Consider the following 461373-nt stretch of genomic DNA (forward strand, 5'->3'; position numbering starts at 1 on the left):
CCAGTTAAATTTTAAGTTGAGGTCGTGGCATGGCAAGGATTGGATCTGCTGTAGGTATTGGCCAAAAAAATAATTATGCGGATGTTATAACTATTCAAACATTGCTTAATAAAAATAAAAAAATAACCACGCCGTTGAATAAATTGAGCGTAGATGGATTGGTGGGTCCGGGAACCATTGATAGAATTAAACGCTTCCAACAGGAGGTTGTTAATCTAAAAAATCCTGATGGCATTATTTCTCCAACTGGCAAAACAATGCGTAATCTTGTTGTGCACTCATCATTTCACACGACGACTAATCACACGACTCGGGCAATTTTATTTAGTCAGGATCAGTTGGTGGAAGCTGCAAAAGGACTGGGATGTGAAGTCGCGGCTATTAAGGCCGTGGTGTTAACAGAGACTCCACGTGGTGCTTTCGATGATCAGGGAAGGCCAAGTATCCTGTATGAGCGCCACTACTTCCATAGATTAACAAAAGGGAAGTATGATAGTGACCCAGTACTTTCAAACAAGGATTCTGGTGGTTATGGAAAATACAGTGCTCAGTATGGTAAGTTGAACAAAGCTATCGCGCTTGATAAAAGTGCAGCCTTACAATCTGCATCGTGGGGAGCATTCCAGATTATGGGAGAAAATTACAAAGCTGCCGGGTTTGCGAGTGTTGATGACTTTGTTCAAGGGATGGGGACTGTGCAGGGGCAACTGAATGCATTTGTTACATTCATAAAGAACACTCCCCCTCTTCAAACTGCGTTGCAAAACAAGCATTGGGCGACTTTTGCCAGAACCTACAATGGACCAAAATATAAAAAGAACGACTATGATACTAAGCTTGCCAATAATTATCAGGTCGCTCTAAAAAGCTCATGAGAGGAAATATGCGTTTAGTTATGATGTTTATGGGGTTACTCCTACCTACTGCTGTGTTGGCGCAGACATCGTTACATGCTGTAAGTGATACCGCATTTCAAAAAGATTTATATCTAAAATCATCTGAAAAATCGATTGAAGGGGGCGCACCAGTTGATGGGCAAAGCTTTACTTTGAAAGATAATGGCAAAACCCTGGGAACGTTCATCGCAGGTAGTGGTTTTAATGCGCAGGATGAAAATGTTTGTTTTGTCGGTTGGTCCAAGAAATCACCGGTGATTCATACATTAATCCCCACCATCGGATATGATGACTGGGAAGCTGAGAAATGTAATAAGACAAAATCCGTGGGGGTTATTTCAGACAATAACAATCCCGCTACGAAAATTGCAGTTATTTATGAGGCTTCGTCTCCCAATGCAATCGCTGATGAGTCAGTTATATTTTCAGTAGTTAGCTCGACTGGTGATCTTGAGTTAGATAGTGAATTGACCAAGAAGATAGGTTCTTCAGGAGCTAGAACGATTAAAGAATTAAAAGCAAAATATCTCGATAAGTAATTATTTTAGAGTTTTTAGAAGGATTATTGCTAACTTATCATGATGGAATTGAGCGTATCCCTGGAAGGGGATATGCATTTTACGTTTATAAACTCTTTCAAAGATATTCTTTGTTGGCCTTGTAACGGATTGTGAACTGGTATGATGGATCCATCCTCACTCTGTCACCTGTAAGTAATGGAGCTACTCCAGAGCCTTCTTTCAGTTGTTCAAAAGCACAAAGTTCATCAGAGAAAGCAATCTGTTCTGATTATGAACTATCGTCTTATGATAAAAGTGTAAATAACTCATGGAAATCAGCAAAAGAGGGAGCTGTTTCCGTTGGTAATAATCAACAGCTGAAAGAAATTATAAACTCTCAAAAAGAATGGTTAAAAAAACGAAATGCTTGTGGTAGTGATAAGGAGTGTCTAAAAAATGTCATGGTCAATAGATTGAATGTGTTGTCTTCGATAACTGATGGTCAATAATTAATTAATGTCAATTTTTATTTTTGTTAGGTGACTGTATTTACTACAATTAATATCTCACCTAACCTAAATTATACATATGATTAAAATATGAAGATATATACTGCATTAATATGTATGGTTGTTTCTTTACTTGGATGGTCAAATCTCTCTCATGCTGATTCAACAGTCGTTTTTACTGGAAGTAAATACACTGCAAAGATAACTGAGCATTGTTCTGAAGGAAATGTCTCATGTGAGGATGTGACTGCATACTCGAAGAGTAATAAAACAGGTGAGGGTATTCACCTTAAAGGGGAAACCGTCAATGTAAATTGTCCAGAGTCGTGTAATTTTCGAGGGTATAGCTTTAAAAACGGTGCCTATACGTATTCATTCACGACTAATGACTTTGAAAAATGGAACTTAAATATTTTTAAAAATGATAAGGCAATTGCAGGAGATGTTGGGACTTTGCAGTAGGTTTATTTATTGTTCCATAGATAGGTTTCTATAAATATCAAAGACCATAGCGATAATAACTTCACTAGTAAATTTATTTTATTCTCAGCAATTGCCGAGCAGTACCCTCCTGTTTTCAGATGAAAAAATTCGTTGACCTCCGCCTACTCCCCAATTTCCAGTAAGGAATTAAATGAAAAAGTTCGCTTTGTTTTTAATTTCAGTAACAGCTCTCACCGTTTCTCAATTCGCCCGAGCAGAAGAAAATTGCAGCAGTAAAACCATCAGTTGGGAAGTGGATAATTGTAGCGTGAGAAATAAAGATGCCACCGAGGCGATTTTAAACAAAGAGTACTCTGCTGCAAAGAAACGTATCGAAGAAGAATACAAGAGTGATAGCAGCATCGTAAAATTTCAATTAAAAACCCTGCTGGAAACTCAGCGCAACTGGTTAAAGTATCGTGAAGGGCAGTGCAAAATGGAAGCCAGCCTTGCTGACGAAGATAGCAGTGCGCATCTTGGCATGGTCAGTATTTGCATAAATAAATTAGACAAACAGCGTATCGCACAGTTTAAAGAAATGCCCTATGGCTGATTCCCCGCATTTATGCAGTCAGTTATGAATGGTAAGTCCTGGATTAACCCTTAATGAATTCACATGGCGGATGGCGATAACGGAGCAATATGAATACGGTGGCTAATTCAAAAATGAAAGGATATTTGGCGGCGTCTTTGCTGCTGGTGACTGGCTGTGCAAGTGCAACAACTTCACCGACTGTAAATTCAGTGATAAAGCAGGTTAAAAGTACTGTCGAGAAGGAGAAACTGGTCAGCGATCCCGCCTGTACAGATTATTTGTTCACCAAAGATGCAGAAAAAGGAATGGATCTGGTTGATGTCATGGAAAAACAGGGGGGGACTTGCCCTGGCGATCCTCAGGTTCAGCATCGCTTGTTTAGCGTCTATGTTGATAAAAAAACACATCAGATGGTTAGTGATAAGGACGATCCTAAAAACGGTAATCTGTCATTATTACAACCCGCAGAATAATCAGGAGGCGCTTTACAGACTCGCTCATTCACTCATTATAGTTTTGGGAATAAATGGCGTCATGGATAGCGCTGGGAACGAAGTGAATGAGTAAATTACAATTATCTATTCTCACAGTAGTTGTGCTGGCACTGTGTAATATCGCCCGAGCAGAAGAAAATTGCAGCAGTAAAACCATCAGCTGGGAAGTGGATAATTGTAGCGTAAGAAATAAAGATGCCACCGAGGCGGTTTTAAATAAAGAGTACTCTGCTGCAAAGAAACGTATCGAAGAAGAATACAAGAGTGATAGCAGCATCGTAAAATTTCAACGCCATCGCCATCGCCATCTCCCTCTAATTCAGCCTGCAAACTTCGCCGCTTTTATTTAAAGAGCCGCGAGGCTTGAATGCCGACTAAATCCAACGCAGGAAACCGTTATGCGATTTACGATAATAGCGACCAAATCGGGTCAGCAACCGCCACAGGGTAGCTGCGACTTTATGCCGCCGGGCGGTACCATTGGCCGGGGAACTGAAAATAATCTGGTGCTGCCGGATGAGAACCGCTCCATCTCCCGCCTGCAGGCGATTGTGCATGTCAGCGCAAATGGCGAATGCCAAATTACCAACCGCGGCACCGTCACTCTGGTACACCTGAATGATATTCCTCTGCAACGCGGCCGCCAGGTGGAACTGCAGGATGGCGATATCATCCGTATTGATGATTACGCACTGCAGGTGAGCGAGCTGGGTGCGGGCGCGCAACCCATAGTTAGCGCGCCGATTGCCCGCGCCGTGGTAAGCGATGCGCCAGCGTCAGCGCAGGCCTCGCCACAGCACGTATCATCACCATCGGCGGCTCCCAATGCCGCTTCGCAACCTGTACCGCCGAACACTGCACCGCAGGCAGCGGCTGCACCGTCTGCAACTGCACATGCCGCGCAGCCGCCGGTGTCCACGCAGGCCGCCTCAGCGAATACGGTAATTCCACAGCCGCAGCCTTCAGCACCGCAGCCTGCTGCAAAAGAGAACTCGCCCGCAGCCATCCCCAGCGAAATCTGGGACAGCCTGGCGCAGGAGTTTTCCATCTCCGACAGCCTGTCTAATCGCAGCAAGCCACAGCCGGCCAACCTGAATCCGTTTGCCGAGGCACCGGCACCGGATCGCAATCCGGTGGATCCGCTGGCGCAGTTTGCCAGCAAGCCGGACAGCCTGAACTTCGATCGCCGCGATCAAACGCCGGATTCCCTGTTTACCGATGACGATGGCCTCTTTAAGCAGGACAGCATCTTCAATGACAGCACGCCAAGCACCCTGATGCAGCAGCCTGCGGCTCAGCCTCAGCAGCCGGGGAAAGGGAAAGATGAGCTGGATCCGCTGGCCCTGTTCGGTGGCAGCGGCGGTGGTGCACCGGCTCAGGCCAACAGCGACGATCCGCTGGGCCTGATGATGGGCAATGCCGTACCGCTAACGCCGATGGATGCGTCAGGCAGCCAGCCGCGTCCGGCGACGCAGCAGCCTCCGCAGCACACCATCGTGCCGCCAGCGCCGCACGCGCTGGATAGCGACTTCGATCTGTTTGCCGGTGACAAATCCAATACGCAGCACGCTTCGCCGCTGTTTGATGATGCGCCACAGCATGGCGACGAAACGCCGTCACGGTCAGCTGACTCCCCGGCGGACCTTGCTGACTCGCCGTTGTTTGATCAGCCGCCGACGGCCGCTCAACCGGATTACGGCGGCATCACGCTGCCCACGCCGCAGGCGGTGGCCCGTAATACCACGCCGCCGCCAAAAGGCCGTCTGCGCATCGATCCTGTTTCCAATACGGCTTCACAGCAGTCGTCGTCATCGGCCTCCAGTGGCCAGGTGCTGGACGGTGAACTGCTGGACGCATTAATCGGCGGCATGGGGCTCAACGATCTGCAACCGACGCCGCGCATCGATCGCGATTCCATGCAGGAACTTGGGCAGATGCTCAGCATGTTCTCGCAGGGGACCGTGGCGCTGCTCTCTTCCCGTTCGATCCTCAAGCGCGGCGTGAAGGCAGAAATGACGGTGATCCTCGACGAGGCGAACAACCCGTTCAAACTATTGCCGTCAGGTAAATCGGTGCTGATGCAGATGTTCGGCAGCCGCATGCCGGGCTTTATGCCGCCGAAACAGTCGGTGCGCGATGCGCTGGTCGATCTGCAGGCGCACCAGTTGGGGATGATCGCCGGGATCCGCGCGATCATCGCTTCGATGTTGCAATCCTTTAATCCTCAGCAGCTGGAAGAGGAAGCGAAGCAGGAAGGGATCACCTCGCGCATCTCCTTGCCGAGCAGCCGCAAAGCCGCGCTGTGGGAACACTTCACCAAACGCTATGGCGAAACCGCCGGTGAAATCGAAGACGACTTCCATACCCTGTTTGGCGAGGCGTTTCTGCATGCCTATGACATGGAAGTGAACCAGTACAAAGACTCTCAAATCAGATCGGAAGAATGATGAATATCACCATTGCCTCTATGTCGAATCAGGGCGCCCGCGAAAGCAATCAGGACCAGACAGGTGAGATCATCGGTGAGCGGTCGGCCTGCTTTGTGGTCTGCGATGGTGTCGCGGGATTGCCAGGCGGTGATGTCGCTGCTGAGCTGGCGCGCAACACCATCCTTGAGCGCTTCAACGGCGATCGGCATCTGGATGCGCAGAGCATCCGCCGCTACGTCAACGAAGCCAATGGCGCTATCCGCCAGCAGCAGAAAGCCATGACCGACTACAAACGCATGGGCACCACCATGGTCAGCCTGTTTATCGATCGGGATTTCGAGCTGGCTTACTGGGCGCACGCCGGTGACAGCCGCCTGTATCTGTTTCGCCGTGGCTATCTCTATCACGTCACCACCGACCACAGCCTGGTGCAGCAGATGAAAGATGCCGGACACCAGACCGAAGGGATCAACAGCAATCTGCTCTATTTTGCGCTGGGCATGGGCGATGAAGAGCGGGATGCCAGCTACAGCGATGTGGTGCCGATTGAAGATGGCGATGCGTTTTTACTCTGCACGGACGGCTTCTGGCACGCCCTCTCGCCAGACCATATGCAGCAGTCGTTGCATATGGTGAACACCCCGGACGAGTGGCTGACGCTGATGCAGGAAGTGATCCGCAAGAACGACCAGCAATCCGAGGCCAGCCAGGACAACTACAGCGCCGTGGCGGTCTGGGTTGGCGATCCACAAGACACCACGCTGCTGCACTCCTTGTCGCAGGCAGCCCAGTTTTTCCCTCTTCGTGATTAACGGCCTTAAAGGACTTATATGAAATATTGGCTATCAGGCGCGCTCTCCCTGTTTATCGCGTCCAGCGCCTGGGCGCAGGATTATCTCGTGGTCTCTTCGCCTTCGCAGAAACTGGATATCTGGATCGATAACGTTAAAAGCAAAAATGCGGCCGACTGGTGTACGCGTGAGCTTCCGCTGCGCATCGTGGCAAAAGGCAAAAAGGATCCGGACGTGCTGAACGATTTCCTGCCGCGCGTCGGCAAGGTATTGCAGCATCAGTGCGGCAAGATGGAATCCATTCACTGGCAGATGACCGACAGCAACGGCAGTGCGCTGGCAAAAGGCACCGCCGCCAAAGCCCAGTCCTGGGCGGTGAAGGTGGAACCTGACGCCCTGGTGACGCCTCCAGCGGCACCGCCGGCAGCCGAAACCGCACCGGCAGCCACGCCAGCGGCGGTCGATCTTTCCCCGCCGGCCGATACCACGCCGTGGGTGCAGTTCAGCCTGCTCGACGGTTGCCACTTCCGCACCTATTTCCGCAGCGGCAACCAGACCAGCGCCCTGTTTGTGCCTGCCAAAGGCGGCGTCAGCTGTGGCAGCGATGGCTGGCTGAGCGGCGAAAGCCAGATTGCGCAGCTGGGCAAAGGGGCCAGTAAAAATGTGCGCATGACCTTCCTGCAAGGTTTCCCGGTGGCCGGACTGACCAGCAAAGCGCTCAGCCAGGATCTGCAAATCACCACCGTGAATAATCAGCGGATGGTGCTGAGCGATGAGAAGTCGCCGCAGAGCTGGATGGTGGTGCCGTTCGACCCGGCGGTTAACGGCTGGAAAACGGATGGCACGGTGGTGGTGGAAATTACCGCCGCACAGGCCAGCGACGAAAGCGATGTGAAGGCGCGCCTCGCTGAGGTACGTAAAGTCTGGTCGCCTTACCTGGCGGATAAAAGCACGCTGACCATCAAGCTGGTGCAGGCGCTCCATCCGCAGCTGAAAGACCCGGCAGCCGGTTCATTCCGCACCCTCAACTAGTTCACTGCACGTCAAAGGAAAGCTTATGTACTCCCTCAGCACCCTGATGTCCGGCGCCTCGCTTGCGGAAACGCTGGCGCGCGTCGAAGGCAAAATTAAAGCCAACCCGGCGGATGCCGATTTGCGCGCGGCCTTCGTGCAACTGCTGTGCCTGGCTGGAAACTGGACGCGCGCCACCACCCAGATGAAATCCTGGGCGGCGTTGAAGCCACAGGCCAAACCGACGGTGACGTTGCTGGAGCAAGCGGTGGCGGGAGAAGTGCAGCGCGCGGCGGTGTTTGCCGGCGAGGCCTCGCCGATGATGCCTGGCGACGCCTTTAACTGGGCCGAAGGGTTGTTAAGCGCGCTGCGGGCCGATGCGGCGGGCAAAAACCTGTTGGCTGACGAGCTGCGTGCGGCGGCGTTCGAGGCGGCTGAAATCAATCCCGGCAGCCTGAAGCAGTTGAAGGATGAGTCAGCGCAGGCGGTCGATTGGTTGATTGATGGCGATGGCCGCCTTGGCCCAATCTGCGAGCTGATCGTCAACGGGCGCTACACCTGGCTGCCGTTCAGCGCCATCAGCGAACTGCGTTTTCAGGCACCGGCCAGCGTGACCGATCTGGTCTGGCGTCATACCTCGGTCAGGCTGACCGACGGCAGCGAGCAGGTGTGTCAGATCCCGGTGCGCTATCCGTTTGGCGCTGAAGCCGCTGATAATCTGCTGCTGGCCAGCGTCACCGAATGGCAGCCGCTGGATGGTGCCGGTCTGCACTTTAGCGGACTGGGGCAGAAAACCTGGCTGAGCGGCGAAGCGGACTATCCGTTGCTGAGCCTGGACGTGCTGACCTTCGACGAGGCGCTATGAGCAATGACTTCGACCTGAATCAACCGCAGCAGGGCAGCGATCTGCTACGCGGTGGCTACCGTCACCGCAACAAGCAGGAAGCGTTAAACGCCCGCGACAAAATGCAGCCTTCACTGCTGGATCGGCTGACCGATAACGCACCGGACAAGCTGAAAGAGTCCGCCAGCAACACGGTGATTTCCCACACCACGCTGCGGCGGCATGTGCTGCGGGATTTGCAGTGGCTGTTTAACAGCATCAATAACGAAGGGCAGCAGGACCTGGAGCCCTTCGCCGAGGTGAAGCGCTCGGTGCTGAACTATGGCGTGGCGCCACTTTCCGGGCAGCGCATGTCCGACATCGAGTGGCAGGACGTGCAGCGCAAGCTCACCAACTCGATCCTGGATTTTGAGCCGCGCATTTTGCCGGTGGGTTTACAGGTGCGCTGCATTTCAGACACCACCTCGCTGGACCTGCACAACGTGTTGTCGATTGAAATCAAGGGGCGGCTGTGGTGCGTACCCTATCCGCTGGAATTCCTGTTCCGCACCGATGTCGACCTGGAAAACGGCCATTTTGAGTTTAAAGACGTAGGGTAATCATGGACAGTAAACTGCTCGATTATTACAACCGTGAACTGGCGTACCTGCGCGAAATGGGGGCGGAGTTTGCCGAACGCTACCCAAAAGTCGCCGGACGGCTGGGGATGCGCGGGATTGACGTCGCCGATCCGTATGTCGAGCGGCTGATGGAAGGCTTTGCCTTTCTGACCTCCCGCGTGCAGTTAAAAATGGATGCCGAGTTCCCGCGTTTCTCCCAGCGGATGCTGGAGATGATTGCGCCAAACTACCTGGCCCCTACGCCGTCGATGGCGATTGCGGAGCTGCATCCGGACAGCCAGAAAGGCGACATCAGCGGCGGCTTTCGCGTCCCGCGCGGCACGATGATGGACAGCCAGACGCTGAAGAAAAGCGGCGTCACCTGCAGCTACAGCACCGCCCACGATGTGATGCTACAACCGCTGACCATCACCAGCGTCGAGCTGGGCGGCGTGCCGGCGGATATCCCGCTGGGGCCGATGGGCCTCAGCCAGCGCGGAGCCGCCAGCGCGCTACGCATCCGCCTGACCTGTTTCAACGACGTAACCCTGAACACCCTGACCTTTGACGATCTGATGTTCTTCCTCAGCGGCCCGGATATTCAGGCGCAAAAGCTGCTTGAGCTGATTATGCAACACACGGTGGGCAGCTTCTGTCAGACGGTGGAAGCGCAGCCGCAGCGGGTGGTGATGAACGATGAGGCGCTGACCCAGGAAGGATTTTCGCCTGACCAGGCCTTGCTGCCGGACGATCTGCGCAACTTCGACGGCTACCGGCTGTTGCAGGAGTACTTTGCTTTTCCGGCCCGTTTCCAGTTCATCAACATCAGCCAGCTGCGCGGCATTCTCGGCAAGTGCGGCCCGGATGTTAAAGCGTTTGAGATCGTGCTGCTGCTGGATAAAGCCGACGCGGCGCTGGAAAGGGTGATCGATAAAAGCCATCTGTCGCTGCACTGCACGCCGGTGATCAACCTGTTCCCGAAGACGGCCGAGCGGCAAAAAATCAGCGACAGCGTGCATGAATATCATCTGGTGGTCGACAATATTCGCCCGCTGGATTACGAGATTTACTCGGTTCAAAAGCTGTATGCCACCGGCGATAAGCGCCGTGACGAACAGGTTTTCCGCCCGTTCTGGAGCACCTTCAGCCAGGACCACGGGGATTACGGTGCCTATTTCTCGCTTCGCCGCGAACAGCGCACGCTGTCTGAGCGCGCGCAGCGTTACGGCACGCGGACCGGCTATGTCGGCTCGGAAGTTTTCCTGTCGCTGGTGGATGAACGTCATTCCCCGTGGAGCGATGATCTGCGCCATCTGACCGCCGACGTGCTGTGCACCAGCCGCGATCTGCCGCTGATGCTGCTGCAACAGGATCAGGGCAACTTCCTGATGCCGGACTCGATTCCGGTCGGTCAGTTAACGCTGAAGAAAGGGCCAACGCCACCGCGTCCGGCGCTGGCCGAAGGGCTGACGACCTGGCGCTTGATCAGCCATCTGCAAATGAACTACCTCAGCCTGATGGACAGTGATGAGGGACAGGGCGCTGCCGCGCTGCGTCAGCTGCTGGGGCTGTATGCCAATCTGGCGGAAGCGCCGGTGGCGAGGCAGATCGAAGGCATCCGCCACTGTCAGTTAAAGCCGGTGTATCGCCGGGTGCCGGAACCTGGTCCGATCGTCTTCGCGCGGGGCGTGGGCATCGAACTGAGCGTGGATGAACAGGCGTTCTCCGGTTCAAGCCCGTGGTTACTGGGCAGCGTGCTGGAGCGGGTCTTTTCGCGGCTGGTGGCGATGAACAGCTTTACCGAAGTGACGCTGATCAGTCAGCAGCGCGGTGAAGTGGGTTACTGGTCGCCAAGGATGGGCAAAAGGGCGCTGATATGAGTGATGCGACGGTACCATCGACGTTACGATTCCGCAAAATCCAGCGGCTGCCGGAACATTTCTGGCAAGGCGTGACGCTGGCACCCTGGCGCTACGATCTGTTCCAACTGCTGCGGCGGCTGGATGCGCAGGGCGGAGAACGCTATCCGCTGGGACGGGCGCCGCTGCCTCGCCACGAGCCGCTGCGTATTGGTCAGACGCCTTCGCTGGCCTTCGCACCCTCGACGCTCGCCAGCGCCAGCGCGCGTGAGAACAGCCCGCTGCACGATGTCTCGATCCTCAGCTTCGGCCTGTTCGGCCCCAACGGCCCGCTGCCGGTTCACCTGACCGAATATGCGCGCGAGCGCATTTATCATCACCAGGATCACAGCCTGAGCGCCTTTGCGGATCTGTTCCATCATCGCCTGACGCTGCTGTTTTATCGTGCCTGGGCCGATGCGCAGCCGACGGTGTCGCTGGACCGCGAGGACGCCCATCACTTTGAACGCTATCTGGCCAGCCTGATTGGCATGGGCCAGCCCGGCCAGCTGGAAAAAGGCAGCCTCAGCGAACACGCGCGCTATACGGTGGCCGGGCACTTAACCCGCAACGGGCGCGATGCCGAAGGATTGCAAAAAATCCTCAGCCACTATTTCAAGGTGCCGGTCACGCTGGTGGAAAACGTGCCGCACTGGCAGCCGATCGATCGCCGCGAGCGCGCGCAGCTGGGTGCCGGACGGCGGATGCCGACACTGGGGCAGTCCGCCTTTCTCGGCGTCGCAGTGCGCGATGTGCAGCATAAATTTCGCATCGAACTGGGGCCGCTGAGCCTGGCAAATTACAACCGGTTTTTGCCCGGCACACCCTGGGCACAGCAGCTGCGCGACTGGGTTCGGCAGTATCTGGGCATCGAATACGTCTGGGACCTGCGGCTGATCCTGGCGGCGGAAGACGTGCAGGGCGTCAGCCTCGGTGGCCCGGCTCAGCTGGGCTACAACGGCTGGCTGGGTTGCCCTGAAAATCCGCAGCCGCGTAACGATCTGACCTTCAGCCCTGAACCGACTGAAACCCCTGGGATTTAAGGACGTCATTCTGTCGTCATCCCGCTTATCACCGCCTTCAACTACTGAGAAAAACTATGTCAGAAATCAGCCGCGCCGTACTGTTCGGCAAACTGGACAAGCTGTTATTCACCTCTCTGGAAAGTGCGACCGCGTTCTGCAAACTGCGCGGCAATCCCTATGTTGAACTGGTGCACTGGCTTCATCAGCTGATGCAGCATCAGGAGGGCGATCTGCAACAGGCGATCCGCCATTTCTCGCTGGATGAAGAGGCGCTGACGCGGGATATCGTGGCGGCGTTGGATCGCCTGCCGCGCGGGGCCAGCGCCGTCGCCGATCTGTCGGAACATATCGACAGCGCCGTCGAGCGCGCCTGGGTTTACGGTTCCCTGAAATTCGGCGTGCAGAAAATTCGTGGCGGCCATCTGCTGATCGGCATGCTGAAAACCTTCAACCTTGCCAATTTGCTGAAGGGCATCTCGCCGCAGTTTGGTCGCATCAGCGTGGACGCGCTGCTGGAACAGTTCGACACCGTTTTTGCCAACAGCAAAGAGGAACAGCAGGTGAGCGTCGCGCCGGTTGATGCCGGTGCGGTTCCTCAGCAGCAGGGCACGCTGGCGCAATATGCCCAGGACCTGACCGCACGGGCGCGCGAAGGCAAGATTGACCCGGTGGCCGGGCGTGATGAAGAGATCCGCCAGATGGTCGACATCCTGATGCGTCGTCGCCAGAACAACCCGCTACTGACCGGGGAAGCCGGGGTCGGTAAAACCGCGGTGGTGGAAGGGCTGGCGCTGCGCATTGCCGCAGGCGACGTGCCGCAACCGTTGCAGGACGTGCAGCTGTGGCTGCTGGATATCGGCATGTTGCAAGCCGGTGCCGGCATGAAGGGCGAGTTTGAAGCGCGTCTGCAGGCCTTGATCAACGAGGTGCAGTCGAGCCCAACGCCGATCGTGCTGTTTATCGACGAGATCCACACGCTGGTCGGCGCGGGCGGACAGCAGGGAACCGGTGATGCCGCTAACCTGCTGAAACCGGCGCTGGCACGCGGTCAGCTTCGCACCATTGGTGCCACCACCTGGGCCGAATACAAAAAATACATCGAGAAAGATCCGGCGCTGACCCGCCGTTTCCAGACCGTGCAGGTGCAGGAGCCGGATGAAGAGAAGGCGCTGCTGATGTTGCGCAGCACCGTCAGCCCGCTGGAAAAGCATCACCGCGTCCTGCTGCTGGACGAAGCGGTTGCCGCGGCGGTGAAACTGTCGCACCGCTATATTCCTGCGCGTCAGTTGCCGGATAAAGCCGTGGCGCTGCTGGATACCGCCTGCGCCCGCGTCGCCGTCAGCCAGAGCGCTCAGCCGCCGCAGCTGGAAGACTGCCTGCACCGCATCCACGCGCTGGAAATCGAAAAAGAGATTGCCGGACGCGAGCTGAAAGTCGGCATTGGCGACAGCGCGCGCGTTGATGCGCTAAGCGAACAGCTGGCCGAACTCGCCACGCAGGCTGAAGCACTAACCGCCCGCTGGCAGGCCGAGCGCGAGCTGGTCGATGGCATCATCGCCCTGCGTGCTCAGCTGCATCAGGACAATGCCGAAGATGTGGCTGAACTGCATGCCACGCTGAAAGACCGTCAGCAGCAGTTAAAGGATCTGCAGGGCGAATCGCCGCTGCTGTTTGCCGCCGTGGATGCCAACGTGGTTGCGGCAGTGGTTTCCGACTGGACCGGCATCCCGCTAGGCCGCATGGTAAAAAACGAGATTGATGCGGTGCTGAAGCTGGCGGATACGCTGAACGAGCGGGTGATTGGTCAGCGTCACGGGCTGGATCTGATTGCTAAGCGGGTGCGGACGTCGCGCGCCAGACTCGACGATCCCAACAAGCCGGTCGGCGTGTTTATGCTCTGCGGCCCGTCGGGCGTCGGTAAAACCGAAACCGCACTGGCCCTGGCCGAGACGCTGTACGGCGGCGAGCAGAACATTATCACCATCAATATGAGTGAATTCCAGGAAGCGCATACCGTCTCGACCCTGAAAGGGGCACCGCCGGGCTATGTCGGCTATGGCGAAGGCGGCGTGTTAACCGAAGCCGTCCGCCGTCGGCCTTACAGCGTGGTGCTGCTCGACGAGATCGAAAAAGCGCACCCGGACGTGCATGAAATCTTCTTCCAGGTGTTCGACAAAGGCTGGATGGAAGACGGTGAAGGACGTCATATCGACTTCCGCAACACCATTATCATTTTGACCTCCAACGTCGGCACCCAGCTGATTAGCGCGATGTGCGCCGATCCTGAATTGATGCCGGATCCCGATGCACTGGCCGCTGCGCTACGTCCTCCGCTGCTGGAGGTCTTCCCGCCCGCGCTGTTGGGCCGTCTGCTGGTGGTGCCGTATTACCCGCTCAGCGACGAAATGCTGGCCAGCATTGTTCGCCTGCAGCTGAAGCGCATCCAGCGTCGCCTGGAGCAGAACCACGGCATTGTTTCCGAGGTGGACGACAGCGTGATTGCCCAGATTGTGCAGCGCTGCACCGAGGTGGAATCCGGTGGTCGCATGGTTGACGCCATCCTAACCAATACCCTGTTGCCGCAGATGAGCCAGATGTTGCTCACCGCCAGCGCACGGGATGAACAGTATCGCCGCCTGCGTGTGACCTTACAGCAGGGCGAATTCCAGTGTCAGTTTGAGGCTTAAGGCCTGTCACTATCAGAGAGTTGTCCAATATGTCAGAACACGATAATCCGCGCGCAGTCCCGAATGCCTTACCGGTGGGCTACCGCTTTAACGAGTTTGAAATCAAGGAAGTGATTGGCGGTGGCGGCTTTGGCATTGTCTACCGCGCCTGGGACCATCAGCTGGAGCGGACGATTGCCATCAAGGAGTTTATGCCGGCCTCGCTGGCCGTGCGTAATGATGACCTGACGCTGGTGCTGCGTAGCGAACGCTTCAGCAAAACCTTCCACGCCGGGCTGAACAGCTTTATTCAGGAGGCGCGCCTGCTGGCCCGCTTCAATCACCCGAACCTGCTGCACGTGCTGCGTTTCTGGGTACAGAACGATACCGCCTATATGGGCACCGCGTTCTATACCGGCACCACGCTTTCTCAGCTGCATCAGCAACGTCCGGAGATGATTAGCGAAGCCTGGATCCGCACCGCGCTGCCGCCTCTGTTTGGCGCGATCAACACCATCCATCACGAAGGGTATCTGCACCGCGATATCTCGCTGGATAATATCCAGATCCAGGAGAACGGCGTGCCGGTGCTGCTGGACTTTGGCTCGGCGCGAAAGGCCATCGGCAACCTGTCCGATGAGACCGAAACCATGCTCAAGCCGGGCTTCGCCCCTATCGAGCAATACAGCGACGATAACGAGAGCGAGCAGGGCACATGGACCGATATCTATGCGTTGGGCGCGGTGCTGCACACGCTGATTGTGGGATCGCCGCCGCCGGTCAGCGTGGTGCGCAGCATTGAAGATAACTACCAGCCGCTGATGCAGCGTCAGCCGTTTGGCTACTCGCTGGCGCTGCTTAATGCCATCGATCGGGCGCTGGCCTTGCAGCCAGAAGATCGCCCACAAACCGTCGATGAGTTTGCCGCGCTGATGGAGTTCACCCCGACCGACATCAACGAGATCCACGAAGTGAAAGTCAGCGGGCCGGGCACCATGCTGGTGGCGGTGGAGCCAGAAGAAGAGGTGGCGGCGACGCCCGTTTCTCAACTGAAACGCTTTATGGTTCCGGGATTGATTGCCGCGGGCGTGCTGGTGGGCATCGGCGTGGGGGCATTGATTGCCGGAGGCGGCAGCAACAGCCAGCCAGAAAGCGCGGCAACTGCGCCAGCATCGACAACCGCACCAGCATCGGCATCGCAGCCAACGGAAACCGCCCGCGCAAATCCGTCGGCGACTCCGGCCGCTTCGGAAACCCAGACCGGTGCCGAACAGTCGACCCCAGCCGTTGCGCCGCCACCGCCAGCCCCGGTTGCGCAGGTCTATATCAAGTTGCTGCCGGGTGACCAGGTCGCCATGAACGGCAATCCGCAGGCGTTAGTCCCATCGCCAAACGGCTTTGCCATGCTGCAACTGCCGCCGGGCGACTACCGCTTCAGCATCAGTAATAACGGCCAGACCCGCGACCAGAGCATCACCGTCGATCGTGAAGGCGTGTGGCTGCTGAATCCGCAAAGTTAATCACCTCTCTTCAGCCCGGCGCAACTGCCGGCCGGGCGCAGTTTTTCAGGGAAATCATCATGCTTGATCGCATTACAGTTCAACTGCCGATGGACGGCCTGCTGTTCTGGAAACTGAACGGCACGGAGGCGCTTTCCAGCGCGTTTGAAATCACCGTCCAGCTCCTGAGCACCGACGCCCGCATTGAGCGTAAGGCCCTGCTGGGGCAGCCCATCACTGTGTCCATCCCCACCCAGAACCTGATGGCAACCCGTTACCTGAACGGGAAAATCACTAAAGTGTCGGTCAGCAGCACCGAGTTGAGCGGCACGCGCTATGCGGTTTACAGCCTGGTGATGGAGCCGGACCTGTGGCCCCTGAAGCGCGACAGAAACCTGCGCATCTTCCAGAGCCAGACGGTAACGCAAATCATCAAAACGCTGCTTTCCGAATACAACGTGACGGTAGAAGACAAGCTCACCGGCAACTACCGCGTGTGGGAATACTGCGTGCAGTATCAGGAAAGCAGCTTTAACTTCATCAGCCGCCTGATGGAGCTGGAAGGAATTTACTACTACTTCCGCCATGAGGCGGATAAACACACCATGGTGCTGATGGACAGCGCGCAGCAGCATCAGCCGTTCAGCGGCTACGAAACCATTCCGTACCACGTCACCCCGTCCGGCGGCTCGACCAGCGAAGAGGGCATCAGCCTGTGGAGCCTGGAAGACCAGGTGACGCCGGGGCTTTACAGCATCGATGACTACGACTTCCGCAAGCCCAACGCGTGGATGTTCCAGGCACGGCAGAATCCGGCCTCACCGTCGCCGGGTCAAATCGACGTCTACGACTGGCCGGGGCATTTTATCGACCACGACCACGGCGAGTTTTACGCCAGAATCCGCCAGGAAGTGTGGCAGGCCCAGCACCAGCAGGTCACCGCCTCCGGCACCGCGCTGGGGCTGGCGCCGGGAAACACCTTCACCCTGCTGAACGCGCCGTTCTTCAGCGATAACGGCGAATACCTGACGATTAAGGCCGTTTACGATTTCGAAGAGAACAGCTACGCCAGCAGCAACAGCGGCAGCACCATCCACAAGGTGGATATCGTGGTGATCCCGTCCGACGTCACCTTCCGGCCGCAGCCGACGGCAGAATGGCCGCGCACCCACGGCCCGCAGACGGCGAAGGTGGTGGGGCCGAAAGGCGAATCGATCTGGACCGACAAATACGGCCGCATCAAGGTGAAGTTTCACTGGGACCGGCTGGCAAAAGGCGACGACACCAGCTCCTGCTGGGTGCGCGTCTCCAGCGCCTGGGCGGGTCAGGGCTTCGGTGGCGTGCAGATCCCGCGCGTCAACGACGAGGTGGTGATCGACTTTATCAACGGCGACCCGGACCGGCCGATCGTCACCGGCCGGGTCTACAACGAAGCGAGCATGCCGCCGTGGGCACTGCCGGCAGCGGCCACCCAGATGGGCTTCCTCAGCCGCTCGAAGGACGGTTCGCCGGACAACGCCAACGCCCTGCGCTTTGAAGATAAGGCCGGGGAAGAGCAGGTGTGGATCCAGGCGCAGAAGAACATGGATACCCATGTGAAGGCGGATGAAACGCAAACCGTCGGTGGCAATCAGACCATCAGCGTGGAAAAAGCCCTCAGCAGCACCGTGTCCGGGACTTACGATCAGAAAACACAGTGGACGCGCAGTGAGCTGGTCGGCAGTGATTACGTGCTGAAGGTGCAGGGAGGAATGGTGCTGGCCTCCGGGGAAGGTATCAGTCTGGTATCGGGCGACAGCATGCTCACGCTTATGCCGAACGGCACCATATCCTTGCAGTGCAAACAGTTCCAAATCAATGCCAGCGGGCAGGCTGAAATCAATACCGGCGGGACGCTCGACCTCAATATTAATGTGCCGGGCACGGCGGCTCAGCCCTCGCCAACTCCGGATGAAATCAAAAATGACGTTATGGAAGCATTTCAGAATAAAGGGAGCAGCAAATGAGTCAGCCAGTCAGTTATCACCTCACCGAAGGAACGCTTCCGCTTCCGGAAGCCGTGCAGGAACAAAGCATCACCTTGCTAAAACTGCCAAAAATCGGGGCTTCGCTGGTGGTCACCCGGGCCTGGGAAGTGAAGGCGGGTGAGGAAGAAGCCTATCTGCAGCAGCAGTTAGCGAAAGTTAAACGCGACATGAAAAAGTTTGCCGCAGACGCCGTGGAGGACACGGCGTTTGGCGGCATCCCTGCACGTGAAGTGAGTATGCATTTTGAAAATCATGGCGTGGTGGTGATGCAAAAGCTGCTGGTGGTGATGTTGGAAACCCACCTGATGGCGGTCACCTTCAGCCGTGCAGCCAGTTTCGATGAGGCCTCTCTGGCGGTCTGGCAAAACATCAAGCTGGGCTTTGTTCCTGCCACGGGCAAGGAGGCCTGATCGATGTCTGACGAACTGATTGCTGCCCGGCTGGGCGATCCGCTGGTTCACAGCTCTGTCATTGCCGATTTTGTCAGTGGCGTGGTTGAAGGGGCGATTTACGGCGGAATTCTGTTTGGTGCCGCGCTGATCTCCAGCACCGGCGTGGGGCTCGCCGTCGGGGTGGGCTTAACCGTGGCCGCCATGGCGTCCGGTTATCCGGAAAAGCTGGGGAATAAGGCCGGAGAGGCGGTTGATGGCCTGTTGGATATGCTGGGGATGCGCGGCCCACCGGATGCGTTCATCACCAGTGGTTCAGACAATGTCAGAATAATGGGTAAACCCGCCGCGCGCGCCGCCGGGACGGTTAATCATGAATGGCTTAATTCGCCCCAGGCGGGCAGTGAAGAACAGCCCGGCGCACTGGATATCGCTATGGCCGTGGCGGCCGGTATCGCCTCTGCGGTCAGCCATCCTGGCGCAACCGCCAGTGCCTTGTGGGATAAAGTCAGCAGCACCAGCGGGGATTCGGTAAAACACTGGTTTGGCAGCCTGTGGGATGACCTGGTGCAACCGACGGTCGCCAGTGCCAGCCCATATGCCACGCCAGCCAGCAAAGATACGGTGGCCTGCACCAAAGGACATCTCGCCGAAAGCGTGAATTTTATCGCCGAAGGGTCGAAAAAAGTGCTGATTAACGGGCACCCGGCTGCACGTAATGGCGACCGCAGTACCTGTGAAGCCAAAATTCAGGTCAGTGAAAATCCCCGGGTGCGTATTGGTGGCGACAGTGTTGTGGTCCGCGATATTCGCAGTGGGAAAAACTTTCTCGCGTATTTCCTTGGCGGAATCGTGGGCGGCGGCATCGGTAAAGAAGGAGCCCAGTTGCTGAAGCAACTCTTTACCCGCATTGCCGCCCGACGTGCATTGCGCCAGATCACCTGCATTATCGCCTCTCAGGCCGGTGGACAGGTGGCGGGCGCGGTTGCCATCGCCGCAGTACAGGGTTCGCATCCGGTAAATTACGCCACGGGTGCGAAGATCCTTGCTGGCGAAGAAGACCTGGATTTTGTGCTTGAAGATCGCCTTCCGCTTTACTGGCAACGTATCTATAACAGCCGAAATCTCAGCCGTGGAATGCTGGGGACCGGCTGGATGCTGCCGTTCGAAACCCGTCTGATTCGTTTCCGTCATGAGGATGGTTCGTACCCGTTTATGTGGCGGGATATCTCCGGACAGGAGCTGGGATTAGGCGAAATCAGCCCTGGCGATGTGATTCATTTTGATGAAGAGGGCTTCACGCTCTATTGCACCCTTCAGGGGGTGATCATTATGCAAACCGCACAGGGAGAGTTTCACCTCTATGAGCCCGATCCCACCCGCGAAGGCGAATGGCGCATTGGGCGCATTTACGATCGTCATGAAAACTGTCAGCACTTCCAGTGGAATGACGCGGGGCAGCTGGTGGCCATTGCCGGAGATAATCTGGCCCTTGAAGTCCGGCTGAGTTATGAGCCGGTGCAGGGGCGGTTGATTGCGCTGCATCAGGTGGTGGGGGAAGAGCATCGACCGCTGGTGCGCTACAGCTACAATCCTGAAGGACAGCTGACGACGGTGCAGGATGCTGATGGCGTGGTTACCCGACGCTTCAGCTGGGATCGTGCCAGCGATCTGATGGCATCGCACAGTTATGCCACCGGACTGACGGTGGAATATCAGTGGAAGCCGTCGATCGATCCGCGTTACTGGCGGGTTTATGAGTATCAGGTGCTGGATGAAAACAGGGCCACACTCGAACACTGGGTGATCGATGCGGATGAGCAGGATCGCAGCGCGTCAGTGACCTGTTTTTCCGGCGGAACTACCCTGCATCGCTGGGATGAACTTTGCCGTATTACGGAATACACCGATAGCTACGGGGCGCACTGGCGCTGGCGCTGGGCAGGCGAATTGCTGATGGCAACCGAGGCGCCGGGTGGAAGGGTATGGGAGTACGGCTATGACGAGCGTGCCAACCTGACGATGGTGCGCGATCCGGCGGATCGAACCACCATCACCACCTGGCATCCTTCTTACGCTTTCCCACTGAAAGAAGTCCTGCCTGACGGTGCGGTCTGGGAATACCAGTACAACGTTGCCGGCGATGTGGTGGCGGTAATCGATCCGCTGGGCGGGATAACCCGCTTCACGTGGAATGCGCAGGGTGACCTGGTCACCCGCACCGATGCGCTGGAGAATACGCATCGCTTCTGGTGGAATGATCGCGGTCAGATCCAACGTGATGAGGACTGTTCCGGCCATCAAAGCCATAACCAGTATGATGGGGCGGGCAGGCTGATTGCCAGTTGCGATGCCGAAGGAAATACCACCTGCTATCAGTGGAGCAACGCCGGGCGACTGCAATGTCTGACCCGTCCGGATGGTCGCGATACCGAGTATAAATATGATGCCGCCGGGATGCTCACCGGTGAAAATATTGACGGCTTTTCTGAACGTCGGGTTAAGCGCAATGTTCGTGGGCAGATCGTCACGGAAATCAATCAGGCCGGGCATCAGACCCGCTATCAGTACAATCGTTTTGGCCACCTGACCGCACTGATCAACCCCAACAACGATCGCTGGCAGTTTGAATATGATAACGGCCAACGTCTGCTTGCGCAGATCGACTATGCCGGCAGACGTAAAAGCTATCGCTATGACGAGCTGGGGCAGGTTACCGAGGTCACCCAGTCACCGCTGAATGCGGCAGATGAACAGCTTTCACCGCACTCGACCTGGTTTGAATACGATGTGGTGAACCGTCTGACGGCTAAGCTCACCCGGCAGAACCGTACCGAATATCACTACGGCCCCGATCGGGTGGATATCAAAAAGATGTCCCTCGAAAGCTGGCAGCGCGCCCGGACAGGCGGCTTTGAGGTCACTGACGCTGAGGTAATTACGCTGACCAGCGATGCGGTCGGCAACCTCACCCGCGAGGAAAGCAGCGCTGGGGCGATCGCCCATCAGTACGATGTGCTGGGTAATCTTATCGGCAGCACGCTGCCGGACGGCCGCGAACTAAACTGCTTGCGCTACGGGACCGGGCATCTGCTGCAGATGAACCTGAAACTGGGCGGTAAACAGGTTGAGATTGCCGGCTATCAGCGTGATAAGTTGCATCGGGAAGTGGGACGGACTCAGGGGCCGCTGAATCAGCAAACCCGTTACGATCCGGTGGGCCGTATTGTGATGCGGCGCAGTGGCTTTGAAGATCGTTCGGGCGCTGTTTTTGAGCGTCGTTATAACTGGGATCGTCTGGATCAAGTCTTGCAGCAACGGGTTCTGGACAGCGCCACGGGTCAGAACGAGTGGGCACAGTATCAGCAACGTTTTGGCTACGATGCGACGGGGCAGATTACCGGCGCCGTTCAGCCCCATAACACAGAACATTTCAGTTGGGACGCAGCTGGCAACCAAACGGATAAACCGGGTCAGGTGGTCTGGCACAATCTGTTGCAGAGGCTGAAAGGCGCGCGCTGGGCATACGATGGTTTTGGGCGGATGACCTGGCGAAAAACCGGGCCAGATGCCGTAGAGCAACATTACCGCTATGACGATGAGCAGCGGATAGCGGAAGTCCGCTTCACCGGGCATAAAGAGTTCAGCCGCGCAGAATACCGCTACGACGCGCTGGGCCGCCGCACGCATAAAATCCTGCATCGCCACCACAAACCGGAAGAGACGATTTCCTTCCTGTGGAGCGGCCTGCGGATGGTGGGCGAGAGCAGCAGCTTAACGCCGGATCGCAACACGCAGTATCTGTACAGCGAAGGAAGCTGGGAGCCGCTGGCACGGGTCGACAGCATTGGCGAACAGGCGGATATTTTCTGGTACCACACCGAACTGAATGGTCTGCCAGAGCGGATGACCAATGAAGAGGGTGACGTGGTATGGCGCGGCCGGTTCTCCACCTGGGGAATGACCGGACAGGAAAGCAGCAGCGGCTTCCAGTCAGTGCCGCAAAATCTGCGCTTCCAGGGGCAGTACCTGGACAGGGAAACCGGGCTGCATTACAATTTATTCCGCTATTATGACCCAGTGGGCGGTAGGTTTACCCAGCCTGACCCGATAGGGTTGATGGGTGGGTTGAATACTTATGCCTATGTCGGGGACCCGCTTACGTGGGTTGATCCGCTGGGGCTCACGGGGTGCTCCACCAGGCTTGGTAGGAATATGATGGCTTCGATGGGTTTAAAACGCTCAACGAAATGGAGTGGATATCAAGCACATCATGTAATTCCTAAAGAGTTTTCTGATCATATAGTATTGAAGAAAATTGGTTATGATATTGACGATGCGACGAACGGAATATTTCTTAGACAAGTTGATGACGGTGTAAGTCCTATGGCACGACATCAAGGTAATCACCATGGTTATTCTAGTGCCATTGAAAATGCATTAAATAATTTAGATCCAAATCAGTCAGTTGATGTTCTTAAAAAACAAGTCTCAGCATTGCAAAATGTTGCAAAGCGAGGAATGATGGATGGCATGCCAATTAGAGCATCTGAGCTGGCGCGGGATGATAGTGTTCTAGGAAATCAGCGGGCGTTAGATATGTGGAACAAAATACTTAATTAAGAGGTTTCTATGGTTTCTAAGGAAGATGGGTTTATTATTGAGCCGATGTTGTTTTTGCAATCAGATCGGATTTTTTTAGATAGTGGTACTTTTGAAATAAAATTTTCTTTTGAGGTAATTAATGATCTTGAGTTGGCAGAAAAGTTGTCAATTGATCAAGTGCTACCTAAAGGGTATTTGGTTTGGCAAGATGCTATTGATAATTCGATCTCAAAATTTAGGTTAAGTGAAAAATATTCTGATGCGGAAAACTTTATCGCTGAAAGTGAAGAAAGCTTCTCAATTTATCAGAAACAGAAATCTTTAGAGTATAGAAAATCTAAAATTAAAAAGAATAATACCAGATATGATGATTTTTTCATGTCAGTAATTGGTGAGTCTTATTACCACATGAGAATGCTTTCAATAAGAAGATTTATAATAGGTTATGATGAAAGCGATTTGTTAGAAAAAATGTATGTTATTTATACATGCGGGCTATATCCTTGTGGGTTAAAAAAAGATGGTGCAATTATAGCTTTTAATCCAGAGTCATTAAAAGTGTAAATGGGGGTTCGAAAAATATCTTAAGTCAGATTTTGACGCAGAATTATATTTTCTTGATTATAAGGGCGGAGATAATTAAGGATTTTCCTTAAAGATAAATGCTTTTATATATTCCGAAATGTAGCCTATGACTATTTTACATTTGAAAAAAATTTTAGTTCCACCCTTTCAATCTGAGCCATAAATGCCAGCGCCTGATGCAGTCTTTGCTCAATCCCATGCTTCTGTTATTCAAGCCGTGCCTGCTCCCACTTCAGCAACGTCACCAGGACGGATAAACCGGGTCACATAGTCTGGCACAATATGTTACAGAGGCTGAAAGGCGCACGGTGGGCATACGATGGTTTTGGGCGGATGACCTGGCGGAAAACCGGGCCAGATGCCGTAGAGCAGCATTACCGTTATGACGATGAGAGCGGATAGCGGAAGTCAGCTTTAGCGGGCATAAAGAGTTCAGCCGCGCAGAATACCGCTACGATGCTTTAGGTCGCCGCACGCATAAAATCCTGCAACGCCACCTCAAGCCGGAGGAGACGATTTCCTTCCTGTGGAGCGGCCTGCGGATGGTGGGCGAAAGCAGCAGCTTAACGCCGGAGCCCATTCTTCCGGCTTTATTTTTCTCCGCTAATCTTAGCCAAATGCACCAGCGTCTGACGTTTTCTCTACGGGGGCTTCGGGGATCATAACAGTGCATCTGCCTGCTATGCCTTCACCGAAGTCCATCCAAAAAAAAAGGCACCCCGCAGGATGCCCTTAGTCTTATTAAGCGGCGTTATTTCGCCAGCTTATCCTCGGTGCGCAGATCGAAATCCGATGCATCGTGGCGTTCATGCAACTGCTCAGAAGGCTCACCGAAGGTACGGTTGACGATGCGGCCGCGCTGCACTGCCGGGCGCTGTGCGATTTCATCTGCCCAACGCACCAGGTTTTTGTAGGATTTGGCGTCGAGGAACTCCGCTGCGTTATAGACGGTTCCTCTAACCAGCGCGCCATACCACGGCCAGATAGCGATATCGGCGATGGTGTAGTCTTCACCGGCAATATAGCGATGGTTTGCCAGCTGACGATCTAACACGTCGAGCTGACGCTTGGCTTCCATGGTGAAGCGATCGATCGCGTATTCGATTTTGACTGGCGCGTAGTTATAGAAGTGACCGAAACCGCCGCCGAGGTAAGGTGCAGAACCCTGTAACCAGAACAGCCAGTTCAGCGTTTCGGTGCGGGCGGCCGGATCTTTCGGCAGGAAGTGACCAAACTTCTCGGCCAGATACAGCAAGATCGCGCCGGACTCAAACACGCGGGTGGCTGGCTTGGTGGAGCAGTCCAGCAACGCAGGAATTTTTGAGTTAGGGTTTACGTCGACAAAGCCTGACGAGAATTGATCGCTTTCGCCAATGCGGATCAGGTGGGCATCGTATTCCGCATCGTTAACGTTCAGCGCCAGCAGCTCTTCCAGCATGATGGTCACTTTCTGGCCATTCGGCGTACCCATTGAGTACAGCTGCAGTGGGTGCTTGCCTACCGGCAGTTCGGCTTCGTGACGTGCGCCAGCGGTCGGGCGGTTGATGCTGCCCCAGGTGCCGCCGGCTTCTTTGTTTTCTGACCAGACTTTGGCTGGCTGATAATCCTTGGTGCTCATGTCCGAAAATCCCCTTTCTGATAAAAAATGGCGCATCCTGGAGCAAAGCCCACAGACGTCTCGCCGATGATGGTCTAAAAATAGCTGCTGTCTGCACAAAAAACCAAACGCGGTTGTTACATCGGATGTCAGGTATAGCATCAGGATCTGGCCGGCGTTTATCTTTACGCAGCACTCTTCACACTCTTCAACGGGAATACAGAATGGATGAGCATTATCTGGCAGATCTGAAAGAAGCCGGACTGACACTGACCGAAGATGGACGCGTGTGCTGCTACTGGCAGCCTTCAATGCCTGACTATCACGATAACGAGTGGGGCAGACCGGTGGTGGATGACCGCCGCCTGTTTGAAAAAGTCTGTCTCGAAGGTTTTCACTCGGGCATGTCGTGGCAGCTGATTTACAACAAGCGGGAAAACTTCCGTCGCGCCTTTAAGGATTTTGATTTTCACGCCGTGGCGCAGTTCAACGACGAGGACGTTGCCCGTTTGCTGGAAGATAAAAGCATTGTCCGCAATCGAGCCAAAATTCTTTCCACCATCAACAATGCGCAGCGGGCCATCGAACTGATCGAAGAAGCCGGATCGCTGGCGGCGTGGTTCTGGCAGTTTGAGCCGCAGCCGGGCGAACGGCCTCATACCGTCGATCTGGAATACTGGCAGAATGCCAAAACTTCACCCGAATCGGTGCGCATGTCCAAAGCGTTGAAAAAACGGGGCTGGACGTGGGTGGGTCCGGTGACCACCTATTCGCTGATGCAGGCGTTAGGGCTGATTAACGATCATCTGGCGGGCTGCCAGTGCAGGGACAAATTCGAGCAGCAGCGTGAAGCACTCAACCGCCCGCTGTAATCAGGTCAGCAAAAAGATTATCAAGAGGTCAGGCCAGTGTAGAACTCGGAACCCCGCCGCAAAATGGCTGAAAAAAACAGCAGCTGAAGCCATCTGGTTTCGCTGCGCTACGCATTTATGGGGATAACGCGGCGTTCTGCATTGTTTATAACCGCCGGATCGGCGAAAATGCCGGCCATTGATGATTAATCGCCTGTGAAATTGCCCCCGCGCCGTCTGCGCAGCGGCAGCACAGCACCAAACAGAGTTTTTTCATGTCTAATGCACCCTTTATGCAAGAGGTGGCTCGTCGCCGCACTTTTGCCATCATTTCTCACCCGGATGCCGGTAAAACCACCATCACTGAAAAAGTGTTGCTGTTCGGACAGGCTATTCAGACCGCCGGTACGGTAAAAGGCCGTGGCTCTAACCAGCACGCCAAATCGGACTGGATGGAGATGGAAAAGCAGCGTGGTATCTCGATCACCACCTCCGTGATGCAGTTCCCGTACCGCGAATGCCTGATTAACCTGCTGGATACGCCGGGACACGAAGACTTCTCCGAAGATACTTACCGTACGCTGACGGCGGTCGACTGCTGTCTGATGGTGATCGATGCCGCAAAAGGCGTTGAGGATCGTACCCGCAAGCTGATGGAAGTGACCCGTCTGCGCGACACGCCGATCCTGACCTTTATGAACAAACTGGACCGCGATATCCGCGATCCAATGGAAGTGCTGGATGAAGTGGAAAGCGAGCTGAAAATTGCCTGCGCGCCGATCACCTGGCCAATCGGTTGTGGCAAGTTGTTTAAGGGTGTGTACCACCTTTATAAAGACGAAACCTACCTCTACCAGAGCGGTAAAGGGCGCACCATTCAGGACGTGCGCATCGTCAAAGGGCTTAATAACCCGGATCTGGATGCCGCCATCGGTGAAGAGCTGGCCGTTCAGCTGCGTGAAGAGTTGGAGCTGGTACAGGGCGCTTCCCACGAGTTTGATAAAGAACAGTTCCTCGCCGGCAAGCTAAGCCCGGTATTCTTTGGTACTGCACTGGGTAACTTTGGTGTGGACCATATGCTGGATGGCCTGTGCGACTGGGCACCGTCGCCAATGCCGCGTCAGACCACGCTGCGCACCGTGACCGCGGCCGACGAAAAGTTCACCGGCTTCATCTTTAAGATCCAGGCGAATATGGATCCAAAACACCGTGACCGCGTGGCCTTTATGCGCGTGGTGTCCGGCAAATATGAAAAAGGCATGAAGCTGCGTCAGGTCCGTCTGGGCAAAGACGTGGTGATTGCCGATGCGCTGACCTTTATGGCCGGTGACCGTTCGCACGTTGAGGAAGCCTATCCGGGCGATATCATCGGGCTGCACAACCACGGCACCATCCAGATCGGCGATACCTTCACTCAGGGTGAAAACATGAAGTTCACCGGGATTCCGAACTTCGCCCCTGAGCTGTTCCGTCGTATTCGTCTGCGCGATCCGCTGAAGCAGAAGCAGTTGCTGAAAGGCCTGGTTCAGCTGTCGGAAGAGGGTGCCGTGCAGGTGTTCCGTCCGGTACACAATAACGATCTGATTGTTGGCGCCGTCGGTGTACTGCAGTTTGAAGTGGTTGTGGCGCGTCTGAAGAGCGAATACAACGTGGAAGCCATCTACGAAGCGATCAACGTTTCAACCGCGCGTTGGGTTGAATGCAGCGATGCCAAGAAGTTTGATGAGTTCCAGCGTAAAAACGAAGTGAACCTGGCGCTGGATGGCGGGGATAACCTGACCTACATCGCGCCGACCATGGTAAACCTGAACATTACTCAGGAACGTTATCCTGAAGTGGTGTTCCGCAAAACGCGCGAACACTAACAGATAATCAGGTCTGGTCTATACTGGAAAAAGCGATGCAATATGCATCGTTTTTTTTTCGCCTTCCTCTCCACACCGCTTTCCGCCCCCCGTTTTTTACAGACTGCTCTTAAAAAACCTGCTTTTTGTGCATTTATCCATCATATCAACCACAAGCGGCGGTGAAATCCTGACGAGCGTCTATATTTAATCTCAACGGACGCAAAATATGCGGCGGTAAGCTGCAACGTCTCTCCTACTGCAGTCACGCCGTTTGTGACTGAAACCTCACAGTTGTGAGTGCAAAACACATGAAGAAGGAATAATCGATGAACACGACTAAGATTACTAAAACTCTGATGGCTGTACTGGTAGGTTCTGCGCTGGTAAGTGGTTCTGCAATGGCAGAAGACACCATGATGAACAAAACGCAGAATGCTGCTGACAACGCGGGTTCCAAAATCGATAGTTCAATGAAATCAGTCGGTGGGTACATGGATGACAGCGGCGTGACTGCCAAGGTGAAAGCCGCTCTGGTAGACAACGACGCAATCAAAAGCACAGACATCTCTGTTAAGACCCATTCAGGCGTCGTGACGCTGAGTGGTTTTGTACCGTCGCAGGATCAGGCCGAACTGGCTGTTGCGGCGGCCAAAAAAGTCGAAGGCGTTAAATCTGTTAGCGACAAACTACACGTAAAAGACAGCACTAAAGCCAGCGTCAGCGGTTATGCCGGTGATACGGCAACGACCAGCGAAATTAAAGCTAAACTGTTAGCTGACGACATCGTGCCATCACGTAACGTGAAAGTTGAAACCACCAACGGTGTTGTCCAGCTTTCCGGTACGGTGAAAAGCCAGGCGCAGTCTGAACGTGCCGAAAGCATCGCTAAAGCGATTGATGGTGTGAAAAGCGTTAAAAACGATCTGACTGTGAAGTCATAAAGCAGTCGCGGACCGGCTGATAACAGGACGGTCCGCAACTGAAATGTTTGAAGAAAATAATCCACTTTCGCCGGTTTCGGCAGAGTAAATAAATCAGGCAGTTTGATTTTCTACATATAGGGTAAGGAGAGGCTTATGTTTCGTTGGGGCATTATTTTTCTGATTATTGCGCTTATCGCAGCAGCGTTAGGTTTTGGTGGTCTGGCTGGTACAGCCGCTTGGGCAGCTAAAATCGTCTTCGTTGTCGGTATCATTATCTTCCTGATCAGCCTGTTCACCGGCCGCAAGAAGTTATAGATCCAATAACAGATGTTTCAATGAAGGCCAGTCACTGACTGGCCTTTAGCATTTCTGGCTTTACACATTCTGCCGCAAAAAACGGCAAACAGTTACCGTCCATCCAGGGTATCCTCCGGTCTTCAACTCCCTCAGAGGATCTCACCATTGGGCAAGCGCATCCCTATAACCCTCGGCAATATTGAGCCGCTGGCGTTAACCCCTTTTCGTCCGGGCAAACTGGCCCTGGTCTGCGAAGGCGGCGGGCAGCGCGGGATCTTTACTGCCGGCGTGCTGGATGAATTCCAGCGGGCAAAATTCAACCCCTTTGATTTGATGCTGGGCACCTCTGCCGGGGCGCAGAATCTCTCTGCCTATGTCTGCGGCCAGCCGGGCTATGCCCGCAGAGTGATCACCCGTTACACCACCAGTAAACTGTTTTTCGATCCGTTGCGCTTTGTGCGCGGCGGGCACCTGATCGATCTCGACTGGCTGGTGGATGTCACCTCTCAGGAATTCCCGCTGGCGATAGAAGCCGGTGAGAAGATGTTCTCCGCAGGCCGCGAATTCTATATGTGCGCCTGCCGCAGCGACGATTATTCGCCGGGCTATTTTGCCCCGACCGCCGCCAACTGGATGAACATCATTAAGGCTTCCAGCGCCATTCCGGGTCTGTATCGTCCCGGCGTGGATATGGACGGCATCAGCTATCTCGATGGTGGGATCAGCGATGCCATTCCGGTGCGTGAAGCGGCGCGTCGCGGGGCCGATACCATCGTGGTGATCCGCACCGTTCCTTCGCAGATGACCTATACGCCACAGTGGCTGAAGCGCATTGAGCGCTGGCTGAGCGACAGTGCGCTGCAGCCGTTGGTCAATATCATGCATCTGCATGAAGACAGCTACCGCGAGACGCAGGACTTTATTGACAATCCGCCGGGTAATCTGCGGATTATTGAGATCTTCCCGCCGCATGCGCTCGCCAGCATGGCGCTGGGCAGTCGCGTGGCCTCGCTGAATCAGGATTATCATCTGGGACGCCGTTGCGGCCGCTATTTCCTCGCCACCGTGGGGCAATGGTTGCAGGAGAATGAGACGCTGCTGAGTACCAAACCGGTGGTGCCACCTGCGCCGGTGGCCAACGAACCGGTGCGGGATGGCGTGATTCTCGATCCGCTGGCGGGCAACGATGCCGATTACGATAAGGGCTCGCTGGCATGACACCCACGTTTATCGATACCCATTGTCACTTCGATTTTGCGCCGTTTTCTGGCAACGAAGAAGAGAGCCTGCGTCTGGCGGCAGCGGCAGGGGTGGAGAAAATCATTGTGGTCGGCGTGTCGGCTGACCGCTTCGCAGGCGTAATGGCGCTGGCAGAGCAATGGCCACCGCTATATGCCGCGTTGGGCACCCATCCGATGGCTATCGCGCAGCATGATGATTCACATCTGGACCAGCTGGAAGCGGTGCTGAAACAGCTGCCGAAAAAGCTGGTGGCGATCGGCGAGATCGGCCTCGATCTGTTTATCGACAATCCCCAGTTTGATAAGCAGGAGCGGGTGCTGGATGCGCAAATCCGGCTGGCAAAGCAGTACGATCTGCCGGTGATCCTGCACTCCCGCCGCACCCACGATAAGTTAGCCCTGCATCTGCGACGCCTCGATCTTCCTCGCCGTGGCGTGGTGCACGGCTTCGCCGGCAGCGAACAGCAGGCGCTGGCCTTTATCCGCGCCGGCTATGCCATCGGTGTGGGCGGCACCATTACCTATGAACGCGCCAGCAAAACCCGCAATACCATCGCACGGCTGCCGCTGACCTCGCTGCTGCTGGAAACCGACGCGCCGGATATGCCGCTGCAGGGCTTTCAGGGTCAGGCCAATCGCCCCGAGCGGGTAAAGAACGTCTGGCAAAGCCTGTGCGAACTGCGGGAAGAATCCCCGCAGGAAATAGCCGAAACCCTTCTTGAGAACACCCGCACTCTTTTTCAGCTCTGACTGGCTAAACTCTTAAAGTCCCCTGCGAGACGGTGCGCCTTTGGCCTGCCGGGTCTACTGTCATCTGCATCTGCTACACTGAACGATGAATGTTATAATTATAACATTTTCTGATGATGTCAGCTAAAATCAGGCTCTGTTGCGCAACAATGGCCGTATCGGGCAGGTTAACAGGCTATTTATGTGATATTAATCACATTGCATGTACAATGCTTGCAACAGTAATTCCCTGTTCGTGAATTTCATCACGGAAGTGGCTCAGCCTTTTCCGTTATTATTTTAACATCACAGCCCTTCGCGGGCTCAGGCGGAAGGAATTCTTGCCCGGCATCCGGGAAGCCGCCTTAAACCTTGTCTGGAGAACAGAATGACTGACGTAACCGCAGCGGCCGTACGTGCCCTGAAACTGATGGATCTGACCACGCTGAATGATGACGACACCGATGCGAAAGTGATCGCGCTGTGCCATCAGGCAAAATCCCCGGCGGGCAATACCGCGGCGATCTGCATCTATCCGCGCTTTATCCCGATTGCCCGTAAAACGCTGCGCGAGCAGGGCACGCCGGATATCCGCATTGCCACCGTCACCAACTTCCCGCACGGCAACGACGACAAAGAAATTGCCCTGGCAGAAACCCACGCGGCGATCGCCTACGGGGCTGACGAAGTCGACGTGGTGTTCCCTTACCGCGCGCTGATGGCCGGTAACGAAGAGATTGGCTACGAGATCGTGAGCGCCTGTAAAGAAGCCTGCGCCGAAGCCGACGTGCTGCTGAAGGTGATTATCGAAACCGGCGAGCTGAAGGATGCGGCACTGATCCGTAAAGCCTCTGAAATTGCCATCGAGGCGGGCGCTGACTTTATCAAAACCTCCACCGGTAAAGTGCCGGTCAATGCCACCCCGGAAGTGGCAAAAATCATGCTGCAAGTGATTGCTGACAAAGGCGTTAAGCACCAGGTGGGCTTCAAGCCGGCTGGCGGCGTGCGTACCGCGGACGATGCGGCAATTTACCTGAAGCTGGCCGATGACATTCTCGGCAGCGACTGGGCCGATGCCCGTCACTTCCGTTTTGGCGCGTCCAGCCTGTTAGCCAGCCTGCTGGAAACGGCGGGTCATGCTGGAGCCAAGAGCGACTCCGCTTACTAGTCTGACTGGCGACCCCGCCAACCTCAGCCGCAAGGGCGAAAATCATTTCGCCCTCACTACCGCAACCACCAGGGGGCAACGTGTTCCTGCCACAAGAAATTATCCGTAAAAAAAGAGATGGCCAGCCGCTGACGGAAGAAGAGATCCGCTTCTTTATTAATGGCGTGCGTGATAACACCGTGTCTGAAGGGCAAATCGCCGCGCTGGCGATGACCATTTATTTCCACGATATGACGCTGCAGGAGCGGGTCGCGCTGACCATGGCGATGCGCGACTCCGGCTCGGTACTCAACTGGAAGGCGCTGAATCTTAACGGCCCGATCGTGGACAAGCACTCAACCGGCGGCGTGGGCGATGTAACCTCGCTGATGCTCGGTCCGATGGTGGCGGCATGCGGTGGCTATGTGCCGATGATTTCTGGCCGTGGCCTCGGCCACACGGGCGGGACGCTGGACAAGCTGGAAGCCATTCCGGGCTTTGATATCTTCCCTGATGACGAGACGTTCCGTCGCATCATCAAAGACGTCGGCGTGGCGATTATCGGCCAGACCAACTCGCTGGCGCCTGCGGATAAGCGTTTCTACGCCACCCGCGACATCACCGCGACCGTCGATTCGATTCCGCTGATCACTGCCTCGATCCTCGCCAAAAAACTGGCGGAAGGTCTGGATGCGCTGGTGATGGACGTTAAAGTCGGCTCCGGGGCCTTTATGCCGACCTTCGAACAGTCCGAGCTGCTGGCCCAGTCGATTGTTGGCGTGGCGAACGGCGCGGGCTGTAAAACCACCGCGCTGTTAACCGATATGAATCAGGTGCTGGCGTCAAGTGCCGGTAATGCGCTGGAAGTGCGTGAAGCCGTGCGCTTCCTGACCGGCGAATACCGCAATCCACGCCTGCTGGAAGTGACGCTGGCTTTGAGTGCGGAAATGCTGGTGTCCGGTGGGCTTGCGGCCAATACCGACGAAGCCACCGGCAAACTGCAGGCGGTGCTGGATAACGGCAAGGCAGCAGAAATCTTTGCGCGCATGGTCGCGGCGCAAAAAGGCCCGACAGACTTTATCGAGCAGATGGATAAATATTTACCGGCGCCGATGCTCAGCAAGGCGGTGTATGCCGACAAGCCGGGCATCGTCAGCGCAATGGATACTCGTGCGCTCGGCATGGCGGTGGTGTCGATGGGCGGCGGTCGTCGTCAGGCCAGCGATCCGCTCGATTACAGCGTCGGATTCAGTGAGATGGCGCAACTGGGTGACCGTGCAGACAACCAGCGTCCGCTGGCGGTGATCCACGCCGCTACGGAAACCGCCTGGCAGGAAGCCGCTGAGGCGATGAAGCGCGCGGTGACCTTAAGCGAAAATGCGCCGGCCCAGACCCCAGTTATCTATCGCAGAATTAGCGGATAAGCGTCATACTGTTCGGATCGATAAAATTTACGCTCAGCGCGTCACAGACGCAGGAGATCAGGATGAAACGTGTATTTATCATGGTGCTCGACTCCTTCGGGATCGGCTCCAGCAAAGATGCCCATAAATTTGGTGATGAAGGCTCTGATACCCTCGGGCACATTGCCGAGGCGTGCTTCAAGGGCGAAGCGGACATTGGACGTAAAGGCCCGCTGCACCTGCCAAATCTCACGGCCTTAGGCCTGGGCAAAGCAGCGGAAGAGTCGACCGGAAAATTCCCGCTGGGGCTGGATAAAGACGCCGAAATTACCGGCGCTTATGCCTATGCCAGTGAACTCTCTTCCGGCAAAGACACGCCGTCAGGCCACTGGGAAATCGCCGGTGTGCCGGTGCTGTTCGACTGGGGATATTTCAGCGACAAAGAGAACAGCTTCCCGCAGGAATTGCTGGATCTGCTGGTTGAGAAGGCCGACCTGCCAGGCTACCTCGGCAACTGCCACTCGTCAGGTACGGTGATCCTCGATCAGCTTGGCGAAGAGCATATGAAAACCGGCAAGCCGATTTTCTACACTTCCGCTGACTCGGTGTTCCAGATTGCCTGCCACGAAGAGACCTTCGGGCTGGAACGTCTGTATGCGCTGTGTGAAATCGCCCGTGAGGCCTTAACCGAAGGCGGCTACAACATTGGCCGGGTGATCGCCCGTCCGTTTGTTGGCGATAAGCCAGGCAACTTCGAGCGCACCGGCAATCGTCATGACCTGGCGGTAGAACCCCCTGCGCCAACCATCCTGAAAAAACTGGTGGATGAGCAGAATGGCCAGGTGATTTCGGTCGGTAAAATTGCCGATATCTACGCCCACGTTGGCATCACCAAAAAAGTGAAGGCCACCGGGCTGGATGCGCTGTTTGACGCCACCGTTGCCGAGATGAAAATCGCGCCGGACAACAGCATCGTCTTCACCAACTTTGTCGACTTTGACTCCACCTGGGGACATCGTCGCGATATCCCGGGTTATGCCGGTGGCCTTGAGCTGTTCGACCGCCGTCTGCCGGAGTTGATGGCGCAGGTGAAAGAGGGCGATATTCTGATCCTCACCGCCGACCACGGCTGTGACCCAAGCTGGGAAGGCACCGAGCATACCCGCGAGCACATCCCGGTGCTGATTTACGGCCCAGGCGTGAAGCCGGGATCGTTAGGCTATCGCGAGACCTTCGCCGACATCGGCCAGACCGTCGCGAACTATTTTGGCCTTTCCGATATGGAATACGGCAAATCCATGCTGTAATCTGCGCAACCTAAACGACCAGCGCTAAGGCGCTGGCCAGACTGAAAAAAGGATGAAAAATGGCTACCCCTCATATTAATGCAGAAATGGGTGATTTCGCTGACGTGGTGCTGATGCCGGGCGATCCGCTGCGCGCAAAACATATCGCAGAAACCTTCCTGCAGGACGCGGTAGAAGTGAATAACGTGCGTGGCATGCTGGGCTACACCGGCACCTATAAAGGCCGTAAAATTTCGGTGATGGGCCACGGCATGGGCATTCCTTCCTGCTCAATCTATGCGAAAGAGCTGATCACCGATTTCGGCGTGAAGAAGATCATTCGTGTGGGTTCATGCGGCGCGGTGCGTTCAGACGTGAAGCTGCGTGACGTGGTGATCGGCATGGGTGCATCTACCGATTCCAAAGTGAACCGCATGCGTTTCAAAGATCACGATTTCGCCGCGATTGCCGATTTCGAGATGGTGCGTAACGCCGTCGATGCGGCCAAAGCGCTGGGCGTGTCTGCCCGCGTTGGCAACATCTTCTCTGCTGACCTGTTCTATACGCCAGATCCGCAGATGTTCGACGTGATGGAGAAGTACGGCATCCTGGGCGTGGAAATGGAAGCCGCCGGTATTTACGGCGTGGCTGCAGAGTTCGGTGCGAAAGCGCTGGCCATCTGTACCGTTTCCGACCACATCCGCAGCGGTGAGCAAACCACGGCGGCTGAGCGCCAGACCACGTTCAGCGAGATGATTGAAATCGCGCTGGAATCTGTGCTGCTGGGCGATAAAGAAGCGTAATCTAACGCCTTCTGCTGGCCGGGCAATCCGGCCAGCAGTGATATTAATGAACGTCCCCTCCGTAAAGTCTTCAGTAGAAATCACTAAAGTATCTATTCATCTTTCCCCACCATTTTTTATCATTTTTATGTCTTTTCAGCCGATTAAGTGCTAATGATCTATTCAAGTATCTATTCACGAATCTATTCACCATGTCTGATTTAACCACGCTTCTTTTGCAAGGGCCGCTGGATGCGACAACATTGACTGCCCGTCTGGCAATTAGCCAGGCCACGCTCTCGCGTCTGATTGCTGCCCATCCGCAGGTGATGAAATATGGTCGCGCACGCGCGACCCGCTATGCATTGCTGCGCCCCTTGCGTGAGGAGAGTCACTTCCCGCTCTGGCAGATTGATGAACAGGGGCATTCTCATCATGCCGGGCAGCTGTTCAGTGTCTGGCCGGCCGGCAGTTGCGTGGTGGAAGATGCACAGGGCAACTGGCAGCATTTTGCGGGATTGCCCTGGTATCTCAGTGATATGCGCCCGCAGGGTTTTCTCGGCAGGGCATGGGGGCGCGAGTGCGCGCGGCAGCTGGGGTTGCCGGAAGATATCCGCCAGTGGAATGACGATCACAGCCTGCTGGCATTGACTGCCAGAGGCAGCGATATCTCGGGTAGCTGGCTGATTGGCCGTGAAAGTTACCATCAGTGGCTTCAGCAACCCGCGCCAACGCCGGTGACGTCGGCTCTGTATCCTGAGCTGGCGCAGAGAGTGCTGGCGGGAGAAGAAGTCGGTTCTTCGGCGGGCGGCGAACAGCCAAAATTTGCCTGTTACACCCAGCTGGCGGATGGCGAGAATGCGCATGTGCTGGTGAAGTTCACGCCCGCACGGCGAAACGAAAACAGCCAGCGTTGGTGTGATTTACTGCGGGCCGAGGCGTTGGCCTTGCAGGTTCTGAGGGAAGAGGGCGTGTCGGCGGCCGAGGCCACCATCCTCTCAGGCGCGGAAGAGCAGCTGTTTCTTGAAGTGGTCAGGTTCGATCGGTTGGGCGAAAGAGGCCGACGCAGCATGGTGTCGCTGGAGTCTGTGCAGGCCGAATTTACTGGCCAACAGTCCCGCTGGCCGCAGGCACTCAGCGCGCTGGTCAGCCAAAAAATGATTGTGACGCCGGATGCCGAACGCGGCACCCTGCAATGGGCATTTGGCAAGCTGATCGCGAATGGCGATATGCATGCTGGCAACCTGGCCTTTTTCCTCACCTCGCCGACGCTGACGCTAACGCCGGCCTACGACATGTTGCCGATGAGCTTCGCCCCCAACAGCGCGGGCTATATGCGTTCAGACGCGCCGGTGATTGAACTGGATAGCAGCGTGGGGCGAACGGTCTGGCAAAAAGCACTGGCCATGGCCGATCGTTACTGGCTACAGATGAGTAGTGATGATGCCTGGAGTGAGGATTTTCGGCGCATTGCGCAGGAGATGCAAAAAGGGCTCAAATCGCTTGAGCCCCACATCGCCCGCATGGCCTGATTACGGTTTATCAGCCTGGGCCGGCGCGTCGCGGGTCTCGTCGTCGTCTTCCTTCACCGGGTTATTGGCGGTCAGCAGGAAAGGCGATTGTTGCCAGCGGGTGCGGCGGTCGCGCAGCAGGGTCCGGCTGAGGATAATCCCGATAGCCAGTGCCAGCAGCATCATCAGGCGCAGAATATTGGTGGTGTTATCCACCTGCTTGGATTCCGTCACCAGCACGTGCGTATCCAGGGTGACGCGCAGGAAGCCGCGCGGGCCTTCAGCGCTGTCCAGCGACTGCACCAGCTGATGGTTGAAGTAGCTCCCGGCTCGCTGCCCGTCCAGCGCCAGACGGTCGCGCACGTTAATGGTTTCGCCGCTGTGGGCCAGTAAGGTGCCGTCGTCGTCGTAGACAGAGGCATCAAGGATGCGGCTCTCTTTGGTGAGCTGGGCGAGGATATCGACGATCTGCTGGTGGTTATCGTCGCTGTTTTCCATCAGCGGCGTCAGGCTGAACGCCACCTGGCGCGTCAGCGTGCGGGCCAGTTCATCCACCTGCTCGGAACGTGCCATCTGGTGGCTCAGACTGAACCACGACGCACCCTGCATCAGCACCACCAGTAAGGTCAGGCAGATCAGCACGATTGCCGTGCGATGCAGACGAAATTTAAGTTTGGCCTTTGCCATCTGTACCCTTCACACTTTATGCACGAACCAGCGTTCGTCTCGAGCTTTATGTTGCCAGAAGCGGGGCTGACAGGGTAGCCTCTTGCGTGGTTAAAATGTCCTTTCAGGAGCTGTAATGCCAAATAGTCTGACCTGGTGCGACCTGCCATCTGATGTCTCTCTCTGGCCGGGTTTACCTCTTTCTCTAAGTGGCGATGAAGTGATGCCGCTGGACTACCGCGCTGGCCGTACCGGCTGGCTTCTGTATGGTCGCGATCTGAATAAAGACAGCCTGACGCATCTTCAGCATCAGCTGGGTGCGGCGATGGTGATTGTCAGTGCCTGGCGCGTGGCGGATTACCACGTTGTCCGTCTGGCCGGTTCGCTGACCGCGCGCGCCACGCAGCTGGCCCACGATGCCGGTCTGGACGTTGCGCCGCTGGGGAAAATCCCGCATCTGAAAACCCCAGGCCTGCTGGTGATGGACATGGACTCGACGGCCATCGAAGTCGAGTGCATTGATGAGATCGCCAAACTGGCGGGCTGCGGTGAAATGGTGGCAGAAGTGACTGAACGCGCGATGCGTGGCGAGCTGGATTTTGCCGCCAGCCTGCGTCAGCGCGTGGCGACCCTGAAAGATGCCGATGCCAATATCTTAAAAAAAGTGCGTGACGAACTGCCGCTGATGCCGGGCCTGACTGAGCTGGTGCAGCAATTGCAGGCGCTGGGCTGGCATGTGGCGATTGCCTCCGGCGGCTTCACCTACTTTGCCGAGTACCTGCGCGATAAGCTGCGTCTGTCTGCGATTGCCGCCAATGTGCTGGAAATTCGCGACGGCAAGCTGACTGGCGAAGTGCTGGGCGATATCGTTGATGCCCAATACAAAGCCGATACGCTGTTAAAGCTGGCCGGGCGTTTTGAAATCGCGCCTGAGCAGACCGTGGCCATCGGTGATGGCGCTAACGACTTGCTGATGATTAAGGCGTCCGCGTTGGGCATTGCCTATCACGCCAAGCCGAAAGTGAACGAGCAGACAGAAGTGATCATCCGCCATGCGGATTTAATGGGCGTGCTGTGTATTCTCAGCGGCAGCCTGATCCATGAAGAGCGTTAAGGGGTAGATTTGGCCAAAGCGGTAAAGCGCGCCTTTGTTTGTAATGAATGCGGCGCCGATTATCCTCGCTGGCAGGGGCAATGCAGCGCCTGTCAGGCCTGGAACACCATCACCGAAGTGCGCCTCGCAGCGTCGCCGACCGTGGCGCGCAACGAGCGCCTCACCGGTTATGCCGGCAGCGCGGGGCCAAGCCGCGTGCAGAAGCTGTCGGAAATCAGCCTTGAGGCATTGCCGCGCTTCTCAACCGGCTTTAAAGAGTTTGACCGGGTGCTGGGTGGCGGCGTGGTGCCAGGCAGTGCCATTCTGATTGGCGGCAGTCCCGGTGCCGGGAAAAGTACGCTGCTGCTGCAAACCCTGTGCAAGCTGGCCGAGGGGATGAAAACCCTGTACGTCACCGGCGAAGAGTCTCTTCAGCAGGTGGCGATGCGCGCGCACCGGCTGGGTCTGCCGACCGAAAACCTCAACATGCTGTCGGAAACCAGCATCGAGCAGATCTGCCTGATTGCCGAGCAGGAACAACCCCGGCTGATGGTGATCGACTCGATTCAGGTGATGCATATGGCGGATATTCAGTCTTCGCCAGGCAGCGTGGCTCAGGTGCGTGAAACCGCCGCCTATCTGACCCGCTTCGCCAAAACCCGTGGCGTGGCGATCATCATGGTCGGCCACGTCACCAAAGATGGTTCGCTGGCCGGGCCGAAAGTCCTTGAGCACTGCATCGACTGTTCGGTGCTGTTGGATGGCGATGCGGACTCCCGTTTCCGCACGCTGCGCAGCCACAAGAACCGCTTTGGTGCGGTGAACGAACTGGGCGTGTTCGCCATGACCGAACAGGGCCTGCGCGAAGTCAGCAACCCGTCCGCCATCTTCCTTAGCCGGGGTGAAGAAGTCACTTCCGGCAGCTCGGTGATGGTGCTGTGGGAAGGCACGCGTCCGCTGCTGGTAGAGATTCAGGCGCTGGTGGACCATTCAATGATGGGCAACCCACGGCGTGTTGCCGTCGGGCTGGAGCAGAACCGTCTGGCGATCCTGCTGGCGGTGCTGCACCGTCATGGTGGCCTGCAGATGGCCGATCAGGATGTGTTCGTGAACGTGGTCGGCGGCGTTAAAGTCACCGAAACCAGTGCCGATCTGGCGCTGATGCTGTCGATGGTGTCCAGCCTGCGCGATCGTCCACTGCCACAGGATTTGGTGGTATTTGGCGAGGTGGGGCTGGCGGGTGAAATCCGTCCGGTGCCAAGCGGGCAGGAACGCATTTCCGAAGCGGCCAAGCACGGCTTCCGTCGGGCTATCGTGCCGGCGGCTAACGTGCCGAAGAAACCCCCGGAAAATATGAAAGTGTATGGCGTGAAGAAGCTGGCCGATGCGCTGGCGATCCTTGAGGACTTATAACGCAGGAGGCATTGATGTCACCATTTGATTATTTGAAAACCGCCATTCGCCAGCAGGGCTGTACGCTGCAACAGGTGGCGGATGCGAGTGGCATGACCAAGGGCTATCTGAGCCAGCTGCTGAACGCCAAAATCAAAAGCCCCAGCGCGCAGAAGCTGGAAGCGCTGCACCGTTTTCTCGGGCTGGAGTTTCCGCGCCGGGAAAAAACCATCGGCGTGGTGTTCGGCAAATTCTATCCGCTGCATACCGGCCATATCTACCTGATCCAGCGCGCCTGTAGTCAGGTCGATGAGCTGCATATCATTATGGGTTACGACGAGCCGCGTGACCGTCAGCTGTTTGAAGCCAGCGCCATGTCGCAGCAGCCGACGGTGAGCGATCGCCTGCGCTGGCTGCTGCAAACCTTCAAATACCAGAAAAACATCCGTATCCACTCGTTCAACGAGGAAGGAATGGAGCCCTATCCGCACGGCTGGGATGTCTGGAGCCGCGGCATTAACGACTTTATGGAAAACCACGGCATTGTGCCCAACCGGGTTTACACCAGCGAAGAGTTCGATGCCCCGCAGTATCAGCAGCATCTGGGTATTGAAGCGGTGGTGGTCGATGCTAAGCGCTCGTTTATGAGCATCAGCGGCGCGCAAATTCGTCACGATCCGTTCCGCTACTGGGAATATATTCCGACCGAAGTGAAGCCGTTCTTTGTGCGTACGGTGGCGATTCTGGGCGGCGAATCCAGCGGTAAATCCACGCTGGTCAACAAGCTGGCCAACATCTTTAATACCACCAGTGCCTGGGAATTTGGCCGCGACTACGTCTTCTCCCATCTCGGCGGCGATGAGATGGCGTTGCAGTATTCCGACTACGACAAAATCGCCCTGGGTCAGGCGCAGTACATCGACTTTGCGGTGAAGTACGCCAATAAAGTGGCCTTTATCGACACCGATTTCGTCACCACCCAGGCCTTCTGCAAAAAATACGAAGGCCGCGAGCACCCGTTTGTGCAGGCGTTGATTGATGAATATCGTTTTGACCTGGTGATCCTGGTCGAGAATAACGTGCCCTGGGTGGCCGACGGATTACGCAGCCTGGGCAGTTCGGTGGATCGCAAAGAGTTCCAGACGCTGCTGGTCTCAATGCTGGAAGAGAACAACATCAGCTACGTGCACGTTGAGCAGGATAGCTACGATGAGCGCTTCCTGCGCTGCGTGGAGCTGGTGAAGGAAATGCTGGGGGCGTAAGCCTGAGGACGGCCGACAGCCGTGAAAAACTGAACGGCTGTCGGTAGTGCATTAAAAAAGGAGCCGGCCCACTGTTCAGCAGGCCGGGATTGGCATCAGTAAACCATCACCACTTTGCCGCGCATATGGCCTTCCAGCACCAGCCGGTGCGCTTCTGACAGCGTTTCAACGCTCAGGCCGTGCAGCGTCTTGCTAAGCGAGCTGCTGACCTTTCCGGCATCCAGCAGTTTCGCCGTGGCGTCCAGGATTTCACCCTGACGGGCAATATCCGGCGTGGTGTACATGCTGCGGGTGTACATAAACTCAAAGTGCAGCGCCGCGCTTTTCAGCTTCAGCTCGTTCATCTCTAACGGCTTTTCATTCTCGACGATGGTGCAGATATGCCCCTGCGGCGCAATCAGCTTAGCCATCGCATCCCAGTGGCCGTCGGTGTCATTCAGGCAGAAGATATAATCCACCTGCTTCAGGCCCTGCTTCTCCAGCTCGCCGGGCATGTCGTGGTAGTTGATCACCAGATCGGCACCGCGATCCTTGCACCATTGCACCGAATCCGGACGCGACGCGGTAGCAATCACTTTTACCTTGCTGTGCAGCTTGGCAAAGGGGATCGCCAGCGAGCCGACGCCGCCTGCACCGCCAACAATCAGCAGCGTTTTACCTTCTTCGGCCTTATCCAGCTGCAGACGGTCGAACAGACCTTCCCACGCGGTTAGCGCGGTAAGCGGAATTGCCGCCGATTCTGCCCAGTCTAACGACGTCGGCTTGTGGCCGGTGATGCGTGCGTCGATCAGCTGCTGGGTGGTGTTGCTGCCTGGACGGGTGATGTCGCCGGCGTAATACACTTCGTCACCGGGCTTAAATCCGCTGACCTTGCTGCCCACTTCCACCACCACGCCGCTGGCATCCCAACCGAGGATGCGCGGGTGCTGGAGTCCGTTTTTCTGTGCGCCTTTATGCACTTTGGTATCCACGGGATTTACCGAAGCGGCTTTAACGTCGACCAGCAGGTCGTATTCGCCTGGCGTCGGTTTCTCGACCTGGATCTCAATAAACTGCTGCGGTTTTTCTGGATTGATAGCAATCGCTTTGATTGTCATAGCGCATCTCCTTTAAGGTGTGTTATTCAGTGTAGAACCTAAGCAGGCTAATGATAAGCCGCACAATAACTAACGAAGTGTTCGTTTCAGGTAAACAATCATGTTTAAACAGCTGCAAGATATGGCCCTGTTTGCCCTGGTGGCCGAATGCGGCAGTTTCACCGGGGCGGCCAAAAAGGCAGGATTGCCGAAATCAAGCGTCAGTCAGCGCATCAGTCAGCTTGAGCAGGCACTGGGGCTGCGGCTGATTAACCGCACCACCCGCCAGCTGAACCTGACCTTTGCCGGCGAGCGCTACCTGGTGCATTGCCAGGAGATGATGCAGGCCAGCGAGCGCGCCAATGTGGCGATTGAACGTCTGCGGGATAACCCCAGTGGACGGCTGCGCATCACCTCACCGGCGGGAATTGGCGCCACGCTGCTGGCGCGTTTAAACGCCGCGTTTCAGCAGGAATACCCGGACGTCACGCTGGAAGTCTCAGTGTCCGATGAAGTCCGGGATATCGTGCTGGAGGGCTACGACGTGGCGCTGCGCACCGGACAGCCGCAGGACTCTTCGCTGATTGGGCGGCGAATTGGTTATTGCGAGCGGCTGCTGGTGGCTTCTAAGGGCTACCTTGAACAATATGAGGCGATCACGCATCCGCAGCAGCTGGCTGAACACCGCTGCATTGCGCACCGGGCGTGGAGCGAATGGCTGCTGAACCGTGGGGAAGAGTATTACCGCTGGCTGCTGCCGCCAACGCATATGACCGATAACCTGGTGTATGCGCGGGAGTGCGCGCTGGGCGATGCCGGGATCACGCTGCTGCCGCGATTTCTGACCCAGGAGATCCTGCCGGGAGGTGGTCTGGTGCAGGTGTTGCCGGACTGGCAGGTGGAAGGCAATGAGCTGTGGCTGGTCTATCCAAGCCGTAAGCTGAATTCGCCTGCGGTGGCGCGCTTTATTGATTACGCCTTGCAGTCGCCGGTGTTTCGGGAGTTTTATCAGTAACGTTGGGAAGCAGGGGACAACGCGAGTGCGTCCCGCAGAAGAAAAGCAGAGGGCGAATCGCTTCGCCCTCTGAGTGTTACTTGGTCATACGCTTGTACTTGATGCGTTTTGGCTCCAGCGCTTCTGCGCCCAGCGTCCGCTTCTTGTACTCTTCGTATTCGGTAAAGTTACCTTCGAAGAACTCGATCTTGCCTTCATCCTGATAATCGAGGATGTGGGTGGCAATACGGTCGAGGAACCAACGGTCATGCGAGATCACCATCGCACAGCCAGGGAACTCCAGCAGGGCGTTTTCCAGCGCGCGCAGGGTTTCAATGTCCAGGTCGTTGGTCGGTTCATCGAGCAGCAGCATGTTGCCGCCCACCTGCAGCAGCTTCGCCAGATGCAGACGGCCACGCTCACCACCGGACAGCTCGCCAACGCGTTTGCCCTGATCAACCCCTTTGAAGTTGAAGCGGCCCACGTAAGCACGGCTTGGCATCTCGGTGTTACCGACACGCATAATATCCTGCCCGCCGGACACTTCTTCCCACACGGTTTTGCTGTTATCCATGCTGTCGCGGAACTGATCGACCGAGGCCAGCTTCACGGTATCACCCAGCACGATGCTGCCTGAATCCGCTTCTTCCTGACCGGACATCATGCGGAACAGGGTCGATTTACCGGCACCGTTCGGCCCGATAATGCCGACGATAGCGCCTTTCGGCACCGAGAACGACAGGTCATCAATCAGCAGGCGATCGCCGTAAGACTTCCGCAGATTGGCCACTTCCACCACTTTATCGCCCAGGCGCGCGCCCGGTGGGATAAACAGTTCGTTGGTTTCGTTACGCTTCTGGTAATCGGTATTGTTCAGCTCTTCAAAGCGGGCCAGACGGGCCTTGCCTTTAGACTGACGGCCTTTAGCGCCCTGACGAACCCATTCCAGCTCTTTCTCAATGGATTTGCGACGGGCCGCTTCGCTTGACGCTTCCTGCGCCAGACGGGCATCTTTCTGCTCCAGCCAGGAAGAGTAGTTACCTTCCCATGGAATACCTTCGCCACGGTCCAGCTCCAGGATCCAGCCGGCCACGTTGTCGAGGAAGTAACGGTCGTGGGTAATTGCCACAACGGTGCCTTCGAAGTCATGCAGGAAGCGTTCCAGCCAGGCCACGGATTCTGCATCCAGGTGGTTGGTCGGTTCGTCCAGCAGCAGCATGTCCGGTTTTTCCAGCAGCAGGCGGCACAGCGCCACGCGGCGGCGTTCACCACCGGACAGGGTGGCGACTTTCGCATCCCACTCTGGCAGGCGCAGCGCGTCGGCAGCACGCTCGAGCTGGGTATTCAGGTTATGACCGTCGTGGGCCTGGATGATCTCTTCCAGCTTGCCCTGTTCGGCGGCCAGCTTGTCGAAGTCCGCGTCTTCTTCCGCATACAGCGCGTAGACTTCGTCCAGACGCTTCAGCGCGCCAACCACTTCCGCCAGCGCTTCCTCAACGGATTCGCGCACGGTGTGTTCCATATTCAGCTGCGGTTCCTGCGGCAGGTAACCGATTTTCAGGCCGGGCTGTGGACGCGCTTCCCCTTCGATATCCTTGTCGATACCGGCCATGATGCGCAGCAGGGTGGATTTACCGGAGCCATTCAGACCCAGCACGCCGATTTTGGCGCCAGGGAAGAAGCTAAGGGAGATATTTTTCAGAATGTGACGCTTCGGCGGAACCACTTTGCCGACGCGATGCATGCTATAGACGAATTGAGCCACGTAGGATGAGCCTCTTGGTGTCTGTGTGTTAATTGGGGCAGCAGATGCCCACTCAGATGACGAAGTTTAGCTGGTTTTGCTTGCTAATCACAGCCGCCACCCGAGGAATATCCTTCCTGCTTCAGGTTATCGGTGCGTTGGCTGCCCCATTCGCTGACCCGCGTCAGCGCCAGGGGATGCGCTCGCGTGCCGGATTATTGATTGATTTTTGAGCCGATGGCTTTATGCTGTTTTTTTGCCTTACAAAGCAGGGAGATAACGATGAGAGTTCTAATCGCGGCGGAAGAGAACGCCTGGGGCGGCATGATCCAACAGTTTCGTCACACCTTGCCTGACGTCGAGTTCACGGCTTCTGCGGGCCACGCCGCCGAAAGCCTGGCCGGATACGATGCCTTAATCCCCGGTATGGCAAAAGTCACGCCTGATCTGCTCAAAACCGCTGACCGGCTGAAGCTGATTCAGCAGGCCGGTGCCGGGCTGGAAGGGGTGGATCTGGCCAGCGCCAAAGCGCTTGGCATTCAGGTGGCTAACGTGCCGTCGGACCGATCCGGCAATGCCGATTCGGTCGCCGAACTGGGGATCTGGATGATGATTGGCCTGGCGCGCAAAGCCCGCGAGATCCCTGAGATGATCGCCACGCGTCAGCTTGGCCTGCCGGTGGGCATGGGGCTGATGGGGAAAACCGTCGGGCTGGTGGGGCTGGGCGGCATCGGTAAAGCGCTGGCGAAACGACTGGCACCCTTTGGCGTGCGGCTGATTGGCGTGAAACGCACCGCCGATCAGGCCTTCGCTAAAGCGCATCAGCTGGACTGGCTGGGCAATATGGCCCATCTGCCGGCGCTGCTGAATGACGCCGACTTTGTGATCCTCAGCCTGCCGGACAATGCCGACACCCGCCATATCATTGATGAAACCGCGCTGGCGCAGATGAAGCCGGGCAGTTACCTGATCAACCTGGGGCGTGGCGGACTGATTGAAAAGCAGGCGTTGCTGGCGGCGCTGGAAGTGAATCACCTGGCAGGCGCCGGGCTGGATGTGTTCTGGCAGGAGCCGCCCGAGCCGGATGACGCGCTGTTTCAGTACAACGTCATCGCCACGCCGCATATCGGCGGCGTCACTGATAATTCGCTGAACGGCAACGTGGCGGGGGTATGTGAAAACCTGCGCCGCTTACGCGATGGCGAAGAGATCCTGAATCGCTGGGCGTAAGAGGCTGACCTAACGCGCTTTCTGCCCGACCATCACGTCAATGCCCAGCTGTTTCAGCTTCTGCGCCAGCTCTTTCGGCGGGGCATCGTCGCTGACCAGCGTCTCGAAGGCGCTGAGTTCGCCGATGCGGGCGGGCAACACTTTGCCAAACTTGCTGCTGTCAGCCACCAGAATCTTGTGGCTGGCACGCTGCATCGCCTGATGCTTCATCGGCAATTCGTTGAGGTTGTAGCAGGTCGCACCCTGACCGGCATCAATGCCTGCCGCAGAGATAAAGGCTTTGCCGGGACACAGGCTGTCCATTACCGAGCCGTGACCCAGCGGAGTGAAGATGGCGTTGTCGGCATGAAACTCACCGCCGTTGAGGATCACCTGACAGGCCGGTTTCTCTTTCAGCGCCAGGAAGGTGTTCATCGCGCAGCAGATGGCGGTAAACGCCAGCTCATTATCGATGGCATCGACAATCCACGGCATGGTGGTGCCGCAGTCAAAGAACACCGTATCACCCGGCTCAATCAGTGACGCCGCCAGCTGGCCCAGACGCCGCTTTTTCTCGACGTTATGCGCCTGCTGATCGGAGACAAAGTAGTGACCCTGATTGCTTTTCGGATCGCTGACAATGTAGCCCCCCAATAACACCACCACCGACGGCTGTTCGTTGAGATCGCGACGGATGGTCATCTCGGACACACCCAGCAGCCGCGCCGCCTCTCGCAGGTGGATTTTATCGGTTCGCTTAAGCGCAGATGCCAGCTTGTTTACGCGCTCGTCGCGGCGGGTTTCCATGGTCAGTCACTCCTGATAATACGGTTAATAACCCTCGCCGGCAGCGCTGCCGTTAACGATGGCGACGCCGGAGCTGGTGCCGATACGGCTGGCGCCCGCCTGGATCATGATGTCTGCCGTCTGTCGGTCGCGCACCGCGCCGGATGCTTTGACCGCCACCTCAGGGCCAACGGTATCATGCATCAGACGGACGTGCTCTTCGCGCGCGCCGCCGGTACTGAAACCGGTGGACGTTTTCACAAACGCGACCTTCAGTTCACGACAAATTTCACAGATTTGAATGATTTGCGCATCGCTAAGCAGGCAGGTCTCTAATATTACCTTCAATGGGATCGGGCCGCAAACCTCGCGCACCGCCTGAATATCGGCGCTGACGGCCTTCACCTCACCGCTTTGCAGCCAGCCAACGTTAATCACCATATCAATCTCCTGCGCACCGGCCGCAATGGCGGCTTTCGCTTCGAAGGCTTTGGCGCTGGTCAGGCCGGCACCCAGCGGAAAACCGATGACGGAACAGACCTTTACCTCACTTCCCGCCAGCTTCTCCGCCACTAACGGCACATAACCCGAATTGACGCACACCGCGTAAAAGTGGTGGGCGATGGCTTCGTCACACAGGGTGGCGATCTGTTGCACGGTGGCATTCGCCGCCAGCAGGGTGTGGTCGATGTAGCGGGCATAGTCCAGGTTTTGCACGGGAAGCTCCTCAGCAGATTAGGGGGTTTTGTTAAAATAATAACATTTTCATTCTGGCGTCAATCGCCAATTAACATCTCGCGGGCGGGATTTTCAGGCTGAGACGGGTGTCACAAAAATAACATGAGATGATTGTTATTGTTATTTCTACAACATTTAATGATGAAAATTTACACGGGGAAAACGTCATGGACATTGCCGTCATCGGCTCCAATATGGTCGATCTGATCACCTACACCAACAGCATGCCGAAAGCCGGTGAAACCTTAGAAGCGCCAGACTTCGCACTGGGCTGCGGCGGCAAAGGGGCCAACCAGGCCGTTGCGGCGGCGAAGCTGGGTGCCAGCGTGATGATGGTCAGCAAAGTGGGCGAAGACCTGTTTGCGGACAACACGGTGAAAAACTTGCAGCGGTTCGGCGTCGACGCGCAGCACGTCACCGTCGCGGCGGGCACCTCCAGCGGCGTGGCACCGATTTTTGTCGATGACCAGTCGCAAAACCGCATCCTGATTATCAAAGGGGCCAACGCGCACCTGTCTCCGGCGGATATTGATGCCGCGGCGGAGGATCTTAAGCGCTGCCGTCTGATGGTGTTGCAGCTGGAGATCCCGCTGCCGACGGTCTATTACGCCATCGACTTTGCGCGGCAGAACGGCATTCAGGTGATCCTCAATCCCGCGCCGGCGGTGGCCGGTTTGGACATCGATTACGCCTGCCAGTGCGACTTCTTTATGCCGAACGAAACCGAACTGGAGATCCTGACGGGCCTGCCGGTCAGCACCGAAGACGAAGTGCTGCGCGCCGGGCAGATGCTGCTGGGACGCGGCCTGAAAAACCTGATTATCACTCTCGGCAGCCGCGGATCGGTGTGGATGCAGGGAGATGCCGTCCACCGCATTAAGCCCACGCCGGTGAAGGCGATTGATACCAGTGGCGCAGGGGATGCCTTTATCGGCTGCTTTGCCCACTTTCTGATCCAGCATGGCGATATCGCGAAGGCAATGCAGTCTGCCTCCGACTATGCCGCCTGTAGCGTCACCGGACGGGGAACCCAGCTTTCGTACCCTGATGCCGATACCTTCCACCGTTTTCTCAACGATTAACTGAGGATTCGCTATGCAACCGACCATCGTCCAGCAGCCTGATGGCTATTTAAATAAGACGCCACTGTTTCAGTTTATTTTGCTCTCGTGCCTGTTCCCGTTATGGGGCTGCGCCGCCAGCCTGAATGATATTTTGATCACCCAGTTCAAAAGCGTTTTCGCCCTCAGCGATTTCGCCAGCGCGCTGGTGCAGAGCGCCTTTTACGGCGGCTATTTTTTAATTGCCATTCCGGCCTCGCTGGTGATCCGCAGCAGTAGCTACAAGATTGCGATCCTGCTGGGGCTGGCGCTGTATATCGCCGGTTGCGTGATGTTCTATCCGGCTTCGCATATGGCGACCTACACCATGTTCCTGGCGGCGATCTTCGCGATTGCTATCGGGTTGAGCTTCCTGGAAACGGCGGCGAATACCTACAGCTCGATGATCGGTCACCGCGATCACGCCACGTTGCGGCTGAACGTCAGCCAGACGTTCTACCCGATTGGCGCGCTGATGGGCATCGTGTTGGGCAAATACCTGGTGTTCCAGGATGGCGACAGCCTGCACAGCCAGATGGCCGGCATGAACCCGGAACAGCTGCACCAGTTCCGTCTGACCATGCTGGAGCACACGCTGGAACCTTACAAATACCTGGTGATGGTCCTGGTGGTGGTGATGGTGTTGTTCCTGTTGACCCGTTATCCGCACTGCAAACCGCAGAGCAATGAGAAAAAGCTGCCGAGCCTTGGCGAAACCTTCAGCTATCTGGCCAAAAACCGTCACTTCAAGCGCGGCATCATTGCGCAGTTCCTTTACGTGGGGATGCAGGTGGCGGTCTGGTCGTTCACCATTCGTCTGGCGCTGAACCTCGGTGCGGCCAACGAGCGTCATGCCTCTAACTTTATGATTTACAGCTTTATCTGCTTCTTTCTCGGCAAGTTTGTCGCCAACTTCCTGATGACGCGCTTCCGCGCCGAGAAGGTGCTGATTGCTTATTCCATCGTCGGTGTGGCCACGCTGGCCTACGTGATGCTGGTGCCAAACTTCACCGCCGTCTATGCCGCCGTGTTCGTCAGCGTGTTGTTTGGGCCATGCTGGGCGACGATTTATGCCGGCACCCTGTCTACCGTCGAGAGCAAATACACCGAAGTGGCCGGCGCGTTTATCGTGATGGCGATTGTCGGTGCCGCCTTTATCCCGGCCTTGCAGGGTCTGGTGTCTGACCGTCTCGGCTCGATGCAGATGGCGTTTGGCGTCTCACTTTTGTGCTTCGCCTGGGTGGGCTTCTACTTCTGGGGCGAACTGCGCCATAAAAAACAGCCGGCAGTCAGCGGTCGTCTGGCTGAGGAGGCACGATGAGAACCACGTTGCCACTGCATCCCTCGCTGTTCGGTGAAACGCCGCGTACGCTGCTGGATAACGCCGACGTCAAAGTAGAGCTGTTCCGTTACCCCTCAGGGATTGAGGCGGTGCGGATGGAGAACCGCCGTGGCTTTGTAATCGTGCTGCCGTATTACGGGCAGATGGTGTGGGATGCGGCTTTCGACGGTCAGCGGATGACCATGGGCAACGGCTTTAAGCAACCGTTGCCGGGCAAGGACATTATTGACACCTACGGCTGCTTCGCCTTCCACTCCGGCCTGCTGGCCAACGGTTGCCCTGGCGAGGGCGATGTCCATGCGTTGCACGGCGAGATGGCCTGCGCCCGCATGGACAGCGCCTGGATCGTGCTGGAAGAAGAGGGCGTGTCGGTGCGCGGCGAGGTGGAGTACATCAAAGGTTTCGGCCATCACTATCGCGCATTGCCAGGCGTGACGTTGTTGGCGGATCGGCCACGCTTGCGCATTGAGATGGCGGTCACCAATCTGTCCGGCACGGCGATGCCGTTGCAGTATATGTGCCATATGAACAGCGCCTATGTCGACAATGGCACTTTTAGCCAAAGTATCCCGGACAGTGCCTTTAAGCTGCGGACCTCGATTCCTGGCCACGTACATCCAACGCCGGTGTGGCTGGACTATACCCGTCAGCTTGCGGCGGAACCGCAGGCCTTTGGCGGGCTGACGCGCCCGGAGATGTACGATCCCGAGATTGTGTTTTTTGCTGATAATCTGGCGCAGTACGGCGAGACGGTGACCTTTAATCTGCACTCGCCGGACGGCCACGGTTTCAGCACCACCTTCCAGACCGCGCAGTTCAACTATGCCACGCGCTGGATCCTGCACAACAGCGATCAGCAGGTCGCCGCCTATGTGTTACCGGCCACCTGCCGCCCGGAAGGCTTCAACGCGGCTAAGCAGGCCGGCACGTTGATCATGTTGGAACCGCGAGAGCAGCGGCATTTCAGCGTGGAAACCGGGCTAATCGAAAACCCATAAGGCCTCTTTGATTTTGACCCGTGTGTTAGGGAAGTCGTCTGGATGTTTCGGTGCTTTGCTCAGGGAGAGAGGGGGGAACACAAAGACGCCGTAAACCCATCCCTGGGGGCTCAGCGGCGACATCCCTGTCGCCGATGCTTTGCTTTTCCCCCCTCTCTCCCTTCCCCTCAAGCTTCAATGTAGAATGGTCGATTGTGGACGCACAGGTCAAAACCCCGCTGAGTTCACCCTATGTATCCACCAAACCCCATTTGATTTTGACCCGTGCGTCCCCGGCCCCCATTTGATTTTGACCCGTGTGTCCACCGGCCCCACCCACAACGTCACTGCTTGTGGGTGGCGGCATAGAGCGCGTTAGCCGGGTGTCTGCGGCAGGGATGCCGCAGCCAAGCCTCCATGGATGGATTTACGGCGCCCCGGATAACGCGCTCTATGTTGACGCCGAACCACTGAAGCTGCTTTTGACCTGTGTGTTAGGGAAGTCGTCTGGATGTTTCGGTGTTTTGCTCAGGGAGAGAGGGGGGAACACAAAGACGCCGTAGACCCATCCCTGGGGGCTCAGCGGCGACATCCCTGTCGCCGATGCTTTGCTTTTCCCCCCTCTCTCCCTTCCCCTCAAGCTTCAGTGTTGAATGGTCGATTGTGGACACACAGGTCAAAACCCCGCTGAGTTCATCCCATGCGTTTACCAAACTTCATTTGATTTTGACCCGTGCGTCCACTGGCCCCATCCACAACGTCAATGCTTGTGGGTGGCGGCATAGAGCGCATTAGCCGGGTGTCTGCGGCAGGGATGCCGCAGCCAAGCCTCCAGGGATGGATTTACGGCGTCCCGGATAACGCGCTCTATGCTGACGCCTTATCGCCGGAGCGGGTTTTGACCTTTGCATCCGCCCTTTAGGTTTTGACCTTAAGGCCCACAACCCCACCCGTGATGCACGTTTCGTCACGCTATCCTTTCCCGGATGGAATCATTACCGCCGTGATTCCATGACATACTCTGCTGATTAATTCCTCGCCAATGACGCTGAATTTTCCCTTTCACCGTGATTATATTTTGGACGCAGATATGTCGAATAAAACGCTGTATGAAAAGTTAATTGATACGCACGTGGTGCGTGAACTGGATAACGACGGCCACGTTTTACTCTATATCGACCGCTCAATTCTCAATGAATATACCAGCCCGCAAGCCTTCAGCGGCCTGCGCGAAAGCGGCCGTGGGGTGCGCCATCCTGAGAATATTTTGCTCAACGTCGATCATGTGAACCCCACCCGACCGACGCGCGATGCGGAAATGACCGATGCCGGCGGCCAGCTGCAGGTCGATTATTTTCGCCAAAACGCCGCGGATTTCGGCATCGAACTGTTTGATGTGATGGACCCACGACAGGGCATTGAACATGTGGTGGCCCATGAACAGGGCATGGTGATGCCGGGCATGGTTATTGCCGCCGGCGACAGCCACACCACAACCTATGGCGCGTTTGGCGCGCTGGGGTTTGGCATCGGCACCTCAGAAATTGAACACCTGCTGGCCACGCAAACCTTGGTCTATCGCAGACTGAAAACCATGCGGGTGACGGTCACCGGCCTGCTGCCCTATGCCTGTACCGCCAAAGACATCATCCTCGACCTGCTGGGGAAAATCAGCGCCTCAGGGGCGACCGGCTACGCGATTGAATTTGACGGCGACGCGATCGACGACCTGAGCATGGAAGGGCGGATGACGCTGTGCAATATGGCGGTGGAAGCCGGCGCGCGCGGGGCGATTATCGCGCCGGACCAAAAAGTCTTCGACTATATTACGGGCAAACCGCAGATGCCGACCGGCGCGCTATGGCAACAGGCGCTGGCCGAATGGTCACAACTGCGCAGCGATCCGCTGGCGGTATTCGATAAAACCGTGCAGATCGACTGCAGCGAACTGGATCCGAAAGTGACCTGGGGCATCAGCCCGGATCAAACCAGCCCGATCGGTGGCGCGGTGCCGGATCCGGAACAGGAGACCGACCTGATTAAGCAACAGGCGATCCGCAAAGCGCTGCAGTATATGGGACTGATGGCCGGCACGCCGCTGCGGGAAATCCCCATTACCCATGCCTTTATTGGCTCCTGTACTAACGGCCGTATTGAGGATCTTCGCTCGGCGGCAGCGGTGCTTCAGGGCCGCAAAATCGCCAGCCACGTGCGCGGAATTATCGTTCCGGGATCGAGCCAGGTGCGCCGACAGGCGGAAGCGGAAGGGCTGGCGCAGCAGTTTCTCGATGCCGGATTTGAATGGCGGCAGTCGGGCTGTTCAATGTGCCTGGCGATGAATGAGGATGTGCTGGCACCCGGCGATCGTTGCGCCTCCGGCACCAACCGCAATTTTCCTGGCCGCCAGGGCGTCGGGGCCAGAACACATCTGATGAGCCCGGCGATGGTGGCGGCAGCGGCAATCAGCGGCCACCTTGAAGATGTGCGCACAATGCTTAACGCAGGGGGAAATAATGGAAGCATTTGATCGGGTCAGCGGCATCCTCGCGCCGTTACTGGAAGCGAACATCGATACCGATGTCATTATGCCGAAACAGTTTCTGAAAGGGATCGATCGTCAGGGACTGGATAAAGGGGTGTTTTTCGATCGGCGCTTTACCGTCGATGGCGAACTGAATCCGGACTTTATTCTCAATCAGCCGGGCTGGCAGGGCGCGTCCTTTCTGCTGGTCGGGCCGAATTTCGGCTGCGGATCCAGCCGTGAACATGCGGTGTGGGGATTACGCCAGCTGGGGATCCGCGCGCTGATCGGCACCAGCTTTGCCGGGATCTTCAACGATAACTGCCAGAACAATGGTGTGCTGACCGTGTCGCTGGACGACAGCAGCTTCGGACGCCTGAGCCAGCTGGCGGTTAACCCGGACAGTAACCGCATCACCGTCTCGCTGGAAACCTGCGAAATCACCGCCGGTACAGAAACCCTGCCGTTTTCGGTCAGCGCCCTGAAGCGGGAAATGCTCGCCGGTGGCGAAGATGCGATTGGCTGGACGCTGCAATACCTCTCCGCCATTGAGCAGTTTGAAGCGCAGCATTATGGCCAGAAACCCTGGCTGAAGCGTCCGGCCGCCAGCCAGAGCGCCGGGAGGAATGGATGATTGCCCGTGCCGAACGCGGCGATTCGCCGTTTGTGCCGGGCTTCAGGCTGCACGATGTCACCCTTGAGAGTGGCATCACGCTCAGAGTGGCAATTGGCGGCGACGGCCCGCCGCTGTTGATGCTGCACGGCCATCCGCAGAATCATATCAGCTGGCGCAAAGTGGCCCCGACGCTGGCGAAAACCCACACGGTGATCCTGCCGGATCTGCGCGGTTACGGCGACAGCGACAAGCCCGCCAGCGATCAACAGCATCGTCCCTATTCGAAACGGGTGATGGCGCAGGATCTGGTGCAGCTGATGGCGGGGCTGGGCCACCCGACCTTTGCCTTTGTCGGCCACGATCGCGGCGCGCGGGTGGGACATCGGCTGGCGCTGGATCATCCGCAACGCGTCACCTGCTGTACCTTTGTTGATATCGCGCCGACCGCCACCATGTACGCCCTGACCAATCAGGCCTTTGCCACCCGCTATTTCTGGTGGTTTTTGCTGATCCAGCCGACGCCGGTGCCGGAAACGCTGATCCTGCACGATCCTGAATTTTTCCTGCGCAAACATATCGACGGACATCTCAAAACTCCGGGAGCGATGTCGGAAGCGGTGTTCCAGGACTACCTGCGCTGTTATCAGCATCCGCAGATGGTTCATGCGGTGTGCGAAGACTATCGCGCGGCGGCGACCCTTGATTTGGAGGATGACGCGGCCGACAGCGAGAACCGCATCCGCTGCCCGTTGCAGCTGTTGTGGGGTGAAAAGGGCACCGTCGGCCAGCTGTTCGACGTGCTGGCGACCTGGCGCGAGAAGGCGCTCAACGTGCAGGGCGAAGCGTTGCCCTGTGGCCATTCGCCGCAGGAAGAGATCGCGGATCTCTTTTTGCAGAAACTTCAGCCCTTCCTGAAAACAGTGCTATAAAACCCTATTATTCCTTCTGTTTTTGGTGACGATGAAAACCCCTTCCGCCGGAAAAAATCTCCGCCAGCCTGTTGAGGGCTGGCCTTCCATTGACGATCTGTCGGTGTTTGTCACCGTGGCGCGCAACGGCGGTTTCGCCCGCGCGGCACAGGAGCTGGGGCTGTCGCCGTCCACCATCAGCAAGCGGATTGCCATGCTGGAAAAGCAGCTGGATATCCGGCTGTTCTTCCGCAATAACCGCAGCATGCGCTTGACCGCCGAAGGGGAAATTGCGCTGGAAGGAGCGATGCAAATTGTCAGCGGCGTCGGCGATTTTGTCAGCGACCTTAACGGGCTGCGCGGCGCGGTGACCGGCAATATCACCCTCAGCTGCTCGTTTGGTTTTGGTCACGAATATATGGCGGATGCCCTGTCCGACCTGATGAACCTGCATAACGGGCTGAACGTGAAGCTGATGCTCAGTGACAGGGAAGTGAATCTGGTGGACGAAGGGATCGACATCGAGATCCACGTCGGCGATGAAATCAACGATCTCTATATCGCCCGGCAGCTGGCGGCTAACCGCCGGATCCTGTGCGCCTCACCGGACTATCTGCGTCAGGCTGGCGTACCGACATCGCTGGATGATTTGCGACAGCATGACTGCCTGATTATTCAGGAAAGAAGCGCGGCATTCGGCAACTGGGCGCTGACCAACGGCGAGGACAGTATTGTCTGCCGGGTCAACAGTCAGCATTCGTCCAACAGCGGCAGCGTGGTGCTGGCCTGGGCGCTGCGCGGACAAGGGATTGTGCTGCGATCGGCGTGGGACGTGGCGAAGCATCTGGCCAGCGGCGAGCTGGTGCAGATCCTGCCAGCGTGGTATCAGCAGGCGAATATCTGGGCGGTCTATACCCAACGTTCCTCCCACTCACTGCGGATTAAAACCTGTATCGATTTTCTCAGCGACTACTTTGCTCAACGGTTGCCCGCGCCGCGATAAACGACGGTGGAAGAACAGGGGAGCCAGGCTCCCCTATCGGTTACTTGCTGTTTTTGGTCATAAATTCGGTGTAGTTCTCAGGGGTAATGGTCTGGTACGGGATCCAGATGGTGCTTTCAACTTTCTCACCGGCGAGCATTTTCTTCGCCGTCTGCACCGCGCCCATGCCCTGACCGGCCGCGTCCTGGAAGATGGTCAGCGACAGCTTGCCGGATTTCACAAAGCGCAGCGCATCGGGCGTGCCGTCGATGCCAGCGACCAGCACATCTTTTTTGCCCGCCTGTTGCAGCGCCATGATCGCGCCAATCGCCATTTCGTCATTGTTGGCGGCAATCGCATCAATCTTGTCGCCGTTCAGCAACCAGCCGGAGGTGACATCCACCGCCTCGTTACGCATCCACTGCGCGGACTGCTTCTCAACCACCTTCATATCCTTATATTTGGCGATCACCTCTTCGGTGGCCTTGGTACGCTGACGGGCTTCTTCCGCCGACAGCGCGCCCATCAAAATCGCCACGTTGCCTTTGTAGTTCATCTTTTTCGCCAGCGCTTCCATCTCCATTTTGCCGCCGAGTTCCGAGTCTGAACCGACATAGGCCATATTGGCGCTCAGCGGAATTTCCGGCTTACGGTTGACGAAAATCAACGGGATTTTGGCGCGGCTGGCGGCTTCCATCATCGGCTTCACCGCCTGGGTATCCACCGGATTGAGGATAATGGCGTCGACGCCCTGGTTAATAAAGTTCTCCACCTGCTGCACCTGCACGGCAACGTCGCCTTTGGCATCCTCGAACTGGCCATTGATCTTCTCTTTCGCCAGCTCTTTCACCATCTGGGTACGCAGGATCGACACGAAGTTAAGGTCGAAGTTGGCCAGCGCCACGCCAACGGTTTGCTCTTTTGCCTGGCTTAACGGGCTGAGGGCCAGCGTACAGACCAACAGTAACGATTGAGATAATTTCATAGCGATTCTTCCTGTAGGGTTTTTCCCCTTGTTGGGGATATTTTGTTATGGGTTACAACATAAACTGCTCTTTGAAACGCATCAGGGCGGTCTCGCTGTCGCCTGATGCCCAGCCTTCCATCGCCACCACGCCCTGGTAGTTCATCGCCCGCAGGGCATTGGCAATGGCGCGGTAGTTGATCTCTCCGGTGCCCGGTTCCTGACGACCGGGAACGTCGGCGACCTGAATTTCGCCAATCGCGCTGCCGGCTCTTTTCACCAGCTCAATCAGGTTTCCTTCGCCGATCTGCGCGTGATACAGGTCGAGGTTGATGCGCAGATGCGGGCTGTTGACCGCCTCGACCAGTGCCAGCACCTCACTGGCTTTGGCGAACGGCGTGCCGGGATGATCGACGGCGGTATTCAGGTTTTCCAGGGTGAACACCTTGCCTGCGCGTTCCGCCATCGCCGCCAGTTTTTCCAGCGTGCTGGCGGCCTTCAGCCACATCGCGCCGGTCACCACCTCCACCGGCTTCACCGGCAGGCCTTTGTCATCCAGCCCGGTGCCGTGCAGGTTGAGCGACGGACAGCCGAGCTGCTCAGCCACGCCCAGCGACACTTCCGCGCTGGCCAGCAGGCTGGCAATCTCACGGTCATCGGTGAAATTGCCGGACAGGTAGCCGGTCATCGAGGTAAAGCGCGCGCCGGTGGCCGCCAGCGCCGGAATATCTTTGTTCTGCCAGTTCCAGAGTTCCACGCCAAAGCCCAACTGGTGGATCCGTTTCACGCGCTCGATAAACGGCAATTCCAGGAAAACCATTTCAGCGCACACTGAAAGAGTGAAAAGGGTCATGTCCTTCCTCCGAAGTCATTTGTTCAATTGGCCAGCCGCAGGGATGCAGGCTAATCACTAATAAGCAAATGTTATGCCAGTGGCAAAACCCGCAGATTAGCGGCCTGTCAGTCGGCGTTCGATCACAAAGTGAACACAAAATCGACATGTAAACTCAACATGTCGATAAAATGGACATTCCAGAAAGGGGGAGAACAAAATGCATATACCTGTTTTGGCGGGCGCGATAGTGGAAGAGTGCGAAGGTAAACTCAGTCTGCCGCAAGGGGCAGAAGCCAGCCGCTGGGATGCCCAGTTTGAGCTGGCCTGGCGGGCGTTTGTAGCCGGGCAGGAGCCCTCTTTTCTGCGTCCGCAGATCCGCGCATCCTGGCAGGCCAGCCGCGACGCCGGTATCGATCCCGGTGCCATCAACTACGTTTTCCCTGCCGAGGCGGAACTGAAGGCGATTCTGGAAAACCATGCGGAGCTGATCGAAGTGGCGGACAGCATTATGCAAAGCCTGCTGGCCTATAACCCGGACGGGCACATCAATCTGACCGATGCCAACGGCGTGACCTTATGTTACTGCGGGCTGGATTTAACGCCGGTCGGCAGCATTCTGCGCGAGTCGGTGATGGGCACCAACTGCACCGGACGCTGCCTTAACGAACAGCGGCTGGTCTACGTGCTGAATGGCGAGAACTGGAAACAGGCGCTGCGTCAGCGGCACCGGCAGTGTGCCGCCGCGCCGGTGCGCAATGCGGAAGGGCGGATGATTGGCGTGCTGACCCTGACCGCCAGCCAGGACAATTTCCACTATCACACCCTCGGCACGGTGCAGGCCGCGGCCGAAGCCATTGGCCGCCAGCTGGTACTGCGCAGCCTGCTGGCCGAACAGCGCTCCATTCTGGAAACGCTGAACGAAGGGGTGATCGTCACCGACGCGCGCGGCATCATCAAAACCATTAACCGCTACGCCCGGCAAATTTTCCACGGCATGATGCTGACCGGAAAATCGGTCGACAGCGCGTTAAACCCGGAGGGCGTGACGCTCACCGGCATCACCTTCTGCAACGACCGCGAAGTGGTGTTTCAGCCGCAGGATCGGCCGCGCGTCTCCTGCCTGGTGTCGGTGATGCCGGCGCCGGACGGTGGGCGGATCGTCTCGCTGCGCGATAATCAGCGCATCCGGGCGATCACCCGCCAGGTGATGGGCATCGGTGCCAGCTACACCTTTGAGATGATCTGCGGACGTTCCACCGCGCTATCGGAAGTGCTCGATAAAGCGCGCACCAGCAGCCGCAGCGACAGTACGGTACTGCTGACCGGCGAGAGCGGCACCGGCAAGGAGCTGTTCGCGCAGGCAATCCACAACGGCAGCGCGCGCCACGGCGGGCCGTTTATTGCGGTCAACTGTGGCGCCTTACCGCGCGATCTGGTGCAAAGCGAACTGTTTGGCTACGTCGACGGCGCGTTTACCGGCTCGCGACGCGGCGGGGCGGCAGGCAAGTTTGAGCTGGCCGACGGCGGTACGCTGTTCCTCGATGAAATCGGCGATATGCCGCTGGAAGCGCAAACCAGCCTGCTGCGCGTGTTGCAGGAGGCGGAAGTGATGCGCATCGGCGCGCAGCGTCCGGTGAAGGTCAACGTCAGGATTATTGCCGCCACCAACTGCGATCTGCAACGGGCGATCGAAACGGGCGCCTTCAGGCGCGATCTGTTTTACCGTCTGAACGTGATCTCTCTGCGCATCCCGGCGCTGCGCGAGCGGACCGGCGACGTGCCGCAGCTGGTGGAGTGGTTTAGCGAGAAAATGTGTACCCGACTGAAGAAAGCCAGCATGCAGTTTACCCCGGCGGCGATGGCCGCGCTGGAGCAGTATCCGTGGCCGGGTAACGTGCGGGAACTGGAGAATATTGTCGAGCGGGCGATTAACCTCAGCGACAAGCTGCTGATTGATGCCGGGGATCTGCCGGAAGAGATCGCCACCGAAGAGCGGCCGAAATCCGGCGACTCGCAGCGGCTGGACAGCCACGAGCGGGCGCATATCGTCACCATGTTGGCGTCGCTCAACGGCAATCTGCGTAAAACGGCGCAGAAGATGGGGGTCTCCCGCGCCGGGTTATACAACAAGCTGAAGAAGCACGGTATCAGTGTGGATGAGTTTCGCGGCTGACGCCGACAGCGGATAACGCGGCGGCAATCTCCTGATGACAAAGGATAATCGAATGGTGATTGGCCGCCAGCGGCACGATTCTCAGCGAGGAACAAAGCGCGCCGACGCCGTTATCCTTAATTGCCAGCAGCTCATTGCCTTCCGCGGTGCCGCTGTCGCTTAAATCGAAAAACTGCATCGCTTTCAGCAAGGTCACCTGGGTGTGACGCAATGGCGAACTGACCGCCTGATTATTGATGCTCAACTCGGTCTCTTCCGCCTGAATCGCGCGTTTTGCCGCATCGCCTTCCAGCCCAATCGCCTTCAGCAGCGACGCCAACATGCCGGGCGCGACCCGTTGTTGCACCTCGGTTTGATACAGCGAGTCCAGCAGGCAAACCTGCAGCTGGGTATAGCCCCGCTGTTCAAGCTGTGCGGCGATTTCCAGTGCGATCACCCCGCCGAGCGACCAGCCCAGCAGCCGCACCGGCCGGTCGGTCGGCAGGCCCCATTGCAGCATATGCTGCAGATAGTAGCTGGCTAACGCCGCCAGCGTCGGAATGTGCGGACGGTTGTGCAGGTTGTAGTTGTTGATCCCCAGCACGTTGAATTTTCCGCTCAGGCTGTCCGCCAGATCCTGATAGATCTCGCAGCCGACCACCGCCGGATGGATCATCCACAGATCGTCACCTTGCGTGGCGGCATTTAACGGCTGGATCAGATCAAAGGTTTGCTGCGGGCGATTCAGCTGCTTAAGCAGATTGGCCAGCGGTGCAGGCGTGTCGACCCACTGCGGGCTCTGTGCCGTCGCAGGCTGGCTGAGGGCTTCAGCCTGCTGACGCAGTTTGGGATGGGCAAACAGCGTCTTCATTTCCACCTCAATCCCCCGCTTTCTCAGCCGCATCATCAGCTGAATCGCATGCAGCGAGTGGCCGCCGAGGGCAAAAAAGTCGTCATCGCGACCGACAGGCGAGACGCCCAGCAGATCGCTCCAGCAGGCCGCTAACAGCCGTTCCTGCGCGGTGGCCGGCGGCGTAAAGGCAGGCAGCGCGTCGGCGGCAGGCATCGGCAGCGCTTTTCGGTCCAGCTTACCGTTCGGCGACAGCGGCAGGGCATCCACCCTGACGAAGCTGGCCGGGATCATAAACTCCTGCAGCGATTGCCCGATCTGCTGGCGCAGGCTGTCCGCCAGCTGCGGATCGGGCCGCGCGACCACCCAGGCAATCAGCCTTTTATCGCCGTCGTCATCCTCGCAGGCCAGCACCACGCAATCCTCCACCTGCGGGCAGGCGACAATCTGCTGCTCGATTTCGCCCAGCTCGATGCGCAGGCCGTGGATTTTGACCTGGAAGTCATTGCGGCCCAGATACTCAATGTTGCCATCCTCCCGCCAGCGCGCCAGATCGCCGGTTTTATACAGCCGCGCATCCGGCTGAGCGCTCAGCGGATCGGCGATAAAGCGCTGCTGGCTCAGTTCTTCGCGGTTCAGGTAGCCGCGCGCCACCTGCACGCCGCCAATGTGCAGCTCGCCGCTGATGCCCGGCGGCAGAAGCTGCAGGTTGGCATCGAGGATATACAGCTGGGTATTCGCTACCGGTCGGCCAATCGGCACGCTGCTGCCGATTTCGCCCGGTTTGCAGTGCCAGTACGAGACGTCGACCGCCGCTTCGGTCGGGCCATACAGATTGTGCAGCTCCACGGCGGGCAGCTGCTGATGGCAGCGCTCGACGGCGGTCAGCGGCAGGGCTTCACCGCTACAGAACAGCCGACGCAGGCTGCGACAGTGCGCCATCTCGCCGTGGCGCAAAAACAGTTGCAGCATCGACGGGACAAAATGCAGCGTGGTGATCTGCTGCTGCTGAATAAAGTCGCTCAGGTAGCCGGGATCCTGATGGCCGCCCGGTTTGGCCATCGCCAGCCGTGCGCCGACCATCAGCGGCCAGAAGAACTCCCAGACCGAGACGTCAAAACTGAACGGCGTTTTTTGCAGCACGCGATCCTGCGCGGTCAGCGGGTAGGCGTCCTGCATCCACTGCAGCCGGTTCATTACCGCCAGATGCTCGTTCATCACCCCTTTGGGTTTGCCGGTCGAGCCGGAGGTGTAGATCACATAGGCCAGCGATCGTTGCGGATCGTCGGCCAGCGCCGGCAGATTGCCGGTCGATCCCGCCTGCCAGCGCGGTCGGTCATTCCGCAGATGCACCAGCGGCAGGCTGGCGATCGGTTGCAGCGCCCGGGCGCCGACATCATCCACCAGCACCTGCTTCGCGCCGCAGTCGCTCAGCATATGTTGCAGGCGATCCTGCGGGTAATCCGGATCTAACGGCACATAGGCGGCACCGGCCTTGAGGATCGCCAGCAGGGCGATCACCATGTCGGCGCTGCGGCTGACGCACAGCGCAATGCGATCGTCCGGTTGGATCCCGCCCGAGCGCAGCCAGTGCGCCAGCCGGTTCGCCTCGGCATTCAGCGTGGCGTAAGTCATCTCCGCCACGCCACTCAGCGCCACCGCGTCTGGGGTTTTGCTGACCTGCTGCTCAAACCAGCGGTGGATCCCTTCCGGCAGTGGCCAGTCGGCGGCGGTGTCGTTCCACAGGTTGAGGATCACGTGCTGTTCGTCGGGCAGCAGCAGCGGCAGTAACGCCATCGGCTGTTCGGGCGGCGCGTCGAGGATCGCATTCAGCAGGTGCAGCAGGCGATCGGCAATCTTGCCGGCTTCCTGCTCGCTGAACCAGGCCTGATTGACGTTGCATTCCAGCACCGGATCGTCGCCAGGATGATAATGGCGCAGGTACACCGCCACCGGCATCTGCTCAAAGCCGTGATGCAGGGCTTCCACTTTTAGCGGCGTGCCGTTCAGCTCAATATCGGTCGGGAAGGTTTCCAGCGAGAAGCTCATATCGTACAGCTGGCGGCGTCCCTGCTGGCTGAGGCGCAGATGGCGGTTCAGCTCGGCCACCGGGAAACGCTGGTGGCGATAGCTGCGGCGCAGCTCGGCGGAGACCTGCCGGATCAGCGAAGAAAACGGCTGGGCGGTGTCAATCTGCAGGCGGACGGGCAGCATCGCCGAGAACATCCCCAGCGTCTGCTTATGCCGCGCCCCGCTGCGATTGTGCACCGGCACGCCGAGGGTAAAGTCTTCCGTTTGCCACTGCCGGGCAAACCAGCACGCCATCAGCGCGCTAAAGAAATGCATCGGCGACGCGCCATAGCGTCCGGCAAACGCCGTCAGCTGCTGATAGCGCGCCTGCGGCAGCGTGCGCAGGATTTGCGTGCTCGGCCAGGCTTCGCTGGCGGCAAATCCATTGCGCCTTTCCAGCAGCGACGCCGGGGCATCGGCAAAGCGCGAAAGCCAGTACGCGCGATCCCGTGGGTAACGGCTGGAGGCGAGATAGTCGCGGTCCTGGCCAATAAAATCGGTATATCCCGCGCAGGCGTCCGTCACGGCGAGTGCCTGTCCCAGCAACAGCGATTTATAACGATCGATAATCATCCGGCCTAATAACGACACCGAGGTGCCGTCGGCAATAATATGGTGAGCATTAACTAACCATAAAGAGGTGGTGGCATTCACTTTCACTAAAGACGATCGCCAGAGTAATTCACCGTACAATTTGAAAGGCTGAATAAGACGGGCGTTTAATAATTCCCGTGCGGTGTGTACCGGCTGTAATTCCCTGCTGACATCGTGGCATTCGAGAATGAATTCTCTTTTATGGACGGTCGTCTGATTAATTCCCTCTTCACCTTCCGTCAATTTTATTTTTAACGCGTCATGCTGCTGTAATACCAGATTAATTGCCCGGTGCAGCAGGGAGGTGTCCAGCGGACTGTCGATGCGCCACAGCCCGCCCACGTTGTAGCAGGGCGTATCGGGCGTCAGTGCCTGGTCCAGCCAGACGGCTTGCTGTGAGGACGTTAACGGATAAATAGACAAGCGCATACCTCCGGTTAAGGAAAGTCAAAATAGGGAAAGCATTCTCAGCAAGGATTGTATAGGAAGATTTCAAAAATATGATACGGAATTATATTTATTTTGTTATGAGAATAATTCACACCCTTTGCAGAATGGAATTATTTATTGAGAGATGGTCGTCTGAATAATGACTTAAGTGAAATAACTATTAACGGAGATAAACATCTTATTTCGAGATGGTGGTTTATAATCAGCTTTAATTAAGTCGGGTAAATAAGCGCGAATATAAATAAAAGACGGGGATAATGCCGACCCTTATCCCCGTTTACCGGCACTTCTTTTGCTGCGTTAAATTGCCACCAGACTGCGGACGCCATCGGTTTCCATACTGTCGCCCCGGCCGCGCTGGACGATCTCGCCGCGCGACATCACCAGATAGCTGTCCGCCAGCTCGGCGGCAAAGTCATAAAACTGCTCCACCAGCAGGATCGCCATATCCCCGCGTTGCGCCAGCTGGCGGATCACCGCGCCAATTTCTTTGATCACCGAGGGCTGAATGCCTTCGGTTGGCTCATCGAGGATCAGCAGTTGCGGCCGGCAGGCCAGCGCCCGGCCAATCGCCAGCTGCTGTTGCTGGCCGCCGGAGAGATCGCCGCCGCGCCGCTGCTTCATCTCTTTCAGCACCGGGAACAGCCGGTAGATCTCCTCCGGCACCTGTTTGGCTTCCGCGCCCGAAAAACGCGCCAGCCCCATCAGCAGGTTCTCTTCCACCGTCAGCCGGGGAAAGATCTCTCTGCCCTGCGGCACGTAGGCAATGCCGGCCTGCACGCGCTGATGCGGCTTGCGGCCGTTAAGGATTTTATCCTGCCAGCTGATGGTGCCGGATTTGGCCGGGATGATGCCCATCAGGCATTTCAGCAGCGTGGTTTTACCGACGCCGTTACGCCCCAGCAGGCAGGTGATTTCCCCGGTTTTTACCTCAAAAGAGAGGCCGCGCAGGATATGGCTGCCACCGTAATATTGATTCAGTTCAGACACTTTTAGCATGTCAGCGCCCCAGATAGACTTCGATAACCTGCTCGTTGGCCTGCACATCGCGCAGCGAGCCCTCGGCCAGAACCTGGCCCTGATGCAGTACCGTTACATGGTCGGCGATGGTTTCGACAAAGCCCATATCGTGCTCCACCACCATCAGCGAATGCTGTCCCGCCAGGCTGCGAAACAGCTCGGCGGTGTACTCGGTTTCCGCATCGGTCATGCCCGCTGCCGGTTCATCCAGCAGCAGCAGATGCGGGTCCTGCACCAGCAGCATGCCGATTTCCAGAAACTGCTTCTGACCGTGCGAGAGTAAACCGGCCAGCCGGTAGCGTTCGGCACCCAGCCGCAGCAGCTTCAGCACTTCATCAATGCGATCCTGCTGCTCGCCACTCAGGCGGCTGCGCAGGCAGGCCCACACCGATTTGTCGGTTTTCAGCGCGATTTCCAGATTTTCAAACACCGTCAGCGCTTCAAATACCGTCGGTTTCTGGAACTTGCGGCCAATGCCGATACGGGCAATGTCCACCGGTGACAGGGTGGTGAGATCGGTGCTCTGGTCATACATTACCCGGCCATTGTCCGGCCGGGTTTTGCCGGTGATCACATCCATCAGCGTGGTTTTGCCGGCGCCATTCGGCCCGATAATACAGCGCAACTCGCCGACGCCAATCTGCAACGAAAGGTTGGTCAGCGCCTTAAAGCCGTCAAACGAGACGTTAATATTTTCCAGCAGCAGCACCGGATCGGTCTGGTCGCGGTGGCGGTCGGCCGGATGGGGTTGGGTAAAAAGTTGATCAGTCATGCTTCCTCCGGCGGATCAGCCCGATGACGCCACGCGGCAGGAACAGGGTGACCAGGATAAACATCAGGCCAAGGAAAAACAGCCAGTATTCCGGGAAGGCCACGGTAAACCAGCTCTTCGCGCCGTTGACGATCCCGGCACCCAGCAGCGGGCCAATCAGCGTGCCACGGCCGCCGAGCGCGACCCAGATCGCCGCCTCAATCGAGTTGGTGGGCGACATTTCGCTGGGGTTGATAATGCCGACCTGCGGCACATACAGCGCCCCGGCCAGCCCGCACAACACCGCAGAGAGCGTCCAGACAAACAGCTTGAAGCCTTTCGGATCGTAGCCGCAGAACATCAGGCGGTTTTCCGCATCGCGTACCGCGGTCAGCACCCGGCCAAACTTGCTGCGCGCGAGGGCGAAACCGATGCCGAGGCTGGCCACCAGCAGCAGCACGGTGGCAACAAACAGCCCGATGCGGGTGCTGGTGGCGGTCACCTGGAAGCCGAGCAGGGTGGTGAAGCCGGTAAAGCCGTTGTTGCCGCCAAAGCCGGTTTCATTTCGGAAGAACAGCAGCATGCCGGCATAGGTCAGCGCCTGGGTCATGATCGAGAAGTAGACGCCTTTAATCTTCGAGCGAAAGGCGAAGAAGCCGAAGATCAGCGCGAGGATGCCGGGTACCAGCACGATCAGGCACAGCGTCCAGGCAAAGTGCTGGGTGCCGGTCCAGAACCACGGCAGCTCGTTCCAGGAAAGGAACGACATAAAGGCCGGCAGCCCGTCGCCGGAGGCCTGGCGCATCAGGTACATGCCCATCGCATAACCGCCGAGGGCAAAGAACAGCCCGTGGCCCAGCGACAGCAGCCCGGCGTAGCCCCAGACCAGGTCCAGCGCCACGGCGACGATGGCGTAGCAGAGGATCTTGCCAATCAGCGTCAGGGTATAGGTGGAAAGGGCCAGCGGATTATCCGCCGGCAGCAGCGCGAGGAAAGGCAGCACCAGCAGCACCAGTAAGGCCAGCAGGCCAATACCGATTGTCAGGCGCGGCGCTTTCTGCGTCAGGGTCAGCGTCATCGGTTGCGTCATCAGTCAATCACCCTTCCTTTAAAGGCAAACAGCCCCTGCGGTCGTTTCTGAATAAACAGCACGATCAGCACCAGGATCAGAATTTTGCCGAGCACCGCGCCAATCTGCGGCTCCAGCACCTTGTTGAGGATCCCCAGCCCAAAGGCGGCGACCACCGTGCCGGCCAACTGGCCCACGCCGCCGGTGACCACTACCAGGAACGAGTCAATGATGTAGCCCTGGCCCAGTTCCGGGCCGACGTTGCCGAGCTGCGACAGCGCCACGCCGCCCAAACCGGCAATGCCGGAACCGAGGCCGAACGCCAGCATATCCACGCGACCGGTGGGCACGCCGCAGCAGTCCGCCATCGCCCGGTTTTGCGTCACCGCACGCACGTTCATCCCCAGACGGGTTTTGTTCAGCAGCAGCCAGGTGAGGAACAGCACGGCAAAGACAAAGACAATTACCGCCATGCGGTTATACGGCAGCACCAGGTTCGGCAGCACCTGCAATCCACCGGACAGCCACGGCGGGTTCGCCACTTCCAGGTTTTGCGCACCAAACAGCATGCGCACCAGCTGGATCAGCATCAGGCTGATGCCCCAGGTGGCCAGCAGGGTTTCCAGCGGACGCCCGTACAGATGGCGAATAATGGTGCGTTCCAGCGCCATGCCAATCGCGGCGGTGACAAAGAAGGCCACCGGCAGCGCCAGCAGCGGATAGAACGCCAGCCACTCCGGCGCAAAGCGCTGGAACAGCGTCTGCACCATCCAGGTGGCGTAGGCGCCAAGCATCAGCATCTCGCCGTGGGCCATATTGATCACCCCCAGCAGGCCGTAGGTGATCGCCAGCCCCAGCGCGGCCAGCAGCAGCACCGAGCCCAGTGACAAACCGGTAAATGCCTGGCCCAGCAGATCGCCGAGCACCAGCCGGTGTTTAATCTGCTTCAGGCCATCAGCGGCGGCGGCGCGCACCGTGGCGTCCGGCTCGTTCTGCGGCTGCGACAGGCGTTCAAGCACCGCCTGGGTTTGCGGATCGCTGGTTTCGCCTAACAGCTTCACCGCCTGCAGACGCACCTGCGGGTTGCTGTCGCCAATCTGCAAACCGGCCACCGCCTGCGCCAGTACCGCATGGACGCCGTCGTCTTTTTCCGCCGCCAGACGTTGGGTCAGCAGCGGCAGCTGATCGGCCTGCGCGTCGTTTTGCAGCGCGCGCGCCGCGCTCAGGCGCGTTGCCACGCTGTCGCTGACCAGCTGATGCGCCGCCAGCGTGGTGGCAATCATTACCCGCAGGCGGTTGTTCATAAACAGCTTTTTGGTACTGCCCGTCGGTTGCGCCACGCTGTCCAGCGCGCTCAGTTTGCCGTCAACCTCGCTGAACGGCTGTTTGTGCTCATCCAGCACCACGTTTTCGTTACGCAGGGCCTGAAGAAAGGGCAGACGGGACGGATCGGGTGTCGCCGCCCACCTCTGTAAAAGTGTGATTTGGTCGCTGCGGCTGGCGGCCGCAAAATCCGCCGCCGGACCGGCAAAGGCCGACAGCGGGGCCAGCAGGCACAGGGCCAGTAAAAATGTGCGTAAAGGGCGAATCGTCATCGCAATGCCCGTCCATGTCAGGGTTGCAGAAAACAGGCCGACGCATCGGCCCTTTCGGGAAAAATCATACTGGCGAACTGGCGTCCGCCCGTGGGTGTTATTTGGTGGTTTTCACCGGATAGTCAGGCTTTTTATCGTTACCGGCGATATACGGGCTCCATGGCTGAGCACGTACCGGCTTATCGGTCTGCCAGACCACGTTGAACTGACCGTTATCTTCGATTTCACCAATCATCACCGGCTTGTGCAGGTGGTGGTTGGTCTGGTCCATGGTCAGCGTAAAGCCGTCCGGTGCTTTAAAGGTCTGTCCGGCCATTGCCGCACGCACTTTATCCACATCGGTGGTGCCGGCTTTCTCAACCGCCTGCGCCCACATATGGATGCCGACATAGGTCGCTTCCATCGGGTCGTTGGTCACTGCGGTGGCGGCGTTCGGCAGGTTGTGCGCTTTGGCGTAAGCACGGTAATCGGCCACAAACTGCTTGTTCACCGGATTATCAATCGATTCGAAGTAGTTCCACGCCGCCAGGTTACCGACCAGAGGTTTGGTATCAATGCCGCGCAACTCTTCTTCACCGACGGAGAAGGCCACCACCGGGACGTCAGTGGCTTTGATGCCCTGATTCGCCAGCTCTTTGTAGAACGGCACGTTGGAGTCACCGTTGATGGTGGAGATCACTGCGGTTTTACCGCCCGCCGAGAATTTCTTGATGTTCGACACGATGGTCTGGTAATCGCTGTAACCAAACGGCGTGTACACCTCTTCGATATCGCTGTCCTTCACCCCTTTTGAATGCAGGAAGGCGCGCAGGATTTTGTTGGTGGTGCGCGGATAGACGTAGTCCGTGCCCAACAGGAAGAAGCGTTTGGCGCTGCCGCCATCTTCGCTCATCAGGTATTCCACCGCCGGGATCGCCTGCTGGTTAGGCGCTGCGCCGGTGTAGAACACGTTTGGCGACATCTCTTCGCCTTCATACTGCACCGGATAGAACAGCAGGCCGTTCAGCTCTTCAAACACCGGCAATACCGATTTACGCGATACCGATGTCCAGCAGCCAAACACCACCGCCGCTTTATCCTGCGTCAGCAACTGACGGGCTTTCTCGGCAAACAGCGGCCAGTTCGAGGCCGGGTCAACCACCACCGGTTCGAGCTTTTTGCCCAGAACGCCGCCTTTGGCGTTAATCTCGTCGATGGTCATCAGCGCCACATCTTTCAGCGGCGTCTCGGAGATCGCCATGGTGCCGGAGAGCGACGAGAGGATCCCGACCTTAATGGTGTCCGCAGCCTGCGCACCCCATGACAAGCCCATACTGACAACCGTGGCGGATAGCGCAAAAGCCTTGAGCAGTGAACGTCTTTTCATCTGGCGAACCCTCAAAAGTATTGTTGTTTATGGTGGTGAATCCGGTTGTAGCCTTGCCTGTTGCAGCATATGCAGCGTGATCTTTCTGACCTCTGCCTTACTGACAGCGATATGGTCGGTCAGAATGCGTTGGGCCTCCTCAGCGTGTTGATGTAAAACCGCCTGCAAAATCCGGGCGTGCTCGTGATAGGTCGCCTCAATGCGGTCTTCCCGGGTAAAGTCGAGACGACGAATGATGCGAATTTTTTCGGTCAGTTCAGCGTGGATGCGCGCCATTTCGCTGTTGCCGGCGGCGGCCACCATCGCCATATGAAACGCTTCGTCATGCAGGGAAACCGCCTTGCCGTCTTCCAGCCGTGGCGCCTCCACCCAGAACAGGCTTAACGCGCTCAGCAGTTCGCTGGCGCGCGCAGGCGGCATGCTGCACAGGCGGCGCACCGCCTCGCACTCCAGCACAATCCTCAGGTCGTAAAGCTCTTCGAAGTATTCGAAGTCGAACTGGCGAACCTGCCAGCCACTGCGGAAATAGACTTCGACATAGCCTTCACGCTCCAGCCAGAACAGCGCCTGCCGCACCGGCGTGCGGCTGACCTCCATCCGTTCTGCCATTTCGCTTTCGCTGAAGCGGTCACCCGGCATCAGGCGGAAATCGAAAATGTCGTTCTTGATGGTCTGGTAGACCTTTTCCGCCAGCGCTTCCGGTCGGGCCTTACCGCGTTTGGACTGAAGTTCCTGCATCCTGACTCCTTATTCCAGCCACAGCAGGGCATCACCAGGGCTGACGGCACGGCCTGGCTGACAGGCAATGCGTTTAACAATGCCAGCCTGCGGCGCATGAATGGCCAGCTCCATCTTCATTGCTTCAACGATGATCACCGGCTGACCGGCAACCACTTCATCGCCCGGTTTCACCAGCACTTTCCAGATATTGCCGTTCAGATCGGCGCTGACCTGCACGCCGCCGTCTTCAACTTCCTCTGGCAGCAGATTTTCATCGCTGGTCAGCGGCGCGCCTTCCTCTTCCTGTGCCCACAGCGCCACTTCGGCGTCGAAGGAGCTGGCCTGTTTGCTGCGGAATTCGGCGATAGACGCGGCATTGTCCTGCAGGAACTGCTGATGGTCGGCGAAATCAAATACCGTTTCTTCGATGGTCACGGTGGCGCGGCCTTCGCGGAAATCTTCCCGCAGCACATCCAGTTCCGCTTCGGTCACCGGGTAGAAACGCACCTGGTCGAAGAAGTGCAGCAGCCACGGCTCGTTGGCGGCAAACTGTTCGTTTTTCAGGAATTTGTTCCAGATGGGCAGCGTGCGCCCCACCAGCTGATAGCCGCCTGGCGAGTCCATGCCGTAGATGCACATATACATGCCGCCAATGCCCACCGTGCCTTCGGCGGTGTGGGTACGCGCCGGGTTATATTTGGAGCTCAGCAGGCGGTGACGCGGATCGATCGGCACGGCGCACGGCGCACCGAGATAGACATCGCCCAGCCCGAGGATCAGGTAACTGGCATCAAAAATGGTGTCGCGGACCTGTTCGCGGCTGCGCAAACCGTTGATGCGCTGAATAAAGTCGACGTTGTTCGGTAACCATGGCGCGGTGGATCGCACCGTTTCCTGGTAACGCTCAACGGCACCCAGCGTGGCGCTGTCCTCAAAGGCCATCGGCAGATGCACAATGCGCGAAGGCACTTTCATCTTGCTGACGTCGCCGAGGTTTTTCTCCAGCGTCAGCAGCAAGGTCAGCAGCTGTTTCTGGCTGAGGATGCGGCTGTCATAGCGGATTTGCAGCGAAAGCACGCCTGGCGACAGCTCTTCAATGCCCGGCTGGCCGGTCTCGCGCAGGGCGGTCATCAACAGGTGCACGCGCAGGCGCAATGCCAGATCCAGCACGTTGTCGCCGTACTCCATCAGGATGTAGTTGTCGCCCGCCTGACGATAAACGGCGGTTGGGGTAAAGGCGGTGGCCTTGATGGCGGCCAGCACCGTTGCCGAGCCGTGTTCGGTTTCAGCCAGTGATGGCACCGGGTAGGCAGGCTGCGTGGTGGCGTGCAGTTTATCGACGCTTTTCGCCTGCGCCTGCTCCAGCGCATGGGCCTCTTCAAAGCTGATGGGATGGAAGCGGATGCGGTCGCCAGGCTTAACCTGACCGACTTTCCACAGCTCGGCTTTGGCGATGGTTACCGGGCAGACGAAGCCGCCCAGGCTCGGTCCGTCGCGGGTGAGGATCACCGGGAAGTCGCCGGTAAAGTTCACTGCGCCGATGGCATATTCGCAGTCGTGAACGTTGGACGGATGAAGACCGGCTTCACCGCCGTTGGCGCGGGTCCAGCTCGGTTTCGGTCCGACCAGACGCACGCCCAGACGGTTGGAGTTGTAGTGCACCTGCCACTCACTGGCAAAGAATTCGTCGATCGATTCCTGGGTGAAGAAGTCCGGCGCGCCGTGCGGGCCGTACAGCACGCCGATGCGCCATTCGTCGCCGTACACCGGCACCAGCGAGGCGTCTAACGCCTGCGGTTCGCTGACCGGGGCCGGCGTGGTGCAGGCGGCCAGTTCAGGCTGCGAAATCGCCAGCATATCGGCAACGCGCAGGGTGCGGCCGGCGTGGCCACCAAACTGGCCCAGGGCGAAGGTGGAGCGGCTGCCTAGGTATTCCGGCACGTCAAAGCCATTACGCACCGCCAGATAGGTGCGGCAACCCATCTGCGCACGGCCGAGGGTCAGCGTCTGACCGGCTTTGACGGACACCGGCTGCCAGTAGGCCACCGCGTCGCCATCCAGCGTGGCCGGGCATTCGGCACCGGTGAGGGCAATCAGGGTATCGCTGTGGAAGCGCAGGGTTGGGCCCTGTAGCGTGAACTCCAGGCCCGCCGCTTCTTCGGCGTTGCCGACAATGCGGTTGGCCAGGCGGAAGGCAAAATCATCCATCGGGCCGGACGGCGGCACGCCAATGTCCCAGTAACCCAGGCGGCCGGGGTAGTCCTGAATGCTGCTCCAGGTGCCGGGTTGGATCACTTCAATCACCGGCGAGGCCGGTACAAAGCTGTCGAGCATCCGCGTCCACACCTTACCGCTGCGGAAGGCCTCGGTGGCGACGATCTGCCGCAGGTAATCCAGGTTGGTGGCAATGCCGTGCAGGCGGGTTTCGCTCAGCGCCTGCTGCATTTTGGCTAACGCCGCCTCGCGGTTCTCCGCATGGACGATCAGTTTGGCAATCATCGGGTCGTAAAACGCGGATACTTCGGTGCCGGTGTTGATCCAGCCGTCGACGCGCACGTCGTCCGGGAAGCAGACTTCGGTCAGCACGCCAGGGCTTGGCTGGAAGTTTTTCAGCGGATCTTCGGCGTAAATACGCACTTCGATCGACGCACCCTGCGGTGCCAGCGTCAGGCGCGGCCAGTCAATTTCCTCTTCGGCGGCGACGCGCAGCATGCATTCAACCAGGTCCAGCCCGGTGACGCTTTCAGTCACCGGATGCTCCACCTGCAGGCGGGTATTGACCTCGAGGAAGAAGAAATCATCCTGTTCAGCATCGTAGATATATTCCACGGTGCCGGCGCTGCGGTAGTTAACCAGTTCGCCCAGTTTGACCGCCGATTCCAGCAGCGCGGCGCGGGTGGCTTCCGGCAGCTGCGGTGCCGGGGTTTCTTCCACCACCTTCTGATTACGGCGTTGCAGCGAGCAGTCGCGTTCACCGAGGGCGATCACCTTGCCTTTGCCATCGCCAAAAATCTGCACTTCCACATGACGGGCGCGGTCGATGCAGCGTTCGAGGAACACGCCTGCATCGCTGAAGAACTGTTCGCCCAGGCGACGGACGCTTTCCCAGGCGTTGCTCAGCGCCTCCGCATCCGCACAGCGGGTCAGGCCGATGCCGCCACCGCCTGCGGTGCTTTTTAACATCACCGGATAGCCCACGCGTTCTGCGGCGCTCAGCGCCTCGTCCAGCGAGGCCAGCAGCGGCGTGCCCGGCGTCATCGGCACGCCCGCCGCCGCAGCCAGTTCACGGGCACGGTGCTTGAGGCCGAACTCGCCAATCTGCTGGGCCGTCGGGCCGACAAAGGCGATGCCGGCCTCTTCACAGGCGGCGGCAAACGGCAGGCTTTCTGACAGGAAGCCATAACCGGGCCAGATCGCCTGCGCACCGGTCTCTTTGGCGGCGGAGAGAATTTTATCGATGCGTAAATAGCTGTCGCTGGCCTTTTCCCCGCCGAGGGCGATGGCGATGTCAGCATCCTTCACGTGCTGCGCATTTTTATCGGCGTCCGAAAACACCGCCACGCTGGTGATGCCGAGGCGTTTCAGGGTGCGGATGGCGCGGCAGGCAATTTCGCCACGGTTAGCGATCAGGACAGTATTAAACATGGGTGGTCTCCTTGCGGGTCAGCCAGTTGCGCCAGCCGCCAAATTCAGTAATGTCCGTCGCCTCTGGCAGCACGGCGGGTTCACAGATAAAGCCCTTCACCAGGCGGCCATCCGCCAGCTCCAGCGTGCCAATCCCCAGCGGAGAGGGGATTTCAGCGACAAATTCACCGAAGCGCGCCAGCGGGATATCCCAGAGTTCCACCACGATCGACGCGCCGTCGCTGCCTTTGGCGAGGCCCGGTTTTGGCGGTGTGGTGTTGGCCAGCGCATACAGGCGATAGCAGGCGGCGGTGAGGGTCTCTTCCACCAGTACCGCATCGCGGCGGGTGAGCTGGTGGTTAAGCGGCATGCCGGTCAGGTGGGCACCGACCACCGCCACGCGCACATGCAGCGGCGAGGCCGGCAGCGCGGAGTAGGTGGCCGGCTGGGATTTGCCGGTGGCGCCGAGGCTCAATGCCTGGCTGGCCTGCCAGCGCTGGCCGAAGGTCACCAGCGCGCGGTCATACCAGGCCGGGGCAATCAGGGTGATGCCCGCCGGTAAACCGTCTTCGCGGAACGGGCCGGGCAGCGCCAGCGCCGAGAGATCGGCGAGGTTGGTAAAGTTGGTGTAGGTGCCGAACTGCGAGTTAAAGCGCACCGGCTCCTGCTTCATCTCTTCCAGCGTGTGGATGGTGGGCGAGGTCGGCACCACCAGCGCATCGAACTGGCTGAGGGTTTGCTGGATTTGACGGGTCAGTTCCGCGCGCAGGTATTCGGCCTTAAAGGCATCGGTGGCGCTGTAGTTATTGCCGCTGGCGACGATGCCGTACACCACCGGATCCATCTCTTCCTTGCGTGCCAGCATCTCGCCGACGGCGACGGTGCGTTCAGCCACCCACGGGCCGTAATAGAGCTGTTCCGCCAGCTGGTGGAAGGCCGAGAAGTCGATGGGATGCAGCGTTGCGCCGGTGGCTTTGAGCGCCTCGACGGATTTCTCCCACGCCGCTTCGGCCTGGGCATCGGCAAAGAATTCCAGCGTGGCGGGGATTGCCAGGCGCGGCGCGGCAGGCAGTGAGGCGGGCGCCAGACCCGGATTGCGGCGCGAGTAAGCATCGCTGGCGTCATAACCGCCGGCACAGCTGGCGGCGAGGAACGCATCTTCCACCGTCAGCGCGAAGATCGAAATGGTGTCGTTCAGGCGACAGGCGGGCACCACGCCGGTCGCGGATAACCAGCCTTTGGTCGGCTTGAGGCCAACGATATTATTAAAGCCCGCCGGTACGCGGCCGGAGCCGGCGGTATCGGTGCCCAGCGCAAAGCCCACCAGACCGCGCGCGGTGACCGACGCCGAACCGGAACTTGAGCCGCCGCTGACATACGCCGGGTTGAAGGTATTGCAGACCGCACCAAACGGCGAGCGGGTGCCGACCAGGCCGGTGGCATACTGATCGAGGTTGGTTTTGCCAATCACCACCGCACCGGCGGCTTTCAGATTGGCCACGGCGGTGGCATCCGCCGCCGCGTTATAAGCAAATGCCGGGCAGGCGGCGGTGGTGGGCCAGCCTGCCACGTCGATATTGTCCTTCACCGCGAACGGCACCCCAAACAGCGGCAGCGACGTCGGGTCCTGCTGCCAGGCGGTCAGCAGCGGTTCAACCTGTGCGCGGATCTGCGCCGGCGTCGCCAGATACAGCCACGCGTTATCCCCGGTGGATAATTCGTTCAACAGGCCGGTCAGCGTGTCGAGAACGGCGTCAGGATGCTGCTGCTGATAGTGATGCTGCCAGTCGCTAAGGGTGAATCCGGTGGTCAGGGCCATAAGTTGAATTCCATCTGGTATACAAGATTGAATTCAATTGAGCAAAACGCGTGCCAATCAGTAACAGATTGAATTTGATGGTTTTTTAAAACCCGCCCCGTCAACGGTGCACGCTGGACGAGCAGGGAGTGAGCAAAAACAGGGCAGGGAGTACGCGGGGATCAGGGGTTTGGCTGACTCAGCCTGTCCTGCAGGAAGGCGAGGAACTGGCGGTTAATTTCGCTTCGCTGGCGATGCTGGGGGAAGACCGCATTCAGGCTCAGCGGTGAGGGGATATACTCATCCAGCACCCGGACCAGCTCGCCACGCGCCAGCGCACCGCCGACGATAAATTCCGGCAGCAGCACCAGCCCCAGCCCGGCCACGGCGGCATCCAGCAACACCTCACCGTTATTGCTCTGCACCGGACCGCTGACCGCCATGATCTTGCGCTTCCCGTCCACCTTCAGCTCCCAGCCCGTTTGCCCTTCGCGGCCATAGCGCAGGCAGGCATGTTGCAGCAAATCGTCCGGCTTTTCCGGTTGTGGCAGTCGCTGCAGGTAGGCAGGGCTGGCACAGATCACCCGTGGCAACTCGCCAAGCTTGCGGGCCACCAGCGTGGAATCCGCCAGCGTGCCGATGCGGATCGCCATGTCGAACCCTTCGCCAATCACATCGACATAGCGATCGGCCAGTTCGATCTGGAAATTAACCGCCGGATGGCGCGACAGAAATTCGGCAATCAGCGGAGAAAGGTGACTCATGCCGTAGGACATCGGCATGCTGATGCGAAAGGCACCGTGCAGCGCCTGATGGCGCTCGGACACCGCCTGCTGGGCTTCCTCGATATCTTCCAGGATGCGCTGCGCGTGTTGAGCAAAGGTGTGGCCGGTATCGGTGACCGACAGCTTACGGGTGTTGCGGATCAACAGCCTGGCACCCAGCGAGTCCTCCAGCGCTGCCATCCGGCGGCTGACGTACTGCTTGGAGAGCATCAGCTGCTCGGCGGCGGCGGTAAAACTGCCGGAGGCGATCACCACCAGATAAATCCTCAGATCGTCAATCTGCATATTGTCCACTCATTTGTGACAGTGATTGCCTTTACAGGCCATTGTTGAGCAAATGAGTTTACTTGTAATCTGGGTTCATCGGAAGGGCAACCGCTCTCCAGAAACCTACACTGAGATTACCGGAGCAGATCATGATCGAACAAAGACTGTCAGAACAACGCGGAGTGGGCGACCACGGTTGGTTGAACTCGCATCATACTTTTTCGTTTGCTAACTACTGGGATCCAAAACAGGTTGGCTTCTCGGATCTGCTGGTGATCAATGACGACCGGGTGGCCAAAGCCCGCGGATTTGGTGCCCATCCGCACAGCAATATGGAGATTATTTCCTATGTGCTGGAAGGCTCGCTGGAGCATAAAGATTCAATGGGTACCGGCTCGGTGATTGTCCCTGGCGATGTGCAGTTGATGAGTGCCGGTAGCGGCGTCACGCACAGCGAGTTTAACCACTCGGCCACTGAAGGCGTGCATTTCCTGCAGATCTGGATTGTGCCGGCAGAGAAAAATACCCCGCCGGGCTACCAGCAGGTGTCGGTCAGTGACGCTGAGAAACGCGGCAATTTGCGGCTGATTGTCTCCCCGGATGGCGAAGATAACGCGCTGACCGTGCGCCAGGACATGAGGATTTACGCCGGTCTGTTTAACGGTGACGAGCAGCAAACCTTCACCCTGAATGCCGATCGCTATGCCTATATTCAGCTGGCACGCGGCAGCCTGACGGTAAACGGCATTCGCTTTAAAGCCGGTGATGGTGCCCGGGTGCGTAATGAAACCACGCTGACCTTCAGTGACGGTGATGACGCAGAAGTGTTGTTATTCGACCTGCGGCCGGTGGAAGTGAATCACCAGACGCGTTAATTCGAGGTGAAAAAACAACGGCCACCCGCAAGGTGGCCGTTTTTCGTGCTGGCGCGCAAAATTAATGGCTTTGCAGGAAGGCCAGCAAATCTTCGTTAAGCCGATCCTGATGGGTGACGGCAAAACCGTGCGGCGCATTGTCATACACTTTCAGCTCGGCACCGGGGATCATTGCCGCAGCGACTTTGCCGGTGGTCTCGAACGGCACCACCTGATCGTTACTGCCGTGGATCACCAGCGTTGGCACGGTAATTTTCTGCACATCGCCGCGGAAATCCGTTTCTGAGAAGGCAGTAACGCAGTCGATGGTGCCTTTCAGCGACGCCAGCAGTGCAATGTTCAGGGTCTGCGTCAGTGCGCCCGCGGAGACGGTCTGCCCGGCGTTGGTGCCGTAGAAAGGCACGGCAAAATCACTGATAAACTGCGCGCGATCCTGACGCAGTCCCGCTTTGATGCCGCTGAATACCGACAGATCCACCCCTTCAGGATAGTCATCGGCCTTGCCAAAGATCGGCGTCACCGCGCCCAGCAGCACCAGCCCGGCAATGCGATCGCTGCCGTAAGTGCCGAGATAACGCGCCACGTCGCCGCCGCCCATCGAGAAGCCCACCAGCGTCACGTCGCTCAGATCAAGCTGCACGATCAGTTCGTTGATATCAGAGGCAAAGGTATCGTAATCGTAGCCGGTCCACGGCTGATCGGAGCGGCCAAAGCCACGGCGATCGAAGGCAATGCCACGGTAGCCTCGTTCCGCCAGGAAGTTCATCTGGCTGTCCCACATATCCGCATCCAACGGCCAGCCATGACTGAACAGCACCGGTTTGCCGGTGCCCCAGTCTTTGTAATAGATCGCTGTGCCATCGGAGGTTTTAATCGTGCTCATGGTGTTTATCCTGTCGTTGAGTGAAACGGTGATAACGGGCCCCGGTCAGACCGGAGCGACCAGATAGCGAACTTCAGGCTGGCTGTCTCCCTGATGGAAGGCCAGCACCCGGTTTTGAATTTTGCTGTCGTTAATGGTGTAACGTTCCTTTTGCCGCAGGTGCTCCATCCAGGAGCCGACGACAAAGGTTTCGACAAAAATACCGGGCCGCAAAATGTCTTCGTACAGACACCAGTTGATCGCACCGCCGCGCCGTCGTACCCGGCGCATCTCCTGAATACAGACCGTGAAGCTGTGGGCCTGGTCGCTGGCGATCAGGTATTCATAGCTGACCATCACCGGCCCGCGATCGTGACGGACATCGGGCAGGGTGCCGTTTTCATCGCGGGCGATGCTGTCGAGATTCAGATCGGGATCCTGATCCAGCCGCCAGCGCAACACGGTGGCGCTGGCGAGGATCATCCCGGCGGTGGCAATACACAGCGAGGCCGGAATGCCATAGTGGGACGCCAGCTGCCCCCAGATGGCGCTGCCGGCGGTCATTGATCCAAAGAACACCGTCAGGTACACCGCCAGCGCGCGGGCTTTTACCCATCTGGCGGCGCTGCGCTGCGCGCCAAGATTGAGGGTAGACAGCACCGCAATCCAGGCAAAACCGGTGAAGAATTCAAAGGCGTTCAGCAGCCAGAAATGACGTACCCAGGCCAGCGCCAGCATAGTGAGGGCAAACATCAGGCTGGCCAGCACCATCAACCGGTCGGCACTGAAACGTTTGCGCATCCACGGCAGGAACAGCGCGCCGCAAATCGCCCCGACGCCAATAAATGCCAGCATGATGCCGTAACCGCCAGGCCCCAGCCCCAGTTCACGGCGGGCGACCAGCGGCAGCAATGCCCAGCCCGCGCTGCCGAAAACAAAGAAGGCGACGGTGCGCACCAGCACATTTCGCAACACCGGCGCGGCATGGACGTAACGCAGACCGGCGCGGACCGCAGAGAAAAAATGCTCCGGCGGCAGGCGCTGCACGGTTGGTTCGGCTTTCCAGCGATACAGCACCAGCGCGACCCCCAGCACCGACAGCGCATTGAGCATAAACACCATCCACGGGCCCACGAAGGAGAGGATCAACCCGCCCAGCGCCGGACCAATGGCGCGACTGATATTGATGCCGAGGGAGTTAAGGGCAATGGCGGGACCCAGCGACGGCTTGTCGACCAGATCCGGCACGATGGCCTGAAACGGCGGCGAGCTCATTGCCGCACCGGCGCTGAGGAAGAACGCCGCCACCAGCAGCACCAGCGGCGTGACGTGGCCGGTAAACGACAGCACCGTCAGGATCGCCGCGGCAATAAAGACCCACAGTTGCGAAAACAGCAGGTATTTGCGCCGGTCGACGATATCGGCCAGCACCCCCGACGGCAGCGCAAACAGGAACATTGGCAGGCTGCTGGCCGCCTGCACCATTGCCACCGACAGTGGATCGGCACTCAGGGTCAGCATCGTCCAGTTCACCCCCACATCGTTCATCCATGAACCGATGTTGGAAACGACGGTGGCCAGCCACAGCATACGGAACACCGGCAGCCGCAAAGGCTGCCAGGGCGAAACGCTCACCGCCGGCAGGTCTTCAGGCAGCGGCGTGCTGGCACTGTGAATATCATTTACCTGCGCCATGCGGGTACCTCAGACGGTGGAGTCGTGGCGTTATTCATCGGCTCAGAACGCAAAGCAGCTGCAACCCAGCGCGCCCCAGAAAGCGGTATCTTCGGACACCGGCACGTTAGCGCCGCGCGCCGCATCGTGCTGATGGCTGTGAACGCCGCACGGGCCGCTGCAATGGTGCACCGACGGCATCATTCCCACCCGGGAGGCGGCCTGCGGTGGTGCGCTGCGATAATGGCCCGGCACCTTCACCACCGGCGACCAGTCGGGCAGCACCGGAATCGACGGCGGTGCCTCGGCACCAAAGGTCCCGGCGGCGTAGACCACGTTGCCATCGACCACGGTTAACACCGATTCAATCCCTTTGATCTCCTCTTCCGGCACGCTGAAGAAGTCTTTGCTCAGCACCGCCATATCGGCCAGCTGTCCGACCTTGATCTGGCCTTTTTTCCCCTGCTCGCTGGAGAACCAGGCACTGCCCTGGGTCCACAGCATCAACGCGGTTTCGCGATCCAGACGTGCGCTGGCCTCATACATTTGCATTCCGCCGACGGTGCGCCCGGAGACCAGCCAGTACAGCGCGGTCCACGGGTTGTAGCTGGCGACGCGGGTGGCGTCGGTGCCGAGACCCACCGGCACCTCAGTGTCGAGCATGCGCGCCACGGGCGGCGTGTGGCGGGTGGCTTCAATGCCGTAGCGCTCGGCAAAGTATTCCCCCTGGAACGCCATGCGGTGCTGCACCGCGATCCCACCGCCCAATTCCTTGATGCGGTCGATATTCTTCTGGGTGACGGTTTCTGCATGGTCGAAGAACCAGTGCAGGCCGTTAAACGGAATGTCGCGGTTCACTTTCTCAAACACGTCCAGCATGCGGCTGATGGATTCGTCATAGGTGGCATGCAGGCGGAACGGCCAGCGATGCTCGACCAGATGGCGCACCACGCGTTCCAGCTCGTCTTCCATGCCGGGCGCTAAATCCGGTCGCGGTTCGAGAAAATCTTCAAAGTCTGCCGCCGAGAACACCAGCATTTCGCCGGCGCCGTTATGGCGGAAGTAGTCGCTGCCCTGGCCGGGTGACAGCATGTCGGTCCACTTTTCAAAGTCCTCGAGTTCATGGCCCGGTCGCTGGGTAAACAGGTTGTAGGCGATGCGCAGCGTCATCTGCTTTTTCTCGTGCAGCTCGGCGATCACCTGGTAGTCTTCGGGGTAATTCTGGAAGCCGCCGCCGGCGTCGATGGCGCTGGTCAGGCCAAGACGGTTAAGTTCGCGCATAAACTGACGCGTCGAGTTGACCTGCTGTTCCAGCGGCAGCGTCGGCCCTTTTGCCAGCGTGGCATAGAGGATCATCGCATTTGGCCGGGCAATCAGCATGCCGGTCGGGTTGCCGTTGCCGTCACGCTGGATTTCGCCGCCCGGTGGATTCGGCGTGTCTTTGGTGTAGCCGACCACCTTTAGCGCAGCGCGGTTGAGCAGGGCGCGATCGTAAAGGTGCAGGACAAACACCGGCGTGTCGGGCGCGGCTTCATTGATTTCTTCCAGTGTCGGCATCCGGCGCTCGGCAAACTGGAATTCGGTCCAGCCACCCACCACCCGCACCCACTGTGGAGACGGGGTGCGCAGCGCCTGCTCCTTCAGCATCCGCAGCGCATCGGCTAATGAAGGCACCCCTTCCCAGCGTAACTCCAGGTTGTAATTCAGGCCGCCCCGGATCAAATGCAGGTGGGAGTCATTCAGGCCGGGCACCGCCGTGTGGCCTTTAAGGTCGATCACTTTGGTGGCGTCATCGTGGTACTGCATGACCTCGGCTACCGTGCCCACCTGCAGAAATTTACCCTGTGAAATCGCGACGGCTTCCGCGAAGGGCTGTTGACGATCAACGGTGTGGAACTTGCCGTTGGTGAAAATAAGATCGGCTTTAGCGGGCGTGACCATGGATCCTCCTGACGTGAGATGTCCGCACCGCCCGGCGCAGGCGGCAGTACGGAAAAGGGGAGCTGGGTGCCGGACAGCAGGGCACCAACGTTGAAGAAGTATGGTGAGGAGTTTGGCCGATCGTCTAGTTATACGAAGGGATAACTATACGTCCGTATAGTTATACGCAGAGATAATAGTGACGGTGAATTAATCGCCTTAGACTGCGGGCTGACAGTGATTTTTCGGTAGCTTAATTCGCTTTTCAACCTCAATGGGTGACCACAATGACTAACGCTAAACTTGAAGTTTTGACGCCTCATAACAGCCAGATGATTTTCATCGACCAGCAGCCGCAGATGGCCTTTGGCGTCCAGTCAATTGACCGTCAGGTGCTGAAAAACAATACCGTGGCGCTGGCGAAAGCGGCAAAAGTCTTCAATATTCCTACCATTATCACCACGGTAGAAACCGAGAGCTTCTCCGGCCATACCTATCCCGAACTGCTGGACGTGTTCCCAGGGCTGGATATCCTCGAACGCACCTCAATGAACTCCTGGGATGACCAGAAAGTGCGTGATGCGCTGGCCGCCAACGGTAAAAAGAAGGTGGTGGTTTCCGGCCTGTGGACCGAAGTGTGCAACAACAGTTTTGCCCTCTGCGCGATGCTGGAAGGGGACTATGAGATTTATATGGTGGCCGATGCGTCCGGTGGCACCACCAAAGAAGCGCATGACTTTGCCATGCAGCGCATGATCCAGGCGGGCGTGGTGCCGGTCACCTGGCAGCAGGTGATGCTGGAGTGGCAGCGTGACTGGGCGCATCGCGATACCTATGACGCGGTGATGAACATTGCTAAAGAGCATTCGGGTGCTTACGGCATCGGCGTGGATTACGCCTATACCATGGTGCACAAAGCCCCTTCCCGTCAGAAGAGTGAGCACCGCACGCTGGCACCGGTGCCTGCGCGCTGATCCGGGTCGACGCTCCCGGACCGGGATAAAACGCCCTGAGCCGCTTTCCCTGACTCGCCCGCGCCATGTAAAAGGATATCCGGATGCGTTCACGGCCCATTGTTATTGTGGATGACGAACCCTCGGTCCGCAGTGGGCTGAGTAACTTATTGCAATCAGAAGGTTACTGCACGCTGGCCTTTGAGTCGGCAGAGGCTCTGCTGGCGGATCGCATCGCGCTGCGCGAGGCGGCGCTGTTTATCATTGATGTGCGGCTTCAGGGGATGAGTGGCGTTGAGCTGTTCAGCGAGCTGAGCCATCGGCTGAAGGCACCGCCTGCCATTCTTATCTCGGGCGACGGGGACGAGAACATGCTGTGGGTGGCGATTGAGTTGGGCGCGCTTGCTTTTTTGCCCAAACCCATCGAGATTGATACGTTGTTCACTCACATCCGCCAGCTGTTATCGCCAGGAGAAGCGCCGTCATGAGCCTGTCACCCGCCGCACTGCAGTTGGTCGGCGAAGAGGGATTTTCGCTGCCGGAAGATCTGACCCTCAGTCCGCTGGCACAGGAAAGTCAGCGGGCCTGGTATCTCTGCCGCAGTACGGCCGACAGCTTTATTATTGCCACCGCCGCCAGCGAAGACGCCACCTTTCAGGTGACGCCACTGCTGAAAAATGAGTACGCGCTGCGTGAGCAACTTAGCGAACGCTGGGCGATCCGGCCGCTGGCACAAAGCCATTTCCATGGCCGTTACGCGCTGATTTATGAACTCTTTTCCCATCGCACGCTGGCAGACTTTCTTAGCCTGACGCCGCAAACGCTGGCCGACTTCCTCACCAGCGCCATCCGGCTTTGTGCGCCGTTAAGCCAGATGCATCAGCAGGGGCTGGTTCACGGCGACATCAAGCCCGCCAACTTCTTTCTCACCGAAGACGGCGCGTTTCGGTTAGGCGGATTCGGACTGGCCTCGCTGACGTCAACGGCGCCGTTACCGCCGGGATTACCCGCATCCGGCGGCACGCTGGCGTATATGTCGCCAGAGCATACCCGCCGCACCGCGCAGCAGGTGACGCCGTTAAGCGATCTCTACAGCTTCGGCATGGTGCTGTACGCGCTGCTGACCGGGAAGCTGCCTTTCGGCAACGCCGACGGCGGCCATGCCGAATGGGTTCATCATCATGTCGCCTCCGAGCCGCATCCGCCGCACCTGATGCGCAGCGATGTCCCGCCGGTGCTGTCTGCCATCCTCTTGAAGCTGCTGGAAAAATCCCCGCAGCAGCGTTATCAGACGGTGGAGGGGCTGCAGGCCGATCTGCAGCGCTGCCTGGCGACTCTGACGCCCGACGGCCAGATTGCGCCTTTTATCCCAGGCTTGCAGGATACCCAGCGCAACGGGTTTGCCTGCGAAACCCTGAATACCGAACACCCTCAGGCTGCCCAGCTGCTGGCGCAGTTCGATGAAGTGATGCACAGCGGCCGATCCGCGCTGACGGCGATCGTGGGAGCCGCGGGCAGCGGAAAGTCCGCGCTGCTGGCCTCGGGCGTGAAAAAATTACAGCAAAAGTCGCTGCTGTTAACGGTGGTGACAGCCGATCGCTACGCGCCGCGGCGGCCTTATGGCGTCTTTACCGCTGCGTTTCGGATGGTGGTGCTGAATCTGCTGGGACTGTCGGCGGAAGAGGTCGCCCGCTGGCGATCGCACCTGGTCCGGCTGCTGGGCGATTATGTCGGGCTGGCGATCGATTTTGTGCCTGAGCTGGGGGTGTTGTTGCAGCAGAAGGCGCAAGCACCTGACGAAGTCGAGTCGCCCGATGCCCGACACCGTTTTACCCATATGGTCTGTCGCCTGGTCAACGCCTTCGCCCGGCCGGGCAGGCCGCTGGTGATGCTGATCGACGACATTCACTGGGTCGATCGGGCCAGCCTGCTGCTGCTGCAAAACCTGCTGGAAATGAGTGAAGATGCGCCGTTGATGCTGGTGATCGCCCATCACGATCTGGCTTCGCTACCCGGTGCGCAGATCGGCCAGCAGCTAACGGCGCTTCAGCGTTCGGCGGGCCGCTCGGTGGAGATCAGCCCTCAGCCCCTGTCGGTAAACGCGGTCGCGCTGTGGCTGGCGGACATCTTCCATGACCGTGCGGCGGCGACAGAGGAACTGGCGCAGCTGATCCACGAGAAAACCGCCGGTAATCCGCTCGCGACCCAGGCGTTTTTCCGTCAGGCGGTGCAGGATGGCCTCATCCACCACGGCCGCACGCCGCAGAAATGGGGTTACGATCGACAAGGCCTGCGCGCCTGCCGGTACAGGGAACATGCCGCCCCTGTGTTAGCGCCGCTGGAATCGGTGTCGGTTACCCGCCGGACGCTGCTGGAAGAGACCGAGTGGGCGTTTCTACAGGGCAATCTTGCCGTGGTGCGCGCGCATTGCGAGCAGTTGCTGGCAGCGCCGGGCAACATCACCGATAAAGCGATCGCCGCCTGTTGGCTGGCGGAAATACATATGCGCCAGTCTGACAACAGCCTGGCGCTGGAAACCGCCATTGGCTGGCTGGCGGTATTTGGCATCCAGCTGAACCGCCATCCCGACAAGGCCGAATGTGATGCCGCGAGGATTTTGCTGAAGGCGGATGTCGGCATCAATCCTTACACCCGCTTCCGCTCGCTGCCGCTGATGGCCAGCCGTGAGAGTCAGGCGATCATCAACCTGATGGCCAGCGCCAGCATGTTTGCGGCGTTTTGCAATCCACGACTGCACTTTATGATCGTCTGCAAAATGCTGCACCTGACCCTGGAGCAGGGGATCAGCGGGGCCTCGACCTTTGCGCTGTCCTGGTATGGCGTGCTGTGCGGCAGCCATTACGACGAGTACAGCCGCGGCTATGCCAGTGCGCTGCTGGCGCGGGAGCTGGTTTATCACCACGATTTTACCCGCTATAAGGCCCGCACCCTGATGCCGCTGGATCAGGTCAGCGTCTGGACCATGCCATTGGCCTATGCCATCGAGCGCGCAAAGGAAACCTTCAACGTGGCGGTGGCCAATGGCGATCGCACCTCTGCCTGTCTGGCGTTACGCCATCAAACCATGAACTACCTGGCGCGAGGCGATCACCTGGAAGGCGTGCTGACCACCATTGAACGCGGCCTGGCCTATGTGCGCAAGGCGCAGTATCAGGATGTGGAATGCGTGCTGCAGATGCAGCGCGACTTTGTGTTGTTCCTGCGTGATGGCTCGCGAAGCGAGATGTCAGGCGAGCATTTTGTCGCGGACGGACTGCGACTGGCCGGCAGCGGTATCGCTACGCAGCCGTTGTTTTTGATGCAGTTCTGGCACTGGCTTTACCGCGGTATGGCGCATTTTTTCTCGGGCGAATACCGTCATGCGGAACGTTGCCTGGCACAGGCGGCGCGCTTTACCGATTCAATCCCCGGGCACATTCATATGCTCGACTTTCATCTTTACAGCGCGCTGTCGCTGACCCTGCAGCTGGAACCGGCGACCTTCACTGCCGATAAGCAGCAACAGGTGGCGGCGCATTTTGAAAAAATCGCTACCTGGGCCACCGAAAATGCCAAAACGTTTGCCGATAAACAGGCATTGCTGCGGGCCGAAATCCTGCGGCTGGAAGGCCATAACAGTGCCGCCGCTGAGCATTATGAACAGGCCATCGCCTTATCCCGCAGCGGCCAGTTTGAGCACATAAACGGCGTGGCGCATGAGCTGGCCGCCCGCTTTGCCAGCGCGCGCGGATTATCGGTGGCGGCAGAGGCTTACCTGAAGGGCGCGATCAAGGCCTGGCAACGCTGGGGAGCCGACGCCAAAGTCCGGCAGCTGGGATCCCGCCATGCTTATCTGGCACCGGCCGCCCAGCATTCGCCTTTCAATACCGTCAGCTTCGATCAGAATGAAGCGGTCAGCGATCTGCAAAGTGTGATCGCCGCGATGCGCGCGCTGACCGAAGAGATCAACCTGGATCGCCTGATCAATACCCTGATGATGATGTTACTGGAGCGGGCCGGTGCGCAGCGGTGTCTGCTGATCCGCTTACTGGAAGGGCAGGTTCCCGAAATCGAAGCGATGGCCAACGCCACGGCCGATGGCACCCGGGTGAAAATTGTGCAGGTCACCCCAACCTCAACGGATTTGCCGCTGGCGGTTTTATCGGCGGTGATCCGCACCGGCCAGGAGATCCGCACCGGCAAACCGGAGGTGTTCAGCCCGTTCAGCCAGGATCCCTATCTGGTGGCGTCTGGCGCGGCGGTGATGTGCGTACCGATGTTTAAGCAGGCGCGGATGGTCGGCGTGCTGTACCTGGAAAACAGGCTGATGCCGGAGGTGTTTACCGCGGAACACTCCAGAATCGTGGCGATTTTGGGCGCGCAGGCGGCGATTTCACTGGAAACCACCCGCCTCTACAGTGAGCTGCTGGAAGAGAACATTCAGCGACGCCGCGTCGAGAAACAGCTGCGATCCAGCCAGACCTCGCTGATGCTCGGGGAGAAGATCAGCCATACCGGCACCTGGCACTGGTATCTGGAGCAGGACATGATGGAGATTTCGGATGAATACCGGCTGATCCTCGGGCTGCCTGAACAGCAAAAGAGCCTGTCGATGGCCAACTTTTTAACCCGCGTCCATCCTGACGATCGCCAGTGTATCAGCGAGCTGGTGAGCGACAGTGTGGGTAACGGCATCATCATGCAGGCGGAGTTTCGCGTGCTCAGGCCGAATGGCGAGTGTCGCTATATCAAAGGGATCGGCGAGCCGGTCGACAGCGGCGCGGAGGTGAAAGAGTATTTCGGCACCATCAGCGATATCACCGCGCAGCGGCTGTCGGAAGATGCTGCGCGCATGGCGCAGGCCGATCTCGCCAGAGTTTCCCGCGCCACCACCGTCGGGCAGCTGACCTCCTCCATCGCTCATGAAATCAACCAGCCGCTGATGTCGATTGTGGCAAATGCGGGTGCCAGCCTGCGCTGGCTTAAACGTGACCCCATCCACCTCGAAAATGCCTGTTCCAGCCTGCAGGAGATCATCAACGAAGGGAAACGGGCGGGCGATATTATCCGTGGCCTGCAATCGCTGACCCGCAATCATGCCGCTGAATTTGGCCGGGCGAATCTGCACCTGATTGCCCGCGATATCCTGTCGCTGTCCCGCATGGAGCTGGAAAGGCGCTGGATTGGCCTTGAGCTTAAGCTGCGCGCCAGCAATGACGCGGTGTACTGCGACCGCGTGCAGATCCAGCAGCTGTTGTTAAATCTGGTGCTGAATGCCATCGAAGCGATGGATGAAACCCAGCAGCGGGCACATCTGCTGACGCTGTCGTCGTCCAATCCAACGCCTGCGCTGATCCGCTTTGAGGTGTCCGATACCGGCACCGGCCTGCCTGAACCGGTGATCAAACGCATCTTTGACTCGTTCTACACCACCAAGAAAGAGGGCATGGGCATGGGACTGACCATCAGTGATGAGATCATTAAAAAGCATCGGGGCGAGTTGCGGGCTGAAAATCGGGAAGGCGGCGGCAGTATTTTCTGGTTTACGCTGCCGACCGAACCGCCAGCATAGGGGATAAGCCGGGGCTGCTAGCGGCCCCGGGTTTTTTCGATATTGAGCCGTTCGGCCGCCCGCACCAAATCGGAAAGGGAACGCACCTGCATTTTCTCCATCACCCGGCGTTTGTGCACCTTCGCGGTGATTTCGCTGATCCCCATTTCGGCGGCGATTTGCTTATTCTGTAAGCCGCCAATAGCCAGCAACATCACTTCGCCTTCACGCGGCGTCAGCGAATGATGCCGCGCGGTCAGCTCCAGCTTTTGCTGCGAGGAAGCCATACCGTCTTCGGAAATCCTCAGCGCTTCTTCCACCGCCTGCAACAGTCGCTCGGGATCGACCGGCTTGGTCAGGAACTCGAAGGCGCCGGCTTTCATTGCCCGGACGGTCACCGGAATGGTGCCAAAACTGGTCAGAAAGATGGTGGGGATGGAATAGCCTCGTTCCATCAGCGCGCTGGCCACGCCGAATCCGTCGGTGCCCGGCATATTAATATCGACAATCAGGCAGCAGGGCGATGGGTAAAAGGGATGCGCCAGAAAGGCGTCCGGAGACGAAAAGGCCGCCACGTCATAATTTTGTGAGCTGAGTAGGTTGGTCAGCGCGGTGGTCACAGACTCATCATCATCAACAACATAAACTATGTGGTTCATAACGTTTCTCTTCTTAAGGGAACCCTCACTGACCCCTGACCCCTGACCACGGACATAAGCCTGCGATCAACGGAAGTATAGAATCAGTTAAGAAATCGTCAGGGCTTGGGCAGGAGCAAGGCTGGATAATAGCATAATAATTATTATTATCATCGTTTTAGCCCGCTAATAAGAATAACGCCACAAGCCGATGATTAGCCTCGCAATGCCGTCGGCAAGCTGCCCACATTTTCCCGCTATTCCGCGCCGTTTAACCCCTGCAAAGGCCGGCGAAATTTGACTCGCCTCACAGTTCGCTACTGAAACCCATTAAAAATCTTGCCTGTTCGCCGCTGAAATGACATTGATAGCGGCCACAGGATTGTTACTGTTTACAGGCAAAACCTCAGGCACGGCGTCTTCCCCAAGACGCCGTGCCTGAGGTTTTTTTTTGCTCATTTTTCACAGGCGCGTTCAGGAGACAGGGTATGCAATACCAGCAGCTGGCAGATGAAATCATCGACGGTGTCGGTGGCAAGAACAATATTCACAGCGTGATGCATTGTGCGACCCGTCTGCGTTTCAAGCTGAAAGACAGCCGCAAGGCCAATACGGCGGCCCTGAAGCAGAACCCTGGGGTGATCATGGTGGTCGAGAGCGGCGGCCAGTATCAGGTGGTGATTGGCAATAATGTCGGCGAGGTCTATCGCCTGTTAGGTACCGAGAACGGGCCGACAGACGGTGAGAACGCCAGTAAAGAGAACCTGTTCGCCCGCTTTATCGACCTGGTGTCCGGCATTTTTACCCCGTTTATCGGCGTGATGATCGCCACGGGGATCATCAAGGGCCTGCTGGCGTTGATGCTGGTGTTGGGCGTGATGCATCAGGAGAGCGGCAGTTACAAAGTGCTGTTTGTTGCCAGCGATGGCCTGTTCTTCTTCCTGCCGATCCTGCTGGGCTTTAGCGCCGGGAAAAAATTTGGCGGCAATCCGTTTATCAGCATGGCCATCGCCGCCGCGCTGGTGCATCCGCAAATCATGGCGGTGGTGGAAAGCCAGAAGCTGGGGCAGTCGCTTAACTTCTTCGGCATCCCGCTTGAGATCCTCAATTACAGCTACTCGGTGATCCCGATTATCTTTGCCGCCTGGGTGGCCAGCCTGATTGAGCGGGTGGTGCATCCACGATCGCCGTCTGCGGTGCGCAACTTTACCACCCCGCTGATTTGCCTGTTGTTGGCGGTGCCGCTGACCTTTCTGATCATTGGCCCCGCCGCCACCTGGCTGAGCCGCTGGCTGGCGGAAGGCTATGTCTGGATTTACAGCCTCAGCCCAACGGTGGCTGGCGCGTTTATGGGGGCTATCTGGCAAATCTGCGTGATTTTCGGCCTGCACTGGGGATTGGTGCCGGTGATGCTGAACAATCTTGCCACCTTCGGCCAGGACACGCTGGTGCCACTGCTGCTGCCTGCGGTGATGGGGCAGGCGGGCGCCACGCTTGGCGTGATGCTGAAAACGCGCGATATCAAGCTGAAAGCGATTGCCGGATCTGCCTTCACCGCCAGCATTTTCGGTATCACCGAACCGGCGGTGTATGGCGTGACCTTACCGCATCGCCGTCCGTTTATCTTTGGCTGCATCGGCGGGGCACTGGGCGCCGCCATCCTCGGCTATTTCCATACCACCATCTACTCCTTCGGCTTTGCCAGCATCTTCACCTTCCTGCAAATCGTGCCGCCAACCGGCATCGATGCCAGCGTGTGGGCCGCCTTTGTCGGCTCTGCGGTGGCGCTGATTTTTGCCGCCGTAACCACCTACGGTTTCGGCTTATCTGCCGTACCGGTTGAGGTGCCCGTTGAACCGCCGGTTGAGAAAGCCTCCTCGCGCAGGCAAGCGGTAGTCAGCCCGATCAGCGGTGAAACGCTGCCGCTGGAGCAGGTTCAGGACGCCACCTTTGCCAGCGGGCTGTTGGGCAAAGGGGTAGCGATTGTTCCACAACAGGGGCGCGTGCTGTCGCCGGTCAACGGCATCGTGTCATCAATGTTCCGCACCGGCCACGCGGTTGGGCTGACCTCCGACGACGGGGCCGAAGTGCTGATCCACGTGGGACTGGATACCGTCAAACTCGACGGACAGTTTTTCTTCCCGCGCGTCAGCAACGACCAGCCGGTCAGGGTCGGCGATCTGCTGCTGGAATTTGATTTAGAAGCGATAAAAGCGGCGGGTTACGACCTGACCACGCCGGTGCTGGTCAGCAACAGCGATGACTACATCGACGTACTTATCCTCAGCGACGGCGCGGTATCTGCAGGTGCGCCGTTACTGACCATATTGAACTAACAGGAGATTCACCATGAACACACGTTTTCCGGATAATTTCTTATGGGGCGGCGCGGTCGCGGCCAATCAGGTTGAAGGGGCGCATCAGCAGGGCGGCAAAGGGCTGTCGACCTCGGATCTGCAACCCAACGGCATTTTTGGCGGGCGAGTGGAACGCGTGCCGGGGGATGCTGGCATCAAGGACGTGGCGATCGACTTCTACCACCGTTTCCCGGAGGACATCAAGCTGTTCGCCGAGATGGGCTTCACCGTGCTGCGCACCTCGATTGCCTGGACGCGCATCTTCCCGCAGGGCGATGAACAGTCGCCGAATGAAGAAGGGCTGGCGTTTTACGATCGCCTGTTCGATGAGATGGCCAAATACCAGATTACGCCGCTGGTGACCCTGTCTCATTACGAAATGCCGGTGGGATTGGTCGAGCAATACGGTGGCTGGGGAAGCCGGACCACCATCGATTGTTTCGAGCGTTATGCCCGGGCGGTGTTCAGCCGTTATCAGCACAAGGTGAAGCACTGGCTGACCTTCAATGAAATCAATATGTCGCTTCACGCGCCCTACACCGGCGTGGGTCTGGCTGAAGAGAGCAGCGAGGCGGAAATTTATCAGGCCATTCATCATCAGCTGGTGGCCAGCGCCCGCGCGGTGAAGGCCTGCCATCAGATCGTCAAGGACGGGCAGATCGGCAATATGCTGCTGGGCGGGTTACTCTACCCGTTGAGCTGCCGTCCGGCGGACGTGATGGAAACCCTGCAACAGAACCGCGAATGGCTGTTCTTCGGCGATGTGCAGGTGCGCGGCTACTATCCGGCCTATATGCGGCGATTCTTTGCCGACCGCAATATCACGCTGGAGGTGAGCGAGCAGGATAAGCAGGACCTGCAACACACCATCGATTACATCTCCTTCAGCTACTATATGACCGGCTGCGTCACCACCAATGAAGAAGAGAACCAGAAGGCGCGCGGCAATATTCTCTCAATGGTGCCGAACCCGCATCTGGCCAGTTCCGACTGGGGCTGGCAGATCGATCCGGAAGGCCTGCGCATTCTGATGAATATGCTGTACGACCGTTACCAGAAGCCGCTGTTTATTGTTGAAAATGGCCTGGGCGCGAAAGATAAGGTCGAAGCCGACGGCAGCATTCAGGATGATTACCGCATTCAGTATCTGAACGATCATTTAGTGCAGGTGCGCGAAGCGATTGAAGATGGCGTGGAAGTGATGGGCTATACCTGCTGGGGGCCGATTGACCTGGTCAGCGCCTCGAAAGCGGAATTCTCCAAACGCTATGGCTTTATCTACGTTGACCGTGATGACCAGGGGAACGGAACGCTGGCGCGGTCCCGTAAGCAGAGCTTCTACTGGTATCAGCAGGTGATCCGCAGCCACGGTGAGTCACTGAAATAACCGCTCGCCGGGCGGTTTCCGCCCGGCGTTACGCCTCGTCTGCGTCCTCCGCTAACGCCAGCGTTTCCTTACGCACCCGCTCGATATGAATGGTCAGGAACATGCGTTCTTCACAGGAGAGCGTGTAGTGATGTTTTTGCTGAATATGCTGGTCAATTTTTTGCGCGCACTGGTAGGAGAGCGGATATTTATCGCGCACCACATCATGCAACGACTCATCGTCACTCCACACGCCGCGTTTGCCGAGCATGCGCTGGGCGAAGAACTTCAGATGGTTAACAAAGCGGTTATAGCTCAGGCTGTCGATGCGGTAATCCAGCTGGAGCCGGTACTTCACGATATGCAGGATCTCCTGCATAAACTGGGTGATATGCGACACATCGGACATATCGCTGCCCAGCTGGGCGTTGACCAGATGCAGGGCAATAAACCCGGCTTCATCCTCCGGTAGCGTTACGCCCAGCCGTTTTTCAATCAGCTCAAGGGCGTTCAGGCCCAGCGCGAACTCTTTAGGGTACAGCGTTTTGATTTCCCACTTCAGCACATTGCGGATTGGCAGGTTTTGCCGGTGCCGCTCCAGCGCAAAGTGGCAGTGATCGCTGAGGGCAATCGACAGGCTCTCATGTAAGGGCGTGCCCAGCTCGCGGCGGGCTTCGGCGATAATCAGCTCGGTGGTGGTGATCACCTCCAGCGGGATTTCCGACAGCAGTTCGCTCAGACGGGCGGTGAGCGCATCGCTTTGCAGCGCGAACACTTTTTCAATCAGGCCGGCATCCAGCTCATCGCCGACGCGTTTTTGAAAGGCTAAACCGCGTCCCATCACCACCTGTTCGTGGCCGTTGTCCGCCAGGATAATCGCCACATTATTATTAAGGATTTTTGCGATCTTCATTTATCCGCCCTGAAAATAAAAAAACCTGGCCCACCGGGAGAACGGTGTGCCAGGTTTTGCCTGTGCTATGCACAGTAACAATCATGCGCCATGATTAACGGCGGGTGCGGATACCGCAATCACTTGATCCGTGAAATGTGATGCATATCCGCTAAAAAACTGACCAAAGTTTAGTAAATATTTGTGCATATCAGTGCAGTAGTGCGTAAGCCTGGTTAGCATGAAGGAAGTTGTAACGTGAGTTCAGGATAAAGAGAGGCGTTAACGTGGGGAAAGTCATGGCGGACAAGTGGCAGTTGTGGATAGCAGGCGCCTGTTTAACGGTAGTTACAGGAATGGCACACGCCGATTCGCTGGATGCGCAGCGCGGTCGTTATTTGCAGATTAAGCAGGCGTGGGACAGCAATCAAATGGATACGGTGGCGCAGCTGATGCCCACGTTACGTGACTATCCTCTTTATCCTTATCTTGAATACCGTGAGCTGGCTCAGCACCTGGATCAGGAAACCGGGCTGGCAGTGAATGCCTTTATTAAGCAGTATCCGACCTTACCGCCGGTACGCTCCTTACCTTCCCGCTTTGTTAATGAACTGGCCCGTCGTGAAGACTGGCGCGGTTTGCTGGTGTTCAGCCCGGAAGAGCCGAAGCCGGTGTCCGCGCGCTGTAACTGGTATTACGCCAAATGGGCGACCGGGCAGCAGCAGGTCGCCTGGGATGGCGCGAAAGCCATCTGGCTGCGCGGCACGTCTCTGCCAGCAACCTGCGATAAGCTGTTCAGCGTCTGGCAGGCTGCAGGTCAGCAAACGCCCATCACCACCCTTGAGCGCATGCGTCTGGCGATGAAGGAAGGCAATACCAGCCTGGTCAATTTCCTCGCGAAACAGCTGCCGGAAGATTATCAGACCATGGCCAACGCGGTAATGGATCTGCAGAACAACCCTCAAACGGTGGTGACCTTTGCCCGCGCCGTGGGCCCAACCGATTTCACCCGTCAGGCGACCTCGCTGGCGTTTGCGCGCGTGGCGCGTGAAGACGCGGAAAATGCCCGGGCGATGATCCCGTCGTTGGTGACCGCGCAGAAGATGAGCGATCGGGAAGCGCAGGATCTGAAAGAGGCGGTCGCCTGGCGGTTGATGGGCAACGATATCACCTCTGAACAGGCACGCTGGCGTGATGATGTGGTGATGCGCAGCGACTCCACGGCGTTGATTGAGCGCCGGGTCAGGATGTCGCTTGGCAATAACGATCGTCGCGGTCTGAATACCTGGATAGCCCGCCTGCCGGTTGAAGCCAAACAGAAAGATGAGTGGCAATACTGGCAGGCCGACCTGCTGTTAGAGCAGGGCCGGAAAGAGGAAGCCGAGAAAATCCTGCATGGACTGATGCAGGAACGCGGTTTCTATCCGATGGTGGCTGCGCAGAAGCTCGGCGAAGAGTACAAAATGCAAATCGACAAGGCGCCGCCTCAGGACAGCAGCCTGACCCAGGGCGCCGAGATTGCCCGCGTGCGTGAGCTGATGTACTGGGGAATGGATAATCTTGCCCGCACCGAATGGAGCTACCTGGTTTCCAGTAAAAACAGCGGGCAGCAGCAGCAGCTGGCCCAGTATGCCTACCAGCAAAACTGGTGGGTGCTGAGCGTGCAGGCAACCATTACCGGCAAATTGTGGAACAGTCTGCAGGAACGCTTCCCGCTGGCCTATCAGGATCAGTTCCAGCGCTACGCCAACGGCAAGGCGATTCCGATTAGCTATGCGATGGCCATCGCCCGTCAGGAGAGCGCCTGGAACCCGAAAGCGCGCTCGCCGGTGGGGGCATCGGGTCTGATGCAGGTGATGCCGGCTACCGCGCAGCATACGGTGAAGGTCTACAGCCTGCCGGGCTACAGCAACAGCAGCCAGTTGCTGGATCCGGAAACCAATATTCAGATCGGCACGCAGTATCTGGAATCGGTCTATCAGCAGTTTGGTCAGAACCGCATCTTCTCGTCTGCTGCCTACAACGCCGGCCCATCACGGGTGAAAACCTGGCTGGGTAACAGCGCAGGCAAGCTGGATCCGGTGGCCTTTATCGAAACCATCCCGTTCTCGGAAACGCGCGGCTATGTGAAAAACGTGCTGGCGTACGATGCTTATTATCGCCATTTCATGGATAAGTCAGACAAAATTCTGGCGGATAACGAGTGGCAACGGCGCTACTGATCGCGCCAGGCCTGTGCTATGCTTCTGTACTAGTTTAATAGTATGGGCCACACATGAGCGAATCTTCCGTTCCCGTTACCATGGAACCGCATAACGAAGAGTGGCAGCGTTTTGTGACGCTGCTGCAACGTGCCTTTGGCAATGGATTACATCTGCCGCTGCTGCAACTGATGATGACGCCCGATGAGCGCGAAGCATTGGGAACGCGACTGCGGATTATTGAAGAATTGATGCGGGGCGAATTGAGCCAGCGTGAATTGAAAAACGATTTAGGGGTGGGGATTGCGACCATAACCCGTGGGTCGAACAGCCTGAAAAGTGCGCCGCCAGCGCTGAAAGCCTGGCTGGAGGCGCAACTGCTGACCGGCTCAGATAAGATCTGATCCGTCGGATTCGCCCGGCTTCATCTGATAGATATCATTATGGAACGGGCAGAGCGCCAGAATCAGCGCCTGATGGTACACGCTGGTGCGTGACAGCAGGCCGGCGGTAAAGGCGCCGATGGCACCGCCTTTTTGCTTGATGTTATCAATGCCGGTGAGGCGGGACATCTCTTCACCCAGTTCACGGCCTTCGTGGATCCCTTTCATCACGATGGCCGGCAGCGTAAAGCTGGCCGAGCGCGATTCGCCGCGCAGTTTGTGGTTTTCCACCACCATCCAGGCGAAGGCACTCTCTTCTTCGATCCCGGCTTCAATCGCCACCCAGAAATCTGCTTCCGGACGAACCTGGCGGGCATTCATCACCCGTTGGCGTGCGCCAGTTCTCGTTTCGTGATTTGTTATTGGCTGTGCGGCCACGCCGCTGTCGACCTCGACACCCTCAATATGGCAGGATCCTTCACCGAACACATCGCTGAATGCCTGAGAAATTGCCTTAATTTTGGCTGGATTGATGGTGGCAGCGACAACATGGTACATAATTGTTTGAACCCTTTAGGCAAATTTGTCGCAGTATAACGGAAAATCGCATGTTACAGGTCTATCTTGTTCGCCACGGAGAAACGCTTTGGAATGCCGCCCGACGCATTCAGGGACAGTCAGACAGCGCGCTGACGGAGAAAGGAGAGCAGCAGGCTCATCAGGTTGGGGAGCGCGTGAAACATCTTGGCATCACCCATGTGATCTCCAGCGATTTGGGGCGAACCAAACGCACGGCGGAGATCATTGCGGATGCCTGTGGCTGCAACGTCACCCTCGACCCACGCTTGCGTGAGCTGAACATGGGTGTGCTGGAAGAGCAGCCGCTGGATGAACTGACCGCCGAGCAGGAGAGCTGGCGGAAAACGCTGGTCGACGGCACTGAAAACGGCCGCATTCCTGGCGGAGAGTCGATGACGGAGATGGCAGAGCGGATGCATAACGCGCTGAACGCCTGTCTGGATCTGCCTGCAGGAAGCCGTCCGCTGATCGTCAGCCACGGTATGGCGCTGGGTGTGTTGGTCAGTACCTTATTGGGCCTGCCGGCGCATGCCGAACGTCGCCTGCGCTTACGCAACTGCTCGATTTCACGCGTCGATCATCAGCAAAGTGCCTGGCTGGCAGCGGGTTGGGTCGTGGAAACGGCCGGGGATGTTGCCCATCTCGATCAGCCTGCGCTGGATGAGCTGCAGCGCTAATCATCGGAAGATGAAGCAGGGGCGATGTGTTTCGCCCCTTCACGCTAAAAGCCGGGGAATACCGTGCTCAATTACCCTGTGGTTACGCGGTTGCTGAGTCTGCCGGTGCACGGATGGGGATCAGATATTCACAACGGATCTCCGTCGGCGGCTCGGCGCGTTTCTTGCCACCGTGGGTGTAGAAGCGCTCGATATCCTGGCCATGGCGGCGGGTCAGCTTCAGCATCGGCATACAGGTGCCGTACACCAGCAGGATAAAGTCCTGGAACTCGCTGTGCGGGCCTTCATACGTAAACTGCACGTATTCCCCCCCTTCTAACATCACGGTCTGCGTGGACTGCAACGGCTGCGACAGCTTGTCCGACGGCACGGCGGTGGTGTACAGGATCTCCTGCTCATCATCCTTTTCCATGCTTGGACGCGACTGATGCAGGCCATACAGCACCGGCGGCACCATATCCGTTTCGGCCAGGAACTGACGCCAGAAGTGCAACCGCATCTCACTCCGCGCACTGGAGATCTGCTCCAGCGTACAGGTGTAACTTTGCGTTTGCCCAACCAACACCGTTTCCGGCAGAGTGATCCAGGCAGGCTCGGGAACGTGGAAATCACCCAGGCGGATCGGCGGACGTAAGCCAAACGAGTTCCAGTCAGACGAGCGGCGATAGTACGCAGGCGTCTGGTTGAACTGCTTTTTAAATGCCCGGGTAAACGTCTGTTGCGAATCAAAACGATACTGCAGGGCAATGTCCAGAATCGGACGGCTGGTCAGGCGAAGCGCTACTGCGGCCTTAGACAGACGGCGTGCGCGGATGTATGCGCCAATCGCGTGTCCGGTGACTTCCTTAAACATTCTTTGCAAGTGCCATTTTGAATAACCGGCCTTGGTCGCCACGTTGTCCAAAGACAGCGGCTGATCAAGGTGGCTTTCAAGCCAGACAAGCAAATCGCGAATGATACCGGCTTGATCCATAAATCATCCTTACCTGGTTAAAATTAGTGCAGGGAAAAGTTCCACTACTGGCTTCTGTTACGCATTCAGTCTGCAAGAAGACAAATACCCTGTGCTGATGCGCCTCAAACAACGGGGAGGTGTTACCATGCGGCAAGTGCCTGAAGAAGTTTACCTTACAATGTCATCTATTTTCTAAGCAATGGTAACGTTATGACAATGAGAAAATTGTTAATAGTCACGTCGGTAATTTTTGCATCGGTAACCGCTCATGCTGAGCAGGTTGGATCAGTGGACACGGTGTTTAAGGTGTTTGGCCCAGACCATAAGATAGTGGTTGAAGCCTTCGACGATCCGGATGTAAAAAATGTAACTTGTTATATCAGTCGCGCCAAAACCGGCGGCATCAAGGGTGGACTTGGGCTGGCTGAGGATACCTCAGACGCGGCCATCTCCTGTCAGCAGGTTGGTCCGGTTGAACTTAGCGATAAAATTGCCAAGGGCAAAGCGGAAGGCGAGGTCGTGTTCCAAAAGCGGACTTCACTGGTGTTTAAAAAGCTTCAGGTGGTACGGTTTTACGATCAGAAGCGTAATGCGCTGATCTATCTGAGCTATTCCGATAAAGTTGTGGATGGTTCGCCTAAAAACGCCCTGAGCGCAGTGCCTATTATGCCGTGGAAATAGTCTGCTGCATAGAAAAGGGCCGGATTACCGGCCCTTAATTTTTTGCACCCGCAGGAATTAGTCCTGCAGATCGCCACAGAAACGGTAACCTTCACCGTGGATGGTCGCGATGATTTCTGGGGTATCCGGCGTGGATTCGAAGTGTTTACGAATACGGCGGATGGTCACATCAACGGTACGATCGTGTGGCTTCAGCTCACGGCCGGTCATCTTTTTCAGCAGATCGGCACGGGTCTGGATTTTGCCTGGGTTCTCGCAGAAATGCAGCATGGCGCGGAACTCACTGCGCGGCAGCTTGTACTGCTCGCCCTGTGGGCTGATCAGGGAACGGCTGTTGATGTCCAGCTCCCAACCGTTAAACTTGTAGCTCTCAACCAGCTTGCGCTCTTCACTGTGCGGCGCCAGATTCATGGTGCGGGAAAGCAGGTTGCGTGCGCGGATGGTCAGCTCACGCGGGTTAAACGGTTTAGTGATGTAATCATCTGCGCCAATTTCCAGGCCGAGAATTTTGTCGACTTCGTTGTCGCGACCGGTCAGGAACATCAGGGCTACGTTAGCCTGTTCGCGAAGTTCGCGGGCCAACAGCAGACCGTTTTTCCCTGGCAGGTTAATATCCATGATCACCAGGTTGATGTCGTTCTCGGTCAATATATGGTGCATTTCAGCACCATCCGTAGCTTCATAAACCATGTAGCCTTCGGCCTCAAAAATACTTTTGAGAGTATTACGAGTCACTAATTCGTCTTCAACGATAAGTATGTGCGGGGTCTGCATGTGTTCGCTACCTAAAATTGCCAACAAAGTTAAAACAGGGCATACAGTTAACAGGACCAGACAAAGCAGATGAGTCATCCGGCGCAAAACGTCAACTGTACAGAATATGTTCTTGAGCCATTAAAGACCAGGCCGTGCTTCCCGGGAAGACAAGGTGCATCCTGTCCTGGTACGCTTAAAAATGGGTGTACATCTTATCCGCATTAACAGCAATATAACAGTACAAGACCTGACCGAAATGTAATAAACAACGCTAAGTTGACTTATATCAAACCAATTGTAGCACGTTAACAAGTTTGTGAAAAACTCTTCCAAGAATGCCAGCTTAGCTCACATTTATGTGCTTTTCGCCGACAAGTTAGCGCCCGGCGGCAAAAGGAGTTTGGATCGGATTTAACATTTGGTAATTGATTGAACCCTATGGTTTTATGTGCTGATAATTGTTTTTATTAGGGTATTTAGCCTGAACTCGTCATATAATTTGTTTATGACTGAATAGAGTATGCACCGGTAATGTTGTTTATTTGTTACTGGTGAGCGAATTTTTTTACAAGCTGGCTGTAATTTGTTTACCGCCCGGCCAACCATTATTAAGGCAGTTATGCGTTTTCCCCTGATCCTTGTCTCACCACGCAGACCAGAAAATGTCGGCGCCGCCGCCCGCGCCATGAAAACCATGGGATTTGATGAGCTGCGGATCGTCAACAGTCAGGCGCACCTTGAACCGGCCGCCCGCTGGGTTGCGCATGGTGCCGGGGAAATCCTCGACAACGCCACCCACTGGGATTCGCTGGACGCGGCACTGGCGGACATCGACTTCAGCATCGCCACCACCGCGCGCAGTCGGGCAAAATTCCGCTATTACGCCACGCCTCAGCAGGTGCAGAGCCTGTTAGAAGAGAAGCAGCAGTGGGTGCAAAGTGCCGCGCTGGTGTTTGGCCGAGAAGATACCGGGCTGACCAATGAGGAGCTGGCGTTGGTGGATGTGCTGACCGGGATCCCGATGGCTGCCGACTATCCTTCCCTGAATCTGGGGCAGGCAGTCATGGTCTATTGCTACCAGCTTTCCGCGCTACGGCAGGTGAGTGCCATAAAAGAAGCGCCCGCGGATGCCCAGCAGCTGGATGCATTGCGGCAGCGTCTCGATCGGCTGTTGGTGAGCCTGGAAGTCAGCGAGGACAGCAAACTGGTGGACTGGCTGGCCCAGCGACTTGGCCTGTTGGAACAGCGCGACAACGCCATGCTGCATCGTCTGCTGCATGATGTAGAAAAAAAACTTATAGATAAAAAAACTGGCGAATAAAGCAATGGCAGTGGGTATTACTGGCATTGTTTCGACAGCTAACAGAATGGATCTGTTTTTTCGGGGAATGCCCCAAGGCTTCTCCGCTGCGCCGTCGGCCAGACGGTGATAAAAAAATTGACTTGGCCAGGGGATTGCTTTACTTCTGGAGGCCGACAGAATTTATAAACAGACAGACGATAAATCTAAAATGCGCAATTTCAGCCTGATGACAACAATCATTATTACCACCACCATTACCACAGGTAACGGTGCGGGCTGACGCATACAGGAATCATCAAAAATAAGCCCGCACCTAAACAGTGCGGGCTTTTTTTTCGGCAAAAATTCAGGAGATTTTGATATGCGAGTGCTGAAATTCGGTGGAACCTCAGTAGCCAACGCGGAACGCTTCTTACGCGTGGCAGACATTCTGGAAAGTAATGCGAAGCAGGGACAGGTTGCTACCGTATTGTCCGCGCCAGCTAAGATCACTAATCACCTGGTGGCGATGATTGAAAAAACCATCAGCGGCCAGGATGCCTTGCCGAACATCAGCGATGCGGAAAGCATTTTTGCTTCCCTTCTGCAGGGCCTGGCGGAAGTGCAGCCGGGTTTCCAGTACGACAAGTTGAAAACCGTTGTCGACCAGGAATTTGCGCAGCTTAAGCAGATCCTGCACGGCATTGGCCTGCTGGGACAGTGCCCGGACAGCGTCAACGCGGCGATTATCTGCCGTGGCGAAAAGCTGTCGATCGCCATTATGGAAGCGCTGCTGCTGGCGCGCGGACATGGCGTCAGCGTCATCGACCCGGTTGAGAAGCTGCTGGCCGTTGGGCATTACCTCGAATCCACCGTTGATATCCCTGAGTCCACTCGCCGTATTGCCGCCAGCCAAATCCCGCGAGAAAACATGATCCTGATGGCCGGCTTCACCGCCGGTAATGATAAAGGTGAACTGGTGGTACTGGGCCGCAATGGCTCCGATTATTCGGCTGCGGTGCTGGCCGCCTGTTTACGCGCTGATTGTTGTGAAATCTGGACCGATGTGGACGGGGTTTACACCTGCGATCCTCGCCAGGTGCCGGATGCGCGCCTGCTGAAATCGATGTCCTACCAGGAAGCGATGGAGCTTTCCTATTTTGGCGCGAAAGTGCTGCACCCGCGCACCATTACCCCTATCGCACAGTTCCAGATCCCGTGCCTGATCAAGAATACCGCCAATCCTCAGGCGCCCGGCACGCTGATTGGTGGCGACAGCTCGGATGATGATAATCCGGTTAAGGGCATCACCAATCTGAATAACATGGCGATGTTTAACGTCTCCGGCCCGGGCATGAAAGGGATGGTCGGCATGGCGGCGCGAGTCTTTGCCGCCATGTCCCGCAGCGGGATCTCGGTGGTGTTGATCACCCAGTCCTCGTCTGAATACAGCATCAGTTTCTGCGTGCCGCAGAGCGATCAGGCGCGTGCCCGCCGCGTATTAGAAGAAGAGTTCTATCTTGAGCTGAAAGATGGCCTGCTAGAGCCACTGGACGTGATGGAACATCTGGCGGTGATTTCAGTGGTCGGCGACGGTATGCGCACGCTGCGCGGCATCTCTGCCAAATTCTTCTCGGCGCTGGCGCGGGCCAATATCAATATCGTGGCCATCGCCCAGGGCTCTTCCGAGCGTTCTATCTCGGTGGTGGTGGATAACGATCAGGCGACAACCGGCGTGCGCGTGGTGCATCAGATGCTGTTCGCCACTGACCAGGTGATTGAAGTGTTTGTGATCGGCGTCGGCGGCGTTGGCGCGGCACTGATCGATCAGCTGCATCGCCAGCAGGCGTGGCTGAAAAATAAACATATCGATTTACGGGTGTGCGGCATCGCCAATTCCAAAGCGCTGCTGACCAACGTGCACGGCATTCCGCTGGAGAACTGGAAAGCATCGCTGGCTGACGCCAAAGAGCCGTTTAATCTTGGTCGCCTGATGCGTCTGGTAAAAGAGTATCACCTGCTGAATCCGGTGATTGTGGACTGTACCTCAAGCCAGGCGGTTGCCGATCAGTATGCCGACTTCCTCGGTGAAGGCTTCCACGTAGTGACGCCGAATAAAAAGGCCAACACCTCCTCTTACAATTACTACCTGCAGATGCGTGCGGCGGCGGCGAAATCTCGCCGTAAATTCCTTTACGATACCAATGTTGGTGCGGGCCTGCCGGTGATCGAGAACCTGCAAAACCTGCTGAATGCCGGTGATGAGCTGCTGCGTTTCTCCGGCATCCTTTCTGGCTCTTTATCGTTCATCTTCGGTAAACTGGATGAAGGCGTGTCGCTGTCGGAAGCCACCAAAACCGCACGTGAAATGGGCTTCACCGAGCCAGACCCGCGTGACGATCTCTCCGGGATGGACGTGGCGCGTAAGCTATTGATCCTTGCCCGTGAAGCCGGCTACCAGCTGGAGCTCAGCGACATCGAGATTGAAGCAGTGCTGCCGGAAGAATTCACGGCGATTGCCGACGTGGAAACCTTTATGGCGCGTCTGCCAGAGCTGGATGATGCCTTTGCTTCCCGCGTGGCGCGGGCCAGTGCAGAGGGCAAAGTGCTGCGATTTGTCGGTGCCATTGAAGAAGGTGGCCGTTGTCAGGTAAAAATTGATGCCGTGGACGGTAACGATCCGCTGTATAAAGTGAAAAACGGCGAGAATGCCCTGGCCTTCTACAGCCGCTACTATCAGCCCATTCCGCTGGTTCTGCGCGGCTACGGTGCCGGTAATGATGTGACCGCAGCAGGCGTGTTCGCCGACCTGTTACGCACCTTGTCATGGAAGTTGGGAGTTTAAGAATGGTTAAGATTTATGCCCCTGCCTCAATCGGCAACGTCAGCGTGGGCTTTGATGTACTGGGTGCGGCGGTGTCTCCGATTGACGGCGCCTTGCTGGGCGACTGCGTGACCGTGGAAGCGGCCAGCGAATTCAGCCTGCGTAATGAAGGGCGTTTCGTCAGCAAGCTCCCCACCAATCCGCAGGAAAACATCGTCTGGCAGTGTTGGGATCGTTTCTGCGAAGCGATTGGCAAACGCGTGCCGGTGGCGATGACGCTTGAAAAAAACATGCCAATCGGTTCCGGCCTGGGTTCCAGCGCCTGTTCGGTGGTGGCTGGCCTGATGGCGATGAACGAGCACTGTGGTAAGCCGCTGAGCGATAACGAATTACTGGCGCTGATGGGCGAACTGGAAGGGCGTATTTCCGGTAGCGTGCATTATGATAACGTGGCGCCATGCTTCCTCGGCGGCATTCAGCTGATGCTCGAGGAAAATGGGATTATCAGCCAGCAGGTGCCAGGCTTTGATGACTGGCTGTGGGTAATGGCCTATCCGGGGATCAAAGTTTCCACTGCGGAAGCCCGCGCGATCCTGCCGGCACAGTACCGTAAAGAAGACATTATTAAGCACGGTCGCTACCTGGGTGGGTTTATTCATGCCTGCCACACGCAGCAACCGGCGCTGGCGGCAAAGCTGATGCGCGATGTGATCGCCGAGCCTTACCGCACCAAGCTGTTACCGGGATTTGCTGAAGCCCGTCAGGCCGCGCAGGATATTGGCGCGCTGGCCTGTGGGATCTCAGGATCCGGCCCAACGCTGTTCGCCGTCTGTAACCAACCGGATACGGCGCAGCGCATGGCAGACTGGCTCAGCCAGCACTATCTGCAAAATGATGAAGGCTTCGTTCATATCTGCCGCATAGACACGGCAGGCGCACGTAAACTGGGATAACGCATGAAACTGTATAATCTTAAGGATCACAACGAGCAGGTAAGCTTCTCGCAGGCCGTTAAGCAAGGCCTCGGCAAACAGCAGGGCCTGTTCTTTCCGCTTGAGCTGCCTGAGTTTGAACTGACCGACATCGACGAGATGTTGGAAATGGATTTCGTTACCCGCAGTAGCAAAATCCTCTCTGCCTTTATTGGCGATGAGATCGAACCTCATCAGCTGCATCAGCGCCTGAAAACCGCCTTCAGCTTCCCGGCACCGGTACAAAAGGTGACGGATGATATCGCTGCGCTGGAGCTGTTCCATGGTCCAACGCTGGCGTTTAAAGACTTTGGCGGCCGTTTTATGGCGCAAATGCTCTCCTACGTTAGCGGCGCCGATGAGAAAATCACCATTCTGACCGCCACTTCCGGCGATACCGGTGCGGCAGTTGCTCATGCTTTCTTCGGCATGGAAAACGTTCGCGTGGTGATCCTCTATCCGAAAGGTAAAATCAGTCCGCTGCAGGAAAAACTGTTCTGTACGCTGGGTGGCAATATCCAGACCATCGCCATTGAAGGCGATTTCGATGCCTGTCAGTCACTGGTGAAGCAGGCCTTTGATGATGAGCTGCTGAAGAAAGCCATTGGCCTGAACTCGGCAAACTCAATCAACATCAGCCGCCTGCTGGCGCAGATTTGTTACTACTTCGAAGCGGTGGCACAACTGCCTCAGGAGAAGCGTAACCAGCTGGTGATCTCCGTACCGAGTGGTAACTTCGGCGACCTGACCGCGGGCCTGCTGGCGAAATCCCTTGGCCTGCCGGTTAAGCGCTTTATTGCCGCTACCAACGCCAATGACACCGTTCCGCGCTTCCTTGAGAAGGGCGAATGGCAGCCTAATGCCACGGTTTCCACCTTGTCTAACGCGATGGATGTCAGCCAGCCGAACAACTGGCCGCGCGTGGAAGAGATCTTCCGCCGCAAAACCTGGCGCCTGACCGATCTGGGCTTTGGTGCGGTTGATGATCAGACCACCAAAGACACCATGCGTGAGCTGGCGGACCTGGGTTACATCTCTGAGCCCCACGCGGCGATTGCTTACCGTATGCTGCGCGATCAGTTGCAGGAAGGGGAATTTGGTTTGTTCCTCGGCACCGCGCACCCGGCCAAGTTTATCGAAAGCGTGGAAGCGATCCTCGACCGCAAGCTGCCGGTGCCAGAAGAGCTGGCACAGCGTGCCAACCTGCCGCTGCTCTCCCATGAGATGAAAGCGGACTTCGCCGAACTGCGCGAGTTCCTGTTGCACAAATAAGGTCTCCGGCCCCGTTGCGGGGCGTATCCACCCATGCAAACGGCCCTGAAAAGGGCCGTTTTTTTATGCTGCCGGTGTGCTGTCAGACCGCTTCGCGGCGCTTAAACATCAGTTCGCTGTCGCTACTCTCTTCGGGGACAAAGGCGTAGCCGTCCACATCAAACTTCTTCAGCTGTGCCGGTTTGGTCAGGCGATTCTCAATGACATAACGGCTCATCAGGCCACGCGCCTTTTTGGCATAGAAGCTGATCACTTTGAACTTGCCGTTTTTCTCGTCGAGGAACACCGGCTTGATGATGCGGCCATTGAGCTTTTTCGGCTTCACCGCTTTGAAATACTCATCGGACGCCAGGTTCAGCAACACATCATCGCCTTGTTCGGCCAGCGCGGCATTCAGCGCTTCGGTCAGCTTATCGCCCCAGAAGGTGTAGAGATCTTTGCCGGCCGGGTTTTCCAGCCTGATGCCCATTTCCAGACGATAGGGCTGCATCAAATCCAGCGGGCGCAGCAGACCGTAAAGGCCGGACAGCATGCGCAGGTGCTGCTGAGCAAAATCGAAATCCTTCTCTTTAAAGGTTTCCGCCTGCAGGCCGGTATAGACATCACCTTTAAAGGCAAGGATTGCCTGACGGGCATTTTCCGGGGTGAACGGCGGGTGCCAGTGATGGAAACGATCGGCGTTCAGTCCAGCCAGCTTATCGCTGATATGCATCAGTGAACCGATCTGCGCTGGCGTCAGCTTTCGGGCAACCTCAATCAGTTTTTGGGAATCATCCAGCAACGCAGGTTGGGTGAAACGTTTGGTCGCCAGCGGGCTTTCAAAATCCAGCGTTTTGGCTGGGGAGATAACCATCAACATGCCTGAGTCCTTGTATGAATATGCCGCGAGGGGCAAAAGTTTAGCCGTTACTTTAGCAAAAAAGTGACATGAAAGGAGTAATCGCTGCCATTGCCTTTACTGATCCCCGGCGCGTTAAAGGGGGTATTCTTCATCAATTTAGCACTGCGTGGCCTGCGGGCAACCTTACCTTGCATGGCAAGCTTCGCGTGATATTATCCGTGTCAGACATTTTCTAGAACCCGATAACTCTACTCTGATGAGAATGACAACCATGACGGATAAACTGACTTCCCTGCGTCAACTGACTACCGTTGTTGCCGATACCGGTGACATTGCAGCGATGAAGCTGTACAAGCCGCAAGATGCTACCACCAACCCTTCCCTGATCCTGAGCGCCGCGCAGATCCCTGAATACCGCAAGCTGATTGATGAAGCGGTTACCTGGGCTCGCGATCAGAGCAGCAAAAAAGAAGAGCAGGTGAACTACGCTGCGGACAAGCTGGCCGTCAATATCGGTCTGGAAATCCTGAAGCTGGTCCCTGGCCGTATCTCTACCGAAGTCGATGCCCGTCTGTCTTACGACACCGAAGGCAGCATCAATAAAGCCCGTTCCCTGATCAAACTGTATAACGATGCTGGCATCAGCAACGACCGCATCCTGATCAAACTGGCGTCCACCTGGCAGGGCATCCGTGCTGCTGAGCAGCTGGAAAAAGAAGGCATCAACTGTAACCTGACGCTGCTGTTCTCCTTCGCCCAGGCGCGTGCCTGTGCTGAAGCGGGCGTGTTCCTGATTTCTCCGTTCGTCGGCCGTATTCTCGACTGGTACAAAGCCAACACTGACAAGAAAGAGTACGCTGCCCATGAAGATCCAGGCGTGGTTTCCGTGTCTGAAATCTACGAATACTACAAGCAGCATGGCTACGAAACCGTTGTGATGGGCGCAAGCTTCCGTAACGTTGGCGAAATCATCGAACTGGCTGGCTGCGACCGTCTGACCATCTCACCGAACCTGCTGAAAGAGCTGGCAGAAACCGAAGGGACGCTGGAGCGTAAACTGTCTTACACCGGCGAAGTGAAAGCGCGTCCGGCGAAAATGACTGAATCTGAGTTCCTGTGGCAGCACAACCAGGATCCGATGGCCGTCGATAAACTGGCTCAGGGAATCCGTAACTTTGCGCTCGACCAGGGCAAACTCGACAAAATGATTGCCGACCTGCTGTAAGTCTCCGACCGTGGCCGGTTATCCGGCCACCGTTTTCCCCCGCTGTACATCCCGCTTTGTAATGGTTTATCCTGCTTTTATCCTCCTCCACGCCCGCGCTTTTACCGTGGCCGTAAACACAGTGACCACACGATGAATACACTACGTATAGGCTTAATTTCGGTTTCCGATCGTGCCGCCAACGGCATCTATCAGGATCAGGGGCTGCCTGCACTTGAGGCCTGGTTAACCCAGGCGCTGGCGACGCCGTTTGAGATTGAAAAACGGCTGGTGCCGGATGAACAGCCGATGATTGAACAGGCGATTTGCGAGCTGGTGGATGAAATGTTCTGCCATCTGGTCCTGACCACGGGCGGCACGGGGCCGGCGCGTCGTGACGTCACCCCGGATGCCACGCTGGCGATTGCCGATCGCGAGATGCCCGGTTTCGGCGAGCAAATGCGCCAGATCAGCCTCAACTTTGTGCCGACGGCGATCCTCTCCCGTCAGGTCGGCGTGATCCGTAAGCAATCGCTGATTATTAATCTGCCGGGCCAGCCAAAGTCGATTCAAGAGACGCTGGAAGGGCTGAAGGATGCCGAGGGTAAGGCGCGCGTGCACGGAATTTTTGCCAGCGTGCCGTATTGTATTCAGCTGCTGGAAGGCCCGTATGTAGAGACGCATGACGCGGTGGTAGCAGCATTTCGTCCTAAAAGTGCGCGTCGCGAAACAAACGGCTAAAAATGGCGTAATTCAGGCATAAGATCGAGCTGGCGTAGCGGGAATTGAACGGTATAGTAAGGATAGCTTTACAACTTCTTACTCACCTTTTTTCTTCACCTTCTGGATGTGCCTGAATAATTATGCTGCACGATAACGATCGCCGCCTGAACCGGCAGGATTACAAGACCCTTTCTCTGGCGGCGCTCGGTGGCGCGCTGGAATTCTACGACTTCATCATCTTCGTGTTCTTCGCGGCGGTGATTGGCGAGCTGTTCTTCCCGGCGGATATTCCTGACTGGCTGCGCCAGGTCCAGACCTTTGCCATTTTCGCTGCCGGCTATCTTGCCCGTCCGTTAGGCGGCCTGATCATGGCGCATTTCGGTGACAGCCAGGGGCGCAAAAAGATGTTCAGTCTGAGCATTCTGCTGATGGCGCTGCCCACGCTGGCGATGGGGCTGTTGCCGACCTATGCCACGCTGGGCATTGCCGCACCGATCCTGCTGTTACTGCTGCGCGTGCTGCAAGGCGCGGCGATCGGTGGCGAAGTGCCGGGTGCCTGGGTGTTTGTCGCTGAACATGTTCCCGAAAAACGCATCGGCTTTGCCTGTGGCACCCTGACCGCCGGGCTCACCGCGGGCATCCTGCTGGGATCGGTGGTGGCAACGCTGGTCAACAGCGCCTTTGGTCCGCAGGGCATCCTGTCCGGCGCCTGGCGTATCCCGTTCCTGCTGGGCGGCGTGTTTGGCTTTATCGCGCTGTATCTGCGCCGCTGGTTGCAGGAAACCCCGATCTTTGTCGAGATGAAAGCGCGGAAAGCGCTGGCCGCGGAACTGCCGTTGAAAGCGGTGGTGGTGAAACATAAACGTGAAATCGCCATCAGCATGTTGCTGACCTGGCTGCTCTCGGCGGGAATTGTGGTGGTGATCCTGATGACGCCGACCTTGCTGCAAAAGCAGTATGGCATTCCGACGGCGCAAGCACTGCAGGCCAACAGCCTGGCGACGGTGATGCTGCTGGTGGGCTGCATCTGCGCGGGCTTTGCAGCCGATCGCTTTGGCGCCAGCAAAACCTTTATCGTGGGCAGCCTGTTGCTGGCGGTGTGCAGCTGGATATTTTACCGCACGGTTGGCGCGCATCCCGAGCTGCTATTCCCTTGCTATGCGCTGGTGGGCTTAAGCGTGGGCGTGGTCGGCGCGGTGCCTTATGTGATGGTGCGGGCCTTCCCGGCGGAAGTGCGTTTCACCGGTATTGCCTTCTCGTATAACGTCGCTTACGCCATTTTTGGCGGCTTAACGCCAATTTTTGTCACCCTGATTATGGCGGTGACGCCGCTGGCCCCGGCTTATTATGTGCTGGCGCTGTCAGCAATTGGTCTGCTGGTCGGCATCTGGTTAAAGCGCGATGGCAAGCGTGATGCACTGGTCGGTCGTACCTTCAGCTAATAAAAAGCCCGGTCGTTTTTCAACGGCCGGGCGGGTCACTTTCTTCCGCAAATTACGCCTTATTCATCTCGCCAACGGGTAGCGCTTTGCGCCCCAACTGCGCATTAATCACTTCGGCCATGGCCAGATAAATCGCGCCGGCACCACAAAGAATGCCTTCATAGCCTGCCAGCGTTATCACGGCATGATTGCCGGCAATATGGCCGATGGCGAGAAGGGCGAAGAGCAGCGTCAGGCTGGCGAAGACAAACTGTAAGGCCCGGTTGGCGCGCAGGGTGCCAAAGAACATAAACAGCGTGAACACGCCCCATAATGCCAGCCAGATACCGAGCGCGGTGTCATCAGCGGGCTCTGCTAGTCCGATGCGGGGTAACAGTAAAATGCCCACCAGGCTCAGCCAGAAGCAGCCATAGGCGGTGAAGGCTGTCAGGCCGAAGGTGTTGCCTTTTTTATACTCCATCAGGCCGGCGAGGATCTGCGCCAGACCGCCAAAAAATATCCCCATGCTGAAAATGGCGGCGTTAAGCGGAAAGAAACCGGCGTTGTGCAGATTAAGGTAAACGGTGGTCATGCCAAAGCCCATCAGGCCGAGCGGTCCGGGGTTCGCTAATTTGCTGCTGTCCATAAGTCCTCTGATATCCATGATCAAGAAGTAGAAAAAAAAGTGAAGTAACTGACTGAAAGGGGCTGTTTTTGCGGATTAATGACCCCATTTTTTCAACTCGCGCGGCATCATAATGATCCGCCGTCCGGCAAACCTTGATCTGAAGAGTGGAAAAAACGAAATTTTTTTCACCTTGCCCCTTGATGCCGCTCTGGATGGCCCCATCTTATTTGGCATCCAAGGTTATGGACCTGGAAAAAAAGCGCGGCGCCAGCAGTTGAAACGGCAAAAAAAGCCCGCATTAAGTGTTCATAAACTGATTTGACATAAATTTAAGTGGGAGATGTATAGATGGGTAAAATTATTGGTATTGACCTGGGTACGACTAACTCTTGTGTCGCGATTATGGATGGCGGCAAAGCGCGTGTACTGGAGAATGCGGAAGGCGATCGCACCACCCCTTCCATCATCGCGTACACCCAGGACGGCGAGATTCTGGTCGGTTCACCGGCTAAGCGTCAGGCTGTGACCAACCCACAGAATACCCTGTTTGCGATTAAGCGCCTGATTGGCCGTCGCTTCCAGGACGAAGAAGTGCAGCGTGATATCAAAATCATGCCATACAAAATCGCCGGTTCTGACAACGGTGACGCCTGGATCGACGTGAAAGGCCAGAAAATGGCACCGCCGCAGATCTCTGCTGAAGTGCTGAAGAAAATGAAGAAAACGGCTGAAGATTACCTGGGCGAACCGGTAACTGAAGCGGTTATCACTGTTCCAGCGTACTTTAACGATGCGCAGCGTCAGGCAACGAAAGATGCCGGCCGTATCGCAGGTCTGGACGTAAAACGTATCATCAACGAACCAACCGCAGCGGCACTGGCTTACGGTATGGACAAAGGCCAGGGCAACCGCACTATCGCGGTTTATGACCTGGGCGGCGGTACCTTCGATATCTCCATCATCGAAATCGATGAAGTTGATGGCGAAAAAACCTTTGAAGTGCTGGCAACCAACGGTGATACCCACCTGGGTGGTGAAGACTTCGATAGCCGCATGATCAACTATCTGGTGGCAGAATTTAAGAAAGATTCTGGCATCGATCTGCACAACGATCCGCTGGCAATGCAGCGTCTGAAAGAAGCGGCAGAGAAAGCGAAAATCGAACTGTCTTCTGCACAGCAGACCGACGTGAACCTGCCGTACATCACGGCTGATGCGACTGGTCCTAAGCACCTGAACATCAAAGTGACCCGTGCGAAGCTGGAATCACTGGTTGAAGATCTGGTGGCTCGCTCTATCGACCCACTGAAAGTGGCGCTGCAGGATGCCGGTCTGTCTGTTTCAGACATCAACGACGTTATCCTTGTTGGTGGCCAGACGCGTATGCCAATGGTGCAGTCGAAAGTGGCTGAGTTCTTCGGTAAAGAACCACGTAAAGACGTAAACCCGGATGAAGCGGTTGCCGTCGGTGCTGCGGTTCAGGGTGGCGTGTTAGCGGGTGAAGTGAAAGACGTTCTGTTACTGGACGTTACCCCTCTGTCTCTGGGTATCGAAACCATGGGTGGCGTGATGACCTCACTGATCACCAAGAACACCACTATCCCGACCAAACACAGCCAGGTGTTCTCTACTGCTGAAGACAACCAGTCTGCTGTAACCATTCACGTGGTTCAGGGTGAGCGTAAGCGTGCTGCGGATAACAAATCGCTGGGCCAGTTCAACCTGGACGGGATTCAGGGCGCACCGCGCGGCATGCCGCAGATCGAAGTCACCTTTGATATCGATGCCGATGGTATCCTGCACGTGTCTGCTAAAGACAAAAACAGCGGTAAAGAGCAGAAGATCACCATCAAGGCATCTTCTGGTCTGAACGACGAAGAGATCGAAAAAATGGTTCGTGACGCTGAAGCTAACGCTGAGTCCGACCGTAAGTTCGAAGAGCTGGTTCAGGTTCGTAACACAGCCGATCACTTGTCGCACAGCACCCGTAAGCAGCTGGACGAAGCCGGCGATAAACTGCCAGCAGACGACAAGGCGCCGATTGAGGCAGCCCTGGCCGAGCTGAACGAAGCGCTGAAAGGCGAAGATAAAGACGCTATCGAAGCGAAAATGCAGGCGCTGACTGAAGTTTCCAGCAAACTGATGGAGTTCGCACAGCAGCAGCAGGCCGCTGGCGGCGCAGCGGATGCCGGTGACGCTTCTGCGAAGAAAGATGACGACGTTGTTGACGCTGAATTTGAAGAAGTGAAAGACAACAAAAAATAATCGCCCTGAGCGGGCACGGTGGCCTGTAACAGGCCACTGATGATAACCGGCACGGGCGTGGGAATTTCTCCACGCCCGTGCACGCATGTTAAGGGCAGGAACACCAGTATGGCGAAGCAAGACTATTACGAGATTTTAGGCGTTTCCAAATCAGCGGATGAGCGTGAAATCAAAAAGGCCTACAAACGCCTGGCGATGAAACTCCACCCTGACCGTAATCCCGGTGATAAAGAATCTGAAGCCAAATTTAAAGAAGTGAAGGAAGCGTACGAAATTCTGACCGATGGCCAGAAACGTGCAGCTTACGATCAGTACGGTCATGCAGCCTTTGAACAGGGCGGTATGGGCGGCGGTGGCGGCGGCTTTGGTGGCGGCGGTGCCGATTTCAGCGATATCTTTGGCGACGTGTTCGGCGATATCTTTGGCGGAGGACGTCGTCAGCAACGTGCTGCGCGTGGTGCCGATTTACGCTACAACATGGAGCTGACGCTTGAAGAAGCTGTCCGCGGCGTGTCCAAAGAGATCCGCATTCCAACGTTGGAAGAGTGTGAGGTGTGTGACGGTAGCGGCGCGAAAGCGGGCACCAAACCACAGACCTGTGGCACCTGTCATGGACAGGGCCAGGTTCAGATGCGTCAGGGCTTCTTTACCGTGCAGCAGGCGTGTCCTACCTGTCACGGTCGCGGCTCGGTGATCAAAGATCCGTGTAATGCCTGTCACGGTCACGGCCGCGTCGAGAAGTCCAAGACCCTGTCGGTGAAAATCCCGGCTGGCGTCGATACCGGCGACCGTATCCGTCTAACTGGCGAAGGCGAAGCGGGCGAGCATGGCGCACCGGCAGGCGATCTCTACGTTCAGGTGCAGGTGCGCAAGCACCCAATCTTCGAGCGTGAAGAGAACAACCTGTATTGCGAAGTGCCGATCAACTTTGCCATGGCAGCACTGGGCGGCGAGATTGAAGTGCCGACGCTGGATGGCCGTGTGAAGTTGAAAGTCCCGGCGGAAACCCAGACCGGCAAGCTGTTCCGTATGCGCAGCAAGGGTGTTAAATCCGTGCGCGGCGGTGCTCAGGGCGACCTGCTGTGCCGCGTGGTGGTGGAAACCCCGGTCAGCCTGAACGAGAAGCAGAAGGCGTTGCTGCAGGAGCTGGAAGAGAGCTTCGGTGGCCCAAGCGGCGAGAAGAACAGCCCGCGCTCGAAAAGCTTCTTCGACGGCGTGAAGAAATTCTTCGATGACCTGACTCGTTAATTTCTGCGGAAGTCAGACTAACGGACGGCTCAGGCTGTCCGTTTTTTTTTGCGCATTTTCCCGAACGGCTTCACAACTCGGAAATACCTACCTTATAACCGGGTATAAACTGTTTTTTACGAGCAGTTAAAACGCGTATGCTTGCGGTACTTTTCTTCATCACTTTGTTAAGGGAATGCCAAGATGAATGCAGCGCTCAAACGACTCCTGAAAAATGAAGCCACCGGTGGCGTGGTACTCATTATCGCTGCGGCGATAGCGATGATCCTCGCGAACACGGCCGGCACCCAGCAGGCTTACCAATCTATCCTGAATATGCCGGTCGAATTCCGCTTCGGTAGCCTGGATATCAGCAAAAACCTGCTGTTGTGGATCAATGATGCGCTGATGGCGGTGTTCTTCCTGATGATCGGTCTGGAAGTGAAGCACGAGCTGGTTTCCGGCTCGCTGGCAACGCGTGAGCGTGCGATGTTCCCATTGATTGCCGCGCTGGGCGGTATGCTGGCACCCGCGCTGATCTATGCGGCGATGAACCATAACGATCCGCTGGCCATTCACGGCTGGGCTATCCCGACCGCGACGGACATCGCGTTTGCGCTGGGTATCCTTGCGCTGCTCGGCAGCCGCGTGCCGCCTGCGCTGAAGATGTTCCTGATGGCGCTGGCCGTCATTGATGACCTTGGGGCGATCCTGATCATTGCCTTCTTCTATACCCAGGACCTGTCCGTGACGTCACTGGCCGTTGCCGGCGGCGCGATTGTGGTGCTGGCGCTGCTGAATAAATTGGGCGTGCGCAGTATCTCGCTTTATATGCTGGTTGGCATGGTGCTGTGGGTGGCGGTGCTGAAGTCTGGCATCCACGCCACGGTGGCGGGTGTGCTGGTTGGATTCTTTGTGCCGCTGAAAAAAGAGAACGGTCATTCCCCGGCGATGCACCTGGCGCATGGCCTGGCGCCATGGGTGAGCTGGGTGATCCTGCCGCTGTTTGCCTTTGCCAATGCCGGCGTCTCGTTAACCGGCGTGTCTGCTGATGGCCTGCTGTCGGCGGTGCCAATCGGCATTATTCTCGGGCTGTTTATCGGTAAACCGCTGGGGATCACCCTGATCTGCTGGCTGGCGGTAAAACTGAAGATTGCGGCCTTGCCGGAAGGCACCCGCATGCAGGACATCGCGTCGGTCGGGCTGCTGTGCGGGATCGGCTTTACCATGTCGATCTTTATCGCCTCGCTGGCCTTTGATGCAGCCCACGAAGAGATGGTGACGCTGGCGAAACTGGGTATCCTGGTCGGTTCGGCTATTTCTGCGGTGATGGGGTACACGCTGCTGCGTCTTAAACTGCGATAACGCGTTTCCGGCCAGCCCCGGCTGGCCGGTTCCGAACACGCCATCAGGGAGGCGCGCATGTCACACATTAACTTCAACCATCTTTATTACTTCTGGCAGGTGTGCAAAGCCGGTTCGGTGGTGGGCGCGGCAGATGCCCTTAATCTGACGCCGCAGACCATCACCGGGCAGATCAAAGCGCTGGAGGACCGCCTGCAGGGCAAACTGTTTAAACGCCAGGGAAGAGGGCTGGTGCCGTCTGAGCTTGGACAGCTGGTGTTCCGCTATGCCGACAAAATGTTTCAGCTCAGCCAGGAGATGCTGGATATCGTTAACTATCGCAAGGAAGCCAGTCTGCTGTTCGACGTTGGCGTGGCGGATGTGCTGTCGAAACGGTTGGTCAGCCAGGTGCTGCAAACCGCGGTGGTCGACGAAGATAAAATTCATCTGCGCTGTTATGAATCGACCCACGAAATGCTGCTGGAGCAGCTGAGTCAGCACAAGCTGGATATGATCCTCTCCGACTGCCCAATCGACTCCACCCAGCAGGAAGGACTGTTCTCCGTCAAGCTGGGCGAATCCTGCATCAGCTTCTGGTGTCAGGCACCGCAACCTGATTTACCTTTCCCGGCCTGCCTTGAACAGCGAAAGCTGCTGATCCCCGGCCGTCGTTCGATGCTGGGACGAAAGCTGCTGAACTGGTTTCAGACTCAGGGACTGGAAGTGGATATTCTGGGCGAGTTTGACGATGCCGCACTGATGAAGGCGTTCGGTGCCAGCCACAATGCGATATTTGTCGCGCCATCCAGCTATGCCAATGATGTATTTTTTGAGAAAGGAATTTTAGAACTGGGCAGGATAGACAGCGTGGTGGAAGAGTATCACGTGATATTTGCCGAGCGGATGATCCAGCATCCGGCGGTACAGCGTATCTGCAACAAGGACTTTACGGGGCTGTTTTCCTGAATTGCAGACACAAAAAAACCGGCAGAGCCGGTTTTTTCATCAAAGCCGATTAGCGGGCTGGAGATTAATCCAGTTTGCTGATCTGTGCAGCCAGATTTGCTTTATGGCGTGCAGCTTTGTTTTTGTGGATCAGGCCTTTAGCTGCCTGACGGTCCACAATTGGTTGCATTTCATTAAATGCATTCTGCGCAGCCGCTTTATCGCCAAGAGCGACAGCCGCGTAGACTTTCTTGATAAAAGTACGCAACATTGAACGACGGCTAGCGTTGTGCTTACGACGCTTCTCAGACGTTACTGCGCGTTTCTTAGCTGATTTGATATTAGCCAAGGTCCAACTCCCAAATAGTTCTATGAGGACAATTCAAAGGCCGAGGAATATGCCTCTTTCGCCCATGGTTGTCAATGGATTTGTGCAAATAAGCGCCGCCAAACACGCGACACTCTATTACGTTTCGATGGCGCAAGATTCTACCAGCTTCATCTCACCGAATACAGCTTAATCACAAGATAAATGCTATTGCCGCCTGAAGGAGCAGTTTACCGCAGAAAATGCCGCGATAAACAGAGTAAAGCCGCATTCGCGGGTTAACCTTCAGAGCTGTACAAGGTATAATCCGCCGATTTCCACAAATTTGAGCCAGCCATGAAGTTTATCCGCGGCATACATAACCTTAGGGAGCAGCATCGCGGCTGCGTACTGACCATCGGTAACTTCGATGGCGTGCATCGCGGCCATCAGGCGCTGCTGGCCCGACTGTGTGAAGAAGGACGCCAACGCAATTTGCCGGTGGTGGTGATGATCTTTGAACCGCAACCGCTTGAGCTGTTTGCGGCTGATAAAGCGCCTGCCAGGCTGACACGCCTGCGGGATAAAGTTCGCTACCTGAGCGAAGCGGGTGTGGATGCGGTGCTGTGCGTGCGTTTCGACCGCCGCTTTGCCGCGCTGACCGCGGAAAGTTTTGTCACCGACTTACTGGTGGACAAGCTGGATGTGAAGTTCCTGGCCGTAGGCGATGACTTCCGCTTTGGCGCTGGTCGCCAGGGGGATTTCCTGTTATTACAGCATGCGGGCATCGAACATGGCTTTGATGTCATCAGTACCCAGACCTTCTGTGATGATGGCAAGCGCATCAGCAGCACGGCAGTCCGTCAGGCGTTGGCCGAAGATAATCTGCCGCTGGCGGCTGCACTTCTTGGACATCCCTTCAGCATTTCAGGCCGGGTTGTGCACGGTGATGCACTGGGCCGGACGTTAGGCTTCCCTACCGCTAATCTGCCGTTGCGACGCTACGTTTCGCCGGTGAAAGGGGTGTATGCCGTGGAAGTGCTGGGTCTGGGCGATAAACCGTTGCCTGGCGTTGCCAACATTGGCACCCGCCCAACGGTTGCCGGCATGCGTCAGCAGTTAGAAGTTCACCTGCTGGACGTTGCAATGCACCTGTATGGACGCCATATAGACGTGGTGCTCTGTCAAAAAATACGAAATGAGCAGCGTTTTGCTTCACTTGACGAGCTCAAAGAGCAAATTGCTAAAGATGTGGTGAGCGCCCGGACATTTTTCGGGCTGAAAACACCGGTTTAAACAGAACCGAAATACGGAATCGAGAATCTGATGAGTGACTATAAATCTACCCTGAATTTGCCGGAAACGGGGTTCCCGATGCGTGGCGATCTGGCCAAGCGTGAACCGGGAATGCTGCAGCGTTGGTATGATGACAATCTCTACGGCATCATCCGCGAAGCCAAAAAAGGGAAAAAAACCTTTATCCTGCATGATGGCCCTCCGTACGCGAACGGCAGCATTCATATTGGTCACTCAGTTAACAAGATTCTGAAAGACATTATCGTTAAGTCCAAAGGTCTGTCGGGCTTCGACTCGCCGTATGTGCCGGGTTGGGACTGCCACGGTCTGCCGATTGAGCACAAAGTTGAGCAGATGATCGGTAAGCCAGGTGAGAAAGTCACCGCGGCAGAATTCCGTGCTGCCTGCCGTGAATACGCGGCCGAGCAGGTTGAAGGCCAGAAAAAGGACTTCATCCGTCTGGGCGTGCTGGGCGACTGGGATCGTCCTTACCTGACCATGAACTTCAAAACTGAAGCGAACATCATCCGTGCGCTCAGCAAAATCATCGGCAACGGCCATATGCATAAAGGCGCCAAGCCGGTGCACTGGTGCATGGACTGCCGCTCTGCGCTGGCAGAAGCCGAAGTCGAGTACTACGACAAAACCTCGCCCTCTATCGACGTGATGTTTAATGCCGTTGATAAAGAGGCGGTACAGGCCAAGTTTGGCGCCGCGCACGTTGACGGCCCGATCTCGCTGGTGATCTGGACCACCACGCCGTGGACCATGCCGGCTAACCGCGCCATCTCTCTGCATCCGGAGTTCGAATACGAACTGCTGCAGATCGAAGGTCGCGCGCTGATCCTGGCAAAAGAGATGGTCGAGAGCGTGATGAAGCGCGTCGGCGTGAGCGAGTGGAAAGTGCTGGGCGAGGTGAAAGGGGCTTCTCTTGAGCTGCAGGCCTTCCAGCATCCGTTCCTCGATCACACTTCACCGGTTGTCCTCGGCGAGCACGTAACGCTGGAAGCGGGTACCGGTGCCGTTCACACCGCGCCGGGCCACGGTCCTGATGACTATGTTATCGGCCAGAAATACGGTATCGAAACCGCCAACCCGGTTGGGCCAGACGGCAGCTTCCTGCCAGGCACCTATCCCTCGCTGGATGGCGTAAACGTCTTTAAAGCCAACGACATGATCGTTGAGATCCTGCGTGAAAAAGGCGCGCTGCTGCATGTGGAAAAACTGCTGCACAGCTACCCACACTGCTGGCGCCACAAAACCCCAATCATCTTCCGTGCCACGCCGCAGTGGTTTATCAGCATGGATCAGAAAGGTCTGCGTGCGCAGTCACTGAAAGAGATCAAAGGCGTGCAGTGGATCCCCGACTGGGGCCAGGCGCGTATCGAATCGATGGTTGCCAACCGTCCAGACTGGTGTATTTCCCGCCAGCGTACCTGGGGCGTGCCAATGTCATTGTTCGTGCATAAAGATACCGAGCAGCTGCACCCGGATACCCTTGAGCTGATGGAGAAAGTCGCTCAGCGCGTTGAGCAAGACGGTATTCAGGCCTGGTGGGATTTGGACGCCAGCGAGCTGATGGGCGCAGACGCAGAAAACTACGTCAAAGTGCCTGACACGCTGGACGTGTGGTTTGACTCCGGCTCAACCAGCTTCTCGGTGGTGGATGCCCGTCCTGAATTCGACGGTCACTCGCCGGACATGTATCTGGAAGGATCGGATCAGCACCGTGGCTGGTTTATGTCTTCCCTGATGATCTCGACGGCGATGAAAGGCAAAGCACCTTACCGTCAGGTACTGACCCACGGTTTCACCGTTGATGGTCAGGGCCGTAAGATGTCGAAATCCATCGGCAACACCGTTTCACCCCAAGATGTGATGAACAAGCTGGGTGGCGACATCCTGCGTCTGTGGGTGGCGTCTACCGATTACTCCGGCGAAATGGCGGTATCGGACGAGATCCTGAAACGCTCGGCTGACTCCTATCGCCGTATCCGTAACACCGCGCGCTTCCTGCTGGCTAACCTGAACGGCTTCAACCCAGAAACCGACAGCGTGAAGCCGGAAGAGATGGTGGTGCTGGATCGCTGGGCAGTGGGTCGTGCCAAAGCGGCGCAGGACGATATCCTCGCTTCGTATGAGAACTATGACTTCCATGAAGTCGTCCAGCGTTTGATGCAGTTCTGCTCGGTTGAGATGGGCTCCTTCTACCTGGATATCATCAAAGACCGTCAGTACACCGCGAAAGCCGATGGCCTGGCGCGTCGTAGCTGCCAGACGGCGCTGTATTACATCGCGGAAGCACTGGTCCGCTGGATGGCGCCGATCATGTCCTTCACCGCAGATGAAATCTGGGGCGAACTGCCAGGCAAGCGCGAGAAGTATGTCTTCACCGGTGAGTGGTTCGACGGCCTGTTTGGTCTGGCGGATAACGAATCGATGAACGACAGCTACTGGGCTGAGCTGCTGAAAGTGCGCGGCGAAGTGAACAAAGTGATCGAGCAGGCGCGTGCTGATAAGCGCGTTGGCGGATCGCTGGAAGCGACGGTAACGCTGTACGCCGATGCCGACCTGGCCAAGAAGCTGGTTAGCCTGGGTGACGAGCTGCGCTTTGTGCTGCTGACCTCGGGTGCCCAGGTGGCTGACTATGCGCTGGCAACCGAAGAAGCGCAGCAGAGCGAGCTGGTGAAAGGTCTGAAAATTGCCCTGCATAAAGCAGAAGGCGAGAAATGCCCACGCTGCTGGCATTACACTACTGACATTGGTCAGAGTGCTGAGCATCCGGACGTGTGCGGACGCTGTGCCACCAACATTGCGGGCGCTGGCGAACAGCGTAAGTTTGCCTGATGAGTAAACCTATCTTCTCGACCGGTTTACGCTGGGTCTGGCTGGTTCTGGTGGTGATTGCCATCGACTTCGCCAGCAAGCAGTGGATTATGAACACGCTGATGTTGCATGAGTCGATGTCAGTGATGCCATTTTTCAACTTCTTCTATGCGCATAACTACGGGGCGGCGTTCAGCTTCCTCGCCGATAAGGGCGGCTGGCAGCGCTGGTTCTTTGCCGGCATCGCGGTGGCGATTGTGGTGGCATTGCTGGTGATGATGTACCGCACTGCCGCCAGCAATAAGCTCAACAATATTGCTTACGCGCTGATTATTGGCGGCGCGTTAGGTAACCTGTTTGACCGCGCGTATCATGGTTTTGTCGTCGACTTTATCGACTTCTACGTCGGCGACTGGCACTTTGCCACGTTCAATATCGCCGACTGTGCCATCTGTATTGGTGCCGCACTGATCGTGCTGGAGGGCTTTCTCAGCCCGTCCGGCAAACCGGCAAAAAATTAAGGGCAGGGCATGACTGATTCTGTACAGCGCGAGAGCGCAGTGCTGGTGCATTTCACCTTGAAGCTGGAAGACGGCTCCACGGCGGAATCCACGCGCAATAACGGCAAACCCGCGCTGTTCAGCCTGGGCGACGGCAGCCTGTCAGAAGGGTTGGAGTCGCATTTGCTGGGTCTAACCGTGGGCGAGAAGAAATCCTTCTCGCTGACGGCGGATGATGCTTTTGGCCAGAGCAGCCCGGATTTGATTCAGTATTTCTCCCGCCGGGATTTTACCCAGGCAGGCGAGCCTGAAATCGGCGCCATCATGCTGTTCAGCGGCATGGATGGCAACGAAATGCCCGGCGTGATCCGCGAGATTTCCGGTGATTCGATCACCGTTGATTTCAACCATCCGCTGGCCGGGCAGACTATCCACTTTGAGGTTGAAGTGCTGGAGATCGATCCGGTACTGGAGGCGACAAATGCAAATCCTGTTGGCTAATCCCCGCGGCTTTTGTGCCGGCGTCGATCGCGCCATCAGCATTGTGGAGCGCGCGCTGGAAATGTACGGCGCGCCAATCTACGTGCGTCATGAAGTGGTGCATAACCGCTATGTCGTCAACAGCCTGCGCGAGCGCGGTGCGATCTTTATTGAAGATATCGGGGAAGTGCCGGACGGTTCAATCCTGATCTTCTCGGCGCACGGTGTTTCTCAGGCGGTCAGGGCGGAAGCTAAAGCACGCGATCTGACCATGCTGTTTGATGCCACCTGTCCGCTGGTGACCAAAGTGCATATGGAAGTGGCGCGAGCCAGCCGCAGAGGCACTGAAGCGATCCTGATTGGTCACGCCGGCCACCCGGAAGTGGAAGGGACGATGGGTCAGTACAGCAGCCCGAAAGGCGGCATGTATCTGGTTGAAGCGCCCGAGGATGTCTATAAGTTGCAGGTTAAGGATGAAAACAACCTGTGCTTTATGACCCAGACCACGCTGTCGGTGGATGATACCTACGAAGTGATTGATGCGCTGCGTGCCCGTTTTCCGAAGATTGTCGGCCCGCGCAAAGATGACATCTGCTATGCCACTACCAACCGTCAGGAAGCCGTGCGCACGCTGGCAAAAGACGCCGACGTGGTGCTGGTGGTGGGTTCACGCAACTCCTCCAACTCCAACCGTCTGGCCGAGCTGGCGCAGCGTGCAGGGAAACTTGCGCGACTGATCGACTCCGCCGATGACATCCAGGAAGAGTGGATCAAAGGCGTGAGCTGCGTTGGCGTCACTGCCGGTGCCTCCGCACCAGACATTCTGGTGCAGGAAGTGATCCAGCGTCTGCGCGAGTTCGGTGGCGAAACCGCTATCGAGCTGATCGGCCGTGAAGAGAACATTGTTTTCGAAGTGCCGAAAGAACTCCGCGTCGACGTCCGCGAGGTCGACTAAACGCCTTCCGCAGCGCCCTGCTGCGGAAGTTTTTACTTCGCTGAACCGCCTGCTATACCCGCCGATCAAAGCCAGACAAAATTTGTTTTACTGATAATCCGTCGCGTCTGGCATAAAATTCTAATCATGGTGTTTTTATTGTGGCGCAGAGGTTACCGCATGGTTAACCTGTCAACGCTTTGCATGCACAGACTTTATACAGGGATTCATTATGAACAATGCACAAATCCGCCTTGCCATTGTTGGCGCCGCAGGACGCATGGGGCGTCAGTTAATTCAGGCAGCACAGGAGGCGGACGGCGTGTGCTTAGGCGCAGCTTTGGTGCGGGAAGGCTCTTCACTGGTCGGCGTTGATGCCGGCGAGCTGGCCGGAACCGGCACGACGGGCGTCAGGATTAGCGACAACCTGGACGCCGTGGTGAACGACTTCGACGTGCTGATAGACTTTACCCGTCCTGAAGGCACGCTGGCGTATCTGGATTTTTGCCGTCAGCACCAGAAAGCGATGGTGATCGGTACCACCGGGCTGGATGATTCGGCCAAAGCGGCGATCAAACAAGCGTCACATGAGATTGCTATTGTGTTCGCAGCGAACTTTAGCGTGGGTGTGAACCTGGTGCTGAAACTGCTGGAAAAAGCCGCCAAAGTGATGGGCGACTATGCCGATATCGAAATCGTTGAGGCTCACCACCGTCATAAAGTGGATGCGCCATCCGGGACCGCGCTGGCGATGGGCGAAGCGATTGCTGATGCAATGGACTGGGATTTAAATGAGCACGCCGTGTATGCCCGCGAAGGCCATACCGGTGAACGTAAGGCGCAAACTATCGGTTTTGCCACCGTTCGTGCCGGCGATATCGTTGGCGAACACACCGCGATGTTTGCAGATATCGGTGAGCGCGTAGAGATTACCCACAAGGCTTCAAGCCGCATGACCTTCGCGAAAGGCGCAGTTCGTGCAGCAGACTGGTTAAGCACGCGTAAAGCAGGTCTTTATGATATGCGAAGCGTGTTGAATTTAGATGATTTATAAGTGTTGTGCACCATCGTGATGTGGTTATTTCAATCATAAGGTTCTGATTGGACAGGGCAATAATTTTATTGCCCTTTTTATTTTTTAATAATCCTGTCTTGAGTTAATTTTAAAGCCATAATGGCTATTATGTGTTTTTATCCTCAATTTATTCCGCAAAAATTGTTAATTTTGACCATTTGGTCCACTTTTTAACGCCGTTTTCCCTTTTCCTATGCACATCCCGTCAGGCAACCGGTTTTATGGACTGGATATCTGTCCTTTTCAGGGTAAATCCTCCGATTTCCTCTCCAGTTGAGTAAAAGACTAAGAAAAAGTGAGCTGCGGGGTAGACAACAGAGTGAGCGATCATTAGAATGCGCGCAATTTGCCAAAAATCGAGAATTCAGGCGGTTTTTGCATTGATTTATGGCTCTGTTATGAATTAATATGCAAATAATGTGACTGTTTATTCTCAGGAGGATGTTTTGATTAAGTCAGCGCTATTGGTTCTCGAAGACGGAACCCAATTCCACGGTCGGGCCATCGGGGCAACAGGATCGGCAGTGGGGGAAGTTGTTTTCAACACTTCAATGACCGGTTATCAAGAAATCCTCACTGATCCTTCCTATTCCCGCCAGATCGTTACTCTTACTTATCCCCATATCGGCAATGTCGGCACCAATTCCGCTGACGAAGAATCCTCTCAGGTACATGCTCAGGGCCTCGTCATTCGTGACCTGCCGCTGATTGCCAGCAACTTCCGTAATGAAGAAGGGCTGTCTGAGTATCTGACGCGTCACAACATTGTCGCTATTGCCGATATCGATACGCGTAAGCTGACCCGTCTGCTGCGCGAAAAAGGGGCGCAGAACGGCTGCATCATCGCCAGCGACGCACCTGATGCGCAGCTGGCTCTGCAGCAGGCGAAAGCCTTCCCGGGCCTGAAAGGAATGGATCTGGCGAAAGAAGTGACCACCAGTGAGAGCTACAGCTGGCTGCAAGGCAGCTGGACGCTGGACGGATTGCCGGACGCGAAGCAAGAGGCCGACCTGCCTTTCCATGTCGTGGCCTATGACTACGGCGTGAAGCGCAACATCCTGCGCATGCTGGTTGACCGTGGCTGTCGCCTGACGATTGTGCCGGCGCAAACGCCAGCAGAAGAGGTGCTGAAGATGAACCCGGATGGCATCTTCCTTTCTAACGGACCTGGGGACCCGGAACCGTGTGATTACGCGATTGCGGCAATCAAAGCCTTCCTGGAAACTGACGTGCCGGTCTTCGGCATCTGTCTTGGCCACCAGTTACTGGCGCTGGCCAGCGGGGCAAAAACCGTCAAGATGAAGCTGGGCCACCACGGCGGCAACCATCCGGTGAAAGACCTGGATAACAACACCGTGATGATCACCGCACAGAACCACGGCTTCGCCGTAGACGAAACCAACTTACCGGCAAACCTGCGAGTGACGCACACCTCGCTATTTGACCAGACGGTACAGGGCATTCACCGCACTGATAAAGCAGCGTTCAGCTTCCAGGGTCACCCGGAAGCCAGCCCGGGCCCGCACGATGCCGCGCCGCTGTTCGATCACTTTATCGAACTGATCGAAGCCTACCGTTCAACCGCTAAATAATCAGGAGCGAGAAAATGCCAAAACGTACCGACATAAAAAGTATCCTGATCCTTGGCGCTGGCCCGATCGTAATCGGCCAGGCCTGCGAATTTGACTACTCTGGTGCACAGGCCTGTAAAGCCCTGCGCGAAGAGGGTTACCGCGTGATTCTGGTTAACTCCAACCCGGCAACCATCATGACTGACCCGGAAATGGCCGATGCGACCTATATCGAGCCGATCCACTGGGAAGTTGTGCGCAAGATTATCGAAAAAGAGCGTCCGGATGCGGTTCTGCCAACCATGGGCGGCCAGACCGCACTGAACTGTGCGCTGGAACTGGAACGCCAGGGCGTGCTGGAAGAGTTCGGCGTGGCGATGATTGGTGCTACCGCCGATGCCATCGACAAGGCAGAAGACCGTCAGCGCTTTGATAAAGCGATGAAGAGCATCGGTCTGGATACCGCGCGTTCAGGCTTCGCACACAACATGGAAGAAGCCTATGCGGTTGCCGCAGACGTTGGCTTCCCGTGCATCATCCGTCCTTCCTTTACCATGGGCGGCTCAGGTGGCGGTATTGCCTATAACCGTGAAGAGTTTGAAGAGATTTGCGAACGCGGTCTGGATCTTTCCCCCACCAACGAGCTGCTGATTGATGAGTCGCTGATTGGCTGGAAAGAGTACGAGATGGAAGTGGTGCGTGATAAAAACGACAACTGCATCATCGTCTGCTCGATTGAAAACTTCGATGCAATGGGCATCCACACCGGTGACTCCATCACCGTGGCGCCAGCCCAGACCCTGACCGACAAAGAATATCAAATCATGCGTAACGCCTCGATGGCGGTACTGCGTGAAATCGGCGTGGAAACCGGTGGCTCTAACGTGCAGTTCTCCGTTAACCCGGCGAATGGCCGTCTGATCATCATCGAAATGAACCCACGCGTGTCGCGCTCTTCTGCGCTGGCGTCGAAAGCCACCGGTTTCCCGATTGCTAAAATCGCGGCCAAACTGGCGGTAGGTTACACGCTTGATGAGCTGATGAACGACATCACCGGTGGCCTGACCCCGGCATCGTTCGAACCGTCTATCGACTACGTAGTGACCAAAATCCCTCGCTTCAACTTCGAGAAATTTGCCGGCGCGAATGACCGCCTGACCACGCAGATGAAGTCGGTGGGTGAAGTGATGGCGATTGGCCGCACCCTGCAGGAATCCATGCAGAAAGCGCTGCGCGGCCTCGAAGTTGGCGCACATGGCTTTGACCCGAAAGTTGACCTGAACGATGCGGAAGCAATGACGGTTATCCGTCACGAGCTGAAAGACGCCGGTTCTGACCGTATCTGGTACATCGCGGATGCGTTCCGTGCGGGCATGAACGTGGAAGAGATCTTCAGCCTGACCAACGTTGACCGCTGGTTCCTGGTTCAGATTGAAGAGCTGGTTCAGCTGGAAGGCCAGGTTGCCCGCGAAGGCGTTAATGGCCTGACGGCGGACTTCCTGCGTACCCTGAAGCGTAAAGGCTTTGCCGATGCGCGTCTGTCTGCGCTGGCGGGTGTGTCTGAAGCTGAAGTGCGTAAGCTGCGTGAGCAGTACAATCTGCACCCGGTATATAAGCGTGTCGATACCTGTGCGGCGGAATTCTCTACCGATACCGCTTACATGTACTCCACCTATGAAGAAGAGTGCGAATCCAACCCTAACAGCGACCGTGAGAAAATCATGGTGCTGGGCGGCGGTCCAAACCGTATCGGCCAGGGCATTGAGTTCGACTACTGCTGCGTCCATGCATCACTGGCGCTGCGTGAAGACGGTTACGAGACCATTATGGTCAACTGTAACCCTGAAACCGTCTCCACCGACTACGACACCTCCGACCGTCTGTACTTCGAGCCGGTAACGCTGGAAGACGTGCTGGAAATCGTGCGTATCGAGAAGCCGAAAGGCGTGATCGTGCAGTACGGTGGCCAGACGCCACTGAAACTGGCGCGTGAGCTGGAAGCCGCTGGCGTGCCGATTATCGGTACCAGCCCGGATGCTATCGACCGTGCAGAAGACCGCGAGCGTTTCCAGCAGGCGGTTGAACGCCTGGGCCTGAAGCAGCCGGCAAACTCCACCGTGACTGCGATTGAGCAGGCGGTAGAGAAAGCGGCGGTGATTGGCTATCCGCTGGTTGTGCGTCCTTCTTACGTGCTGGGCGGTCGTGCGATGGAAATCGTGTATGACGACATCGACCTGAAGCGCTACTTCCAGAATGCGGTTGCCGTCTCTAACGATGCGCCGGTGCTGCTGGACCGCTTCCTTGACGACGCGGTAGAAGTGGATGTGGATGCGATTTGCGACGGTGAGCGCGTGCTGATTGGCGGCATCATGGAGCATATCGAGCAGGCGGGCGTGCATTCCGGTGACTCCGCGTGTTCTCTGCCAGCCTACACGCTGAGCAAAGAGATCCAGGACGTGATGCGTCAGCAGGTTGAGAAGCTGGCCTTCGAACTCTGCGTACGTGGCCTGATGAACGTGCAGTTTGCGGTGAAAGACAACGAAGTTTACCTGATTGAGGTGAACCCACGTGCTGCCCGTACCGTACCGTTTGTTTCCAAGGCAACCGGTGTGCCGCTGGCGAAAGTGGCGGCACGCGTAATGGCAGGCAAAACGCTGGCAGAGCAGGGCATTACGGAAGAAGTCATTCCGCCTTACTACTCGGTGAAAGAAGTGGTGCTGCCGTTTAACAAGTTCCAGGGCGTTGACCCCATCCTCGGCCCTGAAATGCGTTCCACCGGTGAAGTCATGGGTGTTGGCAAAACCTTCGCAGAAGCGTTCTCGAAAGCGATGCTGGGCGCGGCGAGCAATATGAAGAAAACCGGTCGTGCCTTATTGTCCGTGCGTGATGGCGACAAGAAGCGCATCGTTGCGCTGGCTGCCAAGCTGCAGTCACTGGGCTTCGAACTGGACGCAACTCACGGTACCGCAGTGGTGCTGGGTGAAGCAGGGATCAACATCCGTCTGGTCAACAAGGTGCATGAAGGCCGTCCTCATATCCAGGATCGTCTGAAAAACGGTGAGTACGCTTACATCGTAAACACCACGGCAGGACGCCAGGCGATTGAGGATTCCAAACTGATCCGCCGCAGCGCGCTGCAGTACAAGGTGCACTACGACACCACGCTGAACGGTGCGTTTGCTACGGCAAACTCACTGAGCGCAGATCCCACCGCGCAGGTTATCTCGGTGCAGGAAATGCACGCGCAGATCCAGGGCTAAGTCTCTGTCAGCGAATACCCATCCCCGCTTCGGCGGGGATTTTTTTTGCCTGAAATTCCCCCGATCCAAACCCGCCTGGCTGGCCGATTGTTGTGCAACCGGTTAACCACTTGCACCTTTTTTAATCAGAGCTTTTTATTATCTTCAGGCGATTATCCCAGCAAATCAGTAGCTTGATTTATTGGCACCCAATTTGCTTTAAGTAAAAAAGGTAGAGTTGTTGGACCAATTATTCAGGGGAAGCCATGTCAGCATCGATCGGTAATCTCGGCCCGATTGCGGTGCAGCACAGTGATGTGCTGGTACTGGACGCGTTGACCCGTTACGTCGCCCAAAGCGGCACCCAAATCGGCGAGCGTTTACCGCCGGAACGCGTGCTTGCAGAAAAGCTCGGCGTCAGCCGTAACACCGTGCGTGAAGCCCTTAAACGGTGGGAAGCGCTGGGCATCATCGTTCGCCGTAAAGGCAGTGGCACCTTTCTCCATGCTGAAGTCACCAGTGATGACAGTTTCCTGTCGCTGCGTTTCAAAAACGACTCCAGCAACATGCTCCATGCGCTGGAAGTGCGCCGGATTATTGAGAGCGAATCCTGCGCGCTGGCGGCGGTCCGTGCTTCCGATGACGATCTTCGTGACATTGAGATCCGGCTGGAAGAGATGGAAAGAGTCCATCTGGCAGTCGGTTCTGCTGGGGCAGAAGACTGGGCATTTCACGCCAGCATTTACCACGCGGCACACAATCCGCTGTTACTGCGGATGGTGGTGGGTCTTTACGACACGCTGCATGCCTTTTTTGAATCACCACCTGAACAGGCCCTGTTTAGCGATTCGTTTTCCCTGCATCGCACCTTGTATGAAGCCATTGCCGACCGTAATGCGGAAGAAGCACGCCGCATCAGCCATTTAATTCTCGATATAACCGAGCGTGATATGAAGGAAGTGATTAATGCAGCCTGAAAAGCCCTTTAGTGAACAAACCCGACTGACCCACGATCAACGTCATGACAAAGGCGCGGTTTCCCCACCCGTCTATCAATCCTCTTTGTTCAGCTTCAGTGATTACGACAGCATGATTGCCCGCTTTCGTGGCGACAGCGATCAGCCGTTGTATTCACGGGTCGATAACCCGACGGTCAAAGTTCTGCAGGACAAAATGGCCGAACTGGAGGGTGGGGAAGCCTGCCTGGCTTTTGGCAGCGGGATGGCGGCGATCAGCAATGCCATTCTGAGCGTGGTCCAGCCCGGCGATAAGGTGGTTTGCATCAATCACGTCTATCCGGATACCTACCGTTTCCTGAAAGGGTTCTGCACCCGCTTTAACATCAGCAGTGAGTTTGTCGATGGCGACTCGCTTGAGGCGATTGCCGCCGCGCTGCCGGGTGCGAAGTTGCTGTATCTCGAAAGCCCAAGCAGTTGGGTGATGAGCGAACAGGATCTGCAGAAGATTGCCGCGCTGGCGAAAGAGCACAAGGTGATCACCCTGATTGATAACAGCTGGGCCTCGCCGCTGTTCCAGAAGCCGCTGGCGCTGGGCATCGATATGGTGGTGCATTCCGCCTCGAAATACATTGGTGGCCACAGCGATGTGGTGGCTGGACTGGTTATCGCCAATGCCGAACGCATCAGCGCCATCTCGCGTTATATCAGCCCGTTCCTTGGCGGCAAGCTGTCGGCTAATGAAGCCTGGCTGCTGATCCGTGGCCTGCGGACCTTGCCGTTACGCATGCGGCAGCACCATGAAAGTGCGCTGCAGCTGGCTTCTCAACTTCAGGACCATCCGCAGATCCTCGCGGTAAACCATCCGGGCCTGCACAAAGCCGCCTTTTCCACCCTCAGCGGCTACAGCGGGCTGTTCTCTTTTGAGCTGGATCAGTCGGTCGATATTCCGACCTTCTGTAATGCGTTGCAGCTGTTCCATATGGGCGTGAGCTGGGGAGGATTTGAAAGTCTGGTGATGCCCGCCATTTCGGTGCTGAATCAGGCCGGTGAATTTAACTCCGCCGTGGATTTTGGCGTCTCACCACGCGTAATCCGCGTCTCCATCGGTCTGGAAGACACCGCAGATTTGTGGAACGACCTGCAGCAGGCGATTGCCGCCGCACGCCAGTAACCTGATTGCCCGCACTCCATTAACAAGAGGTCATGAAAATGCGACAGCCTTTACGCTCTTTGTTACTTAACAGCGTCCTGATTACCCTGGGAATGTGCAGTGCCTACAGCACAGTGGCCGCCACCAAACTGACGCTGGTGGAAGTGATCACCAGCCCGGCCCGCACGGCGATGCTGCAGAAAATGCTGAGCGAATATAAAACCCAGCACCCGGAGACGGAAATCGAAGTGATCTCCCTTCCCTGGGGGCAGGCATTTGAAAAACTGGGCACCATGATGCAAAGCGGGCAGGTGCCGGATGTGGTTGAAATGCCGGACACCTGGCAAGGGCTGTATGCCAGCAACAATATGCTGGTGGATCTGGAACCTAAGCTGAAGGCGTGGCCAAACACTGCCAACCTGACCGACAAAACGCTGGATATGGCGCGGGCGTCGGACGGCAAAGCCAATATGGTTCCCTACGGTTTCTATCTGCGCGCCATGTTCTGGAATAAGAAACTTTTCCAGCAGGCAGGCCTGAGTGGCCCACCAAAAACCATGGATGAGTTTGTGGCGGATGCCAAAAAGATCAGCGCGCTGGGCAATGGCATCAGCGGGTACTGCATGCGCGGCGGCGTAGGTGGCACCAATGCCTGGATGATGTTTATGACCACCATGAACGGCTCACCGGCTTTCTTTGATAAAGACGGGAACAGCACGCTGACTCAGCCAGGGGCGATCAAAGGCGCGCAGCTGCTGGTCGATATGTACAAGCAGGGTGGTGCACCGAAGGACAGCGTCAACTGGGGCTTCAATGAAATTGTCTCCGGCTTCTACTCCGGAAAATGCGCAATGCTGGACCAGGATCCCGATGCCCTGATCGCCATCAAAAACAGCATGAATCCGGATGACTTTGGCGTGGCGCCAATGCCGGTTGGGCCATCAGGCAAAGCCTATCCGACGATTGGCTACACCGGCTGGTCGATCTTCAAGCAGGCCAAACACCCGGATGACGCCTGGCAGCTGATCCAGTTCCTTAGCAGTGAAGCCAATAACCTCACCTGGTCGAAGTTTGTCGGCACCTTGCCAATCTACAAAGGGGCCGAGAACGATCCGTTCTACCATTCACCCCAGTTTGCGGGCTGGTTCACCGAGCTTAACGACCCGAAATACGTTCCCCTGACCATGCCTACCCATCTGAAAGGCTGGGGCTATTTCAACTCGGTCACGGTGAAAGAGAGTACCCAGGAAACGTTGTTAGGGGAAAACGACACGACCTCGATGGTGGAGGATTGGGCCAAATACCTGACCAAAGAGCAAAAAGCCTGGATGGCTACCCAGTAACCCACGCGCCCCCGTCGTGACGGGGGCGGCAATGGAGACGGAATTATGATGCTGGACGTCAGAATGGTTGAAACTGCCAGACCGCCGCGCTTCCACCGGCTGCGGATGCTGGCAGAGCCCTGGCTGTATATGAGCCCAACGCTGATCCTGATTGGCCTGTTTATCTTCGTGCCGATGATGATCGGCATCTCGTACGCCTTCCAGAATATCCAGCTACTTAATCCGCTGGACAGCGGCTGGGTGGGACTGGATAACTTCCGCGAAATGTTTGATGACCGCCGTTTCTTTAAGGCGCTCGGGCACACCGCAAACTGGACGCTGACGTCATTGGGACTGCAGTTTTTCCTCGGGCTCGGGCTGGCGTTGTTGCTTAACCGGGAGTTTCCGCTGCGGCGCTGGGTGCAGGCGCTGGTGTTTCTCCCCTGGGCAGTTCCGGCGTTTCTGTCCGGATTAACCTGGTCATGGTTGCTGAACCCGGTGATCGGCATTTTGCCGCACTGGATGACGGCCCTGCATTTGATCAGCGAACCGTACAACATTCTCTCCGATCCGCAACTGGCGCTGTATGGGCCGGTGATCGCCAACGTCTGGTTTGGCATTCCCTTTTTCGCCATCACCCTGTTAGCGGCATTGCAGTCGATCCCGAAAGATCTGTATGAAGCGGCCTCAATGGATGGTGCCAGCAGCTGGCAGCAGTTCAGGCGGGTGACGCTGCCTTTTCTGGCGCCAATGATCGCCATTACCGTGATGCTCCGGACCATCTGGATTGCTAACTTTGCTGACCTGATCGTGGTGATGACCGATGGCGGGCCTGCCGGATCGACCTCGATTCTGTCGAGCTATATCTTCACCACGGCCTATCGCAAGCTGGACTTTGGCTATGCCTCCGCGATGGCGGTATTCCTGCTGATCCTGATGACCTGCTATGCCCTGGTGCTGCTGCGGATCCGTCATCAGATGCTGAAATAAGGAGAGCATAATGCGCCAGCTATTACGTCTGATGGGTCACCGGGTGGGCATTCTGGCTTACCTGCTGTTTGCCTTGTTTCCGCTGTACTGGGTGATCAAAATTTCGGTGACGCCTGACAAGCTGCTCTACAGCGAAGGGGTGAAAATGTGGCCGAGCGCCTTCACCTTCGAGCATTTCAGACGGGTATTTGTTGAGAGCGACTTTCCAACCTTCTTCAGCAATAGCCTGATCGTCTCGTTTTCCACCGCGGCACTGGCGACGGTGATTTCCGCGCTGGCAGGCTATGCCTTTTCCCGCTTCTCCTTCAAAGGAAAAACGGTGATTGCTGCCCTGTTGCTGTTCACCCAGATGTTCCCGCTGGTGATGATCCTCGCCCCGATTTACAAGGTGATGGCGCCGTTAGGATTGACCAATAATCTGCTGGGGCTGATCCTGATTTACACCGCGTTTAACGTCCCTTTTGCCACCTTCCTGATGCAGTCCTTTTTCGACGCCATTCCCAAAGACCTGGAAGAATCGGCGATGCTGGAAGGCTGTACGCGTTTTCAGGCGTTAGTCAAAGTGCTGGCACCGCTGACCTTACCGGGTATGGCGGCCACGTTAGGGTTCGTCTTTACCGCCGCATGGAGCGAGCTGCTGTTCTCGCTGATGCTGATCAATAAAAACTCGGTGATGACCTTTCCGGTCGGACTACTGAGTTTTGTCTCGAAATTCGCCGTTTCATGGGGAGATATGATGGCAGCCGCAGTGCTGGCGCTGATCCCTGCCTGTCTGTTTTTCGCGTTCATTCAGCGTTACCTCATTCAGGGGCTGACGGCGGGTGCGGTAAAAGGATAATCATCATGGCTCAAATCTCTCTTTCGCAAATTGAAAAGCGCTACGGCAACGTCGAAGTGCTGCGTGACATCAATCTGACCATTGCTGACGGCGAATTCGTGGTGCTGGTGGGTCCGTCAGGCTGCGGCAAATCGACGTTGTTAAGGACCATCGCCGGGCTCGAACTGGCCAGCAGCGGAGATATTCGCATTGGCAACCGGTTGATGAATCAGGTTGCGCCGAAAGATCGTGATATCTCGATGGTGTTCCAGAGTTACGCGCTCTATCCGCATCTAACGGTCGCGCGCAATATGGGGTTCAGCCTGGAGGTGCAGAAACGGCCCAAAGCCGAAATTGAGGCGGCGGTAAAACGGGCGGCCGAGATTTTAAGCCTGACCGCCTTGTTGGATCGTCGCCCGAAAGAACTTTCCGGCGGCCAGCGCCAGCGTGTGGCGATGGGAAGGGCGATTGTCCGCCAGCCCAAAGTGTTTCTGTTTGATGAACCCTTATCTAACCTCGACGCACAGCTGCGTGGGCAGATGCGCGTGGAGATTAAAAAACTCCATCAGCAGATGAATAACACTATCGTCTACGTGACCCATGATCAGGTGGAAGCGATGACGCTGGCCGACCGCATCGTGGTGCTTAACCACGGGGTTATTCAGCAGGTGGGTACGCCGTTAGAGCTGTACGACACGCCCGCCAATAAGTTCGTCGCCAGCTTTATCGGTTCGCCGCCAATGAACTTTATCAGCGGCAACATCCAACGGCATGATCTTGGCCTCAGCCTGCAGGTCAGCGCCGAACTTTCCCTGCCGTTACTGGAGCGGGCCACGCCGCTCAGCCATGGCAAATCGGTGATTTATGGTATCCGCCCGGAAAATATCCTGCTGTGCGATCTGGCGGATCAAGGAGCGATGCCGTTGACCGTGTCGTTGATTGAGCCTACCGGCTTATCTGAGTTAATTCATGGCACGCTGGCCGGAGAACCGATGATGATTTACTGCACCCAGCGGTCGGGCTGTGCGGCGGGGGATGTCAGAGGGGTGAAGTTTGATCTGGAACGGATACAGCTGTTCGATGCCGACAGCCAGCAGCGGTTGCCGTAGCCGGTCAGTTTGACCGGCCTGCCGCCGGCGTTAAGCGCGGCAGGCCGGTTCGCGCGATCAGGAGAGCGCGACCTTGATGCCCAGCGCGATCAGCACGCCGCCCAGCAGTTTATCCACCAGCTTTTGCGCCTTCGCCAGGCCACGACGGACCGGGGCGCTCTGGATGATCACCACCAGCAGCGGCCACCAAATCGAGGAGAGCATCAGGATGATCGCCGCGTACCAAATCTTCTCGCCGAAACCGGTATGCACGTTAAGCACCTGGGTAAACATCGACAGGAAAAACAGCGTGGCTTTCGGGTTCAGCAGGTTACACAGGTAGCCCTGCAGGAACGCCTTCTTCAGTGAGGTGGTTTCCGGCTCGATATTGCTGAGATCCATTTTGCTGTTGCCACGCGACATCAGGGCCTGCACCCCGATGTAGATCAGATAGGCCGCGCCGACATACTTCAGCATCATAAACAGCCACGGCGTGGTGGTAATCACCACCGCCAGACCTGCCACGCAATAAGCCATATGCGTCGCGACGGCACAGTTGACCCCCAGCGCGGTAAACATTGCGGCTGAGCGGGGATAACGGGCGGCATTCTTGATAATCAGGAAGAAATCGGGGCCGGGAGAGAGCATTCCCAGAGCCGCGATCGTGGCGATAATCAAGCTGGTCTCTAACATGGTGGCATCCTGTAGCAAATGAGGGGCGGATTCTAGCACGTTCGCAGGGTTTTTTAGCTATCAGCCAGAGCAAATACAACGCAAACGTTACCTTGAAGAACCTTTACGCAAATCCCCCGCCAGGGGTATCGACGAAAGTTTCACCTTTACGTATGATGGCGCCAATTTTACCCCCTTTACTGAGTTTCTATGATGATAAGCCTGATTGCGGCCATGGCGGCCGACCGCGTTATTGGAATGGATAATGCCATGCCGTGGCACCTGCCAGCCGATTTGGCCTGGTTTAAACGCCAGACCCTGGATAAGCCGGTGATCATGGGCCGCCGCACCTGGGAGTCCATCGGACGCCCGCTGCCAGGCAGACTGAACATTGTGATCAGCAGCCAGCCGGGCGATGCGGAAGGCGTCAGCTGGGTGACCTCTATCGACGAGGCGCTGCAGGCAGCCGGAGAAGTGGACGAAGTGATGGTCATCGGTGGCGGTCGCATCTATGAACAGCTGTTGCCGCGTGCCGATCGTCTGTATCTGACGCACATTGATGCGGAAGTGGTGGGCGACACCACTTTCCCGGATTTCGAACCGGAAGAGTGGCAGTCGACCTTCAGTGAATTCCACGATGCGGATGAGAAGAACAGCCACAGTTTCTGCTTCGAAATTCTGCAACGTCGTTAATCACTACCCGCCAGATGTGACAATGCCAGACCGGAGTCTGGCATTGGCTAAGCCGCTTTATCGCGTCAGTCTTCCAGCGCACGTTCGCGGTTGGAAGGCTGAACAAACCACGCTTTATCTTCCCAGCGCAGCATCGTCAGCACGCCACCCCAGCAACAGCCGGTATCCAGCCCAATAATCCCGTCAGGTGTGCCTTTGCCTTCCAGCGAGGCCCAGTGACCAAACACAATGGTGTACTCGCTGGCGACCGGGCCAGGAATATCAAACCAGGGTTTCAGCGGCGGTGGGGCGGTGTCGGGCGTATCCTTGCAGATCATATCCAGCTGCCCGTTCGGGAAGCAGAAGCGCATCCGCGTCAAGGCGTTGGTGCTGAAACGCAGACGCGCCAGCCCGCTGAGTTCCGGCGTCCAGTTATTCGGCATATCACCGTACATGGCGTCGATAAACAGTGGGTAGGTGTCGCTGGAGAGGACCGCTTCAACTTCGCGGGCGCAGGTTTTCGCCGTTTCAATATCCCACTGCGGGGTGATCCCGGCGTGCGCCATCACCAGCTTTTTCTCTTCATCCACCTGCAGCAGCGGCTGGCGACGCAGCCAGTTGATCAGCTCGTCGGCGTCGTCCGCTTCCAGCAATGGCGTCAGCCGATCCTTGGGCTTATTGCGGCTGATACCGGCATAGACCGCCAGCAAATGCAGATCGTGATTGCCCAACACCAGGCGCACACAGTCACCGAGCGAACGCACGTAGCGCAGCACGTCCAGCGATCCCGGACCGCGGGCCACCAGATCGCCGGTCAGCCACAGCGTATCCTGCTGATGATCGAAAGCAACCTGCTCCAGCAGGGAATGAAGTTCGTCATAGCAACCGTGGACGTCACCGATCAGATATGTGCTCATTGGACCTTTCCAGGCAGACGTGTTCCTGAGCCGTTAAGCCCGATCGCCGTCTGTGCAATCAGATGAATTAATGGAGTTGGCTGGGAACGGCCATGCGGAACACCGGGATCTCAACCTGGAAGCTTGCGCCCTGATGGTCGATCATCACGTAATGTCCCTGCATGGTGCCCATCGGCGTTTCCAGCACGGCGCCGCTGGTGTACTGAAATTCACTGCCGGGCTGGATGTGCGGCTGCTCGCCAATCACGCCTTCACCCTGAACTTCGGTTTCACGGCCATTACCATTGGTAATCAGCCAGTAGCGGCCCAGCAGCTGAACGGCGTTACGCCCCAGATTGCGTATTGTGACGGTATAAGCAAAAACATAACGTTCTTCTTCAGGCACAGATTGCGAAGGAATATAGGCACTCTGAACATGGACACATACACGAGGCGTATCGATCATTCTGCTACTTCTCCGGCGTCTGGGTCTGAGGCTGGGTCTGCGGATGCGCAATCAGCCAGTTAGCTAACTGGCAATACTGCGCCACAGTGATGTTTTCAGCCCGTAAGGTCGGGTCGATGTTCATCTCCTGCAAGACTTCCAGCGAGAACAGATGCCCCAGGCTATTGCGCAGCGTTTTACGACGCTTACCAAAGGCTTCTGTGGTGATTCGGGTCAGCACGCGCATGTCGGTGACCGGATGTTCAATTTTCGCGTGCGGCATTAAACGCACCACCGCTGAATCAACTTTAGGCGCGGGCGTAAAGGATTCGGGTGGTACTTCCAGTACCGGGATCACCTGGCAATAATATTGCGCCATCACGGTGAGGCGGCCATAGGCTTTGCTGCCCGGGCCCGCGACCAACCGGTTAACCACTTCTTTTTGCAGCATAAAATGCATATCACGGATTGCCGTGGCATAGCTGAAAAGATGGAACATCAGTGGCGTGGAGATGTTGTAAGGCAGGTTACCAAAGACGCGCAGCGACTGGCCTTTTTCGCGAGCATACTCAGCGAAGTCAAAGGCCATGGCATCCTGCTGGAAGATCGTCAGCTTCGGTCCCAAAAACGGATGGGTTTGCAGACGAGCCGCCAAATCACGGTCGATTTCAATGACGGTCATGGCGTCCAGACGCTCGCCAACCGGTTCGGTTAACGCACCCAGACCGGGACCGATCTCGACGATGGCCTCGCCTTTCTGCGGGTGAATGGCGGAGACGATGCTGTCGATAATGTACTGATCGTTCAGGAAGTTCTGTCCGAAACGTTTGCGGGCGAAGTGGCCCTGGTGGACGCGATTATTCATTACTGCTCTTGATCATGGTGATGGCGAGGTTAAGCGCCGTAATAAAGCTGCCCGCATCAGCATTGCCCAGGCCAGCCAGTTCTAAGGCGGTGCCATGGTCAACGGAGGTACGGATAAAGGGCAGGCCGAGGGTGATATTCACCGCGCGCCCGAATCCCTGATATTTTAGCACCGGAAGCCCCTGGTCGTGATACATCGCCAGGACGGCATCGGCATGTTGCAAATATTTTGGCTGGAAAAGCGTATCGGCCGGTAACGGCCCGGTCAGCAGCATTCCCTGCTGACGAAGCTCGTCCAGGGCAGGGATGATAACATCGATCTCTTCCCGACCCATATGTCCGCCTTCACCGGCGTGCGGATTTAAGCCACAAACGAAGATGTGCGGAGAGGCTAAGCCAAATTTGCGCTGCAGGTCAGCATGTAAAATGCCGATAACTTCATACAGGCTGTCGCGGGTTATCGCCGCGGAGACGTCTTTAAGCGGCAGATGGGTCGTCGCCAGCGCCACCCGCAACTCTTCCGTCGCCAGCATCATCACCACACGTTCGCACTGCGCACGTTCGGCAAAGAATTCGGTATGGCCGCTAAACGGAATACCGGCGTCATTAATCACACCCTTATGAACCGGGCCGGTGATTAACGCGGCGAATTCGCCGTTAAGGCAGCCGTCACAGGCGCGCGCCAGCGTTTCCAGCACGTAATGGCTGTTGGCGACGCACAGCTCGCCAGCGATAACCGGCTGCGGCAAAACGACGGGAAGGACGGTCAGCGTGCCGGCTTGCTGCGGCTGCGCCGCCGTACCGGGCTGATAGTCTCTCAGGGTGAGGGGTAAACCCAGCTTTGCTGCACGGTCGAGCAGCAAAGCTGGATCGGCACACACAACCAGTTCAACTGGCCAGTCGCGCTGGGCCAGTTGAAGGGTAACATCAGGACCAATCCCGGCGGGTTCGCCGGGAGTGATCACCACACGTTGATTACTGTGCATTCGCATCCAGGATTTTCACGTAGGCGGCAGCACGCTGCTCCTGCATCCAGGTCTGCGCTTCTTCAGCAAACTTGCGGTTGAACAGCAGACGATAAGCACGCTCTTTCTGTGCCGCGTCGGTTTTGTCCACCTGACGGGTGTCGAGCAGCTGAATCAGATGCCAGCCGAAGGACGAGTGAACCGGTGCGCTCAACTGGCCTTTTTTCAGCTTCATCAGCGCATCGCGGAACGCCGGGTCATACATCTCCGGGGAGCTCCAGCCTAAATCGCCGCCCTGATTGGCTGAACCTGGATCCTGAGAAAGCTGTTTAGCTTCTTCAGCGAAGGTGGTTTTGCCGCTGTTAATATCCGCCACCACCTGCTCCAGCTTCTGACGCGCCTGCTCATCGGTCATTACCGGAGACGGCTTCAGCAGAATGTGGCGGGCATGCACTTCGGTCACGGAAACGTTCTGGCTCTCGCCACGCACATCGTTAACTTTCAGGATGTGGAAGCCAACTCCCGAACGGATTGGACCGATGATGTCGCCTTTCTTCGCCGTGACCAGCGCCTGAGCAAACAGAGATGGCAGCTCCTGAATCTTGCCCCAGCCCATGTTGCCGCCTTTCAGCGCCTGGGGATCGGCAGAGTAGGTGATCGCCAGTTTGCCGAAGTCAGCGCCGCTTTTGCTCTGGCTGACCAGCTGTTTCGCCAGCGTTTCCTGATCGTCAACCTGTTGCTGAGTCGGGTTTTCCGGCAGTGGCAGCAGGATGTGGCTGAGGTTTAACTCGGTGCTGGCATTGTTTTGAGACGCAACCTGCTTGGAGAGAGAATCCACTTCCTGAGGCAGGATGGTGACGCGACGACGCACTTCGTTGTTACGCACTTCCGAAATGGTCATCTCGCGACGGATCTGCTCACGGTAGGTGCCGTAGTTCATCCCATCATACGCCAGGCGGCTGCGCAGCTGGTCTGGCGTCATTTTGTTCTGTGCGGCGATGTTCTGGATAGCCCCATCAAGCTGAGCATCCGTCACCTGAATCCCGGACTGTTTTGCCATCTGCAGCAAAATATTGTCCATGACCAGACGTTCAACGATCTGATGACGCAAGGTTTTGTCATCAGGCAATTGCTGACCAGCCTGCTGAGCCTGGCTTTTAACCGACTGCATCATGCCGTCGACATCACTTTCAAGTACTACGCCGTTGTTTACTACAGCGGCAACTTTATCAACAACTTGCGGGGCTGCAAACGCGGTGCTGGCTGTCAGCGCTGCACCAAGGATCAGCATTCTCCAGTTCTTCATACTTTTTCCATTCTTCTATCCGCACTGCGGGTTTGCATTGTATTAATCACAACATCAGAAAGAGCGCTGATAAGGCAAGATGCCCTCACGCAGCATTTGACCGGTGCCGAGGCTATAAGAAGGACTCAGGCCACGTAGCTCAATGTTGAACGAGATTTTATTGTCGTAATTACTGGTACTATTATCGCTATTCCAGCTGGTGATTTTACGTTCGTAACCCAGACGAATTGCATAGCAGCAGGAACTGTACTGCACGCCAAGCAACTGATCGGCCGGCTGTTTGGCTTTGGTATCGTAATACCAGGCGCCTACCACCGACCAGGCATCAGCAATCGGCCAGCTTGCCGTTGCGCCAACCTGAGAAATGCCATCCTGATAGCCTGGGTTGGTCACCGTGGATAACGTTTGGGCAATATATTCCGGGCTGGTGTAACGGTAGTTCAACTGCACCATACGGTCAGCGTCGCGGCGGTATTCCAGTACGGCATTGCCTTGCGAAACGTTATCAAGACGGGTGTCGTACTGCAGGCCACCACGGGTGCTCCAACGGTCGCTGATACGGTAGTAGGTGTCACCTGCCCACACCAGACTGCCACGATCGTCGCTGTCCGCGTTCTCCAGACCGGTACGGGATGGAGTAAACGAGTAGATTTGACCTACGGAAGCGTTAAAACGTTCAACCAGATCGTTATCAAAAATTCGCGTGGTCACACCGCTGGTCACCTGGTTGGCTGACGCGATGCGATCCAGACCACTGTAGGTGCGGTCGCGGAACAGGCCGGTGTAGTCACTTTGCAGCAGCGTGGAGTCATAGGCGCGGATATCGCTCTGGTCGCGATAAGGCAGATAAAGGTACTGCATACGCGGTTCCAGCGTCTGCGTGTAGCCTTCTGACCAGTCCATATCCCGGTCAAACACCATCTTGCCGTCAACTTTAAACTGCGGCATCACGCGGTTAACGCTGCTTTTCAGCTGGTTAACTTTGTTGGTATCAACGGTATTGTTGTAATACTCAATGTCGTCCTGCTGATAGTGGGTCGCCAGCAGTTTCGCTTCGGTATTCAGACTTCCCCAGCCGTTAGACAGCGGCAGGTTGATGGTCGGCTCGAGATGCAAACGGGTTGCATCCGGCAACTCTTCGTTGACGTTGGTGAATTTCACCGCCTGAGCATACAGGTGGGTGTCGAACGGCCCGACGTTGTTCTGGTAATAGTTGTAGTCAAACTGCGGTTCTGCACGGTAAACGTCATTGCTGGCGTTAGTGGAGAAGATCTGGAACTGTTTGGTCGACAGCGTGGCGTCCCAGTTTTTCTCGGCATAACCGATACTGAATTTCTGCGTGACGTAGCCGTCCGTCGAGTTGGCATACGGCGAGTCGAGGTCAGTGAAGTAATAGGTGTCACTGACTTTGGTGTAGTCGACGTTGAAGCGCCAGTTCTTATCGTAAACACCGGCGTGCTTCCAGTAGAACATCCAGCGTTTGGAATCGTCATCGCTGATGTTGCGTGAAGGCGCATCTTTTTCGAACTGATTGTCCGAATTCAGATAATCGAACTCCATCAGACCGGCACCCGCCAGGGTCAGATAACGGAATTCGTTCTGTAATTGTAGCCCACGGTTGCTCATATAGTGCGGCGTAATGGTGGCATCGGCCTGCGGCGCAATGTTCCAGTAATACGGCAGAATGAACTCAAAACCGTTGGAGCTGCCGTATTTGGCATTCGGGATCAGGAAACCTGAGCGGCGGCGGTCGCCAAGCGGCAACTGCAAATAAGGGCTGTACAGCACCGGTACCGAGCCGATCCTGAAGCGGGCATTCCAGATTTCAGCAACCTGCTCTTCGCGGTCCTGAATAATCTCGGTGCCGGCCACGCTCCAGCTGTTATCGCCAGGCAGACAGGAGGTAAAGGTGCCGTTTTCCATAATGGTGTAACGGTTCTGGCCACGCAGTTTCATCTGATCGCCAGTACCACGGCCCTGACGGCCCACCATCTGGTAGTCGCCGTTCCAGACGTTGGTGTCTTTGGTGTTCAGGTTTGACCAGGCTTTCGGACCTTTCAGGATGACCTGATTGTCGTCGTAGTGCACATTACCTAAGGCATCCACGGTGCGCACAGGCGTCGGCTGACCCGGCTGCTGCTTTTGATGCAGCTGAACCTCGTCAGACAGCAGACGGCTGTTACCCTGCTGGATATCCACGTTGCCGGTGAAGACCGCGTTATCGGGATAATTGCCTTTGGCATTGTCGGCGTTAATCGTTACCGGTAGGTCATTATTCGTTTTTCCCTGGACCAGAGGACGGTTATAACTTGGTACACCCAGCATACATTGTGATGCCAGGTCGTCGGCCAGGCCTTGCTGGCTGTAAATCGCTGTGCCGATAAGCGTGGCCAGCAAAGTAGGTAATCTTTTTTTCATACGCGGTATCGAGAATTCCGTGATAGCTGGCATCATGCCGACAAACGGTCAGAGACTATCGCACTCAACTGCGTTGCGCTAGTGTTAATCCTGGTCGTCTGGCCGCGTTGCCGTTAGGCTCTGAGTTAAATGACAGGTATGATAATGCAATTTTTAGCCTTCAGCATGGCGAATTGAGGAGTATATGCGCTATTGGGGAAAAGTAATTGGCCTTGTGCTCGGTTTGTTGAGCGGCACCGGCTTCTGGGGTTTAGCATTTGGCCTGCTGATTGGCCACCTGATCGACAAAGCGCGGGCAGTAAAAGGACAGGGCTATTTTGCTAACCAGCAAACCAGACAGTCGCTGTTTTTCCGCACCACCTTTCAGGTTATGGGCCATCTGACCAAATCCAAAGGACGCGTGACGGATGCGGATATTCAGATGGCTTCACTGCTGATGGACCGTATGCAGCTGCACGGCGACGCCCGAACGTCGGCGCAGCGTGCGTTCCGTGAAGGGAAAGAGGGCGACTACCCGTTGCGCAGTAAATTGCGTGAACTGCGTAGCGCCTGCTTTGGCCGCTTTGACCTGATTCGGATGTTTCTGGAAATTCAGATTCAGGCGGCGTTTGCCGATGGCTCTCTTCATCCTAACGAACGCCAGGTCCTGTTTGTGATCGCCGAAGAGCTGGGTATTTCCAAAGCGCAGTTCGATCAGTTCCTGCGGATGATGGAAAGCGGTCAGCAGTTTGGCGGCGGTGGCGGCAATTATCACAGCGGTGCGGGTTCGCAGGGCGGCGGCTTTGGTCAGGCGCGACGCGGACCCACGCTGGAAGATGCCTGCAGCGTGCTGGGCGTGAAAAGCAGCGATGATGGCACCACCATCAAACGTGCCTATCGCAAGCTGATGAGCGAGCATCACCCGGACAAGCTGGTTGCTAAGGGCTTACCGCCGCAAATGATGGAAATGGCCAAGCAGAAAGCGCAGGAAATTCAGGCGGCTTACGATCTGATCAAACGCGAGAAAGGGTTTAAGTAGCGGATTTGCCAGATGGCGATGACCTGACGGTGATAATAAGGGCGGAAGAGATTCCGCCCTTATTCGTTAGAAATCCGCCGGCTGACGGAAGGTCATTGGCGTGTGGTACTGCGGATGGGTAATGGTCAGCATCTCGGCATGCAGCTGCAGTCGCGGTGCCATGGCTTTAGCCTCATCGTGGGCGTAAAAATTATCACCCAGAATCGGATGGCCAAGCGCCAGCATATGCACCCTTAACTGATGAGAACGTCCGGTAATCGGCTTCAGCTGAATACGGGCACTGTTGTCATCGGCATAATCCAGCACTTCATACTCGGTCTGTGCTGACTTCCCCGTTTCAAAACACACCTTCTGCTTTGGCCGGTTTGGCCAGTCGCAAATCAGCGGCAGATCGACCAACCCTTTAGCTTTCTCCGGATGCCCCCAGATGCGGGCAACGTACTGCTTTTGCGGTTCACGCTCGCGAAACTGACGCTTCAGCTCGCGTTCAGCCGCTTTGGTTAACGCCACAACGATCACGCCGCTGGTGGCCATATCCAACCGGTGCACCGATTCCGCCGCAGGAAAATCACGCTGGACGCGGGTCATCACGCTGTCTTTATGATCTTCCAGACGTCCGGGGACCGACAGCAATCCGCTCGGTTTGTTGATCACCATGATGTGCTCATCCTGATAAAGGATGTGCAGCCAGGGTTCTTGCGGTGGGTTATAGGGTTCCATCTTGTTGCCTGTCAGGGGCGGCGTGAACCGCCCCATGTTGAGTTACTGGTGCGTTACGACAATCAGACGCAGCGCATCGAGACGCCAGCCTGCCTCGTTCAGCGCGGACAGAACCTGCTCACGGTTGCTTTCCAGTGCGTCAATCTCATCCTGACGGATGTTCGGATTCACGGCACTCAGGGCATCCAGGCGCGACAGTTCGGCGCTGAGCTTTTCATCGGCTTCGCGGCGGGCGACATCAATCACCTCACGGGCCATGGTCGCGGCTTCGTCTTCGGCCAGCTTCAGGATCTCATGGACATCCTGCTGTACGGCGTTGACCAGCTTGCTACCGGTATGGCGATTCACCGCGTTCAGCTGACGGTTGAAGCTTTCAAACTCGACTTTACCGGCCAGGTTAGTGCCTTTGCGGTCAACCAGCATGCGCACCGGCGTCGGTGGCAGGAAGCGGGTCAGCTGCAGATGTTTCGGCGCCTGCGCTTCTACCACGTAGATCAGCTCTACCAGCAGGGTGCCAACCGGTAAAGCCTTGTTCTTCAGCAGGGACAGCGCGCAGCTGCCGGTATCGCCGGAGAGGATCAGATCCAGACCGTTGCGGATAATCGGGTGTTCCCAGGTGACATACTGCGCGTCTTCACGGGAAAGTGCCTGGCCGCGATCGAAGGTGATGGTACAACCGTCTTCCGGTAGACCCGGGAAGTCTGGCACCAGCATATGATCGCCCGGCGTCAGTACGATCAGGTTATCGCTGCGATCTTCCTGATTGATGCCGACGATATCAAACAGGTTAAGCGCAAAGTTAACCAGTTCGGTATCGTTATCCTGCTCGCCAATCTTCTCTGCCAACGCCTGCGCTTTCTCACCGCCGTTAGAGTTCAGCTCCAGCAGGCGATCGCGTCCCTGTTCCAGCTGCATTTTCAGCGCACTGTGCTGCTTACGGCAGTCGGCGATAAATTCTTCCAGGCCTTCGGTCTGTTCCGGCGAGGCGAGGAAGGCAACCAGCTGGGCGTAGGCCTTATCATATATAGCGCGGCCGGTCGGGCAGGTATGCTCAAATGCTTCCAGACCTTCGTGATACCACTGAACCAGCACCGACTGGGCGGTTTTTTCCAGGTAAGGCACGTGGATCTGAATGTCATGCGTCTGACCGATACGGTCAAGACGGCCGATACGCTGCTCTAACAGGTCCGGGTTAAACGGCAGATCGAACATCACCATCTGATGGGCGAACTGGAAGTTACGGCCTTCGGAACCAATTTCAGAACACAGCAGCACCTGAGCGCCATCTTCTTCAGAGGCAAACCAGGCGGCCGCACGGTCACGTTCAATAATCGACAGGCCTTCGTGGAACACCGCCGCGCGGATACCTTCCCGCTCGCGCAGAACCTGCTCCAGCTGCAGCGCCGTGGCCGCTTTGGCACAGATCACCAGCACCTTCTTATCGCGCTGGCTGGTCAGGAAGCCCATCAGCCACTCAACGCGCGGATCGAAGTTCCACCAGGTGCCGCTGTCGCCTTCAAATTCCTGATAAATCTGCTCGGGATACAGCATGTCGCGGGCGCGCTCATCGACAGATTTACGCGCGCTCATGATGCCGGAAACCTTGATCGCGGTTTGATACTGCGTTGGCAGCGGCAAACGGATCTGGTGCAGTTCACGTTTCGGGAAGCCTTTCACCCCATTACGGGTGTTACGGAACAGCACGCGGCTGGTGCCGTGGCGGTCCATCAGCATGCTGATCAGTTCCTGACGCGCTTCCAGTTTTCCTTCACGGTCGCTGTTGGCGGTTTGCAGCAGCGGCTCGATATCCTGCTCGCCGACCAGATCGTTAAGCATATTCATCTCTTCCGCGCTGAGCGACTTATCGGCCAGCAGGCCGGTTACCGCATCGGCAATCGGACGGAAGTGCTGCTGCTCTTCAACGAAGGCAGCAAAATCATGGAAGCGGTTAGGATCGAGCAGGCGCAGACGGGCAAAGTGGCTTTCCAGTCCCAGCTGCTCTGGCGTCGCGGTCAGCAACAGCACGCCAGGGATCTGTTCGGCCAGTTGCTCAATCACCTGATATTCGCGGCTTGGCTGGCCTTCTTCCCACGCCAGGTGGTGGGCTTCATCGACAATCAGCAGGTCCCAGGAGGCATCCGCCATCATTTCGAGGCGCGTTTTGTTGCGGCGCACGAAGTCGAGTGAGCAGATCACCAGCTGTTCGGTTTCGAAGGCGTTATCGCTGTCCAGTTGCGCCTGCGCATAGCGCTCATCGTCGAACAGGGCGAAACGCAGGTTGAAGCGGCGCAGCATCTCAACCAGCCACTGATGTTGCAGGGTTTCAGGCACCACGATCAGCACGCGTTCTGCGCGGCCGGCCAGCAGTTGCTGGTGGATGATCATCCCGGCTTCGATGGTTTTACCGAGGCCGACTTCATCTGCGAGCAGGACGCGCGGCGCATGGCGGCGGCCAACATCATGGGCAATGTGCAGCTGGTGCGGGATCAGGCTGGTGCGCATGCCACGCAGGCCACTGACCGCAAGGTGATACTGCTCGCTCTGGTATTTACGGGCGCGGAAGCGCAGGGCAAAGCGATCCATACGATCCAGCTGGCCAGCAAACAGGCGATCCTGAGGCTTGCTGAAGACCAGCTTGCTGTCGAGCATCACTTCACGCATCACCACGCCGGTCTCTTCAGTATCCAGACGCGTGCCGATGTAGGTCATCAGACCGTTTTCAGTGGTGACTTCTGCCACTTCCAGCTGCCAGCCTTCATGGCTGGTAATGGTGTCGCCCGGATTGAACATCACACGGGTGATTGGAGAATCATTTCTGGCATAAAGACGGTTTTCGCCGGTGGCGGGGAACAGCACAGTCACCATGCGCGTGTCGATCGCGACAATAGTGCCCAATCCCAATTCGCTTTCCGTATCGCTGATCCAGCGTTGACCAAGTGTAAAAGGCATAGATATTCGGCTCGATTCTCTTAGAGGTTATGGCAGGCAATAGCATGACCGCCCGGCACTCGGTGCCCGGCAGAAAATTCAAATTATCTGGAAGGGCGCTATGGTACTGGAAGGTAGCGCGTTCGTCACCTGTCAAAAAAGACCTAACTGGCCTGTCACCAGTGTAGCAAAGTCATCCTGAAGGAAAGGTAAAATGCCCTCAGCCACCGGCTGGAGCTGCTTTGTCAGATAATGATCGTAGTCGAGAGGCGTGATGCGCGCTTCTAAAGGCTCGGGCCCGGAGGTGGCCATCACGTAACGAATCTTTCCGCCCTTCTGGTAAAGCAGCGGACGGCCTTGCTTCTCGTTGAATTCGTCGGCGATGCGGGCGGCGCGGACATGCGGCGGCACATTGCGCTGATAGTCGTCCAGCGGGCGACGCAGCCTTTTACCGTACACCAGCTGATCGTCCAGCTCGCCATCCAGCAACTGGCGCACCGTCTCCAGGATATAATCGCGATAGGGCAGTTTTTTAAAGATGCGTCGATAGAGCTCCTGCTGGAAATTTTTGGCCAGCGGCGTCCAGTCGGTGCGCACGGTTTCCAGCCCTTTGAACACCATGCGTTCGCTGTCGCCTTCGCAAATCAGCCCGGCATAACGCTTCTTGCTGCCCTGTTCGGCACCGCGAATGGTGGGCATCAGAAAACGGCTGAAATGGGTTTCAAACTCCAGTTCCAGTGCGCTTTCCAGCCCAAACGCCTGCTGCAAATGCTGTTTCCACCAGGCATTAACCTTTTCCACCAGTTGCTGGCCAATGGCATTGGCCGACTGCTGGTCATGGGGCTTTTTCAGCCAGACAAAGGTCGAGTCGGTATCACCATAAATCACGTCATAACCTTCGGCTTCGACCAGCTCTTTGGTCTGCCGCATGATCTCATGACCGCGCAGGGTAATTGACGACGCCAGACGCGGATCAAAAAAGCGACAGGCGCTGGTGCCCAGCACGCCATAAAAGGCATTCATAATGATTTTCAGCGCCTGCGACAGCGGCTTATTGCCCTCTTTTTTGGCGGCTTCACGCCCTTGCCAGATTTGGTTGACGATTTCAGGCAGGCAATGGGTGGTGCGGGAGAAGCGCGCGCCCTTAAAACCGCTGACGGAATCGGTGTCATCAGGATGCGCCAGGCCTTCGACCAGCCCAACCGGATCGATCAGGAAGGTGCGGATAATGGCCGGATACAGGCTTTTATAGTCCAGCACCAGCACCGAATCATACAGGCCCGGCGTCGAGTCCATCACATAACCGCCCGGGCTGGCCTCAGGAGCCACTTCGCCCAGGCCCGGCGCGACAAAGCCTGCACGGTGCATGCGCGGTAAATAGAGGTGGCCGAACGCCGCCACAGAACCGCCGTGGCGATCGACCGCCAGGCCATTTACCGTCGACCGCTCCAGCAGAAACGGCATCAGCTGGGTGTGATGGAAAATTCGGGTGACTAACTCGCAGTCCTTCAGGTTGTAATGGGCGAGGGCGGGTTTGTCTTCCGCAAAGCGCTGATCGATTTCCTGCATTCTGTCCCAGGGATTGTTAATCGCTTTGCCTTCTCCTAACAGTTCCCGGGAGACGGCTTCCAGACTGAAAGAGGCGAAGTTCCAGAACGCCGATTTCAACGCATCAATCCCATCGACGATCAGCCGGCCGGTGGCCTGAGCAAAGAACACGCCGGGCTTGAAGCCGTGCTCACGCCACTCCAGCGCCTCGTTATTGCGTCCGAGTTTTAACGGAATACCATAACGGTCGGCGTGTTTTTGCAGCACGCGCAGGTCAAACTGCACCACGTTCCAGCCAATCAACACGTCCGGGTCGTGCTGCACAAACCAGGCGTTCAGTTTTTCCAGCAGCTGTGGCCGGCTGGAGACGTATTCCAGATTGAAGTCCAGTTTGCTGGCATCGCCGTTCTCCGGGCCCAACATATAGACATCGCGTTGTCCGCAGCCTTCAAGCCCGATGCAGTAGAGTTCGCCGTGGCGGGTGGTTTCGATATCCAGCGAGACCCACTTCAGCGGCGGCCGGTAGTCGGGATTGGGTTTCAGGCGGGTGTTGATCAGGCTGTTTCCCGCCTGCTGGCCGCTAAACCAGACGGGCGAGGTGATAAAGCGCTCCATCAGGTAGCGCTCGGGCGGCCGCACATCCGCTTCATACACCATCACGCCATTCTCACGCAGCAGCTTCTCCAGCTTTTGCAGTTGGCGGTACTGATGGCAATAGAGGCCGAACACCGGCCGATGGCGGAAATCTTTTAACCCGAGGGGAACGATACGGAAATGGCGTTCCTGCTTAAGTAACGCCTCAGCCTGCGCCTGATACTCTTGCGGAATAAAGGCAACGGATTCCTGTGGCGGCAGCACCACTCTCTGCGGGCCACTGTCGGTGGCCAGCCACAGCACCACTTCCGTGCCTGAAGGCGTATCCCGCCAGTGGCGGGTGAGCAGAAAGCCTGCGCGTGCATCGTTCACCGGAAATCCTTAATGTTGCTTCTTTGCACAATAATAGCATGTTTATTTATACAGTATAGCGCGATGCCGGGGGAATCTCGCCCGGTCGGGTCAGTGCGGACGCCGTCCGGCCCGTGCTGGAGGTTATCTTAATCTGACCGCGATCAATGAGTTCATACAAAACAGACCTTGACGCAGTACGGGTGTCTCAGGACAATCCGACCTCAATCAAAACAGAATGTGGAAAGTATGGAAGCCTGGCTGCAACATCTTATTACGCAATCACTGGCCTGGTCTTTGCTGGCGGTGGGGCTGATCACTTTTTTTGAATCCCTGGCGCTGGTCGGGCTGCTGTTGCCTGGCACTGTTTTAATGGCTTCCTTCGGCGCGCTGATCGGCAGCGGGCAAATTGGCCTGTATCCCGCCTGGCTGGCGGGGACCATTGGCTGTCTGGTCGGCGACTGGATTTCCTATCTGATTGGCTGGCAATTCAAAGGGCCGCTGCACCGATGGTCATTTATTAAAAAGCATCAGGGGTTGATGGATAAAACCGAACATGCGCTGCATCAGCACAGCATGTTTACCATCATTGTTGGGCGTTTTGTCGGGCCGACCCGTCCGCTGATCCCGCTGGTGGCGGGAATGCTGGAACTGCCGGTGAAGAAGTTTATCCCGCCGAATATCATTGGCTGCGTGCTCTGGCCACCGCTGTATCTGTTGCCGGGCATTCTGGCGGGTGTGGCGATTGATGTGCCGAAAGGGGCGAGCAGCAGCATGTTTAAATGGCTGTTGCTGGCGGTGGCATTGCTGGTCTGGCTGGGATGCTGGTTGGGATGGCGCTGGTTACGTTCGAAAAAGCAGGCCGACTGGGCCAGCGCGTATCTGCCGCCGAGCCGTCTGCGCTGGCTGGCGCCGCTGGTGATTGTTATTGCCGTGGCCAGCTTTGTCGCCCTGCAATTCCATCCGATGATGCCGATATTCCGCCATCTGTTGTCAGAAGTCTTTATCGGACATTAATGCCCAGCACGGCGGCTTCAGCCACGTCACCATTGAGCAGCACGTCGGTGCTGCCGTCCCAGTAAACCCGTCCGTCGACAATCAGTATGCTGCGTGGCGCTATCCGCGCGGCATCCTCAATACTGTGCGACACCATCAGTAGCGTGATCTTCCTCTCCTGACAGACCTCATTGACCAGCTGCAGCATCTCTTTGCGCAGGGCCGGATCCAAGGCAGAGAACGGCTCATCCAGCAGCAGCAACGGTTGCTGACGCACCAGACATCGCGCCAGCGCCGCCCGCTGCCGTTGCCCACCGGAAAGTTGCGAAGGCAAACGGTCCAGCAAGGTGTCCAGACCGACTCTTCGCGCGATGTCCTGCAACGCCTGCTTCTGCTGAGGATCCAGCTTCAGCCCGGGATGCAGGCCAAGGCCGATGTTCTGAGCTACCGTCAGATGCGGGAACAGGTTATTCTCCTGGAACAGCATGGAAACCGGTCGCTTCGCCGGTGGCGTGTGGCTGTGATCTTCGCCATTCAGCAGCAAGCTGCCGCTATTTACCGCAAGAAACCCCGCGACCAGGCTCAGCAGGGTGCTTTTCCCCGCGCCGCTCGGGCCGAGGATCGCCAGCCTTTCTCCCGCCTGCATGCTCAGTGAAAAGCGCATCGGCAGATGGTTATAGAGGTAGGTCAGATTAGTTAACGTCAGCATGGCGTCCCGGCAGTTTTTCAATCAGGGTGAACAGAAGGAAGCAGAGCAGTAAAAGCAGCAGCGCAGTGACCGCGCCATCTTCGCTACGGTAGGAGCCAATCTGTTGATAAAGATAAAACGGCAGCGTGCGGAAATTTTCATTACCAAACAGCGCCACCACGCCAAAATCGCCAATCGACAGCACGCAGGCAAACGCCAGCGCCTGCGCAAGAGGGCGCTTTAACGCGCGCAGTTCGATCAGTTTGACGCGATTCCAGCCGTGAATATCCAGCGACAAACAGAGCCGGTTATAGCGTTCGGCAATGTCTCGCAGAGGGTTTTCCAGCACCTTCATGGCGTAAGGAATGGCCATCAGCGCATTGGTGAAAATTACGATGCCGTCGGCAGCGTCCGGCAGGCCCACGGTGGCATTCAGCAGCAGAAAGAAGCCGGTCGCCAGCACGATGCCGGGCATGGCCAGAATCAACATGCCGCTCAGTTCCAGCGACTGGCCGAGCCAGACGCGCTGACGCAGGCGCAATTCCCGGCTGCTCCACAGCAGCATCACCGTCAGGATCACACACAGCACCCCCGCGCCAAGCGCGATACGTATTGAGGTGAAGGTGGCCTGCCACAGCGCCGGTTGGCGTAATACTGCGGGCAGCCCCTGATTCAGGCCATCCACGATCACCGCCAGCAGCGGCGGCAGTAATAAAAGCAGCGCGGCGAAGATTAACAGCGCATCCCACACTTTGGCGCGCCCGCTGTCTTCAGGATTTCGCCAGCCGTTGATGCTTGCCGTGCCCGACGGAATCGCTTTGCTGAGCCACTGACTTAACATCACCAATCCCAGACAGCAGACCATCTGAATCATCGCCAGCAGGGCGGCACGGCCCGGATCGTAATCAAAGTTCAGCGCCTGAAATATCGCCAGCTCGATGGTGGTGGCTTTTGGTCCGCCGCCGAACGACAGGACGGTTGCGAAGCTGGCAAAACAGAGCATAAAAATCAGCGCGCCGGCAGGCAGAATTTGCCGCCGCAACCAGGGCCATTCGACCACCACGAAATGGTTCCAGCCGCGTAATCCCAGCTGAGCGGCCAGCTGGCGCTGCTCACCGGGGATCTGTTCCAGCGCCTGCAGCAGCAGACGCGCGGCTAACGGCAAATTAAAGAACACATGCGCCAGCAAAATGCCCTGCAAGCCATAGGGCGTGAAGGTATAGGGAATGCCCAGCAACGTGCAGAGATCGGCCAGCCAGCCCGTACGGCCATAGACGCTGAGGATGCCAAACACCGCCACTAACACCGGCAATACCAGCGTCATCGCGCAGAGTCTTAACAGCGTGTCCCGGCCGGGGAAGCGGCGTCGGTAAAGTGCGCGGGCCAGCGGGATCGCCGGCCCAACCGCCAGTACCGCGGAAAGAAAGGCCTGCCAGAAGGAGAAGCGCAGGACGTGCCAGAGATAGTCATCCTGCCAGAGATCCCGCCAGTGGATCGCCGGCGCACTCAGCCATAGCGCGCTGAATGCGGTCAGGGCCACGGCGACCAGCAGCGTCGCCGCCAGCGCACCGGGCACTAACGGGCCAGCACTCAGCGGCTGACGGCGCGTTGCCATGCACTGATCCATTGGCTACGTTGGCTGGCGACTTCCTGTGACGTGTATTGCAGCGAGTTGGACGGAACGGTCAGGGTATCGAAACCGGCAGGCAGGGTGCTTTTCACCACCGGATACATCCAGTTGCCGGTTGGGATACTGTCCTGGAACGGTTTATCCAGCATAAATTTCATGAATTTCTGCGCCAGCTCCGGCTGTTTGCTGCTTTTCAGCTGGCCGGCCACTTCTACCTGCAGGTAGTGACCTTCGCTGAAATTGGCGGCGGCATACTGCGATTTCTTCTCTTCAATCAGGTGGTAAGCCGGAGATGTGGTGTAGCTCAGCACCATATCGCCTTCACCCTTGAGGAACAGCCCGTAAGCTTCGCTCCAGCCTTTGGTAACGGTGACGGTTTTCTTCGCCAGCTTCTGCCAGGCTTCCGGTGCCTTATCGCCGAACACTTTCTGCATCCACAACAGCAGGCCGAGGCCCGGGGTGCTGGTGCGGGGATCTTCATAAATAATCTTCAACGGTTTGTCGCTGTTGACCAACTCTTTCAGGCTGGTGGGCGGATTTTGCAGCTTGGTTTTATCGTACACAAAGGCGAACCAGCCGTAGTCATACGGCACAAAGGTCTTATCGTTCCAGCCACCCGGAACGGTGACCTTGCTGGTATCCACCTGGCCTGGTGCGAACAGGCCGGTTTTCTCCGCCGCATCCAGCAGATTGTTATCGAGGCCCAGCACCACATCGGCCTTGCTGTTTTTACCTTCCATCCGCAGACGGTTAAGCAGCGAGACGCCGTCTTCCAGCGCCACGTATTTCAGCTCGCAGCCGCAGTCCGCTTCAAACGCCTTTTTGATGGCAGGACCCGGTCCCCAGTCAGCGGAAAAAGAGTCGTAGGTATAAACAGTCAGGACGGGTTTAGCCGCGAAGGCCGGGAAGGTGCCGAGGATCAGTAAAGGCAGAACTTTTTTTAACACTTTGCGTTCCTTGAAAGTTAGGGGTCGCAAAGGATCTGAGCAATCTGGAGAGTCTCAAATCCCTACGCCGGCATTATCCGGATCAGGTTCGACGGGTTTGTCTCAGCGCTGGCAGTGAAACACCGCGAACGCACCCCGTTGAGAACGGCCTATTCTAGTGATTTCCGCTGGGTAACGAAAGCATCATGCGTCGTCAGGGGCGAACCAGGCGGATTTAAAATCAAACCAGCCCAGCATATTCATTCTGACCCCGCGCATGCTGCGTTGACCTTCCAGCAGCAGCCAGTGATGGAACAGCGGATGCAGCGTCCAGGTGTTGATCAACTGCTTGCCCCAGTCGGCCAGCGGCAGCTTCTGTTCGCGCCAGCGTTGCGCATCCTTTTCCCAGTCCAGCGTGACGCAATGATGCACCAGCGGGATTTCGTACAGCAGCGCAAACACCGAAAATTCCAGCGGCAGGGTGAAGTTGGCGCTGCCGAGCCAGATATCGCTCTCGGCTTCGCCGCGGTGCCAGATGTCATAATCGACCTGTTGGGTGATCAACTCCACGCCCTGTTCGGCGAGGATCGGCCGTAACGCATTGGCGATGCCCTGATGCTCGACGTGATCGTTATACCAGGTCAGCGTCAGGGTGGTCAGCCCGTCGGGCTTCTGGCTGGCAGCCATATCGCGGCGATGATGCCAGCGCGGCAGCAGGCCATAAGCCGGAAACCAGTAGCGTTGATAGCCAATACCGGCATGATTCAGCAGGGCGATCGGGTTGAACAGCGTGCTGACCCAGCGACGGATGTGTTCATCGCGACCCTGTTCGGATCGCTGATCAAACAGCAGGAAGTAGCAGCCTTCTTCCAGACGGCTCTCTTCAGACTTTTCTTCCAGCCCTTTGCCTTCCAGCTTAACCCCGGCATAAACCAGCTCATCACTGATTTCCGGCAACACCCAGATATTCACTTCATCAATCAGCGCGCGGTAACCAAAATAGTCATCAAACGCCTGGATCCTCAGTTGGGTGGTCTGATTGCGCACCACCGCATAAGGGCCAGTGCCTATCGGCTGACGGGCGAAGTCCGTGAGGAAGGGCCACTCTTTCGGCAGGATCATGGTGCTGACGCTGCCCAGCAGCCAGGGCAGCCAGTTGTCGGGCTGATGCAGATGAATATCCAGCGTCCAGGGCGCCGAGGACTCGATGCGATCGAAATGGGCATAAAGGCGTTGGGGCTTCAGTCGCTCAAGGGTGCTGATAATGTCGGCCATCTCCAGCTCACGGCCATGATGAAAGTGGATCGCCGGGCGCAGATAAAACCGCCAGTGCAGCGGAGAAAGCTGCTGCCAGTGGTGGGCAATATCGGCTTCGATTTCCCCATTTTCCTCATTTATCCGCGTCAGGCTGCTAAAAATCTGACGGGCAAGGTGGGTTTCAGAACGACGCAGCGGCGTACCGGGTAACAGATTCAGTAACGAGCGATAGTACATCACCCGCAGGATATGTTTCCCCTGGCGGAAACTGCGGCCAAGATGAGAGATCAGCATCTGTCTGACCGTGTTTTTATCGCCCACCAGCTGCACCAGCTGGTCGATGCGATCGTTCTCCAGCAACTCTTCCGCCCGCTGCTGTTGCAATGCCAGTCCGGTGTAATGGAAGCTGAGCTTCGAACGTTTTCCGCGCCCGGCTTCAGCCTGCCAGTTCAGCCAGCCCTGTTCCTGCATCGCGTTCAGCAGATTGCGCATATGCCGGCGGGAGCAGCTCAGTTGTACCGCCAGATCGTTGAGCGTGGTCTCCTGCGGCTGGCCTTCGCAGCACTGCCACAGGCGGATAAACTGTTGTTGTAAGCGGGCAGAAGACATAAAAGAGGAACCCTTATCAGAAAGCAGTCTGTTTTTTCTTCCTTATATTAGGACGATAATGCCCGCAGATGAAAGAGCGGGAGACATTCTTCGAATGCGCTCTGACATTGATGATTCTGAGTATGGTGCCTTTCACCAGCCAGCCGGGTTAATACCTTGCTGGCTTTTTTCGCTGCTCCATGTTTTCTTCTATGCTTGCTGTTTGTCGACTCACCTCTGTGGCGACTTTTTTTGAAGGATCAGCTATGAAATCGCTCCTCACGCGCCGTCGCCGTATCAATCCTGTTTACGTCGCCTTTATGGCCGTGTCGTTTATGGTGGGCGTGGCGGGTGCGCTTCAGGCTCCGACGCTTAGCCTGTTTTTGACCCGTGAAGTGGCCGTTCGTCCGTTCTGGGTCGGGCTGTTTTACACCATCAATGCGATAGCCGGCATTGCGGTGAGCATTTTGCTGGCAAAGCGCTCGGACAACCGGGGCGATCGCCGCATGCTGATCCTGTTTTGCTGCGTGATGGCGATTGGCAACGCGCTGATCTTTGCCTTCAACCGTGACTATCTGACGCTGATTACCTTTGGCGTGCTGCTCTCCGCTCTGGCCAGCGTGTCGATGCCGCAAATCTTTGCCCTTGCCCGCGAATATGCTGATAGCTCCGCCCGAGAGGTGGTGATGTTCAGCTCGGTGATGCGTGCCCAACTGTCACTGGCCTGGGTAGTCGGGCCGCCGTTGTCCTTTGCGCTGGCGCTGAATTACGGCTTCACCACCATGTTTTTGATTGCCGCCGGACTGTTTGTGGTCTGTGTGGCGCTGATCTGGTTTGCGCTGCCGTCGGTGCCGCGCGTGGAACAACCGCCTGAAGTGGTGATCACCCAAATCAGCGCGTGGAAGAATAAAGATGTGCGGCTGCTGTTTATGGCTTCATTGCTGATGTGGACCTGCAACACCATGTATATCATCGATATGCCGCTGTATATCAGCAGCGTGTTGGGGTTGCCGGATAAGCTGGCTGGATTGCTGATGGGCGTGGCGGCCGGGCTGGAAATCCCGGCGATGCTGCTGGCGGGCCATTATGTGAAGCGCTTCGGCAAACGCAAAATGATGCTGTTTGCGGTGGCGTCCGGGGCGATATTCTATCTGGGGCTGGTGGTGTTCCACGACAAAGCGGCGTTGATGGCGTTGCAGATCTTTAATGCCATCTTTATCGGTATTGTCGCCGGGATCGGCATGCTCTATTTCCAGGATCTGATGCCGGGAAGGCCCGGTGCGGCGACCACATTATTTACCAACAGTATTTCGACGGGGGTGATTCTGGCGGGCGTGATTCAGGGCGCGCTGGCGGAAACCTTTGGCCATTATTCGGTTTACTGGGCGGCGTTGGTACTGTCGATTGGGGCGCTGGTGATGTCGGCCAAAGTGAAGGATGTCTGAGGGACGTTCGGGCGGAAGTGCTTCCGCCCGTGAGGGTCACTAACGCAGAAAGGCCGGCTGGGTTTTCTCATACGCCGTAATATCGGCGTCATGTTGTAGCGTCAGGCCAATGTTATCCAGCCCGTTGATCAGGCAGTGTCGGCGGAAGCTGTCGATGCTGAACGCGTAGTGCTTACCATCGGCGATGACCTCCTGCTTTTCCAGATCGACGGTGATTTCCACGCCCGGCTGTGCGGCAACCAGCTGGAACAGCGTGTCTACCTCTTCCTCGCTCAACGACACCAGCAGCAGCTGATTGTTAAACGAATTATTGGCAAAGATATCGGCAAAATCGCTGCCGACAATCGCCTGAATACCGTAGTCAGTCAGTGCCCAGGGCGCATGCTCACGGGAGGAGCCGCAGCCAAAGTTTTCCCGCGTCAGCATAATGCTGGCACCACGAAACGCGGGCTTGTTCAACACGAAATCCGGGTTGGGGATCTGGCCTTCGGCATCGCTGTAACGCCAGTCGTAAAACAGGTTGCGGCCAAAACCGGTGCGCGTCACCATCTGCAGAAATTGCTTCGGGATAATCGCATCGGTATCGACGTTTGCCGCATCCATCGGCACCACGATGCCGGTATGTTGGGTAAATTTCTTCGCCATACAGCCTCTTTAAATCAGTTCGCGGATATCAGCAAAATGGCCTGCTACCGCCGCAGCCGCAGCCATCGCCGGGCTCAGCAGGTGCGTGCGGCCACCGCGGCCCTGACGACCTTCGAAGTTACGGTTGCTGGTGGAGGCGCAACGCTCACCGGGATTCAGACGGTCGTTATTCATTGCCAGACACATTGAGCAGCCTGGTAAGCGCCATTCAAAACCGGCATCAAGGAAGATTTTGTCCAGACCTTCCTCTTCCGCCTGCGCTTTGACCGGACCGGATCCCGGCACAACATAGGCCTGAACGCCTGGCGCAATCTTGTGGCCTTTCACCACCGATGCCGCCGCCCGCAAATCCTCAATACGTGAGTTGGTGCAGGAGCCGATAAAGACTTTGTCGATCTTCACCTCGGTCAGCCGGATGCCAGGCTGCAAATCCATATAGGCCAGCGCCTTCTCGGCTGAGGCACGCTCAACCGGATCGCTGAATGAGGCCGGATCGGGGATCCGCTCGTTAACGGCGATCACCTGGCCGGGATTGGTGCCCCAGGTAACCTGTGGCGCGATGTCCGCCGCATTTAAGGTCACCACTTTGTCGAAGTGCGCACCGCTGTCGGATTTCAGCGTCCGCCACCAGGCGACCGCTTCATCCCATTCCGCCCCTTTCGGCGCAAACTGGCGGCCACGGGCGTAATCAAAGGTGGTGTCATCCGGCGCAACCAGGCCCGCTTTCGCGCCAAGTTCAATCGCCATATTGCACAGCGTCATGCGGCCTTCCATGCTCAGGGCTTCAACCGCCGGACCACAGAATTCAACCACATGGCCATTGCCGCCGCCGCTGCCGGTTTTGCCAATGATCGCCAGCGCAATGTCCTTGGCGGTGATGCCCGGTGCGGTGTGCCCCACCACTTCAATCTTCATGGTTTTGGCGCGGGACTGCTTCAGCGTCTGGGTGGCCAGCACATGCTCAACTTCTGAGGTGCCGATACCAAACGCCAGCGCGCCAAAGGCACCGTGAGTAGAAGTATGCGAGTCGCCACAGACGATGGTCATACCCGGCAGGGACAGGCCCTGCTCAGGACCGATCACATGCACGATGCCCTGGAACGGGTGCTTGAGGTCATACAAACGCACGCCAAAGGCTTCACAGTTTTTGATCAGCATCGACATCTGGATCCGCGCCATCTCACCGCTCGCATTGATATCACGCGTCTGGGTAGAGACGTTGTGATCCATGGTGGCGAAGGTCTTTGACGGCTGGCGCACCGGGCGGTTGTGTGCCCGCAGACCATCAAAGGCCTGCGCGGAGGTCACTTCATGCACCAGATGACGGTCGATATACAGCAGTGGCGTCTCGCCTGGCGCTTCGTGCACCAGATGCGCATCAAACAGCTTCTCGTATAATGTTTTCATAATCAGGCTTCGCGAATGTAACGGGCGATAATCGACCCCATTTCCTCGGTGCCGACGGACTGGCCGCCACCGGCTAAATCGCCAGTACGGTGACCTTCAGCCAACGCGCGGCTGATGGCCTGGTCAATCGCATCGGCGGCGTCTGCGGCATTCAGGCTAAAGCGCAGCAGCAGCGACAGTGACAGGATCTGGGCAATTGGGTTGGCGATGTTCTTGCCTGCGATATCCGGGGCCGATCCACCTGCCGGTTCAAACAGGCCAAAACCCTGCTCGTTCAGGCTGGCGGAAGGCAACATGCCCATCGAGCCGGTGATCATCGCACACTCATCGGACAGGATATCGCCGAACAGGTTGGAGCAAAGCATCACGTCGAATTGCGACGGCTCTTTGATCAGCTGCATGGTGGCGTTATCGATATACATATGGCTCAGTTCAACGTCCGGATAATCCTTCGCCACTTCATTCACAATCTGGCGCCACAGGATCGATGACTGCAAGACGTTCGCTTTGTCGATTGAGGTCACTTTATTGCGACGTTTGCGCGCTGACTCGAAGGCGATGCGGGCAATGCGCTCAATCTCAAAACGGTGATAGACCTCGGTATCGAACGCGCGCTCGTGCTGGCCGCTGCCTTCGCGGCCTTTTGGCTGACCAAAATAGATGCCGCCGGTCAGTTCACGCACCACCAAAATATCAAAGCCTTTCGCGGCGATATCACTGCGCAGTGGGCAGAAGGCTTCCAGCTCTTTATGCAGGCTGGCCGGGCGCAGGTTGCTGAACAGTTTAAAGTGCTTACGCAGGGGAAGCAGCGCCCCGCGCTCTGGCTGTTCGGCCGGTGGAAGGTGTTCCCATTTTGGACCACCAACAGAACCAAACAGGATCGCATCAGCCTGTTCACAACCGGCTACCGTCGCCGCCGGCAGAGGCTCGCCGTGGCGATCGATGGCGATGCCGCCAACGTCATATTCGCTGGTGGTGATGCGCAGGTTGAAGTGCTCACGAACGGCAGTCAGCACTTTACTGGCCTGAGCCATCACTTCCGGGCCGATGCCATCACCGGGCAATACTGCAATATGGTAAGAGCCTGACATGATTACACCACTTCCTTATGATCGGTTGTTTGAGATTTGCGCTGCAACTCTTGCTCAACCTGACGCGAGCGCCAGATGTTGTTCAGGGCATTGATCATCGCTTTCGCCGAAGACTCGACGATATCCGTTGCCAGACCGACGCCGTGGAATTTGCGATCGTTGTACTTCACCACGATATCCACCTGGCCCAGCGCATCTTTGCCATGGCCTTTTGCCGTGAGCTGATAGGAAACCAGCTCGGCATCGAAATCGGTAATGCGATTAACCGCCTGATAAACCGCGTCGACAGGACCGTTACCGGTTGCTGCTTCGGACTTCACGTCTTCACCGCAGGCCAGTTTGACCGACGCGGTCGCCATCACGCTGGAGCCTGACTGCACGCTGAAGTAATCCAGACGGAAATGTTCCGGCTCTTCGTTCTGCTTATTAATGAAGGCCAACGCTTCCAAATCGTAGTCGAAGACCTGGCCTTTCTTGTCAGCCAGCTTCAGGAACGCGTCGTACAGGTTATCCAGGTTGTAGTCGTTTTCTTTATAGCCCATCTCATCCATGCGGTGCTTCACGGCGGCACGGCCAGAACGGGAGGTCAGATTCAGCTGGATTTTATTCAGGCCGATAGATTCCGGGGTCATGATTTCGTAGTTTTCGCGGTTCTTCAGCACGCCATCCTGGTGGATACCGGAAGAGTGAGCGAAGGCACCGGTGCCGACGACCGCTTTGTTTGCCGGGATCGGCATATTACAAATCTGGCTGACCAGCTGGCTGGTACGGTAGATCTCATGGTGATGGATGTTGGTATTCACATTCATCAACTGGCTGCGGGTTTTGATCGCCATGATCACTTCTTCCAGCGCACAGTTACCGGCACGTTCGCCCAGACCGTTGATGGTGCCTTCAACCTGACGCGCACCGGCCTGAATGGCGGCAATGGCGTTGCCGGTGGCCATGCCCAAATCGTCATGGGTATGCACGGACAGAATGGCTTTATCAATGTTCGGCACGCGATTACGCAGCTGCGCGAAGATGTTGCTGTACTCTTCCGGCAGCGTGTAGCCCACGGTGTCCGGGATGTTGATGGTGGTGGCACCGGCGTTGATCGCCGCTTCCACGACGCGGCACAGATCGTCAATCGGCGTACGTCCGCCATCTTCACAGGAGAATTCCACGTCGTTGGTGTAGTTACGGGCGCGTTTCACCATGGTTACCGCACGCTCAATCACTTCGGGCAGCGTGCTGCGCAGCTTGGTGGCGATATGCATTGGCGAGGTGGCCAGGAAGGTATGGATGCGGTAAGCCTCGGCCACGCGCAGGGCTTCATAAGCGGCATCGATATCTTTTTCTACGCAGCGGGCGAGGGCGCAAACACGACTGTTTTTGATCTGACGCGCAATGGTCTGGACGGATTCAAAATCACCGGGGGAAGAAATTGGGAAACCCACTTCCATCACGTCCACACCCATGCGCTCCAGCGCCAGGGCGATCTGCAGCTTTTCTTTCACACTCAGGCTGGCCTGTAAGGCCTGTTCGCCATCACGCAGAGTGGTATCGAAAATAATAACTTGTTGGCTCATCGGGATATTCCTTGTCGTGTTTGCTTTACCAGTGCTACGAGCATAAAAAAACCCGCGCATCGGCGCGGGTTCTTTAGGTTTGTAAGCCTGAATCACTGATTCATTTCTTCGCCCACAAGTCTACCGCGCAATTGGGATGCGTTTAGTAGTAGACCGAGTAGGCGAGCGGTACGAATCATGTCTTCAGACCTCATAAATTTGCTGTTCCCTTATTGATACTTGATTTGCGGGGGCGATGTCAACCTTAGCCGTAAGGTTATAACGGCGGCAGCCAACGCGGCTCAGGAAAGATATTCTGAGGGGAAGCCCGTGAGCAGAACAAAAAGGAAGGCGGGCAAACAGGGATATTTTTCAACGGGAACTGCGGCTGGATTATTCGCGCCAAACTGGCCTTTAAAAAAGCGGTTAATCAATGGCTTGCATAGGAAAATCTTATGACTTACCCGGAGACTTATGCCGCTTCTCTTCAGCGAAATATGTTTGATAATTAAATGCTGGCAGCAGATAAAACTAAATTAGGCGCGATGTTTGAACAGGTGAGCTTGAATTAAGGCTGTGAACGTTTTGATAACAAAACGATCGCACTGCAAAAGAATTGCTCACCAGAACAAACCGCTTTTCTTTCAGCCTTTGGTCAGTGTATTTGTCGACAAGTCCCCATTAGCGGTAGTGCCTTGCGGACCTGGTATTCGTTAAAAGCCGTGCTTGCAGGTTTGCCTGCCAACTTTTCTACGGTTATGGTACGTCCATCAACGCATAAAAATAGCCAGGGATTCACCCTGTACCTGGATTCTGGAAATGATTTCCAGCGTCTTTGCATAAACACAGGTTTTGACCTTATCTGCCTATACGATAATTCAGCACCTTAAGAGCCTGGAGGCAAAAATGGAGATGTTGTCAGGAGCCGAGATGGTCGTCCGATCGTTGATCGATCAGGGCGTTAAACATGTATTCGGCTACCCCGGCGGGGCAGTACTTGATATCTATGATGCGCTACAAACCGTCGGCGGCATCGATCATATACTGGTTCGTCACGAGCAGGGCGCGGTGCACATGGCGGACGGCTACGCCCGTTCCACCGGTGAAGTGGGCGTGGTGCTGGTCACCTCCGGCCCAGGCGCGACCAATGCCATCACCGGCATCGCCACTGCTTATATGGATTCAATCCCATTAGTCGTGCTCTCCGGCCAGGTGCCTTCCTCACTGATTGGTTACGATGCTTTCCAGGAGTGCGACATGGTCGGGATTTCCCGCCCGGTGGTGAAGCACAGCTTTATGGTCAAGTCGGCTGAAGATATTCCGACCATCATGAAAAAGGCATTCTGGCTGGCTGCCAGCGGACGTCCTGGTCCGGTGGTGATCGATCTGCCGAAAGACATGATGAACCCGGCGAACAAATTACCGTATGTCTGGCCAGATGAAGTCAGCATGCGCTCATACAACCCGACCACTCAGGGACACAAAGGCCAGATTAAGCGCGCCTTGCAGACCCTGCTGGCGGCGAAACAGCCTGTGATCTATGCCGGCGGCGGCGTAATCAATTCCGCGTGTGATGATGAGCTTCGTCAGATCGCCGAAAAACTTAACCTGCCGGTCACCTGTTCGCTGATGGGCCTGGGCGCCTTCCCCGGCACCCATCGCCAGAGCGTCGGCATGTTGGGTATGCACGGTACTTATGAAGCCAATATGACCATGCATAACGCTGACGTAATCTTCGCCGTCGGCGTGCGCTTTGATGACCGCACCACCAACAATCTGGCGAAATACTGCCCGAATGCTACCGTGCTGCATATCGACATCGATCCGACGTCAATTTCCAAGACTGTGCCGGCAGATGTGCCGATCGTCGGCGATGCTAAGCAGGTGCTGACGCAGATGCTTGAGCTGCTGGAACAGGGTGACAAGCAGCAGGATTTCGACAGTCTTCGCGACTGGTGGCAGAGCATCGATCAGTGGCGTTCCCGTCAGTGTCTGGAGTTCGATCGTAAGAGTGAGCAGATTAAACCTCAGGCGGTTATCGAAACCATCTGCCGTCTGACCCATGGTGAAGCCTATGTCACCTCCGACGTGGGTCAGCACCAGATGTTTGCCGCGCTCTATTATCAATTCGACAAACCGCGTCGTTGGATCAACTCCGGTGGCCTCGGCACGATGGGCTTCGGCCTGCCCGCTGCGCTGGGCGTCAAGCTGGCGGTACCGGAAGCCACGGTGGTGTGCGTCACCGGCGACGGCAGTATCCAGATGAACATTCAGGAACTGTCCACCGCGCTGCAGTACGATCTGCCGGTGCTGGTGCTGAGCCTCAACAACCGCGTGCTGGGTATGGTGAAACAGTGGCAGGACATGATCTACTCTGGCCGTCACTCACAGTCTTATATGGAATCTTTGCCTGACTTTGTGAAACTGGCAGAAGCTTATGGCCACGTCGGCATCAATATCAGCCGTCCGGAGGATCTGGAAGCCAAGCTGACTCAGGCACTGGAAGAGTTAGGTAAAGGGCGTCTGGTGTTTGTCGATGTTAACGTCGATGGCACTGAGCACGTCTACCCGATGCATATCCGCGGCGGGGGAATGGACGAAATGTGGCTTAGCAAAACGGAGAGGACTTAATTATGCGTCGTGTTTTATCAGTACTGCTGGAAAACGAATCCGGCGCATTGTCCCGCGTGGTTGGCCTGTTCTCCCAGCGTGGCTACAACATTGAAAGCCTGACCGTGGCACCGACCGATGACCCAACGCTTTCGCGCATGACCATTCAGACCGTGGGTGATGCCAAGGTGTTGGAACAGATCGAAAAGCAGCTGCACAAGCTGGTGGACGTGCTGCGCGTGACGGAATTAGGTCAGGGCGCTTACGTCGAACGTGAAGTGATGTTGGTGAAAGTTCAGGCTACCGGTTACGGCCGCGAAGAAGTGAAACGCAGCGCTGAGATCTTCCGTGGCCAGATTGTGGATGTGACGCCTTCGCTTTATACGGTTCAGCTTACCGGCACCAGCGATAAGCTGGATGCGTTCCTCAACACCGTGCGCGAAGTGGCGGAAATTGTTGAAGTCGCCCGCTCCGGTATCGTCGGCGTTTCTCGTGGTGACCGCATTATGCGTTAATCACGCCCGGTGATTATCGCTCTTTTCTGCTAACCCAGCGTAATGCTGGGTTTTTTATTTTTTGTCTGAAAGCTAACGCACAGAAGTAAAAGCGGTTGCTCGCTAAACTGTTCTGCTGTTAGATGTAACAAATCTCTTATCCATAGCCGGGACGTGGCTATTTTCTGCGCCGTCACGGTGCTAGCGTGGGGTTATTGTGAAACTGGATGAAATTGCGCGCCTGGCCGGTGTTTCGCGCACGACTGCCAGCTATGTTATTAACGGCAAAGCTAAGCAGTATCGTGTCAGCGACAAAACCGTCGAAAAGGTCATGGCAGTCGTGCGCGAGCATAATTACCATCCCAACGCGGTGGCTGCCGGGCTCCGTGCGGGGCGTACGCGGTCGATAGGGCTGGTTATTCCTGATTTGGAGAATACCAGCTACACGCGTATTGCGAATTACCTTGAACGACAGGCGCGTCAGCGCGGCTACCAACTGCTGATTGCCTGTTCTGAAGATCAGCCCGATAACGAAATGCGCTGCGTGGAGCATCTGTTGCAGCGTCAGGTTGATGCGATCATCGTCTCAACGTCGTTACCACCGGAACATCCTTTCTATCAGCGCTGGATCAACGATCCCTTACCGATCATCGCCCTTGACCGTGCGCTGGATCGCGAGCACTTCACCAGCGTGGTCGGTGCCGATCAGGACGACGCCGAAATGCTGGCGGCGGAATTGCGCAAGCAACCGGTCGAATCGATTCTGTTTATGGGGGCCTTACCTGAGTTATCCGTCAGCTTCCTGCGCGAGATGGGTTTCCGGGATGCCTGGAAAGGGGACGAACGCACCATCGACTTTATCTACGCCAACAGCTTTGAACGGACCGCGGCAGCCGCGCTGTTCGAGAAGTGGCTGGAGACGCACGATATGCCCGATGCGCTGTTTACCACTTCCTTCGGCCTGTTGCAGGGCGTGATGGACGTGACGCTGAAACGTGAGGGACGTCTGCCAAGCAATCTGGCGATTGCCACCTTCGGCGATCATGAGCTGCTGGATTTCCTCGATTGTCCGGTGCTGGCGGTCGGCCAGCGTCACCGGGATGTGGCCGAACGGGTGCTTGAGCTGGTGCTGGCGAGTCTGGATGAACCGCGAAAACCGAAGCCAGGATTAACGCGAATCCGGCGTAATCTTTATCGGCGGGGCAGGTTAAGCCGTAAAGCGAGTTAACATTTCCACATAAAAAGGCAGCCTGACTGCCTTTTTTCTTTTTGATTGCCTGGCAAAAATCAGCCTGCGTTAACAACTGCTAAATTGTCGTGAGTTTTCTGTGACCAGGATTCACGTAAATAAAAGTAAAGGCGAATCAGTCCGCCGCTTATCATTTATCTAAATCTTCCTGATTATTAAAAATTTAGGACAAACCAGTCGACAGAAGCTCAGGCGCAGCGCGACTGAGGTAGGAATCTCTTAGGATATACCCTAAAATGCCGTCCATGTCGCAAAGTTGAGGGTGAGGAATTTACGGCGTAGAACTGGCATATTTTTGAACAATCTAATTTTACCGCAGAATTTCCTGCCACTATTCATTAGTTTATTTTTAAATTCCTGACCAGACCGCGTTCTTTTTAACTCCCTCCAGTTTTAACTGGCTCAGAAATAATTCTCTCCAACCTCTGCTGCGCCTTGACAATGTTTTCCTTCGCTCCGTAAACTCCTTTGGTGGGAAATTGTGGTGTAAAGTGGTGAACAGGGGTAACTGGAGGGTGAGGCTGGCATGTTCCGTGGGGCAACGTTAGTCAATCTCGACAGCAAGGGACGGCTCGCCGTACCCACGCGCTATCGCGAAACGCTGATCGGGGAATCACAAGGGCAAATGGTTTGTACCATTGACCTTCACCAGGCATGCCTGCTGCTTTATACCCTGCCCGAATGGGAAATTATTGAACGTAAACTGGCCCGCTTATCGAGCATGAACCCGGCCGAACGCCGCGTACAGCGCCTGTTACTGGGACATGCCAGCGAGTGTCAGATGGATAATGCAGGTCGTTTGCTGGTAGCCACAACGCTACGTCAGCATGCGAATTTGACCAAAGAAGTGATGCTGGTTGGACAGTTCAACAAGTTTGAGCTGTGGGATGAACAGACCTGGTATCAACAAGTCAGGGAGGATATTGACGCAGAGCAGTCGACTCAGGAACCGTTATCTGAGCGTTTGCAGGATTTGTCACTATAGCTATGCAGGATAATTTCAAACATACCACGGTGCTGTTAGATGAGGCGGTAAATGGCCTCAACATTAAATCTGACGGCATTTATCTCGATGGCACCTTTGGACGAGGTGGACATTCGCGCCTGATCCTCTCTCAACTGGGAGAGCACGGTCGTCTCTATGCCATAGACCGCGATCCGCAGGCGATTGCCGCCGCCGCAGAGATCACTGACCCACGTTTCCAGATCATCCATGGCCCTTTTTCCGCGCTGGCAGACTATGCCGACGAACTCGGCCTGACCGGCAAGATCGACGGCATTCTGCTGGATCTTGGCGTGTCATCGCCGCAGCTGGATGATGCCGAACGCGGGTTCTCCTTTATGCGTGATGGACCGCTGGATATGCGCATGGATCCCACCAAAGGACAGTCGGCTTCGCAGTGGTTACTGCAGGCTGAAGAGAGCGATATTGCTTTTGTGCTGAAGACCTTTGGCGAAGAACGTTTTGCCAAGCGTATTGCCCGCGCCATCGTTGAACGCAACCGCGAACAGCCGATGACGCGCACCAAAGAGCTGGCGGATGTGATCTACGCCGCCACGCCAGTGAAAGACAAGTTTAAGCACCCGGCGACCCGCAGCTTCCAGGCGATCCGCATTTGGGTCAACAGCGAGCTGGAAGAGATTGAGCAGGCCTTGAAAGGCGCGCTGACGGCTCTGGCACCGGAAGGTCGTTTATCGGTGATCAGCTTCCATTCACTGGAAGACCGTATCGTTAAACGCTTTATGCGCGAGCAGAGTCGCGGACCTCAGGTCCCCGCCGGGATCCCGATGACCGAAGCGCAGCTGGCTAAGCTGGGTGGGCGCCACCTCAAAGCCTTCGGCAAAATGATGCCGGGTGACGAGGAAGTGAAAGAGAATCCACGCGCCCGCAGTTCTGTCTTACGCGTCGCAGAGAGGACGGCGTCATGATTGGCAACGAGCGACACAGCTTACCGGGCGTGATCGGCGGCGATATCCTTCGCCACGGTAAAATCCCGGTGATCCTCGCTGTCGCTGTGTTGATCTCAGCGGTGTTAGTGGTGACCACGGCGCATAAAACGCGCCTGCTCACCGCACAGCGCGAACAGTTAGTGCTGGAGCGGGACGCGCTGGATATCGAATGGCGCAACCTGATCCTGGAAGAGAATGCCCTCGGTGATCACAGCCGGGTTGAGAGGACGGCAACGGAAAAACTGCAAATGCAGCATGTCGATCCATCGCAGGAAAACATCGTGGTACAACCTTAAGGGACTGAATGAAAGCCGCAAGCAACAAGAAGGTTAAACGCAGCGAGAATCCGGCCAGCTTTGTAAGCTGGCGTTTTGCGTTGTTGTGCGGCTGCATTTTCCTTGGTTTGGTCTTCCTGCTCTCCCGTGTGGCTTATCTGCAGGTGATCAACCCGGACAAACTGGTGCGCGAAGGCGATATGCGTTCGCTTCGCGTGCAGGCGGTGCCAACGTCTCGCGGCATGATTACCGACCGCGCCGGACGCCCTCTGGCGGTCAGCGTGCCGGTCAATGCTATCTGGGCTGACCCGAAAGAACTTCACGATAAGGGCGGTATTACTCTTGATAGCCGCTGGAAAGCGCTGTCGGATGCCCTGTCCATTCCGCTGGACCAGCTTGCCGCCCGAGTCAACGCCAATCCGAAAGGCCGCTTCGTCTATCTGGCGCGCCAGGTCAATCCTGCCATTGGCGATTACATCAAAAAACTGAAGCTGCCCGGCATCTTCCTGCGCGAAGAGTCACGCCGTTACTATCCGGCAGGCCAGGTCACCTCGCACCTGATCGGTTTTACCAATATTGATGGCCAGGGGATTGAGGGCGTTGAGAAAAGCTTCGATAAATGGCTGACCGGCCAACCGGGTGAGCGAACGGTGCGTAAAGACCGTCACGGCCGCGTGATTGAAGACATCTCCTCGGTCGACAGTCGTGCTGCGCATAATCTCGCGCTGAGCATCGACGAACGTTTACAGGCGCTGGTCTATCGCGAACTCAACAACGCGGTGGCCTTCAATAAAGCCGAGTCCGGCACCGCAGTGCTGGTTGATGTCAACACCGGCGAAGTGCTGGCAATGGCGAACAGCCCGGCTTACAACCCCAATAATCTCACTGGCACCACCAAAGACGTGATGCGTAACCGCGCCATCACCGACATCTTTGAACCGGGTTCTACCGTGAAACCGATGGTGGTGATGACCGCGCTGCAACGTGGCGTGGTGAAAGAAAACAGCGTGCTGAATACCGTTCCGTATCGCGTCAATGGCCATGAAATCAAAGACGTGGCGCGCTACAACGAACTGACCCTGACCGGGGTTCTGCAGAAATCGAGTAACGTCGGTGTTTCAAAGCTGGCGTTAGCGATGCCATCCTCAGCGTTAGTAGATACTTACGCACGCTTTGGATTGGGTAAGGCGACCAATTTGGGGTTGGTCGGAGAAAGCAGTGGCTTATATCCTCAAAAACAACGGTGGTCTGACATAGAGAGGGCCACCTTCTCTTTCGGCTACGGGCTAATGGTAACGCCGTTACAGTTAGCGCGAGTCTACTCAACGATTGGCAGTTATGGCGTTCTGCGCCCGCTGTCTATTACCAAAGTTGATCCGCCGGTGGCGGGTGAACGCGTCTTCCCTGAAGAGCTGGTCCGCACCGTCATGCATATGATGGAGAGCGTTGCTCTGCCGGGCGGCGGCGGCGTGAAGGCCGCCATCAAGGGCTATCGTATCGCCATTAAAACGGGTACCGCGAAGAAAGTCGGGCCGGATGGCGGATACGTTAACAAGTACATCGCTTATACCGCAGGTGTTGCACCTGCAAGCCGTCCTCGTTTTGCGCTGGTTGTGGTGATTAACGATCCACAGGGTGGCAAATATTACGGTGGTGCAGTTTCTGCACCGGTGTTTGGCGCGATCATGGGCGGCGTACTGCGCACCATGAATATTGAACCGGATGCGCTGCCACCGACACCGACGGAAAAAACCGAGATGGTAGAGAACAGAAGAGAGGGATCCAGTGACCGATCGTAGTTTGCGCGACTTACTGGCCCCGTGGGTGCCTGGAGCACCTGAGCGGGCGCTGCATGAAATGATCCTGGACAGCCGCGAGGCTGCGTCCGGCGATCTGTTCGTCGCGATTAAAGGTCATGCGGCCGATGGTCGCCGCTTTATTCCACAAGCTATCGCCCAGGGCGTTGCCGCAGTGATAGCCGATGCAGAGGGTGAAGCTGAAGATGGCGACATCACCGAAATGCACGGCGTGCCGGTGATTTATCTCGCACAGCTTTCGCAGCGTTTATCGGCGCTGGCCGGACGCTTCTACCAGCAGCCGGGCGATAAGCTCCGTCTGATTGGTGTGACCGGCACCAACGGTAAGACCACGACGACGCAACTGCTGGCGCAATGGGGCCAGTTACTGGGTGAAACCGGGGCGGTGATGGGTACCGTGGGCAATGGCCTGTACGGCCATCTTGTTCCGGCAGAAAACACCACCGGTTCTGCGGTTGAGGTTCAGCAAACGTTGCACTCACTGGTTGAGCAGGGCGCGACGCTGGCGGCGATGGAGATCTCTTCGCACGGTCTGGTACAGCATCGCGTTGCGGCACTGCCTTTCGCCGCGGCCGCTTTCACCAATCTGAGCCGTGACCACCTTGATTATCATGGTGATATGGCGCGCTACGAAGCCGCGAAATGGCTGCTGTTCTCTGAACATCAGGTCGGCCAGATCATCGTCAATGCCGATGATGAAGTCGGTCGCCGCTGGTTGCAGAAGCTGCCGGATGCGGTCGCGGTCACCATGGAAGACAACATTGATCCCGGCTGCCATGGCCGCTGGCTGCAGGCGACAGAAGTCGATTACCACGACAACGGCGCTAAAATCCGCTTCGATTCCAGCTGGGGCGAAGGGGAAATTGAGAGCCGCCTGATGGGCGCGTTCAACGTCAGTAACCTGCTGGTGGCGTTAGGCACGCTGCTGGCGCTGGGTTATCCGCTGGATTCGCTGATTGCCACCGGCAATCAACTGCAGCCGGTGACGGGCCGTATGGAAGTGTTTAGTGCACCAGGCAAGCCGACGGTGGTGGTGGATTATGCCCACACGCCGGATGCATTGGAAAAGGCGCTGGAAGCTGCGCGTTTGCACTGTACAGGCAAACTGTGGTGCGTCTTTGGCTGCGGCGGCGATCGTGACAAAGGTAAGCGCCCACTTATGGGTGCTATCGCCGAGCAATTCTCTGACGTGGTGGTGATCACCGATGACAATCCGCGCAGCGAAGATCCGGCAGCAATCGTCGCCGATATTCTGAGCGGGCTGCTGGATGCCGGTCGCGCCCGCGTTATGCCAGGGCGTGCGCAAGCGGTCACTAACACGGTGATGCAGGCGCAGGAAGGCGATATCGTGCTGGTGGCCGGTAAAGGCCACGAAGATTATCAGATAGTTGGCAACCGCCGACTGGACTACTCAGACCGCATTACGGTCGCCCGTCTGCTGGGAGTGATCGCATGATTACACTGACTCTGCAAAAGCTGGCCGACTTAACTGGCGGCAAACTGTTCGGTGGTGACCTGTCCGTCGATCAAGTCACCACTGATACTCGCAAAGTCAGCGCGGGTTGCCTGTTCATCGCCCTACAGGGTGAACGTTTTGATGCCCATGACTTTGTGGGTGAGGCGATGGCAGCCGGTGCATCCGCACTTCTGGTTAGTAAGCACGTAACTGTGGCTGTGCCTCAGGTCGTGGTGGCTGATACCCGCATCGCGCTGGGTCAGCTGGCCGGCTGGGTGCGTCAGCAATCCACCGCGCGCGTGGTAGCTCTGACCGGATCCTCAGGTAAAACCTCGGTGAAAGAGATGACGGCCGCCATTCTTCGTGAATGTGGCGAGACGCTCTATACCGCAGGAAACCTGAATAATGATATTGGGGTGCCCCTGACCCTGTTGCGCCTGAATGCCTCGCATCAATATGCAGTCGTCGAGCTGGGTGCCAATCACCAGGGCGAAATTGCCTACACCACAGAAATTACCCGTCCAGAAACGGCGTTGGTGAATAACCTGGCGGCCGCGCATCTGGAAGGATTTGGATCGCTGGCGGGTGTGGCTAAAGCCAAAGGCGAAATTTTCCAGGGATTGCCAATCAACGGCACGGCGATCCTCAATGCAGACAGCAATGACTGGCCGCACTGGCAGCATTCCCTGCACAGCAAAACGGTCTGGCGTTTTTCCTCCGCGCCGCAAGCTGACAGCGACTTCTCCGCGACCGACGTTAAGGTCACCAGCAGCGGTACGCACTTCGTGATGATCACGCCTGCTGGCAGCATCGCCATTCAGCTCCCGCTGCCGGGACGCCACAATATTGCCAATGCGCTGGCCGCTGCGGCACTGGCATTGTCGGTCGATGCCCCATTAAGCGCTATCCAGAAGGGATTAAGCCATCTTCAGGCCGTACCGGGACGTTTATATCCGGTAGCGCTGGCTGAGAACAAACTGCTGCTGGATGACAGTTACAACGCCAACGTCGGTTCAATGACGGCTGCCGCACAGGTGCTGTCCGAGATGCCGGGTTACCGCGTGATGGTGGTAGGCGATATGGGCGAGCTGGGCGATGAGGCAGAAGAGTGCCACCGCGAAGTGGGCGAAGCCGCACGGCTGGCAGGAATCGATAAAGTTCTGAGCGTTGGCAAGATGAGTCACCTTATCAGTGAAGCCAGCGGCGCAGGAGAGCATTTACAAGACAAGGCGGCCGTTACGGCACGTCTGCAGACGCTGCTCGCTGAGCATGACGTCATCACTATTTTAGTCAAAGGTTCGCGTAGTGCCGCCATGGAGCAGGTAGTACAGAGCTTACAGGAGAAAGGAACATGCTAGTCTGGCTGGCCGAACATTTGGTCACTTTTTATTCTGGCTTCAACGTCTTTTCCTATCTGACGTTTCGCGCCATTGTCAGCCTGCTGACCGCCCTGTTTATCTCTTTGTGGATGGGGCCGAAAATGATCGCCCGTCTGCAGGAAATGTCCTTTGGCCAGGTCGTCCGTAACGACGGTCCGGAATCACACTTCAGCAAACGCGGCACGCCGACGATGGGCGGGGTGATGATCCTGTTTTCCATCACCGTATCCGTGCTGATGTGGGCTTATCCTTCTAATCCGTACGTTTGGTGCGTGCTGGTGGTATTAGTCGGCTTCGGCATCATCGGATTTGTCGACGACTACCGCAAAGTGGTGCGTAAAGACACCAAAGGGCTGATCGCCCGCTGGAAATACTTCTGGATGTCGGTGATCTCGCTGGGTGTCGCCTTCGGGTTGTACATCGCCGGTAAAGGGACGCCAGCCACTGAGTTAGTGGTGCCGTTCTTCAAAGACATCATGCCGCAGCTGGGCCTGTTCTATGTGGTGCTGGCGTACTTCGTGATTGTCGGCACCGGCAACGCCGTTAACCTGACCGATGGCCTCGATGGCCTGGCCATTATGCCGACCGTGTTTGTCGCCGCCGGTTTTGCGCTGGTCGCCTGGGCAACGGGTAACGTCAAGTTTGCTGAATACCTGCACATTCCCTATCTGCGCCATGCCGGCGAGCTGGTGATCGTTTGTACGGCGATCGTCGGAGCCGGTCTGGGTTTCCTGTGGTTCAACACCTATCCGGCGCAGGTCTTTATGGGCGATGTCGGCTCTCTGGCGTTGGGCGGCGCGCTGGGCACCATTGCCGTGCTGCTGCGTCAGGAATTCCTGCTGGTGATCATGGGCGGCGTGTTCGTGGTTGAAACCCTGTCGGTGATCCTGCAGGTGGGTTCCTTCAAATTACGCGGTCAGCGCATTTTCCGTATGGCGCCGATCCACCACCATTACGAACTTAAAGGCTGGCCGGAACCGCGCGTGATTGTGCGCTTTTGGATTATTTCTCTGATGCTGGTGCTGATTGGCCTGGCAACACTGAAGGTGCGGTAACAATGGCTGACTATCAGGGTAAAAAAGTGGTCATTATCGGGTTGGGCCTGACCGGGCTCTCCTGTGTTGATTTCTTTTTAGCGCGCGGCGTGACGCCACGCGTGATGGATACCCGTGTCGCCCCGCCGGGCCTCGATAAACTGCCCGCCAGCGTTGAGCGCTGGTTGGGTTCGCTGAATGACAGCTGGTTGCAGGCCGCTGATTTGATCGTTGCCAGCCCGGGTATGGCGTTGGCGCATCCGTCGTTAATGGATGCCGCGCAAGCGGGTGTGGAAATCGTCGGGGATATCGAGCTGTTCTGCCGTGAAGCCCAGGCGCCGATCGTGGCGATCACCGGCTCCAATGGCAAAAGCACCGTGACCACCTTAGTGGGCGATATGGCGAAGGCGGCCGGGTGGCAGGTTGGCGTGGGAGGCAATATTGGTTTGCCTGCGCTGATGCTGCTGGAGCAACCGGCTCAACTGTATGTGCTGGAGCTGTCGAGCTTCCAGCTGGAAACAACCGCCAGCCTGAAGGCCGCCGCGGCAACGATCCTCAATGTTACTGAAGATCATATGGATCGCTATCCGTTAGGCATGCAGCAGTACCGTGCCGCCAAACTGCGCGTCTATGAAAACGCTGCCGTCTGCGTGGTCAACGCCGATGATGCGATGACCTTCCCGGTCCGTGGACTGGATGCGCGCTGCGTCAGCTTTGGCATCAACGCCGGCGATTATCACCTCGCAACGGAATCTGGCGAGAGCTGGCTGAACGTGAAGGGTGACAACCTGATGAAAACCAGCGACATGACGCTGGTTGGACAGCATAACCAGACCAATGCGCTGGCTGCGCTGGCACTGGCTGAGGCCGTTGGTCTGCCGCTGGCATCCAGCCTGAAAGCCTTAACCACCTTTAGCGGGCTGGCGCACCGCTTCCAGATTGCGTTGGATCGTAACGGCGTGCGCTGGATTAACGACTCTAAAGCCACCAACGTCGGCAGTACCGAAGCGGCGTTGAACGGACTGCAGGTGCAGGGCACCTTGTGGCTGCTGCTGGGTGGCGATGGCAAGTCGGCTGATTTCAGCCCGCTGACCCGCTACCTGCAGGGCGATAACGTCCGCACTTACTGCTTTGGTCGTGATGCGCAAGCGCTGGCTGAACTGCGTCCTGAAATCGCCGTACGCACAGAAACGCTGGCAGACGCGATGAAGCAGATCGCCACGCAGGTCAAGCCGGGCGATATGGTGCTGCTTTCCCCAGCCTGCGCCAGCCTGGACCAGTTTAAAAACTTCGAGCGGCGCGGCGACGCGTTCACTCAACTGGCAAAGGAGCTTGGCTGATGCGTTTACCAGGATTAAGCCTTGCCGGTGGCGTCACGAATCGTCTGAAAGATTGGGTGATGGGCCCACGCGAGAGCGACGCCAGCTCGATGGTTCTTTATGATCGCACGCTGCTGTGGCTGACCATCGGTCTGGCGATCATTGGGTTTGTGATGGTGACCTCGGCATCAATGCCGGTCGGTCAGCGTTTGTCTGACGATCCGTTCTACTTTGCCAAGCGTGATGCGTTCTATATTGCGCTGGCGGTCGGCATGGCGCTGGTAACGCTGCGCGTGCCGATGGATTTCTGGCAGCGTTACAGCAACATCATGCTGCTGGTGACGGTGGTGATGCTGTTAGTGGTGCTGGTGGTGGGCAGCTCGGTCAACGGCGCCTCACGCTGGATTGCATTGGGTCCGCTGCGTATTCAGCCCGCAGAGCTCTCCAAGCTGTCGTTATTCTGCTACCTGGCAAGCTATCTGGTGCGCAAGGTGGAAGAGGTGCGTAACAACTTCTGGGGCTTCTGTAAGCCGATGGGCGTGATGGTGGTGCTGGCGGTGTTACTGCTGGCTCAGCCTGACCTGGGTACGGTGGTGGTGCTCTTCGTCACCACGCTGGCGATGCTGTTCCTCGCCGGAGCCAAACTCTGGCAGTTCCTGGCGATCATCGGCTCCGGTATTTTCGCGGTTTGCCTGCTGATTGTGGCCGAACCGTACCGTATGCGCCGCGTCACGTCCTTCTGGAATCCCTGGGAAGATCCGTTCGGCAGTGGCTACCAGCTGACCCAGTCTCTGATGGCTTTTGGTCGTGGGGAATTCTGGGGCCAGGGGCTGGGAAATTCAGTGCAGAAACTGGAATATCTGCCGGAGGCACATACCGATTTTATCTTCTCCATAATCGGTGAGGAACTGGGTTATATCGGTGTGGTTTTAGCCCTGTTAATGGTATTCTTCGTCGCTTTTCGCGCGATGTCCATTGGTCGTCGTGCGCTTGAGCTTGACCAGCGTTTTTCCGGCTTCCTTGGGTGCTCGATTGGCGTGTGGTTCAGCTTCCAGGCGCTGGTTAACGTTGGCGCTGCAGCGGGCATGTTACCGACCAAAGGTCTGACGTTGCCGCTGATCAGTTACGGTGGTTCGAGTCTGATCATCATGTCGACTGCCATCGTGTTTTTGTTACGTATTGATTATGAAACGCGTCTGGCAAAAGCGCAGGCGTTTACGCGGGGTAGTCGATGAAAGGGAAGCGACTGATGGTCATGGCTGGCGGAACCGGTGGGCACGTTTTCCCCGGGCTGGCGGTTGCGCATCATCTGATGGATCAGGGCTGGCAGGTTCGCTGGTTGGGCACGGCGGATCGTATGGAAGCCGATTTGGTTCCTAAGCACGGCATCGACATCGATTTTATCCGGATCTCCGGCCTGCGCGGTAAAGGCCTGAAGGCGCAGCTCACCGCGCCACTGCGTATTTTCAACGCGGTGCGTCAGGCCAGAGCCATCATGAAGGCCTACAAGCCGGATGTGGTACTGGGGATGGGCGGCTACGTTTCCGGTCCGGGTGGCTTAGCGGCCTGGAGCTGCGGCATCCCGGTGGTGCTGCATGAGCAGAACGGTATTGCCGGCCTGACCAACAAATGGCTGGCGAAAATTGCCAAAAAGGTGATGCAGGCATTCCCCGGCGCATTCCCCAATGCGGACGTTGTTGGCAACCCGGTGCGGACCGATGTGCTGGCGCTGCCGTTACCGGCTGAACGTCTGGCCAACCGCAGCGGCCCGATCCGCGTGCTGATCATCGGCGGAAGCCAGGGCGCGCGGGTGCTGAACCAGACCATGCCTCAGGTTGCGGCGCTGTTGGGTGACTCAGTTACCCTCTGGCACCAGGTAGGGAAGGGCGCTTTGGAAGGCGTGAATCAGGTTTATGAGCAGTTGAACCTGACGCAGCATAAAGTCACCGAATTTATCGACGATATGGCTGCGGCCTACGCCTGGGCAGACGTCGTCGTTTGCCGTTCAGGTGCGCTGACGGTCAGTGAAGTCGCCGCCGCAGGCTTACCGGCGATTTTTGTACCGTTTCAGCATAAAGACCGCCAGCAGTACTGGAATGCGATACCGCTGGAGCAGGCGGGCGCCGCCAAAATTTATGAACAGCCGCAGTTTACTGCGGAGGGTGTGGCAGACACGCTGGCCCGTTGGGATCGACCGACTTTACTGCAAATGGCAGAAAAAGCGCGTGCCGTAGCGATCCCCGATGCGACCGACCGGGTTGCAGCGGAAGTCAGTAAAGCTGCGCTTTAACAGAATTTCAGGCCCGGAGCATTCCGGTCCGCAACACGATACTGAAAGGTAGCGACAGGCAGAAGAGATGAATACACAACAACTGGCAAAACTGCGTTCCATAGTGCCCGAGATGCGTCGCGTCCGGCACATTCACTTTGTTGGCATCGGTGGTGCTGGCATGGGCGGTATTGCCGAAGTGTTGGCCAATGAAGGGTATGAAATCAGTGGTTCCGACCTGGCGCCGAATGCGGTGACTCAGCATCTGAGCAACCTGGGTGCGACCATTTATTTCAACCATCGCCCTGAGAACGTCAGTGACGCCAGCGTGGTGGTGGTGTCTACCGCGGTGTCTCAGGATAACCCTGAAGTCGTTGCCGCGCGTGAAGCGCGTATCCCGGTGATCCGCCGCGCAGAAATGCTGGCTGAACTGATGCGTTACCGCCACGGCATCGCCGTTGCCGGCACGCACGGTAAAACCACCACCACCGCGATGGTTTCAAGCATTTATGCGGAAGGCGGACTGGATCCGACTTTCGTCAACGGTGGCCTGGTCAAAGCCGCCGGCACACACGCCCGTCTGGGAAGCAGCCGTTATCTGATTGCTGAAGCCGACGAGAGCGATGCCTCCTTCCTGCATTTGCAGCCGATGGTGGCGATTGTGACCAATATCGAAGCCGACCATATGGATACTTACCATGGCGACTTTGAGAACCTGAAACAGACGTTCGTGAACTTCCTGCACAATCTGCCGTTTTATGGCCGTGCGGTGTTGTGCATTGACGATGCGGTGATCCGCGAGTTGATCCCGCGTATCAGCCGCCATATCACCACCTACGGCTTCAGCGAGGATGCTGACGTCCGGGTAGAAAATTACCAGCAGAATGGCGCTCAGGGACATTTCACCCTGGTCCGTCATGACAAGCCGTTGATGCACGTGACCCTGAATGCGCCGGGCCGTCATAACGCGCTGAATGCGGCGGCAGCGGTTGCGGTTGCAACTGAAGAAGGCATCGAAGATGCAGAGATCCTCAGTGCGCTGGAGAGCTTCCAGGGCACGGGACGCCGCTTTGACTTCCTGGGTGAATACCCGGTGCAGGCGGCCAACGGCACTGCCGGTACGGCGATGCTGGTTGATGATTACGGCCACCATCCGACCGAAGTGGATGTCACCATTAAAGCCGCCCGTGCGGGCTGGCCGGACAAGCAGCTGGTGATGGTGTTCCAGCCGCACCGCTATTCACGTACGCGTGATTTGTATGACGATTTCGCTAACGTGCTGTCTCAGGTCGATGTGTTGCTGATGCTCGATGTCTATCCGGCCGGTGAAGCACCGATCCCCGGCGCGGACAGCCGTTCACTCTGTCGCACCATTCGTGGCCGTGGCAAAGTGGATCCAATCCTGGTCTCTGACCACGATGCGGTGCTCGATATGCTGGCACCAAAACTGTCCGGCAACGATTTAATCCTGATTCAGGGTGCAGGCAACGTCGGCCGTATTGCCCGCACGCTGTCAGAGCAAAAGTTACAATTGCAGAATAAAGAAGGGGAACATCATGGCTGAGAAAGTAGCGGTATTGCTGGGTGGCACCTCTGCGGAGCGAGAAGTCTCGCTGATGTCAGGTAATGCAGTGCTGGCCGGGCTGATTGAAGCCGGTGTTGATGCACATGCGGTAGATATCCGTGATTTCCCGGTGATGCGCCTGAAAGAAGAGGGCTTTGATAAAGCCTTTATCGCGCTGCACGGTCGCGGTGGCGAAGACGGCACGCTGCAGGGCGTGCTGGAGTTCTTGTCCATCCCTTACACCGGCAGCGGCGTAATGGCGTCGGCCATTACCATGGACAAATTGCGTACCAAGTTCCTCTGGCAGGGCTGCGGTCTTCCGGTCTCTCCGTATGTGGCGCTGACCCGTAAGGAAATGGACGCCGGACTGACGCCGGAGACGGAAGCAAAAATCGCCGCGCTGGGCCTGCCGGTTTTCGTAAAACCGAGTTGCGAAGGTTCCAGCGTTGGCATCAGCCGGGTCAACAGCGCTGACACGCTTCAGGCTGCGCTGGTTGAAGCGTTCCGCCATGACGACGATGTGCTGGTCGAAGCGTTTTTAAGCGGCCCGGAATACACCGTAGCGGTGATTGGCGATGAAATATTGCCTTCAATCCGCATAAAGGTGGTTTCTGAGTTCTATGACTATGAAGCAAAATACTTTTCTGACGATACTGAATACTTCTGCCCAAGCGGATTGTCGGCTGAACAGGAAGCTGAACTGAGCGATATCGTGATTAAAGCCTGGCGCGCATTAGGTTGTAGCGGCTGGGGCCGTGTAGACGTGATGATGGGCGGCGACGGTCAGTTCTACCTGCTGGAAGTGAACACTTCCCCAGGCATGACCGGGCACAGTCTGGTGCCGATGGCGGGTAAGCAGGCGGGGTTGAGTTTCTCCCAGCTGGTCGCGCGCATTCTGGAGCTGGCGGACTGATATGTCCCAGGCTGCTCTGAATGTTCGAAACCGCGAGGCGCAGGAAAAAGCGCGATCCGGGCGCAGTAATGGCTCCAGACTGGCAGGCATCATCTTTCTGACGATCGTGCTTGGCGTGGTGTTCGCCGCCGGATTTGTGGTGGTGAAGTGGATGGATGATGCCTCAAGGCAGCCGCTGTCAAAGCTGGTGGTCACCGGGCAGACGCATTACACCACCAACGACGATATTCGCCAGGCGATTTTGTCGCTGGGCGCGCCGGGAACGTTTATGTCCCAGGATGTCGACGTCATCCAGCAGCAAATTGAACGTCTGCCGTGGATCCAGCAGGTCAGCGTGCGCAAGCAATGGCCTGACGAGCTGAAGATCCACCTGGTTGAGTATGTGCCCGTTGCGCGCTGGAACGACCTGCATATGGTTGATGCAGACGGAAAGTCATTCTCCGTGCCGGCTAACCACATTGGCAAGGAAGAGATGCCAATGCTGTATGGCCCGGAAGGGAGCGAAACAGAAGTGCTGACCGGCTATCACCAGATGAGCGATCTGCTGGCGGCAAGCAAATTTAAATTGAAGGTGGCGTCGATGACCGCAAGGCGGTCCTGGCAACTGGTGTTGAGCGATGATGTCCGTCTGGAACTGGGACGCAACGAAGATATGAAGCGTTTGAAACGTTTCATTCAGCTCTACCCCACGCTGCAGCAGCAGGGACAGGCAGAAAACAAACGTATCACTTACGTGGATCTGCGGTATGACTCTGGCGCGGCAGTAGGATGGGCACCGGCAGAAATTAAGACCCCCGACAATAATCAGCAACAGAATCAGGCACAGGTTAAACAACAATGATCAAGTCGACGGACAGAAAACTGGTAGTTGGACTCGAGATTGGCACCGCGAAGGTTGCCGCTTTGGTAGGGGAAATTCTGCCGGATGGCATGGTCAATATCATTGGCGTGGGCAGCTGTCCTTCCCGCGGAATGGATAAAGGCGGGGTGAACGACCTCGAATCCGTGGTCAAATGTGTTCAGCGCGCGATCGACCAGGCTGAGCTGATGGCTGATTGCCAGATTTCGTCGGTTTACCTTGCATTATCGGGCAAACACATCAGTTGCCAGAACGAAATAGGGATGGTTCCTATTTCCGAAGAGGAAGTGACACAGGAAGATGTGGAGAACGTGGTACACACCGCCAAATCCGTCCGTGTTCGTGACGAGCACCGCATCCTCCATGTTATTCCGCAAGAATATGCGATCGACTATCAGGAAGGGATCAAAAATCCGGTCGGCTTGTCCGGCGTGAGAATGCAGGCAAAAGTGCATTTGATCACCTGTCACAACGATATGGCGAAAAACATTGTAAAAGCCGTTGAACGATGTGGCCTGAAAGTTGACCAATTGATTTTCGCCGGTCTGGCATCCAGCTTTGCGGTGCTGACTGAAGATGAGCGTGAGCTGGGCGTCTGCGTAGTGGACGTTGGCGGCGGCACCATGGATATCGCGGTTTACACCGGAGGCGCGCTGCGTCACACCAAGGTGATCCCGTATGCAGGTAATGTTGTCACCAGCGATATCGCTTATGCGTTTGGCACACCGCCGACCGATGCGGAAGCGATTAAAGTACGCCACGGTTGCGCGCTGGGTTCCATCGTCGGTAAAGACGAAAACGTCGAAGTGCCAAGCGTCGGTGGACGTCCACCGAGAAGTCTGCAACGTCAGACGCTGGCAGAGGTGATCGAACCTCGCTACACCGAACTGCTGAATCTGGTCAATGACGAGATCCTGCAGTTGCAGGAACAGCTTCGCCAACAGGGCGTTAAGCACCATCTGGCAGCGGGTATCGTCCTGACCGGTGGCGCAGCACAAATTGAAGGATTAGCGGCTTGCGCCCAGCGTGTGTTCCACACGCAGGTGCGTATCGGACAGCCGTTAAACATCACAGGATTAACGGATTACGCGCAGGAGCCTTACTACTCAACAGCGGTTGGCTTACTGCACTACGGAAAAGAGTCACACCTTAACGGTGAGGCGGATGTAGAAAAAAGAGCCTCAGTGGGCAACTGGTTCAAACGAATCAACAGCTGGCTGAGAAAAGAGTTTTAATTTAGAGAAAAGGGGATCATGCTAGACTTTTTATGATCTCCAGGCGACAGGCACATAACGGAGAGAAATTATGTTTGAACCAATGGAATTAACCAATGACGCGGTGATTAAAGTCATCGGCGTCGGCGGCGGCGGCGGCAACGCCGTAGAGCATATGGTGCGTGAGCGCATCGAAGGCGTTGAGTTCTTCGCAGTAAACACGGACGCGCAGGCGTTACGTAAGACTGCGGTTGGCCAGACTATCCAGATTGGTAATGGTATTACCAAAGGTCTGGGTGCCGGCGCGAACCCGGAAGTGGGTCGCAACTCGGCAGAAGAAGACCGTGAAGCACTGCGTCAGGCACTTGATGGTGCAGACATGGTGTTCATCGCTGCAGGCATGGGCGGCGGTACCGGTACCGGTGCAGCGCCAGTTGTCGCTGAAGTTGCAAAAGAATTGGGTATCCTGACGGTTGCTGTGGTGACCAAGCCTTTCAATTTTGAAGGCAAGAAGCGCATGGCATTCGCCGAGCAGGGTATCGCTGAGCTGTCCAAGCATGTCGATTCACTGATTACTATTCCAAACGACAAGCTGCTGAAAGTGCTCGGCCGTGGTATCTCACTGCTGGACGCGTTTGGCGCAGCGAACGACGTGCTGAAAGGCGCGGTGCAGGGTATTGCCGAACTGATTACCCGTCCTGGCCTGATGAACGTCGACTTTGCTGACGTGCGCACCGTGATGTCCGAAATGGGCTACGCGATGATGGGTTCTGGCGTGGCGTGCGGTGAAGACCGTGCAGAAGAAGCAGCCGAAATGGCGATTTCCAGCCCACTGCTGGAAGATATCGACCTGTCTGGCGCGCGTGGTGTGCTGGTTAACATCACCGCGGGCTTCGACCTGCGTCTCGATGAGTTTGAAACGGTGGGTAACACCATTCGTGCGTTTGCTTCTGACAATGCGACCGTGGTTATCGGTACCTCGCTGGACCCGGAAATGAACGACGAACTGCGTGTAACCGTCGTGGCTACCGGTATTGGCATGGACAAGCGTCCAGAGATTACCCTGGTCACCAACAAGCAGCAGCAGACTCAGCCTGTTATGGATCACCGTTACCAGCAGCACGGTATGGCACCGCTTCCACAGGAGCAGAAACCCGCCGCTAAAGTGGTCAACGATCCGAGCACGCAGACTAACAAAGAGCCTGATTATCTTGATATTCCTGCCTTCCTGCGTAAGCAGGCGGATTAGGAATTTCCTGAGAATTGGGATTCTCCGCTCTTTGTGTTAAAATGTTCGCCCGTCAGTAAGTTATACTGGCGGTCGGATGAGTAATTTTGCGAGATAATACGATGATCAAACAACGGACATTAAAACGTATCGTTCAGACGACTGGAGTCGGTTTACATACCGGCAAAAAAGTCACGCTGACGTTGCGCCCCGCGTCGGCTAATACCGGGGTCATCTATCGTCGCACTGACTTGAATCCACCGGTAGATTTCCCGGCTGATGCCAAATCCGTGCGTGATACCATGCTCTGTACTTGCCTGGTTAATGAGCATGACGTGCGTATTTCGACAGTCGAACACCTGAACGCAGCACTTGCTGGTCTGGGCATCGATAACATCGTGGTGGAAGTGAACGCGCCAGAAATTCCTATTATGGATGGCAGCGCCGCCCCCTTTGTTTATCTGCTGATGGACGCAGGCATCCAAGAACTGAATTCTGCGAAGAAATTTGTCCGCATCAAACAGCCAGTCCGGGTTGAAGATGGTGACAAATGGGCCGAATTTACGCCGCACAACGGTTTTAAGTTGGATTTCACCATCGACTTTAACCATCCGGCGATCGATTCCGGTTCACAGCGCTACAGCATGGATTTCTCTGCTGAAGCCTTTGCGCGTCAGATCAGTCGTGCCCGTACGTTCGGCTTTATGCGTGATATCGAAGCATTGCAGTCCCGGGGCCTGTGCCTCGGCGGCAGCTTTGACTGTGCAATCGTGGTGGATGATTACCGCGTATTGAACGAAGACGGTTTACGCTTTGAAGACGAATTCGTCCGTCACAAAATGCTGGATGCCATTGGTGACCTGTTTATGTGTGGCCACAACATTATCGGCGCATTCACTGCCTATAAATCAGGTCATGCATTAAACAACAAGCTGCTTCAGGCGGTTCTGGCTAAGCAAGAAGCCTGGGAATGGGCAACGTTCGAGGACGAAGCCGAGTTGCCAGTGACCTTCAGAGCACCAAATCTGGTGTGGGCATAAAGTCAGCATTACTTATTACGACTGGTTGAGCTGGTACTCTCTCCGGCCAGTGAGGCCAGTCGTTCTATTGTCTTCTTCAGTTTTTCAGAGCCCCTGCTCGCCACACTCCGCAGTATCTCCGCACTCTGTTCACTCAGCTGACGTCCCGGCGAATTTTCTTCTGCTTCAGGTCGACCGCCGCTTTTTTGCACGCTTTCCTGCCCTTTTGCTGCCAGTGAAGGATTTATCGTGATGTCGATTGCCGTCAATGATGGTAATATTTGCGCTCGTAAAGCTGACAGCAGGCTGGATTGTTCATAGCGTAAGCGCATCATCCAACTGGCATTAGCGGTTTCGAGCACCAGGATGCCCTGGCGAAAATTGGCCACGCGGCACCAGGGATGCATCTGCGCAGGAAGAATACCCTGCACGGCCCGGTTCAGTTTGTTTAGCGCAATGGCGCGCTGCTGAATGGATTGCAGCATACCTTTGGCATCGGTGACTTCGAATAAATTTTCAATTGAATGCGGGCGACTATCACGCATAGCAAGCTCCGGCGGAAACAGTGATCGGGATTCTAAATCGTTGGCGACAACTTGGCAGACGTTATTTCTGGCCGCATCTCCTGTTGGGGATGGTCGCGGCTGGTCTTGGCCTGCCTCACGCTGCCAGCGACCGGACAACTTTACCAGAAACCGCCTCCCGAAGCCTGAATATCAGCAATGGCGTGCGTTTCGACAGCCTCGCACTGCTGCAGGAAAGCGTCCGTCGTCCTAATTTTAACGTGGATTACTGGCATCAGCATGCCATCCGCACCGTTATTCGTCATCTCTCCTTCACGCTAACGCCAGCCAATCAGCCCACTGCCGAGCAGGTTATGCCGCTCGAAGTGCAGAAACTGGCGCTGTTGGATACGCTGAACGGCTTACTGACGCACGAAGCCAGACCGCCGACGATCATTCGTCAGACCAGTGAGCCTCAGAGCGCAGCAAAACCCCGTTATCAGACCGGCCTGTGGCTTGCTCAGGTTCAGGGCATTCGTGCCGGACCTGCTTCTCTCGCGTAACGTCTACGTTCATTACACCCAACTTATAATTAAGCGCTTCACCACGTCATGTGGTGGCTGAGAGAAAGTATTTACTATGTTAATCAAATTATTAACCAAAGTTTTTGGCAGTAGCAATGACCGCACCCTGCGCCGTATGCGCAAAGTCGTCGATCAGATCACCAAAATGGAACCGGATTTTGAGAAGCTGTCTGATGATGAGCTGAAGGCAAAAACCGTTGAGTTCCGCGCCCGTCTGGCAAAAGGCGAAGTGCTGGAAAACCTGATCCCGGAAGCCTTTGCTACCGTTCGTGAAGCCAGTAAGCGTGTATTTGGTATGCGTCACTTTGACGTACAGCTGCTGGGCGGCATGGTACTGAATGACCGGTGCATCGCTGAAATGCGTACTGGTGAGGGTAAAACCCTGACCGCAACGCTGCCAGCTTACCTGAATGCCCTGAGCGGCGAAGGCGTCCACGTGGTCACGGTCAATGACTATCTGGCCTCTCGTGATGCGGAAAACAACCGTGCGCTGTTCGAGTTCCTTGGCCTGAGCATTGGTATCAACCTGCCAGGTATGCCAGCACCGGCCAAGCGTGAAGCGTATGCTGCCGATATTACCTACGGCACCAACAACGAATACGGCTTCGACTACCTGCGTGACAACATGGCCTTCAGCCCTGAAGACCGTGTACAGCGTAAGCTGAACTATGCGCTGGTGGATGAGGTTGACTCCATCCTGATCGATGAAGCCCGTACCCCACTGATCATCTCGGGTCCGGCGGAAGACAGCTCTGAGCTGTACATCAAGGTCAACAAAATCATCCCAAGCCTGATCCGTCAGGAAAAAGAAGATTCCGACAGCTTCCAGGGCGAAGGCCATTTCTCAGTAGATGAGAAAGCCCGCCAGGTTCACCTGACCGAACGGGGTCTGGTGGCGATTGAAGAGCTGATGGTCAGCGAAGGCATCATGGAAGAGGGCGAGTCGCTGTACTCCCCAGGCAACATCATGATGATGCACCATGTGACCGCCGCTCTGCGTTCTCATGTGCTGTTCACCCGCGACGTTGACTACATTGTAAAAGACGGCGAAGTGATCATCGTTGATGAACACACCGGCCGTACCATGCAGGGACGTCGCTGGTCTGACGGTCTGCATCAGGCAATTGAAGCGAAAGAAGGCGTGGAAATCCAGAATGAGAACCAGACTCTGGCTTCCATCACTTTCCAGAACTACTTCCGTCTTTACAACAAACTGGCCGGGATGACCGGTACAGCGGACACCGAAGCGTTCGAATTCAGCTCGATCTATAAGCTGGAAACTATTGTTGTACCAACCAACCGTCCGATGGTGCGTAAAGATCTGGCCGATCTGGTCTATATGACCGAGAAAGAGAAGATCGACGCGATCATCGAAGACATCCGCGAGCGGACCGCGAATGGTCAGCCGGTACTGGTGGGTACCATCTCCATTGAGAAATCCGAAGTGGTTTCTGAGCAGCTTTCACTTGCCAAGATCGAGCACGCGGTACTGAACGCCAAATTCCACGCCCGCGAAGCAGATATCGTGGCGCAGGCTGGTCAGCCAGGTGCCGTCACCATCGCCACCAACATGGCGGGTCGTGGTACGGACATCGTGCTGGGCGGCAGCTGGCAGGCAGAGATTGCTGAACTGGAAAATCCAACCGCAGAACAGATCGACGCGATCAAGAGCGCCTGGAAAATTCGTCATGATGCGGTACTGGCATCGGGCGGTCTGCACATCATTGGTACCGAGCGTCATGAATCACGCCGTATCGATAACCAGTTGCGCGGCCGTTCGGGTCGTCAGGGTGATAACGGTTCATCCCGCTTCTACCTGTCGATGGAAGATGCGTTGATGCGTATTTTCGCCTCCGATCGCGTGTCTAATATGATGCGTAAACTGGGCATGAAGCCTGGCGAAGCGATTGAACACCCGTGGGTGACCAAAGCGATCGCTAACGCCCAGCGGAAAGTGGAAAGCCGTAACTTCGATATTCGTAAGCAGCTGCTGGAATATGATGACGTTGCTAACGATCAGCGTCGTGCGATTTACTCTCAGCGTAATGAACTGCTGGACGTGTCTGACGTTTCAGAAACCATCAGCAGCATCCGCGAAGACGTGTTCAAAACCACGCTGGACACCTTCATTCCACCGCAGTCCCTGGAAGAAATGTGGGATGTGAAAGGTCTGCAAGAGCGTCTGAAAAACGACTTCGATCTGGATATGCCAGTAGCAGAATGGCTGGATAAAGAGCCAGAACTGCATGAAGAGACGCTGCGTGAGCGCATCATGCAACATGCGAAAGAGCAGTATCTGCGCAAAGAAGAAGTGGTTGGCGTCGAGATGATGCGTAACTTCGAGAAAGGCGTCATGCTGCAAACGCTGGATTCCTTGTGGAAAGAGCACCTGGCCGCGATGGATTACCTGCGTCAGGGTATCCACCTGCGTGGTTATGCGCAGAAGGATCCGAAGCAGGAATACAAGCGTGAATCCTTCGCCATGTTTGCTGCGATGCTGGAATCACTGAAATACGAAGTGATCAGTACGCTGTGCAAAGTTCAGGTACGTATGCCTGAAGAAGTTGAAGCAATGGAAGAGCAGCGCCGTGAAGAAGCGGAACGCCTGGCTAGCCAGCAGCAGCTGAGCCACGTTGATGTTGAAACCGAAGCCGCCATCGAGATGGCAGATCAAACCGGCGAGCGTAAAGTTGGCCGTAACGATCTTTGCCCATGTGGTTCTGGTAAAAAATACAAGCAGTGTCACGGTCGTCTTGCTTAACAGCAGACGGTGAGCATAAGAGGGCTGGAGAAGATTCTCCGGCCCTTTTTTTATGCCACAACAGGGTTGCAGATAAACAATAACCAGCCGCTAACTGCCAGCGCCGCGCCAAATGGAAAGGGATCGCGCAATGGACGTCCTGATACCCACTGCATTATGCCTAAAGCAATTAGCGAGGCGAGCGAGGCCATCAGCACCAGTATGGGCAGCCAGTACACCCCGAGCCAGGCACCCAGTGCGGCAAGCAGCTTCGCATCTCCCAGCCCCAGTCCTTCTTTTTTGCAGACCATCCGGTAGCCATATGAAAGTAGCGCCAGCACCGTAAAGCCAGCCGCCGCGCCAAGCACCGCCTCGGTGAGAAGCGCTGAGGAAATCACGCCTGCGACGTTGCCCAGCAATCCCAGCCACAGCAGTGCAAGGGTCAGTACATCGGGAAGCAGCAGATAGCGCAGGTCGATAACGATCAACGCCAGCAGTATCCAGCTTAACAACAGGGAAGCGGGCAGCAGACGGGCGGGGAGCACTGCGGCTACCAGCAATGAAATGCCGCAACAGAGCGTTGGCAGCAGCCAGAAGCCGGGAATATTTTCACGGCTGATCTCGAAGGACACACCCCGTATCTTAGCGGGCAACCAGCCACTCAGTAGCCAGACCAGGCTGCCCATCATCGCGCCGATAAGGCCTGTCGTTAGCCAGACGCCACTTGCCCATAACTGCCCCGATCCCTGTAATGCCTCCACCATCATTTCTCCTCCCTGGTCCCCATGCTTCAGTAGCATCTGCCGGTACTATACGCCTCAGTCGAGGCCTCAGAACGTGCACAAGATGATTACATCGCCTTGCAAAGCAGATTTTCGGGCGGGCTCGAAACAGGCGGATTCTGGCTTGCCATTCCCCGTTAACGCTGGAATAGTGGCGAGGTGTAAAGTTTCTCAGAGTGAAAGTGAATGAAGCAGCTGCAAGTGGCGGTAGGTATTATCCGCGATCAAAACCAGAATATTTTCCTCGCACGGCGTTCAGCCAGCTCGCATATGGCGAACATGTGGGAGTTCCCGGGTGGCAAAATTGAAGCAGGTGAAACGCCTGAAGAGGCGCTGAAGCGTGAGCTGCATGAAGAGACGGGCATTGAGGTTGAAAACGCCGTGGCGTATGGCTCAGGTGAGCATGGCGACAGCAGTTTCCACGTGACGCTACACTTCTTTATTGTCGATCGCTGGCAGGGAGAACCCTATGGCCGCGAAGGGCAACCGCAGCGCTGGGTACCGCAACGGGAATTGGTGGCGGATGAATTTCCTCCCGCCAACGCCGCAATCGTTCGTCGACTGCTGGCCGAAGTGCTTTAACAAGCTTCCCGCCAGCGATGGCGGGAGCATCTTAATCGTGGTTTGGGTCGTGCTCGCTCCAGCCTTCACTTTCTGAATGCTGGTCATTACTGGCAATACGCTTTTCTTCCGCAGCCCATTCCCCAAGGTCGATTAACTGGCAGCGTTTGCAGCAAAATGGCCGCCACGGACTCAGTTCATCCCAAATCACCTCTTTCGCACAGGTCGGGCAGTTAACAACTATCACATCATCTTTATTCATCAGGCAAAACCTTAACAACAGGCAAGTTCAAAATCGAGGCGTGCCGGCACTTCACCGCGTTCACTGTCTAATGGCAGAAAACGAATTGCATAGCGGCTTTTGTGACCGGAAACCTGCGGGTATAGGGAATCATCCAGCGAAAGCTGAAGCCGAAGGAGCTCGGCACCTTCGCCGTTGTCCTGGAAAAAACCGTTGACGCTGGTTTGCGTGCGGAACTCACCAGACTGACGGATCAAATCCAGAATTTGGGTCAGCGCTTCGCGGATGGGCATCAGCGACTCCATCCAGACCGCAACCTGGGCATCACGCTGTTCCTGTGCGACATGTAGCCAGATATGCAGAGTCGGCAGATCGAAGCTGCAACAGCCGCCGGGAATACTCAGCCGCTGGCGTACCAGGCCAATCAGACGATCTTCACGCATCAGCTGACCCATTCGTGGGGCGGCCATCAGCGTGCCGGAACAGGCTTTAAGCTTGTCGCGCAGCGTATCGATCAGTTCCATATCCACACCCGGCACATCCGCCCAGGCGCGCAATTTCTGCTGCTGTTTTTCCAGCTCTTTCACAATATCAGTGCGTAATTCGCCGCGTTCAAACACATCAAGCAGTTCGGCCGCGTTACGGAAAAAGGTCAGTGCTCCAAGAGGATCGGTGATGGTTCGGCTGCTCTCTAACTGGCTGATTAAAAACTCGATTCTTAGCCAGGTGCGCATTTTTTCGTTCAGTGGGTACTCAAATAGAATCGTTGTGCTCATGCTGTTAATCCTGGTCAATGGCCCCGGCCAGCTGGCGATATTGCTGGTCAAGCAGGGCAACGCGCGCGGTCACCGACTCGGGTGACCCGCCGTTATCAATAATGTCGTCTGCTACCGCAAGGCGCTGTTCGCGCGATACCTGGGCAGCCAGAATATGTTCCGCCTGTTCGCGGCTGATACCATCCCTGGCGATGGTGCGTCTTAACTGGGTCTCACGATCCACGTCGACGACCAGCACCCGGTTCGCCAGATGCTGAAGATTATTTTCAACCAGGAGCGGCACGACCCACAAACACCAAACGGAGTGAGTTAGCGCGAGCTGGCGGCGTGTTTCTGCCTGAATAAGGGGATGGAGCAGGGCGTTGAGCCAGGTTTTATCCTCCCCCGAGGTGAAAATGCGCTGACGCAGCGCTTTACGATCGAGGCTGCCATCACTTTGCATCACGTCTGCGCCAAATCGCTGGCGGATCGCGGCAAGCGCTGGCTGGCCTGGCTCGACGACCTGACGGGCAATCACATCAGCATCGACGATATCCACACCTCTGTCGGCAAAGGCGTTGGCAATGGTGGTTTTTCCGCTGCCGATGCCACCGGTCAGCGCAACAGTATAGCGCATAAGCCTCTTCTCTCCTGGCTCTGAGTGTGGGCAGTCGGTATCGCGGAGGATTAACAAGGCGGCTACTGGCTTAAAAATGAGGCACCGGTCACACGAGCGGATAGCAGATAAATTTATGAGATTGTAGCGTAAATAAACCTGCTTTCGCAGTCTTGTCCGCGCGATTTTAGCGCGTATGATAGCGTCACTGGAGCTGGCAATTGCTGACTTTCGCGCCATCAACCAGGAAATCTATCATGCGTATTGAAGAAGATATTAAATTAGGCTTTAAAGATGTCCTTATCCGGCCAAAGCGTTCCACGCTGAAAAGCCGCTCTCAGGTAGAACTTACCCGTCAATTTACCTTCAAACATTCCGGTGTTGCCTGGTCAGGTGTGCCGATCATTGCTGCCAATATGGATACCGTGGGCACCTTTACCATGGCCGAAGCGCTGGCGTCCTTTGATATGCTCACCGCGGTGCATAAACATTATAGTGTTGAGCAATGGCAGCAGTTCGTCTCCCGTGTGCCTGAAAATGTGCTGAAGCATGTGATGGTCTCTACCGGCACTTCCGATGCCGACTTCATCAAGATGAAGCAGATTCTGGCGCTTTCGCCACTGCTGAATTTCATCTGTATCGATGTGGCTAACGGCTACTCCGAACATTTCGTAGAGTTCCTGCAGCGCGCCCGTGAAGCCTGTCCGGGCAAAACCATCTGTGCGGGCAATGTGGTGACCGGGGAAATGGTTGAAGAACTGATCCTCTCTGGCGCAGACATTGTCAAAGTGGGCATTGGTCCGGGTTCAGTTTGCACCACCCGGGTTAAAACGGGCGTGGGCTATCCGCAGCTTTCTGCGGTGATTGAGTGTGCCGATGCGGCGCATGGCCTCGGCGGGCAAATTGTCAGCGATGGCGGCTGTTCTATGCCAGGCGATGTGGCAAAAGCGTTCGGCGGCGGGGCTGATTTTGTGATGCTGGGCGGTATGCTGGCAGCCCATGAAGAGTGCGAGGGCACGCTGGTGGAAGAAGAGGGCGAAGCGTTTATGCTGTTCTACGGCATGAGCTCCGAATCTGCGATGAAGCGCCATGTTGGCGGCGTGGCGGGTTATCGCGCAGCGGAAGGTAAAACCGTTAAGATCCCCTTCCGTGGCCCGGTCGACAACACCGTGCGCGATATCCTTGGCGGCCTGCGTTCAGCCTGTACCTATGTCGGTGCTGAGCATCTGAAAGAGCTGACCAAGCGCACCACCTTTATTCGGGTTAACGAGCAGGAAAACCGCGTATTTAACCGCTAGCCTGTTCGCGTTACCTTCGCGGACAACCGGCAACCGGCAACCGGCAACCGGCGCCAGGCAACTGGCAACGCGCCACCGCCATTGTCCGCTTAACGGCGCGCTAATCCAGCCAGCTAACATCCATGGCAGGCTGGATTTACCTTTATCCCAACGCATCCCCCAGATTGAAGATGGGCAGATACATAGCAATGACCAACGCGCCCACCAGCACCCCGGTAATCACCATCATCATCGGTTCCAGCGCGGCGGCCAGATTGTCTGCCAGCTCATGCGTCATATCTTCATGTAATTCTCCCAGCCGTACCAGCATGCTGTCCAGTGAGCCAGACTCTTCACCCACTTTTATCAGCTGATAACACACCGGGCTGAAAAGCGGATGTTGCTTCAGGGCCTGGTAAAGCGGATAGCCAGTGGCAATGTGCTGTTGAAGCTGCTGGATCGCTTCACGCCACAGCAATGAGGTCAGCGTTTTCTCCACCGCCTGCAAGCTTTGTAGCAGTGTCAGCCCGGCCTGCTGCGTCAGTGCCAGCGTCATAAATATCCGGCTTAACAGCCCGCCCTGATACAGCTTGCCCGTTAGCGGTAAGGCTAACAGCCAGCGCTGCTCCCTCTTTTGCCATTCCGGGGAGCGTTTGGTCTGCCAGCGCCAGCTGAAGGCCAGAACCGTCAGACCTACCAGCAACTGAAAACCGTAATGCTGTAACCCCCCTGAAAGCGCGATGACGCCCGCAGTGAACGCCGGTAGCGGCGCATTGAAAGCCTGATAGACAGACATAAATTCCGGCAGCACAAACACCAGCATGCCAATGCTGACCAACAGAGCCAGCGACAGGATAAACAAAGGGTAGCGTAGCGCTTTCGTCACCTTCTTTTGCAGTTGCTGCTGGCGCTCCTGCTGACAGGCCAGTTGCAGACAGCACTCATCGATCCTGCCGGTTAACTCGCCAACGTACATCAATGCCGGAAACAGCGGTGGGAAGACCTGCGGCCACAGCGCCAGCGCGTCAGAAAAGGGCATGCCTTCCGCCACGTTGTTTTCCAGCTGCCTGAACAATGCCTGCCAACCGGGATGAGGATGCTCTTCCGCCAGCAGATTCAGACTGGCAGACAGGGTCAGACCGGCCTTCAACAGCGTCGCCAGCTGACGAAAGAAGGCAATTTTCTGCGCCCATTGCCACTCACGCGCCCGGTAGCGTTTAGCGGCAGAGAGCGACAGTGGCATTAGCCCGTCAGCCAGCAGGCGATCCATCACCTCCTGCTGGCTTTGGCAAAACAGGGCACCTTCAACCAACCTGCCGCTTTGATCCATCGCCTGCCAGCGAAACAGGTAAGGTTCAGCCATCATTGTTGCCGACGATCCTGTTCAGTTCCTCAAGGGTAGTGTCGCCACGATTGACGCAATGCAGTCCTTCGATAAACAGCGAGTTTCTTCCATGCTGGCGGGCAATCATTTCAAGCTGCTCTGCCGTGCTGTTAGCGGCAATCGCATTTTGCAGCCGCGCGGTGATCGGCAGCATCTCGAACAGTGCCAGCCTGCCATAAAAGCCCGAGTAGCAACGCTCACAACCCGGTGCCTGCCAGTTTTGCACGGTGCCGGGCCAGATAGCGGGCGGGAAGTGGGCGACAGCCTCGCTTTTCTGCCGGCAGTGCGGGCAAAGACGACGCACCAGCCGCTGGGCGACAATCAGCTTTAGGGCTGAAGCGAGCAGGTAACCTGGAATGCCAATCTGTCCAAGGCGGGTTAAGGTTTCCAGAGTGGAGTTGGTATGCAGTGTCGACAGCACCAGGTGACCGGTTTGCGCAGCCTTCACCGCCGTTTCTGCCGTTTCCCGATCGCGGATCTCGCCCAGCATAATCACGTCCGGATCCTGGCGCAGCAGGGCGCGTAGCACCAGGTTGAAGTCCAGCCCGGCTTTCGGGTGGATCTGGGTCTGGTTTATCCCGGCCAGCGGGATCTCAATCGGGTCTTCGACGCTGCATAAATTACGCTGTGGCGTGTTCAGCGAATTTAAGCCGCTATAAAGCGTGAACGTTTTCCCGCTGCCCGTCGGTCCCGTCACCAGAATCAAACCCTGCGGTCGCGCCAGTGCCTGGCAATAAATCTTAAGCAGGGCAGGCGGCATGCCTAACTTATCCAGCGCCACCGCCTGCGGCTCGCTTTGCAGCAGCCTGATAACGGCCTTTTCGCCAAACTGTGTGGGCAACGTCGAGAGGCGGAACGACGCCGGGTTACCGTTCAGCTCAACGGTAAACTGGCCATCCTGGGGCGTCCGGCGTTCGGTAATGTCCAGACTGGCCAATATTTTCAGCCGTGCCAGCAAGGCTGCGGCGTTATCCTGTTCATTGCCGGAGAGGGTTTGCAGCACGCCATCGACACGTAAGCGGACCCTTAACGAACCGGCCTGCGGTTCAAGATGAATATCCGACGCGCGCCGCTGCACGGCCAGCAGTAACAGTTGCTGGATTTTATCTGGCGCGCCGCGATCGGTTGCGGCGGTGGGTTGCTGAGAAGGGGCGTTTTTCTGCTGCTGTCGAAACTGCTCAAGGCGTGCCTCCGGCCAGCATTCAATGTCCAGCGCACAGTGGGTGGCAAAACGCAGGGATGCGAGCAGCTCCTCTTCCGGCAGGGTCGCCATCGCCAGCTGCAACCGCTCGGCGGTAAAACTGACGATCACCGCGTGATGGCGTTGGCAAAGTGCTTCTACGGCACGTTGGGTAGATTCGAGGATCATTCTGACACCCCGCTGCTATCGTCATCGAAGCGGAAGACATTCTCACAGGCTTCTTTCAGGCTTGCCTGGGCGCTGCTGCAACTGCGTTGCCAGCTGATTTGACCTTGCGCCGCATCCCAGTCAGGTCGCATGGCGACCCGCAGATCGCTGAGGCTCTCCTGTCCGGTCAGTGAAATCACCCCGGCATTAATGCCCACCGCCGCGACATACCGCGATCCTTTGCCGTTGGGGATACCGTTACTTCCCTCACTGCAATTGCCAAACCCGCCATGCTCAATGGCACAGAGATCGACGGCAGTTTTATAGGGAAGCGCGGTTTGCAGCATATCGGTGAGCGCCGCTTTTTGCAGATAGCCCTGATACGCCGGCAAGCCAATGGCACTTAAAATCGCGATGATGGCAATAACGATCATCAGCTCGATCAGAGTAAATCCTTGCTGCTGTTTCATGCCAAACCTCCTTGTGATTAAGAGGCTGCACGATAACGCCGCAAAAATCAGGCTGCCATGGCGAAAGCCGGCAATGCCGGGGCGGGCCGAAAGAAGTTTTAACCGGTTGCAGTATTCAGTGCACGGGCTGGAAGGAGGATCGCATAACGAAAGCTGAACGTAAAAACGCCATCGCAAAGACGATGGCGTGGGGGCACAATGCCCAGGCTTATTTGAAGCGCATTGAAAGATCTAACGCACGGACGTGTTTGGTCAACGCCCCGACCGAGATGTAGTCGACGCCGGTTTCCGCAAAGATCCGCAGCGTTTCATCGGTGACATTGCCGGAGACCTCAAGCAGCGCGTTGCCGTCGGTTTGCTTCACGGCTTCACGCATCTGCTCAACGGTGAAGTTATCCAGCATCACGATATCTGCACCGGCAGCCAGCGCCTGGGTCAACTCGTCCAAAGACTCGACTTCGACTTCAACCGGGACATCCGGATGCAGCCAGAAGGCTTTTTCCACGGCATCGCGAATCGAACCGGTGGCAATAATATGATTCTCTTTAATCAGGAACGCGTCAGAAAGCCCCAGGCGATGGTTAGCGCCGCCGCCACAGAGCACCGCATATTTCAGGGCCGTTCTCAGGCCCGGCAGGGTTTTCCGGGTATCCAGCAGCTGGGTGCGGGTTCCTTCAAGGATCGCCACATAGCGGCTGACTTCCGTCGCCACGCCAGACAGCGTCTGCACAAAATTCAGCGCCGTGCGTTCTGCCGTAAGGATCAATGCAGAAGGGCCGGTGATTTCGAACAACGGTTGATCGGCGGCGATTGCATCACCGTCCTCAACATGCCAGAGGATCTGGGTTTTATTGCCGAGTTGGATAAACACTTCCTCCACCCAACGCTTGCCGCAAAAAATACCCGCTTCGCGAGTAATAACAACGGCATGCGAGGTTGCTTCGGCAGGTAACAGGCTGGCGGTGATATCTTTGCAGGGGTCAATTTCGCCTCCCAGATCTTCACGCAGGGCCTGAGCAACACTTGGGGGAATATCATCCTCAACACGTTCCAGCAATGCCGTGCGGCGGCTGTCCGGATCGTAGCGGCGGGTAGTCATGATCGAACTCCGAAAGGTCGGATAGAGAGTTCGACCATGCTAGCCTGTTTAGCGGAAGCTTGCCAGCAAGCCGCGATGCCGCAATTGCCACCGTCAGATTGACGAAACCTTGCCGCTAAACACCACCGGACCCGTGGGTTGGCCGGTGGGTGAACCGCCCTGCGGCTCAAGGCTGATGGCCAGCAGCGGCAGGTCGCTGAGTCGGTTGCTGTTCAAGGCGATGCGCGTGATGCGCGTGGGATCAACCAGCCCCAATGACTGCGGCTTTTGTCCCGGCGGGATCAGCCACAGTTCCAGGCTTTGCTTCGCGGGCAGCGCGCTGGCATTAATTGCCTGCAGCGTCAGCTCGCTCCGGGCCTGATTCAGCGCAACCACCCAGGAACCCTGCTGGCTCCCGCTGCTGTTCAGCACGGCAACGGCCTGCAAAGAGGCGGGTTGTTGATTGATGTTGACGATCAGCGCGCCGGCGAAGGACGCGGCCAGCGCCCAGCCGAGGTAATGCCAGCGGAATGGCATCCGCGCGCGTTTTTCGGCTGGCAGGTCACGCAGGATTTTTTGCCAGACGTCGGCAGAAGGGACAACGGGTTGCACCGCGTGGTCCATATGGCCGAGCATTGTCTGCCAGCGGCTGACCTCTTCCTGCAGTGCGGGCTCCTGTTGCAACCGGCGTTCGAACTGCTGGCGCGCGGGGCCGCGTAAGGTGCCGAGGGCATATTCTGCAGCGAGGGCCGAATCGTATTGGCTTGTTGTTTTCATATTCCCACACACTCTTTCAAATGGGCCAATGCGCGACGGATCCAGCTTTTAACGGTGCCAGCCGGTTGCTGCAGGTGCTCAGAAATTTCGCTGTGCGACAGGCCCTGATAATAGGCCAGCATCACACTTTGTCGTTGTTCTCCCGGAAGATGATCCAGGCAGTCCGCTAATCTGCGGGCTTCAGAGGTCGAGGGTAAACCGTCCGCAAAGGTGCAGGAGAGTCCCTCAGTGTAATCTTCGTTCAGCGTGTCGATATCCAGCGTATCCAGCGGAGAGGCCTGGTTGCCCTTCAGCCGAAGATAATCAATGGCCCGATGGCGGATAAGCGTGGTCATCCAGGTCTTTGGTGCACTCAGCAGCGGATCATAGCTGGCGGCGCGCTGCCAGATGGCCAGCATCGTGTCATGCAGCACCTCTTCGGCCCAGCCGCGCCGCCGAAGCATGCGCAAGGCGATGGCGAAAAGATAAGGGGAAAGTTGGCGATAGAGCTGTTCAAACGCCCGCCTGTCACCCCGGCCGACCGCTTGCAGTAAAAGAACCTGACTGTCGATAACATCGTCTGTCATGAAGCTTCCTGTGAAAAAAAGGTGCAGAGGATCTGAGAAAACCTGCTGCACCTGGTATAACGCTTTTTTGTTATTTCGGCATCAGCACGGTATCAATTACGTCGATTACGCCGTTACTTTGATGAACATCGTAGGTGCTGATATTAGCGACATTTCCCTGACCATCTTTCAGCTGAATATTGTGCGGGCCGTTACTCATAATCCACAGCGGCTGACCGTTAACGGTTTTCAGCTCGGCATGGCCTTTACCCTGTTTAATCTTTTTCTCTAACATCTTCATGTCATAGTTGCCCGCAACCACGTGATAGGTCAGCACGCTGGTCAGCATGGCTTTATTTTCCGGCTTCAGCAGGTTGTCGACGGTACCCGCAGGCAGTTTGGCAAACGCGGCATTGGTCGGTGCGAAGACCGTGAACGGGCCTTTGCTCTGCAGGGTATCGACCAGGCCAGCCGCTTTAACTGCCGCCACCAGCGTGGTGTGATCTTTGGAATTCACCGCATTTTCAACGATGTTTTTTGACGGGAACATCGCAGAGCCGCCGACCATAACGTTGTTGCTCATCGAGTCAGCCATGGCGACACCGCTGAACAGTAATGATGCGCAAAGCGCCGTGCGAACGATTGTTTTCATGATGTGTTCCATTGAGAGTCAGAGAAGGCACATTTGCCTTACAAAGCTATCTACGGCTGGGGACGCGAACTGGATGCAGGAAAAACAAAATAATTTTCATCGGCCGGATTTGGCGCTTATCAGAAGTTTGGTTATCCAAAAATGATTCATGCTACTCTGATGAAATCGTTATAAAAGGAGAGCAGGGCATGCAGTTGCACGAGGGTTGGATCCACGGAGTGAAGCGGGTTCACTCGCCGCATTTCAATGAGCGTCCGGATAATGAAACGCCGTCGCTGTTGGTGATCCACAATATCAGCCTGCCTCCCGGTGAGTTTGGCGGTCCGTGGATCGATGCGTTATTCACCGGGACCTTAGATCCCCACGCCCATCCCTATTTTGCCGATATCGCCCAGCTGCGGGTTTCCGCGCACTGCCTGATCCGCCGCGATGGTGAAATCGTGCAGTACGTTCCTTTCCACCTTCGCGCATGGCACGCTGGCGTATCGACCTATCAGGGCCGTGAAGCCTGCAATGACTTTTCCATTGGCATCGAACTCGAAGGGACGGACAGCCTGCCCTACACCGATGCGCAGTATCAGGCGCTGGAAGAACTCACCGCGCTGCTTATCGCTCATTATCCCGGAATAGCCGAGCACATCACCGGGCACAGTGATATTGCGCCGGTACGAAAAACCGATCCGGGTCCGGCTTTTGACTGGACAAGATTTTGGGACGCGCTGGGCAGCCGCCCGGACGCCCCAGTACAGGAGTAACAGGCATGACGCTTTTTAGTTTGTTGTTGGTTCTGGGCTGGGAACGCCTGTTCAAAATGGGCGAGCACTGGCAGCTGGACCATCACCTGGCGCCGCTGTTTCGCAAGAAGCACCGGTTTTCGCTGGTGCGTACGCTATCGATGATGCTGCTGGCGATGGCGGTGATGGTGGTTTGTCTGCTGGCGCTGAAAGGACTGTTTTTCGGCGTGCTGCAACTGCTGTTCTGGATTGCGGTTGGGCTGCTGTGCATCGGTGCCGGGTCTGTTCGCCTGCATTATCATACCTATCTGAAAGCGGCGAGCCATAACGACACCGATGCGCATCAGGCGATGGCGGAAGAGTTGACGCTTATCCACGGTATTCCGGTCGATTGCGACGAACGGGAATACCTGTGCGAACTGCAAAACGCGCTGATGTGGATTAACTTCCGCTACTATCTGGCGCCGCTGTTCTGGTTTGTGGTTGGCGGCCCCTGGGGACCGGTATTGCTGGTGGGATACGCTTTCCTGCGTGCGTGGCAGTCGTGGCTGGCGCGTCATCATTCACCGCTGGAGCGCTCACAGTCGGGCGTGGATGCGATCCTGCATATTGTTGACTGGCTGCCGGTCAGGTTAGTGGGCGTGGCGTATGCGCTGCTGGGCCATGGCGAGCGCGCGCTGCCCGCCTGGTTTGCTTCCCTTGGCGACCGCCACACCTCGCAATATCAGGTGCTGACGCGGCTGGCCCAGTTCTCTCTGGCGCGCGATCCGCACACCGATAAGGTCGAAACCCCTCGCGTCGCCGTAGCGCTGGCGAAGAAGGTTTCGTGGGTGATGGTGGTGGTGGTCGCGCTGTTAACCATTTACGGCACGCTGGTCTGACGACGAATCTGCGGGAGGCGTGCCAAATTCCGGCATCCCCTGCGCATTCCAGCAAAAGGTTTTGATCCGCGTATGACGATTAGGGTCATACAGCGGATCGCCCTCAATTTCGGTGTAATTCCGCGCATGATAGACCAGCACATCCTCTCCCTTCTCTGAAACCGTAAAGCTGTTATGACCGGGCCCAAACTGGCGGTGCTGCGTATTGGTAGTAAAGACCGGTTGCGCCGATTTATGCCAGTTAGCACTGTCCAGCGGATCCGCATCTGCTTCAATCCACAGTAAGCCCATGCAGTAGTTTTCGTCGGTTGCGCTGGCGGAATAGCTGACAAACAGACGATTGCCATGGCGGATTGCGGCGGGGCCTTCGTTGACGCTAAACCCCCGGCATTCCCAGTCAAATTCGGGCCGGCTGATCATCACCGGCTCACCTTTTATCGCCCACGGCGTGGCAAGCTCCGCCAGATAGAGGTTGGAGTTACCGGCGATGGCCGGATCTTTCTGCGCCCACAAATACCAGTTCTTCCCCTGATGCACAAAGTGCGTGGCATCCAGCGCAAAGCTGTCGATCGGAGTGACAATCTGCCCGCATTCACGCCACGTGCCGGTGAGGGGATTATCGTCCGTACAGGCCAGCGCAAACATTCGGTGCTGGAACAGGCCGTCTTTGATCGCCTGGGTGGGCGCCGCGGCAAAGTAGATGACCCAGATACCGTCGATTCTGTGCAGTTCGGGTGCCCAGATCAGCTCGCTCATTTCGCCGCTGTCTGGTTTTCGCCAAACCACAACCGGCGAGGCCTCAGCCAGTGCGGCCAGCGTTTTAGCCTGGCGGATTTCCAGCCGGTCATATTCCGGGACGGAGGCGATAAAGTAGTAGCTGCCGCGATCGAACAGGATAAAAGGATCGGCGCGCTGCTCGATTAACGGGTTTTGCCAGAGTGAGGAAGTCATTATGTATTCACCGGTTTGGTTGGGGATTTACTGTCGTGATAGTCGTTCAATTCCTGGAAATTCTGCCGACGCTTCTCCAGGTCCTGCTGGATTTGCAGCATCATCGGACGATCCACTTTCAGTAGGCGAACCACGCCGGCGGTGATCAGATAGCCCACGCCAGGGATCACGGTAAACAGCAGCATAATACCGTTGATGGCACTCGGTGCCTGCGCTTTGGCGCCAGCGTCGTAGCCATAATAAGAGAGCAGGAAGCCCACCATGGCACCGGCGACCGCAAGTCCCACTTTCAGGAAGAACAGATTGCCGGAGAAGCTGATGCCGGTAATGCGTTTCCCGGTTTTCCATTCACCGTAGTCATCCACGTCGGCCATCAGCGACCAGTGCAGCGGCGAAGGGATCTGATGCAGGATATTCAGCACAAAGTACATCACCACCACCAGCACGGTAGCGTGAGGATCGAGGAAGTAGAAGCCGCTGGAGAAAATCGCCAGCACGATGTTGGTCCAGAAAAATACCTTCAGTTTGCACCAGCGGTCGGTCATCACCTTCGCCAGCGTACTGCCAATCATCATGCCAATGACGCCCAGGCTGATAAACAGCGTGGCGAAGTGCGTTGACTGGCCCATCACCCAGGTGACGTAGTACATGGTGGCCGCCATACGGATAAAGCCGGGGCAGACGTTGCAGAAGGTCAGCAGCAGGATGCGAACCCACTGGTCGTTTTTCCACACGGCCTTCAGGTCAGATTTCAGATCGTCATTGCTGGGCACCGCCGGGTGGATACGCTCGCGCACCGTGGCGAAACAGAACAGGAACATGCACAGGCCAATCAGCGCCAGCACGCTCATCGCCATTTGGTAACCGCGGGCTTTGTTTTCTCCGCCAAACCACTCCGCCATCGGCAGCAGGGAAAGGGAGAGGATCAGGGTGGCGATACCGACCATCACGAAGCGGTAAGACTGGCAGGAGACGCGTTCGCTCGGGTCATTGGTGATCACGCCGCCCAGCGAGCAATAGGGAATATTGATCGCCGTATAGGTCAGCGACATCAGGAAGTAGGTGACAAAGGCATAGATAACCTTGCTGTTATAGGTCCATTCTGGCGTGGTAAACATCAGTACGCTGAACAGCACATAGGGCAGGGAAATCCACAGCAGCCAGGGCCGGAAGCGGCCATATTTGCTCTGCGTTCTGTCGGCAATCGCGCCCATGATCGGGTCGGTCACCGCATCGATAACCCGTACCGACAACAGCAGCACGCCGACCAGCGCGGGCGCCAGACCAAACACGTCTGTGTAGAAATAATTAAGGAACAGCATGATGGCGCCGCCGATCATATTGCAGCCCGCATCGCCCATGCCGTAGCCAATCTTCTCTTTAATCGAAAGTGCAGTGCCCTTCATGGATTTTTCCCTTACTGGAATCATGAAGTGCAGTATTAATGGCTTAGGGGGGATTTGCGCTGGTGGAAAGCGTCGCAGAGATGGACAAAATCCCTGTCGGCGAGAAAGTGTGAGGTGGATAACATTTATGCTTTCAGGCGCGGAAGCCGACGATGAACAGTAAGCAGAACTGGTGAACGAGCGGAAGGAAAAGAAGAGGGCACGGGCGTGCCCTCTTGCTGTCAGGCTTTCTGAGACCGTGACTTGAGCAAATAACCCACGCCCAGAATGGCAATCCACACCGGGATCAACCAGACGGAGATCGCCATGCCTGGCGTCATCGCCATAATCACCAGAATACCGGCCAGGAACAGCAGGCAGATATAGTTACCCACGGGATACAGCAGCGCCTTAAAGCGGGTGACCACGCCCTGCTGATCTTTCTTACGGCGGAACTTCAGGTGCGCCAGGCTGATCATCGCCCAGTTAATCACCAGCGCCGACACCACCAGAGCCATCAGCAGACCGAAGGCCTCACCCGGCATCAGATAGTTGATCAGTACGCAGAAGGCGGTGGCGGCAGCAGAAACCGCGATGGCCATTACCGGCACGCCGCGCGAATCGACCTTCAGCAGCGCTTTCGGGCCGTTGCCCTGTTGCGCCAGGCCAAACAGCATGCGGCTGTTGCAGTACACGCAGCTGTTATACACCGACAGCGCCGCCGTCAGGATCACCACGTTCAGCGCATTCGCCACCAGGCTGTCGCCCAGCTCGTGGAAAATCATCACGAACGGGCTGGCACCGCCAATCACTTTGGTCCACGGATACAGCGACAGCAGTACGGTCAGTGAGCCGATATAGAAAATCAGGATGCGGTACAGCACCTGGTTGGTCGCTTTCGGGATGCTTTGCTCTGGGTTATCCGCTTCTGCTGCGGTGATGCCAACCAGCTCAAGGCCACCGAAGGAGAACATGATCACCGCCATCGCCATCACCAGGCCGGAGATGCCGTTCGGGAAGAAGCCGCCACGATCCCACAGGTTGGAGACGCGCGCTTCAGGCCCGGCATGGCCGCCGAACAGTAACCAGCAGCCGAACACAATCATCGCCACGACCGCAGCCACTTTAATGATCGAGAACCAGAACTCCATCTCACCGTACACTTTTACGTTGGTCAGGTTGATGGCATTGATCACCACGAAGAACACGGCGGCAGACACCCAGGTCGGAATATCCGGATACCAGTACTGGATGTATTTGCCGACGGCGGTCAGTTCCGCCATCGCCACCAGCACATACAGGATCCAGTAGTTCCACCCAGAGGCGAAACCGGCAAAATTGCCCCAGTACTTGTAGGCAAAGTGGCTGAAGGAACCGGCTACCGGCTCTTCGACCACCATTTCACCCAGCTGGCGCATAATCAGGAAGGCAATAAAGCCGCCGATCGCGTAGCCCAGCAGCACCGACGGGCCCGCCATGCGGATGGTATCGGCAATGCCGAGAAACAGGCCGGTACCCACGGCACCGCCCAACGCGATCAGCTGAATATGGCGGTTTTTCAATCCCCGCTTCAGCGTTTCGCCCTGTGTTTGTTCCATATAAACCTCATGATGTCGTTATTATTTTCAACAAAAGACGCGTCTTTGTCAGTCAGTTGTCACAGGTAACGTATTGAAAAATTTACAGTGCCAGAGACACTAAAAAGAGGCTCATGCTACCTTCGCGACAAGAATAGTGATAAGCGGGGGCTATTGCACTCGCTTTCGCTTTTTGTGCGGGAGAATGCCTAAAAATTCATCGCTTAATCACAATTCATGTTTCTGTCACAAACCCGACCAAAAGACGAATAACGTTGCCTTATGGCCGGTGGATTTTTACCCACTAAACGCTTGCCTTGTTTCAGAAAAGTTAAAAAATTTAACATTTGAAACACCCCGCTTTTCCACCCCATTTTCGGGACTCTTCCTCTATGGGAAAACGAGACGTGGGTCCTGTTTCAGTGGGTTGCCATATGGACATAAGGTGAATACTTTGTTAGTTTACGGGCACCTTTTTGCAATTGGTATTACCAATTAACTTCGGCAAATGGCAGAAGAAGGGATGATGGCCTACAGTAAAATCCGCCAACCAAAGCTATCCGATGCTATCGAGCAACAGCTCGAGTCCCTGATTATGGAAGGGACCCTGCGTCCGGGTGAAAAGCTGCTCCCGGAACGTGAGCTCGCAAAACAGTTTGATGTCTCCCGTCCTTCTCTGCGTGAAGCTATCCAACGTCTGGAAGCGAAAGGTTTACTGCTGCGTCGTCAGGGCGGTGGCACCTTTGTGCAAACCAGCCTGTGGCAAAGCCTGAGCGACCCGCTTGTTGAACTGCTGGCTGACCACCCGGAATCCCAGTTTGACCTGCTGGAAACGCGCCATGCACTGGAAGGGATCGCCGCGTATTACGCCGCGCTCCGGGGCACGGACGATGATTTTGAACGTATTCGCCACTGCCATGTGCAGATCCAGACCGCACAAGACAGCGGGGATCTGGACGCAGAAGCGGATGCGGTGATGCAGTATCAGATCGCTGTAACAGAAGCGGCCCATAATGTGGTGCTGCTGCATTTACTCCGCAGCATGGGGCCGATGCTGGAACAGAACGTCAGACAGAACTTCGAATTGCTCTACTCGCGCCGGGAAATGCTGGCAAAAGTAGGCGGTCACCGCGCCAGAATTTTTGAGGCGATTGTGGCACGCGAACCCGAAAAGGCGCGCGAAGCCTCACACCGTCACCTGGCGTTTATCGAGGAAATATTGCTGGACAGAAGTCGGGAGCAGAGTCGCAGAGAGCGCTCCTTACGACGATTACAGCAACGTAAGGACTAACGCGTAACCATAACGCGGAACTATGCCCTGCCACTGGCAAGGTATACACGACGAGCCTGTCTCACTGTGCCTGAAGGATTGCGGACACAGCGGGACAGGCTCCAGACAATTCAACGTATTAGACACAGATAAGGAATACCCCCATGTCAGAACGTTTACACAATGACGTGGATCCGATCGAAACTCGCGACTGGCTACAGGCGATCGAATCGGTCATCCGTGAAGAAGGTGTTGAGCGCGCACAGTTCCTGATCGACCAGGTAATGAGCGAAGCACGTAAAGGTGGCGTTAAAATCGCGGCAGGCGTGAATGCCCGCAACTACGTCAACTCTATTGCTGTTGAAGACGAGCCGGACTATCCGGGCAATACTTCTCTCGAACGTCGTATCCGTTCCGCAATTCGCTGGAACGCCATCATGACCGTTCTGCGTGCATCGAAGAAAGATCTGGACCTCGGTGGTCACATGTCCTCCTTCCAGTCTTCTGCGACCATCTATGAAGTGTGCTTTAACCACTTCTTCCGTGCGCGTAGCGAAAAAGACGGCGGCGATCTGGTGTACTTCCAGGGCCACATCTCTCCGGGCGTTTACGCACGTGCCTTCCTTGAAGGCCGCCTGACCGAAGAGCAGATGAACAACTTCCGCCAGGAAGTTGACGGGAAAGGCTTGTCCTCTTACCCGCACCCGAAACTGATGCCTGATTTCTGGCAGTTCCCGACCGTATCAATGGGTCTGGGCCCAATCGGCGCGATCTACCAGGCGAAATTCCTGAAGTACCTTGAGCACCGTGGTCTGAAAGACACCGCGGCGCAGACCGTTTACGCCTTCCTCGGCGACGGCGAGATGGATGAGCCAGAATCTAAAGGGGCGATCACCATCGCCACCCGTGAGAAGCTGGACAACCTGGTCTTCATCATCAACTGTAACCTGCAGCGTCTGGATGGCCCGGTCACCGGTAACGGCAAAATCATCAACGAACTGGACGGCATCTTTGCTGGCGCCGGTTGGGAAGTGATCAAAGTTATCTGGGGCGGACGTTGGGACGAACTGCTGCGTAAAGACACCACCGGTAAACTGGTTCAGCTGATGAACGAGACCGTGGACGGTGACTACCAGACCTTCAAATCCCGCGATGGCGCTTACGTGCGTGAGCACTTCTTCGGTCGTTACCCGGAGACCGCCGCGCTGGTTAAAGACATGTCTGACGACGAAATCTGGTCACTGAACCGTGGCGGTCACGATCCGAAGAAAGTCTTTGCTGCCCTGAAAAAAGCGCAGGATACCAAAGGGAAACCTGTGGTTATTCTGGCACATACCATCAAAGGCTATGGTATGGGTGAATCCGCTGAAGGCAAAAACATCGCTCACCAGGTGAAGAAAATGAACATGGATGGCGTGCGCTATATCCGTGATCGTTTCAACGTGCCTGTTGACGACAGCAACATCGAAAAACTGCCGTATGTCACCTTCGAGAAAGACTCTGAAGAGTACAAATACCTGCACGGTCAGCGTGAGAAACTGGGTGGCTACCTGCCAACCCGCCAGCCAAACTTCAGCGAGAAGCTGGAAATGCCTGCGCTGGAAGAGTTCTCCGCCTTGCTGGAAGAGCAGAACAAAGAAATTTCGACCACCATCGCCTTCGTGCGTGCCCTGAACGTGATGCTGAAGAACAAGTCGATCAAAGATCGTCTGGTTCCGATCCTCGCCGATGAAGCGCGTACCTTCGGGATGGAAGGTCTGTTCCGTCAGATCGGTATTTACAGCCCGAACGGTCAGCAGTACACCCCGCAGGACCGCGAGCAGGTTGCTTACTACAAAGAAGACGAGAAAGGTCAGATCCTGCAGGAAGGGATTAACGAACTGGGCGCAGGCGCGTCATGGCTGGCGGCGGCAACGTCTTACAGCACCAACAACCTGCCAATGATCCCGTTCTATATCTACTACTCAATGTTCGGTTTCCAGCGTATCGGTGACCTGTGCTGGGCTGCAGGCGATCAGCAGGCTCGTGGCTTCCTGGTTGGCGGTACCTCCGGCCGTACCACGCTGAACGGCGAAGGTCTGCAGCACGAAGATGGCCACAGCCATATTCAGTCTCTGACTATCCCTAACTGTATCTCTTACGATCCTTCATACGCTTACGAAGTGGCAGTCATCATGCATGACGGTCTGGTGCGTATGTACGGCGAAGCGCAAGAGAACGTCTACTACTACATCACTACGCTGAACGAAAACTACCACATGCCTGCGATGCCGCAGGGTGCGGAAGAGGGTATCCGTAAGGGTATCTACAAGCTGGAAACGGTAGAAGGCAACAAAGGTAAGGTACAGCTGCTGGGTTCAGGCTCTATCCTGCGTCACGTGCGTGAAGCTGCGCAGATCCTGGCGAAAGACTACGGCGTTGGCTCTGACGTTTACAGCGTCACCTCGTTCACCGAACTGGCCCGTGATGGTCAGGACTGCGAGCGCTGGAACATGCTGCACCCGACAGAAGAACCACGCGTGCCATACGTTGCGCAGATCATGCACGATGCACCGGCCGTGGCCTCAACCGACTACATGAAACTGTTCGCCGAGCAGATCCGTACCTTCATGCCAGCCAGCGATTACCGCGTACTGGGCACCGACGGTTTCGGTCGTTCTGACAGCCGTGAAAACCTGCGTCACCACTTTGAAGTGGATGCGTCTTACGTAGTGGTTGCGGCTCTGGGTGAACTGGCTAAACGCGGCGAAATCGAGAAGAAAGTGGTGGCGGAAGCGATCATCAAATTCAATATCGATGCCGATAAAGTCAACCCGCGTCTGGCATAAGAGGGAAAGATTAATGGCTATCGAAATTACCGTACCGGATATCGGTGCAGACGAAGTGGAAGTCACCGAGATTATGGTCAAGGTGGGCGACAAGGTTGAAGTTGAGCAGTCGCTGATCACCGTAGAGGGCGATAAAGCCTCTATGGAAGTCCCTTCCCCTCAGGCGGGCGTCGTGAAAGAGATCAAGGTTGCTACCGGTGACAAAATTGAAACCGGCAAGCTGATCATGATCTTCGAAGACGCGGAAGGTGCTGCGGCACCGGCCAAAGCCGAAGAGAAAAAAGAAGAAGCGAAACCGGCGGCAGCCGCTGCGCCTGCTCAGGCAGAAAGCAAAGAAGTCGCCGTGCCGGATATCGGTTCTGACGAAGTTGAAGTGACCGAAATCATGGTCAAAGTCGGTGACACGGTGGAAGCCGAGCAGTCGCTGATTACCGTTGAAGGCGACAAAGCCTCAATGGAAGTGCCTGCACCTTTCGCGGGTGTGGTGAAAGAGATCAAAATCAGTACCGGCGATAAAATCAGCACCGGCTCGCTGATCATGGTCTTCGAAACTGCCGGTTCAGGTTCAGGTTCGGCTCCGGCTGAAGCGAAGCCAGAAGTGAAAGAAGAAGCGGCAGCGGCACCCGCAGCAGCCAGCGGCGCGAAAGAAGTCGCCGTGCCGGATATCGGTGATGACGAAGTCGAAGTCACCGAAATCATGGTTAAAGTGGGCGATAAAGTGGCTGCCGAGCAGTCGCTGATCACCGTTGAAGGCGACAAAGCCTCGATGGAAGTCCCGGCACCGTTCGCGGGCACCGTGAAAGAGATCAAAATCAGCACCGGCGATAAAGTGAAAACCGGTTCGATGATCATGGTCTTCGAAGTGGAAGGCGCTGCGCCAGCGGCGGCTGCTCCGGCAGCGGCACCACAGCAGGCTGAACCGGCTAAGCAGGAAGCGAAAGCGGCTCCGGCACCGGCGAAAGCGGAATCCAAAGGTGAGTTCGCTGAGAACGATGCTTACGTTCACGCCACGCCGGTTATCCGTCGTCTGGCACGTGAGTTCGGCGTCAATCTGTCGAAAGTGAAAGGCACTGGCCGTAAAGGCCGCATTCTGAAAGAAGACGTGCAGTCTTACGTCAAAGATGCGGTTAAACGTGCCGAGTCTGCACCTGCAGCAGCGGCCGGTGGCGGTATGCCGGGCATGTTGCCATGGCCGAAAGTGGACTTCAGCAAGTTCGGTGAGATTGAAGAAGTCGAGCTGGGCCGCATCCAGAAAATTTCGGGTGCCAACCTGAGCCGTAACTGGATCGTGATCCCTCACGTTACCCAGCACGACAAGGCCGACATTACCGAAGTGGAAAACTTCCGTAAGCAGCAAAACGACGAAGCCGCGAAGAAGAAACTGGATCTGAAGATCACCCCACTGGTGTTCATCATGAAGGCCGTTGCTAAAGCGCTGGAAGAGTTCCCACGTTTCAACAGCTCGCTGTCTGAAGATGGACAGAAGCTGACGCTGAAGAAATACATCAACATCGGTGTGGCGGTTGATACGCCAAACGGTCTGGTGGTTCCGGTGTTCAAAGACGTCAACAAGAAAGGCATTGTTGAGCTGTCTAACGAACTGTCGGTAATTTCGAAGAAAGCGCGTGACGGTAAGCTGACGGCCGGCGATATGCAGGGCGGCTGCTTCACCATCTCCAGCCTTGGCGGCATCGGTGGCACGTCGTTCACCCCTATCGTCAATGCGCCGGAAGTGGCGATCCTCGGCGTGTCAAAATCGTCGATGGAGCCGGTCTGGAACGGTAAAGAATTCGTTCCTCGCCTGATGTTGCCACTGTCGCTTTCCTTCGATCACCGTGTGATCGATGGCGCAGCCGGTGCACGCTTCGCGGCTTACATCGCAACAGTCATGGCGGATATCCGCCGTCTGGTGATGTAAACCGTTAGAAGGCCGGCTTTTGCCGGCCTTCTCATAGCCGACTTTCGATGTGCTAAGTCGACAAGGTAGTTGAAAACGTTTCGTATCAAGCGGTTTGCAGTCTGTTAACAATTCTGTAAACTCTTGCGGTGTAAACGTACCGGTGGATGAATGAATATCCCAGCGGTTAACTAAGAGGTCATGATGAGTACAGAAATTAAAACTCAGGTCGTGGTACTTGGGGCAGGTCCTGCGGGCTACTCTGCAGCCTTCCGCGCAGCCGATTTAGGTCTGGAGACCGTCATCGTTGAGCGTTTCAGCACCCTGGGTGGGGTTTGTCTGAACGTGGGTTGTATCCCTTCCAAAGCGCTGCTGCACGTCGCGAAAGTGATTGAAGAAGCTAAAGCCCTGGAAGAGCATGGTATCGTGTTTGGTAAGCCACAAACCGACATCACCAAAATTCGTACCTGGAAAGAAAAAGTCATCAACCAGCTGACCGGTGGTCTGGCAGGGATGGCGAAAGGCCGCAAAGTGAAAGTGGTCACCGGTCTGGGTAAATTCACCGGCGCTAACACGCTGGTGGTTGAAGGCGAGAATGGTGCCACCACCATCAACTTCGACAACGCCATCATTGCTGCGGGCTCCCGTCCGATTCAGCTGCCATTCATCCCGCATGAAGATCCTCGTGTCTGGGACTCCACCGACGCCCTGGAACTGAAAGAAGTGCCTGAGCGCCTGCTGGTTATGGGTGGCGGTATCATCGGTCTGGAAATGGCGACCGTATATCACGCGCTGGGTTCACAGATTGACGTGGTTGAGATGTTTGACCAGGTTATCCCTGCGGCTGACAAAGACGTGGTGAAAGTCTTCACCAAGCGTATCAGCAAGCAGTTCAATCTGATGCTGGAAACCAAAGTGACCGCGGTTGAAGCGAAAGACGACGGTATCTACGTCACCATGGAAGGCAAAAAAGCGCCGGCCGAACCACAGCGTTACGACGCGGTTCTGGTGGCGATTGGCCGCGTACCTAACGGTAAAGGTCTGGATGCCGGTCAGGCGGGCGTGGAAGTGGACGACCGTGGCTTTATCCGTGTCGACAAGCAGATGCGTACCAACGTGCCGCACATCTACGCTATCGGCGACATCGTCGGTCAGCCGATGCTGGCGCACAAAGGCGTGCATGAAGGCCACGTGGCAGCCGAAGTGATCTCCGGTAAGAAACATTACTTCGACCCGAAAGTGATCCCATCGATTGCTTACACTGAGCCGGAAGTTGCCTGGGTCGGTCTGACCGAGAAAGAAGCGAAAGAGAAGGGCATCAGTTACGAAACTGCCACCTTCCCATGGGCGGCCTCCGGTCGTGCCATCGCCTCTGATTGTGCAGACGGTATGACCAAACTGATCTTCGACAAAGAAACTCACCGGGTGATCGGTGGTGCAATTGTCGGTACCAACGGCGGCGAGCTGCTGGGTGAAATCGGTCTGGCTATCGAGATGGGTTGTGATGCGGAAGATATCGCGCTGACCATCCATGCTCACCCAACGCTGCATGAATCCGTGGGTCTGGCTGCCGAGATGTTTGAAGGTAGCATCACTGACCTGCCAAACCCGAAAGCGAAGAAGAAGTAAGTCGCTACGTGGTTTACCAGACGGCTCCCAATGGGGGCCGTTTTTTTTTGCCCGATGAAAACGTCTGGTTATGGTAACGCGCGTTACGCCCATGAAATCGCGCTTCGCGGGGAATTAATGTTGCTTTTTTGTAAACAGATTAACATGCTAACGAAATCCTGCTATGCTGCCCCTCGCGTAACCGGGCGCTTCACCCTACAGAATACGCACCTCACTTCGCGGTAAACCGCCCGGTATGCCATAACAATGTGAGCGAGGAGAACGTCGTGCTAGAAGAATACCGTAAGCACGTTGCCGAGCGTGCTGCCGAAGGGATCGTTCCAAAACCAATTGATGCTTCCCAAATGGCCGCGCTGGTTGAACTGCTGAAAAACCCGCCTGCGGGCGAAGAAGAATTCCTGTCTGATCTGTTAATCAATCGAGTTCCACCAGGCGTGGACGAAGCGGCTTACGTGAAAGCTGGCTTCCTGGCTGCTGTCGCCGCAGGCGAAGCGACCTCTCCTCTGGTTACCCCTGAAAAAGCTGTAGAACTGCTGGGCACCATGCAGGGCGGCTACAACATTCACCCGCTGATCGATGCGCTCGACAATGAGACGCTGGCCCCGATCGCGGCGAAAGCCCTTTCCCATACTTTGCTGATGTTTGACAGCTTCTACGATGTGGAAGAGAAAGCCAAAGCGGGTAACCCACACGCGCAGAAGATCCTGAAGTCCTGGGCTGATGCTGAGTGGTATCTGTCACGTCCCGAGCTGGCAGAAAAACTCACCGTTACCGTCTTCAAAGTCACCGGCGAAACCAACACCGATGACCTGTCTCCGGCCCCGGATGCCTGGTCCCGTCCTGATATCCCACTGCACGCGTTGGCGATGCTGAAAAATGCCCGTGAAGGCATTGAGCCAGACGACGCCGGCAATGTTGGCCCAATCAAGCAGATTGAAGCGCTGCAGGCGAAAGGTTTCCCTCTTGCTTACGTGGGTGACGTTGTCGGCACCGGTTCATCGCGTAAATCCGCCACCAACTCGGTGCTGTGGTTTATGGGTGATGACCTGCCGTTTGTGCCGAACAAGAAAGGCGGCGGCGTGGTACTGGGCAGCAACATTGCCCCGATCTTCTTCAACACCATGGAAGATGCGGGCGCATTGCCAATCGAAGTGGATGTGGCGAACCTGAATATGGGCGATGTGATTGACATCTACCCGTACAAAGGCGAAGTGAAGAACCACGAAACCGGCGAAGTGCTGGCGACCTTCTCACTGAAAACCGAAGTGCTGCTGGACGAAGTTCGCGCCGGTGGCCGTATCCCGCTGATCATCGGCCGTGGCCTGACCACCAAAGCCCGTGAATCTCTGGGCCTGCCGCACAGCGAGGTGTTCCGCCTGGCGAAAGACGTGGCGGTCAGCACCCGTGGTTATTCACTGGCGCAGAAAATGGTTGGCCGTGCCTGTGGCACAGACGGCGTGCGTCCTGGCGCCTACTGCGAACCAAAAATGACCTCTGTCGGTTCTCAGGACACCACCGGTCCAATGACCCGTGATGAACTGAAAGACCTGGCCTGTCTGGGCTTCTCTGCGGATCTGGTGATGCAGTCCTTCTGCCACACCGCAGCCTATCCTAAGCCGGTTGACGTCTCTACTCACCACACGCTGCCAGACTTCATCATGAACCGGGGTGGCGTCTCACTGCGTCCGGGTGACGGTATTATCCACAGCTGGCTGAACCGTATGCTGCTGCCGGATACCGTGGGTACCGGCGGTGACTCGCATACGCGTTTCCCAATCGGGATCTCCTTCCCGGCAGGTTCAGGTCTGGTGGCGTTTGCTGCGGCGACCGGCGTGATGCCGCTGGATATGCCTGAGTCGGTACTGGTGCGTTTCAAAGGGAAAATGGAGCCAGGCATCACCCTGCGCGACCTGGTTCACGCCATCCCGCTGTACGCCATCAAGCAGGGCCTGCTGACCGTTGAGAAGAAAGGGAAGAAAAACATCTTCTCAGGTCGCATCCTGGAAATCGAAGGTCTGCCAGAGCTGAAAGTTGAGCAGGCGTTTGAACTTTCTGATGCCTCAGCCGAGCGTTCTGCTGCCGGTTGTACCATCAAGCTGGGCCAGGCACCGATTATCGAGTACCTGAACTCCAACATCGTGCTGTTGAAGTGGATGATCTCTGAAGGTTACGGCGATCGTCGTACCCTTGAGCGTCGTATTCAGGGCATGGAAAAATGGCTGTCTGAACCGAATCTGCTGGAAGCCGATGCGGATGCAGAGTACGCGGCAGTGATCGAAATCGATCTGGCGGAGATCAAGGAGCCGATCCTGTGTGCGCCAAACGATCCGGACGATGCCCGTCTGCTGTCTGATGTTCAGGGCGAGAAAATCGATGAAGTGTTTATCGGCTCTTGCATGACCAACATCGGTCACTTCCGTGCGGCCGGTAAGCTGCTGGATAGCCACAAAGGCCAGCTGCCGACCCGTCTGTGGGTGGCACCGCCAACCAAGATGGACGCCGCGCAGCTGACGGAAGAGGGCTATTACAGCGTCTTCGGTAAGAGCGGTGCGCGTATCGAGATCCCGGGCTGTTCACTGTGCATGGGTAACCAGGCGCGTGTGGCAGATGGCGCGACGGTGGTCTCCACCTCAACCCGTAACTTCCCGAACCGTCTGGGTACCGGTGCTAACGTCTACCTGGCATCAGCCGAACTGGCTGCGGTCGCGTCGCTGTTAGGCAAACTGCCTACGCCAGACGAATACCAGCAGTTTATGTTGCAGGTCGATAAGACCGCGGTAGACACCTACCGTTATCTGAACTTCGACAAGCTGTCCCAGTACACGGACAAAGCTGACGGTGTGATCTTCCAGACCGCCGTATAACGTCGGTGATGGATGAGAAAGGGAGGCCTGATGGTCTCCCTTTTTTTATGTGTGCTTTACACCAGCAGGGCGCGCAGGAACGTCAAACTTTCCTCTTGCTCAATCGCTCCAATCCGTTGATAGATTTCATCTGAATCCACCAGCCCGCGGCAACAGTCGGTAAACTTTTGACGCCGATCATCTTCGCTGAAGGGCTCCGCCAGCGATCCCCTGGCGCCTGGCCGCTGATGGTGCAAGATGCGGCCATCACGTAGCGTCAGCGTGACCAGATGTGGCAGGTTATCAGCTAGCGCCTCTTCTTCTGGCTGCCAGCTTTCCATGCTGATGCAGGTCATCAGTGGATGCGTTCGCTGCACGGCAACACGCGCGGGCGTGAAATCTGTCACGCTGAGCGAACCGGCCTCAAGCATTCGCGCCACGCAGTAGTTCATCGAAAACCGGGCCTGCATCTCATCGTGGGGATCGGTATAGGCGAGGTTACGCAGGTTGGATATCCCCACTTTGCAGCTGACGGCTTCAATATCCTCAGCCCGAAAAGCCGAACTGGCCTGCAAATCGGCAATCGCATCCAACACCCTATGGGTGGAGCCGCAGCAGGGATACTTCTTGGGCATCACCCCGATGGTTTCGATAATATGCCGTGGCTCTTCAGCCCAACGCGCCAGCTTCTCCGTCGAAAATCCGGCTCCGGCAAACAGTTCATAAAAGCCCATTTGACCTTCAAGGATATCCAGCCTGCCACTCATACCGGTGGCGGCCAACTCAGCTGCATCCACCGCATTACGGGCAGCCATACCGGCATGGAAAGGCTTTAAAGGCGTGCCAAACTGACCTTTGACTCCACTGGCAAGGCTGACGGCGATGCTCAATGCGCGGCCAATACCGGCCTGATCCAGGCCTTTCAGCCAGGCAACACCGGCGGCCGTGCCGATGCACCCAATGGTTGATGTGCCGTGCCAGCCGGCAGTGTAGTGCGAGGAACTGACCATATCACCAACAAAAGCCTGCGCCTGAAGGCCAATCAGGTAAGCGTTAACCAGCGCCTCACCATTGGCCTCCTCTTGCAGGGCGACAGCCAACAGCGCGGGCACCAAAACCGCCGAGGCATGGCTCATGCCGGGGCCAAAATTATCATCGTAGTCAATGGCGTGGGCTGATGTGGCGTTGATCAGCGCCACAATTGCCGCAGGCGGCGTTTGATAGCCAGACCAGGCCTGCCTGACGGCCAGGGTGGAATAATCCTCCCGTCCGGCGTAAAGGCAACCCAGCGTATCGCTGATGGCTTCCTTCGCCAGACGATGGGCGGTAGCGCTGAATCGCGGTTCACGGGCACACCATTCAGCCATGTTTTCAATCACAGTTATCATCATGCTTCCTCAAGAGTGTCGAGATAGCTTTCCAGTTGACGAAACACGGGGGGGCTCCTCAGGCTTCGCTGGCAGCGAGAAATCGCTGTGTGTAAGGCTCACGGGCATCGCCGTGGCGCACGGCGTCGGCGGTCAGCTCTTCCAGCAGTTTTCCCTGATGCATAATCGCCACCCGCTGGCACAGATGCGTCACCACCGCCAGGTCATGCGTCACCATCAGGTAAGTCAGCTGGCGCTGCGTGCGCATGGTGGAGAGCAGATTCAGAATTTCTGCTTGCACCGAGACATCGAGTGCGGAGGTTGGCTCATCCAGAAGCAGCACTGAAGGCTCCATGATCAACGCCCGGGCAATCGCCACGCGCTGACGTTGGCCACCGGAGAGCTGATGGGGGTAGCGGTATCTGAAGGCATCGCTAAGCCCCACCGCCTGTAATACCTCGCTGATGCGCTCTTCATGTCGATCCAATCCGTGCAGCTTAAGTGGCTCCAGCAGGGCGTTGTAGACCATTTTGCGCGGATGTAGTGAGGCATAAGGATCCTGAAAAACCATCTGCACCTGGCGATAGAACGGCTTATCACGCATTGGTTGCTGCTCTTTGTTATCGAACAGGATCGCGCCCTGGTAATCGCTGTTGAGCCCGGCCAGTGCGCGGAGAATAGTGGATTTTCCGCAGCCAGATTCACCGATCAATCCGTATGATTCGCCTGCTGCAAGGGTAAAGCTGACGCGATCTACCACCTGACGACGCTGGTTGCCCTGGCCAAAAGCGATGGTCAAATCGACGGTTTCAATACTGCGTTGATGAGTGGGGATCATAGCGCAACTCCATTTCGGTACGCCGGGCCATGCAGCCAGGCGGGATCACGCGTAGGAACGCTAAGCGTGTCGATGGGATGGTGTAAACGCGGTTGACTGGCCAGCAGTGCCCGGGTGTAAGGATGCTGCGCCTCATGCAAACGATTCGCGGCGATCTCCTCGACGATTCGTCCGGCGTACATCACCAGCACGCGATCGCAAAAGCGCGAGACCAGATTGAGATCGTGCGTAATAAACAGTAGCCCGGTATTACGCCGGGCCAGCAGCTCGTCGAGGATCCCCAGCACCTGCTGACGGACGGTGACGTCCAGCGCAGAGGTCGGTTCGTCCGCAATAATCAGGTCCGGTTCCGGGATCAGCATCATCGCAATCATTACGCGCTGGCCCATCCCGCCGGAGATTTCATGTGGATAGAGCCGGTACACTTTCTCCACGTCACGAATATGCACCGACTCCAGCATTGCCAACGCCCGGGCTTTCGCCTCACTTTTAGAGGCTTTGCTGTGCAGACGATAGGCTTCGGTAATCTGATCGCCGATACGCATCAGCGGATTGAGGGAGAATTTCGGGTCCTGCAGGATCATCGATATACGGTTACCTCGGATCGTGCGCATCTGCTTCTCACTGGCATTCAGCAGATCCACATCGCCAAAGCGCATCTCGTCTGCACTAATACGGCCGATTTTTGGGGTCAGCTTGAGCAATGCGCGGCAGGTTTGTGATTTGCCGGAGCCTGATTCGCCGACGATCGCTAACTTCTCGCGCCCAACGCTGAAGGACACATCGCGTACCGCATGATGATCTTCATGCGCGCCGGTGAAAATAATGTTCAGGTTTTTAACCTGCAGCAGAGTATCAGTCATGGCGAAGGTCCATCACGTCACGCAGGCCATCACCTAACAGGTTAAAAGCCAGACTGGTGAAAAGGATGGCTAAACCGGGAATGGCGGCAATCCAGCCATTGTTCAGCATAAATTCGCGGCCTGATGCGAGCATTGCCCCCCATTCCGGGCTGGGAGCCTGCGCGCCAAGGCCAAGGAAACCCAGACCGGCTGCCGTCAGAATGATTGCAGCCATATTCAACGTGACGCGGACCACCACGGATGGCAGACACATCGGGATGATGTGACGCAGGATGATATGCAGCGAACTTGCACCCTGCAAACGCACCGCCGCGATGTAATCCATCTTGCGGATCGACAAGGTTTCAGCGCGGGCCAGACGGGCAATCGGTGGCCAGGAAGACAGTGAAATGGCAATGATTGCATTCTCAATGCCAGGACCTAATGCGGCAACGAAAGCCAGCGCCAGGATCAGACTCGGGAAGGCGAGAAAAATATCCACCAGGCGCATCAGCACCGTATCTACCCAGCCGCCAAGATAACCGGCACTGGTGCCAATCAGTAAACCCAGTGGCGTGATGATCACTGCGGTCAGACAGGCGATATACAGCGTGATGCGTGCGCCATAGAGCAAACGGCTATAGATATCGCGGCCCAGCTCATCGGTGCCCAACCAGAAGCTGGCGCTGGGTGGTTTCAGTCGATGGGCCAAATCCTGAGTAAAGATATCGTGATTGCTTAACAGCGGCGCAAATAGCGCGGCAAAGATAATTACCAGTAGAACGATCAGGCCAAACAGCGCGGAGTGGTTGGCACAAAAGCGCCGCCACTGGATCCACATCTGTTGCATCCTGGCCTGGAAAGGGGAGCGTGGTGCCGGTGCGCTCAGCCAGCTACGCAGCGCCGAGCGGGAAGGCGCGGGCAGCGATCGGTTAACGGAATCGGTCATTGATCCTCCTGACGCGTTCGTGGATCGAATATACGGTAGAGCAAATCGCACAGCAGATTGATGGCCACAAAAATCGCCCCGGTCAGTAGCGTACAGCCGACCACGGCATTCATATCACCTGCCAGCAATGCGTTGGTGAGATAGCGGCCAAACCCTGGCCAGGCGAAGACCGTTTCAGTCAGGACGGCGCCTTCCAGCAGCCATGCCCATGAGAGCGCGACGACCGTCAGCGTAGGAACGGCGATATTGCGCAGTGCATGCACCCACACGCAGCGTGCCCAGGACAAGCCTTTCACGCGGGCGGTGATGATGTACTCCTGCGAGAGTTGCTCGATCATAAAGCTGCGCACCATGCGGCTGATATAGGCCAGCGAACTCAGCCCCAGAATCGACGCAGGAAGGATGATATGGCCGAAGACGTTTTTGAATACTGCCCAGTTACCACCGAGTAAACTGTCAATCAGCCAGAAACCGGTGACCGGTTTCAAATCGAACTCGTACATAAAATCAATCCGTCCGGGCCCGCCAATCCAGCCCAGTGAGGCGTAGAACAGCAGTAATCCCATTAAGCCCAGCCAGAAATGCGGTGTGGAGTAGCTAAGCAAGCCGATAAACCGGATCAGATGGTCAAACCACGAATTACGATACATCGCTGACAGCACGCCTGCCGGAATACCCAGCCCGACACCGATGATAGCCGCGACCGTTGCCAGCTCCAGCGTCGCCGGAAAGACGCGGGCAATATCCTGTGCTACCGGCTGGCTGGTGGTCAGTGCGATACCAAAGTCGAGATGGGCCAGTTGCCAGAGATAGTCGATAAATTGTTTCCACAACGGCTGGTCGAGACCAAGCTGGTGGAACATCTGGTTATAGGCTTCCTGACTGGCGTTATCGCCGATCACTGCCACAACAGGGTCGATCGGCAACAAACGGCCAATAAAGAAGGTCAGTGCCGCCAGTCCCATTAGCGTACAGAAAATGGAAAACGTGCCTTTTAACAGCCGTTTCAGATAGCGAAACATCGGTGATGGGCCTGCAATTTCAGTGATGACTTGCGACATGACCGCCCCTTTATTTTGTTGCAGCGCCGTACCACACGCGGAAACCGTTCCAGGTCCAGTCTTTCACCGCCGGGCTGATGCCTGCGGAGTTATACATCTGGAACATGATAGCCATTGGCCCTTTCTGCATTTGTTCACGTTGCAAATCGGCATACATCGCCATACGTTTGCCGTCGTCGGGTTCCAGCAGTGCGGCATTGACCGCTTTGTTCATTGACTCGTCGTAATAGGCCGCCCGCCAGCTTGGGTACTGCGTGGCGCGGGCTTCTTTGCGGTTATCCGGGTTATAAACCAGACGCGATGCATTGCCATAGGCATCCGGCACGGAAGTTTGCCAGGCCATCATCGCGCTCTGAAACTCACGTCCGCGAGCACGGCTGAACAGCTGAGCATTGGCCATCCGTTCCAGCGACAGTTTCACGCCGACTTTGGCGGCATTCTGTTGAATGCTCTGGGCGATAGGTGCTGAGTGAGGCAGGGTGCCGAAAATCACCGATGCCGAGAAGCCCTCTGGATAACCGGCTTCGGTCAGCAACTGTTTGGCCTTCACCAGATCCAGTTTGAAAGGCTGTCCCTCTTTGGCATCCAGCGCGCCAAATGCCCCTTGCTGAGCGAAGCTGGCCCGCGGGACGCCAAGATACGGCATCACGCTTTTGGCCAGCCCGTCATAATCGATCAGATAACGCATCGCCAGACGGACTTTTTCATTTTTGAAAATCGGATCTTCGTTATTAAAGGTCCAGAAGAACAGCTGTGGCTTCAACACCTTTTCGACCTTAACCTTGCCGCCTTCATCCAGCGTTTTCAGGTCATCTGCAGACAGATCGCGGGCAATATCGACATCGCCCTGGGTGAGCAGTAAGCGCTGAGTCCCGGTTTCAGCAACATGACGGATCAGAATGCGCTTCAGCTTCGGTGTGGTACCCCAGTAGTGATTCGTGGCTTGCAGCACTACGCCTTCACCTGCATTCCAGCGCATCAACTGATAAGGGCCGACGCAGGCGGTGTGGGTGGACAAATATTTATGGCCCAGATCGTCATTGACCGCCTGTTTCTCCAGTAGCTTACGATCCAGCAATGTAGCGACGTTATTGGCCGCAATCGCCTGTAACACCAGATTGGTCGGGTAGGCCTGGTCAAACTTCATCACCAGCGTGTTGTCATCCGGCGCGGTGATCATCCGATCGACATTCTCTTTGCTGAAACCATACTCTTTCAGCGTCGCGGCGTTGCCGTAGCCCAGCTTCACCACTCGCTGTAACGACCAGGCTAAATCACCGGCGCTGGCGGCTGAACCGTCCGGGAATTTCAGGTTTGGCTGAAGGTGAAAGGTGATCTGTTTGCGGTCTTCCGTCACCTCCCAGCTTTTAGCCAGTTCCGGCACCACTTTCTTCTCGTCTTTGATATCGAACGACGTCAGCGTGTCGCAGGTGTTCATCACGATTTCATTGGTGACCACTTCGCCAATTTGCGCCGGGTCCCAGGTGCTGATGGCATCGATATTCCATGCCATCACCAGCGAATCTTGCGGCGTTGCAGCTGGGGAGGCCCCACTGTACCCCCCCGCTACGATCAGGGCTGCGGTAAGCGTTTTTAGTTTTAGCATTAACGATAACTCCCAGAGAACAAGCGAATTACAGGGTTTCAGGACGCGGCTGTAGCGGCGGGCTAACCTCTTCAGGAATTGGGCAGTGATAAGGGGTTTCACTGGTTTGCTCAAAGTGGGCCTTTTTCACCTGTGCCAGTAGCATCTTGTCAGTCAGCACATCGATAGCCGTTGCCGCCATGATTTTGGCCACATGGGTCAGCCCTTTGTGTGCGGCAGGCATTTTTCCCTGCGCGGTCAGCTGCCATGAGTGACCTGGCGTGCCAAGTGCCATGGTGGGTACATGTGCCTGAACCGTCGGTAGTACCCAGCTGACGTCACCAACGTCGGTTGAGCCGATCATGGTTTCGCCGTGAGTATCCAGCGGGATAATGAAGTCGCTTAAGGGTTTAGGATTAGTGGGTTTCACGCCTGCTTTACGGTAATCGCTGGCAATCTCTTCCGGGCTAAGCGTTGACTGAATTTCGGCGGCAAAGGCTAAATCGGCCTCATCAAATGGCACCGTGCCCAGTGCTTCAAAATTGCGCTGCATCGCCTCTTCCAGTGGGCGGTTACCCAGCAAGTTTGATACGGCGCTCATGATGCTGATATCCACTTTAGTGTCGGTCATCAGCGCGGCACCTTGTGCCACACGCTTGACACGCTCGTTGAGATCAAACATGGCGTGGACATCACGCGAACGGATGGCATACCGCACCGTTGCTTTGGCCTGCACCACGTTTGGTGCAATGCCGCCGGAGTCCAACATCGCATAGTGAATGCGTGAGTCCTGCGGGACATGTTCACGCAGGAACTGTACGCCTACGTTCATCAACTCGACGCCATCCAGCGCGCTGCGCCCGAGGTGAGGAGACGCCGCAGCATGAGAAGATCGGCCGGTGAAGGCGAAGTCCATGCGGGTATTAGCCAGCGACAGCGCTTTTGCCACTTCATGATGGCCGCTTGGATGCCAGGTGATGGCCACATCCACGCCGTCAAATGCACCGGCACGTGCCATAAAGGATTTTGCTGCGCCGCCTTCTTCAGCAGGGCAACCGTAATAGCGCACGCGGCCTGGCATGCCAGTCTCAGCCAGCCATTCCTTTAATGCGGTTGCTGCCAACATCGCAGCGGAACCCAGCAGATTATGCCCACAACCATGGCCATGACCGTTACCAGGCAACGGCGATGGACGAGCGACGCCTGATTCCTGGCTCAAACCCGGCAGGGCATCGTACTCACCGAGAATGGCAATAATGGGCCCACCTTCTCCGGTTTCGCCCATCACTGCTGTGGGGATTCCAGCCACATTTTCCGTGACGCGAAAGCCCTGCTGTTTCAGCATTGCTGTATGTTCCGCTACCGAGCGGTATTCGGTATAGCAAATCTCAGGCATCCCCCAAACGCGATCGCTTAGATCGCAAAATTCGGCGCGGTGTTCATCGACTAACTTCCAGACTAACGCTTTGTTTTGCATGGCTGTCCCCAGAGAACATGACGGTTAACATACGGGGCCGCTGTGGCCCGGCTGGTTTCAGCATGCAAGAGAGCGGCGCAGAAATACCAATGAGCAATTTGGCTGGCCCATTCCAAAATTGCATAGTTTGCGGTGAACAGAGGGTCCGCGCGGGCTCTGCCCGCGCGGAGGGAAAGGTAAAGGTGGCCGATGCGCCAGACTGGCGTGCTTTCAGGGTAAAAGGTCAGGCTGCTGAGGCGGTTTCCCCACATTCAGAAGCACAGCGCCAGAACAATTCGGCTGATTCCGCACGCAGCACCGGCTGGCGATAAAGACGAATATCCAACGGCATATCCCAACAGGCGCTTCCAGCACGAACCAGCGCACCACTTTCCAGCTCAAGCTTCAACAGGCTTTCTGGTAGCCAGGCCACTCCGCTGCCCGCCATGGTCATCGCTTTAAGATTGATCGACATGCTGTTTTCATAGATCGCCACCAGTGGCAGAGAGCGGATCGATTCCGATTTTGCCAGCGCATGAGCAAAGAACGAGTGATGGCCGTAGCTGAGGAATGGGATTGGATCGTCGCTGACGCCAACCGGATAGAGCGGTTTACCGTCGCTGTCCGGGCGACAGACCGCGATGGCGCGTTCCGTGCCGAGTTGCAGCATCGGATAGTGTTTGAGTTGCTGAATCAATGCTACGGAGTCGTGGGCATAGGTCAACAGAAAGTCGGTTTCATCAGAGTGCAATTGGGCGATATGTTCCACAAAGGTCGGCTTTTGATCGCACAGCCGAATATAGCCGACCTGCTGTTGTTGCTTGAGCTGCTCAATCCAGTCGGGGAAGAAGGTCAGCGAGAGGGTATTCAACATGGCAAAACGCAGGATCGAGGTGCGCTTCTCAAAGCGCTGATGCAGATCGCTGCGCAAATGGCTCATGGCGAATACCGTTTCACTGGCGGTGATCAGGAAAGCCTGACCTTCAGGTGTTAACGTAACCGGATAGGTTTTACGATCGAACAATGGTACGCCCAACCACACTTCCAACTGACGAATGCGCCGACTGAGGGCGGACTGGGTGATATGCCGCTCGTCGGCGGCGCGGGTAAAGGTACAGCAGCGTGCGACACTCAGGAAATCTTCAAACCATTTCAATTCCATAGCAAAGCCTCGTTCTGGACGAAAAGGGAAGGCGTTTTCAACTGACGTCATACACACGCAAAAAACGCGCCACTGTGAAAATTGGCCCTGAAATCGCTGTTTTTCGTCTGACAGACTGCGATAATGCGGGCTATCCCCCATTAAAAGCGCACAATGCGCGGAAAATGCACGTTATCAGTGCAAAACAGGCAGTCAGAGGACAGCAGTATGGAATACGAATTTTTACGTGACCTCACCGGCGGGGTGAAAGTGCGCATGTCGATGGGACATGAAGCCGTTGGCCACTGGTTTAATGAAGAGGTGGAAGGCAATCTGGCGTTGCTGGATGAAGTGGAAGCCGCGGTAGAGAGCGTAAAAGGCAGCGAGCGCCAGTGGCAGCGCATTGGCCATGAATACACGCTGTGGCTGGATGAGGAAGAGGTGATTGTCCGCGCGAACCTGCTGAGCGTTGAAGGCGATGAGATGGAAGAGGGCATGAACTACTACGACGAAGAGAGCCTGTGCTTCTGTGGCGTGGAGGATTTCCTCGCGGTGATCGCCGCTTACCGGGCGTTTCTGCAGGGTCGGTAAACCGGGCGCTGTTATCAGCGCCGGCTAAATACGGACGATCGTCATCCCGGGGATCTTCAGAGAATGTGCAGCACCTGACGGAAGAAGTTGCGCACAATTTCAAACGTCGACCAGATGCCAATCAGTGATATCACTCCCAGCAATGCCTGTTCCCACAGACGATTTGCCTGGCCTGGCAGCATAAAGCTTTTGCGGCTGGTCATCAGGAACAGCCCAATCAGCAGCGGCGGCAACACCAAAGAGGTTGCCACGCTGGTCCCCAAAATATTCAACATCACCAGATCCGGCGCGCCGGGCATGGTAACGATAATCGGCAGGACGATATACACCGCAATCTGCACGCGCTTAAACCATGGATTATCATCCGGCGTGGCATAACGCTCATTCAGCTTGCCTGCATGATGCACACAGCTGAAAATCAGTGAACAAAAGCCGCGAGACTGGGAAGGGAAGCTGGTAAAGCTGGCAAGGAAAATACAGATCCACAGCAGATAGGGGCCGGCCGGGCCAACCACACGGGTCATCATCGCCGACAAGTCGTTCTTGTCAGCAATGGTGTTGCCGGAACCGTGCACCACTTCAGCTGCCACGCTCCAAAACAGCACGTTGATCACCAGCATTGGCAGCATGCCAAACAGCAAATCCAGTTGCTGAAGCTTACGGTATTTCGGGCCAATCCAGCCTTTGTCACGCATAAAACCCGGATACAGCAGGTTGCTGGTGGAGCCGCCAATCGCCCCGATGGTGGAGACCGCAATAAACACGGCAAAGAATGGTCCGGCATTTTCAGGCAGGCCGAAGGTCAGCCCTTTCATAAAGCCGCTGAAGTCGAAGTGACCGACCTTAATCATCGCATACAGAAAAGAGCCGACCATGATCACCGAGGCCACGCGTGCCAGCGTTTCCAGATGGCGATACTGGTTCCGCGTAACCATCATCAACAAGGTGATGGCGACAATAACGATACTCCAGAGAAACACGCCCCAGGTTTCGCCACCGGTTTTATTGAACAGTTGATAAAGGCCCACCGCACCCGCCCGCAGAAAACTCATCTGCACCACCAACGCCACTATCGCAATCAAAATGCCAAAAAACAGCGGGAAACCGCGCCAGACGCGCTTATATCCCTGCACGATATCATTGTCACCAAAGCGGTTCATCAGGGTGTATTTGGCGATATAGGAGATCATAAAACCGCGTGCCACCAGTGCAATAACCAGCGTCCATAGCAGGTCATAACCATAGTTGGCACCGGCAACGGTCGAGGCGACCAGATCCCCGGTACCGAGAAAGGTCATAGCTAACACCAGGCCCGGACCAAAACTGCGGACGTAGCCGCGTACGGTAGTCGGTAGCTTATGATCGACCTGGAGGATGTTCACTTCCTGTTGCGATGTACTACTCATTGAACTGCCTCACTGTAGGGTTTCGCGCGGCGACCTTGAGGTTCGTTCTCGCGCTCAGGTAGGATTGAGGAAGAATTTAAACGGTGGCGATTGGCGTGGCCGGTGAGCCGACAGCGCCAGGTAATCTCAGCGGAGGTGCGGTTAATAAGAAGGCGTGGCGCTGATGTACACTCAGCCAGTCCGCCAGCTCGCTCATGTGCCAGAGCTCACCCAGATACACACCCAGGCGGAACAGGCATAAGTCGTGTAAAGGATGAGAGGGATAGAAGCTGTCGTTAAGCGGACGTGAAGGCAAAATTTCAACGGCCGGATTGTCTGCCAGCAACGCCACCACACCACTTTCTTCAACCCATTGGCGAAGGGCAGGATCGCTGCCGTCCAGTCCGGCGAAGTGGCTGTTTAGGTAGTCCATATCCGGTTTACCGGCCATCTGATATATCGCATCATCCATGCCCGTGCGGAAGCAGACCATATCGCCCTGTCTGATGGCGATCCGATCGGCTTCAAGGATCTGTGCCAGATGCTGATAGCCAAAGGCAAAGCGTCCGATACCAAAATGCTTTTTGATATCAATCATCACAGCCCGGCCCTGAAGTCCGTGTTTTGCCATATTCTCGATGCCGAGCGCCTTAGCGCCCAAATGGCAACCCTGCGCGCAGCCACAGCCGATGCGATAATCCGTCTCGCCGACGATATCGCTGCCGGCCCGATAGCCGTTATAAAACACCATCTCCGGCTCGCCGTTGCCCTCGACATCAAACCACTGCCCCATATGGGCCAGGCTATCCCACTGGGTCGAATACTGTAGCGCCAACGTCACCGTATCGTCGCAGATGATATCCGTCAGCCGCGCGTCATCCCGCGATAGCGGATAGGTCATATTGGCATGCTCGCCCCGGCGGGTGGCGGCAAGTGTCGGTGCCGGACGACGCGGATTCATCCCGGTTCCGCCAGGCAAGTCCAGCGGCAGACTCAGACAAAAGGTCTGCCCGGTCTGCACTTCACGGATGCCTTCCAGTACCTTTTCTGCGGTCAGCAGGTTGAGACGTCCCAGCTGATCGTCGGGACCGAAATCTCCCCAGGTCGAGTGCTCAGGACGTTTTTTCCAGCGTGATGACGGTTTCATACAGGGCTTCCTTCAACGTTGTTCAGCTGCATCGGTTGCACTGACGGCAACCAGAATCCGTAAATCAGCGCACCGATCAGGCCAACTATCCCGGCCAGCACCAGCGGTATAACAAATGAGTGGGTGAACTGCATCAGTACGCCAATCAGGATCGGTGAAATGATCCCCGCCAGATTGGCTGCCATATTTTGAATGCCGCCGATGGTGGCTACGTTCGCCCGGTTGGGAGCGACATCGGAAGGCAGCGCCCATAAAGCGGCAGAAGCAAAGGTCGCGGCAAAGTTAGCAAAGCACAGTGCGCTAAGTGCGAGGGTGACGGTAGGAGAGAAGGCCGCAAGGCCAATGACCGCGCTCCCCAACATCCCGCCGACCAGCGGTATTTTCCGCGCGGTGGTTAATGACACGCCACGTTTTACCAGGCCATCAGACAATAAACCGCCACACCAGCCGCCGATGATTGCGGCAATCCCTGGCAGCATTCCCAGCAGGCCAAACTTCATCAGCGACAGATGGAAGGTTTCCACCAGATAAGTAGGGAACCAGGTGAAAAAGAAGTAGGAGACAAAGTTGATACAAAAGAACCCGGCCATCATCGCCTGCACGGTGCGCTGGCTTAGCAGTTGGCGAATGCTCATCGGCGCACCGGTCTGCGGATCCTGATTGGCCTCAATATACTCAACTTCCGCTCTGCTGACGGTTTTGTGATCCTGCGGATCGCGATACCAGTAATACCAGCCCGCGGCCCAGACCATCGCGATCAAACCGGAGATAACAAAGGTCATGCGCCAGCCGACCAGGGCGATCAGGAAGGAGATGATCGGGATCGCCAGCGTGCCGCCGATCTTGCTGCCATTGTTAAAGGTCGCGGCGGCGAAGCTCCGTTCCTGGCGAGGGAACCAGCGGGTGACGGTTGAGGAACTGGCCGGATAGCTTGGGGCTTCTACGGCACCCAACACAAAGCGAAAGCCTACCAATGACGCGAGACCGCTGGCCAGACCGCAAGCTGCCGTGGCTAAGCCCCAGCCGAGGCTACTCACCGCAAAGGTGATCCTTGGTCCAAGCTTATCGACCAGCCAGCCTCCCGGCAGTTGGAAAAGGACATAGCTCCAGAAAAAAGCGGAGAGCAGCAGGCCGCTGTCGGTGCTGGAAAGCTGCAGGTCATGGGACATAAAAGGGATGGCCACGCTCATTGCCGCGCGGTCAATGTAGTTGATGGCGATGCCAACAGAGAGCACGGTCAGAATAACGAACCGCATTTTCCCGGTAGATTGGGTTGCACTTGCCTTATCAAGAACAGCATTCTCATGAGAATTAATCGACATGATCGGCTCCGGTACAGGATATTTTTATTGTTTTTTAACGACGGTTCCCTCTCCCCTCATGGCTGAGGGAGGAGGGAACGGGCCTCGGGTCAGACTCTTCCCGCAGACAGCTGAGGGGAATTTGCGGTCTCGTTGTCCTCAATGGGCTCAACGTTACCCATCAGGAACAGGTAGTTAATGATGCCGATCACCACCAGGGCAGCGGAAAACACCAGCGCCCAGGTGAAGGAACCGGTGGCGGCAACAATGGCACCGGTGACAATCGGACCAATGGCGCCGCCCATATTTGAGACGGTGTTTTGCAAGCCAGCGACAATTGAAACGCTGTTTTCGGGCGCGACATCACCAGGCAGCGCCCAGACCTGAGATGCGGCGACGGTGGTGCCCGATTTGGCGATGCACAGCAGTAGCACCGTCATAAACACCGAGTCGGTAAACGGGGCGAAGCCGATACAGAGCGCCATTAAAAGGCCGATGGTCAGGAACAGTTTACGGGTGGCGGTCAGGGACAGGATCTTCTTGTGCACGATGCGATCTGACGCCCAGCCAGCCAGCACCTCAATCACCATACCGCATAGCAGTGGCAGCGCGGCGACCATACCCATCTTGATGAAATCCATGCCTTTCTCTTTCACCAGGTAGGTTGGCAGCCAGGTAATAAAGAAGTAAGAGGTATAGTTGATGGTGAAGAAGCCAATACACATCGCCCAAATATTGCGGTAGCGCAGCAATTTGTACCATTTCATCGGTCGGACATTTTTATCGCCATGCTTACGCAGTTGTCCATCGCGGATCAGGCTGATCTCCTGCCGGCTAATATGCTTATGATCTTCCGGGTTTTCCGAATAGATAAAGTACCAGGCAATCACCCACAGCAGGCCCACAGCACCGATGATCATAAAGGTCAGACGCCAGTCCACGGCATAGATCATCCAGACGATCAGCGGCATGGCAACGGCACCGCCGAATTTTGAGGCGCTGTCGAACAGACCTGAAACCGTGGCGCGCTCCTTATCCGGGAACCAGCGTGCGGTGATACCGGCATTACTTGGGTAAGCCGCCGCTTCACCAACCCCCAGTGCCAGACGTAAGGCGAGCAGTGATTTAAAGCCGGTTGCCAACCCCATCACCGAGGTGGCGATGGACCACCAGGCAACGGCAATCCCCAGCCCTTTTTTCTGGCCGTAGCGATCGGCAAACCAGCCCGCCGGGATTTGCAGCAGCGAATACGACCAGAAAAATGCGGCCATAATAAAGCCCATCATTTCCGGATCCAGACTGAGCTCATCGATCAGATGCGGTGCCGCAGCCGATAGCACGGTGCGGTCAATATAGTTAATGGCGATTGCCAGCCACATCAGGCCTGCAATCCACCAGCGAATACGGGTGTTACCTGCTTGAGTCTTCATAGTGATAGCCCGGTACAGAGGTGATTAATGGCCGAATCAGGGTTCGGCTTCTTGGGTCGGGACGAACGCGATGCCCGGTTTTTTTTATAACGAGTTCATGATGTTGACAGGTCTTGACTGCTCTTTGACACACTGCACGATTTGCTGCACGCAGCGTTCGCCAATCGCGCTGATCGCCCCGTCGGTATAACCTGCGATATGCGACGTGGGGATAAAGTTCGCCAGAGAAAAAAGGGGATGTTCGCTCAGAGGCTCGTGATCAAAGACATCGGCAGCCGCGCCAGCAATCACGTTGTCTGCCAGGGCCTGATACAGATCCGTTTCGCTGACTACGCCACCGCGTGAGACGTTGAACAGAAAGGCGGACTTTTTCATCTTGCGCAGACGCTCAGCATCAAACAGGTTGCGGGTTTCATCGGTGAGCGGCGTATGCAGCGTGATGAAATCGCTCTCTTCGGTCAGCCGATCCATCGAAACAAACGCGATGTTGTGTTCGGCAGCAAAGGTCTTATCCGGATAAAAATCAAAGGCCAGCACGCGCATATTGAAACCGCTTGCCCTGAGTGCAACCTGCTTACCGATATTGCCCAGGCCGATAATGCCCAGCGTTTTGCCGTAGACATCGGTGGCGAAAATGCGCGGCCAGTGGCCTGCACGGGTTTCTACCGCCGCCGTCGTCACCTGACGTGCGGCATTCAGGATCAGCGCAAAAGCGAAGTCCGCTACCGCATGCTTATTGGCATCAGGCACGTTAGTGACATAAATGCCTCTGGCTTGCGTGGCCTTCAGGTTAATGTTATCGACGCCAACACCGTGCTTGCAGACGATCTTTAACTGCGGCGCGCGATCCAGCAGCGCGTCATTGACTTCGGTAAAGGCCACGATCATTGCGACGGTGTCGGTGAGGTGCGGTTCGAGCGCGCTCAGCGGGGCATCTGCTGGCAGAGTAATCAGCTCAAAACCCTGGGCCTGCAAATCGCGGATCGGCTGCGCATCGTATTTGGCAAATGAGGGTGAGGTACAAATCACTTTCATCATGGTTTCCTTGGTGTGAATGCGGGCAACGCCTGCGCGGTGCCGCTCAAAATTATTGCGTGTACTGGGTGACGATCTGGCGAATACGCTGCTCTTCTTCTGCGCTGAAGCACACGGCATAGCGGCTTTCACCGACATCATGGCCCATTAGCGCGACGGCTTTTTTCACCGCCGCAGGGGAGAACCCGACGCTATAGAGATCGGTGCGCAACCCGGTGACGTTTTCCTGCGCCTTGCGGGAACCGTCGATATCCCCGGCGTTGAAGCGCGCCCAGATCGCGTTAATTTCTTTTGGTGCGACGTTGGCCAGCCCGGAAATACAGGCGGAGCATCCTTCAATAAAGCCCTGATGGATCAGTGAATCCGGTCCGTTAAGCACGTTGAAATTCTCAATGCCTTCCGCCGCCTGCAAGAAGCCTTTCAGGCTTTCATAGCTGCCCGCGCTGTCTTTAATGCCGATAATATTCGGGTGCGCGGCGAGCGTGCGCACGGTGGCGGGCTCAAGCGTATTGCCGGTGCGGGCCGGGATGTTGTAGAGGAACACGGGCACATCCAACGCATCGGCTACCGCTCGGTAATGGGCAATCAGCTCTTCCTGCTTGAGCGGCACGAAGTACGGCGTGATCACTGAAACAGCATCGACACCCAGCGCAGCAACCTGCTGACCGAGACGAATGGTTTCACGGGTGGAGATCTCACCAACATGTGCCACTACAGAGGCTGTGCCCGCCACTTCATCCACGCAGGTTTTGGTCACGGCCAGCTTCTCCTGCTCGTTCAGCACAAAGAATTCGCCATTGGTGCCGCCGCAGAAAATACCGTTGCCAGCCGCCAGTTGACGCTGGATCTGCACGCGCATTGCCGCTTCGTTGTAGTCGCCTGCAGCGGTAAAAGGGGTGACGATGGCGGTCAGTACGCCGGTAATTTTTTTACTCATGGTGTCCTCGTAAAGTGTTAGCGATTCTGGGTCGGGAACAGCGTCAGGTAGACGTCTCGCACGTCATTGGCACTGACCGGGGCAGGCACATTTTTCATCAGACGCTGGACGTCCAGCGCGGCCTCAACCAGGTAAGGCAGGTGATCGGAACCAATGCCCAGTTCATCCAGGCTGGCAGGCAGCTTCAGCCGCTTCACCAGCGCGGAGAAGTAGTCGACCAACGCCAGTGATTTCTGTTCATCGCTCAGCGAAAGGTTGGCATCCGGCAGTAGGTCGTAGGCCTGGGCAAATTTGGTTACAGCGGCCGGGCGCACGAAGCGCATACAGGGTGCCAGCAGAATGGCGTTCGCCACGCCGTGAGGAATGTGATATTTGCCGCCCAGCGGGTAGGACATGGCATGAACCAGATGCGTACCGGCATGGGCAATCGCCGCGCCGCCGTAGTAAGACGCCCACAGCATATCCAGCCTTGCTACCAGATTTTCCGGTTCGGCCACGGCGGTTTCCAGGCTGGTAAACAGCTTTTTCAGGCCGATCAGCGCGTAGTTATCGCTGACCGGGTTGGAGACGGTGGCGGTAAAACATTCAATCAGATGGCAAAGCGCATCAATGCCGGTCGAGGAGGCGATATGCGCGGGCATGCTGGTGGTTAGTTCAGGTGCCAGCACGACATAATCCGGTAGCATCACCGGGGAGATGATGCCGACCTTGGTCTCTTTTTCAGGGATAGCTAATATGGCATTCGGCGTGGCTTCAGAGCCGGTGCCGGCAGTAGTGGGGATCAGTAACGACGCCGTGCGGTTCTGCGGTTTTTCACCGTTTAGCAACGCCGCAAGCGTCGGTGCATTTTCCACGCACAACACCGAAAGCAGCTTAGCCACGTCCAGCACGCTGCCGCCGCCCACACCAATGACTAAATCAATGCCCTGGATATCCAGCGTCGCCACAATGGCCGCCACATCATGCTGACTCGGCTCCGGCGGCACGCTGTCGATCATTTTTACCGTCGGCACGGTGTCGCAAATCTGCTTAATCAACGTCTGCACTAAAGGGATGCCGCCGATGTTCTTGTCAGTCACCAACAGGACGTGCTGTCGGTTCTTTAGCAGATAGCCAATATCATTGAGTGTCTGATAGCCACTGATTATTGTGCTGTTAATATTCATTGTCATACCTTGTCTCTGCCCTTGCTTTCCGCTAAGGGTGATTTTATTTCGTCATTTACTCGTCTGAGCCTCACGAGCAGTGCCTAATTTTATAGGACAAATTGATTTTGATTAATTTGATCTTGCTCACATATAATCAATCATGATTGAATATAATCATTATCAGCGAGAGCAATGGGCTTTCCCTCGCATTCAGGAGAAGAGATGACTCAGCGTCTGTGGAAGACACCCGTGCTGGTGGTCGCCGATGACTTTACCGGAGCCAACGATGCGGGAAGCGGGTTGGCGATAGCGGGTGCCAGGGTCAACGTGCTGTTTGCTGTTGAAGCGCAGGCTGAAGCGCACAGTGCCGATGTCTGGGTGATCAACACCGATAGCCGTGCCGCCAGTCCCGGGCTGGCTGCCGGCCGCACCAGAGCAGCCGTGGAGCGTTGGGCCGATATCGCCCGCGAGGGTTGGGTATTTAAGAAGATCGATTCCACCCTGCGCGGGAATCCTGGCGCCGAAATTGAGGCGGCTTTTCGGGCAAGCGGCGCGGCCGTGGGGTTGGTGGTGCCTGCGGTGCCCAGGCTTGGACGAACCACACGGCAGGGAAGCTGCTATATCCATGGCGTGTTGCTGACCGACACCGAATATGCCAGCGATCCTAAAACGCCGCTCAATCATGCGAGCGTACAGGCAAGATTGCTGGAGCAAAGCTCACTGGCCTGCGGAGAGATTACGTTGCAGGACGTTCGCCAGTCCGATCTTCAGGACGTGGTGGCCCGCGCCATAGCGCAGGGGCATCAGTTGCTGGTGGTTGATGCCGAGACCGATGAGGACCTGCAGCGCATTATGCAGGCTGCCTCACTGCTTGAACCGCGCCCGTTACTGGCGGGCGCCGCTGGACTGAGCGATGCGCTAAGCAGGCATCTGGCTGGCGTTCCTGTCGCACCTGCTGTTACGGGCATGGGGAATGCAGGCCCGGTTCTGGCGGTTGTCGGTTCGATGAGTGAAGTTGCCCAGCAGCAGCTTGAGCAGTTGCAAAAACATCATGTGCTGCAACTGATTGATGTCGATATTGAGGCGATTTTTACCGGCCACACGGATTTGACTGCCTTAAGGCAGATGGCGATTGAGGCGATGCGGGCGGGGCAGCACTGCATGATCCGCACCTGTCAGCAGTCCACTCAGCGGCAGGCGATTGCCGGACTGTGCCAGCGTTATAGCCTGAGTCGCCAGCAGTTGGGCGATACGATTTGCGGCTTTCTGGCGACATTAACGCGGCAAGTGCTCGATGAAGTGACGCCGGCAGGTCTGTATCTCTCGGGTGGCGATGTGGCGATTGCGGTGGCGCAGGGATTGGGCGCTGAAGGCTTCCAGATTCACGGACAGGTGGCGGGCTGCGTGCCTTACGGCCATCTGCTGAAAGTAAAAAATGACCTGCTGGTGCTTACCAAGGCCGGCGGCTTTGGTGATGACACCACCCTGGTAGAAGTTTTTCGTTTTATTGAGGAGAAGGCGAGTGAGTAAAATTATTGCGATTACCATGGGCGACCCGGCGGGTATTGGTCCGGAAATTATCATCAAATCACTGGCCGAAGGCGAGCTTTCCGGGGCACCCGCGGTGGTGATCGGCTGTGCCAGTACGCTGCGCCGCATTATGGCGATGGGCATTACGCCTCAGGCGGAGCTGCGGGTGCTGGATAAGGTCGCCGATGCGCACTTTGCGCCGGGCATCATCAATGTTATCGACGAACCGCTTGCCGATCCGGATGCGTTGCAAGCCGGGGTGGTGCAGGTTGCCGCAGGCGATCTGGCTTATCGTTGTGTGAAGCGAGCCACCGAGCTGGCGATGGCCGGTGAAGTGCAGGCCATTGCTACCGCGCCGTTGAATAAAGAGGCGTTGCATTCAGCCGGGCATCTTTATCCCGGGCACACCGAACTGCTGGCTAAGCTGACCGACACCAAAGATTATGGCATGGTGCTGTTCACCGACCGTTTGAAGGTGATTCATGTCACCACCCATATTGCGCTGCGCAAGTTCCTCGACACGCTGAACCGTGACCGCGTGGAAACGGTGATTACCATGGCGGATACCTTCCTTAAGCGTGTTGGCTTTGAGAATCCGCGTATTGCAGTGGCGGGCGTCAACCCGCATGCCGGGGAAAATGGTCTGTTTGGCGATGAAGAGATCACCCTGGTCGGCCCTGCGGTTGAGGCGATGAAGGCCAAAGGCCTGACGGTAACCGGGCCTTGCCCGCCGGACACGGTTTTCCTGCAATGCTACGAAGGCCAGTACGATATCGTGGTAGCGATGTATCACGACCAGGGGCACATTCCGCTGAAGCTTTTGGGCTTCTATGATGGTGTAAATATCACCGCCGGGCTGCCGTTTATCAGGACCTCGGCTGACCATGGAACGGCATTTGATATTGCCTGGACAGGTAAAGCGAAGTCTGAGAGCATGGCGATCTCCATCCAGTTAGCGATGCAGCTCGCATAAGGACATATGAAGGGACAAAGCCGCCTCGATCAGATTATGGACTATCTGAAAAGCCATAATCTGGTGACTGTCGATCAACTGGTGGCGGCTATTTCCACGTCGCCAGCCACGATCCGACGGGATTTAATCAAGCTCGACCAGGAAGGCGTGATTAGCCGCACGCACGGCGGTGTCACCCTGAACCGCTTCATCCCCGCTCAGCCGACCACGCTGGAAAAAATGCAGCGTAATCTGGTCGAAAAGCAGGCCATTGCGCAGGCGGCGGCCAGCCTGGTGAAGTCCGGTGATTCAGTGGTACTGGACGCCGGTACCACCATGTTGGAGCTGGCGCGTCACCTGACGCACCTGCAACTGCGGGTGATCACCTCAGATTTGCATATCGCGCTGTTTCTCTCAGAATTTAAGCAGATTGAAGTGACCATTATCGGCGGGCGGATCGACGACTCCAGCCAGTCTTGCGTTGGCGACCACGGCCGCAGATTATTGAAAAACATCTATCCGGACGTGGCGTTCGTCAGCTGTAATTCATGGAGTATGGAAAAAGGCATTACCACGCCAACGGAAGAGAAAGCCGGACTAAAAGAGGATCTGCTGGGCAATGCGCGCCGTCGTGTGCTGCTGGCAGACAGCAGTAAGTACGGGTCATGGTCATTGTTCTGCGTATCACCGTTGCAAAACCTCACCGACATCATCACCGATTCCCATCTCAGTGAAGAAGGGCAGAGCGCGCTGCGCGATCAGGCGTTCACCCTGACCCTGACCAGCGCCTGACGCCAAAAAAAACGGGCGGCCCTGAGGCCACCCGCTTCTTAACGCCATAACCCTTACAGCGATTTTGATCCCACGGCCGGAATATTGCGCCCGTAGTAAATTTCACGCATCTCTTTCCACAGCAGATCGGTAATACGCTTGTGCTCTTGCGGGCTCAGGTCTTCCGGTCGGGTGTTAAACAGATAGTGTTTCAAATCAAACTCTTTCAGCAGCATCTTGGTATGGAAGATGTTCTCCTGATAGACGTTCACATCCAGCATGTCGTACATCGATTTCATGTCTTCAGACATAAAGTTCTGAATCGAATTGATCTGGTGATCGATGTAGTGCTTCAGGCCATTCACATCGCGGGTAAAGCCGCGCACGCGATAGTCGATGGTGACAATGTCGGATTCCAGCTGGTGAATTAAGTAGTTCAACGCCTTCAGCGGCGAAATCACCCCACAGGTGGAGACTTCAATATCCGCGCGGAAGGTGCAGAGTCCGCCTTCCGGGTGGCTCTCCGGGTAGGTGTGCACGCAGATATGGCTCTTATCCAGATGCGCCACCACCGAGTTAGGTAACGGGCCCGGATGTTCCGAGGTATCAATATCTTTCGGGTCGATCGGCTCTTCGCTGACCAAAATGGTCACGCTGGCCCCTTGAGGCTCGTAGTCCTGGCGCGCGATATTCAGCACGTTTGCGCCAATAATCGAACAGGTCTCGCTGAGGATCTCCGTCAGGCGGTTGGCGTTGTACTGCTCATCAATGTACGCAATGTATCCGTCACGCTCAGCATCTGTGTTGGCGTAACAGATATCGTAGATACAAAAACTCAGGCTCTTTGTCAGGTTATTGAAGCCGTGTAGTTTAAGCTTTTGCAATTTCGTTCACCCCCTTAAACGCCCGGCTGGTCGGCCAGCGCATTCAACAAATATTGTGGCAGGGCAAAGCTGCCCGTGTGGATCGCCGGATTATAGTAGCGACAGGTCAGGTTTGCCGCGGTAAAACGGGCCTGAAGCGTGGCGCTGTCAAGCTGGCGCAGCGCGGGATTGTTGCTGGCCCAGGCGAACGTCATAATGCCACCGTAATAGGTTGGGATCGCCGCCTGATAGAAGCTGACGTCGCTAAAGTAGTGGCTCAGTTTGCGGTGACTGTTAACCGCTTCCTCCTGCTGCAGGAAGCAAACGCCATTCTGCGCCACGAAGATGCCATTTTCATTAAGGCAACGCTGGCAACCTTCGTAAAATTCCGAGGTGAACAGGCTTTCTCCCGGACCGATCGGATCGGTGCAGTCAGAAATGATCACATCAAACTTTTCGCTGCACTGAGCGACAAAGTTCACGCCATCGTCAATCACCAGCTTAAAACGCGGATCGTCGTACGCACCGGCGCTGTGATTTGGCAGATACTGCTGGCAGAACGTCACCACGCCCGCATCGATCTCCACCATGGTGATCTGTTCGATATTTTTATGACGGCTGACTTCACGCAGCATGGCGCCATCGCCACCGCCAATAATCAATACGCGTTTTGCTGCGCCATGCGCGAGAAGGGGAACGTGGGTCATCATCTCGTGATAAATGAACTCATCGCGCTCGGTCGTTTGTACCACACCGTCCAGCGCCATAACGCGACCTAACGCGGCATTCTCAAAGATGACTAAATCCTGATGACCGGTCTGTTCACGGTACAGGATCTTATCGACAGAAAAGTACTGTCCAAACCCGGTATGAAGCGTTTCATACCACATTTCTTTTTCGGCCATGCTGGGATTCTCCTCATAACAGCCACGAAAAATGGGCGCGACATAATAGCTAACTCTGACCGTGGTTGCACGGTCAAATTATCAGCAAGAATTGGAAAAAGGGAGGGGATTATTTCACGTACGCGAGCAGGCTCAGGGAGTCACGTGCCAGGGATTTGCACTTCATGTCGTTCGGAACGGCGATACCGCTCAAATCACGATAACTGTCTTCGCCCAGCGCTTTCATATTAAAGCTGCTGTAATTGGCTAAATCCCAGCGGTTCTGCTGGGCAAAGAACACCAGCGCCCGTCGAATTTGCCCGTCCGGCAGATCCTGATATCCGCAGTCATTTTTCAAATAGACAAACACAGCCGTTAAATCGGCTAAATCTTCCGCTTCAGATTCGCTCAGTGCGAAACTGGTCGACGAGAAGCCAAAGAGACTCAGTAACAACAGAGCCTTGATGCTTTTCTTCATAATTGATCTCAATCGATTGCAATAGTCTGACGTTAGCACAGTTATTCGCAGGCTTCAGACAATTTTGCGGCAGAAAACTCCGGATCCGGCTATTTTACTGGCCCTGGGGTGGCAAAGCTTGACCTTCCCGGTAGGGAAGGGTTTATGCTTCCCAACAAGAATTTTCTGCCAGGGCGAACTGAATCAATGCAACGTCGTGATTTTATTAAGCTAACCGCGGCAATGGGCGCGGCCAGTGCCTTGCCATTATGGAGCCGCAGCGCCATGGCGGCTGAACGCCGTCCTGAATTGCCGATCCCGGCGCTGTTAACGCCCGATCCGCGCGGCGTGATGAATATTACGGCGAAGACCGGTTCTAAGGTCTGGCAGGGTAAAACCGTGCCAACCTGGGGTTATAACGGCGATCTGCTCGGTCCGGCGATCCAGCTGGAACGCGGCAAGCCGGTGACCATCAACGTGCGTAACCAGTTGCCGGAAGCGACCACCGTTCACTGGCACGGTCTGGACATCCCCGGTTCCGTGGATGGCGGCCCGCAGGCGCAGATCGCACCGGGACAAACCCGGACCGTCAGCTTCACGCCTGACCAGCGCTCTGCCACCTGCTGGTTCCACCCTCATCTGCATGGCAGAACCGGTTATCAGGTCGCTCAGGGGCTGGCTGGGCTGGTGATTGTGAAAGACATCGCTGGCGAGAAGCTGCTGCTGCCAAAAATCTGGGGCGTGGATGATATTCCGCTGATCCTGCAAGACAAACGATTAAGCAGCGACGGCAGTAAAATCGATTATCAGCTGGATATCATGAGCGCGGCGGTGGGCTGGTTTGGCGATACTATGCTGACCAATGGCGCCATTTACCCTCAGCACGCCGTGCCGCGCGGCTGGTTACGTCTGCGCGTGCTGAACGGCTGTAATGCGCGCACGCTGAACCTGACCGCCTGCGATCGTCGTTCGTTGTACGTTATCGCCAGCGATGGCGGATTGCTGGCCGAGCCGGTTGAGCTGACAGAGCTGCCGATGATGCCGGGTGAACGCTTTGAAATCATGGTTGATACCCGCGATGGCAAAGAGTTCGATCTGCAAACGCTTCCCGTGCGGCAGATGGGCATGTCGCTGGCACCGTTTAACCAGCCGTTGCCGATACTGCACATTGTGCCGCTACAAATTATGGCCAGCGGCACGCTGCCGGACAGCCTGGTCGAGATGCCGGCTTTACCTTCCACTGAAGGGATTGCTGAACGACAGCTTAAACTGACCATGGATCCGGAACTCGATCGCCGTGGCATGCTCGCCCTGATGGAGAAATACGGCCACGCGGCCATGGCCGGCATGAGCGGCGATGCGCATGATAACGACAGGGATGATGCGGGCATGGCTGGCATGGATCACAGCAAAATGGCCGGGATGGAACAGGCGCCTGTGGCCGGCACCGACCATAGCAAGATGGCGGGCATGGATGATGGCGCGATTTCCGGTATGGATCACGGCGGCGATAAGACGGCCCGGGATTTCCACAGCGGCAACCGAATCAATGGCAAAGCCTTTGATATGAATACGCCGTCCTTTGACGTGAAGCGTGGGGTTGTTGAGAAGTGGACGATTTCGGGTGAAGGCGACGAGATGCTGCACCCGTTCCATATTCATGGCACCCAGTTCCGTATCCTGTCAGAAAATGGCAAACCCCCGGCAGCGCATCGCAGCGGCTGGAAGGATATTGTCAGGGTTGAGGGCTGGCGCAGCGAGGTGTTGGTGCGTTTTGACAACCTGGCGGCGAAAGATCAGGCCTATATGGCGCACTGTCATCTGCTGGAACATGAAGATACCGGCATGATGCTCGGCTTTACGGTGAGCGAGTAACGCCCGTAAAATCCCTCACCCGTGGAACAGTGACGCCTTCCACGGGTGAATTTCCTGCCTGACTTGCCCGCACACCTTCTGTGAATAATCTGAATTTGGCTTAAGTTATTTGCGATTGAAAAATAAGACCAGCATTTATTTAATGAGATTTAACCGAGTCGACCTGAATATTACATGGTATTAGTTCTTATTTTAACCTGCTGTAAGATCTGTTTTTTCCTGCCTTAGCTGTTTTCTGAAATTAAAATCCCAGCCCGGATGAACTCTGTTATTGGCTGGTCTTGGTGATATTAAGCGAAAATATGCCTGCCCGTAGCAGTGTTGGAACGTTAATGCTTTCTTGACTGATATTCATTGCGGCAATAAGTTGAAATAACTTCCCCTTACACAAAGCTGACACTCTGATGAATGCGCATGAGCTGGTGAAAGAAAAAGTAACTTATACGGCAGATGGCAATCTTAATGCCGATATTCATATTCTGTTTACCACGGATAAACGCTATCTGACGTATTGTGGCGTTTGTATTTTTTCAATCATTGATAAAAATCCGGCACTGAATATTACCTTCCACCTGTTCACCGATGAGTATAACGACCTTTTCCCGGCGTCGTTCTTTACCCGTTATCCCAATGTCAGCGTGGTGGTGTATCTGCTGAATAATGCGGTATTCGATGGACTGCAGGTGTATGATTTCTATCCCAGATCAATCTACTACCGCATAGTGGCCTCCAACATCCTGCATGAGCAGGTGAGCCAACTGCTGTACCTCGACTGCGATATCGTCTGTGATGGCAACATTGCTCCGTTATTAGCCATCGACATGGCGGACTACACCATCGCTGCCGTGCAGGATAAGGGAATGAACAGCGACTATTTGACCTATCTGGGGTTAAGCAAAGAGAAAAAATACTTCAATTCTGGCGTGATGTTAATTAACACGCAGGCCTGGGTTGATCATGATGTGACGGCGGAATTCTTCGTTAAAATCAAAGATAAAAAATACACTTTCCCGGATCAGGATTGCCTGAATATCATCCTGGATAATGAAGTGTATTTTATAGAGCCAGAATTTAACTTTATTCCTAAAAATAAAAGCACCAATAAAGCGCCGGTGTTTATTCATTATGCCGGGCAGACTAAACCCTGGAGCGTTTCCATCGATGAGTCGGGTTATAATAAAAAATACATTGATATGTATAACCGCTCACCGTGGAAAGACGTCCCGCTGGAGTTGCCGAAAAAAGCCTTTGAATCCTATCACTACGCGAAAAAGCTGCTGATGAAGAAACGTCTGATTCAGGCAGCGTATTGGCTGACCGTCTCGACGTTTCAATTCACCGCCAAAAAATTGCGCAGCAAGGCCGCAGGTTAAAGGGCTGACAGCGCGATCTTGAGATCCTCAATCAGGTCATCTTTGTTTTCGATGCCGATTGAGACCCGCACGGTTGCCTCGCTGATGCCAATTCTTGCCCGGACATCAGCAGGGACGCCGGAGTGGGTGGTGCTGGCCGGATGGCTGGCCAGTGATTCTGTACCGCCCAGGCTGACCGCCAGTTTAAACAGCTGCAGCGTATTCAGCAGCTTAAACGCGGCGGGCTGTCCGCCAACCACATCAAAGGAGAAGGTCGAGCCTGCGCCGCTGCATTGCTTGCTGAATGTCTTGCCCGCCGGTGAATCCGGCTCAAGGAACGACAGTGAATGCAGCTTGGCGATTTTCTCGTGCCCGCGCAGGAAGCCCGCAACGGCGACGGCATTGTCATTGGCCCGCTCCATTCGTAACGCCAGCGTTTCCAGCGAACGGCCAATCATCCAGCTGGAATGCGGATCAAGCTGGGTGCCAATCGCGCTTCGTAGCGCTTTAATCTGCCTGACCAGCGCTTTGCTGCCCATCACCGCACCGGCAATCAAATCTGAATGGCCGCCAACATACTTGGTCAGCGAATAGAGCGACAGATCCGCGCCGTGCTCAATAGGGCGCTGGAAAACCGGGCCGAGCAGGGTGTTATCGCAGGCAATGATTGGGCGATGCTGCTGCTGCTGCTCAATGGCGTCGGCCACCCGTTTAATCAGGGCGATATCCACCAGACTGTTGGTCGGGTTGGCCGGTGATTCAATCAGGATCACCGACACGCGGCCCAGCTTCATCGCGTCTTCAGCGGCGGCCTGTACGATCGCCTCATCTAACCCATCAGAAAACCCTACCGCCGCCACTTTCAGCTTGCTGAAGGTTTTGCTTAACAGCGTCTCGGTGCCGCCGTACAGCGGCTGAGAATGGAGGATCGCATCGCCAGGTTCGACCAATGCCAGCAGCGTGGTGGAGATGGCGGACATGCCGGAGGAAAAGAGTGCAGCGCTCTCGGTGCGTTCATATATTGCCAGCCGGTCTTCAACAATCTCACTGTTAGGGTGATTAAAACGTGAATAGACCAGACCATTGGCGCCGCCCGCCGGTGGTTCTTTGCGTCCCGAGACGTAATCAAAGAAATCCCGGCCTTCTTCTGCGGTATTAAAGACGAAGGTTGAGGTAAGAAACACCGGCGGTTTGACCGCGCCTTCAGACAGCGCCGGATCGTAGCCATAATTAAGCATTTGGGTTTCGGGCTGAAGCTCACGACTGCCAATATGGGTCTTCTTAGAATGGGGAGAGGCCATTCAAACTCCTGCCGCTGAGGCATGCTGAGGGGGTTAAAGTGAGCATACGTTATCATGGGCCCAATCGCGCTGATAAATGAATTATCGTTCTATGGTTAAAACCTTTTGCATGATTAAATATGGCTTTCCCGACAGATAGAAGTCTATACGTCTGCTGCTAATTCCGCTGCGCGGTTTGCGCAACAAGGGGAAAACGACGGCGGAACTGTGATAGACTTCGCTGCTTCCCTTAAGCCATCAAGAACGACAAAAGTTATGAAACATACCGTAGAAGTGATGATCCCCGAAGACGAGATCGCGAAACGCATTGCCGAGCTCGGTCAGCAGATTACCGAACAATATAAAGACAGTGGCAGCGACATGGTGCTGGTGGGCCTGTTGCGCGGCTCCTTTATGTTCATGGCCGATCTGTGCCGTAAAATTGAGGTGTCCCACGAAGTCGATTTTATGACGGCATCCAGCTACGGCAGCGGCATGTCAAGCACCCGCGATGTGCGCATCCTGAAAGATCTGGATGAAGATATTCGTGGCAAGGACGTGCTGATCGTTGAAGACATCATCGATTCCGGCAATACGCTGAGCAAAGTGCGTGAGATCCTCAGCCTGCGTCAGCCAAAATCTCTGGCCATTTGTACGCTGCTGGATAAGCCCGATCGCCGTGAAGTGGAGGTGCCGGTTGAATACGTCGGCTTCACCATTCCTGACGAGTTCGTGGTGGGATACGGCATTGATTATGCCCAGCGTTATCGTCATCTGCCGTACGTCGGCAAAGTGGTGATGCTGGAAGAGTAATTACGCAGGCAGGGTTACAGCACAAACGACTAAGGCCGGTTTTTCCGGCCTGATATAAGATGCGAACCCGTTAATCCGGGCTTTGTACGTCGTTCAGCAAGTTGGCGATACCATGGCGGTAACGTTGCTCAAGGATTTCACGGTTTGTGGCAGCCACTTCCAGATCGCGCAGATAGCCGTCCTGAATACCGTAAACCCAACCGTGGATAGTCACATTCTGACCGCGTTTCCACGCAGACTGCATCACGGTGGAATGACCCAGGTTATACACCTGCTCAATCACGTTGATTTCACACAGTTTGTCAAAGCGTTTTTCCGGCGGCAGTTCACCCAGTATCGCGCTATGCTTGTACCACAAATCACGGATATGCAGCAGCCAGTTGTTGATCAGACCCAGTTCTGGATTCTCAACCGCCGCCTGGACACCGCCGCAGCCATAGTGACCGCAGATGATGATGTGTTCCACTTCTAACACTTCAACGGCGTACTGCACCACGGACAGACAGTTCAGGTCCGTGTGAATGACCAGGTTGGCCACGTTGCGGTGAACAAACAGTTCGCCCGGCTCCAGGCCGGTCAGGCGCTCGGCGGGAACGCGGCTGTCAGAGCAGCCAATCCACAGAAAACGCGGCTTCTGCGCCAGTGAGAGACGCTCGAAGAAGCCTGGGTCTTCCTCTTTGAGCAGCTTGGACCACTCGCGGTTGTTGCTGATAAGGGTATCAATATCTTTCATGTTAGTGTCGACCAATACTCGAAATGCGTTGCAATAATATAGGCCAACGCGGCGTGATTTAAAACGGCAAACAAGAAAACCACACAAAACAGGGCACTCTTTTACCTATGACTTATGCACTGGAACTTGAAAAACTGACCAAAACCTATGCAGGCGGCGTTCAGGCCCTCAAGGGAATTGATCTCAATGTAGAAGCCGGTGACTTCTATGCGCTGCTGGGTCCGAACGGAGCCGGCAAGTCCACCACGATTGGCATTATCAGCTCGCTGGTTAACAAAACGGCCGGTAAGGTGCGCGTCTTTGGTTATGACCTGCAGCAGGATGTGGTCAATGCCAAACGCCAGCTGGGCCTGGTGCCACAGGAGTTCAACTTCAACCAGTTTGAGACCGTGATGCAAATCGTGGTCAGCCAGGCTGGTCTGTACGGCGTGGAAAAGCCGGAGGCGCTGAAGCGTGCTGAAAAATACCTGAAGCAGCTCGATCTGTGGGAGAAGCGCAACGAGCGTGCGCGCATGCTCTCCGGCGGCATGAAGCGTCGTCTGATGATTGCCCGTGCCCTGATGCACGAGCCAAAACTGCTGATCCTCGATGAACCTACCGCCGGTGTCGACATTGAGCTGCGTCGTTCGATGTGGACCTTCCTGCAGGATTTGAATGCCAAAGGCACCACCATCATCCTCACCACCCACTATCTGGAAGAAGCTGAAATGCTGTGCCGCAATATCGGCATCATTCAGCGCGGTGAGCTGGTGGAAAACACCTCGATGAAAGGGCTGTTGTCGAAGCTGAAATCCGAAACCTTCATCCTCGATTTGGCGGCGAAAAGTCCGTTGCCACAACTGGAAGGTTTCCAGTATCGCCTGACGGACACCTCGACGCTGGAAGTGGAAGTGCTTCGCGAGCAGGGCTTGAACAGCGTGTTCAGCCAGCTCAGCCATCAGGGCGTGCAGGTATTAAGTATGCGCAACAAGGCTAACCGTCTTGAGGAGCTGTTTGTCGACCTGGTCAACGGTCGCAAAGGAGAGAAATCATGACACACCTTTATTGGGTCGCTCTGAAGAGCATCTGGGGCAAAGAAGTTAACCGCTTTGCCCGTATCTGGATCCAGACGCTGGTGCCGCCAGTGATCACCATGACGCTGTATTTCATCATCTTCGGTAACTTAATCGGTTCCCGTATCGGTGAGATGCACGGCTTCAGCTATATGCAGTTTATTGTGCCGGGCCTGATCATGATGGCGGTGATCACCAACGCCTATGCCAACGTGGCGTCGTCGTTCTTTAGTGCCAAATTCCAGCGCAATATTGAAGAGCTGCTGGTGGCACCGGTGCCGACTCACGTCATCATCGCCGGCTATGTTGGCGGCGGCGTTGCACGCGGTATCTGCGTGGGCGTGCTGGTCACGGCTATTTCGCTGTTCTTCGTGCCGTTCCAGGTTCACTCGTGGCTGATGGTGGCGGTGACGCTGCTGCTGACTGCGATCCTCTTCTCGCTGGCAGGTCTGCTGAATGCGGTGTTTGCCCGGACGTTTGACGATATCAGCCTGATCCCTACCTTCGTGCTGACCCCGCTGACCTACCTGGGCGGCGTATTTTATTCGCTAACTTTACTACCACCGATTTGGCAGATGATTTCCAAATTGAACCCGATTGTTTACATGATCAGCGGCTTCCGTTTTGGTTTCCTGGGCATTTCTGACGTGCCGGTGGTGTTCACTTTAGCGGTGCTGCTTGCCTTTATTGCGGTGTTCTATTTGCTGGTTTGGGTACTGATCCAACGTGGCAGAGGCCTGCGCACCTGATGTATTTCAGGATCTCTTCCCGTCGGGGAGAGATCCTGAATTCTTCCCCCTTGTGACTACCCATTGTCTTTATTGATAATCTTCTCTTTCTCCCGCGGCCTGTCGATCGGATTCACCTCCGCGTTATCACATAATTTTAATTAATCTAAGTCCATTATTTATTCAAATCATTCTGAAGAACCATTAATGATTATTGCGCTAATAAAGCAACCTCCTTCCTCCAGTAATAAATACAGGCAATAACTTTATAAATACCGTTACGGTGCTTTAAGCATATTCTCATTTTACCCTTAGATCTGTTTCAGGCTGTTTTCTCAAATGTCAGTTTATGTATACTGGCGATTCACAATCAACGCCTGACGTTTCTTATGGCCAAAATATGATTCGCCATCAGGCAGGCTTGTTATTGCTATTACAATAATAACTATTGGCACGGGATAAATATGAACAGACTAACATGGGTTGATAACCTGCGTGGGATGAGTGTGCTTGCCGTTATTTTTCTACATAGCACTATCGCCGTAAATGGCGATGCCGGGCACCTTACCATCGTAACGAACACCGTTAACCATCTGCTGGAGCCCGTCAGACTGGGCCTGATGTTTTTTGTCTCAGGGCTGTTTGTGGACAGTGGATTGAAGAAAGGCTTTGATAGCTTTGCGAAAAATAAGGTCAAAAGCATTCTTTACCCGTTTATCGTCTGGGTGGCGATTTATGGCGGGCTGAAACTCCTGTTTAACTCGGTCTCCAATAAACCACAGTCGCCCATGAATATCCTGCTTTCGCATTTGACCGGCGGCGGCGATATTACCTGGTTTCTGCATTCGTTATTCATTTTCTTCATGATCATTCCCTTAGTGCGGCGCGTTCCATTTTATATTGTCATTCCGCTGTCGCTGTTTATCAGTTATATCCTGCCAGAAATTCCCGCAGACAGCGTATTTGCTGGCTTTGATAACAGCCACGTTAACCGAATGTTTTACCTGTTCCCGTTCTTTTTCCTCGGGGATATGCTGGTACGAAAGCAGGTCGATATTCCCGCCGTCATCAGCAAAAAATCCATTTTATTACCTTCACTGTTATGTTTTATCGCGCTCTCTTCGATGAATCTGTTGATTGAGGAAGGCATTTCCTGGCAGCTGCTGGCGCCACTGGCCCTGTGCTCGATCCCGATCTTTATCTTCCTGGCGCTGCACACCAACGTGAAGCTGGTGCATTTTGTTGGCGTTAACTCGATTGTCTTTTACCTGTCGCACTATCTGGCCGTGCAGGTGTTTGCCAAAGCGGTGAAAATCAACAGCAGCAATATCCTGATCAGCGATCTGAAATTTATCGCGGCTTTCCTCTCCGCACTGCTGCTGCCGCTGGCTATCTGCTGGATACGCAAGCACGGGATGCTGAACTTCTTGTTCACCCTGAAGAAAAAGCCCAAGGTCACCGCCACGCTGGTGCATTAAGACCAAGCTATTCAGATTAGCAGGCAATAAAAAAGGGCCGACCGCGGTCGGCCCTTTGCACGTTCGGACGGGGTAGGGGATCAGGCAACCTGAACCGGAACCGCTTTCGCCAGACGCTTCATGACGTTTGCGCCTTCAAAATAGGCCACTTTCGGCTGCCATTCGCGTGCCTCTGCATCCGGCATATCCACATAAGAGCAGATAATCAAAATATCCCCTTCACAGGCACAACGCGCTGCGGCACCGTTAACAGAGATAATCTTTGAGCCGCGCTCAGCCGCAATGGCATAGGTCGAGAAACGCTGGCCGTTAGTCACGTTGTAAATGTCGATCGCTTCGTATTGCAGAATGCCGGAAGCGTCGAGGAAATCCTGATCGATGGCACAGGAGCCTTCATAATTCAGATCCGCCTGAGTGACGGTCACCCGGTGAAGCTTGCCCTGCAGCATAGTACGGTTCATAACCTTGTTACCTTTCTCGGAAATCACAAAAACGAACGCCAGGAACCCCTGAGCGCCAGTGACTGTTACTGCGTCAGATCGACCTGTTGATTGTCAATCAGACGCGCTTTACCTAACCAGGCGGCCATCAGGATCACCGCGCGCTGGCTGTCGACATTCAGCGGCAGCAGCGTATCGGCATCGCAAATCGCCAGTCCATCAGCCCGTAAGCCTTTTTCTGCCAGCGCCTCTTCCGCGGCGGCAATGATCTCTTCGATATGCCGCTCACCGTTGGACAGCCGCTCGGCCATGCTGTTCATCACTTTGCTGACCACCGGGGCGATTTTACGCTCATCCGCGGTCAGATAGCCGTTCCGTGAACTGAGCGCCAGACCATCTTTGGCTCTGACCGTCGGCACACCGATGATATCGATGTCGTAGCCCATATCCGCCACCATCTTGCGGATTAACGCCAGCTGCTGGTAATCCTTCTCGCCGAACAGCGCCATATCGGGCTGCACCAGGTTGAAAAGCTTACTGACAATGGTCGACACGCCACGGAAATGGCCGGGACGGCTGGCGCCTTCCAGCAGCGTTGAAAGGCCTGGTACATCGACAAAGGTCTGATCGCTCAGTCCCTTTGGATAGACTTCGCCCGGTGCCGGGGAGAAGACCAAATCGACTTTGCGGCGGTTCAGCTTCTCGCAGTCTTCCTGCAAGGTGCGCGGATAGCGGGCCAAATCGTCCGGACGTTCAAACTGCATCGGGTTAACAAAGATCGAGACAACCACAATGTCTGCCTGCTCGCGCGCTTCATCGACCAGCGTCATATGACCGTCATGCAGGTTGCCCATGGTCGGCACCAGCGCGATGCGCTTACCGTCCTGCCGCCAGCGCCGGATTTCACGGCGCAGCATCGGCAAGGTTTCAATAATCAGCACAGATCGTCTCCTGTGTTAGTGAAAACTATGTTCTTCGGCAGGGTAAGTTCCCGCTTCGACGTCCGCAACATACTGCCTGATGGCGGCGCGGATATCGCCGGTTTCCGCGAGGAAGTTTTTAGCAAACTTGGGAATGTGGCCGCCAGTAATGCCAAATGCGTCATGCATCACCAGGATTTGACCATCGGTGACGTTGCCGGCACCAATGCCGATCACCGGGATGCTCAGCGCGTCGGTGATGCGCTGCGCCAGCGCCACCGGCACACACTCCAGCACCAGCAGCTGCGCACCGGCCGCTTCCAGCGCCAGCGCATCGGCCAGCAGGGCATCGGCCGCCTCGCTTTCGCGACCCTGAACCTTATAGCCACCAAAGATATTCACTGACTGTGGCGTAAGGCCGAGATGTCCGCAAACCGGCACGGCACGTTCGGTTAACTGCCTGACCGTCTCTGCCAGCCATTTTCCACCTTCCAGCTTGACCATGTTGGCCCCGGCGCGCATCAGCTGTGCGGCGCTGTCAAAGGTTTGCTCAGGCGTGGCATAGGTCATAAACGGCAGGTCGGAGAGCAGCAATGCAGCAGGCGCACCGCGGCGCACGGCCTGAGTGTGGTAAACGATGTCGGCAAGGGTTACCGGCAGCGTTGAATCATGTCCCTGAACCACCATGCCCAGCGAATCGCCCACCAACATGACCTGCAGGCCTTCATCGGCGAACAGTCGGGCAAAGCTGAAATCATAGGCAGTAATGGAGGCAAACTTGCGTCCGCTCTTTTTCCACTGGCGAAGGGTAGAGACCGTGGTCGGTTTCATCGCAACCTCTGTAAGCGTGTTCTGGTGGGCGTATCTTAATGGAAGGGAAGGGGGTTTGCACTACCAGCGCTGAATGGCGCTCGCATCCAGTTTAGCCAGCATGCGTTCGGCGGCGGTTCCATCCGGGAAGGTCAGATTGGGGGCGATCTCAAGCAGGGGAACCAGCATAAAGGCGCGATTGGCAATATCGTAATGCGGCACGGTCAGACGGGGGGTATTCAGCGTCAGGTCGCCAAACAGCATGATGTCGAGGTCCAGCGTGCGCGGTCCCCAGCGTTCATCTTTGCGCACGCGTCCCTGTTCCAGCTCAATACGCTGGGTGTGATCGAGCAAGGCTTCCGGCGACAGTGAAGTGTTCAGCAAAACGGCGGCATTAAGGTAGTCAGGCTGGTCGGGTGGACCATAAGGTGGCGTGCGGTAGAAAGCGGAGGTGGCAACCAGCGTGGTGTGAGGGATAGCAGCCAATGCATCAAGTGCAGCCTGCACCTGATGCATTGGATCGGCAAGATTACTGCCCAGCGCTAAGTAGACGCGCATCATGCGTTGCTGTTGTTACCGTCACGACGCGGGCCATGCACGCGCTTGCGCGGACGACGGGTGCGGCGACGTGGCACCGGATCGTCACCCAGGGTATTCAGCATGGTTTTCTGCTGCGGCGGCGCGGAAACCTGGAAATCGTTCCACCAGGCGGTCAGCTTCAGCAGTTCCTGATTGTTTTCCACTTCAGCACGCAGCGCCAGCAGGTCATAGGCGGCACGGAACTTAGGATGCTCCATCAGCTTCCAGGCACGTTTGCCGTGACGACGGGACAGACGCAGCTGCAGCTGCCAGATATCACGAACCAGCGTGGTGATGCGCTTTGGAATTGCCAGCGAACGGCAGGCTTCATCCAGCACGTCATTCATCGCCAGCGCGAAGGCATCGTAGTAGGCCAGGCCGCTTTCCTGAGCAATCTTCTGGGCCGCTTCTAATTGCGGATACCAGAACATGGCGGAGAACAGGAATGCCGGGTTAACGCGCATCTGATTGTGAATACGGTGATCGGTGTTTTTCAGCACCTGCACAATCATCCGCTCCATATTGCTGTCGCCCTTTTCCGTAAAGTAACGGGTAATGGTCGGGAACAGTGGCTGGAACAGCTGGTATTCACGCAGTTGCAGATAGGTGCTGTAGCCGTAACCCGCCTGCAGCAGCTTGAGGGTTTCTTCAAACAGACGGGCCGGCGGAATGTCATGCAGCAGCGTCGCCAGACGGGGGATCGGCTCGGCGGTTTCAGCGGCAACAGACATATCCAGCTTGGCGGCGAAACGCACCACGCGCAGCATCCGCACCGGATCTTCACGGTAGCGGGTTTCAGGATCGCCAATCAGACGGACAATGCCCTGCTGCAGGTCGTTCAGGCCACCAACATAGTCACGGACTGAGAAGTCCGAGACGCTGTAATAAAGGCTGTTGATGGTTAAGTCACGGCGCTGAGCATCGTCTTCGATAGTGCCGAAAATGTTGTCGCGCAGCAGCATGCCATTCTGGCCGCGCTGAGAGGTGTTGCGATCTTCAGCGACCTGCTCGGCTTCGTGATGACCACGGAAGGTCGCCACTTCGATAATTTCCGGGCCAAACATCACGTGGGCCAGGCGGAAACGACGGCCAACCAGACGGCAGTTGCGGAACAGTTTACGCATCTGATCCGGCGTGGCGTTGGTGGTGACATCGAAATCTTTCGGTTTTTTACCCAGCAATAAGTCGCGGACGCCGCCACCGACCAGATAGGCTTCGTACCCTGCTTTATTCAGGCGATACAAGACCTTGAGGGCATTTTCACTGATGTCTTTGCGCGAAATAGTATGACGATCGCGAGGGATCACGGTCATCTGATGCACTACACCGACCTCAGCAGCTGGCGCTTCGTCTTCGCGACTCAAAACTTTTCGGCAAAAATTAGCAACTCGGGTAAAAATGGGACACCTCGATAGTGACATTAAAATCTGGGCGATAAAAAACAGCGGCTAATCATAGCTCAGAGAAGCGCATTTGAGAATGCTCATCTGACATCCCGGACATCTTCCCGATAGTAACCGGGTTTTTGTCAGGTCTGCGCACGATTATAAACAGCATTTTCTGAGGGGATCTTAGCCACATTCCAGTGAACAATTGCCTGCTGCAACGTCGCTGACAGCGGCAGATCCTGCCAGCCTTCACTGACCGGCTGGCCCAGAAAACGTAATGCCTGAACAACCGCCGGGCGCGCATCACCCGTGGGCAGCGGCGTGGCGTAATTCTGTTTCGACAACTTATTGCCATCCGCACCGATGGCCAGTGGCAGGTGCAGATAGTCAGGCACCTGCCAGCCAAACTGCTGATACAGGGCAATCTGTCTGACCGTCGGGTCAATCAAATCGGCTCCGCGGACCACATGGGTAATGCCCTGGAAATGATCGTCGACCACCACCGCCAGGTTATATGCAAACAGGCCGTCACGGCGATGAATAATAAAATCCTCGCCTGCCATGCCGGCATTCGCCACTATTTCACCGCGCAGCGCGTCCTGAAACTGACTAACAGGATGGTCTACTCGCAAACGGATCGCGGCGTTTTCCGCACCCAGATGCAAATCGCGGCAGTGCCGATCGTACAGGCCGCCAAGTTGTTGAATGCGGCTTCGCGTACAGGTGCAGTAGTAACTGCGCTGATGTTCTTCCAGCCAGGCCAGCGCGTCGCGGTAGGCCTGATGACGCGCTGACTGCCAGAGCACGTCGCCATCCCACACAAGACCGTGCTGTTCCAGCTGTTGCAGGATCCTGTTTGCCGCGCCGGGGACTTCACGGGGCGGATCGATATCTTCAATGCGCACCCGCCACTGGCCGTGCTGAGCGCGGGCCTGCAGGTAGCTGCCAACCGCAGCAATCAGGGAGCCAAAATGCAATTCACCAGAGGGAGAGGGGGCAAAACGCCCGATGCAGGAAGTGAGCATGGTAGTAGAGACAGGCAGTGAAGCGGGTAACGTACCAGCCTCACTGCACAATCCATTAGCCATTAACCGGCCATTTGTTTTTCGCGGATTTCCGCCAGCGTTTTACAGTCGATGCAAAGATCGGCAGTAGGACGTGCTTCAAGGCGACGGATACCGATTTCAACGCCACAGGAATCGCAGTAGCCAAAATCGTCGTCTTCGACTTTCTTCAACGTCTTCTCAATCTTCTTGATCAGCTTGCGCTCACGGTCGCGGTTACGCAGTTCAAGGCTAAATTCCTCTTCCTGTGCAGCGCGGTCAACCGGATCGGGGAAGTTGGCGGCTTCATCTTGCATATGAGTTACCGTGCGATCAACTTCATCCCGGAGCTGGTTGCGCCAGGCTTCAAGGATCTTCTTGAAATGCACCAGCTGGGCTTTGTTCATGTACTCTTCGCCCGGCTTCTCTTGGTATGGCTCCACCCCAGCGATGGCGAGAATACTCAGGGACGAGGTTTTACGGGTTTGCCCTTCTTGCATGTTGTTTCTCCTGGATAACACGCACTATCGATCCCCAATGGGGATAAAAACAGGTCGCTATAAATAGCAGAAGCGATCAAGGTTGGCAATTATTCCTCAACATGCCTTGACAAGCCTGTGAGGAAAAGCGTATTTGGGCGCCAGCTAAGAGCTTTCCTATAACAGCAAATTGCGCCTTACTTTACAACTCCACAGCCAGTGGCTTTTTCAATGACATGCCATCGGATGATAACTGCGCTTTATAACAAAGCACTTCAACCCCGCTCTGCTGAGCCTGTGCCAGTAGTTCTGCGTAGCGCGCATCAATATGACGCGCCGGGGAAACGTCCTCAATCCCCGAGTGCAAAACGGCAAAAAACAGAACCGCACGCTGACCATTTTCAGAAATCTTCGCCAGTTCGCGAAGGTGCTTTTGGCCGCGTTCGGTAACCGCATCCGGAAAATACCCTTTACCTTGCTGGAGTAGCGTCACGGATTTGACTTCAATATAGCAGTTTACCCGATCCTCCGCCTGTAACAGAAAGTCGATGCGGCTCTTTTCTGCGCCGTATTTCACCTCAGCGCGGATGTCGGTGTAACTGGAAAATTCTGGAATCGCGCCGAGCGCGAACGCTTCTTTTACTAAGCTGTTGGCTCTCAGCGTGTTCACACATATCCAGTCGCCTTGCTGTGTCTCGGTCAGTTCCCAGCTGTGCGGGTATTTCCGCGTCAAACTGTCGGACGTGGAGTACCACACGGTGTCGCCTGGTGTGGCGCAACCGGTCATCGCACCGGTGTTGGCACAGTGTATTGTCAGCGTTTCGCCGTCGGGTGTGACAACATCGGCCAGAAAACGTTTGTAACGCTTTATCAGCGTTGCCGACTGTAGCGCAGGGCTAAATCTCATATCACTTCCTGTGTTAATGCCCATTCTGCGAGCTGCTGATAGCGGGTTCGGCCACCGGCGTAAACGGACTGAAACAGCGCGAAGCGCTCGACGCGAAACGGCCAGCTAAAATTGCGTGGCGGCAACGAGACGGGCTGCGTAGCGTTGCGCAGTAATGTGACATGCGGATGAAAGGGCATCGGGCTTTGATAACACCCACTTCTGGCTGCCTGCGATCGCAACAGTTCCGCCAGTTGCAGCAATCCACGCGGCGACTGTTTTGGCCCCAGCCAGACCACGCCGGAGCGCGGCCAGTGCCCGGCATCATCCAGCGTCAGCGTAAACGGACGCTGTTGGATGCGGCCCGCCAGCTGCGTTAACGCACCGGCCTTTTCATCACTGATTTCACCGAGGAACGCCAGCGTCAGATGTAAATTCGCCGCGGCGACCGGACGACCGGCCCCGGCGGGGAAGGTGTCAGCACGCCACTGAATGACGCTCTGACTGATTTCATCCGGCAATGCGATGCCGAAAAACAGCCTTTTTTGCTCACTCATGGGGCTCTCCGGTTTTCCAGAAACAGGGATGCTACAATGCCCGGCTATTTATGACCATGACGTTATGGAGCAAAAACGTGAGTTCATTACCGGTGAGTGCAGTATTACCCGAACTGCTTTCGGCGCTGCGGACCTCTTCGCAAGTGCTGCTGGCGGCACCTACCGGCGCAGGCAAATCCACCTGGCTGCCGCTGCAAATCCTGCAGCAGGCGGATTTTAGCGGACGTATTTTGCTGCTGGAACCCCGTCGGCTGGCGGCGCGGAATGTTGCACAACGACTGGCCGAATTGCTCGGGCAGCAGCCCGGCGACACCGTTGGCTACCGCATGCGCTCTGAAAGCCGTGTCGGGCCCACTACGCGGATAGAAGTGGTGACCGAAGGGATCCTCACGCGCATGTTGCAGCAGGACCCGATGCTGGACGGTGTTTCGCTGGTGATCCTCGATGAATTCCATGAGCGCAGTCTGCAGGCAGATCTTGCCCTGGCGCTGCTGCTGGACGTGCAGCAAGGCCTGCGTGATGACCTCAAAATCCTGCTGATGTCCGCCACGCTGGATAATCAGCGGCTGCAGCAGTTGCTGCCTGACGCGCCGATGATCGCCTCTGAAGGCCGTTCTTTTCCCGTCGACCGGCGCTATACCTCGCTGGCCACCCACCTGCGTTTTGATGACGCGGTGGCAAAGCAGGTCAGCCAGCTGCTGCGGGAAGAGTCCGGATCGCTGTTACTTTTCCTGCCGGGCGTTGGCGAGATCCAGCGCATCCAGACCCAGCTTGCCTCACTGATCGGCAACGATGTCGATCTCTGTCCCTTATATGGCGCGCTGCCGCTGAGCGAGCAGCGAAAAGCCATCCTGCCGGCGCCAGCAGGGCGGCGCAAAGTGGTACTGGCCACCAATATCGCCGAGACCAGCCTGACCATTGAAGGCATCCGCCTGGTGGTGGACAGTGCGTTAGAACGCACCGGCCAGTTTGATCCTCGCAGCGGATTAACGCGTTTGCAGACGCAACGCGTCAGCCAGGCGTCGATGACCCAGCGTGCCGGACGCGCCGGACGACTGGAGCCCGGAATTTGCCTGCATCTGACGGCGAAAGAGCAGGCCGAGCGGGCAGCGACGCATGCCGAAGCGGAGATCCTGCACAGCGATCTGGCCTCGCTGTGGCTGGACCTGCTGCAGTGGGGCTGTCATGACGTCAGCCAGTTGCAGTGGCTGGATACCCCGCCGGAGAATAATCTGATTCAGGCCCGAAAATTATTACAGCAGTTAGGCGCGACGGATAAAACGGGTATGCTGACCGCGAAAGGCAGAAGCATGGCCAATCTGGGCAGCGATCCCCGTAATTCTGCGCTGTTAGTGGATGCCGGCCGCGATGCGGACCGAGCCGCCACCGCGGCCCTGCTGGTGGCTATTCTGGAAGAGCCTGCGCGGGGAAGCGCCGACCTTCGCGACAGTTTTCACCGCCGACAGTCCAACTGGCTGAAGCGCGCCACCCAGTTGCAGCGGCGGTTGCAGGTGACCGGCGGCACTGCGGACAGCGACCTTATCGTGCCACTGCTTGCCGGTGCGTTTCCCGACCGCATTGCCCGTCGGCGCGGTTCAGAAGGACGTTATCAGCTGGCGAACGGGATGGGCGCCATGCTGGATAATGACGCGGCGCTGACCCGCTACGAATGGCTGATTGCACCGGCACTTTTACAAGGCAGCTCACAACCTGACGCGAGAATGCTTCAGGCCATGCCGTTCGACATTGACAGCCTGACCAGCGAATGCCCACAGTTGCTGGATCGCCGCACGGAAGTGGAATGGGATGAAGAGCGCGGTACGCTGCGGACCTGGCAACGGCAGCAGATCGGCGAGCTGGTCATTAGCTCGCAACCGCTGGCTAAACCCGACGAGGCCGAACTGCATCTGGCGATGCTGCGCTGGATCCGCAGCAAAGGGTTATCTGTACTGAACTGGACCCCGCAGGCGGAACAGCTGCGGATCAGGCTGGTTTGCGCCCGCCAGTGGTTAGCGGAAGAAGCCTGGCCTGCGGCCACAGAGGCGGACCTGCTGGCGTCGCTGGAGCACTGGTTGTTGCCGGCGATGGGGAGCGTGCGTGATGGCCGGGGCTTGAAGCAGCTGGATATTGTCGGGGCTTTATTACAATTGCTCACATGGTCACAGCGTCAGCAACTGGATACTGTCCTGCCAACTCATTACACTGTGCCGACCGGAAGCCGGCTTCCGATCCGATATGATGAAGAGAAGCCCCCGGCGCTGGCCGTTCGCCTGCAGGAAATGTTTGGCGAAGCGCAAAATCCCGCGGTCGCGGGTGGGCGAGTCCCTCTGGTGCTTGAGCTGCTTTCACCGGCTCAGCGCCCGCTGCAAATTACCCGCGATCTCGCCGGGTTCTGGCAGGGTGCGTACCGCGAGGTACAAAAAGAGATGAAAGGACGCTATCCAAAACATGCCTGGCCCGATAACCCGGCAACCGCGCTGCCGACGCGGCGCACCAAAAAATTCTCGGCACCTTCCTGAAGGAAGCGGCTGGAGTACGCATTTCGGAAGGTTCCAGTTCCGAAGCTTATTGAGTAAGAACACAGTAGTCGGCTTTGCCGACGGCAGTTCCCGGAGAAGAAAAACGAATGTCTGACGATCGCGAACCGATTGGGCGCAAGGGAAAACAGCCCAAACCCCCGCGCAAGGTGGCGGGCAAAGGTCGCCGCAGGGATGATGAGCACGATGATTATGATGATTTTCAGGATGATGACCATGAAAACGAGGAGGTAGAACCGGTGCCACGTAAAGGAAAAGGGCGTCCACCCGGTAAGAAAAGAGGCTGGCTGAGCTTATTGATTAAGCTATTGCTGGTCTTTATCGTGGTGATGGCCGTGTACGGGGTTTACCTCGATTCACAAATTCGCAGTCGTATTGATGGCAAAGTCTGGCAGCTGCCGGCCACCGTGTATGGCCGTATGGTCAACCTTGAGCCGGGCATGTCCTACAGCAAGAAAGAGATGGTCGCCCTGCTGGAAGGCACGCAGTATCGTGAAGTGACGAAGATGACGCGTCCTGGCGAGTTTACCGTGCAGGCCAACAGCATTGAGATGATCCGCCGTCCGTTTGACTTCCCGGACAGCAAAGAAGGGCAGATCCGCGCGCAGTTAAGCTTTAGCGGCGACACCTTAAGCGAGATCAAAAACCTCGACAGCGGCCGTGACTTCGGCTTCTTCCGCCTCGATCCGCGTCTGATCACCATGCTGCAGTCGCCAAACGGCGAGCAGCGTCTGTTCGTCCCGCGTGCCGGCTTCCCGGACCTGTTGGTCGACACCCTGGTGGCAACAGAAGACCGTCATTTCTATCAGCATGACGGTATCAGCCTGTACTCGATTGGCCGTGCGTTCCTTGCCAACATCACTGCCGGTAAAGCCGTGCAGGGTGGCAGTACCTTGACGCAGCAGCTGGTGAAAAACCTGTTCCTGACCAACGAGCGTTCGCTGTGGCGTAAAGCCAACGAAGCCTATATGGCGCTGATCATGGATGCGCGTTACAGCAAAGACCGCATTCTTGAGCTCTATCTGAATGAGGTGTACCTCGGCCAGGCCGGCAACGATCAGATCCGCGGCTTCCCACTGGCCAGCCTTTACTACTTCGGCCGTCCGGTGGATGAGCTGAGCCTCGATCAGCAGGCGTTGCTGGTTGGCATGGTAAAAGGCGCGTCACTGTATAACCCGTGGCGTAACCCGAAACTGGCCCTCGAGCGCCGTAACCTGGTGCTGCGTCTGTTGCAGCAGCAGAAAGTGATCGACCAGGAGCTGTATGACATGCTCAGCGCCCGTCCGTTAGGCGTGCAGCCTAAAGGCGGCGTGATCACCCCTCAGCCAGCCTTTATGCAGATGGTGCGTAACGAACTGCAGGCCAAGCTGGGCGATAAAGTCAAAGATCTCTCCGGGGTGAAAATCTTCACCACGCTGGATCCGGTCTCACAGGATGCGGCCGAGAAATCGGTGGAAGACGGCATTCCGGCGCTGCGTAAACAGCGTGGGCTGAAGGATCTGGAAACCGCGATGGTGGTGGTTGACCGCTTCAGTGGTGAAGTACGTGCGATGGTTGGCGGTGCCGATCCGCAGTTTGCCGGTTATAACCGTGCGCTGCAGGCGCGCCGTTCTATCGGCTCTCTGGCAAAACCGGCCACCTATCTGACGGCGTTAAGCCAGCCAGATAAGTACCGCCTGAATACCTGGATTGCCGATAACCCGATTGCGCTGAAACAGCCTAATGGCCAGGTGTGGAAACCGGAGAACGATGACCATCGCTTTAGTGGTCAGGTGATGCTGGTGGATGCATTAACCAACTCGATGAACGTTCCGACGGTCAACCTGGGGATGACGCTTGGCCTGCCACAGGTCATTGATACCTGGACCAAACTGGGCGTGAACAAAGATCAGCTGCAGCCGGTGCCTTCAATGCTGCTGGGTGCGTTGAACCTGACGCCAATTGAAGTCGCGCAGGCCTTCCAGACCATCGCCAGCGGCGGTAACCGTGCCTCGCTATCCGCGCTGCGTTCGGTGATCGCTGAAGACGGTACCGTGCTGTATCAGAGCTTCCCGCAGGCTGAACGTGCGGTTCCGGCTCAGGCCGCTTACCTGACGCTGTATGCCATGCAGCAGGTTGCGGATCACGGTACGGCACGTGCGCTGGGTGCCCGTTATCCGAAGGCTCATCTGGCCGGGAAAACCGGGACCACCAATAATCTGGTCGACAGCTGGTTTACCGGTGTCGATGGCAAAGAGGTGACGGTGACCTGGGTTGGGCGTGATAACAACCAGCCGACCAAGCTCTATGGCGCCAGCGGTGCGATGCAGATTTATCGCCGCTATCTGGATAACCAGGCACCGATGCCGCTGACGCCAACGCCGCCGGAAGACATTGCGCCGATGACGGTGGATTCAGCCGGTAACTTTGTTTGTGGCACCGGCAGCAGCACCTGGCGAACGCTGCCAGTCTGGACCACCGATGCCAGTGCGCTGTGTCAGCAGCAACAGCAGCAGGTTCAGCAGCAACAACAGTTGCAGCAACAGCAGCAGAGCGAGCAGAAAGACAGTAACGGTGTGGCGGGTTGGATTAAGGATATGTTCGGCAAGTAATCCGTCTGACCTGAAGAAGCCGGCTCATGATGAGCCGGCTTTTTTTATGCCTGTCAGATCGCGCTGGGCCTGAATGATCACCGGTAAAAGATCATAACTCGGCTCTTAGACGCAACATCGTGTTCAACGCGTCATTTCCCACACTTAACATGCGGTTATTCCTCAGCCAAACGGCCTGTCAACCGGGCATTTCTTCTTGCAGAAACGCCGCCAGTTCGCATATTATCCAATCGTTATAATAATAATTCTCGTTTACGTTTACATTCAATCAATCTCATTCAGAGAAATGCTAAATGGCTACTTTGTCTTTTGATCGTTTATCTTTGCCAGTGAATACCTCAAAACGTCGTCTGGCTCTCCTTGTTGCAATGACGATTTCCTCTTCTGCTTATGCTGCCAATGAACAAACCTTGACGGTTAGCGCCGATGCAAACAGCACCGCGCCGCAAGAAAGTGCCTGGGGACCCGCCCCAACCATCGCGGCTAAGCACAGTGCCACCGGCACCAAAACCGATACGCCGATCGAAAAGAATCCTCAGTCTGTCTCCGTGGTGACCAGCGAAGAGATGGCATTGCACGGTGTGAGTACCGTCAAAGGGGCGTTCAACTATACGCCTGGCGTGCTGACCGGTAACCGCGGTAGCTCCAATGTGATTGATGCGCTGTCGATCCGTGGCTTCAGCGAAACCAATACCAACCAGTATCTCGACGGTTTGAAACTGCAGGGTGATAACTACTCTGAGTTTGCCATCGACCCTTACTTCCTGGAGCGCGCTGAGTTGCTGCGCGGCCCGGCGTCCGTGCTGTATGGCAAAAGTAATCCAGGCGGCGTGGTTGCCCTGGTCAGCAAACGCCCAACGACCGAAACCCTGCGCGAAGTCCAGTTCAAGATGGGCACTGATAATCTGTTCTCTACCGGGTTTGACTTCGGTGGCGCGATTGATGACGCGGGTGTTTACTCCTATCGTCTGACCGGCCAGGCCTGGAGCCAGGATGCGCAGCAGGATATGCAGAAGGAAAAACGCTATACCATCGCGCCTTCCTTTAGCTGGCAGCCGGATGCCAACACCAACTTCACCCTGTTAACCTATTTCCAGAACGAGCCGCAAACGGGCTACTACGGCTGGTTGCCTCGTGAAGGCACCGTGGTGCCGATTACCGACGCCAACGGCCGCTCGCAGAAGTTGCCAACTGATTTTGATGAAGGCGAGGCCAGCAACAAGATCTCCCGTAACACCAAAATGATTGGCTATAACTTCTCGCACAGCTTTAACGATACCTGGACCGTGCGTCAGAACCTGCGCTATGCCGACCTGCGTACCGACTATCGCAGCATCTATGGCAACGGCTTTGACGCAACCAACAACACCATTACCCGTGGTGTGGCGCTTTCTGAAGAAACCTTGAATCAGTTTGCTGTGGATAACCAGGCGCAGGCCAAATTTGGCACCGGCGATGTCGACCATACCCTGTTACTGGGCGTGGATTACCAGCGTACCCGTAACGACATTGACGGCAACTTTGGTTCCGCCGCGCCGCTGAGCGCTCTGAACCCGCAATACGGCAATGATGCTTACGCCCTGAATTTCCCTTACCAGTATCTGAATAAGCAGGAACAAACCGGCCTGTATGCGCAGGATCAGATGGAGTGGGATCGTTGGGTAATGACGCTGGGTGGCCGCTACGACTACGCCATGACCTCAGCCCTTAACCGTAACGGCAATACTGAAACCAAAAATCACGATCAGGCGTTTACCTGGCGTGGTGGTTTGAACTATGTGTTCGACAACGGTGTGGCGCCGTATTTCAGCTACAGCGAATCCTTTATTCCGACCTCTGGAACCACTGCCGACGGCCAACCGTTTGATCCTTCACGGGCTAAACAGTATGAAGCCGGTGTGAAGTACGTTCCGAAAGATCGCCCAATCGTGATCACCGGTGCGGTTTATCAGCTGACCAAAACCAAGAACCTGACGGCCGATCCAGACAACGTCTTATTCAGTAATCAGGGTGGCGAGATCCGTTCTCGTGGTGTTGAGCTGGAAGCGAAAGCCGCGGTTAATGCCAATGTTAACGTCACGGCCGCTTACACCTACACCGATGCGGAATATACGCACGACACGCTGCTGCAGGGTAAAACGCCGGTGCAGGTGCCTAAGAACATGGCGTCACTGTGGACCGATTATACCTTCAATGAAACCTCGCTCTCAGGCCTGACCGTTGGTGCCGGCGTACGTTATGTTGGTGAAAGTAAAGGGTTGTACAGCAGCGGTGACAAGGCGAATCAGAACTTTAACGTCGCCAGCTACACCACGGTTGATGCGTTAGTGAAATACGATCTCGGCCGCTTTGGTCTGCCGGGCTCTTCCCTGGCGGTTAACGTGAATAACCTGTTTGACCGTGATTACGTTGCCAGCTGTTATCGCGACTATGCCTGCTATTGGGGCGCGGAACGCCAGGTCGTTGGAACAGCGACCTTCCGTTTCTAATCTTTAAATCGGGCGCGGTTCGCCGCGCCCACCAATCAGAAGACCGCTATGTCTCATCCGCACGCTACAGAAACAATCTTCTCGCTTAATAATGCCTCGTTTACCGTCCCGGGCAGAACGCTGTTGCAGCCGCTGTCACTGACCTTTCCTGCCGGGAAAGTCTGTGGCTTGATTGGCCACAACGGCTCCGGGAAATCGACGCTGTTAAAGCTGCTTGGCAGACACCATCCGGCCACAGAAGGCCAGGTTCTGCTGAACGGTAAAACGATTTCAGAGTGGCAAAGTAAAGCGTTCGCCCGTGAGGTGGCCTATTTGCCGCAGCAGCTTCCGCCGGCTGAAGGTATGACGGTGCGCGAGCTGGTGTCGATGGGGCGTTATCCCTGGCATGGCGCGCTGGGCCGGTATGGCGCAGAAGATCGTGAGCGGGTCGAGGAAGCGATTACGCTGGTTGGACTTAAGCCTTTTGCTCAACGCCTGGTAGACAGCCTCTCCGGCGGGGAGCGTCAACGTGCCTGGATAGCGATGCTGGTGGCACAAAACAGCCGCTGCCTGTTGCTGGATGAGCCGACCTCGGCGCTTGATATCGCCCATCAGATTGAGGTGCTGGCGCTGATCCAACGTCTGAGCCGTGAGCGCGGACTGACGGTGATTGCCGTCCTGCACGATATCAATGTTGCCGCTCGTTACTGCGACCATCTGGTGGCGTTGCACAGTGGTCGGGTGATTGCCCAGGGCGATGCCATTGAGATTATGCAGGCCGATGTGCTGAACAAAATTTATGGTATCCCGATGGGGATCCTGCCTCACCCTAACGGCGGTGCGCCGGTGAGCTTCGTTTACTAAGGGTTTCCATGCCGGACTTAATTCGCCGACGCCTGCTGATGGCGATGGCACTTTCCCCGTTGTTGCCAGCCTTGCGAACGCAGGCTGCCGCCTCTGTCGACACGCAGCGCATTATCTCGCTGGAGTGGCGGCCGACGGAGCTGCTGATGGCCCTCGGCGTGCCGCCGATGGGTGCCGCTGAACTCTACAACTACGGTCTTTGGGTGGGTGAGCCTGCGCTGCCGGCTTCGACGGTGGATGTCGGGCTGCGAACCGAACCGAACATCGAACTGATGATTCAGATGAAGCCCTCGTTGCTGCTTTACTCCTCTGGCTATGGTCCTTCTGTCGACACCCTCAACAAGATTGCCCCAAGCATGGGGTTTGCCTTCAGTGACGATCGCGGCAAGCCGTTGACCGTCGCCCGTGAGTCGCTGATGCAGCTCGCCAGGCGGTTAGATCGGGTGCCTGTGGCACAGAAGCACCTCGCGGAATATGACGACTTTACCGCGCAGATGAAAAATCAGCTGTCCTATCGGCCAAAACGCCCGGTGCTGTTGATGTCGGTACTGGATCCCCGCCACACGTTGGTGTTTGGCAAAGGCAGTTTGTTCCTGCAGGTCATGGGCGATCTGGGGCTGGAAAATGCCTGGCAAGGCGAAACTAACTTCTGGGGCAGTGCGGTGATTGGTATTGAACGCCTGGCGTCGATTGCTGAAGATGTGGACGTGGTCTGCTTCGATCATGGCGAGGATCTGATGATGGCGCAGGTGACGTCGACGCCGCTGTGGCAGTCGATGCCTTTCGTGCGCAAAAATCGTTTCCACCGCGTTCCTCAGGTGTGGTTCTACGGCGGCACGCTGTCTGCGATGCGCTTTAGCCGGCTGTTGAGCAGTGCACTGGTGACCGCATGAAAACCACACTGCGTTTCCCATTCCTCCTGCTGACCGCCCTGTTGCTGGTGACCGCCGGACTGACCTTTTACAACCTGAACCAGCATTTACCCGTCGCGCAATGGCGCGAGGCGTTCTATTCAGCGGATCCCGATCGCGTGGATCAGATGGTGTTTCACTTCAGCCTGCTGCCACGGCTGACGCTGTCTCTGCTGGTTGGCGCGGGGTTGGGGCTGGTCGGTTTGCTGTTCCAGCAGGTGCTGCGCAACCCACTGGCCGAACCCACCACGCTGGGCGTGGCGACCGGCGCACAGCTGGGCCTGACGGTGGTTACCCTCTGGAGCCTGCCCGGTGGCCTGTTTACCCAGCAGATCGCCGCGATGGTCGGCGCGATTGCCGTCGGACTGATCGTGTTTGGTATCGCCTGGGGCAAACGCCTCTCGCCGGTGACGCTGATCCTCGCCGGACTGGTGATGTCGCTCTATTGCGGCGCGGTGAATCAGATCCTCGGGCTGTTCAATCACGAACGGCTACAAAGCATGTTTCTGTGGAGTACCGGCACGCTGAATCAGATGGACTGGCACAGCGTCAGCTTTATCTGGCCGAAGCTGCTGGTGGGCTTTGTGCTTTCGCTGCTGCTGCTGCGCCCAATGGCGTTGATGGGACTGGATGACGGCGTCGCCAAAAATCTGGGACTGGCCTTATCGGCTGCCCGGCTTGGCGTGCTGGCACTGGCGATTGTGCTGAGCGCACAACTGGTCAACGCCGCAGGGATCATCGGCTTTATTGGCCTTTTCGCGCCCCTGTTGGCAAAAATGCTCGGTGCCCGGCGCCTGTTGAGTCGGCTGTTACTGGCACCGCTGATTGGCATGTTGCTGCTGTGGCTGGCCGATCAGATCGTGATTTGGCTGACTGATAACTGGCAGGAAGTCTCTACCGGCACCGCAACTGCGCTGATTGGCGCGCCGCTGCTGCTGTGGTTACTGCCTCGTCTGAAGACGGCGGGGACACCGCCATCGACCAGTTATGGCGACCGCGTGCCGGCCGAGCGCAATAATGTCTGGCTGTGGGCGGCCATCGGCGGCGGCGTGCTGCTGGTTCTGTCGATTGTGGCGTTAAGCTTCGGTCGCGATGCTCAGGGCTGGAGCTGGGTGTCCGGCGATCTGTGGCAACAGCTGCTGCCGTGGAGAATGCCGCGTCTGGTCGCCGCCATCGCCACAGGCATGATGCTGGGCGTGGCGGGATGCATTGTCCAGCGTCTGACCGGCAACCCAATGGCCAGCCCGGAAGTTCTGGGGATCAGTTCCGGCGCGGCTTTTGGCGTGGTGGTAATGCTGTTCCTGGTGCCTGGTGATGCCTTCGGCTGGCTTCTGCCGGCGGGAAGCCTGGGAGCGGCGGTGACGCTGCTGATTATTACGGTGGTTGGCGGACGCGGCGGATTCTCGCCCGAGCGGATGCTGCTGGCGGGAATGGCGCTGAGTACCGCTTTTGCCACGCTGCTGCTGATGCTGTTAGCCAGTGGCGATCCACGCATGGCGAACCTGATGACCTGGATCTCCGGGTCGACCTACAGCGTTGATGCGGCGCAGGCGTGGCGCACGGTGATAATCACCGTGGTGCTGTTGGCCCTGGTGCCACTCTGCCGCCGCTGGCTGACGCTGCTACCACTGGGCGGAGAGACCGCCCGTGCGCTGGGTGTGGCGCTGAAACCCTCGCGCTTTGCTCTGCTGCTGTTGGCGGCCGGATTAACCGCGGCGGCGACGCTGACCATTGGTCCGCTGAGCTTTATCGGTTTGATGGCGCCGCATATTGTCAGAATGCTGGGCTTCCGCCGCGCGGTGCCGCAGGTGGTCATGGCCGCGCTGATGGGCGGGGGGTTAATGGCGATAGCGGACTGGAGTGGTCGGATTGTGGCCTTCCCGAACCAGATCCCGGCAGGGCTGCTGGCGACGTTTATCGGCGCACCTTACTTTGTTTATCTGTTGCGTAAGGTGTGAGGGCAAAAACCCGCCGCTAAAAAAAACGCCAGACGAGTCATCGTCTGGCGTTTTTTTATGGGCAACGTGCTATCCGCTGGGCGGAAGCACGTTGGTCAGCGCGAACGCGATCAGGCCAGTTTAGCGAAGCACCGGCGTGCCGCATCTACTGTGCGTTCGATATCCTGCTGGCTGTGCGCCAGAGACATAAAGCCCGCTTCGAAGGCCGACGGTGCCAGATACACGCCTTCTTCCAGCATCAGATGGAAGAACTTCTTGAAGCGCTCGACGTCACACTCAGTCACGTCCTGATAGCTGGTCACTTCTTTCGCCGACGTGAAGAACAGACCGAACATGCCGCCAACGTGGTTCATCACCAGCGGGATCCCGGTCTCTTTCGCTGCCGCCAGCAGGCCGTCCGCCAGTTGCGTGGTCAGCGCGGTCAGCTTGTCGTGGCTGCCAGGCTTGGCAATTTCGCTCAGGCAGGCAAAACCCGCCGCCATAGCAATCGGGTTGCCGGACAGCGTTCCCGCCTGATACACCGGGCCAGTCGGCGCCAGCGCTTCCATCACGTCACGGCGGCCACCAAAGGCGCCTACCGGCATGCCGCCACCGATAATTTTTCCGAGGCAGGTCAGATCGGGCTTCACGCCGTAATGCGCCTGAGCGCCAGCCAGCGCCACACGGAAGCCGGTCATCACTTCATCAATGATAAACAGCGCACCAAATTCGTCGCACAGCGCACGCAGGCCTGGCAGGAAGTCAGCATGTGGTGGAATGCAGTTCATGTTGCCGGCAACCGGCTCAACGATGATACAGGCGATTTCGTGCGGGTATTGCTCAAAGGCCGCGCGCACCGAATCCAGATCGTTGTAGGTACAGGTCAGCGTATGCTTGGCGAAATCCGCAGGCACGCCCGGAGAATTCGGCTGGCCGAGGGTTAACGCACCTGAACCGGCTTTTACCAGCAGGCAGTCAGCATGGCCGTGATAGCAGCCTTCGAACTTGATGATCTTGTCACGGTGAGTGAAGCCACGCGCCAGACGGATGGCGCTCATGGTCGCTTCAGTCCCTGAGTTCACCATACGCACCATGTCCATGGTGGGCACCAGGTCGGTGACCAGCTTCGCCATCTTCACTTCCATCTCGGTCGGCGCACCGAAGCTCAGGCCGCGTTGGGCCGCTTCAATCACCGCATCACGGATGGCAGGATGGTTATGACCCAGCACCATCGGGCCCCAGGAGCCGACGTAATCGACGTACTCTTTGCCATCGGCATCATATAAGTAAGCGCCGTCAGCGCGTTCAATAAAGAGCGGTACGCCGCCAACGCCGCTAAACGCGCGCACCGGGGAATTCACGCCACCGGGAATTAGTTGCTGCGCCTGAGCATACAGATTTTCAGACTTACTCATGGTTCCGCTCCTGAGGATGCATTAAGAAAAACCCGACCATTCTAAGGGAACATGGGGGGCGGATAAAAGGCAAGTCGCGCTTTTGACACGATTAGAGAGGAATTTTCCCCGGGACATCGCCACGCAGCGGAGTAAGATATTGGCCTGCCTTTACTGAACAATGAACAGGATATGAACGAAACGACGTCATCTACTGAGCAGTTGAACACCGTACCGGCGCGGCGGGGCGACTTTTTACGCCTGCTGCTGCGCAAGGATAAGACACCCGCTGCGGTGTTGATTGTGGCGGGTATTGTTGGCACCCTGGCGGGCCTGGTCGGGGTGGCGTTCGAAAAGGCCGTCAACGCGGTGGTCAGCCAACGCCTGTCGATGCTGGCCACGGTGGAGAAGCACTGGGTGCTGGTGTTCCCGTTAGCGTTCATTCTCTCTGCGCTGCTGGCGATGGTGGGTTACTACCTGGTCAGGCGCTTTGCGCCGGAAGCCTCAGGTTCTGGCATCCCGGAAATTGAAGGCGCGCTGGAAGAGTTACGTCCGGTTCGCTGGTGGCGCGTGATCCCGGTTAAGTTTGTCGGCGGCATGGGCGCGCTGGGTGCGGGCATGGTGCTGGGGCGGGAAGGGCCGACCGTTCAGCTGGGCGGGAATATCGGCCGCATGGTGCTGGATATTTTCCGCATGAAAAGCACCGAAGCCCGCCACTCGTTACTGGCCACGGGCGCGGCTGCCGGACTGTCCGCCGCGTTCAACGCGCCACTGGCCGGCATCCTGTTTATTATCGAAGAGATGCGGCTGCAGTTTCGCTACAGCGTTATCTCGATCAAGGCCGTTTTTATTGGCGTCATCATGTCGAGCATTGTTTTCCGCATCTTCAACGGTGAAGGCGCGGTAATTGAAGTCGGCAAACTGGCGAATGCACCGGTGAATACGCTCTGGCTCTATCTGCTGCTGGGAATGCTGTTCGGTGTGGTCGGCGTGCTGTTTAACACGCTGATTTTCCGCACCCAGGATATGTTTCAGCGCCTGCATGGCGGCAACATGCGCAAAGTCCTGATTATCGGCGGCGTGCTGGGCGGTATCTGTGGCGTGTTGGGCGTGATTGAGCCAGAAGCGGCGGGCGGGGGCTTTAACCTGATCCCGATTGCCGCAGCCGGAAATTATACCGTCGGCATGCTGCTGTTTATCTTTATCACCCGCGTAGTCACCACGCTGCTTTGTTTCGGCTCCGGCGCGCCGGGCGGTATTTTTGCCCCGATGCTGGCGCTGGGCACGCTGCTCGGCACGGCGTATGGCATGGCCAGCGCCTCTCTGTTTCCGGCCTATCATCTGCAGGCCGGTACGTTTGCCATTGCCGGAATGGGAGCGCTGTTCGCCGCTTCGGTGAGGGCGCCGTTGACCGGGATCGTGCTGGTTTTGGAAATGACCGACAATTATCAGCTTATTCTGCCGATGATTATTACCTGTTTAGGGGCAACCTTACTGGCACAGTTTCTTGGCGGCAAACCGCTCTATTCCTCACTTCTGGCGCGGACACTGGCAAAACAGCAGCAGAAAGATGATGAAAAAGTGGCAGCACAGAGTGCCACGCAGGCGGCAGTGAAAACGGCGGATACTTGATTGCTATACTTGTGTATAAGATAATGATGCGATAGATGGTCGATTTATGACCTGGCAGGCAACCGCCTGAATGCATACTGGAGTATTAAATGAGTGACGATATAGCTCTGCCCCTGCAGTTTACTGAAGCAGCGGCCAGTAAAGTCAAAAATCTGATTTCAGACGAAGAGAACCCGGATCTGAAACTGCGTGTGTATATCACCGGTGGTGGCTGCAGCGGTTTCCAGTACGGCTTTACCTTCGATGATAAGATCAACGATGGCGATATGACCATTGAGAAAGCGGGCGTGTCGCTGGTTGTAGATCCGATGAGTCTGCAGTATCTGGTTGGCGGCGCAGTCGATTACACCGAAGGCCTTGAAGGCTCCCGGTTTATTGTGACCAACCCGAACGCGAAAACCACCTGCGGCTGTGGTTCTTCGTTCAGCATCTGATGATGTTGCCCCGGCGCCTTAAGCCGGGGTTCCTACCATTCTACCGTAATCAACTTCGACGCTTCCCGGTCCCGACTCTTTGCAGAGAGTACCGTTTCAGTCACTTTTGGCTGGGCCGATAGCTGCTGGCCGCAGTTTACTGAGGGTGAGTTTGCTGGTGTCGTGCTTTGCCCGTCAATGTGACATTGCGAGTAAATGGTCAGTTTGACCCCAATGCTGCCCGTTATGGACGCAGCACAGGCATGACCAGCCATCATAAGGCCAAGGGCCAGATAAACGGCTTTCATTGTATGTTCTTTCCTGGTGAAGAAAAATCAGGGCTTTCGCCTAAAAATTGGGCAGCGAGAATAAAATATTTCGCCGCCTCGTTATTTGATTAACGACAAATTTTGTTGAAACTTTAACCGGCTTTGATGCGGTTTTTAAGGTTTCAGGGTTTTTGCTCTGGATGCAGTTGGCTGCACAATTGTTGAGCTGCCAGCATAATACGGGGTCCGGGGCGGCTGAACCAGTCATCATTAACAATAATCACCGGTACCGTTAATTGCGGACGCCAGAAGTTTTCGACTTCTGCGGGCGTTGCCTCTCCTCCCGTCACAATGACGTCGGGTTTACGCATCAGCACCTGCTCGCGGCTCACCTGCGGCCAGGCGACCCGACTGTCAGCAAAGATATTCTCCCCACCACACAGCTGCAAAATCTCATTCTGTACCGTTCTGCCCGAGGCGGTGAACAGAGGATGCTGACCAAACTGTAAAAACACCTTCTTCTTTGGCAGGCCGGCATAGCGACGGCTCAAGGTTTGCTGCTGCTGAAGCAGGCTATCCGCGGCCGCATTGGCCTTCGCCGGATCGGGGCTCCAGTTCTTAAGCTGCCGCAGGTTGGCTATCACTTCAGAAACGCGGGTGGCGTCAATCCACACGACTTTGACGCCAAAGGCGCTGAGTTGATCCACCTGACGGCTGGGATTGCCGCTGCGCCAGGCCAGCACCACATCAGGCTTGAGGGCCAGAATGCGTTCGGTATTAATGCCCTGCCAGTTTGCCACTTGCTCAATGTGCGTCGCGGCAGGCGGATAATCGGACCAGGCGCTGACGCCAACCGGGGTAATCCCGGCAGCGAACGCCAGTTCTGTCAGGTTGGGGGCCAGGGTGACCACCCGGGGCGATGCCGCTGCTGTGGCAAAACAGGCCAGCAGCAGCAGACAGGCGAAGAAACGCTTAGCCACGTGACAAATTGGTCAGCAGGGTTTCTACCATCAGAGAGGATTGTTTTGCCGCGACCACCAGGAATTCATCAAAGCTCAGGTGCGATTCTTGATCGGCCACGTCGGAAATGGCACGAACCACTACAAACGGCACGTCGAACTGATGGCAGACATGGGCAATCGCCGTGGCTTCCATTTCGACACCGATAGCATCTGGGAAGGTAGAGCGAATGCGCGCCAGCGGTTCAGCACCATTAATGAACGCATCACCACTGACCACCAGACCACGAACCGCGTGCAGGCCGAGTTGTTTAATACAGGCTTCAGCCGCTTCAATCAGTTTTGCATCCGCAGTGAAGGCCGCCGGGCAACCCGCCATCTGACCTGGCGCATAGCCAAAGGCAGTCACATCCGCATCGTGATAACGCACTTCATCCGACACCACGATGTCGCCCACTTTCAGTGAAGGCGCCAGCCCACCCGCAGAGCCGGTGTTGATAATAAAATCGGGTTTGCAGAGTTGCAGCAGCAAGGTCGTTCCGAGCGCGGCAGAGACTTTACCGATGCCCGATTTCAGCAGCGCAACCTCAACGCCATTGAGCGTCCCGGTATAAATTTCGCAGCCTGCCAGCGTCAGCGTTTGACGGTTTTCAATCTTGTCGCGCAGCAGAGTCACTTCCTGCTCCATTGCACCAATAATGCCTGCTTTCATAGGGATACTCGCTAATGTTGTGGAATTAATCTGTGGTTTCGGCGCATAGTCTATCATGGCAGGATGAAAGGCATCACGCGTACCAGGCTTGAATCTGGTGCCGGACAACGGGAAGCAGGCATGACCGAAATCGACTTCAGAAAAAAGATCAATTATCAGCGCCGTTATCGCCCGATGCAGGGAATGAAAGACGAGCATGAGATTCTGCGTATTTTTGAGAGCGACCGCGGGCGCATTATCAATTCGGCGGCTATCCGCCGCTTGCAGCAGAAGACCCAGGTTTTCCCACTTGAACGCAATGCCGCCGTTCGCTCAAGGTTGACTCATTCCCTTGAAGTGCAACAGGTTGGACGTTATATCGCCAAAGAGATCCTGACCCGTCTGAAAGAGTCAGGACAGCTGGAAAATTACGGTCTGGATCAGCTAACCGGTCCGTTTGAAAGCATCGTTGAAATGGCCTGCCTGATGCACGATATCGGCAATCCGCCTTTCGGCCATTTTGGTGAATCGGCGATCAATGACTGGTTCCGTCAGCGGATGGATAACGATTTTCTCCCGCCAGACGATCGCGCAGACCGTTGTGAGCCGGAAGTCCTGCGCTATCAAACCGATGGCTTTAACGATCTTCGTGCAAAGATTCGTCAAGATTTATCCCAGTTTGAGGGAAATGCGCAGGCGATCCGCATGGTGCATTCGCTGTTAAGAATGAACCTGACCTGGGCACAGGTGGGCTGTATTTTGAAATATACCCGTCCGGCGTGGCACAGAGGAAAAATTCCGCCAGGCCACGATTATCTGATGAAAAAGCCGGGATATTATCTGGCGGAAGCAGAATACGTCGCCAGATTACGCAAAGAACTGGATCTTCAACCGCACTGTCGCTTTCCATTGACCTATATCATGGAAGCCGCGGACGATATCTCTTATTGCGTGGCCGATCTTGAGGATGCGGTTGAAAAAAACATTTTCAGCGTTGAGCAACTTTACGAGCACTTATATGCATTATGGCCGAGCCACAAGCCGAATGATTTATTCAATTTAGTGGTAACCAACGCGCTGGATAAATCCAGAAGTTCCCAAACCAGCCGCAGCAGTGAAGATCAGTTCTTTATGTATTTGCGGGTGAATACGGTTTCCCGCCTGGTGCCACATGCGGCCAGCCGCTTTATTGATAATTTGCCGGAAGTCTTTGACGGGAAATTCAATGGCGCACTGCTGGAAGATGGGAATGCCCAGAGTCAGTTACTGGAAATTTTCAAAAAAGTTGCCTTTCGTCATGTGTTTAACCATCCTGACGTTGAACAGCTCGAGCTGCAAGGCTATCGTGTGATCAAAGGGCTGTTGGATATTTATCACCCTTTACTGATGCTGAGTCAGGACGAATTTTCCGAACTGATCGAAAAAGATTACTTAAAAGGCTATCCGATTGAGACACGCCTTTTCCATAAATTGTCGACGCGCTTTCGTCTGGCATATAGTGAGGCCGTGGGTCGTCTGGATAATCGCGCGGGCGATATCGCTATCTGGGAATATTATTACCGGGCGAGAATGCTGCAGGATTACGTCAGCGGAATGACGGATTTATATGCATGGGATGAGTATCGCCGCCTGATGGCGGTGGAATAACGTTTACGCCCGGTTGAATTGTAAAGCCAGAGAATAAATATTTACCTTTGGCTGAAACTTTTTCATGAACTTAGCGTTAAAACGTGAATCTCATCATCACGACCACAGCAATGGTTGCATAATTGGACACTAGAGAAACAGACGCATGAAAAAAACACTTTTAGCAAGCGCGTTGGCTCTGAGCCTGGGAATGGCGATGACCCCGCTGGTTGCTTCCGCAGCCGAAACCGCTTCTTCCTCCAGCCAGCAGCTGCCAAGCCTGGCTCCGATGCTCGAAAAAGTGATGCCCTCCGTTGTGAGCATCAATGTTGAAGGCAGTACCACGGTGAAAACGCCGCGTATGCCACAACAGTTCCAGCAGTTCTTCGGTGATAACTCGCCATTCTGTCAGGACGGCTCGCCATTCCAGAGCTCTCCGATGTGTCAGGGCGGCGGTGCGCAGGGCCAGGGACAAGACCAGGGCCAGGATCAGGGCGGAGCCGGAACCCAGCAGGAGAAATTCCGTGCGCTGGGCTCGGGAGTGGTGATTGATGCCGCGAAAGGCTATGTCGTGACCAATAATCATGTGGTCAACAATGCTACCAAAATCCAGGTTCAGCTGAGCGACGGCCGCAAATATGATGCGAAAGTCATCGGCAAAGATCCAAGTTCAGATATTGCGTTAATCCAGCTAAAAGATGCCAAAAACCTGACGGCCATTAAGATTGCTGATTCTGACGATCTGCGTGTGGGCGACTACACCGTGGCGATCGGTAACCCGTATGGACTGGGTGAAACGGTCACCTCCGGGATCGTTTCTGCATTAGGACGCAGCGGCCTTAACGTTGAAAACTACGAAAACTTTATTCAGACCGATGCCGCAATCAACCGGGGTAACTCCGGCGGCGCGCTGGTCAACCTTAACGGTGAACTGATCGGTATCAATACCGCGATCCTCGCACCGGACGGCGGCAACATCGGCATTGGCTTCGCTATCCCAAGTACCATGGTGAAAAACCTGACCGCGCAGATGGTTGAATATGGCCAGGTGAAACGCGGCGAGCTGGGCATCATGGGTACCGAGCTGAACTCCGAGCTGGCGAAGGCGATGAATGTCGATGCCCAGCGTGGGGCGTTTGTCAGCCAGGTTCTGCCGAACTCTTCCGCTTCTAAAGCGGGCGTGAAGGCGGGTGACGTGGTGACGTCGATCAACGGTAAGCAGATCTCCAGCTTCTCCGCACTGCGTGCGCAGATTGGATCGCTGCCGGTGGGCACCAAAATGTCGCTGGGCTTGATCCGTGACGGTAAGCCGGTGACGGTGAACGTTGAGCTTCAGCAAAGTACTCAGACCAAAGTGGAATCGGCAACGATCTACACCGGCATTGAAGGCGCCGATCTGAGCAACTTTGACGAGAAGGGCACCAAAGGCGTTAAGGTCGATAACGTGAAGGCCGGCTCTGCCGCTGCACGCATTGGTCTGAAGAAGGACGATGTGATCCTCGGCGTTAACCAACAGGCGATTGCGAATCTTGGCGAACTGCGCAAGATCCTCGATACCAAACCTTCAGTACTGGCGCTGAATATTCAGCGTGGTGACAGCACAATCTACCTGCTGATGCAGTAAACCCTCAGGTGCCGGCGACCGTCGCCGGCACCGCTTTATGCCCGCGTTAATCCCTTCTCTTTGTGATGCTCCCCGCAATTTTCACAGACTAAACGCCGCTTAGTGCAGATGCACAATGTACCGTCGGTATTGCACAGGTATGCTGACTGAATAACGCTTTTCAGGAGCAGTGAATGGCTACCTATCATCTCGATGCCCGCCTGGCACAGGACATTGTCGCCCGCACCATGCAAATTATTGACAGCAATGTCAATGTGATGGATGCGCGTGGCCGCATCATCGGCAGCGGTGACCGCGAACGTATTGGTGAAATGCACGAAGGCGCGCTGCTGGCGTTATCGCAGGCGCGCGTGGTGGATATCGACGAAGGCGTGGCGAAACATCTGCACGGCGTTCGGCCCGGCATCAATCTGCCGATGCGCATCGACGGCGATATTGTTGGCGTCATCGGTCTCACCGGCGCGCCAGAAACCTTAAGGCATTATGGCGAGCTGGTCTGCATGACCGCGGAAATGATGCTGGAACAGGCCCGCCTGCTGCATATGCTGGCGCAGGACAGCCGTCTGCGAGAAGAGCTTGTGCTGAACCTGATCCGCAGCGACACGCTGTCGCCCGCGCTGGTGGAATGGGCGCAGCGTCTTCGCATCGACCTTAACCAACCCCGGGTTGTGGCGGTCGTTGAAGTGGACAGTGGCCAGCTGGGCGTAGACAGCGCAATGTCGGAACTGCAGCAGCTGCAAACGCTGCTGACCACGCCCGAAAGGGACAATCTGATTGCCATAGTTTCCCTGACCGAAATGGTAGTGCTCAAACCGGCGTTTAACGCCCATGGCCGCTATGACGCCGACGATCACCGCAAGCGGGTGGAGCTGCTACAGTCACGCATGACCGAAAGTGGCCATCTGCGGATGCGTATCGCCTTAGGGAATTTCTTCACCGGGCCGGGCAGTATCGCCCGTTCGTACCGTACCGCGCATACCACCATGGTGGTGGGCAAGCAGCGGATGCCCGAGCAACGCAGCTATTTCTACCAGGACCTGGTGTTACCGGTACTGCTCGACAGCCTGCGTGGAGGCTGGCAGGCCAATGAGCTATCTTTGCCGCTGGCGAAACTCAAGTCGATGGACAACAACGGATTGCTGCGAAGAACACTGATTTCCTGGTTCAGCAATAACGTCCAGCCGTCGGCGACCGCTAAAGCGTTGTATATCCACCGTAATACGCTGGAATACCGTCTGAACCGCATCTCTGAGCTGACCGGGCTTAACCTGAGTAATTTTGACGACCGCTTGCTGTTGTATGTTGCGCTGCAGCTTGATGAACAGCCTTGAGTGAGAGAAGAGCAGGGAAGGATTAAGCGGAAGACGTTGCGACGTGACGCGTAGGGATACTGCGGAAGGGGATATTTCAGGCATAAAAAAGGCGGAGAGATCTCCGCCTTTCTGTTGCAGAATGCCGGGAATTAACGGCCGCTGCGGGTCAGCTTTTCCAGATCGGATTCGATCTCGCTGATTTTGTTGGAAACCACGTGCTCCAGATGGCGCAGGTCTTCCAGAATTTTACGTTTCAGATCCACTTCAACCTGGTCGCGCTGGCAAATCTGGTCCAGCTCATCAATCACATAACGCAGGTTCGGGCTGATTTCCTGAATTTCTTTGTAACCCTGGCTGGCGTTATCGGCCACCACGGTTTTGCGCTGACGTGGGTATTTAAACTTCACGCTCTTGGCAAAGAACTCGCCTTTATCCTTACGGAAATAGATTTTCAGGATGTCGTTACTGGCTTCCTGACGCAGGCTGTAACGGTCGATGTCGTCAGGAGAAGAGATGCCCAGACCTTTCAGATTGTCATACATAATGTCGTGTTCCTTTGCGGGAGATTGTCGATTCGGCTGCGCGTTACAAATCCGGCGTTAACCCTGCATGCCTGTGCTTGCGTAATGCATGTACGCTGCGGTGGCAGTGCCTGGTCGCGATGTCTTTGCTGAGCTCGCTCATCCCGTACTCAAGGTGAAAACTGTGAAATCTGGAGGCGATGGGGGAGCGTCTGTGCGCTTAACGGCGCGGATTATCGCTCAGTTGTTGCGCAATAGCATCAGTTATTTCGATGCGCGAAACAGGTAGTTGCTGGGGGAAGTGTAAAGAAAAGATTACGGGCCACTGAAGGTGGCCCGGATGACGTTAGTCGATAGTGCGCAGCAGCTCGTTGATGCCGACTTTCGCGCGGGTTTTCGCGTCCACTTTCTTCACGATAACCGCACAGTACAGGCTGTAGCTGCCGTCTTTCGAAGGCAGGTTACCTGAAACGACAACAGAACCTGCTGGCACGCGGCCATAGGTCACTTCGCCGGTTTCGCGATCGTAGATTTTGGTGCTCTGGCCGAGGTACACGCCCATGGAGATCACCGCGCCTTCTTCAACGATCACGCCTTCAACCACTTCTGAGCGTGCGCCGATAAAGCAGTTATCTTCGATGATGGTTGGGTTAGCCTGCAGTGGCTCTAGTACGCCACCGATGCCCACGCCGCCAGACAGGTGAACGTTTTTACCAATCTGCGCACAAGAACCCACGGTCGCCCAGGTATCCACCATTGAGCCTTCATCAACATACGCACCGATATTGACGTAAGACGGCATCAGCACGGTGTTACGGGCGATATAGGCACCCTGACGCACGGCGGCGGGTGGCACAACGCGGAAACCTTCTTTCTTGAAGCGCGCTTCATCGTAGTCAGCAAACTTCATCGGAACTTTGTCGTAGAAACGGCTTTCTGCACCGTCAATCACCTGATTGTCATTGATGCGGAACGAGAGCAGCACGGCTTTCTTCAGCCACTGATGCGTCACCCACTGACCGTCGATCTTTTCTGCGACACGCAAGGCACCGCTGTCCAGCAGGGCGATAACCTGGCTGACCGCTTCGCGGGTGACGGTGTCGGCGTTAGCGGGGGTGATCTCAGCGCGACGCTCGAAAGCGCTCTCAATAACATTCTGTAATTGTTGCATTAATTCAGATTTCCTGTGTCAAATCGTGTTCCAGGTGCGGGAAGGTTGCGCGGTTTTCGGCTGGCCGAATCCGCTCACTCTGCCCCACAAGGCGTGTTAAAAATTAAATCTGGGTCACACTTTATCGTTTGGATTAAGGGCCTCTGTCAACCGTTGTTGCAACACTTCACGCAATTCCGGACTCAGGGCACGACGTTCGCTGTTCGCCAGAATAAACAAATCCTCGACGCGTTCGCCAATGGTGCTGATGCGTGCGCCGTGCAGCGAAACACCGAGATCGGCGAACACTTCACCCACTCTGGCAAGCAGCCCAGGTTGATCCAGCGCGATCAGTTCCATATAGGTTCGGCGATCGGTATGGGTCGGTAAAAATTTGGCTTCAGTATCGACACTGAAATGCTTGAGCCGGGATGACTGGCGGCGCGGACGCGGTGACTGCCAGCTGGTCTGACTGATGGATTGCTCCAGCGCCTGGCGGATCATTTCATGGCGATCGGCAGCCAGCGGACTGCCATCCGGTTCCAGAACGATAAAGGTGTCCATCGCCATGCCATCACGGCTGGTGAAGATCTGCGCGTCATGCACGCTGAGGTTCCGTCGGTCCAGTTCTCCGGCTACCGTGGCAAACAGGTATGGGCGATCCGGACTCCAGATAAAGATCTCCGTGCCGCCTCGGGTTGCCTGCGGGCTGACCAGCACCAGCGGTTTGGTCAGATCGTGATTCATCAGATGGCGCGCGTGCCACGCCAGCTGGTTTGGCGTGTGACGCAGGAAATAGTCGGCACGGCAGCGTCCCCAGATATGGTTTAACGCCTGCTCATCGATATTGTCCATCCGCAGCAGCGCCAGCGCCTGCAACCGGTGATGACGTACCCGTTCACGCAGGTCAGGGCTGTTCTCCATACCCCGACGCAGCTGTTTCTCGGTGGCGAAAAACAGTTCGCGCAGCAGGCTCTGTTTCCAGCTGTTCCACAGGTTTTCGTTAGTGGCGCAAATATCGGCAACGGTCAGGCAAGCCAGGTAACGCAGGCGATTCTCATTCTGCATCACTTCGGCAAATTGCTGGATCTCGGTCGGATCCTGAATATCCCGACGCTGAGCGGTGACGGACATCAGCAGATGATGGCGAACCAGCCAGGCGACCAGCTGGGTTTCACGGGAATTAAGCCCGTGGAGTTCGGCAAATTCCAGCGCATCCTGCGCCCCGAGAATGGAGTGATCGCCGCCACGTCCTTTCGCAATATCGTGGAACAGCGCGGCCATCAGCAGCAGTTCAACCTGTGGCAGGCGCGGCCAAATCTCAACACACAGCGGATGACGAGGACGCGTGGCTTCACTGGCGAAACTTTCCAGCTTTTGCAGCACGCGAATGGTGTGTTCATCAACGGTATAGGCATGGAACAGATCGAATTGCATCTGTCCGACAATGTTGGCCCACTGCGGCATATACGCCCACAGCACGCTGTGGCGATGCATCGGCACCAGCGCCCGGCTGACGGCTCCCGGATGACGCAGGATGGCAAGGAACAGCTGACGCGCTTCCGGAATGTTACACAGCGGCTCCTTCAAATGGCGACGCGCATGCCTGAGCTGGCGCAGCGTCGTTGAATAGATGCCGGTGATACTTTGCGTACGCACCATGACGTAGAACATCCGCATGATTGCTTCCGGCTCGCGGGCGAACAGCGTTTCATCAATCAAATCGATCAGCGATCCACGGACCTGGAACTCATGGTCAATGGCGCGGGGTTTTTCATCGGTGCCCAGCGCCAGAATCGCCTCATCAAACAGCTGCAACAGCATATGGTTGAGCTCGCTGATGCGGCGGGTGACGCGGTAAAAATCCTTCATCATCCGTTCGACCGGCTCATTCACCTCGCCCTGATAATTCAGGCGTTGAGCCACGGTCAGCTGACGATCGAACAACAGGCGGTTGTCGTAGCGCGGCAGCGTCAGATGCAGGGCAAAACGGATGCGCCACAGGAACGTCTGGCACTCGTTAAGCTCATTACGCTCCACGTCGGTCAGGAAGCCAAAACCGACCATCTCATCCAGCGAGGTGGCGCCGAAATGGCGGCGGGCCACCCACAGCAGGGTATGAATGTCGCGCAGGCCACCGGGGCTGCTTTTGATGTCGGGTTCGAGGTTATAGCTGGTGCCGTGATAGCGCAGGTGGCGCTCCTGCTGCTCCTCAATTTTGGCGGCAAAGAAGCGGTCAGACGGCCAGAAGCCATCGCTGAAGACGTTCTTTTGCAGCTCGAGGAACAGCGCCACGTCGCCAGTCAACATGCGGGACTCAATCAGGTTAGTGGCCACCGTCAGATCGGACAGACCTTCCAGCAGACACTCTTCCAGCGTGCGCACGCTGTGGCCGACTTCCAGCTTCAAATCCCACATCAGCGTCAGTAATTCGCTGGTGCGTTGGGCATCCTGTTCGGAGAGCGGCAGGCGGCTGAGGATCAACACATCAATATCGGAAAGCGGGTGCAGTTCACCACGACCATAGCCACCTACTGCCACTAACGCGATGCCGTCCTTTTCCGGGAAGCCATAAAAGCGCCACAGGCGTCGCAACAGGCGGTCAATAAACAGTGTGCGTGCATCAATCAGCGCTTCCACCTCTGCGCCAGCATCAAACTCGATGGCCAGCAGCTGATGAAATTGCTCAAGGTGTTGTTTGAGGGATTCGCGGGTCAACTCCGCATCAGCCCAGTGGGCAGGGGAGCCAGACTTCTTGTAATCCTTGAGGGTTTTGGTCACGCCAGTGCTCCTGCTAAATGCTCTGCGAGTCAGAATAGGAAAAATCAACACTGACAATAGCGCCAGCACCAGCCTGAGATCAAAAAAAACCGGCCTCAGCCGGTTTTTTTATTTAACGAGCGGTTACTCGTCGTGCGTCAGGATGGCCGGGATGGTGTCATCTTTGCGCAGTGTCATAATTTCACAGCCGTTTTCTGTCACCACAATGGTGTGCTCGTACTGCGCCGACAGGCTGCGATCTTTGGTTTTTACCGTCCAGCCATCTTTCATGCTGCGAATGCGGTAATCACCGGCATTAACCATCGGTTCGATGGTAAACGCCATACCGGCCTGAAGCACCACGCCGCCGTCATCCGCATCGTAATGCAGTACCTGTGGCTCTTCATGGAAGCCTTTACCGATGCCGTGACCGCAATATTCGCGCACCACGGAGAAGTCCTGAGCTTCGACAAACTTCTGGATTTCACGGCCAATGGTCCGCAGGCGAATGCCCGGTTTTACCATCCGCAGCGCCAGATACAGGCTCTCCTGAGTGATGCGGCACAGGCGCTCACCCTGGATGGTTGGCTTGCCGGCGATAAACATCTTTGAGGTGTCGCCGTGATACTCATCTTTGATCACCGTGACGTCGATATTGACGATATCGCCATCTTTCAGAATGCGCTCGTCGCTAGGGATGCCGTGGCAAACCACTTCATTAATCGAGATACAGACAGATTTTGGGAAGCCGTGATAGCCCAGGCTGGCTGAGACCGCTTTCTGCGTATTGACGATGTAATCGTTACAAATGCGATCCAGTTCACCGGTGCTGATGCCCGGCTTCACGTGTTCTTCAATCATTTCCAGCACTTCAGCAGCCAGGCGGCCCGCCACGCGCATTTTTTCGATTTCTTCAGGGGTTTTAATTGTAATTGCCATCAATTTTGTCCGCAGTTGTCGCTATTTTCGACAATAATAAAGGAAGTGCAGCAATGGTAGCAGCCCACCCTTGCTCTGCCAATTGCAGTTTGTGTCAGGGTGGGCTGTTGCTAACAAAACTTGGCTTCACAGGGCGCTTTGTGGTATAAAGCGCGCCGACGATTCTCTGTAGGGAAGTTCTACAGGGAAACGCATAACTCTCATTATGTGTAAATAACACACATGTATCGACACATACTCCGGGGTGCCTGAACGCCTGCGTAAGCAGTCTGCCGGGTCGGTTGTATGGGATACATGGAGGCTTAACCCCAAATCATTCTATAGAGGTAATCATGGCAACTGTTTCCATGCGCGACATGCTCAAGGCCGGTGTACACTTCGGTCACCAGACCCGTTACTGGAACCCGAAAATGAAGCCATTCATCTTCGGTGCTCGTAACAAGGTTCACATCATCAACCTTGAGAAAACTGTACCAATGTTCAACGAAGCTCTGGCTGAACTGAACAAGATCGCTTCCCGTAAAGGTAAGATCCTGATCGTTGGTACTAAGCGCGCTGCAAGCGAATCAGTAAAAGAGTCTGCGTTGAGCTGCGATCAGTTCTTCGTAAACCATCGCTGGTTGGGTGGCATGCTGACTAACTGGAAAACCGTTCGTCAGTCCATCAAACGTCTGAAAGACCTGGAAATCCAGTCTCAGGACGGTACCTTCGATAAACTGACCAAGAAAGAAGCGCTGATGCGTACTCGCGAACTGGCCAAGCTGGAAAATAGCCTGGGCGGTATCAAAGACATGGGCGGCCTGCCTGACGCACTGTTCGTTGTTGACGCTGACCACGAACACATCGCTATCAAAGAAGCAAACAACCTGGGTATCCCAGTCTTTGCTATCGTTGATACCAACTCTGATCCAGACGGCGTTGACTTCATCATTCCTGGTAATGACGATGCAATCCGTGCTGTGAGCCTGTACCTGACTGCAGTAGCGACTACTGTACGTGAAGGTCGCTCTCAGGACCTGGCTCAGCAGGCTGAAGAAAAATTCGCCGAAGCTGAGTAATAAGGATCGCTCTCCCGAGAGCCCTTAGACGTCAGATGTTAATCTGTAAGGGGCCTGCATTGGCCCCTTTATTTTATTCGAATTCGCTTTGCCGGTTATGATTACGGCGGGGCAGAATGTTTCTCCCGAGACCAGGCATCAGTGGCGAACCTCTCAGGCTCTCGCTGACCGATGCAAGCTAACCGAGGATTATAGAATGGCTGCTATTACCGCTGCTCTGGTAAAAGAACTGCGCGAGCGTACTGCTGCTGGCATGATGGATTGCAAAAAAGCGTTGACTGAAGCTGACGGCGACATCGAGCTGGCGATCGAGAACATGCGTAAATCTGGCGCGATCAAAGCTGCTAAGAAAGCAGGCAACGTTGCTGCTGATGGCGTGATCAAAACCAAAATCGAAGGCAACTTCGGCGTGATTCTGGAAGTAAACTGCCAGACTGACTTCGTTGCTAAAGACGGTGGTTTCCAGGCCTTTGCTGACAAAGTGCTGGACGCTGCTGCTGCGGGCAAAATCACTGACGTTGAAGTGCTGAAAGCCCAGTTCGAAGAAGAGCGCGTTGCACTGGTTGCTAAAATCGGTGAAAACATCAACATCCGTCGCGTTTCCATCCTGGAAGGCGATGTGCTGGGTAGCTACCTGCACGGTGCTCGCATCGGTGTTCTGATCGCCGCTACCGGCGCTGACGAAGAGCTGGTTAAGCAGCTGGCAATGCACGTTGCTGCCAGCAAGCCAGAATTCGTTAAGCCTGAAGATGTGTCTGCTGAAGTGGTTGAGAAAGAGTTCCAGGTTCAGCTGGACATCGCCATGCAGTCTGGCAAGCCGAAAGAAATCGCAGAGAAAATGGTTGAAGGCCGCATGAAGAAATTCACCGGCGAAGTTTCTCTGACTGGCCAGCCTTTCGTTATTGACCCATCTAAAACTGTGGGCCAGTTGCTGAAAGAGAAAAACGCAGACGTTGTTAACTTCATCCGCTTTGAAGTGGGCGAAGGCATTGAGAAAGCTGAAACAGATTTCGCAGCAGAAGTTGCGGCGATGTCCAAGCAGTCTTAATGAACGATAAGAACCGCCAATCGGCGGTTCTTTTTTATCTGTCTTTCGTTCCACCCATTTTCAGTCTCATCCCAATAGCATTTCTCCGATGCTAAGAGGATGATAGCCCAGATTTTACTCCTCACATCGATTAAACCATTCGGGAAAATACACCATGGCGACCAATGCAAAACCTGTATATCAACGTATTCTGCTTAAACTGAGTGGCGAAGCGCTGCAAGGTGCCGAAGGCTTCGGCATTGATGCCAGCGTGCTGGATCGTATGGCTCAGGAAGTGAAAGAACTGGTAGAACTGGGCATTCAGGTGGGTGTGGTTATCGGTGGTGGTAATCTGTTCCGTGGCGCGGGTCTTGCGCAGGCTGGAATGAACCGCGTAGTGGGCGACCATATGGGCATGCTGGCGACCGTGATGAATGGTCTGGCAATGCGTGATGCTCTGCATCGTGCCTATGTGAATGCCCGCCTGATGTCCGCAATCCCATTGAATGGCGTGTGCGATAATTACAGCTGGGCAGAAGCCATCAGCCTGCTGCGTAACAACCGCGTGGTGATCTTCTCCGCCGGTACCGGTAACCCGTTCTTCACCACCGACTCCGCAGCCTGCCTGCGTGGTATCGAAATTGAAGCTGACGTGGTGCTGAAAGCCACCAAAGTGGATGGCGTTTACTCGGCCGATCCGGTGAAGAATCCAGATGCGACCCTGTACGACCAGATCAGCTACACCGACGTGCTCGATAAAGAACTGAAAGTCATGGATCTTGCGGCCTTTACGCTGGCCCGTGACCACAAACTGCCGATCCGTGTGTTCAACATGAACAAACCTGGTGCGCTGCGCCGCGTAGTGATGGGCGAAAAAGAAGGCACCCTGATCACGCAATAATATCAGTCGCTGCGTAAAATAAGGTATATTCTGCCTTTGTGGCGTGTTGCACGCTACACTCAGGATCGTCATAGATTATTTTGAAACGGGCTCTGTATTCAGAGCCTGCCTGGTAACCAGAATCCAAGGGTTCCAACGTGATTAACGAAATCAGAAAAGATGCTGAAACGCGCATGGAAAAATGCGTCGAAGCATTCAAAAACCACATCAGCAAAATCCGTACTGGCCGCGCCTCGCCGAGCATTCTTGACGGCATTATGGTCGACTATTACGGTTCTTCAACGCCTCTGCGCCAGCTGGCCAGCGTGACCGTTGAAGATTCACGCACACTGAAAATCAACGTGTTTGACCGTTCTATCAGTGCTGCTGTTGAAAAGGCAATCATGACTTCTGACCTGGGGCTTAACCCAAGTTCAGCGGGCAGCGATATCCGTGTTCCTCTGCCAGCCCTGACTGAAGAGCGTCGTAAAGACCTGATCAAAGTCGTTCGTGGTGAAGCAGAGCAGGGCCGTGTGTCCGTGCGTAACGTTCGCCGTGATGCGAACGACAAAGTGAAAGCGCTGCTGAAAGACAAAGAAATCAGTGAAGATGATGAACATCGTTCACAGGATGACATTCAGAAAATGACCGACGTCTTTATCAAGAAAATTGATACTGCGCTGGCAGAAAAAGAAGCGGAGCTGATGGACTTCTAAGTCTGTCATGGTTCCGATGAAACGCCGTACAGATTGCCGTTCTTTGGAGTGGTCAGTCTTGCGGCGTTTTGCATTTATTCTCTTATCTGGCGTGCAGGGAAAGGCTTTCCCTGGCGGCGGAGTTGACACAGAGCAACCTCATGAAGCAATTGACCATCCTCGGTTCAACGGGCTCTATTGGCACCAGCACGCTGGCCGTCGTCCAGGCTAATCCAGAGCTGTTTGCCGTTAAGGCGCTGGTCGCAGGCCACAATGTTGAGCTGATGGCTGAACAGTGTCTGGCCTTCCGTCCGGCCTATGCCTCAATGTCCGATGAACACTCGGCAGCGGCCCTGCGACTTCGTCTGAAAAGTTTGAATGTGGCGACCGAGGTGTTCAGTGGCGAACAGGCTGCCTGCGATCTGGCCGCGCTGGATGATGTCGATCAGGTTATGGCGGCAATCGTCGGTGCGGCAGGATTATTGCCTACGTTAGCCGCAATTCGTGCCGGAAAACAGGTTCTTCTGGCGAATAAAGAGTCGCTCGTTACCTGCGGCCAGCTTTTTCTGGAGGCGGTCAGCGCCTCAAAAGCGCAGCTGTTACCCGTCGACAGCGAGCACAACGCCATTTTTCAGAGTTTGCCTGCTTCCCTCCAGCAACAGTTAGGATACGCTTCTCTGGAAGATAATGGCATTGATAGCATTATCCTCACGGGGTCGGGTGGCCCTTTTCGTGACACGCCGTTGGACCTGCTCAAGAGTATGACTCCCGATCAGGCCTGCGCGCATCCGAACTGGTCAATGGGGCGCAAAATCTCCGTTGATTCCGCCACCATGATGAACAAAGGTTTGGAATATATCGAAGCCCGCTGGCTGTTTAATGCGACCGATGCCCAGATGGAGGTCATCCTGCATCCGCAGTCGGTGATCCACTCGATGGTGCGTTACCGTGATGGCAGCGTGCTGGCTCAGCTGGGATCGCCGGACATGCGCACACCGATTGCGCATGTGATGGCCTGGCCACAGCGCGTGCCGTCCGGGGCGAAGCCACTGGATTTCACCCGCATGGGGGCGATGACTTTCGCCGAGCCGGATTATGCTCGCTATCCCTGCCTGAAGCTGGCAATAGACGCCTGTTCTGCCGGACAGGCGGCGACCACCACGCTGAATGCGGCCAATGAAATTGCGGTTGCCGCGTTTCTGGATTCGCAAATTCGCTTTACCGATATTGCTGCGGTCAATTTGGCCGTGCTGGAGGCGCTTTCCTGTGCAGAACCGGACAGCGTTGAAGCGGTGCTGGAGATTGACAGACAGGCACGAGCGGTTGCTCAGGCCCAGCTGTCGCGCTTCTCTGAAGCCCGATAATTCAGCCAATTAGCGCGCCGCTATTTGTGAGGCGAGGGCGGAGATGGTATAGTCTTCGGCCGCTAATTCAGTAATTCGTTGCGATGTAGCGGGGATACAAACCGTGTTTAGCACGGTTTTCTTACGTCGAGCGGGTAAGATATTTCAGAAGCCGTTGTATTTCTGATTAAAGGAAATAATTACGCGTTATGTCGTCCGAAAATCAACTAAAAACCGATGACTTGCAAGAAGGGGAGAATCCCCGTCACGTAGCCATCATCATGGATGGCAATGGCCGTTGGGCCAAAACCCGTGGAAAATTGCGTATCTCTGGCCACAAAGCCGGAGTGAAGTCCGTTCGTCGTGCGGTGAGCTTTGCTGTCAGCAACAATCTCACTGCGCTGACGCTTTATGCATTCAGCAGCGAAAACTGGAACCGTCCTCCACAGGAAGTCATGGCCTTGATGGAGCTGTTCGTCTGGGCACTCGACAGCGAAGTGAAAAGTCTGCACAAGCACAATGTTCGTCTGCGGATTATTGGCGACATCGGCCGATTCAGTGACCGTCTGCAGGAGCGTATTCGTCGCGCTGAGGAACTTACTCAACAAAATAATGGACTAACCCTCAACATTGCCGCGAATTATGGCGGACGTTGGGATATCATCCATGGCGTCAGAAAAATAGCAGAGCAGGTTCAGGAAGGTCTTATCCGTCCTGATCAGATCGAGGAAGAAACCCTTGGTCAGTATCTCTGCCTCAATGAACTGGCTCCCGTGGATCTGGTAATAAGGACAGGGGGAGAGCATCGAATCAGTAACTTCTTGCTGTGGCAGGTTGCCTATGCAGAGTTCTTTTTTACCGATGTTCTCTGGCCTGATTTTGATGAACAAGTCTTTGAAGGTGCACTGAATGCGTTTGCACAACGAGAGCGTCGCTTCGGCGGTGCAGCACCCGGCGGCGCTTAAGCGCACTGGGGGTAATCTTTGCTGAAGTCTCGCCTGATTACCGCGTTTATACTTATCCCGATTGTGATTGCAGCGCTGTTCCTGCTTCCGCCTCCTGGATTTGCCATTGTGACCCTGGTGGTATGCATGCTTGCCGCCTGGGAATGGGGACAGTTTGCGGGCTTCGCGACCCGCTCGCAACGCATCTGGCTGGCAGTCCTGTGTGGACTGCTGCTCGCCTTTATGATGTTCACTCTTCCTGCTTATCAGCACTCGGTACACCTGCCACAGGTTGCCGGTTCGCTATGGGCCGCCCTTTGTTGGTGGATCGTAGCCTTGCTGCTGGTGCTCTCTTATCCCGGCTCGGCCTCGTTTTGGCGCTCGTCTAAAGCGCTTCGCCTGCTGTTCGGTGTCCTGACCATTGTGCCGTTCTTCTGGGGCATGCTGACGTTACGCCAGTATCACTACGATACCGACCATTTTGCCGGTGCCTGGTGGCTGCTGTACGTGATGCTGCTGGTCTGGGGCGCTGATTCTGGTGCCTACATGTTTGGCCGCCTGTTTGGTAAACACAAGCTGTCACCTAAAGTCTCACCGGGAAAAACCTGGGAAGGGTTCTTTGGTGGCCTGCTGACGTCTGCACTGATTGCCTGGCTGTTTGGCCTTTGGGCGCCGCTGACTATCTCGCCTGTTACCCTGTTGGTTTGTTCACTGGTCGCCGCACTGGCCTCGGTGTTAGGGGATTTAACCGAGAGCATGTTCAAGCGCGAAGCCGGCATTAAAGACAGTGGTAATTTGATCCCCGGACATGGGGGCATCCTTGACCGTATCGACAGCCTGACTGCAGCCGTACCTGTGTTCGCCTGCCTGTTGTTGCTGGTTTTCGGGACGCTATAAGGGACCCTATGCTAAGCATTCTCTGGAGCCTTGGGGCATTTATCGTTGCCCTCGGCGTATTGATCACCGTGCACGAGTTTGGCCACTTCTGGGTGGCCCGTCGTTGTGGTGTCAAGGTTGAACGCTTCTCTGTTGGTTTCGGTAAAGCGCTGTGGCGCCGGACCGATAAACAGGGAACGGAATACGTCATTGCTCTGATCCCCTTGGGTGGTTACGTCAAGATGCTCGATGAGCGTGTTGAAAGCGTGCCGCCTGAGCTGCGTAACCAGGCGTTTAATAATAAAACCGTGCTGCAACGCGCGGCGATTATTAGTGCCGGTCCCATCGCCAATTTCATCTTTGCCATTTTCGCTTACTGGCTGGTGTTTATCATCGGTGTGCCTGGTGTTCGCCCGGTTGTTGGCGAAATAGTGAGCGGTTCGCAGGCTGCTGAGGCTCAAATCACGCCTGGGATGGAACTTAAAGCCGTTGACGGTATCGAAACGCCTGACTGGGATGCTGTGCGTATGGCGCTGGTGTCGAAAATTGGCGACCAGCAAACCACGTTAAGCGTGGCGCCATTTGGCTCTTCTCAGGTCAGTGACAAGCGGCTCGATCTGCGCAACTGGCAGTTCGAACCGGATAAGCAGGATCCTGTTGTTTCACTCGGCATTAAGCCGCGTGGACCACAGATCGAAACGGTGCTGGCAGAAGTCCAGGCGAACTCGGCGGCAAGTAAGGCGGGTTTGCAAGCGGGCGACAGGATCGTTAAAGTCGATGGTCAGCCGGTGGACCAGTGGCAGCGTTTTGTCACTCTGGTTCGCGATAATCCGGGTAAAGCGTTGGCGGTAGACATTGAGCGACAGGGCAGTCCAGTCACAGTGACACTGACGCCAGACGTGAAGCCAGGCAGTAAAGCAGAAGGGTTTGCCGGGGTGATCCCGCGCATTGTTCCTCTGCCGGATGAATTTAAAACGGTACGCCAGTATGGTCCGTTTGCAGCGATCGGTGAGGCTAGCGCCAAAACCTGGCAGCTGATGAAACTGACGGTCAATATGCTGGGCAAACTGATTGTCGGCGAAGTGAAGTTGAACAATCTCAGCGGGCCGATTTCTATCGCCCAGGGTGCTGGGATGTCGGCGGAATATGGTTTGATCTACTACCTGATGTTCCTGGCTTTGATCAGCGTGAACCTCGGGATTATCAATCTGTTCCCGTTGCCGGTATTAGATGGTGGACATTTGCTGTTCCTGGCGATCGAAAAGATCAAAGGTGGGCCGGTGTCTGAGCGAGTTCAGGACTTCAGTTATCGCATTGGCTCTATTTTGCTGGTGCTGTTAATGGGGCTTGCACTATTCAATGATTTCTCACGTCTTTAGTCTGCCAACAGGCAAACTACCCGTGAGAACCAGTTAGGAAGAATGCATAACAACGATGGCGATGAAAAAGTTGCTCATAGCGTCGCTGCTGTTTAGCAGCGCTACCGTATACGCGGCAGACGGCTTCGTAGTGAAGGATATTCATTTCGAAGGCCTGCAGCGAGTCGCCGTCGGCGCGGCATTGCTGAGTATGCCTGTCCGCGTGGGAGACACCGTCTCCGATGATGATATCAGTAATACTATCCGTGCTCTCTTCGCGACCGGGAACTTCGAAGACGTACAGGTCCTGCGCGACGGCACTACGCTGATCGTCCAGGTGAAAGAACGCCCAACGATTGCCAGCATCACCTTCTCCGGTAACAAAGCGGTGAAAGATGACATGTTGAAGCAGAACCTTGAAGCCTCTGGCGTGCGCGTGGGTGAAGCCCTTGACCGCACCACCATCTCATCCATTGAGAAAGGGCTTGAAGACTTCTACTACAGCGTCGGTAAGTACAGCGCCAGCGTAAAAGCTGTGGTCACACCGCTGCCGCGTAACCGTGTGGATCTGAAACTGGTCTTTACCGAAGGTGTTTCTGCCAAGATCCAGCAAATCAACGTGGTCGGCAACAAAGCCTTCTCGTCTGATGAACTGATCTCCCGCTTCTCACTGCGTGATGAAGTGCCATGGTGGAACGTCGTTGGCGATCGCAAATACCAGAAGCAGAAACTGGCGGGTGACCTTGAAACCCTGCGCAGCTTCTACCTCGATCGTGGTTATGCCCGTTTCAACATTGATTCGACTCAGGTCAGCCTGACGCCGGACAAAAAAGGCATCTACATCACCATCAACATCACCGAAGGCGATCAGTACAAGCTTTCTGGCGTAGTGGTTAACGGCAGCATGGCCGGCCATTCAGCTGAAGTTGAGCAGCTGTCGAAGGTCAAGCCAGGCGAGCTGTATAACGGCGCCAAAGTGACCAAAATGGAAGATGACATCAAGAAGATGCTGGGCCGTTATGGTTACGCGTATCCACGCGTATCGACGCAGCCAGAAATCAATGATGCGGATAAAACCGTGAAGCTGCACGTCAACGTCGATGCGGGCAACCGTTACTCCGTGCGTAAAGTGCGCTTTGAAGGTAACGACACCTCTAAAGATTCCGTTCTGCGTCGCGAAATGCGCCAGATGGAAGGTGCATGGCTGGGCAGTGACCTGGTTGAGCAGGGGAAAGAGCGTCTGAACCGTACCGGTTACTTTGAGACGGTTGATACCGACACGCAGCGCGTGCCAGGCTCACCAGACCAGGTTGACGTGGTGTACAAGGTGAAAGAACGTAACACCGGTACCTTCAACTTCGGCGTCGGTTACGGCACCGAGAGTGGCGTCAGCTTCCAGGTTGGCGTGACGCAGGAAAACTGGTTAGGTACGGGTAATACCGTCGGTATCAGCGGCACCAAAAACGATTATCAGACCTATGCTGAATTCTCACTGACCGACCCGTACTTCACGGTCGACGGTGTCAGCCTGGGCGGTCGTGTGTTCTATAACGACTTCAAAGCGGATGATGCTGACCTGTCTGACTATACCAACAAGAGCTATGGTTTAGACGGTACGCTGGGCTTCCCGGTTAACGAAAACAACACCTTGCGTGTCGGTCTGGGTTACGTGCACAACGACCTGTCCAACATGCAGCCTCAGGTATCGATGTTCCGTTATCTGCGTTCGGTCGGTCAGGATCCTAGCCTGTCGGAAGATGCAGATTATGCCGCAGATGACTTCACCTTCAACTATGGTTGGACATACAACAACCTGGACCGTGGGTTCTTCCCAACGTCCGGTAACCGTACCAACCTGAACGGTAAAGTGACGATCCCGGGATCGGATAACGCCTTCTACAAAGCGACGCTGGATACTCAGCAGTATGTTCCGCTGAATCAGGATCGTACCTGGGTTCTGTTGGGTCGCGGTAAAGTCGGTTACGGCGATGGTCTGAGCGGCAAAGAACTGCCGTTCTACGAGAACTTCTATGCCGGTGGTTCCAGCACCGTGCGTGGTTTCCGTTCTAATACCATCGGTCCTAAAGCGGCCTACTACAATAATGGTTCGGATACATGTTCTACGGGCACGCTGTGTGATTCCAGCGATGCGGTTGGTGGTAACGCATTGGCTACGGCCAGCGCGGAGTTGATCACCCCAACACCGTTCCTGAGCGAGAAGTATGCCAACTCTGTCCGTACATCGCTGTTTGTCGATGCCGGTACAGTGTGGGATACCAATTGGGAAAACACGGCCGAAACACGTGCCGCGGGTATTCCTGATTACAGCGATCCGGGCAACATCCGTATGTCGGCGGGTCTGGCACTGCAGTGGATGTCTCCACTGGGTCCACTGGTGTTCTCTTACGCCCAGCCGTTCAAAAAGTATGATGGAGATAAGGCCGAGCAGTTCCAGTTTAACATTGGTAAAACCTGGTAACGGCGGTTTCGCACGGAAGCGTGTAAGTGAGTATCGCGACGTTTAATGGCAACCTGCGTGGTTGCCTTAACGCGCAACACATGTGTCGAAGACACAAACGTTGATGGTAAGGAGTTTATAGTGAAAAAGTTGTTGTGTGCCGCAGGCCTCTCTATCGCTCTGGCGGTTTCCGCTGGTGCCCAGGCTGCAGATAAAATTGCAGTGGTGAACGTTTCCAGCATTTTCCAACAGTTACCGGCGCGTGCGACAGTTGCGAAACAGCTTGAAAACGAGTTCAAAGGCCGTGCAACTGAGCTGCAGGGTATGGAACGCGATCTGCAGACTAAAATGCAGAAGTTGCAGCGTGACGGCTCTACCATGAAGGCTAGCGATCGCAGCCGTATGGAAAAAGACGTTATGGCTCAGCGTGAAGCCTTCTCAACTAAAGCTCAGGCTTTCGAGCAGGATAACCGTCGTCGCCAGGCAGAAGAACGTAACAAAATCCTGAGCCGTATTCAGGATGCTGTGCAGAAAGTTGCTGATGATGAAGGTTACGACGTCGTTGTTGATGCTAACGCTGTTGCGTATGCAGCTAAATCTAAAGACATCACTGCTGATGTTCTGAAACAGGTTAAATAATCGATGTCTTCAATTCGACTGGCTGATTTAGCCCAGCAGTTGGATGCAGATTTGCACGGAGATGGCGAACTCGTCATCTCCGGCATTGCTTCTATGCAATCCGCCCAATCCGGTCAAATCACTTTTCTCTCTAACAGCCGTTACCGCGAGCAGCTCGTCACCTGTAAGGCCTCCGCCGTGGTGCTGACGGAAGCGGATCTGGACTGCGTTCAGGGCGCCGCTCTGGTGGTGAAAGACCCTTATCTGACTTATGCCCGCATGGCTCAGATACTGGACAGCACGCCGCAGCCTGCCAAAGACATCGCGCCGAGCGCGGTGATCGATGCCAGCGCTAAGCTGGGTCAACATGTCTCTATTGGCGCAAATGCCGTTATCGAATCTGGCGTTGAGCTGGGCGATAACGTGGTTATTGGTGCCGGTTGTTTCGTCGGGAAAAATACCCGCATTGGCGCCGGAACCCGTTTGTGGGCCAACGTCTCTATTTATCATGAAATTCTGATCGGCGAGCGTTGCCTGATCCAGTCTGGCACCGTTATCGGTGCGGATGGTTTTGGCTACGCTAACGATCGTGGCAATTGGGTGAAAATCCCGCAGCTCGGAACGGTGATTATCGGCGATCGTGTTGAGATTGGTGCCTGTACCACCATCGATCGCGGCGCGTTGGATAACACTCAGATCGGGAATGGTGTTATCATTGATAACCAGTGCCAGATTGCACACAACGTTGTGATTGGCGACAATACCGCAGTTGCGGGTGGCGTCATCATGGCAGGTAGCCTGAAAATCGGCCGCTATTGCATGATTGGTGGTGCAAGCGTAATTAACGGTCACATGGAAATTTGTGACAAAGTTACGGTCACCGGAATGGGAATGGTCATGCGACCAATTACCGAACCTGGGGTATACTCCTCCGGGATTCCACTGCAACCCAACAAAACCTGGCGCAAAACGGCAGCGCTGGTGATGAATATCGATGAAATAAGCAAACGCTTAAAAGCCATCGAGCGTAAAGTCGACAAAGACTAAACGCCTTCCCAGCACCTTGACCAGCTGACATTACCCCACAGGGTAGAATTAGAATGCTAAGCAAGGAAGCCCGGCGCACAGAACCTGATTTGCGGCCTGCGGATGATCTTTGCAGGCCGTGTTATTGATGCCATCAGAATTTTTTAGGACAGGAAGAGTATTTTGACTACTGAAACTCATACTCTGAAGATTGAAGAGATTATTGAACTGCTGCCTCACCGCTACCCGTTTTTATTGGTAGACCGCGTCCTTGAGTTCGAAGAGCACAAGTTCCTGCGCGCAGTGAAGAATGTCTCGGTCAACGAACCGTTTTTCCAGGGCCATTTCCCTGGTAAGCCGATTTTCCCAGGCGTGCTGATTTTAGAAGCTATGGCTCAGGCAACCGGTATTCTGGCGTTTAAAAGCGTGGGCAAACTGGAACCTGGCGAGCTGTACTACTTCGCAGGGATTGATGACGCGCGCTTCAAGCGCCCTGTCGTGCCTGGCGATCAGATGATCATGGAAGTCACCTTCGAGAAAACCCGCCGTGGTCTGACCCGCTTTAAAGGCGTGGCAACCGTAGACGGTAAAATTGTCTGTGAAGCAACGATGATGTGTGCCCGCAGCCGGGAGGGATAATTCGTGATTGATGAAACTGCTGTTATCCATCCAAGTTCCGTCATTGAAGAGGGCGCCGTCATTGGCGCTCGCGTCCATATCGGCCCATTCTGTTTTATTGGGGCGAATGTTGAGATTGGTGAAGGCACTGTCCTCAAATCTCATGTGGTGGTCAATGGTCACACCCGTATTGGCAAAGACAATACCATTTATCAGTTCACCACCATCGGTGAAGCTAACCAGGATCTGAAGTACGCTGGTGAGCCAACCCGAGTGGAAGTGGGCGACCGTAACAGCATCCGTGAGAGCGTCACAATTCACCGTGGCACTTCTCAGGCTGACGGCCTGACCAAAGTGGGCAGCGATAACCTGTTTATGGTTAACGCGCACATCGCTCATGACTGCATTATTGGCGATCGTTGTATCCTCGCCAACAATGCAACGCTGGGTGGCCATGTGGTTGTGGATGACTTTGCCATTATTGGTGGGATGACAGCGATTCATCAATTCTGCGTTATCGGCGCGCACGTGATGATTGGCGGCTGTTCTGGCGTCGTCCAGGATGTTCCGCCATTCGTCATTGCCCAGGGTAACCATGCCACGCCGTTTGGTATCAATCTGGTAGGGCTACAGCGTCGTGGCTTCAGTAAAGAGGCCTTACACGCGATCCGCAATGCGTACAAGATCCTTTACCGCAGCAATAAAACGCTGGAAGAAGCGAAGCCAGAAATCGCTGAGATTGCCAGCAAGCATCCAGAAGTGCAGCCGTTCTACGATTTCTTCGCTCGCTCTACGCGGGGTTTGATTCGTTAACTCATGCCAAAGCATCCTTTAACGATTGCCCTTGTCGCCGGAGAAACCTCCGGCGATATTCTTGGTGCCGGTCTTATCCGCGCGCTGAAGGAAAAGCACCCGGAAACCCGCTTTGTCGGCGTTGCCGGACCGCTGATGCAGGCCGAGGGTTGTGAAGCCTGGTACGAGATGGAAGAGCTGGCGGTGATGGGGATTGTTGAGGTGCTTGAACGTCTGCCTCGCCTGCTGAAAATCCGTCGCGATCTGACTAAACGCTTCACTGCACTGCAGCCCGATGTCTTCGTCGGTATTGATGCGCCTGACTTCAACATTACGCTTGAAGGGCGTCTTAAGCAGAACGGTATTCGCACGATTCATTACGTCAGCCCGTCTGTCTGGGCCTGGCGTCAGAAACGCGTGTTCAAAATTGGCCGCTCTACCGATCTGGTATTGGCCTTTTTGCCGTTTGAAAAAGCGTTCTACGATCGTTTCAACGTTCCCTGCCGCTTTATCGGCCATACCATGGCTGATGCGATGCCGATCCAGCCAGACAAACGCGCTGCGCGTCTGGAGCTGGGTATTGCTGAGGGAACGCCGTGCCTGGCCTTGCTGCCGGGCAGCCGTAATGCGGAAGTTGAGATGCTCAGCGCTGACTTCCTGAGAACGGCGGTGTTATTGCGCCAGAAATGGCCAGAGCTGGAAATCGTGGTGCCGCTGGTTAACCCGCGCCGCCGTGAACAGTTCGAACGAATTAAAGCCGAAGTGGCGCCAGACCTGAAAATGCATTTGCTGGATGGCAAAGGGCGTCAGGCAATGGTTGCCAGCGATGCGGCATTGCTGGCGTCCGGTACCGCAGCACTGGAGTGTATGCTGGCTAAATGCCCGATGGTGGTCGGTTACCGCATGAAGCCCTTCACCTTCTGGCTGGCCAAGCGGCTGGTGAAAACGGACTATGTGTCGTTACCTAACCTGCTGGCGGGTCGTGAACTGGTGAAAGAGCTGCTGCAGGAAGAGTGTCAGCCCGATCTGCTGGCTGCTGCGCTGGAACCTTTACTGGCAGAAGGCGACACCCGCGATCAGTTGCTGGCAACCTTTACCGAACTTCATCATCAAATCCGCTGGAATGCCGATGAGCAGGCCGCGGCTGCCGTACTGGAACTCTGTCCATGAGCGACTTTATCTATCCTGACGCGACCTGCATTGCCGGCGTGGACGAAGTAGGGCGTGGCCCGTTAGTCGGCGCTGTGGTGACCGCGGCGGTTATTCTCGATCCAGCCCGTCCGATAGTGGGTCTGGCCGATTCCAAAAAGCTGTCTGAAAAACGCCGCCTGGCGTTGTACGATGAGATAGTCGAGAAGGCGTTAAGCTGGAGTTTAGGTCGGGCTGAGCCGGAAGAGATCGATCGGCTGAACATCCTGCATGCCACCATGCTGGCGATGCAGCGTGCTGTTGCCGGACTGCATATCTGTCCAGACTTTGTATTGATTGACGGAAACCGTTGCCCGGCGCTGGCGATGCCTTCTCTGGCGGTGGTAAAGGGCGACAGCCTGGTGCGTGAAATCAGCGCGGCGTCTATTATTGCCAAGGTCACGCGTGACCGGGAAATGAGCGAGCTGGATGTGCTGTTCCCGCAGTATGGTTTTGCTCAGCATAAAGGCTACCCGACCGCACTGCATATGGAAAAACTGGCGCAGCATGGCGTAACACCGCATCACCGTCGCAGTTTTGCACCGGTGCGTAATGCGATACTGGATGCCGACGTCGCGGCTTCAGCCGGACAGACCCTGTAATTTTCACCCCTCAGCCTTAAGTGGGATCCAAGATGGCCGAACCTCGTTTTATTCATTTACGCGTTCACAGTGACTATTCCATGGTTGATGGATTAGCCAAGACGGGCCCGTTGGTGAAAAAAGCTGCCTCTCTGGGCATGCCGGCCATTGGGATCACCGACTACCTCAACCTGTGCGGCCTGGTGAAATTCTACGGCGGTGCCCACGGTCAGGGCGTTAAGCCGATCATCGGTGCGGACTTTAAGGTCAGCAGTGACGCGATGGGCGACGATCTGGGTCAGCTGACGATCCTCGCAGCGAACAACACCGGTTATCAGAACCTCACCCTGTTGATCTCAAAAGCATACCAGCGTGGTTATGGTGCCGCCGGTCCGATCATCGATCGTGACTGGTTGATCGAGCTGGGCGAAGGGTTGATCCTGCTTTCCGGCGGGCGTCGTGGCGACGTTGGCCAGATGCTGCTGCGCGGTAACCATGCCCAGGTTGCCGAGTGCCTGGCGTTCTATCAGCAATACTTCCCTGAGCGCTACTATCTTGAGCTGATCCGCACCGGACGCCAGGATGAAGAGACCTGGGTTCATGCTGCCGTCGAGCTGGCCATTGCCAACAGTATTCCCGTGGTCGCCACCAACGAAGTGTGCTTCCTGGAAGCCGGCGATTTTGATGCGCATGAAATCCGCGTGGCGATCCACGATGGTTTCACCCTCGACGATCCCAAAAGACCGAAAAACTACAGCCCTCAGCAATATCTGCGAACCGAAGAGGAGATGTGCGAGCTGTTCTCGGACATCCCCGAAGCGCTGGCTAACAGCGTAGAAATTGCTAAGCGTTGTAACGTCACCATCCGCCTGGGTGAGTACTTCCTGCCACAGTTCCCGACGGGCGAAATGACCACCGAAGACTTCCTGGTGATGAAATCGCGGGAAGGGCTGGAAGAGCGTCTGGAATTCCTGTTCCCGGACGCCGCAGTGCGGGCAGAAAAACGGCCTGAATATGACGAACGCCTCGAAATCGAGCTGAACGTGATCAACCAGATGGGCTTCCCGGGCTACTTCCTGATCGTGATGGAGTTTATCCAGTGGTCGAAGGATAACGACGTGCCGGTAGGGCCAGGTCGTGGTTCCGGTGCCGGATCGCTGGTGGCCTATGCGCTGAAAATTACCGACCTCGATCCGCTTGAGTTTGACCTGCTGTTCGAACGTTTCCTGAACCCGGAACGTGTATCGATGCCCGACTTCGACGTCGACTTCTGCATGGAAAAACGCGATCTGGTGATTGAGCACGTGGCCGAGATGTATGGCCGTAAAGCGGTATCTCAGATCATCACCTTCGGTACCATGGCGGCGAAAGCCGTGGTGCGTGATGTTGGGCGCGTACTGGGTCATCCGTATGGCTTCGTCGATCGCATTTCCAAACTGATCCCGCCAGAGCCCGGTATGACGCTGGAAAAAGCCTTTGCGGCCGAGCCGCAGCTGCCAGAAATCTACGAAGCCGACGAAGAAGTCAAAGCGCTGATCGATATGGCACGCAAGCTGGAAGGCGTCACGCGTAACGCCGGTAAGCACGCCGGTGGTGTGGTGATCGCACCGACGCAAATCACCGATTTTGCGCCGCTGTATTGCGATGAAAACGGCAACTTCCCGGTAACCCAGTTTGATAAGAACGATGTGGAATATGCCGGGCTGGTGAAGTTCGACTTCCTCGGTCTGCGCACATTGACCATCATCGACTGGGCACTGGCGATGATCAACGCCCGGCGCAAGAAGCAGGGCGAGCCGCCAATCGATATCGCCGCGATCCCGCTGGACGATAAAAAAAGCTTTGATATGCTGCAGCGATCTGAGACCACCGCGGTGTTCCAGCTTGAATCACGCGGCATGAAAGATCTGATCAAACGTCTGAAGCCCGACAGCTTTGAAGATATGATCGCCCTGGTGGCGCTGTTCCGTCCGGGTCCGCTGCAGTCAGGCATGGTAGATAACTTTATCGACCGTAAGCACGGCCGTGAAGCGATCTCCTACCCGGATATCCAATGGCAGCATGAATCCCTGAAGCCGGTACTGGAGCCAACCTATGGCATCATTCTGTACCAGGAACAGGTCATGCAGATTGCTCAGGTGCTGGCAGGTTACAGCCTGGGCGGCGCGGACATGCTGCGTCGTGCGATGGGTAAAAAGAACCCGGTCGAGATGGCCAAACAGCGCGGTGGCTTTGAAGATGGCGCCAAGTCGCGGGGTATTGAAGGTGAGCTGGCGGTTAAAATCTTTGACCTGGTAGAGAAATTTGCTGGTTATGGTTTTAACAAATCCCACTCCGCCGCCTATGCGCTGGTCTCTTATCAGACGCTGTGGCTGAAAGCGCACTACCCGGCCGAATTTATGGCCGCGGTAATGACCGCCGATATGGATAACACCGAGAAGGTGGTCGGTCTGGTTGATGAATGCTGGCGCATGGGGCTGAAGGTGTTACCACCGGATATCAACTCCGGTCAGTATCAGTTCCACGTCAACGATGACGGCGAAATTGTTTACGGCATCGGCGCCATTAAAGGCGTGGGTGAAGGCCCGATTGAAGCGTTCATCGAAGCGCGTAATGAAGGCGGCTACTTCCGCGAGCTGTTCGACCTGTGCGCTCGTACCGACACCAAAAAGCTTAACCGCCGCGTGCTGGAAAAGCTGGTGATGTCCGGCGCGTTTGACCGTCTGGGGCCGCACCGTGCCGCCCTGATGAGCGCGCTGCCAGAAGCGTTGAAAGCCGCCGATCAGCATGCGAAAGCGGAAGCGATCGGCCAGGCCGATATGTTCGGCGTGCTGGCGGAAGAGCCGGCACACATCGAAAAATCCTATGCGGACATCAAGCGCTGGCCTGAACAGGTCCAGCTGGATGGCGAAAGAGAAACCCTGGGGCTTTACCTCACCGGGCACCCGATCAATCAGTATCTGAAAGAGATCGAGCGCTACGTGGGGGGAATGCGCCTGAAAGACATGCACCCGACCGATCGTGGCAAAATGACCATGGCAGTTGGTCTGGTGGTGGCGGCCCGCGTAATGGTAACAAAACGCGGTAACCGGATTGGCATCTGCACGCTGGACGACCGTTCTGGTCGTCTGGAAGTGATGTTATTCACAGATGCGTTAGAGAAGTTCCAGCATTTGTTGGAAAAAGACCGTATCCTGATCGTCAGCGGACAGGTCAGCTTCGATGACTTCAGCGGGGGGCTTAAAATGACCGCCCGCGATGTGATGGACATTGATGAAGCCCGTGAAAAATATGCTCGTGGGCTTGCTATCTCGCTGACGGACAGGCAAATTGATGACCAGCTTTTGAACCGTCTCCGTCAATCCCTGGAACCCCATCGTTCGGGGACCATTCCGGTACATCTCTACTATCAGAGAGAGGATGCACGGGCGAAGTTGCGCTTTGGCGCAGCCTGGCGTGTGTCGCCCAGCGATCGTTTACTCAACGAATTGCGGTCGCTGATAGGGTCGGAGCAGGTGGAACTGGAGTTTGACTAAAACAGGAATATTATGAGTCTTAATTACCTGGATTTCGAACAGCCAATCGCAGAACTTGAAGCGAAGATTGATTCGCTCAAATCGGTTGGCCGTCAGGATGAAAAACTGGATATTAATCTGGATGAAGAAGTTCAGCGTCTGCGTGAGAAAAGCGTAGAGCTGACCCGTAAGATCTTCTCCGATTTGGGCGCATGGCAGATCGCGAAATTAGCGCGTCACCCTTTGCGTCCTTACACGCTGGACTATGTCCGCAACGTGTTTACTGACTTTGACGAGCTGGCAGGCGATCGCGCCTATGCGGATGATAAAGCCATTGTTGGCGGCATCGCTCGTCTGGATGGTCGCCCGGTGATGATCATTGGTCATCAGAAAGGCCGCGAAACCAAAGAGAAGATCCGTCGTAACTTCGGTATGCCGGCACCAGAAGGCTACCGTAAAGCACTGCGTCTGATGGAGATGGCCGAGCGCTTCAAAATGCCGATCATCACCTTTATCGACACCCCGGGTGCGTATCCGGGTGTTGGCGCAGAAGAGCGCGGTCAGTCCGAAGCCATCGCACGCAACCTGCGTGAGATGTCCGGTCTGAAAGTGCCGGTCATCTGTACCGTTATCGGTGAGGGTGGTTCCGGTGGCGCGCTGGCTATCGGCGTTGGCGACAAAGTAAACATGCTGCAGTACAGCACCTATTCGGTGATTTCACCGGAAGGCTGTGCCTCAATTCTGTGGAAAAGCGCTGATAAAGCGCCGCTGGCCGCAGAAGCGATGGGCATTATTGCTTCGCGTCTGAAAGAACTGAAGCTGATCGACACGGTGATCCCAGAGCCATTAGGCGGAGCGCATCGCGAGCCGCTGGTGATTGGTGCCACACTGAAAGCTCAGCTGCTGGCCGACCTGGCCGATCTGGACGTGCTGAGTACTGAAGAACTGCTGGACCGTCGTTACCAGCGTTTGATGAACTACGGCTACGCCTGACAGTTCATGATCCACTCACAACGTCATGTTGTGGGTGGTTCATTCCCCAATTTTTTCCCTTCTGCCCGCCATCTTCGCTATGCTTACCCCTGCTGCACAATACCAGGAGGTACGCATTGAATATCATCGCGATCATGGGACCGCATAACGCATTCTATAAAGATGAACCCATCCGTGAGCTGGACGGGGCGCTCAACGCCCAGGGATTCCAGACTATCTACCCGAAAGATGCGAACGACCTGCTCAAGCTGATTGAACACAATCCCCGGATCTGCGGCGTCATCTTTGACTGGGATGAATACAGCCAGGATCTGTGCAGCGAAATCCAGCTGCTGAACGAATACCTTCCGCTTTACGCCTTTATCAACACCCACTCCAGCATGGACGTCAGCATCAACGAGATGCGCATGGCGATGTGGTTCTTTGAATACGGCCTCGGCGTTTCCGAAGAGATTGCCCAGCGTATCCGCCAGTACACCAATGAATACATCGATACGATTACGCCACCGCTGACCAAGGCGCTGTTCAACTATGTGAAAGAGGGCAAATACACCTTCTGCACGCCTGGGCATATGGCCGGCACCGCCTTCCAGAAGAGTCCGGTCGGTACGCTGTTTTATGATTTCTTTGGTGCCAACACGCTGAAGGCCGATATCTCCATTTCGGTGACTGAGCTGGGATCGCTGCTGGACCACACCGGTCCGCATCTGGAAGCGGAAGAGTATGTCGCCCGCACCTTTGGTGCTGAACAGAGCTACATGGTGACCAATGGCACCTCGACCTCAAATAAGATCGTCGGCATGTATGCTGCCGCGGCAGGGAGCACGGTATTAATCGACCGTAACTGCCACAAATCGCTGACTCACCTGCTGATGATGAGCGATATCATTCCCCTCTGGCTGAAGCCAACCCGAAATGCGCTCGGCATTCTGGGCGGTATTCCCAAACGCGAATTCACCAAAGAGAGTATTGCGCTGAAAGTGGCGCAGACTGAACGCGCCACCTGGCCGGTGCATGCGGTGATCACCAACTCAACCTATGACGGGCTGCTGTATAACACCCAGTACATCAAAGAGACGCTGGACGTGCCGTCGATCCACTTTGATTCTGCCTGGGTGCCTTACACCAATTTCCATCCGATCTATCAAGGGCTGAGCGGGATGAGCGGCGATCGTACGCCGGGGAAAGTGATCTACGAGACGCAGTCGACGCATAAGCTGCTGGCGGCGTTTTCTCAGGCTTCACTGATCCACATTAAAGGCGATTACGACGAAGAAACCTTTAATGAAGCCTATATGATGCACACCACCACCTCGCCAAACTATTCGATCGTCGCGTCCATCGAGACGGCGGCGGCAATGCTGCGTGGCAATCCGGGTAAACGGCTGATTAACCGTTCTGTTGAGCGTGCGCTGCACTTCCGCCGGGAAGTCCAGCGACTGCGCGAAGAGTCAGAAGGCTGGTTCTTCGATATCTGGCAGCCGGAAGGGGTTGATGAACCAGAATGCTGGCCAATCCAGCCAGGCGAAGAGGACTGGCACGGCTTCAAAGAGGCGGATGCGGATCATATGTACCTCGATCCGATCAAAGTCACCATCCTGACGCCGGGGATGAGCGAACTGGGCGTGATGGCGGAGGAAGGGATCCCGGCGGCGCTGGTGGCTAAATTCCTCGATGAGCGCGGCGTAGTGGTCGAAAAAACCGGGCCCTATAATCTGCTGTTCCTGTTCAGTATTGGCATCGACAAGACCAAAGCGATGAGCGTGCTACGTGGCCTGACCGAGTTTAAACGTGCTTACGATCTGAATCTGCGGGTCAAAAACATGCTGCCGGATCTCTACGCGGAGGATCCTGATTTCTACCGCAATATGCGCATTCAGGATCTGGCGCAGGGGATCCACCGGCTGATCCGCGAACACGATCTGCCAAGGTTGATGCTGCAAGCCTTCGCCATCTTGCCAGAAATGAAAATGACGCCGCATCAGATGTTCCAGCAGCAGGTGAAGGGCAATGTTGAGACGGTCGATATTTCGCAGATGGTTGGGCGCGTTTCGGCCAATATGATCCTGCCTTATCCGCCGGGCGTTCCCGTGGTGATGCCGGGTGAAATGATCACCGAGCAAAGCCGTGCGGTGCTCGACTTCCTGCTGATGCTCTGCACCATCGGCAAACATTACCCGGGATTCGAAACGGACATTCACGGCGCGAAGCTGACGGAGGAAGGGCAGTATCTGGTGCGGGTATTAAAAAACCCGGTCGATTAATTCCAGATTAGTGCCATTGTCGGTCGTTGAAGGCCTGCGTACAGTAAGGGATAGAAGCCATTATTAAGGAGTTATTATGTTAGGTATTAAGCAGGTGCACCATATCGCCATTATTGCCAGCCGGTATCAGGTCAGTAAGGACTTTTATTGCGACATTCTGGGGTTTACCTTAATCGGCGAAGTGTACCGCGAAGCACGCGACTCCTGGAAAGGGGATCTGGCGCTCAACGGTCAGTACACCATTGAACTGTTCTCTTTCCCTTTCCCGCCTTCGCGGCCTACTCAACCTGAATCCTGTGGCCTGCGCCATCTGGCCTTCAGCGTTGACGATATTGATGCCGCCAAAGCGCATCTGGAATCAAAGGGCGTGATTTGCGAAGACATCCGCATCGATCCGATCACCGATAAGCGCTTTACCTTCTTCAACGATCCGGATGGTTTGCCGCTGGAGCTGTATCAGGCGTAAGATAGCGCCATTCAACCCCGGCCAGCTCTGGCCGGGTTTCCACTTCCCCTAACGGAATTCTCATGGCAATGCATGCACTTGCTCAGCACCTCGCCGGACATCAGCATCTGCTGGTGGGCTTCAGCGGTGGGCTGGATTCAACGGTTTTGCTGCATCAGCTGGTTACCCTGCGTGCACAGCGGGGCGATCTGCACCTGCGGGCTATCCATATTCATCATGGTTTGAATCCGCTGGCCGATGGCTGGGTGGAGCATTGTCAGCAGCTGTGCCAGCGATGGCAGGTTGAGCTGGTGGTGGTGAACGTCACGCTGGATAGCCGTGAAAAAGGGGTGGAAGCGGCGGCCAGAGATGCGCGCTATCAGGCGTTTTCTGACCATCTTCGACCTGCCGAATGCCTGCTCACCGCCCAGCATCTGGACGATCAGTGCGAAACCTTCCTGTTAGCGTTAAAGCGCGGCAGCGGACCCGCCGGGCTGGCGGGAATGCCGGTTCAGTCGCTGTTGGGCACGCACACCCTGCTTCGTCCTCTGCTCTTACAAACCCGGGGGCAGCTCGAAGCCTGGGCAGTGGAGCATGCGTTAAGCTGGATTGAGGATGACAGCAATCAGGACACCCGTTTTGACCGTAACTTTCTGCGGCAGAAGGTGATCCCCGAGCTGACTTCCCGCTGGCCCCATTTTGCTCAGTCAGTTGCCCGCAGCGCGACGCTTTGTGGTGAGCAGGAGCAACTGCTGGATGAGCTGCTGGCTGAATCATTGGGCACGCTGGTGGATGCGGCGGGTGGTCTGGCATGGGCACCGTTGCTGGCCATGAGCGAGGTCAGGCGGGCGGCGCTGCTGCGTCGCTGGATTGCCTCACAGGGCGGACTGATGCCGTCGAAAGCGTCGCTGCAGCGGCTGTGGCAGGAAGTGGCGTGTAGCCGTGAAGATGCCGAACCGCGTTTGCGGCTGGGTCGGTTTGACGTCAGGCGATATCGCGATCGGCTTTACTGGCTGGCGCTGACCGAGCCGGTCACCGATGTGATCCTCCGCTGGCCTTCAGGCGAGGCATCCCTCCGCTTGCCCGACGGGCTGGGACACCTGCTGCGCGATGATGCCGGCATAAAGATTCGGGCCCCTTTGCCGGAGGAGATCGTCAGCGTACGTTTTCAGGCGCAGGGGAAATTCCATCTCACCGATCGGGCCGGCAGCCGCGCGCTGAAAAAAATCTGGCAGGAAAAGGGTATTCCCCCCTGGCAACGCGATCGCACGCCACTGCTGTTTTATGGCGAAACGCTGATTGCAGCGGTTGGGGTGTTTGTCACGCGGGAAGGTAAGCCTGATGAGGACGTTTACTGGCAGGTGAGCTGGATTAAACAGGCGTGATACTGAGGAACATGGGCGGGAGCAATCCCGCCCGGCGGTTTAATCAGATTCGCTGACCACTACGGTGCCCAGATCGGGATGACTGAAGCTGGAAATGTGATCCAGTCGCAGCTCGCGGACTTCACCAGAAAGATCGATAGCCAGATATTCCACATTCTTTCGTGACACCATATCTGTGGCTTTCGCCTTCAGCTTTTCACCATCTTTCATTTCCAGCGCCAGCGTCCAGCTGTTCTGGCAGGCGAGTTCAAGGTTGTCGTAATCGTCGCAGTTTATCGGTTTGTAGGCTTCATTCGTCAACATAATCGCTCACCAATAAGTTTGCAGCAGCAAAAGCTGCCTGTTCCCTGATGGAAGAGTGTAGCTCAGTATTTGCCGCTACCTCGTCAAGTGCTTTCAGTACGCAACCTAATGCGTCTGGCACGTATCCCAGATCGCCGCTGCCTATCTGGGCATACTTGCGGCGAACTAATTCACAATACTTTTGCATTTGCACCTCACTCAGAGTTTTCTCTGGCTATTTCACGACTATAACACAGGCTTTTGCGTGAAATCAGCCCACCGGCGAGTGATTTGCTGTGTCGACGGGTTACAATAGCAGCCAATAACGATAAGGAACCCCATGGCACTTAAAGCGACCATTTATAAAGCAACGGTCAACGTTGCGGATATGGACAGAAATGTTTTTATCGACAGCAACCTCACGCTGGCTCGTCATCCTTCGGAAACCGAAGAGCGTTTGATGCTGCGGCTGCTTGCCTGGCTGGTGAACGCGCACGAACGTCTGGTCTTTACCCGCGGCCTGAGCGCGGAAGATGAGCCAGAAATCTGGCTGATGAACGACCACAACGGCATTGAGCTGTGGGTTGATCTGGGCCTGCCGGAAGAGAGAAGGGTGAAAAGAGCCTGTAATCGCTCTGCCAGCGTGGTGTTGTATACCTATAACGGACGTGCAGCACAGATCTGGTGGCAACAAAACCAGAGCAAACTGGCACAGCAGGATAATCTGACCATTCGTTTTATCGACGATGAGCAGCTGAGTGCGTTGATCAAACTGGCATCACGCTCGATGACGCTGCAGGCAACGATTCAGGACGGCACGATCTGGCTTTCTGACGACCAAAACCACCTGGAGCTGCGCTTCACTGACTGGTTGGTTAACGGCAAACGCGCATGATTATTCTGTCACGCAACGTCACCATCCCTGACAGTGAGCTGGAACTAACGGCGATCAGGGCTCAGGGAAACGGCGGACAAAACGTCAATAAAAGTTCGACGGCGATCCATCTGCGTTTTGATATCCGTGCCTCAAGCCTGCCTGGGTTTTATAAGGAGCGACTGATGGCGGTCAGCCACCATCTGATTACCCCGGAAGGCGTAGTGATCATCAAGGCGCAGGAATACCGCAGCCAGGAAATGAACCGCGAAGCGGCGCTGAAGCGACTGGAGAATTTGATTCAGGAGCTGACGGTGGTCGAAAAGACCCGGCGAGCGACGCGGCCTACGCTGGCATCGAAGAAACGCCGGCTGGAAGGCAAGTCGCGTAAGGCAACCACCAAATCGCTGCGTGGAAAAATGCGTGGAGCAGAGTAAGCCTGGTTTTGAACGCGCGTTGCACAAGGCAACGATGTGGCAGGAACGGGGGTGAAGCGCATTGCGGGCCGGATAAGGGATTATCCGGCCCGCGGTCTTACTAGCCGTTGATCTCGCTGACCAGGAAATCAAGGATTTCGCCGGTTTTGATCATCCGCTTCTCGCCTTCACGGCGGGATTTGTACTCAACTTCTTCGCTGTCGAGGTTACGGTCGCCAATCACGATCGTGTGTGGCACACCAATCAGCTCCATATCCGCAAACATCACGCCAGGACGCTCTTTACGGTCGTCCAGAATCACGTCAATGCCTTTCGCGCGTAACTGAGCATACAGCTCTTCTGCCAGCTCTTTCACCCGGAAGGATTTGTGCATGTTCATCGGCAGGATGGCGACCTGGAAAGGTGCCAGCGCTGCAGGCCAGATAATGCCGCGTTCATCGTGGTTCTGCTCAATGGATGCCGCCACAATACGGGTAATACCAATGCCGTAGCAGCCCATGGTCAGGATCTGATTGCGTCCATCTTCACCCTGCACTGAGGCCTTCATCGCTTCCGAGTACTTGGTTCCCAGCTGGAAGATATGGCCCACTTCAATGCCGCGTTTGATCTGCAGCGTACCTTTCCCGTCCGGGCTGGCATCGCCTTCCACCACGTTGCGGATGTCTTCTACACGTGGCAGTGGCAGATCGCGCTGCCAGTTGATGCCGGTAAAGTGCTTACCATCAACGTTGGCACCGGCAGAGAAGTCACTCATCACGGCGACCGTGCGGTCAATGATGATGGGCATGTTCAGACCAACAGGACCCAGTGAACCCGGACCGGCACCAACCAGCGCACGGATCTCTTCTTCGGTGGCGAAAGTCAGCGGCGCGTCAATGATATCCAGCTTCTCAGCTTTGATTTCGTTCAGCGCGTGGTCGCCACGAACCAGCAGAGCAACCAGCGTATGGCCACTCTCTTTGGTCGCTTTCACCATCAGCGTTTTCACGGTTTTCTCGACCGGCAGGTTGAACTGCTCAACCAGCTCGGCGATGGTTTTCGCGTTTGGCGTGTCGATTTCCTGCATCGCTTGTTTAGCATCAGCACGGCCGCCCGCTGGCGCCACGGCTTCGGCAAACTCAATGTTGGCCGCATAGTCAGATTCGGTCGAGAAGATCACATCATCTTCACCGCTCTGCGCCAGCACCTGGAATTCATGCGAAGCGCTGCCGCCGATAGAACCGGTATCCGCCTGCACGGCACGGAAGTCCAGACCCATACGCTTGAAGCTCTGGCTGTAGGCGCGGTACATATCATCGTAGGTGGCCTGCAACGATTCCTGTGACGCATGGAAAGAGTATGCATCTTTCATGATGAACTCACGGGAGCGCATCACGCCAAATCGTGGGCGAACTTCGTCACGGAATTTGGTCTGGATCTGGAACACGTTCAGCGGCAGCTGCTTGTAAGAGCTCAGCTCGTTACGGATCAGATCGGTGACCACTTCTTCATGCGTTGGACCGAGAACGAACGGACGATCGCCACGATCGACAAAACGCAGCAGCTCAGGACCATATTGCTCCCAGCGTCCACTCTCCTGCCATAAATCAGCGGGCTGAACGACCGGCATGGAGATCTCAATCGCACCGGCGTTGTTCATCTCTTCACGCACGATGTTTTCAACTTTTTTCAGTACGCGCAGACCGGTTGGCAGCCAGGTGTATAAACCTGAGGCCAGTTTGCGGATCATCCCGGCACGCAGCATCAGCTGGTGGCTGATCACTTCAGCGTCGGCTGGCGTCTCCTTTAAGGTGGAGAGCAGATATTGAGTAGTACGCATGAGTTACGATTCCATTAAGCGGAAAGCTATTCGAAGTAAGCAGAGCCAAAAAAATTCTGGCGGCTAGTGTACCAGCGTGGCCGATGACTCAAAAGATGCAGGGGAATAAATTAACGAGGATCGAGCGCAATCACCACGGTTCCCGCTGCGTTTACGCACCAGCGAACGTTGAAATCCAGCAGCCAGGCCGCGTATTCACGTTCGGGCTCTTCGCCTTTACGGTAAGCCGGACGCGGATCCTGTGCCAGAACCTGCTGAATAAAGCGTTCCAGATGAGGATACTGCGCGCGGTGCAAAGCAAGCTGTTGCTGCGCCAGCGGCGAAAAGGTCACTGGCATGGCGGCTTCAGGGGCCATTTGCGCAAATCCGGCCTGGGCATCAGGAATCGACTCGGCAAAAGGAAGGTAGGGCTTGATATCGACGACAGGCGTGCCATCAACCAGATCCAGACTGCCCAGTTCGAGAATCACCTGGCCTTTATCGGTACGAATGCCTTTTAACTCAACCAGCGACATGCCGATGGGATTGGGCCGGAAGGTGGAACGGGTCGCAAAGACTCCCATACGCGCATTCCCGCCAAGCCGGGGAGGGCGAACCGTCGGTCGCCAGCCGCCTTCCATCGTCTGGTGAAAGACAAACAGCAGCCACAGATGGCTGAAGGCTTCCAGGCCGCGCACGGCTTCGGGCTGATTATAAGGCGCGTGCAGATGAAGTTCTCCGCCGCCATCCTCAATCAGGCCGGGCTGGCGGGGAACGGCAAACTTCTCCTTCCAGGGGGAATGAACCGTTGCGATTTGCTGGAAGGAAAATGCACTCATTGATTGGAGACTTTCAACGCTGAACCCTGGCAAACGGCCTGGCGGTAGCAGCCTGGTGCATTGCTGACGATTTCACACTGATGGACCAGCACCGCATTGGCTTTCATCGCAGAAGCACGGATCTGCATTCTTTTGCGCGCGGTGTTGAGGTTCGGTGGCGAGCTTTGCATCGTTGCCTGACAATCATCGCCATAAACTTCACCAAGATCGCGGAATGGTTTACTCACCAGGTCGCTGGCATTGGTATAGAGTTTTACCGGCGCGGGCCGCGTTTGCGGTTTGCTGCGTTCAGGCTGAGTCTGCGTAGTCTGCTTAAAGGGTTCGACGGGCTTATAAGGTTTATGCATCAACGAACACCCTGTCAGCGAAAGGGCTAACAAACAGAGCGGTAAAACACGCATGGGATTATCCTCAGGTTCGGTAAAAGTGGCGTTATTGAAACAAGCCTTCAGGGAAATAACAAGCGCTTAAAAAGGCAAAAAGCGGGCAAAAGCCCGCTTTGTACTGAGTCACGCTGGATCGGCGGCGATCTCCGCCACCGCCCGGCTTACCAGCCTTTAACTGCACCACCATTGAAAATCTTGTTAGCCGCAGCGCTCACTTCGTCAGACTGGTAAGCCTGAACGAATTTCTTCACGTTTTCTGCGTCTTTATTATCTTCACGCGCCACAATCATGTTCACGTAAGGAGAGTCTTTATCTTCTACGAAGATGCCGTCTTTTTCCGGGGTCAGGTTGATCTGGCTGGCGTAAGTGGTGTTAATCACCGCCAGCGCGATCTGCTGATCGTCCAGTGAACGTGGCAGCTGTGGAGCTTCCAGTTCAACCAGTTTGATGTTCTTAGGATTCTCAACCACATCCAGAGAGGTTGGCAGCAAGCCGGTGCCTTCTTTCAGTTTGATCAGGCCCACTTTCTGCAGCAGCAGCAGTGAACGGCCCAGGTTGGTTGGATCGTTAGGGATAGCAACCTGCGCACCGTTCTGCAGCTCATCCAGAGATTTGATCTTCTTGGAGTAGCCCGCGATTGGGTAAACGAAGGTATTGCCAACCGGCGTCAGCTTGTAACCACGATCCTTGATCTGCTGATCCAGGTAAGGTTTGTGCTGGAAGGCGTTAACATCAATGTCGCCTTTGCTCAGCGCTTCGTTCGGCAGCACGTAATCGTTAAAGGTCACCAGCTCAACATCCAGGCCGTATTTATCTTTCGCGACCTGCTTGGCCACTTCGGCAACCTGCTGTTCTGCGCCAACAATCACGCCGACCTTAATGTGGTTTGGATCTTTCGCTTTCTGATCGCAACCAACCAGCGCCAATGTACCAATCAGCGCGCCCACAGCGGCAAATGTTTTAAAGTTAAAAGACATATCCCTTCCTTAATCTAAGAACAGTTGGTTATTTATGGGTGACTACACGTGCAATGCGGTCGCCACAGAACTGAATCAAATACACAAGAACAACTAACAACACTAATACCGTGTTCATCACCGTAGCGTTATAGCCGATATAACCGTACTGAATACCAATCTGGCCCAGACCGCCGGCGCCAACGGCACCGCCCATTGCGGAATAGCCAACCAGAGTAATCAGCGTAATGGTAGCGGCATTAATTAAGCCGGGCAGTGCTTCAGGTAGCAGAACTTTCTTCACGATCTGGAACGGCGTGGCGCCCATCGCGCGGGAAGCCTCGATCAAGCCGGTAGGCAGTTCCAGCAGCGTGTTCTCAACCATACGGGCAATAAAGGGTGCCGCGCCAATCGTCAGTGGCACAATCGCCGCCTGCAGGCCAATAGAGGTGCCGACAATCATTCGGGTGAACGGGATCATCCAAACCAGCAGGATAATGAAGGGTATCGCACGGAAGATATTCACCAGCGCTGACAGTGAGCGATACAGTGAACGGCTTTCAATAATCTGACCTGGGCGAGTGACATATAAAAGAACGCCAAGCGGCAGGCCAATAACAAAACCGAAGAAGCCAGAGACAAACGTCATGACCAGCGTCTCCCAGACGCCCCGGCAAAGAAGCATAATCATCGCTTCAGACATAACCTAATACCTCTACCTTTACATGATGCTCTTTCAGGAACGTAATAGCCGCCTGAGTATCGGCTTCGGTGCCATGCATTTCGGTCAGCATGATGCCAAACTTCACACCACCGGCGTAATCCATCTGGGCACTGATAATATTGTTATTCACGTTGAAGCGGCGGGCCGACTCGGAAAGCAGTGGCGCATCGACAGACTGACCGGTGAATTCCAGGCGTAATAAAGGCACGCTCTCAGGAGTGTTGTCTGCGGACAGACGGGCGCTGTAGTCTTCCGGGATATCCAGATGCAGCGTCGACTGGATAAATTGCTGTGCCAGCGGCGTCTTCGGATGAGAGAACACTTCACTTACCGTGTCCTGCTCAATCAGTTCACCGTTACTGATCACCGCAACCTGATCGCAGATGCGCTTCACGACATCCATCTCATGGGTGATCAGCAAAATGGTGATCCCCAGACGGCGGTTAATGTCCTTCAACAATTCGAGGATTGAACGCGTGGTTGCCGGGTCCAGTGCGCTGGTGGCTTCATCACACAACAGAACCTTCGGATTGGTGGCCAGCGCACGGGCAATCGCCACGCGCTGCTTCTGCCCGCCAGACAGGTTAGCCGGCCAGGAATCGTGTTTGTCCGCCAGGCCAACCAGCTCCAGCAGCTCTTTTACGCGGGCGTTGATTTCGCTGCGGGAAAGCTTGCCTAACTCCAGCGGCAGGGCAACGTTCCCTGCAACGGTACGGGAGTTCATCAGGTTGAAGTGCTGGAAGATCATGCCAATCTGGCGACGGGCCTGGGTCAGCTGAGTTTCAGAAAGGCCGGTAAGGTCCTGACCGTCGACCAGCACAGTGCCGGACGTTGGGCGTTCAAGCAGATTCACGCAGCGGATCAGGGTACTTTTCCCTGCGCCCGATGCGCCAATAACGCCATAAATTTGTCCGGCCGGCACGTGCAGGCTGACATCAGACAGCGCTGTAATGGTACGTGTGCCCTGCTGGAACACTTTGGTGATAGAGTTAAGTTTTATCATTTTATTATCGTAGTGCAGTTATCCGTGGCGTGTATTGAGTGCATCGCCCTTGGGCGAAATGCGAGTGGATGTTAAGGCATCCAGACGTCTAAATCAATCAAAGTCATTCAATCTGCCATTCTCACCGTTAGCGCAATCATGCGATACTCTACGGCAACTTTAGTAGCAGGAGTTTCTACGTGACAGACAAAGTCCCCGCCATATTTCTCGATCGTGATGGCACGATGAATGAGGATCATGGCTACGTCCATGAGATCGACAACTTTCAGTTTATAGACGGTGCCATTGAGGCGATGCAGGAACTGAAGAAGATGGGTTACGCACTGGTAATGGTGACGAACCAGTCCGGTATTGCGCGCGGCATCTTTTCCGAAGACACCTTTATGCAGCTCACTGAATGGATGGACTGGTCGCTCGCCGATCGTGACGTTGACCTGGATGGCATCTATTTCTGCCCGCATCATCCGGAAGGTGTAATAGAAGAGTATCGCCAGCAGTGTGATTGCCGTAAGCCAGAACCCGGCATGCTGTTATCCGCGCAGAAAGAACTGAACATCGATATGGCCGCTTCTTATATGGTTGGCGACAAAATTGATGACATGCTGGCAGGTAAAGCCGCCGGTGTAGGAATAAAGGTATTAGTTCGTAGCGGCAAGCCGATTACCGAAGAGGGTGAAAAAGCAGCTGACTGGGTGATTAATAGCCTTGCAGACCTGCCTGCACGCATCAAACAGGGCTAAAAAGCAGCGTTCTGAGTGAAGTTTCATCGAACGGTAAAAAAGTTCAGATTTACGCTTGCCTTCCCGCGGCGTATCCCTATAATGCGCCTCCATCGAACGGCAACGAGCAAACGCTCAGTGTGCTGAAAGATGAAGAGAAAAATCCTGATTTAAGGGGTTGACTCTGAAAGAGGAAAGCGTAATATACGCCACCTCGCAGTAAGGCGCTAAGGCACTTACCGCAACGCTCTTTAACAATTTATCAGACAATCTGTGTGGGCACTCGCAGGATTGATATCAGCGCCGCAAGGCGCAAAAAAATATCAAGCCTTAAGAGTGAACACATAATGAAATTCATTATGACGTTTTACACTTGAGCATCGCTGAACTTGTTTCAGCAAATCGAACTTTTAATTGAAGAGTTTGATCATGGCTCAGATTGAACGCTGGCGGCAGGCCTAACACATGCAAGTCGAACGGTAGCACAGAGAGCTTGCTCTCGGGTGACGAGTGGCGGACGGGTGAGTAATGTCTGGGAAACTGCCTGATGGAGGGGGATAACTACTGGAAACGGTAGCTAATACCGCATAACGTCTTCGGACCAAAGTGGGGGACCTTCGGGCCTCACACCATCGGATGTGCCCAGATGGGATTAGCTAGTAGGTGGGGTAATGGCTCACCTAGGCGACGATCCCTAGCTGGTCTGAGAGGATGACCAGCCACACTGGAACTGAGACACGGTCCAGACTCCTACGGGAGGCAGCAGTGGGGAATATTGCACAATGGGCGCAAGCCTGATGCAGCCATGCCGCGTGTATGAAGAAGGCCTTCGGGTTGTAAAGTACTTTCAGCGGGGAGGAAGGCGATAAGGTTAATAACCTTGTCGATTGACGTTACCCGCAGAAGAAGCACCGGCTAACTCCGTGCCAGCAGCCGCGGTAATACGGAGGGTGCAAGCGTTAATCGGAATTACTGGGCGTAAAGCGCACGCAGGCGGTCTGTCAAGTCAGATGTGAAATCCCCGGGCTTAACCTGGGAACTGCATTTGAAACTGGCAGGCTAGAGTCTTGTAGAGGGGGGTAGAATTCCAGGTGTAGCGGTGAAATGCGTAGAGATCTGGAGGAATACCGGTGGCGAAGGCGGCCCCCTGGACAAAGACTGACGCTCAGGTGCGAAAGCGTGGGGAGCAAACAGGATTAGATACCCTGGTAGTCCACGCCGTAAACGATGTCGACTTGGAGGTTGTGCCCTTGAGGCGTGGCTTCCGGAGCTAACGCGTTAAGTCGACCGCCTGGGGAGTACGGCCGCAAGGTTAAAACTCAAATGAATTGACGGGGGCCCGCACAAGCGGTGGAGCATGTGGTTTAATTCGATGCAACGCGAAGAACCTTACCTGGCCTTGACATCCACGGAATTCGGCAGAGATGCCTTAGTGCCTTCGGGAACCGTGAGACAGGTGCTGCATGGCTGTCGTCAGCTCGTGTTGTGAAATGTTGGGTTAAGTCCCGCAACGAGCGCAACCCTTATCCTTTGTTGCCAGCGAGTAATGTCGGGAACTCAAAGGAGACTGCCGGTGACAAACCGGAGGAAGGTGGGGATGACGTCAAGTCATCATGGCCCTTACGGCCAGGGCTACACACGTGCTACAATGGCGCATACAAAGAGAAGCGAACTCGCGAGAGCAAGCGGACCTCACAAAGTGCGTCGTAGTCCGGATCGGAGTCTGCAACTCGACTCCGTGAAGTCGGAATCGCTAGTAATCGTAGATCAGAATGCTACGGTGAATACGTTCCCGGGCCTTGTACACACCGCCCGTCACACCATGGGAGTGGGTTGCAAAAGAAGTAGGTAGCTTAACCTTCGGGAGGGCGCTTACCACTTTGTGATTCATGACTGGGGTGAAGTCGTAACAAGGTAACCGTAGGGGAACCTGCGGTTGGATCACCTCCTTACCTGAAGATACCTTCCCGCGTAGTGTCCACAACAGATTGTCTGATAGAAAAGTAACGAGCAGAAAAAACCTCTACAGGCTTGTAGCTCAGGTGGTTAGAGCGCACCCCTGATAAGGGTGAGGTCGGTGGTTCAAGTCCACTCAGGCCTACCAAATTTTCACTCATGCTGCGTTATGTTTCCGGCTTGCATAGTGAACTATGCGGCGAGAAAACATGCCTTGCCTGAGCAAAAATTAACATTTGTCGCCTGACGGTGGCTGATGAACTCACGTTGAGTGGTAGTAGATGGTCTCTGCAGTAACTGTATGGGGCTATAGCTCAGCTGGGAGAGCGCCTGCCTTGCACGCAGGAGGTCAGCGGTTCGATCCCGCTTAGCTCCACCATGCAGTTTTCTGACAATACTTCAGAGCGTACCGGCAACGGTGTGCTGCGAAGTATTATGCTCTTTAACAATCCGGAACAAGCTGAAAATTGAAACGACATGTCGTTTTCATTCTCCGTAATAAGAATGAAATCAACGATATGTTCGAGTCTCTCAAATGCTTACAACAGCAATGTGTCTTTCGGGACGCTTGTGGGTTGTGAGGTTAAGTGACTAAGCGTACACGGTGGATGCCTAGGCAGTCAGAGGCGATGAAGGGCGTGCTAATCTGCGATAAGCGTCGGTAAGGTGATATGAACCGCAATAACCGACGATACCCGAATGGGGAAACCCGGTGCACTTTGGTGCATCATTGCAACATGAATACATAGTGTTGCAAGGCGAACCTGGGGAACTGAAACATCTAAGTACCCAGAGGAAAAGAAATCAACCGAGATTCCCCCAGTAGCGGCGAGCGAACGGGGAACAGCCCAGAACCTGAATCAGTTTGTGCATTAGTGGAAGCGTCTGGAAAGTCGCAGGGTACAGGGTGATACTCCCGTACACAAAAATGCACTTGCTGTGAGTTCGATGAGTAGGGCGGGACACGTGACATCCTGTCTGAATATGGGGGGACCATCCTCCAAGGCTAAATACTCCTGACTGACCGATAGTGAACCAGTACCGTGAGGGAAAGGCGAAAAGAACCCCGGCGAGGGGAGTGAAACAGAACCTGAAACCGTGTACGTACAAGCAGTGGGAGCACCTTCGTGGTGTGACTGCGTACCTTTTGTATAATGGGTCAGCGACTTATATTCTGTAGCAAGGTTAACCGTATAGGGGAGCCGAAGGGAAACCGAGTCTTAACTGGGCGTTAAGTTGCAGGGTATAGACCCGAAACCCGGTGATCTAGCCATGGGCAGGTTGAAGGTTGGGTAACACTAACTGGAGGACCGAACCGACTAATGTTGAAAAATTAGCGGATGACTTGTGGCTGGGGGTGAAAGGCCAATCAAACCGGGAGATAGCTGGTTCTCCCCGAAAGCTATTTAGGTAGCGCCTCGTGAACTCATCTTCGGGGGTAGAGCACTGTTTCGGCTAGGGGGCCATCCCGGCTTACCAACCCGATGCAAACTGCGAATACCGAAGAATGTTATCACGGGAGACACACGGCGGGTGCTAACGTCCGTCGTGAAGAGGGAAACAACCCAGACCGCCAGCTAAGGTCCCAAAGTCATGGTTAAGTGGGAAACGATGTGGGAAGGCACAGACAGCCAGGATGTTGGCTTAGAAGCAGCCATCATTTAAAGAAAGCGTAATAGCTCACTGGTCGAGTCGGCCTGCGCGGAAGATGTAACGGGGCTAAACCATGCACCGAAGCTGCGGCAGCGACGCTTATGCGTTGTTGGGTAGGGGAGCGTTCTGTAAGCCGTCGAAGGTGGCCTGTGAGGGCTGCTGGAGGTATCAGAAGTGCGAATGCTGACATAAGTAACGATAAAGCGGGTGAAAAGCCCGCTCGCCGGAAGACCAAGGGTTCCTGTCCAACGTTAATCGGGGCAGGGTGAGTCGACCCCTAAGGCGAGGCCGAAAGGCGTAGTCGATGGGAAACAGGTTAATATTCCTGTACTCGGTGTTACTGCGAAGGGGGGACGGAGAAGGCTATGTTAGCCGGGCGACGGTTGTCCCGGTTTAAGCATGTAGGCGGAGAGTTTAGGTAAATCCGGACTCTTTTAACGCTGAGGTGTGATGACGAGGCACTACGGTGCTGAAGTAACAAATGCCCTGCTTCCAGGAAAAGCCTCTAAGCATCAGGTAACACAGAATCGTACCCCAAACCGACACAGGTGGTCAGGTAGAGAATACCAAGGCGCTTGAGAGAACTCGGGTGAAGGAACTAGGCAAAATGGTGCCGTAACTTCGGGAGAAGGCACGCTGGCGCGTAGGTGAAGGGACTTGCTCCCGGAGCTGAAGCCAGTCGAAGATACCAGCTGGCTGCAACTGTTTATTAAAAACACAGCACTGTGCAAACACGAAAGTGGACGTATACGGTGTGACGCCTGCCCGGTGCCGGAAGGTTAATTGATGGGGTTATCCGCAAGGAGAAGCTCTTGATCGAAGCCCCGGTAAACGGCGGCCGTAACTATAACGGTCCTAAGGTAGCGAAATTCCTTGTCGGGTAAGTTCCGACCTGCACGAATGGCGTAATGATGGCCAGGCTGTCTCCACCCGAGACTCAGTGAAATTGAACTCGCTGTGAAGATGCAGTGTACCCGCGGCAAGACGGAAAGACCCCGTGAACCTTTACTATAGCTTGACACTGAATATTGAACCTTGATGTGTAGGATAGGTGGGAGGCTTTGAAGCGTGGACGCCAGTCTGCGTGGAGCCAACCTTGAAATACCACCCTTTAACGTTTGATGTTCTAACCTGGCGCCGTGATCCGGCGTGGGGACAGTGTCTGGTGGGTAGTTTGACTGGGGCGGTCTCCTCCTAAAGAGTAACGGAGGAGCACGAAGGTTAGCTAATCACGGTCGGACATCGTGAGGTTAGTGCAATGGCATAAGCTAGCTTGACTGCGAGAGTGACGGCTCGAGCAGGTGCGAAAGCAGGTCATAGTGATCCGGTGGTTCTGAATGGAAGGGCCATCGCTCAACGGATAAAAGGTACTCCGGGGATAACAGGCTGATACCGCCCAAGAGTTCATATCGACGGCGGTGTTTGGCACCTCGATGTCGGCTCATCACATCCTGGGGCTGAAGTAGGTCCCAAGGGTACGGCTGTTCGCCGTTTAAAGTGGTACGCGAGCTGGGTTTAGAACGTCGTGAGACAGTTCGGTCCCTATCTGCCGTGGGCGCTGGAAGATTGAGAGGGGTTGCTCCTAGTACGAGAGGACCGGAGTGAACGCACCACTGGTGTTCGGGTTGTCATGCCAATGGCATTGCCCGGTAGCTAAGTGCGGAAAAGATAAGCGCTGAAAGCATCTAAGCGCGAAACTTGCCTCGAGATGAATCTTCCCTGGGCCTTTAAGGCCCCTGAAGGGACGTTGAAGACTACGACGTTGATAGGCCGGGTGTGTAAGCGCAGCGATGCGTTGAGCTAACCGGTACTAATGACCCGTGAGGCTTAACCTTACAACACCAGAAGCGTTCTGGTGGGTGTCTGAGAGACACAAACGATATTTTCAGCTTGAACCGGATTAAAGAATTATCTGTTCTGCGGACCCCGGTCCGTGGGATTTTGCTTTGTGGCAAGGCGGCAAGCGCCGTGAAGGAAGGAGCATACTGAGGTATGTGACTGAGTTTACAAGCGCGGCCAACGCGGCCACGGAGCGAAATACACAGGACAGAGCACAGAATTTGCCTGGCGGCTTTAGCGCGGTGGTCCCACCTGACCCCATGCCGAACTCAGAAGTGAAACGCCGTAGCGCCGATGGTAGTGTGGGGTCTCCCCATGCGAGAGTAGGGAACTGCCAGGCATCAATTCAGACCATTTATGGTCATGACCTTTCCAGTGACACGGAAAGGGTGAAACACCTGATATCAGAAGCAACATTCTGAAGTCAGTACAGAATCGGTGGAGCGGTAGTTCAGTTGGTTAGAATACCTGCCTGTCACGCAGGGGGTCGCGGGTTCGAGCCCCGTCCGTTCCGCCACTTAAACATGAAGCCCTGAGTCTTAAGACTCAGGGCTTTTTTGTGTCTGTCGTTTGGCTATTGTTGCTCACAAAGCAAAAGTGTTGTGATTGTTAGCGGCTTTTTCGTCAATAATTCCTCTGTCATACTCCTCGCAACTTAACCAATAACAGTAACAACAGAGGATTTATGACACTTCCAGCATTCGGTTTGGGCACCTTCCGCCTGCAAGATGACGTGGTAATCGCATCAGTGAAAAACGCACTGGATCTCGGCTATCGCGTCATTGATACCGCCCAGATTTATGGCAATGAAGCTGCAGTAGGGCAGGCGATCGCAGAAAGCGGTGTGGCGCGCGACCAGCTGTTTATCACTACCAAGATTTGGGTAGAAAACCTCAGTGCCGACGCCTTGATCTCCAGCCTGAAAGAGAGCCTGAGTAAGTTACGCACGGATTACGTCGATCTGACCTTGATTCACTGGCCATCGCCAGGTGCCGCGGTAACGGTCGCGGAAACCATGAAGGCACTGGTTGCGGCGAAAGATGCCGGGCTGACCCGCCAGATTGGTATCTCCAATTTCACCACAGAGCTGATGCAGCAGGCGATTGATGCGGTCGGGGTTGAGCAGATTGCTACCAACCAAATCGAACTCCATCCTTTCCTGCAGAACCGCAAGGTGGTGGATTTTGCCCGTGAGAAGGGGATCCACATCACCTCCTATATGACGCTGGCGTATGGTAAAGCCTTGCAGGAACCGGTGATTATTGAGATTGCCGCTAAGCATCAGGCGACAGCCGCTCAGGTAGTGCTGGCATGGGCTATGCAGGAAGGGTATGCGGTGATCCCTTCCTCCACTCAACGTGCGAATCTGCAAAGCAACATGGCAGCAAGGGATCTGAAGCTGGATACTGAGGATCGGGCGAAGATCGCCAAACTGGATCGTGCTGAACGTCTGGTCAGCCCTGAAGGTCTGGCACCTGACTGGGATTAATCTTTCACTCTGGCTTTAAGGCGCTTCCCGTGTCCCTGGAAGCGCTGCTTTCACCCACTCATCGAGAAAATCGATAAACGAGCGGATGCGTGTACTCACCGCTCGATCGCTGTAGTACACCGCGTTAAACGGCATTTCGATGGGCAGGATCTTATCAGCCAGTAATTCCACCAGGGTTCCCTCTCTGATCTCACGGTCAATCATATAGTCTGACAGGCAGGCAATACCGTTACCAATTAAGCAGAGCTGCTTGATGGTTTCGCCGCTATTAGAGGTGGGATCCGCCGTGATGTCGTAAAGCTGCCCGTCGGCTTTTGCTATCGGCCAGCGGTTCAGACTCAGAGGTTCGACAAATCCCATGCAGACATGCCCGGCGAGATCCTGACAAGAGTGCGGGATACCGTGCTGCTGCAGGTAGTCAGGACTGGCAACAATTTTACGGTAGCTGGTAAAAAGAGGGCGAGCCCGCAGACTTGAGTCAGTCAGGTTACCTGCCCGGATGGCGATATCCACCTTCCGCTCAATCAAATTAATAAAGGTCTCAGAGGATACCAGCGAAAGCGTGACTTCCGGATAGCGCTCCCGGTAAGGCTTGATCATCGGCATCAGCAGATGCAGCACAACCGGCGTGGCCGCATCGATCCGCAGTAATCCTTGCGGCATCTGTCGGCTTTCCATCAGCTCGTTTTCAGCCGCAGCCATCTCCTGAAGCACCGACTGGACCCGGCGAAAATAGACGTCGCCTTCCTGAGTGAGATTGACCTGTCTTGTGGTTCGGGTCAGTAACTCTACACCCAACTTGGTTTCCAGCTTTTTGACCGCCCGACTGACGGCAGAGTTAGCCATGTCCAGCTGCTCTGCTGCCCGGCTAAAACTGCCGCTCTCGACCACGGCGACAAAAATTGCCAGTTCTTCTGAATTGGCCTTCATTATTGCTCCTTGAGCAAAACTCTGCTGAGACTTTGAATTATTTTGTTATTTAATCATGTGCCGATCCCGAGCGCTATGGAAACTGTTACCGCAAGCAAGCCGGATAACGCTCGGCCCTTGTTATCATTTGTTTACCGACTAACAGCAGTTATTAGTCTGATCCGATTGAAACTCACTACCAAAGCCCCTATAACTGAATGACACAATGATTCATTCAGCAGTAACTAAGGCCAGGCGGTAGAGTGCGAAGAAAGACGTATGCCATGAGATATGTAGCGGGACAGCCAGCGGAACGCATTTTTCCGCCCGGTGCCATGCTGCACGTTGGCAAAGCCTTGCCGCCGGGAACGCCGCTGACGACAGAGTCCACGCTGCGGGTGCTGGTGTGGAACATCTTCAAACAGCAGCGTGCTGACTGGCTCTCAGTCCTGCAGAATTTTGGTAAGGATGCGCACCTGGTGCTGTTACAGGAAGCGCAAACCACGCCGGAGCTGGTGCGCTTTGCTACCTCCAACTATCTGGCTGCCGATCAGGTTCCGGCCTTTGCTTTGCCTCAACATCCATCTGGGGTGATGACGCTGGCTTCTGCGCATCCCGTCTATTGCTGCCCGTTACGCGAACGCGAGCCTTTATTAAGGCTGTCTAAATCGGCGCTGGTGACGGCTTACGCCCTGCCAAACGATCAGATGCTGATGGTGGTGAACATCCATGCCGTTAACTTCAGTCTGGGTATTGATGTCTACAGCAAACAGCTGGGGCCGATTGGCGAGCAGATAATTCATCATCGCGGCCCGGTGATTATGGCGGGTGACTTTAACGCCTGGAGCCGTCAGCGCATCAATGCGTTATATACCTTCGCCCGCGATATGGGGCTGGAAGAAGTGAGTTTTACCGACGATCACCGGCGCAAAGCCTTTGGTCGTCCTTTAGATTTCGTGTTTTACCGCGGTCTGGGCGTGGCTGAAGCCTCCGTGCTGGTCACCCGCGCCTCCGATCACAATCCCCTACTCGTTGAATTCCATCCCGGCAAGCCTGCGCTTCTCTAGGGAATGTTCGGCCTGCCGTCACGGGCAGGTCGACCTCACGTTCTGCCCATAACTCCAAAAAAATCAGTAAGGAACACAGAGATATGGCTACACATCATCATGATAACGTCGACAAACAGTTTGGTGACCAGGCAAGCGCCTACCTGAGCAGTGCCGTGCACGCCAGCGGCCGCGACTTAGTGCGTCTGGGTGAACGTCTGTTTGCGGAAAAGGATGCGCATTTACTCGATTTAGGGTGTGGTGGTGGGCACGCCAGCTATATTGCGGCTCAGCATGTTAAGAGCGTGGTGGCATACGATCTCTCGGCGAAAATGCTGGCTGTGGTGGCTGAAGCGGCAAAAGAGCGTGGCTATGAGCATCTGTCGACAGTGCAGGGCTATGCGGAATACCTGCCATTTGCCGACGAATCCTTTGATATCGTCATCAGCCGTTATTCAGCCCACCACTGGCACGATGTCGGACGGGCGCTGCGCGAAGTGAAGCGCATCCTGAAGCCAGGCGGTAAAGTGATCTTTATGGATGTGAACGCGCCGGGCAATGCCGTGCTGGATATCTGGTTACAGACCGTTGAGGCGCTGCGCGACACCTCCCACGTCCGCGATTACAATCCTGGTGAGTGGCTGACGATGTTCACGGAAGCCGGACTGGCAATCACGGCCGTCAGTCATGACCGCCTGGATTTGGAGTTCAGCAGCTGGATTGAACGCATGCGCACGCCGAAGGTGATGGCGGATGCCATCCGGGCTTATCAGCAGTCTGCTTCTGAAGAAGTGCAGCGCTACTATGCTCAACAGCCGGATGGCAGCTTCAGTACCGACGTGATCTTTATCGAAGCGTTTAAGCCCTGAATCAAAACGGCCCCGCAAGGGGCTGTTACTCAACCAGTGCCACGGCCCGAATCGGCGAGGCGGAAGCGCCCTTAATTCGTAGCGGCAACGCCATAAAGATAAAGGCTGTCGGCAGGCTTCGCAGATTGGCCAGATTCTCAATAATCAGGCAATCGGCACCCAACACGGCAAGGTGCGCGGGATGCGCTTCATTACTGTAGCGATCGAGCGACATCGCATCCGTTCCGAACACCGTCACGCCTTTATCTATCAGATACTGCGCGCCTTCTCCTGATAGTCCCGGCCAGTTCTGCAAAAACGCCGCCTGATGCGGTCGGCAACGCCATTTCTCATCATAACCGGTGCGAAAAATCACAATATCCTGAGCCAGAATCTCGCCATGCTCTGCCTCCCATGCGGCGATCATCTCGCGGGTGATATCGGCGTTTTCCGCCAGATGGGACATATCCAGGCAGCGTCCGCGTCCCGTCAGTTGCTGCACGTCCACCTGTTCAATCGTCTTGCCACCCTCAATAAAATGCACCGGCGCATCAACGTGCGTACCGCAGTGATCTCCCAGGCTTAACTGGCAGTTATAGTTGCCGTCTCCGGCAGGATAATCCTCCGCGCGGCTACAGAAAAATTTGCCGTGGGTCGGCCAGACGGGCATAAATTCCTCATACTGATGGTTCAGCTCGATGAGGCGGTGTTGACGCAATAAGCTAAGCAGATCGTGAGTCATATCAGGCCTTATTCAGGTTGACGGTTTCTTTGATAAACCACAGTGGGGCGCAGGACAGCAGCAGCACGCCGACAATCACCAGATAGTGAACGGTGAAGCCATAACTGTGAATGATCCAGCCGCTAACGGGCGCAACCAGAATGCCGGCAATGCCGACGGCGAGGCCAATCATCAGTCCCATGCTGGATGCGGCGGCACGCGGCGAGGAGTCAATCAGTAAAGCGTAGGCAACGGGATAGGGAGAGTTGCGGAACAGCCCCCAGAAAATCAGGATCGCCCAACCCAGCGCGGCAGAGTGGATAAACATGCACAGTGCCGCCGCCAGGATCCAGCCAGCAATGATAAAGGTCAGCGAGCGTTTGCGTCCTTTAACGTCTGAGAAGCTGCCCCACAGGATCTGGCCAATCCATCCGGTTAAGCCAGAGGCACCCGAAATGATCGCTGCGGTGGAGAGGTCCAGTCCCACTTCGCGGGTCAGTTGCAACGTCAGGAAGTTAGCAATGCCCATCTCGGCCCAGGTAAAGCCAAAAATCAGCAGGATCGCCAGCTGGCAGTTGCGGTTTTTCAGGCAGGAGACCGCGTTGGACCAGAGAGAGGCGTTCTCTACCGTTTTTTGCAGAGATTCGGTGACCGGCGGCGTCAGTTTGTTTTCAACAATCCAGTCATTCACTTTCTGATGATTTTTGCGGGTGCCGATAATCAGCTGGGCAATCAGGATCACCAGACCAATCAGCGGGATAAACAGAAAGGCTTCGCGCCAGGTAGCAAAAGCCAGAATGGCAGCGATCAGGATTGGGCCGATAAACTGTCCCAGCGGGAAGCCGGTATGGTGCACGCCGATAGCAAATCCACGGTTCTCTTTCTGCCACCATTCGCCCAGCAGCGCGACGTTAATCGGTTCTGAGCCGCCGGTGCCCATCCCCATCGCCACTCTCAGCGCCTGAAACGCCCCGAGAGACTTGCAGAATGCCGTAGCGACACCCGAGACAATCTCTACCAACACCGCGACACACCAGCTGTAACAGCGCTTGTGACCGGTGCCGACCCAATCCGAGAACAGCCCGAAAAGCACGGCGCCGGTTAAGGTGCCGACAAAACTTAACGAGTTGAGCCAGCCAGCCTGCACTTCGGTCAGGTTGAAGGATTTCATGATCGCCGGCAGCAGGGTCGGCAGAATAATCCTGTCGATGGAATTCATCAGGATCGCCAGCGTGGTGATCACCAGCATCCACCAGGAAAGCGGGTGAGCTCTCGGCAGGAAGCGTAAAAGCCCACGCCGGGGTGCCTGCGCGCCAGCGGCAGGGCTATCCTGAGTCGTTTGATGTTCAGCCAGTTCAGAAGAAGGGAGTGTCATATCTGGTGCCTTTCAATGTCATCGTTGTCTGCGGCCGTCAGTAAACGGTCCGCGCCCTGTTTTACGCTGTTTCTTGTTATGTATGCCGAAAATAGGAGAACAAAAAATAAACAAGTTGATAACATAGACACTGAGATTACTACCATACAAGCGCTGATTGACGGTTACTGGATCTTGATCACAGTTGTACCAGCAAGGATGCGTGAAGCCGCGAGGCGATCACAACGTGGAGTGAAGGGGAGTAAGGGGAAATTCAGGGCATAAAAAAAGCCAATCCGCAGATTGGCTTTTTATCGGTCTCAGTCTTAACTGTCTGGCGTACTGGTGTTGCTTACAAACAGCGTCAGCTTGTCGCCTGGCTGGATGTTCTGTGAGCCACTGGTGTTCCAGCGCATCACATCTTTAATCTCAACACCGTGCCCTTTAGCAATGCTGGCCAGAGAATCACCTTTACGAACTTTATAGGTGATGCTGTTGCCATTATCGGCCAGTTTGGTGGCGTTGCCGCTACCGCCCGTGCTCAGGGTCTGCCCTGGTTTGATACTTGCGCCACGCAGGTTATTTGCGCGCTGCAGGTCTTTCACCGAGACGTTCAGACGTTTAGCAATTCCTGACAGGGTATCGCCATTGCGTACCTTGTAAGAACCGGCTGTCGTGTTATTCGCCAACGCTGTTGGCTGCACGGCAGCAATATCGCCTGTTGCCAGCGAGTTACGCAGCTGCGCTACGTTCGACTTCGGTACCATGATGTACTGAGGTCCACCTTTCGGTGCCGTAGTGCCGCGTTTGTAGCCCGCGTTAAAACTTTTCAGCTTGCTCAGTGACATGCCCGACATTTCTGCCGCCTGCGTCAGTTCAATCTGTTGGCCCACATCGACACGTGCCAGAGCACGGGTTTCGTTAGGCGCCGGCAGACGTAAACCGTAACGCTTGTTGTTCTTCAGGATATCTCCCAAAGCCAACATTTTTGGCACGTAGACCGTGGTTTCGCGTGGCAGAGATAAATGCCAGAAGTCCGTCGGTTTCCCTCGGGCTTTGTTGGCTTTTACCGCTTTCATGACGCGTCCTTCACCGCTGTTATAGGCGGCGATGGTCAGTAACCAGTCACCGTCAAACATCTTGTTCAGACGTTCCATCATGTCCAGCGCAACCTTGGTGGAAGCCACGACATCGCGGCGTCCGTCATACCACTGGCTCTGCTTCAGACCGTAGTTTCGCCCCGTCTGCGGTACAATCTGCCAGATGCCTGCGGCATTGGCGGCTGAGGTCGCATGGGGGTCAAAAGCGCTCTCCACTATGGGTAGTAGTACCAGTTCCATCGGCATTTTACGTTCTTTAATCTGCTCGACAATCCAGTACATATACGGCTCTGCCCGTAATGTTACATCGTGGAGATAGCTCTTGTTGCTTAAGTATTTCTGTTTTTGTTCGCGTATCCGGGCATTATCCGGAACCTTCATCTTCAGCTCGGTACTGATGAGATTCCACAAATCTTTATCCTGCGTAACGCGGGTTCCATCATCCTGCCAACGCGGGGATAACAACCGATCTGTGTCCTGCTCTGCTTCATTCTGACCTGCCGAAGACAAACTCTGTGCATGCTGTTCCGGGATGTTGGTGTCATGCTTTGACGCCTGGCAACCCACCAGCAAGACCGAGGCGAGTAATATCGCTTTAGCCTTCATGTGTGTGTCATTCTTCGCTTAAAAGACGAGCAACTATACTTGCTCGCCCATAGCAACACAACCCGAAAAATCAAAAACGGTCTTTCTTCTCGCGTAGAGTTGCAAATACTTGCCACTCATGTTGTGGAGATGTTTCATACCCTATAAGTCTCTGTAAATCAGGTTCTTGCGTTCTTAAAAAAACATTAATTTGTCGCTCTAATTCCAGCTTTGTCGGCACGGAAACGCCGTTTTTCGCGCGTAACTCCTTAATTTCACGGTAATAGCTCTCTATCTTCGCATCCTGCGGTAAAACGGCATGCGCAAAGGTTAAATTCGATAAAGTATACTCATGCGCGCAACATATCAGTGTATCGGCGGGTAGCTCGTTAAGCTTCTGAAATGATTCAAACATTTGTTCCGGCGTGCCTTCGAATAAACGACCGCAACCGCCTGAGAACATCGTGTCGCCGCAGAAAAGGTAAGGATGACTGAAATATGAGATGTGTCCTAAAGTGTGACCGGGTGTGTAGATCACGCTGAATTTGGTATCCAGCACGGTAATGCTATCCCCTTCACTGACGATCGATGTCGCCCCTTTATCGGCGGTTTCATTCGGCCCATAGACCGTCATTCCCGGATATTTCTCCAGCAATTCTTTCACGCCGCCAACATGATCGTGATGATGATGAGTAAGCAAGATCGCCACGGGCTGCCACTGGTTTTTTGCCAGAACGGAGAGCACCGGCGCCGCTTCGCCTGGGTCAACGATCAGGCACTGGCCCTGTTCATTATTTAATGTCCAGATGTAGTTGTCCTGAAGTGCCGGAATGCTGGTAAGATTCATCATCGCCTCTTTTATTGGCTGAAATGGAAAGAGAATGGTAAAGCATGAAGCCCGCTAAAACACGCCAAATTCGTCAGGTGCCAGACTCGTGGGCAGAGATCCCATGGGGAGAGTTTTATCGTGATGCCCTCAACAAGCATCTCCAGCCTTGCCTCGCCAAACTCTACGGTTTTCATCTGTTAAAAGTGGGCCATCTTAGCGCCGAAATCGACACCGAAAGCTGCGCCATCTCTCATCAGGTTAACGTGGGATTAAGCGGCGAAGGGCTGCAGGTCAAGGCGGATCCGATGAGCCTGCCGTTTGAATCGAAATCCGTTGATGCCTGTCTGCTGGCACATTGTCTGGCCTGGAGCAGCGATCCGCACCGCATTCTGCGGGAAGTGGATCGGGTACTGATCGACGATGGCTGGATCATTATCAGCGGCTTTAACCCGTTTAGCGTGCTGGGGATCGGCAAACTGATACCGGGCATCCACAAGCGCGTGCCGTGGAACAGTCGGATGTTTACGCAGATGAGGTTAATGGATTGGCTGAGCCTGCTGAATTACGAAGTGGTTCAGCGCACGCGGTTCCAGGTCGTGCCGTGGAACCGGCAGGGCGGCAAGGTCATCAGCACGCATTTTCCGGCGCTGGGCTGCCTGAGCATCATTGTCGCGCGTAAGCGCACCTTCCCGCTGATCATGAATCCGGCCAAACGGGCCGCGGCGAAAAGAAGGATCACCTCGGCGGTTGGCGCAACCAGCCAGTTTCGCTCGCGGCAGGGGCATCAGGATTCTGACGTGTAGCCCACATCTTGCTGGGTCGGGTTGCCTGCGGCCGCGCGGGCTAACTCGTCACACTGTTCGTTTTCGACGTGTCCCGCATGACCTTTGACCCATTCCCATTTGATCTCATGGTGGCTCAGGGCGCTGTCCAGCCGCTTCCACAGATCGACATTCTTGACCGGTTTCTTATCGGTGGTTTTCCAGCCGCGTTTTTTCCAGTTATGGATCCAGCTGGTGATGCCCTGGCGAACATACTGGCTGTCGGTGCTGAGCACCACTTCACACTTCTGCGTTAAGGCTTCCAGCGCGACAATAGCAGCCATCAACTCCATGCGATTATTGGTGGTTAAAAAATAGCCTTCGCTGAAGGTTTTTTCGTGCTTACCATAGCGTAAGATAGCGCCATAACCGCCCGGTCCGGGGTTGCCAAGGCAAGAACCGTCGGTGAAAATTTCTACCTGCTTAGTCATCTCTGGTAGACTCCCTGCTGAAAAACGCCAAGTCTGACATAAACGGGTCCTATGAGCACAGTAAATACAACGCGTCAGATCGTACTCGATACTGAAACCACCGGTATGAACATGATTGGGGTGCACTATGAAGGGCATCGCATCATTGAAATCGGTGCCGTTGAGGTCATAAACCGCCGTCTGACCGGCAATAACTACCATGTTTATCTGAAGCCCGATCGGCTGGTGGATCCGGAAGCTTTTGGCGTTCACGGTATTGCTGATGAATTCCTCGCCGACAAACCCACCTTTGCCGACATCGCCGACGGGTTCCTCGAATACATCGATGGCGCTGAGCTGGTGATCCATAACGCGTCGTTTGATATCGGCTTTATGGACTACGAGTTTGCCAAGCTTGGGCGCAATATTCCGAAGACCGAAACCTTCTGCCGCATTACCGACAGCCTGGCGATGGCGCGCAAAATGTTTCCCGGCAAGCGTAACAGCCTTGATGCGCTCTGCTCACGCTACGAAATAGATAACACCAAGCGAACCCTGCACGGCGCACTGCTGGACTCCGAAATTCTGGCGGAAGTGTTCCTGGCGATGACCGGTGGCCAGACGCTGCTGAAGTTCTCGATGGAAGGCGATCAGCAGCAGCAAAGCAACGGCGACACCATTCATCGCATTACGCGTCCGGCCTCGGGGCTGGTGGTGTTATCGGCGAGTGAGGCGGAAAATATGGCCCACGAAGAGCGGCTGGATCTGGTGATGAAGAAGGGCGGAAGCTGCCTCTGGCGCGCATAAGTGCTGAAAATCACGGATTAAATCAGCGAAAAGGCGAAAAAACAGGCAGTCGGTTGAAAACCCCGATAAAAAGCGTTGACGGGGGGAAGGGCTGGCCGTAATATTCGCCCCGTTCCCGACGGGGAACATCGGTGGAGCGGTAGTTCAGTTGGTTAGAATACCTGCCTGTCACGCAGGGGGTCGCGGGTTCGAGCCCCGTCCGTTCCGCCAAGTATTCAGAAAGCCTGATTCAGCAATGAATCAGGCTTTTGTCGTTTCTGGAGACGGTAAAACGCCGTCCCCTCCTTTATTAACGTTTCTCTACCGCCACCTTACGACCATAACCCTGGCTGCTGACCACCCGATCCTCACGCGCAATCCAACGATAGAACCCGCCAGCCAACGCCACGCCAATAAACCAGCTAAAGTTTGCCACGTCATGCAGCGAAGGAATAAAGCTGATCACCAGCCCAATCAACACCGACGGGACGAGGGCGACGATGGCTTTCGGGTTGAATCCACCGCGATACCAGTACTGACCCTGAGGCGTATCATCGAACAGATCCTTCACTGAAATCTGGCTGCGTTTAATCAGATAGAAGTCGCACAGCAGGATACCGAACAGCGGCCCAATAAAGGCACCCAGCACGTCCAGCGTGTAGTGGATCAGCTCAGGCGACTGGAACAGGTTCCACGGCGTTAACAGCACCGAACCGACCGCCGCAATCATGCCACCGGTGCGGAAGCTGATTTTCTGCGGCGAGCAGTTGGAGAAGTCGAACGCCGGGGAAACAAAGTTCGCGACGATATTGATGCCGATCGTGGCGGTGATCATCGTCAGCAGACCAATGGCGACCGCCAGATCGTTACCGACGCGGCTCACCGTTTCAATCGGATCGGTGATCATATGGCCGAACAGCGACTGAGTACCGGAAACAATCACCACCGTCACCACGGAAAACAGCAGGAAGTTGAACGGTAAGCCCCAGCGGTTGCCGCGACGGATTTCATTCATGCTCTTACCGTAGCGCGAGAAGTCACCGAAGTTCAGCAGTGGGCCAGAGAAGTAGGACACCACCAGCGCGGTCGCGGTAATCATTTCCCAGACCTGCTGGCCACCGGTGAGCTGCTTGCTGGCCAGCGTTAGCGAAATACCGTCAAAGCCCGTCTTGTACACAATCCAACCGGCCAGCGCCACCATCACCACATACACTGCCGGACCGGCGATATCGATAAAGCGCTTAATGGCGCTCATCCCGTGCCAGAACACCATGGCCTGCGCCAGCCACATAATGCCGAAGCAAATCCAGCCCAGCTGAGACAGACCCAGCCAGGACGCGTGCGTCATGGCGGCCAGCGACGGCCAGAATTTCAGCGACACCAGCATGAGCGCATTGGCGGCGAGATAGGTCTGGATGCCGTACCAGGCAAACGCAATCAGCCCGCGGATCACCGCCGGGATATTGGCACCAAACACACCAAAGGCCTGACGACAAATCACCGCATAGGGTACGCCGGCCATCTGGCTCGGTTTGGCGACCAGGTTGGCACAAATCTGCACGATGCAGATGCCGACCAGCAGGCAAAGCAGCACCTGCCAGCTTGCCAGCCCGAGCGTAAAGAAGCTCGCGGCGACCACATAGCCACCCATACTGTGTACATCCGACATCCAGAAAGAAAAGATGTTGTACCAGCTCCAGTTCTGGTCGCGAGTCGGCGCCAGGTCTTTGTTACACAGCCGTGGGCTGTAGTTTGCGTGGGCTTCAACCGCCGACGCCTGGCTGACATTCTGACTATTTGGCATGAAACCTGCTCCTGTATAGGTCACTAAACGCAAATCGGTTTAGGAAGACATTGCAGGAATCAGGCCAGAATCGTTTTTTTGTATACAAAACTTGAGATTCATGTGTACGATTCTTTACGGAACTGATGTTTACCGGAGTGGGTAATGAAGAGTGAAAACGGCCTGAAAACGGCCTCTGACCTGAACGACAAGGACGAGCCGATCTATCAGGCGTTGATGTCGGCCATTGTGGAGCACCAGCTGCCACCGGGCAGTAAGCTGCCGGAAGAAGCGCTGGCGGAGGTGTTTGGCATCAGCCGCACCGGGATCCGCAAAGTGCTTCAGCGCCTCGCCGCGGTGCAAATGATCGTCCTGACGCCCAAACGTGGTGCACAGGTAGCGACACCCTCAGTGGAAGAGGCTCAGGATATTTTCCGCACCCGTGCCTTACTTGAATGTGCCAATCTGCCGGCGATCCTCGCACGTTGCCAGTCGACGCACCTGGTGGCGCTGGAGAAACTTAATCGCCAGGAACAACAGGCGCACGAGGCGCACGATGGCCCGGCCGCTATCCGCCTTTCCGCCGCTTTTCATATTCAGCTGCAGGCTATCTCCGGCAATCAGGTGCTGACCGAAATGGTGACGCGATTAACGCAGCGATCGTCGCTGGTGATTGCGGCGTATGGCGCGCCGTGGCAGCAGGGCTGCCGCTGTGACGATCACGATCGGCTGATTGAACTGTTGCGACAAAAAGCGCTGCAACCGCTAACTGACGCAATGCAGCAACATTTCGCGCATATCGTAGACAGTCTGCACTTTGAACGCAGCGGCGAGCAGCTGCCTGACTTTGGCCGCCTGTTTGCCGGCTTTGGAGCGAAAGCATGAGCGTGAAGCAGATCGTTCAGGTGATTAACCCGAACACCAGCCAGGCGATGACCGCGACAATCGGAGCCGTAGCACGCGCCGTGGCCGCGCCGGGAACCGAGATCCTCGCGGTGTGCCCGTCGCAGGGCGTGCCGTCTATCGAAGGGCATTTTGACGAGGCTATCGCCGCCATCGGCGTGCTGGAACAGATCAAGGCGGGACGGGAATTGGGCGTCAGTGGGCACGTGATTGCCTGCTTTGGCGATCCGGGGCTGCTAGCCGCCCGCGAACTGGCTCAGGGACCGGTGATTGGTATTGCCGAAGCGGCGATGCATATGGCGACGATGGTGGCGACCCGCTTTTCTATCGTCACCACCTTGCCGCGCACCTTAATCATTGCACGGCATTTGCTACAGCAGTATGGCTTTGAACAGCATTGCGCCGCGTTGCATGCCATCGATTTGCCGGTGCTGGCACTGGAAGATGGCACCGGTCTGGCGCAGGAGAAAGTGCGCGAAGGCTGTATACAGGCGAAGAAGCGAGACGGCAGCGGCGCAATTGTGCTCGGCTGTGGTGGCATGGCCACGCTGGCGCGTGAGTTAACGCTGGAACTGGGTATCCCGGTCATTGATGGCGTGGGAGCCGCAGTAAAAATGGTGGAGTCGCTGGTGGCGCTGGGGTTGTCGACCAGTAAACACGGTGACCTGGACTATCCTGTAAGAAAAACCCTGTCGGGTCAGTTTGCCTCTCTTAAACTGGATTAAGTCGTCCCGACACAAGGACTTTGACCATGAATGATGCCGTAGAGAAAAAAGAGTACAGCTTTAACAAAAACTACCCACGCGATCTGCGTGGCTATGCGGGCAATCCACCCCATGCAGCCTGGCCGGGCAACGCGCGGATCGCCGTGCAGTTTGTGCTGAACTATGAAGAGGGTGCAGAGAACAACGTGCTGCATGGCGATGCGGGTTCCGAACAGTTCCTGTCTGATATTATCGGCGCGGCAAGCTATCCCGAGCGTCATATGTCGATGGACTCGCTGTATGAATACGGTTCCCGTGCCGGTTTCTGGCGCATCCATAATGAGTTCCAGAAGCGCGGGCTGCCGCTAACGGTGTTCGGCGTGGCGATGGCGCTGGCGCGTCATCCCGAGATTGTTGATGCTATTAAAGCTGCCGATTACGACGTGGTCAGCCACGGCTGGCGCTGGATCCACTACCAGTCGATGGATCCGAAAGCGGAACGTCAGCATATGCAGCAGGCGGTGGATACCTTAAAAGATCTGTTTGGCAAAGCGCCGACGGGCTGGTACACCGGACGCGACAGCCCGAACACCCGCAGGTTGGTGGTTGAACAGGGCGGATTCACTTACGACAGCGACTATTATGGCGACGACCTGCCGTTCTGGACGCAGGTCACCTGTCAGGATGGCACGGTGAAGCCACATCTGATCATCCCGTACACGCTTGAAACCAACGATATGCGCTTCGCCACGCCGCAGGGCTTCAACACCGCAGAGCAGTTTTATACCTATCTGAAAGACAGCTTTGATGTGCTGTATGAAGAGGGCGAAACCGCACCGAAGATGCTGTCGATTGGCATGCACTGCCGCCTGTTGGGCCGTCCGGGTCGCTTCAAGGCCTTGTTGCGCTTCCTGGATCATATTCAGCAGCACGAGAACGTGTGGATTTGTACGCGTCAGCAAATCGCCGAGCATTGGGTTAAAACCCATCCCGCGCCGGCGGAGTGAGTCTGCAAGCGGGTGGCCTGAGAAATCGGGCCACCGGGATCGGCTATCCGGGCCAGATGGTTACATCCGGCCCGGATAATCCTGCTTTACACCATCAAACTGACCTGCGCGGCCACGATGCGCCAGCCGCACGGCAGCTTGACCCAGGTCTGTTGCTGACGGCCAATTTTATCCGTTCCTTCGCGGGTGAATTCGGTGCTACACACCGCATAATCTTCGCCAAAGGTGGTGATCACCGTATTGCGCAGATCGCGGTTCAAGCCGGCTGACGGCCGTGACGCGCGATATTCTCTGATCTCCTCAATGCCATACAGATTCTCACCGGCACCCAAACGCACGGTGCGATCGTCATGCCAGAACAGCTCATCCAGCACCACCGTATCATTGCTAATCAGAGCTTCTTCATAGCGGTAAAACGCGGTGGTGACTTCAGCCAGAATCGCCGGGCGATCGATATATTCACTCTTCATTAGTTTGCGCTCACGTTGACGGGGGCTGCTTGCGCAATGCCCATTTTTTCCAGTGCCCATGCGGCACGCAGACAGGCCTCTTCTTTGAACGGTGCCGCAATCAGCTGCAGGCCGATCGGTAAACCACCCTGCGTTTGCAGCGGCACGGTGGTGACCGGCAAGCCGAGGAACGAGATCGGCTGCGTCAGCATACCCATGCTGGCGCGGATCGGCAGATCGGTGCCATTGATGTGCATAGTTTCCTGGCCGATAAGCGTTGCGGTACTCGGCGTCGCGGGCGCGATCAGCACGTCGAACTGCTCAAACAGCGGCAGGATCTGCTGCTTAAAGTGATGACGGAACCGCTGTGCCTGCACATACCAGGCTGACGGGATCATCGCACCCGCCAGTAAACGCTCGCGCGACAGCGGTTCAAAGCGTTCAGGCTGGGTACGCAGCGCCGGGAGATAGTGGTTGCCGCCCTCAGAGGCGGTAATGATAAACGCGGCAGTGCGCGCCAGCTCCGCTTCCGGGAACAGCACTTCATCCTGCGCGTTCAATGCGTTAGCCGCAATTGCGACCGCTGCGCGGGCGTCTTCACTGCACCAGGTCTGGAAATAGCCGCCCAGCACGCCGCAGCGCAGGCCTGCAAGGCCATGCTCAAGCAGGCGATGGGCGGGATGAATGGCTTTCTCCGCCTGGAAGCTGTCCTGCACATCGCGTCCCTGCAGCACGTCGTAGACGACCGCCAGGTCTTCCACCGAACGGGCAAACGGACCGATGTGATCCAGACTGGCGACAAACGGATGGCTGCCGCTGCGGGACAGGCGACCGAAGGTCGGTTTCAGGCCAAAAATGCCACACAGCGAAGCCGGTACGCGGATCGAACCGTTGGTGTCGGTGCCCAGCGAAAAGTTAACCAGACCTGCCGCAACGGCGGCAGCGGAACCGCCGGACGATCCGCCCGCGATCCGCTGCAGATCGCGGGGGTTTTTGGTCGCGCCATAATGGGTGTTCTCGGTGGTGAAACCGTAGGCATAGGCGTCCATATTCAGCATGCCGGAGAGCAGGGCGCCCGATTCGCTCAGTTTATTCACCGCAAAGCCATCCTGTTTTGCCGGCTGACGATCGCTGAACAGGCTGGCACCGGCGAGGGTGGCGTGCCCGGCAACATCAAACAGATTTTTCACCGCATACGGCACCGCGGCCAGCGGCGGCAGCGCACGGCCTTCTTTACGCAGACGATCGACCCGATCGGCTTCGTTCAGCATGCGATCCTGCGTCACTTCCGTCCAGGCATTTATCGCCGGGTTGGCGGCTTCAATATGACTCAGCGTCTGCTGCGCGATTTCGCGGGCGCTGAGCTCGCCTTTCGCCAGCGCGCCCTGAATGTCGGTAATGGATAATGAGGCCGGATTCATGCTTTATACACTCCTGCCACTTCCAGACGGTCATCCAGCGGGAACGCCATCAACGGGGCGGCCATTCCGGCGATGCGGGTAAACTGCACTAACAGTTCGGCACGTCGCTGCTCGTCCAGCGGCACGCCCAGAACCTGTTCCATTTGTGCCACGTAGGCTGCCCAGTCGGGCGAAGTTTGCTTCATGATCCTCTCCTGTTAAAAACCGGCAGCGCTGCCGTTGCTTCTTGGGTCACATGCCCCTTCCAACATGCCGTTGGTATGACGGACGATGGCGCCGGCGTGACCAACGGCCTCGCTGTAATCGGGCAGGGCTTCAACGTCGTGACCCAATGCGCGAAGTTGTGCAAAGGTGTGTTCAGAAAAACGGCTTTCCAGCTTCAGTGAATCGGAGGCCTGGCCCCAGGTGCGGCCGAGCAGCCAGCGCGGCGCGCTGATGCACTGCTGAAGCGGCATCCCCTGAACCACGTGACGGGTGAAAATGGCGGCCTGCGTTTGCGGCTGTCCATCTCCGCCCATCGACCCATACACCATGGTGCGGCCATCATTCAGGCGCGCGGCGGCAGGATTCAGCGTATGGAACGGCTGTTTGCCGGGCACCAGCGTTAACAGATGGTCAGGATCGAGGCTGAATGCCGCGCCGCGGTTCTGCCAGGTAATGCCGGTGTCGGGCAGCACCACGCCGCTGCCAAACTCGTGATAAATGCTCTGTATAAATGACACGGCCATGCCGCTGCTGTCCATCACGCCCATCCACACGGTGTCGCCCGGACCTTTGCCCGTTCCCCAGGGCGCGGCTTTCTGCTCATCGACCTGGTTCGCCAGGGTGGCCAGCACGTCGGAATCCAGCAGCGCCTGCATCTCTTCGCGCATATGCAGCGGGTCGGTGATGTAGCGATCGCGCAGGCTGAAGGCGAGTTTGGTCGCTTCGACAATGCGGTGCACGGTCTGGGCTTCATCGGCTTCCGCCATATTCAAGCGGTCGGTAATGCCGAGGATTGCCAGAGACACCAGCCCCTGGGTTGGCGGCGTCATATTGTAGACCTCGCCATACTCATGCTGAATACGCAGCGGCACCCGGCGCTTAGCGCGGTGATTATTCAGGTCTTCCAGCGTGACCGGCATTCCCAGGCGCGACATCTCGCTGGCCAGCTTATTGGCCAGCGGACCGCGATAAAAACTCTCCAGCCCGTCTTCCGTCAGCAGGCTGAGGGTATTCGCCAGCTCCGGCTGGGTGAAGCGGCTGCCCGCTTTCGGCACTTCGCCATCCGGCAGGTAGGTGTGAGCGAAGCCAGGCTGCTTCGCCAGCTCATGGTATTTGCTTTCGGTGGCGGCAGACTGTGACTGGGTGACGGGAATGCCATCGGCAGCATAACGGATGGCATCGGCCAGTAACCGCGCAACCGGGGTGGGCGTGCCGCCAAACTCGGCTGAAATCGTTAACGCTTCAGCCCAACCGCTGACGGTGCCGGCCACGGTCAGCGCCGCTTTAGGGCCACGATGCGGAATCGACGCGAGGCCCTCGTAGAAGGCGCGATCGGCGAGTGAACCGGCAGCGCCGCTGGCGTCGATGGCAATCGGGTCACCCTTTGGCGGTACGATCAACCAGAAGCCGTCTCCGCCCAATCCATTCATGTGCGGGTAGACCACGGCAATAGTCGCGGCGGCGGCCACCATCGCTTCAATGGCATTGCCGCCTTCGCGTAAGACGGCCAGCGCGCTTTCACTTGCCAGATGGTGCGGTGCCACGGCCATGCCCAGCGGGGCGATATTACTCTGAATCATTCCAGTCTCTTTTTTTAGGGTTACAGGGGAACAAGGAAGCAAGAGATGTTCCAGTTTTTCAGGATCAGGGCGCTTAAGCGTGGAAAACTGCCGGCCGGCGCGGAAGAGAGAGACAAATTTCTCGTCTGACGGCAGAATGACTTCCCCGGATGGGCACGTTATTTGTATATGTTAGGTTCTCTGAAACAAAAGTTACAAGGTCAATACCATGAAGCAGCTCGATGAACGTCTCAGAAGTCACTATCCGCAGCTCTCGCCGCAGGAGCAACGGGTAGGGGATTTTGTTTTCGATCACTTTGATGATTTGATCAGCTACAACAGCGCCGAGCTGGCCCGCCTGAGCGGCGTATCCAAGGCGACGGTCAGCCGCCTGTTCAAGCGCTTAGGCTATGAAAAATATAAGGATATGCGCGATGAACTGCGCACGCTGCGTCAAAGCGGGATGCCGTTAACCGACAACCGTGACGCCGTGCAGGGCAACACGCTGCTGGCCCGCCACTACAAGCAGGAGATGGCCAACCTCACCCAGTGGGTTAACGAGGTGGATACCGCTCAGTTTGGTGAAGTGGTTCAGCATCTGGCCAACAGCAAGCGCGTATTTGTCGTCGGGCTGCGTAACGCCTATCCGGTGGCGCTGCACTTCCGCCAGCAGTTACTGCAGGCGCGGGGCGGCATTCAGGTGCTGCCGCAGCCAGGCCAGACGCTGTCTGAAGAGCTGGTGGAAGTGACGCAGGAGGATATGGTGGTGGTGCTGGCCTTCCGTCGCCGTCCCCGTATTATCAAGCCGTTACTGCAACAGCTGCAGCATGATGGCATCCCCACGCTGGTGATCTGTGAACCGCAGGCGCAGGCCATTATTGCGCTGGCCCGCTGGCAGCTTTGTGCTCCGCTGGACAGCGTCTCCGCCTTTGACAGCTACGCCTCGGCCAACAGCTTAATCAACCTGCTGGCCAATGCCGTGCTGCATGAACTTTTAACCGAAGGACGCCAGCGCATTCATCAAATCGCCGACCTTTACAGTCATCTGGACGAGCTGGAACAGCGCTAATGGGGCACCATTTTGGTGCTTTGCCTGTTTATAGGGCGCTGGCCGATCGCTAAACCCTTTCATCATACCCGCCCGATTCACGCGGGCTTCTGGCGCAATAGCAAACGATTGCCTGGTAAATTACTGCCACTAAAACCTTAACTTCCGGTTTCAACGCGGTTTTTATCGCCCGATTTTCCCCGCGATCCCGCACGCGGCTCGCCGCCGCAAAAAATTCTCCGCCTTTTATTCTCGCTGGCACATTAGTTGCAAATAAATTCTTCAAGAATCTTTCGTTTCATGTTTTATTACTCGGGGAACACCTAATGAAGAAAGCATTACTGGCAATGGTTGGCGCGGCACTGATGTTGACGCAGGTGACGCAGGCAATGGCCGATCAGCTGCAGGACATTGAAAAACGTGGCGTTCTGCGCGTGGCCGTTCCTCAGGACTTCCCGCCATTTGGCTCAGTCGGCACCGATTTGCAGCCGCAGGGCTACGACATTGATATGGCGAAATACCTGGCGAAGCAGATGAAACTTAAGTTGCAGCTGGTGCCGGTGACCAGCGCCAACCGCGTGCCTTATCTGCAGACCGACAAGGTGGATCTGGTGATCTCCAGCATGGGTAAAAACCCGGAGCGTGAGAAAGTTATCGCCTTCAGCCGGGCCTATGCACCGTTCTTCCTCGGGGTGTTTGGACCGAAAGACGCGCAGCTGAAAGATGCCGCGGCGTTGAGCGGCAAAACCATTGGCGTGACGCGCGGTGCGGTGGAAGACATGGTGCTGACCGATGTGGCACCGAAAGACACCCAGCTGAAGCGTTATGAAGATAACAACACCACGCTGTCTGCCTACCTGTCGGGTCAGGTGCAGTACGTGGCGACCGGCAACCTGGTGGTGGCGGCGATTGCCCGCCAGAATGCCGACAAAGCGCCGGTGGCGAAATTTATGCTGAAAGATTCACCGTGCTTTATCGGCATGCGTAAAGATGAGCCGGCACTGAAAACCAAAGTCGACGCGCTGATTGAGCAGGCGATCAAAGACAAAACGCTGAACGGTCTGTCTGAAGAGTGGTTGAAAGCGCCACTGCCTGCAGATCTGGGCGCGTAAGGGCAGGCAATGATTGGGCAACTGAACTTTCCCGCTCTTTGGCCCTACTGGCCGGAACTGCTTTCCGGCCTGTGGGTCACCATCCAGCTGACCGTACTGGCCACCGTGGGTGGCGTCTCGCTGGGGATCCTCGGCGCCGCGCTGCGTAGCGGCAAGCCTTCGCTGGTGAGTCGCCTGTGGGGCGGCTATGTCGAGCTGATCCGCAACACGCCGTTTGTGGTTCAGCTGTTCTTTATCGTCTTCGGCCTGCCAAATTTGGGGCTGAAGCTGACCGCTGGCGAGGCGGCGCTGCTGGCGATGCTGATTAACCTCGGCGCATACAGCACCGAGATTATCCGCGCCGGCATCCAGGTAACGCCGAAAGGGCAGTGGGAAGCCGGCCGCGTGTTGGGCTTAACCCGACTGCAAACCTTTATGCGGGTGGTGCTGCCGCCGTCGCTGAAGCGCATTTACCCGGCGCTGGTCAGCCAGTGCATTATCGTGATGCTCGGCTCGTCGGTGGTGTCGCAGGTCTCTTATGAAGAGCTGACCTTTGCCGCCAACCTGATCCAGTCGCGCACGTTTTTAAGTTTTGAAGTCTATCTGGTGACCACGCTGATCTATCTGGCGTTGTCGATTGTGATGCGTCAGCTGTTGCTGGCCGCAGGCCGTAAATGGTTAGGGAGCGCCCAGGGATGAATACCTTTACCGATTGGGACATTCTGCGCAATTTGCTGCTGGCTGCCCGCTGGACGATTTTACTGTCGCTGACCGCGTTCTTTGGCGGCACGGTGGTCGCGCTGCCGCTGGTGATGGTGCGATTAACCCGCCGCCGCTGGCCGAACCGCCTGATCCGCGGCTACATCGAACTGTTTCAGGGCACGCCGCTGCTGATGCAGCTGTTCCTGGCGTTCTTTGGCGTGGCGTTATTTGGCATTGATGTGTCTCCGTGGACGGCGGCCTCGCTGGCGTTAACCTTTTACACCAGCGCGTTTCTGGTGGATATCTGGCACGGCAGCATTCTGGCGCTGCCAAAAGGGCAATGGGAAGCCTCACGCTGTCTGGGCCTGAACTTCGGTCAGACCTTATTTCGCGTGGTATTACCGCAGGCGTTGCGGATTGGCATTGCGCCCACCGTCGGCTTTGCCGTTCAGGTGATCAAAGGCACCGCGCTGGCCTCGATTATCGGTTTTATCGAGCTGACCAAAGCCGGCACCATCCTGAATAACGTCACCTATCAACCGTTCAAAGTTTTCGGGCTGGTAGCGCTGGGCTACTTCCTGATGTGTTATCCGCTGTCCCGTTACAGCCAGTACCTGGAGAAGAAATTCAATGCCGCTCATCACCATTAATCAGGTGCAGAAATATTATGGCGAGAACCACGTGCTGAAAGGCGTGGATCTCGATATCGATATGGGGCAAGTGATCTCCATTATCGGCCGCAGCGGCTCGGGAAAAAGTACCTTGCTGCGCTGTATGAACGGACTGGAAGGCTATCAGGAAGGCAGCATCAAGCTGGGTGGCATGACCATCACCAACCGCGATTCACAGGCGCGTGAAATCAGCAGTTCAATCGGCATGGTGTTCCAGAACTTCAACCTGTTCCCGCATATGACCGCGCTGGAAAACGTGATGCTGGCCCCGCGCCGCGTATTGAAAAAGAGCGAAGCGGAATGCCGCGCGCTGGCCGCCCAGATGCTGGAAAAAGTCGGCCTGGGCGACCGTATGGATTACTTCCCGGCCAACCTGTCCGGCGGACAGCAGCAGCGCGTGGCGATTGCCCGTGCGCTGGCCATGACGCCAAAAGTGCTGCTGTGTGATGAAATTACCTCGGCGCTGGATCCGGAGCTGGTGGGCGAAGTGCTGAAGGTGCTGGAGCAGTTAGCCAAAGAAGGCATGACCTTAATCCTGGTGACCCACGAAATGAACTTTGCCCGTGAAGTGGGCGACCGCGTGGTGTTTATGCATCAGGGGCGGGTCTGGGAGCAGGGCGACAGCAAAAGCCTGTTCGCCAATCCGCAGACGCAGGAACTTAAACAATTTATCTCCTCGGTGCGTGGCTTAAGTTAACCGCGCCGGTTCAGACCAAAAAGGAAAGAGCAGATGGATATCACCAAATACCCACAGATTAACCCGCCACAACGCCTGTTGATGGGGCCGGGACCAATCAATGCCGATCCGCGCGTGCTGCGCGCGATGTCCAGCCAGCTGCTGGGACAGTACGATCCGGCGATGACCCATTACATGAATGAAGTGATGGAACTGTATCGCGGCGTGTTTCGTACCGAAAACAAATGGACCCTGCTGATCGACGGCACCTCACGGGCCGGGATCGAAGCGATCCTGCTGTCGGCAATCCGCCCTGGCGATAAGGTGCTGGTGCCGGTGTTTGGCCGCTTTGGCCATCTGCTGTGTGAGATCGCCCGTCGCTGCCGGGCAGAAGTGCACACCATTGAAGTGCCATGGGGTGAAGTCTTCACGCCGGATCAGATCGAAGACGCGATCAAAAAAGTGAAACCGCGCCTGCTGCTGACCGTGCAGGGCGATACCTCGACCACCATGCTGCAACCGCTGGAAGAGCTGGGCGCGATCTGTAAAAAATACGGCGTGCTGTTCTACACCGATGCCACGGCGTCGTTTGCCGGTAACGCGCTGGAAACCGATGCCTGGGGACTGGATGCGGTCTCTGCGGGCATGCAGAAGTGTCTTGGCGGCCCTTCGGGCACCTCGCCAGTGACCTTAAGCGCGGAGATGGAAGCGGCGATCCGCAAGCGCAAATGCGTTGAGGAAGGCATTCGTACCGCGGCCCATCAGGACGGCGATGACGAGATGATCTACTCAAACTATTTCGATCTTGGGATGATCATGGATTACTGGGGACCGGAGCGGTTAAACCACCACACCGAAGCCACCAGCGCGCTGTTCGGTGCGCGTGAGTGCGCGCGTCTGATCCTGCAGGAAGGCCTCGATAACGGCATCGCCCGCCACAAGCTGCATGGCGATGCGATGCTGAAAGGCATTCAGGGGATGGGCCTCGCCACCTTCGGCAACCTGAAACACAAAATGAACAACGTGCTGGGCGTGGTGATCCCGGAAGGTATCAACGGCGACCAGGCGCGTAAGCTGATGCTGGAAGACTTCGGCATCGAGATCGGCACCTCGTTTGGTCCGCTGCACGGCAAAGTCTGGCGCATTGGCACCATGGGCTACAACGCGCGTAAAGACTGCGTGATGCAAACCCTCAGCGCGCTGGAGTCGGTACTGACGCATCTGGGCTACAAAACCCCGCAGGGCGCGGCGATGCAGTCCGCCTGGGATCATTACGCCAACGGGAGCAACTGATGAGCGACGGCCTGATGAATGCCGCCAGTGCGGCGCAGGCGGCCGCCCGGGTGATGGCGCGTTGCGATCGGCTGGCGGAGATCAGCGAAACGCCCGGCATGCTGACGCGCGTTTACCTGTCACCCGAGCATATGCAGGCCAATGCGCTGGTGGGCGAGTGGATGCGCGAAGCCGGGATGCGCGTCTGGCAGGATAGCGTCGGCAATATCTGCGGACGCTACGAAGGGCTGGAAACCGGCGCGCAGGCGCTGCTGCTGGGATCGCACCTCGATACCGTACGCAATGCGGGCCGCTATGACGGCATGCTGGGCGTCCTGACCGCCATCGAAACCGTGCAGGCGCTGCATCAACAGCAGCAACGTCTGCCGCTGGCGATTGAAATCGTCGGCTTTGGCGATGAAGAAGGCACCCGTTTCGGCATCACCCTGCTCGGCAGCCGTGGCATTACCGGCACCTGGCCGGAAAGCTGGGTCACCCATCCGGATGGCAACAGCATTACCGTCGCCCAGGCGATGGCCGATATCGGGCTGGACGGTGAACAAATCCAGCAGGCGGCCCGCGATGTCAGCGAGATTGTCGCCTATCTGGAACTGCATATTGAACAGGGACCCTGTCTGGAGCAGGAAGACCTGGCGCTGGGCGTGGTCACGGCGATCAACGGTGCCCGGCGTCTGAACTGCCAGTTTGTCGGCGAAGCCGGTCATGCCGGCACGGTGCCGATGTCGCACCGCAAAGACGCGCTGGCGGCGGCGGCCGAATGGATGGTGTTTATCGAGCAGACCACGCCGAAACACAGCCCTCAGCTGGTGGCGACGGTGGGCACGCTTCAGTGTTCACCTGGCGCGGTAAACGTGATTCCGGGCGACGTTGCCCTGACGCTGGATGTGCGTGGGCCGGAAGATCTGCCGCTGGCGGAACTGCTGTCCGATCTGCTGACCCAGGCTGAAGCCATTGCGCTGCGCCGTGGGCTGACCTTCAGCGCCGAAGAGTATTATCATATCCCGGCGACGCGCTGTGATGATGGCCTGCAGGCGGCGTTAAGCCGCGCCGTTTCGGGCGTGCAGGGCCGTAGCATCTCATTACCGAGCGGCGCAGGGCACGACGCCATCGCCATTGCCGAGCGCTGGCCGGTGGGCATGCTGTTCGTCCGTAACGATCGCGGCATCAGCCATCATCCCGCCGAAGCGGTGATGGAAAAGGATGTGGCGCAGGCGATTCAGGCGTATACCCGGGTGGTGTTTGACGTGGCGTCGGGAGGCGTGAAATGAGCCTTGAACAGTTTAATCAGGCCCCGGCGGCGGACGCGAAGCAGCAGATTGCGCACTGCGTTGCGATTGCCGACTGGTCTGAGGCACTGGTGGCCGCCAGACCATTTGCGTCACTGGCATCGCTGCTGACCACCGCTAATGCACTGGCCGGAGAGTGGGACGCGCAGGCGCTCAACCAGGCGCTGTCCGCCCATCCCCGCATTGGTGAAAAAGCGCAGGGAACAGGCAAAGAAGCCACGCTTTCCCGTGGCGAGCAGTCGAGCGTTAACGCAGACGATCTGGCGCTTAAACAGGCCCTTCAGGCGGGCAATGCCGCCTACGAAGAACAATTTGGCCGGGTCTTTTTGATCCGTGCGAAAGGCCGCAGCGGCGAAGAGATGCTCTCAGAGCTGGTCCGGCGGCTGGCGAACGATCCGCAGCAGGAGCAGCAGGAAGCCCTGCAGCAACTGCGTGAAATTACGCTGCTGCGTTTGAAGGAGACTTTTGCATGAACACCATTACCACGCATGTGCTGGACACCGCCGTAGGCAAACCGGCCACCGGCGTGTCGATTTCACTGGAGCAGCACGGCAGCAACGGCTGGCAGCCGGTCAGCAAAGGCAGTACCGATGCTGACGGCCGTATCAAGGATTTAACCCCGCAAGGTCTGGGCGCGGGCCAGTATCGGCTGGTGGCCGACCTCGCCAGCTTCTTTGCCGCCAGCGGGCGCGAAACGCTGTATGCCAGCGCGCAAATTGACTTCGTATTGCCCGAACAGGGCGGGCATTACCATCTGCCTTTCCTGATTTCACCCTGGTCGTGGTCCACTTACCGCGGTAGCTGAGTTAGCACGCGTTACCCGCGTACCGCTTACAGGCTAAAGGCGTCGGCATCGCGCCATGCGGGGAATCTCTCGCGGTATTCGCGCAGGTTCTCCAGCGACAGCTCGGCATTCAGAATGGCTGGCTGATGGGCTTCGCCGGCCGACAGGATTTCACCCTGTGGGCTGATAATCCGGCTGTCGCCGCTGTACTGATGGTTATTGCCATCGGTGCCGACGCGATTGCATCCGGCGATATACGCCTGGTTTTCAATTGCGCGCGCCAGCAGCAACGCCTGCCAGTGCGCGGCACGCGGAGCAGGCCAGTTGGCGACGTACAGCGCTAGGTCATAATCGTTGCTGTTGCGGGAAAACACCGGGAAACGCAGGTCGTAGCAAACCTGCGGCAGAATACGCCAGCCGCGCCATTCAATGATTTCACGGCGATCGCCGGCCAGATAGTGATGATGTTCATCGGCCATGCGGAACAGGTGGCGTTTATCGTAATGGTGAACCTTGCCTTCCGGCTCAACCAGCAGGAAGCGATTCACCGCGCCCTTTTCAGTCTGAATCGCCGCGCTGCCGCCGACCATGGCCTTGGTGGCTTTCGCCTTCGCCTGCAGCCATTCGATCACCCGCGCCTGCGGCAGCGAGCTTTTGGCCGCTTCCATCGCGAAGCCGGTGGTGAACATTTCCGGCAGGATAATCAGATCCTTGCCCTGCAGATCCGCTAACAGGGTGTCGAAAAAGGCGAGGTTCGCTTCGCCATCCATCCACACCAGCGGTTGCTGTAATACCGTCAGGTTTAAAGTTGACACAGGCGCTCCGCAGCAGCAATCAGCGTGGCTTCCTGTTTGGCGAAGCACAGGCGGATCAGTTTATGGGGGAAGGCATCCGCACAGAACACCGACAGCGGAATGGCGGCGACGCCCACTTCCTTCGTCAGCCACTGACAGAATTCGACGTCGTTGAGGTCTGAGACCGCACTGTAATCGGCCAGCAGGAAATAGGTGCCTTCACACGGCAGCACTTCCAGGCGGCTTTTGGCCAGCGCCTGCACGAACACATCGCGGCGGGCACGATAGAAATCCGGCAGCTCGCGGTAATGCTCAGGCTCTGCGGTCAGCATATCGGCGATCGCCAGCTGCGCCGGGGTGTTCACCGAGAACGTCAGGTACTGATGCACCTTACGTACTTCCGCCGTCAGCGCCGCCGGGGCCACGCAGTAACCCACTTTCCAGCCGGTCATATGGAAGGTCTTACCGAATGACGACACGGCAATCGCCCGCTCGCGCAGCTCGGCATGCGCCAGCACGCTGGCATGACCGTTCGGATCGAAGCAGATGTGCTCATACACTTCGTCACTCAGCACATAGATTTCCTGCGCTTTTACCGCCTGCCACAGCGACTCAAAATCGCTTTTCTGCCAGACGGTGGCGGAAGGGTTGTGCGGCGTATTCAGGATCACCAGTCGGGTGCGTGGTGACAGCAGGGCAGAGAACGCCTGCCAGTCGACGCGGAATGCCGGCGGCTGCAGCGCAATGCGTTTCATCACGCCACCGGCCAGCGTCACCGCCGGGGCATAGCTATCATAGCTTGGGTCGAAACAGATCACTTCATCACCCGGACGCACCAGCGCGGTGATCGCCGCATACAGCGCTTCGGTTGCGCCAGAGGTCACCGTCACTTCACTGTTGCTGTCAGGCTGGTAGCCATACAGCTCGGCGGTTTTGGCCGCAATGGCATCACGCAGCGGCTGGACGCCGGTCATCGGCGCATACTGATTCGCACCCTGGCTGACATGGTGTGCCAGGCGGGCTTTCAGATAGTCCGGGCCGTCGAAATCAGGGAAACCCTGCGACAGATTGATGGCGTTATGCTGCTGCGCCAGGGCGCTCATTTGCGTGAAGATGGTGGTGCCCAGAGCAGGCAGTTTGCTCTCGGGAACGCGTGGTGTCTGGCTCATGAATGTTAACCCTTGAATAACGGTTTTTATGATGTGTTAACCCTGTGTTGCTGCCACTATAGCGTCGATGCTACTATTTGGCAATCGAGACGCTTAGACGTCTAAATGCCACTAAAAGGCCGGAAAATAACCGGCTCTATAAGGAAAGGTATGAGCATAACCCCGCAGTTGGATCAGTTGGTGGCAGCCTGCCACTGGATCGGTGCAAAAGGGTGGGCACCGGCAACCGGCGGCAATATGTCGGTGCGTCAGGACCGTGAATACTGCCTGCTGAGTGAATCGGGCAAAGATAAAGGCGCGTTGACGCGTGACGACTTTATCCAGGTGGATATCGCCAGCAATCAGGTGCCATCAGGGCGTAAACCGTCGGCGGAAACCGGGCTTCATACCTTAATCTATCGCCTGTTTCCTGAGGCCGGCGCCGTGCTGCATACCCATACCGTCAACGCCACGGTACTTTCCCGGGTTGAGAAGGGCACCGCATTAGTGTTGCAGGGCTATGAAATGCAGAAAACCCTCGCCGGGCAGACCTCGCACCTTGATGCCGTGCCGATTGCGCTGTTCGATAACGATCAGGATATTGATGCTCTGGCGGTGCGGATTGCGCAGTTTGCCGAACAGACGCCGCTGCGTTACGGCTTTTTACTGCGTGGCCACGGGCTGACCTGCTGGGGAAAGGATGTCAATGAAGCACGTCGCCATCTTGAAGGTCTGGAATTCCTGTTCCAGTGTGAATTACAACGTCGTGTGCTGGAGGCCAAATGATCCGCGCGATTATCACCGATATTGAAGGAACGACCAGCGATATTCGCTTTGTTCATAACGTCTTGTTCCCCTATGCCCGCGAGAATCTGCCGGCATTTATCACCGCGTTCCAGCACCGCGAAGACGTGGCGCAAGCCTTAACCGATCTGCGTGCCGAACTGGCTCAGCCGCAGGCCACGGTCGATGAACTGATCGCCGCGCTGTTTGGCTTTATGGATGAAGACCGGAAGTCCACGGCGTTGAAGGCCCTCCAGGGCATGGTCTGGCACGATGGCTACGTCAGCGGCAGCTTCACTGGCCACCTGTACCCGGACGTATTGCCCGCCCTGGAAAAATGGAAGCAGCAAGACGTTGATCTCTATATTTATTCCTCAGGCTCGGTTGCCGCGCAGAAATTATTATTTGGCTACAGCGATGAGGGTGATATCACTAGCTTATTCAGCGGCTATTTTGATACCCATGTTGGCGCCAAGCGTGACGTGCAGTCTTACCGCAATATCGCGGCAGAGATTGGCCTGCCAGCGCATGAGCTGCTGTTTTTGTCCGATATACACCAGGAGCTGGATGCCGCACAGGACGCGGGCTGGAACACCGTGCAGTTACTACGCGGCGAAGCGGATGCCGAAAGCCGCCATCGTCAGGTAAACCGTTTTGATCAGATCAACCTGGAGCTGTTTTCCTCATGAGTGCACTGACTATTTTTACTGACAGCGAAGCGACCACCCCCGTGTGGCACAGCACCGATGCTGAAGAGATCCGCCAGCGGCTGAACGCTAAAGACGTGCGTTTCGAGCGCTGGGAAGCCGACCGCGATCTGGGCGAAAACCCGGCAGCGGAAACGGTGATTAACGCCTATCAACACGCCATCGACAAGCTGGTGGCTGAAAAGGGCTATCAGAGCTGGGACGTGATCAGCATGCGTGCCGACAATCCACAGAAAGAGGTTCTGCGCGGCAAGTTTCTGTCCGAGCATACGCATGGCGAAGATGAAGTGCGTTTCTTTGTTGAAGGCGCGGGCTTGTTCTGTCTGCATCTGGATGGGCACATTTATCAGATCCTTTGCGAGAAGAACGATCTGATTTCCGTGCCCGCCGGCACGCCGCACTGGTTTGATATGGGGTCATCCCCGCATTTCACCGCCATCCGTATTTTCGATAATCAGGAAGGGTGGATCGCCAATTTCACCGGCGACACCATCGCGGATGCCTATCCGCGTCTGCCTTAACTCACGGTAGGTAAAGAAAAGGGGCGAAAGCGGTTTTCGCCTCCTGAGCCCCGTTCAGGGGCTTACTATTTATCAGCCTGTTCAGCGAAGGCAGAAAGCCCATTGCGATCCAGCGTGTTGAGTGTCCGCAGAGCTGCGCCATTTGGTTTTTTCTCGCCACGCTCCCACTTAGATACACTCTCAACAGACATATTCACAATCTCTGCCAGAAAAGCCTGGCTCAGGCCAAGACGATCCCGCATTTCTTTAATGTCCGCGCCGGTCATCGCCTGTACTTTCCACATCTTCCCGCGCAATTCCTGGGCCCTGGCACGGGCATCGGCACGCTTTACCGCGTCATCTGAAAACGCGCCCACTTTATTGAGGCTGTGAGCCAATTCCTGCAGATCCTTCAGATGGTTTACCATCACATTTTACCTCACGGAATATTTTACTTTTTACAGCGTCTTCGAGATTTTTATCAGTCATGGCCAGCATCTCTGTTGCAGCATCACGATAGCCTTGTAATTCCGCATCAGATATCTCTTTCTGGCCACCTTTTGGAAGGCCCTTTTTTGTCCATCCGTTCACAAAAAAAAGGTGCTTACCTGATTTATAAGCGACAACTGTTCGCGCTCCGCCGCTTTTTCCTGCGGCCAAAGGGAGGCGTTTTTTAAACACGTTACCCCCAAGATCGGCGTCGTAAAGACCGGATATGATTTCCTGTGCTGCTATGCAAAGCCTGGCATCATCGATGCCTTCCTTTTTGAGATTCCTTTCAAAAATCTTCGTCACATAAACGGTCATTCTAAGCTTCCATGTTCATTCGACAGAGTGTCCGTGAACTGCTAATTGCCGTACCCAGTACTATAGTACTGAGTACGGCCGATCTCAATGCCTTCCCTTCGGGGTCAGGCATGTTCGGATGCGACATTCACTCATCCGGGGACTTCGCCCAGGTCGTTTCTTAATTCGGGCCGCCAACCTAGCCGGGAGTTAAACGTGCCGGGTGAATAAGATTTAGCTCAGGAGCAGAAAAAAACCGCTGTGATAATTTAAGGGTCGTTGTTTATTTTTTGTGGGCATTTGCCTGCCATGAAAACGTCATCTTTATTTCACAGAGGGAGAATGTCTTGAGCTTATTCCATGTACTGCTGCTGGCCGTCGTGCAGGGGCTGGCAGAACTGCTGCCGGTCTCCAGCTCGGCTCACGTGATCATGACCGAGAAGTTATTGGGGCTGGATCCTTCCGCCCCGGATATGACGTTGCTCCTGGTGATGCTTCACGCCGGAACCATGTTTGCGGTGATTGTTTATTTCTGGAAGAGTTGGGTAGAAACCTATTTCAGCTCAGTTCGGGCATTTAAAAAGAATATGCTGCTGATATTTTTAGCCAGCCTGTGTACCGGCATTGTCGGGCTGCTGTTATTAAAAGTGATTACCGCGCTGTATGCCAAAAATGCGCCGCACTTTGAAATCGAACAGCTGTTCAGTAATACCAAACTGATTGCGGGAGGACTGGCGGCGGCGGGGCTGTTGATCCTCTATTCGTCCAGACAGAAAGAGAATAAAGACGGCGAGCTGAGCCCAAAGAGTGCGATGATCGTCGGCATTGTTCAGGGACTCTGCCTGCCGTTTCGCGGTTTTTCGCGTTCCGGTGCGACGATTTCGGCCGGGATGGCGTCTGGCGTGTCCCGCAAACGGGCGGAAGAGTTCAGCTTTGCGCTGGCGGTAGCGTTAACGCCGCCGGTGATTATTAAGGAAGTGGTCAGGGTCTATCAGCACGGTGGGCAGGCCGCTGCTGCCGGTGGTCATGGGGCGATGAGCGGGATCCTGGTGCCGTCGCTGGTGGGGATGGTGTTCAGCTTCCTGTCCGGTTTGCTGGCGCTGCGTTGGCTTTCACGCTGGCTTGAACACGGCAGATGGCACCTGTTTGGCGGCTACTGCCTGTTGGCCGCCGTGGTGGTGGGGGTGTTTGGCTAATCGCCACGCACAGAAATCCCCTTTGCCAGCAGCGGATGGCAAAGGGGCAATGTTACGCGGTCGGGCGGGAAGGCTGGAAAATGCCCGCCTCAACCTGTGCAGGCGTGACCACACCCGTATCCAGCACCCAACCGCTGATCAACGCCGCAGGCGTCACATCGAATGCCGGGTTGTAAACCTGCGCATCTTCCGGTGCCCACTGCACGTCACCAAAACTGCCCGCAACGCCGGTCACTTCACTGGCCGCGCGCTGCTCGATAGGAATTGCGCTGCCATCCGGGCAGGCGGGATCAAGCGTGGTATGTGGCGCGGCAACATAGAACGGGATGCCGTGATAGTTCGCCAGTACCGCCAGGCTGTAAGTGCCGATTTTATTCGCCACATCGCCATTGGCGGCAATGCGGTCTGCACCCACCCAAATCGCATCAACCTGTTTCTGCGCCATCAGGCTGGCCGCCATGCTGTCGCAAATCAGGCGGTACGGCACGCCCAGCTCACCCAGCTCCCAGGCGGTCAGGCGTCCGCCCTGCAACAACGGACGGGTTTCATCGACCCAGACGTTCGCCACGTTGCCTTCCTGCCAGCCGCGCGAAATCACCCCCAGCGCGGTGCCCACGCCTGCGGTTGCCAGACCACCGGTATTACAGTGGGTCAGCAGGCGACTGCCCGGCGTAATCAACTTCGCGCCAGCGGTGGCAATGTTGTCACACAAGGCTTTGTCTTCTTCCACCAGGCGCAGGGCTTCAAAGGTCAGCGCGGTCACAAAATTCTCCTGCGCTAACGCCTGCTTCATGCGGTCCAGATTGTTCATCAGGTTGACGGCGGTTGGCCGTGATGCGCGCAACACCTCCAGCGCCTCGGCCAGTTCGGTTTTGCTCAGCCCGTTTTCAGCTAACAGGGCCAGCAGCAGGCTGGCGGAGAGGCCAATCAGCGGCGCACCGCGCACTCTCAACGCTTTAATGTGACCAACCAGTTCAGCGACGTCTGGCGTTGGGCACCAGATTTTTTTCTGCGGTAGCGCCTGCTGATCGAGGATCCAAAGCTGGTTATCACGAACTTGTAAGCTGGTTGTGCTCAGTGTCTGCATGAAGGTTAAATCCTGGTTGCGTAATCAGGGCATATTGTGCCAACATGCGGAACGGATGTATAGACGTCTGAACGGCTTGCGCAACAAATTTGCGCGAAAAAGGCTCGCACGATACGCGATGGGCAGACTGGAACGTTTTGATGAGGATGAGTTAATGTCGCAATACCGTACCTTCACTGCAGCGGATGCCGTGGACTATGCCCGCCAGTTCGGCGGCGTTGAAAATCCAGAGAGTCTGGTGGAGTCACAGGAAATCGGTGATGGTAACCTGAACCTCGTCTTTAAAATCTTCGACAGCGAAGGCGTCAGCCGGGTGATCGTCAAGCAGGCGTTGCCGTATGTGCGTTGCGTCGGCGAGTCCTGGCCGCTGACCTTAGACCGTGCGCGTATTGAAGCCGAAGTGCTGAAGGTGCACGGCACATTCTGCCCGGCGCATACGGTAAAAATCCTGCATTACGATCCGGTGCTGGCGGTGATGGTGATGGAAGATCTCTCCAGCCATGCCATCTGGCGCGGTGAGCAGGTTAAAGGCGTGGACTATCCTCAGGCCGCCTCGCAGCTCGGGGAATATCTGGCGCAGACCCTGTTCCATACCTCTGATTTCCATCAGCATCCTCATCAGAAAAAAGCCGATGTCATCCGCTTCACTAACCCTGAACTGTGCCAGATGACCGAAGACCTGTTCTTCGATGAGCCTTACGAAATTCACGAGCGTAACGCCTATGCCCCGGCACTTGAGCCGTTGGTCGCCTCCTTGCGGACCGACGACGAGCTGCGTCTGAAAGTGGCGGCACTGAAGCATCGCTTCCTGTCGAACGCTGAAGCCTTGCTGCATGGTGACGTGCACAGCGGGTCAATTTTTGTCGCCGAAGGCAGCCTGAAAGTCATTGATGCGGAGTTTGGTTATTACGGTCCGATTGGCTTTGATGTCGGCAGCGCGCTCGGCAACCTGTTGTTGAACTACTGCGCCTTGCCGGGGCTGCTGGCACCGCGTGAAGCGGCAGACGTGCGCGAAAAGCGTCTGCGTGACGTCAGTGCCGCGTGGAAAAGTTTTGCCGAAGGATTCCTCGCGCTGGCGGCGGAAAAAACCACCGATCGCGCGCTGGCTTATCCGGGCTATGCGGCGGCGTTTTTGCAGAAAATCTGGCGGGATACGCTGGGCTTCTGTGGCGTGGAAATGATCCGCCGTACCGTGGGCATTTCGCAGATCGCCGACATTAAAACCATCAAAGACGACACCATGCGCGTTGAGTGCGTTCGCCAGTGCATCACGCTGGGCCGGACACTGATCCTGGCGGCCGATCATATCGCCGACAGCGATGCGCTGATTGCCCGCGTGCGTCAGAACGGCTGAGCCAGAGGATTCCCCCTGTCGTCATGATATCCACAGAATGACAGGATCAAAAAAGGCCGGAAAGTTTCCGGCCTTTTTTATTATGTTAGCGGTCAGGCCGCTTCGGTTTTGCGCGGTTGCTGTGGCTCAGCCTGCACCACCGGCAGCGCCTTTTTTACCGGCTGGGTCGCCAACGCTTCAGGTTCAAACTCATCAACGTTGATGGAGCGCAGACGGCTGGCTTCCGCACGGATCAGCACGCTCGCTTCCTCCTCGCTCAGCCATTTCTCCTGCAAGCCTTGCTTCGCCAGCTCATCCAGACGGGTAAACGGCAGGTGTTTCTTCTGCTGTTTACACAGGCGATCGTGGATGGTTTCGGCGGCCATCACATCGGCCAGCGCCTCTTCAAGCTGACCGGCAGGGTTATGCTCGGTCGGCTTCAGGTACATGCCACGGCCCAGACGGGTGCGGGTGGCTGATGGAATTTGCAGAATACGCGCCAGCTGATGATCCAGACGGTCTGAAGGCGCACGGCAGTGACGGCCCAGCGGGAACACGGTCAGGCGTAACACACCCGCCACCAGACGATTAGGGAAGTTACGCAGCAGATCGTCAATGGCGATTTCCGCCTGATTCAACGCATCCTGAACGCCCCAATGCACCAGCGGCAGATCGGCTTCGTTACGGCCTTCATCTTCATAACGCTTCAACGCCGCCGAGGCCAGGTACAGCTGGCTTAACACATCGCCCAGACGGGCCGAAATGCGCTCGCGACGTTTCAGGCTGCCGCCCAGCACCGACATCGAAATGTCCGACAGCAGGGCCATATTGGCGCTCAGGCGATTCAGATGCTGATAGTAACGGCGCGTGGCATCGCGGGTTGGCGAGACGCTGGTGCGTCCGCCGGTCAGACCCAGCCACAGGCTGCGCATCTGGTTGCTGCCCACGTGACCAACATGGCTGAACAGGGCTTTATCAAACTTCACCACGTCGTTGCTTTGTGCGGCGGCCATCTCTTCCAGCACATAAGGATGACAACGGATCGCGCCCTGACCAAAGATGATCATGCTGCGGGTAAGGATGTTGGCCCCTTCGACGGTAATGGCAATCGGCGCGCCCTGATAAGCCCGCGCCAGGAAGTTGCTTTTACCTAACATAATGCCCTTACCGCCGGCGATATCCATCGCATCGACAATGGCGCGCTGCCCACGGTGGGTACAGTGATATTTGACGATGGCGGACAGCACCGCCGGTTTTTCACCGAGCATAATGCCGGAGGTGATCAGCGTGGCGGCGGCATCCATCACGTAGGCATTGCCGGCAATGCGCGCTAATGGCTCTTCAATCCCTTCCATCTTGCCGATTGGCAGGCGGAACTGACGACGGATATGCGCATAGGCGCCAATCGCCAGCGCAATACTTTTCAGGCTGCCGGTGGAGTTGGATGGCAGGGTGATGCCGCGTCCTACGGACAGACATTCCACCAGCATCCGCCAGCCCTGACCGGCCATTTTTGGCCCGCCAATGATGTAATCAATCGGCACAAAGATATCGTTACCGCGCGTCGGCCCGTTCTGGAACGGCACGTTAAGCGGGAAGTGGCGGGTACCGATTTCCACGCCGGCGGTATCGGTTGGGATCAGCGCACAGGTGATGCCCAGCTCTTCGGTCTGACCCAGCAGATGCTCAGGATCCGACAGCTTAAAGGCCAGGCCCAGCACGGTAGCGACCGGCGCGAGAGTGATGTAGCGTTTATTCCAGGTTAAGCGCATGCCCAGCACCTGCTGACCCTGCCAGTTGCCCATGCACACCACGCCCGTATCCGGAATAGCACCTGCATCCGAACCCGCTTCCGGGCTGGTCAGGGCAAAGCACGGGATTTCGTCACCGCGCGCCAGGCGCGGCAGATAATGATCTTTTTGCTCATCGGTGCCGTAATGCTGCAACAGTTCGCCGGGGCCGAGTGAGTTCGGCACGCCAACGGTGATCGCCAGGATCCCGGAGACGCCAGCCAGTTTCTGCAACACCCGCGCCTGAGCGTAAGCCGAGAAGGCCAGCCCGCCGTACTCTTTCTTAATGATCATCGCAAAGAAGCGGTGCTCTTTCAGATAGGCCCACAGCTCCGGCGGCAGATCGGCCATTTCATGGGTGATCTGGAAATCATTGGCCATCCGGCAGGCTTCCTCAACCGGGCCTTCGAGGAACGCCTGTTCCTCTTCGCTCAGCCGTGGCTGCGGGTAGTTGTGCAGTTTCTGCCAGTCCGGCGTCCCGCGGAAAAGATCGCCTTCCCACCAGGTGGTGCCGGCCTCAATCGCTTCTTTTTCGGTGCGCGACATCGGTGGCATCACCTTCTGGAAGGTGCGCAGCATGGATTTAGAGAACATCGCCCGACGCAGTGGCAAAAGGTTGAACGGCAGCAGAATAATCGCCAGCGGGATCAACAGCCACGGCGTCCAGAGATGCGCGAATGACCACGCAGCTGTCCAGGCGAGCATGATCGCACTGCTCAGCAGCAGGTTAACGCGGTGATAAAAGAGTGCGCCGATCAACACGATCGTGGCCACGATACTGAGAACCATCATAACTAACGCTCCGTAAGTTGTAAGAGGTCTGACCTGTTGAATACAGGTTTAATGGAGAAGCTGTGCGTTAGCAATCTGTTTACATAATAATTACAACCTGGCTCACAAACCGGCCGCACCAAAAGTCAAAGCCCAAGCTTGAGGTGCAGGGCGCTTTTCGCCCCTCTCCCAACTTGGTAAACTGATGGCGACCTCACCTCTAAAGGACTTTCCCTATGTATCAGGACATCATTCGCGCCGAGCTCAACGAAGCAGCGGAAACGCTCAATAAATTCCTCAGTGACGATGCCAATATTCACGCTATCCAGCGCGCTGCGGTGCTGCTGGCAGACGCCTTCAAAGCCGGTGGCAAAGTGCTTTCCTGCGGCAACGGCGGCTCCCATTGTGACGCCATGCACTTCGCTGAAGAGCTGACCGGGCGCTACCGTGAGAACCGTCCAGGCTATCCGGCCATTGCTATCTCTGATGTCAGCCACCTGTCCTGCGTCAGCAACGATTTTGGCTATGATTTCGTCTTCTCGCGTTACCTTGAAGCGGTCGGTAAATCCGGTGATGTGCTGTTCGGAATCTCCACCTCCGGCAACTCCGCCAACGTGATCAAAGCGGTTGAAGCCGCTCGCGCTCAGGGCATGAAGGTGATCACCCTGACCGGCAAAGATGGCGGCAAGATGGACGGCATGGCCGATGTGGAAATCCGTGTACCGCACTTTGGTTACGCCGACCGCATTCAGGAAATCCACATCAAAGTGATCCACATCCTGATCCTGCTGATTGAAAAAGAGATGGCCGAGTAGTTTTTCTGGCCAGCTGCGGCTGGCCGCTACGTGAGGATTTTCTATGTGCGAATTGCTCGGGATGAGCGCGAATGTTCCGACGGATATCTGTTTTAGCTTTACCGGGCTGGTGCAGCGCGGCGGGGGAACGGGTCCGCACAAAGATGGCTGGGGCATTACCTTTTACGAGGGAAAAGGCTGCCGCACCTTTAAAGATCCCGAGCCCAGCTTTAATTCGCCTATCGCGCGGCTGGTGCAGGAATACCCGATCAAGTCCCGTTCGGTGGTGGCGCATATCCGCCAGGCCAACCGGGGCGAAGTGTCGCTGGAAAATACCCATCCGTTCACCCGTGAACTGTGGGGCCGCAACTGGACCTATGCGCACAACGGGCAGCTGAAAGGCTATAAAGGGATGGATACCGGGCCGTTCAGGCCGATCGGTGAAACGGACAGCGAGCAGGCATTTTGCTGGCTGCTGCATAAGCTGACCACCCGTTATCCGCGTACGCCCGGGAACTGGCCGGCGGTATTCCGTTATATTGCTGAACTGGCGGCGGAGCTGCGTGAGAAGGGCGTGTTTAATATGCTGCTGTCGGACGGGCGGTATTTAATGGCGTTTTGTTCGACCAATCTTTTCTGGATCACCCGACGGGCACCGTTTGGCAAAGCCACGTTGCTGGATCAGGATGTCGAGATTGATTTTCAAAAGCAGACCACGCCGAACGACGTGGTCACGGTGATCGCCACTCAGCCCCTGACGGGGAATGAAACCTGGAACAAGATTGAACCAGGTGACTGGGCGTTATTTTGCCTCGGTGAGCGCGAGCGCTGATCCGGAAACCGGCGCGCTGATCAGGGAACCTGGCTGGTTCAGCACGTAATGACCTTCATTAACACTCACTGACGGCGGCAGGCGGTTTTGCACAAATTGTGCATAGCCAGGCTGCAGCTGTTTCCAGAAGCTGTAATAAACCGAATTGCGATGACGCTGCAGATTGCTGTCGGTCATGCGGAACGGGTAAATGCTCACTTCCACTCGCGGCTGGCCGTTACGCAGCGCCGCATCAACAAACTGATAGATATCGGCAATGTTGGCATCGGTCATCGCATAGCAGCCAATCGACACGCAGCTGCCGTGGATCATCAGGTATTTCCCTTCATAACCCTGCTGGCGATCGTATTCGTTGGGGAAGCCGACGTTAATGGCGCGGTAGAACCGGCTGTCAGGCTTCAGCTGGGAAAGTCCCACGCTGTAAAATCCTTCCGGACTTTTAAAATCGCCCTGACGACGTTTTGGGCCTAAACCGCCCGAAAAGTTACAGATGCGGTAGCTGTCCAGCAAGCGGTAGTCGTTACCGATTTTGCCATACAGTTCCAGCGTACGTTCTTCTTTGAAAATCTGGATATACACGGGGGTGCCGAGTAATTGTTTCTTTAACTCTTTGCTTACCGGCGCGAGCGGAAGTACCGGGGACGTTGGTACGCTGGCGAAGACGACGGCTGGCAGAAAAATCATCGCAAACAGCAGTGCGATTTTGCCCATTCTGGTTCCCTTGAAAAAGAGGGTTGGATGCTATGCCCGAGGGCAGTGTCACTTGCAATATCGGAGAAATCCGCTATCGCTGCGTCACATTAGCATTGTCTATTTTTTTATCAAGTCGCCAGTGAACAAATTGAGAAAGAAAAAATTGTCCGAAGCCTATGCCGCTGCGCTTTACCGGGCGAACGGCATATTGAAACCCGGCTGATTAACTGTATACTTATCCAGTGCATCTGGGGGGGATATGCGTAAGATCATTCACGTTGATATGGACTGCTTTTTCGCGGCGGTAGAAATGCGCGACGATCCCAGCCTGCGTGATATCCCGATCGCCATTGGCGGCAGCCATCTGAAGCGCGGGGTTATCAGCACGGCCAACTACCCGGCGCGGAAGTTTGGTGTGCACAGCGCCATGTCCACCGCGATGGCGCTGAAGCTCTGCCCGCATCTGAAAGTGATCCCTGGCCGCTTCGAAGCCTATAAAGAAGCCAGCCAGCATATTCGTGAAATCTTCTCGCGCTACACCTCGCTGATTGAACCGCTGTCGCTGGACGAAGCCTATCTCGACGTCACCGACAGCCCGCACTGTCACGGCTCTGCCACGCTGATGGCGCGCGACATCCGCCAGACCATCGCCCGCGAACTCAATCTCACCGCTTCCGCCGGCATTGCGCCGATCAAGTTCGCCGCCAAAATCGCCTCCGATTTAAACAAGCCTGACGGGCAATATGTGATTACGCCCGACTCGCTACCGCAGTTTCTGCTGACGCTGCCGCTGGCGAAAATTCCCGGCGTCGGTAAAGTCACCGCCAAAAAGCTGGAGGAAATGGGGCTGCAAACTTGCGCCGACGTGCAGAGCACCGATCTCTCCGCGCTGTTAAAACGCTTTGGCAAGTTTGGCCGGGTGATCTGGGAACGCAGTAACGGCATCGACGAGCGGGAAGTGGTGACCGAACGCTTACGCAAATCACTCGGCGTGGAACGCACGCTGTCGGAAGATATTCACAGCTGGGAAGCCTGCCTGGAGATCATCGATTTCCTGTATGACGAGCTGGAGCGTCGGCTGATCAAAATCAAACCCGACCGGCAGATTGCGCGTCAGGGCGTGAAGCTGAAGTTCTCGGATTTCCAGCAAACCACTCAGGAGCACATCTGGCCGATGCTGAATAAGGCGGATTTGATCGAGGTGGCGCGCAAAACCTGGGAAGAGCGGCGCGGCGGAAGAGGCGTCAGGCTGGTCGGATTGCACGTTACGCTGCTGAATCCGCAGCTGGAAAGGCAGTTATTGCTGGGGCTGTAAGACGGCGGAGTTGTGATCGACAGAGGTTGCCGGGGGATGAAAGAAAACGGGCGGAATCTCTTCCGCCCGTCAGCCGGCTTATGACTTGGCCGGGATCGCCTTCAGCAGCGCGGTCAGCAGTTTCCAGTACAGGCCAACGCTTTCGATATGCACTTGCTCATCCGGTGAGTGTGGGCCGGTAATGGTCGGTCCGATAGACACCATATCCATGTCCGGATACGGCTTCTTAAACAGACCACATTCCAGACCCGCGTGGATCACCTGGATGTTCGGCGTTTTGCCAAACAGCTTTTTATAGGTCTCACCAACCAGCGCCATCACCGGCGAGGACGCGTCCGGCTGCCAGCCAGGGTAATTGCCTTTGGCCACGGTTTTCGCGCCCGCCAGCTCGCCCAACGCGGTCAGCATTTCCACCACGTAGTCTTTACCGCTGTCGATCAGCGAACGGATCAGGCAGTTGATCTTCGCTTCATCGTCTTTCAACGACACCACGCCAAGGTTCAGCGAGGTTTCGACCACGCCTTTCATCACGTCTGAATTACGGATCACGCCGTTTGGCGTGCTGTTCATCAGGGCAATAAAGGTATCGCGGCTTGCCGCCGTCAGCGCCTGGTCGCCAGCCGCCACGTTCTCAACCACGATGTTGATGTTCTTCTCTTTCAGGCTCAGCTCGGACTTAAGCGTTTCCAGGTAGCTCAGTGCCAGGCTTTTCAGCGCGTCGACGTTGTCTGCCGGAACGGCCAGCGTGGCCACCGCTTCACGCGGGATGGCGTTGCGTAGCGTGCCGCCGGTGAAGTCCACCAGACGCAGATCCAGCGCCTTAGCGTGCGCGAACAGGAAGCGGGACAGCAGTTTGTTAGCGTTACCCAGACCGACGTGAATATCACAGCCAGAGTGGCCGCCTTTCAGGCCTTTCAGGGTCAGCTTCAGCGGCTCGTAACCTGCCGGAACGGCTTCACGGCTGATGGCCAGCGTCGAGGTGAAATCAATGCCACCGGCGCAACCCATATAGATCTCACCTTCTTCTTCGGAGTCGGTGTTGATCAGGATATCGGCCTGCAGCCAGTTCGGCTGAAGACCAAAGGCGCCGACCATGCCGGTCTCTTCGGTCATGGTCAGCAGCACTTCCAGCGGACCGTGCTCAACGCTCGCGTCGGCCAGCACCGCCAGCGCGGACGCCATGCCAATGCCGTTATCCGCGCCCAGCGTAGTACCGCGCGCTTTTACCCATTCGCCGTCAATCCATGGCTGAATCGGATCTTTCGTGAAGTCATGCACGGTGTCGTTATTTTTCTGCGGCACCATATCGAGGTGCGCCTGCAGAGCCACCGGCTTCAGATTTTCCAGACCGGCAGTGGCAGGCTTGCGGATCAGAATGTTACCCACTGCATCGCGGTCGGTCGTTAAACCTTGCTCTTTCGCCCACGACAGAATGTGTTCTGCCAGTGCTTCTTCGTGATAAGACGGGTGCGGAATCGAGCAGATTTTGGCAAAAATATCCCACAACGGCTGGGGGGAAAGTTGAGATAATTCAGACACGACAAATCTCCTGTGTCATCACCATCGGCCAGCTGGGCTGCGGATGGCGAGGATGTTTAGCGAGTGGATGACTCCCGTCAGATGCTCTGACGCGATGGGCAAAGAATATCATCGTTTCCGCAGCCGTGCTTACTTCGCGGAAGGAAAAAAGGGTCACGGCGCTGGTTTTTAGCGGCTCAGATCACTATAATTCCGCGCAACCTCTCCCATTGTACATTTTTAAGCCAACACCATTGGTCGGGACTCCTTTATGAGTGAAAAATACGTCGTCACCTGGGACATGCTGCAAATTCATGCCCGTAAACTGGCCCAGCGCCTGCTTCCTGTTGAACAGTGGAAAGGCATTATCGCGGTCAGCCGCGGTGGTCTGGTTCCCGCCTCTTTGCTGGCTCGTGAGCTGTGCATCCGCTACGTCGATACCGTGTGCATCTCCAGCTACGATCACGACAACCAGCGCGAAATGACCGTGCTGAAGCGTGCAGAAGGCGATGGTGAAGGCTTTATCGTCATTGACGATCTGGTAGATACTGGCGGCACCGCTCAGGCCATCCGTGATATGTATCCAAAAGCGCACTTCGTCACCATTTTCGCTAAGCCAGCCGGTCGCCCGCTGGTGGACGACTATGTGGTCGATATCCCGCAGAACACCTGGATTGAGCAGCCGTGGGACATGGGCGTGGTCTATCTGCCGCCAATTGTTAAAGGCTGATTGACGCACGTCAAAGCAACGCCCGGTTATGCCGGGCGTTGTCGTTTTTACGAGCGTCAGGGCTGAGGCTGGGATAGACTCATCCCATGCCCCGTGCTGGAGGATCGTTACGTCATGTCACCTAAAAATCTGAGCGAAGAGCTGTTCAAACCTCGCTTCAAGCATCCTGAAACGTCATCGTTAGTTCGCCGTCTCCATCACCATAAACCGCTGCCCATCCACTCCGCGTTGGAAGGGGATAGTAATGCCGGTTGGTATCGGATGATCAACCGCCTGCTGTGGACGTGGCGCGGCATCACCCCGCAGGAAATCAGTGAAGTGCTGGCCCGCATCGCCGTCAGTCGCGTTGAGCACACCGACGACCAGCTGCTGGATACCGTGGTCGGTTATCGGGGCGGGAACTGGATTTATGAGTGGTCGAAACAGGCGGCGCTGTGGCAGAAGAAAGCCGGTGAGGCTGAAACCGATGCGGAGGCCGGCCAGTGCTGGCTGCATGCCGCCAATCTGTATGGCATTGCCGGTTATCCGCATCTGAAAGGCGATGAGCTGGCCGAGCAGGCGCAGGTACTGGCGAACCGCGCGTATGAAGAAGCTACGCCGCGCCTGTCCGGTGAACTGAAGGAGCTGGAATTTGCCATTCCCGGCGGCAGCCCGATCTTTGGCTTCCTGCATATGCCGCCCGGCGTCAGCGCGCCTTATCCTACCGTGCTGCTGTGCGGCAGCCTCGACTCGCTGCAAACCGACCATTATCGCCTGTTCCACGACTACCTGGCGCCGCGCGGCATCGCCATGTTGACCATCGATATGCCGTCGGTAGGCTTCTCGGCCAAATGGAAGCTGACGCAGGATGCCAGCTTCCTGCATCAGCATGTTCTGCGTCAGCTGGAGAACGTGCCCTGGGTCGATCATCAGCGCGTCGGCGCGTTTGGCTACCGCTTTGGCGCCAACGTCGCCGTCAGGCTGGCCTATCTGGAAGCGCCGCGCCTGCGGGCCGTGGCCTGCCTGGGGCCGGTGGTGCACAGCCTGCTGTGCGATCAGGCGAAGCAGGACAGCGTTCCCGAGATGTATATGGACGTGCTGGCCAGCCGGTTGGGCATGGCCACCGCGTCTGACTCTGCGCTGCGCGTTGAGCTTAATCGCTATTCGCTGAAGATGCAGGGCTTGCTGGGACGTCGATGCCCAACGCCGATGCTGTCCGGCTACTGGCCAAACGACCCGTTCAGCCCGGAAGAGGAGTCCCGGCTTATCGTCAACTCGTCCGCTGACGGGAAGTTGATGCCGATCCCGCTCTCGCCTGCAATGCTCAACTTTGATAAAGCATTACGTGATATTGTCGACTGGTTAGCGAAACGGCTGACGCGATGAGTTGCTAAAATTCAATCCTTTGCTATAACCTTTAAGCCTTAAACCGCTGTGTTGCCGCGTTTAAGCGCCATAGAGGATTAATTAACAGGCTCAACGATGGAGGTTTACTGATGACGTTACCGAGTGGGCATCCCAAAAGCCGCTTAATGAAGCGCTTTGGATCGCTGGGGCCTTATATTCGCGAAGCGAAATGTGAAGACGACCGTTTTTTCTTTGACTGTCTGGCGGTCTGCGTCAATGTGAAACCCTCACCTGAGCTGCGTGAGTTCTGGGGCTGGTGGATGGAGCTGGAAGCGCAAAGCGATCACTTCACCTACGAGTACCACTTCGGTCTGTTCGATAAAGAAGGCAACTGGAAGCCGTCGACCGTGAAAGGGAAAGAGAATAACGAACGGCTGGAAGAGACCTTACGCAACTTCCACGTGCGGCTGAAAGCGCTGCTGGAAGAGATGGAGCTGGGGCTGAAACCCGCTGCAGACTTTGCGGATGCGCCGGTCAAACTGACCGCCTGATCCCGGCGTAAGTCATAACCTGAGCATTAAAAAAGGCTGGCAATTGCCAGCCTTTGTTTTAGACACATAACGAGGGTGGAACAACCGTAGCAGTGGCGTGTTACGGGGAATAAAAAAACGGATTAGAACTGGTACGTCAGGCCAACAGCAACCACGTCGTCGTTGTTCAGACCAAGTTTGTTGTCGTCGTCCAGCTGGTTGATTTTGTAATCAACGTAGGTGTTCATGTTCTTGTTAAAGTAGTACGTCGCGCCCACGTCGATGTATTTCACCAGGTCAACATCACCCAGTCCTTCGATGTCTTTGCCTTTGGTCTGCACGTAGCCCACGGATGGACGCAGGCCGTTATCGAACTGGTACTGTGCCACCAATTCAATGTTCTGTGCTTTGTTGGCTGCACCCGCGACCGCGGTGGTGGCACCGTTGATCACGGCCGTGCCGCTGATTGGCGTCATGTTGCGGGTTTCGGTGTAGATGGCGGCCAGGTAAACGCTGTTCGCATCATATTTCAGACCGGTGCCCCAGGAATCGGCTTTGTCGCCCTGGCCCCAGACACGCGCTTGCTGTGCGTTGGTGCGGTCTGAAGAGGTATAAGCACCGCTCAGGCTCACGCCGCTGTCGCCCAGCGCATATACCGCCGACAGACCGTAGCCGTCGCCATTCTGCTTGCTGACGTCAGTACGCGAGTTAGAAGAACCCGCATCGTTCTTGCCCTGATACTGTAAGGCGAACTTCAGGCCATCAACCAGACCGAAGAAGTTTGAGTTGCGGTAGGTCGCCACGCCGGTGGTACGCTGGGTCATATAGTTATCACCACGCGCCGTACCGTCACCGCCGAATTCCGGGAACATATCCGTCCAGGCTTCCACGTCATACAGCACGCCGTAGTTACGGCCATAATCGATTGAGCCGTAGTCGCCAAATTTCAGACCGGCAAAGCCCAGACGGGTTTTGTTACCGGTATTGGCATCGCTCCCTTCAGAGTTGTTGGTGTTGAACTGATATTCCCACTGGCCGTAACCGCTCATCAGATCGTTGATTTGGGTCTGACCTTTGAAGCCCATACGCATGTAGGACTTATCGCCGTTGCTGCCGTCGTTGTCGCTGAAATAGTGCAGGCCTTTAATTTTACCGTACAGATCCAGCTTGTTGCCGTCTTTATTATAGATTTCTGCGGCTTGTGCAGCGGTGGACAGAGCCAGTGCGGCGGTTAAGATTGCCAGTGCGCTTTTCTTCATTTTGCTATCAATCCCGAATGAGTAAGTTTTCAAGTGGCCTTAAGACTTCTCTGAAGGCAGGAACGTTTTACCTTGAGGAGATGAAAGTTTTATTACATTTCGACTCATTTCTTGTTATTTGCGAACTTTTGAACTAGCTGATTGTCACGCTAAATTCCGCCTTTTCTCCCGCCGCCTGTTGGCTTCCAGCACCACACCTGTTAAAAAGTCAGTTCACGCTTTTTTTTACGTAACGGCAGGAAATAATGAGCAGCAGCCAGACCCTGGTAGTGAAACTGGGGACCAGCGTATTAACCGGCGGATCGCGTCGGCTGAACCGGGCACATATCGTCGAATTGGTGCGCCAGTGCGCGCAGCAACATGCGGCAGGCCATCGGATTGTGATTGTCACCTCGGGCGCCATGGCGGCCGGACGTGAGCACCTTGGCTACCCGGAACTGCCGCCGACCATCGCCTCAAAGCAGCTGCTCGCTGCGGTGGGGCAGAGCCGGTTAATTCAACTGTGGGAGCAGCTGTTCTCGATTTACGGTATCCATATCGGCCAGATGTTATTAACCCGCGCGGATCTGGAAGATCGTGAACGTTTCCTGAACGCCCGTGACACCCTGCGCGCGTTGCTGGATAACCATATCGTGCCGGTGATTAATGAAAACGACGCGGTGGCCACCGCTGAAATCAAAGTCGGCGATAACGATAATCTGTCGGCGCTGGCGGCGATCCTGGCTGGCGCAGATAAGCTGCTGCTGCTGACCGATCAGCCGGGTTTGTTCACCGCCGATCCGCGCAATAATCCCGAAGCTGAACTGATTGGCGATGTGCATCTGATCGACGATGCGCTGCGGGCATTAGCCGGCGACAGCGTTTCCGGGCTGGGCACTGGCGGCATGGCGACCAAGCTGCAGGCGGCCGACGTGGCCTGCCGCGCGGGCATCGACACCATTATTGCGGCCGGCAATCGCGCTGGCGTGATTGCTGACGTGATCGACAGCAAGCCGGTCGGCACGCGTTTTCATGCGCTGGAAACCCCGCTGGAAAACCGTAAACGCTGGATCTTCGGTGCGCCGCCAGCCGGTGAAATTACCGTTGATGACGGTGCGCTTTCCGCCATTCTGGAACGCGGCAGCTCGCTGTTGCCGAAAGGCATTCGCGAGGTCAGCGGCAACTTCTCGCGTGGCGAAGTGATCCGCATTCGCAGCCTGCAAGGGCGCGATGTGGCGCACGGCGTCTGCCGTTACAACAGCGATGCGATGCGGATGATTGCCGGGCACCATTCCCAGCAGATCAGCGACATTCTCGGTTATGAATATGGTCCGGTTGCCGTTCACCGCGACGATATGATCGTCAGTTAAGGAGTAAGACATGCTTGAAGAAATGGGCAAAGCCTCGAAAGCCGCGTCTTACCAGCTGTCGGTGCTGTCCACCGTGCAGAAAAATCAGGTCTTGATGACCATTGCCGACCGCCTTGAAGCGCAAAGCGCGGAGATCCTCGCGGCTAACGAACTGGATCTGGCCGATGCGCGGCAGAACGGCATGAGTGCCGCGCTGATGGATCGCCTGATGCTCAATCCGGCGAGGCTGAAAGGCATTGCCGATGATGTGCGTCAGGTCTGCCGTCTGGCAGATCCGGTGGGCGTGGTGATCGACGGTGGCGTGCTGGATAACGGTCTGCGCATTGAACGCCGTCGCGTGCCGCTGGGTGTGGTGGGGGTGATTTATGAAGCCCGCCCGAACGTCACGGTAGACGTCGCCAGCCTGTGCCTGAAAACCGGCAACGCGGTGATCCTGCGCGGCGGCAAGGAAACCTACCGCACCAACGGCGCAACCGTGCGGGTTATCCAGGGCGCGTTAAAAGAACACGGCCTGCCTGCGGGTGCGGTGCAGGCGATTGAAAGCCCGGATCGTGAGCTGGTCAATCAGCTGCTGAAACTGGATCGCTATGTCGACATGCTGATCCCTCGCGGTGGCGCCGGTCTGCACAAGCTGTGCCGCGAACAGTCGACCATTCCGGTGATCACCGGCGGCATTGGCGTTTGCCATATCTTTGTCGACCAGCAGAGCGAGCTGGAAGCGGCCATGAAGGTGATTATCAACGCCAAGAAACAGCGTCCCAGCGCCTGTAACTCGGTGGAAACGCTGCTGGTGCATGCGGCTATCGCCGAGAGCTTCCTGCCTGAACTGAGCCGCAGCATGGCGGAAGAGGGCATCACGCTGCATGCCGATCCGCGTTCGCTGCCGCTGCTGCAACAAGGCCCGGCTGAAGTCAGTGCGGTCACCGAAGCGCAGTACCGTGACGAGTGGTTAGCGTTGGATTTGAACGTTAAGCTGGTGGACGATCTTGACCAGGCCATCGCCCATATCCGTGAATATGGCACTCAGCATTCCGACGCGATCCTGACCCGCAGCATTCACAATGCCGATCGCTTTGTGAATGAAGTCGATTCCTCGGCGGTGTATGTCAATGCCAGCACGCGCTTCACCGATGGCGGTCAGTTTGGTCTGGGCGCTGAAGTCGCCGTCAGCACGCAGAAGCTGCATGCCCGTGGCCCGATGGGCCTTGAAGCGCTGACCACCTATAAGTGGGTGGCCTTCGGCAATGACACGGTGCGCGCGTAAGCAAAAGTCCGACGTTGAAGCCTGAATTTATCGGGCAAGCAGAGCCACAGGGAAGGGGCTCTGGTCGTATCCAGGGAGAAGTTGTCGCCTGTTGCTGCTCAACATCGTAAGGACATTCTGCATGGTTACCCTGTCGCAAATTCTTCCCTTCGCTGCCATCGCGCTCGGTCTGGTGCTGACGCCTGGTCCAAATATGATTTACCTGATTTCCCGTTCGCTCTGTCAGGGACGAAAAGCGGGATATATATCGCTGACCGGCGTGGCGCTGGGTTTTATGTTTTATATGGTCTGTGCCGCGCTGGGGATTACCGCGCTGATTATGGCCGTGCCGCTGGCCTACGATGCGCTGCGCATCGCCGGTGCAGCGTATCTGCTGTACATGGCATGGCAGGCTGTCTTCGGCGGCAAATCGCCGTTCCAGGTCCGCGATTTGCCGCCCGATAGTTCGCGTAAGCTGTTCACCATGGGGCTGCTGACCAACCTGCTTAACCCTAAAACCGCGGTGATTTATCTGACTCTGCTGCCGCAGTTTATCCGGCCTGAACAGGGGCACGTGCTGGCCCAGTCTCTGACCTTAGGCATCACGCAGATCGTCACCAGTATGCTGGTCAATGGCCTGATTATTTTCGCCGCAGGCACTATCGCTAACTTCCTTGCTCAGCGCCCAACCTGGCAAAAAATCCAGCGCTGGCTGATGGGCATGGTGCTGACCGGACTGGCCCTGCGCATGGTGATGGATGGCAGAAAATAGCGTCGCGGCCGATCGAACTCATCGATCGGCGCTACGTTAAATCCTCGACGCACTCTCTTCTTCCGCCAGCATCTGGCGCAGCACATCCTGCAACGCGATCTGCTGGGGCTGACTGAGCCCTTTCAGCATCCTGTCCTGAGTTTGCGTATGCACTACCAGCGCCTGCTCAATCAGCGTTAATCCCTTTGGCGTTAAGCCCACCATCATGCTGCGCTTGTCGGCCGGGTCCGGGATCCGCGCAATCAGCCCACTGGCTTCCAGCCGACTTAACCGGTTAGTCATCGCCCCGGACGTCACCAGCAGCGAAGTGAAAAGCTGAGTGGGCGTCAGGCGGAAGGGTTCTCCGGCACGGCGCAGCGTGGCCAGCACATCAAACTCACCTTCACGAAAGCCAAACGGCGCCAGTGCGCTGGCACGAGCTTTACCCAGCTGCTTCATAATCCTCAACATTCTGCCGAACACCGCCATCGACGACGCATCCAGATCCGGCATGGCGTCAGCCCATTGAGCGATAACGAAATCAACATGATCTGGCATCATTTCCCTTAATTCTTTGTGGTTAACATGTTCATTAGTGCGCACCGACTATCGGCAAGGCGAAATTTATCTTAACGTTAAGATAAATCAGTTCACACTGCCAGCACACTTCTGCTGCGCAACACCTTATCCGAAGGAGTCGGTTATGAAATCTGCATTCTCAGCCATTACGCTGTTTGCCCTGCTTGTGCTGTTGGTCGGCCTTAATCTGCGGCCACTGATGGCTGCTGTCGGGCCGCTTTTGCCCCTGTTACAACGCCAGGAGCAGCTGACGGGCACCACTATCAGCCTGTTAACGACCCTGCCGGTGCTGATGATGGGTGTTATCGCGCTGGCCAGCGGCACGGTGTTACGCCGAATCGGTTACGCGCGGGGCATCGCAGCCGGCTTAGGCATTATTACATTTGCCTGCGTGTTCAGAGGGTTTTATACGTCCGGCGGGGTGTTAATGGCAACTGCGCTGGCGGGCGGAATGGGCATTGGCCTGGTGCAGGCGGCGATGCCTGCCCTGATCAAGCGGCGCAGCGCCCGGCATACCGGGACGCTGATGGCGCTGTTTTCAACCGGGATTATGGGCGGCGCGGCGCTGGCGGCGGCAACAGCAGAACCGCTGTCGGTCTCGTTGGGGCTGAATTATGCCCTCGGCCTGGCGGCGTTGCCGGCAGCGCTGGCCTTTATCATCTGGTTCGCCGCCGAAAAGAATCAGCCGCAGGCGGCGACTCAACCGGTTCAGTCAACGTATTCGACCTCGCGCGCCTGGCTGCTGCTGGCTTTTTTTGGCATCGGGACCGGCGCTTACACGCTGGTGCTGGTCTGGCTGCCGCCGTTTTATATTGAGCACGGCTGGAGCGCACGTAACAGCGGCTTTCTGCTCGCCGCGCTGACCTTAACCGAAGTGGTTTCCGGTTTTATCGTTTCGGCGGTGATCCACCGTTTCACCGACAGACGCGCGCCTTTACTGCTGGTGTTGCTGATGATTTTGGCCGGGCTGCTCTGTCTGGTGTTCTTCGGAGGAAAGGCCGCGATCCTGTCGACGTTGCTGCTGGGGCTGGGAATTGGCGCACTGTTTCCTCTTTCGCTGATCGTGACCTTTGACCACGCCAAAACGCCGGAAGAAGCAGGTAAACTCCTCTCTTTTGTTCAGGGCGGAGGCTATATCATCGCAGCAACCATGCCATTGATCGCCGGCATGGTGCTGGACAGCACGGCGTCACTGAATACGGCATGGATGTTGATGAGCGGCGGAATTGTGTTGCTGATGATCCTTTCCCGCCGTTTTCGGCCAGCGTGACAGGCCGCGCCGTCGCAAGCCATGTTCGGCAGTTTCCCGGCAAAGACCTTATTTCTTACGAAATTCCCTTGGGCTGATTCCCATATGATTTCGAAACAGGCGGGAGAAATAAAGCGGATCGGTGTAGCCGACCGTTAACGCAATATGGGTGATGGCAAAACTGGTTTTGCTAAGCAACAGGCAGGCACGGGCAATACGCTGTTTCTCACGCCAGGCAAAGACAGTTTGGCCGGTCTCTTCTTTAAATAAGTGGGCCAGACGCGATGGGGAAAGGCAGGCGCGGCGGGACAGCTGTTCGATGGTGGTTTCTTCAGCCATATGTTCGTTCAGATACTGGCAAAGTGCTTCAATGCGGGGATCGCACTTGTGGCGGTGCAAATTGGGCTGCGCGCGGAAGCACTCCAGAATCACCCGTTCAACGGCATTCATTGCCAGCGCTTCGGATAACGGTTCCTGACTGACGCTCAGCTGGATCACTTCCATAAATCGCGCCTGCATCTGACTGGTGTCTTCTGCGGCGGCAAAGGTCAGTCGGCCGATGCCATCGCGAACATTGTCCCACTGCAGCCAGTCAATCCAGTAGGTTCGCGGAATAAAATAGATCCACAAATGGTCCCAGCACTCGCTGTGTTCGCTGCGGCCATAATGATGCGGTACGCCAGCCGGAAAATGCAGCACGTCGCCCGGCTTGCAGATAAAACTGCCCTGAGACGTATGAATTTTCCCTTCACCTTTAAGGGTGATATTTAATACGTGGCCCTTCATGCCAGCAGCCCGGTTAATATAAAAGTCGAGCTTACTTCCGCGGGATATTGGGGTGAATCCTGCCACCATCCATGCGGTGAAGGTAAAGCGCCTGTAGAGAGGTGAAAAATTCAGCATCTCGGTATCTTCACTATGCGCCATCGCTGCGCTTCCTGCCGACAGAATAAAGAGTTGAGCAGCATAGCGCAGAGAATTAACCCTGCCGCGATGCGGCTCACATCTTCTCAACATTCAGAAAACCTGCGCTCAGCACAGGCTAATTTTGCAGTGAGGTGGCGGATAACCCGGAATCAACCGGCTGCGCAAACTTTCCTTCTGCCAGGTCTGCGGCAACCTGAGGATAAATAGCATCCAGCTTGTAGAAATAGAGCAGGACGATATTGGCTACCGCGAGGATCACCGGGAAGAATATAAACAGGAACTGGATCATCTGAATGGCGCTGGCGGGTTGCATGCCGCCTCCGCTGGTGAATCCGGCCAGGCTTAACAACCACCCGACGCTTGCCGTTCCTAACCCCATACCAACCGTCTGGCCCAGCGTGCCCGCGCTGAATAAAATCCCTTCAATACGTAAGCCGGAGACCCATTCGCCGTAATCGATGGTGTCGGCAAGGAAGGCGAACATGGTGGCACCAATACCGCAGAAGCCAATGCTTCTGACCACCGTCGCCGCAATCACAAAGAAGGCATCCTGACGATCAAACAGCGGCAGAAGATAGCCAATACAGCAGACCAGTAATCCGCTCAGCGCCAGCTTACGTTTGCCCAGTCGTTTAATTAAAAAAGGAATCACCGTCAGCGTCAGTAATCCCGGCAAATATTGCGCCACGCTGACCCACGACATCATCGACAGGTCTTTCAGAATGTATTTGGTGTAATAAACACTGACGGTGCTGAGCGCGGTCAGGCTGGTAAAGGTGATCATTAAATACATAAAGATCATCAGCCAGTATTTATTCGCCCGTATTGCCGGCAGCACTTTCTTAAGCTCAATATTTTCACGGTTATCTTGCCGTACCGGCTTAATACGTTCACGGGTGCCCAGTGCGGTAAGGGTAAGAAACAGCGCGGTGAAAAAGCCATAAATGGCGAAGATGGTCATCCACGCACCGCTGCTGTTACCAAACCACGCCACCAATGGCAGCGTAATGACGCCGACCGTCAGCGATCCGCAGGTCGACAGGCCTTTGCGGAATACGCTTAATACGCCGCGTTCTACGGTATCGCGGGTAATCAACGCCAGCAACGAGCCATAAGCGATGTTATTGGCGGTAAAAAGAATGTTAGCCAGCAAATAGGTTACGCACACCCAGGTGACTTTAACCGCATAGCTGCTGTCCGGTACGCAGGCCAGCAGAAAGGTGGAAAGCCCGAACGGGATGGCGGTCCAGAGAACCCACGGCCGGGCTTTCCCCATCCGGGTTTGCGTCATATCGATACGCACACCCACCCAGATGCACAGCAGACCATCCAGCACCCTGGCAAGGAACATTAACGAGCCCACCAGTAATGCTGACACGCCCACCACGTCGGTATAGTAATAGGCGAGAAAGGTCACCATCGTGGTGTAGGTGAGGTTAGTGCCGTAATCGCCAAGGCCAAAAGAAAGACGCTCTTTCAGCCCAATCGGCTGGGTTGCCACGCCATCACTCTTCATACCGCTTCTCCGCCAGATAAAATGACAAAATCCCAACCGGCTATTTCCAGCGTTTCGCCCGGTTCAACCTGCCGGTTATCAATCAGCGAAGTGGCTTGCCCCAACGGGTTTCGCAGCTGCTGCGGCGTCTGAGAGTAGTTAAAGATAAAGCACAGGTCCTTTTGCGCTTTACTTTGCGCCCGTCGAATTATTAGCGGGAAACTCACCTCCGACCGTAACGCGCTCAATGCCGGCGTGCTGAACAGGGTCGAGAAAACTTGCTCCATTCCGGCGGATGACAGGTTGCAGCCAATATAGGTCGCCGTCCCTTTGCCAAACTGATTGCGGGTGATGGCGGCATATTTCCCCCACTGCGGATGCTGATAGCGGGCCAAAATTTCGGTCTGTGACGACACCGGTTCCAGCAGCTCCATCCAGTCGGTCACCTGACCCGTTTCCTCCGTCAGCGCAAAGGTCTCCGTGGACATCTGCACCTCATCTGGCTCAACGAATAGCTGATAGGTCACGCCGCAGGCTTCGCTGATAATGCCCGGCTGGATAGCCGTGCGCACCTTCAGATCCTGATTGGCAAAGCCGGATTTAAAGGAGTAAATGATATGGCCGCCTTGCCCGACGAAGGCATTGAGTCGCTGCAACAGCGCATCGGATGCCGCATACAGCAAGGGGACGATCAGCACGTCATAGCGTTCGATACGCGGATCGTCGGCATCAAGAATATCCATCTCGATATTTTGTCGGTACAGGGCATCGTACCAACTGCGGAACAGATCGTTGTACTGGTGATTTTTGTCGCCGCCGAACTGATGTCCGCGCCACGGATGCCAGTCAATGGCGGTCAGCCCACGGTTACTGACCAGCATCGCCACGCGGTTACTTTTGCTTAAGCCGCTCAGTTCGGGCGTTAAGCGCTGCAGCGTTTTGCCAATGTCGCAGGCCTCGTCATACACCGGGTTAGGCAGCAGGTCGTGGCTGAGCAGGCCTTTCCAGTAGGTTTCCCACGAATTATGAATCGAATGCCAGTGCCAGTAGCCCACCAGGCTGGCACCGTTGGCGATATGGCTAAACGCCTGCAGACGCAGCTGGCCAGGGTAAGGCGTCCAGTCCTTAAAGGCTTGAGCCTGGGTTTCCAGCACAAAGTAATTTTTATCCTTGGTGGTGCGGGCAATGTCCCCGGTGAAGGCGATTTCGGCGCCGGTCAGCCGCGACTGGCCGGGATGATAAACGTCCACGCCGGTGATATCGACGACCTCAGACGCCGCGAAGTGATCGACCTCGCTTCGCAAACCAAACGACCAGTTTCGCCAGTCAAAATCGAAGTTATGGGTGACGAAGCGATCGGCCGATTTATATTCGCCGACCAGATCGACCTGCCAGCGCAGAAAATCGATCACCAGCTGGCGTTGAAAGGCCTGAAACTCAGCGCCGAGGCTGGCATTAATGGTGCCCTGGACCGACGGGAAATCTTCCCAGGCATCCACGCGATTACTCCAGTAATCCAGACCAAACGCCTGATTTAACGCCGGCAGATCGTCGTTGAATTTTTTCCGCAGATATTTAACAAAGGCGATCTGCACCGCCGGGCCACTGGTTTCATAATATTTGGTTTCGTTGTCGACCTGGAAACCGATCACGGCGGGATGGGAAGCGGTGGCCGTTAACAGCTTGCGGATAATCCGCTCGGAATAATAGCGATAGACTGGACTGGTAATATCCATCTTCTGCCGGGGACCATATTTATTCAGCCCCTGCGGCGTGACGGCCATCACTTCAGGATATTTCTTTGCCAGCCAGCCAGGAATAGCGTAGGTCGGCGTACCGATAATCACGCTAATATCGTTGGCCTGCATCTGGTCGAGCACGGTGATCACCGAAGTGAAATCAAATTCGCCTTCCTGAGGTTCAAAGGTGCTCCAGGTACTTTCGGCAATGCGGACATAGTTGATACCGGCGGCTTTCATCATGGCGATATCTTTTTCCAGCCGCTCCTCTGGCATATATTCGCGGTAATACGCCGTACCAAACCAGATCTTATCCATTTCAGCCTCAATGCAGTCTCTGTAAGTGTGCTGCTAACTTAGCGGAGAACAATCAGCCGAAGCGGTAACTGACTGTCGTCAACATAAAGAAATCTGCTGCCGTCAGCGCAGTCCGATCTGGATCACAAAACTCGCCGGACCGCTTGGCGCTTTCGCCGGGTGGGGCCGGTAATAAGAAGCCTGCGGGCTGCCCTGCGGGTGAGCAGGGCAGTTACTGGAAGGGGGTTTAGCTCTGTTCGGCCACCAGGATCGCCAGCGTATCGGGTTCCAGTGCGACAAAAATATGTTCCTGATCGCCGGGGTAACAGATGTAATCCCCGACGCCTAACTCTTCTGGCGCGGCCTTCAGCCCCAACAGCGCGCGGCCCTGAGTCACAATAATGTGCTCCACCGATCCCGACGGATGGGGGTGAGACTGACGCTCCGATCCCGGCTGCGCCATCAGCAGGTAGATATCCCGACGCGCGCCCGGCGGGCAGGTTGCCAGCAAAATCGCCTGATAATCGGCCTTTTCAGCCACCACCTTGCTGCCTTCACCCCGGCGGATCACCTGAGTGCTGGCGCTGACTGGCTCAAGTAATTTGGCAAACGGGATATTCAACGCGCCGCACAAGGCCCACAGCGTTTCAATGCTCGGGTTGCCGTTAGCGGATTCCAGTTGCGATAACGTGGATTTGGCGATCCCCGCCCGACGGGCGACCTCGGCCAGCGACAACCCGGCACGCGTGCGTTCCCGTGCGAGGCTTGCGGCAATGACGCTGATCGGCTGGGTCATGGTGTACCTCTTTGTTCATTTAATCGAACGAATCGTTCGCTTGATCTCGCTGTTTGTTGCGTTCATTATAATGGCGATTTCGTTCGATATGGTAAAACTTTATGCTTATGCACGCATTTTCCAGCCTGAACTCTCAGACTAAAAAAGCCATTTATCTGGTGTGCCTTGCCGTCGGCGTGGTGGGCGCTTCCTACGGTTCGCTGGCCACGGCCTACGGCTTCCCGTTATGGGTGCCGCTGTTCTCCACGTTGTTTGTGCTGGCGGGAGCATCGGAATTTATGTTTGTTGCCATCATCGCCAGCGGCGGCAATCCGCTGGCTGCGGCGGTGGCGGGATTACTGGTTAACGCCCGGCACTTTCCTTTCGGCATCGCGGTGCGGGATCTGGCCGGCACCCGTCTGAAGGGATTGCTGGGATGCCACATCATGAATGACGAAAGCGTGGTGTTTGGTCTGTCGCAATCCACCCCGAAACAGCGTAAAGACGCGTACTGGCTCTGTGGGCTGGGCGTGGCGATCGTCTGGCCGGTTGGCGCGATGGCGGGAAGCGTGGTGGGTAAACTGCTGCCGGATATCAATGCGATCGGCCTGGATGCGGTCTTTCCGGCGATCCTGCTGGCGCTGGTGATCCCGTCACTGAAATCGAAAACCACGCTGATCAGGGCGTCGTCCGGGGCGCTGCTGTCATTAGCGGTGACGCCGTTTGTCGCCGTGGGGATGCCGGTGCTGATCTCGATGCTGGGCTTACTGACGAGGAAAAAATAATGCCGTCGAATGAATTGATTATTGCCGGGATCGCCTTACTGTCTGTCGGCACTTACCTGATGCGTTTTGCCGGGGTGAAGCTGGGCAACCGTATGGCGCTGTCCGAGCGCACGCGGGCATTACTGTCCGATGCCGCCACCACGCTGTTGCTGGCCGTGGCGTTAGGGAATACGTTCTATGAAGGCGTGCATTTTGCCGGAACCGCGCGCGTGGCGGGCGTGGCGGTGGCAGTGATTCTGGCCTGGCGAAAAGTGCCGTTAATCGGCGTGATTCTGGCGGCTGCCGTGGTCACCGCGCTGCTGCGTTACGTCGGCGTGCCCTGATCCGCGGTTACCAGAACCATGACGACATGGTAAAGCAGTAAGCTATTGTTACGGATAATAAAATAAGTTCGACAGGTTTAAAGTAGGTCATGATGTTGGCAGGTGTTTAGGTTAAGTACTCAATACATCGGTAATAACGGCAGAAACTTTAGGCCAAATTCGGGATTACTTTTGCTAGCAAAAAGAGGGAATTCCCCCCTGCCGCCGCAACGCGCGTGGATGTTCAGGTAAATGTTGGGAATAGTCGGCTAAGCCGCTATTTTAGGGGCTGATTTTTGCGTCAGGAGACGAGAGATGGAGAGACTGGATTGCGACCGGATGTTTATCGCGGTAATGGAAACCGGCAGCTTTACCGCCGCCGCTCAACGTCTGGGCACCAGCCACGGCCAGGCATCTAAACTTATCTCCCGCCTTGAGCAGCATCTCGGCGTGCAGCTGTTTCGCCGCAGTACCCGGGCGCTGGCCGCCACCGACGTGGGTCGCGCCTATTATGAAAAAATCCGGGTGCTGCTGGCGGATTACGATGCGCTGAATGACTCGGTGCGCAATTCATCGGATGCCCCGGCCGGAAAAGTGCGTATCTCTGCGCCCGTGACCTTCGGCACCACCCAGCTGACTCCGCATCTGATCGACTTCGCGCGGCGCTATCCCGGTATCGAACTGGACGTCAGCTTTGCCGACCGTGCGGTGAACGTGGTGGATGAAGGCTTTGATCTGGCGTTGCGCATCGGCAAGCTGGCGGACAGCAGCCTGATGGCGAGAAAGCTGTGCGATATCCGCATTATCACCGTTGCCTCGCCGGGCTATCTGGCAGAGCGTGGCACGCCCGAGCACTGGGAAGCGCTGGCCAGCCATGACTGCATTATTGATACCAACTTCCGCGATCCCTGGCGCTGGCCGTTTCAGGACGAGAAGCTGGCGCTGCAGGGGCAGCCGGTTAACGGACGCCTGAAGTTCTCCAATGCCGAGGTGTGCTTAAAAGCCGCCATTGCCGGACTGGGCATTGCCCGCCTGCCTTCTTTTGTTGCCGGCGAAGCCCTGAAGAATAAAGAGGTAGTGCCGGTGCTCGCCGCCAGCGAGATTGTGCCGCTCGGGCTGTTCGCCCTCTATCCACCGGCCAAATACCTGGCCCATAAATCCCGCACCTTTATCGATTATCTGGTTGAAGCCTTTGCCGGCGAGCCCGTTTGGGAGCAGGGCTGGTGATTGTTTCCATAATGGAATAAAACATCCGCAGAAACGCTGGATAATCATCATTCCGGAAATAAGATAGAGTCCTCTCATCAACTACTGAGAGGACACCACCATGACTGATACCCGTAGCGCACCCTATGCCCTGAAGCCAACACCGCTGAGAGGATAAGGGAGGATTTATGCTGGTTAATGGAAAATGGACGGCCGAATGGCACCCGGTGCAGGCTACCGATGAGAAGGGCGGTTTCGTCCGACAGACCTCAAGTTTCCGCCACTGGGTCACCCCAGATGGCGCCGCCGGACCGACCGGCGAAACGGGCTTCAAGGCCGAAGTGGATCGCTATCACCTGTATGTGGCGCTGATTTGTCCGTGGGCATCCCGCACGCTGATTGCCCGTAAGCTGAAAGGGCTGGAGAAAGTGGTCAGCCTGTCGGTGGTCGAGCCGTGGTTGCTGGATGAAGGCTGGCACTTTGGTGACTATCCTGGCGCAAATAAGGACGAACTGAATCAGGCCGAGTGGGTGCATCAGCTTTACACCCAGGCTGATGCCACGTTTACCGGTCGGGCAACGGTGCCGGTGCTGTGGGATAAGAAAACCCGAACCATCGTCAATAACGAGTCAGCCGATATTGTGCGCATGTTTAACAGCGGCTTTGGCGAGCTGGCGAGTCACAGTTTCGACCTCTATCCTGCGGACTGGCAGAGTGAGATTGAGGCATTAAACGCGGAAATCTATCCACGCCTGAATAACGGCGTATATCGCGCCGGTTTTGCCACCACGCAGATCAGTTATCAGGAAGCCAGCGATGACGTCTTCGCCATGCTGGATAAGCTGGAACAGCGGTTGAGCGATGGCCGGGCATATTTGACCGGCGACCAGCTTACCGAAGCGGATATCCGCCTGTTCGTCACGCTGATCCGTTTTGACGCGGCCTATCATGGCCTGTTCAAATGCAATCAGCGCAAGCTCAACGAATATGCCGGACTGGATGCTTACACCAAACGAATGCTGGATATTCCCGGTGTGCGTGAAACGGTCAATATCGATCATATTAAACAGGGCTATTACTCGATTAAGGCATTAAACCCCAATGGCATTGTACCTGCCGGGCCGGATTTAACGGCTTACGGGCTGTAAGCGACTGTATTAACAGAAAGCCGTTACCTGTATTTAGGTGACGGCTTTTTTAATGTCATTCTTTTGTCATAACTCGCTCATGCCGTCGTCAGTTGCCGGGCCGTAAACTCCTCAGCGTAAACCCAACATTCTCCTGAGGAACGCAACATGAACGCATCACTGAAAAAAAACGTAAAATTTGCGGCGATCGCCAGTGCTTTTCTGCTGGCAGGCGCAAGCAGCGCCGCGATGGCGCAACCGGTTAACAATATCGTGCTGGTCCACGGCGCATTTGTTGGCGGCTCGGGCTGGCGTCCGGTGTACGACATCCTTAAGCATGATGGCTACAAGGTGACGCTGGTGCAGGAGCCGCTGACTTCCTTCCCGGAAGACGTGGCCGCCACTAAACGCATTCTCGATCAGCAAACGGGTCCGGCAATCCTGGTGGGACACAGCTATGGCGGCGCGATCATTACTGAGGCAGGCAATGATTCGCACGTGGCGGGTCTGGTTTATATCGCTGCCCATGCGCTGGATAATGGCGAAACCGAAGCAATCAACGGCAAGAAATTTCCTAATGCCGCCCATCCATTTATGAAAACGCCGGACGGCTTCCTGATGATTGCGCCACAAAACTTCCACAGTGACTTTGCCGCCGACCTTTCAGCAAAGCAGGCGGATTTTGAAGCTCAGGCGCAAATGCCGACCTCAGCCTCGGTGTTTACCGCAAATATTCCCGATCCGGCATGGAAAACCAAACCAAGTTGGTACATGGTGGCAAAAGCCGACAAAATCATTAATCCTGATTTAGAACGCATGTACGCCAAACGCGCCCACAGCACCACGGTGGAAGTGGCCGGGGCCAGCCATTCGGTCTATGAGTCGCACCCGAAAGAGGTTGCCGCACTGATCGAGCAGGCTGCACAACACGCGCTGAAGTAATCCTGTCCGCTGCGCCCGCTATCCTGGAGAAGACGATGAAAATTCTGGTGATTGATGATGAGCCCAAAGCCCGGGAATACATGCGCAGCGGCTTAACCGAATCTGGCTATGTGGTTGATGTGGCGGTAAACGGCCGCGAAGGGCTGTTTATGGCGCAGGAATATCATTACGACCTGATCCTGCTGGACGTGATGATGCCGGAGCTGGATGGCTGGGAGGTGATGAAAACGCTGGATGCGCAGAATATCCCGGTTATTTTCCTCACCGCGAAAAGCACCGTCGAAGACCGGATCAAAGGGCTGGAACTGGGTGCCGACGACTATCTGGTCAAGCCTTTCTCGTTTGCCGAGCTGCTGGCGCGGATCCGCACGGCACTGCGGCGCGGCGCGAACGTCAAGCGTGATGAGCTGCTGCAGGTCGGTGATTTGCAGCTGGACAGGGCGAAACGTCGCGTCGAACGGGCCGGGGTGCGCATCGATCTGACCAACAAAGAATTCAATTTGCTGCAGCTGTTTATGCTGAATCCCGGCCAGGTGATGAGCCGCACGCTGATTGCCTCGCGGGTGTGGGATATGAATTTCGACAGTGATACCAACGTGGTCGACGTGGCCGTTCGCCGGCTGCGGCAGAAGGTGGACGAGCCCTTTGCCACGCCGCTGATCCACACCGTTCACGGCGTCGGTTATCGCTGTGAAGGTGACGGATGCTGATGAAACCGCTCTCGCTGACCACGCGCCTGTCGCTGCTGATTTCAGGCATGGTGCTGCTGGTGATGATCCTCGTCGGTATGGCGCTGTATCACTCGCTGGCCCGGCAAATCAGCGTGCGCGATGATGGCGCATTGCTGTCGCGGATGGAGCAGATCCGCACGCTGCTACTTAATGAAGACGCGCTGCAACTGATCCGCGACAAGCCCAAACTGTTTGCCAATATGCTGGGCAATACCGAGTCGCTGCTGGTGCTGCGTTTTCCCGGTCAGCCGCCGTTAATCGAAGTCAACCCTGGCCATGCGCCGATCCCGGATCTGACGCCGGTGCCGCAGGGCCAGTCGCTTGGCCTGGCCAGCGTGCATCACCAGCTTACCCGCGACGGCACGCCGTTTATCTCGGCGGCGGCGCTGGCGCAAACCCGTGACGGGCCCGGCCAGCTGGAAATTATTACCGGCAGGCTGATGACCGAGCGCACCGCCACGCTCAGCGACTATCGCCAGCAAATTGGCGTGCTGATTGTGCTGGCGACGCTGATTGCAGCGCTGATGGTCTGGTTCCTGACGCGGCGCAGCCTGCGGCCGTTGCACCGGCTGGCGCAGGAAACCGCCGCCATCGACGTTCGCCATCTGTCGCGGCGCATCACCCTGACCAACGTGCCGCATGAACTACTATCGCTGGTGGCGGCGTTCAACCAGATGCTGGATCGGCTGGAAACCAGCTTTCAGCAACTGAGCCAGGTGTCGGCCGATATGGCGCACGATCTGCGCACCCCAATCGCCAATCTGCTCGGCCAGACGGAAGTCGCGCTGACGCAAAAACGCAGCAATGACTATTACCTTGGGGTGATGGGATCAAACTTTGAGGAGTTGCAGCGGCTGGCAAGGATGATCGACAACATGCTGTTTCTGGCGCGGGCAGAGGATGCCAGCCAGGCGATCCACCGCGTGGAGCAACCTTTATCTGAGGTGCTGCAGCCGCTGGCCGACTATTTTGAAGGTCCGGCGGAAGAGCGGGAGATCCAGCTGGTGTTTCCGCACCAGGGGACGGTTTACGCCGACGCCGATTTACTGCGCCGCGCAGTGGCGAATCTGGTGGCCAACGCCATCCGCTATGCCGACCTGGGGAGCACCATCGCCATTACCCATCGGAGCGAGCCGGGCGGCGTGACGATTGCGGTGGAGAATCAGGGCGCAACCATCTCAACGACGCAACAGGCGCGGCTGTTCGATCGTTTCTATCGTGCTGACGCGTCACGTCATGACTCGTCAACCGGCAGCGGCCTGGGGCTGTCGATCGTGCGCGGCATTATGCAACTGCATCAGGGACGTTACGCGGTGCAGAGTCAGTCGGGAGAAACCCATTTTTCGCTCTTTTTCCCCTCTCGCGGTGGGAATCCTCCGCAAGATCGCTAGCGAACTTGCCTGTCGGGCGGAATAGCGACTACTGTTGACGGCTCAGGTTGGGTTTTTCCCGGAACGATGAAGACAGGGAGCCGTCATGAAAAAAGTCCTCGGCACTTTTTTACCGCTTTACACCACCACGTTACTGATGCTGTTGGGCTCCGGCCTGCTAACCACCTATGTCTCGCTGCGGCTGGCCCATGAAGCGGTCAGCGGCAGCATGATCGGTGCCATCACCGCCGCCAACTACTTTGGTCTGGTGCTGGGTGGCAAAGTCGGCCACAACCTGATTGCCCGCGTCGGCCATATTCGGGCCTACGTATCCTGTGCGGGGATCATTACCGCTTCGGTGCTGGGGCACGGGCTGACCGATTATCTGCCGATGTGGATCTTCCTGCGGCTGGTAATCGGTCTGTGCATGATGTGCCAGTATATGGTGCTGGAGAGCTGGCTGAATGATGGGGCAGAAACCGGACAACGCGGGCTGATTTTTGGCTTCTATATGGTCGCCACTTACCTTGGCCTCTCCGCCGGGCAGATCATCCTGATGACGCAGATTGGCTCCGGACCCTCAAGCCTGCTGATTGTCGCGTTGTGCTTTGCGCTCTGCCTGGTGCCGATGGCCCTGACTACCCGCACCAATCCGCACCCAATGACGCCTGCACCGATGGAACTGGGCTACTTTTTCCGCGCCATTCCCCGCATTCTGCTGGTGACGCTGGCGACCGGCATGGCCATCGGTGCGTTCTACGCGATGGCCCCGGTGTACACCAGCCAGTTGGGCTTCAGCACCCAGCAAACCGGCCTGTTTATGGCCATCACCATCTTTGCCGGGCTGGTTTCTCAGTTCCCGCTAAGCTGGCTGTCTGACCGCATCGACCGCAGCCGCCTGCTGCTGTTTACCGCACTGTTCTATATCCTCGCGGCGCTGCCGTTGACCATGCCTTTCCACTTCAGTTTCTTCGCTATCGTGGTGGTGGCGTTTATCACCAGCATGATGCAGTTCTCGCTCTATCCGCTGATTGTGGCGATGGCCAACGATATCGTCGCGCCTGAACGCCGGGTCTCGCTGACCGCCTGTCTGCTGATGGCCTACGGCGTCGGTGCCTGTATCGGGCCGTTGGTCACCGGCGCGATTATGCAGCCGCTGGGCGGCAATATGCTTTACGTCTTCTTCTGCCTGTGTGGCTGTGTGATTGCGGTGATCAGCTGGCTGGCCAGCAGACAGCGTCAGATTATTACCGACGCGCCGATCCCACACGTGGTGTTGCCTGCCAGCCTGACCAGCTCACCGCTGGCGGCGGCACTTAACCCGACAATCGCCGAAGAAGACATCCAGACCGCGATGTTCGACACCGAAGAAACCGATGTTGAGCAGAATAGCGAAGAGGAAGGGGAGTTAGAAAATAGTGAAAGCGAAATCAGATAAGGTTTAAAAATGTGATTATTCCGTTAAGGATAATCCGAAAGTTGATCACCAGTGCTGATTGATTATACTGGCTACCAGTCTAAAACTGATTGCCAAGTATAAGGGATCCTAATGTCGACCAGAGGAAAGGTTTGGCTGGTGATTATCATCGGGTGTATTGCCTTCTGGGCACTCCTCCTGCTGTGGGGAATGGCGGCATGACTGCAGGGAAGGACGATGACAACCGGGAAGTTGAAGAAGATGGGCCGTTAGCCGGCTGGGCGTTAACCCGCAAGCAAAAATCCTTTTTACAGGCGCTCCTCCCGGACGATGTGCCGGAGGAGCCAGAGGCTACCCAGCCTCCTGACGAACCGTAAAAAATAAGCTGGGCTGAAAGCCCTCCACGTCGAGGATCATCCCGGTGCAGCGCATCCCGGCTTTGATCAGCACCTTTTGCGATGCCAGGTGATTCTCCCTGACGGTGGCGGAAATCTCGGTCATGCCGAGCTGCCGAAAGCCAAAATCAACAGCCCACCGGGCAAACTCCGTGGCCAGCCCTTTTCCCCACGCCACCGTGCTGAAGCGATAGCCCAAATTAATGAAATCCTGCTGATTCACCTGGCGCACCGTCAGGCCGCCAAAGCCAATCACCTCGTCACTGCCTGTCAGCGTCAGCGCCCAGTTACCAAAGCCAAATTGCTGCCAGTGTACAAGCCACTTATCCAGCACCTCATCGGCGACCAGTTGGCAGGAAAACGGGCCGGCAGGATTGAACAGGTTGGTCGCCGGATCGCCATAGATAGCAAACAGGGCCTGGGCATCTGCGGAGGTGACCGGGCGAAGCGTCAGTCGTGGGCTGCTGTGCATAATCGTTCGCAAGTAAGGGATTGATTGCAAGACGTTATCACGCAAGATCCGCCGCTGAAAAATGAATTTTCAGCAAAATGTTAACTTAAGGCTGTCTGTCATCTCCGCTCCACCAATCTGTCATCTGGCTGTGCCAGAGTAGCCTCTGCTGAAGTTAACCCGATGCAGGGCAGCTCCGCTTTTTGTGCGCGCTGCACTCATCCAGATATCCGACCAGATGAGGCTTTATGACCGTCATTGAATTGCATCAGCCTAAGTTAGCCGACACCTTTATCGATGAGAGCGTCACGCTGCGTGAAGTGGAGATTGGACGCTGCTGTGAAATCCTCGCCCATAGCCACCTGGAGTATGCCAGCCTCGGCGATTACAGCTATCTTGGCCCGTATTGTACGGTGGCTGACAGTGAGATTGGCAAATTCACCGCCATCGCCTCTAACGTCCGCTTAGGGGCACCCAACCATCCGATCGATCGGCCTTCACAGCATCGCTTTACCTACTGCGCGGAATATTACAGCGCCACCGCCGAGCGTGACCGTGACTTTTTCGCCGCCCGACGGGCGGACAAGGTGGTGATTGGCCACGATGTCTGGATCGGCCATGCGGTGACGGTATTGCCCGGCGTGACGGTGGGGGTTGGCGCGGTGCTTGCCGCGGGTGCGGTGGTGACCAAAGATGTCGCGCCCTACACCATTGTCGGCGGCGTGCCGGCCAGAGTGATCAAAGCGCGCTTTTCGCCCAAGGTGGCGGAACGGCTGGCGCGGATTGCCTGGTGGGACTGGCCGATGAGCGAGATCATGGCGCATCTGGCCGATTTTAAAGCCACCGACATCAACGCGTTTTGTGACCGTTGGGATCCGCTTTCCCGTTAGCGCTTACGGCTTTGACGATTTTCTGACGATCTGCCTGCGGGTAAACAGGCGGGTCATCAGGATGGCAAACAGCGCAAATGCGCCGCCCATGGCGGTGGCTTCCAGCCGGTGAGTGGCAACCGCATCGGTCTGCGTCACGCCCAGGCTTGAAATCATAAAGATCACCATCAGCGTCACAAAGAAGGTAAAGACGAAATAGGATTTGGAAATCAGTGAATAGGAGAAGGTGAAGGCGATATAGCCGCAAAGGATAAAGCTGCACACCAGGAACAACGGGCTGTGCCAATAGCGCACCAGGGTTGCGGCCAGAATGCTGGCCATCAGCGTGCCCAACACCCTGGCCTGAACGCGGGAAAAGGTATCCTTGTAGTTATTCCGCAGGCAGAACAGCAGCGTCATGCCCGCCCAGTAACCGTTCTTCATCTGGAAAATTTCCACCGTACTCAGCGCCAGACACATGGTGAGCAGCGCATAAAACACCGACCATTGCAGATGGATTTTGTGTTTGTATTTTCTCAGCGTGACGCGGAAGAACATCAGCCAGGAGCGCGGGCTGATGTCCTGTAAATGGAAGGGAAAGCGGCGGAACACCAGATAGAGAAAGGCCATTTGCAACAGGCCGCCCGCGCCGGTTAACGCCGCGCGCTCGGCGGCGTATGCCATGTTGCCGGCATAATAGCCGGAGACCAGATAGGCAATTGACCACTGCAACAGCATCCACCAGGCGCTGCTGTCGATATTCGCCATCGCGACATAGACGCCGGCATACAGCATCGCCACGGCGATATACAGCGGCATCACGTTGCCGGTCAGACAGCCCAGCCAGGAAGAGAAGGCGAGGCCAAGGCTGGTGGTCAGCAACAGTGAAAACGACGATCCTTCCCAGGTTTTATTGGCACCGAAGGCTAAGGTCAGCGCACCGCTGGCCATGATGCTGGCTGCAGGCACCTGCTGAAACAGGAAGCCGACCAGAAAAATTACCCCAATGGCGGGCAGGCAGCACAGGCCAAGCAGCATATCGTGTTTTAAAACGGCGGAAAGACGCATCGGGATTCGGGCTCTCTGGGCTGACAATAAGGTTAACGAAACGTTGAAGCTTAGCAGCCCACCGCCGGCAGATCATCACCGGCGCCGCTGACCTTTGCTTATTGCAAAAAATGAGCCTGCTCAGTAGGCTAACGTTCCGGGTGATGGGTCAACAATGAGAGAGTTATGCTTAAGACGTTAGTGGCAATTGCAGTGGGCGGTTCCGCAGGCAGTATCCTGCGATGGTTGCTGTCGGTGCGTCTGAACGCGATTTTTCCGTCTCTTCCGCCGGGAACGCTGACGGTCAATCTGGTGGGCGGTTTTATCATCGGCGGGGCAATGGCCTACTTCTTGCGTAATCCGGAACTCGATCCGGCGTGGAAATTGCTGATTATTACCGGGTTTTGCGGGGGCTTAACCACGTTCTCCACCTTCTCAATGGAGATCGTCGGATTGATGCAGGCCGGCAATTATCTGTGGGCGATGATTTCGGTCTTCACCCACGTCATTGGCTCATTGCTGATGACCTTTGCCGGCTTCTGGCTGATTTCACTGCTGTTCTGACCCGCAACTCACAGACCGGGCGGCAACGCGCTGCTGCTGCCCGCGATCCTCAGGCCGGTTCTTCGTCGCTCTTCATTGCCAATGCGCTGGCGCTGGCGGCATCAAACAACGACAGGCTTTCAATCTGATCAAGCATGATCACTTTACGGAACGCCATCGCGGATTTAGGTTCTGAATCCAGCGTGATCCCATGCTCGTCATACCATTTGCTGTAGTTGTGCTCGATGCACAGGCTGAGGGTTTTGCCATCGCGATAGCCGCTGAGCATCGGGATCAGCACGATATTGGCGGTGGTGGCATTGTCATAAGTGGCGGTGTGGATCATGCCGATATAGATGCGGCGGGATTTCAGCGTTACCCAGGCCAGCTCACCTTCTTCCATGCACTGGAACATCAGCCCTTCAACACCATTCGAACGCGACAGTTTCTTATAGAGTTTTTTACGGCCCGAGCTGTTCAGTTTGGCACTGCCAGACCAGCTGGAGCGATACAGACAGAACGCCACGGCAAAGGCCAGCATGATCACCACCGGTGCCTGAATACCGAGGAAGCTCCAGGTCATAAACTCGACCTGCCAGTGATGGTGTAAGCCTTCATTCAGCTGCGGTAAGGCGTTGAGCCCGGCGGAAACAATCAGCAGGATTAGCCAGATAATTCCGGTAGCGATCACCCCTTGCAGCACGAAAATACAGCCGTAAAGGGCCACCAGGAAGTAAACATCCCAGCCGAAAGAGCGTTTTACCTTAAACCGGGTGGAGAGGTCGCGACTGGTGTACCAGTAGCCGCACACCATCAGCACCATAAATATTGCCGTTCCCATGTTAAGCCCTCTTCAGCGCGTTGACGTGCCGGGCAAAATCCTCACGCACATCCGGGCTGAAGATATTCACGGTTGCGCTGCCATCCTCATCAATCAGGATGCGCTCACCTTCTTCAATGGATTCTTCAATATCTTGCTGGCTCATGACTTGCAGCAGCAATTCGGGGCTGGAAAACAGGGAACATAAAAACCTGAACATGACGATCCTTTCTTAAGAATAAGCACTAAGCCTGGTCGGCAAACCGACGTCTCTCCATAAGATTAGTATGAAATGCAACAATTAGACCTGATGTGCCGTCCCTGGCACGCATTATCAGCTACCGGTTTGCGGCGCCGGATCGTCCTGCAGGTGTTTTTTGAAGTGGACTTCAATCTGTTCCAGCGTTTTGCCCTGGGTTTCCGGCGCAAAAATCAGCGCGAAAATCCCGCCCGCGACGCCAATCACCGCAAAGGCAAAGAAGCAGGTGGTCAGACCGAAGGCTTCCAGCAGGATTGGGAACATAAAGGCGATGGAGAAGTTGGTCATCTGCATGGCAAATACCGAGATGCCGTTGGCCATACCACGGATGCGCATCGGGAAAATTTCCGACAGCAGCAGCCAGGTCACCGGAGAGAGCGCGCCCTGCTGGAAGCTGAGGAAAATCAACATGCCGCCCAGCACCAGGTAACTGCGCAGCACGTCAGGCTGCCCGTGCACCGTTTCCGGCATCAGCCAGGTCACCAGACCGATCGCCAGCAGTGAGCAGGTGCAGCCGATCTGACCCACCAGCAGCAGCGGACGGCGGCCAAAGCGGCTCAGTAACATGATGCCGACAAAGGTCATGATCACCGAAATCACGCCGTTGGCGATGGTTGCCAGCAGCGAGGCATTGGTACCGAGGCCGGTCGCCTGCAGCATCGTCGGCGCATAAAACATGATGGTGTTAACGCCGGATAGCTGTTGCAGCATCGCAATACCGATCCCCAGCGCCACCAGCCGCTTCATCCATACCGAGATGGTTTTCTGACGGCGGGCATTTTTCTGGCTTTTCGAATCCATCGATTTGCGGATTTCGCTCATCTCTTTTTCGACTCTGCCAGAATGGCGGGTGCGCTCCAGCACGTCACGCGCTTCGCGGTAGCGGCCATGCATCGCATACCAACGCGGCGTATCCGGCAGGAACAGCATGCCGACCCACAGGATCACCGCCGGCACGCAGGCCACGCCGAGCATCCAGCGCCAGGTGGTTTCGCCGCCCCAGACTTCATTGATTGCCGCGTTGCTGGTGTAGGCAATCAGCTGACCGGAAACAATCATCAGTTCCTGCAGGGTGACAAACTGCCAGCGGCGGTTAGCCGGGACAATTTCCGCAATATAGATTGGCACGATAGCCGCTGCGCCACCGACCGCCAGGCCGAGGATAAAGCGGAACAGGATCATCAGCACCACGTTCGGTGCCAGCGCACAGCCCAGCGAGCCGCACATAAAGATCACCGCCATCACCAGAATGACCTTTTTGCGGCCAAACCGATCGGCCACGCGGCCGGCACAGATCGCCCCAATCGCCGACCCGAGGATCAGGAAGCTGGTGACCATCCCGGTGGTCAGTGAGGTCAGATGCAGGTCGTGCTTCATAAACAGCAAAGCACCGGCAATCACGCCGGTATCGTAGCCAAAAAGCAGGCCGCCCAGCGTGGCAATAAACGCAATTACTTTTACCAGCGGTTCGGTCGGCTGCGGTGCTTTTGCCGCCGTCGTCCCACTGTTTGATGAGTCAGTCACAAGTCACTCCCTGGAAAAACGTTATTATTCTGTTTTTAGTAGTGTGATGCAGATCACACGACCCTTAAATTTAAGACAGATATGCGAATTTGCCAGCGAAATGACGATTTTTAATTTTTTGCGAGGTAATCAGGCGGGGCGGGAAGTGACAGACAGGCTACCGGGATAATGCCGGCAGCCTGATGCCTGCTAGGAAAGGCTGCGTGTCAGCCTTGAAGCGGGGGTAGTGGTATGCAGCCTGGGCTGGTGGTTGCCGGTCAGTGGCCGACAGCTTTCTTTGGTGATGCCACGCGCAACAACCGGCGTTTCCTGTGGTGCCGCCACGGCGATGTCGCTGCCGTTGTACTCCTGCAACAACTTCAGATATTCGCCCAACACCTGCGCAATATCCTCACCCGGCTGGGTGGTGCGGATGTAAAGCTGCGCGGATGTTTTGCTCTTGTCCTGAATATAAATCTCGTACTTCTTATTCCAGGCTTGTGTGTCGGGACGTTCACGCAGGGTGACGTCATTAAAGCGCAGATGCTGCCAGCGCGTCAGTCGCTCATAAAAATGATTTTTATCCATGACGGATTAACCTCTCCGTTTTTTCTCTGTGTGTGTAATCAAAAAAACGCCCTGGACAGAGGGCGGAATAACAGGGTTATTCGTGTAATTAGTAGAGGGAGTGCGCCAAACCCGGCGGGATAGCCGGTTGGCAGCTTAAATCTAGTCGAAATCGGCCTGTTCGCCACCGCATGAAGAGATTTTAGGAAAATTACGCATTCAGAAGCAGGGAAGCAGCGCGGCAAGCGTTTGATACAGCGGGTAATGCCGCCAGAAATATCCCAACAGTTCTGAATAAGAGTCAGCGAAATCCTGTTTACTCGTGACCAGAGGTGATGGTAATTTCGGGGGCATATTATTTCAGGAGCAGGCCATGAAACAGTTAGTTATTGATATCTTGATGAAGATTGCAAAAATCGATGTAGACGCGAAGGAACTGACCGCGCAAGTCGAAGCCCAATCTCTGCTGATTGCTGCTCTGTTGCTGACTGCAGGTAAAGAAGGGGCCAATAACATTTCTGAAAACATCCAGAATGCGATTGTCACCGCCTCAAGTTCAGGTCAGGGTTTTATGCAGTCGGATGTTGATTTGCTGTTGACCCACGTTAACCGCCTGCTGGCCGTTACCCGCTACGTTGACGAGAAATCCGATACCGAAGAGCAAAGCTAAGCGCCTGTGCCTGGGACAATGCACCGATGCATTCCCCCAGGCCGCATAAGCGCGACGATTATTTCACCGCCCCTTCCGTCACGCCGCTGATAAACTTACGCTGGAACACCAGGAATACTGCCACCAGCGGTAAAATTACGATCATCGCGCCGGCCATCAGCACCGGAATGTTGATGGTGTTTTTGTTCTGGAAGAACATCATGCCGATCGGCAGCGTCCTCAGTTCATCCTTGTTGACCAGAATCAGCGGGATCAGGAATTCATTCCACGTCCAGATAAACAGCAGCAGCGCCAGAGTGGTCAGCGTCGGCACGATTGCCGGCACCAGGATCCCCCATAATATGCGCGTGCGTTTCGAGCCATCCATCACCGCCGCCTCCACCAGCTCTTTCGGCACTTGCTGGAAAGCGGTGGCAATCATCAGCGTGGTAAACGGCAGCGACAGCGCCACCTGCGGCAGGATCAGCGCCAGATAGGTGTTGGTGAGTCCCATCCAGTGCAATTCGTGGTACAGCGGGATAATAAAGGCTTCGCTGGGCAGCACCATGCCTAACGCCATCAGCGCGGCAAACACCGTTTTACCCGGAATACGCAGGAAGGCGAATCCAAACCCGGACAGAATGCCGACCAGGATACTGATAATCACCACCGGAAACACCACCAGCACCGAGTTAAGGAAATAGGTGCTGAAATGGCCTTCCCGCCAGGCGGAAACGTAGTTAGCAAAACTGAAGTGCGAGGGCAGGGCAAACACCCCGGCAAACAGCTCGCTTTGCGTTTTGAACGAGGTCATCAACGCCATCAGGAAAGGCAGAATGGTGACAATGGCGATCAGCCAGATAACCGCACGTGAAACAACAGGCGTAGCGCGCATCAGTGACGCTCCCGGATGGCAAAATGAATAATACTGTTGATCGCAAACACAATGATCATCCCGACGATGGCCACCGCCGAAGCGTAACCGTAGTGGCGTAAATCAAAGCCCTGTTGATACATATACAGGTTGGTCACCAGCGTGGAGGTGCCTGGTCCGCCATGGGTCATCACGTACACCAGGTCAAAGGCTTTCAGGCTGGAGATCACCGTCAGCAGCAGCGCGACGCGAATTTCAGGCCGCAGGCCAGGCAAGGTAATGCGCATAAACTTCTGCCGGCGCGACGAGCCATCCAGATCGGCGGCTTCCAGCAATGACGGATCCATACGTTGCAGGCCGGACATAAACAGCACCAGACAGAAGCCGAAGAAGTACCAGGTGGCGACAAAGCCGACCGCCGGTAACGCCCAGTCAAAATCCCCCAGCCAGGACAGCGCCAGCTGCGGCAATCCAATCGCGCGGAAGAAGTGATCGATCGGCCCAAAGGCCGGGTTATATAACCAGCGCCAGACCACGCCGAGCACCGCCATCGGCATGATATAAGGCAGGAAGAACAGGATACGCAGCAGGCTGCGCTCTTTGTTATTGCGGGTATCGTTGAGGAAGCTGCACAACACCAGGCCAATACAGAGCGGGAACAGCGTGTAGAACAGCATCAGTACGGCGTTATTTTTTATCGCCACCCAGAACACCGGATCGCTAAACATCTGGATAAAGTTATTCAGCCCGATAAAAATCGGCCGGGTCGCACCGTCCCACGAGGTAAAACTGACGCCGACCGAGACCAGCAAAGGGAACAGCAAAAATAGCGAATAGATAAGCATTGAGGGCAAAATATACAGCGCATTTTGCAGTCGTGACTTATTAAGCATAACGGTGTTCTCGCGCGTCAAACTGAATAACGGCCCGGCCTGTCGCAGCGCCGGGCAGAGGGCTTACTTTTTCAGGCTGGAGAGGTACTGCTGGTAATTGGTATCCAGTTTGTCGGTCATCTGTTGCGGCGTAAGCTTGTCGGCCAGCAGCAGCTGCACATTTTCATTCAGCGCATTGCCCATGGTCGGTGTTGCCCAGTCCACGTAGTGGCCAAGGCCATCGTGGCCGTTAACCGTGGTCCAGACGTTATACACATCGGCCAGCAACGGGTTGTCCGCCGGAAGTTTGGCATCCTTGTTGGCGCTGGCGGGCAGGAAGCCAGCCTTCAGCCATTTCTCAGCCATCTTGTCGGAAACGATGTAATCAATGTATTTGGCCGCCGCATCCTGCTGTTCTTTGGTTTTCGCCGTCAGGGTAATGGAGAACGGCAAATCGGTTCCGCCGACCATCAGCGGTTTGCTGACGCCGTCGAACTGCGGGAACGCAGCGAAGTGAATATCTTTATTATCTTTGAACTGCCCCATATACCAGGTGCCGCTGACAAAGAACGCGGCCTGCCCACTCTGGAACAGCGTGGCCGCATCGTCTTTACCAATGCCCTGGAAGCCTGGGAAGAAGTAGCCTTTCTTATTCCACTCCTGCATCAGGGCGGCAGCTTTCTGCAATTTCGCATCTTTAAAGGTGCCGCCGACGTCGTAAATCAGGTCATCCATCGCTTTGCGATCGCTGCTGCTAATCTGATCCTGCCACAGCGTGGTCAGCATCTGCTGGCCGGCAGAGCCGTCGAGGATGCCTAACATCAGTGGCGCCGTGCCCTGTTCTTTCAGCTTCGCCATCGCGGCTTCAAACTCAGCCATGGTTTTCGGCACGGCAATCCCGGCCTTATCCAGCAGCTGCTTGTTGTAATAGAGCCCGACCATTTCACCGAGGCTGGCAACGCCATACAGACTTCCGCTACCGAACTGCTGGCTATCAGACCAGCGGTTGCGCTTCAGCATCGAATCCGGGAAGCGCGTGGTCCAGCCATACTGTTTGGCGTAGCCGTCCAGCGGGATCAGCAGCTTCTCTTTCACCAGCGCACCCATATCACCGCCGCCCTGATTCACCTGGGCAACCTGCGGGCCGTCACCGGAGTTCAGCGACAGTTTCAGCGGGATGCGGGTATCGTCAAAGGAGTGAACGGAACGGTCAATGCTGACGCCCGGATTCTGCGCGGTAAACTCTTTGATCGCTTCATCGATGGCCGAGGTCTGAGACGGATAGTTATAGATATCCCACTCGGACAGCTTGGTGTCCGCCTGCGCGGGCAGCTGGAACAGTGCGGTAAGCAAGCCAACCGCCAGCAACGACAGCGCCGGGCGGGCAGTGACAGTGCGGGAAGAACGGGTAACCCTGGAAGCAGTGAACATGGATCTGTTTCTCCAACATCAAGAGAGCATCCTTTCATGATGGCAACCGACTTTCCCGCTGGTTGCATGAGGGCGTTTATAGATGATCACGTAGCCTTAGTTCATACTTACTTTAATGATTAAATAAAGTCAAACATCCCCACCTCCGCATTGCTGAAAGGTGATGCAGAGCAGAAAAACTGATAATTTTTCATTTCTCAGGGTGAAAAACTGCAGAATCGCGCTTTTCCTGCTTAAACGCCGGGTTGCCTGGGGCGATCAGGTGTTCTGTATGGTGGGCGTTGGGGTGAGCTAATCCACTGAATGGTCATATGAAAATAGTATGTCGTCAGGGGCCATATTATCAGGGAAGGGCACTGCGCCTGCATTATGACGCGATTTTGCCGTCAGATTGCCGTTTGCGGGGGTTCTCACCCCAGACTAAAGTTCAAGACTGTGATCGACTGCATAATCTCAGCGGCTCAGGTGCGGCACAGGGGTATTATTTTTTCTTGAAAACAAAGTCGGCTTTATTTAAGTTGGTGATCTCTTCTTCACCGACTGTATGAGCGTGGACGATGACTTTGCTTGAAGGAAAGATCCGCCCGGCAACCGCCGATGATACTGACGCCCTTTATGAGATCTGCCTGAAAACCGCGGATGCAGGCAAAGATGCCAGCGATCTGTATGCCGATCCTCACTATCCGGGCACCCGCTTTGCCGTGCCCTATGCGCTGTTTGCCCCTGATTTCGCCTTTGTTCTGGAGAAAGCCGGCAAGGTGATCGGCTATGTGGTGGCAACGCCGGACACCGTGGCGTTTGAGCAGCAGTTGCTGAAAGAGTGGTGGCCACTGCAGGTGGAACGCTTTGCCGACCGTCAGCCGGTTAAACCGCTGGACAGTAAAATCCTCGACGCGGTTCGCCAGCCTGAAACCGCCTCTGAGACGCTGACCCGCCGCTATCCCGCGCATCTGCATATCAATATCTTGCCAGAAGGCCAGCGCGGCGGCTGGGGGAAACGGTTGATTGAACATGAACTTGCCGCATTAAAAGCCGCAGGTGTCAGCGGCGTTTATCTCGGTATTAGCCTGCAAAATGAAGCGGTTGCCTGTTTCTATCAGCAACTCGGTTTTCAGCCGCTCTTCCGCAGCAATGCCATTTATATGGGCCAGGATCTGAACTGAGGACGCTATGGCTACTCTGCACTTAAAAAACGTCAAAAAGTCTTACGAGCACGTCAATGTGATCCACGGCATCGATCTGAAAATCGATAACGGGGAATTTATCGTGTTCGTGGGCCCATCCGGCTGCGGCAAGTCCACGCTGCTGCGGATGATCGCCGGCCTGGAAGAGATCAGCAGCGGCGAACTGTTTATCGATGAACAGGATATGACCCACCAGTCGGCTACCGAACGCGGCATTGCGATGGTCTTCCAGTCATACGCGCTCTATCCCAATATGACGGTCAAAGGCAATCTGGCCTATCCGCTGGAAGTCGCAAAGCGGCCGAAGGCGGAAATTGCCGAACAGATTGCGATCACCGCCGAAAAACTGCACCTGACCGAACTGCTGGATCGCCATCCGCGCGCGCTTTCAGGCGGCCAGCGCCAGCGTGTGGCGATTGGCCGGGCGATCATTCGTCAGCCACGAATTTTCCTGTTTGATGAGCCGCTCTCCAACCTTGATGCCGAGCTGCGCTTACAGATGCGTATCGAGATTGCCAAACTGCATGAATCGCTAGGTAACACCATGATTTATGTCACCCATGATCAGCTGGAGGCGATGACGCTGGCGGATCGCATCGTGGTGCTGCGGCAGGGGAAAATTGAGCAGGTCGGCGCGCCGCTGGATCTCTATCACGACCCGGACAACCTGTTTGTCGCCGGATTTATCGGCTCACCGAAAATGAACTTCGTCAGCGCCCGCGTGCTGTCTGTCGAAGCGGGTAAGGTGCGGCTGGCGGTGCCGGAGCTGAAGCTGACGTCGATTGAATTGCCGGTGCACGCCGCGCTGGAGGAAGGGCAGAAGGTGACGCTGGGCATCCGACCTGAGCATTTCGTCAGCGCCGAACAGGATAACCGTGACTGGTCATTCCCCGGTACGCTGTCATTTGCCGAGCGGCTTGGCCACACCAACTATCTCTATCTGGATATTGGCCGCGAGAGTTTGCTGGTGATTGAAGCGCGGAAAATGGAGGAGGTTGAGTTGGGAGAAGAGGTGCAGCTGGCGCTTAATCCGCAGCACTGCATGCTGTTCAATGAGCAGGGCATGCGCATCCGCTAGATTTCAGCCTGGCGTCGGTTAATCCCGCCGCCAGAACCTGCCCGTAAACCCGTTACCCTTCTTCATCTGCCTGCGCCGACAGCACGTCAATCAGCCGGTTTACGGTGAATCCTGCTGCGCCCAGGGCCCACATGCGGCTGGATTCGGTGAGGAACTGCAGCGGCGTCAGCTGCGGTGTCAGCTTCAGGCGATACTCCTGGAAACTCTGGCTGATCTGATCGAGTAAAATGCGCGAAGCCATTTGTGGCTCCATCGCCAGGTAGATCACATCGGGATCGTAGGCCACGGCAAGGTTTGCCAGCGACAGGCCCAGATGCTGACCGGCCGTCGCCAGCGTTTGCAGCGCCAGCGGTGACGGGTGTTTATCCAGCGCCAGCAGATTGGCCGGCACCGCTTCACCGGCCTGCTGCAGGGTCTTCAGAATGGCTTTGGACGAGGCGATCTCTTCCAGCGTGCACTTTGAGCCATCGTTCAGCAGCGCATTACCAATCTCGCCTGCGGTGCCGGTGCGGCCGCGATACAGCGCCCGATCCAGAATAATCCCGGCACCAATCCCTTTACCGTAGGTGGCGATAATCGCCGTCTGCGCTGCGCCAAGCTGACCGAAGACCAGCGTGGCGAGGGCCAGCGCATTGGCATCGTTCTCGATATACACCGGAATGGCAAAGCGTTCTTCCAGCAATGAGGCAATCGCCACGTGGGTCCAGTCCAGCACCGTCGAACGGATGCAGTGGCCGCTGACCGGATCGACCAGCCCTGCCAGCGCCAGACCAATCGCCGCCACGCGCTTGTCCTCAACGGTTTTCAGGAACTTTGCCAGCGCATCGCTGAGCTGCTTGGGCGTCAGCTCGCCTGAGGGCATCTGCTGCTCGCCAATCAGGTTGCCGGTCAGATCGGTCAGCACAATCAGGTTACGTTCCGCATTGAGCTGGATGCCGACCACCGTGGCGTAATCCGGATTCAGGCCGAGCAGGGTTTTGGGTCTGCCCATCGAGACGCGGCGCAGGCCTTTTTCAATGATGATCCCCCGGCTCAGCAGGCGGTTTGCCGCCTGGGACACGGTCGACATGCTCAGCCCGCTGCGGACTTTCAGATCGGACTGGCTGATCGGGGAGTTCTCAACAATCAGCCGCAAAATGCGGGAGGTAACGTTCGGTGCGATCATAAAAGGTGCGGGTCTCAAAAAGTAAGTGGCTGGCTGTCAGCGGTTGACCGGCTCAACAGAGGCTGGCCAGACGCAAAGCACCTGACAGCGCATCTTCCTGTGCAGGCACAATCTTATTGCGCGTGGCTGCAGCCAGCCAGGGGAGAAGCGGGGCGGCCATTCCGCCCATCAACGCCAGCGGGCCGTGGCTGGCTTGCGCCAGCGCATCCAGCATCACCGTCACTTCTGCGGCGCTTTCGGCGATCAGCTCAGCGGCAAGTTCATCACCCTGCTGAGCGGCGTCAAACACCCAGGGCGAGAAATGTCCCCAGTCACCGGGCGTGGCGTGCCGGGTCCAGCTGAGTAGCGCATCCGGTGAGTGTGAAAAATGGCGCATCACGGCCTCAGTCAGCGGAGTGACGGCAATAATGCCATCATGAGCCTGTAAGGCTTTTCGCAGCGCGCGCTGGCCCAGCAATGCGCCAGAGCCGTGATCGGCAAGCGCAAATCCCCAGCCGCCGACCCGGTGAAAACGCGTGCCGTCCCAGGCCGCGCCCTGGCTGCCGGTACCGGCAATCAGCACCGCGCCCGGTTGCCCCTGATGGGCGCCCGCGCAGGCGATATCGACGTCAGAGAATAACGAAAGTCGGGCGAAAGAAGACGGATGTTGCTGCAAACGCTGGTCGACCGACGGCACATTCGCCCCTGCCAGTCCCCATACCGCGTGGGTGTTTTTACGCGCCGATAAAGGCAGGTCAGCGGCGATAAAGGTCTGTTCGATCAGCGTGTTGACGCGGTCCAGCGCGCCGGTGAAATCAGAATAGACGTTGGCCGATCCGCCGGTGCACTCCGCGAGGATCCTGCCGTCAGGCGTCGTGAGTCTGGTCCGGCAATGCGTGCCGCCGCCATCTACTCCGATCAAAAATTCTGATTGCATGATCCTCCCGTGACCGGCGTTGACCCACAGTGTGGCGAAAAACTACTGGCTATTTTGCTCGAAACGATAAAATAAAAAAACTTAAATCGCAATAACAAATAAATATGGATGGGTTTGTTAATATTATAATGATTTAAATCAAGTGTTTAATAAAAAATGTGTTTTTTGTTTGAGCTTTCATTGTTGACATTAGTTTTTCTGTCGTACTAAGTTGGTGTCCAACAATTGCGCGATTCCGGATGCCGATCACACCGCATCAGGGACGCTTTTCTTTTTCCGTGACCAAGATGGGCAGGGGTCAATATGAAAGTAGCGATCATCGGACTGGGCTTTCGGCTGTCGAACGTAGTAAATGAGTTCAACAAAGCTGACCCGGATTTCAGTATTGTCGGGTATGTCGATCCGGCACCTGCGGGCATACCTAACCTTGAGAAGTTTGGTATTCCTGCCGGAAAAGCGTTTGCCACGCTGGACGAAATGCTGGCAGCAGGCGGGTTTGATCTGCTGATGGTCGGCTCACCTAACTATCTGCACCTTGAGCATATTGAAGCCGGACTGAAGGCCGGCAAGCGGGTGTTCACGGAAAAACCGGTGGTGATCAACGAAGCGCAGACCATGGCGCTGGCAAAACTGATCAGCCAGTACGGTCAGGAGAATATTCTGGTTGGGCTGGTGCTGCGCTACTCACCGCTTTACCACGATCTGTTGCAGGCCAAGGCGGAAAACCGGCTGGGTGAAATTACCTCTATCGAAGCCACCGAGCACATCAAGCCGTATCACGGGGCGTTCTTTATGCGCGACTGGCGTCGCTACGAGCGCTATGCCGGTCCCTACATTCTGGAAAAATGCTGCCACGACATCGATCTTTATCAGGGATTAATGGGAGAACGACCGGTGCGGGTTGCCAGCTTCGGTGGCCGCAAATCCTTCACCCCGGAACATGCACCGCAGGGCGCGATTACCGCCGATTCCGAGCTGTACCATATCAAGCCCAGCGGCTGGTCGAGCACCGAAGCGGTGTTCGAAAGTGATGCGGATATTGTTGATTATCAGACGGCGATTGTGGAGTACGCCGGCGGTGCCACCATGGCATTTCACGCCAACCTCAACGTGCCGGATGAGTTCCGCCGTTTCTGCGTGATGGGCACCGATGGCATGGCCGAAGGTGACTTTGTACGCAACTACTTCCGCGTCCATGACGCGCGCACCGGCGAGAAAACCGTTGCAACAGAGTATGAAGGCAATGCTTACGATGGCCATTACGGCGCGGATGCGTTGATGGCTGCGGAGATTGTGAAGCACATTAAAACCGGTTCGCTGCTGAAGGTGTCGGTGATTGATGCGCTGGAGGCGGGACTGACGGCGATAAAAATCGATGAGGCGCGTAAGTCGCGGACGGTTATCGATCTGACGGACTGCTGGAACACCTTTGACGCCAATTTGGGTCGCTAATTAACTCCCTTCCTGACACTGTCAGCCTGGCATTTCCCCCGCAGGCTGGCCTTCTGATGGCACGCTGACTGACTGCTTGACCGCCGAACCCGACGGTCATTTTTCTCCGTTGACGCGGGTAATGGTCGTCCCTTCATTGCGGTGGACCTCACCACACAGCAACACCGCATCCGGCCGACGCTGGTGAATACGGCCGGCCATCTGTTCACAGGCGACCTGCGTGGGGAAAATGTGCTCAGAAACCGGCAATGCATCACAGGCATCATGGCCACAGGCGCTGACCAGTAAAACGAAGCCAATTAACATAGCTCACTCCTTTGATGAATCAGACCCAATGTTCAGTATAGTCCAGCAGCGAGACGGCTGTGGTATCACCCTGTGTGCTGAGGTGATATAAAAAAGGGCAACCATGCGTAATCCTTTCAGGGAGATTTCTGATGCAATTCACCGGTCTTTCCGCTTTCCCCATCACACCCGCCAGTGAACAGGGTGTGGTTGATGTTGTTGCACTGGAAAAGGTTCTGCTGCGCCTGAAGCAGGCGAAGGTCAATTCCGTTGGCCTGCTCGGCAGCACCGGGCTGTATGCGTTTCTGCGGCGGGAAGAGAAGCGCCGCGCGATTGAAGCCGCCGTTGACTGTCTGCAAGGCGAGATCCCGATTATCGTCAGCGCCGGTGCGCTGCGCACGGATGACGCCATCCAGCTGGCTGAGGATGCACAGGCGGCGGGCGCAAATGGGATCCTGCTGGCGCCGGTGTCCTATACGCCGCTGACGGAAGAGGAAGTGTTCCAGCACTACGCGGCGGTGGCGCAAAGCACATCGCTGCCGATCTGCATCTATAACAATCCGGGCACTACGCACTTCACCTTTACGCCGACCCTGCTGGCTCGCCTGGGCACGCTGCCGACGGTGAAAGCGCTGAAGCAGCCGTCATCCGACAAAACCGATAAGGATCTGGTGGCCGATCTGCGTGGGCGCTTCGCGGACGATTTTGCCCTTGGCTTCAGCGTCGACTGGCATGCGCCAGAAGCCCTGTACGCCGGTGGCGACGTCTGGTTCAGCGTGTTGGGCGGATTGCTGCCAAAACAGGCGATGGCGCTGACTGAGGCCGCATTACGCAAGGATGGCGAACAGCTGGCCCAGCTCAACGCTGAACTTCAGCCAATGTGGACCTTATTTAAGACCCTCACCAGCCTGCGCGTGATGGTCAGCGCGGCGGAAATTCTGGGGATTTGTCAGCCGGTATTGCCACGTCCGCTACTGCCGCTGCGGCCTGAGGATTATAAAAAAGTGGAAATGGTGCTGCGGGATTTACAGCTGGACTAGCCAATGAAAAAGGCCTTCCCGTGAGGAAAGGCCTCTGCAATCCGCATTACGCATCCTGCCAGTCAGTGCTGATAACGCGAATTAATGCGCCATGGTGCCGGTTGTGGTGGTGGTGGTGCCGGTGTTGGAGCCATCGCTACCACCACCGCCGCCGCCCATAGTCGCCAGGGCAACACCTAACAGCGCAGCGACAGCACCGATACCCACAGCATTTGAGTTGCCGTCAGACATCGCAGTGGCTTCACTTCCTGCTGCTGCTCCGGTAGTCGGTGCGGCATAGACGCTGGCGCTGGTAGCCAGAGTCAAAATCAGAGCAAGCGTCGTTATTTTTTTCATTTTTATCGTTCCTCAGGAAGGGGTAACCAGACAACGCTTGAGAGCATAATTTCAAAGTTCAGGGTTGAATAGTGGCCGCCCGGGAGGGAATTATTGTTATTCTGATTAAGGTGTTACCGGTTTAGCGCCAGTAATTTCCACAGTAAAAATAACCGATTAGGGTTGCTTGACTGGCGGAAGGACTGTCGGGATTGAGAACGAGGTGATTAAAGCCAGATTATCCTTAAAACGCTCGGGAATTTATCTCATAGGACAAATTGCTCATGCTGGCCATAAATATGAGCCAATCTGCGCTGTAGTTTACCCTGCGTTTTAAGAATAAATACCGGCGCCTTTTTTTCGCTTTTTCTCCCTAAAGCAAATTTCTCGGGAGCGAATTGAGTGTGAGGCTATATTGATATCTGTTGCGAAATATAAATGATTACCCCGAAATACGGCGGCATTTATGCGATTAATCCTGGTTTTAACCCAGGGCTGAAAGGTTTTAAGAAATTGTTAAGTGTCTTGTGGCTTACTGGGCGTAATCATTTTTGCCAGGGGCTCAACTATGTTGTTATCTGCGTTTTCCTATATCAAAGATAAAACCGGGTATTTACAGGAATTCATCTCCGATCCACGGAAAACAGGCACTATCGCTCCTTCCTCTTTGTCTCTGTGCAAAACCATGTCTGATGCCGTCGACTGGAACCAGTGTCAGCGTATTGCTGAGCTGGGGGCCGGTGACGGCGTGGTCACCCGCCATCTGCTGACGCGCATGCGGCCCGATGCCGAGCTGCTGGCCTTCGAGACCAACAGCCGCTTCCATCCCAAGCTGGCCACCATTGACGATCCCCGCCTGCGGGTCACCGGCGCATCCGCTGAAACCCTGAGCGGTGAATACGACGCGATCTTCTCAGGCTTGCCGTTGCTGTCGCTGCCGAAAGAGGTCCGTCACGGCATTCTGGAGCGCGCCGCGTCGCTGCTGAGCCCGCAGGGCGTCTTCGTGCAGTTCCAGTACACCTCGCTCTCTGAGCCGCTGCTATCCGAATACTTTGCGTGGAACCGCAGCCGCGTGCTGTGCAATCTGCCGCCAGCATGGGTGTATCGCTGCCATTCGCTGGATAATTTACCGCAGGAGAATGCGGGAGTTAGCACACCCTGATGAAGGGAATGTGACTTAGAGATGGCAATCTCCGTATGGTCTGCCAGGCTTAACCTTTACCCACAACAGGAGGAAATAATGAGTATTGAAAGTGACCTACCCACCTCAAGTGATGAAGAAGTCTGTACTATCATTGGCAAAGCAGTGGTTGACCTGAGTATCACCGGGCAACCTGTCAATAAGGCTACGCTGGCACACAAGCTGTTGGCGATGGCAGATCAGGATGGCGATGAAGAACGCATTTTACTGTACTGGATTGCCCGGAAGGCAATCAACCAGCCACACAGGTTTGCTGCTGCAGCCTTCTAATCTCGCGTGGCATACCGGCACACTGTCGGAAAGACGGCCGCTCCTCACAGAGTGGCCGTTTTTATTGCGCTCAGGTAATGCGGCGCACGAAGGGGATCAGTCTGATCAGCCAGACAATCAGCGCAGAGATGGCAAAGCAGGCGATCGCCACCAGCGGAATGGTCAGAATCGAATAGTAGCCTTCGAAATTAAGCTGCAGCAGGTTCAGCAGCACTTCCAGCACCATTGCATGCACAAAGAAGATGCCGAGGCTGAGATTGGACAGCGCGCGGATCACCCCGATAGCCGATTTGCCAAAGCGTAACGGGGCATTCAGCAGCATAAAGAAGAACGACAGGGACACCACAACCATGGTTGGCGCGGCGTAAAACAGGAAGATTTGGTTAGGCTTGAAAGTACTGATCGACAGGGAGTAAGTCATGACCGCCGTTAACACCACGGACAGAATAAAAATAACGCCCGCAATGATCACCTTCGGATTTATTTTAAAGCGGCGAACCACCCCACCGAGAATATAAAACCCGGACAAATACACCACCATATCGATATTACTCGGATCCGGCAGCGGACGGTTTTCCAGTAAATTGGCCTTCACGTTATCAAATAACATATACACCGAGGCCAGCACAAACCAGATGGTCAGCGTGTAGTTAACCCGCTGCTGGCTGCCATAGGTGATAAAGGTATTCAGCAGCGGCGTCACCAGATACAGCAGGATCATGGTGTAGATAAACCACATATGCGGCCACGCCGGGGTACTCAGCAGCTCCAGCACGCTGACCGACGAGTGGTTCATTTTCACCTGTTGCCCGTAGACAATATAAATCACCGACCAGGCAATCAGCGGGATCACTAAATCCAGCACGCGGGTTTTCAGCGTACTGAGTAGCGACTCATTTTTATTGAGGGAAACATAACCGGCGACCAGCAGGAACAGCGGAAATGCGATGCGCCCAAGCGCTTCGTACATTACCGAGACCGACCAGGCCAGATGGAAATAGCTAAAAGGGATAGCAGCCGTATGCAACAAAATAACTAAAAACGTTGCCACAAGTGTGAGCAGCTTTATATTAATCGTTTTCAATGCCAGGTTCCTTGTCATAAAGCACACTCTGCCGGAAAGGAACAGACTGTCGCCACCTGGCTAAAGGTATCATATTTCGCTGTTGCCGATGTAGCTTCTGCTAAGAAAAAGGCCGGGCGCTTTCAGCTCGAATGGCGCGTTGCGTCTACCGTCAGCGTGGCGGGACAGGCCTGCTGAGGCTGAACAACGCGGTATTCCGCTTTCCCCTGATGGATGTACATGCAGGCCCGGCCAGCGTCACCGCCATCCTGTTCCTGGGACAGCGTCAGGACCACTTGCTCAGCGGGCACAAAACAGGACCATAAGGTGCTAACGCCCAGCGTCACCACCAGTGAGATGACTTTCATTATTCCATTCATATCAGACAGCCAGAAAAAGTGAAAAGAAGGGTTCCGCTCTGGCAATCCCTCCGCAAAGGGTGTCAGAAAACATGACCCTCGCATCAGTGCCTGGCCGACTGCAAGCGTCGGCATGCAATATCGGACGAAGCCTGGGGGTAAGCCAGCAGAGTTTTCTTATTTTACCTGGTCTATATTCCACGGCTGTGATCTGGCGACGGTTAAGCGGTCCTATTGGAGACAATTGAGTGAAAAGGGATTTATTTTTCCAGTTAACGTGGCGCGCCATAATTCAGGGCCAGTTCTTTTATCAAGTTTTTAACGCGCAGGATAATTTGGCTTAGGCGGAAAAAGGGCGGTTCGGTGGCGGTCGGGCGGCTTGGGAAAAAATTCACCACAGCGCGGGAAAGTTGTTAAAATTACTCTTTCGTCCTTTTTCATGGAAGCCAAGATGACTACTGAAATCTCCCATCCTGCCAGCAGCCCAAAGCAGGCCGCGTTACAACTGGTTATTGAACTGGTGCGTGCCGGTAAACTGAGCCCAATGCAGGGCGATGCCGCCAATATGATCTCCATCTACGAGCAGTTTAAAGATCACTTTGAAGCGGATAAGCACAAGCACTCCACGGACTCGGCTATCTCCTGATAGCAAAAAGGCGGCCTGAGGCCGCCCTTTAACCCTATTTGCTGACCTGATCGTAATACAGCATGCTGTTACCAATACCCTGATTGGCTCCGGTTATATTACTGCGTAATCCCACCAGTTTTTGTCCCTGCAACGTCACCACGTAAGGCGAATTTTGCTGAACCTCGGTCTGCAACTGCTGATACAGCGCGTTGCGCGTCTTCACGTTGCTCTCTGCGGCAGCCGCCTTGGTTTCTGCACTCAGTTTTGGAATTGACCAACCGACGCGCCACGCCAGGGTTTTCGGCCCGTTTGGCACGTTATAGGCAAAGGTGCTGGCATTAGTGTTGGGATCGACGTAATCAGCGCCCCAGTAAATAAAGATCGACTGGAAGTTTCTGCTGCGCATCTTGGCCCACAGCTCCGCCTCGGCAACCGGCTTGATGGCGATCTGAATATCGGCCTTGGCGAAGCTGGCCTGTAAAGCCTGCGCTACATCGGTATACGGCGGTTGATTAACGATGGTCAGCGAGAATTGCGTGCCCGGCTTGATGCCGCCTTTGCTTAAAATCTCCTTCGCCTTGGCCAGATCGTACTTAAACGGCTGGTTCTCCAGCGCGCCGTCAAATCCCTGCGGTAAAAAGGCCTGATGCACCTGATACTGATCTTTCAGCAGCTCATGCGAAATGCTCTGGTAGTCAACCAGCCAGCGGGCGGCCTGCCACAGTGCCGGGTTGCCTAACGCCGGCTGCGCTTTATCCTGAGTGTTAAAGCCGAGGTAATAAATCAGGCTGGAAGGGAAGCTGGCAACCCGCACCGAAGAGACTTTTTTCAGCGCATCAAACTGATCGGCGCCCAGCTCGTAAGCGACGTCGGCATCACCTTGCTCCAGCAGCAGACGGCGTGATCCGGGATCGGAGACCCCTTTCAGGATCACCCGCTTCAGTTTTGGCTGAGGTTGGGCATTGGGGTTTTGCTCAAGCACCAGCGCCTGCTGCGGCACATAGGTTTTGATGGCGTAAGCCGCGCTGCCTGCCGAATGGGTTTTCAGCCAGCCGTTGCCGAAGTCATGATTGACCGCGTGCTGCTCCGCCAGTTTGCTGTCGACGATGGAGGCCACCGGTGCGCTCAACAGCCGCAAGGCCAAATCCCGGCCGATGGCCGAGGTCCAGCGGATCTCCAGCTGGTTGTTGCCGTGACGGGTGAACTGCGCGTCAATATTGTCGGCTGACCAGCCAAATTCATTGAGGATAAATGCCGGCGTTTTGTTGAGCTTCACGCCGCGCGTCAGCGAGTAGATCACATCGTCCACCGTCAGCGGATTGCCGCTGGCAAACTTCGCCCCCGACTTCAGCGTAAACAGCAGGCTGTGTTCGCTACTTCCCGGCTGCCAGCTCGATGCCAGCTGCGGCACCAGCTTGCGCGGATCGGTACGGTCCGAATCAACCAGCTTTTGATAAACGTTCAGCAGGCTGCTGGTACTGACGGTTTCGAAGCTTTCGGCCGGATCAAAGCTGATGATACCGTCCAGCGGGATGGCGACAATCAGCGTATCGGCTGGGGTGGCAGCATGGGCAGCGGCCGTCAGGCTTAACGCGCAGGCAAGGGCTACGGGCAACAATTTACGCATCAACAGGTCCTGTAAAATGAGTGATTTCAGGACTATAGAGGGAAAGCGCAGGGGGGAGAAATGCCAATTCCGGCAAGCCTAATCTGATTAACAGCATAGCCGGAAAGGCAGATTGGGGCCGACCTGCAGGCCGGCCCCTGAGGTTCAGCTGACGATATAGCCACGTTCCATATGCACCGAGCGATCGCACATATGATCGATCACGTCAGGATCGTGACTGACCAGCACCATGGTCAGATTGTCCTGACGCTTCAGGCTGTTAAGCAGGTTGAGGATTTCAGCCTGCACCGACATATCCAGCGCCGAGGTCGGCTCATCCAGCAACAGGATTTTCGGCTCCAGCAGCAGGGCGCGCACGATCGCCACGCGCTGGCGCTGTCCGCCTGAAAGCTGGTGCGGATAGCGATCGGCCATCGCTGGATCTAATCCCACGTGACGGAAGCCGCGATCGATACGATCGTTGATGTCACTCTTCTTCAGCAACGCCAACGGCTCCGCCAGCGTGCGGCGCAGACGATGACGCGGATGCAGCGAGGCATAAGGATCCTGGAACACCATCTGCACATCCTGACGCAGCTGGCCGGTAAAGGATTTACCGGGCTTAACCTGATGCTGTGCCAGCGACATCTCGCCCTGCCAGTTGGGATTCAGTCCCGCCAGCACCCACAGCAGCGACGACTTACCGCAGCCGGACGGGCCAACCAGTCCGAAGCATTCACCGGCCTTCACCTGCAGGCTGACATCGTGCACCACGGTGCGCTGCTCATAACCCTGTCGATGGGAAACGCTTAATTTGTTCAGTTCAATCATGTTCACGCCAGGCCTCCAGCGCAGCACGATCCAGTACCGGCAGTGCCTGGCCCTGAGTGGCTTTACTCGGGCGACAGGACCACAGCGTGCGGGTATAAGGATGGGTGGCATTGGGCAGTTCTGCGGCGGGCAGCGTATCGAGAATGTTTCCCTGATACATCACCATCACCCGATCGCAATGCTCGGAAACCTGCTGTAAATCATGGCTGATCAGCAGCAGGCCCATATTACGTTCTTCCACCAGACGGCGGATTAATGCCAGCACCTGATCGCGCATCGCGTGATCCAGTGCGGACGTGGGCTCATCAGCAATCAGGCAGTGGGGATCGGCAATCAGCGCCATCGCCAGCATCACACGCTGGCCCATCCCGCCGGAAAGCTGATGCGGATAGCGCTGCATCAACTGCTTAGGATCGGGCAAGCCGACCGCATCCAGCATCTCACAGACTTTCTCGTTGATTTCCGCCCGGCCCAGCTTACTGTGCAGCTTCAGCGGCTCCGCCACCTGCCAGCCGATGGTGCGCATCGGGTTTAAGGCATATTTTGGATCCTGCATCACCATCGCCAGCTTGCTGCCGCGCAGCTGGCTCCAGCGGCGCTCGCTTAGCGTCAGGGCGTTTTCTCCGGCCACCTGCAGCGTTTTCGCCTGCAGCTGCAAACCCGGTGCCAGCAGGCCCATCAGGCTGCGGGCAGTCAGTGACTTACCGCAGCCGGACTCACCCACCAGCGCCAGACGTTCGCGGCCCAGGGTAAAGCTGATTTCTTTCACCAGCGGCGTGCCGTCCGGACTGGCGATTTTCAGCTTATCCGCGACGATCAGGTCAGAGGTTTCAATTGCCATTTCGGGTATCCAGTCGGTCACGCAGGCCATCGCCCGTCAGGTTAAACGCCAGGCTGGCAAACAAAATCGCCCCGCCTGGTGCGGCGGCTACCCACCACTGATCGAATATCACTTTACTGCCTTCGGCCACCATCGATCCCCATTCCGCGGTCGGTGGCTGAACGCCCATTCCGAGGAAGCCGAGGCCGGCCGCAGACAGAATGATGCCGCCGAGGCTCAGCGCGGCACGCACCACGGCACTCGGCATACACAGCGGCAGAATATGGCCAAACATCAGGCGTAAGCCGTTGATGCCCTGCATCCGCGCCGCCGCCAGATAATCACTGCGACGCAGCGCCAGGGTTTCAGCACGCGCCTGACGGGCGAACGGCGGCCAGCTGGTCAGCGCCAGCGCCAGCGCACCGTTCATCAGGCCGGGGCCGAGCATGGCGACCAGCGCCAGCGCGATCACCAGATTCGGCAGGGACAGGAAAATATCGGTGATGCGCATCAGCACGCGCTCCGTCCAGCCACCGAGGTAGCCGGCACAGATGCCGATCAGCATGCCCACCGGAATGGTCAGCACCAGGATCAGCGACACCAGCAGCAGGGTCGGGCGCGAGCCATAAATCACCCGTGAAAGCAGGTCGCGGCCAAAGCCATCGGTTCCCAGCCAGTGCAGGGAGGAAGGCGGCAGCAGGCGCGCGGACATCTCCTGCGCATTCGGGTCGAATGGCGCCAGTAACGGCGCAAATAGCGCCGCCAGCAGCAGGATCGCCACCAGCGTGCCGCCAATCACCAGCGACGTCAGGCGGGGACGGCGACGGCGCGACGGTGCCACGTGGTCGAGGTCGGTAAGATTTTGCGTCATCGGGTTCTCGGGTCGGTTAGCCAGGTTAACGCATCTGCCAGCGCATTGAGGATGATAAAGCAGCTGCCGATCAGCAGCGTCGAGCCCAGAATCGCCGGGGTATCGGAGGCGAACAGCGCGGTGGTCATATAGCGTCCCACGCCGGGCCAGGCAAACACCGTTTCGGTCAGAACCGATCCTTCCAGCAGCGTGGCGTAGGAGAGGGCCAGCACGGTAATCAGCGTGCCACGAACGTTAGGGAACACGTGCAGCAGTAAAATCCGCCCACGGCTGGCCCCTTTGGCCCGCGCCAGCGTGACGTATTCTTTGCTGCTCTCTTCCAGCAGCGCCGCGCGCAGCAAGCGGGTAATACCGGCCATCGCCAGCAGGCCCAGTACCACCACCGGTAACCATAAATGCGCGACAGCATTGCGGAACATCTCGGGATCGCCGGAAAGCCAGCTATCAACCAGCACCAGCCCGGTTTTTGGCTCCAGCGTGTAAATCCAGATATCATCCAGGCGTCCGGGACCGGCCGACCAGTGCAGCACCGCATAAAACAGCAGCAGACCCAGCAGGCCCAGCCAGAATACCGGCACCGAGTAACCAAGCAGGGAAATCATCCGCGCAAGGTTATCGAGCAGGCTACCGGGCTTCCACGCGGCCAGCAGCGCCAGCACAATGCCGAAGAACGCACCAAAGATCATCGCGCAGGTCGCCAGTTCAATGGTGGCCGGGAAGGTGCGCAAGAGATCGCTGGATACGGCCTGATTGGTCAGGCTGGAAATGCCCAAATCGCCATGGGCGAGGTGCGTCAGATAGTGCCAGAACTGCACCGGCAGCGGCTTATCCAGCCCTAAATCGTGACGAACCTGGGCGTAGGTCGATTCACTGGCGTGATCGCCGGCGATCTGCAACGCCGGATCGACCGGCGACAGATGAGAAAGCATAAAGGTGAAGGCCAGCAGACCGAGCAGCGTCACCAGCAGTGAGGCTAACCCGGTCAGCAGGCGTCCGCTCTTTAACCAGAAAAGCCGGGAGGACCCGGCTTGTGCAACAGTGACCGTCATTACTTGGTGACCTGGCTGTAGTAAACCATATCCGGGTTAATGCCCTGGACGTAGCCTTTAAGATTATCGCGCAGGGCGATCAGGTTACGCGCCTGCAGACCCACCACGTACGGGGAGTTCTTCTGGATTTCGCGCTGCATATTCTGGTACAGCTCGACGCGCTTAGCCTTATCGCTTTCCGCGGTGGCGGCCAGCGTCTGCTTGTTCAGCTCCGGGATATGCCAGTTTGAACGCCAGGCCAGCGTTTTGCTGCCATCTTCCGGGTTATAGGCGAAGGCGGCGGCGTTGGTGTTCGGGTCAAAGTAATCCGCGCCCCAGGCGTTCAGGGTGGCTTCATATTTGTGGGCTTTAACCGAGGTGGCGATCTCGCTGCTCAGGCCTGGGATCAGCTCAACCTTAATACCCCCTTTGGCAAAGCTGGCCTGCAGGGCCTGGGCAATGTCCAGATACGGCGGCTGGTTGCTGACGCTCAGCTTAAAGCTGACGTTGTTCAGACCGGCTTTCTTCAGGATGGCTTTCGCCTTCTCCGGATCGTAGCTGAAAGGATTGTCGTTCAGCGCGCCGAGGAAGCCTTCCGGCAGGAACGACTGATGCACCTGGAACTGGCCTTTCAGCAGATCGTCGGCAATGCCTTTGTAGTCAAACAGGTAGCGCGAGGCTTCCCACAAGGCCGGGTTTTTCAACGCCGGATTGGCATCAATGTTGAACTGCATGTAGTACAGCGACGCCATCGGGATCGCCATTGGCTTCACGCCCGGTTTGCCCTTCAGCCCGGCCATCTGATCGGCGCCCAGATTACGGGCAATATCCACATCGCCCTGCTCAAGCAGCAGGCGGCGGGTTGCCGGTTCCGGGACGTTTTTGATCAGCACGTTTTTCAGCTTCGGCGCGCCACCCGGTGAGGTTGGGTTGGCGGACAGCAGCACCACTTCATGCGGGATGTATTTGCGGATCTGGAACGGGCCGCTGCCGGCAGAATGCACCGCCAGCCACTTGTTGCCGAAATCGTTGTTTTTGGCATTGGCCATCGCGGTTTTTTCATCAACGATGGATGAAACCGGGGCGGCCAGCAGGCTCAGCACGTAAGTCGGGCTGACGTCAGCGGTCCAGCTAATCTGCACATGCGTTGCATCGACCTTCTTCAGCTGCGCATCCACATTGTCTTTGGTCCAGCCCAGTTGGGTCAGGATGAAAGAGGGATCGAGGTTCAGCTTAACTACACGACCCAGCGAGAAGATCACATCTTCCGGACGCACCGGATTGCCGGAGGCAAATTTCGCGCCATCGCGCAGGGCAAAGGTCAGGCTGCGGTTATCGCTGCCCGGCTGCCAGGATGTGGCCAGCGTCGGTTTCAGATCGGTCGGATTCTGCGGATCGGATTGCACCAGGCGCTGATACAGGTTGGTAAACGCCTGGACCGACGTCAGCTCAAATCCTTCGGCCGGATCGAAGCTGCTGGCATCATCAATGGACTGAGCAATCACCAGCGTATCTGGCGGGGTTGCAGCGTGAGCAGCCCATGAGGCGGTCAGTGCAAGGGCAATAATTGACGGGTAAAACGATTTCATGACGTTTCCTTACCTGTGAGTTGCTGGCGAGTGTAAGGTACCCGCCGGTAAGACAAATAGTAGATTATCGGCTATCGATAGATGAAATTGTTATAACGCGCGGGAATTGGTTATAAACCGTCAGCAGGTTATCCCGCCAGAGCCAGCCACAGCCACGGCGACACGCCAATCAGGTTGTTGAGCATATGCAGAAAAATCGGCAGTTTTAAACCACCCGAGATTAAGCGCGCACAGCACAGCAGCAGCGAGAGGGCGATCAACGCAATCATCGTTTGCGGATGGGTGTACTGCGTGTGCATGGCGGCAAAACCGATCGAGGTCAGCAGGGCGCACGCCAGCCGTTGCCGGGGAGCCCACAGCAGCAAACCTTGCAGCACAAACCCCCGAAACAGGATCTCTTCAAACACCGGTGCCAGCAGCACCACCGCCAGCGAGAACAGCAGGATTTTGCTTTTCCCTTCGCCAAACTGCCCGCCGGTCCAGCTCTCCTGCTGCAGATATAACGACTGAGACAGGATCAGGCACAGCAGCAGTCCGCTGAATATCAGCCCCTGACGGACGGTGATTTTACCGAACGGGATATTGCTGTAGTGCCTGGCATACCAGCGATAGAGCGGCACCAGCGCGGAAAACTCCAGTGCACAGAGCACCGGCATCAACAGGCCCGTTTCCCTTAACGCCGGATAGGCCGGCAGCGCGCTGATCATCACGGTGATCGAATACCAGACCAGGCACATCCCCATGCACAGCAGCGTACAGGTCACTCTGTCGGCATGATTGTTCATTGCAAGGTCTCTCGGTCCGGGGTGAAAGGATGGTAGCAAGCGGTTTGGGGGCTGTCGAGGCGCCCGCATTTCTGGAAAAACCCGCTAAACAGTTTGCCCGCCAGGCCGATAGTGCATTAACGATCGCGTCTTGAGGACGAGAGGACCAGCGATTCAACTACGCCATGCAGGCAATAAACGACAGGCGAAGTAAGTCAGCCTGCTTGAAAAGGTCCGAGTACATGAAATTTCCACCGACCCTGAATCTACACCTTACCGCCGAGGGTCATAAAACGACGTTTTTCACCCGGCGCTTACTGATGTCGCTGTCCCTGTTGCTCAGTATCGTGATGCTGCTGGCGATGCTGTTGGTGGTCGGCATTGCCTGGCGACAGAATGCCGACGCGGTCAAGCAAGAGACGTTCTTGCTGCACAACGCCTGGAAGGAAAACCGCCAGAACATTCTGACCGATATCCGTGACTATGCCTTTTGGGGCGAAGCCTGGAACCATCTGCATCTGATGGTGGATCCGGTCTGGGCTTACGATCAGCAGAACTTTGGTCCGGGGCTTTTCACCGAATATCACTACGAAGGGGTCTTTGTGGTGGACGGCAACGGGCGGACAAGTTATGCGGTGATCAACGGCAAGCTGTCCGACCTGAAGCTGGAAAGCTGGCTGGGCATTCATGCGGCGCCGCTGATCAAAAGTGCCCGCGCGCTCGCCGCCGAGGATAATGCGCTGACCATCAATGCGATGATTGGCACCACACCGGCAATTGTCGCCGCTGCGCCGATCACCACCGGCAAAGTCCCTGGCCTGAAAACGATGCCCGGCCCGCCGTCGGTGATGGTGTTTGTGAATCGCTTCACCCCGGAAAAACTGAAAGCGTTTGGCGACAGTATAGGCGTCATCAACACCCGGGTCCCTGACAGCGCCCACGACAGCTTTGTCCCGCCGCTGCTCAATGAAGAGATTGCTGATGAACCGCCGATTGTGATCCGCTGGGATTCGTTAGCACCTGGCGGCACCCTGCTGTTTATCGTGTTGCCGATGCTGCTGATCACCGCGCTGATCCTGGCGCTGGTGGCCCGCAGAGTGATTAATCACGCCATGCATAACGCCGCGCTGTCCGACGATCGCTTCACCCAGCTAATGCACAGCCAACGCGAACTGGCGGACAGTGAATCCCGTTTTCGCGACGTGGCAGAAACCGCCTCGGACTGGATTTGGGAAACCAATGCCCAGGGCGCGCTGACCTATCTGTCCAAACGGTTTGCCGCCGTGACCCACTACGACGTGGCGAAGATGCTGGGACGTTCGCTGGATGACGTATTGCAGCACGACGAGCATCTGGTTTCTGACTGGATCATCCAGCAGCGTGCCGACGGTCTGCGCCATGCCTTGCGCTGCTACTCGGTGACGGCGTTGGGGGCAAAACGTATCTGTAGCCTGATCGCCAATCCGGTGACGGTGAATGGGCAGATCGCCGGTTATCGCGGCACGGTGTCGGATATCACCCAGGAAGTGGAAGCCCAGGCGCGCATCCATTATTTATCTCAACACGATGCGCTGACCGGCCTGCCAAATCGCGTCTATATGAGCGAGTTTCTGCTCGGTCGCCTGCAGGCGCAACCGACGCTGGAGCGGCCGCTGGTGCTGATCAGCCTGGATCTGGATAACTTCAAACCGATCAATGATACCTGGGGACATGCGGCCGGGGATTGTGTGCTGAATGAGGTGTCTCACCGACTGCGCAGCGTGTTGAAGGCGGGCGATCTGGTGTCACGGCAGGGCGGCGATGAGTTTGTGCTGATCGTCTCTAATCTGGCCGATGAAGCGGAAATTGCCGCCTGCTGTAAATCGCTGATCGATGAACTCCGTCGTCCGTTTATGCTCGGCCAGCATGAAGTTTTCCTTGGGGCAAGCCTGGGGATTGCGCTGGCACCGCGCGATGCGATGCAGGCCGAAGAACTGCTGCGGCTGGCGGATATTGCCCTGTATAAATCGAAGCAGGAAGGGCGCAATCGCTGGACCTGGTACACGCCAGAAATGGCCGAACTGTTGGTCAAACGCCGTGAGATGGAGCGCAACCTGCGTAAAGCCATCGGCGGTGATGAACTGCGGTTGTACTATCAGCCACGCTATGACCTGAAAAAAGGGCGGCTGGAAGGGGCGGAAGCGCTGATCCGCTGGCAGCATCCGGCCAGCGGGATGATCATGCCGGACAGCTTTATCCCGCTGGCGGAAGAAACCGGTTTAATCATCGATATCAGTACCTGGGTGTTGCACCGCGCCTGCACCGACGCGATGAGCTGGCCGTCGCCGATGTACGTCTCGGTGAATATTTCTCCGGTTGAGTTTCGCAGCGGCCATCTGGCGAAGCGCGTGGCGAATGCCCTGCACAGCAGCGGGCTGCCGCCGGAGCGCCTTGAACTGGAAATCACCGAAAATATCACGCTGGAGAATCCCCAAAGCGCGCTGGAAGTGATGCAGGCGCTGAAGACCCTTGGCGTACGGTTAACGGTGGATGACTTCGGCGCAGGCTATGCCTCACTGGGGTATTTGAAGACCTTCCCGTTCGATGGCATGAAGATGGACCGTTCCTATATGAATGACTTCCCGAACTCGCCACAGGCGCTGTCGATCGTCGAAGGCATCATTGGCCTCGGCAGGGCATTTGCTCTGACGGTGACGGCAGAAGGGATTGAAACCCGCGAGCAGCTGCAGGAGTTGCAGGCGATTGCCTGTCAGGAAGGCCAGGGTTATTACCTCGGCCGGCCGATGCCGCTGGACCGGTTCCGCCTGCTGCTGGACACGGAGGTTTCACCGGTAGCATGATGATCGCCGACACAAAAAAGCCCGCTTAAGCGGGCTTTTTACGTTAGCGGACACGAACCGCAACAAACGTCATGATGACGGCGAACAACACAAACACAACCAGTTCCATAAGAACCTCCTATCTCAGATAATTCTTAAATTATAGCGCTGGCTACGGCATCCCGCTGAGGCATTTTGTGCCGCGTTATCCCGGATCACAGAAACAAACAGCGTTACGAAAAGCGATTATCATCACGGCGTCGGGTCTGGTAGGCTTCCTGTTGATTGCCGAAGATAAAAGCACAGGAGAGAAGTTATGAAGTTTTATGGAAAAATTGCCGCTATCGCAGCGCTGCTGGCGTTATCCGGTTGCCAGACGGCGACGAAGAATGGGAACAGTTCCGCTGCGGTCGATCCGGAAATGGATCGTTGTGGTGCCTCTGAATATCAGCAGTACGTGGGCAAACCCTTGTCAGCCATAGATGGATTGCGTTTCGAACATCCTGTTCGCGCGATTCCGTATAATTCTGCGGTGACAATGGACTTCAACCTCAATCGTCTGAACTTTATGGGCGATGCCAAAAGCAACATCAGCCGGGTTTATTGCGGCTAAAAAAAAGGGCCGAATTTCCGGCCCGTTCAGTATTAATGTTTTTTTTGCGCCCACCAGAGGCGCAACTTCATTCCCCAGTAGCTGGTCCAGCCGGTAGTGCTTTGCACCACCTGACCTTTCGAGACGACCAGCAGCGTCGGCGTTACGCTGACATCCCAGTTAGCCGCCATGCTTCCCTGCGGATCGTTGACCACCGGCAGCGTCAGATGTTTGCCATTCAAATAGCGCACCACGCGACTGTCGTCACCCGAGCGAATGGCCACGGTCAGCACGTTGCTGCCGTTATCGCTGAGTTTCACCACGTCCGGCGTGGTGTAACGGCAGATGCCACACCAGCTCGCCCAGAAGTAAACCAGCAGCGGTTTTTTCATGCTCAGCTCGGCCAGCGTCACGTCCCGGCCATCAATGGTGTGAAGCGGGATGTCTGCAAAACCTGTCGGCGCCTGCGGGGCACGGAAGAAATCAATCACCGTAAACAGCACCGCCATCATCATCAGCAGCAGCAGCAGATCGCGAAGAATGCGTCGCCCCTTAGCCATTATTTCACCTGCTCAAGCTGCACTTTCACCAGCGCTTCCAGCTGTTCATAAGGGATCGCGCCTGAAACCATCTGCTCGCCAATCAGCGTGGCGGGCGTGCCGGAAACGCCGAGATGCTGAGCCAGTTGCAGGTTGCTGTTGATGGTTTCCGTGCTGCGCCGATCGGGTTCGATGAAGCTCAGCCCCACTTTTTTCTCCGCCGCTTTGATGCTGGCCTCATCGTGATAGCCTTTTTTAGCCATCAGCCGCTGGTGGAGTGCCCAAAACTGCGCCGGCTTTTCACGCCAGAACATCAGTGCCTGGCGTGCGGCGGTCAGGGAGGTTTCCGAGCGGTACGGCAACGGTTTGATCACCACCGCAACATCCGGGTAGTTTTTGACTAATTTCTCCAGCTCGGGATCGAACTGTTTGCAGTAAACGCAGTTGTAATCGGTAAAGTTAACCAGCGTCACTTTGGCCTGTTTCGATCCCAGCCGTGGGCTGCTCTCATCCTCGAACAACGCCGCTTTATTTTGTTCAATCACCTGAGCAATCACCGCGCCTTGCTCTTTTTGCGCCTGCTTATCATAAGCATCTGCCGCTTCCGCCAGAATTTTAGGGTTCTCAACCAGCGTTTCGCGGATCAGTTCCCGGATACGCACTTCCTGCTCGGGCGTAAACGGTGGCGCAGCCAGTACCGGAGAACTGGCCAGCAGCAGAGTTATCAGTAACTTTTTCATTTCGCCTTTCCTTTTGCGTCAGATAACGCGGTTAATAATTGTTGACGATCAAGCAGCGGTGACAGCACGGTTCCCTGTGGATTGCCTGGGCCATAAACCTGATTGAACGGGACAGCCACGCTGCCGCGACGTTTCAGAAAGGTGTTGATGACCGCAGAAGGACGGCTCCAGTCGCCGCGAAGTGCCACCACGTCCCCGGACTGTAAGGCCTGCTGGACGTCTGGCCGCATCAGCACGTTGAATTTGTTGGCCTTGCAGGTAATGCACCAGTCGGCCGTGACATCGATGAACACCCGTTTGTCGGTGGCGAGGGCATTAGTAATGGCTTGCTCGCTCAGCGGTTGCCAGTTGATGTGGTCATCCATCAGCGTGAAGCTGACGCCCTGATGACTGAACAGCAGGCTGACCAGCCACAGGCAGGAAGCCAGCATCATCACGCCCATGGCAATACGCACGCCGTTCATCCAGCGACCGGCTTTTGGTAACTTCAGCGCCAGTGCGGGGAACAGGGCGATTAACAACCACGGCAGGCTCATACCGATCCCCAGCGCGATGAAAATTCCCCATAACATCGGCAGGGAAGCCGCCAGCGCAAAGGCCACCGCCGTACCGAGGAACGGCGCAGAGCACGGCGTTGCCAGCAACGTGGCAAAGGCGCCCTGCCAGAAATGCCCGGCGATGCCGTCGCCGTTGTGCGTGGCCAGACGCGTGGAGAGAGAAGAGGGCAGACGGAAATAGAACAGGCCGAACAGATTGGCGCTGAACAGCAGCGTAATCAGCACCATAAAGCCGATAAACCACGGATTCTGGAACTGAATTCCCCAGCCTAACGCGTGGTTGCTCAGACGAAGGACGGTCATCAGCAGCGCCAGCGCCATAAAGGACGCGATAATACCGGCGCTGGAAGCGATAAATTGCAGCCTCACCGTGCGTTTATTGCGCTGTTCTACCTGCAGGATCGAACCTAACTTCATGCCCAGCACCGGCAGCACGCAGGGCATCAGATTGAGGATAAAGCCGCCCGCCAGCGCCATTAACACCACTTGCCACAGCGCAATGCCGCCGCCGATTGACGCCACGGGCGGGCCAATTTTTAATTCGCTCTGCTGGGCCAGACCGCCGTCGGCAAGCACCAGAGAGACCGTTTCGCCCTGCAAATCCGGCGCACCTTCGCCCCATTGATCGCTGACGGGCACCACTGCCTGCAGGGTGTCACCCTTGATGGTCAGCGCCGGTTTGCCAAAGCTGGCGTCACTGCGATCGTCAATAAACAGGTCCGGCTGGCGCCAGCCGCCGGCACGCGTCGCGGTGATCTGCAGCTTGCCGGACTGATAGCCCGCCTGCAGCGTATCGGTCAGCACGTTGGCTACCGGAACCTGGCCCATCGCCTCGGCAAAATCATGCGCAAAGCGTTTGTCTGAGGGACGCTGCATAGCCAGACTGAACGGATAATCGGTCAGAATACAGACGTTGCTACAGGTTGAAAGCGTCAGCGTACCGCTCAGGCGATCGCGCACCTTGCCCGCCATCGTAATGGGCAGCGCGACCTGGTGGTGATAACCCTGGGTAGTCAGGCCCGCAACGTCAAAGCGTTGCGGCACCGGCCAGAACCATCTGGCTGCTGGAGGCGAACCGTCCCAGCGGATTTCGGGCGCAATTCCGCCTTCGCCAGGCGATCGCCAGTAGGTCTTCCAGCCGTCCTGCAGTTTGATATCCAGCAGCACGCGGGTGGATCCTTCGCTGGCATTATCGGCACGAACGCGAACCTGGGCATGATCGTTCTGAGGGGTGGTCAGCCAGCCGCTGTCTGCTGCCTGCAACGCAGGCAGCCACAGGCTGAGCAGGACAACCAGTAAGGTCCTGAAAAGATATTGCATTGTTTCTCCGTAAATAAGTAAAAGACACCAATCCGATCGGGCGGTGACTTATTCACGGAAGACGCAGTGGCAGAGATGGAGCCTTCGTTCAGGCGGGGCCAGTGGCGGACGCAGGTAGCGGACGGGCAGGCGCATCAGCAATGGCATAAACAGCAGGATCACCACCGCTAATGCCAGCAACGCCATCGCGGCAATTTCGGGCAAGGCAGAGAGCAGGGACTTCACGCTCAGTTCACAAGGGGTAGGAGACAGGTCAGAGTCAGCCGCGTCACTGAGTGTTGAAACGGAGGTTAACGCAGGTGTAGACGCAGGCGCGCCAACCATCCGCACGCCCAGACAGAGCAGGATAACCAGACAGGCCAGACTTAATAATCCCGTTGCGCGCCGTCGCTGAGCGTTCATGCCGAATCCTTTGAAAAGAGTGCGCCAATGATAACGGGGTGGTCAGGGTTAGCAATCTGGTCGCGTGTAAACATACGTAATATCAGGAAAAGGAAGTTCAGCATGTCACAGAATTGCAACCTGGGCGCGGTAGGGTATCGGGCTAACAAAGGTGATCTGCTGGTCACTGCGAAACATGCAATGCTCGTCTTATTCCCGCCTCGTGCGGGATTTTTTTTGCATCAGGCAGGCGAAATTAAGGCAGCGACACGCAGGTGGGCACCTTTCATTAAGCAGGAGGGCGGGCCGGAAATTACTCTTCTTTCTCTTCCAATAGCTGCGTCAGTAAATTGCGATACCCTTGCAGCAGCGCCTCATCGACTTCCCCTTCCAGCTTGGCAATCACCGTGGCGATAATCACTTTGCTGTGGGTAGGCCGTCCCCGGCGCATCAGTTCGGTCAGGATTGCCGCCAGCAGTTCACTCTCTTTCGGCGCATGAAAAGCCGGACTGTTAAAATATTCCGTTATTGCGCGGCCAGCGCCAGGCGTTGAATGTCTCATGATTAACCTCCAGAAAGGCACCACCGATCGCCCAGCGGCGAACCGATGAGATCAGGATTATCATTTTTAAATACGCGTCGATTCACCAGGACGGTCAATCGATACTGAGCCTGCGAATAATCAGGCGGAGATTTTAATTACTCTAGATGGCAGCCGCAGGAAAGCCAGTAACAATCAGAAATATTTTTCATTATGCTTTTTACCCTGGCGCAGAGGAGAGCGGACCCACAGGCCGGTTTTGACTGGGGTTTGCCACGGTAAATGAGAAGGTAAAGTGGATGATTTCGGCGCTTAACGAAAAAAACTAAACTATTTTTAGTTATTTTACAGTGAGTTGATGGTGGTTTTGGTTTTTTTTAATCATCAGGTATTGAACTGCATCCTGCGTTATGAGTAAATGCATCGTCGGTTTTGAAACAGACAACGTATGCGAGCAAATTTATTAAAGCAGTTTTCAGTTAAAGGTTATCTCTGATATCTCTTCCTGACTTCCTTCTTAAGTGCCTCATAAGTCCACCCTGTTGAAAAACCCGTGCCCTTTGCGGCTTAATACTTATTGAAGGAAAGACAAATGTCTAACAAAATGACTGGTTTAGTAAAATGGTTCAACGCTGAGAAAGGTTTCGGCTTCATCTCCCCAACCGACGGCAGCAAAGACGTATTCGTTCACTTCTCTGCAATCCAGAACGGCGGCTTCAAGACGCTGGAAGAAGGTCAGAAAGTTGAGTTCTCTATCGAAAACGGCCAGAAAGGCCCAGCAGCTGCTAACGTAACTGCTCTGTAATTAGAGAACTTTTCGCAGGCGAACCGGAGTTTACTCCGTGTAGAGCTAGCGAGAATACGAAAACCCGCTTAACGGCGGGTTTGTTGCGTCTGGGGCTTTTAAATCCTGGCTGCGACATGCTGCACTTTCCCGCCACGTTTTCACCAGTCAGAAATACTGCACATCCGGCATGAAATGCCAGCGCCAGCGCCATTTTGCGGCTGGAGACGCTATGCCAACAGGGTAAAACTTCAAAGTTAACCCCATCCCGTTATTTGCCACTCATTGCTAAAATGTCCTTGTTACACTGCCAACTCGCTCTTCTGCTATAAGGCCCTCAGCACAGCAAGATGGAATCCTGGAAGGTTAACCTCATCTCAGTCTGGTTCGGCTGCCTCTTTACCGGCCTCGCGATCAGTCAAATCATCCCTTTTTTGCCGCTCTACGTTGAGCAACTGGGCGTTACCGATCCCAGCTCGCTGACCCTCTGGTCCGGACTTATCTTTAGCGTAACCTTTATGGTCTCGGCCATCGTCTCGCCGATGTGGGGCAGCCTTGCCGATCGTAAAGGCCGCAAGCTGATGCTGCTCCGTGCTTCTCTGGGCATGGGGATAGTGATTTTTCTGCAAGCATTTGTCACCGATGTCTGGCAGCTGTTTTTGCTGCGTGCGTTGATGGGGCTGACGTCCGGCTATATTCCCAATGCCATGGCGCTGGTGGCAACCCAGGTGCCGCGTGAGCGCAGCGGTTGGGCGATGAGTATGGTGACCACCGCCCAAATTTGCGGCGTGATCATGGGGCCGATGATGGGCGGTTTCCTGGCGGACTGGGTTGGGCTACGCGCGGTGTTCCTGATTACCTCGGGCTTACTGCTGACCAGTTTTCTGATCACGCTGTTCCTGATCAAAGAGGGCGGCCAGCCGAGGGTGAAAAAAGAGGATAAGCTTTCCGGCACCATGGTCTTCCGGTCACTCGGCAATCCCGGCCTGATTATCAGCCTGTTTCTGACCACCCTCACCATCCAGCTGTGCAATGGCTCGATCAGCCCGATCCTGACGCTGTTTGTGCGGGAACTTGAGCCGAACGTGCAGAATATTGCCTTTATCAGCGGGGTGGTAGCGGCCATTCCCGGCGTGTCTGCGCTGTTTTCGGCGCCGACGTTGGGGAAACTGGGCGATCGGATTGGCGCCCAGCGCATCCTGTTTTCCGCGCTGATCCTGACCTTCGTGCTGTTTGTGACCATGTCATGGGCGGGAAGTGCATTCCAGCTGGGTGCTCTGCGTTTCCTGCTGGGGTTTGCGGAAGGGGCGATGATGCCCGCGGTGCAAACCATGCTGCTGCGCTATTCCAGCGATCGGGTTACCGGACGCATTTTTGGCTACAACCAGTCATTTATGTACCTGGGCAACGTCGTCGGGCCGCTGATTGGTTCCGGCGTGTCGGCCATTGGCGGATTCCGCTGGGTATTTGCGGCAACGGCGGTGGTGGTCCTGGCCAATACGGTTCAGCTGATCGTCACCTGGCGTAACCGCAAAGTGGTGACGGCGGCTCAGGCCTGACGCTGCTGCCGTCAGGCCTGAACACGCATTTACTCTGCTTTCAGCGTCAGCGCATAACGATAGCGTGAGGCTGACAGCAGAAATTCAGGGCTGACGCTGGGGCTCCACGAGTCATCGCCGCCGACGCCCATATGATACCCATCCAGCACCAGCCAGCAGCCTTCCTCTTCCTGCAGCAGATGACGGTGGGTCACCTCGCGAAGCTGTTGCTGGCTGTAGCGACTGACCGAGAAATGAAACTCCCCGTCGACCTTCATCCTGCCCACGCTTAACGATTTTGTGCCGCAGCGCAGACCGTTTTCGCTGGGAAACACATACGGCGTAGTGAGCGCGTCCAGTGGCTGCGTCCAGCGTGAGAACTGCGCGGACAGCAGGCGGTCCGGATAGTTTTCGTGCGGGCCCAGGCCCAGCCAGCTGACGTTTTCTGCCGGCTGACTTAACTGGCAGCTGAGACCGATGCGGGCCGGTGCCGGTAAGCCTGCAGCCACATCTACCTCTACCTGAATATGTAATTCTCCCGCGCTATCAATCAGGTAGCTTTTACGGCTGATAAACAGCCGTTCGCCCTGATGCAACCAGGCATGGGTGGCGGTCAGCTGCACGCTGCGGCTGAGGGCATCGGCCTGGAAATCTGTCAGCTCGCTTTCCAGATGATTGAAACCGGCGCGCTGCCAGCGTTCAACCCAGGCATTCGGATCGACTTTAGTCACTTCGCTGATGCCGATATCGTTATCCAGCGGCGCGCGGGTGAAGTTATCGCGTAATGGCGTCAGTAGTTGAGGCTGCCCATCAATCAGCCACTGCACCAGTTCGCCACTGTGTTTTGAGAACTGCCAGCGCTGGTTCTGCTGACGGATTTCGATCAGTTGTTCGGTCTCCACCATTTCGGGGATGAACAACGACTTAAGCGGTGAAGGCATTGGCAGGCGAGAAGGGAGTTGCCATTGATCCCAGGCCACGCGGTGATTTGCCGGCGACCACGCTGTCGCCTCTGGCTGGATAACCTCAACGTTCAGCCACAGCTGATCATCAAGATCGGCAAACGGTGGCAGTTCGATATCCACCCGACCTTCCGCAGCGATGGCCAGCGGTTGTTCACCTGCCGCTATCTCCACGCCATTATGCTCAATGCACCAGCGCAGGATTTCATTGTCGCTGTGGCGGAAAAGATATTCGCTCTCAATGCGCAGGATTAACGGCCGGGTGCTGAGCAGCGAAAACTGGAAGAATTGCTGCGCACGCTGCGCTTCAAACAGGGAAGGATGCGGCGTACGGTCGGCAAAAACCAGACCGTTCATGCAGAACTGACGATCGTTGGGCGTGTCAGCAAAGTCGCCACCGTAAGCCTGCCAGGCATTGCCCTGCGCATCGTAACGGGTCAGGCTTTGATCGACCCAGTCCCAGACAAAGCCGCCCTGCAACCGTGGAAACGCTCTGAAGGCCTGCCAGTATTTTGCAAAGCCGCCAAAGCTGTTGCCCATCGCATGCGCGTATTCACAGAGGATCAGCGGACGGGTTTCTTCCGGCAGACCGATCCACTTCTTCAGTGACCATTTCGGCACCGCGTCGAACGGTTGATCCTGATCGACGCGGGCATACATCGGGCAGATGATATCGGTGGCGGCGGTATCGGCACCGCCGCCTTCATACTGCACCGGCCGCGTCGGATCGTTACTTTTGATCCAGCGCCAGAGCGCGTCATGCGTGCTGCCATGTCCCGATTCGTTGCCCAGCGACCAGATGATGATGCAGGCGTGATTGCGATCGCGCTGTACCATTCGGGTCACGCGTTCGCTAAAGGCATTGAACCATACCGGATCGTCCGACAGACGGTTCATCGGCTGCATTCCGTGCGTTTCGATATTGGCTTCGTCCACCACATACAGTCCGAAGCGGTCGCAGAGGCGATACCACAGCGGATGGTTGGGATAATGCGAGCAGCGCACGGCATTGAAGTTATGCTGCTTCATCAGCGTGATGTCGCGGATCATCGTCGCTTCATCCATCACCTGGCCATGTTCCGGATGATGTTCATGGCGATTGGTGCCGCGAATCAGCAGCGGTTTGCCATTCAGCTTCAGCAAGCCCTGATGGATTTCGATTTTGCGGAAACCAACATCATAGGCTTCCACTTCCAGCAGGTTCCCCTGCAGATCGCGCAGCGCCACGGTCGCCCGATATAGATGCGGCGTTTCCGCACTCCATAACGCTGGATTTTCCACGCGCAGCGTCAGCGTGGTGCGATCGCTGTAGCGGCCTCGCTCATCCACGATCGCGCTGCCAAACGGTTGGTGAACGCTGCCAACCAGCGCGTTATGCCGCCACAGCTGAACCTCAACCTGATACTGCCCGGCATGCTCCAGTGAGCAGACCGCCAGAATTTTCAGCTGGGCGGAGTGAAACTCAGGGCTGAGATGCGTTTCAATCTGGATATCGCTCAGCTGCACGGCGGGTTTATGCAGCAGGCTGACATCGCGGAAAATCCCGCTCATGCGCCACATGTCCTGGTCTTCCAGATAGCTGCCGTCACTCCAGCGCAGCACCATTACCGCCAAACGGTTCTCGCCGTGGGTCAGCACCGGTGAGAGATCGAATTCTGCCGGCAGGCGGCTGTCCTGCGAATAGCCAATAAACTGGCCGTTGCACCATAAGTAAAAGGCCGAGTTCACGCCGTCGAACTGGATCCGCGTCTGTCCTGACGTCAGCCAGTCCGGATCGCAGCTGAAGGTCAGTGAATAACAACCGGTCGGGTTTTCATTCGGCACAAAAGGTGGCGTGACCGGAATAGGGTACTGCACGTTGGTGTAGATCGGGGCGTCATAACCAGCCAGCTGCCAGTTTGACGGCACCGGCTGGGGATCCGCCTCCGGCAGATCCTGCGCTAACCAACTGTCCGGAACCAGTTCTGGCTGGCTGAAATAGCTGAAGTTCCAGACGCCATTCAGGGACTGGCGACGCTCGCTCGTTCTGTCTTCTCTGGCCGCAGCAACCGAACGCCAGCTGGAGAAAGGCGGATGCGCAGGCAGGCGATTCAATTGCGTTACGGCCGGATTTTCCCAATCACGGCGGATCAGTTGCTGTTGCAAAGAGAGAGAAGGAGCGGGTTTCATCAACAATACCTCATAAATGTTATGCGCTCACATTGCGCCGGTTTGGCGTCGTTGTAAAGCAGATCCCTGCGATCCTGCGAGCACGATCGCAGGTAAACCAGCCTGCGGATAATCCGCAATTTACCGGGTTAACCCAGCATTGTTACGGGGTTCTGACAGGAAAGTGTTAAGCGTAGTGACTGGCGGTAAAAATGGCCCTGAACCGGACTATTCTGCATTGCTGGGCCAGTAACGGACGCTTACTATCAGCGCCACTGTTCCGTGGAGGTCTGTACAATGAACCGATTAATGAAAGTAGTAAGTGTGATTGCGCTGGTAACAGCCTTAAGTGGTTGCCTGTTCCCACCTCCAGGTGGTGGCGGCGGCGGCGGTCACGGCGGCGGTTGGGGCGGCGGTGGCCCACGCGGTGGCTTCTCTCAGGGCCCAGGCTGATAAAACCTTAAATCAGAGGCAAATTGCCTCTGATTTTAATTGCTGACGATTATTTTGTGACATTAACAGGCAGCAAAACGTTTCGCTCGCAATAAAAATTTGCTGCGCTTCGCAAAAGTGAATAATGAAATCAATACCGTGTTTAAGTAACGAAAAAATATAGCGATTATCTATTTTCTTTTTTTTTTGCTGGTGTTAACGTCTTGCTTTAACTCGCTGAGACGTCCGCATGAAAAACCTCATTGCAGAACTGCTGGTCAGGCTGGCGGAGAAAGAAGAAGAGTCCAAGGAATTAGTGGCTCAGGTTGAGGCGTTAGAAATCGTGGTGACCGCATTACTGCGTAAGCTGGACAGTCATCAATTCCAGCAGATCTCAGACAGCATCACTACCGCGATGGACACGGCGACACGTTCGGAGACCATCAATCCCGAAGACTCGTCATTGCTGGAAGGTTACATTCAGCGCCTTTTGCTTCATCCCCGCCAGTAATCTGCTTTATCAAATCCGTCGCTCGCATGTATGCGGTGACGAGTTGACCCCGTTCATTATTCCCTTATGTTTATTTCTGCTTTTCTTTCTCGCTCCCGTCTGAATTTCTGCCAAACTTTGAGTGTTCGTTAATCAAATAGGGATGGAAAACATGAAGCTGAAATATCTGATGGTTGCGGCAATGCTTTCGTTAATGGCCGGTGGTTATGCCAGCGCGGCAGAAAAGACCGCCCAACAACAAAAAATGACCGTGTGTAATCAGCAGGCCGGTGAAAAGACCTTAAAAGGCGATGAACGAAAAACCTTTATGAGCAATTGCCTGAAGAAAGACAGCAAAATGGACTCGATGACGCCACAGCAGATGAAAATGAAAACCTGTAATACCCAGGCCGGTGAAAAAATGCTGAAAGGGGATGAACGTAAAACCTATATGAGCAGCTGCCTGAAAAAAAGTTAACCTGAGGTGGGCCTGCTCAGGCCCCTCTTTTCGCACTCCCCTCCGTCCCACCGTTCATTCATATTTCCTTAAATATTAATAATCAATGATAAACAATGGCTTAACCGTAATTATCCTCGCTTCGCCTGCCCCTTTTCGATCCTTTCCCCTGTAAATGCCAGGCTTATTACTGTTGATTTGAAAACAGATAATAAAAAGGAGCCTTGTCGTGAGCTATCAAAATGCCATCGTTTTACAGGATCTCCCTGAGCGAAAACCCGTCAGAGTGCCGGTAGGTGAAACCGGTATAATTCTGATCCGCGAGCAGCAGGAAGTGAAAGCCTTCCAAAGCAAATGCCCCCACTCTGGCGCGCCGTTAGAGCAGGGCGCAATCTATGGCGACAGGCTGGTTTGCCCGTGGCATAAAGCCAACTTCAGCTTGAATGACGGCAGTCTGTGCGAGCCCTTAGCGCTGAGCGATCTAAAGCGCTATCCGGTCAGAGTAGAAAACGGCATGGTGCAGGTGGATCCCGAGCCGCTGCCGCCGCTGGCCACTTTCCAGGCCGATCGCCAGGATCCGGTCTTTGTGATCCTGGGCACCGGCGCGGCAGGAGCGGCTGCGGCATGGACGCTGCGCAGGGAAGGCTTTACCGGCAAGCTGATCCTGGTCGATCGTGAAAGTGAGGCGCCCTACGATCGTACCGTGCTGACCAAATTTGTCCCTTCCGGCAACATGAAGATTGATGAGGTTCCTCCGCTGTTAAAAGAGGATTTCTCCGCCTATGCCGAACATAAGCTGGCGGACGTCGAACGGCTTGAAAGCCGTAATCAGACCCTGCATTTCGCCGATGGCACAAGCTTGCAGTATGACAAGTTGCTGATTGCCAGCGGCGGCATTCCGCAGCGGCCAGATCTGGAAGGTAAGGCGCTGCAGGGCGTGCATGTGCTGCGCAGCCTTGAGCAGGCTGACAAGCTGCTGCAGGCGGTCGATGCCACCAAGCAGCTGGTGATTATTGGTAACAGTTTTATCGGCATGGAGCTGGCGTCTGCGCTACGTGCGCAGGATGTGAAGGTACAGGTGGTAGCACCGGAACCGTTGCCGTTTAAAAACACCTTCGGTGAGGAGATTGCCGGTTATTTCCGCAAGCTGCATGAAGATAAAGGCGTGGAGTTTATCGACGGCGAGGTGGCCGAGCTGAAGGAAGATAACGGTCACGTCAGTGCGATTGCGTTAAAAAGCGGTAAAATCGTGCCGGCTGATATCGTTCTGTTGGCTACGGGCGTCGCGCCGGGCACCTCGTTTATTCATGACATTCCGCTCAATGACGATGCCAGCCTGACCACCAGTGAGACGTTAGAAGTGGCCAGCCAGGTGTGGAGCGCAGGCGATATCGCCACCTTCCCGGCGGCGTCAGGCCCGCTGCGGATTGAGCACTATCGGGTCGCGCAACAGCAGGGTCGGGTTGCCGCTAAGAACATGTTGGAGCAAAACGAAGCGTTCGATCGCGTGCCGTTCTTCTGGACCGCGCAGTTTGGGACGCGCTACGAATATCTGGGTCATGCGGAAGAGTGGGATGACTATCAGCTGTTTGGGTCGCTGGCAGATAAGAAATTTGTCGCGCTCTATGGGCAGAAAGGCCAGCTGGCGGCGGTAGCCTCCTGCGGGCTGTATACCTTCACCGCCGAGTTGGTCTTGCGGATGCAGGAGCCGATGACGATGGCTGAAACCGCTGCGCTGGTCAAAGAAGCGCTGAAGTGATCGACAGGGGCGAACGCCGTTCGCCCCTTAAGGTCAGGCCTTGCTCATCCGCTCGGATTTGGCCATGCACTGCTGCATCGCTTCCATCACCGCCGCGCGGAAGCCTTTCTCTTCCAATACTTTCACCGCTTCAATGGTGGTGCCGCCAGGCGAGCACACCATATCCTTCAGTTCAGCAGGATGTTTGCCGGTTTCCAGCACCATCTGCGCTGCGCCTTTAACCGCCTGCGCGGCAAACTGATACGCCTGCGCGCGTGGCATCCCGCCCAGCACCGCTGCATCCGCCATCGCTTCGATAAACATAAACACATACGCCGGGGAAGAACCGCTTACGCCGACCACCGCATGGATCATGTATTCCGGCACCAGCGCGGCTTTACCGAAACCCTTAAAGATATCAACAATCTCATCGGCTTCTTCTTTGGTGACCAGCACGTTTGGCGTCACTGAGGTCATCCCTTCATTCACCAGTGCCGGCGTGTTCGGCATGACGCGAACCAGCTTACGGTCGTGGCCCAGTACGTTCGCCAGTGAATCCAGCGTGATGCCCGCCGCAATTGACACCACCACGGTATCTTTATTCAGGCTGTTGGCGATCTCTTTCAGCACGTTCAAAATGACATTGGGTTTCACCGCACCAAACAGGATATCGGCCTGTTTGGCCACTTCTTCCGCGCTGGACGCCGGCGTAATGCCGTATTGCTGCTGCATCGCTTCATTGGTGGCCGGTTTACGGTCAAATACCCAGATGTTCTCAGGTGCGATCTGACCCGACGAAACCAGACCACCGATAATGGCTTTCGACATATTGCCGCAGCCAATAAAACCAATTTTCTTATCCACCGTTGTGCTCCCTGTTTCAGTCAGTATTTGATACGGCTCTAGCTTACGTCATTCCCGGCCTTTATCCAGTTTCCGCTTCGTTTAGCCGTTACCGGCAGATTAGATTTGCCATTCCTGAAAAGCACGGCATGATCTCCCTGTTTATCGTAATAACAAAAAGGAAAGGGGTCATATGCCAATCTGGGTGGATGCCGATGCGTGCCCGAAAGTGATCAAAGAGGTGCTTTACCGGGCTGCCGAACGCGAGCAGATGAAGGTCACGTTGGTGGCGAATCAGCCGCTGAGCGTGCCGCCATCGCGTTTTATTACCACGCTGCGCGTGCCGGCGGGTTTTGATGTGGCCGATAACGAAATTGTGCGCCGGGCTGAAGCGGGCGATCTGGTGATCACCGCGGATATTCCGCTGGCGGCAGAAGTGATGGAGAAGGGGGCGATTGCGCTGAATCCACGGGGTGAACGCTACAGCGACGCCACGATTCGCGAACGGCTGACCATGCGTGATTTTATGGATACGATGCGGGCCAGTGGCGTGCAGACCGGCGGACCGGCGACGCTGAACCAGCGCGATCGCCAGCAGTTTGCCAATGAACTGGATAAGTGGCTGCTCAGCCAGAAAAAAAAATAATCAAGAAGCGGGTGGAGAACTCCACCCGCTGCGTTAATCAGACAAAGCTGTCGTCGTCGCCAAAATCATCGCCGCTGAAGTCATCACCACCGAAATCAGCAAAATCATTGCTGTTATCCTGCTGATAGCCCGAATCCTGACTGGCGAACTGATTGTCATTGCCGGTGCCGTTAAAGGTATCGAGATTATTATCAAAGTTTTCCTGCGGCATCGCCGGCTCGTTGATAATGTTCACAATTTCCTCTGGCTGCGAATGATGGAACATGCTGGTCAGCATATCTGCCATCACCACGCCACCGGCAACACCGACCGCCGTCTGCAATGCGCCGCCTAAAAAGCCGCGCGTCGCGGAAGGGGCCGCAGCCTGAGCGGGCGCAGGCGCATAAGCAGGCTGTTGTTGCTGTTGCGGAGGCGGCGCGCTGTTCCACGGGTTCTGCTGCTGGGCCTGTGGCTGTGCCGGCTGCTGCTGGCGCTGACTGCCGCCGCCAAACAGGCCGGCCAGGAAACCGCCGCTGCTCTGCTGGGGCTGTTGCTGCTGGGCCTGAGCCAGCCTGGCTTCCAGCTCACTGACACGGTTGTTCAGCTGTTTCAGTGCCGCTTCCTGAATCAGAATCGACTGCGCCATATAGTAAGGTGCACCTGGCTGTTGCTGAACCTGCTGCTGGATTAATTTCTCCGCTTCGGCGTCACGCTGGCCGGACTGAGTTTCAGCCTGTTTTAAACGGCCAAACAGGCTCTCTATTAACTGTTGTTCTTCGCTCTGCATAGGTCTAACTCCGTAACGGGTGATGCTGACTATATTGGGGCTACGCGTGGGAAAGTAAACGTGCATCGGGTAAGGAAATGTTGCTGTTATCGCGCGGTTATTTTGTGATTGTAAAGTTAAAATTACACCCTGTTAATTGTTATAATTCAGTCTGTTAATCGACCTGGGTCACACGGCGGGTGTAAAGAAAAAGTGACTACTGGTCGCACAGGGAAATTATCGGTATGATGCGACGCAAAGTTCATCATTATCTGCCTTTCGGCGTGGGCGTTGACCCTGACGAGCAGGCTGAGGAAGTGCCAGTTATGTCGTTACCCCTTTATCTGATCGGCGCGCGCGGCTGCGGAAAAACTACCGTAGGTCAGGCGCTGGCGAACGCTTTAGGCTATGCCTTCAGTGATACCGATCGCTACCTCCAGCAAACCACGCAGCGTACCGTTGCTGATATTGTGTCCGCAGAAGGGTGGGAAGGGTTTCGTCAGCGTGAAACGCTGTCCTTAAAAGCGGTGACGGCGCCGGCCACGGTCATTGCCACGGGCGGCGGCATGGTTCTGGCGGCGGAGAACGGCAAATTTATGCGTGAACAGGGCCGGGTTATCTACCTGAAAGCGGACGCCAACGTGCTGGCCGCGCGGCTTGAAGCCTACCCGGAGCAGGATCAGCGTCCGACGCTCACCGGCCGCCCGATAGCCGATGAAATGGTGGAAGTGCTGGCTGCCCGGGATGCGCTGTATCAGCAGACCGCGCATTACGTGATTAATGCCATGCAGTGCCCGGACAAGGTGGTAGAGGACATCATTACGATGCTCTCTCTGGCCCGCGCCAGCTAAATACTGCGGAAAAATACCAGTCTTTGTCTATACTTAGTCAGATACGCGATTGTCGGGCCTTTATTGCCGACAGAGGTTTTTATTCTGACAAGAGGGAAATTATATGGCTGGTAAACCCCCGTATCCACGTGAAGCAAAAATTGTCCCGGTTAAAAAAGGCACCACCGAGAAAACCGTCACCTGGTACGAACTGCGCGCCGATCATCCTAAGCCTGACACGCTGATCAGTGAGCATGAAACAGAGCAAGAGGCGCAGGACGCCAAAATCCGTTACGAAGATAAAGACAAAGAGTGATGGCGGCCGGCAAGGATGCCAGCGATCTCCCCGCGAGATTATGACTTGACCCCGCCAGACCCTCCCCGTATTTTTCTGTGGCACCCTGATTTACCTAAAATAAAAACCGATCATCCCTTAGCCCGAGCTGGACTGACTCTTGAAAGATTTTCTGAAAAACACCGCCACGCCTGCTGACCCTCACGCTGTTTCAGAGGCAGCTGCTATGCTTTCTGTATCTGTGGTTCCCGGTACTGACACCACTGAGGATCTGGCGGTTACGTTCGCTGACAGGGCGAACTTTGCGGAAAGTAAAACGATGAAACACTCACTTGCAACACTTACACTAGGCCAGGCTGCCCGTAGCGATCTCCATCCCCTGCTACTGGAAAATCTCCCTGAAGAACAAATCGCCCACGTTGGATTGCTTGACGATCTGACCCATGACGAAATACAGCAAAAATACGCCACGGCTGGCAATGAAAAGGTGGTGATGACCCGCCTGGAAGACGGCACTCACGTGGTGCTTTCGGCCGCGAAAGTGGAAGCGGCGCTGCAAAACAAGATCCTTGAACTTGAACAGCAGGGCTTTGAGACTATCCTGATGCTGTGTAGCGGGCAGTACAAAAACCTGTTTACTGACAGCGCCATTCTGCTTGAACCTTACCGTATCCTGCCGCCGCTGGTGGACGCGATCACCGGTGGGCATCAGGTCGGTATTGTGGTGGCGCGGGAAGAGTATATCGCGGAGCAGGCGTACAAATGGCAGAGCCTGGGACAGAAGCCCCACTTTGCAGTAGCCAGCCCGTGGGAAACCAGCGATGATGATCTGATTACCGCTGCGCTGCACTTACAGGAGCAGGGCGCGGATGTGGTGGTGCTGGATTGTCTGGGCTACCACCAGCGGCATCGGGATTTCCTGCAGAAACTGTTAGGCATTCCGGTATTGTTGTCCAATGTGTTAATAGCCAAACTGGCAGCAGAACTGCTTGTGTAAACGAGAACTTCTCGGCACTTTTACACTGTTATCTTTTTCTCTGATTTTAAGGATGTTTATATGCTCAACGTCAGTGAGTACTTCGACGGAAAAGTGAAATCAATTGGTTTCGACAGTGCCAGTACCGGGCGCGCCAGTGTGGGCGTGATGGCGGAAGGCGAATATACGTTTGGCACCGGCCAGGCGGAAGAGATGACGGTAGTCAGCGGATCGTTGAAGGTGTTGTTACCAGGTGAAGCCGAGTGGAAGCACTTTGAGCCAGGCCAGGTGTTTAACGTCCCGGGTCACAGCGAGTTTCATCTGCAGGTGGCAGAGCCTTCTTCCTATCTGTGCCGCTATCTGAAAGATTAAACCTGAAGGGCCGACGCCGTTCGGCGCCAAAAGAAGCTCAGCCGTCTCGCGCTGAGCTTCTTTAATGCATCCGCTTAACGCTGCGCTTCGCCACCCAAAGCTTCAATCGTATTGCTCACCAACGCCGCCAGCTCGCTGGTCATCAGAATAAAGTCGGCATCAAATCGCGCCTGAACATCATCCCGATCGATATCATCATTCTGTTCACGCAGGGTGTCTGAAAACTTCAGACGCTTCAGCGAGCCATCATCGGAGAGGATCAGCTGCACACGCTCCTGCCAGTCCAGTGCCAGTTTGGTCACCAGTTTGCCGGCTTCGATATGGTTAGCAATCTCATCGCACACCAGATCCTGCTTCTTACAGCGGATCACGCCGCCATCTTCCAGCAAGGCTTTCAGCTCGGCTTCGTCCATCAGTGCGAACCCGGCCGGCGTTTCACCTGAACGCACCCATTCGGTCATGGTCAGCTCAATCGGGCTTTCCAGCGTCAGTGGCACCACCGGCAGCGAACCGAGGCTCTTGCGCAGCAGCGCCAGCGTATCTTCAGCTTTTTTGGCACTGGCACAGTCAACCATGATCAGGTTGTTAACGGTATCAATCCACAGGAAGGTCTGGCTGAAACGGCTAAAGGCGCGTGGCAGCAGGCTATGCAGCACTTCATCTTTCAGCGAATCTTTTTCGGTCTTTTTCAGTTTGCGCTGCTGTTCGGCTTCAAGCTTGCCGATCTTGGCTTCCAGCGCCTGTTTGATCACTGTAGAAGGCAGGATTTTCTCTTCTTTGCGCGCGCAAATCAGGATCTGGCCATTATTGACGTGGGTAAATGCATCATGGCGCGGGCCCATTGGCGAAACCCAACCGGTTTTTGCCATATCCTGGCTGCCACAAGGAGCGAAAGAGAATGCCTCAAGCTGTTTTTCCATCTCGTCAACCGCCAGTGGGATCTCGCGATTCAGACGATATACCATTAAATTCTTAAACCACAGCATTATGCTTTCCCTCTCGGGCGCGCATCAGGCGCGCTAATTCAAAGTCAGCGCGCATGATAGCGAATCGGCGGCGGGGTTTCATTGCCTTTCCGCCTCCGGCCTTCTAAGGTAAGACGATGACCGTCAAATAATGAGGAATAACAAGTGCGTATCGGGATAGATTTAGGTGGAACTAAAGTTGAGGTGATAGCACTTGCTGAATCCGGCGAGACGCTGTTCCGTCACCGCGTGCCCACGCCGCGTGATGATTATCAGCAGACGCTGGACGCCATTGTCGGCCTCGTCAGGCTGGCCGAAGAGAAAACCGGTGAGCAGGGCACGGTCGGCATCGGCATTCCAGGGACGCTATCGCCTTACACGCGGCTGGTGAAGAATGCCAACTCGACCTGGCTCAACGGGCAGCCGCTGGATAAAGACCTGCAAAAAATGCTTAACCGTGAGGTGCGTATCGCCAATGACGCTAACTGCCTGGCCGTGTCCGAAGCGGTGGATGGCGCGGCGGCAGGGAAGCAGACGGTGTTTGCGGTGATTATCGGCACCGGCTGTGGTGCGGGTGTGGCGCTGAACGGTCAGGCGCACATTGGCGGCAACGGTAATGCGGGCGAGTGGGGGCATAATCCGCTGCCGTGGATGGATGAAGATGAGCTGCGTTACCGCGAAGAAGTGCCGTGCTACTGCGGTAAACAGGGCTGCATTGAAACCTTTATCTCCGGCACCGGCTTCGCCACGGACTATCACCGCCTGAGCGGCGTGGAGCTGAAAGGCGCGGAGATTATCACGCTGCTGGAGCAGCAGGATCCGGTTGCGGAGCTGGCGATGAGCCGTTATGAGCTGCGGCTGGCAAAATCGCTGGCGCACATTGTCAATATTTTCGATCCGGAAATGATTGTGATGGGCGGCGGCATGAGCAATAACGACCGTCTGTATCAGACCGTGCCGCAGTTGATGAAGAAGTGGGTGTTTGGCGGAGAGTGTGAAACCCCGCTGCGTAAAGCGGTTCACGGCGATTCAAGTGGCGTACGTGGCGCCGCCTGGCTCTGGCCGCAGTAAAAAATCAGGGCCGAGGGTCGGCCCTTTTTCTTGCTTACTCGCCTGCCAGCATCGCATCACGCGGCGCGTTGGCACGCTGGTTTTTGGTCATCAGGAAGTAGATATAGCCTGCCACCATAAAGGCCACGAACAGGGCCCCAATCAGCGCATTAAACCACAGCATGGCAATCAGACAGACCACGGCCAGTACCAGCGCAATGCCCGGAACGATTGGGTAGCCTGGCGCACGGAAGCTACGCTCCAGCTCTGGCGCAGTGCGGCGCAGTCGGAACAGGCTCAGCATGCTCATGATGTACATCACGATGGCACCGAACACCGCCATGGTGATCATCGCGGCGGTCAGCGTCATGCCCTGCAGGTTAATCCAGCTGTCGCTGAAGATCGCGGCAATGCCAATCAAACCACCGGCAATGATGGCGCGGTGTGGCGTCTGGAAGCGGGACAGCTTAGCCAGTCCGGCAGGCAGATAGCCAGCGCGGGACAAGGCGAAGAACTGGCGGGAATAGCCCAGAATAATACCGTGGAAGCTCGCCACCAGGCCAAACAACCCAATCCACACCAGCATATGCATCCAGCCGGAGTTTTCGCCCACCACCATTTTCATCGCCTGCGGCAATGGATCGTTGATGTCCGACAGCTTACGCCAGTCACCCGCACCGCCGGCCAGCAGCATCACGCCAATGGCCAGGATCACCAGCGTCAGAATACCGCTGATATAAGCCTTCGGAATGGTGCGTTTCGGATCCCTGGCTTCTTCAGCGGCCATCGCGGCCCCTTCAATGGCGAGGAAGAACCAGATAGCGAACGGGATAGCGGCAAAAATCCCGGAAAGCGCAGGCAGTCCGAAGTGCTCGCCACCCGACCAGCCATTGGCGGCGAAGTTTGCCACGCTGAAGCCCGGCGCGACTACGCCCATAAACACCAGCAGCTCAAGCACCGCTAACACCGTCACCACCAGCTCAAACATCGCCGCCAGCTTAACGCCGAGGATATTCAGCGTCATAAAGATGATATAGGCGCCCACTGCGGCATATTTCGGATTCAGATCGGGGAACTGCACGTTGAGATAGGCGCCGATAGCCATCGCAATGGCCGGCGGGGCAAAGACGAACTCAATCAGGGTTGCCATACCGGCAATCAGGCCACCGGTTTCGCCAAAGGCGCGACGGCTGTAAGCAAAAGGGCCACCGGCATGCGGGATCGCCGTGGTCAGTTCGGTAAAGCTAAAAATAAAACAGGTATACATAAGGGCGATCAGCGCGGTGGTGACCAGGAATCCTAAGGTTCCCGCCACACCCCAGCCGTAACTCCAGCCAAAATATTCGCCGGAAATCACCAGACCTACCGCAATGCCCCACAGATGTATTGTGCCCAGAGTGGGCTTCAGTTTGCCTGTCATAACGCATTCCCCGTGATGAGTTTTATTGTCAGTCGATAATGCAGCCGTGGCCCGCCGGAAAACTTGACGCTGGCGTAAGGAATTTTGTGCTCTGCTGTCAACTCAGAAGCAAAAAAAGCGCCAGATGCACGCTAAAGTCAAAAGAGGGTCATCTGCGGTCAAGCGGGTCAGAGGCAGGTGACGCCATGCTGGTATCACACGGCGGGTAACCGACAGCCAACCATTACGGAGCCAGACTATGACTGCCACGCAATATGACAACCTGGATACAGCCGCGCTGCTAAACCTTGCTCAGCGCACGCTCACCCGTTATCCCGCAGCCTTGCAGGGAACGCTGAGCCTGCTTTGCCGCTCAGAGAACGCCACGTTTTTACTGCAAGCCGGTGGCAAACGCTACGCGCTGCGCCTGCATCGCGGCAATTATCATCAGCGTGCGGATATTGAAAGTGAACTGCACTGGCTCGATGCGCTGCGGGAAACCGGCATCGTGGTGCCGCAGGCGGTGCCGGATAAAGAGGGTCAGACCGTGCAGACGCTGCAACTGGAAGACGGTAGCGAGCGCCATGTGGTGCTGTTTGACTGGATTGAAGGCGAGATGCCGACCACCGAGGTCGATCCGCGTGCCTTCCAGCAGTTAGGCCATATCACCGCCCGCCTGCATCAGCACAGCAAAAGCTGGCAGAAGCCGGCGGGATTCCAGCGCATCATCTGGGATCACCAGACGATGGTCAGCCCGCAGAGTCACTGGGGCGACTGGCGCGATGTGCCGAATCTGCGTCTGCAGGATCGTCCGGTGGTGGAAGAAGCGATTGCCCGGGTCGGTAGCGATCTGACGATCTTTGGCAAAGACGCCTCGCGTTACGGCTTGATCCATGCGGATCTGCGGCTGACCAACCTGCTGCTGCACAAAGGCGAGACGCGGGTGATCGACTTCGACGACTGCGGCATGGGTTGGTATCTGCACGATCTTGCGGCAGCGATCAGTTTTGTCGAGCACCATCCTCGTGCAGCAGAGTGGGTGGATCACTGGATCAAAGGCTACGAGCAGATTGCCCATATCAGTGATGAAGAGATGGCGATGCTGCCAACCCTGCTGATCCAGCGCCGTATCCAGCTGATGGCGTGGGCCGGATCCCATGCCGAAACCGAGATGGCACACAGTCTTGGCCCGCAGTGGGCGGATCATTCTGTGCGGCTGTGCCGCCGCTACCTGGAGACCTGCGAGCTTCCGGTTGGCGCCTGAGTTGCACCCAGAACGGGCAGGCACGCGGCGGGTACCGCATCTGCCCGTGATTGTCCTGTCATAACACCTTGTTTTTAAACGTCACCGACGAGGTTGGTATGAAAATTGCTGCATTAGCAGCATATTTTCTACGCCGAGGCGACGATGATGGAAACCGATCTTATCAGACAGCCTGACATGGCAACGGCGCTGAATGCCAGCGCCGTCAGTAATCGTGGGGTTCTGGCGGCGGCAGCCAGCGGCCTGAGCAGTTTTATCAGTGAGAAGGGCGGCGATGTCGATCGCATTTTTGGCGTCAGCGGCATCGATCCCGAACTGCTTTCCAGCCCGACCTTGAGCCTTGGGCTGATCAACTACTGTCGCGTGATGGAAGAAGCGGCGCGTTATTCAGGTTTTGATAACTTCGGTTTGCACTACGGCAAGCAGTTTAAACCGCAGTCATTAGGTCTGATTGGTTATGTCGGCCTGTGTTCGGCGACGCTGGAACAGGCGTTGCAGAACGTGGTGAATGCCTTTCCGTATCATCAGCACGACACGCTCACCCGGCTGGTTGATAAAGGGGATTGCTGGCGGCTGGATTACCAGGTGCGCCACGGCGCGATCCTCTGTCGCCGTCAGGATGCTGAACTGACGCTGGGGATGTTTATGAACCTTATTCGCCACGTGGCGGGTAAAAACTGGGCACCCAGAGAAGTCCATTTCGAGCATCCACGGCCTTCACAATGGCATGAGCACTGCAAAGTGTTCGATGCGCCGGTCTATTTTGATCAACCCTTCAACTCATTACTGATCCCGAAACGCGATCTGGCGCGATCGATGCCGGACAGCGATCCGATGCTGTTAATGGTGATGCAGGATGCGATCCGCCGCCTGAACAGCGCCACGCCTCAACAAAATATTGTCGATCAGGCCCGTGCGCAGGTGCATCTGGTGTTGCTGAAAGGTGAGCCGGTGCTGGAAGAGGTGGCTGAAAAAATGGGGCTGTCGAGCTGGTCGCTGCAACGGCGGCTACGCGATGAAAACCTGAGCTTCACCGCGCTGGTGGACAAGGTGCGTTGCGAAATGGCCAAGCACTACCTGCAACAGCGCCAGCTGCCAATTTCGGAGATGGCGCTGCTGTTGGGCTATTCCGAAGTCAGCGCCTTTTCCCGCGCCTTCCGCCGCTGGTTTGGCATCAGCCCACGTCAGTGGCGGCAGGACGAGTTGGCGGGTTAACCGGCCGGCTTAAAGTCGAGAATAATTTCGCTGGGGAATTTTTTCGGTGGCGCGGGCAGATTTTCCGCGCTGCTGACCACGCCCCAGGCTTTCTTACACAGTTGCTCATCGCCCGACGTACTCAACACGCTATACCGCCCATTCTGTTTCCAGCTAATGGTCAGCACGCATTCGCGTCCAACATAACGCGCGTGGTCATAAAAATTGCGCTGAATACCGTACTGCATTTTCGCGTAGTAGCGGCAGTCTTCCTCAGACATTTCTGCGGTGGCGGCTGTGCACTGCTGGTCAGCAAACGCCTGCATTTCCTGCGCCGTCGCCGGGGCATTTTGCTGAGTATTTTTGGCTGACTGACAGCCGGCCAGCAGCGTCGTCATCACCGTTGCCGCCAACGCCCATGCCATTTTGTGCCGATTCATTTTCATTTATTCATCACTATTTCTAAAGAATCCTGACGTCCAGCCGATAGTTTATCCTGTTAGCTTCTTGCTGGCTGACTCTTTTTTCGCCGTCAGACTCTTTACAGATAAATCTCTACTTCAGCGAATATATTCGCTCAGATTAAAACAAACTGGCAGGGAATTTACTTAATAACGGAAATAAATTATTTTTCAATTCTCCTTTTCCAGCGTAAATTATGCCTGTTTTTATTAAGTGCTTCGGGAAGTAGGGCAACAGGTTTGCCGTAAATAAAGCCGTCAGACGGGTTTTCACCTTAATTCATGGAACAGAAATGAAACCTTATATTAACGTCCTCGCATTGACCTTATTAAGTAGCGCCATGCTCAGCGGTTGCGCGACTGAATCCTCGCGTGCCATTGAAGCGCCTCAGGTGACTGCTGCCACGCAACCGGCCTGGCAGGGCGCTAAAAGCCCCATCGCGGTCGGTAAGTTCGATAACCGCTCTGCGTATATGAACGGCATCTTCTCGGATGGCGTCGATCGTCTGGGCAATCAGTCCAAAACGATTCTGATCACCCACCTGCAGCAAACCGGCCGCTTTAACGTGCTGGATCGCGCCAACCTGGATGAGCTGAAGGCTGAAGCGGGCTACAAGCGCAGCGCGCAGACCATCAAGGGTGCGGACTATGTGGTGACCGGTGATATCACCGAGTTCGGACGCAAGGAAGTCGGCGATCAGCAGCTTTGGGGCATTCTGGGCCGGGGGAAAACGCAGGTTGCTTACGCGAAAGTGAACCTGAACATCGTTGATGTTGCCACCTCTGAAGTGGTTTATTCCGTGCAGGGCGCGGGCGAATATCAGCTTTCAAATCGTGAAGTGATTGGCTTTGGCGGCACCGCCAGCTATGACTCGACGTTGAATGGCAAGGTGATCGATCTGGCGATGCGTGAAGCGGTAAATCATCTGGTCAGCGGACTGGAGTCCGGCGCATGGCGCGCAGCTAAATAACTCAGGGAAGGGAATACAATGCGAATTAATAAGACACTGCTAATCGCGACAACCGCGCTGTTATTGACGGCCTGCGCCGAAAAAAGTAGCAATATCTATTATTGGGGTGACTATCAGCCCTCGCTTTACAGCTATTACCAGAAAAGTGCGGCACCTGAAAAAGAAATTGAGACGCTTAATGCGGTTATTCAGCAAGCCCATGCCAAAAATAAACCGGTAGCGCCAGGCCTGCGCGCACAATTGGGATTGTTGTATGTCGATACCGGTCATCCGGATCTGGCATTCGAGCAATTTAACGCCGAGAAAACCGCGTTTCCAGAATCCGCTCACTATATGGACTTTCTGATGCGTAATAAGCAGGGAGCAAATTAATGAAGAAAATTGTAGTTATTTCCGCCGTCCTGGCGGTGCTGGCCCTGACCGGCTGCGCCAAAAAAACGCCTTATGATTACACCGCGTTCCGTGCCAGCAAGCCGGCCTCGATTCTGGTGCTGCCTGCGGAAAATCGCACCACGGATATCAATGCCGCCCACAGCTTTGCCTCGCTGGTAACACAGCCGCTGGCGGAATCGGGCTACTACGTCTTCCCGGTCGCCGTGGTGGAAGAGACCTTTAATCAGAACGGCCTGACCAATGCCACCGACATTCGTGGCGTCAGCGCGGCTAAGTTGCGCAGTATCTTCAATGCGGATGCGGCGCTGTACATCGATATCACTTCGTACGGCACCAAGTACATTGTGGTAGACAGCGTGACCCAGGTGACGGCCACTGCCAAACTGGTGGATTTGCGCACCGGCACGCAGATCTGGAGTGGACTGGCCACCGCGGCGAACAACGAAAACAACAATAACCAGGGACTGGTGGGGATGCTGGTTGCGGCGGCGGTGAAGCAGATCGTCAACAACGTCAGCGATGAGGCGCATACCGTGGCCTCTGTCACCAGTGCCCGTTTGCTGAGCGCCAATGACAATGGCGGCATTTTAAAAGGGCCGCGCGCGAAATCACCGACCCTGTAAGTCATCATCGGGCGCCTTCCAGGCGCCCGATTTACGCCGAGGGCGTTTCCAGCTTGCTGTAACCCAATCCGTTGACTTTTCTGACCTTGATCTGCACCGGGATGCGTTCTTTCATCGCTTCCACGTGGCTGATCACGCCAATCGTTTTGCCACTGGCATTCAGGGCATCCAGCGCGTCCAACGCACTGTCCAGCGTTTCCGCATCCAGCGTGCCAAAACCTTCGTCGAGGAACAGGGATTCAATCCGGGTTTTATGGCTGACCAGGTCCGACAGCGCCAATGCCAGCGCAAGGCTGACGAGGAAGCTTTCGCCGCCGGACAGGGTGCGGGTATCGCGCAGTGAATCTGCCTGCCAGGTATCCACCACCTGCAACTCCAGCGCCTCTTTCGATTTACGCTGCAACAGATAGCGTCCGTGCAGCCGGTTCAGCTGGTTGTTCGCCAGCCATACCAGGTGATCAAGGGTCAGTCCCTGGGCGAACTTACGGAATTTATCCCCTTCGCGGGAACCGATCAGCTGGTTGAGATAGCCCCAGTCTTCCACTTCCTGTTCGTTCTGCCGGATTTGTTCCAGTAACGATTGCTGCTGCTGGCGACGCGCGGCATCGCTGGTCAGCTGCTGGCGGGTTTCCCCTTGCTGGCGATTATTCTCTTTCAGCAGGTTAGCCAGCCGGCTGACCGCTTCACTTAACGCCTCAGTCTGCTCCGTGAGTTCGGCGGGTTTCTGCTCAAGATGCCGATCCCGGATTTTTTGCGCCTGTTGCAGCAATACGCTGGCTTGCTGGCGACGCTGGTCGTGCTGCTTTTGCAATGCACGCAGTTTCAGCGTCTGCTCTTCATCCAGCAATGCGGCAGTGAAGGCCGCTTCATCACTGAAGTGACTGGCGGCCAGTGCGGTATTCAACGCTTGCTGAGCATCTTCAAGCCGTCGTGCCAGCGTAACCGACTGCTCAGATAGTGAGTTATGCTGTCCGGTCAGTGTATTTAACTGGTTCTGCTCTGTCTGCCACTGCTGCAGGCAGGCTTGGCTGCTTTCGGCGTGACGCTGAGAATCCAGACGCAGCTGCTGTTGTACCGCTGAAGTTGCCTGCTCGCCAAACAGCTGCAGGCGTTGGGCTCGCAATTCGCTCAGCGATTCAGCTTCGGTGTTAAGGCGCAGTGCCAGTTCCGCAAGGCGCGATTTTTCGCGGCCGATTTCATCGCTCAATGCCTGCTGCTGAGTGGCAAGGGTCGTCAGCTGTGGCAACAGGTCAGTTAGCGCCTGCTCCGCTTTCAGCCACTGCTGCCACTCATCTTGTCTGCTGGCCAGCCAGCTTTCATGGCTGCCCGGCTCGGGTGGCGTCAGCGCAGATTCGGCCAGCGAGGCCTGCAGGTCGTCGCGCTGCTGCTGCACGGCGGCCTGCTGCTGTTTATGCTGCTGCTCCAGCTCGCTCAGCGCCTGTCGGGTAGTAAGCAGTTGCTGACCTGCCAGCTGTTGCTGCTGCAGCAATGCTGCCAGCTCATTCTGCCGCTGGTTCAGCGCATCTTTCTGCTGTTGCAGTTCTCGCGCGCTTTGCTGCAGGCTGAGTAAGTTAGCCTGACCCTCAGCTTCTGACTGATCCTGAGCGGCCAGCCATTGCTGCGTTTCTTCCCGGTCTGCCAGCGTCAGGGTTAACGCCAGGCCATCGACTGCGGTCTGCCACTGGCTTTGTAACTGTGCGGCTTCACGATCGTTCTCTTCCCGCAGCTGCTGCTCTTTCTCCGCCTGCTGCTGCAGGTTTTTCAACTGTTCCCGCGTCGCCGTGCCCTGATCTTTCAGGCTATCGACCTCGGCTTTCAGTTTGACCAGCCGCTGCTGATTTTCTGACGGCTCAAGGGCCTGATAGTCGGCAATTGCAGGATGCTCGCACGCGCCACACAGCGGACAAGGCTGACCGGCTTCCAGTAAGGCCCGCTGCTGCTCCAGCCCGGCAATGCGCCTCTCAAGCTCGCAGCGCTTCTCCAGATCCTGCCAGTGCTGATGCTTCTCTTTCCAGTTCGCGCGCAGCACCTCGAGTTGCTGTTCGGTCAGCTTCAGCTGTTTCTGACCCTCTGACTGACTGGTTTGCTGTCGCTGCATGCGGGTCTGCAACTGCTGCCACTGCGGGATCAGCAGCGCCAGCGTTTGTCGGAGTGGACGTTGCTGGCTGAGCTGGGCCAGCGAGGCCTGCAGCCGATCTTCCGGATGCTGCAGCTGACGCTGGTGATGCAATTTTTCAGCTTCATCACAGCGGGTTTTGGCCTGTTCCAGCTGCTGTTGCTGAGGCTGTATCTGCCGATCGAGCGCGGTGTAATGCTGTTCCTGCTGAACCACCTGAGCGGCCTGTTGTGCACTGCGTGCCTGCAGTGCAGTCAGCGCCAGTTCGCTCTGATGCTGCTGCTCAAAGCGCACGCGCCACAGGGGAAGGGAGGCACCCCAGCCGGAAAAGTGCGGATGTGCCTGCTGCCATTGGCGGGTTTGCTGCTGCTGAAGTTGCTTCTCAGCCTGGGATTTCTGGTTCTGCTGCAGGGCATCCTGCCGACGATTAAGAGATTGTTGGTACTCACTGACCTCTTTTTCGAGCAGCTGGTTTTGCTGGTCCAGCGTGGCGATGCGGTTATCCAGCGGCAGCACCCTGTCGGTAATCACCGTTTCCTGCTGCTGGCGATGCGCTTCATGCTGTTGCCGTGCCTCATCGGCCGCTTTCAGCTGCTGGGTTAAGCCGGTCAGCTGCTGCTGAGCCCGATCCTTTTGCTGGGACAGGTTCTGCAGCTGGATGCTGAGCTGATGCGCATCCTGCTGATACTGTTCGCGTTGTTGCCAGAGCGGGCGCAGTTTTTCTGCCGGTTCGGCCTGAACCAGACGCGCCAGCTCGCCGCTGTCATGTTGCCAGGCGCTTTCGGCCTGCTGATGATCGTCTTCGGCCGCTTTCAGCGCCTGCAAGGCCGCGTGATATTGCTGCTGCCATTGCCATAAAAGGCTGTGCTGCTGATGTTGCGAAGTGAGTACCTGCTCATCCGACACCAACTGCTCTAACTGGGTTGTTAGCAGCTGCAGTTGCTCTTCGTCGAGCAGCGCCATGCCGCTGGCCTGCGCACGCAGCGTATCCAGCGCCACTTTGGCGTTTTTATGCCGTTCAAAGACGTTGGCGGACAGGCGACCGTAGATTTCGGTGCCGGTCAGCTCTTCCAGCAGCTCTGCCCGGCTGTTGGCATCGGCATTCAGAAAGGCGGCAAACTGCCCTTGCGACAGCATCATCGATTTGGTGAAACGCTCGAAATCCAGCCCGGTCAGCGCGGTCAGCATATCCAGCTTGTCTTTCACCTTATCGGCAACGATTTTGTTGTCATCACAGCGGGCCAGCTCGACGCGCGGGGCCTGCAGATTGCCATCCACCGCGCCGCGTGCGCGGTTCTGGCTCCAGAATGCCCGCCAGGCCACGCCTTTCACTTCAAATTCAACCTCGGCCAGACATTCTGAGGTGTCGCGGGTCATCAAATCGTTCTGCGTCTGCGAGAGTTTCCCCAGCCGCGACGTCTCGTGGTACAGCGCCAGGCAGATGGCATCCAGCAGGGTGGTTTTTCCCGCGCCGGTCGGGCCGGTAATGGCAAACAAACCGTTGCTGGCAAAGGGCTCGGCGGTAAAATCTATCTTCCATTCGCCTTTCAGCGAGTTGAGGTTTTTGAACCGCAGCGTCAGGATTTTCACGGTTGCACCTCATCATCAATTTCTGCCAGCGTCAGGGTGAACAGCGCCGTCGCCCGCGCCAGCCGTTCAGGCTGTTCATTTTCTTCCAGCGCCAGACGGCGGCTAAACACCTCCTGCGCGCTGAGTTCGCTGAGGGTTTCATTGTTTTGCCGGTCGATAACCTGTTCCCGTTGCTCGCGGCTGCGGCGCAACAGCACCACCTCTACCGGCATTTCCTGGGTCAGTTCCTGAATACGCCGCTGAAGGTCGTTCAGCCACGCCTGGGTGGAAATCTCGATATCCAGCCACACCGGCTTGCCATCTTCACGCGGCGCAATCGCGGCCAGCTGCTGCTCAATCTCTTCCAGCGAGCCTTTGATCATCTGCATCGGCTGAAACAGCGGGACAGAGAGCGTTTCAACCTGGCTCAGCTTGCCGTCGGCAAAGTCGACCAGAAACACGCTTTTGTCTTTGCCCAACTCGTCAAAACTGAGCGGAATAGGGGAGCCGCTGTAGCGAATATGCTCCGTGTTGGCGATGCGCTGCGCGCGGTGGATATGGCCGAGCGCGATGTAATCCGCCGGGGGAAATGCCTGGGCCGGAAAAGCATCCAGCGTGCCGATATAGATATCGCGTACCGCATCACTTTTGGTCACGCCGACGGTGGTCAGATGGCCGGTAGCAATAATCGGCAACGGTAAATCCAGCCTTTGCCGCTCGGCCTGCGCCGCCTGCCAGCAGCGATCGTAATGCTGGGTGATGGCCTCCAGCAGGGTCTGATGCTTCTCATGGCCAGACTGACCGGCCTGGCTGACGGTGATGTCACGCGGGCGAAGGAAGGGAATGGCGCACAGGACCGCGCCAGGTTCGCCATTGCGCTTATTCAGGATCACCACCTGCTGGGCGATATCGTCACTGGCCGCGGCGATCACCCGGGTGTTGAGACAGGCCAGCAGCTCACGCGATTCATTCAGCGTGGCGACGGAATCATGATTGCCACCCAGCACCACCAGCTGACAGCCGGTTTGCTGGAGGTTGACCACGAAACGGTTATACAGCTCGCGCGCATAGCTGGGCGGCGAACCGGTGTCGAAAATATCCCCCGCGATGATAATGGCATCCACCTGATGTTCCACCGCCTGAGCCAGCAGCCAGTCTGTAAAAGCCTGATGTTCCGGGGCGCGGCTTTTGGTGTAAAAAAATTGGCCCAGATGCCAGTCTGACGTGTGGATAATTCGCATGAGATCCCTTTAAGGCGCAAGGCAGAGTCGACGATTATAAACAGCAACGCGTAAAACCCCAGTCTGAATGACTGTAACCTTCACAAAAGTGTTATAAAACGGCGGCCCGGGCCGTGCTTTTTTCATAAAACTGTCATAAAACTGACGCATAATGACGCCGCAAATCCAGTGACATTCCGTCACAGTAGCAGGAGCAATAATGGCTAAGCGTATTCTGGTAGTCGAAGATGAAGCCCCAATCCGTGAGATGTTGTGTTTCGTGCTGGAGCAAAATGACTATCAACCGATAGAAGCGGAAGATTATGACAGTGCGGTCAATTTGCTTATCGAACCCTGGCCTGATTTGATCCTGTTGGACTGGATGCTCCCGGGTGGTTCAGGCATTCAGTTTATCAAGCATTTAAAGCGTGAAGCGATGACCCGCGACATTCCGGTGATGATGCTGACGGCGCGCGGTGAAGAAGAAGATCGCGTTCGCGGTCTGGAAGTGGGGGCTGACGACTATATTACCAAGCCGTTTTCGCCGAAAGAGTTGGTGGCGCGGATTAAAGCGGTAATGCGCAGGATCTCGCCAATGGCGGTGGAAGAAGTGATTGAGATGCAGGGACTGAGCCTGGATCCTTCGTCTCATCGCGTGATGTCAGACACCCAGCCGCTGGAAATGGGGCCGACGGAATACAAGCTGCTGCATTTCTTTATGACCCATCCTGAGCGGGTTTACAGCCGTGAGCAGTTGCTTAATCATGTCTGGGGCACTAACGTGTACGTCGAAGATCGTACCGTTGACGTTCATATTCGCCGCTTGCGTAAAGCGCTGGAACTGACCGGGCACGATCGCATGGTGCAGACGGTTCGCGGAACAGGTTACCGTTTCTCTGCACGTTACTGATCGTTCGCACTGGAGTCTTCACCGTGTTGGAACGCCTCTCCTGGAAGAGATTGTTGCTGGAAGTGGTGCTCGCCTGCCTTCCGGCCCTGATTTTGGGGCTGCTGGTGGGCTACCTGCCCTGGCTGCTACTGGTATCGGTGTTAGCCGTTTTGGGCTGGCATTTCGCTAATTTACTTCGTTTATCCCACTGGCTGTGGATTGACCGCAGCATGACGCCACCGGCGGGGCGCGGCAGTTGGGAACCTCTCTTTTATGGCCTTTACCAGATGCAGGCGAGAAATCGCCGGCGTCGGCGTGAGCTGGGCCATCTGATCAAACGCTTTCGCAGTGGCGCCGAATCCTTACCTGATGCGGTGGTATTGACCACCGAAGAGGGCACCATTTTCTGGTGTAACGGCCTGGCGCAACAGATGCTGGGACTGCGCTGGCCGGAAGACAATGGTCAGAACATCCTTAACCTGCTGCGCTATCCCGAGTTTACCCGCTATGTGCGGAAGCGCGATTTTACCCGACCGTTGACGCTGGTGCTGAACAGCAATCGTCAGCTGGAATTCCGCGTAATGCCCTATTCGGAAGGGCAATGGCTGCTGGTAGCCCGTGACGTCACGCAGATGCATCAGCTTGAGGGCGCCCGGCGCAACTTCTTTGCTAACGTCAGCCATGAGCTACGCACGCCGTTAACGGTGCTGCAGGGCTATCTGGAGATGATGAACGATTCGGTGATGGAAGGCCCGCTGCGTGACAAGGCCCTGCACACCATGCAGGAGCAGACCCGCCGCATGGACGGCCTGGTGAAACAGTTGCTGACCCTGTCGCGGATTGAAGCCGCACCGGCGCTGGATCTGCAGGAAAAAGTCGACGTGCCGATGATGCTGCGTCTGCTGCAGCGTGAAGCGGAAACCCTGAGCCAGGGCCGGCACGAGATTCACTTCACGATGGACGCGGATTTGCGGGTGTATGGCAATGATGAACAGCTGCGCAGCGCCATCTCAAACCTGGTGTACAACTCGGTTAACCACACGCCGGCCGGCACGCGCATCGATATCAGCTGGCTGAGAACTCCACAGGGCGCGCAATTTAAGGTGAAGGATAACGGTCCGGGCATTGCACAAGAGCATATTCCCCGGCTGACCGAGCGCTTTTACCGCGTCGATAAGGCCCGTTCGCGGCAAACCGGCGGCAGCGGGCTTGGCCTGGCGATCGTCAAGCATGCGCTCAGCCACCACAACACCCGGCTGGACATCACCAGCCAGCCTGGCAAAGAGACCTGTTTCAGCTTCTCCTTACCACCAAGGTTGATTGTCAGCAGCGAGTTGGCACAGAATGCGGTTCGATGATCGTAGCGGAACCCTGTGATGAAAAAGCTGTTTCTGATGCTGCTGGCCTGTTTCAGCCTGACCACCCAGGCACAAGAGGGGATGCTGGCCGGTAACCTGACCAGCGTTGGCTCGGATACCCTCGGCAGCTTAATGACGCTGTGGGGCGATAGCTTCAACCGGCAGTTTCCGGGCGTAAATGTGCAGGTGCAGGCCGCTGGTTCCTCTACCGCACCCACCTCGCTGGCGGCCGGCGCGGCGCAGATTGGCGCAATGAGTCGCCCGATGCAGGCGGTTGAGCGCCAGCTGTTCGAGGACCGCTATGGCTATCCACCGCTGGCCGTGCCGGTGGCGATGGATGCGCTGGTGGTGGTGGTCAATCAGGACAACCCGATCAAGGGTCTGAATACGCAGCAGCTCGATGCGATCTTTTCCGTTACCCGGCGCTGTGGCGCGCTCTCCGCGGTGCATCGCTGGGGCGATGTGCAGTTAACTCAACCAAGCTGGGTGTCCCGTCCTTTGCAGCGTTTTGGCCGCAATTCCGCTTCCGGCACCTGGGGCTTTTTCAAGCAGCAGGCGTTGTGCAATGGCGATTTCCGCAATGATGTCGGGGAATATCCCGGCTCTGCGGCGGTGGTGCAGGCCGTGGCGGGCACGCTGAATGCCATTGGCTATGCCAGCATGGGCATTCATCTCAGCGGTGTGAAGACATTACCGGTGTCCCGCGATGGCCAGAACTGGGTGGCGCCGGATGCGGCCAATATTCGCAGCGGCCGTTATCCTTACGCCCGCAAGCTGTACCTGTACGTCAATAAACCACCCGGCAAGCCGCTGGAACCTCTTACCGCCGCGTTTCTTCATCACGTGTTATCCGCTGACGGCCAGGCGCTGGTCACCCAGGCGGGATATCTGCCGTTATCGCCAGAGCAGGTCAGTCAGGCGCGTGCGCTGATTGAGGATCGTTAACACCGGCCAAGATGAATTTTTTTCATGTCTGATGAATTATCCTCGTTTGCGCCAGCGTCGCTCTCATGACACTCTTGCGTCTGGACATATAGACATCCAGAAGTCTAAGAATAACGATTCGTGATAATTTCACCGGTAAATTATGCGCGTGTGCGCAGGTCAGGAGTGACACAACATGCAAAGAGATTCAGCTCAGTATCGTGCCGAAGTGGTAGGCAGCTTCCTTCGTCCCGCCGCCATCAAACAGGCGCGCGAGCAGTTCCAGAAGGGTGAGATTGATGCCGTTGCCCTGCGTCGTATTGAAGATGAAGCCATTCGTGATGTGGTCACTCATCAGCGCGCCTGTGGACTGAAGGTGGTCACCGACGGTGAATTCCGCCGCGCGTGGTGGCACTTTGACTTCTTCGATGGCCTGGAAGGCGTTGAGCGCTATGAGTCTGAGCAGGGCATCCAGTTCAACGGCGTGCAGACCAAAGCCCACGGTATCCGTGTCACCGGCAAGATCGCCTTCGGTAACCATCCGATGCTGGAAGACTTCCGCTACCTGAAAAGTATCAGCGGCGACGCGGTGGCGAAAATGACCATTCCTAGCCCAAGCGTGATGCACTTCCGCGGTGGCCGTAAGGCGATCGACGCCAACGTTTACCCGGATCTTAACGACTACTTCGACGATCTGGCCACCGTCTACCGTGACGCGATTAGCGCATTTTATGCGGCCGGCTGCCGTTACCTGCAGCTCGACGACACCGTCTGGGCTTACCTCTGTTCTGAAGATCAGAAAAGCCAGATCCGCGAGCGCGGCGACGATCCAGAACAGCTGGCGCGCATTTATGCGCAGGTGCTGAATAAAGCCATCGAAGGCAAGCCGGACGATCTGACCATTGGTCTGCATGTCTGTCGCGGCAACTTCCGTTCAACCTGGATCTCCGAAGGCGGCTATGAGCCGGTGGCAGAAATTCTGTTCGGCACCGTGAATATTGATGCCTTCTTCCTGGAATATGATAACGAGCGTTCCGGCGGCTTCGAGCCTCTGCGCTTTATCAAACCCGGCAAGCAGCAGGTGGTGCTGGGCCTGATCACCACTAAAAACGGTGAGCTGGAAAATCCGCAAACGGTGAAAGCGCGGATTGCCGAAGCGGCGCAGTTTGTCAGCCTCGATCAAATCTGCCTGAGCCCGCAGTGTGGCTTTGCCTCCACTGAAGAGGGCAACAGCCTGACCGAAGAGCAGCAGTGGGCGAAGCTGCGTCTGGTGGTCGATATCGCCAAAGACGTCTGGTAACCCTGCATCAACCTGTGTAAAAGGCGCGGAATTCCGCGCCTTTTGTGCATCATCCGGCCATTCCCTGCAGAAATTAACCCCGCGTTGCACAAATAAAATACAAATCATGTAAGGCATCCAGCCGATAACCTGAAGCGATACACTGGCTGGTTCTTTTTTTGCAACATATCGCTCTGCTTTTCCGATCCCGCCTTGCCTTTCTGCCCTATAAACGGTTTACTTAGCGCCGTTTTTACGTTATCCCCCTGTAAACAGATTAAAATCAGCGCAAATCCGCTACCAGAGTGACCACAGGACAGACAATCGCCCTGTATCGGTCTGAAATTCTGGCGTTTTTAGTGCAGGCAGGGTGATGAAGCTGACATCGCGACTTCACTTAACACCAGTACGGGCTAATTTTCTGCTTATGACGAATCGTTTAACTTCCAAAGACATCCTGGCACTGGGGTTTATGACCTTTGCGCTGTTTGTGGGTGCAGGTAACATTATTTTCCCGCCTATGGTCGGCATCCAGTCTGGTGAACATGTCTGGATTGCGGCCCTCGGCTTCCTGCTCACTGCCGTAGGTCTGCCGGTGATCACCGTCATTGCGTTGGCCCGTGTCGGCGGCGGCGTGGATGCGCTGAGTACGCCAATCGGTAAAGCGGCCGGTCTGGTGCTGGCCACCGTTTGCTATCTTGCCGTTGGCCCGCTGTTCGCCACGCCGCGTACCGCAACCGTCTCGTTTGAAGTCGGCATCGCGCCACTGACCGGTGACGGCTGGCTGCCGCTGTTTATCTACAGCCTGATTTACTTCTCGCTGGTGATCGGCATTTCCCTGTATCCCGGCAAACTGCTGGATACCGTTGGCCACTTCCTGGCGCCGCTGAAAATTGTGGCGCTGGCGATATTGGGCATTGCGGCGCTGATATGGCCTGCTGGCGGCCTGGCCCCGGCGACCGAGGCGTATCAACATGCGGCGTTCTCCAGCGGCTTCGTCAATGGTTACCTGACCATGGATACGCTGGGGGCGATGGTGTTCGGCATCGTGATTGTCAACGCAGCGCGTTCGCGTGGCGTCAGTGACGCGAAATTGCTGACGCGTTATACCGTGCTGGCCGGTTTGATTGCCGGTGTTGGCCTGACGCTGGTGTATCTGGCGCTGTTCAAGCTGGGTTCCAACAGTTCAGCTATCGTTGATCAGGGTGCCAACGGCGCAGCTATCCTGCACGCCTATGTTCAGCAGACCTTCGGTGGCATGGGCAGCGTGTTTCTTGCCGCGCTGATCTTTGTGGCCTGCATGGTGACGGCAGTTGGCCTGACCTGTGCCTGTGCCGAGTTCTTTGAGCAGTACCTGCCGCTGAGCTATCGCCAGCTGGTGTTTGTACTGGGTCTGTTCTCAATGGTGGTGTCTAACCTCGGCCTGAGCCATTTGATTGCCATCTCCATTCCGGTGCTGACCGCGATTTATCCGCCGTGCATCGTGCTGGTGCTGCTGAGCTTTACCCTGAGCTGGTGGAACAAAAACACCCGCATTATTGCGCCAACCATGCTGGTCAGCCTGCTGTTCGGCATTGTTGATGCGATCAAAACCACCGGCTGGAAAGATTTGCTGCCGGCGTTCGCCCAGCATCTGCCGCTGGCAGAACAAGGTCTGGCCTGGTTGCCGCCATCGCTGGCCATGCTGGTACTGGTGGCCGTGTATGACCGCGTCTCCGGCAGTCGTGAGCAGGTCAGCGCGCAGCAGAAATAGTCTTAACCCCCGCGTCTTCTGTTGCCCGTGCGGCAGAAGACGCAGTCAGAGTGAAAGCAGAACCCGAAACATGACAAAAAATACGCTCAAAAAGGGACTGAGTACCCGCCACATTCGTTTTATGGCATTGGGATCGGCAATCGGCACCGGGCTGTTCTATGGCTCGGCAGACGCGATGAAAATGGCCGGTCCGAGCGTGATTCTCGCGTATATTATCGGCGGCGCGATTGCGTATATCATCATGCGCGCGCTCGGCGAAATGTCCGTCAACAATCCTCAGGCCAGCTCCTTTTCGCGCTATGCGCAGGACTACCTTGGCCCGCTGGCCGGGTATATCACCGGCTGGACCTACTGTTTTGAAATCCTGATTGTCGCCATCGCCGATGTCACCGCCTTTGGTATCTATATGGGCGTCTGGTTCCCGGACGTTCCGCACTGGATCTGGGTGCTGAGCGTGGTGCTGATTATCGGCGCCATTAACATGGCCACGGTGAAAGTGTTCGGGGAAGTGGAGTTCTGGCTGTCGCTGTTCAAGGTCGCGACCATCATTATTATGATTGTCGCCGGTATCGGCATCATCTTCTGGGGTATCGGCAATGGCGGTCAGCCGACCGGCATCCATAATCTGTGGACCAACGGCGGCTTCTTCGCCCACGGGGTGATTGGCATGGTGCTGTCACTGCAGATTGTGATGTTTGCCTATGGCGGCATTGAGATCATCGGCATCACCGCAGGTGAAGCGAAAGATCCTGAAACCTCGATCCCGAAAGCGATCAATACCGTTCCGCTGCGTATTCTGGTGTTCTACGTCGGCACGCTGTTCGTGATTATGTCGATTTTCCCGTGGAACCAGGTCGGCACCAACGGCAGCCCGTTCGTGCTGACCTTCCAGCATATGGGCATTGCGGCCGCGGCGGCAATCCTGAACTTTGTGGTGATCACCGCCTCACTGTCGGCGATTAACAGCGATGTGTTTGGCGTCGGACGTATGCTGCACGGTATGGCCGAGCAGGGCCACGCGCCGAAAATGTTCGCTACGGTTTCCCGTCGCGGCATTCCGTGGGTGACGGTGCTGGTGATGATGGCGGCGATGCTGGTGGCGGTCTATCTGAACTACCTGATGCCGGAAAAAGTGTTCCTGGTGATCGCCTCACTGGCGACCTTTGCCACCGTTTGGGTGTGGATTATGATCCTCTTCGCCCAGATTGGTTTCCGCCGCTCGCTGACCAAAGAGCAGGCGAAAGCGTTGAAGTTTGCCGTGCCAGGCGGCATCTTTACCGCCATCGTAGGCATCCTGTTCCTCGTCTTTATCATCGGCCTGATTGGCTACTTCCCGGATACGCGAATTTCGCTGTATGTCGGTGTCGCCTGGCTGGTGGTGCTGCTGGTGAGCTGGCAGTTTGTGAAGAAAACGCTGAACAAGAACGCCAACGCTTAACCGCGCTAACCGTTTAAGAACCGCCCCAACGTGGGCGGTTTTTTTATGGCTGCGATGCGGATTGAGGGTAGCTGACCGGCACCTGACTTGAGCGATCTGTCGCCTGCCCGATACGCTGTAAGGCAGCGTCATAAGGGCACAGCGTGCCCACCTCGGTGCGTTGGCAGCCGTCGGGGTGCCATTCCGTGGTCAGCAACGGATCGCTGGCGCTGATGGGCGTTAGCTGGCGCAGTTGATCCAGGCTTTGCGACTGGAAGTAGACCCGGAGAAAACGCTTACCGAGATTATCGCGCCAGCGTTCAAACACCAGGCTGCCGCCGGGCGGCAGATTGCCTCGTGGATAATCGCCCTGTTGCCAGCTGAAGTGCAGCAGCGTGCGCAGGTAGGAGAGGTTGATATCGCTGGCGACGAACAATAACCAGCGCACGTCGGGTGGTGCATCCTGCGACTGAGAGGTTTGCAACGCTTTGGCAATCTGATCCAGCAACACCGAGCCGCCCCGGCGTGCGGCGGAAGGCAAATCGTTGGTGAAATCATATTTCGCCGTCAGCAAAGGCAGTAATGCGCTGACCCTGGCCGCGCTATCCGCCTGGCCAAACGCCACCTTGCTCAACGGCTGATTCTCACTCCAGGCTAAGCGGATGCTTTCTGCCATTGCCGCCAGGGTATCCAGCCCCTGGATAGCGATGCCGCCATTCGACCAGACGTTCAGAGTCCAGGGCCGATCGAATGCCGGGCAGGGCTGGTGATGCTGGCAAACGGCGTGTTTAAGGGCGTCAATTTGCGGTTGCAGACGCTGCTGCGCCTGTTCGGGGGTGCCGCCCAGTGCGTCCAGCGCTTCCTGCTTATAGCGGGCCTTTTGCGACTCACTGACTTTATCCGAGGGGAAGGCAAACAGCGCATCGTCTTTGTCCAGCGCATGCACCGGAACGCCGCAGCCAGGGAACGCGGCCGCAGACCAGGCTTCTGCACTGGCCTGGGTGCGCTGCAACGGACTGGAACGGATATAGACGTCGCCAGGGGATGGGCAACCGGCTTTTAGTACGCCCAGCTGGCGATAGCGCCCGGCTTCATAGCGGGCCTTCAACCAGACGGCGGTGTAACCGTGGCCGGTCAGATTGCCGTCGGCCGTTAACCAGCGCGGCCAACTGCGCTGCGTGCCCGCTTCAATGGACTGACGATCGCCCGGGGTGGGCGGCCGCACGCCATGGCGGCTGACTTCGACCACTTTTTCCAGCGTGTAGTCTTCTGCTTTCGCCGCGACGCACGGGCTGAAGACCCCGTACAGGACAGAAACCATCAGGGTGGTCACAAGGGAGAGTTTAGCGTCCATGTTTTCCTTTGCTTAGCGTTGAGTCAGGGGCGTGCCAGGCCCCTGACAGTAACGCAATCGTCAAGGCATTGAAACCGTGACGCTGCGGGCAAGGCTACAAATTGTTGCCCAGTGCAATGCTGCTGCCCAGATCGGTAAGATGGTGGGTGTCGTAGTAAAGCGGCAAGCCTTTACTGGCAATCAGACAGCCTTTTTGCGAGCATAAATTCTCTTTCAAATTGAGCACTTTCACCCCCGGCTGCGCATAGGCGCCGAGGATTTTATTGACTTTATCTTCCGTCAGATGAAAACGCAGCGTGCGGTCGGCAGCCGTATTTACGCCAGAGCCGTTGCTCAGCCACGCGTTAATTTTCGCCCGCAGCGGGATATTCTGGGTAATGCTGTAACGCAGCGGATCGATATCCAGACTCGGCACATCTTCCACTATTGTCACTTTCTTATTCGCCGCGCGTAATAGTTTTACCGCATTACCCAGGCCCTGATCGAGCGCCAGATAATTATCCTGTTGTTTTCCATCGATTGAGCGATAGCCATAGCCGGGAATTAATGAAAAGCCGGATGACCAGAATGCGGTAATCACCACTTCGTCGACCTTGTCACTGAGTAACGTTTTCATCACTTCTTTATTAAAGGCGGTACATTGGTCGCCCTGTTCAGGATGATCCAGCATATAGCGGCTGCTGCCAATCAAAAATGGACAGGAGGATTTGGTCATCTGGAATAAGGGCTTTTTATTTTTTAAGGCATATTGCGCGACGGCCGAGCGCAGCGCCGCAGCATGGCTGTCGCCCACCAGTGCCACAGCCGGCACCGCTATCGCCGGCATACACAGACTGTTGGTTGACGGCAGGTTGGCACCATAGGTTAACAGGCAGGGATTGGTTTCCGCCTCGACCTTAAACAGCTCACCGTTGTTCACCAAATCGTTAACGCGATATTTCAGCCCGCCGGTCATATAGATAGAAACGAATGACAGAATACCGACCACGCATAATATGGCGTAGGACGTTATAATACGCTGTTGCGGCTGAGCCGGACGCCGGAACGGCTTCTCGACAAAGTACCAGGAAAAGGTGGCAATCAGCAGTGCGCCAGCGCTGATGGATAATCCCTGCACCACGCTTAAAGGATCGTTCGCGCTGATACGGGCCAGGCTCAGTAACGGCCAGTGCCACAAATACCATGAGTAAGAAACCTTGCCGATAAATACCATCAGCGGGTTTTCCAGCAGAGTTTGATGCAGGCGGTTATGGGTAAGAATAATCAGCACCGCGCCGACCACCGGCATCAGCGCGAGGAAGCCGGGAAAAGCACTCTCTTTATCGAGGAAAAATACCGGCAGCAGGATTAACAGCAGGCCCGCCAGCGTCAACGGCACGCCTTTGCTGCCGGTCACCGGCTGGTTGCGCCACAGAGCCAACAGCACCCCTGCGCCAAGCTCCCACGCCCGGGTATGCAACAGGTAAAACGCGCTATTGCCGTTGATTGGGGTGATGATAATGCCCGCGATCAGCGAGGCCAGACTGAGGGTAACAATGACCGCCTTCAATGAAAATCGTAACCGGTGGGCAATAATCATCAACGCCGGCAGCACAAAATAAAATTGCTCTTCAATGCCCAGCGACCAGGTCATCAGCATCGGATTGAGGTCAGCGTCAGGATTAAAGTAATCAATGCCTTTCAACAGCATGACGTTGGGAACAAACAGCAATACGGCGGTGACATACTTTGCCAGATCGCGGAATTCCAGCGGTGACAAAATGCTGTAACTTAATGCGGTGATGCAAAACAACATAAAGAACAGGGCGGGGGCAATACGGCGGATGCGTCGAACGTAAAATTGATAAAAAGTGAAGGTATTATTGCTTATTTCTCTGGAGATAATGCTGCCAATTAAAAATCCAGAAATAACAAAAAATACGTCAACGCCAATAAATCCGCCCGATAACGCGCCAACGCCAGAGTGGAACAGAACCACCAGCAGGATCGCAAGGGCCCGCAGCCCGTCAATGTCTTTACGATAGGAAAATAGATGCACACTCTTCATGGTCACAGATCCCAAAAATACGCAGTATTGCCGTTAATAAAAAAACGAAAATAACCACTGATTACCCCACACGCGGTACTGACGTCTGTCAGGCCACCTGAGGAGCAAGCCGCGATGAATAATTGGACTAATTTTCATATCAGGCTATGGCAATACGCAGGGATTTCCAATACGGAGAAACAAATATAGATATTCCTGAGGGAATTATCTCAAAACGACCGGTGTTAATTTCGGCTAAGCAGAGGGGAACTAACAATTAAGTGAAAAAAATGGTGGGGCGCAGAAATGAAAAAGGCCCGCCGAAGCGAGCCTTTTCGACAGCGGACGCTATTACAGCTTAGCTGCGTTCGCAGACAGGTATTTAGCAACGCCGTCTGGAGACGCGCCCATACCTTCTTTTCCTTTTTCCCACTGAGCCGGGCACACTTCGCCGTGCTCTTCGTGGAACTGCAGCGCGTCAACCATGCGCAGCATTTCGTCAACGTTACGGCCCAGTGGCAGATCGTTAACAACCTGGTGGCGAACCACACCGGCTTTGTCGATCAGGAATGAACCGCGCAGTGCAACGCCAGCGTCCGGGTGTTCGATACCGTACGCTTTCTGCACTTCACGTTTGATGTCAGCAACCATGGCGTATTTCACTTCGCCGATGCCGCCTTTTTCGATTGGGGTTTTGCGCCATGCGTTATGCACAAACTCAGAATCGAAAGACACGCCGACAACTTCAACGCCGCGCTTCTGGAATTCTTCGTAACGCTTGTCAAAAGCAATCAGTTCAGAAGGACAAACGAAGGTGAAATCCATTGGCCAAAAGAACACAACGGTGGCTTTACCAGCGGTGTGTTTTTTAAAGTTGAAGTTCTCAACGATTTCACCGTTGCCCAGCACAGCTGCGGCAGTAAAATCTGGGGCTTGACGAGTTACCAGGACCATGTTCACTCCTGTAGAGAGAGGTGGGTTAATGAGACGAATCGCCTGCAGTATAAGAGCGATGTCGGGACAGGTGCCAGCGTAAAACGCTGATTGTTCAGATAGGTAAAACCTATCAAAAAATTAAAATGCTTAAAGCAGCCTCATACAATAACCGTTTTCGCCAAAAGGGCAAGCGGCAAACGTCTCACCCGGCTTTTACAGCGCTTTATGCACGGCTTTATCCATCATACGCGGATAAAACTGCCAAAAAAAATCTTCAAATATTTGATAATTATCAATAAAGTCGTCGAACGAATCTTCCAGCGCGGCCAGGCGTGGGCGACGACTGGCCATGCCCCGCAGTACCGGCTGCAGGTAATCGGCGTCGGCGTACTTCTCCATCCAGCGATCGGACCATAAATAACGGTTAAGATTCTGGAATCGCTCGGGTGTCGAGGCTAATTCGGGCGCGATCACAGATTTTGCCTGAGCCAAAAAAGCTGGCAAGGAAATTTCCGGAACGATTTTATCCCAGTTTCGTGACAGAAAATGATCCCAGATCACGTCGAGGGTGATGGGGGAAACGCGACGGGTTTCGGCACGGAAAAAGTCACGCGCAGCGCGCACTTCGGGCAGCGCGTCGGTCATCACATCAATGCGACGATGATGCAAAATGCCCTCGGCAACCGGCGTCGGCCAGTCGTTATGCGGATTACCCCGCACAAAATCGGCCATCAGATTGCCC

The 461373-nt window shown here is 56.2% G+C and carries 406 protein-coding genes, 4 tRNA genes, 3 rRNA genes, 1 riboswitch and 1 other annotated feature (1 of these 415 cut by a window edge); of the genes, 243 read left to right on the forward strand and 170 right to left on the reverse strand.

Translation table 11 applies throughout. The features are described from left to right. Nucleotides 1–29 precede the first annotated feature (29 nt). From EBC_RS04535 to EBC_RS04620, 20 genes are all read left to right on the forward strand, one after another. Nucleotides 30–875 carry an N-acetylmuramidase domain-containing protein gene (locus tag EBC_RS04535; RefSeq protein WP_041691888.1) on the forward strand — a complete coding sequence of 282 codons (846 nt, stop codon included), beginning with the start codon at nucleotides 30–32 and terminating at the stop codon, nucleotides 873–875. Between the two features lie 8 nt (nucleotides 876–883). After that, nucleotides 884–1435, forward strand: coding sequence for a hypothetical protein (locus tag EBC_RS04540; protein ID WP_041691889.1), 552 nt, complete (start codon nucleotides 884–886; stop codon nucleotides 1433–1435). A gap of 131 nt (nucleotides 1436–1566) precedes the next feature. Continuing rightward, entirely contained in the window at nucleotides 1567–1905 is a 339-nt protein-coding gene (locus EBC_RS24995) for a lysozyme inhibitor LprI family protein (RefSeq protein WP_071822096.1), read from the forward strand. A gap of 90 nt (nucleotides 1906–1995) precedes the next feature. Next, nucleotides 1996–2367 carry a hypothetical protein gene (locus tag EBC_RS25685; RefSeq protein WP_157868004.1) on the forward strand — a complete coding sequence of 124 codons (372 nt, stop codon included), beginning with the start codon at nucleotides 1996–1998 and terminating at the stop codon, nucleotides 2365–2367. 172 nt (nucleotides 2368–2539) lie between these two features. Continuing rightward, nucleotides 2540–2941 carry a lysozyme inhibitor LprI family protein gene (locus tag EBC_RS04545; protein ID WP_013200622.1) on the forward strand — a complete coding sequence of 134 codons (402 nt, stop codon included), beginning with the start codon at nucleotides 2540–2542 and terminating at the stop codon, nucleotides 2939–2941. Nucleotides 2942–3030: 89 nt separating this feature from the next. Next, nucleotides 3031–3396 (forward strand): hypothetical protein, encoded by a 366-nt coding sequence (locus EBC_RS04550; protein ID WP_013200623.1) that lies wholly within the window; start codon nucleotides 3031–3033, stop codon nucleotides 3394–3396. 86 nt (nucleotides 3397–3482) lie between these two features. Then, nucleotides 3483–3767, forward strand: coding sequence for a hypothetical protein (locus EBC_RS04555; protein WP_041691890.1), 285 nt, complete (start codon nucleotides 3483–3485; stop codon nucleotides 3765–3767). A gap of 48 nt (nucleotides 3768–3815) precedes the next feature. Next, the gene (tagH, locus tag EBC_RS04560; RefSeq protein WP_013200624.1) at nucleotides 3816–5864 is read left to right on the forward strand and encodes a type VI secretion system-associated FHA domain protein TagH; all 2049 of its coding nucleotides are present in this window, start codon (nucleotides 3816–3818) and stop codon (nucleotides 5862–5864) included. Beyond that, on the forward strand, nucleotides 5864–6658 hold the full coding sequence (locus EBC_RS04565) for a PP2C family protein-serine/threonine phosphatase (protein ID WP_041692207.1): 795 nt from the start codon (nucleotides 5864–5866) through the stop codon (nucleotides 6656–6658). The genes tagH and EBC_RS04565 overlap by 1 nt, the downstream gene beginning before the upstream one ends. An 18-nt stretch (nucleotides 6659–6676) precedes the next feature. Next, nucleotides 6677–7669 carry a hypothetical protein gene (locus EBC_RS04570; protein ID WP_013200626.1) on the forward strand — a complete coding sequence of 331 codons (993 nt, stop codon included), beginning with the start codon at nucleotides 6677–6679 and terminating at the stop codon, nucleotides 7667–7669. A 25-nt stretch (nucleotides 7670–7694) separates the two neighbouring features. After that, on the forward strand, nucleotides 7695–8513 hold the full coding sequence (locus EBC_RS04575; protein WP_013200627.1) for a type VI secretion system accessory protein TagJ: 819 nt from the start codon (nucleotides 7695–7697) through the stop codon (nucleotides 8511–8513). Continuing rightward, on the forward strand, nucleotides 8510–9091 hold the full coding sequence (tssE, locus tag EBC_RS04580; RefSeq protein WP_013200628.1) for a type VI secretion system baseplate subunit TssE: 582 nt from the start codon (nucleotides 8510–8512) through the stop codon (nucleotides 9089–9091). The genes EBC_RS04575 and tssE overlap by 4 nt, the downstream gene beginning before the upstream one ends. A gap of 2 nt (nucleotides 9092–9093) precedes the next feature. Then, a complete protein-coding gene (tssF, locus tag EBC_RS04585) occupies nucleotides 9094–10971 on the forward strand; it encodes a type VI secretion system baseplate subunit TssF (protein ID WP_013200629.1) in 1878 nt (625 codons plus the stop codon). Beyond that, nucleotides 10968–12032 carry a type VI secretion system baseplate subunit TssG gene (gene tssG / locus EBC_RS04590; RefSeq protein WP_013200630.1) on the forward strand — a complete coding sequence of 355 codons (1065 nt, stop codon included), beginning with the start codon at nucleotides 10968–10970 and terminating at the stop codon, nucleotides 12030–12032. The genes tssF and tssG overlap by 4 nt, the downstream gene beginning before the upstream one ends. 56 nt (nucleotides 12033–12088) lie before the next feature. Further along, nucleotides 12089–14701, forward strand: coding sequence for a type VI secretion system ATPase TssH (gene tssH / locus EBC_RS04595; RefSeq protein ID WP_013200631.1), 2613 nt, complete (start codon nucleotides 12089–12091; stop codon nucleotides 14699–14701). A gap of 29 nt (nucleotides 14702–14730) precedes the next feature. Then, on the forward strand, nucleotides 14731–16200 hold the full coding sequence (locus tag EBC_RS04600) for a serine/threonine protein kinase (protein ID WP_013200632.1): 1470 nt from the start codon (nucleotides 14731–14733) through the stop codon (nucleotides 16198–16200). A gap of 59 nt (nucleotides 16201–16259) precedes the next feature. Further along, complete coding sequence (locus EBC_RS04605; protein WP_013200633.1) at nucleotides 16260–18185, forward strand: type VI secretion system Vgr family protein; 1926 nt, start codon at nucleotides 16260–16262, stop codon at nucleotides 18183–18185. Next, nucleotides 18182–18616, forward strand: coding sequence for a DcrB-related protein (locus EBC_RS04610; protein ID WP_013200634.1), 435 nt, complete (start codon nucleotides 18182–18184; stop codon nucleotides 18614–18616). The genes EBC_RS04605 and EBC_RS04610 overlap by 4 nt, the downstream gene beginning before the upstream one ends. Before the next feature lie 3 nt (nucleotides 18617–18619). Then, nucleotides 18620–23218: an RHS repeat-associated core domain-containing protein gene (locus tag EBC_RS04615; RefSeq protein WP_013200635.1), complete on the forward strand. Its 4599-nt coding sequence runs from the start codon at nucleotides 18620–18622 to the stop codon at nucleotides 23216–23218. Between the two features lie 9 nt (nucleotides 23219–23227). After that, entirely contained in the window at nucleotides 23228–23764 is a 537-nt protein-coding gene (locus EBC_RS04620; protein ID WP_041691891.1) for a hypothetical protein, read from the forward strand. A gap of 772 nt (nucleotides 23765–24536) precedes the next feature. On the opposite strand, the gene yghU is transcribed toward EBC_RS04620, so the two are convergent. Then, nucleotides 24537–25403 (reverse strand): glutathione-dependent disulfide-bond oxidoreductase, encoded by an 867-nt coding sequence (gene yghU, locus EBC_RS04625; RefSeq protein WP_013200637.1) that lies wholly within the window; start codon nucleotides 25401–25403, stop codon nucleotides 24537–24539. 203 nt (nucleotides 25404–25606) lie between these two features. On the opposite strand from yghU, the gene EBC_RS04630 reads away from it, so the two are divergent. The 11 genes from EBC_RS04630 (at nucleotide 25607) to yjjJ (ending at nucleotide 37420) form a co-directional block, all read left to right on the forward strand. Then, nucleotides 25607–26254 (forward strand): DNA-3-methyladenine glycosylase I, encoded by a 648-nt coding sequence (locus tag EBC_RS04630; protein WP_013200638.1) that lies wholly within the window; start codon nucleotides 25607–25609, stop codon nucleotides 26252–26254. A 254-nt stretch (nucleotides 26255–26508) separates the two neighbouring features. After that, nucleotides 26509–28098 (forward strand): peptide chain release factor 3, encoded by a 1590-nt coding sequence (prfC, locus tag EBC_RS04635; RefSeq protein ID WP_013200639.1) that lies wholly within the window; start codon nucleotides 26509–26511, stop codon nucleotides 28096–28098. A 308-nt stretch (nucleotides 28099–28406) separates the two neighbouring features. Continuing rightward, nucleotides 28407–29021, forward strand: a complete 615-nt coding sequence (osmY, locus tag EBC_RS04640) for a molecular chaperone OsmY (protein WP_013200640.1) — start codon at nucleotides 28407–28409, stop codon at nucleotides 29019–29021. Nucleotides 29022–29156: 135 nt separating this feature from the next. Then, nucleotides 29157–29318, forward strand: coding sequence for a DUF1328 domain-containing protein (locus EBC_RS24780; RefSeq protein WP_013200641.1), 162 nt, complete (start codon nucleotides 29157–29159; stop codon nucleotides 29316–29318). A gap of 147 nt (nucleotides 29319–29465) precedes the next feature. Beyond that, entirely contained in the window at nucleotides 29466–30518 is a 1053-nt protein-coding gene (locus tag EBC_RS04645) for a patatin-like phospholipase family protein (RefSeq protein WP_013200642.1), read from the forward strand. Further along, entirely contained in the window at nucleotides 30515–31291 is a 777-nt protein-coding gene (locus tag EBC_RS04650; protein ID WP_013200643.1) for a TatD family hydrolase, read from the forward strand. The genes EBC_RS04645 and EBC_RS04650 overlap by 4 nt, the downstream gene beginning before the upstream one ends. A 367-nt stretch (nucleotides 31292–31658) precedes the next feature. Then, nucleotides 31659–32438, forward strand: a complete 780-nt coding sequence (deoC, locus tag EBC_RS04655) for a deoxyribose-phosphate aldolase (RefSeq protein ID WP_013200644.1) — start codon at nucleotides 31659–31661, stop codon at nucleotides 32436–32438. Nucleotides 32439–32518: 80 nt separating this feature from the next. Then, the gene (gene deoA / locus EBC_RS04660) at nucleotides 32519–33841 is read left to right on the forward strand and encodes a thymidine phosphorylase (RefSeq protein ID WP_013200645.1); all 1323 of its coding nucleotides are present in this window, start codon (nucleotides 32519–32521) and stop codon (nucleotides 33839–33841) included. A 62-nt stretch (nucleotides 33842–33903) separates the two neighbouring features. Next, nucleotides 33904–35127 (forward strand): phosphopentomutase, encoded by a 1224-nt coding sequence (gene deoB, locus EBC_RS04665; protein WP_013200646.1) that lies wholly within the window; start codon nucleotides 33904–33906, stop codon nucleotides 35125–35127. A gap of 59 nt (nucleotides 35128–35186) precedes the next feature. Further along, nucleotides 35187–35909: a purine-nucleoside phosphorylase gene (gene deoD, locus EBC_RS04670; protein ID WP_013200647.1), complete on the forward strand. Its 723-nt coding sequence runs from the start codon at nucleotides 35187–35189 to the stop codon at nucleotides 35907–35909. A gap of 191 nt (nucleotides 35910–36100) precedes the next feature. Continuing rightward, nucleotides 36101–37420 (forward strand): type II toxin-antitoxin system HipA family toxin YjjJ, encoded by a 1320-nt coding sequence (gene yjjJ, locus EBC_RS04675; RefSeq protein WP_013200648.1) that lies wholly within the window; start codon nucleotides 36101–36103, stop codon nucleotides 37418–37420. On the opposite strand, the gene EBC_RS04680 is transcribed toward yjjJ, so the two are convergent. After that, nucleotides 37421–38086 (reverse strand): YtjB family periplasmic protein, encoded by a 666-nt coding sequence (locus EBC_RS04680; protein ID WP_013200649.1) that lies wholly within the window; start codon nucleotides 38084–38086, stop codon nucleotides 37421–37423. 115 nt (nucleotides 38087–38201) lie between these two features. On the opposite strand from EBC_RS04680, the gene serB reads away from it, so the two are divergent. From serB to nadR, 3 genes are read left to right on the forward strand one after another with little or no spacing between them, the layout of a single operon-like run. Then, nucleotides 38202–39179: a phosphoserine phosphatase gene (gene serB / locus EBC_RS04685; RefSeq protein WP_013200650.1), complete on the forward strand. Its 978-nt coding sequence runs from the start codon at nucleotides 38202–38204 to the stop codon at nucleotides 39177–39179. Nucleotides 39180–39188: 9 nt separating this feature from the next. Beyond that, entirely contained in the window at nucleotides 39189–40571 is a 1383-nt protein-coding gene (gene radA / locus EBC_RS04690) for a DNA repair protein RadA (protein ID WP_013200651.1), read from the forward strand. A 14-nt stretch (nucleotides 40572–40585) separates the two neighbouring features. Next, the gene (nadR, locus tag EBC_RS04695; protein ID WP_013200652.1) at nucleotides 40586–41812 is read left to right on the forward strand and encodes a multifunctional transcriptional regulator/nicotinamide-nucleotide adenylyltransferase/ribosylnicotinamide kinase NadR; all 1227 of its coding nucleotides are present in this window, start codon (nucleotides 40586–40588) and stop codon (nucleotides 41810–41812) included. Between the two features lie 95 nt (nucleotides 41813–41907). On the opposite strand, the gene EBC_RS04700 is transcribed toward nadR, so the two are convergent. Beyond that, nucleotides 41908–42909 carry a zinc-binding alcohol dehydrogenase family protein gene (locus tag EBC_RS04700; RefSeq protein ID WP_013200653.1) on the reverse strand — a complete coding sequence of 334 codons (1002 nt, stop codon included), beginning with the start codon at nucleotides 42907–42909 and terminating at the stop codon, nucleotides 41908–41910. Nucleotides 42910–43006: 97 nt separating this feature from the next. Between EBC_RS04700 and EBC_RS04705 the strand changes: the two genes are divergently transcribed. After that, nucleotides 43007–43903, forward strand: coding sequence for a LysR family transcriptional regulator (locus EBC_RS04705; protein WP_041691892.1), 897 nt, complete (start codon nucleotides 43007–43009; stop codon nucleotides 43901–43903). 76 nt (nucleotides 43904–43979) lie between these two features. Here the strand turns inward: EBC_RS04705 and ettA are convergent, their stop codons facing one another. Continuing rightward, on the reverse strand, nucleotides 43980–45647 hold the full coding sequence (ettA, locus tag EBC_RS04710; protein WP_013200655.1) for an energy-dependent translational throttle protein EttA: 1668 nt from the start codon (nucleotides 45645–45647) through the stop codon (nucleotides 43980–43982). 261 nt (nucleotides 45648–45908) lie between these two features. Between ettA and EBC_RS04715 the strand changes: the two genes are divergently transcribed. Further along, entirely contained in the window at nucleotides 45909–46856 is a 948-nt protein-coding gene (locus EBC_RS04715) for a 2-hydroxyacid dehydrogenase (protein ID WP_013200656.1), read from the forward strand. 9 nt (nucleotides 46857–46865) lie between these two features. Here EBC_RS04715 and deoR read toward each other — a convergent pair whose 3' ends face one another. Further along, nucleotides 46866–47642, reverse strand: coding sequence for a DNA-binding transcriptional repressor DeoR (deoR, locus tag EBC_RS04720; RefSeq protein WP_013200657.1), 777 nt, complete (start codon nucleotides 47640–47642; stop codon nucleotides 46866–46868). A gap of 24 nt (nucleotides 47643–47666) precedes the next feature. Next, entirely contained in the window at nucleotides 47667–48338 is a 672-nt protein-coding gene (deoC, locus tag EBC_RS04725; RefSeq protein ID WP_013200658.1) for a deoxyribose-phosphate aldolase, read from the reverse strand. Between the two features lie 188 nt (nucleotides 48339–48526). On the opposite strand from deoC (EBC_RS04725), the gene rbsK reads away from it, so the two are divergent. The 7 genes from rbsK (at nucleotide 48527) to EBC_RS04760 (ending at nucleotide 56826) form a co-directional block, all read left to right on the forward strand. Then, nucleotides 48527–49441: a ribokinase gene (gene rbsK, locus EBC_RS04730; RefSeq protein ID WP_013200659.1), complete on the forward strand. Its 915-nt coding sequence runs from the start codon at nucleotides 48527–48529 to the stop codon at nucleotides 49439–49441. Between the two features lie 13 nt (nucleotides 49442–49454). Continuing rightward, on the forward strand, nucleotides 49455–50780 hold the full coding sequence (gene fucP, locus EBC_RS04735) for an L-fucose:H+ symporter permease (protein ID WP_013200660.1): 1326 nt from the start codon (nucleotides 49455–49457) through the stop codon (nucleotides 50778–50780). After that, a complete protein-coding gene (locus EBC_RS04740; protein ID WP_013200661.1) occupies nucleotides 50777–51799 on the forward strand; it encodes an aldose 1-epimerase family protein in 1023 nt (340 codons plus the stop codon). Before fucP ends, EBC_RS04740 begins: the two co-directional genes overlap by 4 nt. A gap of 1069 nt (nucleotides 51800–52868) precedes the next feature. Continuing rightward, a complete protein-coding gene (gene leuC / locus EBC_RS04745; protein WP_013200662.1) occupies nucleotides 52869–54305 on the forward strand; it encodes a 3-isopropylmalate dehydratase large subunit in 1437 nt (478 codons plus the stop codon). Beyond that, complete coding sequence (gene leuD / locus EBC_RS04750) at nucleotides 54292–54933, forward strand: 3-isopropylmalate dehydratase small subunit (protein WP_041691893.1); 642 nt, start codon at nucleotides 54292–54294, stop codon at nucleotides 54931–54933. Before leuC (EBC_RS04745) ends, leuD (EBC_RS04750) begins: the two co-directional genes overlap by 14 nt. Next, nucleotides 54930–55844 (forward strand): alpha/beta fold hydrolase, encoded by a 915-nt coding sequence (locus EBC_RS04755; RefSeq protein ID WP_013200664.1) that lies wholly within the window; start codon nucleotides 54930–54932, stop codon nucleotides 55842–55844. The genes leuD (EBC_RS04750) and EBC_RS04755 overlap by 4 nt, the downstream gene beginning before the upstream one ends. Before the next feature lie 31 nt (nucleotides 55845–55875). Next, nucleotides 55876–56826, forward strand: a complete 951-nt coding sequence (locus EBC_RS04760) for a LysR family transcriptional regulator (RefSeq protein ID WP_013200665.1) — start codon at nucleotides 55876–55878, stop codon at nucleotides 56824–56826. Nucleotides 56827–56866: 40 nt separating this feature from the next. On the opposite strand, the gene EBC_RS04765 is transcribed toward EBC_RS04760, so the two are convergent. Next, nucleotides 56867–57790, reverse strand: coding sequence for a sugar ABC transporter substrate-binding protein (locus tag EBC_RS04765; RefSeq protein ID WP_013200666.1), 924 nt, complete (start codon nucleotides 57788–57790; stop codon nucleotides 56867–56869). Between the two features lie 52 nt (nucleotides 57791–57842). Continuing rightward, a complete protein-coding gene (locus tag EBC_RS04770) occupies nucleotides 57843–58622 on the reverse strand; it encodes a TIM barrel protein (RefSeq protein WP_013200667.1) in 780 nt (259 codons plus the stop codon). Nucleotides 58623–58821: 199 nt separating this feature from the next. Here EBC_RS04770 and EBC_RS04775 point away from each other — a divergent pair, with 199 nt between their 5' ends. Further along, nucleotides 58822–60777, forward strand: coding sequence for a sigma-54-dependent Fis family transcriptional regulator (locus tag EBC_RS04775; protein WP_041691894.1), 1956 nt, complete (start codon nucleotides 58822–58824; stop codon nucleotides 60775–60777). Here the strand turns inward: EBC_RS04775 and EBC_RS04780 are convergent. The 10 genes from EBC_RS04780 to EBC_RS04825 form a co-directional block, all read right to left on the reverse strand. Then, on the reverse strand, nucleotides 60752–64699 hold the full coding sequence (locus EBC_RS04780) for a non-ribosomal peptide synthetase (protein WP_013200668.1): 3948 nt from the start codon (nucleotides 64697–64699) through the stop codon (nucleotides 60752–60754). The genes EBC_RS04775 and EBC_RS04780 overlap by 26 nt on opposite strands. A 321-nt stretch (nucleotides 64700–65020) precedes the next feature. Next, nucleotides 65021–65719 (reverse strand): urea ABC transporter ATP-binding subunit UrtE, encoded by a 699-nt coding sequence (gene urtE, locus EBC_RS04785; RefSeq protein WP_013200669.1) that lies wholly within the window; start codon nucleotides 65717–65719, stop codon nucleotides 65021–65023. 1 nt (nucleotide 65720) lies between these two features. Then, nucleotides 65721–66512: an urea ABC transporter ATP-binding protein UrtD gene (urtD, locus tag EBC_RS04790; protein ID WP_013200670.1), complete on the reverse strand. Its 792-nt coding sequence runs from the start codon at nucleotides 66510–66512 to the stop codon at nucleotides 65721–65723. After that, on the reverse strand, nucleotides 66505–67581 hold the full coding sequence (gene urtC / locus EBC_RS04795; protein WP_013200671.1) for an urea ABC transporter permease subunit UrtC: 1077 nt from the start codon (nucleotides 67579–67581) through the stop codon (nucleotides 66505–66507). The genes urtD and urtC overlap by 8 nt, the downstream gene beginning before the upstream one ends. Further along, a complete protein-coding gene (gene urtB / locus EBC_RS04800) occupies nucleotides 67581–69155 on the reverse strand; it encodes an urea ABC transporter permease subunit UrtB (protein WP_013200672.1) in 1575 nt (524 codons plus the stop codon). Before urtB ends, urtC begins: the two co-directional genes overlap by 1 nt. A 97-nt stretch (nucleotides 69156–69252) precedes the next feature. Next, nucleotides 69253–70521 (reverse strand): urea ABC transporter substrate-binding protein, encoded by a 1269-nt coding sequence (gene urtA, locus EBC_RS04805; protein ID WP_013200673.1) that lies wholly within the window; start codon nucleotides 70519–70521, stop codon nucleotides 69253–69255. A gap of 27 nt (nucleotides 70522–70548) precedes the next feature. Next, nucleotides 70549–71259, reverse strand: coding sequence for a GntR family transcriptional regulator (locus EBC_RS04810; RefSeq protein WP_013200674.1), 711 nt, complete (start codon nucleotides 71257–71259; stop codon nucleotides 70549–70551). A gap of 9 nt (nucleotides 71260–71268) precedes the next feature. Further along, complete coding sequence (gene uca / locus EBC_RS04815) at nucleotides 71269–74886, reverse strand: urea carboxylase (protein ID WP_013200675.1); 3618 nt, start codon at nucleotides 74884–74886, stop codon at nucleotides 71269–71271. Beyond that, on the reverse strand, nucleotides 74879–76684 hold the full coding sequence (gene atzF, locus EBC_RS04820) for an allophanate hydrolase (RefSeq protein ID WP_013200676.1): 1806 nt from the start codon (nucleotides 76682–76684) through the stop codon (nucleotides 74879–74881). The genes uca and atzF overlap by 8 nt, the downstream gene beginning before the upstream one ends. A gap of 161 nt (nucleotides 76685–76845) precedes the next feature. Continuing rightward, nucleotides 76846–77733 carry a LysR family transcriptional regulator gene (locus EBC_RS04825; protein WP_013200677.1) on the reverse strand — a complete coding sequence of 296 codons (888 nt, stop codon included), beginning with the start codon at nucleotides 77731–77733 and terminating at the stop codon, nucleotides 76846–76848. 131 nt (nucleotides 77734–77864) lie between these two features. On the opposite strand from EBC_RS04825, the gene EBC_RS04830 reads away from it, so the two are divergent. Next, complete coding sequence (locus EBC_RS04830) at nucleotides 77865–78590, forward strand: pirin family protein (protein WP_013200678.1); 726 nt, start codon at nucleotides 77865–77867, stop codon at nucleotides 78588–78590. 61 nt (nucleotides 78591–78651) lie between these two features. Here the strand turns inward: EBC_RS04830 and EBC_RS04835 are convergent, their stop codons facing one another. The 3 genes from EBC_RS04835 to EBC_RS04845 are packed head-to-tail and all read right to left on the reverse strand — an operon-like array spanning nucleotide 78652 to nucleotide 83067. Continuing rightward, nucleotides 78652–79473 carry an alpha/beta fold hydrolase gene (locus EBC_RS04835; RefSeq protein WP_013200679.1) on the reverse strand — a complete coding sequence of 274 codons (822 nt, stop codon included), beginning with the start codon at nucleotides 79471–79473 and terminating at the stop codon, nucleotides 78652–78654. Between the two features lie 45 nt (nucleotides 79474–79518). Next, a complete protein-coding gene (locus EBC_RS04840) occupies nucleotides 79519–81147 on the reverse strand; it encodes an MFS transporter (RefSeq protein WP_013200680.1) in 1629 nt (542 codons plus the stop codon). A gap of 42 nt (nucleotides 81148–81189) precedes the next feature. Further along, entirely contained in the window at nucleotides 81190–83067 is a 1878-nt protein-coding gene (locus EBC_RS04845; protein WP_013200681.1) for an amidohydrolase, read from the reverse strand. A gap of 266 nt (nucleotides 83068–83333) precedes the next feature. Between EBC_RS04845 and EBC_RS04850 the strand changes: the two genes are divergently transcribed. From EBC_RS04850 to EBC_RS04860, 3 genes are all read left to right on the forward strand, one after another. Continuing rightward, nucleotides 83334–84020 (forward strand): hydrolase, encoded by a 687-nt coding sequence (locus EBC_RS04850; protein WP_013200682.1) that lies wholly within the window; start codon nucleotides 83334–83336, stop codon nucleotides 84018–84020. A gap of 83 nt (nucleotides 84021–84103) precedes the next feature. Next, entirely contained in the window at nucleotides 84104–84487 is a 384-nt protein-coding gene (locus EBC_RS04855) for a response regulator (protein WP_013200683.1), read from the forward strand. Next, the gene (locus EBC_RS04860; RefSeq protein ID WP_013200684.1) at nucleotides 84484–89571 is read left to right on the forward strand and encodes a protein kinase domain-containing protein; all 5088 of its coding nucleotides are present in this window, start codon (nucleotides 84484–84486) and stop codon (nucleotides 89569–89571) included. The genes EBC_RS04855 and EBC_RS04860 overlap by 4 nt, the downstream gene beginning before the upstream one ends. Nucleotides 89572–89588: 17 nt before the next feature. Here EBC_RS04860 and EBC_RS04865 read toward each other — a convergent pair whose 3' ends face one another. After that, nucleotides 89589–90209 (reverse strand): response regulator transcription factor, encoded by a 621-nt coding sequence (locus tag EBC_RS04865; RefSeq protein ID WP_013200685.1) that lies wholly within the window; start codon nucleotides 90207–90209, stop codon nucleotides 89589–89591. Nucleotides 90210–90676: 467 nt separating this feature from the next. Between EBC_RS04865 and bglF the strand changes: the two genes are divergently transcribed. Beyond that, nucleotides 90677–92524 (forward strand): PTS beta-glucoside transporter subunit IIABC, encoded by a 1848-nt coding sequence (bglF, locus tag EBC_RS04870; RefSeq protein ID WP_013200686.1) that lies wholly within the window; start codon nucleotides 90677–90679, stop codon nucleotides 92522–92524. A 13-nt stretch (nucleotides 92525–92537) separates the two neighbouring features. Then, on the forward strand, nucleotides 92538–93932 hold the full coding sequence (locus EBC_RS04875) for a glycoside hydrolase family 1 protein (RefSeq protein WP_013200687.1): 1395 nt from the start codon (nucleotides 92538–92540) through the stop codon (nucleotides 93930–93932). Between the two features lie 28 nt (nucleotides 93933–93960). Here the strand turns inward: EBC_RS04875 and licT are convergent, their stop codons facing one another. After that, nucleotides 93961–94824, reverse strand: a complete 864-nt coding sequence (licT, locus tag EBC_RS04880; protein ID WP_013200688.1) for a BglG family transcription antiterminator LicT — start codon at nucleotides 94822–94824, stop codon at nucleotides 93961–93963. Between the two features lie 278 nt (nucleotides 94825–95102). On the opposite strand from licT, the gene sltY reads away from it, so the two are divergent. Together sltY and trpR are read left to right on the forward strand one after the other, a co-directional pair. Next, nucleotides 95103–97025 carry a murein transglycosylase gene (sltY, locus tag EBC_RS04885; RefSeq protein WP_041691895.1) on the forward strand — a complete coding sequence of 641 codons (1923 nt, stop codon included), beginning with the start codon at nucleotides 95103–95105 and terminating at the stop codon, nucleotides 97023–97025. A 53-nt stretch (nucleotides 97026–97078) separates the two neighbouring features. Beyond that, on the forward strand, nucleotides 97079–97408 hold the full coding sequence (trpR, locus tag EBC_RS04890; protein WP_041691896.1) for a trp operon repressor: 330 nt from the start codon (nucleotides 97079–97081) through the stop codon (nucleotides 97406–97408). Here the strand turns inward: trpR and yjjX are convergent. After that, a complete protein-coding gene (gene yjjX, locus EBC_RS04895) occupies nucleotides 97394–97945 on the reverse strand; it encodes an inosine/xanthosine triphosphatase (RefSeq protein WP_013200690.1) in 552 nt (183 codons plus the stop codon). The two genes, trpR and yjjX, sit on opposite strands and share 15 nt — an antisense overlap. 50 nt (nucleotides 97946–97995) lie before the next feature. Here yjjX and gpmB point away from each other — a divergent pair, with 50 nt between their 5' ends. Further along, nucleotides 97996–98643, forward strand: coding sequence for a 2,3-diphosphoglycerate-dependent phosphoglycerate mutase GpmB (gpmB, locus tag EBC_RS04900; protein ID WP_013200691.1), 648 nt, complete (start codon nucleotides 97996–97998; stop codon nucleotides 98641–98643). Between the two features lie 82 nt (nucleotides 98644–98725). On the opposite strand, the gene robA is transcribed toward gpmB, so the two are convergent. Then, nucleotides 98726–99616, reverse strand: a complete 891-nt coding sequence (gene robA, locus EBC_RS04905; protein ID WP_013200692.1) for an MDR efflux pump AcrAB transcriptional activator RobA — start codon at nucleotides 99614–99616, stop codon at nucleotides 98726–98728. Between the two features lie 192 nt (nucleotides 99617–99808). On the opposite strand from robA, the gene creA reads away from it, so the two are divergent. Beyond that, nucleotides 99809–100279, forward strand: coding sequence for a protein CreA (gene creA, locus EBC_RS04910; RefSeq protein WP_013200693.1), 471 nt, complete (start codon nucleotides 99809–99811; stop codon nucleotides 100277–100279). A gap of 57 nt (nucleotides 100280–100336) precedes the next feature. On the opposite strand, the gene arcA is transcribed toward creA, so the two are convergent. Beyond that, nucleotides 100337–101053: a two-component system response regulator ArcA gene (gene arcA / locus EBC_RS04915; protein WP_013200694.1), complete on the reverse strand. Its 717-nt coding sequence runs from the start codon at nucleotides 101051–101053 to the stop codon at nucleotides 100337–100339. Between the two features lie 601 nt (nucleotides 101054–101654). Here arcA and EBC_RS04920 point away from each other — a divergent pair. The 5 genes from EBC_RS04920 (at nucleotide 101655) to thrC (ending at nucleotide 107384) form a co-directional block, all read left to right on the forward strand. Then, the gene (locus tag EBC_RS04920; protein ID WP_013200695.1) at nucleotides 101655–102356 is read left to right on the forward strand and encodes a tRNA/rRNA methyltransferase; all 702 of its coding nucleotides are present in this window, start codon (nucleotides 101655–101657) and stop codon (nucleotides 102354–102356) included. Between the two features lie 190 nt (nucleotides 102357–102546). Beyond that, nucleotides 102547–102618, forward strand: coding sequence for a thr operon leader peptide (gene thrL, locus EBC_RS25005; RefSeq protein ID WP_071822137.1), 72 nt, complete (start codon nucleotides 102547–102549; stop codon nucleotides 102616–102618). Next, nucleotides 102554–102675, forward strand: a sequence feature (Thr leader region). It overlaps the preceding gene by 65 nt. 24 nt (nucleotides 102676–102699) lie before the next feature. Further along, nucleotides 102700–105162, forward strand: coding sequence for a bifunctional aspartate kinase/homoserine dehydrogenase I (thrA, locus tag EBC_RS04925; RefSeq protein ID WP_013200696.1), 2463 nt, complete (start codon nucleotides 102700–102702; stop codon nucleotides 105160–105162). Between the two features lie 2 nt (nucleotides 105163–105164). Beyond that, complete coding sequence (gene thrB, locus EBC_RS04930; protein ID WP_013200697.1) at nucleotides 105165–106094, forward strand: homoserine kinase; 930 nt, start codon at nucleotides 105165–105167, stop codon at nucleotides 106092–106094. A gap of 3 nt (nucleotides 106095–106097) precedes the next feature. After that, nucleotides 106098–107384 (forward strand): threonine synthase, encoded by a 1287-nt coding sequence (gene thrC, locus EBC_RS04935; protein WP_013200698.1) that lies wholly within the window; start codon nucleotides 106098–106100, stop codon nucleotides 107382–107384. Between the two features lie 82 nt (nucleotides 107385–107466). On the opposite strand, the gene yaaA is transcribed toward thrC, so the two are convergent. Continuing rightward, nucleotides 107467–108243 carry a peroxide stress protein YaaA gene (gene yaaA, locus EBC_RS04940; protein WP_013200699.1) on the reverse strand — a complete coding sequence of 259 codons (777 nt, stop codon included), beginning with the start codon at nucleotides 108241–108243 and terminating at the stop codon, nucleotides 107467–107469. 253 nt (nucleotides 108244–108496) lie between these two features. On the opposite strand from yaaA, the gene tal reads away from it, so the two are divergent. The 3 genes from tal to EBC_RS04955 all read left to right on the forward strand — a co-directional run bounded on the left by tal (nucleotide 108497) and on the right by EBC_RS04955 (nucleotide 111594). Then, nucleotides 108497–109450, forward strand: coding sequence for a transaldolase (gene tal, locus EBC_RS04945; protein WP_013200700.1), 954 nt, complete (start codon nucleotides 108497–108499; stop codon nucleotides 109448–109450). 132 nt (nucleotides 109451–109582) lie between these two features. Then, complete coding sequence (gene mog, locus EBC_RS04950; protein WP_013200701.1) at nucleotides 109583–110170, forward strand: molybdopterin adenylyltransferase; 588 nt, start codon at nucleotides 109583–109585, stop codon at nucleotides 110168–110170. Nucleotides 110171–110292: 122 nt separating this feature from the next. Continuing rightward, complete coding sequence (locus EBC_RS04955) at nucleotides 110293–111594, forward strand: MFS transporter (protein WP_013200702.1); 1302 nt, start codon at nucleotides 110293–110295, stop codon at nucleotides 111592–111594. 52 nt (nucleotides 111595–111646) lie between these two features. Here EBC_RS04955 and satP read toward each other — a convergent pair whose 3' ends face one another. Then, the gene (satP, locus tag EBC_RS04960) at nucleotides 111647–112219 is read right to left on the reverse strand and encodes an acetate uptake transporter (protein WP_013200703.1); all 573 of its coding nucleotides are present in this window, start codon (nucleotides 112217–112219) and stop codon (nucleotides 111647–111649) included. Between the two features lie 112 nt (nucleotides 112220–112331). Between satP and EBC_RS04965 the strand changes: the two genes are divergently transcribed. The 5 genes from EBC_RS04965 to nhaR all read left to right on the forward strand — a co-directional run bounded on the left by EBC_RS04965 (nucleotide 112332) and on the right by nhaR (nucleotide 118003). Continuing rightward, nucleotides 112332–112523, forward strand: a complete 192-nt coding sequence (locus tag EBC_RS04965) for a hypothetical protein (protein ID WP_041691897.1) — start codon at nucleotides 112332–112334, stop codon at nucleotides 112521–112523. Between the two features lie 26 nt (nucleotides 112524–112549). Next, the gene (dnaK, locus tag EBC_RS04970) at nucleotides 112550–114466 is read left to right on the forward strand and encodes a molecular chaperone DnaK (RefSeq protein ID WP_013200704.1); all 1917 of its coding nucleotides are present in this window, start codon (nucleotides 112550–112552) and stop codon (nucleotides 114464–114466) included. A 108-nt stretch (nucleotides 114467–114574) separates the two neighbouring features. Continuing rightward, the gene (gene dnaJ / locus EBC_RS04975; protein WP_013200705.1) at nucleotides 114575–115714 is read left to right on the forward strand and encodes a molecular chaperone DnaJ; all 1140 of its coding nucleotides are present in this window, start codon (nucleotides 114575–114577) and stop codon (nucleotides 115712–115714) included. A gap of 183 nt (nucleotides 115715–115897) precedes the next feature. After that, on the forward strand, nucleotides 115898–117058 hold the full coding sequence (gene nhaA / locus EBC_RS04980) for a Na+/H+ antiporter NhaA (protein WP_013200706.1): 1161 nt from the start codon (nucleotides 115898–115900) through the stop codon (nucleotides 117056–117058). 57 nt (nucleotides 117059–117115) lie between these two features. Further along, nucleotides 117116–118003, forward strand: a complete 888-nt coding sequence (gene nhaR / locus EBC_RS04985; protein WP_013200707.1) for a transcriptional activator NhaR — start codon at nucleotides 117116–117118, stop codon at nucleotides 118001–118003. A gap of 64 nt (nucleotides 118004–118067) precedes the next feature. Here nhaR and rpsT read toward each other — a convergent pair whose 3' ends face one another. Further along, a complete protein-coding gene (gene rpsT, locus EBC_RS04990) occupies nucleotides 118068–118331 on the reverse strand; it encodes a 30S ribosomal protein S20 (protein WP_013200708.1) in 264 nt (87 codons plus the stop codon). 315 nt (nucleotides 118332–118646) lie between these two features. On the opposite strand from rpsT, the gene ribF reads away from it, so the two are divergent. The 14 genes from ribF (at nucleotide 118647) to EBC_RS05060 (ending at nucleotide 136557) form a co-directional block, all read left to right on the forward strand. Then, nucleotides 118647–119585: a bifunctional riboflavin kinase/FAD synthetase gene (gene ribF, locus EBC_RS04995; RefSeq protein WP_013200709.1), complete on the forward strand. Its 939-nt coding sequence runs from the start codon at nucleotides 118647–118649 to the stop codon at nucleotides 119583–119585. Nucleotides 119586–119615: 30 nt separating this feature from the next. After that, entirely contained in the window at nucleotides 119616–122432 is a 2817-nt protein-coding gene (gene ileS / locus EBC_RS05000) for an isoleucine--tRNA ligase (RefSeq protein WP_013200710.1), read from the forward strand. After that, entirely contained in the window at nucleotides 122432–122932 is a 501-nt protein-coding gene (lspA, locus tag EBC_RS05005) for a signal peptidase II (RefSeq protein WP_013200711.1), read from the forward strand. Before ileS ends, lspA begins: the two co-directional genes overlap by 1 nt. Before the next feature lie 9 nt (nucleotides 122933–122941). Beyond that, a complete protein-coding gene (gene fkpB, locus EBC_RS05010; RefSeq protein ID WP_013200712.1) occupies nucleotides 122942–123412 on the forward strand; it encodes an FKBP-type peptidyl-prolyl cis-trans isomerase in 471 nt (156 codons plus the stop codon). Then, nucleotides 123393–124346 carry a 4-hydroxy-3-methylbut-2-enyl diphosphate reductase gene (gene ispH, locus EBC_RS05015; protein WP_041691899.1) on the forward strand — a complete coding sequence of 318 codons (954 nt, stop codon included), beginning with the start codon at nucleotides 123393–123395 and terminating at the stop codon, nucleotides 124344–124346. Before fkpB ends, ispH begins: the two co-directional genes overlap by 20 nt. Nucleotides 124347–124557: 211 nt before the next feature. Next, nucleotides 124558–125379: a 4-hydroxy-tetrahydrodipicolinate reductase gene (gene dapB / locus EBC_RS05020; RefSeq protein ID WP_013200714.1), complete on the forward strand. Its 822-nt coding sequence runs from the start codon at nucleotides 124558–124560 to the stop codon at nucleotides 125377–125379. A 467-nt stretch (nucleotides 125380–125846) separates the two neighbouring features. Then, nucleotides 125847–126992, forward strand: coding sequence for a glutamine-hydrolyzing carbamoyl-phosphate synthase small subunit (gene carA, locus EBC_RS05025; RefSeq protein ID WP_041691900.1), 1146 nt, complete (start codon nucleotides 125847–125849; stop codon nucleotides 126990–126992). 14 nt (nucleotides 126993–127006) lie between these two features. Continuing rightward, a complete protein-coding gene (gene carB / locus EBC_RS05030) occupies nucleotides 127007–130231 on the forward strand; it encodes a carbamoyl-phosphate synthase large subunit (protein WP_013200716.1) in 3225 nt (1074 codons plus the stop codon). A gap of 245 nt (nucleotides 130232–130476) precedes the next feature. Next, nucleotides 130477–131187, forward strand: a complete 711-nt coding sequence (locus tag EBC_RS05035) for a FadR/GntR family transcriptional regulator (RefSeq protein WP_013200717.1) — start codon at nucleotides 130477–130479, stop codon at nucleotides 131185–131187. Further along, nucleotides 131177–132340, forward strand: coding sequence for an aminotransferase class I/II-fold pyridoxal phosphate-dependent enzyme (locus EBC_RS05040; protein ID WP_013200718.1), 1164 nt, complete (start codon nucleotides 131177–131179; stop codon nucleotides 132338–132340). Before EBC_RS05035 ends, EBC_RS05040 begins: the two co-directional genes overlap by 11 nt. A 38-nt stretch (nucleotides 132341–132378) precedes the next feature. Further along, nucleotides 132379–133662, forward strand: a complete 1284-nt coding sequence (locus tag EBC_RS05045; protein WP_041692210.1) for an ABC transporter substrate-binding protein — start codon at nucleotides 132379–132381, stop codon at nucleotides 133660–133662. 45 nt (nucleotides 133663–133707) lie between these two features. Beyond that, a complete protein-coding gene (locus EBC_RS05050) occupies nucleotides 133708–134631 on the forward strand; it encodes a carbohydrate ABC transporter permease (RefSeq protein ID WP_013200720.1) in 924 nt (307 codons plus the stop codon). A 10-nt stretch (nucleotides 134632–134641) separates the two neighbouring features. After that, nucleotides 134642–135469, forward strand: a complete 828-nt coding sequence (locus tag EBC_RS05055) for a carbohydrate ABC transporter permease (protein ID WP_013200721.1) — start codon at nucleotides 134642–134644, stop codon at nucleotides 135467–135469. A 5-nt stretch (nucleotides 135470–135474) separates the two neighbouring features. Next, a complete protein-coding gene (locus EBC_RS05060) occupies nucleotides 135475–136557 on the forward strand; it encodes an ABC transporter ATP-binding protein (protein ID WP_013200722.1) in 1083 nt (360 codons plus the stop codon). 57 nt (nucleotides 136558–136614) lie between these two features. On the opposite strand, the gene EBC_RS05065 is transcribed toward EBC_RS05060, so the two are convergent. Continuing rightward, a complete protein-coding gene (locus tag EBC_RS05065; RefSeq protein ID WP_013200723.1) occupies nucleotides 136615–137229 on the reverse strand; it encodes a LysE family translocator in 615 nt (204 codons plus the stop codon). A gap of 189 nt (nucleotides 137230–137418) precedes the next feature. On the opposite strand from EBC_RS05065, the gene folA reads away from it, so the two are divergent. After that, on the forward strand, nucleotides 137419–137901 hold the full coding sequence (gene folA, locus EBC_RS05070) for a type 3 dihydrofolate reductase (RefSeq protein WP_013200724.1): 483 nt from the start codon (nucleotides 137419–137421) through the stop codon (nucleotides 137899–137901). Between the two features lie 65 nt (nucleotides 137902–137966). Here the strand turns inward: folA and apaH are convergent, their stop codons facing one another. The 6 genes from apaH to lptD all read right to left on the reverse strand — a co-directional run bounded on the left by apaH (nucleotide 137967) and on the right by lptD (nucleotide 144810). Beyond that, on the reverse strand, nucleotides 137967–138797 hold the full coding sequence (gene apaH / locus EBC_RS05075) for a bis(5'-nucleosyl)-tetraphosphatase (symmetrical) ApaH (protein ID WP_013200725.1): 831 nt from the start codon (nucleotides 138795–138797) through the stop codon (nucleotides 137967–137969). Nucleotides 138798–138864: 67 nt separating this feature from the next. After that, a complete protein-coding gene (apaG, locus tag EBC_RS05080; RefSeq protein ID WP_013200726.1) occupies nucleotides 138865–139242 on the reverse strand; it encodes a Co2+/Mg2+ efflux protein ApaG in 378 nt (125 codons plus the stop codon). A gap of 4 nt (nucleotides 139243–139246) precedes the next feature. Continuing rightward, nucleotides 139247–140086 (reverse strand): 16S rRNA (adenine(1518)-N(6)/adenine(1519)-N(6))-dimethyltransferase RsmA, encoded by an 840-nt coding sequence (gene rsmA / locus EBC_RS05085; protein WP_013200727.1) that lies wholly within the window; start codon nucleotides 140084–140086, stop codon nucleotides 139247–139249. After that, complete coding sequence (pdxA, locus tag EBC_RS05090; RefSeq protein ID WP_013200728.1) at nucleotides 140079–141071, reverse strand: 4-hydroxythreonine-4-phosphate dehydrogenase PdxA; 993 nt, start codon at nucleotides 141069–141071, stop codon at nucleotides 140079–140081. Before pdxA ends, rsmA begins: the two co-directional genes overlap by 8 nt. Next, a complete protein-coding gene (surA, locus tag EBC_RS05095) occupies nucleotides 141061–142356 on the reverse strand; it encodes a peptidylprolyl isomerase SurA (protein WP_013200729.1) in 1296 nt (431 codons plus the stop codon). Before surA ends, pdxA begins: the two co-directional genes overlap by 11 nt. A 54-nt stretch (nucleotides 142357–142410) precedes the next feature. Beyond that, the gene (gene lptD / locus EBC_RS05100) at nucleotides 142411–144810 is read right to left on the reverse strand and encodes an LPS assembly protein LptD (protein WP_041691901.1); all 2400 of its coding nucleotides are present in this window, start codon (nucleotides 144808–144810) and stop codon (nucleotides 142411–142413) included. Nucleotides 144811–144958: 148 nt separating this feature from the next. On the opposite strand from lptD, the gene djlA reads away from it, so the two are divergent. Further along, nucleotides 144959–145792 carry a co-chaperone DjlA gene (djlA, locus tag EBC_RS05105; protein ID WP_013200731.1) on the forward strand — a complete coding sequence of 278 codons (834 nt, stop codon included), beginning with the start codon at nucleotides 144959–144961 and terminating at the stop codon, nucleotides 145790–145792. A gap of 66 nt (nucleotides 145793–145858) precedes the next feature. Here djlA and rluA read toward each other — a convergent pair whose 3' ends face one another. The 3 genes from rluA to polB form a co-directional block, all read right to left on the reverse strand. Beyond that, nucleotides 145859–146512 (reverse strand): bifunctional tRNA pseudouridine(32) synthase/23S rRNA pseudouridine(746) synthase RluA, encoded by a 654-nt coding sequence (rluA, locus tag EBC_RS05110; protein ID WP_013200732.1) that lies wholly within the window; start codon nucleotides 146510–146512, stop codon nucleotides 145859–145861. Between the two features lie 42 nt (nucleotides 146513–146554). After that, complete coding sequence (gene rapA / locus EBC_RS05115) at nucleotides 146555–149461, reverse strand: RNA polymerase-associated protein RapA (protein ID WP_013200733.1); 2907 nt, start codon at nucleotides 149459–149461, stop codon at nucleotides 146555–146557. A 132-nt stretch (nucleotides 149462–149593) separates the two neighbouring features. Continuing rightward, nucleotides 149594–151954, reverse strand: coding sequence for a DNA polymerase II (gene polB / locus EBC_RS05120; RefSeq protein WP_013200734.1), 2361 nt, complete (start codon nucleotides 151952–151954; stop codon nucleotides 149594–149596). A gap of 228 nt (nucleotides 151955–152182) precedes the next feature. Between polB and EBC_RS05125 the strand changes: the two genes are divergently transcribed. Next, nucleotides 152183–152950 (forward strand): DedA family protein, encoded by a 768-nt coding sequence (locus EBC_RS05125; protein ID WP_013200735.1) that lies wholly within the window; start codon nucleotides 152183–152185, stop codon nucleotides 152948–152950. On the opposite strand, the gene thiQ is transcribed toward EBC_RS05125, so the two are convergent. The 4 genes from thiQ to sgrR all read right to left on the reverse strand — a co-directional run bounded on the left by thiQ (nucleotide 152937) and on the right by sgrR (nucleotide 158039). Next, nucleotides 152937–153638, reverse strand: coding sequence for a thiamine ABC transporter ATP-binding protein ThiQ (thiQ, locus tag EBC_RS05130; protein WP_041691902.1), 702 nt, complete (start codon nucleotides 153636–153638; stop codon nucleotides 152937–152939). The genes EBC_RS05125 and thiQ overlap by 14 nt on opposite strands. Beyond that, nucleotides 153622–155232 carry a thiamine/thiamine pyrophosphate ABC transporter permease ThiP gene (gene thiP / locus EBC_RS05135; protein WP_041691903.1) on the reverse strand — a complete coding sequence of 537 codons (1611 nt, stop codon included), beginning with the start codon at nucleotides 155230–155232 and terminating at the stop codon, nucleotides 153622–153624. The genes thiQ and thiP overlap by 17 nt, the downstream gene beginning before the upstream one ends. Continuing rightward, nucleotides 155208–156194 (reverse strand): thiamine ABC transporter substrate binding subunit, encoded by a 987-nt coding sequence (gene thiB, locus EBC_RS05140; protein ID WP_013200737.1) that lies wholly within the window; start codon nucleotides 156192–156194, stop codon nucleotides 155208–155210. The genes thiP and thiB overlap by 25 nt, the downstream gene beginning before the upstream one ends. 41 nt (nucleotides 156195–156235) lie before the next feature. Next, nucleotides 156236–156342: riboswitch (TPP riboswitch) on the reverse strand. 35 nt (nucleotides 156343–156377) lie between these two features. Further along, nucleotides 156378–158039, reverse strand: a complete 1662-nt coding sequence (gene sgrR / locus EBC_RS05145; protein ID WP_013200738.1) for an HTH-type transcriptional regulator SgrR — start codon at nucleotides 158037–158039, stop codon at nucleotides 156378–156380. 245 nt (nucleotides 158040–158284) lie between these two features. Here sgrR and EBC_RS05150 point away from each other — a divergent pair, with 245 nt between their 5' ends. After that, a complete protein-coding gene (locus EBC_RS05150) occupies nucleotides 158285–159463 on the forward strand; it encodes a sugar efflux transporter (RefSeq protein WP_013200739.1) in 1179 nt (392 codons plus the stop codon). A 39-nt stretch (nucleotides 159464–159502) separates the two neighbouring features. Here the strand turns inward: EBC_RS05150 and leuD (EBC_RS05155) are convergent, their stop codons facing one another. From leuD (EBC_RS05155) to leuA, 4 genes are read right to left on the reverse strand one after another with little or no spacing between them, the layout of a single operon-like run. Beyond that, the gene (leuD, locus tag EBC_RS05155; RefSeq protein ID WP_013200740.1) at nucleotides 159503–160108 is read right to left on the reverse strand and encodes a 3-isopropylmalate dehydratase small subunit; all 606 of its coding nucleotides are present in this window, start codon (nucleotides 160106–160108) and stop codon (nucleotides 159503–159505) included. Between the two features lie 9 nt (nucleotides 160109–160117). Next, entirely contained in the window at nucleotides 160118–161515 is a 1398-nt protein-coding gene (gene leuC / locus EBC_RS05160) for a 3-isopropylmalate dehydratase large subunit (protein WP_013200741.1), read from the reverse strand. Between the two features lie 2 nt (nucleotides 161516–161517). Next, nucleotides 161518–162606, reverse strand: a complete 1089-nt coding sequence (gene leuB, locus EBC_RS05165; RefSeq protein ID WP_013200742.1) for a 3-isopropylmalate dehydrogenase — start codon at nucleotides 162604–162606, stop codon at nucleotides 161518–161520. A 2-nt stretch (nucleotides 162607–162608) separates the two neighbouring features. After that, nucleotides 162609–164177: a 2-isopropylmalate synthase gene (gene leuA, locus EBC_RS05170; protein ID WP_013200743.1), complete on the reverse strand. Its 1569-nt coding sequence runs from the start codon at nucleotides 164175–164177 to the stop codon at nucleotides 162609–162611. An 885-nt stretch (nucleotides 164178–165062) separates the two neighbouring features. On the opposite strand from leuA, the gene ilvI reads away from it, so the two are divergent. The 19 genes from ilvI to lpxC all read left to right on the forward strand — a co-directional run bounded on the left by ilvI (nucleotide 165063) and on the right by lpxC (nucleotide 186826). Next, nucleotides 165063–166787: an acetolactate synthase 3 large subunit gene (ilvI, locus tag EBC_RS05175; RefSeq protein WP_013200744.1), complete on the forward strand. Its 1725-nt coding sequence runs from the start codon at nucleotides 165063–165065 to the stop codon at nucleotides 166785–166787. A gap of 2 nt (nucleotides 166788–166789) precedes the next feature. Continuing rightward, a complete protein-coding gene (ilvN, locus tag EBC_RS05180) occupies nucleotides 166790–167281 on the forward strand; it encodes an acetolactate synthase small subunit (RefSeq protein ID WP_013200745.1) in 492 nt (163 codons plus the stop codon). Nucleotides 167282–167477: 196 nt separating this feature from the next. Next, the gene (gene cra / locus EBC_RS05185) at nucleotides 167478–168488 is read left to right on the forward strand and encodes a catabolite repressor/activator (RefSeq protein WP_013200746.1); all 1011 of its coding nucleotides are present in this window, start codon (nucleotides 167478–167480) and stop codon (nucleotides 168486–168488) included. 547 nt (nucleotides 168489–169035) lie between these two features. Next, nucleotides 169036–169494 (forward strand): division/cell wall cluster transcriptional repressor MraZ, encoded by a 459-nt coding sequence (gene mraZ, locus EBC_RS05190; RefSeq protein ID WP_013200747.1) that lies wholly within the window; start codon nucleotides 169036–169038, stop codon nucleotides 169492–169494. 2 nt (nucleotides 169495–169496) lie between these two features. Continuing rightward, nucleotides 169497–170438, forward strand: coding sequence for a 16S rRNA (cytosine(1402)-N(4))-methyltransferase RsmH (gene rsmH, locus EBC_RS05195; RefSeq protein ID WP_013200748.1), 942 nt, complete (start codon nucleotides 169497–169499; stop codon nucleotides 170436–170438). Beyond that, nucleotides 170435–170755 (forward strand): cell division protein FtsL, encoded by a 321-nt coding sequence (gene ftsL, locus EBC_RS05200; RefSeq protein WP_013200749.1) that lies wholly within the window; start codon nucleotides 170435–170437, stop codon nucleotides 170753–170755. Before rsmH ends, ftsL begins: the two co-directional genes overlap by 4 nt. A gap of 8 nt (nucleotides 170756–170763) precedes the next feature. After that, nucleotides 170764–172533 carry a peptidoglycan glycosyltransferase FtsI gene (locus tag EBC_RS05205; protein ID WP_013200750.1) on the forward strand — a complete coding sequence of 590 codons (1770 nt, stop codon included), beginning with the start codon at nucleotides 170764–170766 and terminating at the stop codon, nucleotides 172531–172533. Then, nucleotides 172520–174007 carry a UDP-N-acetylmuramoyl-L-alanyl-D-glutamate--2,6-diaminopimelate ligase gene (gene murE, locus EBC_RS05210; protein WP_041691904.1) on the forward strand — a complete coding sequence of 496 codons (1488 nt, stop codon included), beginning with the start codon at nucleotides 172520–172522 and terminating at the stop codon, nucleotides 174005–174007. Before EBC_RS05205 ends, murE begins: the two co-directional genes overlap by 14 nt. Further along, the gene (gene murF / locus EBC_RS05215; protein ID WP_013200752.1) at nucleotides 174004–175365 is read left to right on the forward strand and encodes a UDP-N-acetylmuramoyl-tripeptide--D-alanyl-D-alanine ligase; all 1362 of its coding nucleotides are present in this window, start codon (nucleotides 174004–174006) and stop codon (nucleotides 175363–175365) included. The genes murE and murF overlap by 4 nt, the downstream gene beginning before the upstream one ends. After that, nucleotides 175359–176441: a phospho-N-acetylmuramoyl-pentapeptide-transferase gene (mraY, locus tag EBC_RS05220; RefSeq protein ID WP_013200753.1), complete on the forward strand. Its 1083-nt coding sequence runs from the start codon at nucleotides 175359–175361 to the stop codon at nucleotides 176439–176441. The genes murF and mraY overlap by 7 nt, the downstream gene beginning before the upstream one ends. 2 nt (nucleotides 176442–176443) lie before the next feature. Continuing rightward, nucleotides 176444–177760, forward strand: a complete 1317-nt coding sequence (murD, locus tag EBC_RS05225; protein ID WP_013200754.1) for a UDP-N-acetylmuramoyl-L-alanine--D-glutamate ligase — start codon at nucleotides 176444–176446, stop codon at nucleotides 177758–177760. Beyond that, complete coding sequence (ftsW, locus tag EBC_RS05230) at nucleotides 177760–178974, forward strand: cell division protein FtsW (protein WP_013200755.1); 1215 nt, start codon at nucleotides 177760–177762, stop codon at nucleotides 178972–178974. Before murD ends, ftsW begins: the two co-directional genes overlap by 1 nt. Next, entirely contained in the window at nucleotides 178971–180029 is a 1059-nt protein-coding gene (gene murG / locus EBC_RS05235; RefSeq protein ID WP_013200756.1) for an undecaprenyldiphospho-muramoylpentapeptide beta-N-acetylglucosaminyltransferase, read from the forward strand. The genes ftsW and murG overlap by 4 nt, the downstream gene beginning before the upstream one ends. 67 nt (nucleotides 180030–180096) lie before the next feature. Continuing rightward, entirely contained in the window at nucleotides 180097–181572 is a 1476-nt protein-coding gene (gene murC / locus EBC_RS05240) for a UDP-N-acetylmuramate--L-alanine ligase (RefSeq protein ID WP_013200757.1), read from the forward strand. Continuing rightward, entirely contained in the window at nucleotides 181565–182485 is a 921-nt protein-coding gene (locus tag EBC_RS05245) for a D-alanine--D-alanine ligase (protein WP_013200758.1), read from the forward strand. The genes murC and EBC_RS05245 overlap by 8 nt, the downstream gene beginning before the upstream one ends. A gap of 1 nt (nucleotide 182486) precedes the next feature. Further along, nucleotides 182487–183326 carry a cell division protein FtsQ gene (ftsQ, locus tag EBC_RS05250; RefSeq protein WP_013200759.1) on the forward strand — a complete coding sequence of 280 codons (840 nt, stop codon included), beginning with the start codon at nucleotides 182487–182489 and terminating at the stop codon, nucleotides 183324–183326. Continuing rightward, nucleotides 183323–184579, forward strand: coding sequence for a cell division protein FtsA (gene ftsA / locus EBC_RS05255; protein ID WP_013200760.1), 1257 nt, complete (start codon nucleotides 183323–183325; stop codon nucleotides 184577–184579). Before ftsQ ends, ftsA begins: the two co-directional genes overlap by 4 nt. Before the next feature lie 70 nt (nucleotides 184580–184649). Beyond that, the gene (gene ftsZ / locus EBC_RS05260) at nucleotides 184650–185807 is read left to right on the forward strand and encodes a cell division protein FtsZ (RefSeq protein ID WP_013200761.1); all 1158 of its coding nucleotides are present in this window, start codon (nucleotides 184650–184652) and stop codon (nucleotides 185805–185807) included. Nucleotides 185808–185908: 101 nt separating this feature from the next. Beyond that, nucleotides 185909–186826, forward strand: a complete 918-nt coding sequence (lpxC, locus tag EBC_RS05265) for a UDP-3-O-acyl-N-acetylglucosamine deacetylase (RefSeq protein ID WP_013200762.1) — start codon at nucleotides 185909–185911, stop codon at nucleotides 186824–186826. A gap of 8 nt (nucleotides 186827–186834) precedes the next feature. On the opposite strand, the gene EBC_RS05270 is transcribed toward lpxC, so the two are convergent. Continuing rightward, nucleotides 186835–187350 carry a DUF721 domain-containing protein gene (locus EBC_RS05270; protein WP_013200763.1) on the reverse strand — a complete coding sequence of 172 codons (516 nt, stop codon included), beginning with the start codon at nucleotides 187348–187350 and terminating at the stop codon, nucleotides 186835–186837. A gap of 20 nt (nucleotides 187351–187370) precedes the next feature. Between EBC_RS05270 and secM the strand changes: the two genes are divergently transcribed. Further along, entirely contained in the window at nucleotides 187371–187871 is a 501-nt protein-coding gene (secM, locus tag EBC_RS05275; protein ID WP_013200764.1) for a secA translation cis-regulator SecM, read from the forward strand. Nucleotides 187872–187947: 76 nt separating this feature from the next. Then, complete coding sequence (gene secA, locus EBC_RS05280) at nucleotides 187948–190653, forward strand: preprotein translocase subunit SecA (RefSeq protein WP_013200765.1); 2706 nt, start codon at nucleotides 187948–187950, stop codon at nucleotides 190651–190653. A 50-nt stretch (nucleotides 190654–190703) separates the two neighbouring features. Here the strand turns inward: secA and EBC_RS05285 are convergent, their stop codons facing one another. Beyond that, nucleotides 190704–191399, reverse strand: coding sequence for a prepilin peptidase (locus EBC_RS05285; protein ID WP_049789581.1), 696 nt, complete (start codon nucleotides 191397–191399; stop codon nucleotides 190704–190706). Nucleotides 191400–191600: 201 nt separating this feature from the next. On the opposite strand from EBC_RS05285, the gene mutT reads away from it, so the two are divergent. After that, nucleotides 191601–191996, forward strand: coding sequence for an 8-oxo-dGTP diphosphatase MutT (gene mutT / locus EBC_RS05290; RefSeq protein ID WP_013200767.1), 396 nt, complete (start codon nucleotides 191601–191603; stop codon nucleotides 191994–191996). A gap of 31 nt (nucleotides 191997–192027) precedes the next feature. On the opposite strand, the gene yacG is transcribed toward mutT, so the two are convergent. Genes yacG through coaE form a run of 3 tightly spaced genes read right to left on the reverse strand, consistent with a single transcriptional unit; the run spans nucleotide 192028 to nucleotide 193608 of the window. Then, the gene (gene yacG / locus EBC_RS05295) at nucleotides 192028–192237 is read right to left on the reverse strand and encodes a DNA gyrase inhibitor YacG (RefSeq protein WP_013200768.1); all 210 of its coding nucleotides are present in this window, start codon (nucleotides 192235–192237) and stop codon (nucleotides 192028–192030) included. A gap of 11 nt (nucleotides 192238–192248) precedes the next feature. After that, entirely contained in the window at nucleotides 192249–192992 is a 744-nt protein-coding gene (zapD, locus tag EBC_RS05300; RefSeq protein WP_013200769.1) for a cell division protein ZapD, read from the reverse strand. Nucleotides 192993–192996: 4 nt separating this feature from the next. Continuing rightward, nucleotides 192997–193608, reverse strand: a complete 612-nt coding sequence (gene coaE, locus EBC_RS05305; protein ID WP_013200770.1) for a dephospho-CoA kinase — start codon at nucleotides 193606–193608, stop codon at nucleotides 192997–192999. A gap of 236 nt (nucleotides 193609–193844) precedes the next feature. Here coaE and EBC_RS05310 point away from each other — a divergent pair, with 236 nt between their 5' ends. Beyond that, on the forward strand, nucleotides 193845–194885 hold the full coding sequence (locus tag EBC_RS05310; RefSeq protein ID WP_013200771.1) for a GMP reductase: 1041 nt from the start codon (nucleotides 193845–193847) through the stop codon (nucleotides 194883–194885). Between the two features lie 142 nt (nucleotides 194886–195027). On the opposite strand, the gene hofC is transcribed toward EBC_RS05310, so the two are convergent. The 7 genes from hofC to EBC_RS05345 form a co-directional block, all read right to left on the reverse strand. Further along, nucleotides 195028–196227 carry a protein transport protein HofC gene (gene hofC / locus EBC_RS05315; protein WP_013200772.1) on the reverse strand — a complete coding sequence of 400 codons (1200 nt, stop codon included), beginning with the start codon at nucleotides 196225–196227 and terminating at the stop codon, nucleotides 195028–195030. Further along, nucleotides 196220–197614, reverse strand: a complete 1395-nt coding sequence (gene gspE, locus EBC_RS05320; RefSeq protein ID WP_157868051.1) for a type II secretion system protein GspE — start codon at nucleotides 197612–197614, stop codon at nucleotides 196220–196222. Before gspE ends, hofC begins: the two co-directional genes overlap by 8 nt. Next, nucleotides 197614–198066 (reverse strand): prepilin peptidase-dependent pilin, encoded by a 453-nt coding sequence (gene ppdD, locus EBC_RS05325; RefSeq protein ID WP_013200774.1) that lies wholly within the window; start codon nucleotides 198064–198066, stop codon nucleotides 197614–197616. Before ppdD ends, gspE begins: the two co-directional genes overlap by 1 nt. A gap of 208 nt (nucleotides 198067–198274) precedes the next feature. Further along, nucleotides 198275–199165, reverse strand: a complete 891-nt coding sequence (gene nadC / locus EBC_RS05330; RefSeq protein ID WP_013200775.1) for a carboxylating nicotinate-nucleotide diphosphorylase — start codon at nucleotides 199163–199165, stop codon at nucleotides 198275–198277. Nucleotides 199166–199258: 93 nt separating this feature from the next. Beyond that, nucleotides 199259–199921: an anti-sigma factor gene (locus tag EBC_RS05335; protein ID WP_013200776.1), complete on the reverse strand. Its 663-nt coding sequence runs from the start codon at nucleotides 199919–199921 to the stop codon at nucleotides 199259–199261. Continuing rightward, nucleotides 199918–200487, reverse strand: coding sequence for an RNA polymerase sigma factor (locus tag EBC_RS05340; protein WP_041691905.1), 570 nt, complete (start codon nucleotides 200485–200487; stop codon nucleotides 199918–199920). The genes EBC_RS05335 and EBC_RS05340 overlap by 4 nt, the downstream gene beginning before the upstream one ends. A 70-nt stretch (nucleotides 200488–200557) precedes the next feature. Then, nucleotides 200558–201118, reverse strand: a complete 561-nt coding sequence (locus tag EBC_RS05345; protein WP_013200777.1) for a fasciclin domain-containing protein — start codon at nucleotides 201116–201118, stop codon at nucleotides 200558–200560. 188 nt (nucleotides 201119–201306) lie between these two features. Here EBC_RS05345 and ampD point away from each other — a divergent pair, with 188 nt between their 5' ends. After that, the gene (ampD, locus tag EBC_RS05350) at nucleotides 201307–201873 is read left to right on the forward strand and encodes a 1,6-anhydro-N-acetylmuramyl-L-alanine amidase AmpD (RefSeq protein ID WP_013200778.1); all 567 of its coding nucleotides are present in this window, start codon (nucleotides 201307–201309) and stop codon (nucleotides 201871–201873) included. 5 nt (nucleotides 201874–201878) lie between these two features. After that, complete coding sequence (gene ampE / locus EBC_RS05355) at nucleotides 201879–202733, forward strand: beta-lactamase regulator AmpE (protein ID WP_013200779.1); 855 nt, start codon at nucleotides 201879–201881, stop codon at nucleotides 202731–202733. Here the strand turns inward: ampE and EBC_RS05360 are convergent. The 3 genes from EBC_RS05360 to aroP all read right to left on the reverse strand — a co-directional run bounded on the left by EBC_RS05360 (nucleotide 202707) and on the right by aroP (nucleotide 206667). Then, nucleotides 202707–203684, reverse strand: coding sequence for a glycoside hydrolase family 43 protein (locus tag EBC_RS05360; RefSeq protein WP_041691906.1), 978 nt, complete (start codon nucleotides 203682–203684; stop codon nucleotides 202707–202709). The two genes, ampE and EBC_RS05360, sit on opposite strands and share 27 nt — an antisense overlap. Continuing rightward, nucleotides 203684–205090, reverse strand: a complete 1407-nt coding sequence (locus EBC_RS05365; RefSeq protein ID WP_013200780.1) for a glycoside-pentoside-hexuronide (GPH):cation symporter — start codon at nucleotides 205088–205090, stop codon at nucleotides 203684–203686. The genes EBC_RS05360 and EBC_RS05365 overlap by 1 nt, the downstream gene beginning before the upstream one ends. A gap of 221 nt (nucleotides 205091–205311) precedes the next feature. After that, a complete protein-coding gene (gene aroP, locus EBC_RS05370) occupies nucleotides 205312–206667 on the reverse strand; it encodes an aromatic amino acid transporter AroP (protein ID WP_013200781.1) in 1356 nt (451 codons plus the stop codon). Between the two features lie 505 nt (nucleotides 206668–207172). On the opposite strand from aroP, the gene pdhR reads away from it, so the two are divergent. From pdhR to acnB, 5 genes are all read left to right on the forward strand, one after another. Beyond that, a complete protein-coding gene (pdhR, locus tag EBC_RS05375) occupies nucleotides 207173–207937 on the forward strand; it encodes a pyruvate dehydrogenase complex transcriptional repressor PdhR (RefSeq protein WP_013200782.1) in 765 nt (254 codons plus the stop codon). Between the two features lie 143 nt (nucleotides 207938–208080). Then, nucleotides 208081–210744 carry a pyruvate dehydrogenase (acetyl-transferring), homodimeric type gene (gene aceE, locus EBC_RS05380; RefSeq protein ID WP_013200783.1) on the forward strand — a complete coding sequence of 888 codons (2664 nt, stop codon included), beginning with the start codon at nucleotides 208081–208083 and terminating at the stop codon, nucleotides 210742–210744. Nucleotides 210745–210757: 13 nt separating this feature from the next. After that, complete coding sequence (gene aceF, locus EBC_RS05385; RefSeq protein WP_013200784.1) at nucleotides 210758–212662, forward strand: pyruvate dehydrogenase complex dihydrolipoyllysine-residue acetyltransferase; 1905 nt, start codon at nucleotides 210758–210760, stop codon at nucleotides 212660–212662. A gap of 183 nt (nucleotides 212663–212845) precedes the next feature. Next, nucleotides 212846–214270: a dihydrolipoyl dehydrogenase gene (gene lpdA, locus EBC_RS05390; protein ID WP_013200785.1), complete on the forward strand. Its 1425-nt coding sequence runs from the start codon at nucleotides 212846–212848 to the stop codon at nucleotides 214268–214270. Between the two features lie 266 nt (nucleotides 214271–214536). Continuing rightward, nucleotides 214537–217134, forward strand: coding sequence for a bifunctional aconitate hydratase 2/2-methylisocitrate dehydratase (gene acnB / locus EBC_RS05395; RefSeq protein ID WP_013200786.1), 2598 nt, complete (start codon nucleotides 214537–214539; stop codon nucleotides 217132–217134). Between the two features lie 56 nt (nucleotides 217135–217190). Here acnB and EBC_RS05400 read toward each other — a convergent pair whose 3' ends face one another. The 8 genes from EBC_RS05400 to EBC_RS05435 all read right to left on the reverse strand — a co-directional run bounded on the left by EBC_RS05400 (nucleotide 217191) and on the right by EBC_RS05435 (nucleotide 226373). Further along, entirely contained in the window at nucleotides 217191–218498 is a 1308-nt protein-coding gene (locus EBC_RS05400) for an MmgE/PrpD family protein (RefSeq protein WP_041692213.1), read from the reverse strand. Nucleotides 218499–218559: 61 nt separating this feature from the next. Further along, complete coding sequence (locus EBC_RS05405; protein ID WP_013200788.1) at nucleotides 218560–219318, reverse strand: ABC transporter ATP-binding protein; 759 nt, start codon at nucleotides 219316–219318, stop codon at nucleotides 218560–218562. Beyond that, nucleotides 219315–220181, reverse strand: coding sequence for an ABC transporter ATP-binding protein (locus tag EBC_RS05410; RefSeq protein ID WP_013200789.1), 867 nt, complete (start codon nucleotides 220179–220181; stop codon nucleotides 219315–219317). Before EBC_RS05410 ends, EBC_RS05405 begins: the two co-directional genes overlap by 4 nt. Then, nucleotides 220174–221109, reverse strand: coding sequence for an ABC transporter permease (locus EBC_RS05415; protein WP_013200790.1), 936 nt, complete (start codon nucleotides 221107–221109; stop codon nucleotides 220174–220176). The genes EBC_RS05410 and EBC_RS05415 overlap by 8 nt, the downstream gene beginning before the upstream one ends. Next, a complete protein-coding gene (locus EBC_RS05420; RefSeq protein ID WP_013200791.1) occupies nucleotides 221106–222170 on the reverse strand; it encodes an ABC transporter permease in 1065 nt (354 codons plus the stop codon). Before EBC_RS05420 ends, EBC_RS05415 begins: the two co-directional genes overlap by 4 nt. A gap of 10 nt (nucleotides 222171–222180) precedes the next feature. Continuing rightward, a complete protein-coding gene (locus tag EBC_RS05425; RefSeq protein ID WP_013200792.1) occupies nucleotides 222181–223776 on the reverse strand; it encodes an ABC transporter substrate-binding protein in 1596 nt (531 codons plus the stop codon). 28 nt (nucleotides 223777–223804) lie between these two features. Beyond that, nucleotides 223805–225232, reverse strand: coding sequence for a M20 family metallopeptidase (locus EBC_RS05430; RefSeq protein WP_013200793.1), 1428 nt, complete (start codon nucleotides 225230–225232; stop codon nucleotides 223805–223807). Between the two features lie 223 nt (nucleotides 225233–225455). Beyond that, on the reverse strand, nucleotides 225456–226373 hold the full coding sequence (locus EBC_RS05435; RefSeq protein ID WP_013200794.1) for a LysR family transcriptional regulator: 918 nt from the start codon (nucleotides 226371–226373) through the stop codon (nucleotides 225456–225458). A gap of 207 nt (nucleotides 226374–226580) precedes the next feature. On the opposite strand from EBC_RS05435, the gene yacL reads away from it, so the two are divergent. Beyond that, complete coding sequence (gene yacL, locus EBC_RS05440; RefSeq protein ID WP_013200795.1) at nucleotides 226581–226943, forward strand: protein YacL; 363 nt, start codon at nucleotides 226581–226583, stop codon at nucleotides 226941–226943. A 56-nt stretch (nucleotides 226944–226999) separates the two neighbouring features. Here the strand turns inward: yacL and EBC_RS05445 are convergent, their stop codons facing one another. From EBC_RS05445 to EBC_RS05475, 7 genes are all read right to left on the reverse strand, one after another. Then, nucleotides 227000–228349 carry an Nramp family divalent metal transporter gene (locus tag EBC_RS05445; protein WP_081461025.1) on the reverse strand — a complete coding sequence of 450 codons (1350 nt, stop codon included), beginning with the start codon at nucleotides 228347–228349 and terminating at the stop codon, nucleotides 227000–227002. 76 nt (nucleotides 228350–228425) lie between these two features. After that, nucleotides 228426–229475 (reverse strand): cyclase family protein, encoded by a 1050-nt coding sequence (locus EBC_RS05450; RefSeq protein WP_013200797.1) that lies wholly within the window; start codon nucleotides 229473–229475, stop codon nucleotides 228426–228428. After that, nucleotides 229472–230797: an MFS transporter gene (locus EBC_RS05455; RefSeq protein ID WP_013200798.1), complete on the reverse strand. Its 1326-nt coding sequence runs from the start codon at nucleotides 230795–230797 to the stop codon at nucleotides 229472–229474. Before EBC_RS05455 ends, EBC_RS05450 begins: the two co-directional genes overlap by 4 nt. 89 nt (nucleotides 230798–230886) lie before the next feature. Beyond that, on the reverse strand, nucleotides 230887–232206 hold the full coding sequence (locus tag EBC_RS05460) for an MFS transporter (protein WP_041691909.1): 1320 nt from the start codon (nucleotides 232204–232206) through the stop codon (nucleotides 230887–230889). Between the two features lie 84 nt (nucleotides 232207–232290). Then, entirely contained in the window at nucleotides 232291–233241 is a 951-nt protein-coding gene (locus EBC_RS05465) for a phosphoglycerate dehydrogenase (protein ID WP_013200800.1), read from the reverse strand. A 52-nt stretch (nucleotides 233242–233293) separates the two neighbouring features. Next, complete coding sequence (locus EBC_RS05470; protein ID WP_013200801.1) at nucleotides 233294–234178, reverse strand: dihydrodipicolinate synthase family protein; 885 nt, start codon at nucleotides 234176–234178, stop codon at nucleotides 233294–233296. A 17-nt stretch (nucleotides 234179–234195) separates the two neighbouring features. Then, a complete protein-coding gene (locus tag EBC_RS05475; RefSeq protein ID WP_013200802.1) occupies nucleotides 234196–235344 on the reverse strand; it encodes an iron-containing alcohol dehydrogenase in 1149 nt (382 codons plus the stop codon). Nucleotides 235345–235548: 204 nt separating this feature from the next. Here EBC_RS05475 and dtnK point away from each other — a divergent pair, with 204 nt between their 5' ends. Genes dtnK through EBC_RS05490 form a run of 3 tightly spaced genes read left to right on the forward strand, consistent with a single transcriptional unit; the run spans nucleotide 235549 to nucleotide 238600 of the window. Then, nucleotides 235549–236856 (forward strand): D-threonate kinase, encoded by a 1308-nt coding sequence (dtnK, locus tag EBC_RS05480; RefSeq protein WP_013200803.1) that lies wholly within the window; start codon nucleotides 235549–235551, stop codon nucleotides 236854–236856. Further along, on the forward strand, nucleotides 236849–237829 hold the full coding sequence (locus tag EBC_RS05485; RefSeq protein ID WP_013200804.1) for a D-threonate 4-phosphate dehydrogenase: 981 nt from the start codon (nucleotides 236849–236851) through the stop codon (nucleotides 237827–237829). Before dtnK ends, EBC_RS05485 begins: the two co-directional genes overlap by 8 nt. A 6-nt stretch (nucleotides 237830–237835) precedes the next feature. Further along, entirely contained in the window at nucleotides 237836–238600 is a 765-nt protein-coding gene (locus EBC_RS05490; protein WP_013200805.1) for a DeoR/GlpR family DNA-binding transcription regulator, read from the forward strand. A 53-nt stretch (nucleotides 238601–238653) separates the two neighbouring features. Here the strand turns inward: EBC_RS05490 and speD are convergent, their stop codons facing one another. From speD to EBC_RS05505, 3 genes are all read right to left on the reverse strand, one after another. After that, nucleotides 238654–239463 (reverse strand): adenosylmethionine decarboxylase, encoded by an 810-nt coding sequence (gene speD / locus EBC_RS05495; RefSeq protein WP_013200806.1) that lies wholly within the window; start codon nucleotides 239461–239463, stop codon nucleotides 238654–238656. A gap of 14 nt (nucleotides 239464–239477) precedes the next feature. Beyond that, nucleotides 239478–240347: a polyamine aminopropyltransferase gene (gene speE / locus EBC_RS05500; RefSeq protein WP_013200807.1), complete on the reverse strand. Its 870-nt coding sequence runs from the start codon at nucleotides 240345–240347 to the stop codon at nucleotides 239478–239480. 109 nt (nucleotides 240348–240456) lie between these two features. Further along, nucleotides 240457–240804: a YacC family pilotin-like protein gene (locus EBC_RS05505; RefSeq protein ID WP_013200808.1), complete on the reverse strand. Its 348-nt coding sequence runs from the start codon at nucleotides 240802–240804 to the stop codon at nucleotides 240457–240459. Nucleotides 240805–240990: 186 nt separating this feature from the next. On the opposite strand from EBC_RS05505, the gene cueO reads away from it, so the two are divergent. Both cueO and EBC_RS05515 read left to right on the forward strand, forming a co-directional pair. Next, nucleotides 240991–242658 (forward strand): multicopper oxidase CueO, encoded by a 1668-nt coding sequence (gene cueO, locus EBC_RS05510; protein ID WP_013200809.1) that lies wholly within the window; start codon nucleotides 240991–240993, stop codon nucleotides 242656–242658. Between the two features lie 422 nt (nucleotides 242659–243080). Further along, on the forward strand, nucleotides 243081–244031 hold the full coding sequence (locus EBC_RS05515; RefSeq protein WP_162096472.1) for a glycosyltransferase family 8 protein: 951 nt from the start codon (nucleotides 243081–243083) through the stop codon (nucleotides 244029–244031). On the opposite strand, the gene EBC_RS05520 is transcribed toward EBC_RS05515, so the two are convergent. Then, nucleotides 244028–245311, reverse strand: a complete 1284-nt coding sequence (locus EBC_RS05520; RefSeq protein ID WP_013200811.1) for a cystathionine gamma-synthase family protein — start codon at nucleotides 245309–245311, stop codon at nucleotides 244028–244030. The genes EBC_RS05515 and EBC_RS05520 overlap by 4 nt on opposite strands. A gap of 255 nt (nucleotides 245312–245566) precedes the next feature. Between EBC_RS05520 and hpt the strand changes: the two genes are divergently transcribed. Beyond that, nucleotides 245567–246103, forward strand: a complete 537-nt coding sequence (gene hpt, locus EBC_RS05525; RefSeq protein ID WP_013200812.1) for a hypoxanthine phosphoribosyltransferase — start codon at nucleotides 245567–245569, stop codon at nucleotides 246101–246103. Nucleotides 246104–246173: 70 nt separating this feature from the next. Here the strand turns inward: hpt and can are convergent, their stop codons facing one another. Continuing rightward, the gene (gene can / locus EBC_RS05530) at nucleotides 246174–246836 is read right to left on the reverse strand and encodes a carbonate dehydratase (RefSeq protein ID WP_013200813.1); all 663 of its coding nucleotides are present in this window, start codon (nucleotides 246834–246836) and stop codon (nucleotides 246174–246176) included. A 107-nt stretch (nucleotides 246837–246943) separates the two neighbouring features. Here can and EBC_RS05535 point away from each other — a divergent pair, with 107 nt between their 5' ends. The 3 genes from EBC_RS05535 (at nucleotide 246944) to EBC_RS05545 (ending at nucleotide 250094) form a co-directional block, all read left to right on the forward strand. Continuing rightward, nucleotides 246944–247870, forward strand: a complete 927-nt coding sequence (locus tag EBC_RS05535; protein WP_013200814.1) for an ABC transporter ATP-binding protein — start codon at nucleotides 246944–246946, stop codon at nucleotides 247868–247870. Further along, entirely contained in the window at nucleotides 247867–248637 is a 771-nt protein-coding gene (locus EBC_RS05540; protein ID WP_013200815.1) for an ABC transporter permease, read from the forward strand. Before EBC_RS05535 ends, EBC_RS05540 begins: the two co-directional genes overlap by 4 nt. A gap of 443 nt (nucleotides 248638–249080) precedes the next feature. Next, nucleotides 249081–250094, forward strand: a complete 1014-nt coding sequence (locus EBC_RS05545; protein ID WP_013200816.1) for an acyltransferase family protein — start codon at nucleotides 249081–249083, stop codon at nucleotides 250092–250094. 80 nt (nucleotides 250095–250174) lie between these two features. Here EBC_RS05545 and panD read toward each other — a convergent pair whose 3' ends face one another. From panD to thpR, 9 genes are all read right to left on the reverse strand, one after another. Further along, a complete protein-coding gene (panD, locus tag EBC_RS05550) occupies nucleotides 250175–250555 on the reverse strand; it encodes an aspartate 1-decarboxylase (protein ID WP_013200817.1) in 381 nt (126 codons plus the stop codon). A 65-nt stretch (nucleotides 250556–250620) separates the two neighbouring features. Continuing rightward, nucleotides 250621–251475 carry a pantoate--beta-alanine ligase gene (gene panC / locus EBC_RS05555; protein WP_013200818.1) on the reverse strand — a complete coding sequence of 285 codons (855 nt, stop codon included), beginning with the start codon at nucleotides 251473–251475 and terminating at the stop codon, nucleotides 250621–250623. Nucleotides 251476–251490: 15 nt separating this feature from the next. Further along, the gene (panB, locus tag EBC_RS05560) at nucleotides 251491–252285 is read right to left on the reverse strand and encodes a 3-methyl-2-oxobutanoate hydroxymethyltransferase (protein ID WP_013200819.1); all 795 of its coding nucleotides are present in this window, start codon (nucleotides 252283–252285) and stop codon (nucleotides 251491–251493) included. 60 nt (nucleotides 252286–252345) lie between these two features. Continuing rightward, nucleotides 252346–252825, reverse strand: coding sequence for a 2-amino-4-hydroxy-6-hydroxymethyldihydropteridine diphosphokinase (gene folK, locus EBC_RS05565; protein WP_041691910.1), 480 nt, complete (start codon nucleotides 252823–252825; stop codon nucleotides 252346–252348). After that, on the reverse strand, nucleotides 252822–254243 hold the full coding sequence (gene pcnB, locus EBC_RS05570; protein WP_231853701.1) for a polynucleotide adenylyltransferase PcnB: 1422 nt from the start codon (nucleotides 254241–254243) through the stop codon (nucleotides 252822–252824). The genes folK and pcnB overlap by 4 nt, the downstream gene beginning before the upstream one ends. Nucleotides 254244–254371: 128 nt before the next feature. Then, nucleotides 254372–255256: a tRNA glutamyl-Q(34) synthetase GluQRS gene (gene gluQRS / locus EBC_RS05575; protein ID WP_013200822.1), complete on the reverse strand. Its 885-nt coding sequence runs from the start codon at nucleotides 255254–255256 to the stop codon at nucleotides 254372–254374. A 62-nt stretch (nucleotides 255257–255318) separates the two neighbouring features. Continuing rightward, nucleotides 255319–255774 (reverse strand): RNA polymerase-binding protein DksA, encoded by a 456-nt coding sequence (dksA, locus tag EBC_RS05580; RefSeq protein WP_013200823.1) that lies wholly within the window; start codon nucleotides 255772–255774, stop codon nucleotides 255319–255321. 181 nt (nucleotides 255775–255955) lie between these two features. After that, nucleotides 255956–256660: a DNA/RNA nuclease SfsA gene (gene sfsA / locus EBC_RS05585; RefSeq protein WP_013200824.1), complete on the reverse strand. Its 705-nt coding sequence runs from the start codon at nucleotides 256658–256660 to the stop codon at nucleotides 255956–255958. After that, on the reverse strand, nucleotides 256657–257196 hold the full coding sequence (gene thpR, locus EBC_RS05590; protein WP_013200825.1) for an RNA 2',3'-cyclic phosphodiesterase: 540 nt from the start codon (nucleotides 257194–257196) through the stop codon (nucleotides 256657–256659). The genes sfsA and thpR overlap by 4 nt, the downstream gene beginning before the upstream one ends. Nucleotides 257197–257252: 56 nt before the next feature. Here thpR and hrpB point away from each other — a divergent pair, with 56 nt between their 5' ends. The 6 genes from hrpB (at nucleotide 257253) to fhuB (ending at nucleotide 268525) form a co-directional block, all read left to right on the forward strand. After that, the gene (gene hrpB / locus EBC_RS05595; RefSeq protein WP_013200826.1) at nucleotides 257253–259715 is read left to right on the forward strand and encodes an ATP-dependent helicase HrpB; all 2463 of its coding nucleotides are present in this window, start codon (nucleotides 257253–257255) and stop codon (nucleotides 259713–259715) included. A gap of 107 nt (nucleotides 259716–259822) precedes the next feature. Beyond that, nucleotides 259823–262324, forward strand: coding sequence for a bifunctional glycosyl transferase/transpeptidase (gene mrcB / locus EBC_RS05600; protein ID WP_013200827.1), 2502 nt, complete (start codon nucleotides 259823–259825; stop codon nucleotides 262322–262324). A gap of 293 nt (nucleotides 262325–262617) precedes the next feature. Further along, a complete protein-coding gene (fhuA, locus tag EBC_RS05605; protein ID WP_013200828.1) occupies nucleotides 262618–264813 on the forward strand; it encodes a ferrichrome porin FhuA in 2196 nt (731 codons plus the stop codon). Between the two features lie 48 nt (nucleotides 264814–264861). Next, nucleotides 264862–265656 carry a Fe3+-hydroxamate ABC transporter ATP-binding protein FhuC gene (fhuC, locus tag EBC_RS05610; protein ID WP_013200829.1) on the forward strand — a complete coding sequence of 265 codons (795 nt, stop codon included), beginning with the start codon at nucleotides 264862–264864 and terminating at the stop codon, nucleotides 265654–265656. An 8-nt stretch (nucleotides 265657–265664) separates the two neighbouring features. After that, on the forward strand, nucleotides 265665–266549 hold the full coding sequence (fhuD, locus tag EBC_RS05615) for a Fe(3+)-hydroxamate ABC transporter substrate-binding protein FhuD (protein ID WP_013200830.1): 885 nt from the start codon (nucleotides 265665–265667) through the stop codon (nucleotides 266547–266549). Further along, entirely contained in the window at nucleotides 266546–268525 is a 1980-nt protein-coding gene (gene fhuB / locus EBC_RS05620; protein WP_013200831.1) for a Fe(3+)-hydroxamate ABC transporter permease FhuB, read from the forward strand. The genes fhuD and fhuB overlap by 4 nt, the downstream gene beginning before the upstream one ends. A gap of 110 nt (nucleotides 268526–268635) precedes the next feature. On the opposite strand, the gene hemL is transcribed toward fhuB, so the two are convergent. Continuing rightward, entirely contained in the window at nucleotides 268636–269919 is a 1284-nt protein-coding gene (gene hemL / locus EBC_RS05625) for a glutamate-1-semialdehyde 2,1-aminomutase (protein WP_013200832.1), read from the reverse strand. A 171-nt stretch (nucleotides 269920–270090) separates the two neighbouring features. Between hemL and clcA the strand changes: the two genes are divergently transcribed. The 3 genes from clcA (at nucleotide 270091) to EBC_RS25695 (ending at nucleotide 272344) form a co-directional block, all read left to right on the forward strand. Then, entirely contained in the window at nucleotides 270091–271530 is a 1440-nt protein-coding gene (gene clcA, locus EBC_RS05630; RefSeq protein WP_013200833.1) for a H(+)/Cl(-) exchange transporter ClcA, read from the forward strand. Nucleotides 271531–271619: 89 nt separating this feature from the next. Beyond that, the gene (erpA, locus tag EBC_RS05635) at nucleotides 271620–271964 is read left to right on the forward strand and encodes an iron-sulfur cluster insertion protein ErpA (protein WP_041691911.1); all 345 of its coding nucleotides are present in this window, start codon (nucleotides 271620–271622) and stop codon (nucleotides 271962–271964) included. A 167-nt stretch (nucleotides 271965–272131) separates the two neighbouring features. Then, entirely contained in the window at nucleotides 272132–272344 is a 213-nt protein-coding gene (locus EBC_RS25695; protein ID WP_157868005.1) for a hypothetical protein, read from the forward strand. Nucleotides 272345–272394: 50 nt separating this feature from the next. Here the strand turns inward: EBC_RS25695 and btuF are convergent, their stop codons facing one another. After that, nucleotides 272395–273192 (reverse strand): vitamin B12 ABC transporter substrate-binding protein BtuF, encoded by a 798-nt coding sequence (gene btuF, locus EBC_RS05645; RefSeq protein WP_013200835.1) that lies wholly within the window; start codon nucleotides 273190–273192, stop codon nucleotides 272395–272397. Then, the gene (gene mtnN / locus EBC_RS05650) at nucleotides 273185–273883 is read right to left on the reverse strand and encodes a 5'-methylthioadenosine/S-adenosylhomocysteine nucleosidase (protein ID WP_013200836.1); all 699 of its coding nucleotides are present in this window, start codon (nucleotides 273881–273883) and stop codon (nucleotides 273185–273187) included. The genes btuF and mtnN overlap by 8 nt, the downstream gene beginning before the upstream one ends. A 120-nt stretch (nucleotides 273884–274003) precedes the next feature. On the opposite strand from mtnN, the gene dgt reads away from it, so the two are divergent. The 3 genes from dgt to EBC_RS05665 all read left to right on the forward strand — a co-directional run bounded on the left by dgt (nucleotide 274004) and on the right by EBC_RS05665 (nucleotide 278443). Then, on the forward strand, nucleotides 274004–275509 hold the full coding sequence (gene dgt / locus EBC_RS05655; RefSeq protein WP_013200837.1) for a dGTPase: 1506 nt from the start codon (nucleotides 274004–274006) through the stop codon (nucleotides 275507–275509). Between the two features lie 145 nt (nucleotides 275510–275654). Then, nucleotides 275655–277112: a serine endoprotease DegP gene (gene degP, locus EBC_RS05660; RefSeq protein WP_013200838.1), complete on the forward strand. Its 1458-nt coding sequence runs from the start codon at nucleotides 275655–275657 to the stop codon at nucleotides 277110–277112. Between the two features lie 173 nt (nucleotides 277113–277285). Next, nucleotides 277286–278443 carry a CdaR family transcriptional regulator gene (locus EBC_RS05665; protein WP_013200839.1) on the forward strand — a complete coding sequence of 386 codons (1158 nt, stop codon included), beginning with the start codon at nucleotides 277286–277288 and terminating at the stop codon, nucleotides 278441–278443. A gap of 131 nt (nucleotides 278444–278574) precedes the next feature. On the opposite strand, the gene EBC_RS05670 is transcribed toward EBC_RS05665, so the two are convergent. The 4 genes from EBC_RS05670 to map all read right to left on the reverse strand — a co-directional run bounded on the left by EBC_RS05670 (nucleotide 278575) and on the right by map (nucleotide 283795). After that, nucleotides 278575–278967 carry a DUF3461 family protein gene (locus tag EBC_RS05670; RefSeq protein ID WP_013200840.1) on the reverse strand — a complete coding sequence of 131 codons (393 nt, stop codon included), beginning with the start codon at nucleotides 278965–278967 and terminating at the stop codon, nucleotides 278575–278577. Nucleotides 278968–279292: 325 nt separating this feature from the next. After that, nucleotides 279293–280117, reverse strand: coding sequence for a 2,3,4,5-tetrahydropyridine-2,6-dicarboxylate N-succinyltransferase (gene dapD / locus EBC_RS05675; RefSeq protein WP_013200841.1), 825 nt, complete (start codon nucleotides 280115–280117; stop codon nucleotides 279293–279295). Between the two features lie 114 nt (nucleotides 280118–280231). Further along, on the reverse strand, nucleotides 280232–282877 hold the full coding sequence (gene glnD / locus EBC_RS05680; protein ID WP_013200842.1) for a bifunctional uridylyltransferase/uridylyl-removing protein GlnD: 2646 nt from the start codon (nucleotides 282875–282877) through the stop codon (nucleotides 280232–280234). A gap of 123 nt (nucleotides 282878–283000) precedes the next feature. After that, on the reverse strand, nucleotides 283001–283795 hold the full coding sequence (map, locus tag EBC_RS05685) for a type I methionyl aminopeptidase (protein ID WP_013200843.1): 795 nt from the start codon (nucleotides 283793–283795) through the stop codon (nucleotides 283001–283003). Nucleotides 283796–284127: 332 nt separating this feature from the next. Here map and rpsB point away from each other — a divergent pair, with 332 nt between their 5' ends. The 20 genes from rpsB to tilS all read left to right on the forward strand — a co-directional run bounded on the left by rpsB (nucleotide 284128) and on the right by tilS (nucleotide 307859). After that, the gene (gene rpsB, locus EBC_RS05690) at nucleotides 284128–284853 is read left to right on the forward strand and encodes a 30S ribosomal protein S2 (protein ID WP_013200844.1); all 726 of its coding nucleotides are present in this window, start codon (nucleotides 284128–284130) and stop codon (nucleotides 284851–284853) included. 196 nt (nucleotides 284854–285049) lie between these two features. Continuing rightward, nucleotides 285050–285901: a translation elongation factor Ts gene (gene tsf / locus EBC_RS05695; protein WP_013200845.1), complete on the forward strand. Its 852-nt coding sequence runs from the start codon at nucleotides 285050–285052 to the stop codon at nucleotides 285899–285901. A gap of 154 nt (nucleotides 285902–286055) precedes the next feature. Then, complete coding sequence (gene pyrH, locus EBC_RS05700) at nucleotides 286056–286781, forward strand: UMP kinase (protein WP_013200846.1); 726 nt, start codon at nucleotides 286056–286058, stop codon at nucleotides 286779–286781. Nucleotides 286782–286918: 137 nt separating this feature from the next. Further along, the gene (gene frr / locus EBC_RS05705; protein ID WP_013200847.1) at nucleotides 286919–287476 is read left to right on the forward strand and encodes a ribosome recycling factor; all 558 of its coding nucleotides are present in this window, start codon (nucleotides 286919–286921) and stop codon (nucleotides 287474–287476) included. Nucleotides 287477–287616: 140 nt separating this feature from the next. After that, nucleotides 287617–288819 (forward strand): 1-deoxy-D-xylulose-5-phosphate reductoisomerase, encoded by a 1203-nt coding sequence (gene ispC / locus EBC_RS05710; protein WP_013200848.1) that lies wholly within the window; start codon nucleotides 287617–287619, stop codon nucleotides 288817–288819. 188 nt (nucleotides 288820–289007) lie between these two features. Beyond that, nucleotides 289008–289763: a (2E,6E)-farnesyl-diphosphate-specific ditrans,polycis-undecaprenyl-diphosphate synthase gene (gene ispU / locus EBC_RS05715; RefSeq protein ID WP_013200849.1), complete on the forward strand. Its 756-nt coding sequence runs from the start codon at nucleotides 289008–289010 to the stop codon at nucleotides 289761–289763. An 18-nt stretch (nucleotides 289764–289781) separates the two neighbouring features. Further along, complete coding sequence (gene cdsA / locus EBC_RS05720; RefSeq protein WP_013200850.1) at nucleotides 289782–290639, forward strand: phosphatidate cytidylyltransferase; 858 nt, start codon at nucleotides 289782–289784, stop codon at nucleotides 290637–290639. Nucleotides 290640–290647: 8 nt separating this feature from the next. Further along, on the forward strand, nucleotides 290648–291997 hold the full coding sequence (gene rseP / locus EBC_RS05725; RefSeq protein ID WP_013200851.1) for a sigma E protease regulator RseP: 1350 nt from the start codon (nucleotides 290648–290650) through the stop codon (nucleotides 291995–291997). Nucleotides 291998–292052: 55 nt separating this feature from the next. Further along, nucleotides 292053–294455 (forward strand): outer membrane protein assembly factor BamA, encoded by a 2403-nt coding sequence (gene bamA, locus EBC_RS05730; RefSeq protein ID WP_013200852.1) that lies wholly within the window; start codon nucleotides 292053–292055, stop codon nucleotides 294453–294455. A gap of 120 nt (nucleotides 294456–294575) precedes the next feature. Beyond that, nucleotides 294576–295073 (forward strand): molecular chaperone Skp, encoded by a 498-nt coding sequence (gene skp, locus EBC_RS05735; RefSeq protein WP_013200853.1) that lies wholly within the window; start codon nucleotides 294576–294578, stop codon nucleotides 295071–295073. A 3-nt stretch (nucleotides 295074–295076) separates the two neighbouring features. Then, nucleotides 295077–296099, forward strand: a complete 1023-nt coding sequence (gene lpxD, locus EBC_RS05740; RefSeq protein ID WP_013200854.1) for a UDP-3-O-(3-hydroxymyristoyl)glucosamine N-acyltransferase — start codon at nucleotides 295077–295079, stop codon at nucleotides 296097–296099. Nucleotides 296100–296261: 162 nt separating this feature from the next. Then, nucleotides 296262–296717 carry a 3-hydroxyacyl-ACP dehydratase FabZ gene (gene fabZ, locus EBC_RS05745; RefSeq protein ID WP_013200855.1) on the forward strand — a complete coding sequence of 152 codons (456 nt, stop codon included), beginning with the start codon at nucleotides 296262–296264 and terminating at the stop codon, nucleotides 296715–296717. Between the two features lie 3 nt (nucleotides 296718–296720). Next, nucleotides 296721–297509 (forward strand): acyl-ACP--UDP-N-acetylglucosamine O-acyltransferase, encoded by a 789-nt coding sequence (gene lpxA, locus EBC_RS05750; protein ID WP_013200856.1) that lies wholly within the window; start codon nucleotides 296721–296723, stop codon nucleotides 297507–297509. A 3-nt stretch (nucleotides 297510–297512) separates the two neighbouring features. Then, nucleotides 297513–298658 carry a lipid-A-disaccharide synthase gene (lpxB, locus tag EBC_RS05755; RefSeq protein WP_013200857.1) on the forward strand — a complete coding sequence of 382 codons (1146 nt, stop codon included), beginning with the start codon at nucleotides 297513–297515 and terminating at the stop codon, nucleotides 298656–298658. Next, complete coding sequence (gene rnhB, locus EBC_RS05760) at nucleotides 298655–299278, forward strand: ribonuclease HII (RefSeq protein WP_013200858.1); 624 nt, start codon at nucleotides 298655–298657, stop codon at nucleotides 299276–299278. Before lpxB ends, rnhB begins: the two co-directional genes overlap by 4 nt. A 32-nt stretch (nucleotides 299279–299310) precedes the next feature. Continuing rightward, nucleotides 299311–302793: a DNA polymerase III subunit alpha gene (gene dnaE / locus EBC_RS05765; RefSeq protein WP_013200859.1), complete on the forward strand. Its 3483-nt coding sequence runs from the start codon at nucleotides 299311–299313 to the stop codon at nucleotides 302791–302793. A gap of 12 nt (nucleotides 302794–302805) precedes the next feature. Beyond that, entirely contained in the window at nucleotides 302806–303765 is a 960-nt protein-coding gene (accA, locus tag EBC_RS05770) for an acetyl-CoA carboxylase carboxyl transferase subunit alpha (RefSeq protein ID WP_013200860.1), read from the forward strand. A gap of 116 nt (nucleotides 303766–303881) precedes the next feature. Next, nucleotides 303882–306029 (forward strand): lysine decarboxylase LdcC, encoded by a 2148-nt coding sequence (locus tag EBC_RS05775; RefSeq protein WP_013200861.1) that lies wholly within the window; start codon nucleotides 303882–303884, stop codon nucleotides 306027–306029. A 76-nt stretch (nucleotides 306030–306105) separates the two neighbouring features. Further along, nucleotides 306106–306495, forward strand: a complete 390-nt coding sequence (locus tag EBC_RS05780) for a VOC family protein (RefSeq protein WP_013200862.1) — start codon at nucleotides 306106–306108, stop codon at nucleotides 306493–306495. A gap of 62 nt (nucleotides 306496–306557) precedes the next feature. Next, nucleotides 306558–307859, forward strand: a complete 1302-nt coding sequence (tilS, locus tag EBC_RS05785; RefSeq protein WP_013200863.1) for a tRNA lysidine(34) synthetase TilS — start codon at nucleotides 306558–306560, stop codon at nucleotides 307857–307859. Between the two features lie 39 nt (nucleotides 307860–307898). On the opposite strand, the gene rof is transcribed toward tilS, so the two are convergent. Together rof and EBC_RS25010 are read right to left on the reverse strand one after the other, a co-directional pair. Further along, nucleotides 307899–308162 carry a Rho-binding antiterminator gene (gene rof / locus EBC_RS05790; protein WP_013200864.1) on the reverse strand — a complete coding sequence of 88 codons (264 nt, stop codon included), beginning with the start codon at nucleotides 308160–308162 and terminating at the stop codon, nucleotides 307899–307901. Next, entirely contained in the window at nucleotides 308149–308349 is a 201-nt protein-coding gene (locus EBC_RS25010) for a YaeP family protein (RefSeq protein ID WP_071822098.1), read from the reverse strand. The genes rof and EBC_RS25010 overlap by 14 nt, the downstream gene beginning before the upstream one ends. A gap of 132 nt (nucleotides 308350–308481) precedes the next feature. On the opposite strand from EBC_RS25010, the gene EBC_RS05795 reads away from it, so the two are divergent. Together EBC_RS05795 and arfB are read left to right on the forward strand one after the other, a co-directional pair. After that, nucleotides 308482–309036, forward strand: a complete 555-nt coding sequence (locus EBC_RS05795; protein WP_013200865.1) for a YaeQ family protein — start codon at nucleotides 308482–308484, stop codon at nucleotides 309034–309036. Continuing rightward, nucleotides 309033–309452: an alternative ribosome rescue aminoacyl-tRNA hydrolase ArfB gene (gene arfB, locus EBC_RS05800; RefSeq protein WP_013200866.1), complete on the forward strand. Its 420-nt coding sequence runs from the start codon at nucleotides 309033–309035 to the stop codon at nucleotides 309450–309452. The genes EBC_RS05795 and arfB overlap by 4 nt, the downstream gene beginning before the upstream one ends. Before the next feature lie 100 nt (nucleotides 309453–309552). Here the strand turns inward: arfB and proS are convergent, their stop codons facing one another. The 6 genes from proS to metN all read right to left on the reverse strand — a co-directional run bounded on the left by proS (nucleotide 309553) and on the right by metN (nucleotide 315158). Beyond that, the gene (gene proS, locus EBC_RS05805; RefSeq protein WP_013200867.1) at nucleotides 309553–311271 is read right to left on the reverse strand and encodes a proline--tRNA ligase; all 1719 of its coding nucleotides are present in this window, start codon (nucleotides 311269–311271) and stop codon (nucleotides 309553–309555) included. A gap of 110 nt (nucleotides 311272–311381) precedes the next feature. Next, nucleotides 311382–312089, reverse strand: a complete 708-nt coding sequence (gene tsaA / locus EBC_RS05810) for a tRNA (N6-threonylcarbamoyladenosine(37)-N6)-methyltransferase TrmO (protein ID WP_013200868.1) — start codon at nucleotides 312087–312089, stop codon at nucleotides 311382–311384. Beyond that, nucleotides 312086–312490, reverse strand: coding sequence for an Rcs stress response system protein RcsF (gene rcsF, locus EBC_RS05815; protein ID WP_013200869.1), 405 nt, complete (start codon nucleotides 312488–312490; stop codon nucleotides 312086–312088). Before rcsF ends, tsaA begins: the two co-directional genes overlap by 4 nt. 146 nt (nucleotides 312491–312636) lie before the next feature. Then, nucleotides 312637–313452: a MetQ/NlpA family lipoprotein gene (locus tag EBC_RS05820; RefSeq protein WP_013200870.1), complete on the reverse strand. Its 816-nt coding sequence runs from the start codon at nucleotides 313450–313452 to the stop codon at nucleotides 312637–312639. Between the two features lie 28 nt (nucleotides 313453–313480). Next, nucleotides 313481–314134: a methionine ABC transporter permease MetI gene (locus EBC_RS05825; RefSeq protein WP_013200871.1), complete on the reverse strand. Its 654-nt coding sequence runs from the start codon at nucleotides 314132–314134 to the stop codon at nucleotides 313481–313483. Beyond that, nucleotides 314127–315158 (reverse strand): methionine ABC transporter ATP-binding protein MetN, encoded by a 1032-nt coding sequence (gene metN / locus EBC_RS05830; RefSeq protein WP_013200872.1) that lies wholly within the window; start codon nucleotides 315156–315158, stop codon nucleotides 314127–314129. Before metN ends, EBC_RS05825 begins: the two co-directional genes overlap by 8 nt. Before the next feature lie 179 nt (nucleotides 315159–315337). On the opposite strand from metN, the gene gmhB reads away from it, so the two are divergent. The 8 genes from gmhB to dkgB all read left to right on the forward strand — a co-directional run bounded on the left by gmhB (nucleotide 315338) and on the right by dkgB (nucleotide 322814). After that, nucleotides 315338–315898, forward strand: coding sequence for a D-glycero-beta-D-manno-heptose 1,7-bisphosphate 7-phosphatase (gene gmhB / locus EBC_RS05835; RefSeq protein ID WP_013200873.1), 561 nt, complete (start codon nucleotides 315338–315340; stop codon nucleotides 315896–315898). 390 nt (nucleotides 315899–316288) lie between these two features. Continuing rightward, nucleotides 316289–317829 (forward strand): 16S ribosomal RNA (locus EBC_RS05840). 75 nt (nucleotides 317830–317904) lie between these two features. Beyond that, nucleotides 317905–317981 (forward strand) — tRNA-Ile (locus EBC_RS05845). A gap of 155 nt (nucleotides 317982–318136) precedes the next feature. Further along, nucleotides 318137–318212: transfer RNA gene (locus EBC_RS05850), tRNA-Ala, on the forward strand. Nucleotides 318213–318414: 202 nt separating this feature from the next. Then, nucleotides 318415–321321, forward strand: a 23S ribosomal RNA gene (locus tag EBC_RS05855). Between the two features lie 228 nt (nucleotides 321322–321549). Continuing rightward, nucleotides 321550–321665 (forward strand): 5S ribosomal RNA (gene rrf, locus EBC_RS05860). The 16S, 23S and 5S rRNA genes sit together here with 3 tRNA genes alongside, the layout of an rRNA operon. A gap of 100 nt (nucleotides 321666–321765) precedes the next feature. Then, nucleotides 321766–321842: transfer RNA gene (locus EBC_RS05865), tRNA-Asp, on the forward strand. Nucleotides 321843–322010: 168 nt separating this feature from the next. Continuing rightward, the gene (gene dkgB, locus EBC_RS05870) at nucleotides 322011–322814 is read left to right on the forward strand and encodes a 2,5-didehydrogluconate reductase DkgB (RefSeq protein ID WP_013200874.1); all 804 of its coding nucleotides are present in this window, start codon (nucleotides 322011–322013) and stop codon (nucleotides 322812–322814) included. A 15-nt stretch (nucleotides 322815–322829) separates the two neighbouring features. On the opposite strand, the gene yafC is transcribed toward dkgB, so the two are convergent. Then, nucleotides 322830–323744, reverse strand: coding sequence for a DNA-binding transcriptional regulator YafC (gene yafC / locus EBC_RS05875; RefSeq protein ID WP_013200875.1), 915 nt, complete (start codon nucleotides 323742–323744; stop codon nucleotides 322830–322832). Nucleotides 323745–323986: 242 nt separating this feature from the next. On the opposite strand from yafC, the gene EBC_RS05880 reads away from it, so the two are divergent. Both EBC_RS05880 and EBC_RS05885 read left to right on the forward strand, forming a co-directional pair. Continuing rightward, on the forward strand, nucleotides 323987–324790 hold the full coding sequence (locus tag EBC_RS05880) for an endonuclease/exonuclease/phosphatase family protein (RefSeq protein WP_013200876.1): 804 nt from the start codon (nucleotides 323987–323989) through the stop codon (nucleotides 324788–324790). Between the two features lie 83 nt (nucleotides 324791–324873). After that, nucleotides 324874–325638 carry a class I SAM-dependent methyltransferase gene (locus EBC_RS05885; protein ID WP_013200877.1) on the forward strand — a complete coding sequence of 255 codons (765 nt, stop codon included), beginning with the start codon at nucleotides 324874–324876 and terminating at the stop codon, nucleotides 325636–325638. Between the two features lie 25 nt (nucleotides 325639–325663). Here EBC_RS05885 and EBC_RS05890 read toward each other — a convergent pair whose 3' ends face one another. The 4 genes from EBC_RS05890 to gloB all read right to left on the reverse strand — a co-directional run bounded on the left by EBC_RS05890 (nucleotide 325664) and on the right by gloB (nucleotide 330224). After that, nucleotides 325664–326359 carry a cyclase family protein gene (locus tag EBC_RS05890; RefSeq protein WP_013200878.1) on the reverse strand — a complete coding sequence of 232 codons (696 nt, stop codon included), beginning with the start codon at nucleotides 326357–326359 and terminating at the stop codon, nucleotides 325664–325666. 1 nt (nucleotide 326360) lies between these two features. After that, entirely contained in the window at nucleotides 326361–327713 is a 1353-nt protein-coding gene (locus EBC_RS05895) for an MFS transporter (protein ID WP_013200879.1), read from the reverse strand. Between the two features lie 305 nt (nucleotides 327714–328018). Further along, the gene (mltD, locus tag EBC_RS05905) at nucleotides 328019–329398 is read right to left on the reverse strand and encodes a murein transglycosylase D (protein ID WP_013200880.1); all 1380 of its coding nucleotides are present in this window, start codon (nucleotides 329396–329398) and stop codon (nucleotides 328019–328021) included. A 70-nt stretch (nucleotides 329399–329468) separates the two neighbouring features. Continuing rightward, complete coding sequence (gloB, locus tag EBC_RS05910; protein WP_013200881.1) at nucleotides 329469–330224, reverse strand: hydroxyacylglutathione hydrolase; 756 nt, start codon at nucleotides 330222–330224, stop codon at nucleotides 329469–329471. A gap of 44 nt (nucleotides 330225–330268) precedes the next feature. Between gloB and EBC_RS05915 the strand changes: the two genes are divergently transcribed. After that, on the forward strand, nucleotides 330269–331009 hold the full coding sequence (locus EBC_RS05915; RefSeq protein WP_013200882.1) for a class I SAM-dependent methyltransferase: 741 nt from the start codon (nucleotides 330269–330271) through the stop codon (nucleotides 331007–331009). On the opposite strand, the gene rnhA is transcribed toward EBC_RS05915, so the two are convergent. After that, nucleotides 330991–331458, reverse strand: coding sequence for a ribonuclease HI (gene rnhA / locus EBC_RS05920; protein ID WP_041691914.1), 468 nt, complete (start codon nucleotides 331456–331458; stop codon nucleotides 330991–330993). The two genes, EBC_RS05915 and rnhA, sit on opposite strands and share 19 nt — an antisense overlap. A gap of 51 nt (nucleotides 331459–331509) precedes the next feature. On the opposite strand from rnhA, the gene dnaQ reads away from it, so the two are divergent. Both dnaQ and EBC_RS05930 read left to right on the forward strand, forming a co-directional pair. Continuing rightward, entirely contained in the window at nucleotides 331510–332244 is a 735-nt protein-coding gene (gene dnaQ / locus EBC_RS05925; protein ID WP_013200883.1) for a DNA polymerase III subunit epsilon, read from the forward strand. Between the two features lie 133 nt (nucleotides 332245–332377). Further along, nucleotides 332378–332454: transfer RNA gene (locus tag EBC_RS05930), tRNA-Asp, on the forward strand. Between the two features lie 79 nt (nucleotides 332455–332533). On the opposite strand, the gene EBC_RS05935 is transcribed toward EBC_RS05930, so the two are convergent. Next, on the reverse strand, nucleotides 332534–334027 hold the full coding sequence (locus EBC_RS05935) for an NCS1 family nucleobase:cation symporter-1 (RefSeq protein ID WP_013200884.1): 1494 nt from the start codon (nucleotides 334025–334027) through the stop codon (nucleotides 332534–332536). Nucleotides 334028–334171: 144 nt separating this feature from the next. Here EBC_RS05935 and EBC_RS05940 point away from each other — a divergent pair, with 144 nt between their 5' ends. From EBC_RS05940 to puuE, 3 genes are read left to right on the forward strand one after another with little or no spacing between them, the layout of a single operon-like run. Then, nucleotides 334172–334891 carry a GntR family transcriptional regulator gene (locus EBC_RS05940; RefSeq protein WP_013200885.1) on the forward strand — a complete coding sequence of 240 codons (720 nt, stop codon included), beginning with the start codon at nucleotides 334172–334174 and terminating at the stop codon, nucleotides 334889–334891. Beyond that, a complete protein-coding gene (hpxA, locus tag EBC_RS05945) occupies nucleotides 334888–335634 on the forward strand; it encodes an allantoin racemase (protein ID WP_013200886.1) in 747 nt (248 codons plus the stop codon). Before EBC_RS05940 ends, hpxA begins: the two co-directional genes overlap by 4 nt. 26 nt (nucleotides 335635–335660) lie before the next feature. Then, nucleotides 335661–336620, forward strand: a complete 960-nt coding sequence (gene puuE, locus EBC_RS05950; RefSeq protein WP_013200887.1) for an allantoinase PuuE — start codon at nucleotides 335661–335663, stop codon at nucleotides 336618–336620. A gap of 86 nt (nucleotides 336621–336706) precedes the next feature. On the opposite strand, the gene hpxZ is transcribed toward puuE, so the two are convergent. From hpxZ to EBC_RS05970, 4 genes are read right to left on the reverse strand one after another with little or no spacing between them, the layout of a single operon-like run. Then, complete coding sequence (hpxZ, locus tag EBC_RS05955; protein WP_013200888.1) at nucleotides 336707–337090, reverse strand: oxalurate catabolism protein HpxZ; 384 nt, start codon at nucleotides 337088–337090, stop codon at nucleotides 336707–336709. After that, the gene (locus EBC_RS05960) at nucleotides 337090–338490 is read right to left on the reverse strand and encodes an AtzE family amidohydrolase (RefSeq protein WP_013200889.1); all 1401 of its coding nucleotides are present in this window, start codon (nucleotides 338488–338490) and stop codon (nucleotides 337090–337092) included. Before EBC_RS05960 ends, hpxZ begins: the two co-directional genes overlap by 1 nt. After that, complete coding sequence (hpxX, locus tag EBC_RS05965; RefSeq protein WP_013200890.1) at nucleotides 338487–338675, reverse strand: oxalurate catabolism protein HpxX; 189 nt, start codon at nucleotides 338673–338675, stop codon at nucleotides 338487–338489. Before hpxX ends, EBC_RS05960 begins: the two co-directional genes overlap by 4 nt. Nucleotides 338676–338687: 12 nt before the next feature. Further along, a complete protein-coding gene (locus EBC_RS05970; protein ID WP_013200891.1) occupies nucleotides 338688–340274 on the reverse strand; it encodes a gamma-glutamyltransferase family protein in 1587 nt (528 codons plus the stop codon). Between the two features lie 208 nt (nucleotides 340275–340482). On the opposite strand from EBC_RS05970, the gene hpxU reads away from it, so the two are divergent. From hpxU to uraH, 9 genes are all read left to right on the forward strand, one after another. Beyond that, the gene (gene hpxU / locus EBC_RS05975; RefSeq protein WP_013200892.1) at nucleotides 340483–341322 is read left to right on the forward strand and encodes a MurR/RpiR family transcriptional regulator HpxU; all 840 of its coding nucleotides are present in this window, start codon (nucleotides 340483–340485) and stop codon (nucleotides 341320–341322) included. A 305-nt stretch (nucleotides 341323–341627) separates the two neighbouring features. Continuing rightward, complete coding sequence (locus EBC_RS05980; RefSeq protein WP_013200893.1) at nucleotides 341628–342413, forward strand: transporter substrate-binding domain-containing protein; 786 nt, start codon at nucleotides 341628–341630, stop codon at nucleotides 342411–342413. A 9-nt stretch (nucleotides 342414–342422) separates the two neighbouring features. Further along, nucleotides 342423–343091 carry an amino acid ABC transporter permease gene (locus EBC_RS05985; RefSeq protein ID WP_013200894.1) on the forward strand — a complete coding sequence of 223 codons (669 nt, stop codon included), beginning with the start codon at nucleotides 342423–342425 and terminating at the stop codon, nucleotides 343089–343091. Beyond that, a complete protein-coding gene (locus EBC_RS05990; protein ID WP_013200895.1) occupies nucleotides 343088–343744 on the forward strand; it encodes an amino acid ABC transporter permease in 657 nt (218 codons plus the stop codon). The genes EBC_RS05985 and EBC_RS05990 overlap by 4 nt, the downstream gene beginning before the upstream one ends. Then, the gene (locus tag EBC_RS05995; protein WP_041691915.1) at nucleotides 343725–344462 is read left to right on the forward strand and encodes an amino acid ABC transporter ATP-binding protein; all 738 of its coding nucleotides are present in this window, start codon (nucleotides 343725–343727) and stop codon (nucleotides 344460–344462) included. Before EBC_RS05990 ends, EBC_RS05995 begins: the two co-directional genes overlap by 20 nt. A gap of 33 nt (nucleotides 344463–344495) precedes the next feature. Next, complete coding sequence (locus EBC_RS06000) at nucleotides 344496–345734, forward strand: pyridoxal-phosphate-dependent aminotransferase family protein (protein ID WP_013200897.1); 1239 nt, start codon at nucleotides 344496–344498, stop codon at nucleotides 345732–345734. Next, nucleotides 345734–347002: an allantoate amidohydrolase gene (hpxK, locus tag EBC_RS06005; protein WP_013200898.1), complete on the forward strand. Its 1269-nt coding sequence runs from the start codon at nucleotides 345734–345736 to the stop codon at nucleotides 347000–347002. Before EBC_RS06000 ends, hpxK begins: the two co-directional genes overlap by 1 nt. After that, a complete protein-coding gene (gene uraD / locus EBC_RS06010) occupies nucleotides 346999–347493 on the forward strand; it encodes a 2-oxo-4-hydroxy-4-carboxy-5-ureidoimidazoline decarboxylase (RefSeq protein ID WP_013200899.1) in 495 nt (164 codons plus the stop codon). Before hpxK ends, uraD begins: the two co-directional genes overlap by 4 nt. Beyond that, nucleotides 347490–347825 (forward strand): hydroxyisourate hydrolase, encoded by a 336-nt coding sequence (gene uraH / locus EBC_RS06015; protein ID WP_013200900.1) that lies wholly within the window; start codon nucleotides 347490–347492, stop codon nucleotides 347823–347825. Before uraD ends, uraH begins: the two co-directional genes overlap by 4 nt. 26 nt (nucleotides 347826–347851) lie before the next feature. On the opposite strand, the gene EBC_RS06020 is transcribed toward uraH, so the two are convergent. Together EBC_RS06020 and EBC_RS06025 are read right to left on the reverse strand one after the other, a co-directional pair. Continuing rightward, nucleotides 347852–348619: an amidohydrolase gene (locus EBC_RS06020; protein WP_041691916.1), complete on the reverse strand. Its 768-nt coding sequence runs from the start codon at nucleotides 348617–348619 to the stop codon at nucleotides 347852–347854. Next, nucleotides 348607–349767: a pyridoxal phosphate-dependent aminotransferase gene (locus EBC_RS06025; protein ID WP_013200902.1), complete on the reverse strand. Its 1161-nt coding sequence runs from the start codon at nucleotides 349765–349767 to the stop codon at nucleotides 348607–348609. The genes EBC_RS06020 and EBC_RS06025 overlap by 13 nt, the downstream gene beginning before the upstream one ends. A gap of 150 nt (nucleotides 349768–349917) precedes the next feature. Here EBC_RS06025 and EBC_RS06030 point away from each other — a divergent pair, with 150 nt between their 5' ends. Genes EBC_RS06030 through EBC_RS06040 form a run of 3 tightly spaced genes read left to right on the forward strand, consistent with a single transcriptional unit; the run spans nucleotide 349918 to nucleotide 351757 of the window. Beyond that, entirely contained in the window at nucleotides 349918–350532 is a 615-nt protein-coding gene (locus EBC_RS06030) for a methylthioribulose 1-phosphate dehydratase (protein ID WP_013200903.1), read from the forward strand. Next, complete coding sequence (mtnC, locus tag EBC_RS06035; protein WP_013200904.1) at nucleotides 350529–351218, forward strand: acireductone synthase; 690 nt, start codon at nucleotides 350529–350531, stop codon at nucleotides 351216–351218. The genes EBC_RS06030 and mtnC overlap by 4 nt, the downstream gene beginning before the upstream one ends. Further along, entirely contained in the window at nucleotides 351215–351757 is a 543-nt protein-coding gene (locus EBC_RS06040; RefSeq protein ID WP_013200905.1) for a 1,2-dihydroxy-3-keto-5-methylthiopentene dioxygenase, read from the forward strand. Before mtnC ends, EBC_RS06040 begins: the two co-directional genes overlap by 4 nt. A 65-nt stretch (nucleotides 351758–351822) precedes the next feature. Here the strand turns inward: EBC_RS06040 and EBC_RS06045 are convergent, their stop codons facing one another. Both EBC_RS06045 and EBC_RS06050 read right to left on the reverse strand, forming a co-directional pair. After that, on the reverse strand, nucleotides 351823–352134 hold the full coding sequence (locus tag EBC_RS06045) for a helix-turn-helix domain-containing protein (protein WP_231853677.1): 312 nt from the start codon (nucleotides 352132–352134) through the stop codon (nucleotides 351823–351825). Then, complete coding sequence (locus tag EBC_RS06050; protein WP_049789582.1) at nucleotides 352115–352543, reverse strand: type II toxin-antitoxin system RelE/ParE family toxin; 429 nt, start codon at nucleotides 352541–352543, stop codon at nucleotides 352115–352117. The genes EBC_RS06045 and EBC_RS06050 overlap by 20 nt, the downstream gene beginning before the upstream one ends. A 326-nt stretch (nucleotides 352544–352869) precedes the next feature. On the opposite strand from EBC_RS06050, the gene EBC_RS06055 reads away from it, so the two are divergent. Next, nucleotides 352870–353718, forward strand: coding sequence for an undecaprenyl-diphosphate phosphatase (locus tag EBC_RS06055; RefSeq protein ID WP_041691917.1), 849 nt, complete (start codon nucleotides 352870–352872; stop codon nucleotides 353716–353718). Between the two features lie 52 nt (nucleotides 353719–353770). On the opposite strand, the gene mtnA is transcribed toward EBC_RS06055, so the two are convergent. Beyond that, entirely contained in the window at nucleotides 353771–354805 is a 1035-nt protein-coding gene (gene mtnA, locus EBC_RS06060) for an S-methyl-5-thioribose-1-phosphate isomerase (RefSeq protein WP_013200908.1), read from the reverse strand. Between the two features lie 154 nt (nucleotides 354806–354959). Here mtnA and mtnK point away from each other — a divergent pair, with 154 nt between their 5' ends. Beyond that, nucleotides 354960–356159 (forward strand): S-methyl-5-thioribose kinase, encoded by a 1200-nt coding sequence (gene mtnK / locus EBC_RS06065; protein ID WP_013200909.1) that lies wholly within the window; start codon nucleotides 354960–354962, stop codon nucleotides 356157–356159. A 92-nt stretch (nucleotides 356160–356251) separates the two neighbouring features. Here the strand turns inward: mtnK and fadE are convergent, their stop codons facing one another. After that, nucleotides 356252–358720 carry an acyl-CoA dehydrogenase FadE gene (gene fadE, locus EBC_RS06070; protein WP_013200910.1) on the reverse strand — a complete coding sequence of 823 codons (2469 nt, stop codon included), beginning with the start codon at nucleotides 358718–358720 and terminating at the stop codon, nucleotides 356252–356254. A 215-nt stretch (nucleotides 358721–358935) separates the two neighbouring features. Here fadE and lpcA point away from each other — a divergent pair, with 215 nt between their 5' ends. Together lpcA and EBC_RS06080 are read left to right on the forward strand one after the other, a co-directional pair. Then, nucleotides 358936–359514, forward strand: coding sequence for a D-sedoheptulose 7-phosphate isomerase (gene lpcA, locus EBC_RS06075; protein WP_013200911.1), 579 nt, complete (start codon nucleotides 358936–358938; stop codon nucleotides 359512–359514). Between the two features lie 43 nt (nucleotides 359515–359557). Beyond that, nucleotides 359558–360325 carry a class II glutamine amidotransferase gene (locus tag EBC_RS06080; protein WP_013200912.1) on the forward strand — a complete coding sequence of 256 codons (768 nt, stop codon included), beginning with the start codon at nucleotides 359558–359560 and terminating at the stop codon, nucleotides 360323–360325. Here the strand turns inward: EBC_RS06080 and dpaA are convergent. Beyond that, the gene (dpaA, locus tag EBC_RS06085) at nucleotides 360296–361036 is read right to left on the reverse strand and encodes a peptidoglycan meso-diaminopimelic acid protein amidase (protein WP_013200913.1); all 741 of its coding nucleotides are present in this window, start codon (nucleotides 361034–361036) and stop codon (nucleotides 360296–360298) included. The two genes, EBC_RS06080 and dpaA, sit on opposite strands and share 30 nt — an antisense overlap. A 241-nt stretch (nucleotides 361037–361277) precedes the next feature. Here dpaA and dinB point away from each other — a divergent pair, with 241 nt between their 5' ends. Beyond that, the gene (gene dinB / locus EBC_RS06090; protein WP_013200914.1) at nucleotides 361278–362333 is read left to right on the forward strand and encodes a DNA polymerase IV; all 1056 of its coding nucleotides are present in this window, start codon (nucleotides 361278–361280) and stop codon (nucleotides 362331–362333) included. Nucleotides 362334–362411: 78 nt separating this feature from the next. Here dinB and pepD read toward each other — a convergent pair whose 3' ends face one another. Continuing rightward, on the reverse strand, nucleotides 362412–363872 hold the full coding sequence (gene pepD, locus EBC_RS06095) for a beta-Ala-His dipeptidase (protein ID WP_013200915.1): 1461 nt from the start codon (nucleotides 363870–363872) through the stop codon (nucleotides 362412–362414). 250 nt (nucleotides 363873–364122) lie between these two features. Here pepD and gpt point away from each other — a divergent pair, with 250 nt between their 5' ends. The 3 genes from gpt (at nucleotide 364123) to crl (ending at nucleotide 366458) form a co-directional block, all read left to right on the forward strand. Then, the gene (gene gpt, locus EBC_RS06100; protein ID WP_013200916.1) at nucleotides 364123–364581 is read left to right on the forward strand and encodes a xanthine phosphoribosyltransferase; all 459 of its coding nucleotides are present in this window, start codon (nucleotides 364123–364125) and stop codon (nucleotides 364579–364581) included. Between the two features lie 114 nt (nucleotides 364582–364695). Next, the gene (gene frsA / locus EBC_RS06105; RefSeq protein ID WP_013200917.1) at nucleotides 364696–365946 is read left to right on the forward strand and encodes an esterase FrsA; all 1251 of its coding nucleotides are present in this window, start codon (nucleotides 364696–364698) and stop codon (nucleotides 365944–365946) included. A gap of 110 nt (nucleotides 365947–366056) precedes the next feature. Next, complete coding sequence (crl, locus tag EBC_RS06110) at nucleotides 366057–366458, forward strand: sigma factor-binding protein Crl (RefSeq protein ID WP_013200918.1); 402 nt, start codon at nucleotides 366057–366059, stop codon at nucleotides 366456–366458. A 122-nt stretch (nucleotides 366459–366580) separates the two neighbouring features. Here the strand turns inward: crl and ompC are convergent, their stop codons facing one another. After that, a complete protein-coding gene (gene ompC / locus EBC_RS06115) occupies nucleotides 366581–367696 on the reverse strand; it encodes a porin OmpC (protein WP_013200919.1) in 1116 nt (371 codons plus the stop codon). A 245-nt stretch (nucleotides 367697–367941) separates the two neighbouring features. Here ompC and proB point away from each other — a divergent pair, with 245 nt between their 5' ends. From proB to EBC_RS06130, 3 genes are all read left to right on the forward strand, one after another. Then, a complete protein-coding gene (gene proB, locus EBC_RS06120; protein ID WP_013200920.1) occupies nucleotides 367942–369045 on the forward strand; it encodes a glutamate 5-kinase in 1104 nt (367 codons plus the stop codon). 10 nt (nucleotides 369046–369055) lie between these two features. After that, nucleotides 369056–370309 carry a glutamate-5-semialdehyde dehydrogenase gene (proA, locus tag EBC_RS06125; RefSeq protein ID WP_013200921.1) on the forward strand — a complete coding sequence of 418 codons (1254 nt, stop codon included), beginning with the start codon at nucleotides 369056–369058 and terminating at the stop codon, nucleotides 370307–370309. Nucleotides 370310–370430: 121 nt separating this feature from the next. Then, nucleotides 370431–371060, forward strand: coding sequence for a LysE family translocator (locus EBC_RS06130; protein ID WP_013200922.1), 630 nt, complete (start codon nucleotides 370431–370433; stop codon nucleotides 371058–371060). Between the two features lie 36 nt (nucleotides 371061–371096). On the opposite strand, the gene EBC_RS06135 is transcribed toward EBC_RS06130, so the two are convergent. Next, complete coding sequence (locus EBC_RS06135; RefSeq protein ID WP_013200923.1) at nucleotides 371097–371597, reverse strand: MarR family winged helix-turn-helix transcriptional regulator; 501 nt, start codon at nucleotides 371595–371597, stop codon at nucleotides 371097–371099. Nucleotides 371598–371742: 145 nt separating this feature from the next. Here EBC_RS06135 and EBC_RS06140 point away from each other — a divergent pair, with 145 nt between their 5' ends. Beyond that, nucleotides 371743–372888, forward strand: a complete 1146-nt coding sequence (locus EBC_RS06140) for an MFS transporter (protein WP_013200924.1) — start codon at nucleotides 371743–371745, stop codon at nucleotides 372886–372888. Nucleotides 372889–372936: 48 nt separating this feature from the next. Here EBC_RS06140 and araC read toward each other — a convergent pair whose 3' ends face one another. The 4 genes from araC to EBC_RS06160 form a co-directional block, all read right to left on the reverse strand. Then, on the reverse strand, nucleotides 372937–373794 hold the full coding sequence (gene araC, locus EBC_RS06145) for an arabinose operon transcriptional regulator AraC (protein ID WP_013200925.1): 858 nt from the start codon (nucleotides 373792–373794) through the stop codon (nucleotides 372937–372939). A 115-nt stretch (nucleotides 373795–373909) separates the two neighbouring features. Then, nucleotides 373910–375310 (reverse strand): MFS transporter, encoded by a 1401-nt coding sequence (locus EBC_RS06150; RefSeq protein ID WP_013200926.1) that lies wholly within the window; start codon nucleotides 375308–375310, stop codon nucleotides 373910–373912. After that, complete coding sequence (locus tag EBC_RS06155; protein WP_013200927.1) at nucleotides 375307–377346, reverse strand: beta-galactosidase; 2040 nt, start codon at nucleotides 377344–377346, stop codon at nucleotides 375307–375309. Before EBC_RS06155 ends, EBC_RS06150 begins: the two co-directional genes overlap by 4 nt. Before the next feature lie 226 nt (nucleotides 377347–377572). Beyond that, nucleotides 377573–378121 (reverse strand): helix-turn-helix domain-containing protein, encoded by a 549-nt coding sequence (locus EBC_RS06160; protein ID WP_013200928.1) that lies wholly within the window; start codon nucleotides 378119–378121, stop codon nucleotides 377573–377575. A 101-nt stretch (nucleotides 378122–378222) separates the two neighbouring features. Between EBC_RS06160 and EBC_RS06165 the strand changes: the two genes are divergently transcribed. The 9 genes from EBC_RS06165 (at nucleotide 378223) to EBC_RS25700 (ending at nucleotide 386357) form a co-directional block, all read left to right on the forward strand. Then, the gene (locus tag EBC_RS06165) at nucleotides 378223–378885 is read left to right on the forward strand and encodes an AzlC family ABC transporter permease (RefSeq protein WP_041691918.1); all 663 of its coding nucleotides are present in this window, start codon (nucleotides 378223–378225) and stop codon (nucleotides 378883–378885) included. Then, complete coding sequence (locus tag EBC_RS06170) at nucleotides 378885–379208, forward strand: AzlD domain-containing protein (RefSeq protein ID WP_013200930.1); 324 nt, start codon at nucleotides 378885–378887, stop codon at nucleotides 379206–379208. The genes EBC_RS06165 and EBC_RS06170 overlap by 1 nt, the downstream gene beginning before the upstream one ends. Nucleotides 379209–379502: 294 nt before the next feature. Beyond that, on the forward strand, nucleotides 379503–380414 hold the full coding sequence (locus EBC_RS06175; RefSeq protein ID WP_013200931.1) for a LysR family transcriptional regulator: 912 nt from the start codon (nucleotides 379503–379505) through the stop codon (nucleotides 380412–380414). A gap of 167 nt (nucleotides 380415–380581) precedes the next feature. Then, nucleotides 380582–381541, forward strand: a complete 960-nt coding sequence (locus EBC_RS06180) for a glutathione S-transferase family protein (RefSeq protein WP_013200932.1) — start codon at nucleotides 380582–380584, stop codon at nucleotides 381539–381541. 147 nt (nucleotides 381542–381688) lie between these two features. Next, a complete protein-coding gene (locus tag EBC_RS06185; protein ID WP_013200933.1) occupies nucleotides 381689–382462 on the forward strand; it encodes an alpha/beta hydrolase in 774 nt (257 codons plus the stop codon). Between the two features lie 35 nt (nucleotides 382463–382497). After that, nucleotides 382498–383172 (forward strand): heavy metal response regulator transcription factor, encoded by a 675-nt coding sequence (locus EBC_RS06190; RefSeq protein ID WP_013200934.1) that lies wholly within the window; start codon nucleotides 382498–382500, stop codon nucleotides 383170–383172. Further along, nucleotides 383166–384584 (forward strand): heavy metal sensor histidine kinase, encoded by a 1419-nt coding sequence (locus tag EBC_RS06195; RefSeq protein WP_013200935.1) that lies wholly within the window; start codon nucleotides 383166–383168, stop codon nucleotides 384582–384584. The genes EBC_RS06190 and EBC_RS06195 overlap by 7 nt, the downstream gene beginning before the upstream one ends. An 85-nt stretch (nucleotides 384585–384669) precedes the next feature. Next, nucleotides 384670–386001 carry an MFS transporter gene (locus EBC_RS06200; RefSeq protein ID WP_013200936.1) on the forward strand — a complete coding sequence of 444 codons (1332 nt, stop codon included), beginning with the start codon at nucleotides 384670–384672 and terminating at the stop codon, nucleotides 385999–386001. Between the two features lie 197 nt (nucleotides 386002–386198). Continuing rightward, entirely contained in the window at nucleotides 386199–386357 is a 159-nt protein-coding gene (locus EBC_RS25700) for a hypothetical protein (protein ID WP_157868006.1), read from the forward strand. Here EBC_RS25700 and EBC_RS06205 read toward each other — a convergent pair. Continuing rightward, entirely contained in the window at nucleotides 386332–386847 is a 516-nt protein-coding gene (locus EBC_RS06205) for a GNAT family N-acetyltransferase (RefSeq protein WP_013200937.1), read from the reverse strand. The genes EBC_RS25700 and EBC_RS06205 overlap by 26 nt on opposite strands. Nucleotides 386848–387074: 227 nt before the next feature. Between EBC_RS06205 and EBC_RS06210 the strand changes: the two genes are divergently transcribed. Then, the gene (locus EBC_RS06210; RefSeq protein ID WP_013200938.1) at nucleotides 387075–387716 is read left to right on the forward strand and encodes an LbetaH domain-containing protein; all 642 of its coding nucleotides are present in this window, start codon (nucleotides 387075–387077) and stop codon (nucleotides 387714–387716) included. Between the two features lie 3 nt (nucleotides 387717–387719). Here the strand turns inward: EBC_RS06210 and EBC_RS06215 are convergent, their stop codons facing one another. Next, entirely contained in the window at nucleotides 387720–388763 is a 1044-nt protein-coding gene (locus tag EBC_RS06215; protein WP_013200939.1) for an FUSC family protein, read from the reverse strand. A 165-nt stretch (nucleotides 388764–388928) separates the two neighbouring features. Between EBC_RS06215 and crcB the strand changes: the two genes are divergently transcribed. Next, nucleotides 388929–389306, forward strand: a complete 378-nt coding sequence (gene crcB, locus EBC_RS06220) for a fluoride efflux transporter CrcB (RefSeq protein ID WP_013200940.1) — start codon at nucleotides 388929–388931, stop codon at nucleotides 389304–389306. Nucleotides 389307–389355: 49 nt separating this feature from the next. On the opposite strand, the gene EBC_RS06225 is transcribed toward crcB, so the two are convergent. The 4 genes from EBC_RS06225 to EBC_RS06240 form a co-directional block, all read right to left on the reverse strand. Further along, nucleotides 389356–390126 carry a hypothetical protein gene (locus EBC_RS06225; RefSeq protein WP_013200941.1) on the reverse strand — a complete coding sequence of 257 codons (771 nt, stop codon included), beginning with the start codon at nucleotides 390124–390126 and terminating at the stop codon, nucleotides 389356–389358. A gap of 1 nt (nucleotide 390127) precedes the next feature. Continuing rightward, nucleotides 390128–390325, reverse strand: a complete 198-nt coding sequence (locus EBC_RS06230) for a hypothetical protein (RefSeq protein ID WP_013200942.1) — start codon at nucleotides 390323–390325, stop codon at nucleotides 390128–390130. A 114-nt stretch (nucleotides 390326–390439) separates the two neighbouring features. Continuing rightward, complete coding sequence (locus EBC_RS06235; RefSeq protein ID WP_013200943.1) at nucleotides 390440–391888, reverse strand: sugar porter family MFS transporter; 1449 nt, start codon at nucleotides 391886–391888, stop codon at nucleotides 390440–390442. Nucleotides 391889–392077: 189 nt separating this feature from the next. Beyond that, on the reverse strand, nucleotides 392078–392455 hold the full coding sequence (locus EBC_RS06240; protein ID WP_013200944.1) for a hypothetical protein: 378 nt from the start codon (nucleotides 392453–392455) through the stop codon (nucleotides 392078–392080). Nucleotides 392456–392807: 352 nt separating this feature from the next. Here EBC_RS06240 and iraP (EBC_RS06245) point away from each other — a divergent pair, with 352 nt between their 5' ends. Continuing rightward, nucleotides 392808–393104, forward strand: a complete 297-nt coding sequence (gene iraP / locus EBC_RS06245; protein WP_013200945.1) for an anti-adapter protein IraP — start codon at nucleotides 392808–392810, stop codon at nucleotides 393102–393104. Between the two features lie 58 nt (nucleotides 393105–393162). On the opposite strand, the gene EBC_RS06250 is transcribed toward iraP (EBC_RS06245), so the two are convergent. The 3 genes from EBC_RS06250 to EBC_RS06260 form a co-directional block, all read right to left on the reverse strand. Further along, nucleotides 393163–393978 carry a carbohydrate ABC transporter permease gene (locus EBC_RS06250; protein WP_013200946.1) on the reverse strand — a complete coding sequence of 272 codons (816 nt, stop codon included), beginning with the start codon at nucleotides 393976–393978 and terminating at the stop codon, nucleotides 393163–393165. Then, the gene (locus tag EBC_RS06255; protein WP_013200947.1) at nucleotides 393978–394850 is read right to left on the reverse strand and encodes a carbohydrate ABC transporter permease; all 873 of its coding nucleotides are present in this window, start codon (nucleotides 394848–394850) and stop codon (nucleotides 393978–393980) included. Before EBC_RS06255 ends, EBC_RS06250 begins: the two co-directional genes overlap by 1 nt. Nucleotides 394851–394913: 63 nt before the next feature. Continuing rightward, nucleotides 394914–396260: an extracellular solute-binding protein gene (locus tag EBC_RS06260; RefSeq protein ID WP_013200948.1), complete on the reverse strand. Its 1347-nt coding sequence runs from the start codon at nucleotides 396258–396260 to the stop codon at nucleotides 394914–394916. Nucleotides 396261–396817: 557 nt separating this feature from the next. Here EBC_RS06260 and EBC_RS06265 point away from each other — a divergent pair. Together EBC_RS06265 and EBC_RS06270 are read left to right on the forward strand one after the other, a co-directional pair. Then, nucleotides 396818–397423, forward strand: coding sequence for a GNAT family N-acetyltransferase (locus tag EBC_RS06265; protein WP_013200949.1), 606 nt, complete (start codon nucleotides 396818–396820; stop codon nucleotides 397421–397423). A gap of 7 nt (nucleotides 397424–397430) precedes the next feature. After that, nucleotides 397431–398522 carry an ABC transporter ATP-binding protein gene (locus EBC_RS06270; RefSeq protein ID WP_013200950.1) on the forward strand — a complete coding sequence of 364 codons (1092 nt, stop codon included), beginning with the start codon at nucleotides 397431–397433 and terminating at the stop codon, nucleotides 398520–398522. Between the two features lie 52 nt (nucleotides 398523–398574). Here EBC_RS06270 and EBC_RS06275 read toward each other — a convergent pair whose 3' ends face one another. Together EBC_RS06275 and EBC_RS06280 are read right to left on the reverse strand one after the other, a co-directional pair. Further along, nucleotides 398575–399687, reverse strand: coding sequence for an ROK family transcriptional regulator (locus tag EBC_RS06275; RefSeq protein WP_013200951.1), 1113 nt, complete (start codon nucleotides 399685–399687; stop codon nucleotides 398575–398577). Nucleotides 399688–399739: 52 nt separating this feature from the next. Continuing rightward, on the reverse strand, nucleotides 399740–400603 hold the full coding sequence (locus EBC_RS06280) for a BadF/BadG/BcrA/BcrD ATPase family protein (protein WP_013200952.1): 864 nt from the start codon (nucleotides 400601–400603) through the stop codon (nucleotides 399740–399742). A 303-nt stretch (nucleotides 400604–400906) separates the two neighbouring features. Between EBC_RS06280 and EBC_RS06285 the strand changes: the two genes are divergently transcribed. Continuing rightward, nucleotides 400907–402055 carry a Gfo/Idh/MocA family protein gene (locus tag EBC_RS06285; RefSeq protein WP_013200953.1) on the forward strand — a complete coding sequence of 383 codons (1149 nt, stop codon included), beginning with the start codon at nucleotides 400907–400909 and terminating at the stop codon, nucleotides 402053–402055. 96 nt (nucleotides 402056–402151) lie between these two features. On the opposite strand, the gene EBC_RS06290 is transcribed toward EBC_RS06285, so the two are convergent. Further along, nucleotides 402152–402361 carry a hypothetical protein gene (locus tag EBC_RS06290; protein WP_013200954.1) on the reverse strand — a complete coding sequence of 70 codons (210 nt, stop codon included), beginning with the start codon at nucleotides 402359–402361 and terminating at the stop codon, nucleotides 402152–402154. A 131-nt stretch (nucleotides 402362–402492) separates the two neighbouring features. On the opposite strand from EBC_RS06290, the gene EBC_RS06295 reads away from it, so the two are divergent. After that, nucleotides 402493–403380, forward strand: a complete 888-nt coding sequence (locus EBC_RS06295) for a dihydrodipicolinate synthase family protein (RefSeq protein WP_013200955.1) — start codon at nucleotides 402493–402495, stop codon at nucleotides 403378–403380. Between the two features lie 81 nt (nucleotides 403381–403461). Here EBC_RS06295 and yjbE read toward each other — a convergent pair whose 3' ends face one another. Further along, a complete protein-coding gene (gene yjbE / locus EBC_RS06300) occupies nucleotides 403462–403716 on the reverse strand; it encodes an exopolysaccharide production protein YjbE (RefSeq protein ID WP_013200956.1) in 255 nt (84 codons plus the stop codon). A gap of 547 nt (nucleotides 403717–404263) precedes the next feature. Here yjbE and EBC_RS06305 point away from each other — a divergent pair. Together EBC_RS06305 and EBC_RS06310 are read left to right on the forward strand one after the other, a co-directional pair. Then, complete coding sequence (locus EBC_RS06305; RefSeq protein ID WP_013200957.1) at nucleotides 404264–404857, forward strand: class I SAM-dependent methyltransferase; 594 nt, start codon at nucleotides 404264–404266, stop codon at nucleotides 404855–404857. 78 nt (nucleotides 404858–404935) lie between these two features. Further along, nucleotides 404936–405166, forward strand: a complete 231-nt coding sequence (locus EBC_RS06310) for a hypothetical protein (RefSeq protein WP_013200958.1) — start codon at nucleotides 404936–404938, stop codon at nucleotides 405164–405166. A gap of 70 nt (nucleotides 405167–405236) precedes the next feature. On the opposite strand, the gene EBC_RS06315 is transcribed toward EBC_RS06310, so the two are convergent. Together EBC_RS06315 and EBC_RS06320 are read right to left on the reverse strand one after the other, a co-directional pair. Continuing rightward, the gene (locus EBC_RS06315; RefSeq protein ID WP_041691919.1) at nucleotides 405237–406268 is read right to left on the reverse strand and encodes an acyltransferase; all 1032 of its coding nucleotides are present in this window, start codon (nucleotides 406266–406268) and stop codon (nucleotides 405237–405239) included. A 104-nt stretch (nucleotides 406269–406372) separates the two neighbouring features. Next, nucleotides 406373–406597 (reverse strand): hypothetical protein, encoded by a 225-nt coding sequence (locus EBC_RS06320; RefSeq protein ID WP_013200960.1) that lies wholly within the window; start codon nucleotides 406595–406597, stop codon nucleotides 406373–406375. Nucleotides 406598–407039: 442 nt separating this feature from the next. On the opposite strand from EBC_RS06320, the gene EBC_RS06325 reads away from it, so the two are divergent. After that, nucleotides 407040–407234 (forward strand): hypothetical protein, encoded by a 195-nt coding sequence (locus tag EBC_RS06325; RefSeq protein ID WP_013200961.1) that lies wholly within the window; start codon nucleotides 407040–407042, stop codon nucleotides 407232–407234. Between the two features lie 34 nt (nucleotides 407235–407268). On the opposite strand, the gene EBC_RS06330 is transcribed toward EBC_RS06325, so the two are convergent. The 7 genes from EBC_RS06330 to EBC_RS06360 form a co-directional block, all read right to left on the reverse strand. After that, nucleotides 407269–408843 (reverse strand): ABC transporter substrate-binding protein, encoded by a 1575-nt coding sequence (locus tag EBC_RS06330; RefSeq protein ID WP_013200962.1) that lies wholly within the window; start codon nucleotides 408841–408843, stop codon nucleotides 407269–407271. Between the two features lie 144 nt (nucleotides 408844–408987). Next, on the reverse strand, nucleotides 408988–409653 hold the full coding sequence (locus EBC_RS06335) for an ABC transporter ATP-binding protein (protein ID WP_013200963.1): 666 nt from the start codon (nucleotides 409651–409653) through the stop codon (nucleotides 408988–408990). Further along, entirely contained in the window at nucleotides 409646–410524 is an 879-nt protein-coding gene (locus EBC_RS06340) for an ABC transporter ATP-binding protein (protein WP_071822099.1), read from the reverse strand. The genes EBC_RS06335 and EBC_RS06340 overlap by 8 nt, the downstream gene beginning before the upstream one ends. Continuing rightward, on the reverse strand, nucleotides 410484–411344 hold the full coding sequence (locus EBC_RS06345) for an ABC transporter permease (protein ID WP_013200965.1): 861 nt from the start codon (nucleotides 411342–411344) through the stop codon (nucleotides 410484–410486). The genes EBC_RS06340 and EBC_RS06345 overlap by 41 nt, the downstream gene beginning before the upstream one ends. Continuing rightward, a complete protein-coding gene (locus EBC_RS06350; RefSeq protein ID WP_013200966.1) occupies nucleotides 411341–412393 on the reverse strand; it encodes an ABC transporter permease in 1053 nt (350 codons plus the stop codon). Before EBC_RS06350 ends, EBC_RS06345 begins: the two co-directional genes overlap by 4 nt. Continuing rightward, complete coding sequence (locus tag EBC_RS06355; RefSeq protein WP_013200967.1) at nucleotides 412393–413961, reverse strand: ABC transporter substrate-binding protein; 1569 nt, start codon at nucleotides 413959–413961, stop codon at nucleotides 412393–412395. The genes EBC_RS06350 and EBC_RS06355 overlap by 1 nt, the downstream gene beginning before the upstream one ends. Before the next feature lie 128 nt (nucleotides 413962–414089). After that, nucleotides 414090–414746 carry a CPBP family intramembrane glutamic endopeptidase gene (locus EBC_RS06360; protein WP_013200968.1) on the reverse strand — a complete coding sequence of 219 codons (657 nt, stop codon included), beginning with the start codon at nucleotides 414744–414746 and terminating at the stop codon, nucleotides 414090–414092. A 299-nt stretch (nucleotides 414747–415045) separates the two neighbouring features. On the opposite strand from EBC_RS06360, the gene EBC_RS06365 reads away from it, so the two are divergent. Together EBC_RS06365 and EBC_RS06370 are read left to right on the forward strand one after the other, a co-directional pair. Continuing rightward, nucleotides 415046–417565 (forward strand): bifunctional diguanylate cyclase/phosphodiesterase, encoded by a 2520-nt coding sequence (locus EBC_RS06365; RefSeq protein WP_013200969.1) that lies wholly within the window; start codon nucleotides 415046–415048, stop codon nucleotides 417563–417565. Nucleotides 417566–417860: 295 nt separating this feature from the next. After that, the gene (locus EBC_RS06370; RefSeq protein WP_013200970.1) at nucleotides 417861–418157 is read left to right on the forward strand and encodes an I78 family peptidase inhibitor; all 297 of its coding nucleotides are present in this window, start codon (nucleotides 417861–417863) and stop codon (nucleotides 418155–418157) included. 32 nt (nucleotides 418158–418189) lie between these two features. On the opposite strand, the gene EBC_RS06375 is transcribed toward EBC_RS06370, so the two are convergent. The 5 genes from EBC_RS06375 to EBC_RS06395 form a co-directional block, all read right to left on the reverse strand. Next, on the reverse strand, nucleotides 418190–418696 hold the full coding sequence (locus EBC_RS06375; protein WP_013200971.1) for a protein disulfide oxidoreductase: 507 nt from the start codon (nucleotides 418694–418696) through the stop codon (nucleotides 418190–418192). After that, nucleotides 418696–419415, reverse strand: coding sequence for a DsbA family protein (locus tag EBC_RS06380; RefSeq protein WP_013200972.1), 720 nt, complete (start codon nucleotides 419413–419415; stop codon nucleotides 418696–418698). Before EBC_RS06380 ends, EBC_RS06375 begins: the two co-directional genes overlap by 1 nt. After that, complete coding sequence (locus EBC_RS06385; RefSeq protein WP_013200973.1) at nucleotides 419412–421292, reverse strand: cytochrome c biogenesis protein CcdA; 1881 nt, start codon at nucleotides 421290–421292, stop codon at nucleotides 419412–419414. Before EBC_RS06385 ends, EBC_RS06380 begins: the two co-directional genes overlap by 4 nt. Nucleotides 421293–421340: 48 nt before the next feature. Further along, nucleotides 421341–421694 carry a hypothetical protein gene (locus EBC_RS06390; protein WP_013200974.1) on the reverse strand — a complete coding sequence of 118 codons (354 nt, stop codon included), beginning with the start codon at nucleotides 421692–421694 and terminating at the stop codon, nucleotides 421341–421343. A gap of 292 nt (nucleotides 421695–421986) precedes the next feature. Further along, nucleotides 421987–422235 carry a biofilm development regulator YmgB/AriR family protein gene (locus EBC_RS06395; RefSeq protein ID WP_013200975.1) on the reverse strand — a complete coding sequence of 83 codons (249 nt, stop codon included), beginning with the start codon at nucleotides 422233–422235 and terminating at the stop codon, nucleotides 421987–421989. Nucleotides 422236–422806: 571 nt separating this feature from the next. On the opposite strand from EBC_RS06395, the gene cspE reads away from it, so the two are divergent. Next, complete coding sequence (cspE, locus tag EBC_RS06400; RefSeq protein ID WP_013200976.1) at nucleotides 422807–423019, forward strand: transcription antiterminator/RNA stability regulator CspE; 213 nt, start codon at nucleotides 422807–422809, stop codon at nucleotides 423017–423019. A gap of 329 nt (nucleotides 423020–423348) precedes the next feature. Beyond that, nucleotides 423349–424557 (forward strand): multidrug efflux MFS transporter, encoded by a 1209-nt coding sequence (locus tag EBC_RS06405; RefSeq protein ID WP_013200977.1) that lies wholly within the window; start codon nucleotides 423349–423351, stop codon nucleotides 424555–424557. A gap of 29 nt (nucleotides 424558–424586) precedes the next feature. Here the strand turns inward: EBC_RS06405 and EBC_RS06410 are convergent, their stop codons facing one another. Continuing rightward, nucleotides 424587–427667, reverse strand: coding sequence for a beta-galactosidase (locus EBC_RS06410; RefSeq protein WP_013200978.1), 3081 nt, complete (start codon nucleotides 427665–427667; stop codon nucleotides 424587–424589). Between the two features lie 288 nt (nucleotides 427668–427955). Between EBC_RS06410 and EBC_RS25920 the strand changes: the two genes are divergently transcribed. The 4 genes from EBC_RS25920 to EBC_RS06425 all read left to right on the forward strand — a co-directional run bounded on the left by EBC_RS25920 (nucleotide 427956) and on the right by EBC_RS06425 (nucleotide 430784). Continuing rightward, complete coding sequence (locus EBC_RS25920) at nucleotides 427956–428099, forward strand: hypothetical protein (RefSeq protein ID WP_162096468.1); 144 nt, start codon at nucleotides 427956–427958, stop codon at nucleotides 428097–428099. A 229-nt stretch (nucleotides 428100–428328) separates the two neighbouring features. After that, the gene (iraP, locus tag EBC_RS06415) at nucleotides 428329–428589 is read left to right on the forward strand and encodes an anti-adapter protein IraP (protein WP_013200979.1); all 261 of its coding nucleotides are present in this window, start codon (nucleotides 428329–428331) and stop codon (nucleotides 428587–428589) included. Nucleotides 428590–428740: 151 nt separating this feature from the next. Further along, nucleotides 428741–429046, forward strand: a complete 306-nt coding sequence (locus EBC_RS06420; protein ID WP_013200980.1) for a PsiF family protein — start codon at nucleotides 428741–428743, stop codon at nucleotides 429044–429046. Nucleotides 429047–429254: 208 nt separating this feature from the next. Continuing rightward, a complete protein-coding gene (locus tag EBC_RS06425) occupies nucleotides 429255–430784 on the forward strand; it encodes an FAD-dependent oxidoreductase (protein ID WP_013200981.1) in 1530 nt (509 codons plus the stop codon). A 33-nt stretch (nucleotides 430785–430817) separates the two neighbouring features. On the opposite strand, the gene proC is transcribed toward EBC_RS06425, so the two are convergent. Next, nucleotides 430818–431627: a pyrroline-5-carboxylate reductase gene (gene proC, locus EBC_RS06430; protein WP_013200982.1), complete on the reverse strand. Its 810-nt coding sequence runs from the start codon at nucleotides 431625–431627 to the stop codon at nucleotides 430818–430820. Nucleotides 431628–431799: 172 nt separating this feature from the next. Here proC and EBC_RS06435 point away from each other — a divergent pair, with 172 nt between their 5' ends. Further along, complete coding sequence (locus EBC_RS06435) at nucleotides 431800–432252, forward strand: YaiI/YqxD family protein (protein WP_013200983.1); 453 nt, start codon at nucleotides 431800–431802, stop codon at nucleotides 432250–432252. Nucleotides 432253–432289: 37 nt separating this feature from the next. Here EBC_RS06435 and EBC_RS06440 read toward each other — a convergent pair whose 3' ends face one another. Continuing rightward, on the reverse strand, nucleotides 432290–433018 hold the full coding sequence (locus EBC_RS06440) for a DUF2076 domain-containing protein (RefSeq protein ID WP_013200984.1): 729 nt from the start codon (nucleotides 433016–433018) through the stop codon (nucleotides 432290–432292). 305 nt (nucleotides 433019–433323) lie between these two features. Between EBC_RS06440 and aroL the strand changes: the two genes are divergently transcribed. From aroL to ppnP, 4 genes are all read left to right on the forward strand, one after another. Further along, nucleotides 433324–433848, forward strand: a complete 525-nt coding sequence (aroL, locus tag EBC_RS06445; RefSeq protein ID WP_013200985.1) for a shikimate kinase AroL — start codon at nucleotides 433324–433326, stop codon at nucleotides 433846–433848. A gap of 103 nt (nucleotides 433849–433951) precedes the next feature. Beyond that, the gene (locus EBC_RS06450; RefSeq protein WP_013200986.1) at nucleotides 433952–434143 is read left to right on the forward strand and encodes a YaiA family protein; all 192 of its coding nucleotides are present in this window, start codon (nucleotides 433952–433954) and stop codon (nucleotides 434141–434143) included. A 298-nt stretch (nucleotides 434144–434441) separates the two neighbouring features. Continuing rightward, the gene (locus EBC_RS06455) at nucleotides 434442–435119 is read left to right on the forward strand and encodes an AroM family protein (RefSeq protein ID WP_013200987.1); all 678 of its coding nucleotides are present in this window, start codon (nucleotides 434442–434444) and stop codon (nucleotides 435117–435119) included. A 60-nt stretch (nucleotides 435120–435179) separates the two neighbouring features. Next, a complete protein-coding gene (ppnP, locus tag EBC_RS06460; RefSeq protein ID WP_013200988.1) occupies nucleotides 435180–435470 on the forward strand; it encodes a pyrimidine/purine nucleoside phosphorylase in 291 nt (96 codons plus the stop codon). Nucleotides 435471–435544: 74 nt separating this feature from the next. On the opposite strand, the gene rdgC is transcribed toward ppnP, so the two are convergent. After that, nucleotides 435545–436456, reverse strand: coding sequence for a recombination-associated protein RdgC (gene rdgC / locus EBC_RS06465; RefSeq protein WP_013200989.1), 912 nt, complete (start codon nucleotides 436454–436456; stop codon nucleotides 435545–435547). A 144-nt stretch (nucleotides 436457–436600) separates the two neighbouring features. Here rdgC and mak point away from each other — a divergent pair, with 144 nt between their 5' ends. Further along, a complete protein-coding gene (mak, locus tag EBC_RS06470; protein ID WP_013200990.1) occupies nucleotides 436601–437506 on the forward strand; it encodes a fructokinase in 906 nt (301 codons plus the stop codon). Nucleotides 437507–437540: 34 nt separating this feature from the next. On the opposite strand, the gene eat is transcribed toward mak, so the two are convergent. Next, the gene (gene eat, locus EBC_RS06475; protein ID WP_013200991.1) at nucleotides 437541–438905 is read right to left on the reverse strand and encodes an ethanolamine permease; all 1365 of its coding nucleotides are present in this window, start codon (nucleotides 438903–438905) and stop codon (nucleotides 437541–437543) included. Nucleotides 438906–439143: 238 nt separating this feature from the next. Between eat and EBC_RS06480 the strand changes: the two genes are divergently transcribed. Continuing rightward, nucleotides 439144–440148, forward strand: a complete 1005-nt coding sequence (locus EBC_RS06480) for a phosphotransferase enzyme family protein (RefSeq protein ID WP_013200992.1) — start codon at nucleotides 439144–439146, stop codon at nucleotides 440146–440148. A gap of 147 nt (nucleotides 440149–440295) precedes the next feature. Next, nucleotides 440296–441363, forward strand: a complete 1068-nt coding sequence (qhpR, locus tag EBC_RS06485; protein WP_013200993.1) for an AraC-like transcriptional regulator QhpR — start codon at nucleotides 440296–440298, stop codon at nucleotides 441361–441363. On the opposite strand, the gene EBC_RS26100 is transcribed toward qhpR, so the two are convergent. Next, on the reverse strand, nucleotides 441360–441788 hold the full coding sequence (locus tag EBC_RS26100; RefSeq protein ID WP_049789584.1) for a cell envelope integrity TolA C-terminal domain-containing protein: 429 nt from the start codon (nucleotides 441786–441788) through the stop codon (nucleotides 441360–441362). The genes qhpR and EBC_RS26100 overlap by 4 nt on opposite strands. Nucleotides 441789–442096: 308 nt before the next feature. Between EBC_RS26100 and EBC_RS06495 the strand changes: the two genes are divergently transcribed. From EBC_RS06495 to EBC_RS06505, 3 genes are read left to right on the forward strand one after another with little or no spacing between them, the layout of a single operon-like run. Beyond that, nucleotides 442097–442774, forward strand: coding sequence for a CsgG/HfaB family protein (locus EBC_RS06495; protein WP_013200994.1), 678 nt, complete (start codon nucleotides 442097–442099; stop codon nucleotides 442772–442774). A gap of 18 nt (nucleotides 442775–442792) precedes the next feature. Next, the gene (locus tag EBC_RS06500; RefSeq protein WP_013200995.1) at nucleotides 442793–443146 is read left to right on the forward strand and encodes a DUF4810 domain-containing protein; all 354 of its coding nucleotides are present in this window, start codon (nucleotides 442793–442795) and stop codon (nucleotides 443144–443146) included. Further along, nucleotides 443146–443790, forward strand: coding sequence for a DUF799 domain-containing protein (locus tag EBC_RS06505; protein ID WP_013200996.1), 645 nt, complete (start codon nucleotides 443146–443148; stop codon nucleotides 443788–443790). Before EBC_RS06500 ends, EBC_RS06505 begins: the two co-directional genes overlap by 1 nt. 31 nt (nucleotides 443791–443821) lie before the next feature. On the opposite strand, the gene EBC_RS06510 is transcribed toward EBC_RS06505, so the two are convergent. Together EBC_RS06510 and sbcD are read right to left on the reverse strand one after the other, a co-directional pair. After that, nucleotides 443822–447496 (reverse strand): SbcC/MukB-like Walker B domain-containing protein, encoded by a 3675-nt coding sequence (locus EBC_RS06510; protein WP_013200997.1) that lies wholly within the window; start codon nucleotides 447494–447496, stop codon nucleotides 443822–443824. Further along, nucleotides 447493–448716, reverse strand: coding sequence for an exonuclease subunit SbcD (sbcD, locus tag EBC_RS06515; RefSeq protein WP_013200998.1), 1224 nt, complete (start codon nucleotides 448714–448716; stop codon nucleotides 447493–447495). The genes EBC_RS06510 and sbcD overlap by 4 nt, the downstream gene beginning before the upstream one ends. A gap of 199 nt (nucleotides 448717–448915) precedes the next feature. On the opposite strand from sbcD, the gene phoB reads away from it, so the two are divergent. From phoB to proY, 6 genes are all read left to right on the forward strand, one after another. After that, entirely contained in the window at nucleotides 448916–449605 is a 690-nt protein-coding gene (phoB, locus tag EBC_RS06520) for a phosphate response regulator transcription factor PhoB (RefSeq protein ID WP_013200999.1), read from the forward strand. Nucleotides 449606–449628: 23 nt separating this feature from the next. Then, nucleotides 449629–450942 carry a phosphate regulon sensor histidine kinase PhoR gene (gene phoR, locus EBC_RS06525; RefSeq protein WP_013201000.1) on the forward strand — a complete coding sequence of 438 codons (1314 nt, stop codon included), beginning with the start codon at nucleotides 449629–449631 and terminating at the stop codon, nucleotides 450940–450942. An 18-nt stretch (nucleotides 450943–450960) separates the two neighbouring features. After that, nucleotides 450961–451887, forward strand: a complete 927-nt coding sequence (locus tag EBC_RS06530; RefSeq protein WP_013201001.1) for a PstS family phosphate ABC transporter substrate-binding protein — start codon at nucleotides 450961–450963, stop codon at nucleotides 451885–451887. A gap of 175 nt (nucleotides 451888–452062) precedes the next feature. After that, nucleotides 452063–453166: a cobalamin-independent methionine synthase II family protein gene (locus tag EBC_RS06535; RefSeq protein ID WP_013201002.1), complete on the forward strand. Its 1104-nt coding sequence runs from the start codon at nucleotides 452063–452065 to the stop codon at nucleotides 453164–453166. Nucleotides 453167–453572: 406 nt separating this feature from the next. Beyond that, nucleotides 453573–454898: a branched-chain amino acid transport system II carrier protein gene (gene brnQ / locus EBC_RS06540; RefSeq protein ID WP_013201003.1), complete on the forward strand. Its 1326-nt coding sequence runs from the start codon at nucleotides 453573–453575 to the stop codon at nucleotides 454896–454898. 70 nt (nucleotides 454899–454968) lie between these two features. Continuing rightward, nucleotides 454969–456336: a proline-specific permease ProY gene (proY, locus tag EBC_RS06545; protein WP_013201004.1), complete on the forward strand. Its 1368-nt coding sequence runs from the start codon at nucleotides 454969–454971 to the stop codon at nucleotides 456334–456336. Nucleotides 456337–456379: 43 nt separating this feature from the next. Here proY and EBC_RS06550 read toward each other — a convergent pair whose 3' ends face one another. From EBC_RS06550 to EBC_RS06565, 4 genes are all read right to left on the reverse strand, one after another. Then, nucleotides 456380–457669, reverse strand: a complete 1290-nt coding sequence (locus EBC_RS06550) for a histidine-type phosphatase (protein WP_013201005.1) — start codon at nucleotides 457667–457669, stop codon at nucleotides 456380–456382. 94 nt (nucleotides 457670–457763) lie between these two features. Beyond that, complete coding sequence (locus EBC_RS06555; RefSeq protein ID WP_013201006.1) at nucleotides 457764–459716, reverse strand: acyltransferase family protein; 1953 nt, start codon at nucleotides 459714–459716, stop codon at nucleotides 457764–457766. Nucleotides 459717–460046: 330 nt separating this feature from the next. Then, on the reverse strand, nucleotides 460047–460649 hold the full coding sequence (locus tag EBC_RS06560) for a peroxiredoxin C (protein WP_013201007.1): 603 nt from the start codon (nucleotides 460647–460649) through the stop codon (nucleotides 460047–460049). Between the two features lie 195 nt (nucleotides 460650–460844). Next, nucleotides 460845–461373: the 3' portion of an ACP phosphodiesterase gene (locus tag EBC_RS06565; protein WP_013201008.1), read on the reverse strand. Its footprint extends 53 nt past the window's final position; 529 of the gene's 582 nt are visible here — the last part of the coding sequence; the start codon falls outside the window, past its right edge; it ends in the stop codon at nucleotides 460845–460847.

This window comes from Erwinia billingiae Eb661 (genome assembly GCF_000196615.1).
Lineage (GTDB): Bacteria > Pseudomonadota > Gammaproteobacteria > Enterobacterales > Enterobacteriaceae > Erwinia > Erwinia billingiae.

Excerpts from the sequence above, each read along its gene's own strand:
- EBC_RS04535 (WP_041691888.1), top strand. The coding sequence starts at position 30 with ATGGCAAGGATTGGATCTGCTGTAGGTATTGGCCAAAAAAATAATTAT.
- EBC_RS04540 (WP_041691889.1), top strand. The coding sequence starts at position 884 with ATGCGTTTAGTTATGATGTTTATGGGGTTACTCCTACCTACTGCTGTG.
- EBC_RS25685 (WP_157868004.1), top strand. The coding sequence starts at position 1,996 with ATGAAGATATATACTGCATTAATATGTATGGTTGTTTCTTTACTTGGA.
- EBC_RS04545 (WP_013200622.1), top strand. The coding sequence starts at position 2,540 with ATGAAAAAGTTCGCTTTGTTTTTAATTTCAGTAACAGCTCTCACCGTT.
- EBC_RS04550 (WP_013200623.1), top strand. The coding sequence starts at position 3,031 with ATGAATACGGTGGCTAATTCAAAAATGAAAGGATATTTGGCGGCGTCT.
- EBC_RS04555 (WP_041691890.1), top strand. The coding sequence starts at position 3,483 with ATGAGTAAATTACAATTATCTATTCTCACAGTAGTTGTGCTGGCACTG.
- tagH (WP_013200624.1), top strand. The coding sequence starts at position 3,816 with ATGCGATTTACGATAATAGCGACCAAATCGGGTCAGCAACCGCCACAG.
- EBC_RS04565 (WP_041692207.1), top strand. The coding sequence starts at position 5,864 with ATGAATATCACCATTGCCTCTATGTCGAATCAGGGCGCCCGCGAAAGC.
- EBC_RS04570 (WP_013200626.1), top strand. The coding sequence starts at position 6,677 with ATGAAATATTGGCTATCAGGCGCGCTCTCCCTGTTTATCGCGTCCAGC.
- EBC_RS04575 (WP_013200627.1), top strand. The coding sequence starts at position 7,695 with ATGTACTCCCTCAGCACCCTGATGTCCGGCGCCTCGCTTGCGGAAACG.
- tssE (WP_013200628.1), top strand. The coding sequence starts at position 8,510 with ATGAGCAATGACTTCGACCTGAATCAACCGCAGCAGGGCAGCGATCTG.
- tssF (WP_013200629.1), top strand. The coding sequence starts at position 9,094 with ATGGACAGTAAACTGCTCGATTATTACAACCGTGAACTGGCGTACCTG.
- tssG (WP_013200630.1), top strand. The coding sequence starts at position 10,968 with ATGAGTGATGCGACGGTACCATCGACGTTACGATTCCGCAAAATCCAG.
- tssH (WP_013200631.1), top strand. The coding sequence starts at position 12,089 with ATGTCAGAAATCAGCCGCGCCGTACTGTTCGGCAAACTGGACAAGCTG.
- EBC_RS04600 (WP_013200632.1), top strand. The coding sequence starts at position 14,731 with ATGTCAGAACACGATAATCCGCGCGCAGTCCCGAATGCCTTACCGGTG.
- EBC_RS04605 (WP_013200633.1), top strand. The coding sequence starts at position 16,260 with ATGCTTGATCGCATTACAGTTCAACTGCCGATGGACGGCCTGCTGTTC.
- EBC_RS04610 (WP_013200634.1), top strand. The coding sequence starts at position 18,182 with ATGAGTCAGCCAGTCAGTTATCACCTCACCGAAGGAACGCTTCCGCTT.
- EBC_RS04615 (WP_013200635.1), top strand. The coding sequence starts at position 18,620 with ATGTCTGACGAACTGATTGCTGCCCGGCTGGGCGATCCGCTGGTTCAC.
- EBC_RS04620 (WP_041691891.1), top strand. The coding sequence starts at position 23,228 with ATGGTTTCTAAGGAAGATGGGTTTATTATTGAGCCGATGTTGTTTTTG.
- yghU (WP_013200637.1), bottom strand. The coding sequence starts at position 25,403 with ATGAGCACCAAGGATTATCAGCCAGCCAAAGTCTGGTCAGAAAACAAA.
- EBC_RS04630 (WP_013200638.1), top strand. The coding sequence starts at position 25,607 with ATGGATGAGCATTATCTGGCAGATCTGAAAGAAGCCGGACTGACACTG.
- prfC (WP_013200639.1), top strand. The coding sequence starts at position 26,509 with ATGTCTAATGCACCCTTTATGCAAGAGGTGGCTCGTCGCCGCACTTTT.
- osmY (WP_013200640.1), top strand. The coding sequence starts at position 28,407 with ATGAACACGACTAAGATTACTAAAACTCTGATGGCTGTACTGGTAGGT.
- EBC_RS24780 (WP_013200641.1), top strand. The coding sequence starts at position 29,157 with ATGTTTCGTTGGGGCATTATTTTTCTGATTATTGCGCTTATCGCAGCA.
- EBC_RS04650 (WP_013200643.1), top strand. The coding sequence starts at position 30,515 with ATGACACCCACGTTTATCGATACCCATTGTCACTTCGATTTTGCGCCG.
- deoC (WP_013200644.1), top strand. The coding sequence starts at position 31,659 with ATGACTGACGTAACCGCAGCGGCCGTACGTGCCCTGAAACTGATGGAT.
- deoB (WP_013200646.1), top strand. The coding sequence starts at position 33,904 with ATGAAACGTGTATTTATCATGGTGCTCGACTCCTTCGGGATCGGCTCC.
- deoD (WP_013200647.1), top strand. The coding sequence starts at position 35,187 with ATGGCTACCCCTCATATTAATGCAGAAATGGGTGATTTCGCTGACGTG.
- yjjJ (WP_013200648.1), top strand. The coding sequence starts at position 36,101 with ATGTCTGATTTAACCACGCTTCTTTTGCAAGGGCCGCTGGATGCGACA.
- EBC_RS04680 (WP_013200649.1), bottom strand. The coding sequence starts at position 38,086 with ATGGCAAAGGCCAAACTTAAATTTCGTCTGCATCGCACGGCAATCGTG.
- serB (WP_013200650.1), top strand. The coding sequence starts at position 38,202 with ATGCCAAATAGTCTGACCTGGTGCGACCTGCCATCTGATGTCTCTCTC.
- nadR (WP_013200652.1), top strand. The coding sequence starts at position 40,586 with ATGTCACCATTTGATTATTTGAAAACCGCCATTCGCCAGCAGGGCTGT.
- EBC_RS04700 (WP_013200653.1), bottom strand. The coding sequence starts at position 42,909 with ATGACAATCAAAGCGATTGCTATCAATCCAGAAAAACCGCAGCAGTTT.
- EBC_RS04715 (WP_013200656.1), top strand. The coding sequence starts at position 45,909 with ATGAGAGTTCTAATCGCGGCGGAAGAGAACGCCTGGGGCGGCATGATC.
- deoR (WP_013200657.1), bottom strand. The coding sequence starts at position 47,642 with ATGGAAACCCGCCGCGACGAGCGCGTAAACAAGCTGGCATCTGCGCTT.
- rbsK (WP_013200659.1), top strand. The coding sequence starts at position 48,527 with ATGGACATTGCCGTCATCGGCTCCAATATGGTCGATCTGATCACCTAC.
- fucP (WP_013200660.1), top strand. The coding sequence starts at position 49,455 with ATGCAACCGACCATCGTCCAGCAGCCTGATGGCTATTTAAATAAGACG.
- EBC_RS04740 (WP_013200661.1), top strand. The coding sequence starts at position 50,777 with ATGAGAACCACGTTGCCACTGCATCCCTCGCTGTTCGGTGAAACGCCG.
- leuC (WP_013200662.1), top strand. The coding sequence starts at position 52,869 with ATGTCGAATAAAACGCTGTATGAAAAGTTAATTGATACGCACGTGGTG.
- leuD (WP_041691893.1), top strand. The coding sequence starts at position 54,292 with ATGGAAGCATTTGATCGGGTCAGCGGCATCCTCGCGCCGTTACTGGAA.
- EBC_RS04755 (WP_013200664.1), top strand. The coding sequence starts at position 54,930 with ATGATTGCCCGTGCCGAACGCGGCGATTCGCCGTTTGTGCCGGGCTTC.
- EBC_RS04760 (WP_013200665.1), top strand. The coding sequence starts at position 55,876 with ATGAAAACCCCTTCCGCCGGAAAAAATCTCCGCCAGCCTGTTGAGGGC.
- EBC_RS04765 (WP_013200666.1), bottom strand. The coding sequence starts at position 57,790 with ATGAAATTATCTCAATCGTTACTGTTGGTCTGTACGCTGGCCCTCAGC.
- EBC_RS04770 (WP_013200667.1), bottom strand. The coding sequence starts at position 58,622 with ATGACCCTTTTCACTCTTTCAGTGTGCGCTGAAATGGTTTTCCTGGAA.
- EBC_RS04775 (WP_041691894.1), top strand. The coding sequence starts at position 58,822 with ATGCATATACCTGTTTTGGCGGGCGCGATAGTGGAAGAGTGCGAAGGT.
- EBC_RS04780 (WP_013200668.1), bottom strand. The coding sequence starts at position 64,699 with ATGCGCTTGTCTATTTATCCGTTAACGTCCTCACAGCAAGCCGTCTGG.
- urtE (WP_013200669.1), bottom strand. The coding sequence starts at position 65,719 with ATGCTAAAAGTGTCTGAACTGAATCAATATTACGGTGGCAGCCATATC.
- urtD (WP_013200670.1), bottom strand. The coding sequence starts at position 66,512 with ATGACTGATCAACTTTTTACCCAACCCCATCCGGCCGACCGCCACCGC.
- urtC (WP_013200671.1), bottom strand. The coding sequence starts at position 67,581 with ATGACGCAACCGATGACGCTGACCCTGACGCAGAAAGCGCCGCGCCTG.
- urtB (WP_013200672.1), bottom strand. The coding sequence starts at position 69,155 with ATGACGATTCGCCCTTTACGCACATTTTTACTGGCCCTGTGCCTGCTG.
- urtA (WP_013200673.1), bottom strand. The coding sequence starts at position 70,521 with ATGAAAAGACGTTCACTGCTCAAGGCTTTTGCGCTATCCGCCACGGTT.
- EBC_RS04810 (WP_013200674.1), bottom strand. The coding sequence starts at position 71,259 with ATGCAGGAACTTCAGTCCAAACGCGGTAAGGCCCGACCGGAAGCGCTG.
- uca (WP_013200675.1), bottom strand. The coding sequence starts at position 74,886 with ATGTTTAATACTGTCCTGATCGCTAACCGTGGCGAAATTGCCTGCCGC.
- atzF (WP_013200676.1), bottom strand. The coding sequence starts at position 76,684 with ATGGCCCTGACCACCGGATTCACCCTTAGCGACTGGCAGCATCACTAT.
- EBC_RS04825 (WP_013200677.1), bottom strand. The coding sequence starts at position 77,733 with ATGCAGATTGACGATCTGAGGATTTATCTGGTGGTGATCGCCTCCGGC.
- EBC_RS04830 (WP_013200678.1), top strand. The coding sequence starts at position 77,865 with ATGATCGAACAAAGACTGTCAGAACAACGCGGAGTGGGCGACCACGGT.
- EBC_RS04835 (WP_013200679.1), bottom strand. The coding sequence starts at position 79,473 with ATGAGCACGATTAAAACCTCCGATGGCACAGCGATCTATTACAAAGAC.
- EBC_RS04840 (WP_013200680.1), bottom strand. The coding sequence starts at position 81,147 with ATGGCGCAGGTAAATGATATTCACAGTGCCAGCACGCCGCTGCCTGAA.
- EBC_RS04845 (WP_013200681.1), bottom strand. The coding sequence starts at position 83,067 with ATGGTCACGCCCGCTAAAGCCGATCTTATTTTCACCAACGGCAAGTTC.
- EBC_RS04850 (WP_013200682.1), top strand. The coding sequence starts at position 83,334 with ATGACTAACGCTAAACTTGAAGTTTTGACGCCTCATAACAGCCAGATG.
- EBC_RS04855 (WP_013200683.1), top strand. The coding sequence starts at position 84,104 with ATGCGTTCACGGCCCATTGTTATTGTGGATGACGAACCCTCGGTCCGC.
- EBC_RS04860 (WP_013200684.1), top strand. The coding sequence starts at position 84,484 with ATGAGCCTGTCACCCGCCGCACTGCAGTTGGTCGGCGAAGAGGGATTT.
- EBC_RS04865 (WP_013200685.1), bottom strand. The coding sequence starts at position 90,209 with ATGAACCACATAGTTTATGTTGTTGATGATGATGAGTCTGTGACCACC.
- bglF (WP_013200686.1), top strand. The coding sequence starts at position 90,677 with ATGCAATACCAGCAGCTGGCAGATGAAATCATCGACGGTGTCGGTGGC.
- EBC_RS04875 (WP_013200687.1), top strand. The coding sequence starts at position 92,538 with ATGAACACACGTTTTCCGGATAATTTCTTATGGGGCGGCGCGGTCGCG.
- licT (WP_013200688.1), bottom strand. The coding sequence starts at position 94,824 with ATGAAGATCGCAAAAATCCTTAATAATAATGTGGCGATTATCCTGGCG.
- sltY (WP_041691895.1), top strand. The coding sequence starts at position 95,103 with ATGGCGGACAAGTGGCAGTTGTGGATAGCAGGCGCCTGTTTAACGGTA.
- trpR (WP_041691896.1), top strand. The coding sequence starts at position 97,079 with ATGAGCGAATCTTCCGTTCCCGTTACCATGGAACCGCATAACGAAGAG.
- yjjX (WP_013200690.1), bottom strand. The coding sequence starts at position 97,945 with ATGTACCATGTTGTCGCTGCCACCATCAATCCAGCCAAAATTAAGGCA.
- gpmB (WP_013200691.1), top strand. The coding sequence starts at position 97,996 with ATGTTACAGGTCTATCTTGTTCGCCACGGAGAAACGCTTTGGAATGCC.
- robA (WP_013200692.1), bottom strand. The coding sequence starts at position 99,616 with ATGGATCAAGCCGGTATCATTCGCGATTTGCTTGTCTGGCTTGAAAGC.
- creA (WP_013200693.1), top strand. The coding sequence starts at position 99,809 with ATGACAATGAGAAAATTGTTAATAGTCACGTCGGTAATTTTTGCATCG.
- arcA (WP_013200694.1), bottom strand. The coding sequence starts at position 101,053 with ATGCAGACCCCGCACATACTTATCGTTGAAGACGAATTAGTGACTCGT.
- EBC_RS04920 (WP_013200695.1), top strand. The coding sequence starts at position 101,655 with ATGCGTTTTCCCCTGATCCTTGTCTCACCACGCAGACCAGAAAATGTC.
- thrA (WP_013200696.1), top strand. The coding sequence starts at position 102,700 with ATGCGAGTGCTGAAATTCGGTGGAACCTCAGTAGCCAACGCGGAACGC.
- thrB (WP_013200697.1), top strand. The coding sequence starts at position 105,165 with ATGGTTAAGATTTATGCCCCTGCCTCAATCGGCAACGTCAGCGTGGGC.
- thrC (WP_013200698.1), top strand. The coding sequence starts at position 106,098 with ATGAAACTGTATAATCTTAAGGATCACAACGAGCAGGTAAGCTTCTCG.
- yaaA (WP_013200699.1), bottom strand. The coding sequence starts at position 108,243 with ATGTTGATGGTTATCTCCCCAGCCAAAACGCTGGATTTTGAAAGCCCG.
- tal (WP_013200700.1), top strand. The coding sequence starts at position 108,497 with ATGACGGATAAACTGACTTCCCTGCGTCAACTGACTACCGTTGTTGCC.
- mog (WP_013200701.1), top strand. The coding sequence starts at position 109,583 with ATGAATACACTACGTATAGGCTTAATTTCGGTTTCCGATCGTGCCGCC.
- EBC_RS04955 (WP_013200702.1), top strand. The coding sequence starts at position 110,293 with ATGCTGCACGATAACGATCGCCGCCTGAACCGGCAGGATTACAAGACC.
- satP (WP_013200703.1), bottom strand. The coding sequence starts at position 112,219 with ATGGACAGCAGCAAATTAGCGAACCCCGGACCGCTCGGCCTGATGGGC.
- EBC_RS04965 (WP_041691897.1), top strand. The coding sequence starts at position 112,332 with ATGATCCGCCGTCCGGCAAACCTTGATCTGAAGAGTGGAAAAAACGAA.
- dnaK (WP_013200704.1), top strand. The coding sequence starts at position 112,550 with ATGGGTAAAATTATTGGTATTGACCTGGGTACGACTAACTCTTGTGTC.
- dnaJ (WP_013200705.1), top strand. The coding sequence starts at position 114,575 with ATGGCGAAGCAAGACTATTACGAGATTTTAGGCGTTTCCAAATCAGCG.
- nhaA (WP_013200706.1), top strand. The coding sequence starts at position 115,898 with ATGAATGCAGCGCTCAAACGACTCCTGAAAAATGAAGCCACCGGTGGC.
- nhaR (WP_013200707.1), top strand. The coding sequence starts at position 117,116 with ATGTCACACATTAACTTCAACCATCTTTATTACTTCTGGCAGGTGTGC.
- ribF (WP_013200709.1), top strand. The coding sequence starts at position 118,647 with ATGAAGTTTATCCGCGGCATACATAACCTTAGGGAGCAGCATCGCGGC.
- ileS (WP_013200710.1), top strand. The coding sequence starts at position 119,616 with ATGAGTGACTATAAATCTACCCTGAATTTGCCGGAAACGGGGTTCCCG.
- lspA (WP_013200711.1), top strand. The coding sequence starts at position 122,432 with ATGAGTAAACCTATCTTCTCGACCGGTTTACGCTGGGTCTGGCTGGTT.
- fkpB (WP_013200712.1), top strand. The coding sequence starts at position 122,942 with ATGACTGATTCTGTACAGCGCGAGAGCGCAGTGCTGGTGCATTTCACC.
- ispH (WP_041691899.1), top strand. The coding sequence starts at position 123,393 with ATGCAAATCCTGTTGGCTAATCCCCGCGGCTTTTGTGCCGGCGTCGAT.
- dapB (WP_013200714.1), top strand. The coding sequence starts at position 124,558 with ATGAACAATGCACAAATCCGCCTTGCCATTGTTGGCGCCGCAGGACGC.
- carB (WP_013200716.1), top strand. The coding sequence starts at position 127,007 with ATGCCAAAACGTACCGACATAAAAAGTATCCTGATCCTTGGCGCTGGC.
- EBC_RS05035 (WP_013200717.1), top strand. The coding sequence starts at position 130,477 with ATGTCAGCATCGATCGGTAATCTCGGCCCGATTGCGGTGCAGCACAGT.
- EBC_RS05040 (WP_013200718.1), top strand. The coding sequence starts at position 131,177 with ATGCAGCCTGAAAAGCCCTTTAGTGAACAAACCCGACTGACCCACGAT.
- EBC_RS05045 (WP_041692210.1), top strand. The coding sequence starts at position 132,379 with ATGCGACAGCCTTTACGCTCTTTGTTACTTAACAGCGTCCTGATTACC.
- EBC_RS05050 (WP_013200720.1), top strand. The coding sequence starts at position 133,708 with ATGATGCTGGACGTCAGAATGGTTGAAACTGCCAGACCGCCGCGCTTC.
- EBC_RS05055 (WP_013200721.1), top strand. The coding sequence starts at position 134,642 with ATGCGCCAGCTATTACGTCTGATGGGTCACCGGGTGGGCATTCTGGCT.
- EBC_RS05060 (WP_013200722.1), top strand. The coding sequence starts at position 135,475 with ATGGCTCAAATCTCTCTTTCGCAAATTGAAAAGCGCTACGGCAACGTC.
- EBC_RS05065 (WP_013200723.1), bottom strand. The coding sequence starts at position 137,229 with ATGTTAGAGACCAGCTTGATTATCGCCACGATCGCGGCTCTGGGAATG.
- folA (WP_013200724.1), top strand. The coding sequence starts at position 137,419 with ATGATGATAAGCCTGATTGCGGCCATGGCGGCCGACCGCGTTATTGGA.
- apaH (WP_013200725.1), bottom strand. The coding sequence starts at position 138,797 with ATGAGCACATATCTGATCGGTGACGTCCACGGTTGCTATGACGAACTT.
- apaG (WP_013200726.1), bottom strand. The coding sequence starts at position 139,242 with ATGATCGATACGCCTCGTGTATGTGTCCATGTTCAGAGTGCCTATATT.
- rsmA (WP_013200727.1), bottom strand. The coding sequence starts at position 140,086 with ATGAATAATCGCGTCCACCAGGGCCACTTCGCCCGCAAACGTTTCGGA.
- pdxA (WP_013200728.1), bottom strand. The coding sequence starts at position 141,071 with ATGCACAGTAATCAACGTGTGGTGATCACTCCCGGCGAACCCGCCGGG.
- surA (WP_013200729.1), bottom strand. The coding sequence starts at position 142,356 with ATGAAGAACTGGAGAATGCTGATCCTTGGTGCAGCGCTGACAGCCAGC.
- lptD (WP_041691901.1), bottom strand. The coding sequence starts at position 144,810 with ATGATGCCAGCTATCACGGAATTCTCGATACCGCGTATGAAAAAAAGA.
- djlA (WP_013200731.1), top strand. The coding sequence starts at position 144,959 with ATGCGCTATTGGGGAAAAGTAATTGGCCTTGTGCTCGGTTTGTTGAGC.
- rluA (WP_013200732.1), bottom strand. The coding sequence starts at position 146,512 with ATGGAACCCTATAACCCACCGCAAGAACCCTGGCTGCACATCCTTTAT.
- rapA (WP_013200733.1), bottom strand. The coding sequence starts at position 149,461 with ATGCCTTTTACACTTGGTCAACGCTGGATCAGCGATACGGAAAGCGAA.
- EBC_RS05125 (WP_013200735.1), top strand. The coding sequence starts at position 152,183 with ATGGAAGCCTGGCTGCAACATCTTATTACGCAATCACTGGCCTGGTCT.
- thiQ (WP_041691902.1), bottom strand. The coding sequence starts at position 153,638 with ATGCTGACGTTAACTAATCTGACCTACCTCTATAACCATCTGCCGATG.
- thiP (WP_041691903.1), bottom strand. The coding sequence starts at position 155,232 with ATGGCAACGCGCCGTCAGCCGCTGAGTGCTGGCCCGTTAGTGCCCGGT.
- sgrR (WP_013200738.1), bottom strand. The coding sequence starts at position 158,039 with ATGTCTTCTGCCCGCTTACAACAACAGTTTATCCGCCTGTGGCAGTGC.
- EBC_RS05150 (WP_013200739.1), top strand. The coding sequence starts at position 158,285 with ATGAAATCGCTCCTCACGCGCCGTCGCCGTATCAATCCTGTTTACGTC.
- leuD (WP_013200740.1), bottom strand. The coding sequence starts at position 160,108 with ATGGCGAAGAAATTTACCCAACATACCGGCATCGTGGTGCCGATGGAT.
- leuC (WP_013200741.1), bottom strand. The coding sequence starts at position 161,515 with ATGAAAACATTATACGAGAAGCTGTTTGATGCGCATCTGGTGCACGAA.
- leuB (WP_013200742.1), bottom strand. The coding sequence starts at position 162,606 with ATGTCAGGCTCTTACCATATTGCAGTATTGCCCGGTGATGGCATCGGC.
- leuA (WP_013200743.1), bottom strand. The coding sequence starts at position 164,177 with ATGAGCCAACAAGTTATTATTTTCGATACCACTCTGCGTGATGGCGAA.
- ilvI (WP_013200744.1), top strand. The coding sequence starts at position 165,063 with ATGGAGATGTTGTCAGGAGCCGAGATGGTCGTCCGATCGTTGATCGAT.
- ilvN (WP_013200745.1), top strand. The coding sequence starts at position 166,790 with ATGCGTCGTGTTTTATCAGTACTGCTGGAAAACGAATCCGGCGCATTG.
- mraZ (WP_013200747.1), top strand. The coding sequence starts at position 169,036 with ATGTTCCGTGGGGCAACGTTAGTCAATCTCGACAGCAAGGGACGGCTC.
- rsmH (WP_013200748.1), top strand. The coding sequence starts at position 169,497 with ATGCAGGATAATTTCAAACATACCACGGTGCTGTTAGATGAGGCGGTA.
- ftsL (WP_013200749.1), top strand. The coding sequence starts at position 170,435 with ATGATTGGCAACGAGCGACACAGCTTACCGGGCGTGATCGGCGGCGAT.
- EBC_RS05205 (WP_013200750.1), top strand. The coding sequence starts at position 170,764 with ATGAAAGCCGCAAGCAACAAGAAGGTTAAACGCAGCGAGAATCCGGCC.
- murF (WP_013200752.1), top strand. The coding sequence starts at position 174,004 with ATGATTACACTGACTCTGCAAAAGCTGGCCGACTTAACTGGCGGCAAA.
- mraY (WP_013200753.1), top strand. The coding sequence starts at position 175,359 with ATGCTAGTCTGGCTGGCCGAACATTTGGTCACTTTTTATTCTGGCTTC.
- murD (WP_013200754.1), top strand. The coding sequence starts at position 176,444 with ATGGCTGACTATCAGGGTAAAAAAGTGGTCATTATCGGGTTGGGCCTG.
- ftsW (WP_013200755.1), top strand. The coding sequence starts at position 177,760 with ATGCGTTTACCAGGATTAAGCCTTGCCGGTGGCGTCACGAATCGTCTG.
- murG (WP_013200756.1), top strand. The coding sequence starts at position 178,971 with ATGAAAGGGAAGCGACTGATGGTCATGGCTGGCGGAACCGGTGGGCAC.
- murC (WP_013200757.1), top strand. The coding sequence starts at position 180,097 with ATGAATACACAACAACTGGCAAAACTGCGTTCCATAGTGCCCGAGATG.
- EBC_RS05245 (WP_013200758.1), top strand. The coding sequence starts at position 181,565 with ATGGCTGAGAAAGTAGCGGTATTGCTGGGTGGCACCTCTGCGGAGCGA.
- ftsQ (WP_013200759.1), top strand. The coding sequence starts at position 182,487 with ATGTCCCAGGCTGCTCTGAATGTTCGAAACCGCGAGGCGCAGGAAAAA.
- ftsA (WP_013200760.1), top strand. The coding sequence starts at position 183,323 with ATGATCAAGTCGACGGACAGAAAACTGGTAGTTGGACTCGAGATTGGC.
- ftsZ (WP_013200761.1), top strand. The coding sequence starts at position 184,650 with ATGTTTGAACCAATGGAATTAACCAATGACGCGGTGATTAAAGTCATC.
- lpxC (WP_013200762.1), top strand. The coding sequence starts at position 185,909 with ATGATCAAACAACGGACATTAAAACGTATCGTTCAGACGACTGGAGTC.
- EBC_RS05270 (WP_013200763.1), bottom strand. The coding sequence starts at position 187,350 with ATGCGTGATAGTCGCCCGCATTCAATTGAAAATTTATTCGAAGTCACC.
- secA (WP_013200765.1), top strand. The coding sequence starts at position 187,948 with ATGTTAATCAAATTATTAACCAAAGTTTTTGGCAGTAGCAATGACCGC.
- EBC_RS05285 (WP_049789581.1), bottom strand. The coding sequence starts at position 191,399 with ATGATGGTGGAGGCATTACAGGGATCGGGGCAGTTATGGGCAAGTGGC.
- mutT (WP_013200767.1), top strand. The coding sequence starts at position 191,601 with ATGAAGCAGCTGCAAGTGGCGGTAGGTATTATCCGCGATCAAAACCAG.
- yacG (WP_013200768.1), bottom strand. The coding sequence starts at position 192,237 with ATGAATAAAGATGATGTGATAGTTGTTAACTGCCCGACCTGTGCGAAA.
- zapD (WP_013200769.1), bottom strand. The coding sequence starts at position 192,992 with ATGAGCACAACGATTCTATTTGAGTACCCACTGAACGAAAAAATGCGC.
- coaE (WP_013200770.1), bottom strand. The coding sequence starts at position 193,608 with ATGCGCTATACTGTTGCGCTGACCGGTGGCATCGGCAGCGGAAAAACC.
- EBC_RS05310 (WP_013200771.1), top strand. The coding sequence starts at position 193,845 with ATGCGTATTGAAGAAGATATTAAATTAGGCTTTAAAGATGTCCTTATC.
- hofC (WP_013200772.1), bottom strand. The coding sequence starts at position 196,227 with ATGGCTGAACCTTACCTGTTTCGCTGGCAGGCGATGGATCAAAGCGGC.
- ppdD (WP_013200774.1), bottom strand. The coding sequence starts at position 198,066 with ATGAAACAGCAGCAAGGATTTACTCTGATCGAGCTGATGATCGTTATT.
- nadC (WP_013200775.1), bottom strand. The coding sequence starts at position 199,165 with ATGACTACCCGCCGCTACGATCCGGACAGCCGCCGCACGGCATTGCTG.
- EBC_RS05335 (WP_013200776.1), bottom strand. The coding sequence starts at position 199,921 with ATGAAAACAACAAGCCAATACGATTCGGCCCTCGCTGCAGAATATGCC.
- EBC_RS05340 (WP_041691905.1), bottom strand. The coding sequence starts at position 200,487 with ATGACAGACGATGTTATCGACAGTCAGGTTCTTTTACTGCAAGCGGTC.
- EBC_RS05345 (WP_013200777.1), bottom strand. The coding sequence starts at position 201,118 with ATGAAAACAATCGTTCGCACGGCGCTTTGCGCATCATTACTGTTCAGC.
- ampD (WP_013200778.1), top strand. The coding sequence starts at position 201,307 with ATGCAGTTGCACGAGGGTTGGATCCACGGAGTGAAGCGGGTTCACTCG.
- ampE (WP_013200779.1), top strand. The coding sequence starts at position 201,879 with ATGACGCTTTTTAGTTTGTTGTTGGTTCTGGGCTGGGAACGCCTGTTC.
- EBC_RS05360 (WP_041691906.1), bottom strand. The coding sequence starts at position 203,684 with ATGACTTCCTCACTCTGGCAAAACCCGTTAATCGAGCAGCGCGCCGAT.
- EBC_RS05365 (WP_013200780.1), bottom strand. The coding sequence starts at position 205,090 with ATGAAGGGCACTGCACTTTCGATTAAAGAGAAGATTGGCTACGGCATG.
- aroP (WP_013200781.1), bottom strand. The coding sequence starts at position 206,667 with ATGGAACAAACACAGGGCGAAACGCTGAAGCGGGGATTGAAAAACCGC.
- pdhR (WP_013200782.1), top strand. The coding sequence starts at position 207,173 with ATGGCCTACAGTAAAATCCGCCAACCAAAGCTATCCGATGCTATCGAG.
- aceE (WP_013200783.1), top strand. The coding sequence starts at position 208,081 with ATGTCAGAACGTTTACACAATGACGTGGATCCGATCGAAACTCGCGAC.
- aceF (WP_013200784.1), top strand. The coding sequence starts at position 210,758 with ATGGCTATCGAAATTACCGTACCGGATATCGGTGCAGACGAAGTGGAA.
- lpdA (WP_013200785.1), top strand. The coding sequence starts at position 212,846 with ATGAGTACAGAAATTAAAACTCAGGTCGTGGTACTTGGGGCAGGTCCT.
- EBC_RS05405 (WP_013200788.1), bottom strand. The coding sequence starts at position 219,318 with ATGATCCCCACTCATCAACGCAGTATTGAAACCGTCGATTTGACCATC.
- EBC_RS05410 (WP_013200789.1), bottom strand. The coding sequence starts at position 220,181 with ATGACTGATACTCTGCTGCAGGTTAAAAACCTGAACATTATTTTCACC.
- EBC_RS05415 (WP_013200790.1), bottom strand. The coding sequence starts at position 221,109 with ATGACCGATTCCGTTAACCGATCGCTGCCCGCGCCTTCCCGCTCGGCG.
- EBC_RS05420 (WP_013200791.1), bottom strand. The coding sequence starts at position 222,170 with ATGTCGCAAGTCATCACTGAAATTGCAGGCCCATCACCGATGTTTCGC.
- EBC_RS05425 (WP_013200792.1), bottom strand. The coding sequence starts at position 223,776 with ATGCTAAAACTAAAAACGCTTACCGCAGCCCTGATCGTAGCGGGGGGG.
- EBC_RS05430 (WP_013200793.1), bottom strand. The coding sequence starts at position 225,232 with ATGCAAAACAAAGCGTTAGTCTGGAAGTTAGTCGATGAACACCGCGCC.
- EBC_RS05435 (WP_013200794.1), bottom strand. The coding sequence starts at position 226,373 with ATGGAATTGAAATGGTTTGAAGATTTCCTGAGTGTCGCACGCTGCTGT.
- yacL (WP_013200795.1), top strand. The coding sequence starts at position 226,581 with ATGGAATACGAATTTTTACGTGACCTCACCGGCGGGGTGAAAGTGCGC.
- EBC_RS05445 (WP_081461025.1), bottom strand. The coding sequence starts at position 228,349 with ATGAGTAGTACATCGCAACAGGAAGTGAACATCCTCCAGGTCGATCAT.
- EBC_RS05450 (WP_013200797.1), bottom strand. The coding sequence starts at position 229,475 with ATGAAACCGTCATCACGCTGGAAAAAACGTCCTGAGCACTCGACCTGG.
- EBC_RS05455 (WP_013200798.1), bottom strand. The coding sequence starts at position 230,797 with ATGTCGATTAATTCTCATGAGAATGCTGTTCTTGATAAGGCAAGTGCA.
- EBC_RS05460 (WP_041691909.1), bottom strand. The coding sequence starts at position 232,206 with ATGAAGACTCAAGCAGGTAACACCCGTATTCGCTGGTGGATTGCAGGC.
- EBC_RS05465 (WP_013200800.1), bottom strand. The coding sequence starts at position 233,241 with ATGAAAGTGATTTGTACCTCACCCTCATTTGCCAAATACGATGCGCAG.
- EBC_RS05470 (WP_013200801.1), bottom strand. The coding sequence starts at position 234,178 with ATGAGTAAAAAAATTACCGGCGTACTGACCGCCATCGTCACCCCTTTT.
- EBC_RS05475 (WP_013200802.1), bottom strand. The coding sequence starts at position 235,344 with ATGAATATTAACAGCACAATAATCAGTGGCTATCAGACACTCAATGAT.
- dtnK (WP_013200803.1), top strand. The coding sequence starts at position 235,549 with ATGACTCAGCGTCTGTGGAAGACACCCGTGCTGGTGGTCGCCGATGAC.
- EBC_RS05490 (WP_013200805.1), top strand. The coding sequence starts at position 237,836 with ATGAAGGGACAAAGCCGCCTCGATCAGATTATGGACTATCTGAAAAGC.
- speE (WP_013200807.1), bottom strand. The coding sequence starts at position 240,347 with ATGGCCGAAAAAGAAATGTGGTATGAAACGCTTCATACCGGGTTTGGA.
- EBC_RS05505 (WP_013200808.1), bottom strand. The coding sequence starts at position 240,804 with ATGAAGAAAAGCATCAAGGCTCTGTTGTTACTGAGTCTCTTTGGCTTC.
- cueO (WP_013200809.1), top strand. The coding sequence starts at position 240,991 with ATGCAACGTCGTGATTTTATTAAGCTAACCGCGGCAATGGGCGCGGCC.
- EBC_RS05520 (WP_013200811.1), bottom strand. The coding sequence starts at position 245,311 with ATGGCCTCTCCCCATTCTAAGAAGACCCATATTGGCAGTCGTGAGCTT.
- hpt (WP_013200812.1), top strand. The coding sequence starts at position 245,567 with ATGAAACATACCGTAGAAGTGATGATCCCCGAAGACGAGATCGCGAAA.
- can (WP_013200813.1), bottom strand. The coding sequence starts at position 246,836 with ATGAAAGATATTGATACCCTTATCAGCAACAACCGCGAGTGGTCCAAG.
- EBC_RS05535 (WP_013200814.1), top strand. The coding sequence starts at position 246,944 with ATGACTTATGCACTGGAACTTGAAAAACTGACCAAAACCTATGCAGGC.
- EBC_RS05540 (WP_013200815.1), top strand. The coding sequence starts at position 247,867 with ATGACACACCTTTATTGGGTCGCTCTGAAGAGCATCTGGGGCAAAGAA.
- EBC_RS05545 (WP_013200816.1), top strand. The coding sequence starts at position 249,081 with ATGAACAGACTAACATGGGTTGATAACCTGCGTGGGATGAGTGTGCTT.
- panD (WP_013200817.1), bottom strand. The coding sequence starts at position 250,555 with ATGAACCGTACTATGCTGCAGGGCAAGCTTCACCGGGTGACCGTCACT.
- panB (WP_013200819.1), bottom strand. The coding sequence starts at position 252,285 with ATGAAACCGACCACGGTCTCTACCCTTCGCCAGTGGAAAAAGAGCGGA.
- folK (WP_041691910.1), bottom strand. The coding sequence starts at position 252,825 with ATGATGCGCGTCTACTTAGCGCTGGGCAGTAATCTTGCCGATCCAATG.
- gluQRS (WP_013200822.1), bottom strand. The coding sequence starts at position 255,256 with ATGCTCACTTCCTGCATCGGGCGTTTTGCCCCCTCTCCCTCTGGTGAA.
- dksA (WP_013200823.1), bottom strand. The coding sequence starts at position 255,774 with ATGCAAGAAGGGCAAACCCGTAAAACCTCGTCCCTGAGTATTCTCGCC.
- sfsA (WP_013200824.1), bottom strand. The coding sequence starts at position 256,660 with ATGAGATTTAGCCCTGCGCTACAGTCGGCAACGCTGATAAAGCGTTAC.
- thpR (WP_013200825.1), bottom strand. The coding sequence starts at position 257,196 with ATGAGTGAGCAAAAAAGGCTGTTTTTCGGCATCGCATTGCCGGATGAA.
- hrpB (WP_013200826.1), top strand. The coding sequence starts at position 257,253 with ATGACGTTATGGAGCAAAAACGTGAGTTCATTACCGGTGAGTGCAGTA.
- mrcB (WP_013200827.1), top strand. The coding sequence starts at position 259,823 with ATGTCTGACGATCGCGAACCGATTGGGCGCAAGGGAAAACAGCCCAAA.
- fhuA (WP_013200828.1), top strand. The coding sequence starts at position 262,618 with ATGGCTACTTTGTCTTTTGATCGTTTATCTTTGCCAGTGAATACCTCA.
- fhuC (WP_013200829.1), top strand. The coding sequence starts at position 264,862 with ATGTCTCATCCGCACGCTACAGAAACAATCTTCTCGCTTAATAATGCC.
- fhuD (WP_013200830.1), top strand. The coding sequence starts at position 265,665 with ATGCCGGACTTAATTCGCCGACGCCTGCTGATGGCGATGGCACTTTCC.
- fhuB (WP_013200831.1), top strand. The coding sequence starts at position 266,546 with ATGAAAACCACACTGCGTTTCCCATTCCTCCTGCTGACCGCCCTGTTG.
- hemL (WP_013200832.1), bottom strand. The coding sequence starts at position 269,919 with ATGAGTAAGTCTGAAAATCTGTATGCTCAGGCGCAGCAACTAATTCCC.
- clcA (WP_013200833.1), top strand. The coding sequence starts at position 270,091 with ATGAACGAAACGACGTCATCTACTGAGCAGTTGAACACCGTACCGGCG.
- erpA (WP_041691911.1), top strand. The coding sequence starts at position 271,620 with ATGAGTGACGATATAGCTCTGCCCCTGCAGTTTACTGAAGCAGCGGCC.
- mtnN (WP_013200836.1), bottom strand. The coding sequence starts at position 273,883 with ATGAAAGCAGGCATTATTGGTGCAATGGAGCAGGAAGTGACTCTGCTG.
- dgt (WP_013200837.1), top strand. The coding sequence starts at position 274,004 with ATGACCGAAATCGACTTCAGAAAAAAGATCAATTATCAGCGCCGTTAT.
- degP (WP_013200838.1), top strand. The coding sequence starts at position 275,655 with ATGAAAAAAACACTTTTAGCAAGCGCGTTGGCTCTGAGCCTGGGAATG.
- EBC_RS05665 (WP_013200839.1), top strand. The coding sequence starts at position 277,286 with ATGGCTACCTATCATCTCGATGCCCGCCTGGCACAGGACATTGTCGCC.
- EBC_RS05670 (WP_013200840.1), bottom strand. The coding sequence starts at position 278,967 with ATGTATGACAATCTGAAAGGTCTGGGCATCTCTTCTCCTGACGACATC.
- dapD (WP_013200841.1), bottom strand. The coding sequence starts at position 280,117 with ATGCAACAATTACAGAATGTTATTGAGAGCGCTTTCGAGCGTCGCGCT.
- map (WP_013200843.1), bottom strand. The coding sequence starts at position 283,795 with ATGGCAATTACAATTAAAACCCCTGAAGAAATCGAAAAAATGCGCGTG.
- rpsB (WP_013200844.1), top strand. The coding sequence starts at position 284,128 with ATGGCAACTGTTTCCATGCGCGACATGCTCAAGGCCGGTGTACACTTC.
- tsf (WP_013200845.1), top strand. The coding sequence starts at position 285,050 with ATGGCTGCTATTACCGCTGCTCTGGTAAAAGAACTGCGCGAGCGTACT.
- pyrH (WP_013200846.1), top strand. The coding sequence starts at position 286,056 with ATGGCGACCAATGCAAAACCTGTATATCAACGTATTCTGCTTAAACTG.
- ispC (WP_013200848.1), top strand. The coding sequence starts at position 287,617 with ATGAAGCAATTGACCATCCTCGGTTCAACGGGCTCTATTGGCACCAGC.
- ispU (WP_013200849.1), top strand. The coding sequence starts at position 289,008 with ATGTCGTCCGAAAATCAACTAAAAACCGATGACTTGCAAGAAGGGGAG.
- rseP (WP_013200851.1), top strand. The coding sequence starts at position 290,648 with ATGCTAAGCATTCTCTGGAGCCTTGGGGCATTTATCGTTGCCCTCGGC.
- bamA (WP_013200852.1), top strand. The coding sequence starts at position 292,053 with ATGGCGATGAAAAAGTTGCTCATAGCGTCGCTGCTGTTTAGCAGCGCT.
- lpxD (WP_013200854.1), top strand. The coding sequence starts at position 295,077 with ATGTCTTCAATTCGACTGGCTGATTTAGCCCAGCAGTTGGATGCAGAT.
- lpxB (WP_013200857.1), top strand. The coding sequence starts at position 297,513 with ATGCCAAAGCATCCTTTAACGATTGCCCTTGTCGCCGGAGAAACCTCC.
- rnhB (WP_013200858.1), top strand. The coding sequence starts at position 298,655 with ATGAGCGACTTTATCTATCCTGACGCGACCTGCATTGCCGGCGTGGAC.
- dnaE (WP_013200859.1), top strand. The coding sequence starts at position 299,311 with ATGGCCGAACCTCGTTTTATTCATTTACGCGTTCACAGTGACTATTCC.
- accA (WP_013200860.1), top strand. The coding sequence starts at position 302,806 with ATGAGTCTTAATTACCTGGATTTCGAACAGCCAATCGCAGAACTTGAA.
- EBC_RS05780 (WP_013200862.1), top strand. The coding sequence starts at position 306,106 with ATGTTAGGTATTAAGCAGGTGCACCATATCGCCATTATTGCCAGCCGG.
- tilS (WP_013200863.1), top strand. The coding sequence starts at position 306,558 with ATGGCAATGCATGCACTTGCTCAGCACCTCGCCGGACATCAGCATCTG.
- rof (WP_013200864.1), bottom strand. The coding sequence starts at position 308,162 with ATGTTGACGAATGAAGCCTACAAACCGATAAACTGCGACGATTACGAC.
- EBC_RS25010 (WP_071822098.1), bottom strand. The coding sequence starts at position 308,349 with ATGCAAAAGTATTGTGAATTAGTTCGCCGCAAGTATGCCCAGATAGGC.
- EBC_RS05795 (WP_013200865.1), top strand. The coding sequence starts at position 308,482 with ATGGCACTTAAAGCGACCATTTATAAAGCAACGGTCAACGTTGCGGAT.
- arfB (WP_013200866.1), top strand. The coding sequence starts at position 309,033 with ATGATTATTCTGTCACGCAACGTCACCATCCCTGACAGTGAGCTGGAA.
- proS (WP_013200867.1), bottom strand. The coding sequence starts at position 311,271 with ATGCGTACTACTCAATATCTGCTCTCCACCTTAAAGGAGACGCCAGCC.
- tsaA (WP_013200868.1), bottom strand. The coding sequence starts at position 312,089 with ATGAGTGCATTTTCCTTCCAGCAAATCGCAACGGTTCATTCCCCCTGG.
- rcsF (WP_013200869.1), bottom strand. The coding sequence starts at position 312,490 with ATGCGTGTTTTACCGCTCTGTTTGTTAGCCCTTTCGCTGACAGGGTGT.
- EBC_RS05820 (WP_013200870.1), bottom strand. The coding sequence starts at position 313,452 with ATGTCTTTTAACTTTAAAACATTTGCCGCTGTGGGCGCGCTGATTGGT.
- EBC_RS05825 (WP_013200871.1), bottom strand. The coding sequence starts at position 314,134 with ATGTCTGAAGCGATGATTATGCTTCTTTGCCGGGGCGTCTGGGAGACG.
- metN (WP_013200872.1), bottom strand. The coding sequence starts at position 315,158 with ATGATAAAACTTAACTCTATCACCAAAGTGTTCCAGCAGGGCACACGT.
- dkgB (WP_013200874.1), top strand. The coding sequence starts at position 322,011 with ATGACACTTCCAGCATTCGGTTTGGGCACCTTCCGCCTGCAAGATGAC.
- yafC (WP_013200875.1), bottom strand. The coding sequence starts at position 323,744 with ATGAAGGCCAATTCAGAAGAACTGGCAATTTTTGTCGCCGTGGTCGAG.
- EBC_RS05885 (WP_013200877.1), top strand. The coding sequence starts at position 324,874 with ATGGCTACACATCATCATGATAACGTCGACAAACAGTTTGGTGACCAG.
- EBC_RS05890 (WP_013200878.1), bottom strand. The coding sequence starts at position 326,359 with ATGACTCACGATCTGCTTAGCTTATTGCGTCAACACCGCCTCATCGAG.
- EBC_RS05895 (WP_013200879.1), bottom strand. The coding sequence starts at position 327,713 with ATGACACTCCCTTCTTCTGAACTGGCTGAACATCAAACGACTCAGGAT.
- mltD (WP_013200880.1), bottom strand. The coding sequence starts at position 329,398 with ATGAAGGCTAAAGCGATATTACTCGCCTCGGTCTTGCTGGTGGGTTGC.
- gloB (WP_013200881.1), bottom strand. The coding sequence starts at position 330,224 with ATGAATCTTACCAGCATTCCGGCACTTCAGGACAACTACATCTGGACA.
- EBC_RS05915 (WP_013200882.1), top strand. The coding sequence starts at position 330,269 with ATGAAGCCCGCTAAAACACGCCAAATTCGTCAGGTGCCAGACTCGTGG.
- rnhA (WP_041691914.1), bottom strand. The coding sequence starts at position 331,458 with ATGACTAAGCAGGTAGAAATTTTCACCGACGGTTCTTGCCTTGGCAAC.
- dnaQ (WP_013200883.1), top strand. The coding sequence starts at position 331,510 with ATGAGCACAGTAAATACAACGCGTCAGATCGTACTCGATACTGAAACC.
- EBC_RS05935 (WP_013200884.1), bottom strand. The coding sequence starts at position 334,027 with ATGCCAAATAGTCAGAATGTCAGCCAGGCGTCGGCGGTTGAAGCCCAC.
- EBC_RS05940 (WP_013200885.1), top strand. The coding sequence starts at position 334,172 with ATGAAGAGTGAAAACGGCCTGAAAACGGCCTCTGACCTGAACGACAAG.
- hpxA (WP_013200886.1), top strand. The coding sequence starts at position 334,888 with ATGAGCGTGAAGCAGATCGTTCAGGTGATTAACCCGAACACCAGCCAG.
- puuE (WP_013200887.1), top strand. The coding sequence starts at position 335,661 with ATGAATGATGCCGTAGAGAAAAAAGAGTACAGCTTTAACAAAAACTAC.
- hpxZ (WP_013200888.1), bottom strand. The coding sequence starts at position 337,090 with ATGAAGAGTGAATATATCGATCGCCCGGCGATTCTGGCTGAAGTCACC.
- EBC_RS05960 (WP_013200889.1), bottom strand. The coding sequence starts at position 338,490 with ATGAATCCGGCCTCATTATCCATTACCGACATTCAGGGCGCGCTGGCG.
- hpxX (WP_013200890.1), bottom strand. The coding sequence starts at position 338,675 with ATGAAGCAAACTTCGCCCGACTGGGCAGCCTACGTGGCACAAATGGAA.
- EBC_RS05970 (WP_013200891.1), bottom strand. The coding sequence starts at position 340,274 with ATGATTCAGAGTAATATCGCCCCGCTGGGCATGGCCGTGGCACCGCAC.
- hpxU (WP_013200892.1), top strand. The coding sequence starts at position 340,483 with ATGAAGCAGCTCGATGAACGTCTCAGAAGTCACTATCCGCAGCTCTCG.
- EBC_RS05980 (WP_013200893.1), top strand. The coding sequence starts at position 341,628 with ATGAAGAAAGCATTACTGGCAATGGTTGGCGCGGCACTGATGTTGACG.
- EBC_RS05985 (WP_013200894.1), top strand. The coding sequence starts at position 342,423 with ATGATTGGGCAACTGAACTTTCCCGCTCTTTGGCCCTACTGGCCGGAA.
- EBC_RS05990 (WP_013200895.1), top strand. The coding sequence starts at position 343,088 with ATGAATACCTTTACCGATTGGGACATTCTGCGCAATTTGCTGCTGGCT.
- EBC_RS05995 (WP_041691915.1), top strand. The coding sequence starts at position 343,725 with ATGCCGCTCATCACCATTAATCAGGTGCAGAAATATTATGGCGAGAAC.
- EBC_RS06000 (WP_013200897.1), top strand. The coding sequence starts at position 344,496 with ATGGATATCACCAAATACCCACAGATTAACCCGCCACAACGCCTGTTG.
- hpxK (WP_013200898.1), top strand. The coding sequence starts at position 345,734 with ATGAGCGACGGCCTGATGAATGCCGCCAGTGCGGCGCAGGCGGCCGCC.
- uraD (WP_013200899.1), top strand. The coding sequence starts at position 346,999 with ATGAGCCTTGAACAGTTTAATCAGGCCCCGGCGGCGGACGCGAAGCAG.
- uraH (WP_013200900.1), top strand. The coding sequence starts at position 347,490 with ATGAACACCATTACCACGCATGTGCTGGACACCGCCGTAGGCAAACCG.
- EBC_RS06025 (WP_013200902.1), bottom strand. The coding sequence starts at position 349,767 with ATGAGCCAGACACCACGCGTTCCCGAGAGCAAACTGCCTGCTCTGGGC.
- EBC_RS06030 (WP_013200903.1), top strand. The coding sequence starts at position 349,918 with ATGAGCATAACCCCGCAGTTGGATCAGTTGGTGGCAGCCTGCCACTGG.
- mtnC (WP_013200904.1), top strand. The coding sequence starts at position 350,529 with ATGATCCGCGCGATTATCACCGATATTGAAGGAACGACCAGCGATATT.
- EBC_RS06040 (WP_013200905.1), top strand. The coding sequence starts at position 351,215 with ATGAGTGCACTGACTATTTTTACTGACAGCGAAGCGACCACCCCCGTG.
- EBC_RS06050 (WP_049789582.1), bottom strand. The coding sequence starts at position 352,543 with ATGACCGTTTATGTGACGAAGATTTTTGAAAGGAATCTCAAAAAGGAA.
- mtnA (WP_013200908.1), bottom strand. The coding sequence starts at position 354,805 with ATGCAGACACTGAGCACAACCAGCTTACAAGTTCGTGATAACCAGCTT.
- mtnK (WP_013200909.1), top strand. The coding sequence starts at position 354,960 with ATGTCGCAATACCGTACCTTCACTGCAGCGGATGCCGTGGACTATGCC.
- fadE (WP_013200910.1), bottom strand. The coding sequence starts at position 358,720 with ATGATGGTTCTCAGTATCGTGGCCACGATCGTGTTGATCGGCGCACTC.
- lpcA (WP_013200911.1), top strand. The coding sequence starts at position 358,936 with ATGTATCAGGACATCATTCGCGCCGAGCTCAACGAAGCAGCGGAAACG.
- EBC_RS06080 (WP_013200912.1), top strand. The coding sequence starts at position 359,558 with ATGTGCGAATTGCTCGGGATGAGCGCGAATGTTCCGACGGATATCTGT.
- dpaA (WP_013200913.1), bottom strand. The coding sequence starts at position 361,036 with ATGGGCAAAATCGCACTGCTGTTTGCGATGATTTTTCTGCCAGCCGTC.
- dinB (WP_013200914.1), top strand. The coding sequence starts at position 361,278 with ATGCGTAAGATCATTCACGTTGATATGGACTGCTTTTTCGCGGCGGTA.
- gpt (WP_013200916.1), top strand. The coding sequence starts at position 364,123 with ATGAGTGAAAAATACGTCGTCACCTGGGACATGCTGCAAATTCATGCC.
- frsA (WP_013200917.1), top strand. The coding sequence starts at position 364,696 with ATGTCACCTAAAAATCTGAGCGAAGAGCTGTTCAAACCTCGCTTCAAG.
- crl (WP_013200918.1), top strand. The coding sequence starts at position 366,057 with ATGACGTTACCGAGTGGGCATCCCAAAAGCCGCTTAATGAAGCGCTTT.
- ompC (WP_013200919.1), bottom strand. The coding sequence starts at position 367,696 with ATGAAGAAAAGCGCACTGGCAATCTTAACCGCCGCACTGGCTCTGTCC.
- proB (WP_013200920.1), top strand. The coding sequence starts at position 367,942 with ATGAGCAGCAGCCAGACCCTGGTAGTGAAACTGGGGACCAGCGTATTA.
- proA (WP_013200921.1), top strand. The coding sequence starts at position 369,056 with ATGCTTGAAGAAATGGGCAAAGCCTCGAAAGCCGCGTCTTACCAGCTG.
- EBC_RS06130 (WP_013200922.1), top strand. The coding sequence starts at position 370,431 with ATGGTTACCCTGTCGCAAATTCTTCCCTTCGCTGCCATCGCGCTCGGT.
- EBC_RS06135 (WP_013200923.1), bottom strand. The coding sequence starts at position 371,597 with ATGCCAGATCATGTTGATTTCGTTATCGCTCAATGGGCTGACGCCATG.
- EBC_RS06140 (WP_013200924.1), top strand. The coding sequence starts at position 371,743 with ATGAAATCTGCATTCTCAGCCATTACGCTGTTTGCCCTGCTTGTGCTG.
- araC (WP_013200925.1), bottom strand. The coding sequence starts at position 373,794 with ATGGCGCATAGTGAAGATACCGAGATGCTGAATTTTTCACCTCTCTAC.
- EBC_RS06150 (WP_013200926.1), bottom strand. The coding sequence starts at position 375,310 with ATGAAGAGTGATGGCGTGGCAACCCAGCCGATTGGGCTGAAAGAGCGT.
- EBC_RS06155 (WP_013200927.1), bottom strand. The coding sequence starts at position 377,346 with ATGGATAAGATCTGGTTTGGTACGGCGTATTACCGCGAATATATGCCA.
- EBC_RS06160 (WP_013200928.1), bottom strand. The coding sequence starts at position 378,121 with ATGACCCAGCCGATCAGCGTCATTGCCGCAAGCCTCGCACGGGAACGC.
- EBC_RS06165 (WP_041691918.1), top strand. The coding sequence starts at position 378,223 with ATGCTTATGCACGCATTTTCCAGCCTGAACTCTCAGACTAAAAAAGCC.
- EBC_RS06170 (WP_013200930.1), top strand. The coding sequence starts at position 378,885 with ATGCCGTCGAATGAATTGATTATTGCCGGGATCGCCTTACTGTCTGTC.
- EBC_RS06175 (WP_013200931.1), top strand. The coding sequence starts at position 379,503 with ATGGAGAGACTGGATTGCGACCGGATGTTTATCGCGGTAATGGAAACC.
- EBC_RS06180 (WP_013200932.1), top strand. The coding sequence starts at position 380,582 with ATGCTGGTTAATGGAAAATGGACGGCCGAATGGCACCCGGTGCAGGCT.
- EBC_RS06185 (WP_013200933.1), top strand. The coding sequence starts at position 381,689 with ATGAACGCATCACTGAAAAAAAACGTAAAATTTGCGGCGATCGCCAGT.
- EBC_RS06190 (WP_013200934.1), top strand. The coding sequence starts at position 382,498 with ATGAAAATTCTGGTGATTGATGATGAGCCCAAAGCCCGGGAATACATG.
- EBC_RS06195 (WP_013200935.1), top strand. The coding sequence starts at position 383,166 with ATGCTGATGAAACCGCTCTCGCTGACCACGCGCCTGTCGCTGCTGATT.
- EBC_RS06200 (WP_013200936.1), top strand. The coding sequence starts at position 384,670 with ATGAAAAAAGTCCTCGGCACTTTTTTACCGCTTTACACCACCACGTTA.
- EBC_RS25700 (WP_157868006.1), top strand. The coding sequence starts at position 386,199 with ATGACTGCAGGGAAGGACGATGACAACCGGGAAGTTGAAGAAGATGGG.
- EBC_RS06205 (WP_013200937.1), bottom strand. The coding sequence starts at position 386,847 with ATGCACAGCAGCCCACGACTGACGCTTCGCCCGGTCACCTCCGCAGAT.
- EBC_RS06210 (WP_013200938.1), top strand. The coding sequence starts at position 387,075 with ATGACCGTCATTGAATTGCATCAGCCTAAGTTAGCCGACACCTTTATC.
- EBC_RS06215 (WP_013200939.1), bottom strand. The coding sequence starts at position 388,763 with ATGCGTCTTTCCGCCGTTTTAAAACACGATATGCTGCTTGGCCTGTGC.
- crcB (WP_013200940.1), top strand. The coding sequence starts at position 388,929 with ATGCTTAAGACGTTAGTGGCAATTGCAGTGGGCGGTTCCGCAGGCAGT.
- EBC_RS06225 (WP_013200941.1), bottom strand. The coding sequence starts at position 390,126 with ATGGGAACGGCAATATTTATGGTGCTGATGGTGTGCGGCTACTGGTAC.
- EBC_RS06230 (WP_013200942.1), bottom strand. The coding sequence starts at position 390,325 with ATGTTCAGGTTTTTATGTTCCCTGTTTTCCAGCCCCGAATTGCTGCTG.
- EBC_RS06240 (WP_013200944.1), bottom strand. The coding sequence starts at position 392,455 with ATGGATAAAAATCATTTTTATGAGCGACTGACGCGCTGGCAGCATCTG.
- iraP (WP_013200945.1), top strand. The coding sequence starts at position 392,808 with ATGAAACAGTTAGTTATTGATATCTTGATGAAGATTGCAAAAATCGAT.
- EBC_RS06250 (WP_013200946.1), bottom strand. The coding sequence starts at position 393,978 with ATGCGCGCTACGCCTGTTGTTTCACGTGCGGTTATCTGGCTGATCGCC.
- EBC_RS06255 (WP_013200947.1), bottom strand. The coding sequence starts at position 394,850 with ATGCTTAATAAGTCACGACTGCAAAATGCGCTGTATATTTTGCCCTCA.
- EBC_RS06260 (WP_013200948.1), bottom strand. The coding sequence starts at position 396,260 with ATGTTCACTGCTTCCAGGGTTACCCGTTCTTCCCGCACTGTCACTGCC.
- EBC_RS06265 (WP_013200949.1), top strand. The coding sequence starts at position 396,818 with ATGACTTTGCTTGAAGGAAAGATCCGCCCGGCAACCGCCGATGATACT.
- EBC_RS06270 (WP_013200950.1), top strand. The coding sequence starts at position 397,431 with ATGGCTACTCTGCACTTAAAAAACGTCAAAAAGTCTTACGAGCACGTC.
- EBC_RS06275 (WP_013200951.1), bottom strand. The coding sequence starts at position 399,687 with ATGATCGCACCGAACGTTACCTCCCGCATTTTGCGGCTGATTGTTGAG.
- EBC_RS06280 (WP_013200952.1), bottom strand. The coding sequence starts at position 400,603 with ATGCAATCAGAATTTTTGATCGGAGTAGATGGCGGCGGCACGCATTGC.
- EBC_RS06285 (WP_013200953.1), top strand. The coding sequence starts at position 400,907 with ATGAAAGTAGCGATCATCGGACTGGGCTTTCGGCTGTCGAACGTAGTA.
- EBC_RS06290 (WP_013200954.1), bottom strand. The coding sequence starts at position 402,361 with ATGTTAATTGGCTTCGTTTTACTGGTCAGCGCCTGTGGCCATGATGCC.
- EBC_RS06295 (WP_013200955.1), top strand. The coding sequence starts at position 402,493 with ATGCAATTCACCGGTCTTTCCGCTTTCCCCATCACACCCGCCAGTGAA.
- yjbE (WP_013200956.1), bottom strand. The coding sequence starts at position 403,716 with ATGAAAAAAATAACGACGCTTGCTCTGATTTTGACTCTGGCTACCAGC.
- EBC_RS06305 (WP_013200957.1), top strand. The coding sequence starts at position 404,264 with ATGTTGTTATCTGCGTTTTCCTATATCAAAGATAAAACCGGGTATTTA.
- EBC_RS06310 (WP_013200958.1), top strand. The coding sequence starts at position 404,936 with ATGAGTATTGAAAGTGACCTACCCACCTCAAGTGATGAAGAAGTCTGT.
- EBC_RS06315 (WP_041691919.1), bottom strand. The coding sequence starts at position 406,268 with ATGACAAGGAACCTGGCATTGAAAACGATTAATATAAAGCTGCTCACA.
- EBC_RS06320 (WP_013200960.1), bottom strand. The coding sequence starts at position 406,597 with ATGAAAGTCATCTCACTGGTGGTGACGCTGGGCGTTAGCACCTTATGG.
- EBC_RS06325 (WP_013200961.1), top strand. The coding sequence starts at position 407,040 with ATGACTACTGAAATCTCCCATCCTGCCAGCAGCCCAAAGCAGGCCGCG.
- EBC_RS06330 (WP_013200962.1), bottom strand. The coding sequence starts at position 408,843 with ATGCGTAAATTGTTGCCCGTAGCCCTTGCCTGCGCGTTAAGCCTGACG.
- EBC_RS06335 (WP_013200963.1), bottom strand. The coding sequence starts at position 409,653 with ATGATTGAACTGAACAAATTAAGCGTTTCCCATCGACAGGGTTATGAG.
- EBC_RS06340 (WP_071822099.1), bottom strand. The coding sequence starts at position 410,524 with ATGGCCTGCGTGACCGACTGGATACCCGAAATGGCAATTGAAACCTCT.
- EBC_RS06345 (WP_013200965.1), bottom strand. The coding sequence starts at position 411,344 with ATGACGCAAAATCTTACCGACCTCGACCACGTGGCACCGTCGCGCCGT.
- EBC_RS06350 (WP_013200966.1), bottom strand. The coding sequence starts at position 412,393 with ATGACGGTCACTGTTGCACAAGCCGGGTCCTCCCGGCTTTTCTGGTTA.
- EBC_RS06355 (WP_013200967.1), bottom strand. The coding sequence starts at position 413,961 with ATGAAATCGTTTTACCCGTCAATTATTGCCCTTGCACTGACCGCCTCA.
- EBC_RS06360 (WP_013200968.1), bottom strand. The coding sequence starts at position 414,746 with ATGAACAATCATGCCGACAGAGTGACCTGTACGCTGCTGTGCATGGGG.
- EBC_RS06365 (WP_013200969.1), top strand. The coding sequence starts at position 415,046 with ATGTCGCTGTCCCTGTTGCTCAGTATCGTGATGCTGCTGGCGATGCTG.
- EBC_RS06370 (WP_013200970.1), top strand. The coding sequence starts at position 417,861 with ATGAAGTTTTATGGAAAAATTGCCGCTATCGCAGCGCTGCTGGCGTTA.
- EBC_RS06375 (WP_013200971.1), bottom strand. The coding sequence starts at position 418,696 with ATGGCTAAGGGGCGACGCATTCTTCGCGATCTGCTGCTGCTGCTGATG.
- EBC_RS06380 (WP_013200972.1), bottom strand. The coding sequence starts at position 419,415 with ATGAAAAAGTTACTGATAACTCTGCTGCTGGCCAGTTCTCCGGTACTG.
- EBC_RS06385 (WP_013200973.1), bottom strand. The coding sequence starts at position 421,292 with ATGCAATATCTTTTCAGGACCTTACTGGTTGTCCTGCTCAGCCTGTGG.
- EBC_RS06390 (WP_013200974.1), bottom strand. The coding sequence starts at position 421,694 with ATGAACGCTCAGCGACGGCGCGCAACGGGATTATTAAGTCTGGCCTGT.
- EBC_RS06395 (WP_013200975.1), bottom strand. The coding sequence starts at position 422,235 with ATGAGACATTCAACGCCTGGCGCTGGCCGCGCAATAACGGAATATTTT.
- cspE (WP_013200976.1), top strand. The coding sequence starts at position 422,807 with ATGTCTAACAAAATGACTGGTTTAGTAAAATGGTTCAACGCTGAGAAA.
- EBC_RS06405 (WP_013200977.1), top strand. The coding sequence starts at position 423,349 with ATGGAATCCTGGAAGGTTAACCTCATCTCAGTCTGGTTCGGCTGCCTC.
- EBC_RS06410 (WP_013200978.1), bottom strand. The coding sequence starts at position 427,667 with ATGAAACCCGCTCCTTCTCTCTCTTTGCAACAGCAACTGATCCGCCGT.
- EBC_RS25920 (WP_162096468.1), top strand. The coding sequence starts at position 427,956 with ATGAAAGTAGTAAGTGTGATTGCGCTGGTAACAGCCTTAAGTGGTTGC.
- iraP (WP_013200979.1), top strand. The coding sequence starts at position 428,329 with ATGAAAAACCTCATTGCAGAACTGCTGGTCAGGCTGGCGGAGAAAGAA.
- EBC_RS06420 (WP_013200980.1), top strand. The coding sequence starts at position 428,741 with ATGAAGCTGAAATATCTGATGGTTGCGGCAATGCTTTCGTTAATGGCC.
- EBC_RS06435 (WP_013200983.1), top strand. The coding sequence starts at position 431,800 with ATGCCAATCTGGGTGGATGCCGATGCGTGCCCGAAAGTGATCAAAGAG.
- EBC_RS06440 (WP_013200984.1), bottom strand. The coding sequence starts at position 433,018 with ATGCAGAGCGAAGAACAACAGTTAATAGAGAGCCTGTTTGGCCGTTTA.
- aroL (WP_013200985.1), top strand. The coding sequence starts at position 433,324 with ATGTCGTTACCCCTTTATCTGATCGGCGCGCGCGGCTGCGGAAAAACT.
- EBC_RS06450 (WP_013200986.1), top strand. The coding sequence starts at position 433,952 with ATGGCTGGTAAACCCCCGTATCCACGTGAAGCAAAAATTGTCCCGGTT.
- EBC_RS06455 (WP_013200987.1), top strand. The coding sequence starts at position 434,442 with ATGAAACACTCACTTGCAACACTTACACTAGGCCAGGCTGCCCGTAGC.
- ppnP (WP_013200988.1), top strand. The coding sequence starts at position 435,180 with ATGCTCAACGTCAGTGAGTACTTCGACGGAAAAGTGAAATCAATTGGT.
- rdgC (WP_013200989.1), bottom strand. The coding sequence starts at position 436,456 with ATGCTGTGGTTTAAGAATTTAATGGTATATCGTCTGAATCGCGAGATC.
- eat (WP_013200991.1), bottom strand. The coding sequence starts at position 438,905 with ATGACAGGCAAACTGAAGCCCACTCTGGGCACAATACATCTGTGGGGC.
- EBC_RS06480 (WP_013200992.1), top strand. The coding sequence starts at position 439,144 with ATGACTGCCACGCAATATGACAACCTGGATACAGCCGCGCTGCTAAAC.
- qhpR (WP_013200993.1), top strand. The coding sequence starts at position 440,296 with ATGGAAACCGATCTTATCAGACAGCCTGACATGGCAACGGCGCTGAAT.
- EBC_RS26100 (WP_049789584.1), bottom strand. The coding sequence starts at position 441,788 with ATGAAAATGAATCGGCACAAAATGGCATGGGCGTTGGCGGCAACGGTG.
- EBC_RS06495 (WP_013200994.1), top strand. The coding sequence starts at position 442,097 with ATGAAACCTTATATTAACGTCCTCGCATTGACCTTATTAAGTAGCGCC.
- EBC_RS06500 (WP_013200995.1), top strand. The coding sequence starts at position 442,793 with ATGCGAATTAATAAGACACTGCTAATCGCGACAACCGCGCTGTTATTG.
- EBC_RS06505 (WP_013200996.1), top strand. The coding sequence starts at position 443,146 with ATGAAGAAAATTGTAGTTATTTCCGCCGTCCTGGCGGTGCTGGCCCTG.
- sbcD (WP_013200998.1), bottom strand. The coding sequence starts at position 448,716 with ATGCGAATTATCCACACGTCAGACTGGCATCTGGGCCAATTTTTTTAC.
- phoB (WP_013200999.1), top strand. The coding sequence starts at position 448,916 with ATGGCTAAGCGTATTCTGGTAGTCGAAGATGAAGCCCCAATCCGTGAG.
- EBC_RS06530 (WP_013201001.1), top strand. The coding sequence starts at position 450,961 with ATGAAAAAGCTGTTTCTGATGCTGCTGGCCTGTTTCAGCCTGACCACC.
- EBC_RS06535 (WP_013201002.1), top strand. The coding sequence starts at position 452,063 with ATGCAAAGAGATTCAGCTCAGTATCGTGCCGAAGTGGTAGGCAGCTTC.
- brnQ (WP_013201003.1), top strand. The coding sequence starts at position 453,573 with ATGACGAATCGTTTAACTTCCAAAGACATCCTGGCACTGGGGTTTATG.
- proY (WP_013201004.1), top strand. The coding sequence starts at position 454,969 with ATGACAAAAAATACGCTCAAAAAGGGACTGAGTACCCGCCACATTCGT.
- EBC_RS06550 (WP_013201005.1), bottom strand. The coding sequence starts at position 457,669 with ATGGACGCTAAACTCTCCCTTGTGACCACCCTGATGGTTTCTGTCCTG.
- EBC_RS06555 (WP_013201006.1), bottom strand. The coding sequence starts at position 459,716 with ATGAAGAGTGTGCATCTATTTTCCTATCGTAAAGACATTGACGGGCTG.
- EBC_RS06560 (WP_013201007.1), bottom strand. The coding sequence starts at position 460,649 with ATGGTCCTGGTAACTCGTCAAGCCCCAGATTTTACTGCCGCAGCTGTG.